Here is a 461,373-nt window from a genome sequence, read left to right on the forward strand (position 1 = left end):
CAACGATTACGCAAAGCAATAGCAACTGAACGTTTTGCTTTATCTTGTCCAATAATATGTTGGTTTAATTCGCTTACAATTTCGCGAGGAGTCATTTCAGACATAATAGTAGTTCTCTTAAATCAGTTTAATTAGTAATTGAGTTCTTCAATAGTTTGGAAGTTGTTGGTGTAAACACAAATGTCACCCGCTATTGATAGAGATTTTTGTACGATATCATGTGCAGATAATGCTGTATTATCTAACAAAGCTCTAGCTGCTGCTTGAGCATAAGGTCCACCCGAACCAATGGCAATAAGATCATCTTCTGGCTGTATAACATCACCAGTACCTGTAATAATCAGTGAGGCACTTTCATCGGCAACAGCAAGTAATGCTTCTAATTTACGTAGCATTCTATCTGTACGCCAATCTTTAGCTAGTTCAACAGCAGCCTTAGTTAAATGACCTTGGTGCATTTCTAGTTTACGTTCAAATAACTCAAAAAGTGTAAAAGCATCGGCAGTACCACCGGCAAAACCCGCAATTACTTTATTATTATATAAACGACGAACTTTACGTGCATTACCTTTCATAATAATACGTTCACCAAGTGTAACTTGACCATCACCACCAATAACCACTTGCCCTTCACGGCGAACGCTGACTATTGTTGTCATATTCTGCTCCTTCTCTTACTTAAAATAACTAAATTTGGAATGAATAGAAGATATATGAGGACGAATAATTGATTTTCAACATCTCCATTAAAAGATGTTGAAAATTTATTTCTATAAAGAAGCTTTTAGATCAAATCATTTTTAATAAAATAATTTCAATACTATTTGGGTTGGAATTCAACTGTCATATTTTTTACTTCATCATATAAACCACTCGCTGGTTTTGGAATAGTTGCAAGTTTAGTGGCAGCAACCGCTTCACGACATAAAGCTTCATCACCTCCACTAGAAGTTACATTAAGTAATAACCCATCCGGTGCTATTTGAATTTGTAAAACACAACTTTTGCCACTATAAACATTAGCTGGATTTATAAATTTATTGCTTATAGCATTTGTCACTAACGCTTTGTATTTAGCTAGTTCATCTTCGGATGAACCTTTACGACTTGCAGAAGCTCCACTTTGATCACTTGGAGAATTTGGAGCGCCAGAAGTCAGACCACCTAATAGATCATTAATAGCTTTATCTTTTTTAGCCTGTTCTGCCTTTTGTTTAGCTTTTATCTCCGCTGCTTTCTTTTCTGCTGCCGCTTTTTCTGCCGCTGCTTTTTCTGCTGCCGCCTTTTCCGCCGCTGCCTTTTCCGCTGCTGCTTTCTCTGCCGCCGCCTTTTCCGCTGCTGCCTTTTCAGCTGCTGCTTTCTCTGCCGCAGCCTTTTCAGCTGCTGCTTTTTCTGCTGCCGCCTTTTCCGCCGCTGCTTTTTCTGCTGCCGCCTTTTCCGCCGCTGCTTTTTCTGCCGCCGCCTTTTCCGCTGCTGCTTTCTCTGCCGCCGCCTTTTCAGCTGCTGCTTTCTCTGCTGCAATCCTTTCTTCTTCTTGCTTTTTCAATTGCTCAGCAAGTTTTATACGTTCTTTTGTTAAATCCTTTAGATATTGTTGTTCAGCTAGTTGTTTTTCTTGCAATTTTTTAGCTTGATCGGCTAACTGCTGTTCTCTTTTTCTATCAGCTTGCTGTTGGCTCTCTTTCGTTTTTAATTGACGTTGATATTGATCAGTCATAACAGAAGGATCGATCATAATAGCATCAATACTGTTTCCAGTCTCTTTACCATAATTGACACCATCTATATTTTTTATAGCTTGATAACCAAGAATAATAATTAAGATTAAATGTAATATAATCGATATTATGATTGGTATACTTAATTTAGAATTTCGCATATAAGACATTGCTGATATTTTTAATGTATTATTATGGTTAGTTAAATTGGTTGAGTCATCAGTCCAACAGATTTAACGCCTGCAGATTGCAATAAATTTAATGCTTTTATAATTTCTTCATAAGGAACATTCTTAGCACCACCAACTAAAAAAACAGCTTTTTCATTTATTGAAATTTGATGTTTTACCTCAGCAACAATTTGCTCTTGCGGTAAGTCGGATTGACGATCTTGATCAATAATGAGAGCATATACACCAATACCAGATACTTCAATGATTATCGGTTTATTGTCAGCAGGAGAAACTGTTTTTGATTCTGATGCTTCAGGTAAGTCTACCTCTACACTTTGGCTTATAATTGGTGCTGTTGCCATAAAAATAAGCACCAACACTAATAATACATCAAGCAACGGAACTATATTGATTTCAGATTTAGTTGAATATCGTGAACGTCTACTCATAATTATTTCCTAACAGCCACAGCTTGACGTTGTAAAATAGCTGAAAATTCGTCAATAAAATTAAGGTAACTCTGTTCAAGTCGACTTACACGTAGTGATAAGCGATTATAAGCAAGAACAGCAGGTATAGCAGCGAATAAACCAATCGCCGTTGCAATTAAAGCTTCAGCTATCCCCGGAGCAACCATTTGTAATGTTGCTTGTTTTACCGCACCTAAAGAAATAAACGCATGCATAATCCCCCAAACAGTACCAAATAAGCCGATATAAGGGCTAATTGAACCTACAGTACCTAAAAAAGGAATATGTAATTCTAAATTATCGAGTTCACGGTTCATTGCTAACCGCATAGAGCGAGAAGCTCCATCTAATGCAGCTTCTGGCATATTTGGGTTGATTTGGTAAAGACGTGAAAACTCCTTAAAACCTGAATAGAAAATATGTTCTGTACCGCTAATGTCTTCTTTATGATATTTTGCTTTATCAAACAACATATTTAGTTCTTCCGATGCCCAGAAACTATTTTCGAATTGATCAATTTGTTTTTTAGCCTTCCCTAAAATTTTAGTACGTTGGAATATAATAGCCCAAGACATCACAGAAAATGCTAGTAACAATAACATAACGCCTTGTACCAAAAGGCCTGCCTGTAAAAAAAGATCAATAATATTCAAATTTTCCACTTAAATAAACTCCAAAACTAATAACTTTGGAAGCGCACATGGCTTCATTTTAGTCATATTGACACAAGCAATAACTATATCAGCATTGCTGATAATTTGCTTATTCTGATTTAATATAGTCTGTTTAAAAATAATAGACGCCTTACGAATTTGCTCAACCTGAGTGCTGATAGTTAGCATGTCATCTAAACGTGCTGGAAAGTCGTAGCTAATATCCATCTTTTTAACAACAAAAGCAATACCTTCTTGTAGTAATGTTTGTTGACTAATATCAAGCTGTCTTAGCATTTCTGTTCTAGCACGTTCATAAAAAGCAAGATACCGAGCGTGGTAAACAACTCCGCCAGCATCCGTGTCTTCATAATAGACTCTTGCATTCCAATTGAATTGTTTCATATTCTATGATCTAATTTAAACTAAAAAATTAGCGACATTATATCTGAATATAAAATTCGCTGCACTATGATATAAAAATAGTTAAATGAAAACAATTATCATTTGTCAATTATTTATCACATTGGCAGACTAATAATCAAAAAGGTGACAATTTGTCACCTTTATATTTATTTTTTGTAGATTTCACTATTTGTTCATTTCTTTTTCGTTACTAGAGTTTTCAACCCAAAGTCCAGTAACAACAGCAAGCATACAAGTTGCAATAACTCCAATGAACCATAATACGTAATACATAATTATTCCTTAATAAAGTGAATGTTTATTATTTTCAATATGATTTTTGTCTAATCGCCCAAACATTTTTATATAACTCCAAATAGTATAGAAAAGTATGATTGGTAAGAATATTACCACCACACCAAACATTATATTCAGTGTTAATTGACTTGAACTTGCATCCCATATTGTTAAACTAGCATTTGGCATAATGCTTGATGGAATAACAAATGGGAATGTTGCAATACCATATGTAAATAATACACAAGCAATGGTTAAAGAAGATGATAAAAACACTAATCCATTTTTATTCAAACCAGAAAAGAAAATAGTTAATAATGGTAATAATACACCTAATGCAGGAACAAGCCATAAAATAGGGTAATTCATGTAATTTTTTAACCATGAAACATCTGTTGATACAGTCTTATTTAACGGATGAGAAACACCATTGTAATCTATTGCACTAGTAATTTCATAACCATGAATACCAAAAGTAACCCACACACCAGCCAATACGAATGCAATTAACATAATTAAACTAGCAATTTGGGTTGCTTTTCTAGCTCTTAGATAAAGTTCACCAGAAGTCTTTAATTGCAACCAAGCCCCACCATGAGCAACCATTAACATTAAGCTGACAATACCTGCTAATAATGCAAATGGATTAAGTAGACCAAAAAAAGAACCATCATAAAAAGCACGATAAGAATTATCGAATCTAAATGGTACACCTTCTAATAAGTTTCCAAAAGCTACCCCTAACACAAGTGCAGGAACAAAGCTTCCTAAAAAGATAGCGATATCCCACATATTACGCCATTTAGTGTTCTCTAATTTACTACGATAATCAAAACCAATTGGTCTAAAGAATAATGCACATAACACTAAAATCATCGCAATATAAAAACCAGAAAAGGATACAGCATAAGCCATAGGCCAAGCAGCAAATATACCTGCACCACCAGTAATTAACCAAACTTGGTTACCATCCCAGTGTGGGGCAATTGCATTTATCATTATACGACGTTCAGAATCAGTTTTACCGATAAAAGGTAATAAAATACCAACGCCCATATCAAAGCCATCAGTGATAACAAAAGCGATTAAAACAACACTAATCAACACCCACCAGATGACGCGTACAATTTCGTAATCAATCATTGTATATACTCCCTATGCCTATTCTGATATCGCTTGTGTTTTTTCATAATAATAGTTGCCAGTACCTAATGAACTCGGTCCTAATCGCGCAAACTTGAACATCAAGAACAATTCAGCAACTAAAAATAGTGTATATAGACCACAAACTAAGGTCATAGTAAATAATACTTCCCCTGGCGTTAACGAGGAATTGGCGACTCCAGTCGGTAAAATATCTTGAATTGCCCAAGGTTGACGACCATATTCCGCAACAAACCAGCCACATTCACAAGCAAGCCATGGCGCAGGCAATAATAGAAGAAGTAAACGATGTAACCAACGTTTTTGACCAATTTTATTTTTGTAAGTTGCCCATAACGCGAGTCCGGCACCTAAAATCATCAGCAATCCAAAACCAACCATTCCTCTAAATGCCCAGAACAAAGGCCATACAGTTGGAATTGAATCATCTGTCGCCGCTTTAATATGTTCTTCAGTAGCCTCAGGAATCGTTAAATTATCACGATCAGTAAAACGTTTAACCAAATAACCATATCCTAAATCGGCTTTATTATCCTCAAAGGCTTTAAGAACAGATGGATCTTGATCGCCTTTTTGAATTTTTTCTAAATTAGCATAGGCTAAGATACCATTACGGATTCTGGTTTCATTATCAGTAATAATATCTTTCAAACCAATTACTTGCTTATCAAGTGAACGGGTCGTCATTATTCCCATTACATACGGAATCTCAATTGCAAATAAATTTTCCTTATTTTTTTGCGATGGGAATGCAATCACATTAAATGACGCTGGTGCAGGTTGAGTTTCCCATTCGCCTTCAATTGCTGCCAGTTTAGTAGGTTGTACGGTCGACAATTCGTGACCTGCTTCATCCCCCATGACGGCGACAACAATTGACATGATAAAACCAAACATGGCCGCTACGGCAAAAGAACGATTTGCGAAAGGTAAATCTCGTTTCTTTAAAAGATAATATGAGCTAATACTTAAAACAAACATCGCACCGGTTAAGTATCCTGCAGCAACAGTATGTACGAATTTGTATTGAGCAACAGAATTGGTAATTAGTTCGAAAAAGCTGGCCATTTCCATACGTGAGTTTATCGGATTAAAGTCAGATCCTATAGGGAATTGCATCCATCCATTTGCAACTAAAATCCAAAGTGCTGAAAAGTTTGAACCAAACGCCACACACCAAGTGACCATTAAATGTTTACCACGACTTAGTCTATCCCATCCAAAAAAGAATAAACCAACCATCGTTGATTCCAAGAAAAATGCCATTAATCCTTCAATTGCAAGCGGTGCACCAAAAATATCACCCACATAGTGTGAGTAATAAGACCAGTTGGTACCGAATTGAAATTCCATGGTTAAACCTGTAGCAACACCAACAGCAAAATTAATACCGAATAGTTTACCCCAGAATTTGGTCATATCCTTCCAGACTTGCTTGCCACTCACAACATATACTGTTTCCATAATTGCAAGCATAAATGCCAAGCCCAGTGTTAATGGTACAAAAATGAAATGATACATTGCTGTGAGTGCAAATTGAAGGCGTGACAGTTCTACTATATCTAACATAAAGCGCTCCCTTATCCTTAAATGCTTAAATGCCCACAAAATTTGTAAAGTTACTTTAGCTATTGTACAACATTATTTAAAGAATAAAAATTGACAGGGATCAAAAATTATATTTCAAACTGTTTTTTTACAGCACTTCCGATATCAGCAAGGTTAGTAACAATAGTTATACCTGCTGCTAATAGTGCTTTGGTTTTTTCTTTCGCTGTACCTTTGTTACCAGAAATAATCGCACCAGCATGTCCCATGCGTTTACCTGCTGGAGCAGATGTTCCTGCAATATAGGCTATAACAGGTTTAGTTACATGTTTTTTAATATATTCTGCGGCCTCTTCTTCTGCACTTCCTCCAATTTCACCTATCATAACAATAGCCTCAGTCTTTGGATCTTGTTCAAGTAATTTCAAAATTGAAACAAAATCACTTCCAGGAATTGGGTCACCGCCAATACCGACACAAACAGATTGGCCAATACCGATATCCGTTGTCTGTTTAACTGCTTCATAAGTTAACGTTCCAGAGCGAGAAACAATCCCAACTTTACCCGCTAAATGAATATGCCCTGGCATAATACCAATTTTACATTCATTCGGTACAATGATTCCAGGGCAATTTGGTCCAATCATTACTACGTCGTTTTGTTTCAATTTTTCTTTGACGATTAACATATCTAAAGTTGGGATGCCTTCAGTTATACAAACAATTAATTTTATTCCAGCATCAATTGCTTCTAAGATGGAATCTTTTCCAAATGCAGCTGGCACATAAATGACGGTGGCTGTAGCACCCGTTGCCGCAACAGCCTCTTTAACGGTATTAAAGACTGGTAAACCTAAATGTGTTGTTCCACCTTTACCTGGTGTGACGCCTCCAACCATTTTAGTACCATATGCTATCGCTTGTTGAGAATGGAATGTACCTTGACTACCAGTAAATCCTTGACAGATGACTTTGGTTTCTTTATTGACTAAAATTGACATAATAAATATTCTCCACTCTCACTATTTTGCAACGCCAACGATTTTCTGTGCAGCATCTGTTAAACTTTTGGCAGTAATAATATTTAGATTACTATCAGCTAAAATACCTCGGGCAATTTCGGCATTATTACCTTGAAGTCGTACGACAACCGGAACCTTAAGACCTATTTCTTCAATTGCACTAATAATACCTTCAGCAATTAAATCACAACGAACAATACCACCAAAAATATTGACTAAAATCGCTTTGACGTTTTTTTCTGATAAAATCAATTTAAATGCTTCTGCTACACGTTCTTGAGTTGTACTACCGCCAACATCTAAAAAGTTAGCAGGTTCACCGCCATATAATTTGATGATATCCATTGTAGCCATTGCTAATCCAGCACCGTTAACCATGCATCCAATATTTCCATCTAAAGAAACATAACTAATACCTTGTTTGGCAGCAATGGATTCAAGTTCATCTTCTTGCGTTGTATCTTTTAAATAATTTAATTTTGGATGACGAAAAAGAGCATTATCATCAAGAACGATTTTAGCATCTAAACAAACAAGTTCTTGTTCATTAGTAATAACTAAAGGGTTAACTTCAGCTAATGCAACATCGTTATCTAAAAATAGATTAGCAAAATTAACAAATAATTTAGAAAATTGGTTAACAAGCTTACCTGTTAATCCCAATTTAAAAGCAAGTTCACGACCTTGGAAAGCAGATGGTCCAGTTAACGGATCGAGCGGCATTTTGTGAATTAAGTGTGGAGATTTTTCAGCAACACTTTCAATATCAACGCCTCCCTCAGTCGATGCCATAATAACAACACGTTTAGAACTTCGATCAATAACTGCACCTAAATAAAGTTCTTTAGAAATATTTGAAGCTTTTTCGATTAAAATCTGATTTACTGGTTGGCCTTTGGCTGTTGTTTGATAAGTGACTAAATATTTACCTAACCACTTTTCAGCAAAACCTTTTATCTCGTTAAAGTTTTTAGTACAAATTACGCCCCCAGCTTTACCTCTTCCTCCGGCATGAACCTGGCATTTAGCAACCCAAGAACTAATATCCGATTGGGATTGTAATTTTGATAAAATATCTTTTACCTCATCAACTGAATTACAAACATAGCCTTCAGGTACGGGTAAATTGTATTCTTTAAAAATATATTTTGATTGATACTCGTGCAGGTTCATAACCAAATTCCATGATTTAAATTAATATAAACACTGATAATAATTCTAATCCAAGATGAATAAATTGTGTAGTAAATAATATCTTATGTTGATAGTAATTGAGAATGATTGCTGATATTAATTGACAATGATATACTCAAAACATATTTTTGATGAAGTAATAACAGTAAAGGTATAAATATGGCGAACGTTGGTATTTTTTTTGGTAGTGATACAGGTAATACAGAAAATGTAGCAAAGCAAATCCAACAAATTTTAGGCAGTGACAAAGCAGATATTTTTGATATTGCAAAAACAACCAAAGAAACACTAGAACAATATAATTACCTTTTTTTAGGTATTCCAACTTGGTACTATGGTGAATCACAAGCTGATTGGGATGATTTTTTTCCTAACTTAGAGCAAATTGATTTCAATGGTAAAACGGTTGCTATTTTTGGTTGTGGTGATCAAGAAGATTATGCAGAATATTTTTGTGATGCCATGGGTACATTACGCGATGTTATCGAGCCTAAGGGCGCGAAAATAGTTGGACATTGGTCAACTGAAGGATACAGCTTTGAAGCATCAAAAAGTTTAGTGGACGATACTCACTTTGTAGGATTAGCCATTGATGAAGATCGCCAACCAGAATTATCAGAAGAACGAATCAGTAATTGGGTCAATCAAGTCAAAACCGAAATGAACATTTAATCAATTGAAATGATTTATTTTATTTATCGTACATAGTTTCTATAATATGTAATTATTAATAACTTAATTGGGATGTAATATGAAAAATCATGATAATGATAATAATGCAGCGCTTAAAAGTGCTGGTTTAAAGGTTACGTTACCACGATTAAAGATTTTAGAATTATTGAGAGATCCTTCATGTCAACATATCACCGTCGAGGATCTTTATAAAAAATTGCTTGATATGGGCGAAGAAATCGGTCTCGCCACCGTCTACCGTGTTTTAAACCAATTTGATGATGCTGGAATCGTAACACGTCATAATTTTGAAGGTGGCAGAGCGGTATTTGAGCTTGCAACGCAAAAGCACCATGATCATTTAATTTGTTTAGATTGTGGTGAAGTATTTGAATTTCGAGATGAAATTATCAATGCAAGACAAAAAGAAATTGCTGAGCAATATGGAGTTAAATTAACTTTTCATAGCTTATATCTTTATGGACATTGCCAATCAGGTAATTGTAAAGCCCATCCTGAACTTCATACAAAAAAATAAGCCTATTTCTGATAGGCTTTTTCACTTACAATTATCACTAAGACAAGTTATCTTTTCTATCAGGTTAATATTTACATGAAACAGCTTTTGAATTTTATACCCCTTGTAATCTTTTTTATATTTTTGACAATGTATGATGTCTTTGTTGGTGTACAAGCCTTGATGATAGCAGCAACGGTCTGTTTTCTAATTGTGCTTATCATTTACCGAAAAATAGACAAAGTAGAATTGATATCTTATTTAATGGTGATGGTTTTTGGTGGATTTACTCTTTATACCCGAGAACCTAATGTTATAAAATGGAAAGTGACAATTATTAACTTTTTGTTTGCCTCAGGTTTACTCATTAGTCAGTATGGTTTCAAAAAAAATATGCTTCAAAAGCTTCTAGGCAAAGAAATTCAGCTAGATTCAGTCATTTGGAATAGATTAAATATATTATGGATAGCTTTCTTCATGACATGTGGCGTGATTAGTTTAGGTGCGACCTATTATACAACAGATGACTTTTTCTGGATTTTTAAAGTATTTATTTTACCTGGTGCATCGTTATTATTATCCTTAATATCAGGAATCTATATATATAAAAATATGGATAAAGATATAGACAGTAAATAGCATTGATGGAGTATTTTAATATGAAACAATCCGATACATCCCCTAAAGGCCAACTAGTACTAAGAACACTGGCAATGCCTGCTGATACAAATCCTCATGGTCACATTTTTGGCGGTTGGATAATGTCGCAAATGGATCTCGCTGGCGGTATTTTATCAAAAGAGATCGCTAGAAATCGAGTTGTAACAGTAAACGCGAGTAGCATTACTTTTCATAAGCCTGCAATGGTGGGAGATGTAGTTTGTTGTTATGCTCATTGTATCAAAACAGGGAAAACATCTATTACTATTGGTATTGAAGTTTGGGTTAAAAAAGTAATTGATACAACAGATTCACTAAAACGTTTTTGTATCACTGATGCAGTATTTACTTATGTTTCAGTGGATAAACACAATAATCCCAAACCATTACCTGAAGTATTTCAGGATTATGATTGTACTAAAGATGGGATTAGTAAGCTCAATCTAAGTAATAGCTAACTTATATGCAATATACTTCATTCCACGCCTTAGTCAGTTCATTGATCTTTTTGGTTTATTGGTTGATGATCGTTGCTACGACGTTACGAATTGTGTTTAAAAGAAGACCAACTACCTATGTAATTGCATGGATGCTAGTGATTTATATTTTACCGATAGTTGGAATCATTCTTTATTTCTCGTTAGGTGAAGCTCATTTAGGGCAACAGCGTGTTAAACGCGCACAGAAAATGCGTCCAATCATTGCTAACTTTATAAATAGAATTAGCATTTTCCCAGATATTTTCACAACCCAAGTCAGTCAAGTTAGTAAACCTATTTTTCAACTTTGCAAACATCAAACAGGACTTGATGGTATAAACGGTAACCATATTGAACTGCTGAGTGATACTGACGCAATTTTTGATCAACTAATTGAAGATATCAATCAAGCAACTTCTAACATCGAGATGGTATTTTATATTTGGAATGAAGGTGGACGAGCCGATAATGTTGAAAAAGCATTGATTGAAGCAACTAAGCGTGGTGTGACTTGTCATTTAATGGTAGATTCTGCTGGTAGTCGCCGTTTTCTTAGAACAGATGCAAGTAAAAGAATGCGCGAAGCGGGAATCATTATTATTGAAGCCCTAAAAGTTAATTTACTTCGATTTATGTTTAGGCGATTAGATTTAAGACAACATCGTAAAGTTGCAATCATAGATAACTATATCTCATATACGGGTAGCATGAATATTGTCGATCCTCGCTTTTTTAAACAGAATAAGCATGTGGGCGAATGGGTCGATATTATGGTCAGGATGCGTGGTCCTGTTACTACGTTAATGGGTGCAATTTATGCTAGTGATTGGGAATTAGAAACAGGTACCGATCTTGCTTTACCCCAAATTACTGACTTTGCCGAACCCCCAGAAGAAAAAAAACATATTATGCAACTTATTGCTTCAGGTCCTGGTTATACAGAAAACATGATCCATCAGGTATTATTGACAGCAATTTATGCAGCTCAAAAACAAATTATTTTTACTACGCCCTATTTAGTTCCAAGTGACGACATCTTACATGCGGTATGTACTGCAGCTCAGCGTGGAGTAGAAGTTATTATTATCGTTCCCAAAAAGAACGATTCCTTAATGGTTAAATGGGCTAGTCGAGCATTTTTTTCAGAATTGCTTGAGGGAGGGGTCAAACTTTATCAATACAATGATAATTTATTACATACTAAAAGTGTTTTAATTGATAATCAGCTTAGTTTAGTCGGTACAGTCAATTTAGATATGAGAAGCTTATGGTTAAATTTTGAAATTACAACTGTCATTGATGATGCTGAATTTGCCCAATCACTTTTTTCTCTTCTACAAGGGTATTTAGCACAGTCTGAAAAAGTTAATATCGAAATATGGAAACAGCGACCTATTTGGCAACGTATTGTTGAACGATTATTTTACTTTTTTGCCCCATTACTGTAATAATTAGATAAAATTATTACTTATTATAACTAATAGCCATTTTGGGATAAATCGGGAACAAAACGGTTATCATTAATTCGAAATACTTCTGTTTCAAGCATACCATCATTGGTTAATGTTATTTCACGCCAACCGGGCGCATCTTTATCAGCTAACCCAAAATTATAACTATTAGGTTTAAATTGCACACAAGTTGAAGGCGTAGAAAATGCTTTACATGTATACCATTGATGATCTTGGCTTTGATGGATATGCCCCCACCCTAATCCTTTTATTTGAGGATAAGCTTGTATAGTTTTTTCCAACTCAACACTATTTTTCAAGATATGCTGATCCAGCCAGTGACACTCTGAATTGATAGGATGATGATGTAAAAAGACTAGTGCATTTCTGTCAGAATATCTATCTAAATTTTTTTGTAAAAAAAGTAATTCTGAATCCGCTAATAAGCCGTAGGCTTGACCTTCAACCTGACTATTTAAAAGAATAATTACCCATTTATCACTTAACAAAGCAACTTTATTATCTAAAAGTCGATAATTAGCAAAAACGGATTGCATGTATTCATAGTTATCATGATTTCCAGGCAACCAAACACAAGGAGTATTTAATGTGGTTATTTGCTCTGCAAAAAATTTATAAGCTTCTTTTGTACCATCTTGAACAAAATCGCCTGTTGCTACAATTAAATCATATGTTCTACTGCATTTTTTAATCTCATCGATTACAGCCAAAAAACTTGCGTTTGAATTCACTCCAAGCAAAGCATAGCTTCCATCAGCAAAAAGATGGGTATCCGTAATCTGTAATATTTTACCGTAATTTTTATTTTTTGTTGGAAGCTGTAAAAGTGACTCCAAAATTCACCTCAGTTATTCATCAATATAATATTGTTAATAATGTTTATAGCAAAACAAAACATTGCAGTAAACTATATAATTTTATTATAAATCCTAGCGTTATATTAAAGTGTAAAATAGATCACATTTTAATGAAAGAAATAATTAAATATAATTAGTAATTACTTCCATTCATTTTTTAGATTTAAATAATTGAGTTGCAACCATTGCAAAGCAATAATTGATGCTGCATTATTAATTACTCCATTTTCAACCCATTTATAAGCTTGCTCTCGACTGACAACATGAACTTTGATATCTTCATTTTCTTCCGCAAGTCCATGAACCCCTGTTGCGGTTGATGCATCAACTTCACCAACCAAAATATGTAATTTTTCAGTTAATCCTCCCGGAGAAGCTAAATAACTAATAATAGGTTTGCATCGACCAATGGTAACACCTGCTTCTTCAATTGCCTCACGCCTAGCCACTTCTTCAAATGATTCATTTTCATGATCCATCATTCCCGCTATCAACTCTAACATCCATGGGGTTTCTTGAGTTTCAATTGCAGCGATACGGATTTGTTCAATTAAAACAACTTCATCACGTTTAACATCATATGCTAACAAGACCACAGCATGGCCGCGCTCTAACACCTCTCGGGTAACGACATCGCTCATTGAACCATCAAATTTACGATATTGAAAACGATATTCTAGTAAAGAAAAGAAACCTTTATAAAGTACCCGTTTAGTTAGATTAAATACATCATTTTGGTTAAAATTTATTGGATTATTTTTTATTTTCATATTGTGTCTCGTTTTGGGCTGAATTTTAATAAAAAGTGCGAATGGCAAATAAACTATGCTTACTATATGCTAATTATCTGTTAAAATCGCACAAATGAAAATACAATTATATTTTAATGTTTTTAAAGAGATGATTGATGAAAAAAACGCTAACCTTTTTAATCGGCTTAACATTAAGCCAAGCAGTTTTTGCTGAAAATTTGATTCAAGTTTATGAACAAGCTAGAGAGACAAACCCAGATTTACGCAGTTCTTTAGCAGAAAGAGAGAAAGCTTACTCAGCAATTTCAGGTTCACGAGCAAGTTTATTACCACAAGTTGGTCTAAATGCATCTTATGGTGTAACACATGGTCGCCGCGACATCAGTGGACAAAAAAATAAAAGTGGTAATTTATATCAAGTAACGGTATCACAAAGTATTTTTAATTTCTCAAGTTGGAAAGCTTTAGATATTACGAAAAAACAAGCAAGTATTGCTGATATCGCTTATCAATATCAAGGTCAAACATTAATTTTAAATACTTCAGTTGCTTATTTTAATGTATTAAAAGCACTTGATGCCTTAAGCTTTATTGATGCTCAGAAAGAAGCAATTGGTCGCCAATTAGAACAAACGCGTCAACAACATCAAGTTGGTTTAGTGGCTATTACCGACGTACAAAATGCTCAAGCTAATTATGATTTAACAGTGGCTCAACAAGTTAACGCGTTAAATGAGTTGAATAATTCAATTGAAAACTTGCGTCAAGTGAGTGGTCGTTTTTATTCTAGTTTAGCGACTATTGATACCAAAACATTTAAAACAGAAGAGCCAACTCAAATTAATGCATTGTTAAAACAATCCGAGACATCTAATCTCAATTTATTAACAATGAAATTAAATCAAGATATTGCCCGAGAACAAATTAAACTTGCACAATCGGGTTATATGCCTACTGCAAGTATAGATGCATCAACAAACTTAAATAAAAATGAGAGGTATGGAAGTTACTCCTCAAACGGTGCAATCGGGTCTCATCATAGTAAAAGCTATTCTGGTAATAACTATGTTGGTGTAAGTGTCAACATGCCGATTTTTTCTGGTGGCGCAACTATGTCACAAGTTGAACAAGCCCAGCATAATTTTGTCAGTTACAGCGAGAAATTGGAAAGCACTAATCGTAGTGTGATTAATCAGGTTCGCTCATCTTACAACAATATTGCAAGCTCAATCAGTTCAATCAGAGCTTATCAACAAGCTGTTGTGTCTGCCGAAAGTTCATTAGAAGCAACATCATCTGGATATCAAGTTGGTACTCGTACCATTGTTGATGTGTTAAATGCAACAACTCAGCTTTATAGTTCTAAACGAAATTTATCCGATGCAAAATATAATTATTTAACAAGTTTACTACAGTTGAAATATGCCATTGGTACTTTAACCGCTGATGACTTGGTATATTTAAACAATATGTTAGGTAAAGAATTAAGCACTTTAGCTACCATAAAATAATAATCATTGCTGATTATTTTGCAACCATTTACATAAAAGGCGTTTTTTATCGCCTTTTATGTTATTATCGACTTTATTGAGAATTTAAATAAAGTAAATTTAAATTCTTTAAACTAACTTAAACTTAAAAAAAACTTCTAGTTATCATAGTGAATTTGTGATAAATTCAATAAAAATCTTAAGTTTAGGAAGCTGCTGTTTATCGGACTTATAAAGCAGATGAACCTCCCTTTCTGGTGGTAAAAAATCTTGTAATATTGGTAATAATTTATTCTGACGAATAAGCTCACTCAGCATTGAGTGAGGTAACATAGTTATACCCAAACCTTCGACAGCGGCATTTGCTAAAGCTAAAGTATCATTACTTTCTAAAGATCCTGATATGGGAATATTGATTACTTTTCCATTAATAGTAAAAGGCCAAAGATAATTTTTTTTAGTTGGATTGACATATTGATAAATTAAACACTGATGTTTTTTTATATCATTAGGTGTCGCTGGTATACCTTTTTTGGCAAGATAAGTTGGTGAAGCTGCAAAAATAAGTTTGTAAGAATTGAGTTTACGAGCAATATAACTTGAATTAGATAATTCGCCAATTCGAAAAACAATATCAAAATCATCTTTAACTAAATCGACATAGCGATCACTTAATTGAAGATCAACATTTACTTTAGGGTAGCTTTTCATGAACCGACTAAGCACAGAAATTAAATTAAAATGTCCATAACTCACTGGCGCACTAATTCGAAGTCGACCTTTAGGCTCTTCAATAAATTGTTGCGCTAATGTTTTTGAACTTTTCACTTCATCAAGGATAAATAAACACTTTTCATAATACTGTTTACCAAACTCTGTTAACTTTTGAGATCGCGTCGTACGATTCAGTAACTTTAAGCCTAAATAATCTTCTAAAAATACCACATATTTGGCGACCATTTGTGGTGATGTATTTAATGAAATCGCTGAAGCTGCAAATGAACCCGTTTTTACGGTCAATACAAAAGCTTCCATACTTCTTAAAAGATCCATATTACCAACCCTCAGTTGTTAATAAAACAATTTTAATATCATTTATTATCTTTTATTTTAAGAGAATAATATAACAAATTCATTCATCACTAAGGAATTAATAAGTTAAAAAAATTGAAATAATTGAAGCTGAGTTTGTAAGTCAAGCTTGAGCTAAATTATTTATTCAAGCTCACTATCAAGTCATGTTATGTAATTCACGAGATAAAAGAACATTATAAAGATGATATTTATAAAATAATCATTAATCAAAATTTAAATAACAATTTCAAAGGTGGATAAGAAAAAATGGTCAACACAGATTTAAGATATACTGTTATTACTGGAGCTAGCTCAGGAATAGGTTATGCAACTGCGATCGAATTTGCAAAACGAAATAAACCACTAATTGTTATTGCTAGGAGGCAAGAGCAGTTAACTTTACTCAAACAAAAAATTGCGGATATTAATCCTAAATTAGATGTCATTATAAAGAAATGTGACTTGTCTGTTTCGAGCAATGTTCATTCACTTTTTACAGATTTAGAACCATATTTTATTGAGACATGGATTAATAATGCCGGTTTTGGCCACTATGGCAGTGTTGGCGAGCAAGATTTAAACAAAATAGAGTCGATGTTGCATTTAAATATTGAGGCATTAACTATCCTATCAACGCTCTATGTGCGTAAATATCATAATCAATCAGGTACGCAACTTATCAATATTTCATCAAGAGGAGGATATACTATTGTTCCAAATGCGGTCACCTATTGTGCAACCAAGTTTTATGTGAATGCTTTTACTGAAGGATTAGCGCAAGAATTGATACAAGCTAAGGCACAGTTACGTGCGAAAGTTCTAGCACCCGCGGCAACGCAAACAGAATTTGGACAAAAAGCCAATAATGTTGATAAATATGATTATGATAAAAGTTTTGCAAAATATCATTCCGCCGATGACATGGCGCAATTTTTGTTAGCATTATATGATAGTGATAAAATCATAGGAGAGATCAACACGACAGATTTCTCATTTTCGTTAAAAGATAGCATACTTCCTTATTCTGGAAATCCTTCACAAAATCAAAAAATTTAAGAGAAAAATTAATTTATTTTACTCATTAATAAAAAGAAAGGATTTAAAGTTTATAAATCTAAAGATAGATAATATGTTTATCTAATATCATTAACTGTCGACACTTAGGGGATAACAACATTGCTATCCCCCTTACTTTACCTTTCATTTATAACATAATACTAAAATTAAAATAACGGCAATAGGATTTATTATTAAGGATTTCAATTATTAGCTAAGACCGATAATAACAGCTTAAATCCAATAAATTTTATACTGAAACATATACTTAATCTGAAACTTTTTTACAAAAAAACGCTCTGACATGTGCATAAATTAAGATTTAAGGTAACCTAATTGCCGATATATGAACGTACATTTAGATTAGACTTTTCAACAATTCTATTATAGCTATTCTGTCTTCCACTTTTTTAACTGCTCTTTCTAATAAAGAATTGCCATCCATTAATTATTGAATAAGAATGTTTTTTTAATATTTGTTAATATCTAGAAAATTTTTACAAATTTACTGCTATTTGTGAAACATGCAACGTCAAATAATATTGGATTACGTTAACAGGTATGAAAATAAAGTATTGTAATTTAAACACAAACTTTATTTGTGAAAGATTATTACATCCGATGAAACAGTAATGGTATTTGAAAAAGATGCCGAATGAGATTTTATTTGAGAAGGTCGACAAAAACAGAAATAGTTACATTATAGTTAGTTAAATAAACATTTATAATCGAAAAAGAGACTTAAATAAATATAACTTTAATGAATAAATTTTTATACTAAAACGTATGTGTAACCTCAAACATCTTAACAAGCATATGAATTTGTTAAGATGTTATTTTAAAAATGCAGATATGAATTATGAAATTCGCATACCTGGTTTTGCTCCGCTATCCGGTGATAAAAGGTAAACACCCTCACCATCGTCTTTACCACTCGCACAAAGAACCATACCTTCTGAAACGCCAAAACGCATTTTACGTGGAGCTAAGTTTGCAATCATAATCGTTAAACGACCAATTAAAACTTGAGGATCAGGATAAAATTGTTTTATGCCCGAAAACACATTACGCGTTTCATCACCAATATCGAGAGTCAATTGCAATAATTTATCAGAACCTTCTACAAAAGTAGCATTCTTGATTAATGCAACGCGCATATCAACTTTAGCAAAATCATCAAAATTAATGGTATCAGCAATTGGCTCAGCTACTTTTTCTTTAGCAGGTGCTGTCGATGTAGTTAATTCTTTAGTTTCTTCAATCATTGCAGTAATTTTATCCATATCAATTCGGTTAAATAAGGCTTTAAAGCGATTAATGGTATGTCCAGTTAAGGCGTTATCAATACCACGCCATTCCAATTGGCTATTTAAAAACTCTTCGGTACGCTGTGCTAACGATGGTACAACAGGTTTTAAGTAAGTCATTAGAATACGGAATAGGAAAATACCCATTGAACAAATATCTTGTAAAGCTTGATCTTGTCCTTCTTGTTTAGCCACAACCCACGGTGCTTTTTCGTCAATATAGCGATTTGCTTCATCTGCTAATGCCATAATTTCGCGAATAGCCTTACTTGATTCACGTTGTTCATAGTAATCGGCAATCACTTTGGCCTTTTCAACAAATTGCGCATAAAGCCCTGGCTCTGCAACTTTATCAGATAATTTGCCATCAAAACGTTTGCTAATAAATCCAGCCGAACGCGATGCGATGTTCACAACTTTATTTACTAAATCACTATTAACACGTTGTACAAAATCTTCTAAATTTAAATCAATATCATCAATATGTGGTGATAATTTTGCCGCATAATAGTAGCGCAAACAATCTGGATCTAAATGTCTTAAGTAAGTGCTTGCTTGAATAAAAGTACCGCGTGATTTAGACATCTTCGCACCATCAACCGTAACATAGCCATGTACAAAAATATTGGACGGTTTTCGATGTTCACTACCATCAAGCATCGCTGGCCAAAATAGGCTGTGGAAATAGACAATATCTTTACCAATAAAGTGATATAGTTCAGTAGTTGAATCTTTACTCCAGAATTCATCAAAGATTGCTTTGTTATTTTTATTACAATAATTAAGGAAAGAGCCCATATAACCGATTGGCGCATCTAACCAAACATAAAAATATTTGCCCGGTGCATCAGGAATTTCAAAACCAAAATAAGGAGCATCACGACTGATATCCCATGGTTGCAAACCTGCTTCAAACCACTCTTGCATTTTATTTGCGACTTGTTCTTGCAATGTACCAGAACGGATCCAAGCTTGTAACATGTTTGAAAAAGCAGGCAGTTCAAAAAAGAAATGTTCCGATTCTTTCAAAATTGGCGTTGCGCCCGAAACAACTGATTTAGGATCAATCAAATCAGTCGGATTATAAGTAGCACTACATACTTCACAGTTGTCACCATATTGATCGGGTGCTTTACAACGAGGACATGTGCCTTTAACAAAACGATCGGGTAAAAACATCTGTTTTTCAGGATCGAATAATTGCGAAATAACTTTAGTTTTAATATAACCGTTAGCTTTTAAACGCTTATAGATTTGTTCTGATATTTGACGATTTTCAGGGCTATGAGTTGAATGGTAATTATCATAACTAATGTTAAAACCAGCAAAATCGCGTTGATGTTCAATTTTAACTTCTTCAATCATCTGCTCTGGTGTAATACCTAATTGCTGAGCTTTAAGCATAATTGGCGTACCGTGCGCATCATCGGCACAAATAAAATAGATTTCGTTACCGCGCATACGTTGAAAACGTACCCAGACATCCGCTTGAATATGTTCAAGCATATGACCTAAATGAATTGAACCGTTTGCATATGGAAGTGCACAAGTCACCAATATTTTGCGTTGCGTTGTCATGTTAATTAATTACCTTCTATTACATAATGACAGGAATAGTACATCAAACGTGTGATTATCGCTAGATTTATGCCATAATTTGATAAAATTTCTTTATATACTCAACAGTATTGTAAAGTGTCAAAGCCCAAAATGTTAGATTTAAGAAATCTGCAACACTATATTTTACACTTTATAAATAAAGGCAATACTTGAAATAGTCTAAAGTCAAAGCAATATGAGTATAAAGTAAATGCACAAAAAATAAGGCTAATATCATGGAAGCGAAAAAAATTCTGGAAAATTTTACTCATCCTACCTTACAAAAAAATTTGATTGAACTTGGTGCAGTTAAAACTTGTGAAATGGTCGATCAAATTCTAATCATAAAGTTAGTTATGCCATTTGCATGGCAAGTTGCTTTTGAAGAACTTAAATCAGCGCTCACGCCACAGTTACTCAAACTTACCAATGTTAAAGAAGTAAAATGGCATATTGAATACAATATCGCTACACTTAAGCGTGCCAACAACCAACATGCAATAAACAATATAAAAAATATTATTGCCATTAGCTCTGGTAAAGGTGGTGTTGGTAAATCGTCAACTGCCGTTAATATAGCACTTGCACTACAAAAACAAGGCGCCAGTGTAGGTATTTTAGATGCAGATATTTATGGTCCATCCATTCCCACCATGTTAGGTACAGAAAAACAACAACCCTTAACACCAGATAATAAACACATGACACCCATAATGGCTTATGGACTCGCCAGTAATTCAATTGGCTATTTAGTGGATTCTGATGGTGCAATGGTATGGCGTGGTCCAATGGCCAGTAAAGCTTTATTGCAAATCTTACAAGACACATTTTGGCCTGAACTTGATTATCTAGTTATTGATATGCCGCCAGGAACGGGTGATATTCAGTTAACGCTTGCGCAAAGTATTCCCGTTACAGCCGCGGTCATTGTTACAACTCCACAAGATATTGCACTCATTGATGCTAAAAAAGGGATTACCATGTTTACTAAAGTTAATATTCCTACTTTGGGTATTATTGAAAATATGAGTTACCATATTTGTGAAAACTGCGGTCATCACGAAGCAATTTTTGGCGAAGGCGGTGCAAAGCGTCTATCTGAACAATATCAAACATCGTTACTCGGACAGATCCCCTTACATAAAATTTTGCGCCAAGATCTGGATACAGGTAAACCAACGGTTATTAATCATCCAGAAAGTGAATTTACCCAAATTTATTGTCAAATTGCAGGCCGCATTGCCAGCGAGCTTTATTGGCAAGGTCAAGCGATCTTACCGGATATATCCTTTAAAGCACTTTAGTACGCAAAAATATATTGGCTTTTAACGACTAAAAGCCAATATCAAAATAAATTTTAAAAAATAGTAATCGAATAAAGCCTTTCAGATTTGATATTTACTTTTTCAATTGACTAAATTCCGCTTTAGCTTTAACTAACTGTTTATTAAACTCTTCATTGGTATGTAACTGTGCGACCACGGCGGCAGCCATCACTTTGGCTGCATCAACATCACTTTGCCAATGATAACCACAAATTACTCGACTTTCCCCAATTTCATAGCCACGTTTTAAAATCTCGTTTTGGCGTTGTGGGTTTATTTCGGCAAGCACTAACGAAATAGCAAATCCTAAAGTAGTATGCCCTGATGGATAAGAACCATTGGTTGATAATGTTTTCTCATCTTCAGGTCGACAAGTTGGTTCTTTGAAAAATGAAAATGGTCGGACCCGATTATAATGAACTTTTGCAGATCGTGTTGCAAGATCACCCGCATCTTCTTTCATTGTAGTAATAAGCTTGTAAATCTCTGGTGTTTTAGTGCTCGAAATCTCATAACCAAAAGAGGGGGAAAATTGTTTAGTAACATTATCTTTTGTCGCATCCGCATCTAAATATGCCTGATGTCCTCGTTCCGTATTACGCATGGATTTCCCCCAATCATATTGAGCTTTATCTCTAAGAAATTCAATACTATTGTAAGCGGGTGGTTGCGGCAAAAGTAATAAACTATCTGGAGCTTGATCTACTCTAAGGTAATAATCTTGCGGATCAGTTGTTACATCCTTTGCTTCAATGGCAAACACATTCGTACATAACAAAGAACAAATGATAATACTCTTTACAAAAACTTTTTGCATACCTATCTCCTCAATAAAAAATAATATTTGAAATTTAGTCAGTTACTTTAATAACCTAAATTTACTTACTCATTTTTTAAAGTGATAAAAAGCATTTACTTTAGATTGTTAAATCACTGCTGAATAATACTGACTTATTTATTAATTGATTAATCATAAATTGGATTTTATATTAATAAATCATGATGTTTTATTATGTGACAATAGTCACATTTCAATATTAAACAACGTATACGACTGAATCTAAAAATTTTATAAAAAGTATCGTTTTGGATTAAAGAGTAGAAAAACTAAACTACCCATCAACTGATTCTAACTTTCCATTACACAAAGATTTTGTCACGAAACATAAAAAACACGGCATCAAGCAGACATAAACCAGCCCAAATAAAATCAGTTTTAAAAGGCTCTTTTAAGATAAAGATTGAAAATGGAATAAAGACAGATAAACTAATTACTTCTTGAATAATTTTTAACTGACCCGCGGTTGCGACTTGAAAACTAATCCGATTGGCTGGAACTTGCAATAAATATTCAAAAAGTGCAATTCCCCTGCTAATAAACACTGCAATAATCCAAGTTTGATTATGCAAAAAGCGTAAATGCCCATACCAAGCAAACGTCATAAAAAAATTACTTAAAATGAGTAAACAGACAGTAATAACAAGTTGATTCATAATAATCATAAATGTATTAAAATAAGGGAATATCATTATATACCTTTGCATAAATAATACGCAAAAGGGTGAGATTATTTTTAGTTTTATTGCATTGCTATCAATAAAATTAATAAAGAGATCAATTGTGGATTTTAAGCAAAGTAAATTATTGCTGCTTATTGATTCTAGCTTTATAGTAAATGAAAATTAAAAACGTCATTCACTTCAACTCGACACAAAGGAAACCATTATGCAAAAAAGAGTAAATCAAGTTACTATGAAAGGTCATCCTATCACGTTACTCGGTTCTGAAATTAAAGTTGGTGATAAGGCGCCCGATTTTGTTGTCGAAAATAGCAAAATGCAACCGGTAAAATTATCGGATTTTAAAGGTAAAGTCAGAATTATTAACTCAGTACCGTCCATTGATACTTCAGTATGTAGTGCTCAAGTGCATCGTTTTAATGTCGAAGCAACAAAATTAAAAGATACCATTATATTTTCAGTCAGTGTCGATTTACCTTTTGCATTAAATCGCTATTGTTCAGCAGACGGAATTGATGAGGTTAAAGTCACATCAGATCACAAAACTCTCGATTTTGGATTAAAATATGGCGTTGTAATTGAAGAAATGCGTTTATTGGCACGTGCGGTATTTGTCGTTGATAAAAACGATAAAATTGCTTATGTCGAATATGTTAAAGAGACCTCAAATGAACCTGATTACAATAAAATATTAAAGGTAGTTAAAACGCTATTATAAAAATAAGTACAATAATGAAGTTTATGCCACCTCACTGCAGCAGGTGGCCTTTGTTAAGATTTATCATTCCGATATATGTAACAATGGTCAATATTCAGTTATAATTACCAATAATCAATTTATCCCGTCTTTAATTAAAATCATGAATAATGCTAAAAAGCGCTCTCGGATCTGGTCGTCGATTCTTTGTTTAGCTTTTGCTGGATTTATCTTCAATACCACCGAATTTGTACCGGTTGGTTTACTGCCTAATATTGCGGAAAGCTTTTCGATGGATGTCGCTCATGCAGGGTTATTATTAACGATATACGCTTGGGCGGTATCATTACTATCATTACCTCTGACAGTATTAACATCCAAAATGGAGCGTCGCAAGCTCCTTATTTTTCTGTTTTGTCTATTTATTGGCAGCCATCTATTAGCTGGCTTTGCTTGGGATTTTTATAGTTTAATGACCGCTCGCATTGGTATCGCTTGTGCACATGCAGTATTTTGGGCTATTACCACGCCGTTAGCGGTTCGATTAGCGCCGAATGGCAAAAAGGCCAAAGCGATGAGCTTTATTGTAGTAGGCACATCTATGGCAACGGTACTCGGTATTCCTATTGGCACCAAAATAGGGGAATTAGTTGGTTGGCGTATCACGTTTTTGTGTATTGGTGGTATTGCCTTTGGTATTTTAGTTTTATTGATTTACTTACTTCCTAAAGTACCTAGTATTAACACTATATCTATCAAGGATCTACCAAAAGTGCTAAAACGTCCAGCCTTACTTAATATTTACTTATTAACGGCTATTATTATCACCGGACATTTTACTGCCTATACTTACATTACGCCATTTATGATGAGAGTGGGAGGATTCAGTCAAGAAATTGTCGTCCATCTATTATTAGTTATTGGATTTTCAGGCATGATTGGCAGTGTCATTTTCACTCGATACTCAAGTAAATACCCAACAGCGATATTAGTTGTACCTGTAATATTATTGATGGCGTGCTTATTATCACTCTACTTCAGCTCATTTAATCTCTACACCGCGATGATGCAAGGCATGATATGGGGATTAGCAATTACAATTATTGGTATGGTCATGCAAAGTAAAGTGATCGATGTTGCACCCGATGCAACTGACATTGCCACATCTGTTTATTCAGGAATTTATAATATTGGTATTGGCGGAGGAGCCTTTGTCGGCAGCCAAGTATTAGTAAAACTATCAACGGATTATATTGGGTTAGTCGGTGCTATTTTTGTGATCCTTGCGTTACTTCTTTTCTTCTTTTTATCTAAAAAAACTTGGTAAAAAGCAAATAAGCGCTGGTTGTAACAGCGCTTATTAATTTTGTTTATTGATTGGCAGTAAAATTCATTACTGTTGACTGAGTGCTTCTAACTGTTCCCAGCGTTCAAATACTGCTTCTAATTCTGCTTCTTTGTCGCTTAATGATTGTAAAATAGGACCGGTTATATCATGAGGTTGATTAAAAAAGTCACTTTGACCAATTTGCGCTTGTAAATCAGCAATCGCAATTTCAAGCTGTTCTATTTTGCTTGGCAACTGGGCTAATTCACGTTGTTCGTTATAGCTAAGTTTTACTTTCTTTTTAACCGCAGATTCTTTATTCTGATTATTGACCGTATTTGATTCTTTTTTAGGTTGTTGACTGCTATTTACCGTCGAAACTTTAACGGGTTGAGCCTGCTGCTGCTGTTGCAACGCATCAGCATAACCTCCAGCATAAATACCAATATGCCCTTTATCTTCGAAGAACCAACATTGCGTAACAACATTATCAACAAATTGCCGATCATGGCTTACCAATAAAACAGTTCCTTGATAATCATTGACCAGTTCTTCTAACAATTCCAACGTTTCAATATCTAAATCGTTTGTTGGTTCGTCCAATACCAGTAAATTGCTAGGTTTTAAGAACAGTTTTGCCAATAACAATCGGTTACGTTCTCCGCCAGACAATGCCCTTACTGGCGTTCTGGCTCGTTTAGGTGGAAACAAGAAATCCTGCAAATAACCCAATACATGACGCGAACGACCGTTTACCATCACCTCTTGCTTGCCTTCGGCCAAGTTATCCATTACTGTTTTTTCGGGATCCAGCTCTAAACGATGCTGATCAAAATAGGCGACTTCAAGCTTAGTGCCACAATGTACGCTGCCCGAAGTTGGTGTTAAATTACCAAGCATCAGTTTTAACAAAGTCGTTTTACCAATACCATTAGGACCAATCAGGGCAATCTTATCACCTCGTAAAACTTGCACTGAAAAGTCATTGACTAATAATTTATCATCAACTTGATAAGTCACGTTTTCCAATTCAAAAACGATTTTTCCGGAACGTAACGCTTCCTCAATTTGCATTTTAGCGCTGCCCATCACTTTACGACGCTCAGAATACTCTTGTCGCATAGCTTTCAATGCTCGTACACGCCCTTCATTACGAGTACGACGCGCTTTGATACCTTGACGGATCCACACCTCTTCTTGCGCTAATTTTTTATCGAATTCGGCGTTTTGCAGCTCTTCAACACGCAACGCTTCTTCTTTACCAAGTAAGTAATTATCATAATTACCACTCCAAGAGGCGATTTTGCCACGATCTAAATCAATAATTCGTGTCGCCATTTGACGAATGAATGAACGGTCATGTGAAATAAATACAATGCTACCATTAAAGCTTTTTAAAAATTCTTCTAACCATTTAATGGTTTCAATATCTAAATGGTTAGTTGGTTCATCAAGTAATAAAACGGTTGGTTGACAAACCAAAGCTTTGGCTAAAGCAGCCTTACGCAGCCAACCTCCAGAAAGTGATGATAATTGAGCTTCACTATCTAGGGATAACGATGAAATCACATTACGAATTCGATTTTCAAGTTGCCAACCATTTTGGTGATCGAGCTGTTCTTGCATTTTAGCTAGTTTCGCTAAATTACTTTCACTGGGTTCTTGCTCAACTCGATGGGATAATTCGTGATAATCTTTTAACAACTGAGCTTGTTCTTGTAATCCTTCTGCCACAAAATCGAATACATTACCTTGAACATCACGAGGCGGATCTTGTTGTAAGCGTGACACAACAACATTATTTTCATAAACAATTTGTCCTTCATCCAATGGTACTTCTTTATTAAGCACTTTAAGTAAAGTGGATTTACCTGCACCATTACGACCTACAAGACAAACGCGTTCGTTCACTTCGATCGACATATCAATATGATCTAATAAAGGCGCATCACTGAATGAAAGATAAGCATTGGTAAGATTAATTAATGACATATTTATGATTTTTATTTGGATATTAAATAATAAAGCGTTATTCTATCACAAAGTTGTGAAAGGCAGCTAAAAATCAACTTTCAAAGAAAGAAAACCCTTACAAAATGAGAATTACCCTTTTCTTCTATAACAAAAACAAATAGAGCTATATTTATTAATAATTATAGTTAAAAAAATTATTACCAATTGAATATACTAATAATATTTTGGTACGGAGGTTATTTATGAGTCATATGTGGACATTCCAGCGAGTTGGTGGATTAGATCAAGTTGTATTTAAGAACGCTAACGACATTATCAATCTACCCGATTTAGATCCCAAATTGTGGGTAGCGTTAAGCTGCCCAACAACAGGTTTAGATTTTGATGAACGAACTTTAGCTTTACTCGATACTGACCAAGATGGACGCATTCGTATACCGGATATTTTAGATGCAATTAGTTGGACCAAAGACAAAATATTATCATTTCAGACGATTTTAAACTCCTCTGACACATTACCCTTATCTGAAATCAACACCTCAACAGAACAAGGTAAAAAACTGTCAGTTACAGCACACAGCATTCTTGCTAATTTAAATAAGCATGATATAAATTATTTAACCCAAGAAGATGTACAAGAGTCGATAAAAGTTAATGCAGGTAAACTTTACAATGGTGATTTAATTTTTCCACCTTCTGCCGAATTATCACCTGAAATGCAAACATTTATTCAAAAAGCCATTAAAACAACCGGTGCCCAAAAAGATATGAGTGGGCAAGATGGTATTGACTTAGAGATTGCGCAAACTTTTATTGATAATTTAAAAACTTGGCAGAAGTGGCAAACCGATATCAGTAATACCCAAACACCCTTTGGTGAAGACCGAGCAGAAATTTGGAAATTAGTCCAACTTTTAAAACCCAAAATTGATGATTATTTTTTACGTGTTGAATTGGCCGAGTATGCCCCACAAGCACAAACCGCACTTAATGTTGATGAAAAATATATTGTCCCAACTGAAAATGGTTTACTGTCAGACGAAGCTTTGGCTGAATTACCTTTATCAAAAATTGATTCCACCAATTATCTTGATTTAGTCAATGGGCTCAATCCACTTTGGAAAAATAAGATCAGTCGTTTTAAAACATTAGTTGCCTCATCATTATCAAATCCTGACCAACTTACCCAGCAAGAGTGGCAAAATATTCAACAAAGTTTACAAGCCTACACTACGCTAATTAGTTCAAAACCCGAACTGACTCAGTTAAAGGTTGCAACCGAACCAACAGCGAGTATAGAAGATATTCACAACGATGTTATCACCAGTTTGCTAAATTCGGATTTATTTACAGAATTTAAGCAGATGATCGAACAAGATAACCAAACCCCTATTTCAGCATCGGATGTACTCGTGCTTGAAAAGTTAGTTCTGTTTCATAAACATCTTTATCGTTTACTGGTTAATTTTGCCTCGTTTGCTGATTTCTTCTCACTTAAAAAAAGAGCCGCTTTCCAGCTTGGTAAACTGTATATTGATGGTCGTTGTGCTACCCTATGTGTTGCCGTCGATAACATTGCCAAACATGCCAATATGGCAAATTATTCTGAGCTCTGTTTACTCTACTGCGAATGCACTCGTCAGGGTGAAAAGAAACTGATTGCGGCAGCGATGACCGCTGGACAAGGTGATTTATTGATCGAAGGTCGTAATGGTGTATTTATTGATAATAATGGCAATGATTGGGATGCCAATGTGGTTAAAATAATCACTAAGCCAATTAGCATTCAACAAGCCATTTGGGCGCCTTATCAACGTATTGGTCGTTTAATTACCGAACAAATTAATAAGTGGGCAACAGACAAAGATGCTGATATCGATAAATCTAGCGAACAAGCCTTACAAAATCCTGTTAATAAATTTGATATCGGTAAAAGTATGGGGATTTTTGCTGCAATTGGCTTAGCCATTGGTGCTATTGGCACAGCTTTAGCGTCTATCTTTCAGGCTATCTTTTCGCTCGCTTGGTGGCAATTTCCATTAGTCATTATTGGACTCTTTTTGATTGTATCTGGTCCTTCGGTGATTTTAGCATGGTTAAAACTACGTCGTCGTACTCTCGGACCATTACTTGAAGCATCGGGATGGGCCATTAATGGACAAGTAAAAATCAATTTAATGTTAGGAGGATTGCTCACAAGCAAAGCCGAACTGCCTGACAATGCTAAACGCAATTTAAGCGATCCATTGAAGCAACATCATCATAACTTCATCATTATTCTATGGTTAGCCATATTATTAGGTGTGGTTATTAGTGGTGGCTGGCTTTGGCACGAAGGTTATTTAGATAAAATTTTTGAACCACAACATCATACTGAACAAAATGTGCAACAACAGTCAGAGAAGCAAAACAATAGTAACACAAGTGAAAATCATTAAAAAAACAAAATGGCTATTGGAGATTTAATCCGATAGCCAATACAAACCAATTGCCGATCTATTTATCGGCAATGCTTAACTAAATAATAGTCAATCAATGTTGATAAACCGGTAAACGGCGACAAATATCTAACACTTTAGCTTTTACCGCTTGAATGGTTTGCTCGTCATCAATGTTATCTAACACATCACAAATCCAATTTGCCAACTCACGTGATTCTGCTTCTTTAAAACCTCGACGTGTAATGGCTGGTGAACCGATACGCACACCTGAAGTTACAAATGGACTTTGTGGATCTTTTGGTACACTATTTTTATTTACCGTAATGTTTGCGCTACCTAACGCGGCGTCAGCTTCTTTACCGGTAATTTTTTTATCGACTAGATCAATTAAAAATAGATGATTTTGCGTTTCGCCTGAAACCACTTTATAACCACGTTTCAAAATTACATCAACCATGGCTTGCGCATTTTTAATCACTTGATGTTGATACTCTTTATAGGCTGGTTCCATCGCTTCTTTTAAGGCTACAGCTTTGGCGGCAATCACATGCATTAAAGGCCCGCCTTGCGCACCAGGGAAAACCGCCGAATTTAATTTTTTATAAAGTTCTTCACTGCCACCTTTGGCTAGAATTAACCCTCCACGTGGTCCGCCTAATGTTTTATGAGTTGTCGTGGTAACGACATGAGCAAAAGGGACTGGATTAGGATATACGCCTGCTGCAACTAGACCTGCCACATGCGCCATATCCACAAACAAGAACGCTCCGACACTATCAGCAATCTCGCGCATACGTTTCCAATCGACCACGCCTGAATAAGCAGAGAACCCACCAATAATCATTTTAGGTTTTGAATCTAAGGCTATTTTTTCTAATTGTTCATAATCAATATGGCCAGTTTCGTCAACACCATAAGCAACGACATTATATAATTTACCAGAAAAACTTACAGGTGAACCATGTGTTAGATGCCCGCCTTCTGACAAATTCATGCCTAGTACTGTATCACCTGGTTTTAATAATGCCATATAAACGGCAAAATTAGCCTGTGAACCCGAATGCGGTTGCACATTAGCATAATCAGCACCAAACAAAGTTTTTGCTCGCTCAATCGCTAAAGTCTCAACAATATCAACATACTCACAACCACCATAATAACGTTTGCCAGGGTAACCTTCGGCATATTTATTGGTTAATTGCGATCCTTGTGCTTGCATTACTCGAGGACTGGTATAATTTTCCGATGCGATTAATTCAAGATGATCCTCTTGACGTTGCTCTTCACCTTTAATTGCATCCCATAATTCTTTATCATAAGTGGCAATGGTCATATCTTTACCGAACATATTGACTCCTAGTTATTAATTGCATTAACTATTAAGCTTTACTGCACTGAACTGAACTGATTTAAAAAAAATCATCATTAGCAATTATCCTCACTTAATCAGCATATTATTTCAATCTTTTTTTTTAATTATAAAAAAAATTTATATTAAAACGGTAATTCAATAAGACCGTTTTTATTATTACCCTAATCGTTGAAAACTACTAAGAGTTACAATTTTAAGTCTCAAAAGGCTCCTTCTTTTGAGACAAAATAAAATTCGCTAAAACCACCATACGAACAATCAGTCCTATTTTTAGGTGATTCAACTGTATCAATTTTAGTGATGACTTGATAGCTTTTGCCATCATCGTCATAAAAAACGAAATTATAGATATTTGTATAGATAAACTTCTTTTTAATCATTTTATTGGTATTAATCTTTTTTTCTGATGCCAATAAATTTATTTTAGTTTTTGAAGAAGCTATATCCTCCTTAGCAAGTATGCCTTCATTCTGCATCCATGTCGCGGCAGTATTCATCGGAAAAGAAGCACAATCGGGTGCTTTAGCAAAGGAGTATGTTGACCATAACATTACGCCTACAATAAGAAAAAATTTTTTCATTTTATAACCTTATGTTTTAATTTTATTTTTACCTGTTTCCTTGACAAGTAAAATTGAACATTAATGGATTAAATCTTTTTTTAATTTAATTGTTTAGTTTAAATGGTTGATCTGGCGTTTTGAAATAAAATAACTATCTACGTCACCAAAACATTCTGTTTTAGAGGCATTACTTTTAGTGATCACATCATAAGCTTTATTTTGATTATCATAAAAAATAAAATGATAAATTTGTGTATAAAGATTTTTACTTTTTTGTTCAGTCGCTAAAAGTGTGATTCTCATTTTTGATTCACTTAAGTTTTGACTATCAACAATATTACTACTTTTTAACCACTCTTTGGCTTTATCTAAAGACCAAGCTTTGCAATCAGGCTCTTGGGCGTGGGACATCAGTGGAAGTGATACCAACAGCATTAGAATAGAAAGTTTCCTCATATTATTACCTTAAAATTCCTTTGTTACTTTATAACAAGCATTAAAAATATTGAATTTACTAATATAATGCTATATTCGCCATTAATGTACATTACTTTGTGATACTAAGTAATGATTGACCTGACTCATTGAGCATTCTTCGTCCGAAGCATTATTTTGAGTAATAACTTCGTAACTATTTCCTTTTATATCGTAGAAAACAAAATGATAAATTTGATTATATAAACCTTTTTCGATCTCTTGTGATGCTAATTGGGTAATTTGAGTTTTCGATTCATCTAAATCCACAATATCCACAATATTCATATTTTTTAGCCAACCTTCGGTCATATTCATAGGCCAAGTATAGCAATCAGGTCCTTTAGCAAAGGAGAGTAACGGACTAAACATAAACAATACAAAGATAGTTAATTTTTTCATATCATCACCTTTAATTATTCCTTTTTACTTGATGAGGTTAATATTCAAACTAAAAAAGTTAATTGCCAATTATTTAATTAACATAAATCAATTTTACCTGTAGATTATTATATAGAAATAAATAATTAAGTAATTATAAAAGTAACATAGCAAATCAATTTTGATTATCACAAAATTACAATAGCACTTTTTTATTTATTAGTATTATGTATATACTGTTACCAAAATTGATTATTGAGTAATACGTTTTATGCCCTTATCTACGCTCGTTATTTTGCCTTTTTTGGTATTAACTATTATTTTTGCTTCACTATTTCAACAAAAAAAATGGCAATTAGTGACCATCACATTCATGACCGTTCTTATCGTGATGGAACTCACCTCTGTCTACTTTAGTGGAGGTTTTATTGACTATCAGTTTTATGTGAATTTAAATGTAAATGATATCATTGAAGGGTTATTCATTTTCAAACTGCAAGCAGTATTAGTCATTACTGTCTTTTTGGGATTGGTATTTTTATTGTCAAAATTAGCCAATCTATGCAAACGTAAATGTCGGTTATTTATCCGCTTATTATTTGCCATTCTTGCAATCATCTCAATAAGTTACCATAACGGCCCTTTAAGTCGTTTATATGAAATATATCAAGTAACAAGTGCACCTCGCGAACCATTTAAACAAGCACTAGCATCATTAAATATGGTTGATTATCCAACCAAAGATCAGATTGTGAGTCAAAAGGGCAAAAATATTATTGTTTTATCTCTTGAATCCTTTGAACAAGGTTTTTTAGATTTTGAAGAAATTACACCCAACTTACGACAGTTACGCCAAGATTATACTTTCTTTGCTAATATGCCAATGAGTGCTGGCAGTAGTTGGACGACCGCTTCAATGTATACTTATATGACAGGCATGCCGTTTCTAATTGGAGGATACACAACTTCCCCATTAATGAAAGCAGATCAAACACAATTAGTAAGCTTGGGTGATGTATTAAGGCAAGCAGGCTACCAAACACGTTATGTAATGGCGGGTCCTAATTTTGCTGGAATTGGTCATACGGCAGGGTTATTTGGTATGCAAATCGTCTCGGAAGAAAATTATGTTGGTCAATACCCTAATGCCCCATTTGGATTATATGACAAGGATATTTTAGATATAGCTCAAAAACAAATTATCGAGATGAATCACTCAGGTAAACCATTTGCGTTATTTATTTCAACAGTTTCAACTCATGCGCCGAATGGTTTTAATGATGAGCGCATGAAGTCAGTTATATCACCTAAAAATGATAATATGTCATTTGTTGCAGCTTCACTCGATTATAATGTTGGACAATTTATCCGACACTTAAAAGATAATGGATTATTAGATAATACTGTATTTTATATTTTCCCCGACCATTTAATGATGGGTGCAGGCACAGCAACAATTAATCGCCTATCAGAAAAAGAGCGTAAACTTTACTTACTGACCAATGCTAAGAGTGAAAATTTACATAAAACGCCCGATCAAGTCATCTACCAAATTGATTTACCGCGTTTAATTTTAAATGGCGCACAAGTTGAAAGTAATGCTAAATTTTTAACAGATTACCTAACTGAGCCAAATTTCAATAAAAAACAATTTATTGAACAAAATAAATCAAAAATTGCAACAATAAATAACTCTGCGCAACTATTTAAATAGGTACAAAATGACGGCTGATACATTAATTTTAGTCACGACTATCAGTTTTTTAGGGATGATTTCACCTGGACCAGATTTCTTTCTGATTTTAAAAAACAGTTTAAGTTATAGCCGAAAAACTGCGTTGATGTCTTGTCTGGGCGTAATTATGGCGATATTAATTCATATGAGTTATTGTGTTGCAGGTATTGCCATACTCATTGCAACAACACCAATACTTTATAATGGGTTACGTTATGCGGGTTCAGCTTACTTGTTATGGATCGGAATAAAAGCGTTATTAGCAAAAAACACCGGTACAACTTATCTTACACAGCAATCAAACAATAAATGTATTTCTGCTAAAACAGCCTTTATGCAAGGCCTGTTTTGCAACCTACTTAATCCTAAAGCAACATTATTTTTCTTAGCAATTTTCACTCAGGTATTGAATGCCGATTCATCAATAATGGATAAATTACTCGTAGCACTTATTATTTGGATAGAAGCTGTTTTTTGGTGGCCTTTTGTTGTCTATATATTTCAAACACAAGCGGTACAAAGAAGATACTTTAAAATACAAATTATTATCGATAAATTATTAGGTATTATTTTAATAACTTTGGGGATAAAAGTTGCTTTAGGATTTTAGGGTAAATTCATCAATAATTTTTTACTGAAACGTTATCTTCTCCTGAAACTTTTTTACATAAAAACTTTCTTTTTTTGAATCTTGTATAGTTAATTGATACACTGTTAGCCATATGATTGACTGTAATCAGCTACTCTTTTTTATCGATTATAGTATTATGATTTAATTATAGTTAATTACATTAGGTTAGTAAATATGAACAAATTGTTACAATATGGTCGAGAACTTCTTGAATTAGAACTTCATGAAGCCCAAAAATTACCCGATAGACTAGGTAAAGATTTTGTTGAAGCTTGTCAGCTTATTTTATCGAATAAAGGGAAAGTCGTGGTATCAGGTATTGGAAAATCGGGGCATATTGGAAAAAAAATTGCAGCATCATTAGCCAGTACTGGTAGCCCCGCTTTTTTCATGCACCCATCTGAAGCCTTACATGGGGATTTAGGTATGGTCACTGAAAATGATGTAGCGATTCTTATCTCATATTCTGGACGAGCAAAGGAATTTAATTTTATTTTACCGATACTTTCATCAATGAACGTACCTGTAATAGCAATTACGGGTAGATTGGATTCGCCGTTAGCTAAATCAGCACAAGCTGTGCTTGATATATCTATCGAAGAAGAAGCGTGCCCAATGGGACTTGCACCGACTTCAAGCTCAACCAATACGCTACTCATGGGTGATGCGCTTGCTATTGCTGTGATGCGTGCACGTGGATTTAAAGAAGAGGATTTTGCTCGCTCTCATCCTGCGGGTAGTTTGGGGGCTAAATTACTCAACCATGTTAAAGATGTCATGCGACAAGGTGATTTAATTCCAAAAGTACCACACACTGCAACCGTATTAGACGCCATGTTAGAATTAAGCCGTACTGGAGTGGGTTTAGTTGCAATCTGTCAGGATAATAATAAAATAATTGGTGTTTTTACCGACGGGGACTTACGCCGGTTATTGCTCAAAAATGGTACATTGCAAGATAGCATTAGCGCTGTTATGACTAGCCCTGGCTTTCAAATACCTGAGAATTGGAAAGCGGTCGAAGCACTAAAATCATTTAATGATCATAATATTACTGCAGCACCTGTGGTTAATAGTGCTGGTGAATTAGTAGGCGCATTAAATATTCATGATTTACACCAAGCAGGAATAAGCTAAAAACTATTATAAATACTTATTGCAAAAAGGTACTATCTATTGAGATAATTACCGACCTAAATTTTTGTCGTTAGACGGAGATCCAAGAAAAGTTACACCGTTAACAATGTAAATGATTAAATAAATCATAGAACGTTAACGTTGTGTTGTATATTTTAACCAAAATTAATAGATGATGAAACTACAATGGCAGAAAAGCGAAATATCTTTCTAATTGGCCCAATGGGGGCAGGAAAAAGCACAATTGGCCGACAGATTGCACAACAGCTAGGCATGGAATTTTTTGATTCAGACCAAGAGATTGAAAAACGTACAGGCGCTGATATTGCATGGATTTTTGATTTAGAGGGTGAAGACGGATTCCGAGCCAGAGAAGAAAAAGTCATTAATGAATTGACTGAAAAACAAGGTGTAGTACTTGCTACTGGTGGTGGTTCAGTGCTATCGAAAGAGACGCGCAATCGATTATCGGCTCGTGGCATTGTTGTTTATCTTGAAACAACCATTGAGAAACAAATGGCTAGAACTCAAAAAGATAAACGTCGCCCACTTTTACAAGGTAGCAATACTCCAAGAGAACTTTATGAAGAACTTGCTGGAGAGCGCGAACCTCTTTATGAAGAAATTGCGGATATTACAATCAAAACTGATGAACAAAGTGCTAAAGGTGTTGCAAGTTATATTATTGAGAAAATAGAGCAAATTTAAGTCGCTTATTTTAGAAATAATGGTGCTTTGTGAGGCTATAAATCTTTTGATAGGTTAAGGAGTCAATATGCGTGTAGATAAAGACGATCGTTATATATCAGAACAACCTAACAAGGATTCAATGCTCCCATTAAAATGGCCAGATTTTCTTCAAAATTATCCAAAGAAAAAACTTATTATTTGCGGTTTAATAATCCTAATTATTTTTTTATTACTTAGCTTGATTATTTTCCGACCTTCACAAACAAGCGAACCAACGCCATTAACGCCTCCTGTGGTTAACGGTGTTGCTTCAACAGATGAAACGGATACAACTAATGCTATTCACAATGGGCAAAGCAATGTTACAGATAATGGTAAGACACCTGATAATGCTTTAGCGAATTCAGAAAGATCAACTCCATCTAAACCTGATGTGCCAAAACCATCTGAAAATAGCAGTAATAGTATAAATTCAACTGATAATCCAAATGTGGCGTCAAATGCCAATCGTAATGGCGAAAAAAAACCAACTAAAAATACAGCTAATCTAAACGATGACAACAATAGTTTAGCTAAAAACTTTAGGATAAGAGATGATCATTATGTGATTCAAATTACTGCATCTAGGTCGGCTGAGGGCTTAAAAAAATTTGTTACACAAAATAAAATAACGGATTACCAGATTTATGAAACTCAATACAGCAATGGTAAATGGTTTATTTTAGTTAAAGGTAATTATTCATCACTTGATGAGGCTCGTAAAGCGATCAAATCACTACCCGCTGCTCTCCAAAAAGATAAACCATGGGTTAAATCTGGAGCAGAAGTAAATAAAGAAAAAATAGTAAATTAATAAAGGATATCGTCCATTTATCCTACTAGCAACGAAAAAATAGGAGCAACCGTTGAAGAAGCAACGAGCCTTTTTAAAATGGGCCGGAGGAAAGTATGCGCTTGTAGACACAATTAAGCAATATCTACCAGAAGGGGAGCAATTAATTGAACCTTTTGTAGGCGCAGGTTCTGTTTTTTTAAATACCGATTACAAAAGTTATATTTTAGCTGATATCAATCATGATTTAATTGCACTATTCAAACTACTAAAAACAAACCCTGATCAATTTATTAATGATCTTAGACCATTATTTAATGAGCAAAATAATCAATCTGAGGCATTTTACCAACTCCGAGATGTTTTTAATGGTAGCAACGATCAGTATTTAAGATCGTTACTCTTTGTCTATTTTAATCGACATGGTTATAACGGCTTATGTCGTTATAATACTAACGGAAAATTTAATGTACCTTTTGGTCGATATAAAACAGTCTATTTTCCTGAAAAAGAACTCTACTTTTTTGCTGAAAAAGCACAAAAAGCTGAGTTTATTTGTGCGCCCTATCACGAAGTGATGCAAAAGGCTGGACAAAATTCGGTGATATATTGTGATCCACCTTATATTCCACCTAATAAATCAGGGGGATTTACATCTTATTATTCCAATATATTTGGCTTTGAAGAGCATGAAAATTTGTCAAAATTAGCGGAAACAGTGGCATACAAAAAAAATATACCCGTACTGGTGTCTAACCATTATACTGATTACACCATGACGCTATATAATAAAGCGAGTCATCTTTATCGAGCTGAAATGCGTCGTTCAATCAGTTGTGCTGGTGGAAGTAGAAAAAAGATTGATGAAATTTTAGCTTTATATAAAAAGTCATGAGTAGGCTCATATGTAAAGTTGATTATTTAGAGGTAGGTTATGAAAGAATTTATTATAGCACCATCCATACTATCCGCTGATTTTGCTCGTCTTGGTGAAGATACTCAAAAAGTACTTGATGCTGGTGCCGATGTTATCCATTTTGATGTAATGGATAATCATTTTGTACCCAATCTAACTATGGGTTCAATGTTTTGCAAAGCGTTACGTAACTATGGGATCACTGCACCCATTGATGTGCATTTAATGGTTTCACCGGTTGAAGAATTAATTACCTCTTTTGCTAAAGCGGGTGCTACTAATATTTCTATTCATCCCGAGGCGACCATCCATTTGGATCGCTCAATACAATTAATCAAAGATCATGGTTGCAGTGCTGGTATTGTGCTTAATCCAGCTACCCCTTTAGATTACTTAGATTATATTATTGATAAAATTGATATTATTTTATTAATGAGCGTTAACCCTGGTTTTGGTGGACAGTCTTTCATTCCATCTACCTTAAAAAAATTACAACAAACCAGAAAACGCATTATTGAATCAGGACGAGATATTCGTTTAGAAGTCGATGGTGGCGTAAAAGTTGACAACATTGCCGAAATTGCCAAAGCGGGTGCCGATATGTTTGTTGCGGGCTCAGCTATTTTTGGTGAACCCGATTACAAAGCAGTAATTGACGCTATGCGCCAACAGTTAGCAGGAGTAACACATGCATAAATTACAAGATATTCAAGCAATCGCCTTTGATTTAGATGGTACACTCGTTGATAGTGTGCCAGGACTTGCACTTGCTGCACAAAACATGCTTGCAGATTTAAAACTACCCACAATAACAAACGAACAAGTAAAAAACTTTGTTGGCAATGGCATTGATGTAATGTTAGAGCGCATTTTTAAAGCGATCAATGTTGTTCCATCAACTGAACAACTTTCCCAAGCTAAAACCCTGTTTAATCAACATTATGACAAAGTGATGGATGCTGAAACTAAGCTGTTTCCGCATGTGAAAGAAACCTTAAAAACGCTGCATGAGAATCAATATCCACTGGCACTGGTAACCAATAAGCCCGCTCAATTTTTGCCTGCCCTATTATCGTCGCTTGGCATAAAAGAGTACTTTTCCCTAGTGCTTGGTGGTGGTGATGTTATTAAATTAAAACCCCATCCTACTCCGTTATACCAAGTCATGGCAACCTTTGGTTTATTTAGCGATCAATTATTGTTTGTAGGCGATTCTAAAAACGATATTACTGCCGCACAAAATGCCAAATGCCCGACGGTTGCACTAACTTATGGGTATAACTATGGCATCTCGATTGCAACGAGCAATCCCGATTTTTTATTGGATGATTTTAAAGATATATTAACCTTATTACCTCAGCCTAAAGCTGAAGCTAAGAAATAATAAGCAAAGATAAAAAATAACTAGATTAGGAATAAATTATGAGTAAACCGATTGTATTTAGTGGCGCTCAGCCATCAGGCGAACTAACACTTGGCAACTATTTAGGGGCTTTAAAAAACTGGGTAGCGTTGCAAAACGAATATGATTGCGTTTATTGTATCGTCAATCAGCACGCAATTACTGTACGTCAAGACCCACAAAAATTGCGCAAAGCGACCCTTGATACATTAGCCTTATATTTAGCATGTGGCATCGATCCGAAGCAAAGCACTATTTTTGTACAATCCCATGTACCCGCTCATGCTGAACTAGGTTGGGCATTAAACTGTTACACCTATTTTGGTGAACTCAGTCGAATGACACAGTTTAAGGACAAATCAGCTCGCCATGCCGAAAACATCAATGCGGGTCTATTTGATTATCCAGTTTTGATGGCTGCCGATATTTTATTATATCAAGCCAATTTAGTACCTGTTGGTGACGATCAAAAGCAACACCTTGAATTATCGCGTGATATTGCTATGCGTTTTAATGCGCTTTATGGCGATATCTTTACTGTGCCAGAGCCTTTTATTGCTAAAGTTGGTGCACGGGTCATGTCATTACAAGATCCAACCAAAAAAATGTCTAAATCAGATGAAAACCGCAATAATGTGATTGGATTACTTGAAAATCCTAAAGACATTGAGAAGAAAATCAAACGAGCAATGACCGATTCTGACGAACCACCAGTCGTACATTACGATTTAAAAAATAAAGCTGGTGTATCTAACTTACTTGATATCTTAACAGGTATTACAGGTAAACCGATTGCTGAACTTGAAAAAGAGTTTGAAGGCAAAATGTACGGACACCTTAAAACTGAAGTGGCAGCTCAAGTGATTGATATGTTAACAGCGTTACAAACTAAATATCACCAATATCGTGATGATGAAAGTTACTTACATTCAATCATGCAAGAAGGTGCAGAAAAAGCACGTTCAAAAGCCGAACCAACCTTGAAAAAGGTTTATGACGCAATTGGTTTTGTATAAACAATTTTAATAAACTGTTTTAAACAAAATAAACCATTAACTGCTAAACCACAAATTGATAGTTATAACTTAAAATCGCTAACTATCACAAAAAAATAGTATAGATTGGCTTTAATCAACGAAGTTAGTGAATAACGATTAAAGCCATCTAAATATATGGGTTAGTTATGAAGATTATTATTCTTGGTGCTGGACAAACAGGCAGTGCTTTAGCTGAATACCTTGTTACCGAAAAACAAAACGATGTAACGGTGGTCGATGAAGATCATGATAAATTGCAATCTTTACAAGAGCGTTTTGATTTACAGGTTATTTGTGGCAAATCATCATATCCACAAGTATTAGAAAGTGCGGGTGCTGAATCGGCTGATATGCTGGTTGCCGTCACTAATTCGGACGAAGTGAATATGATGGCCTGTCAAATAGGTCACGTTATGTTCAATATTCCGCAAAAAGTCGCACGTATTCGTGCACCAGAATATAACGACGAAAAATATCCATTTTTCAATAAAGATTGCATTAATATCGACCATATTATTGCTCCAGAAAATCTAATTACTAATCACGTAAGTCAGTTAGTACAATATCCAGGCTCGTTACAGTTTGCCTCTTTTTACGATAACCGTGTATGTTTGGTTGCAGTGACGGCTTACTATGGTGGAGCCTTAGTCGGAAGCGAATTGTCTGAACTGAAAGAACATTTACCCCATGTTGAAGCCAGAGTGGTTGCAATATATCGAAAAAATCGCTTTATTCGCCCATTAGGCTCTACACTCATTGAAGCGGGTGATATGGTTTATTTCATCACCCCACCTAGCAATATCAAAGCAGTAACAAGTGAATTACAGCGGCTAGAAAAACCTTATAAACGCATCATAATTAGTGGTGGTGGTGGCATCGCGATTGCTTTAGCTAAACGTTTAGAGAATGACTATCAAGTTAAATTAATTGAACGTAACGCTGAACGTGCCGAATTAATTGCCGAACAACTGGTTAATACCACGGTTTTACATGGTGAATCGTCAGATCAAGAGCTGCTATCACAAGAACAAGTTGAACTCACAGATCTGTTTATTGCTGTAACAAGTGACGATGAGTCTAACATTATGTCATCCATGTTAGCTAAAAGAATGGGCGCTAAAAAAGTGATTGTTTTAATCCAAAAGCAAGCCTATCTTGAACTGATTAATGATAGCGTTATAGATATTGCTATTTCACCACAACATGCCACTATTTCAGAGCTATTAAGCCATGTAAGACAATCGGCGGTTGTTAAAGTGGTCTCTTTAAGACAGGGCGAATCTGAAATTGTCGAGGTGATTGCACATGGAGATAAAGAGAGTTCCAAACTGGTGGGTAAAAATATCAACGGTTTAAAATTACCTTCTGGTGCTACCATTGGTGCGGTAGTGCGTGGTGAAGATGTAATTATCGTTAATACGGATTTAACCATCGAAACGAACGATCATCTCATCATCTTCTTACCTGACCGACGTGACATAACCGATATAGAAAAATTATTACAATAACTTGTGTTAAATTATTAGTCAGTCCATAATAAAAGCTCTTTTGACTCGGGGTGTTTTTTGTTACCCACAAAAAACTGAGATTTTACCCGTTGAACCTGATCTGGATTATACCAGCGTAGGGAAGTCTAAGCCTTAAAAGTCCTCAATTGGCACACTCTTCCCTAAGCTAACTTTATAACTTATTGTAAGGAAAGAATATGTCTGCCACTCAAGCCCTGCAAATAACCCAAGCAAGATCTTTTATCGATCATGTAAAACAACAACATCCATTAGTACACTGTATTACTAATGATGTGGTTCAAAATTTTACAGCGAATGTATTATTAGCAATTGGCGCATCACCAGCCATGGTCATTGCTAAGCAAGAAGTTGCCTCATTTGTGCAAATTGCCAATAGTTTACTAATCAATGTTGGCACCCTTGATAGCAATAGTGCAGAAAGCATGTTATTAGCAGCTGCCAGTGCTCAAAAAAATCACATACCATGGGTACTCGATCCGGTCGCAGTCGGACCAGCACTTGCTTATCGTACCGATATAGTCCATCAATTAATTGGTTATAAACCTACCGTTATTCGTGGTAATGCTTCAGAAATATTAGCTTTAAATAGTGATAACTCATCTGCCAAAGGTCCTGACGGTCAAGATTCTACTGAATCGGCCTTAAATGCAGCTAAACAGCTTGCCCAAAAACATCAAACCATCGTTAGCATTACCGGAGATATTGATTATATTACTGACGGTAAACAGACTTACAGCATCACAGGCGGGGATATAGCATTAACTAAAATTACTGGTACTGGCTGCTCATTATCAGCCATGGTTGCAGCTTTTATTGCTGGCTCATCTAATACCTTACTTGCTACAGCGTCAGCCTGTTTTATGATGAAAAAAGCTGGAGAGCTTGCCAACAAACAACAAGGGTTAGGCACTTACGCAGTATCGCTGATCGATCAGCTTTCACTATTTAACCCATCACAAGTATAAGGAAATCAGATGAATAAACTTCTCGACTTAAGTCTCTATTTAGTCCTAGATCCAATTTTATGTGGTGGTATTACTGGCATGGTAGAGACCACAAAAATCGCTGTTGCTAATGGGGTAACCGCCGTTCAATTAAGATCAGAACATGAATTTTCTGGTAAAAATTGGTATTACGCAGCATTAGCATTAAAAGAAGTGTTAAGCGATACCCGTGTTCCTTTACTTATTAACGATCATGTTGATATAGCCCTAGCAATTGACGCTGATGGTGTCCATATTGGGCAAAGCGATTTACCTGTTGATGTCACACGTAAATTAATTGGCAATGACAAATGGCTAGGATTTTCGGTCGCTAATCGCCAACAACTTAATGAAGTCCCATGGCAACTTGTCGATTATATTGGGATTGGTCCAATTTATCCTACCACCACGAAACAAGATGCCGCACCAGCAATGGGCATGCCACAATTAACCCAATTAGTTACGCTAAAACAGCGCCCTGCTGTGGCAATAGGTGGCATTAATGCCAATAATGCTACCTCAATATTGCAAAGTGGTATTGAAGGCATCGCTGTCGTTTCGGCAATTTGTGGTCAAAAAGATATACAACAAGCCACACTATCGCTACTTGAAAAAATCCAACAAGCTAAAAATAATAAGGGGTAATATTATGACAACCGTTGCTTTAACCATTGCTGGTTCTGATCCAAGTGGTGGTGCAGGTATCCAAGCTGATTTAAAAACTTTTTCAGCTCTCGGAGCCTATGGAATGTCAGTAATCACCGCCCTTACCGCACAAAGTACCCAAGGCGTTGATAGTGTATTGGCAATTGATCCTACATTTGTGGCTGAACAATTTAATACCCTATATCACGATATAAAAATTGATAGCGTGAAAATGGGAATGCTAATGAATAAAGAGATCGTAACGACTGTTTATCATCTGCTGAACAATAACCCTATTGCTAACATTGTGCTTGATACGGTGATGATCGCTAAAGGGGGACATACGCTGTTAAAATCTGACTCTGTTAGTGCTATTCGTGAACTATTAATACCTTTATCAACGGTAATAACACCCAATCTTCCCGAAGCAGCAACGTTACTCGATTGTGAAGAAGCAAAAAACGAAGATCAAATGCAACAACAAGGTCATGAGTTATTGAAATTAGGTTGTAAAGCAGTTTTAATGAAAGGTGGGCATTTACCCAGTCCAGAGAGCCCGGATTATTTAATAACCCCAATGCAAACGATTAGAATGGTCTCACCGCGAATTCAAACTAAAAATACTCATGGTACGGGTTGCACATTATCGGCAGCAATTGCGGCACTGCTGCCTAAACATGGTTTAGAAGATGCCATACAGCAAGCGAAAGACTATTTGCAAGGTGCAATTACTCATGCAGATGAGTTAAACATTGGTCAAGGAATTGGTCCAACGCACCATTTTTATCAGTGGTGGTAGATTAAATTTTTTAATAAATACTGAAACTGGTGTGTCGAAAAAAGAGTTAATATGATTTTTAAACATAACGACACACCAACAGGACATAAATATCTAAAATTATCTCAATCCCAATTTCAATTAATTAATGGAATTGCTTTTTTATTACTCAAAGACCAATAACCATCAAAAACGTAGGAATTAAAATCACGATTACATTTAACATGAATCACAAATACGCTATCTTTAAGAAGTAATCCTTAAAGATACGGGTCATGATTCAAAAGGTTTTGCTCTCTCTTTCAATGCAATCATAATTTTTGTATTGAAAGATTTGTACATCAAATAAACTAATGCAGATTCTTTGCTTCACTCACACTACAGTAGAGCGATCCTTGTTTTGTATCTTTATCTTCTGAATAGAGCGCCCAGCAACTCTTCATTGAAAGATCAATCTTTTTGGTGATTGCAACTCCGCTCGCATATTGACAAACAACATAATAAGGAGCGGTATCTTTGACATGATTCACTTCCCATACTAATTTTTGTTGTTGGCCATCAATTGTGCCTCTTGCAGGTACCAATGAAGCTTTGTTAGCGGGTTTATCATAAAAAAGTCCCAAATTAAAAAAAGATGAAGTGTAAGTTCTATCTTCCGAAATTTCCCATCCATCTGGCATTTCTTCAACTTTGACTTTGATTGTCATCTCTTTTGGACAATCAATCTGATATGCATTTACAGTAAAAACACTTGCCAAACAAGCGATGGTTATCATAGCGCTGTATAATCTTTTTCCTTTCATATTCTAGTTTCCTTTAAAAACTGTCTTTGCTATTAATAAATAGGAAAAACAATTAATATTAAAATAATTACGACAATTACATAAAAACATTGGATCGCTATAATTGCCCTTTTAATAAATTCGATTATTAATTATTCTAGTTTGATAATAAAGTTTAGACCTAATTATTTGTTTCGTTTGTTTCATTATTGGTACAGTTAAGTGAAACAATACTATTTTCTACTTTGCCATATTTATCCTCAGAATAAAAACTCTTGCAAATATTCACCGAACGATCAATTTTTTTTATCAATTGGATAAAACTTCCGTCATAACTACAATTGACATAAAATGGCACATCTTCAATAGGCGGACTTACCAGCCATGTAAGCTCAAACTGTTTACCCCAATTTTTACGACCGATTAAAGTTTCTTGAGGCTTTTGTTCTATCATTTTAACGGGTTTATTGTAAAAAACAGATAGGCTAGCAGGTTCATATAAAGCACTATCTTCACTCTCAATAACTTCCCAGCCATCAGGAAGGTTTTCGACAGATGTTTTAACTTTGAGTGCTTTAGGACATTCAATTTGATAAGCATTCACAGCAAAAACGGCAGCCAACCAAGCCATTGAAACGACAGTGATGTGTAAGATTTTTTTATTCATCTTATAAATCCTTTTAAAATCAATTATTGCTTAAATGATTATGCCAACACCGTAACAAAGGTCAAGATGAATTAATCTTTTAAATAAAATAAGAAATTTTTCATAAAACAAATTTGTTAAAAAGTTTCAGGTAACGCATACGTTTCAGTAAAAAACCGTGATATTTGTAAAAATTATTCAGGAGTCTATACCGTTTCATTATCAATTTGGAGGACAATTTTTTTACTATTACGAGATATTTTTTTAGCTATATTTATCAAATTATTCAAAATTATAAATGATATTTTCCGCTCTATCTTTCACTGAACTTTTCTTCGGAAATCTGCCTGCATTGATATCCATATAAAACGGTTTAAAGCAAATCTCAATTTATTGCCATATTAGATTGGTTTAAACAACATTATTTATGTCAAAAAACAGATCGATAAGTATAACATTATTAATAAATATTAACCTGTTTTATTAAAAAATCCCCAAGTTAAGTTTACTAAGGTATCAATCTTTTCGATGAATACTTCGATTTTATTCGTTGGTTTTATTGCATTGTAATAAATATAATTTTTAGCAATAAATTCATTTAATTACTTTATAGAAAAATGGTTACACGACCAAATGACGAAACATGATTATGGATTATTTAAAAATTGTGCAACCTTTTAGTGTTGTGTGAAAAATAAACCAGTGACTACAGCAATCTAAAATAAATATCTTTTAAAAAGACATATTAGAATGATAAAAAATCTTCATAAACAGGGTTTCGATACCTCAAGACGTTACTTTGCTACAGCAGCAATTTTAATCAGAGTCGGGATAAAGAAATGTTTACTAATGTTAAAAAAAATCGAACTGTTATTGCTTCTGGAATGTTGTCGACAGCCAGAACAACAGGTCAGTCAATTGGTGCAGCCATTGTGGTAGTGATAATTATCGCATTAGATGGTGTTGGAGGAATAGACTTTGTAAGATTTGTTTTTTATGTTTTTAGTTTCGCAAGCCTTATAGCTGCATTCGCGTCTATAGTGAGTATATCCCGTATCCACCGTTAACTAAGTTACACACCCATTTGTGACGGTATAGACTCCTGAATAATTTTTACAAAAACTAAACATAATCTATTAAAATTTCTAGAGAATTTGCTTTAGCGTTTCTTCAATTATTCTGTGATATAAAAAAGGCGATTTTTAAATTAATCGCCTAAATTTATTAATATTTAAGTAGATATCATTAATTTCTAATACGAAATACCCACAAATTCAAATCCAGCGTCATTAATTGCTGCAATTGCTGCTTCTTGCGAGATTGTACCACCTTCTATATCAACTTCATGCTTAGCAAGATCTACCGTTACTTTCGCTTTGGAATCGATAGCATTGATTGCTTTAGTAATGGTATTGACACAATGTTGGCAACTCATATTATCGACTATTAATTTCATCATTAACCCCTTTTGGTTATTTAATAATTTAATTACTCTTTTAGCAAAATTAAGGTATCCCCTAAATAAAAATAAGTTTGCTAGCTAAGTAAGGCGTAACGACTATATTACGCCAATAAACTGATAAAAAAAATAGTTTGGAATATTTTTAAAACCACTCAATTAAATACACTGTTCCAATAAACAACTGATCATCATAATTTAAATAAATAACGGTACTAATATTAGCTCGTGACCTTCAATAAAGCTATCTGACTTATTTTTTTAAATATATCGTCATATCCGCCATATGTGTAGGAATAGATGGTAATGCCAAATGTTGCTGTATTTATTGTGAGTAATCTCCCTTTATTTTAGCTGCTAAGCTAGCCATACCACTAAAAAAGACAAATTGATGTTGGAATTTACGAAGTAGGTAACTGATATAAAAAATCCCAGTTTTTAGACTGGGATCTTAATTATTTGCCAATCATATTAATTCCTAAACGACGGCACTCTAAATACCAAAGATAGATCCCGATTGGAATACCTAAAGGAGCTATTTTGCAGGCTATATATATATCTTCAGTGTTAATTACAAATTGATTTATTTTAAAATACAACAAAATTGAAAATATTAAACTTGTAATTAAAATAATCAAAAACAACAGTAAAGGTATCGCTATACATACAAACAATAATGCTAAATATTTTCTATACTTCTTCATCTTACTTTCTCCTTTATCAAATTATTAATCTTATTGTCAATTAATTCTCATCTAACGAAATTTACGACTCTTTTAGTAATAGTGGATATAAAGCTTTGCGCAGCAGGTTTAGTAATTATCAAAATACTAATTAAGACTTATTTATATTGCTTCAAAATAAAACAGTAACTGTGTTTGACTTACTTATCAGATCAAAATGAAAGAAAATAACTTAAAAAAATTATCGGTAAATATAACCTCAATAGTGCCACAAGCTCTAAATAACTATTTAAAAAAGCCAGATAAAAAAGGGCATCTAATGAAGTTACCTAAATTAAAAAACATTTGTTGTCTATTTTATCAACAAATCTATGAATATTACATCTAATTCAGATAAAAAAAGCAAACAGCACAGAAATAAAATTGGTAACGATATAATTAACTTTGAAATATAAAAAATTAATCATCCTTTTGATAGGTTAACGTAAAAAACTATTTAGAATAAATCGATAAAAGATTATTGATAATTGCAACACATACCTTTTGAATTTAGTTAGTCGATATTTTATGTAGAAATAATTTAGACATGCATACCATTTAATTAATATTTTTACATTTGATATGATTATATATGTTTGATAATTTGCCGTATATTTTAATAATATACCTTGTATTACTTTTAATAAAAGATAAAATCAAACTTATTATTTAACCGTTCAAATATTAAGTGCATGAGTAAAAAATCAAATATTAAATGTACGAGTAAAGATTTAGAGAAGATTAGTAGATTTTTAAGCTATATCTTAAGGCATAAACCAGAAGCGATAGGTATCACATTAGATAGTAATGGTTGGGTTGGAATAGATGTTTTAATTCGGCAAGCGAAGAAACATGGTATGCAAATTTCTCAAGATTTAATTACCGAAGTCGTGAGAACCAATGATAAAAAACGCTTTACTCTGTCCGAAGATAATTTAAAAATTCGTGCAGCACAAGGGCATTCAACTAAGCAAGTTAATATAGCGTATAATGAGAAAACTCCGCCTGAATATTTGTATCATGGTACAGCAACCCATTTTCTTGATTCAATTTTTCAACAAGGTTTGATTGCAGGCGAACGCCATTATGTTCATATTTCAATTGATGAAAAAACAGCTATAGCCGTTGGTAAACGTCATGGAAAACCGATTGTCTTAAGAATTAAAGCGTTAGCAATGTGTCAACAAGGTTTTAAGTTTTATTTAGCCGATAATGGGGTTTGGTTAACGAATAATGTGCCAAGCCAATTTTTAGAAGTTATTTAAAATAAATCGGTATAACTAAAAAAATAATCTCTATTCATTTGTATAAAATTATTTAGTTAAGGTAGTGCACACTTTTAGATTAATTTAGAGTATCTCTATTAGACAAATCTATTTCTATTTTTTAGAATCGATAATAGTGCGGTTAGTTTAACGCATTCTATCCTTATTCTTCGTAAATTCATATCTTAATACAAGTTTGACATAACAATTTTCAAATATTACATGATAGAAATCATCGACATCAGCAAAAATTGAGGGTATTGTATATTTATTCATCTAAGCAGGTGTTGTGATTAATTTGTCTGCTGTTTTTCATTTTGATCTTGGCTCAGATGTGTAGTTGTCTTTTTTTTATTTTTTTCATAAACGATATTCAGGTTAATTAGGAGCCGAAAAATGCAACATATTATGGAAACAATTAGGAAAACAGAACAAGAATTTATTGAGATTCGACATCAAATTCATCAGCACCCTGAAGTAGGTTTTGAAGAGAATAAAACCAGCGATTTGGTTGCAAATAAATTGACTGAGTGGGGATACGAGGTTCATCGAGGGTTAGCCAAAACAGGCGTCGTTGGTGTTTTAAAAAATGGTACCAGTAATAAAAAAATGGGTATCCGAGCCGATATGGATGCTTTACCTATAGTTGAAGCCTCCGGAAAACCTTGGAGCAGTCTTATCCATGGCAAATTTCATGGTTGTGGTCATGATGGGCATACCACTATTTTACTGTGTGCAGCTAAATATCTTGCCCAAACCCGTAATTTTGATGGCACGTTACATGTCATTTTTCAACCTGCAGAAGAGTTATTGTATGGTGGAAAGGTGATGGTGGATGATGGCTTATTTAAAAAATTTCCTTGTGATGTTATTTTCGGTATTCATAATATGCCCGGATTTAAAGAAGGCCATTTTTATTTTAGAGCCGGTGCACTTATGGCTTCATCCGATACCATTCATATCAATATTAAAGGGAAAGGTGCTCACGGCGCCATGCCTGAACGAGGAATTGATGCGACCCTTGTCGCATGTTATATCGGCACTGCACTGCAAAGTATTGTTTCTCGTAATGTTTCTCCGTTTGAGCAAGCTGTTATAACCATTGGTTGTATTCAATCTGGTGAAGCGCCGAATGTTGTTAATAGCGATGCACTTATGAAACTAACCGTTAGAGCATTAGATAATGATACTCGAACTTTATTACTTAAACGTATTACTGAAATTGCCACTTCTCAGGCGGAAAGTTTTGGTGCCTGCGTTAAAATCGAGCATGTCAATGGTAGTCCTGTTTTACATAATGGTGCGGATGCAACAAAATTTGCATTTGACGTTGCCCAAAAATTATTCGGAGAAGATCGTGTTCATGATAATTGTCATCCTTTTATGGGCAGTGAAGATTTTGCATTTATGTTAGAGAGTAATCCAAACGGTTGTTACATGATTATTGGCAATGGTGATGAACCTGGTTTTTGTAGTGTACATAATCCTGGTTATGATTTTAATGATAAATGTATTGTTCCTGCTGCGTCATATTGGGTTGCATTAACTGAAACATATTTAAGTAAATAAGGATAGCGTACATCTATGGCTAATTTAAATATGTCAAATTCAACAAATTCTGAAGCTGTGCCATTTAAAAATGATAACCGGTTAATATTAGGTATTGTATTAGGGGTCATTACTTTTTGGCTTTTTGCTCAATCAATTGTCAATGTTGGGCCAGCAGTTCAGCATTCTGTCGGTATTACACCTGCGTCTTTTAATTTGGCGGTGAGTTTGACCGCCCTCTTTTCGGGTTGTTTTATTGTGGTTGCTGGCGGACTTGCTGATCGTTTTGGGCGGGTTCGTTTTACCTATTTAGGTTTTATTTTAAGTATTATTGGTTGCCTTTGTTTGATCTTCGCTCAAGGTGAAGTGTTATTCATCATTGGACGCATTATTCAAGGTTTGTCTGCCGCCTGTATTATGCCCTCGACTTTAGCATTAGTGAAAACCTATTTTCAAGGTAAAGAGCGCCAGCGCGCATTAAGTTTTTGGTCGATTGGCTCTTGGGGCGGTTCAGGTACTTGTGTGCTTGCTGGCGGTGCTATAGCAACTTATTTGGGTTGGCAGTGGATTTTTATTATTTCTATCATCTGTGCTGTGCTCGGTATGCTGTTATTGAAAGGTACACCAGAAACCAAAATTGAAGATCCTTCAAGTTTGCCAAAATTTGACTATGTAGGACTATTTGTTTTTGTTATTACTCTGGTTTCATTAAATCTTGTGATAACTAAAGGATCAACATTTGGTTGGACAAGTGTCGTGACATTATCCTTGGCTACGGTATGTTTTGTTTTTCTTATTTTATTTTTTGTTATTGAAACACGTAAAGCGAGTGGCGCTTTTATCGATTTTTCATTATTTAAAAATGTTCCTTACCGTGGTGCTACTTTATCTAACTTTCTGCTCAATTCTGTTGCCGGTACATTAATTGTTGCAAGTACTTATACCCAACAAGGACGAGGCTTTACACCTTTCGAAAATGGATTATTGACCATTGGTTATTTAGTGTCAGTGCTATGTATGATTCGAGTTGGAGAAAAAATCTTACAAAAAGTAGGCGCAAAAAAACCAATGTTACTCGGGCCATTAATTACTGGTTCAGGAATTGCGTTGATGACGCTGACTTTCTTACCCGATACGCTTTATATTATTTCGGTGTTAGGGGGCTATATTTTATTTGGTCTTGGCTTAGGTTTTTATGCAACGCCATCAATCGATACCGCAATATCAAGCGCTCCTGAAGATAAGGTCGGTATTGCATCAGGAATTTATAAAATGGCAAGCTCATTAGGCGGTGCATTTGGTGTAGCCATTTCAGCATCCACCTATTCAGCAATTATTGCCAGTGGTCAAAGCATAGCAATAGCTGCAGCACTAGGACTCTGGATTAGTGTTGGATTTTGTCTGTTATGCTTTACCTCAATTTTAATTTTAGTTCCAAGCAATGCCGGTAAGAATAAATAGATCAGCTTAACTTTTTATTATCTTAAAACTCATCATTGGGGTAGAACTTTTAACTTCTATCCCTATTTTTTAAAGATAGATGGATTAAACCCATAAAGCTGAAAAAGCAATATAGGGTTAATTATGAGAAATATTCATTAACATTATGAATTTTTTGGCACATTCAATTTATTTGCCAATACAGAATGAACTGAATATTCTTCCTAATAAATCATCAGAAGTAAACTGTCCAGTGATTTCACTTAAGGCTTCTTGAGCTAATCTTAACTCTTCGGCTAAAAGTTCACCTGCATGGAATGTTATAAGTTGGTATTGACCATTATTTAAATGCTCAGAGGCTTTTTCAAGTGCTTGCAGATGACGACGTCGAGCTAAAAAACCACCTTCTGTACTGCTCGAAAATCCCATAGCTTGTTTTAGATGCTCACGCAATAATGTCACACCCTCTCCTGTTCGAGCAGATAATTGAATAAGCGCATATCCCTCTTCTTCGCTATAACCAAGTGCCTCGCCCGTTAAGTCTGCTTTGTTGCGAATCACTGTAACAGGTATATTTTTTGGTAAGCGTTCAATAAATTCTGGCCAAAGTTTTTCGGGATTAGTTTCATTCGTTGTTGTGCTATCGACCATAAATAAAACGCGATCGGCTTGTTCGATTTCTTGCCATGCACGCTCAATACCTATCCGCTCTACTTCGTCACTTGCTTCACGTAGTCCAGCGGTATCAATGATGTGCAAAGGCATACCATCAATGTGAATATGTTCACGAAGTACATCGCGAGTAGTACCTGCAATATTGGTAACAATAGCTGCATCACGTCCAGCTAACGCATTAAGTAAACTGGATTTTCCGGCATTTGGTCGACCAGCAATAACCACTTTCATCCCTTCGCGCAATAGAGTGCCTTGTTTAGCTTCTTGGCGAACTTCGTTTAATCGTTCAATAACTTGATTCAGTTCTGCTTCTATTTTACCGTCAGAAAGAAAGTCAATCTCCTCTTCCGGAAAATCGATAGCCGCTTCCGTAAAAATACGCAAATGAATCAAGGATTCAACCAGTGCATTAACCTTTTTAGAAAATACACCTTGCAAAGATGAAATAGCAGATTTGGCCGCCTGTTCTGAACTGGCATCAATTAAGTCAGCAATCGCTTCGGCTTGGGCTAAATCAAGCTTATCATTTAAAAATGCCCTTTCCGAAAACTCACCCGGTTTGGCAATGCGCACGTTAGCGATTTCAAGTACGCGTTTTAAAAGTAAATCTAAAATAACCGGGCCGCCGTGTCCTTGTAATTCAAGCACATCTTCACCAGTGAATGAGTGCGGATTAGGAAAAAATAGAGCAATACCTTCATCAAGTGTTGAGCCATCGTTAGCTAAAAATGGAAGATATTCGGCATACCTTGGTCTAGGTAATTTACCTAATACTGCCTGCGCAACCTCTTGCGCTTTAGGGCCTGATATACGCAAAATACCAACACCACCTCGACCTGGTGGTGTTGCTTGCGCAACAATTGTATCTGATTTCATATTTGTTTATAGCTAATTTAAATTTTGATGGTTAATAATATCATGGACGCTCGGCAAAAACAGTAGTGACTAACGCTTTTGCCGTGATTCGTTAATTTTAGCGTATTTTATCCATCGTTTCGTAGTTAATTTGTGGTTTTTGTATTATCACTAGGGTGATCAAAGAGCCAAGAATTTGCTAATGCAAGTGGCTCGCGAATTAATGCAACATACTTATCACCATTATTAAACGCTAATGGTGCCGATAAACCCGATACATCATGCACACCGGAACGTTTAGCAAGCATTATTGAGCGTAAAATATGAAAATCATTGGTAACGACCACCGTGTTGCCTAGAGGTAACACCCGATTGGCAAAAATAAATTGCTCAGCAGTGCGCCTTGATTTATCTTCTTGATAAACTCGGTTTGCCTCTATCCCTTTATCAATAAGATATTTTGCCATTACACTGGCTTCTGTTGCTGATTCGTCTTCACCTTGTCCACCACATACAACCACTTTAGTTTGAGGATTTTGGTTTAGATATTGAACAGCGACATCTAATCTGTCAGCTAAAGTTGGCGATGGTATAGCGGGAGTACCAATGACTTGTGTGCCTAATATAACCATGGTTTGAGCATGTAGACTCGGTTTTTTCGCAGCATAAATATAGATAACAATGTTACAGACAATAAAATAGATTAATATTAATAAAAAACCATATTTTATTAATTTCATTTAACATTACCCCTTATTTCACTTTTTAAAACAATTTTCAAAATGATCGTCGACAAGTCCCATTGATTGCATGAAAGCATAGCAAATGGTAGAGCCGACAAAGGAAAATCCTCGTTTTTTTAATGCTTTTGACATTCGATCAGAGATGTCAGTATTAACAGGTACTTCACTCTTATCTTGAAAGTGATTGATTATCGGTTTATTATCAACAAAAGACCAGATAAATTGTGAAAAATCTTCACCATTTTTTTGCATATTTAAATAGGCATGAGCGTTTTTGACAATACTGTTGAGTTTTAATCGGTTGCGAATTAATCCTTTATTTTCAAGCAAATGTTCAATATCCTCAGGCATAAGTTGGATGATTTGATAAGGGTCGAAATTAAAAAAACAACGACGATACTCATCGCGCTTTCTTAAAATAGTAATCCATGATAATCCTGCCTGTTGTCCTTCAAGACAGATTTTTTCAAATAATTTTAAGCTATCATATTGGGCTATTCCCCATTCATTATCATGATAATCAATATAAATTTGGTCATTTAAAACCCAATCACAGCGTGTTTTATTAGTATTATTCATTCTTGTTTTCATCCAAATTATTCAGTATTTTAAAAAATTTATTAATTTAAATTATAAATCAAATCCTCAGTTTTATAGCAAACATTAAATTTTTTTATGAGGGAAAAAAAGTCATTTTTTTGTGGCAGAATGATTTCTACATTTAAAAAAATCAAAAAGGATAGATTTTTTCTGGCTATCTCAAATAAATAGAAGGTTTTTCATGAGTCAATCTGAAATCAATGCCCAATGGCAACCCAGTGCTCGGCCATTAAATAGTAAGGATTTTAAAACATTAATATTATCATCTTTAGGTGGAACACTTGAGTTTTATGACTTTGTTATCTACGCGCTATATATTGATACCATTGTCAAACCGCTGTTTTTGCCCCATACCTTATCGCCATTAACGTTAGATTTATTTGCTTGGGGTATTTTTGCTGCTGGTTATTTGGTTCGTCCAATTGGCGGCATCATCATGGCACACTTTGGCGACAAAGTGGGCAGAAAGCAGATGTTTACTCTTAGCGTAGCAATGATGGCTCTACCAACCTTTATTATTGGTGTGTTACCAACTTACGAAACCATTGGTATTTTTGCTCCTTTACTGCTGTTAGTTATGCGTATGTTACAAGGGGCTGCAATTGGGGGCGAGATGCCAGGTGCTTGGGTATTTATCGCTGAGCATACCCCAAAACAACGTTATGGTTTGGGTGTTGGTACGCTAACATCCGGTATTACGGGCGGTATTTTACTTGGATTTTTCGTCACGATTATTATTGATCTCTATTTTACTAATCAAAATATTTTAGATTTCGCTTGGCGTATTCCATTTATTATTGGTGGTATTTTTGGCGTCATTTCCGTCTATTTACGAAAATTTTTATCTGAAACACCAATTTTTAAGGAATTAGCTGCCCGTAAAGCTTTAGAAAAAAGTATTCCCGTTGTGACTGTTATAAAAAAACATAAAAAAGCTTGTTTAATTGTCGCTTTATTAACTTGGTCATTATCAACCGCAATTATGGTGGGTATCTTAATCACCCCTGGACGTATCGTAGGTGGTATGTATCATTTTGCTAATCTTGATTGGCGTATTGGTGGGTGTATTGCTGCTTTAACATTATCAATTGGCTGTGTTATTTCTGGTTGGTTAGATGATAAATTAGGAACAGCAAAAACCGTTATCGTGACTTGGGGCGGATTAGCAATAGCCAGTATCTATTTTTTCAGTTCATTAAGCGCAGATATGTCATTAACAAAACTTTATTCGATTTGGGCAGTATTTGGCTTATTTATTGGATCCATCGCCATGACTCCAATTATTGGTACGAGAACGTTTCCCCCTGCTATTCGTTATTCTGGGTTATCATTATCATATAATTTAGCTTATGCGCTATTTAGTGCAATCACACCGACTTTAACGATCTATTTATTAAGTCCTGATCATATTTTAGGTGAATATAGTTATCTTGGTGCAGGTATTTATATCTCAGCTGTAGCTTTACTTGCGGTTTTAGTTGGGTTTTCTCAGCTAGCCCAAAAGGGTTGGCAAAATAACACAGCTAATTAATCCGCCAATTAATCAAGATACCAAATAGAAACAGGGCAATTGCCCTGTTTTTTTTAAAAAAATATAATAAATTTTTAATGCATTAGCGCATGGTAACAAACTCTTCTGCCGCTGTTGGGTGAATAGCAACAGTGTTATCAAAGTCTTTTTTAGTTGCACCCATTTTAAGTGCCACAGCAAACCCTTGTAACATTTCGTCCATACCATACCCTATACCATGTATTCCAACAATTTTTTCGTCAGGCCCCACACAAACCAGTTTCATTCGACAAGGTTGGCGGTGACTTGTGACAGCCGTATACATAGCCGTAAAGCTTGAGGTGTAAACTTTAACGTTTTCATCACCGTATTCTAAAATCGCTTGCGGTTCGGTTAAGCCTACAGTACCAATTGCTGGATGCGTAAATACCACTGTTGGAATATTAGTATAATCTAAATGTTCATCAGGTTTGTTATTAAACAATCTTTCCGATAAACGGCGTCCAGCCGCAACAGCAACAGGTGTTAAAGCCATTGCGCCAGTATCATCACCAACAGAATAAATGCCAGGTACGTTAGTATTTTGGAATTTATCGACAATAACAAATCCGTTATCATTAACGTCAATACCTGCCGCAGATAAGTTCATATCCTGTGTAGCGGGTTCACGACCTATTGCCCAAATTAGACAATCAACCGTATAACTTTCACCATTTTCAAGGGTTAAGGTTAAACTATCATCGCTATTTTTAGTAACTGATTGTGGAATAGCAAACGTGTGTAGATGCTGTCCTTCTTCCGTTATTACTTCCATTAAGGTTTTAATAATCAACGGATCAAACGATCTTAATGGTGTTGCTTGACGAATAAATTGGTGAGTCTCTGCCCCTAATGCATGCACAACCCCTGCAATTTCACAAGCAATATATCCTGCCCCAACCACAGCAACGCGTTTAGGTAAAGATTTTAATGCAAAAAAACCATCAGAGGTAATACCATATTCTGCACCTGGGATAGTTGGAATTGTCGGTTTACCTCCTACTGCAATTAAAATGTGATCGGCACTGTAATGTTCACCATTTACTTCAATTGTATGTGCATCAACAAATTTAGCGTAACCGTATATGATATCAACATTGTTATTAGTTAAAACACGATTATAGGATTGGTGAATACGATCGATATAGGCATTTCGGCTATCAAGTAATTTATCCCAATTAAATTGATTAATTGTCGTATCAAAACCGTAATCCGGACCGTAGTGATTAATTGCTTCGGCGATTTGTGCACCATACCACATCACTTTTTTAGGTACACAACCTACGTTAACACATGTTCCGCCTAACAATTTTGCTTCTATAATTGCACATTTTTTACCATATGACGCTGCTCGGTTCACTGATGCGATACCGCCACTTCCACCGCCAATCGCTATATAATCATAATGTTTGGTCATTAAATATCCTCTGTAATCGTTCTCCCAAATTAAGTAATAGCTTTGCACAAAGTGAATAATAAAAAAAGCGTTAATTATAAAATTTAACAATAGATTTTAACGATTGATCTTTGGTGTATTGAATAAAAAACCATTTTATTAGGGCGTTAGGTATATAAAGCTCTTAATTGTCAGCCTATCAGGGGGAGTAATATTAAAATGAAAAGCGAGTATAAAACGTTTGATTTGTGTAACGCCCGCTAGACTAGTCGGTTACTTGATTCAGTAACCGATTTTGTCGAAGAAAGTTAGCGGTTTTTAATGGCATTAATAATGTTGGTGGTTGAGCAACCATCTTCAAAATTGAGGACTTTGACTGTGCCACCCGCAGCAGTGACTTCTTTGCCTCCCGCAATATCTTCAGGTTTATAATCACCGCCTTTGACTAATACATCTGGCAGGATGCTGGCAATAAGTCGTTGTGGTGTCTCCTCTTCAAATGGAACAACCCAATCAACTGAATTGAGTGCACCCAGAACAATCATGCGTTGCATAAGTGGATTAATGGGTCTTGATTCACCTTTTAATTGTTTTACTGATGCATCACTGTTAACTGCAACGATGAGACGATCGCCCAGTTTTCTTGCATTAGCAAGGTAAGATACATGTCCTGCATGCAGGATATCAAAACAACCATTGGTCATCACAATTTTTTCACCACGCATGCGAGCTTTTTTTACTTCTTCCTTAAGCTCATCTTCAGTCATTACTCCAAAACCATCATCGGCACGTGCACGGATAGCGTTGCTCAGTTCAACCTGCGAAACGGTTGATGTACCCAGTTTGCCAACCACAACACCTGCAGCAGCATTGGCAAGGAAACAGCTCTCTTCTAATGATTGACCGGCAGCCAAAGCCGCGGCTAATGTGGCAATAACGGTATCACCTGCTCCCGTTACATCAAACACTTCTTTCGCTTGTGTTGGTAGATGATAAATTGGTTTATTTAATTGCAACAAGGTCATGCCTTTTTCACTACGAGTCACTAATAGTGCTTTTAGATCATATTGCTTAATCAGTTGATGACCTTTTTCAACAATATCTTCTTCTGTTTGGCATCGACCGACTACGGCTTCAAATTCCGACATATTTGGAGTAAGTAACGTCGCGCCTCGGTAACGTTCAAAATCCGTACCTTTAGGATCGACCAATACCGGAACATTTGCTTGATTAGCCAGTTTTATCATGGCTTGTACTGCCGATAGCGCACCTTTGGCGTAATCCGATAAGACCATAACTTTATGTGTTTCTAATGCGGTTTGAATGCGTTCAAGCATGGGTGTAGAATCAACATTACCAAACCCCTCTTCAAAATCAATACGAATTAATTGCTGATTGCGCGATAAAACGCGTAATTTGGTAATAGTCGGATGTGTCGATACTGATACAAAATCACATTGTACTTTGTGTTTACTTAATTGTTCATCAAGAATTTTGGCAGGTTCGTCAATACCTGTTAAACCAATTAAACGTGCATTACCACACAGTGAGGTGATATTCATTGCAACATTGGCCGCTCCGCCGGGTCTTTCTTCTAAGGCATCAATTTTGACAACCGGTACGGGCGCTTCAGGCGATATGCGATTAGTGCCTCCATACCAATAGCGATCGAGCATAATATCACCCACAACGAGTACATTAGCACGGTTAAAATCAGGTAATGATGTTTTCATTATGATTAGTTATCCTTACTGGTTATTTAAAACATATCTATCGGTTATTACTTTTCATCTTCATCATCGGATACAAAAGCATCTTCTTCACTATCTTCGTGTTTACGTGGTTGATAAAAACGTGCAAAGAAAGTGCCGATTTCAAAAAGCAGACAGATAGGTACAGCTAATAAAATTTGAGAAAAGACATCAGGAGGTGTGACAAACATAGCAACCGCAAACACCCCTACAATAATGTATGGCCGTTTTTTACGTAGGCTTTGAGGTGTAGTTATGCCTGTCCAACAGAGTAATATAATCGCAACAGGGACTTCAAAAGCGAAACCAAATACAATAAAAAGTGTCATCACAAAATCAAGATATTTTGTGATATCAGTATTAATCGCCACATCAATCGGTGCCGTGTGGATAAAAAAGTAAAACGCCAGTGGAAATACGACAAAATAGGCAAATGCAATGCCAAGATAAAAAAGAACAGTGCTTGATACAATTAATGGCATAACCAAGCGTTTTTCATGCTGATACAACGCTGGCGCAACAAATCCCCAGACTTGGTAAAGTACATAAGGAATTGAGATAAATATCGCCACTACAGCCGTTAATTTAATCGGGGTAAAAAATGGCGCGGCAATATCTGTTGCTATCATACTGCTACCTTGTGGTAACTGACTGATAAGTGGATTTGCCACAATATGATAAATATCATTAGAAAAATAGAGTAAACTGCTGAATACGACTAATATACAAATAATACAACGTAGCAGCCGTGTTCTGAGTTCAACAAGATGTCCAATTAAAGGTTGTGTAGCGTCGTCAGTCATGATTTATCTTTATCTGAGTGAATTTGAGGATCCAATTGAGTGGCCGAATCGATCTCTTTTTGTAGCGATTCTGTTACGCGTTTTAAGTCATCAATTGATTCCTGAATTTCTGGAGTCAGTGTTTTTAAACCGCTTTGTTCAGCCTTTTTTAAACTGTCTTGCAACTCTTGCAATTTTAGTTCTTTGTTTAATTCCAGTTGCACTGTTGCTGACATACGGCGCAGTACTTTTATCCAACCAGCAACAGTTTTAATAGCAACAGGCAATCGCTCTGGCCCTAATACCACCAGTCCAATAATTAATACTAATAATAGCTGACCAAAGCTGATGTCAAACACGTGTTACTCTTTTTTGGAATTATTGTCATCAGTCGAATTAAGATTTTCAACTTTCGCTGAATTACTGCTTTCGGGTTTATCATCGTCATCATTCATGGCTTTTTTAAAGCCTTTGATTGATGCACCAAGGTCAGAGCCCAACGAGCGTAACTTTTTAGTTCCAAATAATAACACAACAACAGCAATTAATATGAGTAGTTGGGGCAAGCTTGGCATCATGATATCTATCTCCAATAAAGTTGAGATTTAAATTATACACTTAAATAATAAGATTCCAACAGTAACGATTAATGAATAATAAGCAATGCAATACCTGCAACACTAACTAAAGCAAGTATTGTCATTAAATATTGCTGACATTTTTTACTTTGTTGTAACTCTTGGTTAATTTGTTTTAATTGGCTATTCATCTGTTTGGTTATTCGTTCATAATCATTCAATTTCGCTGGTAACTGAGGCAAAATGATTCGCCATTGCGGTAATGATTCCCATGCTTGTTGCAATAGCTTTTGCGCACTATATTTATCTTCATACCATTTTTCTAAAAAAGGTTTGGCAGTTTTCCATAGATCAAGTTCAGGATAAAGCTGGCGACCCAATCCTTCAATATAAAATAGCGTTTTTTCAAGCAGTATTAATTGTGGTTGGATATCCATCTCAAATTGCCGAGCTACCTCAAACAATTGCAATAAAATGTGTGAAAATGATATTTCGGCCAGTGGCTTGGCAAAAGCAGGCTCACAAACATTTCGCATCGCCCTTTCAAGAGCCACAATATCGGTTGTTTCAGGTACCCAGCCAGAAGCAATATAGGTTTCCGCTATTTTTCGATAATCGCGATTAAAAAAAGCTAAGAAGTTTTCAGCAAGATAACGCTGATCATCATTACTTAATATGCCAACAATTGCACAATCAATCCCGATATAACGAGGATCGTTAGGATCAGAGATATCAACAAAAATATTACCTGGGTGCATGTCCGCATGGAAAAAGTTATCACGAAAGACTTGAGTAAAGAAAGCTTGAACGCCGCGCTGAGCAAGTAATTTCATATCGACATTATGTTGTTTTAGTTGCTCAACATTGGCAATAGGAACCCCTTTCACTCGTTCTTCAACAAGGACGTTCTTACGACATAACTCTTGATATACATAAGGAATATATAAAATATTACTATTGATAAAATTTTCTCGTAATCTAGCAGTATTATAAGCCTCTTGCAGTAAATCAAGCTCTTTTAATAGTGTTGATTCATAATCTCGTACGATTTCAACAGCACGCAGTTTCTCGCCAAATCTTATACGTTTAGTAAATTGTTTTGCTACCCAATACATCAAACCAATATCGGCTTGAATTGCTGGCATAATATTAGGACGTAATACCTTGATTACGATTTCGGCTTGACTATGTTTTAATGTAGCCGTATGTACTTGAGCGATTGATGCTGACGCTAATGGTTTTTCATCGAAATTAGTAAAATAATAGTCGATGGGTTGTTCAAGTGCTTGTTCAATAAGTTGTTTAGCAATTTTACCGTCAAAAGGATCGACCTGATCTTGTAATTTTGCTAATGCATTCGCAATGTCTTTGGGTAACACATCACGCCGAGTTGAGATCATCTGCCCGAATTTTATCCAAACCGGTCCTAACTCTTGTAAAGCTAGACGTAAACGTTCACCAATTGGTTGTTGCTTGGCTTTCGGTTTCACCCAAAATAGACAAAACAATAAAAAGCGTAGCCATTTTGATAAACGATGTGCTGGCAAAAGCTCATTCAAACGATAAGCATGAAATACTGTTAATATTTTATAAAGTCGAAAAAATGTCATTATTTGTCATCGCTTCAAAATTTAAAGCCGGTATGTAATGCGACAATTCCACCTGTCATGTTGTGATATTTAACATCGACAAAACCTGCATCTTCCATCATTTTTTTTAGGGTATTTTGATTTGGATGCATGCGGATTGATTCAGCTAAATAACGATAACTATCAGAATCGTTTGCCACAATTTTGCCCATTAATGGTAACATGGTAAAGGAATAAAGATCATAAGCTTTATTAAGAATTTTGTATTGTGGTTTAGAAAATTCCAGAATGAGTAAACGTCCACCCGGCTTTAATACCCGCCACATAGATCGTAATGCTTTATCTTTATCAGTAACATTGCGAAGACCAAACGAAATGGTAATACAATCAAAATAGTTATCCGCAAAAGGTAATTCTTCAGCATTAGCCTGTACATATTCGATATTTTTAAATAGGCCTTTGTCACGCAGTTTGTCACGTCCAACTTTTAACATGGATTCATTGATGTCTGCCAAGACAACTAAGCCATTATCACCGACAAGTTGAGAAAATTTTGCAGTTAAATCACCCGTTCCACCAGCAAGGTCTAACACTTTTTGACCTTTACGCACACTGCTATATTCAATGGTGATTTTTTTCCAAATACGATGAATACCAAATGACATCAAATCATTCATTACATCATATTTATCTGCAACAGAATGAAATACATCGGCGACACGTTTAACTTTTTCTTCTTTTAAGACTTGCCGATAACCAAAATCAATTTTTTCTTGATTTGTATTATCTTGATTGTCAGATGATTGAGACATAAAAATTTACCTATCACAAAGATTTAGCTTATTTTAACATAAGCATGAATAAATGTGATGAACTAAATCAATAATGCTTCAACCATCTTGCCTACCGTTTCAAAATGTTGTGCAGGAGTATGATTAGGATCGAGATCATTTTGATGAATCACTAAATCGAAATGATAACTGTCTTTCAGCCCTTTCAGCACTTGATTTTCTTTTTCAAAAATCTGTGTGTAATATTGAGCTAATGTATCAAAATCAATCGTTGTGAAAAGCAGTTTATTGCTATTTTCTACTGCTCTTGACAGTCGTTCCACATGTAAAATTGCAATGCGAATATAATCTGTTTCACTAAGATAACGTTGATTATATGGCGTTGAAATCTCTCGGTCTATATAGTTAATGTAACCATTACTGACATGTTGCGTATTATAAATATTGGCCAGTTGTAGCGACAACTCATTGAATTTACCTTGGCCAATAATTGCGACTTTTTTGACAAAAAATGGTTTAGCCGCATCAGCAATAAATGACCAGTTTTTATAAGGATTTTGGCGAACTTGCGTCGCGCTGATGTTCATAAAATTACGATCAGCATCAACAATAATTACTGGGCAATCGAAATAGAATTCATAATCTTTGACATCTTGTGGTTCACTGGTGAATACAACATTTGGTTTAATTTTATGCTTAGATAAAATCTGTTTAACACGATCACTCCAATCTTTCCAGCCATTGGGGTAAGATTTAATGCCCGCTTCATCTAAAATGTGTATATGAATATTATGACGATCTTTAAACGTTTCTTTTAACCATGAAAAACGATCGCTAACTTGAGGTTGTCTTGGTAGATGACTTTTATCAAAAAGTTCTTTATCTCGTGTTGCTTCACAACCCAAAAAAATATGCAGCTCATCAACTTGTGTCATTGCTTTTTCAATTAAATAGATATGACCACAATGTAAAGGATAAAACTTACCAAAAATTAAACCAACTTTATACTCATACGTCATAACAAACACCAACACATTTATATGCTTTACTAGTTAACAATGTACAGAAAAAAAAAGCTATTTCTAATCAAATGATGCTATTAAATAGATTTCACCAAAGAACTTTTCAGATTCTTCAGTGTAACATTTTGATAATATTTAATAAAATTATAATTCAATATTTTTATAAATTTGATAACAAAATCCCTGTAGCAACTGAAATATTCAGTGCCGGCATATTATCATTACCTTTCAAATGTACGACGACATCAGCACAATTGACAAGTTTCATATTAATTTGCTGAAAAATAACTAAAGCAACCTTTTTATTAAATTGAACTTTATGTAATTCGCTCGAAGCAACCGATTTGGTTTGACAAGGTAGTAAAGCAACAATTTGATAACCTTGTTGCTTTAACATATCAAGCGAGGCAACAAAATCATCACTTTTAATGGATTCAACTGCTTCTATACCGCCCTCAGCAACTCGCATTGCAGCGCCACTATCAAGCAGATTTGTTTGACGTAACATGACAGCATTTACACGATAAAAAGCTGCGCTCCTTATTAATCCACCTAGATTATGCGGATTATTAACATCATCAATCGCTAAAATACAATCCTTATCGGCATCACTTTTTTGTTCTAAATAATTTAATAAGGTTAATGGAATACGTTTTTTAACAATTAAACAGACTCCACCATGATGCTGTGTTTGAGTTATTTTATTAAGCTGTTCATTAGAAACAATATCATAACCTAAACGCTCTTGAACTAGCCAATTGATTAACTCTTTAAACTGATAAGTCATCTCTTGGATAATAAACAATTTAACAATGGCACTGCGTCGATGTTTGAATACCGCTTTACAGCTATTTTCGCTGTAAACTAAAGTTTCTTCTTTGCGTTGCCGATATCCGTCATAACCAAATGTCGGTGTTTGATCATTGGCACGTACTTTCTTCTGCCATGGTGAATCATGTTCAATTTCTGATGGAGATCGATTTAATTCAATAACAATACTTTTTTTTGCAAACCTTGGTCTATCACTGCGTGCTTGAAAAGTTTCAATACGATCATTACGATCACGTTTCGGTTTAGACTGAAATGCATCATTTTTACGCTTATCCTTCCATCCAGTTGATTTTTCTTTATTAGCACGAGAGTGTTTTTTAGGCTCACTATGTTTAGCGTAAAAAATAGTTGGTTTACTTTTTTCAGTATTGTCGGTCATATCAATCTCACAATTAATCGGTTATCGCGTTCGGATGGTTGGGGCTATCTTATCTAATACGCCATTAACAAATTTATGGCTATCAGCAGCACCGAATGTTTTAGTCAGGTCTATCGCTTCGTTTATCACTACTTTATAAGGTACATCTTGACGCTTCATTAATTCAAAAAGTGCAATGCGTAATATGGCAAGTTCTACTTGACCTAGCTCTTCGACTTTACGTTCAGTGAGATAAGGAGCCATTTTTTCGTCTAATTCCGCAGTGTTTTTAGCAACACCATGTAATAGTTCTCGAAAATACTTAGTATCAACACCTTTCATATCTTGTTCTGCAATAAAACTGGTCTCAACATCAGCAAGATCGTTTCTAGACACTTGCCAAGAGTAAATGGCCTGTACTGCACACTCTCTTGCCCGACGACGAGGATTAACTAATGCCACTAAATTACTCCTTAATTGCTTTGATAATATTTAGCATTTCTAATGCAGTTAACGCTGCTTCGGCACCTTTATTGCCAGCTTTTGTACCTGCACGTTCAATAGCTTGTTCAATAGATTCGGTTGTTAAAATACCAAATCCTACCGGAATGGTATGATCCAAACTTGCATTTAATAATCCAGAACTTGATTCACCTGCAACAAAGTCAAAATGCGCTGTGCTACCACGAATAACCGTACCTAACGCCACAATTGCATCATATTTTTTTGATTGCGCAGCAACTTTAGCAGTTAAGGGAATTTCGTAAGCACCTGGCACCCAAATTATGGTAATGTTTTTTTCGTCGACTTGACCAATACGAGTCAACGCATCGACAGCACCGTTGACCAAACTTTCGTTAATAAATTGATTAAATCGAGCCACAATAATGGCAACTTTAGCATTGGGTGCAGCAACTTGACCTGTAACAGTTTGCATGTTAATTCCTTATTTATTGATTTTAAATGCAATTTCACTATCTTTATTTGTGAAAATTTTCTTGTAAAATTGTATCACAAATTAACAGCTTATCCTATTGGCAAATAACGCTTCGAACAAGCTTTATCTAACAATTTATTGGTAAAAGAAATACAAATATTTTGTCTATTAATGCACAATAATTTTTTTTCATTCGTTAACATAAAAAATTTATGCAATTAAGAAGCTAATTTGCTTAATTCCTCTTCTTTTTTTTACTTAAACATATGCCTCACCTGAAACTTTTTTACAAAATTTGTAATTTAATTTTTATTATCGCTTGCAAGCAGTTAGGAAAAAACTACAATGGTGATAAAGTTTTTTTTAATTACGAGGTAGGACTGATGTATATTGACAATATTCGAAACGAATTAACCCAAGCAATTGATGTACTAACAAACTTTGTTTCGGATGAAAAAAATCTTAAAGCTATCCAACAAGCAGCGGTATTAATTGCCGATTCATTTAAGCAAGGCGGTAAAGTATTGTCGTGTGGTAATGGCGGTTCTCATTGTGATGCCATGCATTTTGCTGAAGAGTTAACGGGTCGTTTTCGTGATAATCGTCCTTCCTATCCAGCAATTGCAATATCGGATGTAAGCCATATTTCATGTGTAGGTAATGATTATGGATTTGATTACATTTTTTCACGCTATGTTGAAGGTGTGGGTAACAAAGGCGATGTATTACTCGGTATTTCAACATCAGGCAATTCAACCAATGTCATTAAAGCCATTGAAGCGGCTAAACAAAAAGGCATGAAGATCATTACACTAACGGGCAAAGATGGCGGTAAGATGAATGGACTTGCAGATGTGGATATCCGTGTTCCACATTTTGGCTATGCTGATCGCGTACAAGAAATCCATATCAAAGTTATCCATATCCTAATTTTACTTATTGAAAAAGAGATGACCAAATAAAATGTGTGAACTATTGGGTATGAGCGCTAACGTCCCAACGGATATCTGTTTTAGTTTTACCAGTTTAATTAAACGAGGTGGGGATAAAGGTCCCCATAAAGATGGCTGGGGAATCACGTTCTATGAAGGAAAAGGTTGCCGAACATTCAAAGATCCTGAGCCTTGTAGTTACTCCGCAATCGCCAAAGTGGTTCAAGAGTATCCTATCAAGTCTAAGGCTGTAGTTGCACATATTCGACAAGCAAATCGTGGCGGAGTCGCACTTGAAAATACCCATCCATTTACGCGTCAGTTGTGGGGAAAAAATTGGACTTTTGCCCACAATGGTCAATTAACTGATTACCAAAATCTTGAAACAGGTCTTTTTCAACCCGTCGGTGAAACAGACAGCGAATATGCTTTTTGTTACTTAATTAACCAATTGCACCAAACGTATCCCCAGCAACCTACTGATGATTTAGCCTTGTTTCGCTTTATAAAGCTTTGTGCTGATAATCTCAGTAAGCTGGGAATATTTAATATGTTACTTTCTGATGGACAATTTGTCTTTGCTTACTGCACCACCAATCTACATTGGATAACCCGTAGAGCTCCCTTTGGCAAAGCAAAACTACTTGATGAAGATGTAGAAATTGATTTTCAAAAACATACAACACCTAATGATATAGTAACCATTATTTCGACTTTACCTTTAACATCAAATGAGACTTGGAATAAACTTAATGCAAATGAAGCAATCTTGTTTAAAAATGGTGAAATCAACCAATCTTTTTCATCTTAACGCGAACCATTGGCGGTTCGTCTTTGAATAAGTACTGTAAATACGCTAATGTTAATAAGCCAATAAAGGTTAATATAATCCAAGGTAAGTGTGGAAAACCAATCTCCATAGCAATATCATAAAGCCATCCCGCACCGGTATAACCAATAAATCCGCCTAGAGCCAGCCCTAACCGACTAAACCCCATGTAACTGCCTTTAGCTTTAGGATTTGTTAAAACCGTTGATAAAGTTTCTCTGGCAGGTTCAGCAACAATTGCCCCTAAATAAAAGAGTGCAATTAGTGTTAAAAGCATAGATAAATGTGTCGTAAAACCAATAATGATAAAAGCAAATGACATCAAGAACAGACCGAATTTAAGACGTTGATCCAATCTAAAATATTTTTCACTTAAGCGCGCAAGTGGATAAAGTAATACCAGTGAAATACCAGCTTGAATTGCATACATCCATTTTACATAACTAGGGCTACCTGATACTTGGGTTATAGTGAGCGGTAACATTAACATTATCTGTACCCATAACACATAATAACCGGTTAAAGTAAGCACATAACGGGTAAATTTTTTATCTTTAACAACCATTTTCATACCTTTGATGATTGGCGCTTTACCTATGGCTATGTGGTAAGCTGGCAAAAAGAAAATATTAAAAATACCACACAAGAAGAAAATAAAAGCCCCACACCAACAGACTAAATGGAAGTCATAATCAATTAAAATCCCACCAATAAGCGCACCAATAACTGCTCCTGCATTATCTTGTATCATTAATAGCGAAATAAATTTGCCACGCTCATGTGGACGAGTGAATTTAATAGTCAATCCCATACGAGGAGGATCAAAGAGTAATCCTCCTAATGCTGAAAGCAAACAAGAAAGTAACAATAGCCAAGGTTCGCTAGCAACCGCCATCGAAATAAATCCGACGCAACGCAAAAACATTCCAGTAACAATCATTGGTTTTGCACCAAAACGATCAGCAATCGCGCCACCAATAATTCCAAAACCTTGTTGCACAAATTGTCGAAAACCTAAAGCAAAACCGACAAATAGAGCACTCCATCCGACTTGACTTACAAAATGAGTCGAAACCAGAGGAAAAACGACGTAAAATCCTAAGACAATAAACAAATTATCCAACAACAGTATTTGTCTGCCAGTTTTGCGAATTTGGGATGGTATTGGCATTTAATTAACTCTTTCGGCTAAATAACCTTGATAATCAGGAATTTCGATATCAACTTCTTGTTTAAAAATGGCCGATTGAATTAATGCATTGGCAGTAGCTTGGTTGGTTGCAACTGGGATATTCCAAACTGTTGATAACCGTAATAACGCTTTAACATCTGGATCGTGAGGAACGGCGTTAAGTGGATCCCAAAAAAAGATAAGAATATCAATTTTACCTTCCGCAATTAGTGCACCTATTTGCTGATCACCACCCATCGGACCACTAAGCATTGGGGTAATATTTAATCCTGTTTCTTTTTTAATTAAGGTGCCCGTTGTTCCTGTTCCACATAAATTATGATGTGCAAGTTCTTCTCGGTTTTTTTGACACCAATTTAATAGTAATTCTTTCAAGTGATCATGCGCAACTAATGCAATATTTTTTTTTGCTGGTAATTTACGAGTGGTATAACGCATTTTTGTTGTCCTAATTCTTTATAATTTTTTTAATTTTTTAACAGAGTATGAATTAAAGTGCAAGGGATATTTATTGATCAATCGATAATAAAAAAGGCACCGAAGTGCCTTTTTAGAATTTAACAAGTTACAACCAATTAGAATTGATAGATTAAACCAAGTGCAACGGTATCTTTCGTTGTAGCTTTAATTTGTGATTTAGTAAATGCACCGTCTTCGTAAAGAGCACGACGTGCACCAATATCATCTTTATCTAACAAGTTGATTTTGTAATCAATGATAGCTTGTAGGTTTTTGTTGAAATCATAAGTTAGACCAACATCAACATATTTAGCTAGGTCATTACCTTTAAGGCCTGCATCACTTGTTAAGCTAGATGCATCTTTAACTTTATGTTGGATATAAGCTAAAGATGGAGTTAAACGACCAACTTCAAAGTCGATACCATATTGTGCTACGAATTCAAAACCTTTAGTTTTTAAATCATCCGCACGACGCTCTGTTGTAGCATTGTCCCAACCATATTTTTGTTTGCCTTCAATATATAGCGCTGCTAAATAAACATTATTGTTGTCGTATTTAACACCTGCTGACCATGATTTAGCATCTCTATGACCGCCTGTTTGTGCATAACCAGCACCAACAGATAGACCTGTGTCAAGCACATCCCAATCTACTACAGAACCCCATGCTTCGGCACTGTTGTGACCATTTCGAGCATGTTCATTGAAATGACTAGTTGAACTATTATCACCATTGTCAGCGTATTGAACAGCAAAGCGTAAACCATTAACTAGACCGAAGAAATCTGAGTTACGGTAAGTTGCTACAGCTTTAGTACGTGCAGTTAAAGCATAAAGATCATTATCTGATGCATCGCCACCAAATTCAGGTAAAACATCGGTATATGAAGTTAAGGTTTTTAACACACCATCATTACGACCATAATCGAATGAACCGAAATCACCAAAGTTTAAACCTGCAAATGCATAACGAGTTTCGTTATCAGCATTTTTTCCAGTTTTTGCTTCATATTCCCAACGACCATAACCGGTTAAACTATCAGTAACTTGAGTTTGTCCTGACATGCCTAAACGAGCGGTAGTTTTGTCACCTTCGCCAGTTTGATTGTCGCGATCAGTAATATAGTTTAAAGCATAAACTCGACCATAGAAGTCAACTTTATTACCATCTTTGTTCCATACTTCAATAGAAGCGTTAGCTGTACCTGCAATTAAAAGCGCAGGAATTGCGATTGCTAATAGATTACGTTTCATTTTGTTACCCTCGTAGGTATATTTTATTATTAAAGAAGCAAATTACTTTGCTCTGGATTTAATAATTAACTACTAAAAATAGCAATTATATTATTACAGTGATATCTATTTTAATTTTTATAAAATAGATTTTAATCGTATACACTATCTATTTAACAATGTTCTTTAGATTAAATCTGAGGTTTTGCGATTATTTTAATATTTAATATTAAATTTTTTAAACATTAAATGTTTTTTTGCTCAAAAAGAGGTTTTTTTAGGTATTAAAAAAGGCACCTAAGTGCCTTTTTATAAGAGGTTAAGAGATTAGAATTGGTAAATTAAACCAACGCCTAACACATCTTTTGTACCTGGTTTGTTCCCGTGTTTACCACGTGGAGTTTCAGTATTCCAATCAGCACCGATATCTTTATGATCTAACAAGTTGAATTTATATTCAACAATTGTACTAAAGTTTTTATTTAAATCGTAAGTTGCACCTAAAGACACATACTTAGCTACAGGAGAATTATATCCTGCCGCATAATAATGGTAATCAGCATCAGAGAAGTGCATAGAATCTGCTTTAAGTTTATGTTGAACATAAGCTAAAGATGGAGTTAAACGACCCACTTCTAAATCAATACCATATTGAGCAACTAATTCAAAGCCTCTGAGTTTAAGATCACGATCTCTTTCAACACCATTATTCCATACAACAGTAGTGGCTCTTTTTACTTTACTTTGGAAGTAGTTAGCACCTAAATATAAGTCATAGTTTTCATATTTAAGACCAGCTGCCCAAGTATTATGGCGGGTATCGCTCACAGTTGATTGAGCATAGCCTGCGCCAGCAGTTAAACCTGTATCAAAAATACGCCATTGTACGTTTGCACCGTAGGCTTCTCTTGAATTTCCTTTGATACCGTCTACAGTAGTAGAATTATCACCATTATCAGCATATTGTAAAGCAAAACTGATGTCATCAGACAAACCAAAGAAGTTGTTGTTACGATAAGTCGCTACAGCTTTAGTACGTGAAGAAAGTACATTCCAATTATTGTTTGCTGCGTCACCACCAAATTGCGGCAATACATCAGTATAAGCAGTGATTGCTTTTAACACACCATCGTTACGACCATAATCGAATGAACCTAAGTCACCAAAGTTTAAACCTGCAAATGCATAACGAACTTCATTGTCAGAATTTTTACCTGCTTTCGCTTCATATTCCCAACGACCGTAGCCTACTAGGCTATCAGTAATTTGAGTTTGGCCAGACATGCCTAGACGAGCTGAAGTATCATCACCTTCATCTTTTTGACCGCGGTCAGTGATGTTATTAGCTGCTTTTACTCGACCATAAAAGTCAACTTTGTTGCCGTCTTTGTTCCATACTTCGATAGAAGCGTTTGCACCAGCTGCAACTAAAAGTGCAGGAATAGCGATTGCTAATAGATTACGTTTCATTTTTTACCCTCATGGTTATTTTAATACTGACACAGTCCATAGGATTTGAGTCAATTTCAACTACAATGATTATTCATCCAAAAATAATATCTTTATCTATTATTTTTATCTAATTTTCACAGTAGTGTAAATTATGTATAAATTTTACTTAAAATCAAGTGAACTTTTCGTTAAACAGGATGTCTAACGCTAAAAAAGGGTTTGTTTGGATACTTTTTGTACTTTTTTTGAATTTCTATTATGCTTTTTTCATCTAAACCAACTTAATATCGGTTTAGATGAATAAAAATGCAATCAGTTTAGAAATTTGCGTTACGCGGAGTTCTTGGGAATGGAATAACATCTCGGACATTTTGCACACCCGTGACATAAACAATTAAGCGTTCAAATCCCAGACCAAAACCAGAGTGAGGGACTGTGCCATAACGACGTAAATCACGATACCACCAGTAATCTTCTTTTTTAAGACCCATTTCGTCCATTCGTTTATCTAGCATATCTAAGCGTTCTTCACGTTGTGAACCGCCAATAATTTCGCCAATGCCTGGCGCTAACACATCCATTGCTGCCACAGTTTTACCATCGTCATTCATACGCATATAAAATGCTTTGATATCTTTAGGATAGTTTTTAACAACAACTGGTGCTTTAAAATGTTGCTCAGCTAAATAACGTTCATGTTCTGAAGCTAAATCAATACCCCAACTCACTGGATTTTCAAATTTGGCATCACAATTTTGTAAAATAGTAATTGCATCGGTGTAATCAACTTGTGCAAAATCGGCACTTATAAAATTTTCTAGCCGAGTAATCGCATCTTTATCAATATGCTGAGCAAAAAATTGCATATCATCAGCACGTTTTTCAAGTACTGTCTTAAATACATATTTCAGCATATCTTCAGCTAGCTTGGCGTTGTCATCAAGATCAGCAAACGCAACTTCAGGTTCCATCATCCAGAATTCGGCTAAATGACGCGTAGTATTTGAGTTCTCAGCTCTAAACGTTGGACCAAAAGTATAGACTTTTGAAAGCGCACATGCATAAGTTTCAGCATTTAATTGGCCAGATACTGTTAAAAACGCTTCTTTACCAAAAAAGTCTTTATCGTAATCAATTTTATCATTATCGTTTTTTGGAAGATTCAACATATCAAGCGTTGAAACACGAAACATCTCGCCTGCACCTTCGGTATCCGATGCGGTAATAATTGGCGTAGAAAGCCAAAAAAAGCCACGTTCATCAAAAAATTGATGAATAGCTTGAGCAAGCGTATGACGAACACGCGTAATTGCACCGACAATATTGGTTCTTGCACGTAAGTGGGCAACTTCACGCAGATATTCTATTGAGTGACGTTTCGCCGCCATAGGATAAGTTTCAGGATCATCCACAAAGCCATACACATCAACCTGTGTTGCTTGTAATTCATATTTTTGCCCCTGTCCTGGTGATTCCACAACTTTACCTGTGATTTTAACCGAACAACCCGCAGTTAAGCGCAAAATATCTTGTTCATAATTAGGTAAATTATTTTCGATAACAGCTTGAATTGGCGAAAAGCAAGAGCCATCATAAACTGCTAGAAATGAAATACCTGCTTTAGAATCACGGCGAGTTCTCACCCAACCTTGAACGGAAATGGTGCTACCAACGGCGATTTTGCCTTGTAACACATCAACAATAGGAGCAACTGAATTCATTTTAATTATCCATCTCTACATTAATTTGTTTAAATAAATTTTAAGTAATACTGATATATTTTAACGATTTCCCATAATAAAATGGAATCAATACCCAATTAAAAAATTTTTATACGGATTTACTTTTATAAGATTAATAATAATTTATTATTAATATTTAACATTGAAAGTTCGTTTTAACTCATCAATAAAATCTAAATCTTGAGATATTGTTTTACCTGGACTATCAGATAATTTAGCCACTGATTGATTATTGCATTGCGTTAATTTAATCACAATATTCAAAGCTTTGGTATTCGCTTCGGTTGAAGGAATATCACACGCCAAAAAGCCACCAATACCGAATGACAGTTTTACTCGATGATTAAAATGGTTATAAATTTTAATAGCCTTATCAAAATTTAAACTATCAGAAAAAACGAGTAATTTAGTTTTAGGATCTATTCCTAACTGCTGATAATGCGCTATAGCTTTTTCACCCCATTCAATAGAATCACCTGAATCATGGCGAAGTCCTTGATAACAAGAAGCAAAATGATGTTCGAAATCACGCAAAAAAGCATCCATGGTAATACAATCAGTTAAAGCAATATCTAAATCATGAGGGTACTCGTCTAACCAAACTCGAAGCGCATCTTTTTGACAATCTTTCAAAATTGGACTTAATCGTTGATGCGCTTGGAACCATTCATGAGCTTGAGTGCCAACGGGATTTAACCCTAAACGATAGGCAAGTAAATAGTTGCTAGTGCTATTAAAATCTTGAAAATTATCTTTCAAATAGCTGACAACGGCTTCTTGTACCGCAAACGAATAACGCCGACGCGTACCAAAATCCATTAAATTAAAACCAGACATATCCATATTAGCCGTTTTTTCATTAAATAGAGCCAATTTATCTTTTAGTCTAGCGATTGCTTCTGGCACACCGATTTGTGGTGAACGATCCTTATGTACAATTTCACTGATTACCGCAAGCAAAGGGACTTCCCATAAGATAACATCTAACCATTTACCTTCAATCGAAATTTCAAGTACACCATCTTCGTTTTTAATGGTGAGTAAATCACTATTGAAGCGCCAATCTTTAAGCCAATTTAAATAGTCGGATTTAAAAAATGGAATACCAGATAAATAGTTAAATTCATCATCTGTAAGCGATAACGATTCCATTAATTTAACTTGATACATTATTTCATCAGCATAATGTCCTAATAAATCATCACTTCGACAACGGAACTGCGCAACAACGGTTGCATCTGGGTAATGATGAAAAACGGCTTGTTGCATATGCAATTTATATGCATCAGTATCTAAAATTGATGTAATTATTGCTGGTAACATATGTATCTATTATTACTACTATAAAGAAAATTCCTCAGATTATAGCAGAATAATAGTGAAGAGATAGACTAATTATGTAATAAGATTATTTTTAATCAGCTATAATACTATCTAAATAGGATAAAGATTGAATACCAACTAAAAAGGTCACGACAAAAATGAATACCAAAACAGCTGAATTACAACCCATTGCTAAATATCGTCTCGATTATAAAACACCAGATTTTACCATTACAGACATTGATCTTGATTTTGATTTGGCGCCAGAAACAACCACAGTCACTGCTCGTAGCCGTGTTGTGCAAAAAAACCAGCAAGCAAACGATCTCATTTTAGATGGTGAGGACCTTAAGCTCATTTCGATCAACATTAATGAACAATCTTGGCAAGATTATCAAATCACTGAAACAGGTCTAATCATTCAGAATGTTCCAAGCGAATTCACCCTTACCATTGTTAACGAAATTAAGCCAATTGATAATACAGCGCTGGAAGGATTATACGTTTCAGGTGAAGCACTATGCACTCAATGCGAAGCAGAAGGATTTAGACATATCACCTATTATCTTGATCGTCCAGATGTTCTTGCTCGCTTTTCAACTCGAATCACTGCCAATAAACAACAATATCCTTATCTACTTTCTAATGGTAACCGTATTGCACAAGGTGAACTTGCTAATGGTCGTCATTGGGTTCAATGGCAAGACCCTTTCCCTAAACCAGCCTATCTATTTGCATTAGTTGCAGGTGATTTTGACATATTGAGAGATCAATTTACCACTCAATCTAATCGTAAAGTTGATTTAGAAATTTATGTTGATAAAGGTAATTTAGACCGTTCACATTGGGCTATGACGAGCTTAAAAAATTCAATGCGCTGGGATGAAACACGCTTTGGTTTAGAATACGATTTAGATATCTTCATGATTGTTGCGGTTGATTTTTTCAATATGGGCGCAATGGAAAATAAAGGTCTGAATATCTTTAACTCCAAATATGTATTAGCCAAACCAGAAACCGCAACCGATACAGACTATTTGGGTATTGAGGGAGTAATTGGTCACGAATATTTTCACAATTGGACTGGCGATCGGGTCACTTGTCGAGATTGGTTCCAACTTAGCTTAAAAGAAGGATTAACGGTGTTTCGAGATCAAGAATTCAGTTCTGACATGGGTTCAAGAGCCGTTAAACGTATTGATGACGTTAAATTAATGCGCACTGTACAGTTTGCCGAAGATGCAAGTCCGATGTCACACCCTATTCGCCCTGACCAAGTTATTGAGATGAATAATTTTTACACGGTAACCGTGTATGAGAAAGGCGCAGAAGTGATTCGTATGATGCATACTCTATTAGGCGAAGAAAAATTCCAAGCGGGAATGAAGCTCTATTTTGAACGTCATGACGGAAGTGCAGCAACATGTGATGATTTTGTAGCAGCAATGCAAGATGCATCAGGAATCGATTTAACTCAATTCAAATTATGGTATAGTCAATCAGGAACACCAGAATTAACTGTTACTGATAGTTATGACTCCAAAAATCAGCAATATACTTTAACAGTCGAGCAACATACTCCTGCAACTCAAGATCAAGCGAAAAAACAAGCACTGCATATTCCGCTAGATATTGAATTATATCAACATAATGGTCAAGTGATTACACTACAATATCAAGGTAAATCTATTCACCATGTTTTAAATTTAACTCAGTCTAAACAGCAATTTATTTTTGACCATGTTAATGAAAAACCAATTATTTCACTATTACGGGATTTTTCAGCACCTGTTAAATTAACTTATGATTATCAAGATGATGATCTTATTTTCTTGATGCAACATGCGACTAATGCTTTTAGTCGTTATGATGCCGCACAAATGTTGTTAGCAAAATATGTACGCTTAAATGTAGCAAATTTCCAAGAAAATCGTGAATTAACATTGCCAGAATCAGTATTAGATGCCTTTAGAGCAGTATTATTATCAGAAACGGCTGATCCAGCTTTAATTGCACAAATTTTGACTTTACCGTCTGAAAACGAATTAGCCAATTTATTTAAGGTCATCGATCCAACAGCCATTTATCAAGTTCGTCAGTTTTTACTAAGTCGTTTTGCCAATGAACTGAACGACGAATTAAATGCAGTTTATTTTAATAATAAAGTCGTTGACTATCATATTGAACATAAAGATATTTCTAAGCGATCACTTAAAAACTGCTGTTTAACTTTATTAGCCTATGCGGATAATAAATCCCATGCCAACACATTAGTAAGTCAGCAATACTATCACGCTAATAACATGACGGATTGCTTAGCTGCTCTAACTACAGCAGTTAAAGCGCAACTTGATTGTTACAATGAATTGTTAACTGATTTTGATAATAAATGGCATCAAGATGGCTTGGTAATGGATAAATGGTTATCCCTTAATGCAACAAGTCCAGATACCCATGTGCTATCAACCGTGAAGAAATTATTAACTCACCGTTCATTCTCAATGAGTAATCCAAATCGCATTCGTGCATTAATTGGAGCTTTTGTAAATAATAACCCTGTTGCTTTTCATGCTGAAGATGGAAGTGGTTATCATTTCTTAGTTGAAATCTTGACTGAGTTGAACCAGAAAAATCCACAAGTTGCCGCTAGATTAATCGATCCACTGATTCGGTTGAAACGTTATGGCGAAAAACGTCAACAACTGATGCGAACAGCGCTTGAAAGATTACTAAAACTTGATAATCTCTCTAAAGATTTATATGAAAAAATTAGTAAAGCTTTAGCAGCATAATCAATAAAACATATCATCCTACATAATTATAGTAGGATGATATGACTTTATTATTCGATATTTTTACTAAAACGTATAGGTAACCTCAAACTTTTTGACATTTCTACCTTTTAAAAAATAAGATAACGGACTTTAAATGACAATTACCATAAAAGAAATAACACCTGCTGAGCTAGCACAAAAAATAGAGGCATTTGATAAGTTATTCTTACTTGATGTCCGTGAACCTAATGAAGTTGCCATTTGTAGTATTAATGGATCAACACATATTCCAATGAATCTTATTCCATTATATTTAGATGAAATTCCAGATGGAATTGATATCGTTATTTACTGCCACCACGGTGTTAGAAGCTTAAATGTGGCTAACTATTTAGCCGAAAATGGCTTTGATAGCGAATATTTATATAATCTCACGGGGGGAATCGACGCTTGGGCGCTCACTATTGATGAACAGATGACAAGGTATTAAAAAGCCCATGACTACATGGGCTGTATGCAACTATATATACTTTATCCTAATGAGAATTTTGATCTATTCCTGAGGCATTACCCAATAACCATTTTGATTATGCTCTTTCATATAATCTTTAAACTGCTGGGATTGATAAATGCGCTTAATATCTTGAGCCCACTGACTGTTTTCATTACCGCCGTTCACAACAACCATAATTTCTAAATCAGGAATAATAGTTTCTAAAAGTAACGCTTTATTTGAGTCAATGTTAGCTGAGTAAACGATACTTCCTGGTATCACCGCAAAATCTACTTCGTTCATGACACGAGGTATATTAGCTGAATCCATTTCAACAATATCAATGCCTGCAATATTTTGAGCGATATCATTTTTACTAACGATGATTGGATTAGCATTTTCTTTCAATTTTATCCAACCTGCTTTTTCGAGTAAGTTATAAGAACGGGCTGCATTTGACGCATCTTGTGGAATCGCGACTTTAGCCCCCGCAAACACTTGCTGCAATGAGGTATATTTATTCGAAAATATGGCTGCCGGTACAGACGGCACATGAACCACTGGCTTTAAATTAGCTTTGCGCTGACTATTAAAAACATCCATATAAGCAGTATGCTGAGCGACCGTTAAATCAATACTACCTTCACTTAAAGCCACATCTGATTCAAGTAAATGAGGAAAATTAACTAACTTAACCTTATATCCTTCTGATTCTAATATTGGCATAACAGCATCTTTAAAAAGATCATTATAGGGACCAGGTGACACCCCCATACTAATCTCTTTTTTGGTTTGATTATTAGCTTGCTTGGATGAATCGTTACAAGCATTTATAAAAAATGCAGAACATACGATTAATGCTAATGATAGGTATTTAAATAATTTTTGTTTGATAAAACATATTTTCATGTGAGCTACCCTTTGTAAGCTAGAAACATTAGATACACTCTAACATAGAAAAAATAGTTCATTTATTCCATGTAATTCTATCTTATAACTTTTTGGAATAAGATATAAAAAACGATTATTAGAGAGATAAATATGCCTATGTTACCGTTAATAGTATCAATCATTATTAATCGTTGGATATATTATGAGTCAAACTATCGCAGATACTATTCATCGACTCTTTGTCGAGTTACACCAAAATCCTGAACTTTCTAATCAGGAATTTGAAACCACAAAACGATTAAAATCTTATTTACAACAAGCCAATATACGCATTTTGGAATTAGGCGCTAAAACAGGTGTGATAGCAGAAATAGGCTCCGGTTCACCAGTACTAGCATTACGTGCTGATATTGATGCATTGCCTATCCAAGAACAAACCACGTGTGAATATCGTTCAAAAAATCCAAATGTAATGCATGCCTGTGGGCACGACGTACATACTGCTATTTTAATGGGAGCAGCATACTTACTAAAAGCACATGAAAAAGATTTAAAAGGAACAATTCGTCTACTATTTCAGCCTGCTGAAGAAAATTTTAGTGGTGCATTACACTTTATTGAAATTGGTGCATTAAAGGGAGTTGATGCAATCTTAGGGCAACACAATAATCCCAATTTAACCATAAATCAGATGGCATCATGTGCTGGGCCGTTTTCTGCTAATGTTGACCGTATTGAAATTACTGTTAAAGGTGTAGGTGCGCATGCAGCAAGGCCAGAAACAGGGGTTGATCCTATCGTTGTTGGTGCTCAAATAGTTAATGCAGTTCAAACAATATCAAGTCGAAGTGTGAGCGGATTAGATGCGGTTATCGTTAGTATTACCAAATTTCAAGGAGGAAATACTTGGAATGTAATTCCCGAAACGGTAGAAATGGAGGGAACGGTTAGAACGCTCACACCTGAAATTAGAGCTAAAGTTAAACAGCAGCTAAAAAATATTACTGAAAATATTGCTTCTGCCTTAGGTGCGAAAGCTGAGCTACGCTGGTTTGATGGTCCACCATCCATTATTAATGATGCTAAATGGGTTGAATTTGCCAAACAAGTTGCTAAACATGCAAATTATGAAATCGTCGACTTTAAACCTCAACTTGGTGGCGAAGATTTTGCTCATTACTTACATCACGTTCCCGGCGCTTTTATTAACCTTGGTTCACAAAGTCCTTACGCTGTGCATCATCCTAAATTTCAGCTTAATCGAGATATGATAATGCCTGCCGTTAACTATTTATCTGAACTTGCCAAGCAAGCACTAATTCAATTAGCACAAGATAAAAAAGCAGGTGGTAACTTATGATTAAATTTGAAAATGTATCAAAACAATATGAGCGCAATGACATTACTACCCAAGCATTAAATAATATCAATTTAACCATAGCAAAGGGGGATATTTATGGCATTATCGGTTATAGTGGTGCCGGAAAAAGCACACTTGTTCGTTTAATTAACTTTCTCGAAAGACCGACTCAAGGCAGTGTCACAATTCAAAATCAATTACTCAATCAACTATCTAGTCAAGAGTTACGTCAAGTTCGTCGAAAAATCGGCATGATCTTCCAGCACTTTAATTTACTTGAATCAAAAACCGTATTTGAAAATGTTGCTATTCCATTAGTCCTAATCAAAAAAGATAAACAAACGATTAAACAAAAAGTGTATGAACTATTGGAGTTTGTTGGATTAAGAGATAAAGCTAATAGCTATCCTAAAGAGCTATCGGGTGGGCAAAAACAGCGCATAGGTATTGCGCGAGCTTTAGCTAACAATCCAGATATACTGCTGTGCGACGAAGCCACATCAGCGCTTGATCCACAAACGACTCAATCCATTTTAGACTTAATAAAACAAATCAATGAAAAATATAAAATAACCGTTGTATTAATCACTCATGAAATGAGTGTTATTGAACGAATTTGTCACAAAGTTGCCGTCATGGAAAAAGGTAACATCATTGAGCATGGTAATGTGCTTGATGTATTTGGTCACCCGAAACATCACACGACACAAAATTTTGTCAGCTCTGTGATAAACGATCAAATTCCAAGTGGTGTAGTTGAAAATCTATTAAAAATAGAAGGAGACAAAAATAATATCAAATTATTTAAATTGGAGTTTTTAGGACGTTCAGCCTCTGAGCCCGTCATTAATTCACTCATTTTACAACAAAAAGTTATTGTGAATATTTTATTTGCCCATATGTCAGAAATCGAAAAAACGGTTTTAGGCAGTATGTTTGTTCAATTAAAAGGTGAGGATAGTAACATTGACGAAGCGGTGCACTATCTACGTGAACGTGGTGTACAAGTTACCAAAATAAAACAATGGGAGATTAATTAAATGCAAATATTTAATAATATACTTAGTTATTTAAGTACGAATTTTGCCACTACTGTCACCTCTGATCAGTTCATACAAGCATCTTTCGAAACCTTGATTATGGTTGTTTTTTCTTTAATATTGGGCTCTCTGATTGGCATTCCATTGGGTATCTGTTTAGTAACCACTCGCCCTTCTGGTCTACTTGAAAATAGACGAATCTATCGCATTATCAACCCAATCATTAATTTAGTGCGTTCATTGCCATTCATTATTTTACTTGTCGCAATTTTGCCTTTAACAAAGTTTATTGTCGGCAGCTCAATTGGAACTACAGCAGCAATTGTTCCACTCACTTTTTATGTTGCTCCTTACATAGCTCGATTAGTGGAAAACTCGTTATTAGATGTAAAAAGCGGTATTATTGAAGCTGCAGAAGCTATGGGCGCAACGCCAATCCAAATAATTTGGCATTTTATGTTACCAGAAGCTTTTAGCTCATTACTTTTAACGCTTACAACCGCCACAATTGGCTTAATTGGAGCTACCGCCATGGCGGGTGCTATTGGTGCAGGTGGTATTGGCGATTTAGCTATTTCATATGGTTATCAACGTTTTGACACGACGGTAACTTACATCTGTGTGTTTATTTTGGTTATTGTCATTCAATTTGTACAAAGTACGGGTAACTACTTAGCTCGCAAGGCACGGCATGAATAGCTTAACTAAGCGATAATATATAGAGTAAATTACTCTCTATATTATCTATATTTATTAAACGTCTTTATTACTTAAGTTCTATTACCTGAGTTTAAATACTACTTTATTGCAGATTAATAAATAGTAATGAATGTAAAAAAGTTTCAGGTTAACTATACGTTTGAGTATAAAACACACGAATAAATTCGTTATAACAGGTTTAAATTAGTAAAAACAGACTCATTGATAATATGTTTAATAGATTTCATTATTAATAAATATCAAGTAAAATAGGCGAAATTTTAATTCTGGTAGTGTAGGAAATCATTGTGACTGATGCATTACAGCAAAATTTGGTCGAAATACACGATATGTCTTTCTATCGTGGAACACGACCTATTTATAAAAATATGAGTTTGACTGTTCAAAAAGGCAAGATAACCGCTATTATGGGGCCTTCTGGAATTGGTAAAACTACACTATTAAGACTGATTGGTGGACAATTAAAACCACAAACAGGACAAATTTTATTTGATGGTGAAGACATACCAAGCATGTCTCGCTCAAGACTATATGAAGTACGCAAGCGCATGAGCATGCTATTCCAATCAGGCGCATTATTTACTGACCTATCTGTATTTGATAATGTCGCTTATCCTCTGCGTGAGCATCTTAAATTACCTGAACCAGTATTACATAACTTGGTATTGATGAAGTTACAATCCGTAGGACTTCGCGGTGCGGCAAATATGATGCCATCAGAATTATCTGGAGGGATGGCTAGACGAGCGGCATTAGCGAGAGCAATTGCGCTTGATCCTGATTTAATCATGTTTGACGAACCTTTTGCTGGGCAAGATCCAATTTCAATGGGCGTAATTGTTAAGCTTATTTCTGAAATTAATCAATCGTTAGGATTAACATGCATTGTGGTTAGTCATGATGTGAACGAAGTGTTGAGTATTGCCGATTACGCCTACATTGTAGCAGAACAGCATATTATCGCTGGTGGTACTTCAGAGCAACTACGTGACAATGATGATTTACGAGTTAAACAATTCTTGGAAGGACTTGCAGATGGACCAGTACCTTTTCATTATCCTGCTAATGATTACAAATTGGACCTAAGCAGAGGTATAAAATAATGTTGAATTTACTCGCAAAAATGGGGCAATGGTTTATTAATGTGATCGCCATGATCGGGCGCTCAGGAATGATGCTATTTGGCGCATTGATTGGTCAACCACAATTTAAAAAACAATTCCCATTACTGGTCAAACAATTCTACTTTGTTGGTGTACAATCATTATCCATTATTATCGTGTCAGGTCTGTTTATCGGCATGGTACTAGCGCTACAAGGCTACTTTATTTTAACAACATTTGGAGCTGAAGCCAGTTTAGGGATGTTGGTTGCACTTGCATTGTTACGAGAGCTAGGACCTGTTGTTGCTGGATTACTGTTTGCTGGCCGTGCAGGCTCTGCCTTAACAGCTGAAATCGGTCTTATGAAAGCTACCGAGCAGCTATCAAGTATGGAAATGATGGCAGTTGATCCTTTACGCCGCATTATAGCTCCACGGTTCTGGGCAGGATTTTTTAGCATGCCATTTTTAACAGCGATTTTTGTTGCGGTCGGAATCATAGGTGGCGTATTAGTTGGTGTAGATTGGAAAGGGATTGACTCAGGGTTCTTTTGGTCATCCATCCAAAGTAATGTTGATTGGTGGCATGATTTAGGTAACTGTTTTATTAAAAGTTTTGCATTTGCTATTGCCAGTACTTGGATTGCACTTTTTAATGGATACGATTGTGTACCAACATCAGAAGGAATTAGTCGGGCAACAACTAATACAGTTGTTTATTCATCATTAGTTATTTTGGGGTTAGATTTTATTTTAACCGCATTAATGTTTAGTAATTGAGGTCATTAAACATGAGTCGTAAAGTAGAAATTACAGTAGGATTATTTATGGTGCTGGTTATTGTCTCAGTACTATTTTTATGCTTTAGAGTAACTGACCCAACATCTTTTGTTAGTCATAACTCTTATAGAGTCTATGCACAATTTGATAATATTGGTGGTTTAAAAGTACGTTCACCAATTAAAATTGGTGGGGTTGTTATTGGTCGTGTCAGTGATATTAGCTTAAAAACCACGAACAATGAAGATTATAAACCGTGGGTAACCATGGATTTAGACACTCAATATAATAAAATTCCAAAATTAAGTTCACTTTCAATTAAAACATCAGGTTTATTAGGTGAACAATTTATTGATATCAACTTTGGATTAGATCAAGGCACAATAAATGATATTGATGCTTTAGATGCACCGACATCTTCATCAAGTACGGATAGTCCTAATCAAGAAGATAATCATCCTTATCTAGAAGATGGTTCTATTATATATAACACAAAACCAGCAGTGGTCATTGAAGATCTAATTGGACAATTTTTATATAGTGCGGGTGGATCATCGGATAAAGACAAAAAACAAGATACTAATGACAGCAAGGAGTAACTATGTTAACCAAATTTAAACAAACCTTTTTCTTAGTACTTACTTTAATGATAAGTGCTACGGCATTTGCAAACGATCCATATCAAGATATGCAAGTTGCAGCAGACAAAATTTTTAACACAATGAAAGCAGAGTCTTCAACACTTAAATCCGATCCGAACAAACTTAAAGATATTGTAAGAACGGATTTACTGCCTTACGTACAAGTTAAATATGCAGGAGCATTAATCTTAGGTAATGCATATAAATCAGCGACAGATGCACAGCGTACAGCTTATTTCAATGCATTTGAAAACTATTTAGTACAAGCATTTGCTCAAGCACTTTCGATGTACAATGGACAAACTTATCAAGTTGAAAAATCAAAAGATTTAGGTGATAAATCACTTGTTTCAATCCGTATATTATTAAATCAGCCAGACAAAAATCAACAACCTATTCGTATTGATTTCCAATGGCGAAAAAATACTGTAACAGGTGAATGGAAAGCCTATGACCTAACTGCGGAAGGGGTAAGCATGGTTACCACTAAACAAAACGAATGGGCAACTATTCTGCGCCAAAAAGGTATTGATGAATTAACCAAACAATTAAATGATCTATCAAATCGCAATATTGATCCTAACGCTAAATAAAAAGGCTATTTTATAATGTCGCGAATCAAAACAGATAAACAACAAGATGTATTGTACTTACAGGGTGAACTTGATGTTCACTCTTTAAATGATTTATGGACAACGCAAAGCTCTACATTAAATGGTGTTAAATACATTAATTTAGGTGAGCTCACTCGAGTTGATTCTTCAGGACTCGCGACTTTAGTCTATTTTTGTATTAAATATTGTGTAAAACTAAAAAATATTAATCCACAATTACAAACATTAATCACTTTATATGATTTACAACATGTCATTGATGATTAATATATTGGATTTTTATACTGAAACACCCCCATAACCTGAAACTTTTTTACAAAAATTAAAACGTATAATTTATATTAATGATGAGTATAACTAATGGATAAACAAGAAATTATAAATAAATTAAGAAATTCACTTGAACTTGACGATATTCATGTAATGACCGATGATGGAAGTCATTTTCAAGTTATTGCTGTCGGAGAATTATTTGCCGATCTTAGCCGTGTAAAAAAACAACAAGCTATTTACGCACCTTTAGCAGAATTTATTAATGATAATCGTATCCATGCGCTATCCATAAAAACTTATACTCCCACTGAATGGCAACGTGAGCGCAAACTAATAGGATTATAAGAATGATTCTTATTAACCCTTGAATAAACATTTTTTGCCTCAATATTATTTTCTATTAATAGAAAATATCAATGTACATAAGGTATCGCAACATGACTAACCCATTATTAACAAATGCACCATTACCCCTATTTTCGAAGATTAGGCCAGAACATGTTTTACCAGCCATACAAGAAACATTAAAAAACAGCCGAAATACGATCGAAACAGTATTAAAACAAAACAGCCAATATACTTGGGAAAATTTAATTCAACCAATTGATGAAGTGGATGAAAAATTTAGTCGTGCATGGTCACCTGTTAGTCATCTAAACTCGGTCAAAAATAGCCCTGAATTACGCGAAGCTTATGAAGCATGTTTACCACTTCTTTCTGAATTCAGCACTTGGGTTGGTCAACATAAACCTTTATATCAGGCATATAAACAACTTAAAGAAAGTGAACAATACGCCAAACTAACCAAAGCTCAGAAAAAAGTTATTAATAATGCCCTACGTGATTTTGAATTATCAGGCATTGGGCTGCCAGATGAAAAACAAAAACGTTATGGTGAAATTGTTGCGAAACTATCAGAATTATCATCAACCTATAGCAATAATGTATTAGATGCAACTATGGGATGGTCAAAATTAATTACGGATGTTAAAGCCTTATCGGGTCTACCTGAAAGTGCCCTTGTCGCAGCCCAAGAACAGGCTAAAGCTAAAGGTGAAGAAGGCTGGTTACTTACTTTAGATATCCCAAGTTATCTTCCCGTGATGACCTATTGTGATAACCGTGATCTACGATTTGAACTCTATCAAGCTTATAATACCCGAGCATCTGACCAAGGTCCAAATGCTGGCAAATGGGATAATACTAAAATCATTCAACAAATTTTGACATTACGCGATGAGCTTGCTCAATTATTAGGATTTAAGACCTATGCAGATCAATCACTTGCGACCAAAATGGCAAAATCTACCACGCAAGTAATGGAATTTCTTACCGACCTAGCTTCTAAAGCCAAACCACAAGGCGAAAAAGAACTTGCTGAACTTAAACGTTACGCTTACGAATTTTTCGGTGCCAGTGATATACAACCATGGGACATCGCTTATTACAGCGAAAAACAAAAACAGCACCTTTACACCATCAATGATGAAGAGTTACGACCATATTTCCCAGAGCAACGTGTAATTAGCGGTTTATTTGAAGTCGTACATCGAATCTTTGGCATTACCGCTAAAGAGCGCAAAGGTGTTGATGTTTGGGACCCTGAAGTTAAATTCTACGATCTGTATACTGCTAATGGTGAATTAAAAGGTAGCTTCTATCTTGATTTATATGCTCGCGAACATAAACGTGGTGGAGCTTGGATGGATGATTGTATTGGTCGTATGCACTTTGCGGATGGTCATACACAAAATCCTGTTGCTTATTTAACGTGTAATTTTAACCGACCTATTGGTGATAAACCTGCGTTATTTACCCATAACGAAGTCACTACCCTATTTCATGAATTTGGGCATGGTTTACACCACATGTTAACTGAAATTGAAGTACCGGGTGTTGCAGGTATTAATGGTGTACCTTGGGATGCGGTAGAATTACCAAGTCAATTTTTAGAAAACTGGTGCTGGGAGCCTGAAGCACTTTCGTTTATATCTGGACATTATCAAACTGGTGAGCCATTACCAAAAGAGATGCTAGATAAAATGTTGGACGCTAAAAACTATCAAGCAGCATTATTTATTTTACGTCAATTAGAGTTTGGCTTATTTGACTTTACGTTACACAGTCAGAAAGATCCGGATATTTTAGAAACACTTAAAAAAGTACGACAACAAGTAGCTGTGGTTCCAACGGTTGAATGGGGTCGATTCCCACACGCTTTCAGTCATATTTTTGCAGGTGGTTATGCTGCTGGTTACTATAGTTATTTATGGGCAGAAGTATTGTCGGCTGATGCATTTTCACGATTTGAAGAAGAAGGTATCTTCAATACTAACACGGGTAATGCTTTTCTTGACAATATCTTGTCACAAGGTGGCAGCGATGAACCAATGACGTTATTTAAAAATTTCCGTGGTCGTGAACCACAACTTGAGGCATTGCTTCGTCACTATGGAATTAAGTAATACAGATACTGCTCAGCTAAAGTTATTTGCTGAGCAGTGGTTGGCCACGCATACCGATCTGCCGTTCACACTTGTAAATCAAAACAATAAACTCGAATTACAAAAAAACGACGAACCAAAATTAGGCTCAATATGCGTCAATTTTGTATCTGGCGCTATGGCACATCGTCGTCAATTTGGCGGAGGACGAGGTGAAGCGATTGCCAAAGCGGTTGGCGTCAAAGGTGAGTATTTACCAACGGTTGTAGATGCCACCGCTGGACTGGGTCGCGACGCATTTGTACTTGCCGCTATTGGTTGTCATGTCACTATGTTTGAACGTCATCCTGTTGTTGCTGCACTGCTAGAAGATGGTCTACGGCGTGCTTATTTAGATGAAAATATTGGTGCGTGGTTACAGCGACATTTACGTTTGATTTATCACTCAAGTATTGATGGATTATGCACTTACACTCAAAAACCAGATGTGGTCTATCTTGATCCTATGTTTCCTCATCGAACCAAAAGTGCACTAGTCAAAAAAGAGATGCGCATATTTCAACAATTAGTGGGCAGCGATGATGATTCAGACAGTTTGCTCGAGCCAGCAAGACAGTTAGCCAACAAAAGAGTGGTGGTTAAACGTCCTAGTTATGCACCTTTTTTAGCTAACCAAAAACCAACAGCAGAAATTAAAACGAAAAATCACCGTTTTGATATTTATACCCCTTTAAAGTAATACAGGAATATTCATAATTTATGCGATTAGATAAGTTTCTTGCTCATCATCTCGGCATCAGTCGAACGATTGTTAATAAAGAATTAAAAGCGAAAAAAGTCACGGTCGACGGTGAAATTATTAAATCAGGTGCTTATCAATTGTCACCCGAACAGATAGTTGAATATGATGGTTATGAGATTACACCTGTGACCAATAACCGCTATTTTATGCTAAATAAGCCCCAAGGTTATGTGTGTTCAACTGATGATCCGGATCACCCCACAATTCTTTATTTTATTGATGAGCCTATGCCTGAAAAACTTCATGCCGCGGGTCGATTGGATCTTGATACAACCGGATTGGTATTATTGACTGATGATGGTAAGTGGTCACATCGCATTACTTCTCCTAAACATCATTGTGAAAAAATCTATTTTGTGACAGTTGAACACCCATTAACCGCAGATCTCATTGAAATTTTTAACAATGGAATTCAATTAAAAAGTGAGAAATCACTAACTAAACCAGCTAAATTAAATATTATTGATGATTTCCATGCGGAGCTTACCATTAGCGAAGGACGATATCATCAAGTTAAACGTATGTTTGCGGCTGTAGATAATCATGTGGTTGCATTACATCGTAAACAAATAGGTAATATTAAGGTCGATATTCCTGAGGGTGAATACCGTCCCCTTACCCAAGATGAAATCAATTCGTTTAATCAAAATTAAGATACTTAACAAATTTAAATACTTTAAGTATTTAAACGAAGAATTAATATTTCAAAATCTCTTACAAAATTGCATGTAACGTTATCGTTTTTTAAATAACACATTAATTAACTTTCAGGTTAGAACAGATACAGGACTTACTAGGTGCAAGATCAACATTTACAGTTAGGAATTAATATTTCCAAAAAAAAACTGATTTTAATTCTTGGATTATTATCTATGTTAATGCCATTATCCATAGATATGTATCTACCCAGCATGCCAACCATTGCGCAAGATTTTAATGTAGCCGATGCAACGGTACAACTTACTATTAGCTGTTATTTATTAGGATTTTCTTTTGGACAACTTTTATTTGGCCCTATTACTGATAGTTACGGACGGCGTTACGTTTTAATTGCGGGTCTAATTATTTTTATAGTTGCCGCATTAATTTGTGGTATTGCATCGAATATCAATCAATTAATTACCGCGCGCTTTTTTCACGGTATTGCTGCCGCTGCAACATCAATAGTAATTAATGCATTAATGAAAGATATTTATCGTGATCGCGATGAATTTTCTAAAATGATGTCATTTGTCATGCTGATATCCAATGTTGCTCCACTCCTTGCACCGATTATTGGTGGATTTATTCTATATTGGTTTAATTGGCAAGCTAATTTTTACACTATCAGTCTAACGGCACTAATTGGGCTGGCTTTAGTTATCACCTTTATTCCAGAAACATTATCAAAGGCAAAACGATCTAAATTTAGTTTTACCCGTATTTTGAGTAATTTCATTACGTTGTTCCGTCATGGACAAGTATTAGCTTATATGATGATAGGCGCCTTTGCTGGTGCAGGTTTATTCTCATTTTTAAGTTTGGGACCTTTTGTTTACATGAACCTGCATGGTGTTGCATCCACACATTTTGGTTATTACTTTGCACTTAATATTGTTGTTATGGTGTTTATGAATACCCTAAATAGCCGTTTGGTTAAACATGTAGGTTCATTTAAAATGATGCAGTTAGGTCTTTTTATCCAATTTGTCATGGCAATTGGACTTATGATCGTGACATTATTTAATTTAGGTTTCATCTATTTAGTTATCTGTATTGCTGGATATATTGGCTGTATGTCAACCATAGGTGGAAATAGTATGGCTATTATTTTAGATTTTTACCCACATATCGCAGGAACGGCCTCTTCACTTGCTGGCACAATTCGATTTGCAGTAGCGGGAGCCGTTGGTATATCACTATCATTCTTGGTCTCAAATCTTACAACAGTAACGACAGTTTCAGACAATAGTTCTGAATGGCTAATGACAGGCTCCATGGTTTTATGTAATTTTCTGGCAGTCGGTTTATTTTTAAAAATCAGAAATATTAAAAGGAAATAACGATGATCTATCGATTAGGGGATTTATGTCCACAAATTCATGAACATTGTTTTATTGCCAAATCGGCTGATATTATTGGTAATGTGGTTTTAGAGCAAGGAGTATCGATTTGGTTTAATGCTGTCTTACGCGGTGATATTGCACCAATCTATATAGGCAAAAATAGCAATGTGCAAGATAATTGTACGGTGCATATTGAAACCGATATACCCTGTATTGTGGGTGAAAATGTAACGATTGGTCATAACGTTATTCTTCATAGTTGTCACATCGAGGATAATGTTTTAATCGGTATGGGAAGTACTATCTTAAATAATGCGAGAATTGCTAAAAATTGTTTAGTTGGCGCCAATTCATTAGTGACACATTCATTACCTTATGAAGAAGGTTGTTTAATTATGGGGTCACCAGCCAAAATTATTCGCAAACTCACTGAAGCTGAAATTGCTGCTAATAAACAAAATGCTCTAAATTATGTTCAAAATGGACAAAAATTTAGCAAAACTCTATCACCGATTGATTAATACCAACAAGAATAATGATGCTTTAGGGTTTATTCACTCTGTGAGAGGGTGCAATTTATGATAAAATGCTAACAATTTTAACTGTTGCAATTGTTTAGGTACGTACTTGAAAAAGTCAAAAACAACAAGAAAACAGATAATCACTCAATTCATTTTACTGGCAATTATAGGATTATCGGTTTGTCTATTTTTATCCTTATATTCTTATAATCCATCTGATCCTGGATGGTCTCGTACTGCATGGCACAATCCAATCAGTAATTATTGTGGTATCATTGGCGCCTATGTTTCAGATATTTTATTCCAATTCCTAGGTTTTATTGCTTTCAGTATCCCTTTTATCTCGATATTCTTTAGCTCACAAATGGTGGTCTACTATTATCGTAACCCCAATGCTCCTATCAATTACTTTAGTTTGTCATTTCGCATTATTGGTATTTTAGCGTTTATTTTCAGCAGCACAGGTTTCTTTGCTTTAAATATTCGTGATGCAGAACAATTCAATGCTGGAGGATATTTAGGTGCAATTGTAATTGAAAGTCTTTTACCGGTAATGAATGCCCTAACCACTTCATTGGCATTATTAATTACCAGTCTTGCCTGCATCACTTTATTAACTGGATTATCTTGGTTTTACTTAATGGAAAAATTAGGTGCTTTGGTTATGTGGCTCATTACGCCATTCTCAAAGTTAATTTTATCACGTAAAACCAACCAAATAATAAATACCAACCAACAATCCGATAAAGAGTTATCCGTTGTTGGCAAAGAACAAGAACCAAAATTAACTATGCCTCTTGATAGCGAGACGGTAAATACAGATACCGCTCAATCAACATCAATCATAGCAAGTGAAGAAAAAATACAGCATGATATTAATACAGATAAAGCTGAACAACGTGTCGAATCCAACAACCTTAAGGATGATGAGACACTCATCAAAACGGCTGAACAATTATTACAAGAACTTGAAAAAACAACTACAGATCAAGTCAATTCAACCAATCAAGCAACTCGTGATGAGTCTAAAAAAGAGGCTGACTCTAATGATATTTTAGCTCGTATGGAAGTAATCATAAAAAATATGAATGAGCGAAAAACATCATCTGACATGCAATCAGATAAATCTGAAGAAGTGCAAGCTTTGGAAGAAAATAAATATACAATTTCTGATGCACCGAGCAAACCTTTATTCACATCAGGCTATCAAGCACCTAAAATAGAGCAAACCCAAGAAGTTGAGTTAACACCATTTGAGCCTATCAGTGAAATAACACCACCAAAAGTTAATCTTTCAACAACAATTAATGATCAAAATGAACATGAAGAACTTAAAGAAAAAGTCATTGAAAGAGAACAACCTTATGATGTTGATATTGAATCGCTAAAAAAAGCGAACCCTGTTATTGATGATATCTATCTAAATGAAGAAGAGATTGACCAGATTGAAGAAATACCGCAATCTCCTACTTTTACGGTTGAAGCAGAGCCAGTAAATGAAGTTCAAGTTAATGAAGATAACGATGAAAATAATGAAGAAGAAAGCGAAGAAGATGGCTTAATCCACCCTTTATTAAGACGTAATGATAAACCTTTGCCAAAACCAACAACCCCTTTACCATCGTTAAATTTGCTGACGGCACCGCCTACTACGCGAATAGAAATCGATCATTCAGCGTTAAATGCAACGGCCAATCTTTTAGAAAAAAGTTTATCTGATTATCGAGTGAAAGCGAGAGTCGTTGACTATTTACCGGGACCTGTTATTACTCGCTTTGAAATTGAACTTGCACCAGGTATCAAAGCGGCACGCATCTCAACATTAGATCGTGATTTAGCTCGCTCATTATCCATGCCATCTGTACGTGTGGTGGAAGTGATTCCGGGTAAACCTTATGTGGGAATTGAGTTACCCAATAAAAATCGCCAAACAGTCTATTTTAGAGATGTGCTTGATAGCCCTCAATTTAGAAATGCACAATCACCACTTACCGTTGTTCTTGGTAAAGATATTTCGGGGCAATCTGTGGTTGCTGATTTAGCTAAAATGCCTCACCTACTTGTTGCAGGTACTACGGGGTCAGGTAAATCGGTTGGTGTTAATGCGATGATCTTAAGTATTTTATATAAATCAAAACCTGAAGATGTAAGATTTATCATGATAGATCCAAAAATGCTTGAGTTATCCATTTATGAAGGTATACCACATCTATTAACCCAAGTTGTTACTGATATGAAAGATGCAGCTAATGCACTTAATTGGTGTGTCAATGAAATGGAACGCCGTTATCGCCTTATGTCAGCGTTTGGTGTACGCAATATTGCAGGTTATAATGATAAAATTAAAGAAGCAGAAAATATGGGTAAACCAATCCCAGATCCACTTTGGAAACCTACTGACAGTATGGATCTAGATAGACCAATGCTGGAAAAACTGCCTTACATTGTCGTTATGGTCGATGAATTTGCTGATCTTATTATGGCGGTTGGAAAAAAGGTGGAAGAGTTAATCGCTAGATTAGCACAAAAAGCAAGAGCTGCAGGTATCCACTTGGTATTAGCCACCCAGCGACCATCGGTAGATGTGATTACCGGTTTAATTAAAGCTAACATTCCTACCCGTATTGCTTTTACTGTATCAAGTAAAATTGATTCGCGCACCATTTTAGATCAGATGGGAGCAGAATCATTGCTTGGTATGGGTGATATGCTTTATTTAGCGCCGAATAGTTCTATTCCAATTCGTGTTCACGGCGCATTTGTCCGTGATGAAGAAGTACACGCTGTGGTGCAAGATTGGAAAGCGCGTGGTACACCAAAATATATTGAGAATGTGACCGTAGCGACCGATGACGGTGAAAATGGTAGTTCGGATATGTTTCAGGAAGAACTCGATCCACTATTTGACCAAGTGGTGGATTTTGTCGTTGAAACACAAAGAGCATCAATATCTAGCGTACAACGAAAATTCCGTATTGGTTATAATAGAGCAGCCCGAATTGTTGAACAAATGGAATCGGAAGGCATTATTAGTCCTCCTGCCCATAATGGGAATCGTGAAGTACTTGCAGCACCATCCCACAATAATTATTGATTTTAATAAATAAAAAGTACGCCAACCATTTTGTTCAATGAGTTGGCGATATCCAAACATTACGTCACAAACAAATGATTTTACATCATTGCCTATAGGTAATAATTGATAATGAGTGATTATTCACAGCAAATAGCACTATTAGAACTTGAACTTAACAGTGATAATAATCAATGTATACCCGCACAATTAGCGACAAAAGCATTAATAAAAGAGGTCTGTCTATCGCCAAAACCTGGATTGGTTGATATGAATAATAGCGGTGCACATCGTGATATGGACTTCCAAACTTTTGTTCAAAGTATCAAAGCAATCAGTGTCTGGTTCGAACGTTTTTATCAATATGGTAAAGCATCGGCTTTGCAAGATAACCAACAATTTTTAGCAGGCATTAGACCGATTGGTATTGAGTGTGAGCAAGCAATGTACCAAGCAACAAATCAAGTCAATACTCACAAAGGCGGTATTTTTGCTTTTGGACTGCTACTAGGTGCAATCGGCAAATTAGAACAACTAGGCTTAACAATCAATACACAAAATATTTGTGATCAAGTTTCTGCTATTTGCCAAGGAATCGTTACCAATGAACTTAAGCAAAATAATTCAACCACTTCAATAGGTGAAAAACTTTTTAAACTTCACAATTTGCCCGGTGCCAGAGGTGAAGCTGAATCAGGTTATGCAACGGTTCGCACTATCTCACTGCCTATCTATCGAGCAATGAAACATAATGGCTACAATGAAGAAACATGTTTACTGCAAGCAATGTTACATCTACTTGCCTATAATCAAGATACTAATTTAGTATCTAGAGGCGGTTTAGACGGATTAAATTTCGCTCAACATGAAGCGAGAAAACTCATTGAACAAGGTGGAATGACTGATGCTAATGGTCTTGAACGGTTAAATCAGTTAGATGAAGAATTTATAAAACGCAATCTAAGTCCCGGTGGTACAGCCGATTTAATTGCGATTACTTGGTTTTTAGCACAATATTAATTGAACGTTATTTATATTTAGAGCTAAATATTTGGCTAATTCATAGCATTCAATTTTCCATTCTGAAAAACATAATATGGCTATTAAAAGATATTTATTATCACTATGATTTTATTGTTCTGTTTGAGCAATAAAAGCAATAAAAAATAGCCCCCAAAACCGCTACAATCGCCAAACAAAAATATGCCGTCGTCATTGAATATAGCAGACTAACATAACCGACAATGATTGGAAAAACCGTCATACCTAGTGCATAAATAGCTTGAAACAGCCCCATCGCTGTTGAACGAGCATAAGAAGGAATATCTGAAATCGCTTCAAAAGTTAATAGTGAAAATAGTATACCTGTCCCCATCCCTGGAATAATTTGCAACAGTAATATGAGATAACTTGATGATAATTGCGGTATTAAAACACAATAAAAGGCAAGCATAAGAAAAGAGAGGATGATCCAAGATGAGGTGCTTAATTTGGTTATCCAGCTACTTGCTCCAACTTTTGCAAACAATACAGATGACAGCATATATACAATTGAAGATAGACCAATTAAAGCAGAGTTGGCACCAAGTTCACTGAGTATTTGGTTTGTAAAAGACATGGTTGTGGACATTTGTATGCCCTGCTGAATTAAGGCCAACAGAGAAAAAAATAGCAGTTTGGGATCTAAAAAAACCTTAAATAAGTTTTGAAAGCTAAACTGATGATGAATTCTTTCAGGATATTTAAGCCTAATCGCCAAAATAAAAGCGATAAATCCACTTAAGCAACTTAAAAGACAAATAAACCTCATTCCAAAAGATTCAAAGAGTAACGTACTGGATAAAAATGCTAAAAATACGCCTATATTATTTACCATAATAATAAGACTTGTTGCATAACTTTTTTTGGATTTAGGATAAAAACCTAAGAATAACACCATAAATGAGATCCATGTTGAACTAGCAATACCCGAAATAATATTACCAATAAAAAATCCCCATCCATCGGATTGGATTATGCGAATAACAGATGCAAAACCAGCTAAAAAAGATCCCAACACTATAAATACTTTATGCTTTTCTTTCACATTAGCAATTAAACCAACGGGTAAACGTAACAGTAATTGTGAAATACCATAAGCACTCACAACCATACCAATAAAATTAGTTGAAAGATTTATGGCTGCAAGATAAGGTGTTTGATAAGGGATATAAACGTATTGTGCATACCAAAAGAAAAACACAATACAAAGTAATAAATACGATTTTTTTTTCGCTGTTTTCATTAATTATAATTTTAATCCTTACAATCCTTAAGGTTAAAAATATATCTAAATAAAATATTTAGCAACAATTCAAATCAATCTTGTTTAACTTTTTAAACTGTGTTAGCTTGAGTAAAGTTAACCCAATGGTAAAAAAAGTGTTATCACCAAAAATAATACGATCAAATATGCATGATGATTGTTGTTTTAGTATTAACAACAACTCTAGTATGTTTGATCTTTTTTTTACCGAAAATTAACCACTGTTAACGTAATGGAGAAAATAATGGACTATGAGAAAATTGCACAGCAAATATTACAATTGGTCGGAAATAAGCAAAATATTATCAGTGTAAACCATTGCTTTACTCGATTACGGTTCCAACTAAAAGATAATAACAAAGCTAATCGTGAAAAATTATTACAAACTGAGGGGGTCATTTCTGTTGTAGAAAGCAGTGGGCAATATCAGGTAGTCTTAGGTAATAAAGTCACAAAAATTTATGACGCACTTTTACCACTTATTGGTGAAATAAACTCAATAAAACAAGAACAACCAAAAGTTTCAATAGGTATTAAAATACTCAATGCTTTTGCCGCCATTTTTACCCCAATTATTCCAGCAATAGCCGCATCCGGTATGCTAAAAGGGATCTTAGCAATTGCGGTTATAATTGGTAATTACTACTCAACGGATATTAAAACTTATAATACTTATATTATTTTACATGCTGCATCGGATGCGGTGTTTTACTTTATGCCTATAATTTTAGGTTATACCGCAGCCAAAGTATTTAAAGCGCATGAATTTATCTCAATGATTATTGGCGCAACCCTATGTTATCCCTCCATTGTTAGTTTAATGACAAGTAAAAGTGAAGTCACCTTTTTTGCGATTGAACTAACCAAAGCCAATTATACATCAAGTGTTATTCCAATCATTATTGCCGTTTTTATTTTAAGTTATATACAAAGATTTTTAGAAAAAATCATTCCTGAAGTATTAAAAATTATCATGGTGCCTACATTTTCACTACTCATCATGATCCCCGCCACATTACTTATTTTCGGGCCAATTGGAATCTACATTGGCGAATTTATAAACTGGATCTATTACTACATTATGGGGGTTAGCCCTATCTTATTAGGTGCTTTTATTGGTGGTGTATGGTGCATTTTAGTTATATTTGGCGCTCACCGTGCAATTGTGCCAATTGGAATCAATGATGTAGCGCAAACAGGCAGGCAAAATCTTCTTGCATTTGCAGGTGCCGCTAACTTTGCGCAAGCTGGTGCGGCTTTTGGCGTATTTTTCAAAACTAAAAATAAAAATCTTAAAACGGTGGCCGCATCGGCAACGGTTACTGCTCTGTTTGGCATTACTGAGCCAGCAATTTATGGTGCCAATTTAAGATTAAAAAGACCGATGATCTGCGCCGTCATTTGTGGCGCAATCGCAGGGGGCTTAATGGGTTGGGGAGGCTCCTATGGTAACGCATTTGCTAATCAAGGAGTATTAACAATACCGGTGTACGCAGAAGCAGGTACAAAAGCATTCTTATGTTATTTAATTGGCATAGGTTTTGCTTTTTTTGGTTCATGCATTATGACGATGATTGTTGGATTTAATGATATACCAAATGAAGAAGCGTCAAAAACAATGCCAACAACGTCCAGTACACAATTAACTTCAGATACCGCTATTGTGTCGCCGGTTGCTGGTGAGGTGATTGCTTTAGATCAAGTCAAAGATGAAGCATTCGCCTCAGGTGCAATGGGAAAAGGAATCGCAGTTTATCCTAAAATGGGTGAAATCGTTGCCCCTGAAGATTGTACCGTTACGGCACTCTACCCTACTTTACATGCAATGGGAATAAAATTAGATAATGGTATTGAACTGTTAATTCATATTGGTATTGATACGGTTAACTTACAAGGTCAATACTTCCAATCTTATGTACATACTGGTCAACATATTACTAAAGGTACCAAATTAGTTTCATTTGATATTAATAAAATAAAACAACAATTTGATTTAACCACATCAATTATTGTGGTTAATTCCGAACAATATAAAAATATAGAATATTGTCAACAAACTCAAGTGAGTGTTACGGACAATTTATTAGTTATTCACGTTTAGAGGTTTAGATATGAAAGCTTTTGCTAAGGATTTCTGGTGGGGAGCATCATCGTCTGCTTTTCAAATTGAAGGTGGATGGGATGCAGATGGCAAAGGAATGACTGTTGCCGATTATAATTCATTTCAACGCTCTGCTATACAAGCCGACAGTAAAGTCGCCAGTGATTTTTATCATCATGTTGAAAGTGATATTGCGTTATTTAAAGAGTTAGGACTAAAAACTTATCGCTTTTCTATATCATGGGCTCGTATTATTCCCGATGGCGATGGTGAAATAAATCAAGCAGGAATCGATTTTTACAATCGAGTTATTAACGAATTAATTAAAAACGATATTATACCTTTTATTACGCTCTATCATTTTGACTTACCCTTTGCCTTGGTTGATAAATATAATGGTTGGCAAGATCGTCGCTGTGTTGATGCATTCAGACGTTATGCTCAAGTCTGTTATAAAGCATTTGGCGATCGAGTTAAGCATTGGCAGATTAATAATGAACAAAATCTGATGATTCGTGTCAATGAAAGAATGAATATGTATCAAGTTGCACCTGAGGATATTGAAAAAGTTCGTGCACAAATGGATTATCATATGTTTGTTGCCCATGCAATGGCAACCAACGATTGTCATGCTTTAATTTCCGACAGTAAAGTTGGGCCTGCAGTTTCATCCACGATGACCTATCCTGCAAGTAACAAACCAATGGATGTATGGGCAGCGAAAATGAACGATAATTTCAAAACGAATTACGCACTGGAAATGTACTGTTTTGGTGATTATCCTAACTATTATAAAAGCTACCTAACTCGCTGCGGAATCTATCCTAATACCCATCCTGAAGATGCTGAAATATTAAAACAAGCAAAACCTGATTTTATTGCTGTAAATTATTATCGAACTTTGGTTGCCAGTTATTTACCAGAGGACGATGCACACCCATTTGGTACCAAAGAAAAAGATATCGATTTTGACCTTTACGGTTACTTCAAAATCGAGAAAAATCCAAATTTAGTTGCTTCAACTTATGGTGCGCAAATTGACCCTATGGGATTACGCCTTGTACTAAATGAATATTATCGCCAATATCGTTTACCATTAATTATTACTGAAAATGGCTTAGGTACTCCCGATACATTAACTGCTGACAATAAAGTACATGATGATTATCGAATCGATTATATCAAATCCCATATTTCAGCTTGTCATGATGCAATTGAAGATGGTGTTGAACTATTTGGATACTGTCCATGGTCAGTCATTGATTTATTAAGCTCACATCAAGGTTTTAAAAAGCGTTATGGCTTTGTTTATGTTGATCGTGATGACCATGACTTAAAAACCCTTAATCGAATAAAAAAAGATAGTTTTTATTGGTATCAGCAAGTCATCAAAGACAATGGCATTAAAGAATAGTTAATACACAATATAAAGATGGGCTTTAAAAAAGCCCATCATAACTCATATTAAATATCATTAATTTACTAAATATGTCACTTTATGCGCCTCGGTCGGTAATGGCACTTGCCATTTAGAAAGCATTTGTGTAATTTTCTTATTCGGTAAGCTAGTATCTCGGCTTGAATTGCGTTGATATAATGTTTTTTCTGGCTGCTCAAGATAAACTATTTCAACCTCTGCATGATAAGCATAAAGCAAATCCAATGCTTTTTGGCGCATATCTCGTGATAAATGAGTAGCATTCCAAATAAATGATTGATTGTCTCTTAAATATTGTTTCACTTTAGCTAATACAAATTGGATCACTAATCCTTCATTTTGACCATGCTTTAATTTCAGTTCACTCCTTGCGTCATCATATGAGGCAACCGGTAATTGCGGATAATGTTTACTTATCCAACTATTTTTACCTGATGCAGGTAAACCCGACAATAATATGACTTTAGATCCTTTCTGAGGATACAAAGCATAATCAGGCAAAACATTGCCTCCTCGAAAATAGTGTACTCTGGTGTAATCATCTATAAATTGCCGAAATTGATATAAACATCCTTCTTCCAAAGCTAATTGTTTAAAGAGTTCAACTTCATCAACCATTCGAGCTTTATCAGCACTAATACGACCGAGTATATCGGCTTTAGCTTGCATGCATAACATCCAGACAGGTAATTCCCATGAAAGCCGATGAATTAACCATTGCGGTGATTTATTATGACTATCATCACTTAATGCATAAAATGGAACCTGATGCACATCAATAATCCGACAAATCCTTTCTCTTAACTCAAAATCAATGCCCAATCGCCATAATAGTATTCGACTACTAATCGCCCCTTTTTGGGAATGTCTTGGTTGTGAAATTCGACCACTTAACTCATCAATGATGGTCGTTTCTGGTTTGGCAATATCATGTAACAAAGCAGTCATAAATAACACAAACTTTTCATCATCGGAAGATTTTGCAAACTCATCTTCACCTATCAAGGATCTTAATACCATTTGAGTATGAATCCAGACATTTCCCTCACCATGATAAGTAGGATCTTGTGGTGTCATCATCAATTTATTCAACGCAGGTATACATTCCAACCACTGGTCAAAGTTATCTTTGCTGATACTGTAGGCGATCTCTTGTTGTAACTGCGAATAACTCATAAATCACCTCCAAATTTTATGCTATCATTCCAATTTATCGTTATTTGTGGCGTATAAAGCTCAGCTTTTTTAGCTAATTGATTAGGAATAAACGGTTGCTGTAAATGGTGTTGACCCGCATCTAAAATAGATTGAACAAAATCTTGTCTTACCCATTTTAAACGTCCCGTTGTGGTATACTCTGATTCAATTTTCAAATATAAACCTTCCATCAAATCCGAGTTATCACACTGTTGCCAAGCCTTATTCAAATCAATTTTTTCTTGAGCAACAATTTTCTCAAAACAACTTTTCCAATCGTTTGTTTTAGCTAAAGAATATTTAACTAATGCTAATAAGTCACCCAATCTTTTCGGTGCGATTCCCGAATACAATACGGGAACAGATAAAATAGGACCATTAGCCAATAATTGATGACGTTTTTGGGTTGATAAAAAACAGTTATTATGTCTATCCCAAATATCAAATTCACAAAAATAGTGTGGTAATGCATCATAAAAAATAGAGTGTTTTTTATGTAACCATTCACCATACATAATATAGCGATCTTCTAAACGTTCAATTAACCAGCTTTCATGGACGGTTGCCCAATGTTTAAATAGATTAAACTGACGTTCTCGACTGCCCCCTATTAAGTAATGACCGCGTGATTGTAATAATAGCTCACCACTCTCTGAAAAACTGATTGCACAGTTAGCGCCATCGAGTTTTTCTTCAACCACAATATATTGCCCTATTAATTGATTATAGGGTAGCTGGCCATGCTCACTATCACCCAATTGCAAGCGCGAACTTTCCAAATGTGGAGTACGTGGGTATTTAATTAATTCTAAGTTTTGAATATAAGTTTCCATTGTCATTTTGTTTTCTCCGAAAAATTAGGGAAAACCGACAAGGCGAAGATCTATAGATTGAACTGCAACGTAGGAGCTTTAGAAAAAGCTAAAAGACAATATAATAGAAGATACCATGTCGGCATTAAGATAAAGTATTGAATACAGGCATTTTGCCACCTCATAAAAAAATTAAATATTAGACTAAAAAAACGGCGCCATTATCATTTTAAGCAGATATATTGTCAAGTAAAATTGGATTTTTTATACACGCAATAAGTGTTAAGATTCAAAAAGATGATTACCATTGATAAATTGTGGAGGGTTATATGAAGGTCGAAATCGTTCTATTCCCAATGACGTATTTAGCCCTTATTGAACATTATGGCGCGCCCGAGTTAGAACATGAATCAGTAAACAAACTCATAAAATGGTGACAAGAAAATCAACTTTTAGATGATAAATATAGAAACTACGGCATTCATTATACTAACCCTAACACTACGCCACCTGAAAAACATCATGTTGATTTCGGTATCTCTGTTGATGAACTTATTACTAAAAACATTTATGGAGTGATAAATAAAACGATTCCACAATTTCGCTGTGCCAAAGCCAGAGATATAGGTTCGAGATATCATAATCAAGCAATTATTTATTTACTTGAAAAATGGTTACCAAACAGTGGAGAAAACTTGGGGGATTTTCCCCCAATTTTTCATTATGTTAATGTCGATCCAACTGTAAAATCTGAACAGATGATAACGGATGTTTATTTACCTTTGTTAGATAAATAATACTTATATAATATTAATTAGTTAGGTGAATAATCTGCACCAAAATAACGTTGACTAATTTGTGAAAGTTCACCACTGCTAATAATTTTTTGAATACCGTCATTAATATCCTGAGTCAATTGTTCACCTTTCGCACTTTTACTAATTAAAAGATAACTAAATGGTGAAGCAATGCGATCTTCATCTTCTTTACTGAGTTCAATTATTTTAAGATTAAGATGATGTTCACTAATAAATTGAGAAAGCATCACTTTATCAATTAATTGAAAATCATATTGGCCACTTTCAACATGCTGTAAAACAGGTAATAAGTCGGCTTCACTGTAAACGATTTTTACAGGATTATTAGCGTTTTGCTGATTATAAGTTTCTAAAGCAGTGGCATAATTTAGTCCTGGTGTTACCTCTGTCGACATTCCATTTAGATCATGAAAACTATTGATGTTATTATTGTTTTTAGCTACAGCGATAACATATTGATTTTTAAAAATGGGATCTGAATAAAAATACTTTTCCTTACGTTTCTCATTCATTGCATAATTATTGGCACCAACTTGATAACGTTGTGAATCAAGTCCTGCAAGCACCGATGGAAACTCAGTTATTTCGAAATTAATTTCATATTGTGGTAATTTTGCAAATATAGCCTTAACAACATCTATATCATAACCCGTTAAATCACCCTCATCATTTATTGTTGTAAAAGGACTTGGTGCGCCTGATGTTGCAATAGTTATCTGTTGTTTTTTAGAACTTTCAGTATTGTTATTTTGATCATCACAACCCATTAAACACAAAGTTGCTAAAAACAAAAAAACATACCATTTTTTTAAATTCATAACACAAATCCTCTTTAGTTTGATATTGTTAAACCTATAGTTAAGTGGGTTATATTAAATAAATCCCATTTCTTTCATTTCATGACGATGATCTTTTTGATATATCGCCATGCCTGTTTTCATCAGGTCAAAACCTAAATTTTTATAAAACTCAACTGTTTGAGGATGGGTATAAAGAATAATATTACAATCCTTAACTTGCTCGATAAGTTTATCGACAATTAACCGACCATATTGCTGTCCATGTAAGTATTTAGCTAAGGCAATGTTATATATTGCCGCCTGACAAATACCATCTGATAATGCTCGCCCCACACCGACAACACGATTATTATCTAATAAAAATACCACTGCATAACTATTTCGAAATACCTGTTCTTGTGTTTTAGCATCTAAACTGCTTAATCCATAAAATTTCAGTAAATCAGCAACTTCCTGCCAATTTATATCCTCACAGTGTTGTTGAATAGTAATATCCATTACGACCTCTTAACTGATTAAATTTCATAATCCATTTGCATAGCAGAATAATATCTGGATAAAAAATCTCTCGTTCTTTGTTGAACAGGATTTAGAAATACTTTATCAGGCGAGCCATCTTCAATAATCTGTCCTTTATCTAAAAATAAAACTCGCGTTGCAATATCATGTACAAAACTCATTTCATGAGAAACTAGAATCATCGTTATACCTGATTTAGCAGCCATTTTTATTGTTGCTAATACTTCACCAACCAGCTCAGGATCTAATGCTGAAGTTGGTTCATCAAGTAATAAAACTTTAGGGTTCATCGCTAATGCTCTAGCAATAGCCACTCGTTGTTGTTGGCCGCCTGAAAGTTGTTTAGGATAATGATCAACTCTATCAGCAAGACCAACTTCAACTAATTTTTCAAACGCAATCTGTTTGGCTTTTTCTTTAGGATATTTTTTTACAATTACTAATCCTTCCATCACATTTTCTAATGCATTTTTCTGAGGAAAAAGGTTAAATTGCTGAAAAACCATAGCGGTTTGCTGGCGAAATTTAACAATTTGATCTCGTTTAAATTTGCTTACATCAAACGATAGCTTATCAATACTAATATTACCTGATTGTGGTTTTTCTAATAAATTAAGACAACGAAGAAATGTTGATTTTCCCGCTCCCGATGCCCCTATAATGGCAACAATTTCATGAGGTTGAATATGAAGATTGATGCTGTTCAAAATACAATTACCGTGAAAAGATAACGTTAAATTATTAACATGAATCATAACCATTTTCCTTTTCGGTAACTGGGCGTATTTTTATCATCGCTTATCGTCAATCGCTTTTCTAAATATTTAACAAGTAACTCAATCAATATGGTTAATGCCCAATAAATTAATGCAAGTGAGATATAAACCTCAAAATAGCGATAGCTATGACCCGCCAATGTTTTACCCCTCCCGGTCATTTCGGTAACAGAACAAACAAAAGCAAGAGAAGTACCTTTGAGTAAGCCAATTAAAGTATTTCCTAAATTAGGCAGCGCCACAATAAAAGCTTCTGGAATAACAATTCGACGTAATAACTGACTATAGGTCATACCTAATGATTGTGCCGCTTCAATTTGCCCTTTATTTACCGATTGTAATGCAGCGCGAATTGTTTCAGAATTATAGGCAGCTTCGTTAAAAGAGAAAGCAATCAATACAAATAACATAGGTGGTAATCCATTCATATTGAAATTTGTATCATAAAAATAATTAATATAACGTAATAAAATTGGAATTCCATAAAAGCTTAGATAAAGCTGTACCAACAATGGCGTTCCTCTTATAAATGAAACAAATACCGCAGCAATTTGTGTTAAAACCGGTATTTTATTCATTTTAATTACGGCAATAATTAAACCCAATATTACGCCAAGTAACATCGAAAAAATCGTAATAAAAAGCGTTACTGGCAAATAAAGGAGCAATGTGGGTATTTGGGTAAAAATCAATCCAAAATCAATTATATTTGGCATCCGCATCTATCCCAATATTAAAGTTAGTTAACTGAACTAAATTGTTTATCTCGATTATGTGGCGTTTTCCAATTACTCGTATCTGGCCCTAACGGCAAGATATCATAAGGATTGTGAGCATTATTACCTAAGAAATAGCCTTTTTTTATCGCATCAAAATCAGTGGTCTCACCAAATGCAGGTATTTGATAGAGATCTCGCGCATATCCCCATAAATTAGGATAGTCGATAATTCTATTTCGATTAGTATTAAAAGCGGAATAATAGGCTACATCAAATCGGGCTAGCGTAACATATAAGCGAATATCGGAATCGGTAATCTTATCGCCAAAAAGATAACGGGATTGACTTAATCGTTGTTCTAATTGATCTAATTGGTTAAAAACAAGATGGTAAGCATGTTCATAGGCTTTTTGTGTCCGGGCAAATCCAGCTTTATATACACCATTATTTACTTCATGAAATATGACATCATTTAATTCATCAATTTCAGTACGTAAATGTTCAGGGTAAAGATCAGGTGCACCAGCTTTGTGAAAAGGTTTAAATACGGTTTCCCAATAGTTGGTCAATCTAAAATAATCATTGTTAACCACTTTGCCCGTTTTTACATCAACTACGGTAGGAACTGTTGCTCGTCCACTGTATTCTTGATCTGTTTTAGCGTAAATCTCTGGTAAATAGCGAATACCTAAAACAGGATCAACACCATTAGGATCGAGCGAAAATTCCCAGCCATGGGGTGTGCGGATAGGGGAAACTTTACCAACACTAATGACATCCTCTAAACCCAATAATTTAATGGCGATCATCTGACGATGAGCCCAAGGACAAATTGCCGCCCAAATTAAACGATAACGACCTGATTCTACCGGTAATAAACCTGGTTCATTACCAAATGGAGTGTCGAATCGGTTAGTTTGACGTACAAAGGCGCCATCTTGGTTTATTTCATTATTTTCTGTAGTGACTACTTTTCCTATAGACATACGCTTACTCCTAATATTTGGTACTGCAATTGAAACTTTCCAACAGTTGGATTTATTCAATCTAGCATCAAATATTTAGCGGTTAAAATAACGAATAAGCATATTTATATAATCATAAATTATATAAAACAGGATTAACGTATTAACTGCGCAGAAATAATTACTTTCCTAATCGTTTATAGAGCCTTTCAGGACGACCTATTTTACCGTGATTAAGTTCAACGATTAATAATTTAGTTTGGACACAATATTCTAAATATCGTCTGGCTGTAGTTTTGCTAATATTTGCTTTTTCGACAATTTGATCGACCGTTTGCGGTTCATTTGTCTGCATAAATAGATCTTTAACTTTTTGTAAAGTAATCTCTTCAATCCCTTTAGAATGGCGATTGATATCAACAAAATCTTTAGTTTGCAAATTAAACAGTTCATCAATGCGTCTTTGATTAACATGTTTTTGTAAACTTTGACGATATAAGAAAAGTTCAAAACGCTCAAGTGAATGTTTTAAACGTTGGTAAGATACTGGTTTAATTAAATAATCAAAAGCACCAAACCGTATAGCTTTACTACACGTATCCATATCACTTGCTGCAGTGATAAAAATAACATAAGAATCTAGTTTGTTATTAATAATGTATTCAAATAATTCAATACCTTTACCATCAGGTAAATAATTATCGAGTAAAATTAATGTTGGTTTTAACTTTTCAACCATTATTTTAGCTTCTTCTAAATTTGACGCGATCCCAACGACTTTTACTTTTGTATCTCTTTGTATAAACTCAGCATTTAATTCTGCTAAAATAGGTTCATCTTCTACAATAAGAACTTTTATAGCATCTTCTTTATACTCGTTAAGCTCTCTCATGCATTTACCTCTTTTTATTATTTAGGTATAAAAACTGAAAAAATTGTTCCATATGGTGTATTATCTTCAAATGTAATATAGCCATTGGCCTTTTTTATGTAGGTTGAAACAAGATGCAAACCAATACCATGCTCTTTAGCATCTTGAGAAGTTACACCTGGTTCGAATATTGATTCGCGAATACTTGCATCTATACCACATCCTTGATCACTAACTTCTAATACAATTTCATCCGTTGCATCACTCAGATACAAATAAATCGTTTTATCACCCTGATTATTTTTTAAGCATGCATTGAAAGCGTTATCAAGTAAATTACCCAGCACTGACATAAATTCGGTTTCAGTAATTAAGGCAGGTAATGCACTTAATTGACATGCAGGGTCAAAGACTAGATTCAAGCCAATTTCATGTGACTTTGAATATTTACCTATTAATAATCCACATATAGCCGGTATTTTGAAATGCTCAGAAATAAAATCTAAACAGTTTTGATTATCCGCCGAATGTAGGGTGATAAAAGATTGTGCTTCTTCATAACGTTTCATATAAATGAGCCCTGACAAAGTCGCCATCCAATTAAGGTGTTCATGTCGTAAAGCTCGCAAATTATCAATGTATTGAGTTACTTGCGTTAATTTCATACTTAATAAATTGATATCATCATAATTACGAAAAGTGATCACCCAACCTTGAATTTGATCATCCACTATCACACGAATCCGGTTAGCAATAACAATAATATTATTAAAGTAACAAATATGATCGTGTACATCTTTTGTCTGATTTTCATTTCCGTAAAGAAAATCAGTTGATTTGATAAAATAACGTAAATCATGGTTAAGCAATTCTTGATCACCTGCAATAATGTCTAACATGTTTCGAGCCGATTGATTGATATTGATAATTTTATAATTAAGATCAATAGCAATAATGCCCTCAAAAATAGATTGCATTATTGATTTTTGACTTTTAACCAACAAAGCAATCGCTTTTGGCTCTAAGTTAAACATCTGTTTTTTCACTGCTTTTGAAAAAAAGAACGAAAATACAAACAAAGCAAAAAAGAGTAAGGAACAAAAAATGATAATAGGTATAAATTGGTTAATATGTAATACATATATATCATCAATCATATAACCAACAGAGACGATACCTATTATTTTACCTTCATCCATGATAGGAGCTTTACCTCGTAGTGCTAAACCTAACGAGCCTTCGCTAATAGAAATACTGCTATTTCCGCTCAGTACTTCTTGATTATCTCCACCTACCATTGGTGAATGTAACTTATCATTCGAGGTATGATATAAACGATAAGCTTGTTCATCACCAATAACGATGTAACTGGCATCACTTTGTTCAAAAATATCGTTAACTAAATTAGCTAAATTGACGGTATCTTTTTCTTTAACATATTTTATTAAACTCGGAATAACGGACAATTCCTTCGCTTGAACTTGCGCCTTTTCACCCAAACTTCGGTACAATGTAGTTTTAGTTGCATTCCATATATAGCTTTGTAAAAGTGCGAGTATTATTAACGAAAAAAGTAAAAGAGACAGAAATAACTTCGTCGCAAAAGATAATTGTACTTTTTTTCGCATAATAACGCTCGTATTGAAAATTGACTATTGACATTGAGTTTATCACAGCATTAAAAAACATAGAGCCTTTAAAACCATAAAAACCACACTTAAAGTATGATTTAAATCACAAAATTGGGGTTAAAATTTTGTAACCATATGCGCCAATCTAACAAATTCAAATTTTTTTGGAGAAAAATAAAATATGGCGGATCTTAATTCAATCGGAAAAACGCGGACTGAAGAAGAATCAGTATCAAGTTCTGATGAAAAACAACATGATAAATGGCCTTACAATGTGAAACAACAACAGCAAGGATGGCCGTACAATTGGTGGCGCCTTATGGACAATTATAAAATTGGTGTAATCCCGCTTCCATTATTTATAATTGCTGGTATCCTAATTTTCGCTGAAGTGTTAGTAACTGGTAAATTGCCTAGCGAAATTGTTGTGATGGTGGTAACTTGTGCTTTCTTTGGCTTCCTTTGTGGTGAAATTGGTAAACGGTTACCAATCGTTGGGAAAATGGGTGCTGCAGCGATCTGTGCAACATTTATTCCATCAGCGCTAGTTTATTACGGTATTTTACCTACTCCGGTCGTCGAAGCAACAACAAAATTCTATAGAGATACACACATTTTGTATCTATACATTTGTTGTATTATCGTTGGTAGTATTATGAATATGGATAAGAGAACGCTTATTCAAGGATTCTTAAAAATATTCGGACCAATGGTATGTGGTGAAATCGTTGGAATGTTAGTTGGTGTCGGTGTTGGTTATTTACTAGGTTTATCTCCATTTGAGACCTTCTTCTTCTTAGTATTACCTATTATGGCTGGTGGAGTTGGTGAAGGTGCGATTCCTCTTTCAATCGGATATGCATCAATATTAGGTATGGAACAAGGTGAAGCTCTTGGCCGTGTATTACCAATCGTTATGTTAGGCGGTTTAACGGGTATTGTTTGTGGTGGAGTTCTTAACCGTCTTGGTAAAGCTTATCCACATTTAACTGGTAATGGTCGATTACTGCCAGCTTCAGAAGATGATGAGTTAATGGGTGATAACAAAGCAGCTAAAGCTGAACCTGTTATCGACGTAACAACATTTGCATCAGGTGTATTATTAGCAGCAATTCTTTATATGATTGGTATGATTGGTCATAAATTAACTGGTATTCCAGCTCCAGTGGGAATGTTATTTGCTGCAGTTTTTGTTAAGTTAGTATCAGGTGTTTCACCGAAAGTATTAAGTGGTTCACAAGTCGTTTACAAATTTTTCCAAACGTCTGTTACCTATCCAATTCTATTTGCGGTAGGTGTAGCAATCACTCCATGGGATAGAATCGTTGCAGCTTTCACCATTACAAATTTAATTGTTATTGTTTGTACTGTTGTTAGCTTAGTCACCACTGGTTTCTTTGTCGCTAAAAAATTAGGTATGTATCCGGTTGATGCTGCTGTTATTTCATGCTGTCAAAGTGGTCAAGGCGGAACAGGTGACGTAGCAATCTTAACTGCCGCAGAACGTATGGAGTTAATGCCATTTGCTCAAATTGCAACCCGTATAGGTGGTGCAATAAATGTATCAGTGTCATTACTCATTCTCGGCAATTTCTTAGTTTAGATTAAAATTTTAAAGAGCAACCTTAGTTTAACTAAGGTTGTTCGCTTTTATTTATAGTTAAATTTAGCATAAAACAGCTTTTAAGGAGTTTTCATGAAGCTTGTCAGTTATCTTGTCTCTGGTCGAGCAAGTTTTGGTCTTCTTACTCAGAATGGCATTGTTGATTTAAAAGAAAAATTAGGTAATAAATATGCCGATTTAAAATCTCTACTTGCTGATTCTGAAGGACTTTCTGTCGCCAAAACTTATCTTGATGCGCCAAGTGACATTGATGAACAAGACATTACTTATCTACCTGTTATTCCAAATCCAAACAAAATTTTATGTGTTGGTATGAATTATGCTGAAAAACGCGCGGAATTTAACGAAACTAGCTCAGCGCCAACGTTATTCGTTCGTTTTCCTGATTCACAAACAGGTCACAAAACTAATATTATCAAACCTGCTATCACTAACGAATTAGATTACGAAGGTGAATTAGCGATCATTATTGGCAAAGAAGGATTTCGTATTAAACCAGAAGAGGCATTATCACATGTAGCTGGCTACAGCTGCTATATGGATGGGTCTATTCGTGACTGGCAATATACTTGGTTTACAGCAGGTAAAAACTGGCCAAGTACTGGCGCATTTGGTCCATGTATTACAACCAGTGATGAAATTCCTGATCCAACAGTTTTATCTTTAACCACTTATTTAAATGGTCAGGAAATGCAACACGATTGTATTAAAAATCTTGTGCACACTGTACCAGAACTTATTTCTTACATTAGTACATTTACTCGTTTGTCGCCTGGAGATGTCATCCTTACTGGTTCACCTGGTGGTGTTGGTAAAAAACGTAACCCTCCAGTATTTATGAAAGATGGCGATAAGATTGAAGTCGAAATTACAGGAATTGGTCGTTTAACCAATTATGTAGTAGCAGAAAGAGGGTAATTTTATGTATGATTTAGTTGATTATACCATCGTTGATATTTCTAAATCAGAACAAGATTATCAAGAAATTAAGCTATTATTGTCTCGATCTGATCTTGATTTAGACTCGCAAGTTACTCTTTTTATGGTAGCGAAAATTAACGATAAAATTATTGCTTGTGCTGGTATGGATCGCAATATTATTAAATGTGTTGCTATTGATCCTCAATATCGCGGTAATCAACTAAATCTGACTTTAATGGATCAAACCATAAAATATGCCAATGAAAACGGCTATTTTCACCTTTTTTTATACACTAAGCCTGAAAATATAGATTTCTTTAAAGGATGCGGTTTTTACCCTATTGTTGAAATAACTGATTTAGTTGTTCTAATGGAAAACAATCCGGTCGGAATAAAGCAATATTGTAAACAACTCAATGCACAGAAAAAAGAAGGAAAAAAAATTGGCAGCATTGTTATGAATGCCAATCCTTTTACTAAAGGTCATCAATACTTAGTACAATATGCAGCAAGTCAATGTGACTGGTTACATGTATTTGTTGTCAATGAAAATGCCTCACAATTTTCATTTGATACACGCTTAAAACTAGTTAAAGATGGCACAAATCAGATAAAGAATGTCACTGTGCATGCAAGCTCACCCTACATTATTTCTAGAGCAACATTTCCTACTTATTTCCTAAAAGATAAGACAAAAATTGATCAAGCCTATATGGGTATCGATCTGTTAATTTTCCGCAATTATATTGCTCCAGCACTCAATATCACTCACCGATTTGTAGGGACTGAACCTATTGATGAGGTGACTAAAGCTTATAACGAAGCGATGCGTTATTGGCTTGAAGATAATACGGTAAGTAGTCTTCCAGCCATTACGGTTGTTGAAGTTGAACGTATAACCGAAAGCAATTGTGTTGTCTCGGCTTCATTAGTAAGAAAGCTACTGGCTACTGGGCAATATGAACAGGTTAAAACGTTGGTTCCCCCAACAACATGGGATTATCTTTCGGCTAATTTGGATAACTTTAAAATTTAATACGTTTTAAAAGGTAAAAAAATGAAAATACAAAAAGAAGCTATGGCTGGGACTCTCGAATCGAGCGATTTGTTAGTTAAAGTCATGCCAAATACGGGGATTGAAATTGTTATTAATAGTGATGTTAATAAACAATTTGGCGATCAAATACGTGCAGTTGTTAATCAGACTTTAAATGATCTGAATGTAACTGATGGTTTAATTATTATTGATGATAAAGGCGCTTTAGATTGTGCTATCAGAGCAAGAATTCAATGTGCAGTATTACGCGGTGCAGAAGAAGAGAACTTAGATTGGAGTAAATTACTATGAAAAAATTACGTCGCAGCATGTTATTTCTTCCAGGCGCCAATGCCGCAATGTTATCAACATCGTTTGTATACAAACCTGATTCAATCATGTTTGACCTTGAAGATGCGGTTTCAATTAAAGAAAAAGATTCAGCACGCCTTTTAGTCGCTCAAACATTAAAAATGCCTGTTTATAAAGAACATAATATTGAAACAGTTGTTAGAATTAACGCACTAAATACACCATTTGGACTTAAAGATTTAGAAGCCGTAGTTCGAGCAGGCGTTGATGTTGTTCGTTTACCAATGACAAACAGTGCCGAAGATATTCATGAACTTGAAGCTCACGTTGAACGTATCGAAAAAGAATGTGGTCGTGAAGTTGGTAGTACTAAATTAATGGCAGCAATTGAATCGGCTCAAGCTGTGGTTAATGCAGTATCAATTGCTAAATCATCTCCTCGTTTAATAGGTATTGCTCTTGCTGCATTTGACTATCTTGTCGATATGCAAACAGAAAGAGGCGATGGTACCGAACTATTTTATGCTCGTTGCGCTGTTCTACATGCAGCTCGTGTAGCGGGTATTGATGCTTTTGATGTTGTCTATTCAAATGTTAATGACGACGAAGGTTTCTTAAAAGAAGTCAGCCTAATCAAAAAATTAGGATACAACGGCAAATCATTGATTAATCCAAGACAAATTGAGCTATTACACAATGCTTATGCACCTACTGCTAGTGAAGTAGAAAATGCTAAAAAAATAGTTGAAGCAGCTGAAGAAGGTGAAAGAAAGGGGCTTGGAGTTGTTTCTTTGAATGGCAAAATGATTGACGCACCAATTATTACTCGTGCTCAAAAAATCATTGAACTAGCAAAATACTCCGGTGTACGTAAAGAAATTTGATAGGATTGAAATATGACAACTTCTATAAACCAAAAAATTGATGATTTATTAAAACAGCATCCTGATCTTAAAAATATCACACCATTTATTGATGCTAATGCAACCACACCATATTTAAAAGATGAGTCTAAATATACTCGTAAATTATGTGACTCGATTGAACAAGCCATTAAAAAGTGTGAATTACGTGACGGTATGACCATATCTTTCCATCATGCATTCCGTGAAGGTGATAAGGTTATCAATAAAGTTGTAGAGACAATTAGTAAATTAGGCATTAAAAATCTAACTTTAGCATCAAGTTCATTGTTAAGTTGTAATGCCGCATTAATCCCACATATTGAAGCTGGGGTGATCACTAAAATTTACACTTCTGGATTACGTGGAAAATTAGCTGATGCGATTTCACACGGTTTAATGGATAATCCTGTACATATCCATTCTCATGGTGGGCGCGTAAAACTCATCCAAAGTGGTGAAATTAATATTGATATCGCATTTTTAGCCGTATCAACAGCTGATGAACAAGGTAATGCTAATGGTGTATCAGGTAAATCACAATGTGGTGCACTTGGTTATGCAATGGTTGATGCACAGTTTGCCAAAAAAGTAGTTTTACTAACTGAAGATATCGTCGGTTATCCAAATAACCCTGCAAGTATTCGTCAAGATCAAGTTGACTATATTGTTAAAGTTGATGAAGTCGGTGACCCAACTAAAATCAGTGTGGGCGCAGCACGTATCACAAGCAATCCTCGTGAACTTATGATTGCTCGTTACGCGGCTGATGTCATTGAGCATTCTGGCTATTTTGAAGATGGCTTCTCAATTCAAACCGGTTCTGGTGCTTCTTCAACAGCTGCAACGCGTTTCCTTGAAAACCGTATGCGTGCTAAAAATATCACAGCCTCATTTGCCTTAGGTGGCATTACAGCTAGTATTGTTGATTTACACGAAAAAGGTTTGGTTAAACGTTTATTAGATACCCAAAGCTTTGACGGTGCAGCAGGACAATCCTTAGGCCGAAATAAAGATCACATTGAAGTCTCAACCAATGTTTATGCAAATCCTGCATCTAAAGGAGCAAGTGTTGATGAATTAGACATTGTGATTTTAAGTGCCTTAGAAATTGACCTTGATTTCAATGTTAACGTATTAACAGGTTCTGATGGCGTAATGCGCGGAGCATCTGGCGGTCACTGTGATACAGCTGCGGGAGCAAACTTAACCATTATTGTTGCCCCATTAATTCGTAGCCGTATCCCAACTGTAATTAAAAACGTAACCACGCTGGTAACTCCAGGTGAAAGCGTTGATGTATTAGTTACTGATCATGGTATTGCAGTGAATCCTAATCGTCCAGAAATTGCTGAACGTTTAAAAGCAGCTAATTTACCAATAATGAGCATTGAAGAACTTTATCAACGTGCAGTTTCGTTAACTGGTGAACCAAAACCAATCGAATTTGAAGATAAAATCGTAGGTATCGTTCATTTCCGTGATGGTTCAGTAATTGATGTAGTGCGTCAAGTTAAAGATTAATTACTCAAGAACCTGTCATAACAAAACTTAGCATGGCATAAATAAATGCCATGCTCTTATTCCTGTATTATGAATAAAATGTTAATTAAATTTGATGATGGTACCCCGATTAGTCTTGAGCAAATGCTACTAGCGAAAGAAAAGCGGGTAGAAAACCAACTATTAGCTATTTCTCTCTATAAAAAGCCCCTCGTATCGTTGACGTTAGTTATCCCGGGTCCAATAAAAAACAGTAGTGGCGCTAATTATATTTTTCAAGAAGCAATCACCGCGTTACATCAGTTTTTTATTAAAAATGATATACCATTAATTAAAAAACAGCACTATCATGAATTAACAGGTTATGAAGCGATTCTTGTGGTAGATTGCGCGATTGAAAAACTCAAACAATACTGCATTGAAATTGAAAGCCAACATCCATTGGGCCGTCTATGGGATATAGATGTGATTGATCCAATAACCCAAAAAAGTGTTCCCCGCTCACAATTTGAATATGCACCAAGGCAATGTTTAGTTTGTGAGGATATTGCTAAAATATGTGGTCGGTCAAAACGACATTCATTAGATGAGATTTTTGTTGCTATTAAAGAAAAAATAGAAAGTTTTCAAAAAAATAAATCTTAATATAATGATAAAGTTGAAAAAACAGAATTGATCCGAAAGAGCATATCAATTGTTCATTAAACTTTATCATTACTACTAAAATTTTAAATGACAGCTAAAGCTTGTTCTAAATCACCTAATAAATCATCGATATCCTCTAAACCAACAGAAATACGAAGTAGTTGATCTGAAATACCGGCTGTTTTACGTGCTTGAGCAGTGATACCTGAGTGGGTCATCGTTGCTGGATGACAGATTAGACTTTCAACCCCCCCTAGAGATTGAGCTAACGTAATAATATTAAGTGCCTTTAAGAATTTAGGCATTACCTCGGGATCTCCAGCTAATTCAAAACTTAGCAATGAACCAAAACCTTTTTGTTGTTTTTTGGCAATCTCATGTCCAAGATTAGACGGTAGTGATGGATGATACACATTAGCAATTTTCGGATGGTTAACTAAAAACTCAACGACCTTTTGTGCATTGGCTTGTTGTAAAGTTACTCGCGCAGCAAGCGTTCTTAATCCACGTAATAATAAATAACTATCAAATGATGAAGTGAGGGTACCAATATTATTGGCCCACCATAAAACATCTGTAGCAAGCTGTTGGTCTTTAAATACTAAAATACCCGCTAAAAGATCGGAATGTCCATTAAGAAATTTAGTACATGAATGGGTTACAATATCCGCCCCTAACTCTATAGGTTTTTGCAATATAGGGGTCATAAATGTGTTATCGACTAACACCAAAGCCCCGACATCGTGTGCTTGTTGTGATATTTCTTGAATATCAACAACTCGAAGCAATGGGTTACTTGGCGTTTCAATCAATACTAATTTTGGACGTAAACTTAAAGCTTCTTTTAGTGCAATTGGATCGGATTGATCAACAAATTTCGCCTTGAAATAACCACGTTGACTTAAACTATTAAAAAGACGATAGCTACCACCATAACAATCGTGGGGAGCAACCACCAAGTCATCGGGTGTTAGTAGTGCGACACTGACAAGATGAATAGCAGACATACCACAGTTAGTAAGAATAGCATCCACCCCTCCTTCCAACTTGGCGACCGTTTCCTCAACGAATCGCCTGCTTGGATTTGCCTTACGTGCATAATCAAACTCTCTTGGTGTTGCAAATTCTTGATAACGGTAACACGTTGACGGGGTAATGACAGGGACGACACTCCCATATTGATCATCAGTATTGATCCCACCTCGGACAGCAATAGTACCTTGGCTTAAATTTTTAGATTGGCTAGCCATAATAACATTCCTAAATAATATTTTATTTATTATAAAACTTTCATGTACAAGAATAACACAACCATTTAAGACGTCAATATGTCTAGACGTCTAACTATCTCGATGTATAGATTGCAGCAAAATAAAAAAAAAGTTAAAATTAACCCTATAAATTGTGATGTGATTTGGTGAAGAATATGATGGAATGGAACGGCCAATACATAAGCCCCTATGCTGAGCATGGTAAAAAAAGTGAGCAAGTAAAAAAAATTACTGTATCAATTCCTTTAAAAGTATTAAAAATATTGACTGATGAACGTACGCGCCGACAAGTGCATAATTTACGTCATGCAACGAATAGTGAACTATTATGTGAAGCGTTTCTCCATGCTTACACGGGTCAACCACTACCTTGCGACGAAGACTTACAGAAAGATCGTGAAGATGGTATCCCTAGCCAAGCTAAGGAAATAATGAGTAATTTAGGTATCAATCCCGACTTAATTGATGAATAGGTGTTATTTATATTTTTTATTGACGAATAACATCATTCATTAAGACAAAAAACAAAAAAGGCGCATTATGCGCCTTTTTCAATATTGACTGTATAATTTACGGAAAATTATTTTTTACCGCCAACCATAGCGAAACGTTGTTTGAATTTATCTACGCGTCCGCCAGTTGCAACATCACGTTGTTTACCTGTATAGAACGGGTGACACTCACCACATACGTCAAGATGAATATCATGACCAATTGTTGAATGAGTATTAATAACATTACCGCAAGAACAAGTTGCTTTAATTGCTTTATATTCTGGGTGGATACCTTCTTTCATAATAAACCTCTAAAGTTTGTTCGTATCGCTATATAAACGGCCTTAAAAGCAAAATCTATACACCATACGAGTGTTAAAAAACATGATAAGGTCGCGAATTATACGCCTTAAACGGTAAATAATCAAGCTATAAAAAAGACCTATTAAACAGGCAATTGCCCTATTACCACTTGCAATTCAACCTTTTCTCCATTTCGTAACACTACAATGGGGACGGTTATCCCTGGTTTCAACTCTGCAATCTGATCCATTGTTTCAACAATTGATTTAACCGGTTTACCATCAACCATAATTAAAATATCATTAGGTTGCACGCCCGCTTGTAACGAAGGTCCTTCAGCGTTGGTCACTAAAATCCCTAACACAACAGGTAAATCACTTGGATTTTGTGTTGGCGCAAACTCTAACCCATCAATACCAATATAACCACGAATAACCTTACCGTCCTGTATCAATTTATTCATAATTTTAACGGCCAAAGATGTCGGAATTGCAAATCCAATGCCTTCTGGAATTTCATTTCCCATATTTTTTGCAAAAGTGAGGGTATTAATACCCATTAATTCGCCTTTTGTATTAACCAAAGCGCCACCTGAATTACCATGATTAATTGAAGCATCTGTTTGAATAAAATTCTGTCTTCTATATGGGCTTAATCCATCTCGACCCGTTGCGCTAATGATTCCTTGAGTGATAGTTTGCCCAATATTATAAGGATTACCAATTGCTAAAACGACATCGCCAATATTCGGTTCGCGCTGAGGATTAATGTGAATTGTTGGGATATTCTTCGCATCAATTTTTAAAACAGCAATATCAACTAATTTATCAGAACCAACAGACAAAGCTTCAAAAATTCTTCCATCTTGCAAAGCAACAATGATTTGTTCCGCACCATCTACTACATGATAATTAGTAATAATGTAACCATGTTTGCTCATTATAACCCCTGAGCCTAATGGCGTTATTGCACTATCTTGTGAGCGATTTGGTACAGAACTAATTGAACGACTGTATATATTCACTACGGCGGGAGCTGCAGTTTTAACCGCAAATGAATAACTCATAGGGTCATTATTAAAAATGGAGTTTGCAAAATTTGATTGAGTCCCATTACGTAATGATGGAAATATAATCAATAATACGATAGCTAAAACAGTACCAATCAATATTGGCCATAAAATTTTTTTAAGCATTAGTATGAGTACTATGGTAGCAGTAGAATGGATATGATTTTAACATATCTAATTAGAGGTTAACATTTATGTTTTTCGCCGATAAATATTATCGGCGAAATCAAATTAAGCAATCAATTAACGTAAAATAAGATAAAGTTGACTATCACCACGTACAATATTTAACGCAATCGCTGATGGTTTACTATCGATAATTTTACGCAAATCAGCAATATTGTTTATTCTTTGTTTATTTACACCCGTGATTAAATCACCTTTTTGTAAACTTAATCGAGATGCTGGTGAATTTTTAGTAATGCCTTCAATTAAAACGCCCTTTTGACCTTTGATATTGCCATTACTTAATGTTGCGCCTTCAAGAGCTGGATGTAATGATTTTGCTTCTGTAGCAGATTCATCACTATTTTTTAATTTGACATTAACAGTTATTGTTTTACCCTCACGAATTATGCCTAGTTGCACAGTCCTACCCGCACCTGTAGTTGCAATTTTAGCTCGCAGTTCGGCAAAACTATCAACAGGCTTACCATCCATTGAAACAATCACATCGCCAGATCTTATCCCTGCTGCTTTAGCGGCAGAATCGTCAAGCACTTCGCTTACAAACGCGCCTTTTTGCACATCTAAATCAAATGCTTTGGCAATATCGGAGGTTAACTCATTACCTCTAATACCCAATACACCACGTCTAACTTCTCCATATTCAATCAATTGAGAAGTTAAATTTTTCACCATCGTACTCGGTATAGCAAAACCGATACCAACGTTACCACCACTAGGTGCAATAATGGCAGTATTAATTCCTACTAATTCACCATTTAAATTAACTAACGCCCCCCCTGAATTACCACGATTGATTGAGGCATCTGTTTGAATAAAATTCTCAAAGCCATTCATATTAAGTCCACTACGAGCGAGTGCAGAAATAATACCAGATGTCACAGTTTGACCAATTCCAAATGGATTACCAATTGCGACAACATAATCACCAACACGTAATTTATCTGAATCAGCTAAAGTAATGGCCGTTAAATTTTTAGCCTCTTCAACTTTAAGCAATGCAATATCACTTTGAGGATCTCTACCTATTAATTTAGCAGTATATTCATGTCCATCGTTTAATGATACCGTTATTTTATCAGCATTATCAATAACATGATTATTGGTAACAATATAACCCTTTTCACTATCAATAATGACGCCTGAACCTTGACCAGAAAAAGCTCTAGATTGACTATCGGGATACCCAAAAAATCGTCTAAACTCTTCGGGGATATTGGTTTGCATTTGAGCTGTTCCTTCAACCTTGATACTTACAACCGAAGGCAATACTGCCTCTAACATTGGCGCTAAGCTTGGTTGCTGAGAATTTTCACTTGTTGGAAACGAAGGGAAAACAGCAAAGGCATTCGGTAAGGTAACTAAAGAAAGACTTAAGCCTAAAGCAATTAAGCTAAGTATTTTTTTAGGTTTTAGTAAAGAATTATTAATCATAAAACACTCTCTTCCTTATAAATTTAATATTTACCATAACATTTCACCAGATAATTCTAGCGAAAAAACTAAGATTAATTATGATTTATTTTCATCAGTTTTGAATAAACCAGAAGAGTCATCAGAATAGTCTTTTGGTTGTTTTTTTAGAGTGAATTGTTTTTTTATAGTAGTATCATTATTCGCATCTAAAGCCATAACTGGCATATCATTTTCTGAAGTAAATTTTCCTGAACTTTCAGCCATATGTTGATAAAGACGACGAAAATCATTAGCCATGTTATCTAATATTTCAGCGCTATGTGAAAAATATTTAACAATTGTCTGTTTTTGAACGTTTAACTGCTCTTCAGTTTCCTCAAGTTGACGTTTTACTTGTGCAAATTGACGCCCTTTTGAACTAAAAATATTCGTTAAAATAATACCTAAAACAAAACCAATTACTAAGCCAATAACCAGATAAATCATCATCTGTTTATCCATATTTCACTCCTTGTATCTTTTCGTTATAAAACTTTATACTCTATTGCTCAATTATTTTACTTATTTTGCATGGTTAGCAAGTTTAATCAATTGCTTTTTTAGTTTATCGGGTGCACTTTCTGCCAAAGCAGACAAATAAATGGCACTTTGGGGACTTAAAGCTCTCGTAATTGTAACACTTTTTGATGAATCATTAATCATTTTTACATGTTGACTGGAAATATCTGGATTAATTTTATATTGAATTGAAGATAAGGATGGTAATATTTGCTTTCGTATTTCAGATAATAAATTACTTTGTTCGTATCTTAATCTGGTTAACCAACTAGCTGAACTTACTTCAAGGATAAGAACGCCTTGACGATAATTAGCAATTCTATATTGCTGCCTTAACAAAGATGGCAATAACTCATTAATCACATCAGCCAATTTATTCAATGCAAATGTTTTTTCTTTTATCTCGGATAAACAAGTTTGTTGAGACAAAATTGAAGTTAACATCTGTGGCTCATTATAACGCATATTTGATACTTACCTTTATTTCCGAATAAAATAATAGTCAACGAATTACACATCATGCAAAATAAGTAGCATTAATTTACCTTATTTAAATAAAAAAGTCTTACTTAAAAAAGACATTTACAGTTTATTATTTTTTTATTGAAAAACAATAGTATCTCACTACGATATTTTGTCTAAATATCAAATGATATAATATTCAATAAATTAATTGTTCATTTGAATATAAAAGTATTTTTATATGGATTATTTACTCGTATAAAGTATTTATCATGCCACTTAATAAAACCATGAGTTTATTTCAAGATTGTTGCCACTTTGTTCTTACTGATGTTTATTTTTACTTATAAATAAAAGTCGTTGTATTTACTGAATAAAGCTAATTGAGAATTAGCACAATACTATTTATTTTTTATTAACATAAAAGCATAAACAAATATAAGTTTTACCGCCCTACACTTTGAACTCAGTATTGTCATTCCATATCAATGTTGCAATTTTAACAATTTCTCAGTGACACTTTGTTTATAAAAATTGAAAGTTTTAGGATGAGCCAATCTAAACTAGAATGTTGATCATCCCAAAAACGTTATGCATTTTGGATCGTCGCTCCAAAAAGCGTTAATAATAAAATTTGATATTTTATAAATATTTATAATGAGGTTGTACCAACTGTTTTCTATTTTACTTCAGTATCAAAAAAATTATTTAATCTGATTTTTATCACATCAAAAGTAATCTAAAAATGATCAATTGGTTCGTTTACTATCTATACTGCTTAAATATTCATTTATTTGCAAAAAGTGATCATTTAAATAGTTTGTTATGATCGTTATACACCTTTAAATCACTAAATCACAGATTGTCTGTTTTGCCCCTTTTTGCATTAAAGAAAGATAATGATTGGTGACGTATTCTTTGAACTGCAAATTATTCGATAAATCATCACCAAACACTGCATTCAAACTCAATAAAGCGGTTACTCTTTCTTGACCATCTTGACTTGAGTCAACAAGTGTTTTTAATTCACTAAACATTGGATCGCGTATATCAATATCATTTTGATTGTCATCCATGCCACCTACATAACGCATCCAACCGGCTACGCCTAATGCAAGTAATGAAAAATCAGAATTGTTTTGAATATGCCAACGCACAGAATCAAGCATACGTTGTGGTAATTTTTGAGTACCATCCATGGCAATCTGCCAAGTTCTATGTTTCAGTGAAGGGTTACTAAATCTTTCAATAAGTTGCTCAGCATAGTGTGATAGATTTACCTGTGAAGGAACATGCAGTGTAGGTGCTTGTTGTTGCATCATCAGTGCTAGTGTTGCTTTTTTATAATTGTGGTCATTCATACAATCATTAATATGTTCATACCCTGCTAAGTAACCTAGATAAGCTAAAAAAGAATGACTGCCATTTAACATACGTAGTTTCATCTCTTCATAGGGAACCACATCATCGACAAACTCTGCCCCAACTTCATCCCAATTAGGGCGACCAGAAACAAAATTATCTTCAATAACCCATTGAATAAAAGGTTCACAGGCAATACCACATGGATCAGCCATGCCTGCTAACGTATTTTTAATCTCTGCTAAAGTTTCAGATGTTGCAGCAGGCACAATACGATCGACCATTGTACATGGAAACGTTGTATTGACCTTAATCCATTGTGCTAATTTTGCATCTCGCGCTTTTGCTAAACCTAATATCGCTTTTTTCAAAACAACTCCATTTTCGGGGATATTATCGCAGGATAATGCAGTAAATGGTTTTATTCCTCTTTGCATTCTTCTATAAAGCGCTTCAACAATAACACCTGGGGCAGACATAGGTTTAGATGGATTGGCTAAATCCTCTTTAATCAGAGGATTATCTAAATCTAAGTCACCACCACCTGGTCGCATACAGTAACCTTTTTCGGTTACGGTTAAAGACACAATTTCTACCACACTATCGGCCATTTTTTCTAAAATTGCCTCAATGCCGTCGGTAGATGCCAAAAGCGACTCTTTTACACTACCAATAATAAATGCTTGTTTTGTTGTAGCTCCTTTTTCTAATACGGTGTACAAATGATCTTGCTGACGAATATCATGAATTAACTCTTCACCACCAACAATATTAACCTCACAAATTCCCCAATCACTTGTTCCTTTATTCAGTAAGCGATCCATAAACAATGCTTGATGTGCACGATGAAACGCACCAAATCCTAAATGAACTATGCGTGAAATCATTTTTTTTCTGTCATAGGAAGGTTTATGTTCAATTGATTGTGGGATATTTGATAAATTTAACATTCTACTCACCATAATTAACAAATTAAATACTATATTGGTTAGACATATTTTCACTTATAGATAATCTTTTCATCTTCATTTTTTATTTTTTGTGATCATAATCACATTTTTTGGTTTATTTAATATGCACTATTTTGAAAATATTTAATAATACCAAAATATATTGGCATACCAATTATCGAAATAAACATAGTTAAATCATAATTGACTTATAGTACTTATAACAATTAGCTTATAATTGAGGCAATATAACCAAAATTAGAATGGGGATTAAAAATAATGCCAACGATTAATCGGCTCTATCAAGAAATTGGTAATGAGCTGAAATCATTATTAAAAAATGGTACTTATAAAATTGGTGATCGATTACCACCCGAGCGCGATATCGCTGACGCATTTAATGTAAGTAGAACGGTTGTGCGCGAAGCACTCATTATGCTAGAACTTGAAAATTTAGTTACAGTAAAAAAAGGCTCTGGTGTATATGTAATTGGTTTACCAAATGAAACTTTGTCAGAACAAGATAAAAAAATAGAAGAAAATGATTTTGGACCATTTGAATTATTACAAGCAAGGCAACTAATTGAAAGCAATATTGCCGCTTTTGCAGCTTCACAAATTTTGAAATCCGATATCATAGAGCTTAGAGCTATTTTAAAACAAGAACGTCAAATGTTAGAACAAGGCATTCTGGATGACTACAGTGCTGATGAGATGTTTCATATTGCAATTGCCAAAGCAACGAAAAACTCAATACTTGAAAGTTTATTAAATGATTTATGGCAAAAACGTTCTACCAGCAAAATGTGGGATCAATTACACAGTCGCATTACCGATCATAGTTATCGAAAAAAGTGGCTTTATGATCATGAAAAAATTCTGCAAGCATTGCAGGTAAAAGATGCAATAGGTGCACGCCATGCTATGTGGCAACATTTAGAAAATGTTAAACAAACATTAATGACCGTTTCTGATAGTGAAGATCCAAATTTTGATGGTTATTTATTTGATTCTATTCCAGTTAATATTGTTAACCAATAGACAATAAAAAATCAGCATTGTTTATAGATCTTTTCGTTTAGAAAATTAAGTAAATAAAAATCATTGAGGAGATTTATATGGAACAAACGATGCGTTGGTTTGGACCAAATGACCCAGTATCACTAGATGATATCAAACAGGCTGGAGCAACTGGAATTGTTACAGCTTTGCACCATATTCCAAATGGCGAAATATGGACAGTTGAAGAAATACAAAAACGAAAAGCAATTATTGAAGAAAAAGGATTAACATGGTCTGTTGTTGAAAGTATTCCTGTTCATGAAGAGATCAAAACGCATTCAGGAAAGGTTAAACAGCATATTGCAAATTACCAGCAATCAATTCGTAATCTAGCAGCTTGTGGCATTGATACTGTTTGTTACAATTTTATGCCTGTGTTAGATTGGACTCGCACCGATCTTGCTTATGAGCTACCAGATGGTTCAAAAGCTTTACGTTTCGATCAAACTGCATTTGCTGCATTTGACCTTTATATTTTAGAAAGAATTAATGCCGAAAAAGATTACTCAAAAGAAGATATCGATTTAGCAAAAGCTTATTTTGAGAAAATGACTCAAGCAGATAAAGACAAACTAATTGCTAATATCATTGCAGGTTTACCTGGGGCAGAAGAAGGCTATTCTTTGGAACAATTTAGAGCACATTTGGCGACGTATGATGGCATCGATAAGGCCAAATTACGCGAAAATTATGCCTACTTTTTAAAAGCTATCGTCCCCGTTGCTGAAGAAGTAGGTGTGGTATTAACGGTGCATCCAGATGATCCTCCTCGACCAATTTTAGGTTTACCGCGTATTGTGTCAACCATCGAAGATATGCAATGGATCAAAGATACGGTAGATAGTATTCACAATGGATTTTGCTTTTGCACAGGTTCTTACGGTGTGCGAGATGATAATGATTTAGCTATAATGGCTGAAAAATTTGCTGACCGCGTTCATTTTATTCACTTACGTGCAACGGTTCGCGAACAAAACCCACTTTCTTTCCACGAAGGTGACCACTTGGGTGGTGATGTGGATATGTATGCAGTAATCAAAGCACTCGTTACTGAAGAACAGCGCCGTAAACAAGCAGGAATTAAACGTTCTATTCCCGTTCGTCCAGATCATGGACACCAAATGTTAGATGATCTTAAAAAGAAAACCAATCCAGGTTATTCGTGTATAGGTCGCTTACGCGGTTTAGCAGAAATTCGTGGTATTGAATATGCCATTAAGCGTGCATTTTTTGAATAATATCTATTTCTCTATATAAAAAACACCCATTTTAAATGGGTGTTTTTTTTCATAATAATGAATAAAGTCTAGATATGTATTGCATCTAGATAAATATAATTAAGAATCCTCTATACTGCATACAAATGCTGTATTAATCCACGTAATGATCCTGCGACATTTAACACGTCGCAATAATAATTTACAGCAGTAATTTAATTTTTCAAATTTAATCAGTTAGTCAATAAACAATTTTAATCAGTCAAATAATCAAATCAATCTTATGATATTTTAAATTTGCCTATTTTTATAATATGGTTAAAAAACTAATATAACCAATTTAATAGAAATACTATTTAAAAAAGTTAAATTGAATGTATAAAAGCAAAATAATTATTAAAAACGCTAAGTAATATTTAAAATAATCTTATTATTAAAGATGATTAGAGAAAATCATGAACCTAACTTTTAAATTATAAAATGCTATCAAAATTTTACTGTTTTGACTTTTCCTCCCATTCCGCGTTATATTAATAACGATATTATCTACATCTATATCGTTAAGCAGTCTTTTCAAAAGCAGTTTAAACATAAGAGGTGTAATATGGGTATCTTAAATAGTATTTTTTCTAAAATATTTCCAAGTGCACAAGCAGCAGTAGGTAATGTTACTGATGCTGTAAAGAATCAAGTCAATAATATTACTGGTAATAACAAAGATACAGCATCAACTAGTCAAGATCAAAATCAACAGAACCAGCAGAATCAACAAAACCAAACCAATCAACAAAGTACAGGAAATCAAACATCTGTATCAAATGTTGATGTTATGGCAATTCTTGAAGACTTAGCTAAAAAATTCCCTGAAAAACTAAACTGGAAGACATCAATTGTTGATCTTTTAAAACTTTTAGGCTTAGATAACAGTTTAGATGCGCGTAAAAAATTAGCTAAAGAGCTTGATTATACAGGGAGTACCGATGATACAGCAGCTATGAATACATGGTTAATTAAAGCGGTAATGAAAAAAATTGCAGAAAAAGGCGGGAATGTAGCTCACCTTTTCTCTTAAAACTGAAGACAAAAGTACACTAAATCCACCTGCTATTATAGGTGGATTTTTTATTAAAAATGCTATGTTATCGGTCAGATAATCATCAAGTCTATTCACTAGGCTTTAAAAGCATGCAATCGATTCATCGCAGCTTCAATACCACCAGATAATAAAATTTCAGTACAACGTACTGACTCATCAATCGCTTTATCAATCAACTCTTGTTCAGATTTAGAAGGCTTGTTTAAAACATAGCTGACCACTTTATTTTTATCGCCAGGATGACCGATACCGATTCTTAAGCGATAAAAATTCAAATTATTACCTAATTTACTGGCAATATCTTTCAAACCATTATGCCCGCCATGGCTGCCACCAAATTTGAATTTGGCGATACCTGGATTAATATCAAGTTCATCATGTGCAACAAGAATTTCTTCTGGTTTAATCTGATAAAATGTAGCCATAGCCTGCACCGCTTTACCGCTTAAATTCATAAAGGTTGTTGGCACTAATAAACGTACATCATGACCAGAAAGAGTTATCCTTGAACTGTAACCAAAATATTTGGGGTCATTTTTTAATGATTGATGATATCGTTCTGCCAATTGATCAACAAACCACGCACCCGCGTTATGGCGAGTTGCAGCATATTCATTGCCTGGATTAGCAAGTCCTACAATAAGTTTAATAGTTGTCATGATAATTCGATAATATGTGTTGCTATAAGTAAAAAAGCCCCAAAAAGGGGCTAGTAACCATAATGCTAAAATCAATTAGTAATGAAACATTGCTGAAATTGATTCTTCATTGCTGATGCGACGAATTGCCTCAGCAAGCATACCTGATAAAGTTAATTGGCGCACATTTTTCAATGCTTTAACTTCAGCAGTTAATGGAATTGTGTCACAAACAACAATTTCATCAATAGCACTGTTTTTAATGTTACTGACGGCTTTGCCTGAAAAAATTGGATGCGTTGCATAAGCATACACTCTTTTAGCTCCGCGCGCTTTCAAAGCATCGGCCGCTTTACAAAGTGTACCTGCGGTATCAATCATATCATCAACTAAGATACAATCTCTATCAGCAACATCACCAATAATATTCATCACTTCTGCTTCATTAGCACGCTGACGACGTTTGTCAATGATGGCCATGTCTGTATCATTTAAAAGTTTTGCAATCGCACGCGCACGAACAACACCGCCAATATCAGGTGATACCACAATTGGGCGTTCAAAATCACGTTGCAACATGTCTTCTAAAATAACTGGACTACCAAATACGTTATCAACAGGCACATCAAAGAAGCCTTGAATCTGTTCAGCATGAAGATCGACTGTCAATACTCTATCAACACCAACGGTTGATAAAAAGTCAGCAACCACTTTAGCGGTAATAGGCACACGAGCTGAACGAACTCGACGATCTTGCCTCGCATAACCAAAATATGGAATAACAGCAGTAATACGACCCGCAGATGCACGACGCATTGCATCAATCATTACTAGTAATTCCATTAAATTGTCATTGGTTGGCGCGCAAGTTGATTGAATAATAAAAACATCTTCACCACGGACATTTTCATTAATTTGGACATTTACTTCACCATCACTAAAACGGCCTACGACAATGTCACCAAGAGAAGTATAAAGACGATTAGCTATACGTTTTGCTAGTTCGGGTGTGGCATTACCAGCAAAAAGCTTCATATCAGGCACGAGAAATCCTCAAGCATGTTATTATGATTACTTTATTCGTAATCGGTTAAATCGGAGCCATAATTATATAATTATTTATCCATCATGCTCAACCATAATATAAAAATTTAACAAAAATATTTGATATATATATCAAAATTGCGAATTAAAAAAATTTGCCTTTAAGATACTTTGGCTGAGAACCCAAAATCGAGTAAACTAACACTCAAATCCATTAATAAATTTTACAAAATTCCACAATCTAAGTAGATAACGTGATGAACGAAAAATTAAATAGCAATAATCCAGAAATCAAGTCCAAAAGAACTATCCGAAGTTTTGTATTACGACAAGGTCGTTTAACTAAAGGTCAAGAACAAGCATTAAACAATTTATGGCCACTATTTGGCATTGAATACAATTCAAACTCACCTATATGCTTTGATGAAAATAAACCTGTCGTTTTAGAAATAGGATTCGGCATGGGGGCATCATTAGTTGAAATGGCTCGAAATGCACCGGATAAAAACTTTCTAGGGATTGAAGTTCATAAGCCAGGTGTTGGCGCTTGTTTAATGGCTATTGAAGAAAACCAATTATCTAATTTAAAAGTAATGTGTCATGATGCGGTTGAGGTTTTAGAAAACATGATCCCTAATCATTCATTAGATAAAGTGCAAATCTTTTTTCCCGATCCATGGCATAAAGCAAGACACAACAAACGTCGCATTATTCAGCCACAATTTGTACAATTAATTCGGCAAAAATTAAAAGTAGGCGGTATTTTACATTTAGCGACCGACTGGCAAAATTATGCTGAACATATGTTAGAGGTTTTAACCAAAGCTGAAGGTTTTGAAAATTTATCAGCAACAGGCGACTACATTCCGAGACCCGAAGATCGCCCTATTACCAAATTTGAAAAACGTGGCCAAAATTTAGGTCATGGTGTTTGGGATTTACAATTCAGAAAAAAATAGCGTAATAAGGAGCCATTATGCAAAATAAAACAATTGATTTAATCTGTCATCGTCGTTCAATTCGGTCCTACCAATCAACGGCGTTAACCAACGAGCAAATAGAATTACTTGTTCAAGCTGCACAATCGGCTCCAAGCTCCAATTTTCTACAATGCGCTACAATAATTAGAATCACTGATAGCGAGAATCGCTCAAAACTAGCACATTATTCAGGGGATCAAAGCTATATAAATCAAGCTCCTGAATTTTGGGTATTCTGTGCCGATTTTAATCGGCATTTTCAAATTGATCCAACTATTCCTCTTGAAAAAGCAGAACAACTTTTAGTGGGTTGCATTGATACGGCTTTTATGGCACAAAATACCGTTATTGCAGCAGAATCATTAGGTTTAGGTACGGTTTATATTGGTGGATTACGCAACAATATTGAGAAAGTAACACAATTACTTACCTTACCTAAATATGTTCTTCCGCTTTTTGGGCTTTGTATTGGTTATCCTGACCAAACTCCAGATATAAAACCAAGATTACCGAAAGAATTAGTTTTCTTTGAAAATCACTATCAACCAATCAATCATCAATTATTAGCACAATATGATACCCAGATGCGTCAATACTATAGCCATCGACTGACTAATCAAAAAACGAATGGTTGGAGTGATAAAATTGCAGAAACAATTATCAAAGGGCAACGAGATTTCATTTTAAATTATTTGCATAAACAAGGATGGATAACTAAATGAACAACAATCAATACCAATTAGACAAAGTCGTTATATTAAGTCGTCACGGTATCCGCACTCCGTTACAAAACACACTAGCATTTTTAGAAAAGTCCAGTCCATTAAAATGGCCTAGCTGGGATCATGCTTATGGTTATTTAACGACACGAGGTGGTGTATTAGAAGCTTTCTTTGGGCATTATCTATCACAATGGCTTGAACAAAAAAATATTAATATTGAACCGGAAAACCCAGATATTTATGTTTATGCTAACAGCCTTCAAAGAACAGTGGCAACAGCCCAATTCTTGGTTAATGGCGCTTTTGCGGGTTATGATATTCCTATCCATCACAAATATACCATTGAAAAAATGGATCCGATTTTTGATCCAAGTGTGCAAGATGATTCTCCAGAACTAAAACAAGCTGTATTAAACGATATTGAAGAGGCTGATAAAGCTGGGGCAATTTTTAAAAACTTAGCACCAGCTTATCAAATGGTATCAGATATACTGGAGTATCCGCAATCACAATTATATGATCTATATCGATGTGATTTTGCGGATATTCCTAATGAACTCTATTTTAAGAAAAATGAAGAGCCTGAATTACATGGTCCATTAGCTATCGGAATTTGTGCAGTTGATGCTTTCTTATTACAATATTATTCTGCATTTCCAAAAGATCAAATTGCATGGGGAAAAATAACCAGCCGAGAACAATGGCAACAATTAATACAAATTCGTAACCAATACATTGATTTAGTATTTCACACCAAAACCATTGCTCAACACATTAGTAAGCTATTAATCAATAAAATAGATGATTTACTGCACAATAAACAGCATAAGGTGAACTTACTTGTTGGTCACGATAGTACCATTGCAGCATTGCTCGGTGCTTTAGATTTTGCACCATACCAACTACCAAACCAATGTGAAAATACCCCAATCGGAGGAATGGTTATCTTCCAACGTTATCGCCATATATCATCTGGCAAATACTTTTTTAAAGCCGAATACGTATATCAAAGTTTTGAACAACTTTATACCGGGCAGGCAATCGATATCAATAATCCACCACAACATTATCAATTACAGTTGGAAAATGCTTCTGTTAATTGTGATGGTTATTATGATTGGGCAGATTTTGCAAAACGTTTGGACAAGAATGAGTAGTCATTTAGTTTTTCTATAAGAAATAGTTTCCATCGACACTCATCGGTGGAAAACTTGCTCTTTTTTCTGAGTGAATACCCGCAGATATAATCACCTACTCTTCTAACTTTTTTTTCAATAATTAAGTTAAAATACCCAGCCAATTACCTCAATAAAAGATTTCTAACAATAAACCGTTCCCAAAAACATACTGAGACAGAATATGCACAGCATATTTACTGAAAACTGCTTATTTTTCAAATTGAGATAAAATAAACACAAATTTAAAATTAGTTTTTACTATGATTCAATACAATACTAAGAAAAAACTTATTGGTCATTAGTATGAAAAAGTCCATCGATTTAGTTGAATCAGATCATTAACTATCATAAGTACAATAGTAAATTGGGTATAGCCATATCACAACGATTTTAATTCTATTTTTAATCGCTATTTTTAATCTTAACCTGAAGAAGTTTGCAATCAATCTAATAAATGATAATCCATTGAATACCTTTGCTGCCAAGCAGTTGTAATCGGTTTCATGAATTACTTTTCTATCGTGCAAATCCAAATGTTAAAGAATAAAAAAATTTATTCGTTTCGCGCAATTATTGATCAAGCCCCTACTATCTTGATTATTATTATCATAAACAATAATAAAAATAAAATAAAAATATACTGAAACGTTAGCATAACCTGAAATTTTTTGACAAATAATAGAAAACATTAAATGTAATCGATTTCATAAAATGTTAACCAGATCACTTTTTTGGGATATCTAAAGTGATAATATTAATTTAAACCAATAAATTTTTAGATAAATAAAAGTGTAAACGATTTCTAAATGATGCTAAATCATTTAAAGCTCAACAAAGGAAGTTCATCATGAATCAAAACATTACGTCATCACTGCATAATAAGAATTATTGGGTGTTTAGCCTCTACTTTTTCCTTTACTTTTTTATTATGGGAGCCTATGTCCCATTTTTTCCAGTTTGGTTGAAAATGATTGGACTAGACCAAGCAAGTACAGGATACGTTTTTTCATTTATTTCATTATTTGCGTTAGTTTTCCAACCTATTTTTGGCTTGATTTCAGATAAATTGGGATTAAAAAAGCATCTTCTTTGGATTATTACCCTGCTATTAGTATTGTTTGGACCATTTTTTATTTTTGTATTTGGACCTCTACTCAAATTTAATGTCACATTAGGCGCAATTGTGGGTGGATTTTATCTAGGCATGGTATTTAGTGGAGGAGCACCATCTATAGAAGCTTTAGTTGAAAAAATCAGTCGTCGTAGCGGTTTTGAATTTGGTCGCAGTCGTATGTTTGGTTGTTTTGGATGGGCAATTTGTGCTTCATTTGTTGGGATTATGATATCAAAAAACGTCAATGCTGTTTATTGGTTATGCTCTGGATTTGCACTGATTCTTCTAGTTTTAGTCAAGATCGCTGATCCCGCAAGAACTTCAACAACGGATGTTGTCGAGCAAATGGGATTAAATAAACCTGAACCTTTTAATATAAAACAGGCTTTAGATTTACTCTGCATGCGTAAAACGTGGTTCTTTATGCTTTATATCGTTGGTGTGGCATGTACTTATGATGTGTTTGACCAACAGTTTGCTAACTTTTTTACTTCATTCTTTTCTAGTGAACAAGTTGGTCGCGAAGCATTTGGTTATGTCACAACGCTTGGTGAATTTTTAAATGCTACAGTAATGTTTTTTGCACCAATAATTGTAATGAAAATCGGCAGTAAAAATACCTTATTGATTGCGGGTATAATCATGTCAATTCGCATAACTGGCTCAGCGTTTGCTAGCACCGCAGTTGAAGTAGTAATATTAAAAACATTACACATGTTTGAAGCACCATTATTACTTGTTGGCGCCTTTAAATATATCACTAAGCACTTCCCTATCCGTTTATCAGCAACCGTTTACTTGATTGCATTTTGTTTTGCAAAACAATTATCCATCATGTTTATGTCTACATTTGCTGGTTTGATGTATGTTAAAATTGGTTTTGAAGGAGCTTATTTAGTCCTTGGCTCCATCGCATTTAGTTTTACAATGATTTCATCTTTCACGTTATCAGGACGTGGACCATGGGATGTTTTTAAATATACAAAAAAAACAGTAATCAGGTAATTAATCTAGATTCATTAAACATAATTAGCTTAAATTAAGGTACTTAGATGAAAATATTAGTGACTGGTGGTTGTGGATATATAGGTAGCCATACTTGTGTCCAACTAATTCAATCAGGCTTTACACCAATTATAATTGACAATTTATTCAATAGTAAAGCCTCAGTATTAGAGAGAATACAAACTATCACAGGGAAACCTGTTGTCTTTTACCAAGGGGATGTATGTGATGCAAAATTATTAGCAACAATTTTTAAAGAACATGACATCAAAGCCGTTATTCATTTTGCTGGTTTAAAAGCTGTTGGTGAATCGGTATACAAACCACTTGAATATTATGAAAATAACGTGTATGGCAGCATTGTTTTAATGAAAGCGATGCGTGATGCTGGCGTTAAACAATTGGTATTCAGTTCTTCAGCTACCGTCTACGGTGAATTAGCACCTGTTCCTTATGTTGAAACGTTACCGCAAGGATTACCTACCAGTCCATATGGTAAAAGTAAACTTATGGTAGAACAATGTATGATGGATTTAGCCGTTGCCGAACCTGATTGGTCACTAACACTGTTACGTTATTTTAATCCTGTTGGTGCTCATCCTAGTGGTTTAATGGGTGAAGATCCTTTAGGCATTCCAAATAATCTGATGCCCTATATTACTCAAGTTGCAGTGGGTAAACGAGAGTCGCTCGCTGTATTTGGTAATGATTATCCAACTGAAGATGGCACTTGTGTACGTGATTTTATTCACGTTGTGGATTTGGCTGATGGGCACATTGCCGCTCTAAAAGCTGATCAAAATAAAGCAGGAATTCATATTTATAATTTAGGTTCCGGTGTTGGCTACAGTGTTTTACAAGTTATTAAAGCTTTTGAAAAAGCCTCTGGTAAACCACTTAATTGGCATTTTGCACCTCGCAGAGCAGGTGATTTACCAGCTTTCTGGGCTGATGCTAACAAAGCTAAGAAAATATTAGGCTGGAAAACCAAACTTACGCTTGATGATATGGTAAAAGACTCATGGAATTGGCAATCTAATAATCCACAAGGTTATCCTGATTGAATTATAGTTTGAAACTAATAGCAGCAAAATCATAATTGAAGAGGCAAAAAATGGATATTTTTAACCCAGTTGATCATCCTCATCGTCGTTATAATCCATTGACCAATCAATGGGTACTTGTTTCACCACATAGAGCAAAACGCCCTTGGCAAGGACAACAAGAAGAGATAAACGAGGAGCAAAAACCAAGTCACGATCCAACTTGTTTTTTGTGTGCAGGTAACAAGCGAGTCACGGGGGATATCAATCCCGATTATAAAGGGACATTTGTATTTACCAATGATTTTGCTGCACTAATGGAAGATACGCCAAATTCACCAGTTAACGATGATCCTCTGTTTCAAATGCAAAGCGCTAAAGGCACCAGCCGTGTTATCTGTTTTTCACCAGATCACAGTAAAACTTTGCCAGAACTGGATTTATCTGCCATTGAAAGAGTGATTAAAACATGGATCACTCAACAGCAGGAATTAAGTAAAAAATATCCTTGGGTACAAGTTTTTGAAAATAAGGGGTCAGTAATGGGGTGTTCTAACCCTCACCCGCATGGACAAATTTGGGCAAATAGTTTTTTACCCAACGAAATTGTGCGCGAAGATCTCAATATGCGCAATTATTATGAAAAATATCAACGTAATCTATTAATTGATTATGTTGAAAAAGAACTCATAAATCGTGAGCGAATTGTCGTTGAAACTCAATATTGGTTGGCGGTGGTTCCTTTTTGGGCAATCTGGCCATTTGAAACACTTCTGTTACCCAAAACACATATTCCACAATTAACCCTGTTAACAAGCGATCAACAAAGTGATTTAGCGATTGCACTCAAAAAATTAACCAGTCGTTACGATAATTTATTTCGCTGCTCTTTTCCTTATTCAATGGGTTGGCATGGCGCACCATTTATGGAAAATAAAAATGACTATTGGCAAGTACATGCTCACTTTTATCCCCCTTTGTTACGTTCAGCGACAGTCAAAAAATTTATGGTCGGTTACGAAATGCTAGCCGAAGTACAACGAGATTTAACGCCAGAACAGGCAGCCGAAAGACTGCGTAATGAAAGTGATGTTCATTATAAAGATATAAAGGATAAATAGATGAAAGAATTAATTAATAAAACTTCGCAAGCATTTGAAACTAAATTTGGCTATAAACCAGATACGTTGATACAAGCGCCTGGCCGCGTAAATTTAATCGGGGAACATACAGATTATAATGACGGATTTGTGCTACCTTGCGCTATTAATTATCAAACAATAATCAGCTGTCATAAACGTTCAGATAATCTGATTCGGGTCATTGCGGTTGACTATAATAATGAGCAAGATGAATTTTCATTGGATTTTCTCATTGAAAAACATCCAAAATACCAATGGGCCAATTATGTACGCGGCGTAGTCAAACATCTAAAAAAACATACTGATAATATTCATGGCGTTGATCTCGCCATTAGTGGTGATGTACCACAAGGTGCGGGATTAAGCTCATCAGCATCCCTTGAAGTTGCCGTAGCTAAAATGTTCCAAGTTTTATATGATTTGCCATTAGATGGCACCCAATTAGCTTTGATTGGTCAAGAGGCTGAAAATCAATTTGTTGGTTGTAATTGCGGTATTATGGATCAACTCATCTCCGCACTTGGACAAACACAACATGCCTTATTGATTGATTGCCGATCGTTAGAAGCATTCCCTGTTTCAATACCTGAAGATTTTGCAGTAGTAATTATTAACTCAAATATCAAACGTGGTTTAGTCGATAGCGAATACAATAGTCGTCGCCAACAATGCGAAGCAGCAGCTAAAGCTCTTGGGGTAAAAGCATTACGCGATGTAACGTTAGATGAATTGAAACAAATTGAAAGTAAGCTTGATCCTATCGTTTTTAAACGCGCTCGTCACATAATCACTGAAAATGAACGTACCTTAAAAGCCGCTTCAGCGTTGGCAAACAGCGACTATACATCTTTATCAAATCTTATGGCGCAAAGCCATAACTCTATGCGTGATGATTTTGAAATCACGGTGCCTGCCATTGATTATCTGGTTGAGATAATTCACAATAAACTTGGCGATCAAGGTGGCGTACGCATGACAGGTGGTGGTTTTGGCGGTTGTGTTGTCGCACTCGTACCCAAAGATAAAGTTGATGATATCAAAGCAGTGGTTAATGATAATTATTTTAAAAAATTTGGTATCAAAGAAGATTTTTATATCTGCAAACCAAGCAAAGGAGTGCACGCTTTATGCCTATAAAACAGATTATTACACTTTCAAATAAACAGGGTATGAGCATTAAACTCTCAAACTGGGGAGCAACTTGGCTTTCATGTGAACTACCCGTTGCAGGACAAAATCGAGAAGTCTTACTTGGTTGTAAAACTTTTGAACAATATGCACAGCAAGATGCTTATCTAGGCGCGACCATTGGGCGATATGCTAACCGAATTGCAAACGCGACCATCAAGGTCAACGAAAAAAGCTACTCACTGACTGCAAATCAAGGAGTAAACCAACTGCATGGTGGCAAATTAGGGTTTGATAAACAACTGTGGCACATCCAATCTCAAGCTGACAAGCAGGTCACCTTTGCATTGATTTCACCAGATGGAGATCAAGGGTTCCCTGGTGAGCTCAAGGTCGAAGTAACCTATAAACTCACTGATGACAATCAAGTTATTATCTCTTTTAATGCTATCACGACCAAAACAACCCCAGTCAATCTAACCAATCATGCTTATTTTAATTTGGACGGAGAAACTAGCAAAGATATCCTTAATCATACCTTGCAAGTGAATGCTGATTTTTATTTACCCGTCGATCGCGACGGTATCCCAAACAGTGATTTAGTTAGCGTTAGCCATAACGATATGGATTTACGAATACCAAAGCTAATCTCTGATAAATTACTCCAAAGCCCAGAAAGACAAATCACGAGTGGTTATGATCATGCTTATTTATTAGATAAATCACAACCCATTGCCGCTCATCTACTATCCGCCGATAAAAAAGTGAAGATGAATGTGACCACGACCCTACCTGCACTACAAATCTATACGGGTAATTTTTTACAACATACACCGAACAGGCATAATGGTGAATATCATAATTTTGCGGGTATCGCGTTAGAAGCGCAGTTTCTACCAGATAGTCCAAATCATCCCGATTGGCCACAACCTAGCTGTTTTTTGGAACCTAATCAAACTTATCATCATCAAATTTGTTACCAGTTTATGATTGATAAGTTATGAAGTAACTAATTACGGATGAACGATAATTGTGTTCATCCATAAAAAATAGTGTAAAAGTTTTTTAGTTTTAAAAACAATATATATGGACGGATTGTTATTGAATTTTTATATTTAAAACCAAGATAACAAACTCTTTAAATTTATTTATCTGAATTAAGAAAATCAATTATAGAAGAAACAAATAAACTTCTCCCTTTTTCATTACGATCTAAATGCACAAAATGTGTGCCATCGGGTATTTCTACCAAATGTGCTTGCTTAGCTTCATTAACAATAGCTAAAGCATCTGCTTTACGGCTCCAAAAGTCATTTTGCGAGAAAATAACTAATATCGGCATCAATAAATGTTTGGCTTGCCACTGCTTTTGGCCAATAGCTAATTCAAAACTATCTGCCATTGCCCCTGTTGGTGAGCGAAATTGAGGAGGTGTATGAGAAAAAGATTCAGGATCAGAATTCATCGCCTCTTGAGCATAAGCATTAGCAACTAAAGGATCCCTCCATAAATCTTTTTCAACCATAGGGATACTTAAATCCCAAGCCTGAAACAAACTTTCTTTAGTATTTAATTGATAACCACCAATACTGTGATTGAATTGTTTTGGATTTAATTTGTCTTCAAATACTGAGCCTTTACCTAATAATTTATGATCGTCAACAGCACCATATAATGAATTATAAATAATTAACTTATTAACACTATCACTATGTTGCTCAGCATAGGCGGCAGCCCAATGACCACCTGTAGCCCAACCCAAAATATTTATTTTTTTGGAATCTGTCCATTTTAATATTTGATTCACAGCGCACTTTAAATCATCAATTGCGGCGGGCGTACGGACTAATGGTTTAGATTCACTTGCAGGTCGAGACATTTCTTTAGGACGACTCGATTTACCATATCCTCGTAAATCAATAATATAGACATCAAACCCAGCTTGAGCTAAATCTTCTGCTAACGATCCCCCTTGAACAGGTAAATCAAACGAACCAATACCTGCAACTCGAGCACCATGAACTAATAACAATGGTTCTTGTTTATGTTTATTATTCTTTAATTTAACTTCTCTGATAAAAATATTTTCATCTAAATAGCAAGAACCGATCAAATGGTCTCTTTTTTCGATCATACTAGCACTACCTGTATAGGGTAAAATTAACAAAAGAATTATCATACTCCTTTTAATTAGTCTAATCACTTCAATATCCTTTATTTCAATCAATAACTTCTAAAGTTAACAATATTCAATTAATTTATTTTAGATTACCGCTAAATTTAAATAAGATTTTTGGCTAGTTTACTAACAATCCAAGCTAAAATTAGGTATGATATTCATATCTTTGCTAATGGATAAACTAATAAATGAAAAGCAAAACTTTAACCGCTATCTTTCCTGGAACTTTTGATCCAATTACTAATGGGCATATTGATCTTATTACTCGAGCATCATTACTTTTTCCTCGTTTAATTGTTGCAGTTGCAGAAAACCCTAATAAAAATACCCTTTTCACCTTAGAAGAACGAGTTAATTTAGCTTCGACTGCGGTTGAACACCTATTGAATGTTGAAGTGATTGGTTTCGATAATTTAATGGCTAATTTTGCTCAAACACATAATGCGACTGTAGTTGTTCGTGGTGTGCGTACAACGCATGATTTTGAATATGAAAGGCAATTAGCTGAAATGAATCGCGCATTAAAGCCAGATTTAGATACTATATTTTTGATGCCATCAATTGCAATGGGCTTTATTTCATCAACTATTGTTAAAGATGTGGCTTACCATGGTGGCAATATTACCAATTTAGTGCCTGTCCATGTTAAAAAAGAATTGTTACAAAGACTTACTTAGATTTTAAACTTACGATTATGGTTAAATTTTACACCCCACCTAAAAAAAAGCTCACCTCACAAAAATTGACCGTTACCGTTTCTTCGCTTGATGCCTTTGGACAAGGCGTTGCTAGCCATAACGGAAAAACAATTTTTATCAAGTCAGCCTTGCCTGATGAAACGGTTGATATTAAGTTGACCGAAGATAAAAAAAATTACGCAAAAGCGACCGTCATAAAATATTACAATCAAAGTAACGAAAGGGTTAAACCTCAATGTGAATATTATCAAAAATGTGGAGGTTGTGAACTACAACATATCTCATCACATTTACAACAGCAAGCCAAATACTCGGCGCTTATCAACTTATTACAAAAAGAGGGTGGACAAAATTTAGCTAGTGTCATTAAAGATTCGCCCCAAATTATTGCAGATCAACCTTACCATTATCGCAGGCGGGCAAGATTAGCAATTAATCTAGTTAAAGGTGAATTATTTATTGGATTTCGTCAAGCGGAATCAAATCAAATAATCAATATTGCGCATTGTCCGATATTAGTTGAACAATTAGATTTACTACTTGCCCCATTACAAAATTGCTTACGCAAAATTATCCAAAAAAAAGCACTCGGCCACATTGAATTAATCGCCGTTGATAGTGGTGTGATTATTGTATTAAGGCATACCTTGCCAATGACATCTCAAGATACCGAGTTATTGAAACAGTTTGCCCAAGAACAGAACATTTCACTCTACTTTTATGGTGAAGAGTTAGTCCATATTACTGGAAACAAAGAACACTATTATTTAATCAATCATTTAAAGTTAACCTTTAGTCCACTCGATTTTATTCAAGTAAACAGCAAAATTAATCAAAAAATGATTAATCAAGCTTTGGAATGGTTAACATTAAAACCAACAGATAATGTATTAGATCTATTTTGTGGAATGGGTAATTTTTCATTGCCAATGGCAACATTAAGCAAATCGGTTACTGGGATTGAAGGCATCGATGCACTGGTTGAAAAAGCCAAATTCAATGCACAATTAAATAACAAAGAAATTTGTGCTAAAACACATTTTTTAATCAATAATTTAGATGATAAACAGCAATTTAACACATGGAATCATGCTACATTTGAAAAAGTATTATTAGATCCTGCAAGAGCAGGCGCTTATAATGCAGCAGCAGAAATTGTGAAGATAGCACCCGAAAAGATTGTTTACATCTCGTGCAACCCTGCTACTCTAGCAAGAGACTGTAAGCAATTTATCGATAAAGGATATAAAATTGCTCAAGTTGCTATTTTGGATATGTTTCCACAAACTAAGCACATTGAATCAATGTTGCTGCTAACGAAGTAGGATAGTAATTATGGTATCAGTTAGAGGAGCCCATCAACACAGTGAAGAGCATTATTCTCTTGCACAATTTGATATTGAAAGATGGACCAGTCAAGAATTATTATTAACCAATCCGACCTCTTATAAAAAGTTCAAAGAAGTTTGGGATTTTTGTTTTGAAAACAGTGCCGGTGCGCCAGAACAAATCCACTGCTTCCAAAATGCGATTGAAATGGTCGAAATTTTATCAACGCTCAATATGGATATTAATAGTCTATGTGCTGCGTTATTACTTCCTTTTGTTGATACCAAAATTATTCGTCGAGAAGATATTCCTGAAGATTTCGATCGCGAAATTTCAAATATTATTTCCAGCATCGTAAGAATGAAAGAAATTCGCCATTTACGAGCAATTCGTAATGGCAGTGCGACGACTGAACAAATTGATAGTATTCGTCGCATGTTATTAGCTATGGTCAATGATTTTCGTAGTGTCGTCATTAAATTAGCTGAACGCATTACTTATTTACGAGATTTAATCTCAGCCCCACAAGAAGAGCAGGTTTTAGCGGCTAAAGAGTGCTTTAATATCTATGCACCACTTGCAAATCGTCTAGGTATTGGTCAACTCAAATGGGAACTTGAAGATTTTTGTTTCCGTTACTTATATCCTGATGAATATCGCCTTATCGCTAAAAAGCTACATGAAAAGCGCTTAGATCGTGAGCTGTATATTGATCAATTTGTTGAACATCTACAAGATTTAATGAATAAAGATCACATTCGTGCAGAAGTCTATGGTCGCCCTAAACACATTTATAGTATCTGGCGCAAAATGGAGCGTAAGCATCTGCAATTTGAGGATCTTTATGATATTCGTGCAGTAAGGATTATTTGCGATCGTATTGAAGATTGTTATAACGCTTTAGGTATTGTTCATAGCCATTATAAACATATCGCCAAAGAGTTTGACGACTATGTTGCCAATCCTAAACCTAATGGTTATCAATCCATTCATACGGTTGTTTATGGACCACAACATAAAACGATTGAAATTCAAATCCGAACAGAACAAATGCACAATGACGCAGAGCTAGGTGTTGCTGCGCATTGGAAATATAAAGAAGGCAGTACCGATAAAATGACTGCTTATGATCAACGAATTTCTTGGTTACGTAAACTTCTAACTTGGCAACAAGAGATGTCTGAAAGTGGTGAAATTCAAGAAGCCGTACGCAGCCAAATTTTTGATGATCGAGTCTATGTTTTTACACCGAAAGGCGATGTCGTGGATTTACCCGCTGGTTCAACTCCGCTTGATTTTGCTTATCATATCCACAGTGATGTCGGGCACCGTTGTATTGGTGCAAAAGTAGGTGGTCGCATTGTACCTTTTACCTACAATTTAAAAATGGGCGACCAAGTTGAAGTTATTACCCAAAAGCAACCTAATCCAAGTCGCGATTGGCTGAATCCAAATACAGGATTTGTTAATAGCAGTCGTGCCAGAGCTAAAATTCAGGCATGGTTCAAAAAACAAGATCGCGATAAAAACATCGCCACCGGCGAGCAAATTTTACAAAATGAACTTGAGCCGTTAAATATTACTTTAAAAAGTGTCGAAAAAATACTCATCAATAAATACAATGCCCACTCATTTGACGAAGTACTTGCAGGTATTGGCAGTGGTGATATTAGAATTAACCAGTTAGTTAATTTTATTAATGCTCAATTTAATAAACCGACTGCGGAACAAGAAGATGAGGCCGTCTTAAAACAAATTGCCCAAAAATCAACTACACAAGCTAAGAATAACAACAAAACGGGTAATAAAAAAGGCAGTGAAATCATTATTGAAGGTGTAGGCAACTTAATGTATACCATTGCTAATTGCTGTCGCCCTATCCCTGGTGATCCTATTGCGGGTTTTGTAACGCAAGGCCGCGGCATTTCAATCCACCGCGCAGATTGCGAACAGTTACAAGAATTAAAAAATCATGCTCCTGAACGCATCACTAACGCCGTTTGGAATGATAATACTCACTCAGGCTATACCATGGTTACCCAAATCGTTGCCAATGATCGCAGCGGTTTATTACGAGACATCACCACCATATTGGCTAACGAAAAAGTTAATGTGCTTGGTCTAATAAGCCGTTCTGATATGAAGCAACAATTAGCGACCATTGAGGTAGATATGGAAATCTTTGATCAGGATTCTTTAAATCGTATACTCAATAAAATTAAGCAACTACCTGATGTTATTGAAGCCAAACGTTTTCAAAGCTAACAACTAATCTATCGCCACGCTTAAGTGGCGATAATGCATTACACGTTATTTTCGTTGTAAAATTTCAAATTGATATGGATAGCTATTTTTTTCATCAGCTTGGTGATCTTGTTGATAAATTACCTGCCATTGCTCGGGTAAATAATCGGGGAAATAGGTATCCCCTTGCAATTCAGCATCAATATGCGTTAAATAGAGCCGATCAATTAATGGCAACACTTGCTGATAAATATTACCTCCGCCAATAATAAAAACTTCATCAGGTTGTTGCGCTTGGGCAAGGGATATTGCCTCATCAATCGATTTTACCCTGCTTACATTAGAAATTTTATTATCACTTGGCTCTATTTGTCTTGAAATAACAATGTTGTGACGATTAGGAAGTGGTCTACCAATTGATTCAAATGTTTTTCGCCCCATAATAACAGGCTTATTGAGCGTGTTTTTTTTAAACCACGCCAAATCAGCAGGTAAATGCCAAGGCATTTGATTATTTAGGCCAATAACACGATTATGTGCCATAGCAACAATAACACTTAAAATCATAGTAATTACACGTATCCTAAAGATTTAATTCGTTGATTTACATTTTCTGGAAAAATAGTTTGACTCCAAAGCCTACGGCTTAGAGAAAGTAAAGGTTCTGTCTGTCCGGAAACTATCCAATTCGCTAATTCAGTTGCTACATCAGGATATATTGTTGGTTTAGGAGAAGGTAAGCTCAACCAATACTTAAGTTTAATACTATTCAAATTCTCCATAACAGTAGCCATATCTAAAGTGTGTAAACACTGTGCATTATAGATTTGCTCAAATTGCCCTGATACAGGCTTAGTCAAAATCTTTTTACCTAATACTAACGCTTCAGAAATTAGGGCAAAACCTGTGTTCGAAATAATACCAGAACAACTCACTAAAGCATGGGTAAAGTTATCACGACCAAGAGGTTGAAAAGTGATATTCTTTTGTTGAGACTGTTGCTTTATATCTGGATGAAAACAGATAAATTGATGATCTGGGAATTGTTGTAACAATTGTGTAATTTCATCTAATGCCTCAAATGGCAAATAAACAATGATATTTCCATCTTCGGTAGGTGTAACGTCAAAGGTGTCAATCATTGGAGGAATCAATTTATGCCCAAAATGAAACCAATGTAAGCCAATAGGATTAGTGACAGGTGCATAATACTTCATAATCACATTCGCTATCAACCCATATTCTTTAGGCTTGAGATATTGGCATACGGCTTGATTACTGATGCCTAAGCAGTTTCGATGCTGATAGTGAGCAGCCCATGCACTAACTGGCTCAAAATCACTAATAATACAATCATATTTTGATAAATCGAGTTCACGCACATCTTTTACGAGTCGAAAAGCTCGAATTCGTTGTACCGTTTTACGAAAGTTGATTTTACCATTCAGTGTTGCAAAAGAGACACCACGATAAGTAGTATAGTTGCCAAAGGCTTGCATATCAAAATAGTCTTTAGGATCACGGCCGCTGAAAATATAGTCAACATCAGCACCAGCTACTTTTAAAGCTTTTGCTAACGTTCTACAACGACTGACATGGCCATTTCCTGTTCCTTGAACGCCAAAGAGAATTTTCATATCAATATTTTTTGATGATTGTAATTGGCGAATATAATAACAGAACACTTAATTATTAGCTCCATTATTTTAAGCAGATAATAAAAATAATTATAATCAATCACGATTAATAGCAATTTTGATTAAAGACATCAAAAAACATTTGATAATTTTCTTATTAATCAATTAACTAAAAAATATTTAGTGATAATAAGGCACTTCTTTTTGTTATAAATAACAACTTTTAAAATTCATTTCTGCTAATGAAAAATCCATTAATTCATTTCGATAACAATCAACAAACCAATTGAAATATTTAAAAAAATTAGTCAGTTTTTACCTAACAAATACGATTATTTATTTCAGTTATTTATAACAATTATCTTATTAAAAAAGATTGCAGTTTAATGAAAGTTTATTGGTTAGCATAATTTTTAGATTAAATTATTTAACAACCCAAACTCATCAAATCTATGAAACGAATTTCAATGCGATACAAGCGATTGTAAAAATAGTTGATCATTGATAAGTGATTCGGCACTTCATAATGGTTTTCTGTATGAATAATGTTAATGATGGCTCACCCTAAACTGCAATTAATATTTAAATATATTGGATTTTTATTTTTTTAGGAGTAATTACCATTTTCAATATATGTAAAGATGGTATAAATCAGATGTTTTTTTAAGTAAAATAAGTTTATATATTATTCATTTGATGAATAGTGAGATTTTACATGTCATTAAGATTCATCCATAAACAAACATATCTTATTGCAAAAGTAGCAATAATTTTATTTCTATTTGTTTATTCTATAAGACATTTATCTATCATCATAAATTCATCTTTGCCTGTTGCTGTGGTTTCACAACATAGATCATCAATGTTAGAAGTCAGTAATAACCATGATAGTTATTATCTTTTAACAAAAAAATCAGAATGTTTATCAAATTGTACTGTCTTTAACCATTGTTCACTCTGTAATACGCTAATATCTAATATTGTATTGAATGTTGAGTTTTCACCACACCGTGAACAATATCTTTCATATAACTTTGCTCCACAATTTAAAGAATTTATTCCTGAATTAAAACCACCAAAAGTTGCTTAATTAAATGATTCAGTTGCATTAGCAACAAAAATTAGTTTAAGCAATTATCACAAAAGTGACTGTTTTTTGTTATTAATTGTATCGTTAATAACAAAATAGTCCTTGTTTTTCTTAAAAATGATGAAAGGAATATTATGAAGCGTCGAATTTTTTTATTAAATCTTACTGCAGCTATAAGTGGTTTAGCCGTTACCAAAGCCTTTGCCAAAATGGATCACTCTGCGATGAGTGATACCATGTGTGAAACAAATTCTGATGAATGCCAAAAGGGGGATAGAATGCACCACGAACATATGAATATGAGTCATAACAAGAAGCCACAAAAACTTTTACCTACTTCAGCATTACCACAAGGTCAAGATTTACCAGAGTTAGTTCGTTTAAAAAATACAAGTGACCAGCCAGGAACATTCGAAGCAAATCTGGAAGCAAAACCTGTTAAAATAAAATTAACACCACAATTAACAACAGAATTTTGGGCATATAATGGCACTATTCCGGGCCCTGCAATTGAAGCTTTCGAAGGCGATAAAGTTAAAATAACCGTCAAAAACAGTATACCGCAAGCCACAACGGTACATTGGCATGGTTTACTCATTCCATCCAATCAAGATGGTAATCCACAAGACGAAATCCCTGCTGGCAGTAGCCGAACTTATGAATTTACTATTCCAGAAGGCAATGCAGGTACATATTGGTACCATCCACATGGGCATGAAACCGTTTCCGAACAGATTGCACGAGGATTAGCCGGAATGTTTATTGTACGCAGTAAAAAAGATCCACTTGCCTCTTTTCCTGAACAAAACTGGTTCTTTTCTGATTTAAAATTAACCGATAAAGGTGAAATTGCCGATAATTCAATGGTTGATTGGATGAATGGACGTGAAGGTCAATTTGTATTAATTAATGGTGCTTATCGTCCTAAAATTACCGTAAAAAGTGCAACTAGAGTGCGTATTTGGAATGCGTGTTCTGGGCGTTATCTTAATTTATCAATTCCTGGCTGTGATATTTACTTAGTTGGCACAGATGGAGGATTGATGCCTAAACCGGTTCAACTAAATTCACCGCTATTATTATCACCAGCTGAACGTGCTGAATTGGTTATTGTACCTAAACAATCGGGTACAGTATATTTACAATCAATTGGATACCATCGTGGAAAAATGGGCAATGTACCCCCAGAGCAAGATATCATACTTGGTGAATTAGCTTTGACAGAATCCTCCCCTATAACCTTACCGTCAACGTTACGAGAATTGCCAAAATTAGGGCAAGCAACTGCCCATAAGACACTTGAATATACCGAAGTTATGGATGTAAAAGAGCCTCGAGGAGGGATGCTATTTTTAATTAACGGCAAACGCCATGATATGCAACGAATTGATTTAGAGAGTAAAATTCATGAAGTTGAAGAATGGACAATTTTTAATAACTCTCACATGGATCATAACTTTCATATACATGGAGCACAGTTTACCGTCGTTTCACATGAATTAAATGGTAAAAAGAATCCACCTAAATATGCAGCATTAAAAGATACCATTAATCTGCGCCCACATGAAAAAATCACCATAAAAATTCAACAAAATATGCCAGGATTACGCATGTATCATTGCCACATAGTTGAACATGAAACACTGGGTATGATGGGTCAATTGATGGTGAAATAATTTGATTAACTTTCCCCCCTCTTTTTTTAACCATTATTTATTAAAATTAGAGGTGGGATATTTTGTTGATAAAGAAAAACAATAAACAAAGTTTAAGGTTTAGAATATTGAGTAATTCAGTTTAAGAAAGTAGCATTTAAAATAAGGCGATTAACCTATCAAACAACAATATTTTGCTAGCACAAAATCACACGTGTCTGCTTTTCTAACTCCATAACTTGTGAGGCGTCTGCCATATCATTAGTAATTAACGCGGTAATTTCACCCCAATCACAAATTTTATATAAGCTTTTACGACTGAATTTAGTATAGTCACCTAAAATATATCTTTTATCCGAATGTGCAATGATCACTTTATCTATGTAGGCATCTGAAGACGAAGGACTAGAAGGACCGTTTAAATTGCTAAAGCCATCAGTTCCTAAAAAGCAGACATCAACTTGGATTTCGTTGATCATTGATAGCGCCCAACCTCCAAATACAGATGAACTTTTGTCACGTAATTCACCACCAAATAAAAACACTTGATTTTCTGACGAAATCAATATGTTAGCTACAGGTAGAGAGTCCGTGAAAATTTTGAAACCAGAACGATACACTAATAATTTAGCTAGTTCTAATGCTGTACTTCCTGTACCGATAATTATTGAGCAATTATCTGGAAGAAGCGTTAATGCTTTTTGTGCGATACTCTTTTTTAAGCTTGCATTTTCTTTTTCTCTAATTTTGAATGGATTCTCAATAGCACCTTGTTTAAGCGTTGCACCGCCATGACATTTAACTAAAAATCCTTTTTTTTCTAATTGAGATAGATCTTTGCGAATAGTTTCATAAGTTACTTGATATTTACGAGCTAGTTCACTTACATACACAGTTCCCGCTGTAATCAACTCTTCTAAAATTAATTCTCTTCTCTCATTCATTAAGTGCATAGTTAACAATCTCAATTATTTTAGTATGGGTATTGGTGTTATTAATAGTTATCTTTTTTATTTTTGCCGATATTTTACAACAGAATCTAACTTATTCCTCATTTATCTTAACTACTTTTCTAAAAAAACCAATTGACTTAATATTAAATACCAACACAAAATTGGTATAAATTGGTTTTTAATTACATAAAAAACATAATCTTATTATTTTTGTGACGCAGATCACATTGACTTACCAATAAAAACCAACTATAAAGTTGGTTACTAAATCTAAATGAGGAAAACTGATGAAAACAAAAATTGCTATCGCATGCGATGATCTGGGATTTGAATATAAACAAGCCATTAAACAATACTTAATTGATGAAAAAAATGCTGAGGTCGTTTATGACCCAGTAAAGGTCAAGGATGATGGTGTCAATACATTCGCCAAATTGGCAGATGAAATGTCAGTGCTGATTCAAAAAGATATTTGCCGTTTAGGTATTTATATCTGTGGAACTGGAATTGGTTTTACTTGTCAAGCAAATAAACATTGGGGTATTCGTGCCACTGCAGTAACCAATCCTTATTCAGCCAAACGAGCCAGACTCAGTAATAATGCGCAAATCATCGGTATTGGTTGCCGAGTCAATGGGCTTGAGTATACAAAAATGATCATTGACGCTTGGCTTGATGAACCTTTTGATTTTACTACTGCTCGCGAAAACTCGAAAAAAAACTTATTAGAAGCAGAACGTAATGACAATGCTCTATTAGTCAAACCTATGCATGTTGCATGGAATATGGGTTTTAGAGCTGATGAATAAGTAACAAAGGAGCATCTTATGGAACTAATCACGCAATTTATTAATGATTTAGGTAATTTTATCTTTATCCCTATTATTTTTTTAATACTCATGGCTGGTCTTGGTCGACCTATTTCAGAATGTATATCTTCTGCAATGAAAGTTGGTATTGGCTTTATAGCATTAAGTATGACAATTAAATTTATGCTAGACAAGATGGCTCCTGCAGTTACTGGACTTGCTGAAAGTACAGGATCTTCACTTAGTGCAATTGATGTCGGAGGCGCTGCTACTGCCGTAATGGGATTCGGTTCTAGTATGGGACCAATTATTATTCCATTATGTGTATTTGTTAATGTACTACTCCTTATTTTAAAAATAACAGATTGCGTTAATGTTGATGTGTTCAATTTACATCAAAATGCATCAATGGGGGCTATTGTTGGTGTTTACTCTGGAAGTTTTCTATATGGAGTATTAACAGCAGCACTCTTCCATATTTGGGCATTAATAGCGGCCGATATTGGCGCTAAAAATAATGAACAGTTTTATAATTTACCCGAAGGTGTATCCATTTCTCACCCAGTAGCAAATACTTATCTCATTTTTGCTTACCCTTTCAATTGGGTTTATGACCGTATTCCTGGTTTTAAAAATCTGAGTATTACAGCAGAAACAATTCAAAAACGCTTTGGTGTACTTGGTGATCCAACCATTGTTGGTTTTATTATTGGAGTTTTACTTGGTTTTTGTGGTTATTCATGGCAAAGCCCCTATCACACTATCATTTCTAGCTTACAATTGGGAATGTATTTAGCAGCTGTTATGTTGTTATTACCAAGGATGACTTCCATAATGATGGAAGGATTAGTACCGTTATCAAATGTAGTTCGAAAAAAACTAGTTAAACGCTTCCCAAATCGTGATATTACTGTTGGTATGGATACTGCGTTAATTGTTGGTAACCCATCAGTAATTGCACCCGCATTATTGCTTATACCAGTCATTGTCATCTTAGCCGTAATTTTACCCGGTAATAAGGTAATGCCATTAGGTGACTTATCTCAATTTGTATTCTTTATTGCCTGTATGGTACCAGTATTTAAAGGCAATATCATTCGTACATGGATCACTTCAATTTTTTTATTTGGCGGTGGTTTATATATCGCTTCGTGGATGACTCCTGCAACAAATGAAGTATTTCAAGAATTTGGAACCAATCCTGATGCTTCTGTGATGTATACCTCATTGAATCCATCTGCAAATCCATTTACAGGACTGTTTGCCGCAACTAGCCACATAGGAATACTAGGTTATGCGTTAATTGGTCTGATTTTACTATCAGTAGGTTATTTATTGAAGAAAAAACAAAGAAATTCAAACATTAATAGCGAGGTCTCAAAATGAAAAAAGTTTTAGTGGTTTGTGGAAATGGAATTGCTTCATCATCAATTATGGTTTCAATTTTACAAGATTATCTGAAAGAACAAAGTATTGTTGCACAAGTGGATAAATCCTCACTCATGGCATGTTCAGCTGATACGTTTAATGGCTACGATTTAGTCGTGTCATCAACCAAAATCGATAATCCTGATATTACAACTAAAGTAATTGTTGGTGCTGGTTTGCTTACCGGTATTGGCGAAGAAGCAATTTTTGATGCAGTAAAAAAAGAACTTACTAAATAAGAGGTAGTTTATGCATATTTTAGTTCATGATTTAGATAACAGTATCAAAACATATCAAGAAGTAATTAACGCATCAGGATCTTATTTGTTAGAAAAAGATTATATCCAAGCTGATTACATTACTGCATGTATTGATCGTGAAAAAGATTATCCTACAGGATTACTTATGAGTAACGGAATAGGGATAGCTATACCTCATGCAAATTATCAATTGGTAAAGTCTGATGCTATTAGTTTAGTTCGTTCCTCTAAAGGTGTTGAGTTTGGACAAATGGAAGATTCTGATTTAAAAGTCAGTTGTCAATTAATATTCAACCTAGCTTTATCAACCAGTAATCAACACTTGACGATACTCCAGCGGTTGTTTGCTTTATTTCAAGATGAAATTTTCGTTGACAACTGTCAAAACCTTAGCTGCTTACAAGTTGAACAATTAATCAATCAGCATATAAACAAATAGATAATTATACTAAATTTTTATTCATCACTAATTTAAAAATTACTGATGAATAAAATAGATGAAAGGAAAAATTATGTCCAAACAATTAAATATCATTGTTGCCTGTGGAAGTGGTGTAGCAACGTCAACAGTTGCTGTTGATGCAGTAAAAAATATATTAGAAAGTGCTGGTATATCAGCAAAAATTAGTAAATGTACTTTAGGAGAATTGGAGGGTAAACAGCAAAATTTTGATTTAGTACTCACAACCGCTAATTATAAAAAAGCATTAACCATTCCACATATGAGTGTTTTTGGTCTTATTTCTGGTGTTAACGTTGATTTAGTAAAAGACAAACTATTGCAACTATGCCAAGAGATTTTATCTAATGCATAAGGAGCATAACTATGATGGATATATTACAAACTTTTTTTGAAACCGTTTCAAAACTAGGTGCAGTAGTATTGCTACCCGTAGTTATCATGCTACTAGGTTTGTTTTTCCGTATGCGAATTGGTTCAGCAATTAAATCAGGTTTACTCGTTGGAATTGGTTTTCAAGGTTTAGTACTAGTGCTTAACCTACTAATGGCAACAATAAACCCAGTTATCGCCTATTATGAAAAGCTTGGGTCAGGTTTTACAACGATTGATGTAGGATTTGCTGCAATCGGTGGTGCCGCTTGGTCTATCCCAGCAGTGGTATTGTGTATTCCGTTGATCATTTTATTAAATATTTTATTAATCAAAATAAAAGTTGTTAATGTAATTAATGTTGATGTATGGAACTTCATTCACTTCATGATTCCGGGAGCTTTAGCCATTGCTCTATTTGACAATATATTCATTGGTGTTTTAGTCACAATCGGCTTATCTGTTATTACATTATTTTGTGCTAAATGGGTTGCTCCTAAATGGGAGGAATATTTTGGTTTAGAGGGAACCACATGCACTACTTTAGCTTTTGTTGCTTTAATTTATCCAATTGCCGTATTTTTAAATAAACTAATTGATTTTATTCCTTTTATTAAAAATTTTGAAATAAATATGGATAAAATTGAAAGTAAATTAGGTATTTTTGGAGATCCTACCTTTATTGGTATTTTTGTTGGTGCATTTTTAGGCATATTAACTCAACAAAATATTCCAACAATTCTCACCATTTGTATGGGATTTGCAGCAGTCATGATACTTATTCCAAGAATGGTAGGAATTATGATGGAGGGCGTAACACCAATAGGTAATGCAGCAACAACATTTATCAAAAAACATGTTAGTGGTAGTGATGGTAAGTTTTATATAGGCATGGACATTGCCTTAGGACTTGGCGATCCTGCTTGTATTACCGTAACCGCAATCACTATACCATTTGTTATCGGATTTGCTTTCCTTATTCCTAATATGACGTTTTTTCCTTTAGGTTTACTCGCTCAAGTTTGTTATTTGACACCTATGATTGTCTTAGCCAGTAAGGGAAATGTATTTCGTAGCACCTTACTATCAATAATCTGCATGTATTTTGTCTGCTTTAGCGCTAACTATTTTGCTCCAGAAGCAACAGCGATGATGAAGTATGCAGGCTTAGATATCTTCGCCACAAATCCAAATGCCACAGTAACCGATGGTGGTCATTTTGGCTGGAATCCAGGAAGCATTTTTGTTTCATTAATACATAGATTAATAGAAGTTTTTTCTTAAATATATTTTTATGAATAAGGAAATAATACATGGCAAACAAATTTAAACTCTCACCATCTGTTTTTGCTGCTAATTTAGGTATGTTAAAGCAACAATTGACAGAACTAGAAAAAAATGAGGTCGAACTATTACATGTAGATGTAATGGATGGGCATTTTGTTGAACGCATAGCCTTTGGGGCTGATCACATTAAAGCTCTAAAAAAATTAACACATTTACCACTTGATGTTCATCTAATGGTGCAAAAACCTGAAGTGCATTTAGACAGTATCATTGCAGCCGGAGCAGACATTATCACAATTCATCAAGAAGCGACTAATCGCCACATAAGTTGTTTGCAGAAAATTCGTAAGGCAGGAATAAAAGCTGGAATAGTGCTTAATCCCGGCACTTCCGAAGAAAATATAAAATATCTTTTAAATGATATTGATATGGTTTTACTTATGACAGTTAATCCTGGTGAGGGAGGACAACATTTTTTAATGTCCGTAGTGGATAAGATAAAACGAGTTAGATCTTTGGTCAGTAATTACAATATTGATATCGAAGTCGACGGAAGTATTGATGACAAAACCATTAAGTATTGTCGCGATGCTGGAGCAAATATTTTTGTCTCTGGGGGATATTTATTCAATGGCAATATCACAGACAACATTACTAAGTTAAGAGTTTCATTAGCCGCATAATATAGATAAGGAGATAAAAATGAGTAATTTCACTGGAAAAGTTGCACTTGTAACTGGTGCAGCACATGGAATTGGTAAAGCAATTGCTGAAAAATTTGCAAAAGCTGGAGCTAATACAGTTATTGTCGATTTTAATTATGAATTAGGGACTGAAACGGCAGAACAAATAACTCGCGATTATCAGCAACAGTCAATATTTATTCAAGCTGATGTATCAAACGCGAAAGATATGGAAAAAGTACGAGAAGAAACATTCAAACAATTCGGACGTATTGATATTTTAGTATTAAATGCTGGTGTTGCATTTGCTAACAAAGTTAATGATATCTCTTATGAAGAATGGCAAAAAACATTAGATATCAATTTAAGTGGTCTATTTAATACCGTTAAACCTTTCTATAACGATTTTTTAACCAATAAAGGTTCAATTGTTTATATCAGTTCAGGTTCAGCCTTAAGTGGCACTGGTGGTGGTGTGCCTTACCCTGCATCTAAAGCAGGAGGCGAAGGATTAATGCGAGGATTAGCCAAAGAACTAGGTCCAAAGGGTGTAAATGTAAATTCAATTGCTCCAAGATTAATTGACTCAGGAAAAATGATGCGTGTGAATTACCCGACTCAAGAAAGTCTAGATGCCGTGTTGGAAAAAATACCGGTTAGACGTCTTGGTACTGTCGAAGATGTTGCTAACTTAACTTTATTCTTAGCAGATAAAGATAATTCTTATATTCAAGGACAAACTATTTTACTTGATGGCGGTAGAACTATTGCTTAATAGGAGCAAGCAAAATGCAATCACAACTAATTATTAATGAACTAAATCATTCTGTTCAAACATTAACTGACCAAAACATCACAAATTTAATCCAGAAAATAAAACAGCATAACCGTATTTTTGTCCATGGTACAGGACGTTCAGGTCTTATGTTAAAGGCTTTTGCAATGAGACTGATGCAGCTTGGATTAAACTCTTTTGTAGTTGGTGAAACAACTACACCATCAGTACAAAAAGGTGATCTTTTAATAGTCGCATCAGCCTCAGGTGAAACTGAAAGTGTTAATTTAATGGCTAAATCAGCACTCAAACAAGGTATTGATCTTGCTATTATCTGTGCATCGCCTGATTCAACTCTTGCCAAAATCCAATCACCAGACATTATGTTACAATCGGGTACTAAATATTCACAATCACAAGTAAGTCAACAACCACTTGGTAGCCTTTTCGAACAGATGTTACTTATTATCTTTGATACTGTTATTCTTACTATGAGTAATAACCAAAAAGATAGTAATGATGATATGGCTCATCGCCATGCAAGTTTAGAATAACGTAAGTTTCGATCAATTTAAATCCACTTATCATAAGTTTTTTGATGGGTGGATTTTATACTATTCCTCGTTAAATATTACTTTATTTATATAAATTACCTCTTATTTATAATCGGGCTTATTAACTTTATTTGCTTATCATTTCATTGCCTACAATAATCGCTTAACTTGTTGTAATAATTGTTTTTGATTTTGACAAAAAATGCTAATATACTGCCGAAATGATCATAATTAATTATTGGCAAAAAATCAGCAAACGCTTGATTATTAACACGGCTTTATCGCACTTATTATTAGGTGTGATTGCTGCTGGGTTTGGATTGTATCAAGAAAACGCTTTACCTGCGCAATCTTCAGCGTCCCAAGTTGGTATTATTACCATTACCCGAATTGTACAAGATCATCAAGCTCCGATAACAATAACATCACAAACATTAGTCTTAGCGCAAAAAAGGCAATATTATAGGTTAATTACACCATTAAATTACCGTGATGTTAGTCCAAATCCAATTATTCGATTATCACCTAATAATGGCATAAGGGCTGGACCTAACACTACTGCTTAATGAGCTTACCACTTAATTAAATTAAATTTTTATAAAGGCATAAGCCTTACTATTTCTATTAAAAAGAACAAGAGAAAAATCATGTTATTAAAACTATTAACCAAAGTATTTGGTAGTCGAAATGAACGCGTATTAAAAATGATGCGTAAACGCGTTGAAAGAATTAATGCACTTGAACCGCAAATTGAAGCCTTAAGCGATGAACAGTTAAAAGCTAAAACTACAGAATTTAAACAAAAAATCGCTGAAGGCGCTAAGTTAGATGATATTTTAGAAGAAGCCTTTGCTGTTGTACGTGAGGCAAGTAAACGTGTGTTTGGTATGCGCCATTTTGACGTACAACTTATTGGTGGTATGGTATTAAATGAACGTTGCATTGCTGAAATGCGTACAGGTGAAGGTAAAACTTTAACCGCAACCTTACCTGCTTATTTAAATGCGTTAACAGGTAAAGGCGTACATGTTGTGACAGTAAATGATTACTTAGCACAGCGCGATGCTGAAAATAATCGTCCATTATTCGAATTTTTAGGATTATCTGTTGGTATCAATCTACCTAATATGCCACCGCATATGAAACGTGAAGCTTACAATGCCGATATTACATATGGAACCAATAATGAATATGGCTTTGACTACTTACGCGATAATATGGTATTTACTAAAGATTCTCGTGTACAACGCCCTCTGCATTATGCTTTAGTCGATGAAGTTGACTCAATTCTAATTGATGAGGCAAGAACACCTCTTATCATTTCGGGACAAGCTGAAGATAGTTCTGACCGATATGTTAGTGTTAATAAAATCATTCCATATCTAATTCAACAAGAAAAAGAAGACTCCGATCAATTTCAGGGTGATGGTGACTTTTCTATCGATGAAAAAACACGTCAAGCCAATTTGACTGAACGTGGATTAGTGAAAGTTGAAGAATTACTTATTAAAAATGGAATTATGAAAGGTGATGAATCACTTTATGCGCCAAGTAATATTGTGTTAATGCATCATGTCAATGCAGCATTACGTGCTCATCACCTATTCCATAAAGATGTGGATTACATTGTCAGAGATAACGAAATTGTTATTGTTGATGAGCATACTGGCCGTACAATGGATGGACGACGTTGGTCTGATGGTTTGCATCAAGCCGTTGAAGCTAAAGAGCATGTTAAAATCCAAAATGAAAACCAAACATTAGCATCAATTACTTTCCAAAACTATTTCCGTTTGTACGAAAAATTAGCAGGCATGACAGGGACTGCTGACACTGAAGCATTTGAATTCAATCAGATTTATGGTTTAGATACTATTGTTATCCCAACCAATCGTCCAATGATACGTAAAGATCAACCTGATCTTGTTTATATGACAGAAAAAGAGAAGATCAATGCGATTGTGACTGATGTACAAGCTTGTGTTGAACATGGACAACCCGTTTTAGTTGGTACAGCCTCAATTGAAAAATCTGAATTAGTGTCATCCGCATTTAAGAAAGCCGGTATCAAGCATAACGTACTTAATGCGAAATTCCATGCTCAAGAAGCGGAAATAATCGCTCAAGCAGGTAGTAAAGGTGCAGTAACCATTGCTACAAACATGGCTGGTCGTGGTACCGATATTATGCTTGGTGGTAACTGGCAAAGCGATATAGCAAAACTTGAAGCTCCTACTGCTGAAGATATCGAAAAAGCCAAACAAGCATGGCAAGCAAAACACGAAGAAGTGATTGCACTTGGAGGACTTTATATTTTAGGTACCGAACGTCATGAATCACGTCGAATAGATAACCAACTTCGTGGACGTGCCGGTCGTCAAGGTGATCCAGGGGCATCACGCTTTTACCTATCACTGGAAGATCCATTAATGCGAATTTTTGCTTCCGATCGTGTGGGTAACATGATGCGTAAATTAGGTATGAAAGAAGGTGAAGCCATTGAGCATCCTTGGGTAACTAAAGCCATTGCTAATGCTCAAAAGAAAGTTGAAAGTCGAAACTTTGATATTCGTAAGCAGTTACTTGAATACGATGATGTTGCAAACGATCAACGTAAAGCAATTTATCGTCAACGTAATGAATTACTTGATAACTCCGATATTAAAGAAACGATTGATTCAATCCGTAGTGATGTCTTTAATGCATTAATTGATCAATATATTCCACCACAATCTATTGAAGAAATGTGGGATGTTGCAGGCCTTGAAACAGCACTTAAAAGCGATTTTGATTTAGATTTACCTATTGCTAAATGGTTAGATGAAGAACAAAATCTTCATGAAGAAACATTACGTGAACGTATTTTACAAATAGCTCAAGATACCTATATCGCAAAAGAAAATACTGCTGGTTCTGAAGCATTTAGACAGTTTGAAAAAAGCGTTATGTTACAAACACTTGATACTTTATGGAAAGAGCATCTAGCAGCGATGGATTATTTGCGTCAAGGTATTCATTTACGTGGCTATGCACAAAAAGATCCAAAACAGGAATATAAACGTGAATCATTTAATATGTTTGCTAGCATGCTAGAAGTATTAAAATATGATGTAATAGGGATATTAAGTCGCGTTCAGATTCGTTCTCAAGAAGAAGTTGATGAAGCCGAACGTCAACGTCTAGCCGAAATGGAAAAATTAATGGCAAAACAACAAGCCAACCATGAAGAGGTAACAAATATGGGCAGTGAAAGTAAAGAACAATCAGCAGGAACTTCATCACAACCAATAGTAAGAAACCAAGCAAAAGTGGGACGTAATGACCCATGTCCTTGTGGTTCAGGTAAAAAATATAAACATTGCCATGGTGCTGTTCACTAAGGCAAAAATTTAGTATCATCAAGCAATATTGATATTAAATAACCGACTAAACTCGGTACTAAACTTACTAGGGAAAGTACCAACTTTCCCTGATTTTAATAACAAATAGACAGGATTATGAAAAAACATACTGAAATTGCTGTAGGTATTATTCGTTCACAAGATTGTCAAATCTTTATAACTCAACGCGGTGAAGACTCACATCTTGCTGGTTTTTGGGAATTTCCAGGTGGAAAGATTGAAGTAGGTGAAACCCCATTTCAAACCTTGCAACGTGAAATAGCGGAAGAAGTTGATATCCAAATTCATCAAGCCCAATTTTTAAATATTTTTAAACATAGTTATGATGATCGTGACATCACCATTCATGCTTATCTTGTTGAAGAATGGGACGGTGTGCCATTTGCTAAAGAAGGCCAACCTAGCCGTTGGGTTGCGCAAGAAGATCTTAATGCTGACGAATTTCCTGATGCCAATAGACCGATTATCGAAATGCTTAAAAATTTAGATAAACAGATTTAATTCATTTGTCTGGTCGCTTTAGATAGCTTTAAAATATTTTAAAGCTAGAGTACTTTTGTTTTTTTGTCACATTAAAGTGAAACGCTAAATTATTAATTCCCTCTAATTTACTTATCAACTCTTGCCAAATGGTGTCATAAACGTTACCTATTTCTTAATATTCATTTAAATTATAATTTTTATACTGAAACGTATGCATTACCTGAAACTTTTTGACAAAACTTACGCTAAATTAGTTAGTTTTAATTATCATAAGTTTAATTGTTTGTTTGACTGGTTAAAAAAGGTATAATTTCTGCCTATTTTTTAACATTGCATTCAAAAAAAATGAATATTTTTTGTAAAAGGAATTAAGGTTTAACTATATGAAAGAATATAAAGTAATAATTTATCAAGAAAGTGCATTATCCTCATTACTTTTAGGTACCGCTAACGCTGATCCTTTAAAGTTTTCTACTTTTTTAAATAGATATGCGGCTCAAGGTTGGCGAGTGGTTACGATGGAAAAAGATATACGTCGTTTATATCTATTTTGGCGCAGAGAAGCTTACTTAGTTATACTGGAGCGAGAACACGACAATATTAAACCAAACTTTTTCTAACCCAATAATTAAAAAAGGAATCAATATTTCTATTAACTTTATTGATTCCTAATAATAAATAGATCGAGTCAAAATTAACCTAAAAAACTAAATAAGAAAAATTTTTGTCAAAAAGTTTCAGGTAATGCATACGTTTCAGTATAAAACCTATTTTTTGCATTGTAATTTTTGCTCAGCCAAAGCTAAAAATACAATACCAATAATAATACATAATCCACCCAACAAACGAGTTAATGTTATTTGTTCATTAAACACGATCACTGAAACTAGCATAACGGTCACTACTTGTAGATGTGAAGCAGCAAACGCTGGTCCTACAGGCGCTTTTTTTAATAAAACCATCCAAGTCATAAATGCGCCTGTATAGCCTAAAATGACCAAATAAGCCCAACCATGACTAAAAATACGGATTAACCAATCGAAACTAATTTCGAATGGTAAAGCTGATAATGCGGTTAATTTGAAAGTAGTTTGACCAAATGTATCAAAAAATAACAATAAGATAAAACCGATGATATAAAATTTTTTCATTAGGTAAGTCCTACTAATATCACGCCGAAAGTAATAAAAAATATACCAATAAGACGAAATGCTGTTAGATGTTCTTTGAATAAAATTCGTCCAGCAACCATAACTGTGATGATATTAAACGATCCCAATAGAATACCTTGCGATAATGGAACTTCACTTAAAAAAGCCAGCCAAAAAATAAAGCCAACAAAATAGGTACTAAACCCCAACCAAAGCCAAAAATTACCAAACAATTTTTGCCAATAGTGTAAACCTTGTTGATGTTTTGAAGTTATTGCAGCATATTTAAATGCAATTTGTCCGACAGTATCACAAAATAGATTTACTAACCAAAGAGTAATAATTAAGGCTGACATGGCTGACAAATTCCATGTATTTCAAGCACACTGTGTTTTATTAAGAAGTCACTTTGTCGCGCTAATTGCTTAAGTTGTGTTTCGATATCTTGAGAATGTTTTTCAATGATCTGTTGACACTTGTCACAAATAAACAGTATTGAAATATGCTCTGGATCATGAAAATGTGGGCAAATAATAAAACTATTCGACGATTCAACTTTATGGATAAAACCTTGTTCAAGCAAAAATTCTAACGCACGATAAATTGTTGGCGGCTTTGCTTGTGGTTCACTGATTTTAAGCAAATCTAAAAGATCATATGCACTCATTGCTTTATTTGCTTTCAGCATAATATCTAACACTGTTCGACGCTGTGTTGTCAATTTAATACCACGCTTCTTGCATAAAGTTTCAATTTTTTCAATTAGCAGATTATGCATTCTGTTTCCTTTGCCTCAATAAATTATTTTTTTGCTGCTCTTCTTCGTCTTATTTCTTTAGGATCATTAATTAATGGACGATAGATTTCAATACGATCGCCATTTTTCACTAAATCATTAAGATCACAACGTTTACCATAAATACCAATCAAGTGTTCATCTAATTTTATCTGACAGATCGATAAGATATTGGATTTTGTGATTGCTTGCAAGACATCCGTTTGCTCATCAACATCACAATTAATTATTGTTGGATTATTAGGTAGCGCATAAACAATTTGAATACTGTTCATCTTAATAAATCTGCCTTGCTCTTTGTGAAAATGCATTAACCATATTCGCCATCACCTCTTTAAATACTGGAGTGAAAGCAATATCAAGTAACTTATTTTTGAATTCAAAATTCAACTCAAAACTAATTTTACTTTTATTTTCTCCTAATGGAGTAAACTGCCATTTTCCCGATAGGTATTTAAACGGACCGTCTAACAAACTCATTTCTATTGAATGAGGCTGATTAATTTTGTTTAGTGTTGTAAAAGATTTCTTAAAACCTAATTTTTCAACTTCAATAAATGCCGCCATTAAATTATCTTGTTTTCTAATAATGCCAGTTGCGATACAATCAGGTACAAATTCTGGATAGAGAGTAATATCATTGACCAAAGCAAACATTTGCTCAATTGAATAAGGCTCGATAACCTCGTGAAAAACATGTGCCATAATAATAAAATAAAAGTTAAAATTAGTGGCATATAGTATCACGTAACTTTATAATATCGCACATTATGACTAAGAAAAAATTACACAAGCCGGGTTCGGCAACTATAGCATTAAATAAACGCGCACGCCATGAGTACTTTATTGAACAGGAAATTGAGGCCGGATTATCCCTGCAAGGCTGGGAAGTAAAATCATTACGTGCAGGTAAAGCCAATATAAGTGATAGTTATGTATTACTCAAAGATGGTGAAGCATGGTTATTTGGTGCAACAATTACACCGTTGAATGTTGCGTCAACACATGTGGTGTGTGAACCTATGCGCAATCGAAAATTATTATTAAATGAACGTGAGCTTAACTCATTATTTGGTCAAATCAATCGTCAAGGTTATACCGTTGTTGCCCTTTCTTTATATTGGAAAAATGCTTGGGCAAAAGTAAAAATTGGTGTTGCTAAAGGTAAAAAAGAGTACGATAAACGCACCGATATCAAAGAGCGTCAATGGCAAGTTGATAAAGCCCGTATTATGAAAAACGCTAATCGTTAATCATTGTGTAATTCATCACTCAATGATCAATTTAATGATGGCGTATTATTTGTGGTTTGATAAAAATTTCATGGTTTTTTAACTCTTTAAAGTTAAGTAAATCATCGATCACATCAACACAAACATGCGCCATACTTTGAAAATCCTGCGCAATGGCATCAATTGGATAATAAGAGTAATCTAGATAGATGTTGTAGTCATAAGAACATATGCAAATTTCTTTCGGATCTAACTTTATTTCCACTAAATAACTAAGCACTTCTTGTAACAGATTCCCTGACGGTGTAAAAATCGCTTTTGGTAAACGCCCTAGTTCGTTATGCAGATTTTTAAGCAAATCGTATCCTTTATTTGGACAGTAGTCATCACTCACTAACCATTCTGGATTAACGGCTAAACCAGCATTCTTAAGTCCTTGTTTAAATCCTTTAAGCCTTGCATCAATCGATGTCAGTTGCGTGTCACAACCAATAAAATAAAATTCATCTAATTGTTTGGCATAAGGTTGTATTAATTCAGCAACCGAATCCAATGATTCACTTGTGATAAAAGGTAAGGAGGTATCTTTAAGATAGCGGTCAAAAAATAGTACCGGGGTATGTTGGTTAATACTTACATAAAAATCATCACAGTCTAAAGATGTCACCACAATCATCGCATCTACTTTACGCTCAACTAAATTTTGAGCGACGTTAACTTCGACGTCTTTATTATAATGACTACAAGTAATTAATAATTGAATGTTTTTTTGCCTAAATGATGCCTCTAAATGATGCAAAAACATTGAAAAAAAAGAATTCGACATATCAGGAACAATAACACCTACCGTATTGGTACTATTGGCTTTTATCAAATATTGGCGAATATGCGATTGATCACTGTATTGTTGAGCAATGGCTAATACCCGTTGCCGTGTCTGTGGTGAAATACGATATTTTTTATCTCGTTTATTAAAGATATGACTGACGGTCGTTGCCGACACGCCAGCCAAACGAGCAATATCATTGATTTTTAATTTATTACTCGCCATTTACTGCTCTCTTAATTATCGTGGTGTACGTTGTTGTTTATTCGGGAATACCGGATTATGGTTTTCCGATGGGCTCTGATACCAATAAGCAACACTGGCAATATCATCGCAACGTTCATATAATCTTATATCATCATTACCAATTTGTTGAAAAGCAAGTTTGATATTTTTATGGAACGCAATTGGATCTGGTAAATGCCAACGATATAAGCCATGCATTGGTAAGCTATCATCACCAAAACCGTGTACTGGGTTAGAATCTCCAGTTTGGAAAAAGTCACGCGTTGCATCACGATTGGTTTGATATGGATATCCCATAAACAATGTTTGGAAACATTTCGCTTTTGGCCGACCTTGACTATCGCGGTTATGAAATGCCCATGCGCCACCAAAATAGTCTTCTGAGCCAGTTGAATGCTGAGTTGGATAATCGCTATCGCCATCTAGATAGAATTTAAACTCACCTTCACCCCACCAATAACGCTCAAGGGCGGTCAATGCTAAGTAAGTACCAACATAATAGCCATGACCTTCAACATTGTCTAATATCACATAGTCTTGTGCATAATTAGTGACGCGCTGTCTACGCCATTGTGCATGGAAATAAAGCGGTGCTTCAAACGGTTTTGGCATGATTGCATAATTAATAGTAAAGAAGAAATGCTGTAAATCAGCTTCATGCTCATTTTGAATTTCAATGCGCGCTTTTTTATTAAATGGCATTCTAAAATAGCTATTAAAGCCACCTGTTGGATTAACAACAATTGGCACTGAATTAATATCACACCTTGCTCCAAAACCATTACAGAAAAAATCACCAATTGGGCTTTCAACAGAAGGAACTTTTTCATCATCCCAATAAATACGAATCACTACATCACGAAGTACAAAACTACCGCGATGCGTTCTGTCGGTTAAGGTAAACCACATATGACGAATTTCAGCTGGACCTGTGATCTCAGCAATTGTTACCGTTTCACCTGCTGGAATCGAAATACAACCTTGTCCTTTACGGCTTGGACCTAATGCACTGCCTTTCATACAAGATTTACCTTTTTCACCAGTCATATTTTCTGGCGAAATGGTTCGAGTTTGTTCAAAGTGAAATTGTGTTACAGAATTATATATGTTCATTGTGAATCCTTACTAACGTTATTAAATTCTATTAATGAAAAATTGAAAACAGTTTTAATTTATTTAACTTCTGGCTTATCTTCGATATTGACACTTTTTCTATCACGACTTAAGAAGAAGATGGCAAAAATCATAAAGCCTAATACAACTAAACCAAGATTATTAAATGTTGTTGCTGCACCTGCTTTATCATAAAAATCACCAACTAAAGTTGAAAATAAAATGACCCCTACTGAACCTGCAACCTGATAGCCAATTAAAAAAACAGTCGCAGATAATCGAGCATTAAAGTTATTATCAATATATTTGAACACTGAAACCAAAATGGTTGAAATTTCTAAGCAGTGCATAAGTTTAATCACTGAGATAATTGCAATGCTGCTTACATGACCCGTTAAGAAGATACGAGAAGCCGAAACAAATGCGGCAAAAATCAATGCATTTTTTGCACCGACACGATTCACCACAAATGGTACACAAAACATAACTGCGGCTTCTAAAAAGACTTGAAATGAATTTAAAACACCATACAAACGATATCCATCATTGACATCTTCAAACTGTTGTGTGAAATAAACAGGGAATAACTGTTGATCATAAATATTATAAAGGCTGTAAGTTCCGAGTACATAGATAACAAATATCCAGAATTTTTTAAGGGTAAAAACAGAGAGGATCTCATTAAAACTGAGTTTATCCTTTTTCTGGAACACTGCTTCGGTTGATTTACTTAAATCAGGCTTGAAGTTGAGGTTAAGAATCATGAAACAAACACCAACACCCGATGCTGCCCAAAAATTTAGGTGAGGATTAATACTAATCAAAATACCCGCAATAAAGGTACCGACAGCATAAGCAATACATCCCCATGTTCGACACTGACCAAACTCAAAACCAAACGCCCGGCTGATTTTTTCGCAGTAGGAATCAATTAGCCCCATGCCAGCAATCCAACCAAATCCTAAAAAGAAACTACCGAAAATCACACCAAGATAAAAATTATGGCGCAATAATGGTTCATACACATAAATTAATGCTGGAGCAGCGCAAGTAATAATAATACTTTGAAACCAAACAAGGTGTTTTTTTAGCACTAATTTATCTTGATAAATACCATACAGAATCATAATGATTAACGAAATAAAGTAGTTAAACGAATAAATAATGCCGGTCTGTTTTGCGCTTAAGCCTATCTCCTTACTTAGCCATATAGCATAAAAGGAAAAAACGAAACTTCCCGCTGCGTAATACATAATGCTATAAAACGAGGCAAACCAATAAGTTGGTTTTTTATAAAATGCACTAGTCATAATTTATCCTATAAAGAGTTAAGTACGCATTTGAGTATGAATAGCTAAAAATTTAGCTTTAATGGCTTTATTAGATAAATGTGATCAACTTCAAAGTTATTTTGCTAAAGTAATGTAAATAAGAATTATAAGCGACCTTGTTATTGAAGCTCTGCTAAGTTTATTGTTGACCAATTAGGCAATATGAAAACACTTATAGACTCTGTAGTTTGGTGATCATTAGCAGCAAAATTAGCCATACTGTTATCTATTGGTTCCCATTTGCCATTTCAATAAAGAAGATTTGTTGCATCCCCATGCGTAGCAGGATTTATCAACAATTAAGTCAATTTCAATCATTCAAATGACAAGGCGGTATAAATTTGTAATGAATATTGGATGGATTTTAATGTGCTTATCAGTGGATGGAATAAAATAGCTAAATTGCCATAATGGATAATGGATGTAATTATTACCATTGATAAATGGTAATAATTATTTAATTGCATTATGCGCAATCTATTTTCCAAAGGAATATTATTGATTAACGTTTTTTAATTATAAAAAATAACCGCTGCAAAAGCGGTTATTTACCAAAAATGACCCATCTTTCAAATAGAATTTGGAAGATTATCTATAATGTGCTCAAACTTTCAATTTAATTAATTTACCATCCTGCTTCACAAATGACTGATTAACGTAAACATCACTACTATTTTTAACACAAAGCGGCTCACTTACAACATTATCGATTATAACGTTATTAAATAAAATACTTTGGGCATTTTCGATAAAAAATCCTTTACCAGCCTCAGGTTTAACATCCTTAAACATATCAACTTCACCTGCCTTGGCATTAATTTGCATTGATACTCGAATATTATCAAACGAAATATTGGCAATTGGCGATTCAGGAATGCCATATAAAAAACCAGCATAGGCACGCACATTTTTGGCGATAATGTTTGAAAAACTAATATTATGACAGGCTGGGGTTGCTTCATTTATTGGCAGCGGATCTTTATTCCAAACAATTGGATCGTTACCTTTTGGTCCGCAGTAATAGTAATAATTCATTACAAAGGCTGATAGTACTTCATCCATAACAATATTACTAAAAGTAATATCTGAAATGGTACCACCGCGACCTCGACGTGTTTTGAATCTCACACCTCGATCTGTTTTTTGAAATACACAATTAGTAATAGTGACATTACGAATACTACCGCTCATTTCACTACCCAATACTACCGCACCATGACCATGAATCATGTTACAGTTAGTAATTAAAATATTTTCGCAAGGGCTTTTATCTGCTGTTTCCTCAGTACCCGCTTTAATTGCGATGCAATCATCACCCACATCAATATAGCAATTTGAAATTCTGACATTACGGCAAGATTCAGGATTAATACCATCGGTATTAGGTGAATCTGCAGGATTTAAAATCGATATATTATCAATCACTACATTATTTGACTCCATTGGATGGACTGTCCAACTTGGTGACTGGGTTAAAAAGACTTTTTCAATAGTTATACGTTGGCAAAAATCAAAACCGATTAAGTAAGGTCTTGGATACTTTAGGGCATCACGATTATGACGGAAAGTATGCCACCATTTAGCACCATTGCCATCAATTTTACCGCCACCGGTGATAATGACATTTTCAAGATGTTGACCGTAAATACAAGGCATATAGACATCTTGTTTTACCCCCTCCCAACGTGAATGCACGATTGGGTAATCTTGTTCATTATCTGAAAATAATAAAGTCGCATTCTGTTCAATAACTAAAGTTAAATTACTGCAAAGCTTGATTGCGCCTGTTAAATAAGTTCCCACTGGAACGATAAGCGTTCCACCACCTTGTTGTTCTATATGTTGTATTGCATTGGCAAAAGCAACTGTATTAAGTGTTTTACCATTACCTATTGCACCAAAATCTTTAACAGATACCATTGTCATTGTTGCTTCCTTTTGCATTTTAGTGCGAACCGTTGCCCATTATAGATTACCGTTCGCATTGTTATTTGGATAAGTAGGCTGGTTAATTTTAGCCTTGAGTGGATAGTTTTAAAGAGTTACACCACTTTTTAATATCGCTAGATTTCTGAAATTATTTATCTCATTGCGTGTTTGCTGACCATTAGCAACCAGTACGATATAGTCAATAAATTCAATTAATAACTGTTGCATAGAGGTACCCTCAATGAGTTTGCCAGCATTAAAGTCAATCCAATTTACTTTTTTGTCTGCTAATTGTGTATTAGTCGCAATTTTTACCGTTGGTACGATTCCACCATAAGGAGTTCCGCGACCTGTAGTAAATAGCACCATATGACATCCCGCTGCTGATAAAGCTCCTGTAGCCACGGCATCATTACCAGGCGCACTGAGTAAATTGAGTCCATGCTTTGTTAGTCTTTCACCATATTTCAAGACATCAATCACTTCACTTCCGCCTGCTTTTTGCGTACAACCAAGGGATTTTTCTTCTAAGGTTGTTATTCCACCCGCTTTGTTACCTGGAGACGGATTTTCATAAATAGGCTGATTGTTTGAGATGAAATACTGTTTAAAATCGTTGATCATAAGCACGGTTTTATCGAAAGTAGGCTCGTCAACGCAGTGAGACATCAAAATATTTTCTGCACCGAACATTTCAGGTACTTCGGTAAGAACACTGGTTCCTCCATGGGCAATGACATAATCCGAAAACAACCCTAGCATCGGATTAGCAGTGATTCCGGAAAAACCATCTGATCCACCACACTCTAAACCAAATTTTAATTCGCTTAACCGCCCTACTTCGCGTTTGTCTTGCTTCATAATGGCATAAAGTTCTCTTAGCAGCGTCAATGCACAAGCAACTTCATCGGCTTCTTGTTGAGCAATCAGGAATCTAACACGCGACTCATCATAATCACCAAGATCGGCTTTAAATTCTGAGATTTGATTATTTTCACATCCAAGTCCAATAACTAATACAGCCCCCGCATTAGGGTGTTTAACAAGATCTTGTAATATTATTTTGGTGTTTTTATGATCTTGTCCAAGTTGAGAACAACCATAAGGATGTTCAAGTACGGTAATACCATCAATTTCTAATTGATTATTGAGTTCATCACAAAACTGTTTAACAATTTGCTGCGCCATACCATTAATACACGTTACCGTTGGTATAATCCAAAGTTCATTACGGATACCAACTTCACCGTTTTTTCGGCGATAAATGTTGACTGGTTTATCAGCTATTTCATGCAGCGACTGATTTTTGGATAAATTAGGTTGATATTTATAATCATTGATATCATTTAGATTGGTTTTTAAATTGTGTGAATGAATATGCTCACCTGTTTTAATTAAACAAGTGGCATGTCCTATTGGTAAGCCATATTTAATAATATTTTCATTAGGCTCAATATCTTTAAGGGCAAATTTATGCCCTTGTTTGATCGCTTGTGGTAAATCGATGGCGTTTCCATCGATTATAATATTATCTTCATGTGCTTCTATATCAGATAATGCCACAGCAACATTATCTTCATTGTTAATTTTTATAAATTTTACCATTACACCACTCATTTTATTTGCTACCAGTAACACATTTTTCAATTGCACTGCGCATACCTTCTTGAGTAATGACAGTTAAATATTGTGTCAATGTTTGTGCTAATTGCGGAATATTTAGCAAATCGCAATCCCAATGAGCACTATCACTAAGTACTGTTTCCACTAATTGCGCAAGTGTTTCATTACCACTACTGACATTGGACCAGCCAGTACTAAAGCGCTCTAACCAAATTGCATCGTCTTGTAATGGATAATTTTGGTTATTTCTTACACCTCGATAAAAAGCAATTAAAGCAGCGAAAGAGAAGACTAAATGCTTAGGTAACACACTTTTTGCTTTTTGATAAGCAAGCAGTTGCGGAAGTATACGTGTTTTAAATTTAGTCATACTATTTAGAGCAATTGACATTAATTGGTGCTCAATAAATGGATTTTTAAAACGATTGATAACTGACTGCGCAAAATCAACTAATTCTTGATGTGGCAAATCTAAAACTGGAATAATTTCATCAAAAATTGTCTCTTTGATATATTCTAAAATTTGCGAATCATTCATTGATTCACCAACCGTATCAATTCCTGCTAGATAAGCTACTGGAACCAGTGCTGTATGCGCACCATTTAAAATTGCAACTTTACGCTCTTTATAGGGTTTAATATCATCAACAATTTTGATATTAATGTTGCATTTATCCAAACGCAATTTTTGCGCTAGCCATTGTGGGCCTTGGATAACAAAAAGATAGAAATATTCTGCTGAATCAATAAAGTTATCTTTATAACCTAATTCGGATTCTAATTCAGAAATTTGAGCTTTAGGATAACCTGGAACAATCCTATCAACCAATGTTGAACAAAATAGATTATCGTTTTCTAACCAACTGATAAATTTGTCTGACAAATTCCACTGGTTAGCATATTTTAAAACCAATTTTTTTAATGCATCGCCATTATAATCAATTAACTCACATGGAATAATGATTAAACCACTCTCTTTGCTACCAGAAAAATGGCTAAATCTTTCATATAAGAAAGCCGTTAATTTAGCTGGATAGCTTGCAGCAGGTTGGTCTGTAAGTTTATCGCTTTCAACATAGCTGATACCGGCTTCAGTGGTGTTAGAAAAAATAAATTGAATATTAGGATCTTTGGCTAATGCAAGGTACTGGTCATACTGTGTATAGACATTTATCTCACTATTAACGGAACGAATCATCCTAAATTCTTTTACTGTTTCATTGCGTTCATTTAATCCACGAATTAATGTAGTATATAAACCATCTTGAGTATTTAATGATGGTGGAAAGTCTGTATTAAGTGGGCGAATAATTGCTACACCCGCATCAAGATCGGTTTTTTCATTTAAAATATCCAATTGCCAATCTAAAAATGCACGTAAAAAATTACCTTCGCCAAATTGTACAACACGGGTAGTATATTTAGCGCCAGGAAAATCAATTCTGTTCAATGTTTTCATTACTATTACTCTAATATATTAATTTAATTCGATACCAAAATAGTTTTTCGCATTATCAAAACTAATATTTTTGACCATTTGACCTAGTAACTCGATATCACGAGGTGCTTCACCATCTTCTACCCAGCGACCAATCATACGACATAAAATGCGTCTAAAATATTCATGACGAGTATAAGAAAGGAAACTGCGGCTATCGGTTAACATTCCAACAAAACGACTTAATAAACCAAGCTGAGCCAGTTGGGTCATTTGGCGAATCATGCCGTCTTTTTGATCGTTAAACCACCAACCTGAACCAAATTGCATTTTGCCTTGTATTCCTTCCCCTTGGAAATTACCTATCATCGTACCCAAAATCTCATTATCAGATGGATTTAAGCAATAGAGAATTGTTTTAGGTAGAGCATTTTGTTTAGCTTGTGCATCTAATAGTCGGGATAATGGTTGAGCAATAGGTGAGTCATTAATAGAATCAAAACCAACATCAGGCCCCATTAGATTAAACATTCTTGAATTGTTATTACGTAAAGCGCCAATATGATATTGCTGTACCCATCCACGTTTGTTGTATTCGCTGCCTAAATAAATGATAACCGCAGTCTTGAATTGAGCGACTTCTTTCGAAGTTAGATTTGCTCCAGTTAGTCGTTTAGTTAAAATTGCATCTAATTCTTTTTCTGTCGCTTCTTCATAAACGACGGTATCTAAGGCGTGATCAGAAACTTTACAACCATGTACAGCAAAATGATCCATACGTTTTGCTAATGCCTGACAAAGTTGGTGGAAACTTGAGATATTAATATCCGAAACAGTTGATAATTTTTCGATATAGGCTACAAAAAATTCAGAATCGATATTAAACGCTTTATCTGGTCGCCAACTTGGTAAAACTTTAATATCAAATGAACTATCTTGAGCAATGGTTTTATGGTGAACTAAATCATCAATTGGATCATCAGTTGTGCCAACCATTTTTACATTCATTTTTTTCATAATGCTACGAGCAGTAAATTCTTTAGTTTCAAGCATTGCATTACATTTGTTCCAAATGGTTTCAGCGGTGGCTGGTGATAGTAAAATATCATCGATGCCAAATGGTCTACGTAATTCTAAATGCGTCCAATGATAAAGTGGATTACCGATTGTATGAGGCACCGTTTCGGCCCAAGCTTTGAATTTTTCAAAATCATTTACCTCGCTGCCAGTACAAAACTTCTCCGGCACACCATTAGTACGCATGGCTCGCCATTTGTAGTGATCGCCTTTTAACCAGATGTCGTACAAATTTTTAAATTGATAATCTTGTGCAATTTGTTCTGGTGGTAAGTGGCAGTGATAATCAAAAATCGGCTGTTGTGCCGCATAATTATGATAAAGTTGACGAGAAAATTCAGTATCAAGTAAAAAGTCTTCAGTTAAAAAACGCATATTATTCTCCATAAACCGTGTTTATCTATTCAATTGCACATGCCAATAACATGCGCAACTCGATTAATTTATTGTTGCTCAGTTGTTGATGGTGCTTTTAAAATTGTCCATACCGCTAACGCAGCTAAAAGGTCAAGACAACTTAAAATGACAAATAATGGGCTAAAACCAACTGATTCCGCAAGCGCTCCCACAATTAAAGCAAAGATAGTACTAGCAAGCCATGCTGCCATACCTGTAAAACCATTAGCAGTTGCAACTTCATTTCGACCAAATACATCGGATGATAATGTAATTAATGCACCAGATAATGCTTGGTGAGCAAATCCACCAATACAAAATAAGAAGATAGCAACATAAGGATTTGCAAACAGTCCAATTAACCCAGGTGCAATCATTAATACGCCACCAACAGTAACAACTAATTTGCGCGAGTTAATCAAACTGACGTTAAAATATTTTTGGAAAAATGGCGCCATATAGCCACCGAGTATACAACCAAAATCAGCAAACAACATTGGCATCCAAGCAAAAATCGCAATCTGTTTTAAGTCAAAACCATAAGCCGTAGACATAAATAATGGGATCCATGCGTTAAAGGTTCCCCATGCAGGTTCAGCTAAAAACCTTGGGATGGCAATACCCCAAAAGCGACGAGTACTTACGATTTTATACGCAGGTAATTTGGTAGTGTTTGATGTTTGGTGACTAACTTCTTGCCCTGATAAAATGTATTTTCTTTCTTCTTCTGATAATCGTTTTTGGTTAGTTGGATGACGATAAAGAGCAAACCAAAATAACCCCCAAATAAAGCTAAGTAAACCACAAATAACAAACGCTAATTGCCAACTGTGTAACCATATTGCTCCGGCAACTAATGGCGGTGCGATCATTGCTCCAACGGATGATCCTAAATTAAACCAACCAACAGCGATTGATCTTTCTTTTGCTGGAAACCATTCACTTGTTGCTTTTAAACCAGCAGGTATCATAGCCGCTTCGGCAGCTCCAACAGCGCCGCGTGTAAACGCAAGCCCCACCCAACTGCCAGAAAATGCGGTACTGATACAGAAAACTGACCATAATAAAGCAAATACCGCATAACCTACGCGTGTGCCAAGTAAGTCAAGAACATACCCCGCTACAGGTTGCATTACGGTATAACAGGCTGAATAAGCTGCAACAACATATGAATATTGTTGAGTTGTCATACCCATGACTTCATTAAGCACTGGGGCAGCAACTGCAATTGAATTTCGAGTTAAATAACCAAGAATTGTGCCAATAGTCACTAACGCTATCATATACCAGCGAAGATTTTTTATTGTTTTGTACATTTTATGCTCCATACACATTATGAATTTTGGCGCATATTAACATGTCAGTCAACTTAAAAAGTTGACATACATCACAGAACATAGCAAATAACCACAATAAAAATCTGGTTGTTCATTTGTCCGTCTTATTGAAAAATTATCGGACAAGATTACAAAATTTTAATTCAAGCTTGTTTAACTCTAAGCAATTAGATGTTATTTTAAGTACCAAACTTGAATTATGGAACTACTCAAAAATTATTATGACCCAAGAACAGAATGAACATCAGCGTCTTTATCAAGTTATCGCTACAGAATTAAAAAACCGAATTATCAATGGCGTTTATCCTGTAGGCAGCAAATTACCGTCAGAAAGACTCATTTGTGAAGAATTAAAAGTCAGTCGTTCAGTGGTAAGAGAAGCGATTATAATGTTAGAAGTTGAAGGTTTTGTTGATGCTAGAAAAGGGTCTGGTATACATGTTATTGCCAATAAACAGCAAACTATAAATATGATTGCTGACTCACACGGACTCAATTTTGCTACAACTGGACCATTTGAGTTATTACAAGCTCGTCAATTAATCGAAAGTAATATTGCTGAGTTTGCTGCAACTCAGATCACAAAAGATGATATTGTTAACCTATTAGAAATTCAGCACAATGCAAAAAAAGAAGATCACTATCGGGACTCTGATTGGGATCTAAAATTTCACACACAAATTGCCATGATTACGCGTAATACGGCTTTAATAACCATTGTTGAAGAAACATGGCGACAGCGAACCCTAAATCCTTTATGGAAAAAACTCCATGAACATGTACAGCAACAAGATATCGAAAGCTGGTGGGAAGAACATGATAAAATTCTTGAAGCATTAATCAATCGCGATCCTAAAGCAGCCAAATTAGCGATGTGGCAACATTTAGAAAATACGAAAAAAATGTTATTTGATGCAGCGAGTGAAGATTTTGAAACTAAACGCGATCACTATCTGTTTTCAGATAATCCAGTTGTCAGTATTAATGAAAATGAATTTGAATAACTATTGTACTTATTTATGCCTTGTTAACTTATAAGTTTTATCAACTGACCTTATATTTTATATGGCAAGCGAATAATAGGATTAGGTACTCTGGTTATTTTAAACATTATAAATAAATACAAAAAAACCTTTTTTATATTTGATAATCGAAATTGGTCAAACCAATACGACATTAAGATACTTCAAAAATGTTCCGATAAAATAATGAAGAAAGTTATTTTATCGGTCGTTTTGGCGACTGCAAATCAATACTATTTTTTAACCCTAAATTATTCAATATTGATGCTAAATAAGCTGATAGCATTTTGAAAATTGATAATATTTTTTCAGAAAGATTCATAAAGATTCTATTGAAAAATTGAATAGGCATAACTGAGTTCAGATAAAAGACATTCACTAACATTTTACATAGTAATAATCTTTTATCTGATATCATTATTAAAGATCTATAACATTTATGATATTTATGACTAACTTTATTAATAACGGTTAAACATAATAAAATTAACTAGAAGTATGGATGATAAATATCCATACACTCTAATTATCTCTATATAGAACTAACGTTGATCATCAATCGCTATACCTGCTGGTGGCGTAAATTTAAATTTGCCTAAGTCAACTTTGCCAAGTTTTTGGTTAGATAATTCATAGTAGCTACGTTGTCCATCTTCTTCAATAATGGAAAAGTTAGAAATCATGCCAGTTGGTAATACCGAAATAACAAAATCCTGATTGGATCCATCTGTTGGTTTTAATGTAAATGAATCTTGTTTACGAGTCACATTATAAACATTCCAAATGGCATTGTGACTATCAGTTATCAGTAGCATTAATCGATTATCAACTGCTTTTTTTAAATCCATGACACTTACTTGATCAACCGCCGGCGTATATACCCACATATCTGTTCCATCAGATATAATTGAAGTTTCATCAGGTTCATTCATTGTCCAATTAAAATAATAAGGTCTTGTAACCCAAAGTTCTCCTCTCCCCTCTTGTACCAATTGGTTATCAGCTGTTTTCACTTCTTGAGAAAAATGTGCATAAAATCCATCAATTTTATTAAGGCGTTGTTGTAACAACTCTTTATCGCCGGCCCATACTGATACGCTAATCAACAATCCCATTAATAATAAAAACTTTTTCATAACTCATCCTTATGTACTTTATTTGGCAATATTCAAATCAACTTTGATAATTGAATTTGCTTAAAATATTACTGTTTTTTGGTTAGGGGGAAAAGATATTTTCTTTTCTTTTTCACTAATTTCATCTAACAAGTATATAATACCCATAACTTTCTAAAACTGGACTCAATGTGTTATGCCTAGTATGTCTTTTGAATTTACGACAGAAGAATTTAAGCCCTTAGCGGCAAGAATGCGTCCTCGTACGTTATCAGAATATATTGGTCAAACACAGCTTTTAGGTGCAAACAAACCACTATCCAAAGCAATTGCAGCGGGTAATTTACATTCGATGATTTTATGGGGACCGCCTGGTACAGGTAAAACGACTCTCGCTGAAATCATTGCCCATCATGCTAACGCAAAAGTCGAAAGAGTTTCAGCAGTAACGTCAGGGATCAAAGATATTCGCGAAGCTATTGAAAGAGCAAAAATTAATCAGCAAGCGGGGATTCGTACTATTTTATTTGTTGATGAAGTTCACCGTTTTAATAAAAGTCAACAAGATGCATTTTTACCCTATGTTGAAAATGGTACTGTAACATTTATAGGTGCTACCACTGAAAATCCTTCATTTGAATTAAATTCTGCATTATTATCGCGTGCTCGTGTGTATCTGCTCAAATCATTAACCACAAATGACATTGAGTTAATTTTACAACAAGCAATGGACGATCCACAGCGCGGATATGGTAAGTATAACATTGAGCTACCCGATGAAACCAAAAAACAGATTGCTGAATTTGTGGGTGGAGATGCTCGACGCGCCCTAAATACCCTTGAACTTTTAGTAGATATGTCTGACGGACAACCCCTTACACCTACATTACTTAAAGAAGTGATAGGCGAACGTAGTGCTCGATTTGATAATCAAGGTGATCGTTATTATGATTTAATTTCTGCTGTTCACAAATCTATTCGAGGTTCAGCTCCTGATGCGGCACTTTACTGGTATGCGAGAATCATTTCAGCAGGTGGTGATCCACTTTATGTTGCCCGTCGATTATTAGCCATAGCGTCCGAAGACGTGGGTAATGCCGATCCAAGGGCAATGCAAGTTGCACTCGCTGCATGGGATTGCTTTACACGGGTTGGTCCGGCTGAAGGTGAACGTGCTATCGCCCAAGCAATTGTCTATCTTGCTTGTGCACCAAAAAGTAATGCCGTGTATTTAGCTTTTAAACAAGCTATGCTTGATGCACAATCGAAGCCTGATTATGATGTTCCAGAACATTTACGTAATGCACCAACAAATTTAATGAAAAAGTTAGGGTACGGGGCTCAGTATCGTTATGCTCATGATGAACCTAACGCCTTTGCAGCAGGAGAAAATTATTTTCCACCTGAACTAGCCGATAGCAAATATTATTATCCAACTACGCGGGGAGCAGAAAAAAATTATAGTGACAAACTTGCTTGGTTAGAATCGCAAAATCAATCCAGCCCAATTCAACGTTACAAATCCTCAAAAGATTAAAATATTTGAAAAATGGTCATCTCATGACAAAGTGATTACTTTCTATTTAACGAAATTAAACATGTATTTCTTTTAGTGGATGGACAATTCTCAAAAGTTACACAAAGCTTAGTGACGCTTAACTTAATATATTGATAATTTCTTCGTAAATATTAATTGCCAAAAACTATTGTTATGTTCCGATATTATCACAATCAATTTAGAAAAAGGTTACAAAGATCATTAATTCATGGCCTAAGATACGTTAATTTTACTAGTCCATATTTAAAATTGTATGCGACTCAATATATTTAATAATGCGTATCATTTACATTAAGAGATATTATTATTGTATATACAATAAATTATAATATTTTAAATAAACAAAAATTGACAAAAATATTGTTTATTTAAAAATTTTTATGAGATACGATCCCCATAATTGTACATATGATGCTCATTTCTATATGTTAGAATCAGCTATATCGTTAATTTTTACATTTTAAACAAACAAATTTTGATAAAAATTAAAAAAAACGGTAGTTTTAAATATAATTGATCGACTAGCTATATTATTTTTATTATAATCAGCTTATTAATCATTCGATATATCAAATGATTAATTAAAACAAACCAATTATAATATATATAAAACAAATAATTACATAATAAAAGTAACAATTAACAATTTTAAACATGAAAGTGAATACAATGATCAGATCCTTTAAAAAAACTCGGTATGCTTTGCTGCTAATACCTTTTTTTCAGTTAAGTTATGCTAACCTAACTATTGAAACAGCTCAAACAATTCAAGGAACAAAACCAAGATTATCAGATGCATTAGAAACTAGTTTAATAAATACTGGTGAATTAAAACCATTATTTGGTTTGCATATTGATAATAAAAGTTATTATAGTGATGAAGAAATAGCTCAAATGCCAGTTCCAACTAGTTACCCATTCATGAATCGATTTACCCCAGCATTGATTAAGCAACCAAATGAAAATGAGTATTTTGATAGAGATGGTGATAAATTATCTTTTTTATCAGCTATAGATGGTATTAACATGGAATGGTACTATACAGATGCTCAAGGGAAAGAATTATCATTTACACCAAGAGACAGTGATACATTTTGTTCATTGGCCAGTGATGGAAAATTTGCACCCTTTAAAGTGAAATTATCGGCTGATTTAGTCTTGGTTTCTGAATATGGTGATCCTGATTTTACTACTTATCCTAATGATGTCATCAAGAATCAACCGTCGGCGACCTTTACTATTATAGAGGATGTTGGAATTTGTTATGCAAGACCAGAATTATCACCGAATAATGTTCCTTCTAGTAATAAAAGTCAGTGGAATCAAAGAAATGGTTTCTTAGCTCAATCCAATGTTGACCCAACAAAAAACTTTCCAACTACTGGTTTTGTTGGTGCTAAATTTGATCTAATCTTATCTCAAAATAATCTTTATGCCGACTATGACTGGTATGTAAAACAAGGCAGTGATCTTGTAACGGTTACCAAATCGGCTAGGACCAATATACCAACGGTAACGTTCAATGGACCAGATGCAAACGATACAGGAAAAGCTTGGGAACATGTTATGGGTGGCTCTGGCAACGGATACTTAGTTGTTATTGAGGGAAAAAATACTAAAACAGATAGAACAATCCAATATGCTTTTACCATTACTAAATGGTTTGACGTTTGGAAACAAGAGCTTGTCAATAATAGATTAAGGGCTGTAAGAGGTAGCGTTGCGGAAGTGGTTGAAGGATGCGAAAGTAAAAGTGGTCATTATCGTGTAAGTCAAATTAACGATATAAGCGATGCTATTGAGACTGCTACAAGTCAGAATGTTTATATTACACGTGAAATAGGTTCATTAATTAGCGAATGGGGTGACGTTGACCAAGATAATTATCCTGGTTCTTTTGGTCCTCAGAGAGGCAATGCCAACAAACGTTTTTATGTATATAACCCAGGATTTAATGATGATGATGGTGATGCCGATGGTGCGTATTGTGATATACATCTTAACGACGGTAGATTTCATTGCCGTGAAAAAGAAAGGGAACATAAAAATGCTGTCTGTGCTTCATTTAAACCCTAATATCTAAATGCTAGCCAATTTTCTTAAATATATGACCATCTATAAACAGATGGTCATTGTCATTTAAATGATTGTTCTTTTCTTCAATACCTTTCATATTATTTATTTCTCTCAAAAATTACTAAAATAACCTTTAATAACAGTTTATTTAGTATTAAGAATAAAAAATGTTTATTTCAATGCATTATTTAAGAGTTCTACTGATTTTAATCATCTATTTTTCATTTTAATATTTTTGTTTTTCTAATAAACTTAACAATATATCTAATGATAAACATTTCTGGAATGCTAATTATTATTGCTAATATGAAGTTAGTAAAGATAAAAATAGTGTTTATGAATCGATACATAAACATAAAAATTAGTAATTTTCAGTGCATAACAATGACTATCCATTCATAGATGATCATTATCATTTAAATCGTTGGTTTTTTAGTTTTTTCTTTTACTCATTTCTAACTAATAATTATCAATATAACAATTAATAATAATTAACTTCATTATCAGTTTTAAAAAGCTTTTAATCCTATTGCTAAAACCTTACATCTGTTAATCACATGAATTAACTATTATTTAACTGTTTTTTCTTTCCGACTGAAACTTAATAATTAAGTTATATTCTTTTATAAATATAGAAAAGTCTACGTAAATAAACTTTTTATCCAATAAACATTTAATGAAAGATATAAAATAGTGAAATTAATAACCGTTAGCCGTCATATAAAAATAATTACTTATACTTTACTTTTGTTGCAATTTTCGAACAGCAGTTATGGATATTTTACATCCCAAACAGCACAAGCAATTCAAGGATCACGTCCATCTTTATCACAAGAATTGGAGATAGATATTGAGAATTTGGAGTTATTTGGCTTAAATGTTGATGATCAAGATTATTATGGTAGTGAAATAACTAATATGCCTGTTCCAACCAGCTATCCATTTCAAAATAAAATAAAAGTAGCAAAAATCAAACAACCAGATGATAAACAATTTTTTGATAGGGATGGTGATAAATTAGATTATCTGGGTGTTGACGGTGATATTAGTATGATATGGTACTATACAGATGCTAACAATAATGATATTGAATTTACACCGAAAGATAGTGATACATTTTGTTCATTGGCTGCTGAAGAAAAATATGCACCTTTTAAAGTGAAACTATCTGCTGATTTAGTCCTATTTTCTCAATATGGTGAGCCAGATAATAATACCTATCCCAACAGTGTTATCAATACTCAGCCATCAGTAACATATACAGTTGTTGATGATGTTGGCGTTTGCTTTGCCAGACCTGAATTAAACCCTAGTACTGTTGCTGGTAGTGATAAAGATCAGTGGGATCCAAAATATGGTTTTTTAACTCAATCCAATATTGATCCAACAAAAAACTTTCCAACTACCGGTTTTTACGGGGCTAAATTTGATCTACTTTTATCTAGAGATGGTATTGTCAATAATTATAATTGGCATGTAAAGCAAGGTAGCGAACTTGTTAATATTGATGACAGTGATGCGAATGTAGTTACGGTATTGTTTAATGGACCTGATGCTCAAGATACAGGAAAAGCTTGGGAGTATATTATCGGTTCAGGCAAAGGATATAAAGTTATTATTGAAGGAGTAAATACAACAAACAATAAAAAAATTCAATATACATTCACTTTAACTATGTGGTTCGATGCTTGGAAACAAAAAATTGATGGAGACGTATATAAAGCATTAACAGGTGAAGTCGCAGATGTTGTTGCTGAATGTGAGGCTAAAAAAGGTCATTATGAATTGAGTAATGCTGAGGAAATAAGTAATGCTGTTTTAGGATCAAAAGGTTCAGGACAATTTACACGTGAAATCGGCAGATTAATCAGTGAATGGGGTGATGCAAATCAACAATCTTATCCAGGTTCTTTTGCACCTCATAAAAATGGCAGTTACAAACGCTTTTATGTATGGGAACCAACAGCAGGAGATAACGGTGAAGGGCAAGTTTGTGACTTACATATAGATTCAGGTGTATACCACTGTCGTCCTAACGAAAAAGAAAATAAAAATGCTGTATGCGCCTCAATACCTAAATAAAGCATTAGTAACTTTTTAAGCTCTATTTGTAAATAGAGCTTATTTTTATTGAATGTTAACTCTTAAATAATAACTTCAAAAAACGATTCATTAGTAAATTCTTAACCACACATTTTTTTGTGTTTATTTTAAACGTCATCTCATATTATCATCATTATATAATCTAAAATTATCAATTATTTAAAACTTTGTTAACCAGTTTTAGTTCTTAAAATAAATAATATAAATTAATAAATATACTATATATAGTAATTAATTTATTAATAGGCACTATATATTGTATATTTTGACAAATATCAATTATTATATCTTTCACAAGACAACAGGACATTGGATGAAAAATGAATAAATTAATGCTCGTCACTAAACGAGATGGTAAAAAAGAACCGATTAATCTTGATAAGATCCATAAAGTAATTACTTGGGCAGCAGAGGGATTAGAGAATGTTTCAGTTTCCCAAGTTGAGTTGCGCTCACATATCCAATTTTATGATGGCATTCGTACATCTGATATTCATGAAACAATTATTCGAGCCGCAGCCGATCTAATTTCACAAGAAACACCTGATTACCAATATTTAGCTGCTCGTTTAGCCATTTTTCATTTACGTAAAAAAGCTTTTAATCAATTTACCCCACCGCCTCTTTTTGAACACGTTAAAAAATTAGTAGAGAGTAAACATTATGACAAACATTTACTTGAAGATTATACTCAAGAAGAGTTTGAAAAAATGGATAAGATGATTGATCACTGGCGAGATATGTCTTTTTCCTACGCAGCAGTAAAACAGCTAGAAGGTAAATATTTAGTACAAAACCGTGTATCAGGTGAAATTTATGAAAGTGCACAATTTTTATATATTTTAGTTGCAGCTTGTCTTTTTTCTAATTACCCAAAAGAGTCTCGACTTGATTATATCAAACGTTTTTACGATGCAGTGTCAACATTTAAAATTTCATTGCCAACACCGATTATGGCAGGCGTTAGAACCCCAACACGTCAATTTAGCTCATGTGTCCTTATTGAATGTGATGATAGCCTAGATTCAATTAATGCAACGGCGAGTGCAATTGTCAAATATGTATCACAACGCGCAGGTATTGGTGTCAATGCGGGACGTATTCGTGCTTTAGGGAGTTCAATTCGAGGTGGAGAAGCTTTTCATACTGGATGTATTCCATTTTATAAATATTTTCAAACTGCGGTTAAATCATGTTCACAAGGTGGTGTACGTGGTGGTGCAGCTACCGTATTTTACCCAGTCTGGCATTTAGAAGTTGAAAGTTTACTTGTTTTACGAAATAACCGTGGTGTAGAAGAAAACCGAGTTCGTCATTTGGATTATGGCGTTCAAATTAATAAGTTGATGTATCAACGGCTGATTAAAAACGAAAATATAACACTATTTAGTCCATCAGATGTGCCTGGACTTTATGATGCATTTTTTGCTGATCAAAATAAATTTGAAACACTTTATCATCAATATGAACAAGACGTAACTATCCGCAAACGTGTAGTAAAAGCAATTGAACTCTTTTCATTGTTAATGCAAGAACGTGCATCAACGGGTCGAATCTATATACAAAATGTTGATCATTGTAATACTCATAGTCCATTCGATGCACAATTAGCGCCTGTCCATCAATCCAATTTATGTATGGAAATTGCGTTACCAACTAAACCTCTTAATAATGTTAATGATGAAAAAGGGGAAATTGCACTTTGTACCTTATCTGCTTTCAACTTAGGAAAAATTGATTCTCTTGATGATTTTGAAGAATTAGCGGATTTAACCGTACGTGCCCTTGACTCACTGCTTGACTATCAAGATTACCCCGTACCGGCTGCCCGTAACTCATCGATCAATCGTCGAACACTAGGCGTTGGCGTGATCAATTATGCCTACTATTTAGCTAAACATGGCGTTAAATATTCTGACGGCAGTGCCAATAATTTAACACACCGCACTTTTGAAGCTATGCAATATTATTTGTTAAAAGCTTCTAACAATTTAGCGAAAGAAAAAGGTGCTTGCTCACTATTTAATGAGACAACTTATTCACAAGGTATTTTACCGATTGATACGTATAAAAAAGATTTAGACACCATTAGTAATGAACCATTACATTATGATTGGGAATCATTACGTGAATCAATAAAAACTTATGGTTTACGTAACTCGACTTTATCAGCATTAATGCCGTCAGAAACTTCATCACAAATTTCTAATGCAACTAATGGTATTGAACCTCCTCGCGGTTATGTTAGTGTTAAAGCATCAAAAGATGGTATTTTAAGACAAGTCGTGCCGGATTATGAAAATCTAAAAAATGCTTATGAATTGTTATGGCAAATTCCAAATAATACTGGTTATTTGCATTTAGTTGGAATTATGCAGAAATTTATAGATCAATCCATTTCAGCCAATACTAATTATGATCCAACTAAATTCCCAAATGATAAAGTACCAATGAAACAACTATTAGCTGATTTATTGACAGCTTATAAATTTGGTGTCAAAACACTTTATTATCATAATACTCGTGATGGCGCTGAAGATATTCAAGGTGATATCGCATTAACTGGAAGTGACGATGGCTGTGAAGGTGGAGCTTGTAAAATTTAATTAATTTAGATTATAGAAACATTGATACATAGTATCGTATTTAGGGGAATTGATAACCCCTAATGATTCCCCCCTCTTTTCTAATGACGAAAGGTGGCGGTAAAAGCAACCAAACTCAATTAGGAGTTATTTTATGAGTATGAATTACAGTACCTTTTCGCATGTACATAATGATCAACTTAAAGAGCCAATGTTTCTTGGCCAACCGGTAAATGTTGCTCGTTATGATCAACAAAAATATGAAATGTTCGAAAAATTAATCGAAAAACAACTTTCCTTTTTCTGGCGACCAGAAGAAGTGGATATCTCACAAGACCGCATTGATTATGCGGCTTTGCCGGAACATGAAAAACACATATTTATCAGTAATTTAAAATACCAAACCTTGCTTGATTCAATTCAAGGTCGTAGTCCAAATGTAGCGCTGCTCCCACTCATTTCTATTCCTGAACTAGAAACATGGGTAGAAACTTGGTCATTTTCAGAAACCATTCACTCTCGTTCATATACACATATCATTCGTAACATTGTTAATGATCCTTCCGTTGTTTTTGACGATATTGTCACAAATAAAGAAATTCAAAAACGCGCAGGCGACATTGCAGGTTATTACGATGATCTTATTAGTTATGCAAGTTACTACAATTTATTAGGTGAAGGTAAACACACGGTTAACAACCGCACCATAACCATAGATCTGCGTGAGCTTAAAAGAAAGCTTTATCTTTGCCTAATGAGTGTTAATGCACTTGAAGCTATTCGTTTTTATGTCAGTTTTGCTTGTTCTTTTGCTTTCGCTGAACGTGAACTAATGGAAGGTAATGCTAAAATTATCAAACTTATTGCTCGTGACGAAGCTCTGCACTTAACTGGTACACAATTTATGATCAACACTTTGCGCAGTGGTGAAGATGATCCTGAAATGGCTGAAATTGCCAAAGAATGTGAACAAGATTGCTATGAGCTGTTTTTGCAAGCGGCCAATCAAGAAAAAGAGTGGGCTGGATACTTATTTGAAAGCGGCTCAATGATTGGTCTAAACAAAGATATCTTATGCCAATACGTCGAATATATCACAAATATCCGCATGCAAGCTGTTGGTCTAAAATTACCATTCCAAGTCAAATCCAACCCAATCCCATGGATTAACAATTGGCTTGTTTCAGACAATGTTCAAGTAGCTCCACAAGAAGCTGAAATGAGTTCTTATTTAGTTGGGCAAATTGACGCTGAGATTAACGAAGATGATTTGAGTGATTTTAAATTGTAGTTTTTACTTAAACGTATAGTTAACCTCAAACTTTTTTTCAAGAGAAACCTTTAAAGTTTCTTTTTATTCAAAAAGTTGTATAAAAATATTAATAATCGTTTGTATAATTTATAAAATGATTATTAATATTTATTATTTAAAATTAATTGATTATCACATACAAATCTAGTATCCATTAACTGACCAATTTACTTAATATTGTTTTATCAATTAAATAGGAAGAATTATTTTTAAAACTTATAAACAATTCAAATAACTGTAACTTGACAGTACTTTAAAATCAGGTAACGATATGACAAATGAATCATCCTAATTTGATATGATGACTATGACTCAAATGCATACGTTTTACCCTAATTCGCCGCTTAATTTTAGCGATGAGCAGATAAATATTGACTACCTCAAACAACAACTTAATGACTTTCAACAATGGTCTGTCACACAATTTAAACAAAATGTCGATATTGATATTTTAGTGCATTTACGCAGCCATTTTATTGATGAGTTGTTGCAACGTTTATGGCTTTATTTTCAAATTCCTGAACAAGTCTCCTCTGTTTTTAAACAAAACCGTACAGCTTTGATTGCCGTTGGCGGATATGGACGGACTGAACTTCATCCATTATCGGATATTGATATATTAATATTAAGTGATTATCCATGTGCTAAAGAGATTGAACAAAAAATCAGTGATTTAATTCGTTTGCTTTGGGATCTTCATTTAGATATAGGTCATAGTGTTAGAACGTTAAAGACTTGTCTACAAGAAGCAAAAAATGATATTACCATCATGACAAACTTGATTGAATCAAGAATAGTCGCTGGTAATCAATCATTATTAAATGAACTGCGTAAACATATCTTTAGTGATAAGATCTGGCCCTCAGCTACTTTTTTCCGGGCTAAAGTTAAAGAACAACAAGATCGTCATAAGCAATATCATAGTACCAGTTATAATCTCGAACCTGATTTAAAAAATAGCCCCGGCGGGCTTCGCGATATGCAAATCGTACAGTGGATTGCGATTCGTCATTTTGGTGAAGAGTTCTTACAAAAAATAGCTCACTTTGATTATTTGACTCCTGAAGATATTGAAGACTTTAGGACATGTCGAAAATTCTTATGGCGTATGCGCTTTGCACTACATAGTGTCATAACGCGTTATGATAATCGCTTACTGTTTGATCGCCAGTTAAGCATTGCTAATATGCTTGGTTATCAAGGTCAAGGCAATACTCCAGTCGAAAAAATGATGCACGATTATTATTGTGTTGCCCGCAATATTACTGAGCTCAATCAGATGTTATTACAGCTTTTTGATGAGACGATACTGGAGCTTAATCCAAAAAATAAAATATATGATATAGATGAACATTTTCAGATTAGGGAAAAGCTCATTGATGTAAAAGATGACAATCTATTTAAAAAAGATCCGGTTATGATTATGCAACTTTTTTATACGATATTGCTTAATCCACAAATTATTGGACTTTATTCAAACACGATTAGACAACTACGTTCAGCGCGAAGACAATTAACCACTCTGCTCAGTGAAGATGCAAAAGCAAGATCACTGTTTATGAAAATTATTAAACACCCAGATGCGATAAAAAAAGCAATCTTACCAATGCATCAATATGGCATCCTTACTGCCTATATACCAGGTTGGAAACATATTGCGGGGATGATGCAGTTTGATCTATTCCATGTTTATACCGTTGATGAACACACTATTCGCTTACTGCTTGAGCTTGATAGCCTTAAAACAGAATCGGGCAAACAAAGACACCCTAATAGTTCTAAAGTTTTTGCTAAATTATCTAAACCTGAACTACTGGTTATTACTGGTTTATTTCATGATATTGGTAAAGGCCATCATGGAGACCACTCTGAAATAGGTGCTAAATTAGTAGAAAAATTCTGCAAATTACATGAATTAGAGTCTAGAGATACAGATTTAATCATTTGGTTAGTACGTTATCACTTACTTATGTCAGTAACAGCTCAAAGTCGCGATCTGCAAGATCCGGCAGTTATCCGCGAATTTATTCAAATTGTAAAAAGTGAGCAACGTTTACAATATTTACTGTGTTTGACTGTTGCCGATGTCTGCGCAACAAATGAAACCCTCTGGAATAGTTGGAAGCAAAGCTTAATGCGCCAACTGTATGAAACAGCAAAACGATCGTTTGATTCTGGTATCCATCAAATACCAGAGCAACGAAGCATTGCTCGTCAACATAAACAGGAAGCATTGACTATCTTACTTAAGCAAAATTATGATGAACAGAAAATAAAAAATCTTTGGTTAGATTATCGCATTGACTACTTTCTGCGGTACACCACAGAACAAATTGTCTGGCATGTACAAAATTTATTAACGCATGATTTAAACCAAATACTGGTATTGATTAATCCAAATCCTTATCATGGTGGTACTGAAATAATTATTTATTCGCCTGATAGACCTTATCTGTTTGCTACAGTATGTAATACTCTTAACAATCATAACTTAAGCATCCATGATGCCCTAATTATTACAAATAAAAAAGGATTTGCACTTGATACTTTTATTGTATTAGAGCCGAATGGTCAAACATTACAAAAGGATAGGCATCCAAGCATTATACAAGCGCTAACTAAAGCCCTTCAACAACCAGTTTACAAAGGTGTGACAGTTAAACCACCCAAACAAAGATTACGATCGTTTTTGGTTCCAACACAAGTTAATTTTTTATCTGCTTTCAATGAAAAGCAAACGTACATGGAACTCATTGCATTAGATAGACCAGGATTACTTGCATGTGTCGGTGAAGTATTTGCCAATTTAGATTTATCATTGAGTAGTGCTAAAATTGCAACTATCGGCGAACACATTGAGGATTTATTTATCTTAACAGATAAAAATAATAATGCACTTGATGATAATACCTGTTATCAATTACGAGAATCAATTGTTAATGCTATTGAATTATTAAATTAATTATTCAAATCCAGGATATGGTTTATGCAATTTTTTATTATTTTGTTTCCTATTTTTTGTATTTTTATCGTCGGGTTTATTTCCCAGAAAATATTAAAATTTGATGTAGCTAATTTATCAAAAATGTCACTGTATGTGCTTTCGCCTTTTTTAGCATTTAAAACTTTTTATATCCATACACTAACCATTGATTACCTATATTACATTTTTTATATTTTAGGACTTTGCTTATCATTAGTATGCATCATCTCAATTTGGTCAATAATCATGAAATATTCGACTAAAGAACGTTGTGCCATGATTTTAAGCTCTTGTTTTATGAATAACGGTAATTACGGAACCCCTGTACTATTAGTATTTTTTGGTAGCATAGGGTTTGATCTTGGTGTAATTATGATGGTATTACAACAATTTGTGATGAGTACGGTTGGTATTTATTATGCGGTAAAAGGGAGTTCTCATAGTGATATTGTCAGTCAAAAAGATGTTATTAAGAAAGTAATCCGTATGCCTGTTGCTTATGGTGCATTTTTAGGTATTATTTTTCAGTTATGCCACGTCCCTTTATCTAAATCAATTATGACATCCATTGGCATGATTGGGGATTCATCTATTGTAGTTATTATGATTATTTTAGGAATGCAACTGGCTAAAATAAAGATCACACAGCTTGATTACCCTAAACTTTCATTTTCATTATTAACCCGCATGATAATTTCACCATTGGTGGCTACTTGTTTGGTCTACTTTATGCCAATTTTACCTGTTTATAAACAAGTATTAATTGTATTAGCTGCAATGCCAAGCGCTGCTAATACTACTCTAATGTCAGTCCAATTTGATACCAATCCTGAACTGGTTTCAAGTGCAACGTTAATGAGTACCTTGTTAAGTTTGATAACATTACCAACTGTGCTATGGTTAGTTGACGCCCCTATTCCTTTTTGATACAAAGTAGCGTTCTCCTTATCGGAGATCGCTAAATCAAACGATAAAAAACCTTATTTTTATTAATAAACAAGGTCATCATCACTCCCAGACATACCATTTAAAAAGGGTAATCAATTATAACGTTAAAGCCATTGCTACCAATCAATTGACCATAGTAAGATTAATCTTTACCTTGCCACTCGTTTTCAAATTGTTTAACAAATTCAACTAACAAATTATGTCTCGATATAGCCAGTTTTTTGGCCTTTTCTGTGTTCATCATATCTTTAAGTAGAAACAGTTTTTCATAGAAATGATTAATTACAGTATTGGGTAGTTTATAATTTTCTTCATTGATAACCGTTCTTGGTAAAATAGTTGGATCGTGCATAATATTATGTTTATTACCTCCATAATAAAACGTTCGTCCAATCCCTATTGCTCCAATAGCATCTAAGCGATCAGCATCTTGTACAATTTGCCCTTCTAACGATAATGTTTTTTTACCAGTTAGATTTTTTCGGTAAGACATATTTTCAATAATATCGAATATCATTTTTATATCATCACTTAAAATGTTAAGTGAATTGAGATAATGATATAATTCATTTGTCGCTTCATTGACATCATTAATAACTTTTTCATCAATGACATCATGCAAATAAGCACTTAAAATTACGATAAAGGCATTAGCTTTTGGTTCGCAAGGTAAAATTTTTTTTGCTAATCCAACTACGCGCTCAATATGTGCCATGTCATGACCTGAAAAATCATTAGCAAGCTTTTGCTTAACATAAATTCTTATTTTTTCAATAATCTGATATTGTTCTTGTGTTAATTCAATTGGTTGGTCTGTGCTCATTTAATTTATAATTATCCATTTAATTAATGTGAAAATAGCAATTTAAAAATTTTGGTAAAGATTTTGCTAAACCTAAATTAAATAGATTACCACAATTAGATGGCTATTAATTTAATTAAGCTTGAAAATATTAAGTTACTAGATAATTCATTATTCTTTGATTTGTGTTTAACAATAATCATTAATTCGATTCCATTAATCTGAGTCTTTAGCCTATTCATTATTCAATAAATAGACAATTTTTGTAAAAAAAATTCTAATGATTAATATTTTTTTTAAATTTCCTTTAGTTTCTCACGATTGTTTTCATTAGTTTGCAACGGTAGAATGCGCCAATCTGAAATCCTATTGAAGCACGTATTGGAGTTGCTCACGTGAAAATATTAGCGCGTAAAGTTCTACCTTGGCAATTGATAGAATACTTCACTCGCTATCGTCAATTTATAACGTTACTGTTTGGCTTATCCATCTTCTTTATTGCACTTATTTTATGCTGGCATCTACTTAAAGATATTAATCTATGCGATTTAAAAAATGCGGCTGACACACTTTCAATTAAAGCTATTTTATTTGCTTGTTTATCTGCTATAGGCAGTTATTTGATGCTTATTGGTTACGAATGGTCTGCAACACGATACGCAGGTGTAAAATTAAAGCCATCGGTTATAACGCTTGGTGGTATTTGTGCTTCAGCCATTGGCAATGCGATCGGTTTATCAGCATTATCTGGTGGTGCAATTCGCTGCCGATTATATTTCAAACAAGGATTAACAACTATTGACGTAGCCAGAATGTCGATATTTGTTACGTTATCATTAGGGTTTACCCTACCCCTGCTGGCCACGCTAGCGGCCTTAATGAATACTAAAAATACTATGCTGGCATTGCATTTATCAAAAAACTGGATATGGTTAATTTCGAGTGGCATAATTTGCCTTTATGTCGCCATGCTAATCTTTTTATATTGCAATCGATTAGATACAAAACCGAATAAAGACACTCAATTATTCCAACTATTTCACTGGTCGATACGTTTACCTAATTTACGCCTTGCATCTTACCAATTTGTAATTACTTTAATTGATACTGTTTTAGCAGGAACCATTCTCTACTTTTTATTACCAGTACAACCCCATTTTACTACCTTTATTATGATCTATATTTTGGCTTTAGTTGCTGGAGTGCTAAGCCATATTCCTGGCGGTGTAGGGGTATTTGAAGCAGTAATGTTGGCTGCATTTTCATCTGAAATTGGAGTTGCGTCGTTAACTGTTGCGTTAATTATTTATCGTATTATTTATATTTTAATACCACTTTTTATAGCGAGCTTTCTACTTTTAATAAATGAAAGCAAGCACCTTTTTACTATGCCTGAAGTTAAAGAAACAGAAACCGGTATTGCAGCTATTATTATGGCTGCTGCTGTATTTTTTGCGGGTGTAGTAATGATGTTTTCAAGTGTTCTTCCCGGTTTTAATCACTACTTAGTCAATACATTTATTCCCAATAAAATAATTAATACTGCTCATCTAGTCGCGAGTTTAATCGGCGTTTTATGTTTACTCTTGGCAGTGGGTCTACGCCGAAGACTTTATTCGGCTTGGGGTGCTTCGGTCATTTTATTGTTTTTAGGTAGCATCTGCTCACTTTTACGGGGCTTACATTGGATAGAAGCTGGTACTTTATTAACGATTGCGATGTTATTAATCTATTTTAGACACGCTTTTTATCGCAAAAGTCGATTAAATGTATTACCTTTTCCGATTAAATCCTTTGCTGTCTGTTTTTGCTTAATTGCGGTTCTTGTATGGTTAATATTATTTATTTATCAAGATGTACCTTACAACCATTCATTATGGTGGCAATTTGAATTAGATACCCGAGTGCCGCGTGCATTAAGAGCAACCTTGGGTAGTTTTATTTTATTAATTTGTATTATGCTCTATTGGCTATTTCATCCTGCTTTGCCAATTTTAAATAGTCCAAAACGCGAAGAGTTAATTAAAGCTCATCAAATTATTTTAGATTCAGCTCAACCAGAAGGTGGACTCGCCATGATGGGCGATAAATCACTGTTATTCAATGAATCACACACTGCTTTCATTATGTATGCTAAACGTGGCAGAAGTATGATAGCACTGTATGATCCGATTGGCGATAATACTAAACGCGCTGATTTAATTTGGGCTTTTCGAGATTTATGTGATGCCCATCATCTTCGCCCAGTTTTTTATCAAGTTAAAGCCGCCAATTTACCTTTTTATATGGATATTGGTTTACGAACCATAAAATTAGGCGAAGAGGCTTTAGTTGATTTAGAAGAGTTTAATCTTTCATCTAAAGGGTATAAAGATCTTCGTTATACATGGAACAGATGCCAACGCGACGGACTTAGTCTTGAATTTTATGCGCCAGGTTCTGCACCACTTGATGAGTTAAAAGTTATATCTGATGCATGGCTAAAAAACAAACACTCCAAAGAAAAACAATTTTCATTGGGATCTTTTTCAAAGCCATATTTAGATAATTTCACTATTGCTACTATCAAATTTGAAGGTCGCATTATTGCTTTTGTCAATTTACTTGAAACAAATCAACATTACTCAGCTAGCATCGATCTAATGAGGTTTGCTCAAAATATACCTAAACTAACCATGGAATTTTTAATAATTGGTTTAATACTGCATTATAAAGAAAAACGATTTAAATACTTTAGTTTAGGTATGGTACCTCTATCAGGCATGCAAAGAAGACGTGGAGCCCCATTAATTCAAAGGCTGGGTGCGTTAGTATTTAGGCGTGGAGGTCGGTTTTATAATTTTCAAGGATTACGTCGTTTTAAAGACAAATTTGCAACTCATTGGGAACCGCGTTATATGGCTGTTCCTGCAGGACTTGATCCATTTGTTGCTTTAATTGATACCACTATGCTGATTTCGGGTGGATTAACTGGCTTAAAAAAGAAAAAGAGCTGATCTTATGAAAAATTTCATACGCTATTTTTTGTTATTAATTGTCATATTACTGATTATCTTGCTTGTGTTTATTGGCGGGTATTATATAAAAAATAGTAGCAGTGCAACTGTAAAAACCATCACCATAAATAATGATTTTTCAGTAATATTAGCTAACCCCAAAAATTCAGCAGAAGCGGCTGCGATTATTGTTGCTACGCAAAAAGATTTTTTTACTGAACAACAATTATTAGATTTATCTGAAAAGATGGGCGCTAAATTGGTTCAATTTGAATTAAAACCTCAGGCAAGTTGTGATGAACAACAAAATCGTTTTAATCAAGCAACCAAAATATTAAATGAACATAAATTTGTAGTTGCAGGTATGGAAGAAGGCGCAGCTTTTGCTTACCGTTGGCTCTCTAAACAACAAGATGATAACGCTAAAGCATTATCAATTGAGTTCACTTTAGATCATAAAGATTGTGAGGCACCTTTACCAGATCAAGCTACACATGGAACATGGCGAGTTATTTGGAACAATCCCCCTGATGAACAAGTTGCGATTTTTCCTCGCCAACAAAAACAGATTAAAGTAACGACTGAAATTGGTGAATATCAAGCATCACCAACCGAGCTTTTAAGTTCACATTTATCATCCGTTTTATTTGATGAGCATAAACAATTACCAGTCATTGAGTTACCCGCGAAAAACAAACAACAACATCCTAAAAGCGTAACTTTTTATTATTCGGGTGATGGTGGATGGCGAGATTTAGATAAAGTTTCAGCTGAATATATGGCTTCACATGGTTACTCAGTGGTTGGTGTCGATGCATTAAAACTGTTTTGGCAACATCGCTCGGTTGAACGTAGTGCTAAAGATTTAACTTATTTAATGCAACAGTATCGTGAAAAGTGGGGAACAACTAAGTTTATATTAGCTGGCTATTCGTTCGGTGGTGATATTTTACCTGCACTATACAATCGTTTATCTAAAGAAGATCAAAATAGTATCCAAGCTTTAATCATGATAGCTTTTTCCAAAGACGCTAATTTTGAAATAGAAGTTAGCGGATGGCTTGGGCAATCTGGTGATGAAATGAAAACCGCACCTGAGGTTGCGCAGATCCCAGAAAAGAAATTATTTTGTATCTATGGAGAAGAAGAAAAAGAGGATACTGGCTGCCTACAGTCAGAGATGAAAGGTGAGGCTTTTAAATTACCAGGTGGGCATCATTTTGATGAAAATTATGAGCACTTAGGACAAATTATTATGCAAGCAATTGATAAACGTATGCAATAAATGTAGCGCTTTTGGTAATATTTTTTAAATCAAAGCATTAATAAAACATGCTAGCATATTAATGTTTTTTAAGTTTAATTTTACCTTCGGACAATAGCACACCACCAAGTGTAAATAATGTACCAATTGCCGCAATCCACGTAAAAGGTTCATCTAAAATTAAAACCGCATTAATGATTGTCAAAATTGGTACCAAATAAAGATAGATACTAATTTTTACCGCACCGACTAATTTCACCGCATAGTTCCAAGAGGCAAAACAGATAGCTGATGCACCAACACCTAAGAATAAGGTATTGATTAAGTTTATTGGTTGCTCAAATCGATAAAAATTCCATTCAAAATCAAATAAATATAGCGATGGCAACATAAGCATTAGGCCGTAAAAAAAGAATCTTCGCGTCAGCAAAATAATATTGTAACCATAATTACTACTTCGTTTGGTTAAAATTGAATAGCATGCCCAAAATAGACAAGCAAATACCGCCAGTAAATCGCCTAGTGGATTAACGGATAATACAAATTTTCCATTTAAGGTAATTAACACAATACCAATCATCGAAAATAGACAACCGATATAAAAGCTTTTAGCTGGTTTTTCAGTTTTCAGAAAGAAGAACGCCAATATTGCGGTAAATACCGGTGATAATGTGGTAATCACCCCAACATTTGAAGCTGTGGTATACGTTAGAGCAATATTTTCACAGAGAAAATAACATGTTACTCCACAAAATCCAGCACCAAGGAACATTAACTCTTGTTTAATCCCCTGCCAAGCAAAAAAACGAGGAGCTAAGATCCATAATGTTATATAACCAAGGCTAAATCGAAAAAATAGTATTTCGATAGGTTTATAGTCTATTAATAATATTTTGGTAGAAATAAATGTAGTACTCCACAAAAACACGGTCATTAATGCAATTAAATGTCCTTGTGTCCTTTTTGACAATGACATAAAAAATCTCTCTACTCACTTATTAGTATTTAAACAACATGCATTATTTTATTATTTTGTTACCAGACTAAACACGCTAAATAAATTGTGAATAGGCAAAAAGGTTTGATAATAATAAAAATGACACTATTTTATTAGAAAGTTAAAAATCACTGGATATTAACTTACTGCTGATCATTGTTCAATAAGTTTTGATATATCAATTATTTTCATGAATGATATGACGATATAAAACGATGCGAATGTAGAAAGATGAGTTAGAACTGACTAAAGTCTTAGATAAAAAAAATCCACTCGAATATTCGAGTGGAGGGCAAAAAATGAAAAAACGTAATCTGCTAATATAGACAAACTAAATCATAAAAAGTTCAATTTAAATTGAAATATTTTTGATATTTTTATAAAAAAATATTTAATGTATTGATTAATAATAATTTAATATTTTAACTTTTTTTGAATTTAAGCATTTATTATTCTATTTAGCATTTTTAAATTATTTTTAACTCATTACCAAATACTAAGAAACTCATACTATTACATAGTATTCTCAAAATCACTTTTCTGAACTTGATTATGACTAATTTAATTTTGAGTCTTTAATGACAAAATAGCATTTTTCTTTTAATAAAACTTTTATAACAGGTTATTTTCATTCTGGCCTTGATACAAAGTTATTGGTAAGTTAGTTATACTGTGATATGGTTCGCCGTTAATCATGGCGAGCAATACAGAAACCGCATTTTGTGCAATTTGCGCAATCGGTTGACGAATCGTAGTCAAAAATGGCATATGCTGCAAAGTTAATTCAGCACCATCAAATCCAACAACTTTTAATTGATTAGATAAAGACAATTTGCAGTCTCTGGCAGCATTAATAGTGGCAATTGCTGATGAATCGTCGGCTAAAACTCCATCAATATGTTGGGACTGTAAACGGTCCTTAATCAATTGATACTTTTCTTGATAACTAATTGAAAAATCCATATCAAGAGTAATTGGTTTAATTCCTGCAAGTTTAATACTATCTTTATAAGCTTGATACCGTTTATTGGCATCCATATCGACTTGTTTGTCATTTGTAATAGAACCAATATAAAGAATATCTTTACAACCTTGATTGATTAGATATTGACTGGCCAGATAACCACCAGCATAGTTATCACATGAAATAACCGGTATTGTTTCATTAATTTTGCGATCAATGGAAACGATATTCAGATCAGGTATTAGGTAATCAGCTAAATTTTCATTCATAGAGTTTACAATTACCCCTTCAACCTGATGACGTCTTAACATAGTTAAAAAATTCTTTTCCTCCTCTTGGTTATGATGGCTATTGCAAATTAATATTTTGTAACCTTTTCGAGATAATATTCTTTCTAAGTAGCTGATTAATTCCATTTGAAAGGGGTTAGTTAAACTTGGAAAAATTAAACCAATCAAATTACTTTTATTATTCGATAATGAACGTGCTAATTCATTAGGGTAGTAACCCAACGTTTCCATCGCATCTTGAACTCGCTGTCGAGTTGTTGCACTAATGTACCCACGATTGTTTAATACTCTTGATACAGTGGTTGCGGAAACCCCTGCCAACTTAGCAACATCATCTCTGCTTAATTTCATAATCATCCTTTAATTAAAATTTATATTATATCCACATAATTATAATGCTTTTTGCTATGGCGTAAATCATTGTAATTGAATTGATTTACATCTTGGTCTTCATCTTTTTTAGTGATATTCATCACAAAACTACCCTCTAATAAGTGATGTCTCTCACAAAATTATCATTTTAACTATGGTCTCGGTTGACATATGAACGCGGTTGACATGAAATGAACTAAAAATTATTAAAGTCAATGACAACGTAATGTCATTTATCCATGTTAAAAAAGAAGGAGTAAAAAATGCAAAAATTACATTATCAACCAAAGGGGTACTGGGTTGGCGATATAATGCCATTTGGTAAGGATGGTACTTTTTATCTTTATGATCAACGTGATAATCGAAATCCATGCCCATTTGGAGAACCATTCGGTTGGTCACTTGCGACTACAACTGATTTTGTTAATTACCAAAATCTTGGTGATTCAATAAAAAAAGGTGGTGAACAAGATGTCGATCAGTTTATTTATGCTGGTTGTGTGTTTGAGGCAGAAGGTAAAGGACATGCTTTTTATACTGGTTACAACCGTAATTGGGAAAAAGAAGGAAAAACATCACAAGTCTTATTACATGCTTGGAGTGATGATTTTAAAACATGGCATAAATCCTCTGAACTTATAACATTAACACCTCAAGCAGGTTATGATATCAGTGATTGGCGCGATCCTTGGGTTATTTGGAACGATGAAAAACAAGAGTACCTATTAATTTTAGGTGCAAGATTACAAGGCCCTAAAACTGAACAATCAGGTCGAGTTGTTGCTTTCACTTCGAAAGATTTAAAAAATTGGCAATTCCAAGGTGATTTTTGGGTGGCAGGTAAATATACCATGATTGAAATGCCTGACTTATTTAAAATCGGTAATTGGTGGTATTTGGTTTATACCGAATACAGTGATCAAAGTAAAACACGCTACGTGATGAGCCAATCTTTAGAAGGTCCATGGATTACACCTGCTGACGATGCGTTTGATGGTAGAGCTTACTATGCAGCAAGAACTGCGTTTGATGGTAAACGTCGTATTCTTTTTGGCTGGGTACCAACAAAAGAAGATAACGATGATTTGAAAAATTTCCAATGGGCAGGTACTTTTGTTCCTCATGAAGTTTATCAAAAACCCGATCATACTTTAGGAGTGAAAGTCGTTGATAGTTTATGGAACTGTTTTACTCATCCTAAAAAAATTGATGATTTTTCGATTAATTCACCTTTCGCACGTCAAGAACAATTATTAATTGAAAATACAGGCAAAACATTCCGTTTTTCAACGACAGTGAAATTCAGTAAAGGTACTCGTGATTTTTCAATACGTTTAATGAAAGATAAACAAACTGGGGAATCCTATGACTTTATTTTTTCACTTGTCGATAACCGATTAACTTTTGATAAGACCCCTTGTTACCCTTGGTATCGTGTGATGAATAAAGGTTTAGAGCGCCCTATTCATCTTGAGGCTGATCGAGAATATAACGTACAGATCATTGCTGATGATACGCTATTTACTTTGTACATTGATGGTACTGCACTTAATGTCCGAGGTTATGATCAATTAGGAAGTGGATTAGCAATTGCTGTCAGTGATGGAACATTAAATTGTAAAAATAATACTTTTTCAAATGAAGGATGTTTTCCAGAAAAATGGTAATAGCGCTTATTAGACCGTTTAACTAACAAGTTAGATGATCATCATTATCAAGGCTTTCGTCATTGAATAGGCTAAAAGCCTTGGTTTAGATAGGCGACTATCACCAGTAATCTGAACTTGGAAACTTCTCTGGAGATATCATAATGAACACAACAGTAACGGATAATAATGGTCAAATGTCTGACCATGACATCTCATTTAAAGAAAAACTTGCCTATGGATTAGGAGATTTTGCAACAGGGTTCTCGGGAGTTACCGTTGGAACTTTCGCACTTTACTACTATACCGATATTGTGGGGGTTTCGGCGACTTTATTAGGTGCAGTGCTACTATTTTCACGCGTTTTTGATGCTGTGATTAATGTGGTTATGGGCTATATTGTTGATAGAACTAAAAGTAAACATGGTAAAGCTCGAGCATGGATTTTATGGTCAACCATTCCATTCGGTCTATCATTGATAATGGTATTTAGTGCACCAGAAAATTGGAGTGAATTTGCATTATTAATTTTTGCAGCCATTACGCTCAACATACATTGGATTATTTATACTTCGAGTAATATACCCTATGGTACGCTTGCTGCATTAATGACTCAAAATTCTTACCAACGTAGTCGCTTGAATACATATCGTATGCTTTGCTATTTCGCTAGCATGCTAATTATTCCTTATATTACCTTACCTTTGGTCAATTTTTTTGGAGGAGGTGAACGCGGTTGGCAGTTTACTATGATAATTTATGCCGCAATTTTAATTATTACTTTCTTCTATACTTTTTTTAATACTAAAGAACGTATTAAACCAATTAACCAATTTAATTACAATGTACCATCAATTGGTGTTTCATTAAAAACTCTTCTTGCGAATAAATATTGGGTAACTATGTTTTTTACCATGCTAGTGAGTTTTAGTATCCTAGGACTTATCAATGGGGTTGGTGTTTACTATGCAAAATATCTATTAGCCGATAGTCAACTTATCGGTTTAATCAATATGGCTTTTGCTTTACCGTTAGTTGTTGTATTGATGTGTTCAGCTTATATTCTAAAAATCATGAGCCGATTAACATTTATCATTGTCGGTATGGCCACAATTATCTTAGGAAGCACCATCATGGCCGTTGTCCCTCAAGATACGAATGTTGCAATAATAGGAACAATATTACGTGGTGCTGGTTTTGCGCCAATTATGGGAAATGCATATTCAATGTTAGCCAACACAATAGATTATGGTGAATGGAAATTTGGTATTAGAAATGATGGATTAGTCTATAGCGGCGGAAGTTTCAGTGCCATATTAGGAAGTGGTATCGCTTCCGGAGGCATTGGTTGGGTATTAGGTATGGCGGGTTACATTGCTACCGATGATGTTGCAAATCAACCAGAAAGCGTACTAACAACCTTACAAATATTATTTATTTATTCACCTTTAATATTAAGTGCTATCACCATTATATTATTACGCTTTTATACTTTAGAAAAAATTTATCCTGACATTATCAAAGAACTAGCGCAAAGAACGCATAACGTCTATTAATCTACCGAAACGAGGGATGGATATCGTCATTATTATTCCCTCGCTACCACTAAATAACAACTTATATGAATAACTGCTTCAGCATAAACTAAAGTTTTAATATCGCTATATGTCGGAGCCGTAGGAGTTAAATACTGATATAAAATCGCAAAAGGGTACAATTAATAATATTACTACTTTGAAAGACGAAAAAACAATAAGAACAGGATTAATCACAAGGCAGGTTAACTTGTATTACATCTTGAATTCACATATAATGCCCTGATATTGTATTAAGTTACATATCACAATTGGGGCTGATTCTGGATTCGACGGGATTTGCGAAACCCAAGGTGCATGCCGAGGTGCGGTAGGCCTCGTAAATAAACCGCAAAAAATAGTCGCAAACGACGAAAACTACGCACTAGCAGCTTAATAACCTGCATAGAGCCTTCTCTCCCTAGCCTCCGCTCGTAGGACGGGGATCAAGAGGAGTCAAACCCAAACGAGATCGTGTGGAAGCCTTGCTTGGGGCGGAAGCATTAAATTTAATCAAGCTAGTTTATCAGTGGCGTGTTTGTCCGCAGCGGGTAAGCGAAACTCAAAGACAAACTACGCATGTAGTACCAAGGATGTAGAGATTTCGGACGCGGGTTCAACTCCCGCCAGCTCCACCAATTCACTATTCAGTAACATTCTTTTAAATTCTTTAAAGCACATCAAAAACCAACAAATACAAGACTTAAAGCCTATTTTATTATTCATTAAGCATCAGTAAGATACATTTACAACCAAATTTTTAGGACTATATTAAGGACTACATAAACATAATAAAATAATTTCATAGTCTCATAAGTATAAAGTATGCCTAAAAAAGTAATTCCAATGACTGATACACGCCAGCCCATAGTAGTCCATTAAAGCATGTAATTCATTGAAAAATAAAAAATTAATAGCTTTTTTGTTTCCAACCCTATCCAAACTAATACGAGGGAGTCCAACTCAAATTGGTACATTTTTAGGTACACAATTCTATGTTACACTATTTCATGTACCAATTTTCTTATGACCTATAGGAGGTGTACTAATGGGAAGAGTAACCAAGCCCCTAAGCAATATAGAGATCCAAAAGAAACGCGCCATTGATAAAGAAATCACCCTGCATGATGGTGACGGATTATTTCTCTTGATCAAACCGTAGGATAAAAAATTATGGCATTTTCGCTATCAACGTCCAAATACCAAATTACGCACCAATATTAGTCTTGGCGCTTATCCTTATCTGAGTTTATCGGATGCCAAAAAATTACGTGATGAATACCTTTCTTTATTATTCAAAGGAATCGATCCCCAAGCCAAGGCTGCGCAGCAAGAAGAGCAAGCTGAAATTGCCAAAGAGAGCCGTTTTATTAATGTCGCCAAAAAATGGTTTGAGTTTAAGCAAAAGAGCATTACCGTCGATTATGCAAAAGATATCTGGCGCTCGCTCGAAAAAGATGTCTTGCCCTGCCTTGAAAATACGGCGCTCACCGTGATTAAAGCTCGCACCTTAATACAAGTGCTAGAACCAATCAAAACCTGCCGTGCGCTGGAAACCGTGCGGCGGTTAAGCCAACATTAATGAGATTATGATCTATGCCATCAATACTGGTTTGTTATAAGCGAATCCAGCTTCTACCATTAGTCAGGCGTTTGAAAAACCGAAAAAGCAAAACTTACTCACGGTAAGGCCTAAAATATTACCGCAATTGATGCGCGATATCAGCATGTCTAACTTACAAGTCACCACATGCGCTTTACTGCTTTGGCTACTGCTCACCTTAGTACGACCGTCGGAAGCAGCAGGAACAAAGTGGGTTGAAATCGATCTTGAAAACAAACTATGGCATATCCATGCCAAGCGGATGAAAGCCAAAAAAGCCCACGCCGTACCGCTATCCAATGAAGCGTTAAGCTTATTAGCACAATTAAAACCGCTGAGTAGCGGTAGTAAATATGTGTTCCCTAGCCGAATTAATCGTAACGAACCACTCAATCCGCAAACTGCAAATGCGCGTTAAAGCGTATCGGCTATGACGGGCAACTGGTTGGGCATGGCTTACGCTCCATCGCCAGTACCTCCATGAATAAAGCTGAATTTAATCCCGATGTGATTGAAGCGGCTCTTGCGCATAATGATAAAAACGAAGTCAGACGAGCTTATAACCGCTCTACTTACCTTGAACAGCGTAAGGAACTAATGGCTTGGTGGGGGAAACGGGTTTATGAAAAAGCGTGATAAATAATGATACAGTTTAAATATCTAAATAATGTAGATTTGAGATAAAAACAAAAGACCGAATAATTAACGAAATTACTGGTTATATAAAGCTATTTATTAACTTTATTGTTATTCAAAATAATGATCAACAATTTTGGTTAACCAAGGTCGTTCATTATTGTCATTAATAAGAAACTCTAAGAAAAAATCTGATACTTGGGTGCATCTATATTTACTTAATTGAGTAAATATAGATGACCAAATTTCGTTGTATAACCCATTTTTAAATATTGAAATGGAAAATATAACAGCCATCTCGTGCTTTGTTATAAAAAGTACATTAATGATGTGTTCAAGCATCGAGTTACTGACTATGTCTCTGCCTGATAAGATATTATTGAGGCGCTCATTTGTTATTTCTCCTGCAAAATTGAAAGAAATAAAAATGCTAGCATCATAATAGTTTTCAGCTGTTTTAATTAACTCATCACTCCACTGATAATCATCAAATTCAGCATTTTTTAAATTTAAAGTGTTCTCAAGTTCAGTTTTATCTAATTTTTGATAGCTGATCTCAGACATTGTTTTATCAAAGCTTGTTAATAGTTCATTTTCTAATAATTCTAAATGAGTAAATTGAATCTTCCCTTTTTCACCCAACTCTTTATTGGGCATAACAATGATTGTACTTTGAGATATTACAAGAGTATTAACTGGCCTTTTATTTAATGCAGCAGCAGTCGCTTTATGATGACCATCAATCAAAGTACAAAGATAACCTTCGGTATGAAAGTAACTAATTGCGCGTGTATTAGTTTCTCCTTGATAATACTTTACTCTATCCATGTTTAGTCTATATGGGGATTGGCTAGGCAATAAATACTTGGGCTGTAGAATACTGAAATTAAAATCCTCATAATTCCAAAACCCACTAGATGCATAATTTATTACTTGTGTATTATCAATACACCAAAAAAATTTACCATCTCCATTTGTAGGGAAAAGCTCCTCATCAGATAACTGATAATACCCTGATGGTAAAAGTCCCAATAACGGTTTCAAATCGTTAAGGGATTGTTCTAGATTAATAAAAGGTGCATTTAGAACATTATTCAATTGGGAAAGTACTTTCTTGTTTTTGTCACTTTGATCAAGTCCATATCCTGCTGAAATTAATCTATTACAAGTTGGACACATATATTCATCGCCATAAAATTTAATTAACGGAATATCGTTAAAAAAAAGGCTACGAAATCCTAGATCACTAGTGTATCCGTATTTTTCACATAACAAACCTTTGCCATTTTTAACATAGAAAATGACTGCTTTTTGACTTTTTTTTATAAGAATGATTTCAGGATGATTGTTACTATCCATAAAAAATGATTTCATTTCTACTATTAATTTCCTAATATCAACACATTTTAAATATCATTATGAGATTAATGAACTGCCACTTTATTAATTATTTGTTCAGGATTAAGTGCTCGCAATCTAGCAATATATACAAACTCTACCACATTTAATCGATGTTCTCCATTTTCAACTTTCACCATAAACGATTATGGGCGATTTAATGTTCGCACCATAGCAGGTTTGTAGCTTGATAATGATTTGCTATCTGCATAAAGTTGCGAGCTAACTCGTAAATAGAAAATTAATTCATCATAAAATTGCGATCAACCTCACAAAACCAAAATCCCTTGCTCTTATTTCGACAGTTAAAGACGTCCGACGAAAGCTGGCAAGTAGCATGAGCAACAGGGATGTTGTGATAGGCGTTGCATTTTCTGGAAAAATTCAACGCTGGTGCGTTAACTTGACTGCATGAGGAGGGTAATGACACAGTTATCGGTCTTTTCAGGTCGAGAGCGGGATTGCAAAGGGAATGCGGCATTCCCTTTGACGGGCGCGTGCTGTGATTTTAAGTTAAGCACTGAAATTTTCCGCGACCAAACTTACATCGAATCATTCATAAATCATCATTTAATCGAAATTGCTTTCAAACTTTGCAAACGTTCCTCCCTGAATGGGGTACGTTTCAATCAAAAATCGGTCTTACATTCAACATCCAAATGCGAATCCAGATAGTAAAAATATCCTATTTTGGGATGTTTTTTGATTTGATAGATACTTGTCCCACTTATTTAATATCTATCAACAGGCTGATTATATGAAACAACAAGACTGACATTCTGCCGATATCATCGCAGCATTGAAAAAGAAAGGAACATCACTCTCCGCGTTATCAAGGAAATCAGGCTATGCGCCGTCAACACTTGCCAACGCACTCGTCCGCCCGTGGAAAAAAGGCGAATTGATTATCGCGAATATACTCGGTATCGAGCCAAAGTAGATTTGGCCTTCTCGTTATGCCAACAAAAATAGGGTATTGCTAATTAAAGAATGCGGATAAAAGCAATGGTTTTAAGTTCAGTAAACATACCAAGCCACAGTATGAATACAGCCGTCACTGCTTCGCAGTGACGGCGACGGCAATCCCAAATAATACCGTCATTTTCACATTGATTATCGACATGATCGCCACATGATAAGGGGCAAAATTTTTGATCTAGAAATTTGACTTTGAATGGTATCATTCACTAATATTCAGTTTATTCATAACCCTTTAATCTTATCTATATGACTTACTAAATCAACTAACTTATTCCATTAACAACAGATCCCTTTTATAATTATTGGAATACAAATCACAATATAATGATATTAGTATGAAAGAATTAAAGGATGTTTTAGATAACTATCAGGATTTACTAGCCTCAACCAAATCATCTAAAAAACCAACGCGAATTGAGCAAATCGCGATTAAACATACTATTCCTAAAATCCTCAACGCTACTATACAAAAAGAAAATAGAAAAAATCCCTTTCGCGTAAAAGGTTCTTATGGTGAAGGGAATTTAGCTAGAATCCCTTGGGTCGCCATCTTTAATCAAAACATCACTGAATCAGCGCGCAGAGGATACTATATTGTCCTGCTTTTCTCGCAAGATATGCAATCATGTTATCTTTCGTTAAACCAGGGAGTAACCAGCTATGTTGAAACCTACGGTCAAGCAAACGCTTTACAAAGAATGCAGAAGGTGGCCAAGCAAGCGCTAAATTATTTTACTCCTCATGCCGAAGCAATTAAGGGCAATATTAACTTAAAAGCAGAGGGGAATTTAGGCCAGTGCTATGAAAAAGGCAATATTGAAGCCTTCTACTATGAAAAGTCCAACTTACCGACGCAAAAGCAGTTTGAGCAACATGTTGAGATCCTACTCGGCCATTATGAGCAGTTGTTTAATCATGTCGGTAAAAATATACGAGATATCATCGCAAATAACGAAGATAATTATCAACTGCTAACTCAGCAAAAAGCAGCAAAGTTAATGTCTCAGAATAGCAGTATGGTGAAAGAGCCAAAAGAATCAACTTACATGGTAAATTCTCCAGTGCGTGACCCAAATATAGCCGCTCAAGCGTTATGTAATGCTGACTTTAAATGTCAGATTGACCCAAATCACCAAACATTTATTTCAAACGCGACAAAGAAGCCTTATGTTGAAGCTCATCACTTTATTCCGCTTAGCCAAAGAAATAAATTTAAGTTTTCATTAGATGTTTTATCCAATATTATTGTGCTCTGCCCAAACTGCCACCGTCTACTGCATTATGGGACTTGGAATGATAAAAAACCTCATCTAGAAAATTTTTTACATCAGCGAGAAACACTTTTGGCAAAAGATCTTATCCTAGTCACGCTAAAACAGCTGAAAGAATTCTATAAACACGATCTCTCGGAATAGAACTCGTTTTACAGTCATATTTTGTTTAATTCTCGCTTCTTTTTGTGCATGAATAACAAGTTGATATTGTTCGTAATAAATAGATGTCATGAATAAGTTTCTTTATTTAATGGAAATAGTTCGGGAAATGGTTATGATGTAAAAAGTTTGGCACTCTGCTGATACTATCGCGGCAATCGGTTATGCTTCTATAACTTTGATGAATGCGGCTTTTGCAATTCATCAGCAAATTAAAAATAGGAGAAAGGCTAATTATGAAAATATTTATGATAATTTTTATGGTTATGGTCGTTATAGTTGAATTATTTATACTTATCGGTTGTTCTCTGACGGTTAAATATCAAATAGAAATGGCAACCGATATCTCAGAGATGCTCGATGTGGTATATTCTATACTCGATACGCTAGGTATAATTATTATTTTTAATTTGCTGTATTTAGTGGTTATGTACATTTTATATTTCAAAAAAACAAAACGTGGTTAGTGTGATGATGTTATGGTGAGCGTTATCGATCCTGAGCCAAAATCAGCCGATGACATTACGTTTTACGATAAGATGACAGAACTACAAAATCTTAACCTAACTCGCTAATCAGGTAGCCAAAGTCCATAAAAACTATATTAAAAAACAATCTTTAAAAATTATTTTTAGTCCAAACTCGTCCATGGTAGTCCTTTACACAAAGCCACTATTTACAAGCAATTAACCCTTGTTATAATCAGTTTAAAAGACGTGCTAGTGCAACACGTAAACCCAGAGCGGCAGTTTTTTAAGCCACTGTTCGGTCGTTGGCCGAATAAACCATGACCCAAAGTGCGATTCCCGTTAGCGCACGACTTAATACCCAAACAAACGAGGCAGAGGCGACTTATTTAAGTCGTTATTTTAACATCACTCGCCATTATCTGACTTATGGCATAACGCGTTTTATTCATCTTCACAACTGCGTTATCCCTGAGCCGATAATTCCGACACTCAAAGGGAGTTCATTAAATTTTAAACATCAACTTTATGTGATTGGCTGACAAGCTAACGCATAAACATCTCATAAGAGACCTTGAATGTGCTGAATATTCAGCCCTGCGATCTGCTGACAGATAATTTATTACTTCGGGTAATAAATGGGCATTAACACTAACCATATTGTTTTCAGCAAATGCGTAAAGAGAGGTAAACATCGATAATCTGACGTATGATTTGCGCGGTTTATGTCAATGTAATAAAGATGGCAGCCATGCCACCCAAGCTGAACGGCTAACCGCCTTAACGTTGATTAGCAAACAGCTTAAAAGCGGTGGTTTTAAGCGCATGAACGCGAGTTCGCTCAAACGCACGTTAGTGATTTAGTTGCACAGTAGCAGGCGCAAGATTTATCGATTGGCACCATAAAAAACGCATGGCACACCTACGTTGGTGGGCGGAAAAATTCGGCAAAAGTAGCGTCATCACCAAAGATAACATTCAACTGGGTATCGAACATCGGCAATATGTAACGCAAGAAAATAAAGCGATACATCTTAACGAGCAGACCCTAACCCAAATTAGCGATCCTTATGTACAAATGAGTTCACGCTTACAACAAACATCCAGCTTACGATGGGAAGAGTCGATCAAGTTCCAAACTACCTACGCTGACCAAGACGATCACCTATTACTCAAAGGCAGTTGGACAAAAGGGGGCGGCAACGAATCGTCCCCATATTAACCGCCGAGCAGCGCGAGCCCCTAAACCAAATCCACGACTTTGCCGGCAAAGGCTCGCTAATTCCTGCCAATAAAAGCTACAACCAACAACGCAACACCTATGACGGACAATGCCAAAAAGTCGGACTCAACAAAATGCACGGCCTAAGGCACGCTTACGCGCAGACTCGATACGAAACGCTCACCGGCTGGAAATCACCTAAAGCAGGTGGACTCACCAGTAAAGAACTCACACCAGAACAGCAAATCAAAGATCAATGGGCTCGGCAGGTAATTAGCAGAGAACTTGGCCATGAGCGGATTGAGGTAGTTAGGGTTTATTTGGGGTAGTGGAGTGTTTTATGCGACAAAAATATCCGATTTTCCACGGTTAATATCAAAGAGAATCGCTCTATTACAAACAAGTTATCACAATTGACGCATGTAATAATATTGCTAATACATAACTAAAAATATGAGAGAGTATATGGTTATGAAAAATAAATGATATAATTACACATCATTAGGTGAATAAAACCTTAAAAGGATGGCGAAAAATCATGGCATTAAATCTCAGGAAAACTGTTTTTACCATGCTTAAACAGCAACCACAAAAACAGCTTACCGCTAGGCAGTTGGCTCAGTTGATATTTACACATAATCCGGAAGCTTGCGCTGAGAAAAAACAGGCTAGTGAACGTTTAATGACTGATGATGATGTTATTGCCCAAATTGCCGCTGAAATTGGTGCGCAGCGACCGTTATTACAGAAAAAACACCCAGAAATTAAGACCACTGAAGGTCGTCCAAAAAAGTATTACTTTTCACAAAAATCCGATGAAGCAGAAGTGCTAGATGCTGAGCATCTATCGACAAAAAAACGGTCAGAACAAACCCAAACGGAGAAAAATGGTTACAGCGAACACGATCTCTATCCATTATTAAGCCAATACCTTCACGATGAACTTAATGTGTACTCTAAACGTATTGATGAAAAAACCTCATCGAATAAAATGGGTAAAAATGGCAATATATGGCTGCATCCCGATATTGTTGGCTTAGAGGATCTCAGTACTGATTGGAATGATTTAGTCAAAGAGTGCGTTAAACTTTATGCCGACCAACGTAGCAAACTATGGTCATTTGAAGTGAAAATACTGCTCAATATGTCTAATGTGCGAGAAGGCTTTTTCCAAGCTGTTTCTAACTCTTCGTGGGCAAATTTTGGATATCTTGTCACTGCACAAATTACCGGCAGCGAAACGTTAAAAGAGCTCAGAGTGCTGTGCGCAGCACATGGTATTGGCGTCATTAAATTAGATGTGGAAAATCCTTCAGAAAGCCAAATTCTAATCCCTGCTCAAGAAAAAAATATTATTGATTGGGACTCGTGTAGTCGACTGGCTCGAGAAAATAAAGATTTTAATCACTATATTAAATTGGTGAAACAGTTTTATCAAACGGGTGAGATAAAGGCCTTTGATTGGGATTGTGTTGTGGTTAAATAACATTTAATTAAGATATGAAATTTTTTATAAAAAAATATCTCTCTCAATAGTGTGATAATTCTAACAAACTGATTGTGCATAATAAAAAAAGAACATAAATACCTTCAGTTTAGTAAGATATTTAAAATATAAACAAACCCAAATTATTAGTTGTCGATTATAAATTCATTCCTTGAGCCTCTATCTCGTTATGCCGAATCTTCCAATCAGGGCAATATTGACCAACAAGCTGCCAAAATGTTTTATTATGACGTTTCTCTACAATATGGCAGAGTTCGTGGATAATAATATAATCTATTTGACGAGTAGATAATGCCATACAACGTGGATTGAATTCAATCACATTATTTTCAGTACAGTTTGCCCAGCGCGCTTCAAACGGTTTCACCCGCCAAAACATCGCCTCTAATCCGGTTTCTCGTTGCCAGTGGCGAATGCGTGAACCTAGTTTCTGTTGTGCTTTTTGCTGATAAAAGTATTCCAGAGCAACACCAAAAAGGCGATGACTAACAAAATGTCCCTCTGGCGATAAGACGTTAAAACGACTTTGATTAAAACTGATTTCAGGGAAAGAAAGTTCTGGCGATGGGATTACCTGGCAATAAAATGTCCGCCCACCATATAGCGCGCGGCTGCCGGTAACAATTTCCTCTTTAAGTGGCTGATTGACATCAGCAAGACGCGATTTTATCCATTTAGCACGATAACGAATTAACGCCTCTTGTTCTTCTAAGGTGACTTTGGGGCCATGTAGCAGAACATTTTTATTACGTTCAACCGTCACATAGTGGTGAGCCAAAGTAGAATCAACTTTGAACTCCCATTCAATGGCGGTGGTTCCATATTGAAAAATAGGCATCAGTCATACCCCATCAGCTAATTACTTAACATTAACGCAAATATCTCTTTTATATGCTGATTGGCAACGGTCAGATCCCACCCTGCCAATCCTCGTAACATTGTTCTCATCACTTTTTTAATTTCACTGTGAATATCCGTTTGTTTTTTCCATATAGGCGATGCCATTACTTTCACTATTTCTGGATGAGCAAATAAGTTTTTCGTCCAAGCTAATGCTTCCGCTTCATCAACTTGTTTTAGCAAATAACGAAACACGGCTCTTTCTACGGCAGTGTTTAATCCTAGTTCCGCGGGCTGAGTATCTTTATCACGAATACGTTGGGTGAATAGTTCTAACTGTTCTAAAAAAGCAGCTTGCTCAAGGCGACCCGCTCGCTCGTCATTAATCAGTTGTTCCAATTCAAGCTCTAAATCACCAAAGAAGCTCGGATCCTTACTTTTACCAGTTTGAATGGTATATTTCAGTTTGTTCTTCATCACTAAAGCGGCACTGCTAGCGCTTTTTTGTTTGCGTAATAAATCCATATCCGCCACATCCAAAATCGATATCTCACGGCCTAATAAGCTTTGTACTTCACTGGCCTCAATATGTTCATCCAGCATGGTTTTGAGTAATTCCGATTCCGAAGCGGTAAGTCGAACAACATCGGCGCTGTCTGGCATTTTATTACGCAACTGTAACTTAATTTCATTAAACACTTGAAAGTAAGGTTTGAAGGGAACGCAGCGCTCATCGGGTAAAACAATATCTAAACGACGGTTAAATTCCGTTAATGCGCCTAAAAATTCCTCAACAATATCCAGTCGTACATCCGGATCGAGATAAAGATCGGCATCTTCTTTATAATGTTCTGGCTGTTCAAGTAGATTATGCTTGTTGGGCAGAATACTTTGTACTTTACTGAGGGCGGCCTGGAGTTTGGGTAGCTCCGCGTCAGTATCGGTCCATATCTGTTCTGGTAATACATCACCGCCATACACTTTTAACGCCTCATCAAGGTATTCAACAATGCCAAAGTAATCGACAATATAGCCCGCTTTTTTACCTTTACGGGTACGATTAACGCGAGCAATGGCTTGTAGTAGCGTATGTTGTTTTAATGGCTTATCCAGATAAAGTGTACTCACAATCGGCGCATCCCAGCCAGTAAGCAACATATCTGATACAATCAACAAACCAATATTATTGACTTTGGCATTATCATCCGCATTATTGCTGGATTCATCACCATAAGGGAGTTTAAACTCGGTATTGACCAGTGTCGGAATCTCATCACTCAGCACCGCAACGGGAACGTTACCTTCACGTAATTCACGTTTAATGCGTTCTTCAATCGTCTCCAGTGGCTTATTACCGCCACGGGCATAATAAGCCTGTTGTTCACTGGCACCCGAGCGGTTAGTTGTGATGCTGCCTAGTGAAACCACCACCCGGCTGTCAAACGTAGCCAATCCTTGCGCCTTACGTGCTGCCATGATGCTATCAATAACATCTTTATAACGCACCGCCATATCACGGCCATCGCACACCAACAGGGCTTTAAAACCTCGGGATTTCACCCCAGTCAAAAAGTGTTCAATAAGATGTTTGGCGTTTTCCTCAATACGGCCGAGAGCACCGCGGCGCTTTTTAAGTAACGCTTGTTTGAGCTTCTTTTGACGCGCTAATGGTTCCTGACCAAACTGGTCTTCAAAAGCGTGCTTTAACTTACCATCACTGCTCCATTGCGCCATACCTTCCTGATATTTTATCGGCAATGTGGCACCATCTGCGACCGCTTCATCCAGGCGATAGGTATCGATATAGGTTTTACCACCAAATTCGCCCAACGTATTTTTATCCTCGTTAAATAAAGGCGTGCCGGTAAAGGCAATAAATTTAGCATTGGGCAATGATGCCCGCATAAAGGCGGCCAAAAAGCCATATTGGCTACGATGAGCCTCGTCCACCAGCACAAAAAAGTTAGATTTAGTGCTCAATACGCGGAAATCGACTTTCTCTTCGCTCTCTTTATGCCATTTAGCCCTTAATGGCTGACCTTGCACGTCAAGTAAACCAAAGTTTAAGTTAGTTTCTTTAACAATCCAGCACTCATCGGTACCATCTTCAAGGCGTTTTAAGCGTCGACGAACGCGATTTTTTGCCCCTTGAGGCTCATCACTCTGTTCGCTGTTCTCGGATTCTTTCGCCGCCGTAATCTGCTTGCCATCGCTTTCTTGAAACTTCTGCACGGTTGAGGTAAAGATGGTGCCATAGTCATTGCTGAGCATCGCTTCAAGCCCAGCGACGGAATCGGCTTTGGTGGTTTCCAGACCAACATTGGTAAAGGTATTATGTATTTGCCTGTCCAGATCGGTTCGGTCTGTCAGTACCAAAATACTAGGATTGTTAAATTTGGACAGTTCAGCTCGCATCAAACGTGCTAACAGCGCCATCGTGAGGGATTTACCGCTGCCCTGAGTATGCCAGATCACCCCACCTAATGCCTTACCGATTAAGTCTGGATCTTGGCCTTGCAATCGCTGTAAGGTTTTTTCAACCGCTCGCCATTGCTGATACCGGGGCAGTTTTTTTATCATCCGACCGTCTTCTACTTCAAACAGTGGATAAAAACAGGTTAAACGTACAAAACGAGCAGGTTCGAACAGTGCCCAAAGGAGTATCTCTTGTTCATTAGGGGCTTTGCCGAGCTGCTGTTTTAGCTGAGTGAGAATAGCCTTTTCATCAGGTTTATTGGGGGCTAACTTATAGTTGAGATAAAACTGCTCTGGAGTAAAAATAGCACCGTATTTAGCCTGACTACGATTGATGGCGGCACAGACCATATTAAAGGCAAAATGGTGATCAAAGGCTTGTTGATAACCATCAATCTGAGCAATACCTTTACTCAGTTTCACACTGCTGGCTTTACATTCAATCAATGCTAGCGGTAAGCCATTAATCAATAATAACAGATCGGGTTTAAAACTATCATCATGGCTATTTTTGCCCACATATTGGTCGACAACATGAAAACAGTTGTTGGCTGAACCACTTCGATCAATAAAGTGGATACTGCGTTTACGGCCATCTTGATCTTTCTCTTGCAGGTTTGACTGGAATAACACATCTTGCCAAAAAGCCCGATTGGCCAGCAATAAGTCATTACTCTGCTCAAACCAGATATCCCGTAGCTGTTTAATGGCTTTATTGGCACCATCGGGTACCTTTGCCAGCCACGGGTTAAGTGCATGTAGCCGTTCGGTTAATACATCGTCTAAAATAAGTGGCTCTGAACGAGAGCTTTGTACCACTTGATGACCCTTGATATGCTGATAGCCAAGCTGTTTTAGCCACTCGATAGCTGGGCGCTCTACGCCAATCAGTTCAGGGTTTGAAGAGACAGCTTTATCTGACATATCCGTTTCCTTGACGATGATGTTTAAACGATTTGTTGATAGTCACGCACCTTGTTATTTAACTTTCCATTTTAACCAACGGCACCCGCCACTCACCCGTTAGCAGTTTTTGCATCAAGCCTTTTTTTAATTGTTGGGTTTCAGCTTTTTGTTGGCTTAGTAGATCGAGTTTTTGGTCGACGGTGGAAAGAATTTCAGCGATTTTTTGTTGTTCAGATAATGGTGGTATTGATATCATTTGTTTATGAACAATATTTCTATTTAATGTAGGCACACCTGTTCCTGTCCCAAATCGAGCAATATTAAAATTCTGTAAAAAATAATAACAAAACAATTTATCATTATCAGTATAGTTTTTAACATAAAGAGAAGTATTTAAAGGCCAATGAGGTATATCACAATAATAAATTTTGCCAAGAGTACCCGAACGACCAGTTACTACACCACAATTAGCTCTGGATTCATTATGATAGCCAACTATTCCATTCGAACCAATTATAGGAAAGCTGCCATGTACTCGAGTTTGAACAGGTAAATCATAACCTCTTTGTAATTCAAAAAATTTAATGAAATGATTCATAGTCCATAAACTGGGCTTATGAGTATTTTTATTAAAATCGCTATGAGGCACCCAATTACCCTCTTTATCTTGAACGCCTACACCTTCGGAAAAGAGCTTCTGCATTAAACCGGTTTTTAGTTGTTGGGTTTCAGTGATTTTCTGGTCGATAAGGTCAATTTTTTTATCCACGGTCGAGAGAATTTCAGCGATTTTTTGTTGTTCTGGTTTAGGTGGTAATGCAACTTTAAGTTTAATTAATCTAGTTTGTTTAATCCCTTTTGCTGTAGAACCAGTCGCATTTACTAATAGCTGATTTTGAAATTGCTCTGATGTCATGAAATGATAAAGAAACTTATTTTCTACTAGTTCATTTGTTTTAATTAAAATAACCCGTTGACTCAAAATATATTTATTATTATCAGGTAATAGAGCAACATTCCCTAATGGTGCTTCCATTGTGAAAATAATATCATCCTTTTTACAATCTCCTTTTGTCATCCAAGCATCATATAATGCTTCGGAAGCAACATAACATTCTCTTGTAAAATCGATGTAGCCTTGTTTTACATTATTGGCGGAAAGAGCCTTTATATTTCCTCCCCCCCAATCCATACCTATTTTTTTTGGGGTTTTCCCTCGGAAATCAATTATCTGCTCAATACATTCGCAAAGAGCTATAAACTTCCATTTCTCGATTTTCATACTAGTCTATTCCCAGTATTTTTAGCATCTGAGACAATTTAGCATCAGTGATAGCTAGTTTTTCTTCAATGTGTCTAGACCGCTCAAGTACATTATGAATATTCACTGATATTTCTTGTATTGAAGTATCAATATACCGACTAATATTTAAATTAAAATCATTAGCGATAATCTCACTCATTTCGACTACGCGCAGGTATTTTTCTACTTCAATGGATTTCAATAATTCTTTTAGTGATGATGTGGTTTGTTCACCGGCATCAATCAATGTCTTTTTTGCCTGCTTAAAGGCGGAGGTGATGCGGGTTATATCTTCATCACGTAATTGGTTCATATTTTTGCCGTTTTCAAAGTCGGCAGAGGCATCAATAAAAATGACTTTATCTTTCAGTACCGCTGGTTTTGCCTTGTTTATCACTAAAATTGCGGCGGCGATACCGGTATTAAAGAACAACGATGTCGGTAAACCGATAATGGCTTCAATTAAATCGCCTTTAACGCCGTCTTTACCCACCAGTAAGCCTTGACGGATTTTACCTTCATCACCTTCACGGAACAGCACGCCATGGGGCACAACCACACCAATGCAGCCATCTTCACGGGTTGAGGCGATCATATGTTGTACAAATGCTAAATCAGCTTTGGTTCGTGGTGCAATGCCTAAGCCAAAACGGCCGTAGCGATCTTTGAGGTCTTTATTATATTTCGGTGGAATTTCTTTTTCTTTACCGTCTTTATCTACTTTAATTTCTTTATTAACTTCAAGCGGTTCCCACCATTCGCTTTGTGAAAATGGTGGATTAGCAATCACACGATCGAAATTTTTTAAACCCTCATTTTTGTCCAAATGTTTAGGGTTGACTAAAGTATCACCACGCTCAATTTCACCGGCTAAGTTGTGTAAAAATATATTGAGGTTAGCAATTGCCCAAGTTCCTAAGTTTTTTTCTTGCCCATAGAGCTTACAGTTAGGCTTGCCCATTACCTCACCGTTATTGGGGTAGGTTTCTTTAATATAACGAGCCGCTTCAACCAGCATTCCGCCACAACCACAGGTTGGATCGTAGATTTCATGACCGGGCTGCGGATCAATCAATTTCACAATCAGTTCAACTACACCGTGTGGGGTATAGAACTCGCCCCCTTTTTTACCAGCATCATCGGCAAATTTACCAATCAAATATTCGTAGGCATCACCCAGTAAATCAGCTTTATACAGGTTGTTATTACCCAATTTATGTTGGTTAAAGTGGCGTAATAGGCGCATTAACAATTCATTGCTGAGCTTGTCTTTATCACCAAACTGAATAGCGGTCAGCACTTTATTAAGTGACGGATTTTGACTCTCAATTTCAGCAAAGGCTTCATCAATCGACTCGCCAATATTGTCTGTTTTCTTGACCAGATTTTCCCAGCGGGCATCTTCTGGTACATATTGTTCGGGATTATCTTGTTGAATCATTTCTCGGGCAACATCAATAGTACAGTTTTCAGCTTTCATCACCTGAGTAACTCGTTCATCAAACACATCGGACAGGCGTTTAATAAAAATAAGACCAAAAATGTAGTTTTTAAAATCGCTGCTGTCGACGGTGCCACGCATAATGTTAGCACTGCCCCACAGCCAGCTTTTAAGTTCTTCAAGCGTGATTTTTTCGGTGGTGATATTGGTTGTCATAGTATTCTCTAAGCGGTTATTTTTCGTTAGATTACAAGGCAATAACGAAGCATAAAATTTACCGTTATTATACAACACATCACCATTAAGTGTACCGTCAATTGTGATAAACGAGGAATTAATCGGCAGCGAGGAGTATATTAAATGGCTAATACGGATAAGGGATGTTGCTTAATAAACCGGCCGATAAACAAGTGGGTATCTAAATCGATCATATAGTCGACTTGAAGATTGTCATCATCAGGATAACTATCATAATCGTATCAAACCTTTTAATAAGATTATTTATTATAGTTAAATTTTAATTTACTCATTTTTAGCTGATCTATAAATAATGTACTTTATAAGAAAATACATTAAATATGGACGAATAAATTTTATGGCGAGAAGATTATGTTTAACTAATAAAAAATTGAGAGGTAAAAAGCGAAGATTAAGATCTTTAACATCTTGGTCACAGTCTTTCAAAAATTATTTTCCAATGGATATTTCAGAAAATGAACGATATTGGAATATAAAAATTCCTGTTCATATTCAATTGGTTCAAGGTAAGCAGACTAATAAAACTATACAAGCACAATGTGCTCAATCTTTAATTGATGCAGCATATCAAATATTTCTGGCTAAACCGCCACATTTAAAGAATTATAGAGTGACTTATGTGATTTGTTTACCTGATATGTTTACTAGTGAAATCTGCATTTATACTTCAGAACAGTATTTTCAATTTCATACAGAAGCTTGGGATAGAGAGCCTGAAAAATTAGATACTACCTTGAATCGAAGTTTAGCACAAGAATGGGGATTAATATTACCAGCGGGTTTTAGCGAAAAAGGCGTTTTAAGAAATGATGTTGACTGGGAAGATAAAGAGTATTTTGTTGAACGTTGGTATTTTGGTGAAGTCATTTAAGTTTGTTATTTACTGATATCCATACTTTGTGAATTATAAAAATATCTATATTATTATGATAAAATGAGTTCACTTTTCCTATTGGCACCAAAATTGGACCACGTAAAAAAATTAAAATATTTTTATTTTAATTAATCAATTGATTATAAAATAATTCAACTCCCGCCAGCCCACCAATTCACTATTCAGTAACATTCTTTTAAATCCTTTAAAACACATCAAAATCAATAAACACAAGGCTTAAAGCCTATTTTGTTATTCATTAAGCACCAGTAAGATACATTTACAACCAACTTTTTAGGTATATGCTTAGGTATACAAATACAATATACCTAAAACCCCTATACCTAAAATCATTATGGTAAGGAAAACCCTACCATTAACCGATACACAAATAAAAGCAGCCAAGCTAAAAGATAAGGATTATTCATTATTCGATGGTGGCGGTATGTATCTTTTAATCAAAGTAAATAACTCTAAGATTTGGCGTTTTAAGTATACGCGCCCGTATACCTAAAAAGTGGCATTAATAAGTTTTGGCAGTTATCCAGAAGTTTCGCTACAACAAGCACGAAAACAACGGGACGAAGCGCGCGAATTAATTAAACAAGGTATAGATCCTCAAGAACATAAGGTGGAAATAGAACAGCGCAAGCAAGACGAAATAACCAGTACATTTAAAAAATGTAGCTACTGACTGGTTTAAAGTTAAAAGCAGTAAAGGACTAAATGAAGTTACATTAAAAGGTATTTGGAACTCATTAGAGTTACATATTTTTCCTTACATCGGGAATAGTTCCATCTTCAAATTAAAGGCAAAGGACTTCATCAAAATTATGGAGCCATTAAGAGCAAGTGGCAAATTAGAAACGATTAAAAGGCTTTGCCAACGCATTAATGAAATTATGTTTTATGCTGTGAATATAGGCTTAATTGAGGCTAACCCAGTAGTCAAGATTAAAGATGCATTTGAAAGCCCTACAAAAGGACAAATGCCAAAAAACTAAAAAAATCGGGTTAGCGCTGGAATGAATGTGTATAGGTGATTTTTAGGATGCTTCGTTATGAACTTTTGCCCCTCCCCTCCTAGATATAAAGGTTTTCTTTGTAGTGGTTTAATAATTCAGGACACCAAATAAGGTGGTAAAATAACATCATCAAAATGAGGAGAACCATGATAATGAACCATCGAAGTTATACAACAGAATTTAAACGAGATACTGCATCTAGAATCGAAGTAAAACCATATTCTTCACACTATGCCTCTGAAATATGCGATTTGTTTCATTCGACTATTCATGCTATTGATACCGATATTTATAGCAAAGCAGAGCAAGAAGCATGGTGCCCAACACCACCAGATTATCAGATGTGGTTAAAACGTTTAGATAACACTCAGCCTTGGATGGCTATCTTTGGCTCACGCCTTGCGGGGTTTATTGAACTTAAAGATGATGGTTACATAGACTGTTTTTACGTGCATCCTGACTTTCAAAAGCGTGGCATAGCTAGAACACTCTATGACCATGTGCTTGACTTGGCGCACCAGAAAAAGCTTTCACAATTGAGTGTAGATGCTTCAAAAGTGGCCATGCCAATTTTCAAAAAATGGGGGTTTAAAATAAAGCGAACTAACAAAATATACAGAAAAAATCAGGTACTGATAAATTACCATATGTATAAATTACTTTGATGTTTATTGAGACCTTTATACTGTAAAGCTTTACTCAAACTAATTTCCTAACCGTACTTTTTTGAGGCATTTGGGCTTATATTTAGACCTAACTAATTATAAAAAAGTTACTGTTTATCGCCACTTCCTTGTTTTAGGCACAACTTTCCTGCTGTATATTAGCACTTGAATGTTGTATTTGATTGTTGAATGCAATGCATAAATTACGATAATTTTCCAATGTTGGCATTGAGTGAATAGGAAATTGTTTTTTGTTTATGCTTCAGTAGGTTTGTATGGCGATAATAATTTGTAGTCAGAAAAAGTATAATCAAGTTCACCATCCCACCTAACCCCGGATTGATGTTCAAATTTACGATTTGCTTCGGTATGATGTAAGCTAAGCTTCGCTATTTTGAGAGCAATCTTGTAAACACAATTTTATTGATTAAAAATTACGATCAGTCTCGCAAGAATAATCCCAGCCAAATAGGATAACATATTGAATATTCATCAACAAAAATCGTTGTGCGTTGTCTGTTAGCGCTTTAACTAAAATGGAATTTATGCTATATTTTTCCATCGATTGACAAGGTTTAGGTAAACAAACTGGTTGAAAACGGGATCAAAAAAAGAATATTTGTTATTGAACCTAATTAACCAATTATTGTTAAAAAAGTACTTTTTATTGAAACCTAAATCGTCAATATTCACTCAAATAAGCTATCGTGACACTAAAATGAGTAATATTAAATCTATCAATGCAAATCATTTTAAAGAATATATACTTCAAACGGATATCACAAAATTAATCAATTTATTAGATACAACGGTATTACAAGATGGCGAGAGCTCAGTGCATTACTGTTTTATCAATAAATCAGAGGTAAAATCATCACTCGAAGCATTTTATATTTTAGGTACTCGTTTAATAATTACTGGGCATGGGTGGGATGATTTATATCAAAATCATGAACCTCCGGTATACATAGATAAGCAATATCTTAATGAATTAATTCATGAATATTTTTATATTGAAGATAATGTTATCCAATTTAATGCCTTATCGACTAATATAACAGCAAAACAGCTTGCTAAATATTTGTATTATCACATGAATCTTGACGAAGATTCAAATTTCATTAATGATATAATGGATAAATTTCCTTTGATATCTTTATTTGAGCTTGTCGATAATCCTGACAATTATATGGAAGACTTGGGATATTTTATGGAGACAGAGTTTCACTATATCTATGTTACCAGTTTTACTTCAGGTTAATATTATAATTAAATCAAAGCATTATCACAGTTACTCTTATTAAATAAAAATAGCATCGATTTGCTTTGATTTGCGTAAGCTAGCAAAAAGTGAATATTCATTAATATTGTGCTCACGCTGAACAAGCTTTGGGTACGACAAACCAACAGCAACGTGTTAAGCCATAAGTTTTCCTCGTTACCCAAACTCTTCATTTATTGTCACCTTACCGTTGCAGTGACTGCGCTAGCAATCTCACACATTATTCTATTCTTTACTCTTATTGCTAACGTGAAAAAGAGAGCATGCGAGGTAACATTTTTGTTTAAGGATTTTTACCAAGAAAGATATAACTGATCTCATCGGTAAAAAAATTATTTTAATTATGAATCATAAACTAGATATAACTAACTATCATGAAACCATGCTTCATTTCCAAGAGCTGATTGGATTAAATGTTTTTATTCAATTTCCTGTCATTACGGAACAATTACCCACATCTTATGAAATCAATCTGGAAAACATTGCCGTTAATTTCTATAACGATGCTCCCGCTTATCAAGATGTTTTACGAAACAATCCAAATAATTTTATTAAAGATTATGAAGATCCCGTTATTTTATTAAAGAAATCAAAATTAGTAATCAATAATATTAAATGTGCTCAAATTCTGATGGTCAATAAAGTAAAAAAGAAAGACTATTTTCATTCTTGGGATATTCAATTTTATAGGGGTGATTCTGAGATAATTTGCTACGGTAAGAGTTTGGATTATCCAGATACAATGACATTTAAAAGCGTTATTTACACAGGAAGCGTTGAACTATTATTTGATGAGTCCGATATGCTATTACATACTATTGGAACTGAAATTCTTTTTAGTCAAAAAGAGATTGAGGCTATTAATACAAAGCAGGCTGAAAAGATTATCACCTACGGTAATAATATTGAAGATTTAAATATTAATAATCGGTATTCTCGTTTATGAGAGCCTGATTATAATAACCAATTTTTTAAAAGAACTGATGACTACTCATCTCTTAGCGTCGCCATCAAGGATTACGACGGTTCTGATAACAAATAATATGGATATACGCTATTTTAAATAACCAATTTCGCCAAAATTGAATTAAATATTTTAATTTAGAGGGGGAGTGTTAAAGCCGCAGAACATTCTGAATGGATTAACGAGAGAAGAAGATCATTCCCCTAAAAAATGTTTATACTAATTAGTTAAAAGCATATCTAGATATCAGTATCACCGATAAACTCATTGTAGGTACTACACTGAGTTTATCATCGTATATGAGAGTTATTCGTTTTGTCATTAATGATTTCCCCATGCTACATTATGTAAACTTTCGCAACTTTATAGATAAGACCGAGTAAGAGTAATAATTATATTTAAAATTAAAATCTTCATAATAAGGAAGAGTAGCAGGTTTATAAATTTATTTAAAATCCTTTGGTTATTCTGTTTCATTACTCCTTAAATCGCTATCCTTGGCTATAATACTTTGACTCAAAAACTGCTTTATTTTCTCTTCTATTTGGCTTTCAATTGTTTTAAGTCGTAATAATGGAAGCCCTACTTTATCTAGAATGACACTCTTTAGGAGATCTCTTTCAGTCTGATCTGGCTTATTATGATCATCCCCATCCACTTCAATCACTGCTATAGGGTATTTACCAGTTTTAAAATAAAGAACAAAGTCACAACTGGCTTTATTATGCATATATTCAAGTTCGCGTTCTGTGAAGCTGTTGTTAGCTTTTGAAACAAGCTGCTCTAAAAGAACCTGTTGATGGTATTTAATGGTTTGATAAGTGCTTTCTTTCAATATGTCACGTAATAATTGGGCAACAATCCGTTCTGATTTATATTTTGAGTCATTTTTTCTTAACCGTGAGTTAAGTGCCTCTAACGACTTATCGTAATCGTTATAAAGTAAATCAAAAGCCGAGATAACCGGACTTTGGTAAATATGATCATTATCCGCATAGTACTTGATATACCGAATTAAGGCAGCAATACTTTGATTATTTTTAGTGAAGACATCATTACCTGTGACAAGCATAAACTTATTTTTAGCTCGCGAAACAGCTACGTTAATTAAATGTGGATTATCAACAAAATCTAGTTTTTCTTGACTACTCGGTTTTTTATCCAATACAGTAGAAAAGATAATATTATCACACTCTCTACCCTGAAATTTATGCGTTGTAGCTTTAACAATATCTAATGGTAAATGTTCTTGAGATAAATCAATTTGGTTATTGTAGGGCGCAATAAAACCGGTGTTTTCTTCTGTAAAATCTTGCCAACCTATCTTATTGATAGAGTCAAGCTCCCGCAAATTAGTTAAATTTCTTGTGTGATTACCGGGTGCGGTAACAACTAACGTTAGTGCTTGTTCTCCATTATCTTTCGTCATTGGAATAAGCTGCTCATTGTAAAATTGTTTGTTACAAAACTGAATGATTTTAGGATGACAACGATAGTGCTCTTTCAGTAACGTGATGGGAATTTTGTTCTGAAATAAGCCAATAAAAGAGTCAAGTAGGCTGTATTTTTCACAATCATAATATTCATACGGTGGTTTAATATCAAGTTTGGTAGGTACATGAGGTAGCTGTTTACGATCGCCTACAATAATCACATTCTTGGCGCAGCCCAAACCAAGAATGCCGGGAATAATATCTTGCTGTGAGGCTTCATCAATAATTAAATAGTCTATTAAGGCACCTTGCCCCAAAGAGTTGATAATGGAATGAGTACTGCTTCCTATAATCGGAAAACGTTTAGTAAATTCAACAAAACGTTGTTGGTAGTCTTTTCCAGTAAAGGTCGCTTCAAGGTCGATAGTTTGTGAAAGATGGACTTTCAAATATTTCATTGAGCAATCGGTTAAATTATCCAATAAGGAGTTAAATTGATTTTGCTCAAGCCGTTGTTGATACTTTTTAAGTAAACTTTTTTTTTCATTTAATTGCTGTTCGTAATAAGCCAGCTGTAATAGATTAAAAATTGCTTGGCGCTTTTTCCAATTACCAATAAATTTTGTACGGATTATCTTAAAATTAAGCAGAAGTTGTATTCGGTCTTTGAGTGTAATCCGACGTTGATCAAGGAAATGTAAATAAGCCAATAAATCAGTAATTTTCTCCTTGGAAAACTGATATTTACTGAGTAGCTGAGCGTCAGATGATAAGTTTTCACTTTGGCTCTGTTGTAAATATCCCTTTTCAATAGTCAGTTCGTCAATCTGCGCTTGTAAGGAAGCAACTTGGTTCTGTGCTTGGAGATGTTCTACTAAAATATTTGAAAGCTCACTTATTCTTTGTAAAGTTATAATATGCTCTTGTTTTTCAAGACTCAGTTCTAGTTCACCACCAAAGAAGTTTTTTCGTTTATCACTACTTCCTAATTTGGCAACCAGATAATCAAGTTGATATTTAGCCAATTTTTCATAAACATTTTCTACTGCAGAATTGTTATTGGATAAAATCGCAACCGTGCGATTATTTATCAAAATATTCGCCACAATATTTAAAATAGTTTGGGTTTTGCCAGTACCTGGTGGGCCTTCAATAATGCTGATTTGTGAAGCAAAAGCTTGTTTTACTGCGGTTAGCTGACTTTCATTAATACCAAAAGGATAAATAAAATGTTGAGGAGGCTGTCGTTTTTGGTTTGTCACACTGCAATAAGCATGAAGCACCGTATCAGGATGGGGAGTAATTTTATCAAGTTGTCGTAACACATTTTCGGCAATACCTTTATTGTGCTCATAGGCATGCTCAATACGAGCTTGTGCTACTTGTGTAAAGTAGTGAAAAATATCTTCATTTTTGAGATTGGTCTCAGATACGATCTGAATATTTTCACTAAGCATAACGTAGGGTCGGGAATTGTTTGGATAGTAGACAACAGTATACTTTCGCCCATAACTTTCGGCTTTTTCAATCCAATCTATTTTCGGTTTATTCTTAACAATAAGAAGATTTCCCTTTATTTGCTCAAATGGATTCACTTGGCACTGTGTTAGCGGCTGAGTATATTTTTTGCCAGAAGGAAAATGGCTAGTGAGTTTGAGTTCTTGATCTTGATTATCGTAGTAGAGAGACCAGTCGCTAATTTGCTTGGTTTTATTTTCGCCATTCATATAGATAGAAATCATTGCTTTCAGTCCTTTTAATAGAGAATATATTCCATTAAGAAGAAAATCGTTTAACCTTATTGTTTACGTTTAAACAATTTCAGTAAACCTCTTACTGTAACTTCAAGCTGGCTACCTTGCTGATAATTAGCGGGAACAACATAATTAGCTCGTTCCTCAGCAATGAGTTTTTCAACTTTCTCTTGTGTACGTTGTTCTTTCCATTTGTGCTCATCAAACACCGCTAAGGAAAATCCACCTTGGTATCTAATCATTTTCATTGATGGGATATCGGTATCACCATCACCAAAATAGATCATTCGTTGAAAAGGAATATCTCTTTCTTCTAACTCAATAAATTTATTAACTTCATCATTGTTCCAAGAATTTTTAATTCCTTTGTTTATTCGAAATAAAAATTGGGTTTTGGTTGTATAGTTTATCGCTTGAGCTGGCCAAATAACTCGTTTTCCATTCGGGGAATAATGATATTTACAGGCGAAAATTTGACTAAATTGATTACCAATTTCTGTACCACGGATCATAGCATCTAAACCACTTGAAATGATGTAATGTTGTAGTTCTATCTCATTAGCCGTTGCATATTCATTAATACGCTCGAACCAAGTATTAACACCGGGAAAGAGAGGGATCGATTTTCCATGCTTTTTTAAATTATCTTCACTTAATTCATCAGAACCAAGTTGATTGGCTTTTTCTGCTAAGAGCCCAAGATAAGATAGTATTTCATCACCATCATCATGTTTGGCTCGTTGTTTCACTTCACGCCAAAAACCATTTATGTCTGTAATACCTAACGCTGGCATAAGACCATGCTGGGCACAATCACCCTCTGCTAGCGTTCCATCAAAATCATAAATTAATGCACATTTAATCAATTGTTTATTCCTTTACAATGTCTTAAGTTCAATAAGAATGCTATATTGTTCCTATAATGTGACTCTGTATTATCCTCTTCCTACTCCAAAAGCCTATTCTACAAATTGTGGTTTAGTATCAATTTTATCATTTATTAATTGCTTTAACTGTTCACCTTTAAGACGCCAGAAAGGCATATTGGGATATTGTGTTTTATTCTGCAGAGCAAATTTACTTAACTGTTCTAATAATTTTTTTTTGATTTCGGTTCGATAATCAAACAGCCGTTTATAAACTTGTTTATACTGAGTTAAAACATAACGCAGGTTCAGAGGCTTATGTAGTTTACGTTGGTAACTTTTCTTCCAGATGGTGATATCTGTAATAATATTTTGTAATTGTTTGATATTCATATTATTAAGACATTTTTATACGAAACAATATAATTAATATACATTAATTTTGCGGTACTGGTCACAAAAATTCATCTGCTTATCCAAAAGCTAGAGATATTTATTTATATCTGTGATCTGTATCACATATTAAGATATTTTTGCAATTCAATTTAATGGAGAAAAAGATATAGAATTTCGGTATTAAAATATGAAAATAAACAACTTTTTTAATTGTCAAAAGTAAACTAAAAAATAATATTTTGTGTAAAGCATAGTTTGTCAACCTCACAAAATAAATTCAGTTTTCACATTAGCTCGTAAATTGGACTACAAAAAATTAAAATAATTTAACTTTCGTCTTCCCCCATTAATTTACTATTCACTAAAACTCTTTTAAATCCTTTAAAACACGATAATCAAGAGATAAAAATATTTTTTATTTATAAAATTAAGTTATAAGTCTTTTATTTTAAAAATAAATTTAGATATAAATTGGTTTAGGCTATCTTTAGCCGAAGAAGCAAGTTAGTGAATTAGATTGAACCAATAAAAATAATATTTAACACCTAACATAAGTTTTAATACTGTTTCATATTTTGTAGAAATTTAAGTTTATATTTAATATAAGTCGTCATCTTAATGGTAAAAGTATTAATGACTAAGTTCTATTATTATTTTAATCTAAGTTATCTAGGACATGAAAAATGGAAATTTATGAGACGCAAAGATAAGTAAATAACGAATCTCGACGAAATGATCGATATTTTAGATCATACTGATGTTATTTGTTTAGCCATGAATAATGGTGATTTTCCGTATATTATTCCAGTCAATTTTGGTTTTGAATTAACATCTAACAATCAGCTTATTTTTTATATTCATGGAGCTAAAGTAGGCACTAAAGTTGAACTAATTAGACAAAACCCTTTAGTTAGTTTTGAGCTAGATACAAAGCATCAATTAATCACTGTTGAAAAAGCCTGCAAATATTCTTTCAATTATGCCAGTGTTATCGGCAATGTGTATGTAACCTTTATTGAAGAACCATCGGAAAAAATAGAGGCGTTACAAATAAGGATGAATAAAGTTGCTCCTAATAAAACTTTCTCATTTACCGAAGGCGATATTAGACCAATTATCGTCATAAAAATTGAAGTACAAGCTTATACCGCTAAAAAACATTAAATTGTGATGACTATATTGCTTCAGGTAAAAATAAAATAATATATCAACTATTGATTATAGTTATCTTAATCTTACTAAAGATAAACTAATACAATAATTTAAAATTAATTAATAGTTTTTAGTCAGTAAAATAATCCAAATTGGCTCTATTATCAATATAAATAAAGCCAATTAAAATCATTCATTAATCAACAATAACTCTACCATTCAATGGCTGAACAGGTCGGTTGTTGTCATGATGCATGGTTGAATGGAATTTTTGAATTTGTTCATCTGAAGCAGTTACTGCTTGTTCTAATACAATCCATCTAACACCTTCAGTACACGGTGGAGTTGTAAGTGAACCACTAAAGCGGTAATAATCTAATTTTTTAGGAAATAATGTGTTGATATCAACAGTTTTGTCTAAAATTATTTTATTATTCACTTCTGCTGGCATTTGTTGCCAAGCCTTCGCAATTTCAGGATTTGCTTCGCCGTTATTAAACATTAAGGCAACAACAGTAAGTTCTCCATCTTTATTTTTGTAAACAAAGTGGGCCTCCATTGGATAATGTTTACCTTTAATAGTATTTTCACTTGGTGTATGAAAATGAAATTGTTGTAACGTAAAAATCTGCTCATCTAATATTAACTGATTATTACCAGTAACATTAACCTGAATAGTATGTCCGTTGTTAACAATTTCTTGTTTACCTTTTTCAAAAGAAAACGTTAAATTCTCATGCTGAGTTTTTAAAACATTGTCAATGTTAATAGGTGACTGATTCTTACCGTTTTCGCATGTAGAAAATTCAGGTGATAATTTGCCCCAATTTTCTGGTTTTTCTTGACCTTCATAACCCCAATGCGAAGTATGATCTGCTGCACAAGATAGACTCGTTAACATGAGTGCTGCAATTACTATATTTCGTTTCATTTTAAATTTACATTAAAATATTAAATAAAAGAGAGTTAAATTATACGCCACAAAAAATAACCTTACCACAAACAATTAACATAATTTTTTCTTTTTTTTATTAATTATTTTATTGTTGAGCAAAGTAATTTCAAATCAATAAATCATCCAATCTAACTATTTTGTTTACAGCTATAGTTTATAATATTAATTATAAATCAATAATTTGATTTTTATAATGATGAAAAAGAGGATTATAATTCAAGGAGGAAAATTCATCTGGTATTATAAAAAATAATGATCGGTTACTAAAGATATAAATAATGAGTTTGTAGTATAATTTGCATTAAGTTTGGAAAAAACTGACAGAAAAAATAAAAAAGGGCAAAAAAGCCCTTTGTTGTTTAAATAAAATACTAGAAAGCGTAACGAATACCTGCTAATAAATCAATTGAACTTAGTTTAGCACTACCTTTTACATTAAAACCTTGAATATTTGTTTTTATAGAAGTTTTACCAGCATTAACATAACGAGCAGTAAAATCCACATCTAAATTTTCATCAATATTATAAGTCACACCAGCGGCTAAATTCCATGCAAATTTTGTTTTTGTATCTGACATGCCAACTGAACCAGATCCATCATAATAAACGCTTTCATATTGTGCTGAATATGTCTGATCCAATTTAGTGAAAGCAACACCTAATCCTGCACCAACAAAAGGAGTAACTGAACGATTAGTTTCAATATCATAGTATGCATTTACCATTAAAGTATGCATGCGAACTTTGTGACTGTCACTTGTTTTAAGATGATCGTCAGGCAAGACAACATCGCTATAGCCGTGACCATATTTCTTACTTGAATTACCGCGCATCGTATAAGATAACTCAGCACGTAGAGGAAGGTCATAATCATATTTGAAGTTATAACCAATATTTAATGCTCCTGCGATTTTGCCTTTCTTAAAAGATCCTATTTTAAAATCTTCAGAGTAATTATAATAAGATACCGTATCTTTAATACTGTTTGCTTTTAAAATACTCGCACCTAATTGACCGCCTAAATAAAGTCCTGTGGTATCAGTTTGAGCAAAAGCTGGAAAACAGGCGATAGTTGCCAAAGCAACAAGTGTTTTTTTCATATTTTATTTCCTTTCCTTTCCTTTTAAATTACTTTTATGTCATTCAATCGACTTAGCAAGTGTAAACCAGCAAATAGCAGAAATCAATAAAAAAACCACTTATATCTTTTTATTAACTTATTGATATTAAGCAGATAATTATATAATAACTATTTTTAAATGAATTTTTACTCGATATCGAAAACGAAATATTTACAAAAGTCAAAGATAGCAGTTGATATTATTATATAAAGATATTCTAAAGTTAAATGATAAAAGGAAGGAATTTAGTAGAAAATTGGCTCCTCCAACAGGACTTGAACCTGTGACATACGGATTAACAGTCCGCCGTTCTACCGACTGAACTATGGAGGAACACTTGGGTTAAGATAGTAACGATCTATAACGATTATGTCAACGTGAAAAACATTAATTAAACTTAATTGCTCAGCTTGTAATCAAATTCAATCATAACATGTTAGAATAGATAAAATTATATAGTTAAGGTAAATAAAATAGTTATGAAAAAAAATATTTGTGTTTTTTGTGGAGCCAGTGAAGGTAATCGCCCAGAATATCACCTAGCTGCAGAACAATTAGGCATGTTAATTGCGAACCAAAATAGACGATTAATTTATGGTGGTGGAAATAAAGGTTTAATGGGTATTATCGCTAATTCTGTTTTAGATCATGGTGGTGAAGTTATTGGAATTATTCCTGAGCGGCTAGTCAAAGCCGAAACAGCACACCATAACATTACTCGTTTAGAAGTTGTTGAAAATATGCATCAACGTAAAGCGCGACTTTCTGAATTAGCAGATGGCTTTATTGCTATGCCAGGAGGAACAGGCACTTTAGAAGAAATCTTTGAAGTTTGGACTAGTATGCAAATTGGTTATCATGAAAAACCGGTTGCATTGTATAATCCAGCCAAATTTTGGCAACCTATGCTGGATTTTTTACAACATACTGTTGATGAAGGATTTGTTAGAGACAGTTTTTATAAAACTTTAATTGTGTCTGATGAGCCACAATCGATTCTACAAAAAATGGATGATTTTATTCCTAAAGATTTGCAACGTTGGGTAAAAAAATAATTCAAAAATAAAAAATGCCATCAATTGATGGCATTTTGCATTTAAATAAGTGATTTTAATTAGAAGCCATTTCTGCAGTTGATTCTGGCTGTTTTAGAACTGCATAACCAACACCAGCCACAAGAGAACCAATTAAAATGGATAATAAATAACCACCAACAGGTTTAACAACTCCTGGGATAGCTAAAGCGAATAATCCACCATGTGGAGTCATAAGTTGTGAACCAAATGCTAACGCTAAACCACCTGTAATTGCCCCACCAATAATACAACAAGGGATAACACGTAATGGATCTCGAGCAGCGAAAGGAATAGCCCCTTCAGAGATAAAGCATAAACCTAATACTAATGAAGCCTTACCACTTTCTTGTTCAGCTTTAGCAAATTTTTTACGAGCAATTAATGTAGCAATACCCATGGCCAAAGGAGGAACCATTCCGCCAGCCATAACTGCTGCCATTGGTGCGTATACTTGAGCCGAAATTAAGCCTGTACCAAATGCATAAGCAACTTTATTGATTGGTCCACCCATATCAGTGCACATCATACCACCTAAAACTACACCTAACAGAACTGCATTGGCAGTTCCCATTGATTTCAACCACTCAGTTAAAGCGCCCATTAGCCATGCGATCGGCGTACCAACAATAAACTGCATAACTAAGCCTGTAGCTAATGTCGCAAGTAATGGCACAATAAGAATTGGTTTTAATGCTTCAAGTGTTTTCGGTAATGGTAAATACTTAGCAATTAACATTGCTAAATAACCAGCAAAATAACCAATAACAATACCACCTAAGAAGCCCGCACCAGTAGAAACAGCAAGTAAACCACCTACAAGCCCTGGGGCTAAACCGGGTCTATCAGCAATAGAATAAGCAATATAACCAGCAAGTAAAGGTACCATCAGTGAGAATGCAAGCCCACCAATTTCTGCTAAATGAGATTCACCTACCAGTTTTTGTACGCCATCAACCATTTCAAATGAACCAAAAGCAAATGATAAAGCGATAATTAATCCACCTGCAACAACCATTGGTAACATGTAAGAGACACCAGTTAATAGATGCTGATAGAAACCTTTCTTCTCATTACTTGATTTTGCTGTTGAAGCAGAACTTGTTGGTTGATAGATTGTAGCTTCTTCAAAAGCTCTATCTAATTCTTGTGCAGTCTTTTTAAGAGCTGGACCGGTTTTAGTTCGGTACATCTTTTTACCTGCAAACTTACTTAAATTGACATCTATATCACATGCTACAATCACTACATCAGCAGAAGCCACCTCTTCTGGTGTTAATTCATTACCAACACCAACCGAACCACGCGTTTCAACTTTACACCACCACCCACGTTTTTTCGCTTCTTCTTCAATCGCTTCGGCTGCCATAAATGTATGAGCAACACCCGTTGGACAAGCGGTAACCGCAACAATACGTTTTACATCATTGCCTGATACAGAGCTTGTATTACTTTGTGTCGATTGTTCGAAAATAGAAGCTTTACTTTGTGCATCAATGAGTACTTGTTTAGGATCAGCAAAAATATCATTAAGATCACTAATAACATAAACCTTTTTACCGATAACTGTTTTATCACTGACATCACCTGAGCCAATAGCAACAGTTACGTCTGCAGATGCCACACTATCGACTATGTTTAAATTTAATGAATTAGCAGCTAAAACCAATTCGGCTTTAGCCAAACGTCCATTAACAGGGCCTGCATTACTACCCTCAATTATGTAAATATTCATGAATACTCCTATCCAGCAATGATTTCAATTTTATCCAACATATTGGTTACAGCCTGACGATCAGCAATACCAACTCCGGCTTGTCCAACAGATAACGCAGCAACACTTGAGGCGAAAACTAAAGTGTCTTTAATTGATTGATTGGTCATAAGTCCATACATTAATCCACCAACCATTGAATCACCTGCACCAACAGTACTTACTACCTGACATTTTGGTGGTTTTGCTAACCATGCTTCATGTTTAGTTACCCACAAAGCGCCTTTGCTACCGAGTGAAATGACAACGTTTTCTATACCTTCATTAATAAGTTCCATAGCCGCCGCTTTTATTTCAGCTAACGTTGATAATTTGCGTCCTACAAACATTTCAAGCTCTTTATCATTAGGTTTTATTAACCATGGCTTAGCTTTCAATCCTGCAACTAATGCATCGCGACTACTATCAAAGACAACTTTTGGACAAATTGTTTTAACTTGCTCCATCCACTTGGTGAATTTGTCGAGTGACACTCCTGCTGGTAAACTACCACTAATGGCGATCATATCAAAATCTTTTAACCATTCGAGAGAATCTGTAACAAAACGTTGCCAATCTTGTTCAGTAATAGTAAAACCAGAAAAATTTAGATCCGTTACTTCGCTATTTTCCTCAGTTAATTTAACATTAATGCGAGTACGACCCTCTACAGTTTGAAATTTATCTTCAACATTAAGTGAATTAAATAATAAATTAAAACCATCACGGTTTTCTTTACCTAAAAATCCTCCTAGTGTTAATTTAACATCTAAATCTGATAATACTTTGGCGACATTAATTCCTTTGCCAGCAGGTAGTAAAGCATTAGTTTGAACTAAGTTAACATCACCAAGCTCTACTTTGGGACAAAATCCTAAAAGGTCATAAGCAGGATTCAAAGTAATGGTTGCAACGCGATAATTCATTATTCAGTTCCCTCACCTAAGCCACTTTCAATCGCTTTTCCAATTGCATCTAGTGCTTGAGCAGCATCATCACCGACTGCTGTAAACTGTAATCGACTGCCTTTTTTAGCACCAAGGGCAACAATTTTCATTAAGCTTGTCGCACTAACTGGCTCTGCTTTACCATCAAGATTTGCAACAGTGACTTTACTTTTAAATTCTTTCACTAATTTAACTAATACCGATGATGGGCGAGTATGTAGACCATTTGCATTCGGAACAATAAATTCACGAGTTAATACTTGATTATTTGTATCTGAAGTTTGATTTGTAGCGGACAATTCAGTCTCAGGCTGATTTGAATCTGTAGATGGATGATTAGAAACCAATAAATCAATAATTTTATCGATATTGGCTGACAATAAAAGATCTAATTTTTTATTAAATGCTAAAGAGGCCAAATTATTTACAACGTCGGCAATAGCATCATTAATCATCGACATGGTGATAAGCAATTTAACTGGTTTACCATCTTCATTTAAATCACTTATTGTACGACTGATCGCTATCGCATTTTTTAAATTACCTTCTTTACTATCATTAAACCAAACTCCACAACCCAAATAGTTTGGTTTATTCTCCAGCACACAAGTAATAAAATTAGTATTTACTGCATTTTGTTGTTTTAAACGTGAAGCATTTAACGCTTGTAATGTTCCTAAACTATCAGCTGGAATATCCAATAATAATGAAGATTCATTTACACTAAATTGGCTATCTTCTACGCTTGGTTTACCAGTTAAAATAGCAATTGCTTCATCTGCTGATTTAATGTTTTTAATGCGTTCTTCAACACCATCAGCGCTAAGCACATGTGTTAATTGACGAAGTAACTCCAAATGCTCATCAGAGCTAGCTGCAATACCGATGGCTAGATAAGCCTTTTCGCCATCATCACCCCATTCAACTCCGTTAGGAAAGCAAAAAACTTGCACACCTGTTTTTTTAACTAAATGACGAGTTTTAGTTGTACCATGAGGGATAGCAAGACCAATACCCAGATAAGTTGCTGCTTGATCTTCGCGTTCGAGCATTCCATCTACATATCCTTCCTCAACAAATCCTGCACTGGTTAAAGCAGCAGCTACTTTTTTTATCGCCTCAGTTTTGTTAGGGGCTTGTTCATTTAAATGGATATCTTCTTTAACTAAATGAAACATATAATAAATACCTCTGGGTTGCTATATTAAATCATCTAACATAATTCATATTATTTGCTTAAATAACGTTATTGAATCGTTTCAGCAATAATGACGAGAATTATATTAATTATCAAATAAATTATCTCTATTAATAGAAAATATGTGATCTGGATCTTCTTTTTGTATAAAAATTAACTAAATATTTTGTTAAAAAAACAATATGTTTTTTATAAAGTTCGATTCCGACTTAAACTACCACGGTAAATGAGTCGTCTTGGAATAACTGTGATTCCTGGTTGATAACTTTCATTTTGCAAACAATTTAATAACATTTTTATTGTCATTTTAGCAACTTCTTTATGATCTTGACAAAGAGATATAACTTTACAAGGTAAAAAATCCAATAATTCATTATCACCAAAAGTAGCAATAGTTAATGTTTCAGGTAAATGACCGAACTTTCTTAAGATTGCATCAATAGCCCCTTGAAGCAAAGAAAAAGACGTAGTAAAAATGCCGTCAGGCAATTCATGATTTTCTAACCATTGACTAAAAGCGATATCAGCGTCATGACGACTATAATTAGTTGCATATAAAAAATCAACTTTATTACTATTATCATGGTGATAACTATCAAATCTAATTTCGTTAAATCCATCTAGACGAAGTTGGCTAACTGATAAATTAGGTGAGGCACCAAGATAAACCATAGTACCCTGAACAACATCATTAAATGCTTGAGCCAAGGTTTTAGAATCTTGTTTATCCGCACCCACTATATTTCTAAATTTAGAAATGGGTAAAATTCTATCAAGAGCAAATAATGGAATTTTGGAGTTTTGCCAATCATCATAAAAAACATAGTCCTCGACAGAAACAAATGACGAGGAAATCACTAATGCATCAACTCGCCGTTGTTGAAGATGCTTAACGCACTCTTTTTCGATTTGGGGATCATCTTCTGAACATGAAAGTAGCACTTGATAACCTTCTTTTCTTATCAATTGCTCTAAATAATTGGCAATCCGAGTATAACTAATATTTTCTAAATCAGGAATAATAATGCCAATAGTATGGGTTTTACCCGCTCTTAATCCTGCAGCAACCGCATTGGGCTGATAATCATGCTCTTTAACAACTGACATTACTTTTTCAATTGTTTGATCACTAACGCGATATTTTTTTGCTTTTCCATTTATAACATAACTAGCCGTTGTTTTTGAAACGCCAGCTATCAGTGCGATTTCCTCTAATTTCATTATTATTATCTCGGCAAAAGTATTGTCATTTATTTAACATGAATCAGAGAAAATAGTAAACAATCGTTTCTCTATTTGATTGAACATATTTAATATTTTTATTACTCACAGTTAAATATCTATTAATAATAGATTGCAATATTTTGATCATGAACTTTTTCTATCTGAACAGGAGTATCGAAAATATCTTCTAAAATAGTAGAGTCTATTATCTGATCTGGATTTCCTTGATAAATTAATTCTCCATTTTTCATTGCTAGAATATAGTTGGAATAGACCGAAGCAAAATTAATATCGTGAATGACAATAACAATCGTTTTACCCAATTCATCAGCAGCTCGACGTAACTGTTTCATCATTGCAACAGCATGCTTCATATCAAGGTTATTTAATGGTTCATCAAGTAATACATATTCTGTGTCTTGACAAAGTACCATTGCAACATAAGCACGTTGACGTTGCCCACCAGAAAGCTCATCTAAAAATCGATCTTTATATTCAGTCAAATTCAAAAATTCAAGAGCCCGATTAATATGTACTAAATCATCTTTATTTAATCGCCCTTTGCTATAAGGATAACGGCCAAATCCAACTAACTCAAAAACAGTAAGTCTGCTGGTAAAACGATTTTCTTGCCTTAATACTGAAAGATAGGTTGCAAGTTTATCGCTTGGCGTATTAACAACATCCATATTTTGAATTTTTACTAGCCCCTCATCAGCAAGCAATAAACGACTAATAATTGATAATAGTGTTGATTTACCTGCACCATTTGGACCAATAATCGCTGTAATACCACCTTGTGATATTGTTGCACTCACATTTTTTAATACCTGTATAGTTTGATATTTTTTACTAATATTATCAATTTCTATCACATTGGAACCTTTTTCAATAATAAGAAGATAAACAATGAACCACCAATAAATTCAATTACAATAGATAATGCACCTACCATGTTTAAGACATGTTCTAAAAACATCTGTCCACCAACAAGAAAAATTACACCTAATAAAAAAGCTGTTGGTAATAAAAAACGATGCTGGCTTGAACCACTAATGCTATAAGCTAAATTGGCAATAAGCAGGCCAAGAAAAGTAAAAGGACCAACTAGTGCCGTTGATATTGCAACTAATACCGAAACAAGTAATAAAATAATGGTGACACTTTTTTGATAATCGACGCCCAAATTGATGGCATTATCACGCCCTAACGCTAATACATCGAACCTAAACCGCATCCGCCATAAAAAAAGCCCTATAACTGTGGCAATAATTAATGAAAAGATAATTAACATAGGTTCAGCTCGAGTAAATGTTGCAAAAATTCGGCTTTGCAATACAGCAAATTCAGTTGGTGTCATTAACCTCTGTAACAAATTAGAAAAACTACGAAATAGCGTGCCTAAAATGATCCCAATTAATAAAACTAAATGAAGATTCTGTTTGAGCTTGGTAAATAATCCTCGATACAAAAATAGAGAAAATAAAATTAATAACAATGATTCAAAAATAAATTTACCAATAATTCCAATATAAGGAATACCTTGAGCATCAATAAAAAAGACGACCACCGTTTGAATCAATACAAACAAAGATTCAAATCCCATTATAGAGGGTGTCAAAATTCGATTATTAGTAACAGTTTGGAAAAGCAGAGTCGAAGTTGCTGCAGAAAAAGCCACTAAAATCATGGTTAAGACAATCCAAGCCCGATGACTTAAAATATAACTAATATTACCTTTTAAATTAAATGTCATAAAAAAAACAATACAAAAAACGGCAATACCTAGTAATAATAATATTGTTTTTCGACTTGAAATAAGGCGTTTTTGATTAACTAGCATGACGTTTTTTACTCAACAACACTAAAAAAATAATAGCCCCTACCACACCAAGAATAACACTAACGGGAATTTCAAACGGATAGCGAATAACTCGCCCGATAATATCGCAAAATAAAACCAATCCACTTCCGAATAAACATATCCAAGGTATGGTTTTACGAACGTTATCACCAAATATCAAACTGACAATGTTAGGTACAATTAATCCTAAAAATGGCAATACTCCAACAACGACAACGACGATGCCACCAATAAGAGCTATAACAATAAGTCCAGTTAGCATGACTTGGTTATAATTAAGCCCGACATTGACAGAAAAATCACGCCCTAATCCCGCAACGGTAAAACGATCTGCGCTCCAACATGCAAGTAAGGTAATGCCCCCAACTAGCCACAATAGCTCGTAACGACCTTGTAAAATACCTGAAAAATCACCTGATTCCCAGCCTCCAAGTGATTGCAGTAAATCAAAATACATAGCAAAAAAAGTACAAATTGCACTAATCACTGCACCAAGCATTATCCCAACAAGAGGTACCATAAGTGCAGATTTAAAAATAATTTTGCGAGAAATAAACATGAATAATACAGTGCCGGCCATAGCAAATAAACTTGCTACCACCATTTTCATCATAACACTTGCGCCCGGAGCAAGTACCATCATCACTAATAACCCTAAACTAGCTGATTGAGTAGTACCTACTAGAGACGGTTCGACAAATCGATTTTGGGTAAGTAGTTGCATAATTAAACCGGCAACACTCATCGCGCTACCAGCTAAGAGTAAAGCCACCGTTCTAGGAACGCGGCTAACAAAAAAGATTTGTCGCATATTACCGTCAGACCAAAGATCGACTAACGTTACATGCCCTGCACCAATAAACAAACTTAATGCAGTCATTGCTAATAAAAAAACAATGCCTGCAATAAAATAAACTGTTTTAGTCATGGTTTATTTAGTTTGCTGATGTTTTTTCTAAAACATCACTTATTTGGTCCATTAAACGACTATAAGTTTGGATACCGCCAGAAATATACATTGATGTAGAATCTAAATAAACAATATGGTTTTGTTGCCATGCATCCGTTTTCTGAATTAATTCATTATCTAAAACTTGCTGGGCTGATTGAGCTTCTTTATTACCAATTGCATTGTCTCTATCTAGAACAAATAACCATTGAGGATTAACGCTTAATACAAACTCAGAAGTTACTGCATTACCATGACGTCCCGCTTCTTGGAATATTGTTGCAGGTTTAAAACCTAGTACATCGAAAATAAAACCAAAACGCGATTTTGGTCCATAAGCAGACATTTTGCCACCATTAATCATAATAACTAAAGCGGTTCCTGCTGTGCTTGCTTTTGGATTTAACTGTTCAATTTTTTGGTTAAAATCGGCAAGTAATTTTTTTGCTTCTTCTTGTTTACCAAAAATGTTACCTAACTGTTCAGTACGCTCTGTTAAGCTAGCTAAGAAATTATTAGGATCTAGATCAAGTGAGATTGTTGGTGCAATATCACTTAATTTTTTATAGACATCATTTGCACGTCCACCAGCAATAATCACATCGGGTTGAAGTGTGCTTAGTACTTCATAATTTGGCTCAAATAAAGTACCAACATTAGTATACGTTTTATCTGCATATTTTGATAAAAAATCTGGGAAATGTACATCTGATTGAGGAACTGCCGTGACAGGAATATTTAATGCATCGATAATATCTAATGTTGCGGTATTAAATACTACCACTTTTTTTGGATTTTCAGGTACCTCAGTTTTACCTTGGGAATGTTCAACAACGATTGATGTTTTATTAGCGGCTGGCGCATCTTTTTTATCGTCACAACCAACCAATGCAAATAAAGCGGCTAGTAATACTAAAAATTTAACTTTGATAGATGAATACATTGTAACTCCTAATTATTAGCTTAGTTCAAAAGCGCATAAATGATAAATAAAATAATAATAATTATCATTTGCACCAAATTGTAACTAAAAATAAATAAGTGTTCAATGAACTTTAAACAAACAGCAAAATAATACCAAAAAAATTGATAAAAACAGTAATTTTTAAAGTTGAAACAATGAGTTTTTATAAAAACCGCATATATTATTAATAATTACTTATCATCAGATAACTCTTTAAGCTTTCTCGTCAACGTATTACGTCCCCAACCTAATAAATGTGCAGCATCTTGTTTATGTCCACGAGTAAAATTCAAAGCACAATTTAATAAAATACGCTCAACATCAGTAACTGCCTCTGTTAAAATGCCAACCTTGCCAGCAAGTAAGGCTTCTTTAGCCCAATGTTCGAGCTGATATTGCCAATCAATATTTTTTTGTACTTGATTACTCTGTTGAATGCTAACTTCCTGACTTGTGACGTTTTTAGGTACAGTTAATTGCAATAACTCTGGCGGTAAATCTTGTACAAGTATTTCTTTACTTGAAGACATAACTGTAACCCAACGGCAAGTGTTCTCAAGTTGGCGAACATTACCTGGCCAATTAAACTGACATAATACATCTAAGGCTTCAACACTAAATACTTTACTTTCTACCCCTAATTCTTTTGCTGTAGTATTTAAAAAATGTGCTGCCAGTTTTGGAATATCTTGAGCCCTATCGCGTAGTGGGGGTAATAAAATACGAATTACATTTAGACGATGAAACAGATCCTCTCTAAATTTTCCTTCTCTGACTCTTGCTTCTAAATCTTGGTGAGTTGCAGCGATAATACGTACATCGACTTTGACGGGTGAATATCCCCCAATACGATAAAACTGCCCATCAGCTAATACTCTTAATAATCTGGTTTGCACATCAAGAGGCATATCACCAATTTCATCTAAAAATAACGTTCCACCATTAGCTTGTTCAAATCGTCCATGACGAATTTGTGCTGCCCCAGTAAAGGCCCCTTTTTCATGCCCAAATAGTTCTGATTCAATGAGGTCTTTAGGAATAGCGGCCATATTAAGTGCAATAAATGGCGATTGTGATCGAGGACTGTGGGTATGCAGAGCTTTAGCGACCAGTTCTTTACCCGTTCCAGACTCTCCATTAATCAAAACACTTATTGATGATTTAGATAAACGACCAATAATGCGAAACACTTCTTGCATAGAAGGTGCTTCACCAATAATACCAGTGGACGCTTTAGCGGTGGTATTACTACTGTTTTTTTTACTTTGAGTTTGTAGTATAGCTCGCTCTACGAGTTGAATAACTTCATCAACATCAAAGGGTTTAGGAATATAATCATAAGCTCCTCTTTGATATGCATTCACTGCTGCATCAAGATCTGAATGAGCTGTCATAATAATAACAGGTAAGTCAGGATATTGTTCTTTAACATGGTGAAGTAATGTAAAGCCATCCAGCCCTGGCATTTTTATATCTGAGATTAAAACTGCCGGTTTTTGAGGATTAGTAACTAAAGCATCTATCGCTTCTTGGCCACTTGAAAAAGTAATACAGTTAAAATGAGCATTGGTTAATGCTTTCTCTAATACCCAACGAATAGAACTATCATCATCAACTATCCAAACATTCATTTTAATTTACCTCACTGCTTAATTGGCAGATAGACAGAAAATTCTGTATGCCCCGGCCAACTATTAAATTCAATTTTACCGTGATGTTGATCGACAATATTATGTGCAATCGAAAGTCCAATTCCAGTACCGCCTTCATAACCACTTACCATTGGATAAAACAGTGTATCTTGTATATGAACAGGAACACCTGGTCCATTGTCTTCAATATCTATACGCGCGCATAGACGATAACGCTGCCCATGTAAAGTAACTTGAAACGCTGTTCTTGTTCTAATTGTTATCGTTCCGCTTTTAGTACCAATAGCTTGTAAAGCATTACGAGCAATATTTAAAATCACTTGCTCAATCTGCTCTGAATCATGAATGAATTCGGGCAAACTGGGATCATAATCACGTAAAATTACAACATTGATTGGCTTTTCCAGACAAAGCAGTGCATATATTCGTTCAATTGCTTTATGAATATTCTGTTCTTTTTGCTGCAATCGCTGTTGGGGGCCAAGTAACCTATCAACAAGATTCCTTAATCTATCTGCTTGTTCAATAATTACTTGCGTATAATCTTGCAATTCATTTTTAGGTAGTTCGCGTGATAATAACTGAGCGGCACCTCTAAGACCTCCAAGTGGATTTTTAATTTCATGAGCAAGCCCCCTAACTAATTCACGAGCTGCACTTTGTTGGGCTTGTTGTAATTGCTCTTGACTTAACCGCTTATGATTATTTAACGGCGCCATTTCGATCAATACATGACCGTTTGTTAGTAATTGTGCCGTTAACGATAAGATATGTAATTCATTGTTAACAACTAAATTAACTTCGTTATCCGTAAAACCTTGATTTTTTTCTAATGCACGCAGCATTAATTCAATATCTAAAGAAAAATAGCTCAATAAATCTGGGAAACAACTTTCTAATAATTTTTTGGAACTTTGCGCCAATAATTGTTGCGCAGCAGTATTAGCATAAAGAATATTGAGTTTTTTATCTAATAACAAAATACTTGTGATCATCGAATCGAGAACAAGATTAGCATCAGATTCATTATCAAATGTCATCGTTGGATTTCCGTCCCCTTTGGAAACCACCACTAACTAAATAGTGGTGATTAAGGCATAAAATGTTTACTTATAGACTATAGTACAATTCAAATTCAACTGGATGTGGCGTCATGCGAACACGATCAACATCTTGACGTTTTAAATCGATATAGGCATCAATAGTATCATTAGTAAATACGTTGCCACGAGTTAAGAATTCACGATCTGAATTTAATGCTTCTAATGCCTCTTCAAGTGAGCCTGCTACTTGTGGAATTAATTTAGATTCTTCTGGCGGTAAATCATATAAGTTCTTATCCATTGCATCACCTGGGTGAATTTTATTGATAATACCATCTAAACCAGCCATTAGCTGCGCTGCAAATGCTAAGTATGGATTCGCTGCCGGATCTGGGAAACGAACTTCAATACGACGAGCTTTAGGGCTTGTAACAACAGGAATACGAATTGATGCAGAACGGTTACGTGCTGAATAAGCAAGCATAACAGGCGCTTCATAACCTGGTACTAAACGTTTATAAGAGTTAGTGGCTGGGTTAGTAAATGCATTGATCGCTTTAGCATGTTTAATAATTCCACCAATATAAAACAGTGCCATTTCAGATAGACCCGCATATTTATCACCCGCAAAAAGATTTACGCCGTCTTTAGCAAGTGATTGGTGACAGTGCATACCTGAACCATTATCACCAAATATTGGTTTTGGCATAAACGTTGCTGTTTTACCATAGGCATGAGCAACATTTTGAACTACATATTTATAAATTTGAACTTCATCAGCTTTTTTAGTTAATGTGTTAAAACGGCAAGCAATTTCGTTCTGACCAGCTGTAGCTACTTCATGGTGATGAGCTTCAACAACTAAACCAAGTTGTTCCATAATTAAGCACATTTCAGAGCGAATATCTTGTGATGAATCAACTGGTGGAAGTGGAAAATAACCACCTTTTACACCAGGACGATGCCCTTTGTTACCTTCTTCATATTTAGTACCCGAATTCCAAGCTGCTTCAATATCATCGATATGAACAAAACTGCCTGACATCGGCGAACCAAAACGTACATCATCAAATAAAAAGAACTCTGGTTCTGGTCCAAAAATAACGGTGTCAGCAATACCAGATGATTTTAAGAAGTCTTCTGCACGTTTAGCTATTGAACGAGGATCACGATCATAGCCTTGCAATGTAGCTGGTTCTAAGACATCACAACGTATATTTAATGTCGTGTCTTCAAAAAATGGGTCAATAACAGCGCTTGATGCATCTGGCATTAATACCATATCTGATTCATTAATACCTTTCCAACCTGCAATTGATGAGCCATCAAACATCTTACCATCTTCAAAAAAATCAGTATCAATTTGACTAACAGGAATAGTAACGTGTTGTTCTTTACCTTTAGTATCAGTAAAACGTAAATCAACAAATTTCACATCATTATCTTTAATTAGCGTTAAAACTCTTTGTATAGACATGTATCTTCTCCATTGAGGACAAATAATTGTTCAGTTTAAAAGGCATTCTTGCCGAGTTGTATTCTATTATGCAAATATGATGCCATTTTTTGACCATACTATTTTAGTGGATTTATCTTCAATAATAGTAACATAAATATACAAATTGCACTAAATTAAAGCAACAAGCACCAAATCAACGCACCAAAATTAATCATCGACCTAAAATGATCGTTTTCAATGCCCTAAAATAGAAAAATTTTACTATATTAATCATTATTCAAAATTTATTTCTGATTTTTAAATTGACGTTTTTCTTAGTTTATTTATTTAGTTTATAGCCATCTAATCACCAAACAAAAAACATCATGAATTATAAAAATAATACGGAAATTAGATTTTGGATCAAATTACACAAATAAAATGGCCTCATAAAAAACATAAAATTAAAATAACCTATTTAAATTATGTATCACTCTAATCGAAAAATTAAATTAACATGGTTGCATGTAAATTAAGTTTTCTCTTTTAAGCACTGTATTTCAATGCATAATACCGTTATAATCTTGTCTTATTATTAAAAAATTAGGTAATTATATAAGTATGGACTTTATAACACTCGAAATTCTACCTTTTGTAAAAAATCATCTTTTGCTTTCATTAGGTTGGATTGCGCTATTTATCACAATTATCGTATTAACGATTAAAGGTAAATTATCAAAGGTTAAAATTATTGATAATGCTCAAGCGATCCATATGATTAACAGAGAAAATGCAGTTATTATTGATATTAGAACTGCAGATAGTTTTAAAAAGGGGCATATCACTGACGCTCATAATATTTTGCCTATCGATATTAAAAATTCCAGTTCAAAATTAATTGAAAAATTTAAAGAAAACACCATAATTTTGGTTGACGAAAATGGTTTATCATCTGCTAGCATTGGTGAAACACTTATCAAACAAGGCTTTTTAAATGTGTCTGTGTTAAAAGATGGCATTGCTGGCTGGAATGGCGAAAATTTACCACTTGTAAAAAAATAATATTATTCAAAAATAAGGTTTTATCATGACAGAACAAAATAATACCCAACAACCTGAAACACAATTCGCAATTCAACGTATTTACACTAAAGATGTTTCATTTGAAACTAATAATGTACCTGAAATTTTTACTAAACAGTGGCAACCAGATATGAATTTAGAATTAAATTCATCTTCGCAAACCTTAAATGAAGGCGTTTATGAAGTTGCACTACGTGTTACTGTAACGGTAAAACAGCAAGAAGAAATTGTATATATTTGTGAAGTGACTCAAGCAGGTATTTTTTCACTTATCGGATTTGATGAAAGCCAAGTTCAACATTGTGTTGGCTCTTATTGTCCAAATATTTTGTTCCCTTACGCACGTGAAGTGATTTCAAGTTTAGTAAATAAAGGTTCATTCCCACAAGTGAATTTAGAACCCGTAAATTTTGAAGCGTTGTATATGAATTATATTCAGCAACAAGCTGAAGCTGAATCTACTGAAACATTGCAATAGTTATATTATTTGAATTAATAAAAAGTTTTGGATTATTATGAAAAAAAATGCTGCTGTGACAGTTATTGGAGCGGGTTCTTATGGAACGTCTTTGGCTATCTTACTAGCACGAAATGGTCATCCTACGTTATTGTGGGGACATAACCCAGATAAAATGACTGTTTTGCAGCATGACAGGCAAAATAAGCAGTTTTTGCCAGATATACCTTTTCCTGATCTGTTACAAATTGAAAGAAATTTAAAAACCGCCGTATTAGCTGCACCTATTTTACTAATTGTCGTACCAAGTCATGCTTTTGCCAGCATCCTAAAACAAATTAAACCTTTCTTACGTAAAGATAGCAAAATTGTTTGGGCAACAAAAGGGCTTGAAGTTGATACAGGCAGATTGTTACAAGATGTAGCTAAAGAAATTCTAGGTGATAAAATTCCATTAGCGGTTATTTCTGGACCAACGTTTGCTAAAGAGGTAGCTTCTGGTTCACCAACAGCAGTAACTGTCGCATCAACTAATGAACAATTTTTAACTGAATTACAAAATCTATTTCACTGTAGTAAAAGTTTTCGTGTTTACAGCAGTAAAGACTTTATTGGAGTACAACTTGGCGGGGCAATAAAAAATGTTATTGCTATTGGTGCAGGTCTGTCAGACGGTTTAGGCTTTGGTGCTAATGCCAGAACAGCGTTAATCACCCGGGGGCTTGCCGAAATGATGCGTTTAGGTGCAGTATTAGGCGCTGATCCTGCAACTTTTATGGGAATGGCAGGACTTGGTGATCTCGTTTTAACTTGTACAGACAATCAATCCCGTAACCGTCGCTTTGGAATATTACTTGGTCAGAATAAATCTATTCAAGAGGCTCAAGATATTATTGCCCAAGTTGTCGAAGGTTGTAAAAATACCAAAGAAGTTTGGTCACTTGCACAAAAATACCATGTTGATATGCCTATCACTGAACAGATTTATAAAATTTTATATGAACATAAAGATCCTAAACAAGCAGCGATGGCATTGCTTGGACGTTCTCAAAAAGAAGAGTTAAAAAGTTAGTTTTTTACTTAAACGTATAGTTAACCTGAAACTTTTTTACAAATTTCAGGTTGTTACTTTATTAGATATTTATGCCAATACCTTTTTCTTTTGCTTTAAGGTAAATATCATAACCAACATAAACATCAAGTACTGCTGTTCCAACTGTTTTAAATAAAGTAATTTGCTGCTCATTTTGGCGGCAAAGCTGTGGATTTAAAACTAAATCACCTAATTCTAAAAAATCATCTTTTGATATGAGTTTTTGTTCAATAGGATCAATGATATCACCCGCTTCGGCAAATACACCGTCTTTCGTATCAAGCACTCGAATATCGGATTTTTCTACAATATTACTTGGGATCTCGTGCATCTCTGGCATATATGCCCCTACTCCATTGATATGAGTTCCAGGCTTAACTAGATCACCATTAAAAGTCACTTCTTTTGATGTGGTGACAGAGGTAATGATATCCGCTTGATGAATATCTTCATCGAAATTTTCAGAAAAATACAGATTAGCAGAAAAATGTTCAAACCGTTTCTTCATTAACTCGGTAAATTGCTTACCTTTATTAGTATCCAGCCCAAAGATTGCCACATCGGTTAATGGACGAACGGTTAACATAGCCTCTAATTGTGAAGCAGCTTGTCCACCTGTACCTATCAACACGGCTCGCTTAGAATCTTTACGAGCTAAAAGATCGGTTGCAGCACCTTGCACTGCGCCTGTTCTAAGTTGGGTTACAAAAGTACCATCCAACATGGCGCAAACTTCACCTGTTTTTGGGTCTATCATCATGACTTGAGCCGGTACAGATGGTTTACCTAATTTAGGATTATCTGGAAATACCGAAACTATTTTAATTCCTACAATATCGTTACCTTTTATATGAGCAGGCATAAACAAGCATTGTCCTTTTTGCATATCGAAATTGATACGTAATGGCACATCACTATTTCCTTGAGTATAAATTTTTAAGGCCTGTTTATCTGCAGCTATTGCCTCTGCCATGGTGTAGAATTTTTCAATATCTTTAGCTGTTAAAATTAGCATATTGATTCCTTATTGATCTTTTCTATTTATTTACCTTTTTAGTATCTATAATCTATTTTTAAAATCAAGCGACATTATCTTAACATATAACAATTTGTTTTATTTAATTTATTTTTTGTATTTTACATTTCTTGTATATTTTAATTATTTTCACTATTATTACATGGTGTAATTTTACACGATACTTGAGAAATGAGATGTTATTTAAAATATTAAAATTTTTTTTAAAGATGTTATTCCATGTAAAAGTTCATGGGAATCTTAACAATTTAAAACAAGACAGATTGCTTATCACACCGAATCACGTTTCTTTCCTTGATGGTATTCTAATCGGCGTTTTTTTACCAGTAAGACCTGTTTTTGCTATCTACGCAGGTTATATCAACCATTGGTTAGTACGCCTAGCCAAACACTATGTAGATTTTGTGCCAATGGATCCAATTAGTCCTATGGCCATTAAACGTTTAGTTCGCGAAATTGAAAAAGGTCGTCCAATTGTTATTTTTCCTGAAGGAAGAATTACAGTAACAGGTTCCTTAATGAAAGTTTATGATGGCGCTGCTTTTGTCGCAGCTCGATCACAAGCAACCATTGTACCTGTCTGGATTGAAGGCGCTGAGTTTACCATAACCAGCCGCTTGAAAGGATTATTTAAACGTCACTTATTCCCTAAAATAACGATTCATGTGCTTGAGCCAACATCCATTCCTATGCCGGATGCACCTAAAGCTAGTGAAAGACGCTATATTGCCGGCGAAAAACTTCACCAAATAATGATGAATGCTCGCATGGGAAGTCGTCCTAAATTAACTCTTTTTGAAGCACTGCTTGAAGCTCAAGTACGCTACGGCGTAAAATCACGGATGGTACAAGATCCCACAACTAATGAAGCAACTTATCGCAATTTAATTAAACAAATTATTGGTATTAGCTGCATTCTTTCTAAATTTACTCAGAAAAAAGAACGCGTTGGAGTTCTATTACCTAATGCAACGATTACCGTTGCTACCATTTTTGGTTTATCGGTTAAAAACCGCATTCCAGCAATGCTCAACTATACCGCAGGAACAAAAGGTTTAACCTGCGCAATAACAGCTGCTGAAATCAAAACCATTATCACTTCACGTAAATTTATCCAAAAAGGAAAACTCGACTATTTACTTGAAGAAATCAAAGATGTTAAATGGTGTTTCTTAGAAGATTTACGCAGTAGTTTAACATTTACCGACAAACTTTACATTGCCGTTCACCAGTTTATACCACGTTTAGTTAAACAAGCTCAAACCAGTGATGACGAAGCGTTGGTATTATTTACATCCGGTTCTGAAGGTAATCCTAAAGGTGTTGTGCATAGCCATGCTAGCTTACTTGCTAATGTCGAGCAAATTCGAACCGTTATTGACCCAACACCCGCTGACCGCTTTATGTCTGCATTACCGCTATTCCACGCTTTTGGTATCACCGCTGGGCTATTTTTACCAATATTTTCCGGTAGCCGTACTTTCTTATATCCAAATCCTTTACATTATCGTATGGTGCCTGAAATAATTTATGACCAAAACTGTACCGTTTTATTTGGTACACCTACTTTTTTAGCCAATTATGCTCGTTATGCACACCCTTATGATTTTATGCGCCTACGTTATGTGGTCGCTGGTGCGGAAAAACTATCTGACGCAGTACGTGAGCAATGGAAAGATAAATATGGTATTCGTATTCTAGAGGGCTATGGTGTTACTGAATGCGGACCGGTTGTGTCACTGAATGTTCCAATGGCATTTAAAGCTGGCACAGTAGGCCGATTATTACCGGGTATGACCTCAAAATTAATCCCAATTCCAGGTATTTCTGATGGTGGAGAATTACTCGTTAAGGGACCTAATGTAATGAAAGGTTACTTACGAGTAGAAAACCCAGGTAAATTGGAAGAACCAACCGCAACCGATGAACAAGGTCAACCGGAAAAAGGTTGGTATGATACCGGCGACATTGTTTCTATTGATAAGCAAGGTTTTTTAACAATCAAAGGACGGTTAAAACGATTTGCTAAAATTGCTGGTGAAATGGTTTCATTAGAAAGTGTTGAAGCGCTTGCTAAAAAAGTCGATTCTGAAGCTATGCACGGTGCAACAGTAAAAAGTGATGCAGCAAAAGGGGAAGCAATTGTATTATTTACTACATCGCCTGAGTTAAATCGCGAACAACTTAATCAAGCAGCTCAAGAACTGGGTATTCCAGCATTAGCTATACCGCGTGATATTCGTGTTGTTAAAGAGTTACCACTTCTTGGTACAGGTAAAATTGATTTTATTACCTTGAGAAAAATGGCTGACCAATAACTTAAGGATATCATATGAAACAACTGTCACTATTAAGCAAAGGCATGGTTGCGACCATGCTAGCGCAGTTTTTTTCAGCCTTTGCTGATAATGCAATCTTCTTTGCCATATTGGCATTCATTAAAAATTTACATTATCCAGAATGGAGCCAGTCAGCATTACAGATTGGTTTTGTTGTGCCTTTTATTATACTTTCCCCTTTTGTCGGTCAATTTGCTGATAGTATGTCCAAAGGAAAAGTTATGATGATTTCAAACGGTATAAAATTATTAGGTGCCGGTTGTATCTGTTTAAACTTAAGTCCATTTGTAGGCTATTTTTTAGTTGGTATTGGTGCTGCAGCATATTCTCCAGCAAAATATGGAATTTTGGGAGAACTTACCAGTGGTGATAATTTAGTAAAAGCTAATGGATTAATTGAAGCATCAACGATTGCTGCTATTCTGCTTGGGTCATTAGCAGGCGGACATATTGCCGATCTTAATGTAACTGCGGCGTTATTTGCGTGTGTATTTATGTATGGACTTGCTGTAATTGCTAACATTTTTATTCCTAAATTACCTGCTGCAAGACAAAATATTCAATGGCAATTTTTAAGTATGGTCAAAGATTTTGCCAATACGGTTAAAATAATATTTACCAACAGGCAAGTACTGTTTACATTATTAGGCACAAGTTTATTTTGGGGCGCAGGTATTACTTTACGTTTTCTGTTGATCAGTTGGGTTCCTGTCGTTTTAGATATTCACGATAATGCCACACCAACCAACCTTAATGCTATTGTTGCTATTGGTATTGTAATTGGTGCTGGACTGGCTAGTACATTTATCTCAATAAATAACACATTACGTTGTATTCCAGCAGGAATTATGATGGGAATTATGGTAATTGCTTTTACATTGCAAGGTAATATTATTTCATCTTATATTTTGTTAGTTGTCATTGGGGCTTTAGGTGGCTTCTTTTTAGTACCTTTAAATGCTTTTATTCAAAAAATAGGTAAAGAATTAGTTGGCGCGGGCAGTGTGATTTCGGTACAAAACTTAAGTGAATACACGGCTATGATGGTTATGTTAGGGCTTTACACTTTAGCTGTTGCTATGGATTTACCTGTTATAGCAATCGGTGTTGGTTTTGGCGGTTTATTTGCTGTTGTAATTTTATTGTTATGGCTAGGATTAAAAAAACATGCAAAAAATTAATCTTTCAGAGATGATAACCGAAAGTCGCAATCCTAATAGCGAACATATTGATAACTGTTCAACATTAGAGATACTTAAAATTATCAATAATGAAGATAAACAAGTGGCGTTAGCTGTTGAAAAGGAGCTTTATAATATAGCTCAAGCTGTTGATGCTATCAGCCAAGCTTTTTTAAAACAAGGTCGATTAATTTATCTTGGTGCCGGTACCTCTGGTCGATTGGGTATTTTAGATGCCAGTGAGTGCCCACCTACTTATGGCTCACCACCGCAGCAGGTCATAGGCTTAATAGCGGGCGGAACACCAGCTATTTTTAAAGCCGTTGAAAACGCTGAAGATAATCCTAATCAAGCTATCAATGATTTAGCCAATATTGATTTTGGCACTAACGATATTTTAGTCGGTATTGCAGCTAGTGGGCGCACACCTTATGTAATAGGTGGTATGCAATATGCTAAATCACTGGGAGCAACAGTTATTAGTTTATGTTGTAATCCTAAGGCACCAATGATTAAATTAGCAGACATCGCTATTACCCCAATTGTTGGAGCCGAAGTGATCACGGGTTCATCAAGAATGAAAGCTGGCACTGCACAAAAGTTAGTACTCAATATGCTAACTACCGCAAGCATGATCAAAATTGGCAAAGTTTACGGCAATTTAATGGTTGATGTTGAAGCAACGAATGCCAAGCTCATTGAACGACAAATATCAATCGTTATGCAAGCTACCGATTGCAGTCGTGAAACAGCAATAGCTGCATTGAATAAATGCAATAAACATTGTAAAACAGCAATATTAATGATTCTTGCGGATATTGATGAGTTACAAGCAAAAAAAATATTGTTACAAAATAATGATTCTATTCGCAAAGCAATAAATAACCACCCTGCATAAATTGCTAAATAACACAAATTGGTATACCCAATTTGTGACTCAAGTCTAATTTTTCATTCACAGCAATTGAAATAACCATTTATAAAAACAATAATTTTGCTCTAATTTCAAATGTTACTATGTTCATTAATTGATGGATTTTTTGAAAAAACTAATTCAAATTTTATTTAAGTTTTATTTTATAAAAGGAAAATCTATGAAAAAATCATTACTAAAACTTAATATTGTCACGGTCTTAATTAGTCTATTAACTCTATCCCTCCCAACATTTGCGAGTAATCAAAATAATTTACATAACGTTGATAATCATCAAGCCAATATCAACCAAATTGCTGATGCCACTTTGGTTCAAACCCAATATGGTATGGTAAAAGGTCAATTTGATAAAATAAATAACGTTATTGTTTGGACGGGTATACCTTATGCCAAATCACCAACTGGTCAACTAAGGTGGAAAAAACCCATTGATCCTGAACCGTGGGAAGGCGTATTAGATGCAACCCAAGCCAGCAAAGTCGCATTTCAAATTAAAGAAAATAAAGTTATTGGCTCAGATGACAGTCTAAATCTCAATATATATCGACCTAATAATAAATCGAATAATTTACCAGTACTGGTTTATATTCACGGCGGAAATAATCAAAATGGTAGAGCGGAGGAAATGACAGGAAATACCATGGTAAATGACATTGACGGTATTTTTGTCTCAATTAATTATCGTTTAGGACCATTGGGATTCAATCCACTTCCAGCCTTACAAACTGGAGATAAACTTGAAGATTCTGGAAATTATGCTCTACTTGATATTGCAAAATCCTTAGATTGGATAAAAGATAATATAACTAATTTTGGTGGAGACGCTAATAACATAACCGTATCTGGTTTTTCTGCTGGTGGGCGAGATGTAATGGCAATGTTAATCTCACCTATTTTCAAAGACAAATTCCAAAAGGCAATATCTTTTAGTGGTGGCATGACTATTGCGGATAAACAAGATAGCATAAAAGTATTTGCTAAGGCTATCGCTCCTCTTGTTGTTGAAGATAAAATAAAACCAACCCAAGAAGAAGCTTATAATTGGCTATTAACCAATCACTCTGATGTAAGAAATTATCTTTATAGTTTATCTTCACAACGACTAGTATCACTTATGGGGAATGCTGGAATAAGAATGAGCGTATTTCCACATTTATACAATGATGGATATGTCATTCCTAAAGACGGTTTTAATACTCATGAATATAATTCTGTGCCATTGATTATGTTAACTGGCACCGGCGAATTTTCATTATTCGCCCAAACATCCCCTTATTTTAGTGATGCTTTCAACAATGGTTTACCAACAGGCAAGAAACTTAAAGAATTTAATTTTACCAATAAATATGGGGGGCGTTTATATGACCTATTTAATGTAGCAGATTCTGCGCAGAAAATGGCTCCCTTTTATAAAGCCAAAATTTATGGGGTAGAAATAGAATTTGGTCAAGACACCAATAGTGTTGGTTCCCAAATGGCATTATTTGGTGCTTTTCATGGAGTTTTCTTACCATTATTGGATGCTAATTCACAAAATTATGATGGTTTCATTGGTAATGCGTACAAAACTCAAGGCGCCAAACAATTAAGTATGACATTCAAAAAATACCTTAATAATTTTATTCATTCAGGTGATCCTAATGGAACTAATTTAGTTTATTGGAATAATTGGACCGCTGACCATAGTAAGGCAAATAATGCCTATTTATACATGAACGCAGATAAAGTAAAAGCCATTGCGTATATGGGAGGCAAAAAGTTTACCTACAGTGATGTACTTAATGAAATGGATGTTGATCAATCAATTAATCAAGAAACGAAAAATATCATCATTTCTGAAGTTTTAAACGGTCGCTGGTTTAGTGCTGAACTTGATCAAAGGTATAAAAATAAATCATTATGGATTAAATAAGTTAAGTAATCTTATGCACAATATATTCTGTATTATCATTTGATAACCATATATTGTGCCTAATAAAGATCATAAAAAAGTTTACAAATCGATAAAATAAAATTGAGTAACCAATAATCTAAATATTTTTTCAAAAAAATTATAGCAATTATCCAAACATCAAGAAATTCTTAATTTTAGGGAAAAAATAAATTATTTATTTTTGACTATTGTGATTTTTTTCAATTATAACGAGATGATTTTTAATAACATAATCTATTATCTATGTCACAACTTTTAACAAATGCAATGATTTAATAATAAAATTTATAATATAATAAATATATTCTTTGATGGAATAAATATATTCTTTAATGGAATAAATATGCAGTCAGATTTACACTAAAAAACCTTTGCTTTTTTTGCGTGGTAAAAGAGTGACATTTTTTTATTGTAGCAAATAACTGAATTAGTAATAATTTTTTAGAGTAATTTTATAACACATTTATATTATTCAATAATATAAAAATCCGGAGGAAATCATATGGTAGGAATTATCCTAGCTACTCATGGGGAGTTTGCTGAAGGTATTCTACAATCAGGATCGATGATCTTTGGAGAGCAAGAAAATGTTAAAGCCATTACCTTGCATCCTAGTGACAGTCCAGAAAGTTTAAAAGAAAGAATGCAGGAAGCAATCGCAACATTTGACAATCAAGATGAAGTATTATTTTTAGTAGATTTATGGGGCGGTACACCTTTTAATCAGGCTAATAATTTGTGTGGCGAACACAGTAATTGGGCGATCGTTGCCGGTTTAAATCTTCCAATGCTTATTGAAGCTTACTCTTCACGTTTTTCAATGGAGACCGCCAAAGAAATTGCTGCCGCTATTATTGAGCCAGCAAGAGAAGGGGTCAAAGCAACTGTTGATGCACCAAATCAAAATGCACCAGCAACCCAAGTATCTAACACAATTCCAGAAGGAACAGTACTTGGAGATGGCAAAATGAAAATTGTCTTAGCGCGAGTTGATTCACGATTATTACATGGACAAGTTGCAACTGCTTGGACTAAATCAACCAATCCTAATCGTATAATTGTGGTTTCTGATTCCGTCGCTAAAGATGAATTAAGAAAAAAACTTATTCAAGAAGCTGCACCTCCTGGAGTTAAAGCAAACGTTGTACCAATTAAAAAAATTATTGAAGTATCGCATGACCCTCGATTTGGCAATACTAAAGCCTTGCTCTTATTTGAAAACCCTCAAGATGTTTTACGTGCGATAGAAGGTGGTGTCGATATTGATGTTCTTAATATTGGTTCAATGGCACATTCTGTTGGTAAAGTCATGGTTAACAAAGTACTTTCAATGAATGCTGATGATGTTGATGCATTTGAAAAATTGAAAGCCAAAAACGTTAAATTTGATGTTCGCAAAGTACCAAATGATTCCAATAGTAATATGGATGATTTATTGAAAAAAGCGAAAGAAGAATTAGCTGAACAAAAAAATTAGTTTTATTTAAGAGGTTATATATTATGACATTATCAATTGTTGCTATCATATTAGTGATAGCTATTGCCTTTCTAGCCGGTATGGAAGGTATTTTAGATCAATTTCAATTTCACCAGCCACTTGTTGCATGTTCATTAATTGGACTTGTGACTGGCAATTTAGAAGCGGGTGTAGTATTAGGTGGATCGTTACAAATGATTGCTTTAGGTTGGGCAAATATTGGGGCAGCCGTAGCACCAGATGCCGCACTCGCCGCTGTTGCATCATCGATTATTTTAGTTTTAGGTGGTCAAGGCGTTGCAGGCGTATCAACAGCTATTGCAGTAGCTATTCCACTTGCGGTTGCTGGATTATTTTTAACTATGATTGTGCGAACTATCGCTGTTCCATTAGTTCATATGATGGATGCCGCAGCAGAAGAAGGTAATATTCGTAAAATCGAATGGTTGCAAATTTTAGGTATCTGCTTGCAAGGTCTACGTATTGCCATTCCAGCAGCTGCGTTACTTTTCATTCCTGCAGAAACAGTTAGAGAAGCCTTAAATGCAATGCCTGAATGGTTAACAACCGGTATGGCTATTGGTGGTGGTATGGTTGTTGCAGTTGGTTATGCAATGGTAATAAACATGATGGCAAACCGTGAAGTATGGCCATTTTTCATTATTGGCTTCGTGGTTGCCGCTATATCACAATTAACATTAATTGCCCTTGGTGCGTTAGGAATTGCATTAGCGCTGATATATCTCAATCTTTCTGAACGCGGCAATTCATCAAATGGCGGTAGTAAAGGTGATCCGCTTGATGATATTTTGAATGATTACTAAGAACTTGGAGAAGAAAATGACAGATAGAATTCAATTAAGCAAAAAAGATCGTTTAGCTGTTGCTTGGCGTTCAACTTTCCTTCAAGGTTCTTGGAACTATGAACGTATGCAAAATGGTGGTTGGGTTTATTCTATGATCCCTGCTATCAAAAAATTATATACCACAAAAGAAGACCGCTCAGCAGCGCTAAAACGTCATTTAGAGTTTTTTAATACGCATCCATATTTAGCATCACCTGTTTTAGGTGTAACGCTTGCTTTAGAAGAAGAGCGCGCCAACGGTGCCGCTGTTGATGATGTTGCCATTCAAGGGGTAAAAGTTGGGATGATGGGACCTTTAGCTGGGGTTGGTGATCCAGTGTTTTGGTTTACGGTACGACCAATGCTTGGTGCTCTTGGTGCTTCATTAGCGCTTAGTGGTAATATTATGGGTCCTATTTTATTCTTTATATTATGGAATATTATTCGTTGGGGCTTTATGTGGTACACCCAAGAATTTGGTTATCGTACTGGATCGAAAATTACAGATAACCTATCAGGCGGTTTACTACAAAAAATTACTAAAGGTGCATCTATACTAGGGATGTTTGTACTTGCTGCTTTAGTACAAAGGTGGGTATCAATAAAATTCCAGCCCATTGTATCAACAGTCAAACTAGACAATGGTGCATTTATTGACTGGAATTCACTACCTGCGGGGGCTCAAGGTATCCAACAAGCATTACAACAAATGCAAAGTGGATTATCTCTTACTCAAGAAAAAGTCACCACATTACAAAATAACTTAGATCAATTGATACCAGGCCTTGTTCCGTTACTCTTAACATTCTTCTGTATGTGGTTATTACGTAAAAAAGTATCACCAATCATTATCATTGTTGGATTATTTTTAGTAGGTATCGCTGGTCATTTGATTGGTCTTTTATAAACTACTATTTTTGTAAAAATGTTTCAGGAAAGCATAATGTTTCAGTATAAAATTATGCTTTCTGTTAAACAGTCATTATCCTTTTCATCACACAATGTGACGAAAACACGGTGTGTATGAAAAGGATAGTGTTATCAATTCAACCTTAGTTATGGATAGGTAATAGATGGTTCAATCATTGAACACAAAAATTGATTTGACCGTGAAAGCAACCGCTTTTACTGGTTTATCTGAATATGGCAATATAATGATTGGTGATAAAGCATTTGAATTTTATCATCGGCGTGACCCTCGTAAATATATCCAAATTCCTTGGGATGAAGTAGATTATGTTATTGCATCCGTATTATTTGGTGGTAGATGGATTCCTCGTTATTCAATTCAAACAAAAAAAGACGGTACTTTCACCTTTGCCTCTGAAGATCCCAAAAAAACATTAAAAGCAATTCGTGTTTATATTGAGGGACAAAAAATGGTAAGGTCATTAGGTTTTTTTGATGTTTTAAAACGGGCTTTTATTCGTAAAAAAAAGAAAACACAATAGACCAGAAAATAAAACATCGTCAGTATTATTTTTATCCATTTATGACTAAATAAATTCAAACAAGCAATATCACGCCTAGCTTCAACAAACAGACATTGCACTTTTTTCTAGAAAGAGTATAATTTCGGGGCTTTGATTTTGTCCATGTTGGGCAAAAGAAAGATTATTTTTTAATTTAAGAGGATGTTATGGTAACTATTCGTTTAGCTCGTGGTGGCTCTAAAAAGCGCCCTTTTTATCAAGTAGTTGTCACTGATAGCCGTAACCCACGTGATGGTCGTTTTATTGAGCGCGTTGGCTTTTTTAATCCAATTGCACAAGGTAAAGCAGAAGAATTACGTTTAGATCTTGATCGCGTAAATCATTGGGTAGGTTTAGGTGCAACAGTTTCTGATCGTGTGAATGCATTGATCAAACAAGCACGAAAAGCTGCTTAATTGAGTAATAAATAGTAACTGTAATGATGAATACTGAGAATCTAATCGTTGTAGGTAAACTTGGTTCTAGCTATGGCATTCGTGGTTGGCTCAGGATTTTTTCGTTTACAGAATTTTCAGATAGCATTTTCGATTACACACCTTGGTATATCCAGCGCGCTGGCAAATGGCAAGAGGTAATCGTAGAAAGCTTCAAACCCCATAATCAGGATATGATTGTAAAACTCAAAGGCGTTGATGATCGTGATCAGGCCAATGCATTAACTAATTTTGAAGTGTATGTTGATGCTGAAAAATTTCCAGAACTTAACAATGGAGATTTTTATTGGAAAGATTTGATTGGCTGTCGAGTAAAAACAGTTAACGGTTATGATTTGGGTCAGGTTACTGACTTAATGGAAACTGGCTCGAATGATGTATTGGTGGTAAAAGCAAATCTAAAAGATGCATTTGGAGCAACAGAACGTTTAATTCCGTTTGTTGATGATCAATTTATAAAACAAGTTGATTTAACAGCAAAAACAATTGTGGTCGATTGGGATCCCGCTTTTTAATTGGTAAGGTAAGAATATGTGGATTGGCGTTATTAGCCTTTTTCCCGAAATGTTCCAAGCAATTACCTGTTATGGTGTGACTGGTCGAGCCGTAAAAAACGGACTGTTAACAGTAGAATATTGGAACCCGCGCGATTTTGCGCATGATAAACATAAGACTGTCGATGATAGGCCTTATGGCGGTGGTCCCGGCATGTTAATGATGGTACAACCACTTCGCGATGCAATTCATGCAGCAAAAACAGTAGCAGGTAACGATACAAAAGTAATCTATCTTTCCCCACAAGGGCGCAAATTAAACCAACAAGGTGTTTGCGAGTTATCACAATATCAAAAATTGATTTTGATTTGTGGTCGATACGAAGGTATAGATGAACGCGTTATCCAAACCGAAATTGATGAAGAATGGTCAATTGGGGATTACGTGTTGAGTGGCGGTGAATTACCGGCGATGACGATGATTGATGCATTAGCAAGGTTTATTCCTGGCGTATTAAATCATGAATCATCAGCAGAAGAAGACTCTTTTGCTAACGGGTTACTTGATTGTCCACACTATACTCGACCTGAGGTGTTAGATGGAATGGCGGTGCCTGACGTATTAATGTCTGGTCACCATGAAGCGATTCGTCGCTGGCGATTAAAACAATCCCTAGGACGAACTTGGTTGAGAAGAGAAGATCTTCTTGAAAATCTAGCTCTGACTGATGAAGAGCAATGTTTACTTACTGAATTCCAACGTGAATATCGTGATGAACAGAGCCATTAATATTTCAGTATAACTAGTAAGAGACAAAATTATGAAAAATGCAATTATTCAGCAATTAGAACAAGAACAAATGAAAAAAGACATCCCGTCTTTTCGTCCGGGTGATACGGTTGAAGTAAAAGTATGGGTTGTTGAAGGTAACAAAAAACGTCTTCAAGCTTATGAAGGTGTAGTTGTAGCAATTCGTAATCGTGGTTTACATTCTGCATTTACAGTACGTAAAATTTCGAATGGCGAAGGTGTTGAACGAGTATTCCAAACTCACTCACCAATTGTTGATTCAATTACTGTGAAACGTCGTGGTCAAGTACGTCAAGCTAAACTTTACTACTTACGCGAACTTCGTGGTAAAGCAGCGCGTATCAAAGAACGCCTTAACTAATTCAAATTGGTTAATATTTAATAAACTGATTAAATATATCCAATTAAATATGGTCACCTTTATGGTGACCGTTTTTATGTATATAGTAAAAGTTCATTCCCGCCAACAATCGTTGACAAAATTCAAGCAATATCTAGATCAAATAAAGGTAACATTATGGATAACTATCTTGTTGCGATTCTTGCCACTACAACCAAGTTATTCGCATTAATGACACCACCAGCAGTGCTAAGTGCATTCTTAAGTGGTACTAAACAAAATGATGAACCACAACGCCGAAAAATTGCGCTTAAAACATCGTGTGCGGTGTTCATTATTGGCATTGTGTTGTTCTTTTTTGGTAATACTATGTTTAGTGTTTTCGGTTTTACCCTAGATGCATTCCGTATCGGTTCTGGCGCGTTACTGTTTATCACTGCAGTAGCACTAATGAATGACTCTCCGGATAAAAATAAAATTAGTAGTGATGAGGATATTAGTGTTGTACCGCTTGCAATTCCCCTTTGCATGGGTCCTGCTTCTATCGGTACAATTATTGTTATGGGAACAAGTTCAGTGGGTTTTGCTGCCAATATGGTTGGTGCAGTTTCATTGTTTATTGCTTCTTCGGGCATTTATGCCATGCTTTTATGTGCAAAAAGTATTGCAAAAGTATTAAAAAATACCGGTATTGCTATTTTATCAAAACTAACTGGACTACTAATATCGGCAATTGCTGCACAAGTAGTATTCACTGGCATATCGGCTTTTCTAAAATAGCCAACCTTTATTGACAAATTTTTGTTACGTTATTATGTAAAATAGCGTAACAATTGAATTTGATACCTTATTTAAGATTAAATTATGAGTATTTATTTATTAATTGAATATAATTAATCTTAGTTATTAATGATTAAATTGCGTTTTTTATTGTAGTAATAAGAAGCTAGAATAATGATAATTAAGACAACTTCTGACAATAAAATAAAATGACCCGACTCACCAAACCATACACCAACAATAATCACAATATTAACAATAATTGAAATCGCTGCTAACCATGGAAATAATGGTGATTTAAATTTAATCATCTCTTTAGGATACTTACCACTATTAACGCCTTTACGAAATTGATACTGACACCAAGCGATAATAATCCACGCAAAACAACCTACTTGTCCAGTACCTGCAACTAAGTAGAGATAAAGCTTTTCAGCAGCAATATATTTAGAAAATAATGAAACTAAAGCAATAATTGCAATAAATAAGATGCCTTTAGTGGGGACTCCTCGTTTATTGACATCTGAAAAGTATTTAGGTGCTAAATTATCCTGCGCCATTGACCATAACATACGTGAACTGGCATAAATAGCAGAGTTGGCCGCCGATATCGCAGCACAAAAAATAACAAACAACATCATGTAAGAAGCAAAAGTAATACCCGCTTTATTAAATACCCACACAAAGGGACTAATTTCATCATGCACGGTTCCATATGGGTAAACTAATGCTAAAACCGCAATGGCTAATACATAAAACAGAATAATTCTGAATGCAACACCTGTAATAATTTTAGGTAATACTGTTTGAGGTGACTCAGCTTCACCTGCTGCACTACCAATTAATTCAACGCCTTGAAACGAATACGTCACAATGGTCATACATACAAAAATCGATAAAAAACCGTTAGGAAACCAGCCATGTTCTGTTTTAAAAGTAGGTAATATATGAGTTTGAGTATATTGCTGATACAGAAGATAAATGCCAATACCAATAAAGGCAATAATTGCCAGCACTTTAATGGTTGAAAACCAATACTCACTTTCACCAAAAGCACGCACAGAAGTTAGATGAACTGAGGTTATAACAACTAAAATCAATAAACTAAAAAGATAAATAGGAATAGCAGGAAAAAATTGGTGGGCAATCATAGAAGCGGCTGTTAAATCTGCTGCCATAGACAGAACCCAACTAAGCCAATATAACCAACCAATGGTATAACTCCAAATCGGATTTGGAATAAACATCAATGCATAATGTTGAAAAGAGCCAGCATGTGGAAATGCACAAGAAAGCTCACCTAAACATAACATTGTTGCTAACATTATGCTACCAGCCATTAAATAAGCGATGATAGTCCCCAATGGCCCTACCGTTGTTAATGGTGCAGCGATACCAATAAATAAACCGGTACCAATCGATCCCCCTAACGAAATCATTAGCAGATGACGATTTTTAAGATTCTTTTTTAAATTACTGGGATTTTGGCTTTGTTGTGATGCTGATGTTGCCATGTATAAACCGCCTAATCATTGATAAAAACTGCTGGTTACCCAGCAGTTAACACAAATTAATAGATAAACCGTTTTTCTACACCACTAGTTTGACAAGCCATTAGCAAGGCAGTGTAATCAAGCTCAAATCCAATCATATCACCGACTTTAAGAGTTTGAGTCACATCTTCAATATCGACTAATGTATGATCACTGGTTTGACCAAGTACAGTAATGTTATCATCGATCGGCACACAGCTTTCAGCCGGTACATCTTGACGTCCAAAAGCAAGCAACGCTCGTTTACGTACGCCATGATCGACAAACGTTTTACTATTTAGAAAAGCATCTACCCCTAACTCACCAACTGGAACGGTTGGTTTACTATTAAGCTCGATAATTTGTGCATATAATTTATACATATCACTACAAGCTTTTTCTACAGGTTTATTTGAGTGATGAAATTCATCAAGATATTTCATATCTACATACTCAATACCAAACTCATGTAAACCACCAATCCGGATGTGATTTAGTCCTTCAGGCCAGATACCCTTGTCTAATAGATGATAACTAGTACAATTACCGGCTGATAAATATTGTATTTTAATATTGCAAGCTTTTTCTACTCTACGCGCAATTTCTAAAAAGTCTACTCCATTTTTAACTGTCGGTAGCACAGTACCGTAACAGTTAAAATTGGTGCCAAGCCCATAAAGCTCAACACCCGGTAAAGATAAAATGAGTTTGACCGTATCAATAATTTCATCAATATGTTCAAACCAAATACCTTCGCGTAAATCACCCATATCAACCATTAATAAAACTTGGTGAACCTTTTGTTGCTTGACGGCTTCGTCTGAAAGTGCTTGAATCACCGTTTTTTCACTGTTTAAGCTAATATCTGCATATTTAACAACTTCACTAATTTCGCTTAAACAAGGGCTACGTAACAGGCAAGTTTTACACCCTAAAGCATCTTTTAATTTTTTCAAATTATATGTTCTTGATTCAGCAATAACATCAATACCGCCATCTAGAACTGCTTTTGCAGTTTCAACACAACCATCAAACACTTTATTAACTGCCATTACTTCAATGCCGTGTTTAGCAAGTAACTCTTTTTCAACACGAGCATTGTCCTTTAATTTTCCTAAATCAATTTCCAATACAGGTTTGTACATAAATTTACTCCTCTATATCTTATTGTTGTTGCAAGCGATTACGTTTTTGTGCGCGATGATATATCCATTCAGCTAACACAATTGCAAGCACTGCACCACCAACAATTTTCGCGATATACTCAACATAACCACCCATATCGATTTGTGCTGGTGGAATAAACACTAAGATCACCGCAAATAGCGTAGATAAGAAGCCTAAACCAGGTAAAACAATTGGTAATACTTTACCAGGGATCTTAAAGCTACGTGGTACATCTGGTTGAGTAATACGTAAGCGATAGTACGCAATAAACATCACTAAATAAGGAATAAAGTAACAAATGGTTGTTAATGCGGTTAACATCCAATAGGCAGCAGCAATACTTGGTGATACGAACGTTGAGAAACAAAGTACGGTCACAATGATTGCTTGGATAACTAAAGCAAATGCTGGTGTTTGATACACAGGATGTAAACGACCAATGCGTTCACCAAGCAAATTATCTTCTTTAGATGCTTCTTGTAACATATAGATAGGACCAACTAACCATGAGTTAATTTGACCTAATGCACCAAAGAATAAACAGATTGCCATTACTGGTAATAACCAAGGCATATGTAGCTCTTTAGCAGCAGCCTCCATTGCTTGCATTACACCGGCAACAATATCAGTATCGGCAGCAGGTAATAAGGTATTAATTGCCCAAGTACCAATCATATAGATACCAACGATAACAATTGCAGATACAGCCATCGCTTTAGGGAAGTCACGTTGTGGATCACGAGTACGACCAGCAATCATTGGTGCAACTTCAAGTCCAGCAAAAGCAAACATCATGCTTGATAAAAAGACAATTGTATCCCAGCTACTTAAATCTGGAATCCAATCACTAACATGACTATAGTCAGTTGCCATTGGGTGACCTGTCATCAACCAGACAATTGCTAATAATACAATGATAGCAGCAGGAATAAATACCCCTAACCATGCACTAACACTGTTTATGATTTTAGTCCATTTCATACCTTTGATATTCATTAATGTTAAAATCCAAAATACCACCATGGAACCAACACCAATAAACACCTGATTTTGGGCTAACTCGGCACTAAACATGTAACCAATTGCAGTAAATCCAAATTGTAACATTAATGGGAAGAATAGAACGCATGAGAATAAGAAACAAACGACCACTATCCAGCCAACTCGTTTACCAAACGCTTCTTTTACCCAAACAAAAATCCCCCCATCTTTTGGCCAACCAGTAGAAAGTTCACCACAAACCATCGCTAAAGGGAAAAACAAACAAAATGCAGCAAGAAGCCAAAGCACCATTGCTGACGCTCCGTAAGGAGCAACATTAGGAATTTGACGTAAACTTAGTATGGCTATGACATTCATAAATACAATGTCTTTAATACCAAGTAAACTTGAATCTTTAGAATCACTCATAATAACCTCACATTATAATATCTGGGGCGAGAAGTGCCCCAGATAACTCATGATTAATACACGTCGTATCCAACCATATCCTCGTAAGTGTCCTCACGGCGAATCAATCGATCTTTACCTTTTTTATCAATCATAACAACGGCAGTACGCGGTCGATTGTTATATACTGTTTGACTTTCGATGGTATAAGCTCCTGCATCAAGGAATGCAATGATATCCCCAACTTGAGTGTCTTTTGGTAATAAGAACTCTTCACCTTTTACACCTACATGGAAATAGTCACCACCATCACATAAAGGTCCAGCAAGTTTAATGTATTGATCATGCTCTTCGGTAATTCTTGACGCATCATACACATAGAAGAACCAATCAAAATGCTGACTATCAGATAACACGCTATAACCTGCGTCAACAAATTTCCACTCAACATGTTCTTCAATGTTACCGTCTAAATCGTAATTTGTTTTACGTTTCTCACAAGCAACTTCGGTTAATAATACAGCAGCAGATCCTGTTACTTTACGACCTGGTTCAATACAGATTTCAACATCGGTACGCCATTTATGTACTTCTCTAATCACTGCATCAGCAAAATCTTGTGCAGTAATACCGGCATACATATTATCCTGTAATGGATTACCATTTTCTTCGTCATATTTATATGGAACTGGAATACCGCCACCAACGTTAATTAAATCCAATTTAATACCAAGGACTTCTTCTAAACGGCGTGACTCATCGACTAATACTTTCGTTGCTTTAGCAAATGGTTCTGATTCTGGTACTTGATCCCCTACGTGCATATGTAAACCACGTAAATGAACATAAGGCATTTCAAGAATACGACGACAGGTTTCTTCCGCTTGTTCTAAGTCAATACCTGATTTAGCATGATATGCCGTAACAAGTTCCGCATGAGTTGCTGATGGTACATTTGGTTCAACTCGCACACAAACATTCGCTACTTTCTTCAATCGACGTGAAATTTCATCAATGATATCGAGTTCATATAAGCTATCAACATTGATAATATAAAGATCATTTTGAATAGCAAATTCTAAATCAACCGGTTTTTTAACCACGCCATTGAAAACGATTTGACTACCTGGAAAACCGATCTCTAGACATTTACGCACTTCAAACATTGAATTTGCTTCAGCATAAATACCTGCATCTTTAATTGCTTTTAGCACACCCATTACAGAACATGTTTTTGACGCATAGAAAATCTTAGTATTTGGATGAGCTTTAAACGAATCTTTGATTTCTTGAATATTACGGTCAATTTCTTTTTCAGAAAATACGTAAAAAGGTGTTGGATATTTCTTTGCTAATTCTTCTAAATTTACGCCATCAAAACATAATTTACCGTTTTGAGCACTGAAACGACGATCTTTGGTTATAAGATCTGAGCGTAATTTGTTATAATTTGACATAATTTTGTCGGACATAAGACCTCCAGTTAATTAGTACATAAAAAGTACATAAGAAAACAAGCAAAATGGCTTTTCACTTGCAATGCAATCAGCATGCCAACTTATAAATTATTAAAAATCAATTTATTATAAAAATAATTACAAAAACAATATTGGTCATATTGTTTAAAACATGTTTTTATGACAAAAATTTGTCACAAATTTATTAATGGTTGAAAGGTATTTAAATTAACGTAAGCTAAACTTAGCTAATAAGCTAAATTAAAAAGGTACTAATATCATGACAATCGATCCTGAATTATTACAATCATTAGAAATATTCAAACATTTTTTTGATTTAATCCATCAGCCAATGGCTATTATCGATAAAGAAGGTAAATACATTTATTATAATCGGGAAAGTGCAGAACTTGATGGTTATCCTATGGAACAAGCCATTGGTAAACCAATGCTTAAAGTTTATCCTAATTTAAGAAAAGAAGATAGTACCATGTTACAAGCTTTACAACAAGGTAAGGAATATCAGGATAATTATCAAAGCTACTATAATCATGTAGGTAAACTTGTTGATTATATGCATACCACCGTACCGCTTTATAATAAACATAAAGATATTATTGGTGCGATCGAAATAGGACGAAATTTATCAACTGTTAGACAATTACAAGATCAAGTATTCAAACTTAATAGTAAGTTATACCAAAACAAAGACCAACCATTACCTGAAATTGTTTTTGTATCGCAGAAAATGCAAAAGGTTATTGATCAAACAAATATTTTAGGGGCGAATGATGTTCCAGTTTTAATTGTTGGTGAAACTGGAACGGGTAAAGAGCTTTTTGCTCATTTGATACATCAAACGAGTCACCGCCGTAATCACGCGTTTATTTCGTTAAATTGTAGTGCTTTACCAACCACATTGATTGAAAGTACCTTATTTGGGACAGTCAAAGGTGCATTTACTGGTGCTGAAAATCATCCTGGCTATTTAGAACTGGCTAATGGGGGCACACTATTTCTTGACGAACTTAATGCTATGCCACTTGATATGCAAAGCAAATTACTTAGATTTTTACAAGAAAAGACTTACTGGCCATTAGGTGGCAATAAAGAGCAACATGCCGATGTAAGAATTGTTGCCGCCATGAATGAATCGCCAGCAGAGTTATTAAAAACGGGGAAAATGCGAAGTGACCTATTTTATCGATTAAATGTAGGATTAATTAAACTCCCAGCACTTCGGGAAAGGAAAGAAGATATTCCTGTATTAGCTCGATACTTTATTGATAAACATAAAACCGATGTAAATGTTGTGATAACAGGTATTAGTGAACACGCATTACAACAACTTATGTCTGCTCCTTGGCCGGGAAATGTAAGAATGCTTGAAAATGCAATCGTACGTAGTATAGTCTTACAAAATGAACCAGGAGAATTGCAACAAATTATCCTTGACGACGAACTATTTGACATTCACAGCCCTTACCCAGAAAATCAATCTGAAACTAAATTTGAAAAACCAAGTACAAGCATAGTCGCAAGCAATAACAATTTAACCGAACAAGTTGAAAATTATGAAAAACAACTTATTATTGATGCATTAAATCAAGCAAACGGTAAAATTATTGCTGCTGCAAAACTATTAAATATTTCACGGACTACATTACAATATAAGGTAAAAAAATACCACATTCAAATGGGAGTAATAGATAACTAGTCTCTGTTAATCAAAGGCTTGTGCGCAGGCAAATGCACTGCTCCAGGCCCATTGAAAATTATAACCGCCTAACCAACCAGCCACATCAACAACTTCACCAATAAAATAGAGATTCGGATGTGATTTAACCGCCATCGTTTTTGAAGATAACGCATCAGTACTGACTCCCCCTAATGTCACTTCAGCCGTTCGATATCCTTCCGTACCATTTGGCGTTATACACCATTGAGTCAATGTATTATAAAGGTCTTGTTGCTGCTTAGGGTTAAGTTGCTTAACCGTTATGTCAGTTATCAAATTCAATTGTATTAATGCCTCAATCAACCTTTTCGGTAAAATCTGTGATAAACAATTTTTTAGGGTTTGATTGCGATTTTGTTCAAGTAATGGTTTAAATGTTGATTCAAATGACCTATCTGGCAATAAGTTAATAATGATTGGCTCCCCGGCTTGCCAATAACTAGAAATTTGTAAAATTGCGGGTCCTGATAATCCACGATGGGTGAATAATAAGTTTTCTTTAAAACGGATTCGTTCATTAGATACTTCAACCGGAACAGCAATTCCTGATAACGTGGATAATACTTCTAACAACGGTTTATGTAACGTAAATGGCACCAGTCCCGCTTTTACTGGTACAACAGGGATAGCTAATTTTTCAGCTATTTTGTATCCGATAGAGGTCATGCCAAGTGCTGGCATCGACTGTCCGCCCGTTGCCACAATTAATTGTTCAGTTTCAATACAACCTTGTGAAGTATATAACTTAAATCCTTTATCTACAGACTCAACTTCTTCTAATTGTGTTTGTAGCATAAATTTAACTTGTCCTTTTTGACACTCTTGTGCAAGCATATCGACAATATCTTGAGCTGAATTATCACAAAATAACTGACCATGATCTTTTTCATGATAAGCAATCTTATATTCATTAACTAATTGAATAAAATCCCATTGGGAGAATCGTTTTAAAGCAGATTTACAAAAATGCGGATTTTGAGAAATATAATTACTTGCTTCAACAGTGAGATTAGTAAAATTACATTTACCACCACCAGACATTAATATTTTACGGCCAATTTTTTTACCATTATCAATTATAGTGACATCATAGCCTCTTTGTCCTAATAATCCCGCACAAAACAGCCCTGCTGCTCCAGCACCTACAATTGTAATTTTCGTTTGCATATTTAATATACATTACTCAAAGAAAAAGATGACGTATTATAGCAGTATAAATCTTGCGATTCTAACTACCTCAATCTTGAAAAAATTGTCTATTTTGATGCTCATAATTTCCTTTTTACAAACTTTTTTTGATCAAATATTAATTCTGATTATGAAAAAAACGATCGTTTACCAAGATTTTATCCTAATAAAAATTTAATTTTAATAAAAACAGATAATTAAAATCAGATATTAGCTTCATTAATAACTTTGATATAAGTTATTAGAAGATTGACTTATAAGTAATATTTATTTGACCAAAATACTATTTTTCTTTAATTTCTTAGTCATTATGGGATTAAAGCCTATTTTTTCTTAAATTATAAAAGCGATGAATTAGAGGCAATGATATGTTATATAACCAGCATCATGAAAAAGATAACTGCGGATTTGGTTTAATAGCTCATATTGAAGGGCAACCAAGTCATAAAGTGGTGCGTACTGCAATACACGGGCTTGCCCGAATGCAACACCGAGGAGCCATACTATCAGACGGTAAAACTGGTGATGGCTGTGGCCTTTTATTACAAAAACCTGATCGTTTTTTTAGACTAGTTGCACAAGAAGCTGGCTGGCGTTTAGCGACCAATTATGCTGTTGGTATGCTATTTTTAAGTCAAGACGAAAAAGAAGCACAAGCTAGCCGTGATATTGTCGAAGAAGAACTTGCTAATGAAACTTTATCTATTTTAGGTTGGCGTGAAGTACCTATCGATAAAAGTGTTTTAGGCGAAATTGCCTTATCATCACTACCACAAATTGAACAAGTTTTTGTCAATGCCCCTGCTGGATGGACTAAAATTGATTTAGAGCGTCGTTTATATATGGTGCGTCGCCGTATTGAAAAACGAGTACAAGATGATACTTTTTATGTATGCAGTTTTTCAAATCAGGTTAATATCTATAAAGGCCTTTGCATGCCTAAAGATTTACCACGATTTTATTTAGATTTAGCGGATCTGCGTATGGAAACAGCAATCTGTTTATTCCATCAACGCTTTTCAACCAATACGGTTCCTCGTTGGCCACTTGCCCAACCTTTTAGACATCTAGCCCATAATGGTGAAATTAATACCATTGAAGGTAATAGACAATGGGCAAAAGCACGTTCTTATAAATTTAAAACACCATTGATACCCGATCTACAAGATGCCGCACCTTTCGTAAATGTTACAGGTTCGGATTCAAGTTCATTAGATAATATGCTTGAACTATTTTTAGTGGGCGGTATGGATATTGTGCGTGCTATGCGCCTACTTGTGCCACCTGCATGGCAAAATAATCCTGACATGAACGAAGATCTACGTGCCTTTTTTGATTTTAATTCAATGCATATGGAACCATGGGATGGCCCAGCAGGTATTGTTATGTCTGACGGACGTTATGCAGCCTGTAATTTAGACCGTAATGGTTTGCGCCCTGCTCGTTATGTCATTACCACCGATAAACTCATTACCTGCGCGTCAGAAATTGGTATTTGGGATTATCAACCTGACGAAGTTGTCGCTAAAGGACGCGTTGGCCCAGGCGAACTGATGGTAATTGATACTGAAGAAGGCCGTATTTTACAATCATCAGAAACAGATAACGATCTACAAAAACGTCATCCATATAAAGAATGGATGGCTAAAAACGTGAAGCGACTTATTCCTCTTGAAGATTTACCCGATGAAAATATTGGTTCACGCACCTATGATGATGTATTACTTGCTACCTATCAAAAACAATTTGGTTATAGTAGTGAAGAACTTGAACAATGTATCCGAGTTTTAGGTGAAAACGGTCAAGAAGCCACTGGCTCGATGGGAGATGATACGCCATTTGCGGTACTATCAAGCAGACCACGCCTGATTTATGATTACTTCAGACAAAAATTTGCCCAAGTCACCAATCCTCCAATCGATCCATTGCGTGAAGCGCACGTAATGTCACTTTCTACCAGCATTGGACGTGAAATGAATGTTTTTGCTGAAGCAGAAGGACAAGCGCATCGTGTGGCATTTAAATATCCGGTTTTAGTTCATTCAGATCTTGAGCAGTTAATCGCCTTAGAGTCTCGCTACTATAAATCTGAAAAACTTGATATGACTTATGATATTGACGGCAGTTTGCGCGATGCAATTGAACAGTTATGTGGTGATGCTGAAGCAAAAGTACGTAATGGTACAGTATTACTAATTCTATCAGATAAAAATATCGCAGCTGATCGCTTACCTATTCCTGCACCTATGGCGTTAGGTGCAGTACAGCAACGCTTAGTTGAAAAGAATTTACGTTGTGATGCAAATATTATTGTAGAAACAGGTAGTTGTCGTGACCCACATCAATTTGCCGTACTTATCGGTTTTGGTGCTACAGCCATTTATCCTTATTTAGCATACGAAACTTTAGCAAAAATGGTTGATAATGGCACCATTAATAAATCCTACCGCGAAGCTATTTTGAATTATCGTAATGGGATTAATAAAGGTTTATATAAAATCATGTCTAAAATGGGCATCTCAACCGTTGCCTCTTATCGATGTTCAAAACTATTTGAAGCAGTCGGATTACATAAAGATGTGGTTGATCTCTGCTTCCAAGGAGTCACTAGTCGTATCAGTGGCGCTAATTTTGATGATTTTGCTCAAGACCAATTTAACTTATCCAAAAGTGCTTGGTTACGTCGTAAACCATTAGATCAAGGTGGATTACTTAAATTTGTTTATGGTGGCGAATATCATGCTTATAATCCCGATGTTGTACAATCATTACAACTGGCTGTCAATAATGGCAACTATGAAGATTATAAACGTTATGCAGATATCGTTAATAATCGACCTGTTGCTACATTGCGTGATTTATTAAAACTTAATCCACCTGAAAATGGGGCTATTGCACTTGATGAAGTTGAACCTGAAGAATCATTGTTTAAACGTTTCGACTCGGCAGCAATGTCAATTGGCGCACTTAGCCCAGAAGCGCATGAATCACTTGCAACAGCAATGAATACTTTAGGGGGTTATTCAAATTCTGGCGAGGGAGGTGAAGATCCTGCGCGCTATAACACCATCAAAGTTTCTCGTATTAAACAAGTGGCATCAGGCCGTTTTGGGGTAACACCGGGTTATTTAATGAGTGCAGATGTCATTCAAATTAAAGTGGCACAAGGTGCTAAACCAGGTGAAGGCGGTCAACTACCAGGCGATAAAGTCACACCTTATATTGCTAAATTACGTTTTTCAGTCCCTGGCGTAACCCTAATTTCGCCACCGCCTCATCACGATATTTACTCTATTGAGGATTTAGCTCAGCTAATTTTCGATTTAAAACAGATTAACCCAAATGCAATGATTTCAGTTAAATTGGTTTCAGAGCCAGGCGTAGGAACCATTGCGACTGGTGTGGCTAAAGCTTATGCCGATTTAATCACTATTTCAGGTTATGACGGCGGAACAGGAGCGAGTCCATTAACATCCGTTAAATATGCGGGTTCACCATGGGAGCTGGGACTTGTTGAAACCCAACAATCTTTAGTTGCAAACGGATTACGTCACAAAATACGTTTACAAGTTGATGGTGGATTAAAAACGGGTACAGATATTGTAAAAGCCGCCATTTTAGGTGCTGAAAGCTTTGGTTTTGGTACAGGACCAATGGTTGCCTTAGGTTGTAAATACTTGCGTATTTGTCATCTTAATAATTGTGCAACAGGTGTTGCTACCCAAGATGAAAAATTACGGAGTGAGCATTATCATGGTTTACCGGAAAAAGCCATGAATTATTTCCGCTTTATTGCACGTAATACCCGAGAAGTTATGGCCGAGCTCGGTGTAAGTCGTATTGTTGATTTAATCGGACGGACAGATCTTCTTTTAGAACTGGACGGTATTACCGCTAAACAACAAAAACTGGATTTATCAAGTCTGCTCGAAACAGCAACGCCACATGAAGGTAAACCTGTTTACTGCATTGAAGATAATAAACCATTTGATAAAGGTGTGCTTAATAAAGAGATCATCACACAAACCCAACAGTTTGTTGATGCGCGCCAAAGTAAAAGTTTCTACTTTGATATTCAAAACACAGACCGTTCTGTGGGCACTAGTCTATCGGGCTATATTGCCAAAAAATATGGTGATCAAGGTTTAGTATCAGAACCAATTTCATTAAACTTCAACGGCACAGCCGGTCAAAGTTTTGGTGTATGGAATGCTGGTGGCGTAGATTTAACCCTAACAGGTGATGCCAACGACTATGTTGGGAAAGGTATGGCAGGCGGCCGCATTGTTATTCGTCCACCTCAAGGCTCAGCGTTTTTAAGTCATGAAGCAACTATTGCCGGAAATACCTGTCTCTATGGTGCAACTGGAGGTAAATTATACGCAGCAGGTCGTGCTGGCGAACGTTTTGCTGTACGTAATTCAGGTGCCATCAGTGTGGTTGAGGGCATTGGTGATAATGGTTGTGAATATATGACTGGCGGTATTGTTTGTGTTTTAGGTAAAACCGGTGTTAACTTTGGTGCAGGAATGACGGGGGGTTTTGCTTATATCTTAGATATTGATGGTGATTTTGATAAACGCATTAATAAAGAATTAGTTGAAATGTTAAATGTTGCTGATTACCCAATTCATGAAGAACATCTTCGTGGCTTAATCATGGAACATTCTCAACTGACCAACTCATCTCGTGCGGAAGAAATCTTAGCTAATTGGCAAGAATTTGCTAAACAATTTGTATTAGTTAAACCGAAATCTAGCGATGTAAAAGCACTACTTGGGCATCGTAGTCGTTCATCAGCAGAACTACGCGTTCAGGCACAATAAGGAGAACACGAAATGAGTCAAAATGTTTATCAGTTTATCGATTTACAACGTGTTGATCCGCCTAAAAAATCGCTAAACATCCGTAAAATAGAATTTGTCGAAATCTATGAAGGCTTTTCAGCTTCGCAGTCTCAAGCGCAAGCTGATCGTTGCTTAGCATGTGGTAATCCATATTGTGAGTGGCGATGCCCTGTGCATAACTATATTCCTAATTGGCTAAAATTAGTTAACGAAGGCAAAATTTTAGAAGCAGTTGAACTATCTCACCAAACGAATAGTTTACCTGAAGTTTGTGGACGCGTTTGCCCACAAGACCGCCTTTGTGAAGGTTCTTGTACTCTTAATGCAGAATTTGGTGCAGTTACCATTGGTAATATTGAACGTTATATCACTGATGAAGCATTCAAAATGGGATGGAAACCGAATCTATCAAATGTCGAAAAAACTGGATTAAAAGTGGCGATTATTGGTGCTGGTCCAGCAGGTCTTGCTTGCGCTGATGTCTTAGTACGTAATGGGGTTACTCCGGTTGTTTTCGATCGTCATCCAGAAATTGGTGGGTTGTTAACGTTTGGTATTCCTGCTTTTAAATTAGATAAAGAAGTATTAATTAACCGCCGTCGTATTTTTACCGAAATGGGTGTTGAATTCAGATTGAACACCGAAGTTGGCAAAACGATACAACTGGCTGATTTACTCAATGAATTTGCAGCGGTCTTTATTGGTACAGGAACATATCAATCTATGCGTGCAGGGCTTGAAAATGAAGATGCAAATGGTGTCTATGATGCATTACCATTTTTGATTGCTAATACTAAGCACATTATGAAACATGAGCAAACACAAGGTACACCATATGTTGATATGAAAAATAAACGTGTTGTCGTATTAGGTGGTGGTGATACCGCCATGGATTGTGTGCGAACATCTATCCGTCAAGGTGCAACCGAAGTAACATGCGCTTATCGTCGTGATGAAGCCAATATGCCAGGCTCTAAACGTGAAGTTAAAAATGCCAAAGAAGAAGGCGTACAATTCCAATTTAATGTGCAACCGCTTAGCATTGAAATCAATAAAACAGGACAAGTGACAGGTGTAAAAATGGTAAGAACTGAGCTTGGTGAACCCGATGCCAAAGGTCGTCGATCACCGGTGGTTATCGATGGTTCTGAATTTGTTCTTCCTGCCGATGCTGTCGTTATGGCATTTGGATTTAAACCACATGCAATGCCGTGGCTAGCCGAGCATGGTGTTGAGTTTGACGACAAAGGGCGAATAATCGCACCTGAAATAAAAGGTTATCAAACAACCAATTCCAAAATCTTTGCGGGTGGCGATGCGGTTCGTGGCTCTGATTTAGTTGTAACGGCAATTAGCGAAGGCCGTAAGGCTGCAGCAGGTATCTTGGATTATTTAGAAGTATAATTGCTAGTTTTTTATCAAAAAATAAAACCCGCTTTATATAAGCGGGTTTTTAATTATAGATAAATTCATTTCAGCAATAGTCTATCCAATAATGAATAATGTAAAAAATTAAGCCAATTCTGCATCTACTATTGGTTGTTCATTTCCATATTCATCAATTAAAAAAATTGATACCCAATCAACACCATCGCAGAGTAGCTGTTGCCACGTGATTTTACGCTCATCAATTAAGTTCACATTGCCATTTTCATCAAAGTCATAAAGTTCTTTCTCAGAATCATAGTCAATACTGTAGCCAAATGTTAATTTTATTTTTGACGCAGGCACATTAAGTTTTTCAAGTGATCTATTGTTCTTTTCTTCATTAGAGTGACTATCACAAAACATTGCGTTATATCCATGCACCGTTTCATCAAATAGCAATATTTCTTCTTTACTATTAATGGATTTTGCCACAATTTTAATATTGGAAAAAGTTGGCTCTAAACCAGTAATATAGCCATTTTCTAATTCACCATAATAGTAAATTTCAAACCATTGTTCTTTATTGGATGATTGGATAAAAAAAGATGTTTCTCCGTCAAACTCATCTTCAATAATGTTTATAGCATATTGTGTTAAATGGGATGGTATTTTCATGTTAATTCTTCTTATCTATGTAAACGATATGGTTCGTCCATCGCAACAAAAGATTGTTCTTGTAATGCATCATTTATCCAATCTTTAATGCCTTTGGTATTACAAATAGTATCAATATAGTTGTTAAGAATTGGGCTGGTTGCTATATGATAATTTTTTAATCTTAGGCATAAAGGGGCATAAAAGCCATCGGCTATACTAAAATCGCCAAACAAATAGTTACAATTTGTTTTTTTCGAGGTTAATAACGAGGATAGCAAATCATCTAAAAACATGATTTCTTTTTTTACCTCTAAATGGTCTCGTAATATTATTTGCCCTATTTGAGGAAACTCAGCTTCAATATTCATCGGCAAATAAGTTCGAATAGCTTGAAATCCAGAATGCATTTTAGCGACTAAACTTCGAGCAATTGCTCTTTTTTTGGGGTCAGCCGGCCATAAAGCTAGGTCGTGATGCTTTTCAGCCAAATATTCACAAATAGCTAAAGAGTCACTTATCACTAAATCTTCATCAATTAGGATAGGTACAGTGCCGTATTTTGAAACAGAGCACATTGTCCTTTTAAACAAAGAATCATCATTAAAACTATCAAATTTAACAAGCTTTTCGTTAAAAGGAATATCAAAATATTTCATCACAACCCAAGGACGCATAGACCATGTTGAGTAGTTTTTATTGCCAATATAAAGTGTATAATTCATATTCAACATCCCTTTTAACAAAATTAATTAAAATCGAAAAATTTGTTCGATAACCAACTTTTTTAAATAATATTTATTCCAAATGTTATTTATAAATAAACTAAATTGGTACCTTTTTCTGGTTGAAAAACAGCTTTTCCAAATTCATCCAGAAAATAAGCAATGTGATCCGATTTATCGCCTAATAAACGACCTTTAACTTTATTCCACGTTAATAATGCTATCGTTGAATCAGGTTCACAGCAAATTAACATAGGTTGTTGAAGTTCATCATTCCAATAGAACTGACCACCATATAATTTATGCGCAGTTAATAACAGATAACAGCCATATTCTTGCGATATCATATTCAGTTGTTCTTCTGGCAGACCGAAACTTTTATCAGCCATTTCGCCAATGATCATCTCAACGACGGTAATGCTTTTTTCGGAGTAATCGAGTTGATTAATACTCCAAGTTGGACTGTGTAAAATAGCATTTTGTGCCCATGCTTCGATTTCTTGATACAATTCATTTTTTTGTTCAGTCATTTTGATTCACTTTAAACGTTTATTATCTTGTTCTAACTGCTTAACACTTTGCCATGCATCTTCCATTTCTTCAAGTGTTGCATCGGGTAAAGCACGATCTTTTTGTTTGAGTATTGATTCTACTTGCTTAAAACGCCGTTCGAATTTTTTATTAGCTTGTTGTAAACAGAGTTCTGACTTTACCTTTAAATGTCTGGCTAAATTAACAGTAGCAAAAAACAGATCACCAAGCTCTTCTTCAATTTTTTGATGATCGCGTTCAGTTCGATTGAGCTCTTGCTCTACTTCGCCAATTTCTTCTTTTACTTTATCTAATACAGGTTGTAATTCATTCCAATCAAATCCAACTGATGCACAACGTTTTTGGATTTTTTCGGCTTTCATTAAAGCTGGGATAGAATTGGGTATATCATCTAATATTGAATATTGTGCTCGTTTATCACGTTCTTGTTGTTTTAATCGTTCCCAATTAGGTTTTTTTTCCGTTTTATCGGTAAAGATATGGGGATGACGACTGACTAACTTATCGGCAACCGCATTACAAATATCATCAAAATTGAACTCCCCTTGATCATTAGCTAAATCAGCGTAAAAAATGATTTGAAATAATAAGTCGCCCAATTCATTTTTTAGTTCTTGCATATTTTGATGATCAATGGCATCTAAGACTTCATAGGTTTCTTCTAAAGTATAACTTTTTAAAGATGCGAAAGTTTGTACTCTATCCCATTCACAACCATCAATAGGATCACGAAGTTGCTTAGTAATAGCTTGTAGGCGTTTTAGTCCATTCACGATACCGACACCTCTAGGATTTTAACAATGATCGCATATTGTAAAGCTTTTAAGTCAAAAGCGGTTATTATTTTACACTCGAATTAACACAAATTTTTAATATAACGAGTAAAAATTTTATCGAAAATTATAATAAAAAGTATAAATATTCTGTTATTGATAGAACTTCTAGTCGATAAAAGCGAATTAAGTATATAATAGCTTCTTATCAAATTAACCTAATGACATAATATGAATAATTTACGAGAACTTACATTAAGAGGCACTATTTTAGGTGCTTTTATAACTGTCATTTTTACTGCATCGAATGTCTATCTTGGCTTAAAAGTCGGATTAACATTCTCATCGGCTATACCTGCCGCAGTAATTTCAATGGCAATATTGAGGCTGTTTTCAGGATCGACAATCTTAGAAAATAATATGGTGCAAACCCAAGCTTCTGCTGCGGGCACATTATCTTCAATTATATTTGTTTTACCTGGCTTATTAATGATTGGGTATTGGCAAAGTTTTCCATTTTGGTTAACACTTGCAATTTGCGCCGCTGGTGGAATGCTAGGAGTGCTATTTTCAATCCCGTTGCGTCACGTTATGGTGGTCAAAAGTAATTTACCCTATCCAGAAGGTGTTGCTGCTGCCGAAATATTAAAAGCTGGCTCAAAGACTGAAGGAAATGACGCTAATGATGGACTAAAGGATATTTTATTTGGTGGTGTGGTAGCCTCCATTGTGAGTTTATTTACTAATGGTTTTAGAATTTTGTCAGACAGCACCGCTTATTGGTTTACTGCTGGTAAATCCATTTTTCAACTACCGATGGGCTTTTCGTTAGCGCTTTTGAGTGCTGGTTACTTGATAGGTATTATGTCAGGTATAGCAGTTTTAATTGGAACAATTATTGCTTGGCTATTTGGCATTCCAATTTTAAGTCTAATTAGTGATTATGATTCAAGTCAACCTTTATCACAAATTGCTATGGGATTTTGGGCTAAAGATATTCGCTTTATTGGTGCAGGTACTATTGCTATCGCAGCTATTTGGACACTACTTACTTTAATCAAACCAGTAATCGAAGGATTAAAAATTTCATTCAAAACCATGCGCTCTGATGTATCAGCGAGCGATATTGCCCCAACAGATCAAGACTTATCACCTAAAACGATATTCTTAATCATGGCAGGCATGTTGATGATTCTACTTATCACCTTTTATGCGTTTATTGCTGATAGTGGATTATCATTAGGCGTAGCATGGTCATTAGTCATATGTGCGGTTCTATTTGCATTTATTATGGGCTTTTTAGTAGCTGCTGCTTGTGGTTATATGGCAGGATTAGTTGGATCATCCGCGAGCCCAATCTCAGGCATTGCGATTGTGGCTGCTATTGTTATTTCACTTATCTTACTTGGTTTAGGCGAAATCAATGGCATGTTGGACTCTATAGAAGGTACTAATTTTGCAACAGCTCTTGCACTATTTACCACCAGTGCTGTTTTAGCCGTGGCATGTATTTCTAATGATAACCTGCAAGATCTAAAAACGGGTTATTTAGTCCAAGCTACACCATGGAAACAGCAAGTCGCATTATTAATCGGTTGTATTGTTGGCGCTATTGTCATTGCCCCTATCTTAGAAATTTTATATAACGCTTATGGCTTCACTGGTGCGGTTCCTCGTCCAGATATGGATCAATCACAAGTATTAGCAGCACCACAAGCAACTCTTATGACGACCATTGCTAAAGGTATTTTTTCACATAATCTTGATTGGACCATGATCTTAATCGGCTTAGTGGTTGGTGCGGTTATTATTATTATTGACTTAGTTTTAGCTGCTAATAACTCTAAATTTAGATTGCCAGCTCTTGCTGTTGGTTTAGGTATTTATTTACCGCCAAGCATTACTATGCCTATCTTCGTGGGAACAGTATTATCGTGGATTATAAAACGTAATGCTTATGCAAAAGCAACAACGCTTAAATTGAATCCAGAAGAAGAGTATAAAAAAGTCGATCGAAAAGCTGCATTAATTGCTTCAGGTCTGATTGTTGGTGAGAGCTTAGTCGGGGTAATTTTAGCTGTTGTAATTGTAATTAGCATTGCTAGTGGTGGTAGTGATGCTCCACTTGCCATACCAACTGATTTAGGGGTATTACCTCAATATCTAGGACTTTTGGTTTTCGTGACCATTTGTGTATTATTTATTCGTCGAGCATTATCAGTGCTTAAACGATAATTCTATTATGATGCCCTTTATCAGAATGAGATAAAGGGTATTATAAGCTATTTCAGGGTATTTCCTAATTTAAGCGTTAAGGCAATATTCATTGATGTCTGAAAAAGATTCGCTCTTGCTGCCGTAGGCTCTAGAACCTCGGATAAGGTAGCAACTTTACTTAAAATGCTAAACATCGCATTAATCCCATAAGGATAAATAGTTTCTGCTTTATCACCTAAACTCCCAACAATTGCTATAACTGGTTTTTGATATTTTTGAGCAATACGGGCAACACCTACAGGGACCTTACCATTGATACTTTGATAATCTAATCGTCCTTCACCCGTAATAACTAAATCGGCATCCGAAATCAGTGTATCTAAATTTAAAGTTTCAGTAATAATTTCAATTCCAGGTCTTAATTTAGCATTCATAAACGCTAATAAAGCGGCTCCCATTCCCCCTGCAGCGCCTGTTCCTGGAGTAGATTCAATATCGATATTAAAACTATTTTTTATTATTTGGGCAAAATGTTTAAGATTTTTATCAAGCAAATGAACATCAGCGAGTGACGCTCCTTTTTGTGGTCCAAATATGAATGAAGCACCATTTTCACCCGTTAACGGATTAGTAACATCACAAGCGACTTCAAAATCACAATCTTTAATTCGTCGATCAATTTCACTAATGTCAATTTTATCAAGTTCACTTAATGAAATACCGCCATAACCGATTTGATTACCATATTTATCTAAAAGTTTAACACCTAATGCTTGCAACATTCCAGCTCCGCCGTCATTTGTTGCACTACCACCAATACCAATGATAAATTTTTTACAACCTTTATCAAGAGCATCTTTGATTAATTCTCCAGTACCATATGAGGTAGTAATTTTAGCATCTCGTTTACTTACAGGTACACGCTCAAGGCCACTTGCTGAAGCCATTTCTATCACAGCTGTTTGTCCATCTCCTGAAATACCATAAAAAGCAAAACCTTTTTCGCCTAATGGATCAGTAATAGATACCGTGATTTTATTACCATTTAATGCATCAACCATTGCATCAACAGTCCCCTCTCCTCCATCAGCAACTGGTATTAAAAAATATTCAGCCTGTGGGTAAACGTTTAAAAATCCCTTTTTAATTATATTAGCAACTTCAATAGCACTTAGGCTTTCTTTAAAAGAATCAGGAGCGATGACAATTTTCATATCTATCCTTATGGAATTAGTCAAAGTTATTGAGTATGTCTCCATACTCAATTTTAACCTTATTATTTAATTTCTATTTTTGCTAAACTCTCATAGTAACGTGCCAACGCACTATGATCGCATTCTCCCATACCATCAGTTTTAAGGGCTTGCATCATTTCCATTACAGCTGCAGTTAATGGTAATGACGTACCAACACCGTGAGAAGTATCTAAAGCATTTTGTAAATCTTTAATATGTAAATCAATTCTAAAACCGGGTTTAAAGTTACGATTTAAAACCATTGGCGCTTTAGCATCTAATACCGTACTTCCAGCTAATCCTCCACGAATGGCTTGATAAACTAATTCAGGGTTTACACCAGCTTTAGTTGCTAATACTAATGCCTCAGACATAGCTGCAATATTCAAAGCAACAATTACTTGATTTGCTAATTTAGTGACATTTCCAGCACCAATTTCACCTGTGTAAACAACTGAACCTGCCATAGCTTTCATTATGTCATAATGTTTATCAAAAATAGTTTTATCGCCCCCCACCATAACAGATAATGTGCCATCAATTGCTTTTGGTTCTCCACCACTAACTGGTGCGTCTAACATTGCCAAACCTTTTTTAACAACTTCATCATGAATTTCACGACTTGCTAAAGGTGCAATTGAACTCATATCTATGATAGTAGTACCCGGTTTAGCACCATCAATTATACCATTTTCGCCTAAAACAACTTCTTTTACATGTGGTGAATTAGGTAACATAGTAATTATAACGTCACAGAGTTGAGCAACTTCTTTAGCATTTACAGCACCTTGTGCTCCAGCAGCTACAACTTCATCAACCGATGATTGATTTTTATCACACACTACTAATGAATAACCCGCTTTTAACAGGTTTTTGCTCATCGGTTTACCCATAATACCTAAACCAATAAAACCAATTTTCATTTTACTCTCCTTTTTTACAATTAAACTAGTACTAGTTACTTTAAAAACTTATCTGCTAATGTTTGAGTTGAGTTTCTTAACAAACTAAGATCACTACCAACTGCTACGAATGTTGCTCCCATTGCAATATAATGATGAGCATCAGCTTCAATCGGAGCTAAAATGCCACATGCTTTACCTTGTGTTTTAGCTACCTCAAAAACATGTTTTATTGTGGCTTGTACGTCAGGATGCTTAGGATTTCCAAAATGTCCTAATGAAGCAGATAAATCACTTGGTCCAACAAAAATACCATCAACACCCTCAACTGCAGTGATTGCTTCAACATTATCAACTGCCTGTTGAGTCTCAATTTGTACCATTACACAAATATTTTGATTAATTTTAGTGAAATAATCTGGAATTGTTCCAAAAGCATTACTACGATGAGCGACTGAAACGCCTCTTAGACCTTCCGGTGGATAACGAGTATAAGATACAGCTTGTTTAGCTTGCTCTACCGTTTCTATATAAGGGATTAAAAAATTATAAAATCCGATATCAAGTAATCGTTTAATTAATACTTGATCATTCGAAGCTGGACGAACGACCGGTGCACTAATGCTATCTTTTAATGCCATTAATTGTGGCACAAATGTCATAACATCATTAATGGCATGTTCACCATCGAGTAACAGCCAATCAAAACCAGCTAAACCAAGTATTTCAGTTGAAATTGGATTTCCTAAAGCAGCCCAACAACCAATAAGTTTTTTACGTTCTAACATATCTTGTTTAAATTGATTGTGGCAGGTTATTTTTTTCATAATTTACCTTTTTGATTATCGCGTTATTTTTTGATAATAATAGTTTGATTATCTAACCAAACATGGTTTTTTACTATCAAACTGCCAGCCTGAAATTAAATATTGCATAGCCATTGCATCATTACGGTTGCCAAGACCCATCGTTTTAAATAGCTCATGAGCTTTCATCACCTGATCCATATCAATTTCAATTCCTAAACCAGGTTTTTCTGGAACTTTAATTTTACCGTTGGTGATTTGTAATGGTTCTTTAGTCAAACGTTGGTTACCTTCTTGCCAAATCCAATGGGTATCAAGTGCTGTTGGATTACCGGGTGCAGCTGCGCCAACGTGTGTGAACATCGCCAACGAGATATCAAAATGATTATTAGAGTGTGACCCCCACGTTAAACCAAATTCATGACACATTTGTGCAACACGTACAGAACCATTCATAGTCCAAAAGTGAGGATCTGCTAATGGAATATCAACGGATTGTAATGATAATGTGTGTCCCATTTGACGCCAATCGGTTGCAATCATATTAGTCGCTGTCGGTAAACCAGTGGCACGACGAAATTCAGCCATGACTTCTCGCCCTGAATAACCTTGTTCAGCACCACAAGGATCTTCTGCATAAGCCAACGTATCTTTTAAATACTTACCAATACGAATTGCTTCATCTAATCGCCATCCACCATTAGGATCGAGTGTTACTCGAGCTTCTGGGAATCTCTTTTTTATTGCAATTACGGCTTCTGCTTCATCTTCTGCAGATAAAACGCCACCTTTCAATTTGAAATCACGAAAACCATATTTTTCATAGGTTGCTTGAGCTAACTGCGCAATTTTTTCAGGCGTTAATGCTTCTTCATGTCGTAGGCGATACCAATCACATTTTTCATCATCTTGACTTTGATAAGGTAAATCCGTCTTCTTACGATCGCCTATATAAAATAAGTATCCCAACATTTCGACTTCATCACGTTGTTGCCCATCACCCAGTAATGATGCAACCGTGACACCTAAATGTTTACCTAATAAATCTAACATTGCTGCTTCAATAGCAGTAACAACATGAATTGTTGAACGCTGATCAAATGTCTGATTGCCTCGCCCACCAACATCACGATCAGCAAATTGAAAACGCACACGATTCATAATATTTTTATAGTGCCCAATAGATTGACCAACGACTAATGATTTAGCATCTTCTAATGTTTTAGTAACAGTTCCTACACATGGAACTTCGCCGACACCGATGTTACCTGAGTTATCTTTTAGGATAACGATATTTCGAGTAAAATACGGCGCATGAGCTCCACTTAAATTAAGTAACATACTGTCATATCCAGCAACAGGATAAACATGCATTTCCGTTATAATTGGTGTTGATAAACTCATAAAATTAACCTCTTAAATTTTTATTTCTCTAATTCTGTGTTAACGAACCATACAAGGTCGTTTGCGATCAAACTGCCATCCAGGAATTAAATATTGCATAGCAATAGCATCATTACGTGCACCATTCGCTAATTTTTTATGTAATTCGTGGGCTTTCATGATTTGTTGCATATCTAATTCAATGCCTAGTCCAGGTTTATCATGCAATTTAATTTTGCCATTGGTGATTTGTAATGGGTTTTTAGTCAATCGTGACTGACCTTCTTGCCATATCCAATGGGTATCAAGTGCAGTTGGATTACCGGGGGCTGATGCACCAACATGACTAAACATCGCTAAAGAGATATCAAAATGATTATTGGAATGACACCCCCAAGTTAAGCCCCATTCATGGCATAGTTGAGCAACACGACTTGCGCCTGTTAAAGTCCAAAAGTGCGGATCAGCTAAGGGTATATCAACAGCTTGTAACATAATTGAGTGACACATTTCTCGCCAGTTTGTTGCAACCATATTCGTTGCTGTTGATAGACCTGTAGCACGACGAAACTCTGCCATTACTTCCCGTCCTGAATAACCATTTTCAGCACCACAAGGATCTTCAGCATAAGTCAATACATGGTTGAGTCCTTTACATAATTGTATTGCGTCTTCCAATAACCAACCGCCATTAGGATCTATGGTGATTCGTGCATCTGAAAAATGTTTTTTTAGTTCAATAACAGTTTCAATTTCTGTTTCACCCGCTAATACACCACCTTTCATTTTGAAATCTTTAAAACCATAACGATCTTTTGCTACTTCGGCTAATTCTAATACCGATTGTACTGTCATCGCTTGACGACGACGAACGTTGTACCATTCATGTCCTGTTTTGATGGGCTGGTCATAAGGCAGATCAGTTTTCTTATCATCGCCAATATAAAATAAATAGCCCAAAACAGTTACTTCATCTCTCTGTTTTCCACCACCGAGTAATTCAGCAACAGGTACATTTAAAAATTGCCCCATTAAATCCAATAGTGCAGACTCTAAAGCTGCAACGGCATTAACTCGTAGTTCAAATGTCCATGCACCTTTACCAAAAGTATCATAATCAGAATCTAAGTAGCCTTGATGCATATCATTTACAATACGATTCAGAATCGAAATAGGTCTACCTTCAACATGAGCACAAGCATCTTTCAATGCATTTTCAATCGTTGAACCTCCTGGAGCTTCACCAACACCGACATGACCTGCACTATCAGTCAATATCACAATATTGCGAGTAAAGTATGGACCATGTGCCCCACCAATGTTCATTAACATGCTATCGTAACCGGCAACAGGAATAACTTGCATTGAAGTAATAATAGGAACGGATTGGGTATTCATATTACGATTCTCCATTTCATAAATTCATTTAGTTATATTTAATCTTCTTTTTTTAATTCCATTCGTTTAATTGGACCAACAAGAAATAAATAACTAAAAGCAGCAACAAATGCGTGACCGGCAACAAAAACTAGTGCCCATTCAAAGCGACCTGTCCATGCCACAATATAACCAATAATAATTGGAGAAATGATACTTGATGCATTACCAAACATATTAAATAACCCACCCGCTAGACCGCTCATTTCTTTTGGTGCTGTATCAGCCATTACAGCCCAACCAAGTGCACCGACACCTTTGCCAAAAAAGGCCATTGACATAAATAAAATAACGAATCCAATTGAATCAACGTAATTACAAATGATTATGGTCATTGAAAATAACATACCTAAAATGATCGGCGTTTTACGTGCTTTTGATAAAGAGTTTGTTTTGCGCATAATGAAATCAGAAATAACACCACCACTAATTCCACCAATAAAACCACAAATAGCAGGAACAGCGGCAGCAAACCCAACTTCTTTAATATTCATTCCACGTTGTGTTGCCAAATAAATAGGGAACCAAGTAATAAAGAAAAATGTTAAACAGTTGATACAATACTGACCTAAATAAACACCAAGCAACATTCTATTGGTCAATAATTGCCATAAATAACTTAATTTTGGACCATCTTGCATACCATTTTCTTTTTTCTGATCCATATCAACTAAAGCACCACCTTCAGCGATATAATCAACTTCGGCTTGATTGGCTAAAGGATGGTTTTTAGGGTTGCGAATAACAAATAAAGTAATAATACTGACAAAAATACCCAATCCACCCATAAAGAAAAATACTGATTGCCAACCATATTCATACGTCAGCCACCCCATAATTGGAGCAAAAATAACCGTTGCAAAATATTGAGCTGAGTTAAAAATGGAAACCGCTGTTGCCCTTTCTTTAGCGGGAAACCAAGCTGCAGTAATACGACTATTGCCTGGGAATGATGGAGCTTCAGCAAGGCCCATTAAAAATCGGAAAGTAAAAAGCATAACTAGTGCCCAAGCACCTATAAAAAAATGTACGGTACCTTGTAACAAGGTAAAAATTGACCAAAATAAAATACTAAAAAAATAAACCCTTTTTGAGCCAAATTTATCCAATAACCAACCTCCTGGTAATTGCCCGATTACGTATGCAATACCAAATGATGACATAACCCATCCCATTGCAGCGGCATCAAAACCTAATTCCCCCGACATTGATTTACCAGCTATACCTAATGTTGCTCTATCTCCGTAGTTAATCGCTGTGACTATAAATAAAAAAACGACCGTCATCCATCTGGCATTGGTCCTTTTTTGTTTGGTTTTGTTTATTTCCATGTTTAGCTCCTAACTGATAACTCTCAGTTAATAATTAAATATTAAAGATTTAGCTGAAGTAGAAAATAAATAGACTTTTTACATTTCTAAGTAATCCACTAATGGTAGATAAGTATGGAGGGTTCACCATGAAATTTCATTGGGCAAAATTACAAAATATTGATGACAATTACATTTATTTATATGCAAATACACAAATCAATGTTACGTTCTTCACAAAATTTTGATAAAACAGCCTAATTTTGTGATATAAACCTACTTTTATAGTGATTTTTATGATATTTAGCCAATTTATATGCTAATAATTGTGGATATGCACAATGCTATTTATTTTATAAGGATTTAAGATATAACAAATAGATTATTAAATATGTTATAAAACTTAAGTTGCTATTAATAAATATTGATAAAAAGTTAATTAGCATAATGGGAGTTAAGTAATGGAGAAGCAAATTAACAAACCTCTCTTTATCAAAATTAAAGAAATTGATAATGTTGCGATTGTTGTCAATAACAATGGATTACCTAAAGGGACGATTTTCGACAATGGATTACAGTTAATTGAAGATATACCCCAAGGTCATAAGGTTGCATTAAATGATATAAACCAAGGTCAAGCCATAATACGCTATGGTGAAATCATTGGTTATGCCAAAACAGATATTAAACAAGGTTGCTGGATAAATGAAGCAGTGACACAAATGCCCACGGCTCCTGAATTACATGAATTAGAAATAGCAACTAAAAAAGTGACCCCATTACCACCTTTAGAAGGTTATACGTTTGAAGGTTATCGTAATAAAGATGGTTCCGTCGGTACTCGTAATATACTTGGTATTACCATGAGTGTTAATTGTGTTTCTGGAGTTGTTGAATATGTTGCCAAAATCATTGAACGTGATTTGTTACCCAAATATCCCAACGTAGATGCTGTAGTCCCACTGACTCATTTATATGGTTGCGGTGTTGCCATTGATGCTCCAGCGGCTATTGTGCCAATTCGTTCTATTCATAATTTAGCTAAGAATCCTAATTTTGGCGGAGAAATTATGGTTATTAGTTTGGGATGTGAAAAGTTACAGCCAGAAAGATTGCTCAAAGGTACACATGATACTATTCCGATTAAATTAGAAAATGATGACCTTGTTACTTTGCAAGATGAGCATGGTTTTAAAGCAATGATTGATCATATTTTGCGTGTTGCTGAAAAGCATTTACAACGTTTAAATCAACGTAAACGAGAAACGGTACCAGCATCAGAATTAATTGTTGGAATGCAATGTGGTGGTAGTGATGCATTCTCAGGCGTTACGTCAAATCCGTCTGTCGGCTTTGCTTCTGATTTATTAGTGAGATGTGGTGCAACAGTTATGTTTTCTGAAGTAACAGAAGTCCGAGATGGAATTCATTTACTTACGCCAAGAGCTATCGATGAAGAAGTTGGTAAAGCACTAATTCGAGAAATGCAATGGTACGATGAATATCTTGCTGCCGGTAAAGTTGATCGTAGTGCCAATACTACGCCAGGAAATAAGAAAGGTGGTTTAAATAACATAGTTGAAAAGGCAATGGGATCTATTGCAAAATCAGGAACAAGCCCAATTGTTGAAGTATTATCTCCCGGTCAAAGACCAACCAAAAAAGGATTAATCTTTGCTGCAACACCTGCTAGTGATTTTGTGTGTGGTGCACAACAGGTAGCATCAGGTATTACATTACAAGTATTCACCACTGGCCGTGGAACCCCGTATGGATTAGCCATGGTACCTGTCATAAAAATGTCTAGCCGTAATATTGTAGCAGAACAATGGTTCGATCTCATTGATATTAGCGCAGGCGATATTGCTTTAGGTAAGGCAACCATTGAGGATATAGGTTGGCGACTTTTCCATTTGATTTTGGATGTAGCAAGTAGTCGAAAACAACCATGGTCAGATCATTGGAAATTATACAATCCACTGGCTATTTTCAATCCCGCACCAGTAACGTAAAAAAACTAAAAAATACATATTAAGATATTATTTAAGATAATTCTAAATACACCTTAATCATAAAATGATAAAGAAGTGTATTTAGAATTTATTCGTTTCTATTGAGTTGTAAACCAATATACAATAATAGGCGATCATCGAATTTGGCTAAATTTAAACCAGTTAATTTAGCAATTTTATTTAATCGATATTCTAAAGTATTGCGATGAATAAATAGCTCATTGGCCGTATCGCCATTTTGTACATTATTTTTAAACCACGTTTGCAATGTTTTTTGTAATACTCCGTTGTTATCTCCCATCCTTAATTTTTTCAAAGGTAATAATAACTCTTCGGCTTGCCAATCATAACTTAAGCCATGTAATAAAACAGGAAGAATCAGTTCTTGATAATAATAATTACGTATGTTCGGCATTCTTTGTTTGCCAATTAACATTGTTGTTTTAGCGGTTTGATAAGATTTAACTAACGGATAAGGGTGCTGTTCAAAATAGTTACCCAATGAAATTCGAATATCTAAGTGAGTAGATTCTTTTATGGTGATGACTAATTGCTCTAATTTCTTTTTATGTTCCGATAGATCCCATCGACCATAACGATTTAAGGCCGGAATTAAAATAACTAATTCAGTAATAGATTTAATCGCAACTAAATTATGCTTGCTCACATGCTGTACTTGATTTTGTAGATGTTGTAATTCACTCATTGCAGTATCAATACCCAATTGACCGCTATCGACTTCAATCATGCACACTACGCGTGGTAACTGTAAATTAATATCTAATCGCTTAACCCATTGCACCATACTTTCAGGCAAAACCTCTTTCTCAATTAGAGTTAGAATTAATTCTTCTTTTAAACGATTATCATAAGATAATTCCTGTAATAATTGTGTTTGTTCCATCATCATTTCTGCTGACATACAGACCAATTCACCAAATTGTCTAATATCCGATGGCTCACCTGTTAAACCAATAACGCCAACTATGCGATCATTAAGCTTTAATGGTAAATTGATGCCTGGTTTAACGCCTTTCAAACGTTTAACCATTGTTCCGTCTATTGAAACAACTCTTTTTTGCGATATTGCGAGTATTGCGCCTTCATGTAATTCCCCAATACGTTCTAAATCACCACTGCCAATAATACAACCGTCAGCATTCATTACATTGATATTACAATCAATAATTTTCATGGTTCTGTCGACAATCTGTTGAGCAATTTTAGGGGTCAGGCAATAAGAATTCATTACCATATTAAATTTCCTATTATAATTTTGCATAAGCATCATTTTTTGTTAGCATAACACATTTTATATTGAATCATAGGTGACTTAGTCATGATAGTATTTGATTCCATTCAAGTTCGCCGCGGTGTTAATGTACTTTTAGATAAAGCTTCTGCCACAATTAACCCTAAACAAAAGGTCGGATTAGTTGGAAAAAATGGTAGCGGAAAATCTACTTTATTTTCACTTATTAAAGGTGAAATCGAAGCGGATGCAGGTACATTGACTTTTCCTAGCCAATGGCAACTGGCTTGGGTAAATCAAGAAACCCCTGCATTGGATATACCCGCTATTGAATATGTTATTGATGGTGATCGGGAATATCGCCAATTAGAAAAACAGTTAGAACTAGCCAATCAACAAGATGATGGTCATCAAATTGCGCTGGTTCATGAAAAATTTGACAATATTGATGCATGGACAATTCGTCCAAGAGCTGCAACACTATTACATGGTTTGGGATTTTCTAATGAGCAATTATTACTACCAGTAAAATCCTATTCTGGTGGTTGGCGTATGCGCTTAAACTTGGCACAAGCTTTAATGTGTCGTTCTGATTTATTGTTACTCGATGAACCTACCAACCATCTTGATTTAGATGCTGTAATATGGCTTGAAAAGTGGTTAAGCAATTATCAAGGAACCTTAATTTTAATTTCTCATGACCGAGACTTTTTAGATCCGCTGGTCAACAAAATTATACATATTGAACAACAAAGTTTATTTGAATATACCGGTAATTATTCTTCGTTTGAAACCCAACGCTCAGCTAAACTCGCACAACAACAAGCACTTTATGAAAATCAACAAGCTAAAGTTGCACATTTACAAAGTTACATTGATAGGTTTAGAGCTAAAGCAACCAAAGCTAAACAAGCTCAAAGCCGTATTAAAATGTTAGAAAGAATGGAACTCATTGCTCCTGCTCATGTTGATAATCCTTTCCATTTTAGCTTTAAAAAATCGGAATTTTTACCAAGTCCACTATTAATGATGGAAAAAGTTGTTGCTGGTTATGACGAAAAAATTGTGTTGGAGCAGATTAAACTAAACTTAGTACCTGGTTCACGCATAGGTCTATTAGGTCGTAATGGTGCGGGGAAATCAACCTTAATTAAATTACTGGCTGGTGAGCTTGCACCTAAAGAGGGACATATAAACCTTGCTCAAGGTGTTCAACTCGGTTACTTTGCCCAACATCAATTGGAATATTTACGTCCTGATGAATCAGCACTGTGGCATCTGTCTCGAATTGCTGATCCTAAAAATACCGAACAATTGTTACGTAATTATTTAGGTGGCTTTGATTTTCATGGCGATAAAGTTAAAGAGCCGGTAAAAACTTTCTCTGGTGGTGAAAAAGCTCGGCTTGTTTTGGCCTTAATTGTATGGCAAAAACCTAATCTGCTTTTATTAGATGAACCAACTAACCATTTAGATTTAGATATGCGCCAAGCACTCACCGAAGCACTTATCGGATTTGAAGGAGCATTAGTAGTCGTGTCGCATGATCGTCATTTATTAAGGTCGACAACTGATGAATTCTACTTAGTGCATGATCATAAAGTTGAACCTTTTGACGGTGATCTTGAAGATTATCAAAAATGGCTTTCTAACGAACAAAAATTAGAGAATCAACCAATAGATCAAGAAGATAAAATCGAAAAAGAGGTTATCAAGAAAGAAGTTATTCAAAATGTTTCGGCTTTAGATCGTAAAGAACAAAAGCGTAAAGAAGCAGAGCGACGTGCACAAATGCAGCCATTGAAAAAACAGCTTGAGAAAGAAGAACAAATTCTTGCACGATTAACGAGTCAACTACAAACACTTGAACAACAATTGGCCGATCCAATTGTATATGAAGCCGATAAGAAATCAGAGTTAACTGAGTTACTCCTTAAACAGAGTCAATTGAAAAACGAGTTAGAAGAAACTGAATTAAAATGGCTAGATGTTCAGCAGCAACTTGAAGAGTTTGAAGTAAAAGATAATTAGCGTCAATACGATAAAATATGATGCTTATATTATTGCTCGGTTGATAAACAAAAAAATCACAGAATTAATTCTGTGATTTTTTTTTACTTGTAAAAGAATAAATAAATTCTGATAAAAATTTTAGCTTTTTTCTACTTGGCTAAAATCAAGTTCAACAGGTGTTGAACGACCAAAAATTGAAACCGATACTTTTAAACGGCTTTTTTCATAATCAACTTCTTCAACTACACCATTAAAGTCAGCAAATGGTCCTTCATTAACACGAACAAGTTCACCTGGTTCAAATAATGTTTTAGGACGAGGTTTGTCACCCACTTGTTGTAAACGATTCATTATCGCATCAACTTCGCGCTGACTGATAGGTGCTGGTCTATCGGATGTACCACCAATGAAACCCATAGTTCTTGGTACACTTTTAACCAAATGCCAAGTCGCATCATTCATCATCATTTCTACTAAAACATAACCCGGAAAGAATTTACGTTCACTTTTACGACGTTGACCACTTTTCATCTCAACGACTTCTTCAGTCGGTACAAGTACTTCACCGAATGAATCTTCCATATTATGTAATTTGATATATTCACGTAATGATTGTGCAACACGCGCTTCGTAACCAGAATAAGCTTGAATAACATACCATCGTTTTTGTTGTGTTTCACTCATATTAACGTCCTATTGATGTTAAATAAAAGACTACTGAACGGAATAAAGAATCCATTCCCCAAAGCGCTAAACCAACAACCACTGTGATGGCGGCAACTAATAAGGTTGTCTGTACTGTTTCTTTACGAGATGGCCATACAACCTTTCTTAATTCTTTTCTTGATTCTTCTAAAAATAATATAAAGGATTTGCCTTTAACAGTTGTGAATGCAATAAATAAAGTTAATGCAGAAATCACAACAACGGCAATTATCCGAACGATCGTATTAGGTTGATATATATCATTAGGTCCAGCAAAATAAAAGTTGCCCCAAACAATAAACGCAATCAATACTAAAACTAAACCCCATTTGAATTTGTCTAGAATAGTATTTGTATCTTGACTCTCGTTACTTACTAGCATATAAAACCTACGATTATGTTATTTATAATATTATCTATTTTCCAAAATGCTCTTTTCCTAAAAACATTTTGCTAAACAGACCAGATAAGAAAGGGCATCAAATGATACCCTTTCTATGGTAGCTAATAATTTAACTATTTAATAACCTTAGCAACAACACCAGCACCAACAGTACGACCACCTTCACGGATAGCGAAACGTAAACCGTCTGCCATCGCGATTGGGTGAATTAATGATACAGTCATTTTGATGTTATCACCTGGCATTACCATCTCTACGCCTTCTGGTAATTCGATAGTACCTGTTACGTCAGTTGTACGGAAGTAGAACTGTGGACGGTAACCTTTGAAGAATGGAGTATGACGACCACCTTCATCTTTGCTTAGGATATACACTTCTGATTCAAAATCTGTATGTGGAGTGATTGAACCTGGTTTTGCTAATACTTGACCACGTTCGATTTCTTCACGTTTTGTACCACGTAATAATACACCAACGTTTTCACCTGCACGGCCTTCGTCTAGTAATTTACGGAACATTTCTACACCAGTACACGTTGTTTTCGCTGTCGGTTTGATACCTACGATTTCAACTTCTTCACCAACTTTGATTACACCGCGCTCTACACGTCCTGTTACTACTGTACCACGACCTGAGATTGAAAATACGTCTTCGATTGGTAATAAGAATGGTTTATCAATGTCACGCTCTGGTTCTGGAATATAGCTGTCTAATGCTTCTGCTAATTCAACAATTTTTTCTTCCCATTCTGCATCGCCTTCTAACGCTTTTAGCGCTGAACCACGAATTACTGGTGTGTCATCACCTGGGAAATCGTATTGAGATAGAAGTTCACGTACTTCCATTTCAACTAATTCTAATAATTCTTCATCATCAACCATATCGCATTTGTTTAAGAATACGATGATGTAAGGAACACCTACTTGACGACCTAAAAGAATGTGCTCACGAGTTTGTGGCATAGGACCATCTGTTGCTGCTACTACTAAGATAGCGCCGTCCATTTGTGCCGCACCAGTGATCATGTTTTTAACATAGTCAGCATGACCCGGGCAGTCTACGTGTGCGTAGTGACGAGTTGGTGTATCGTATTCAACGTGTGAAGTGTTGATGGTGATACCACGAGCTTTTTCTTCTGGTGCGTTATCGATTTGATCGAATGCACGAGCTTGACCGCCGTATTTTTTAGAAAGTACAGAAGTAATAGCTGCAGTTAAAGTTGTTTTACCATGGTCAACGTGGCCGATTGTACCAACGTTAACGTGGGGTTTTGTACGTTCAAATTTTTCTTTAGACATCGATTGTCCCTCAAATGTAATACAAATCGGTGGTTATTCACCACATTAACCAAGTATCATATTTAATTATCAACATAATACTAACTTAAAATTAGCTCTGAATAATAACAGATAAAGCCGTATAGTGACAAGCTTTAAAGCAGGCAAATTCGATATTTTTAGAAGTTTAGGAGAATAACAAGAATGGTGCTGATAGGCAGATTTGAACTGCCGACCTCACCCTTACCAAGGGTGCGCTCTACCAACTGAGCTATATCAGCAATTGGAGCGGGCAGCGGGAATCGAACCCGCATCATCAGCTTGGAAGGCTGAGGTAATAGCCATTATACGATGCCCGCATGTTCAAACTCGGCTACCTAAATGCTTCGATTAGCTATTGCTAATATTAGATTAATGGTGGTGGGGGAAGGATTCGAACCTTCGAAGTGTGACACGGCAGATTTACAGTCTGCTCCCTTTGGCCGCTCGGGAACCCCACCCCGAATCTTTATTAATTTGTCTACTTAGGAAAATGGTGCCGGCTGCCGGAATCGAACTGGCGACCTACTGATTACAAGTCAGTTGCTCTACCTACTGAGCTAAGCCGGCCTAAGTGCTGCGCATTATGTACTAGAACATTTAACCTTGCAAGCAAAAAAAACAAATTTTATTTTGTTTGCTTAAAAAAAAGTCAAAAAACATAAAAAAGCCTGAAATATAGGCTATTTCAGGCTTTTTTTGAATCAAAAATAATGTGTTAGATTATTTCTTTTTTGGTGCTTTTTTCTTAGTAGCTGCTACGCCTTTGGCTGCTGTATGTACAGCAACATCTTCGCTAATATCCCCTTTATCTTGATATGCACGACCATAGTATGTATCAAGTAGGATTTGTTTTAATTCAGCAATGAGCGGATAACGCGGGTTAGCGCCAGTACATTGGTCATCAAAGGCATCAACAGCAAGTTGGTCCACTTGTGCCAAGAAAGCTTTCTCATCCACGCCAAACTCTTTAATTGAGAATGGAATATCAAGTTCTTTTCTTAATTGATCTAACCAACCAATTAATTTCTCAACTTTCTTCTCATCTTTGTCAGCTGCAGCAGTTAAACCTAAATGATCGGCTACCTCTGCATAACGGCTAACAGCTTGAGGATAACCATATTGGCTAAAGGTACCTTGTTTAGTCGGTTTATTAGTTGCATTAAAACGCACTACATTACTAATTAGCATTGCATTTGCCACCCCATGAGGAATATGGAATGCAGCACCAATCTTATGCGCCATTGAGTGACAAACACCTAGAAATGCTTGTGCAAAAGCGACACCTGCTAATGTTGCAGCACTATGCACTTTTTCACGTGCTTGTGGGTTTTTAGCGCCTTCTTTATAGCTTGCCGGTAAATAAGCTTTAAGCATGCTTAACGCTTGTAACGCTTGTCCATCAGAAAACTCAGTTGCCATAATTGAAACATAAGCTTCTAAAGCATGAGTTACCGCATCATAACCACCAGCAGCACAAAGTGATTTTGGCATATTCATTACTAAGTTAGCATCAACAATAGCCATGTTTGGCGTAATTGCATAATCAGCTAAAGGATATTTTTGACCAGTTGCATCATCAGTAACCACAGCAAATGGTGTCACTTCAGAACCTGTACCAGAAGTGGTTGTAACGCAAATTAGTTTCGCCTTTTTACCCATATTAGGGAAATGACAGGTACGTTTACGGATATCCATAAAGCGCAATGCTAGCTCATCGAATTTTGTTTCAGGGTGTTCATAAAGAACCCACATGATTTTAGCCGCATCCATTGGAGAACCACCACCTAAAGCAATAACAGTATCAGGTTGGAATGATGTCATTGATTCAGTACCTTTTCGAACCACACTCAAGGTTGGATCGGCTTCAACATCATAAAATGTTTCGCAGATAACGCCTTGTGATTCTAATTGGTCAGTAATTTGTTTTGAGTAACCATTGTTAAATAAAAATTTATCAGTTACTAAAAAGACTCGTTTTGCGCCTTGTTCAACAACTTCATTTAAAGCAACTGGAAGTGAGCCTCGTTTAAAATAGATAGAACTTGGTAATTTGTGCCATAACATGTTTTCTGCTCTCTTAGCGATGGTTTTTTTGTTTAGTAAGTGTTTCGGTCCAACATTTTCAGATACCGAGTTTCCACCCCAAGAACCACAACCTAATGTTAAAGATGGCGCTAAATCGAAGTTATACAAATCACCAATACCACCATGGGCTGCAGGTTGATTGATTAAAATACGGCAAGTTTTCATTTTACTACCGAAATAATCAATACGGTCACGGTTGCTATCTTGATCTGTATAAAGTACAGAGGTATGACCCATACCACCCATTTCTACTAATTTTTCAGCTTTTTCCACCGCTTCAGCAAAATCTTTTGCTCTAAACATTGCTAAAGTAGGAGAAAGTTTTTCATGAGCAAATGGTTCAGATAAATCAACTTTAGTTACTTCACCAACAAGTACTTTTGAACCTGCTGGGGCTTTAAATCCAGCTAACTCTGCAATTTTAACTGCTGGTTGACCAACGATATTAGCATTTAAAGCACCTTTATCGTTTAAGATGATACCTTGTACCGCTTTGGTTTCTTTAGCATTTAAAACATATGCACCATATTCAGATAATAAACTACGCACTTCATCATAAACAGAGTCAACTACAACGATTGCTTGTTCTGACGCACAAATCATACCGTTATCAAAAGTTTTAGACATCAGTACTGAAGCAACAGCACGTTTTAAATCAGCAGTTTCATCAATAATTACTGGTGTATTACCTGCCCCAACACCTAGTGCTGGTTTACCAGAACTGTATGCGGCTTTTACCATACCTGGTCCACCTGTCGCTAAAATAGCTGCGACATCATCATGATGCATTAATGCATTAGATAATTCGATAGATGGCTCATCAATCCAACCAATAATATCTTTTGGTGCACCCGCTTTAATTGCAGCATTTAATACAATTCTAGCGGCTTCAATAGTGGATTTTTTAGCTCTTGGGTGAGGTGAAAAGACAATCGCATTACGAGTTTTTAAACTGATTAACGATTTAAAAATCGCCGTAGAAGTTGGGTTAGTGGTTGGCACGATGCCACAAATAATCCCTAAAGGTTCGGCTAAAGTAATTGTACCATATGGTTCATTTTCAGCCACTACGCCACAAGTTTTATCGTGACGATATTTATTTAAGATATACTCTGCAGCAAAAAGATTTTTTATAACTTTATCTTCAACAATTCCCATTCCTGACTCTGCAACCGCTTGTTGTGCGAGAGGAATTCGAGCTGCTGCTGCGGCTGTTGCTGCCGCTACAAAGATTTTGTCGACTTGCTCTTGAGTATAATTTGAATAAGTTTCTTGTGCATTCTTCACACGAGCCATTAACTCATTTAACTCATTCATATTAGTTACTGCCATAGATTTCTCCTTGAAATATAAAAAATAAATAGGGATCGTTTGGCCTCTTCCTTGAAACTTTTTAATGCCTGGACATAATACAAAACGAAATTGGCATTATCGTAAATCAGATTTGTGCTTTATACAATAAGATATGCGCAAAAAAAGATTATTTTTTTTAATCAATAGATATATTTAGGTATTTTAAAATGTAAATTAAGAAGAATATTTGCAATAGGAACCCAAAAGACAATTACTTTAGTCAAATCTTAATTGTCTTTTGGCGGTATTTATTTTAGAAAAATAGAAATTCTTTTAATTTAAAGTGAGATAATCATCCGTTACACAATTTGTTCAATACATAACTAACAGCAACAAAACCAAACGTTGCGGTTACTGTTGTTATCGCTCCGAATCCCGATTCACAGTCCATTTTTTTATTACTGTCTGCTTGATTTTTAGCAAAACAAATCTGACCGTTTTTAGTTGGATAAGTCAGCTGTTCAGTAGAAAATACACACGGAATGGAATATTTACCTTTACTGTCTTTACTTAGCTTATAATCATTTTTTAACTTTTCACGTAATTTAGCGGCTAAAGGATCTTGAATGGTTTTTGCTAAGTCCGCAATTTTTATTTGCGTAGGATCTTTTTGACCACCAGCTCCCCCTATTGTAATAATTTTTAATTTTTGACGCTTACAATAAGCAAGAACAGCCGCTTTATCACGAACGCTATCGATCGCATCGACAATATAATTATAACGAGGATTTTGTTTAGTTCCCAAATATTGGCTAACATTATTAATATTAATAAAATCATCGATTTCATTAACAATACATTCGGGATTAATTTGCAAAATTCGTTCGGCCATGACGGATGTTTTAGGTTTGCCAATATTAGATTTTAAGGCGTGAATCTGACGATTAGTATTGGTTACACATACATCATCCATATCAATTAAGGTAATTTGCCCTATACCACTACGCGCGAGTGATTCAGCAACCCAAGAACCTACTCCACCAATACCAATTACACAAACATGTGCCTGAGAAAAAGAAGTTAATGCAGACTCACCATATAACCGTGCAATTCCGCTAAAACGTTGAAAATAAGAATCTGAAAATGTGTTTTGCATAAGTACCATTCATCTATCAAATTATACCAGCATACTAACAGCGCACAAATACAAGCGCAATATGTTAACCAATCTCCATAAATGGTTATTATTTAAATAAGCAAAAATCATAAATAAATTTTTAATTCTAATAATTTTTGGTATTTGTTATAACTCACCAAATGTCTTTTAAAGTTATCAATGATTTTTATTAAAAAACGACATCATTCATAAATATAAGAACATTTAACCAATATTGTGGTTAATTCTCGTCAAAATACTAATGCCAACATTAATTGTTATTTAGCAAAATTTATTAATTCACCAACCAGTTGCTGTGGTTCAATAAGATTTACATTTTTACAAAAATCACTATTGTTAGCATTTAATAGATAAACTAATGATTTTATTGTTACTAAACTGTTAGCCTTATCAAATTGTTGAATCAGGATATAACGCCTGTTTAATTTGGAATCAATGCCCTCAATATATTTCACATTATTATAAAGCTTGATTTCTGGTTTTTGATTACCTCGTGTTTTAGCTTGTCCAAGAAATATTTGCATGGCCTCTTGTTCATTGGCAACAACTTCATTAATAATTAAAATTCGTGCGCCATTCAAGTCATTACTATAAAGTGCGACATAATTATCAGTGAAATTTTGGATATGATTAGAAGTAAACGATTCGGTTTTCTTAAAATCGACAGAAAGAAATCGACTTTGCTCTGGTAACTGAAATTGTGGCGAGGCTTCATCAGATGATTGAATTGAAATTTTATCCGTTTTAGGTGCAGATAATACTTGATTAATTGGCATGTTTATTAAAATGCATGCAGTAAAGATCGCTCCAAGTTTTTTCATACTCTCTACTCTATTTATTCATTAAATCATCATGCGTTAAAGTCGATTATAACCTTATTATGTAAGTTAGCAATTTATATCAGAATCTCTTAACAAAAATTTTTCTAATACCAAACTAAAGGGTTTAAATAGCCTTTATCTTATTGAATTCATAGTATGATTTTTACTTAAACATACCCATAACCTGAAACTTTTTTACAAACTAATTTATATTTTGCTAAATGAGTGGCGGAAAGCGATTACTCCCTATGATGAGCAATCAAAAGGTTATTTTTGTCATTATCAGAATCTCTTAACAAAAATTTTTCTAATACCAAACCAAAGGGGTTTAATAGCCTTTATCTTATTGAATTCATAATATGATTTTTACTGAAACATACCCATAACCTGAAACTTTTTTACAAACTAATTTATATTTTGCTAAATGAGTAACTGAAAGCGATTGCTTCCTATGATGAGCAATCAAAAGGTTATTTTTGTCATTATCAGAATCTCTTAACAAAAATTTTTCTAATACCAAACTAAAGGGTTTAAATAGCCTTTACTTTATAGAATTTATAATATGATTTTTACTGAAACATACCCATAACCTGAAACTTTTTTACAAACTAATTTATATTTTGCTAAATGAGTGGCTGAAAGCGATTGCTCCCTGTGATGAGCAATCAAAGGATTATTTTTGTCATTATCAGAATCTCTTAACAAAAATTTTTCTAATACCAAACCAAAGGGGGTTAATAGCCTTTATCTTATTGAATTCATAATATGATTTTTACTGAAACATACCCATAACCTGAAACTTTTTTACAAACTAATTTATATTTTGCTAAATGAGTAACTGAAAGCGATTGCTCCCTATGATGAGCAATCAAAGGGATATTATTTGTCATTAAATGTATTCGTTTGACTTTCTAGTTTTACCTACAATAAATGTCGTTAAATATGATTAATAAAGAGGAAAAATCAATGCGTAAACCCAAAAAATTACTTAACGATCCAAATAACGTAAGACAAGAAGTCATGCAAGGATTGGTATATGCCTATAATGGTAAATTAACAGCTATTGCAGATTATTGTGCTGTTTATGGTAACCATATATCAAACGATCAAGTCGTAGTTATTTCGGGTGGTGGTAGTGGTCATGAACCAACTTTTGCTGGTTTTATCGGTGAAGGAGGCATTGATGGTTGTGCATTAGGAGAAGTTTTCACTTCACCATCACCAGACCAAATAATTGAACTTACCAAAGCGACTGAAAAGGGTAATGGTGTGCTTTTTTTATATGGTAACTATTCAGGTGATGGAATGAATTTTGATATTTCAGCCGAAATATTAGCGGAAGAAAACATCGCCACTAAAACTATTCGAGCAACCGATGATATTGCCTCAGCCCCTTTATCCAAACTGTCCGACCGCCGTGGTGTAGCTGGTATTATGTTTTTATATAAAATTGCAGGCGCAGCTTCTCAATTTGAAAAATACAATCTTGAAAATCTTTATCAAGTTGTTGCAAAAGCTAACGCTAATGTTCGCACTATAGGTGTTGCGCTTGATGGATGTGCCTTACCTCAGTCAAATAATTTTAATTTTGAATTGGATGAAAATGAGATCGAAATTGGGATAGGTATTCATGGTGAGGCTGGATTACGTCGACAAGCAATGACATCAAGTGATGAAGTTGTCAAAGAGATGATAGATCGCCTATGTGATGATTTACCTTTCCAAACAGGTGACCGTGTGTGCGTACTGATTAACAATTTAGGCGCTCTTAGTAATACAGAACTATTAGTGATAACACGCAAAGTCGGCATTGAACTTAATAATCGAGGTATTGTCAGTCACGATATTGCTGTCGGACATTTTTGTACATCACTTGAAATGTCAGGTTTTTCAATCACACTAATGAAGTTAGATGATGAATTGCAACGTCTTTATGATCTACCTTGTCAAACGCTTGGATGGAGAAAATAAAATGAATTTATTACAAGTACGTAAAATGATGTTATTTACCGCTCAAAAAATGGTCGAAAGCGAACCCGAATTAACAGCGTTAGATCAGATTGTTGGTGATGGTGATCATGGGATTGGGATGAAACGAGGATTTTCATCTATTATTGAGTTGCTACAAGATGAAAAATTTCAACCGACTGATATAGGTGATTTTTTTATTAAGATTGGCACAAAATTAATGACCAGTATGGGTGGTGCTTCGGGCGCTATATTTGGAACATTATTTAGAACTGGCGGAAAAAGTATTGTTGGCACAATGGAATTGAATTCTGAAGTCTTCGCAAAATTTCTTAACGACGGTTGGCAAGGGGTATATCAACGCGGTAATGCGGAGCCTGGCGATAAAACGATGGTTGATGCATTATCAGCAGCGTCAAAATCAGCCAATGAATTAACCACGCTTCCACTCAATGAAGCGTTGCCAATAATTGCTAAATCAGCGATGGAAGGTGCAGAAAAAACCAAACAAATGATTGCAGTATTTGGGCGTGCCAAAAATTTAGGTGATCGGACTATTGGACATATGGATCCTGGCGCAGTTTCAATGGCATTTATTTTAAAATACATGAATGACTATATTCATATGCAATAAAATTCAAATGTAATAAAGAATAAAATCCGCTGGTCATCGGCGGATTTCTACAAGCGTATGGAGATCCAAAAACAGTCTATCAATCCCCCTATTAAACAACACAAAAAAAATTCTTAAATTAATATTATCAAAATAAATTAAAACATCTGCATTTTATAACGTAATGTTAAGTTATTACGTTATAAAATTAGAGAACATGAAACATTAGTGTTTAAATTTAATTTGTGAAGGATACGCCCAGCGCTGCAACTCTTCGGGTGGAAAACCGCCAGGATCTTTACCATCATTAATAAGTAATGCGTGATAATAAATTTCGGCCATTTCTTCAATATAGGCTGCTTTTAATACGGCCTCATAAGGATCTTTATCAACAGCTATAGCGCCGTGTTTTTCCATTAAAATCGCATCAGCACGCTTAATTGGTTCAATAACACTATGTGAAAGTTCTGTTGTTCCTGGTCTGCCATAAGGCGCAACTGGAATAACACCATCTTTCAAATTAAGGATGGCGCATTCATAAACTACGGCAGGTATAGGCCTTGCGAGTACGGCAAATGAAGTGGCAAAAATAGAGTGCGTATGTGAAATAGCAAAAACATCCTCACGCGCCTTATAAATTTCAAGATGCATTAAACATTCACTGGTAGGTCTTAATCCTGAATCAGCTTCAATAACATTAGCGTCAAGATCCATGACCACAATATCCCGAATTGTTAATAATTTTTTATCAATTGTAGTTGGTGTTACAAGCACATACCCTGTTTGTTTATCTCTAACACTTGAGTTACCCGCTTTATGTTTACATAATCCCCATTCGCTGGATTTTTGTGCCATATCGACAACATATTGCTTTTGAATCTCTAACATTTTATGACTCCTATTTTTGGCAAAATATTCATTGATAGTTTGCAAACAATTTCCAAATTTCGTGGTTATTGTTTGCTTTTCGTATATTTGCAGCTCCTTCATGAAGCTCCAATAATTCATTTAATTGAGCTAAAGCTTTAAGATGTTTTTGTGGATTATTGGTAGCAAGAACAACGATTAAATCGGCATGCATGTAACCACAAATATCAATTTTTTGAGGAAGTTTAAGTAAAGACATCGCAACTTTATTAACACCATCATCAATACCAGCATGGGCAATGATTAAACCATCAACTAACATAATATAAGGTTGTTCAAATTGAATTTTATTAACCATTCTTTCAAGATAATAACGCTCTATGGATTGATTACTTAGAAGTGGTTTTGCAGCTAATTCAAGTGCGTCCTGCCATGAAATATCGGCTGATTGCGCAATATTGATATGTTCTGGTTGCATTAAATCGGCAAGTGATGGAATTTCCTGTTGGGTAATACGTAAAGGGTTGTCATTTACTTCATCGTTATACAGATATGCGGTTAACTCTTTTTGTAAGGCTTTTCTCTCTTTTATATTACTGAACTTTTCAATAATTAACATTAGTTCTTCAACTTGAATTATGCTTGGATCAATTCCTTGTAAAGTACCGATCACCTGATTACGAAAAGCATTTTTATGAAAATTATTAACGGATGGATTAACAATAAATAAAAGTTTATCCGTCGATAAATAGGATGTTGAAAACACAATATCGTAATAATGATTATATTTTTCAAACTCACGTTTAGACATCGCATCGGAAAAATGCAATTCGGGTAGTAAGACCTGCAAAGTTAAATAAAGATAAGTTGAAACCGTTGCACTATTTTCACAGACAACAATCGCAATTTTTTTTGTTTTGATTTGATTTATCAAACCTTCACGAGTTAACCAACCGCCAAATAAAACAGTTATAAAAGCGACTTCTTCATCAGGCATATTACAATGTAAAATTTTTTCAAACGGTGCAATGGCTTTTCGTACCATTTCATGTAAATGACCAAACTCTTGTAATACTATGTCATAGACGCTATTAATATTGGTAATATGATAACGAATTCGATAATACGCAGGTTTCCAATGTTGATAGATGCGTTCAATGAGTTCACTTTTATCCTTAAAAGTGATACAACTAATCTGCTCAAAATTATTAATAACTTCAACCGCACTTTCCAATAATACAGTATCTAAATGGAAATATTTGTCTGATAAAGTTTGGATATTTGAACTTTGCACTAGAATCGTTAAAAAAATTTGTTCATTAAGATCGGTAATACCAAATTTTTCAATCAACTTTTTCATCAATTGAAAATCACGACTATTGGCAACTTCAGCATAATTTTCAGGTAAGTGCTCAATTTTTTTATCGGTTTCAATGCGCTGTAACATAAAACAGATAAAGTAGGTCAGTTCTTGTAACTGCTCATCGGTAAAAATAATTTTTAATTTTTTCTCTATTTCACTAAATACTTGCCCTACTTGTTCTAATCCACCTTGGGTAATAATATCGTTTTCTTTAAATATTTTATCCGCAACGGGCATACTGATAATTCTACGAATCAATTTCAGCAATAAATACCGCTTGTCAATTTCGTTACCAATAATTCTGTAACCATTTTCACGGTCATAACTTATTTGTAGATGATATTGCACTATCATGAGTTGTACTTTTTTAATATCATTAATAACAGTATTTTGGCTAACAGTCAGCGCGGAAGATAAATGTATTAATGAAAATCTTTCGGTCCGAGTTAATAAAAAGAACAAAAGCAAATGGACTCGCTCATCTTCTGAATATATATAACGTCCGATAGCCTTTGAAACAGGTTCATCCCTAAATGTTTCAATGACATGTTTTGGTACACTAAATTTTCCTGTTTTAAAACGTTTAATTAATTCAAGATTAGAAGACTCAAGGAAATCATTAATTTTCTTAAATGTATAACTAAGTTGTTTGCGTGTTAACCCAAATTCAGCTTGAAGTTCTACGCCACTAACACTTGGATTTTGAATCAAGGCATTTAGAACAGTATGAATTCTCTTATCAACAACCATATAACAATTACCTTTTTGTTCGTTGTCTGATGGTAATTATCATTACCATCAGAGATACTAAACACTATTTTCAACGAATGTTTAAATGCTCATTTATCCATTACTTTCAGCTAAATCTTGTATTGTTTCCCTGCGCAGTTCACGGGCATAAAAGAAATATCCTACACACCAATAGACTGCAAAAATTAAGGGTACAAAATAACCTTGCAAACATTGCCAAATAAAAGAAAACGCATAGGTAAAAACCGGTGCATCAATAGAACTATTTGAAATTAATTGATTGGCTGGAATATCAATTGCTTTAGTTGATAATCCTAAATCTGTGATAATAGGCGCAAATTGGGTACCAACAAATAAGAAAAACGGCACACCTATGATTGCTAAAATCACCATTCTCAAAGTATTACCTTTAGTTAAAATATAAGCAGGAACAATAAGAGCAATGTTGATAATGCCAGCAAATGGTAAAAGTTTATTACCCGGTAAAATAACAGCCCAAATTAAAGTAAAAGGAATAGCAACAATTATAGTAAACCAAATCTCACTGGCTCCTCCCATAAATGGCCAGTCCAAACCGACAAACAATTTACGTCCAGCAAAACGCTTATTCATGTAATCACTGATTGCTTCAGAAATTGGCGAAAGTGCCTGCATAAATAATTTAGAAATCATTGGAAATAACATCAATGCAGTAGCAGCTTGCACACCTAACATTAAGATGGCTGCCACATCATAACCGGCAATAATTCCAAAGGTCACACCCAATAAAAAACCAATCACATGATTTTCAGCAAAAATACCAATTTTGGCACGTAATGTTGCTGCATCCATGGGTTTATTTAAAATAGGAATTTTGCGAAGTAATAGATCAAAAGGATAATAAATTGCACTGAAAAATAACATTCGGTGAGTACATGTAACGCCTGGTATACCGGTTAATTTTTCAATACGATGTTGATTAATATCACCAGAATTAAGTTCCAATATGATTTGTAATGTAGCAACAATAAAAGCAAGAGCCAATGCCACAATAGAGCCTAAAATTGGTGTAGCAACGGCGACAACAATAAAAGCTGTAAAAATTTTTCCCCATACATTCCATAAATCAGCGTTAAATGTATCTGTCTTTTTTAAAACGAGCATTAAAATATTGACGCCCACTTGTAAAGGAAACATAAGAAAAGCATACGGCCAAGCCCAAGATACGTTTGCCATAGTTGTCCAACCGCCATCAACAATACTAAGTTCTATGCCTGTGCGTTCCATCATAGTTTGTGCTGCTGAGCCAATGGCGCTTACCATAAAACCGATCAACATACTCATACCAACAAATGCAACACCTAATGTAATAGCGGCTGATGCACCATCTCTAAATTTCATTCGGACAATTAAACCCGCAATGAGCATAATGAAAGGTACAAAAACTGGAGCACCTAAATTTAAAATATAATTTATAATTGTTCCAAGAAAGTCCATAATGCACTCCTATTTACAGGCATCGATAATTTTTTGTAATTCAGTTTCCATATTTATTCCCGTTAAAAATGCAATGCCATTAATCACTGGGATAGGATATTGTTTTTCAATTTTGGTTATCGCTATGTATGCCACGCTACTTTTGATATGAGAATCAACCGATTTGAGATCAACAACTTCGACCTTTATGTCTTCAAGATTTCGTTCTTTTAATAAACGTGTAACCTTACTTGCAACTGTTTGAGATGTAGCAACTCCACTGCCACATGCAACAATAACTTTTTTCATAATGCCTCCTTATAAATTAATATTCGACGTGAGTAGTGTAAAAACTTCATGTTTGTTTTTTGCCTGGAAAAGCGACTCTAAAAAACATGAATTCACAAAGCAGGACATTAATTTTTGCAACAAATCAATATGTCCATTTTTTTCGTTAAACCCGAGTAAAAAAACAAAATTAGCATTTAAAACATGGTCATTATTTGCCATTTCGCACCATGGAATGGTTCCTTTAACTCGAGTAAAAAAGATAAATGGTTTAATCACATGTTCAATGTCAGTATGAGGCATAGCAACTACATAAGGTTCTGTAGGTAGAGCGGTTGGAAATGAAGATTCTCTTTTTTTAATTGCTTCTAAGAAAGAGTCATTAACATATCCTTTTTTTCTTAAAACAGAAAATGTGAACTCAAAAAATTGATTAGTATTTTGGAAGTCTTTATCTAAAAGAATTAAATCTTCAAAAAACATTTGCTCGCTAGATTCATTCCCCATTTCATCCTCCATCATTATGTGATCAGCAAATTTTTAAAATATTAGCCATTTGCTACTGCTAGAATTAAATTAGCATTGTTTAGATGTGATTGATTTTAGGAAATAAAAATAAAAGAAACTAATGGATTTGATACCAAATAGTCGCCATGGTATTGCTCATCATAGGGAGCGTTATAACAACAGTAACAACAATTTTACTGAGCAGAGTTTTATAAATACATTTTTGAGGAAAAATAAAAGATAAATAGATTGATATCCGTCTGCTTTCCACAGACGGAATATGAAAGATAACCAATTTATGACTAATTAATTAGTTTTTGAATGAATGAATTGGAGCCGGAATTCGTCCACCACGATTGATAAAATCACAAGAGGAGAATTTATTTACTGACATCACTGGCGCATGTCCAAGTAACCCACCGAATTCAATATTATCCCCTACTTTTAAACCAACAGCTGGAATAATTCGCACCGCAGTAGTTTTGTGATTAATGACGCCAATTGCAGCTTCATCAGCAATAATTGCCGAGATAGTTTCTGCTGGGGTATCGCCCGGAATGGCAATCATATCAAGCCCTACTGAGCAAACACAGGTCATTGCTTCAAGTTTTTCCAAATTTAATGCACCATTATTTACTGCATCAATCATCCCCGCATCTTCTGATACAGGAATAAAGGCACCGCTTAAGCCGCCCACATGTCCACAAGCCATTACACCACCTTTTTTAACGGCATCATTTAGCATTGCCAGTGCTGCAGTTGTTCCATGAGTGCCAACGGCTTCTAACCCCATTTCCTCTAAAATGTGTGCAACAGAATCACCAATAGCTGGAGTTGGCGCTAAGGATAGATCAACAATACCGAATTTCACCCCTAAACGCTCTGATGCCTCTTTACCAACAAGCTGCCCCATTCGAGTAATTTTGAATGCGGTTTTTTTGATTGTTTCAGCAACAACATCAAACGATTCACCTTTCACTTTTTCAAGCGCTCGTTTTACAACGCCAGGACCGCTGACCCCCACATTAATAACACAATCGGCCTCACCAACACCGTGAAATGCCCCAGCCATAAAAGGATTGTCTTCAACTGCATTAGCAAACACCACTAATTTGGCGCATGCCATACTGCTATTATCTGCCGTTAATGCCGCGGCTTCTTTAATGATCTGCCCCATTAGTTTTACAGCATCCATGTTGATGCCCGTTTGCGTAGAGCCAACATTAACCGATGAGCAGACTCTTTCCGTTTGTGCTAATGCTCGAGGAATTGATTTAATTAAAATTTCATCGCCTTTATGGCACCCTTTTTGTACTAATGCCGAAAAACCACCAATAAAGTTAACACCCACTGCTTTAGCTGCGGCATCAAGTGTTTTAGCGAACTCAACGTAATCTTTATCATCACTCGCACCAGCAATCAGCGAGATAGGGGTAACTGAAATACGTTTATTAATAATTGGAATGCCAAATTCTGAGGTAATCTCATCCCCAACTTTAACAAGATCTTTCGCTAATCGCGTAATTTTTTCATAGATTTTTCGACGCGCTTTTTCGCCATCACTATCAATACAATCCAGAAGTGAAATACCCATGGTAATTGTGCGGATATCAAGTTTTTCTTCCTCAATCATTTTAATCGTTTCGAGGATTTGTTTAGTTTCCATAAGTATTATCCTTTAATAATAAAGTACAAAATTTAGATTATAAACGATGCATCGCATCAAAAATTTCTTCCCGTTGAATATTCACTTTTACTTTTAGTTTGTCACCTGTCTCAGTCAATGCAGTCTTCACATCATCAAATGAAATATTAATTTTAGATAAATCTAGTAACATAATCATGGTGAAATATTCCCCCATAATCGTTTGGCTCACATCTAAAATATTAATATTTAACTCATATAATTTCTGACTGATACCTGCAATAATCCCCGTTTGATCTTTTCCAATTACCGTTAAAATAGTTTTCATAACACTCTCCGCACAAATTTCACACAATCAAAAGATATTTCTTAGGCTAAGTATAATAACATCTTCAAAAATTATCTAAATAGGAGTAGATTGTTTTTTTAATTAAAAAATAAAAACTATCACAATAAATAGAAAGGGCAGAATCATGGTAAATTTCCAAAAATCCAATAAATTGGATCATGTTTGTTACGATATACGTGGACCAATTCTTGAACATGCAAAACGTCTTGAAGAAGAAGGCCAAACTATCCTCAAACTCAATATTGGAAATCCCGCCCCGTTTGGCTTTACTGCTCCAGATGAATTATTAGTGGATGTCATTCGTAATCTACCTACTTCGCAAGGTTATTGTGATTCAAAAGGTCTCTACTCTGCCCGTAAAGCGGTTATGCAATATTATCAATCCAGAGGAATTACTGAGTTAGATGTGGAAGATATCTATATCGGAAATGGTGTTTCAGAATTAATCGTTCAATCCATGCAAGCACTACTTAATAGTGGAGATGAAGTTTTGGTTCCGATGCCTGATTATCCATTATGGACAGCCTCAATTAGTCTATCTGGAGGTAATGCGGTTCACTATCTATGTGATGAAGAGGCTAATTGGTCACCCGATCTAGAAGATATTAAGCGTAAAATCACTTCCAAAACCAAAGGAATTGTGATTATTAATCCTAACAATCCAACCGGTGCAGTTTACAGTAAAGAGGTGTTACTTGAGATTGCCGAAATTGCTCGACAGAATAATTTGATTATTTTTGCTGATGAAATTTACGATAAAATTTTATTTGATGATGCTGTTCATCATTCAATCGCAGCTCTAGCACCCGATCTTTTTGTCATAACCATGAGCGGTTTATCAAAAACGTATCGAGCAGCAGGATTCAGACAAGGATGGATGGCACTTTGTGGGCCAAAACAGCACGTTAAAGGCTATATTGAAGGTTTAAACATGCTAGCTTCAATGCGTTTATGTGCAAATGTGCCACTGCAACATGCCATTCAAGCGGCTTTAGGGGGGTACCAAAGTATTAATGAGTTTATCGTACCCGGCGGACGACTCTATGATCAATGTATGCTGGCATGGCGATTACTCAATGATATCCCTGGCGTATCATGCACTAAACCACAAGGTGCTTTATATTTATTCCCAAAACTTGATCAGAAAAAATTTAATATTCATAACGACCAAAAATTAGTTTTAGACTTTTTGTTACAACAAAAAGTATTACTGGTACAAGGAACCGGATTTAACTGGCATCAACCCGATCATGTTAGGATTGTCGCCTTACCCCATACAGGTGAACTTGAAGACGCGATTGAAAGATTCGCTAAATTCCTATCTACCTATAAACAATAAAATACATAATAACCCCAGTCCTCACTGGGGTTAATGATAGAAATATTTTAAATTCAGTTATAAACCACATCTAACTTTTAAAGTGTTTTCTTGTTTTCTACTTGTCCAATATTAAATCTTAATACTGTTAGTAGATTTTTATAAATAAAATTTATTTTGTTGTCATTGAGTAAGACTAATTATTTCCACCATATAACTTTCGCCATACTCATCTTGAATATACTGAATTTCAGAAAATAACCATATATTACTTAATAGGTTAGAAGAAAAGGGATAAGGTTACTGACGATAATTTTGTACTAATTTAGAAGTGTAATTGCATAAAAGTTATATAAAAAAACGCCATGAATGGCGCTTTTTAATATTAGGTGGTTTTTATTTTTTTATTTGTGCAAGTTTTTTGCGAATATTTGCTGCTCTTGATTTAGAAGATGGATGACTACTCAATATTGAAGAGTCTCCACCACCTAATTTATCAAATGCAGTAGCAAGTCCTTCTGGATTAATTTTTTTCTTAACTAAGAAATCAAATGAATAATTATCAGCTTCTTGTTCTTGTTTTTGTGAGAATTGAGAATTAATTACTGCTGATGCTAAAGCACCTAATTTAGATTTAGATATTGAAGCAATTGCAGCATTACCAGACGCAGCGGCTGCATCTTGAGCAATTTCAGTTGCATAAGCAATTTGCATCGCTTTTTTACTATGACCTAAAGCAACATGACCTAATTCATGACCTAAAACACCTTGAATTTCATTATCTGTCATCAAATCCATTAAACCACTATAGACACGCACGCAACCGTTCGCCATTGCCCAAGCATTAACATCTTTAGTGATATATACTCTATAATTAATTGGTGTACCATCAACGTTGTTACCTAAAGCTTTGACGATTTTGTTTAACCTTTTAGAGTAAGCGTTTTTTGCTGAAGCAACTTTTGACTGAGCATCCATTTGTGCACAAGCATCTTTACTTAATTGTTTAACATCATTGTCACTTAATGTTGCAGCTTGAAGACCTTTCATTCCTAGGTTAGCTAAATCATCTGGATTCATATTACAGCCAGTTAGGGACATAGCTGCGACTAAAGGTAATGCAACTAATAATGTTTTTTGATGTTTTTTCATAATATTTTCCTTATTTAAATAATTATTTATATCCATCTAAACTAAGTTAAGTTAGACGCAGAAATTTTAAACTAACTTTAATAATAATCAATAAATAATTACTTGTTTTATAACTTGAAAAATAATTACTTGATTACTCAGTATATGAGATTTAGACTAATCACCCATTTTTTAAGGTACAAATTTATGCAATTATCTGATTTCGATTTTACACTTCCTAAAGAACTCATTGCCAAATATCCAGCAGAAACGAGAAGTGCATGCCGGCTTTTATCACTTGATGGAAAAACAGGTAACACTAACCATGGTTTTTTTACTGACATTGTCGACAAAATTAATCCAGGCGATTTGCTTATTGTTAATAACACTAGAGTCATACCTGCTCGCGTTTATGGAAAAAAATCATCTGGCGGTAAAATTGAAATACTTATTGAACGATTATTAGATGGGAATCGTGCACTTGCACATGTAAAAGCGTCAAAATCGCCTAAAGAAGGCGCTGAATTAATATTAGGAGAAGACTCATCGGTTACTGTAACGATGGTCGCTCGTCATGATAGCCTTTTTGAATTACAATTTCCGGACGATGTACTTACTATTTTAAATAAAATCGGTCATATACCTTTACCACCTTATATTGACAGACCTGATGATGACCAAGATCGTGAAGTTTATCAAACCGTATACAATAAAGTACCGGGAGCGGTTGCAGCACCTACCGCTGGACTTCATTTTGATGAAAGCTTATTAGAAAAACTGAAACAAAAAGGCGTTGAAATGGCATTTGTCACTTTACATGTTGGCGCAGGGACATTTCAACCAGTAAGAGTTGAGAATATCGAAACTCATGTTATGCACGCAGAGTATGCGGAGGTTACAGAGGAAGTTGTTAAAGCGGTATTAGCCTGCAAAGCCAGAGGTAATAAAGTCATCGCTGTGGGAACTACCTCGGTTAGGGCTCTTGAAAGCGCAGCACAAAAAACTGGGGAAATTGCTCCTTTTTTTGCTGATACACAGATATTTATTTACCCAGGCTACCACTTTAATGTTATTGATTCACTGATCACAAATTTTCATCTACCCGAATCAACATTAATTATGCTTGTATCAGCATTTGCAGGATATGAAAATACGATGAATGCTTATCAAGAAGCGGTTAAGCAACAATATCGATTTTTTAGTTATGGTGATGCAATGTTTATCACTAAACAATCGAATGAATCACTCTAAAATTTTATCAACATTTAATGGAAAGTTGCCTAATCAAGCTGATATGGCAAATTTGGTTGGTAACTTTTCCATTTAACCATTTTAATTACCTATTTATGCTTTAATTTATCTAAAATATTATTCTTGCGATGCAAATTTGACGGATGAGATGTCGGATATTCTGATGCATGAATGGGCATTTTAGATAACATATTTACCAAACCTATGGGATCAATTTTTTCTTTTAATAAAAGATTCAAAGCATATTCATCTGCCTCAACTTCATACTGTTGCGCAATTTCTTGTTTTACCATAATAATAATTTCATTGGCTTTATCGGTAATTTCGATATAAGGAGCCTGTCGAAATGATTTTATAGCATGTTTAAGTGCAATATGTCCTTGTTCATGCGCCAATACGGCTTGCAATTCATTATCTGTTAATAATTTAATCAATCCACTATTCACTCGAATACATCCATTTGCAGTTGACCAAGCATTGGGTTCCGTATTCAAATAAACCTTATAATTTATTTCGTTATTATTAATATTGTTAGGCAATGTTTTAGCGATTTTATTTAAGCGTTTACTTAAAGCATGATTATTGGCTGGAATTGTCGCCCTATGATCCATTTCATTACACGCTTGTTGACTAATAGCAAGTATGTCTTGTTCGGATAAAAATTTTACTGCTTCAGACGGTATCCGTTTAGCTGTACGAATGTTTGTATGATTTTGACATGCGGTCGACAAAAATATCAATAATAATGAAAATATCAATATAACATAGTTCACAATTCTTAAAATCCTTTCAAAAGTTGTTAATTCAAGTCAAGCACGATAAACTATCCGCCGCAATGTAATAGTACACAACGCATTATATCAATAATTCGCGCCAAACTGTTTATTTGGTCGCAAGAGGTAAATAAATGAAATTTGAATTAGATAATACCGACGGCTTAGCTCGTCGTGGACGTATGAAATTCGATCGTCGTGGAGTCGAATATACGGTAGAAACTCCTGCATTTATGCCTGTCGGAACTTATGGAACGGTAAAAGGTATGACACCTGAAGAAGTTGCCGCAACAGGAGCTCAAATCTTATTAGGCAATACCTTCCATTTATGGCTAAGACCTGGTCAAGAAATCATGCGTAAACATGGTGATTTGCATGATTTCATGCAATGGCATGGTCCAATCTTAACAGATTCAGGTGGTTTTCAGGTATTTAGTTTAGGCGATATTCGAAAAATTAAAGAAGAAGGCGTCTATTTTAGGAATCCAATCAATGGAGATAAAATCTTTTTATCACCAGAAATTTCCATGGAAATCCAATATGATCTTGGTTCTGACATCGTCATGATATTTGACGAATGTGCGCCATTTCCTGCCGACTGGGATTATGTGAAAAAATCAATGGAGATGTCACTACGTTGGGCCAAACGCAGCAGAAAACGCTTTGATGAGTTAGGCAATAAAAATGCCCTATTTGGTATTGTTCAAGGTGGTATACATCAAGAATTACGTGACATATCAATTAAAGGATTAACAGAAATTGGGTTTGATGGTTATGCTGTTGGAGGCCTTGCCGTTGGCGAACCAAAAGAGGATATGCATCGTATATTGGAAGGCACATGCCCACAATTACCTGCTGATAAACCACGTTATTTGATGGGGGTTGGTAAACCAGAAGATTTAGTGGAAGGCGTACGTCGTGGCATCGATATGTTTGACTGTGTAATGCCAACTCGTAACGCACGCAATGGTCACCTATTTGTAACTGATGGTGTAATCAAAATTCGTAATGCCAAATATAAAGATGATACAACACCGCTGGATCCTCATTGTGATTGTTACACATGTAAAAATTACACAAAATCTTATCTACACCACTTAGATAAATGTGGGGAAATTTTAGGCGCACGATTAAACACCATTCATAATTTGCGTTATTACCAACGCCTAATGGCAGAGATTCGTGAAGCTGTGGCAAATAAACGTTATGAAGAATTTGTTATCGAATTTTATCAACGTATTGGTAAAAAACCTGCCCCATTCACAAAATCTGAAAATAACTAGTATATTTTTTTAGGTAAGTATTGACACTTTTTAGTTAGCGCAGTATTATGCGCTTCCTAACGGCGAGTAGCGCAGCTTGGTAGCGCAACTGGTTTGGGACCAGTGGGTCGGAGGTTCGAATCCTCTCTCGCCGACCAATTTTAAATAAAAAAGCTTACTCATTGAGTAGGCTTTTTTGTTATCTGCTCTTTGAGAGGATGAGAACCGACCAGAGGTTCGAGCCAATCTTAATAATTCTAATTATCTTTCTTAATAAAGCTAATTAAACACTCGCCCGCATTCGAATGACTGGTACAAACGCTGACAAATCCATTTCATTTGTTACTTTTTTATTCTTTAAATTATCTAATAGCAGAGTGGCTGTATATTCACCGATTTCTTTATACGGTAAAGCGACTGTTGTTAATGCGGGAAAGCTCACTTGGCTAAACTCATTATCACCAAAACCACTTACGGCTAATTGATAAGGTACTCGAATATGTCGACGCTGACATTCATACAGTACCCCACAAGCTAATTCATCTGTCGTACAAATTAATGCGTCTAGTTCTGGCCAATTTAATAACATATCGGGTAACAACTCACTTCCTGTACTAAAATTGGCTGGTTTAGCTGCATTAATAACTCGATGTGTAGGGAGATGATAAGCTAACATAGCTTTATACCATCCGTGTAAGCGTTGTTGAAAAATTTGATATTCTTGGTTAGCACAAAGTAACCCAATATGTTGATAACCTTTTTTAATGACATGTTCAGTGAGCATATACATAGCCAAACTATCATCTATTCCAACATTTATATTAGTTAATCCACCATAATCTTTACCAATATTCAAAATAGGAACAATTTTATTTTGCACAATTTGCTTAATAAAACTTTCATCTTCAACTTGAAATAGCAATATAGCTTCAAGGTTATGACTATATAAAGCATCTAACATTTGCGATTCAAATTTATAGTAATGATAAGATTCAATAAGTAAGGTAGTATACCCCTCTTTTGCCAAGTGTGTTTGAAGTGAATTTAACCATAATTGAGCGGAATGATCATATATTTTAGGTGTGATAACAGCAATGACTCGATTTGCCGATGCAGAGGCTAGCAAACTTGCAGCAACATTAGGTTTATATCCTAAAGCATCGACAGCAATTTGAATTTTTTGGCGAAGTTTATCTGAAACGCGATCTGGAGTTCGTAAAGCTCTAGATACGGTCATCGTTCCGACACCCGCATATTTTGCAACATCGAATAAAGTAATCTGTCCTGTAGTTTTACGCTTCTTTATTTCTTGCATCTTTCATTCCGATTAAATTTAATCTTAACTTTTTTAAATAAATCTTATATTAGTGGTAGCAAAGCAGAAAAAATCGATAATAGACAATTAATAATAGAAAAGTGTGATACAATCACTTCGAAATCACTCTCATTTCTATAATACTATTACGTCTAAATAACTATTTTATAATCGTTATATCAAAAATGTTACTTTCATCACAAAATGAGAAAAATTTTCATCAACTTTGATAGCGCTATCACATTTCTAATATTTTTTTATTTCTATTCTTATTTAGTATGTTATTTTTTAAACTAACAATTGATGATATCAGGTTTAATGGAGGAAAAATGTTAGGTAAATGGTTAACCAGCCAAACAGTCAATATTGTTGATTCTGTTGAAGATTGGAAAGAAGCGATACAAATTTGTGCAAAACCATTATTAGAAAATAATGCCATTTCGCCAAATTATGTCCAAGCAATTTTTCAATTACATGAATCAATTGGACCTTACTACGTATTGGCACCGGGTATCGCTATGCCGCATGCTAGACCAGAGCAAGGTGTCAATCAACTGGGCTTATCTATGTTACTGGTCAAACAAGGAGTGAAATTTAATTCATCAGAAAATGACCCCGTATATTTAATTACTTTATTAGCAGCCAGTGATAATACAAGCCATATTGAAATGTTAACTCAATTAGCTGAGCTGTTTGGTGAATCAAACGATATGCAGACAATTTTTAATGCACAAAATAGTGATCAAATTTTAGCTGTGATCAATCGTTATTAAATTTAATAAAACTAAGAAAAGGATAAATAAAATGAAAATTATGGCAGTTTGTGGTTCAGGTCTTGGTAGCAGTTTTATGGTTGAAATGAATATCAAAAAAGTTCTAAAAAAATTAAATATTGATGCAGAAGTAACGCATGCAGATCTTGCCTCAGCAACCCCAGAACAAGCTGATTTATTTGTTATGACTAAAGATTTAGCAGACAGCTCTGGCATTCCTAGCGATAAACTAGTAGTTCTAAATAATATAATTGATATCAATGATTTGGAGTCCAAACTCGTTGAACATTTCGCTAAGCAATAGTTAGATAATGAGGTGTTGCGATGATTCAAGAAGTCGTTAAATTTATCGTTGATATTTTAAAAGTACCGGCCGTATTAGTTGGTATGATTGCTATGGTTGGGTTAATAGCCCAACGCAAATCCTTTGCTGATACAGTAAAAGGAACCGTTAAAACTATTTTAGGATTTTTAGTTTTAGGCGGTGGTGCAAGCGTACTTATTAGTGCGATTACACCATTAGGTATGATGTTTGAAGAGGCTTTTAAACTACAAGGCATCATCCCTAATAATGAAGCTATCGTATCCATGGCATTAAATGAATATGGTGCAGCAACAGCATTAATCATGGCTTTTGGAATGATTGCTAATATTGTGGTTGCGCGTTTTACATGTTTAAAATTTATCTTTTTAACTGGACATCATACCTTTTATATGGCGTGTATGATCAGCATTATTCTAACGGTTGCGGGTTTTGAAGGTTGGCAATTAGTCTTTACTGGAGCCCTAGTACTTGGGCTAATTATGGCGTTTTTCCCTGCAATGGCTCAACCATATATGCGTAAAATCACAGGAAATAATGATGTAGCATTTGGTCACTTTGGCACCTTAGGTTATGTATTGGCAGGAGCGCTTGGTCAAGTCGCTGGTAAAAACTCTCGCTCAACAGAAGAGATGAATTTACCTAAAAATCTAAGTTTCTTGCGTGATAGCTCAATTTCAATTTCATTAACAATGATGATAATCTATTTGATCCTTGCCGTTTTTGCTGGACCTGATTATGTCCAAACAAATTTAAGTAAGGGGGATAATTACCTAGTTTATGCAATTATCGAAGCAATTACCTTTGCTGCTGGGGTATTTATTATTCTACAAGGCGTACGGTTAATTCTTGCTGAAATTGTTCCAGCATTTACAGGTTTTTCAGAAAAACTCGTGCCGAATGCCAAACCAGCCTTAGATTGTCCAGTTGTTTTCCCATATGCACCAAACGCTGTATTAATTGGTTTTTTATTTAGTTTCCTTGGTGGATTAGTTGGTCTATTTGTATTAGGTCAATTAAATGCTGTACTAATTTTACCTGGCGTAGTTCCTCATTTCTTCTGTGGTGCAACTGCTGGTGTTTTCGGTAATGCTATGGGCGGACGTCGAGGTGCAATGCTTGGCGCATTTGCTAATGGTTTATTAGTCACATTTTTACCTGTACTTTTATTACCTGTTTTAGGTTCGCTTGGTTTTGCTAATACGACTTTCTCTGATGTCGATTTCTGTGGTATTGGTATTATTTTAGGTAATATGGCTAAATGGTTTAACAAAGATATAATAATGATTATTATTGTTGCTATTTTTGCTCTTCTGGTTATCCACAACTACATGTTAAAAAATAAGAAAACTGCAAATGATTAAGCTTAAAATTTTTTAATTAATTTTAAGTAACAATTAAATTACCAGATCAAATGATCTGGTAATTTTTTATAATTAACGCTAAAGATAAAACTAAAAATATAATTCTTTAATTAAGTAAAGTTTATGTTATTCTTAAAGTTATATTAACACAGAATTGGTTGTACTCTCTTAAAGGAATAATTAATGACAAATACCAATCAACAAAGTATCTTTGTCAATGAACATATTCATTTAGTGCCATCGGATCGACAATATTCATCTAAGTTATACAATATTATTGATGTTAATCGTGATAATTTTAGTCAATTTATGGCTTGGCCTAAGTTTGTCAATAATGAAGCAGACACATCAAATTTTTTAGATAATTGTTCAGTTGAGCACCAAAAAGATATTACCAAAACTTATGTAATTTTACTGGATAATAATCCTGTCGGCTTATTGTCTTTTAATCGAATAGATAAAAACAATAAGACAGCCTATATTGGTTATTGGCTCGATAGCCAAGCAGAAGGTAAAGGTATTATGACACAAGCAATTCAAGCACTTACTCACTACTATGCATCACAAAAAATAATTAAACGATTTGTTATTAAATGCTCAGTGGATAATCCTAAAAGTAATGCGGTTGCTAAGCGATGCGGTTTTAGTTATGAAGGAACACTTAAACAGGCTGAATATTTAAATGGAATTTATCATGATCAAAATATTTATGGTCTAATTTCAATGTACCTTTAAAATTGTCACCAAATTATAACAAAATAATTCCTCACTAACTTTATATTAAATATTTTATTACTGATTAAATTAAAAGGCCTGACTCCGGTTAATATCGAAATCAGGCCTTACAAGCAGCTTAATAAAAGTGTCCAACTGTATGGGGTCACTTCATAATGTCGGTTTTTACTTTTATAACGTTGAAATGATTCATTTCAAAATAAGTTAAATATATTCTCTGATTATTTACTAAACACGTTACCATAAAGAGCTAACAGAGCAACGATGATCATTGTAGAAACTGCAATGGTATATTGCATTTTCACTTTATATTTTTTCATTTCACCAAGTGAAAGCTCTTTATTCTTATTCTTTCTGTGGTAATAATAATATAAAGGTAAACCGATTAAAGTTAGAATGATTGACGCAATACCATTAAAAGTTTGATAAACAAGCATACCATAAATAACATACATAGCCCCCAAAATTGCGATAATTGGAATGATTGGATAACCAATAACTTTATAAGATCTTGGGATATCGGCATATTTTTTACGAGCGATGATTACACCAATAAATGTTAATAAATAAAATACCCAAATTGAAAACATTGAGATTTCAGATAAACGATCAGCATCCAGTAAAATTGAATATAAAAAAGAAAATATCACTAATACACATATAGCATTAACTGGTGAGCGACTATCATCATCGATTGTACTTAAATAACGCGCTCCAATGATGGTTCCTCGTTCTGCCATACTGAAAATTGTACGAGATAACGTCATAATATAACCATTAATCCCACCTAAAATTGAGATCATAATGCCAACCGCAACTAAATTACCACCCAAATTGCCAAACATACGTTGTGAGGCAACGGCCGAAGCATCATGACCAAGTGATACCATCTCTTGGACAGGAAAAATTTTAAACAATGCAATATTGATACAGGCATAAACAACAACTAAAAATATGATACCCAAAATAATTGCTTTAGGTAGCACTTTTGCCGGATTATGAATTTCACCAGCAACAGAGGCAACTTGAGCCCAACCATCATAAGCAAATAAGGTAGCCAAAATAGCTACAGCAAATGGAGCATAAGTTTCAATCCCTTGACCACTAGCACTAAATAATGCTACTTGACCATTACCTTTCCATAGTCCAAATACGGCTAACAATAAAATAGGAATAAGCTTACAAGCAGTAGCTATCGTTTGCAAATAACCTGCTTGCTTAACGCCAATAGCGTTAATAACAGCAATAAATCCTAAAACGCCAGCACTTACTGCCATTTTATAAGAATCATCAATACCAAATAACAGGCAAAATACCGAACTAAAATATCCTACCAATGCCCCAACTAATGATGGAGCAAAAAGCACGGTAATCATCCAACCATAAAGATGAGAAACTTTTGAGCCGTAAATTTTTTCCAGATAAACCAACATACCGCCCGTACGTGGAAACATAACACCTAATTCACAAAGCGTTAACCCACCACAAATAGAGAAAACACCACCAATGATCCACGCTAACAGTGCATAGTTATAATCACCGGCAACTTCTAATACGGCAGGTGGTTTCATAAATGCGCCAGCCCCTAAAACCATACCAACAACCAGCGACAATGCAGAAACTAAACCAAGATCTTTCCGTAAATTATTTTCTAAATTGTGATCTTCCATATAGGTCCTCTTAAAACATATTAAATTAGCGAGCAAAATTGATTTATGATAGGGATTTATTAATAAAATACAAGAAAGATTAATATTATTGATAGTAAAGGTAGCGAAAGTAAAACGGATAAATTAATATTTGATCATGAAAAAAGCCGGCATTAAGCCAGCTTTTATTGGTTTTTAACTTAATATAGAAAACAATTATTTCTGTTTTTTCATTTTCATATCAACAACCATACGACCACGAATTTTACCTTCTCTCATTTCGTTAATCATATCGTTGATATCTTCTAATGGACGTTTTTCAACAATTGGCACAACTTTACCTTCAGCACTAAATTGGAATGCTTCGGCTAAATCTTGACGCGTACCAACCAATGAACCTAAAACTTGAATACCATCTAATACTGTTTTAGGAATACTTAAATCCATCGTTTCAGAAGGGAGACCTAAAGCGACAACTCTACCTAAAGGACGAACAGACTCAATTGCTTGATTAAAAGCTGTTTTAGTGACTGATGTTACCACTGCACCATGCACACCACCACCTGTATGTTCTTTAATATAAGCACCTACGTCTGCCACTTTTTTAGGGTTAACAAGCAAGTCGGCGCCAAGCTCTTTACATAGTTCTAATTGGCTGTCACTATTACTAATCGCCACTACTTTATTGTTGAACACTTTTTTGCCATATTCAACAGCTAGAGTACCTAAACCGCCAATACCAAATACCGCAAGCCATTGACCAGGTTTAGTGTCTGCAACTTTGATGCCTTTGTAAGTTGTTACTCCAGCACAAGTTACGCTGGTTGCTTGAGCTGGATCTAATCCCTCTGGCACTTTAACTGCGTAATCTGCTTTGACAATACACTGTTCTGCCATACCACCATCGACACTATATCCAGAATTTAAAACATTACGGCAAAAGGTTTCCTGACCTGAAATACAATATTCACATGAACCACAACCAGCATGGAACCAAGCAATACTAACACGATCACCAATTTTTAAACTTTTCACATCTGGAGCTATTTTAGTAACGATCCCTACTCCCTCATGCCCAATAACACGACCGGGTTTTTTACCAAAATCACCCGCCGCGACATGAAGATCTGTATGACAAAGACCACAATATTCAACTTCAACTAAAGCTTCACCTGCTTCCAATGGACGGAGAGGAATATCTTTAATCTCAACTTGACCATCGCACTCTTGTCTAACAACTGCTGCCTTCATTTTTTTCTCCTAAATAATTTTAAAATAAAATATAACTTAGTTTATTCTATCCTAACTATGTTGAAAAAAAATGAGGTATTTCACAAAATTATTAAAAAGTTTGATTATTTAATAATCCTGATTGAAACGTATATCTAACCTCAAAGTTTTTGACAAAAATCTAGAATTGCTAAAAAACATCCTTAATTAACTTTATTAATTGTTTGCTCTGTTTTTTTATTTTGCTGTTATCTCTTGAATGATAAATCATACCAATAAACTTAATTATGAATTAACCTAATGACTTGATAACTTAAAGTAAGTTAGCGATAGATAATCAAAAGTGCTTGATTAATTTTTACATTTATCTCATAAAATTTTTAGATCAATTAATGATGGTATAAGGCTTTTTGAAAGATTAAGCCATGAAATAAATAGAAAATCACAGACAGGAAAATGTTTTTATATTTTAAAGGAACGAGCCTGAATACTCGTTCCTTATTTAACATTAAAAAAATTATGGTTAACCAATATCTTTTGCAATGTATTTTTGACTATTATTATTCATTAATAAAAATAGTCCAATTAATGCACCGAGTGCGAATAACCCAACCACATACATAGCTGGTGCCATTTTGCTCACAAAGTCACTCAAAAATGATATGAGTAATGGCGTTAATCCTCCTGCAATGGCATACGCCATATTAAATGAAAACGACACCCCACTATAACGAATTTGGGTAGGAAAGACTTTCACCATAAAGTAGGCAAAAGATCCAACAATACCCACGCAGAACCCTGCTAGGGAATAAGTGATAAATAAAAGTTGATGATTATCTAAGGATAAATAAAAAATAGCGATAGCAAGCGCTGCAAGAATGCAACCAATCAATATGACCTTACCCATCGTAAACTTATCCATCATCATGCCATAAAAAGTACAACTTATAATCAGACCTATTATTGCTAATATATTGCCTTGTAGTGCATCAATTGGTGAATAATCAAATGATTTTTGTAATAAAATAGGCGTCATTAACATAATAACCATAATACCGGCAGATAAAACCCAAGTCAGTAACATTGATAATACTGTCTGTGGTAAATATTGAGTTATCACGGTAACAACAGGAATTTTATTCGATAATTCTTGTTGTTTACGTTTTTGAATTTCAAGAAAAATGGGAGTTTCTTTTAACCAACGGCGCAAATACATTGCGATCAAACCAAAAATACCACCAATAATAAAAGGAATACGCCATCCCCAATCGATTAATTGTTCGGATGAGACGCTTTTATTCATAACAGTTGAAACCAAAGAACCGAGTAAAATACCTAAACTTAAGCCACTGGTTAAAATTCCACATGCTAATCCAATTTTATCTTTTGGCACATGCTCAGCAACAAACGTCCAAGCACCGGGTACTTCGCCCCCTACTGCCAATCCCTGACATAATCGCATAAGTAATAATAATAAAGGTGCAAAAATTCCAATATCGGTATAAGTAGGTAAACAACCGATAAATAATGTCGGTAATGCCATAAGCAGAATACTAAGTGTAAACATTCGTTTGCGACCAAATAGATCACCAAAGTGCGCCATAATAATTCCGCCAAAAGGACGAATTAAATAACCTGCAGCGAAAATACCGAATGTTTGTACCTGACTTAACCATGCAGGCATATCATCTGGAAAAAATAGATGACTGATAGTAATTGAAAAGAATACAAATATAATAAAATCATAAAACTCTAAAGCCCCGCCTAAAGCAGACAGAGCTAATGTTTTGTAGTCTTGTTTATTTAAAGTACGCGTTTGCGTAATTGGTGTCGTGTATGACATAGTTTTCCTTGTAAATTATTTTTTACACATAGTGTGCGTTAATCTACTAATATACCTGAACAACATTTTTTTTAAAGACAATATCAACAAATATGACAACCTACATTTTATTATTGGCATGAAATAAAAACTTTTTTAAATATAAGCGATTTGATCAAATAAACAGCACTAAATGATTAATATATGTTAAAAATTAAAACTACAATCAAATGATATTTTTAAATGGAGAGTTATAAAATGGCTATAAAACATATTACTCGAGGTAAATTCACACGCATGCAACAATTATCGAACCAGGATGGCGTTATTGCGGCATTAGCAATTGACCAACGCGGTTCAATGGTAAAAATGATGGAGTCGGCAGTCGGTAAAGATCGCTATCATGTAGATATGGTGTATGAATTTAAAGAGCTTGTCTCACAAGAATTAACAAAATATGTTAGTGCAATCTTGTTAGACGAAGAGTATGGCTTTAAAGGTATGACTAAAAAAAATAAAGATGCTGGATTAATTATATCTTATGAAAAAACAGGATATGATGCCAATACTCCAGGTCGACTACCTGATGTATTGCCAGAAGACTCTCTACAACGGTTATTAAAAAAAGGAGCCGATGCTGCAAAAGTCTTGGTTTATTATAATCCAGATGATCCTCAAGATATTTTAGAAAAAAAACATGCATTTTTAGAACGTATCGGTACAGAAGCAAGAGCAGCGGATATCCCGTTATTTGTTGAGCCGATTGTCTATGATAATGTAGTAACAGATGATAAAAGCCCTGAATTTGCCAAAATAAAGCCTCAAAAAGTCATTAACACCATTAAAGAGTTCACTAAAAATCAATATTATATTGATGTACTAAAAGTTGAAGTTCCAGTACTTTTCAAAAATGTTGAAGGATTTAATGATAATAATGTTGTTGTTTACACCCAAAAACAAGCAGCTGATTACTTTAAACAGGCCTGTGACGTAGCAACTCGTCCATTTATCTATTTGAGTGCTGGGGTACCAACCAAAACTTTCCATCAAGAATTAATTTTTGCGGGTGAAAATGGCGCTAAATACAGTGGTATTTTAGGTGGACGTGCAACATGGTTTGAAGGTGTTGCAGCGTATGCCAAAGAAGGTAAAGAGGGCTTAAAACGCTGGTTAGACAAAACTGGACGTGAAAATGTTGAGCACCTCAATAAAATTTTAAAACAGTATGCGACACCTTGGTACGATATTTATGGTGGCAAACAAAACATAGAAGTGATCGATATTAAATTAGGCGATTAATTAATTTCAAATCCAATCCCAATAGTTATAAATTATAAGTAAGCAAAGATAGAGTACAGGGTTTTATCCTATTTACCTGTACTCTCTTTTAAAGTTCTAAAAATTTTATCACCAAGATTAACTACCCAAAAAAGATAAATTAAAACCTCCTGAATAATTTTAAATTGCTTTATCAAAAAATAAGTTCACTTTGGTTAGTTTAGACATTGACTCGATATAATCCTTAACTTTAGGCGGAAAACGTAATCCTTTTACACAAGTCAAATTACGTAAAACAGGAAACAGACAGATATCATCTAAAGATAATTGCCCATTACACGCTTGTGGCGAGATAATCAATGGTTCAAGCTCGTTTAATAACTTGGATATTTCAGATACCAATGAATCAGTTTGTGCTAAGCATTCATCAAATGAGCCGATTTTTTTAGTTTTACTCGTGACAAAGTAATTGATCGCACTTTGAGTTGCAAATTCTGCTAAGCCAAGTTTGATATAACGTGGACACTCTAATTTATAATCATATTGCTGTAGTTGTTTAATTAATTTTTCAATATTTGGCGATTTTGGGCCGATTAAGATAGGCTTTCCTCCATAATGATTATCGACATAATCAACAATATCCAGACTTTCAGGCATATAACTGCCATCCTCTTTTTGTAAAATTGGTGCCATCTTTTGACCAATCATACTTTCGGGAGACTTAAAATCATCACTCAAAAATACATGTAGCTCAACAGGGATATCTTTTAAACCAAAAATCATTCTAGCCCTTACACAAAAAGGACAGTGTTCATAAATATATAATTTCATTTCTACCTCCTTAAGCAATCAATAGCCCATAATAAATAGGCAAACCCTATAAATGCCAGCATGACAATGCTCGCATTAAACAATGCATGTGGATAACCGATTTTTGTCACATTGATAAAAGGATACGGATAATAATGAGTAAAAAAGCCTAGTACAAAAATATAAACGGCATAAATTAACATGGTAGTTAATGATCCTATAATGACGCGAAAGCTAATGCGTCGAAAGGGTCCCCAAATCAGCCAACTCAATATGCCTAGTAGAGGAATAACAACATGTAAACTTTCATTAGCGAATCGCATAAATATATTTGGTGGAACATGGATGCCACGTAAAAGCGAGTTATACACAATAGCCGTTATAATTACACCTACCAACCCATTTAATCGAATAATACGAAAAATAAAACGATTACAATTCGGACTAAAAGCTAACCATAAACAACTTATTGCCAACATAAGGTTAGATAATACAGTAAAAAAACTATAATAAAACACCATACGCCCTATTGATGTTGCTGGCTGCCAGCTTCGAAGCTGCATATGCCAATAAGTATAAGTTTCAAGACCAACAACCAATAGCACATATAATGCAATAAAAAGATTAATATTTCGTTTTAACATAACAAACATAAAAAAATAAAACCGTATTGCAGTATATATCAGTAAATCTAAAAAAAAGAAATTATAAAAATAGATTAATTTGTTATTTTTAATAAAAATAATGTCAAAACTTTTATCCTATGAGAGTATTTTAATAAAAGTCGTTTTTTAGATATAAAAGCTTAATCTAAATTCTACTCACTGTTCACTGTTAAATTGCGCTTAGAATTTAAATTTAGAATGTTTTTATTATGAAATGGTATAGACTCCTGAATATTTTTTACAAAATAAACTATAACTTACTAATATAATTGTATTTTTATATAAACTCAACCCAGTTATTTATTCAAACTAAAATCCTATTTTTTGTTCTAACAATAATTAAAAAAATTTTTCATCATTGTACAGTCCTTTATTTTTGTCAAAAAGTTTCAGGTAATGGCCATGTCTGAGTAAAAAGGATTTTTATATATAAATCTTAATAAAATTCAGTGCAAAATTATCCAATAAAAAATCTGCAAAAACCAAATTCTTTTAGTCCTTGTTTGATCATGTTTAGGTGACAAACTTTTAACAATATTTCATTTTATTTATTAATAATATCAGTAAGTTATACACATAATTAAAATTTAAAGAAATGTAAAAAAAAGATTGCAAAATATTCAAAACAGTGTAATTTATACCATTTTTAGATTATTTTTTAACTTAAATTCATTAAAAAAGCGTTTTATTTATAATAAATTTTCAAATAATCAAATTGTTATTAAAAACATAATACTAAAAATTATTAATAATAATAAATAATTCAATAAAACAAAGTTGTATTTGCAGTGCACATGAAATATATTGAGGATAACATGGATAAAAGATTAACCAATTTGATGGAGCAGTTGGGCAATGGTTTAAGTCGTGGCTTAAAGCAAGGTTTAGTTAATGGAGCAGGACATAATCGTTATACGTTAAATATTGATGGTTTGCCTGCTGAGGTTTCAATCTTACAGGTTGAAAGTAATGAACAACTTAACCAGCCTTGGCATTACACCATTACCTTTACCAGCTCGGATAAACAACTTTCTGTTGAGTCATTCCTTAACCAAAATGCCCGTTTGAGTTTTAATCCTGCTAATTCTAGCAGTTTAAGCGACTTTGCAACTCAAGGACTTAATGCACTTAATTCCTTAACTTCGGCTAATCCATTAGATGCATTAAAACAGTCTGAGCCATTAAAACAGTTAGATAAGCTTAAACAATCCAATCCACTCGATTCACTTAATTCTTTAACCCAGTTTAATCCGCTGAATCCGTTAAATTCACTATTATCTCAGGGCGGCTCACGCACTCTTTATGGTGTGGTTACTCAATTCAGTCAATTATCAGTCAGTAATGATGAAGCCCGTTATCAGGTTGTCTTATCCTCGCAATTAGCCAAACTGGCATTAAGTCATAACTGTGCTATTTTTCAGAATCAAAGCGTTATCAGTGTGGTTGAAGAAGTCTTGCGTGGTCATGGTTATACAGGGATTGATTATCGTTTAGCACTTAAAGAGCAATACCCTGAACGTGAGTTTATCACTCAGTGGCAGGAGAGTGACCTTGAGTTTATTCAAAGACTGCTTGCTGATGTGGGGGTCTATTTCCGATTTGAAACGCATGGTGAACACAACTGTGATGTGATGGTCATCAGTGATTATGAACAAGGTTATCAGCAGGTAGCTGATATTGTGTACAAACAACCGAGCGGTACACTGGATAACGGCGTTGAAAGTGTCTGGGATATAACCTTACACAGTCAGATGGTGGAAGCTTCGGTACAAGTACAAGATTATAACTACCGCGATGCGCAAGCTAATTTACTGGGTGAAGTTAACAGCCAACAGAAAGATAACACCACTTACGGTACTGATTACCGTTATGATGAGCACTATAAAGGATTAAATAGCAATGGTGACAGCAATAATGGAATTGATAGTGACACCAACAATAATGATGATGAAAACAGTGGTGATATTGATACCGACGATAGTAATGGCAATAATAACGATAATAGCAGTGATATTAGCACTCATTCTGGTAATGCGAGTAATAGTGTTGAAAGTGGAGAATGGTATGCCCGCATTCGCCATGAGCGAGCAATTAGCCGTCAAATTGTTATCCGGGGTAAAAGTAATCAGGCCAATTTAGCTCCGGGTCAACATATCCGCATCAAAGGCAGTACGATTGCCGGAATAGATGAGGGGGTAATGATATTAACGGTGCAAGGACAGGGAAACCGCAGTGAGGCTTATGAACTGAGTTTTACCGCCATACCTTACCAGCCATTAAAACCTTACCGCCCGGAGCCGATTCCTTTTCCGACTATTGACGGCACTTTACCGGCACGGGTAACCAGTCCGAATAATGACACCTATGGTTATATTGATACACAAGGGCGCTATCGGGTTAAATTTAACTTTGATTTAAAAGAGTGGCGAAACGGTGAAGAGAGTTTATGGTTAAGACTGGCTAAACCGTATGCCGGCAGTACCTATGGTTTTCACTTTCCACTGATTGATGGCACAGAAGTTGCGGTTGCCTTTACTAACGGTAATCCGGACCGACCTTATATTGCACATGCGATGCATGACAGCCAACACCCTGACCATGTGACCGCCATAAACAAACACCGAAATGTAATTCGTACCCCTGCTAACAACAAACTGCGGATGGATGATAAGCGCGGACAAGAGCACATTAAGTTAGCGACCGAATACGGTAAAACCCAGCTTAACATCGGGCATTTAGTTGACCAAAACAAAGAGCAGCGTGGAGAGGGATTTGAACTGCGCACCGATGAGTGGGGGGCGATTGCTGCCAATAAAGGTTTATACCTGACCAGTCAGACCGAGCCTAAGGCACAGGGTAAACAACTGGATATGCAAGGTGCCATTACCCAGCTTGAAAATGCGTTATCAATTGCTAAAGCACTGCAAAATGCAGCAACTGCCTCTGAGGCCCATGGCGCAGATACCGACAGTCAAGAACAACTTAAAGCCACATTAACCCAATTAGCCCAAAGTGGCATTATTGCTTATGCACAAGAGGGCATTGCTTTAACCAGCCCGGAAAACATTCAACTGTCAACGTCAAACAGTGTTTCAATGACCAGTGAAAACCAAACTGACATTAATGCGTTAAAAAACATTACTGTCTCATCTGGTGAATCCATCGGTCTGTTTGCTCATAAATCAGGAATGAAAGTCTTTGCCAACCAAGGTGATGTTGAGGTGCAGGCACAAAATGCCAACCTGAATATGGCTGCCAAGCAAGATATTAAAATAGATAGTGTCGATGGAAAGCTGACGGTTACCGCAAGTGAAGAACTGACGTTAATGTGTGGTGGTTCATATATCAAAATTAGCAGTGCCGGGATTGAACTGGGCACCGCTGATAATGTTTATATAAAAAGTAATGCATTGCAAAAAATGGGGCCTAGTACACTAGATAATGAGAAACGGAGTTTCACAAAAAATATACTTGAAGTAGGTTTAGTACGTTTAATAAATAGTCATTATGTTGATTTTTCAGGATAATTTCTAAAGGAATAATAAAATGTCCATAAAAAAAACAACGAAATTCATTTTTCCGATTGGTGATAAAGAATTAAACCAAGATACCTATTATAGGGCATTATCCGAAGCTAATAATGGTTTTTATCCATTTGGAGAAAATGGTTTATGGCATGGTGGAATACATCTCGATGAAAAAGTACTGAACAAACTTGGCAATGATGAACAATTACGTTGCATGGCTAACGGTGAAGTCATTGCCTATCGTATCAATGATGTCTACCCTAAAATAACCTATCCAGAAGAAAACATACCTGTTGTTCTACGTGGCGCCCTAAAAAATGTTGCTTATTTTTCGACTGGTTTTACATTAGTAAGACACCTATTACAAATGCCAAAAACAACTGATGCAAAAGATGAGCCACCGGTAATAACCTTATACAGTTTGTATATGCATCAGCTTGATTGGTATGGCTATCAGGAAAAAATAAAAGCTGAACAAACAAAAGTACAGTATCCTCACTATTGGCAACTTGGTTCAGGAAAAGTTGACAAGAATAAGGCGGATACTGTTTTCGGCAGTGTAATTAGAGAAAATGGCAGCAAAACAAAAGTGGTTGGCTTATTGTTAAAAGGAAGCAAAATTCGTTTAGGTGAAAAACACGCAACTAAAGCCGGTTGGTATAAAATTGTTTCGATATCAGAAGGAACATTGGTAACCTCAACCGAATTTAAACAGCAATTAAATGATATTACCGGTTATGTTTGGCATAACGATGTATCACCGGTACCAACCGGAAACACGGCAGATACCAATCAAGATTATGAAGTTGTAAAAGAAGACAATAACACTGTTGGTAAGTCAAATGTGAAAGTAAAAGGCATAGCGGTATATGAAGCTGCAGATGACAAACAAAAATTGACTTATTTACCACTAACGGCAACATTTGAATTAGATGGGCAAGAAAACGGATACGCTAAAATTCGTAAGATTAAAGATTGTCATGTTCCAAACTTATTAAAAGAAAATGACAGTGAAGACGCAGCGCATAAAGGTTATGTCAAAGTAACCTCACTGACTTCATTCACATTTAAACCTGAAAAATTCAATGACATTGTGGTATTAAAATCGCCGATTGCAATTTCAAGTGGCGATTTTATTGGTTATATCGGGCATAATCAACTCAAAAAAAATAGTTTTAACGAGCCTACACAAGCATCTATATCCACAATAAAACGACCATCAGATAAAAAATTACCGCAACTGTTACATGTTGAATTATTTACCTGTGAGGATTTATTAGCATTTATTACCCAAACCCGTGCTTTAGCCGATAATTTACCCGAAAGTGAAAAAAACTTAATTCTGGTTGAAAAAGGTGCAAGATTGATACAAGCATCAGAAGCGGATGGAAACTTAACTTCAGGATTAGGGATAAAGTTTATCAGTGAAAAATATAATTATTACGTTAAAATTAACTTGGAATATACTTTAAATTCAAAGGAATACTATGCTGATAACAATCTGGCTGCACAATCTAAAGTTGATGAAAAAATTGAAGAAAATGATAACGACTTATCGAATAAGACTTTAGAAATCACTTTAACAGCCGACAATAAAGAACAGTTAGAAAATAGATATAATAAAACTTATCCGCAGTTAACCAAGTCTGATATTCCGGATAAGGTTGAACTTGTTGAAGTTGATCACAATAGTTCATCTGTCAAAATACGTTTTTGTGTGAATACTAAACATTATTGGATAGCGTCAAAAGATGTCTCTCACTTATTTGGACAAGATGGGACACTCAATACCGTAATTCCTTATTGGAATAATTTTCCGCTATCATTTGATAATTTACCTCCTGCAACTAAAGATAACACGGTACATTTTCCACGGACAGTATCATTAGATTCATTAAGTAATGAGAATTTAATCACTATAGAAGACGAAAGCACGGATTCAATTTGGGTAAAAGTCACCGCAGGAAATGAAGAGCGTTGGTCAATAACAGGTTGGGTAAACATCAAAAAAGATGCTCAAGAGCACGTTAAACGAATCAGTCCCTGGCATTGGCAAGGATTTGAGACAGTAATCGAAAAAGCTAGTGTGGGAGAATTTTATACTAAAATAAACGATAACCGAGCAGGAACATTGGACATTAAAGAATATACTGATTCAATGAAAGCTATGCATAAAATCTTAATTGAATCACTTTTATATTCTGTTCAGCGAAAAAAAGGACTGCCACCTTTTACTATTGAATTTCTGAAAGATGGCCTACGCAATAGTTGGATAGCCGAAATGATAGGTCACTTATCAATAAAATATGAAAGTGAATGGCATGCAGACGAAGCGCTAACTAAATGGAAAGAAATAGATGATTTATTTGATAAAGAAACACAGAAACAAAAAAAATTAATTGAAAAGTGGTTAGATGACAATAACATAACCATGCCTTATAAGCGAAACTCAGCCTTAAACAGTGTCGATGAAGCGCACGAGGAAACCAAAATACATTGGCAACTGGAAAAAGAGCAACGCATTAAACCATCCCTTTGGTGGCAAAAAGTGGCACAATCTCAAGCAACCCAACCAACAAACAACCAAACACCACAAACACCCGCACTAAGCAATCTTGCTGCTGATGGTAAAGCATGGTTTATTCATCCAGTATCAATAATGGGTAGATTTATAAGCCCAGGTATAGTGACATATCATATTTACCACGATGGAAAAATTGAAAAACACATACCACAGGAAATATCGAAAGACTACAAGCAAAAATATAAGTATGTTTATCATGATGAAAAGGATAATGAACATGAAATATGTATTTGTGATTGGCATACTACTAAGGAGAAAGCAAATGGTGTAATAGTAAGTGCGCCGAATAGAAAAGATCCAAATATTATTGAATATAAAGAGAATTTAAATGAAGGAGACACCCAAAAAAGAGTTAAATTTAAAAATGGAGATATTGCAGAATATGGTAAGCATCCAAAAAAAGGCTTAATTTGGCGACTATATAAAGCATTGAATGAAAATGTCGAAATAGTTAGGATGCCAGATGAAATTAATTATATTAAAGACGATGTAATAATTAGTTATGTCTTTAGCAATACAAAAAGGCGCTATACAGGACCAGATCCTTTAGCCGGTTTTATTGGTGCTTTAGCTGAAACAGGTTTGCAGTTAACAACTACAGGTAGTTGTTTTGCTGAAGGATCCTGTTTTCCTAGTTCTGAACATGTAAATGGAAAAAGTGTTGATACTCTTTATTTAAATGATAACGATGAACAAAAATTTATTAATGCCATGCATAAATTTAATTTTAATAAACAAATAACAGGAAACAATAAGAAAAAATTTGATAATGCAAAACAAGATTTAAAATCTAATCTTCATAATACTCATCTACATTCAGAATTTGAATCAGGTTCTATAAAGGAAATTAAATTATGAAAAATTTCAATTACATACTAATTATTCTATTAGTTACAATACTCACTGGTTGCAACATGAAACAGTCGAGCCACAGACTAATAATAAAAAAATTTTAATAACCAATTTATATTCTGAAGAAAAATTAATAACAAGTAAGAATTGTGTATTATCCGTGAATAGAATTTGTAAAAAAAATAATGGCAATATATAACTTACTTCCAAGCAAGTAAGTCGGATTTGCAAGAATGAAAATGATTAAATAACAAAGGGAAAAATTGCAATTTATTTAAACGCAACTTATTCAAAATAAGAAAAGGATATAAGGTTAAAAATGAAATACTCACATTATCTAGTAGCACTTTGTTTACTATTCAGCACCTACTGTTACAGTCAGCACTATCAAATAGAAGACAAATATCGTGGCGATCCATTATTTAGAAAAATCAATATGAATAAACTAGAAAAAGATTGTACCTATCCACCAAATTATTTGCAATCAATATATGATTCAAAGGAACAAGAAGTAGATAAGCTTTGCCCTGTTAAAAAAAATAATCTTAAATTTGATTTAAAAGAGTTATATAAATTTATTTATAAAGAGCCAATAATCATCTATAACGGACAAGATTTTCAACTGACATTAAGTATGTCAGAAAATAATGATATTGGCTCTGATGGTACTATTTATGGAGGTGATATATTTTTATCAATAGTTAAAGATAATATTGTAAAAGATAGGATTTATTTGGCTAATAATTATATTAATCTTTCTGATTTTGCAGCTGCTCAGCAACATTATTTTATATCCCCTGAGGGCGAGATATATACATTATATTTGATAGAGACAGAAGATGGGATTTGTCCAATGTTTTGGAAACACTATAAAATTGATAATCAAAAAATGAAGTTTGTACTTCAAGATATGTTAGTCAATGTTACAGATGGCGTACAATATCAAATCATTTATCCAAATCAATTTAATATTATTTCGAATAAACCAGTCACAAAAATCGATTCACAAGAACTTAAATCATGTGAAGATGAGTATGACAAAGAAGAATATTATAGTTGCTATATAGATGTTTATAACCATTACAATAGTAGATTAAAACAAAAAATTAACTTATTGAATAAAAATAACAATACAATAAAAAAATCTTATTTAAAATTACAGAAAAAAATGGCTTCAAGTTGTTTAGAATTACCACCTCCAGTTTCTGGTAATAGAGGAGAGACAGATCCTTATTTATCTAACGTTATGTTTTGTTTAATTCAAAATTATAAACAAGAAATAACCAATATTGAAAAACAACTCGCTCATTAGCGAGGAAGTTGGATTTGGAAGAATAAAATAATAAAAAAGTTAAATGATTACAGAGAAAAAGTTGTGATTTTAAACGCAGCTTTTTCAAAAATAAGGAAATAATTAAGGTTAACAGATGAAATATTCACATTATCTAGTACCACTTTGTTTACTATTCAGTACCTACAATCAATTCTATTTGTAGTTTTAATCATTATCTGGTAGTGAATAAAAAGTATAACTATAAATGATATATAATAATTTTAACAGTGTAAGCATAAAATATGATTAAGATTAAGCGGTTTGGTATTTATTATTACATTGATAAAAATGGGGAAATACATAATTGATAAAAAAGTAAATTTTATGATTTTTATGACCAAACAAAATATTTACTTTTTTAGAAAAAAACAGATTATTATCAGTTAAAGGATTAAATCAACAATTAAATTTGTTAGGTCACTCAATATTAAGTGATAAAAAATGTTAGGTTTGAGTTATACCTTAAAAGGAAAGAAACACTTTTTGAACCATATTCCGAAAGAAACTACAAATCACGATCATCATTTACATGTTGTAATATTATGATATGAAGAAAGTTAAGGAAATCGAAGAATGAAACCATTAATTTATCCCATTATTTTTTTCTTAGCTATGTTAGGAAATGTTAATATTGCAATTGCAGATACTTTTAAAAATGAACTCAAGCATTATAAAAAAATAGATCTACCTTACACTTCTAATGACATAACTAAATATTATTGGGAAGATGAAGCAGGAGGATTACATATATCACCAAACTCCAAAATGCCATTCAGATTTTCGGCTAAAGAGTTCTCTTATAAACCAAGCTTAGTTAGAATCCCATTAAAATATTCTTTTTATTTTCCTGCTGTTTATTTTAATTATAAAAATATTACTTATAAAGGTATTATCTTTATGACACATATCGATAATGATGAACCAATATTTTATTTTCAATTAAATAGTTATGATAAAAAAGGTAATTTTATTGATGCAATTATGTTAGATGAAAGATATTCAGCTGAGGGAGAGGTATTAAGATGGAGTGATTTTAAAATACTTACTAATGGACAAATAATAGTCAATCAAATGGAGCAAATGCTTATTGATGATGATATGGAGTTTAAGAATGGAGATATTCATTTTCTCACAAAGAATATATATCAAATGAGTTCAACTGGTATTTTTAAAAAGGTCAAAGAAACTATTATCTATGACCGATATAATTAAAACGTAAGAATATAATAATTAAATATTAATAAAGAGTTAATCAAGATTTTAGGGAAATATGCAATGAAAATATCTTATTCTTCAGGCTTGTTATTATTAATATATACATCATTTTGTTATAGTGACACCTATATTATTGATGAAAAATATACAGGTGCACCATTTGTGAAAGATGGTGATATGTCCGGATGTGGTTTTAATTATGATTATTGGCAAGATTTAACAAATGAAGAACGAAAATTGGAGGCAGAGCGTTGCTCTTTAAACACCACTAAATTTAATTTTAATAAACTCTATGATTTAATCGATAAAAAAACGGTCATCTATCGTGATGGCGATTTTGAGCTTATTATGGACAGAAAGCATCAAGAATCTGATAAAAAAGATAAAATAATTTATGATTATGATAATCCAATTCATGACATAGTTTATGAAATAGATTTATCTTTAGTTTACAAAAAGGAAATTAAAAGTAGGATAAGTTTAGCAAGCTATTCTTATAATTCTGATCGTGCTTTTTACCTAAATAGTCAATACTACTATTTTGATGCTAGCGGAGATATCTACATAATTTCATTCAAAGAATACAGTGAAAATATTAAAGATATAAATCATATTCATTATAAAATAGATAAAGATAATTTAAAGTTTATTAAGTTATGATGATTAAAAATCAAATCAAAAACTCAAAATTTATTGTTATTAGGATATATGATTTTATAGGATGAAAAAGATCAAAGCATAAAACACCTAATTTATCTTATTATTTGCTTAGTTGTGATAGAGAATATTAACAATGCAATTGCAGATACTTTTAAAAATGAACTCAAGTATTATAAAAAAGTAAACTTGCCTTATTGCTCTAAATTTTTATAAAAATTCTATTACTGGGCGGAATATAAATTATATTTTTCTTCTGATTTTCTATATAACCATCTATTAGAGAAGACTATCATAATATTTGGTTATCAAATTATATTAGTAATAATCAATTCAACACATTGAAACATAGAAAAATTATAAAAAAGTCATTACAAGGCATTTTAAAAGTGAACGTAAAGGGAATAGCCGTATACAAAGCTGCAGATGATAAACAAAAATTGACTTATTTACCACTAACGGCAACATTTGAATTAGATGAGCAAGAAAACGGATACGCTAAAATTCGTAAGATTAAAGATTGTCATGTTCCAAACTTATTAAAAGAAAATGGCAGTTCAGACGCACCACATAAAGGTTATGTCAAAGTAACCTCACTGACTTCATTCACGTTTAAACCTGAAAAATTCAATGACATTGTGATATTAAAATCGCCGACTGCAATTTCAAGTGGCGATTTTATTGGTTATATCGGCCATAATCAACTCAAAAAAATAGTTTTAACGAGCCTATTTAAAAGTTAGAGGAAATAACATAATGAAATTATTCAGAAAATATTTAATTATTTTTTTTATAAGTTATTTATCTGTAAATTATGCATTTTCAACAAATGTAACAAGTGAATTAAATTACTATAAAAAAATAAACTTACCTTATTCCTCTAATGAATTAAAAAAATACTATTATTGGGGAGAATATGGGTTGTATTTGTCTCCTGATATGCCGTTTCCTCTCAGGTTCACTAATAAAGAATTTTCATATAAACCTAAATTATTTGATTATCTCGCTAAAACGACATTTTATTTTCCTCATTGTTATTTTTATTATAAAAATATTTTATATAAAGGCGTTATACAGATGGCGACAGGTGAAAATGATGGTAAAGTTTTTACTTTTCAATTATATAGTTATGATAATCAAGGGGAGGTTATTGATGCAATATTACTTTATAAAGTTGAGGGTGGTGAAATATCATACTGGAATGACTTTATTATAAATCCAAATGGAAAAATTTTGATAACTCAATATCAGCAAGAAAACCTTTTTGAGGACGATGAGGAGCCAAAAAATAATCAAATCGATACCAAAACTGTAGAATTTCAAATGACTCCTTCTGGTATTTTTAATTCAACAAAGGAGTAGTTTATGAAAAAATCAATATATATAGCGGTGATAATGAATTTGCTTATTTTTAATAGCTATGCTGAGCAATTTAATGTGGCGGATGATTATAAAGGTAAATCTAATATTCCTTCAATGGATATAATTCAATTAGAAAAAGATTGCCGTAAAACAATTGATTTTTGGCAGATGACAAATTCTGAACGAGAAAGGATAAGAGAAAATTGTCCAATTAATCAAATTGCTTTCTATTTTGAAAATTTATATGAAACAATTAACAATAAAAAAAATATTTATAGTTCTGAGAAACTAGATCTTATTATTGAGAAAACTACCTCTGCCAAAATAATTAACAATATAAAATACCCCATTAAAGCGCTCAATTTATCCATTTTTAATAAAACAAATTTTATAGATAAAATTACTTTAGCGAAGAGTTATTATGATGTGGAAGGTTATTATTGGTTAATCAATCAATATTATTATATTAGTGATAGCGGGGATATTTATACATTATCAGTCAAGGATATAGATGGTAATGTGGAGCCTATATTTTGGAAACACTATCAAATAGACAAAGAAAATTTACATTTTAAACTTTCAGAACTGTTGATCGATAATGGATATAAATATGAAATCATTTATCCAGATCATTTTAAAATTCTTGAAGGTTCATTAGAAGAATCAAATTATGAAGTTGACAAATTAAAAACATGTTATCAAAAAGAATATTCGACACGTTGTAGTATTGATTCGTATCGTTTTTACCATAATATTTTGTCTCAAAAACTTGAGAAGTTAAAAGAAAAAAATATAAATAATAAACAATCGATAGAAATAATTGATAAGGAAATCAATAAAATATGTTTATCAATAACTGAGCCGGATGATCATTTTGAAGCAGAGAATTTTACCTTTACCATCACTAAATGTTTAACCGAGCAATTGAACAAAAGGATTGAAAAAATCGATTAAATATTAGAAAGTCGATGATCTAAGTTTTATATATGCATTTAGTTAATTATTAGCAACTTAATATTTGGTTATTAGATCATGACATTGCCGAGAAGGGTGTTGGATAAATTTATGGGGCATTAAAAGTTAATAACCTTAATGTACAAATAAATTTTCCTGATAATTTGATTGTATTTTTCAATTCAGATTACGATAAAAACCCAGTTCAACAGTATTTAGAAGAATTTGATATTTAATGCAATAGCAAAAATACTTTTACATATTATCTTAAAGAAGCAAAAAGAACATGGCATTAGTAGTCAAAAAATCTAAAGCAAAAAAGCACTTTCTCATTATTTAATAAAAAGTTAGATGTTTATAGAGAATAAAAATAATAATACTAAACAATAAGATGCACTTCTCCATACTCATTTACACTCAGGCGATTTTGATAATACTAAAGTAAAAGAGATTAAATTATTCTAATGATTAATTATATGTAAGGATTATAAATTATGAAAGAAAAATTATTTATAATGTTACTTTGTTTTTTCTTCTCTAATATTCATGCAGAGATAAAAGATACCAGTATAAAATCAAAGTTAATTCTCGATTCTAAGAACTACATAGGTGATGAACTTATAAGTAAAAAAGAGTTTGCTAAAAAAATAGATTTATCTTGCAATGAGGCTCATCCATATGGAGGAATTGATAAAGAAATCAATGAAGAGAGAGAAAAATGCATCTTTTCTAAGGTGAATTTTGATTATGAAAATATAGTAGACAATATAAAATTAAATGAAAAAATATATTTAACACCTATAAACGGTGTCAATTTATTTTTAAAAAAAACAAAAGAACCAAATTATCCGAAAAACTTATTAGATGATGAAGTTAAAATATATACAGAAATGAATGATAAAGTAATTGATCAGCTAATCATTTACTCTAATGAGTATGATATGGAAAGTTATTATGCAAAATCACAATACTATTTCATTGATAATTATATCTATGTATTAAGTTCTAATATATTAGAAGAAGGGCAAACGCTAAACTTTTGGGGTAAATATTCAGTAGAAAATAATGGCAAATTTAAATTACAAGAATCCATTAAATGTCATTATCTTTTTAAAGAAAGAAAAGAGATGAATGTGTGTAAATAAGTTTAATTGTCAAAATGTTTACGTAGGAAATGAAGAGAATTGGCTAATAACAGGTTGGGTAAACATCAAAGAAGAATATTATAGTTGTTATATAGATATTTATAACCATTACAACAATAGATTAAAGCAAAAAATTAACTTATTGAATAAAAGTAACAATACAATAAAAAAATCTTATTTAAAATTACAGCAAAAAATGGCTTCAAGTTGTTTAGAATTACCACCTCCAGTTTCTGGTAATAGGAGAAAGACCGATCCTTATTTATCTAAAGTTATGTTTTGTTTAATTCAAAATTATAAACAAGAAATAACCAATATTGAAAAACAACTCGCTCACTAGTCAGTAAGTTGGATTTATAAGTATGAAATTATAAAAATGATAAAAAAAGTTAGATAATTACCGAGAAAAAGTTGTGATTTTTACCTGTAACTTTTTCAAAAATAAGGAAAGGATTAACGGTTAACAGATGAAATACTCACATTATTTAGCATCATTATGTTTACTATTCAGCTCCCACTGTTACAGTCAGCACTATCAAATAGAGGATAAATATCGTGGCGACCCATTTTTTAGGAAAATCGACATGAATAAATTAGAAAAAGATTGTACCTATCCACCAAATTATTGGCAATTAGATAATTCAAAGCAACAAGAAGTAGATAATCTTTATCCTTTAAAGAGTCTTAAAAATAGACACTAACATGTTTACAACATTTGGCATAATCCGCTTGATGAAATGATTTTGTCAAAAAGTTTCAGGTTAACTATACGTTTAAGTAAAAAAATGGGGTAAATAGAATAATTGAATATCGAAAAAGTATTATACCAGCCTATAATCTGAACCTATCTGCAACTTATCCTCAGTTGGTATATAATAATTATCATAAATTAATAGTAGAGATGACTTTTGATATCTGATAAAAATATACCAGCACAAAATAAACTGTTAATACAACAATTTTTAGATGCACTATGGCTAGAACGCAATTTAGCTGAAAATACTATTGCATCTTATAAACTTGATTTAATAGCATTAAGTCAATCACTGCAACAACAAGATGTAACGTTATTGACCGCACAAACGGATAATTTACAGAATTTTTTAATGCAGAGAGTTCAAGATGGGTATAAAGCCAGCAGCTCTGCACGTTTACTCAGTGCAACTAAACGATTTTTTCAGTATCTTTATCAAGAAAACTATCGTACTGATGATCCTTCTGCAGTTTTATCATCACCTAAATTACCCAAAAAACTGCCTAAAGATTTAACTGAATCACAAGTTGATGCTTTGCTTGAATCACCTAGTATTGAAGACCCTATTGAGCTTCGCGACAAAGCCATGCTAGAAGTTCTTTACGCCACAGGTTTACGTGTTTCTGAATTGGTTAATTTAGAAATAAGTGATGTCAGTTTACGTCAAGGTGTCGTTCGAATCATCGGTAAAGGTAACAAAGAACGTTTAGTACCACTTGGTGAAGAAGCGATTTATTGGTTAGAATATTATTTTAAATATGCTAGAAATGATCTTTTGAAAAATGGTGCAATTGATGTACTTTTTCCAAGCAGATTAGGAAAAAAAATGACCAGACAGACTTTCTGGCATAGAATCAAATATTATGCCATACTAACCGGCATTAATATTGAGGCTCTTTCCCCCCATGTACTTCGACATGCTTTTGCAACCCATTTGCTTAATCATGGCGCGGATTTGCGCGTGGTACAAATGCTACTCGGTCATAGTAGCTTATCAACCACTCAAATTTACACACATGTAGCAACGGAAAGGTTAAAGCAGTTACACAGCAAACATCATCCTCGAGCGTAGTTCTCAACAAAATAAGGATAATTAAATGAAGAAAATAGTTTTAAGTATAGGTTTGGCATTAATCTCAACTTCAGTACTAGCAGCTAATACAGATATTACAAAAAGCTTAAACCGGTTAGGTTATGAATCCAAAGATATAAAAATTGAGAATAGTCCAGTAAATGGATTTAAAACCGTGATTACGCCTGATGGCATTTTTTATGTTTCTGATGATGGTAAATACTTAACTCAAGGACCTATTTTTGATGTACAAGGTGATGAACCACAAAATATAGCTAATAGCAACAATGTTAAATTAATTAAATCTATTGAGAAAGATGCTATTGTCTATAAAGCTAACAATGAAAAATATGTTATTTCGGTATTCACCGATTATACTTGTCATTATTGTAAGTTATTGCATGAAAATATTAATAAATATTTAGATGCGGGTATTTCAGTACACTATTATGCTTTTCCTCGTGCTGGTGCGGATAGCGAAGTTGGGAAAAACATGCAATCAATCTGGAGTGTAGCGGATCGTAAAGCTGCTTTTGAAAATGCTTACAAAGATAATCCTATCTCTCCAGCAAGCAGTATGATACCTTATGTAACCCAACAATTTAACGTTGGCAAACAAATTGGTATTACTGGCACACCGGCCATTGTTTTAGCTGATGGTCAACTTGTTTCTGGCTATGTTCCTGCTGATAAATTACTGACTATTTTAAATAAAAAATCGGTTAAGTAATATTTAACTAATCATTTTTAATCATTAATTAAAACGAATATAAAGACATATGTTAGCGTTTTGACGCTAACATTTATAATATGAATAAAACCAAAATATTACATCGAAAATTACCTGAAATTTTTCCTGAGTTATCACAAGATATTCCGCGATTATTGCAACGAATATACGCATTGCGTGGTATTAGATCCATGCATGAACTTGATTATACTACGCAAAATTTATGCAATTTTGATAAATTGGATGGGACACAAAATGCTGTTGAAATTCTTTATTCGGCAATGAAAGAGAATAAACGCATTGTCGTTGTCGGTGATTTCGATACCGATGGGGCAACAAGTACGGCATTAATGGTCACAGCACTTAGAAAAATGGGCTGTCAATTTGTTGATTATATTATTCCAGATCGCTTTGAAGATGGCTATGGATTAAGTATAAGCGTAGTAAAAAAAGCTATTTCACAACACACGGATTTAATTATCACTGTTGATAATGGTATTGCTGCTGTTGAAGCGGTCGAGTATGCAAAGCAAGCTAATTTAACGGTGATTATTACTGATCATCATCTCTGTCCTGAACAGTTACCCAATGCTGATGCCATAATCAATCCTAATTTACCTGATTGTGCTTTTCCATCTAAACATTTGGCTGGCGTCGGAGTAGCCTTTTATTTTATGCTGGCATTAAGGGCTAAATTACGTAAGGAAGATTGGTATACAAAGAGAAATTTAACGCCATATAATGTTACTAATTTACTGGATTTAGTGGCCTTAGGTACTATTGCTGATGTAGTAAAACTTGATCACAATAATCGAATATTAGTCCATCAAGGCATAAGCCGAATTCGATCAGGCTATTGTTGTGAAGGAATAAAAGCTTTATTGCAAATTGCTAAAAAAGAGCAGTCGTCTTTCACTGCAACCGATCTCGCCTTTTATGTGGCTCCCCGACTAAATGCAGCAGGTAGAATGGATAATATGTCTTTAGGTGTTGAATTGTTACTTTGTGATGATTTTGATACTGCTTTAGAACAAGCCAAAAATCTTGATATGCTCAATAATGATCGCAAGTTGATTGAGCAAACTATGCATAAAGAAGCATTATCATTTATTCAACAAATTGAAAATCAAGCAACAGCCATTCCTGACATACTTATTGTTTATCATCCTGAATGGCATCAAGGTATTATTGGTATTTTATCTGCCCGATTAAAAGATAAGTATTATCGACCCGTTATCTCATTTGCTTCAACATCAGACGGTTTTTTAAAAGGATCGGGAAGATCAATTGCAGGAATACATTTCCGTGATTTATTAGATGAATTTGATCAGAAATACCCTAATTTAATTGTGAGTTTTGGTGGTCATGCAATGGCGGTAGGTTTAACCATTCGTGAAGAAGATTTTGAACAATTTAAAAATTGTTTTGAAGAGTTAATCAATGCGAAATTAATTAAGACATCACTAGAACCAATTATTGAAACAGATGGTGAAATTGATGGTAAAGATTTTAATTATGCGATCGCAAAACATATAAAAGAAGCAGGACCTTGGGGAGAAGGGTTTGCTGAGCCTATTTTTGATGGAGAATTTATCATTCATCAACAGCGCTTATTTGCAGAAAAACATCTTAGATTGGTTTTGGAACCCCAAAAAGGGGGACCGGTGATTGAAGGGATATTATTTAATGCTAATTTACAACAATGGCCAGATCAATCATTAAAAAATGTCAAAATCGTTTATCATCTGATGGTAGATGAATTTCGAGGTAATCAAATGGCAAAATTATTGATTCGATATTTATGGCCTATCGCATAAGCCATAAAAATCGACTATAATTATCTGGACATTTCGGAATTACATCCAATTGCCAATCAAAACGACAGTGATAACAAAACAGATATTATTATCAGTACATTTTATTAAAGTTAAGGACTAAAAATGCATATTCATATTCTAGGAATTTGTGGCACATTTATGACAGGAATTGCATTAATAGCCCGTTCGCAGGGTCATCACGTAACGGGTTCAGACAAAAATGTTTACCCGCCGATGAGTACACTCTTACAAAAAGAGCATATTGATATTATTGAAGGATATGATCCTTCACAATTGACCCCTACCCCTGATCTGGTGATCATTGGTAATGCGTTATCAAGAGGTAACCCTTGTGTTGAATATGTGCTTGATAATAATATTCCTTATATTTCAGCTCCCCAATGGTTACATGACAATGTTTTATGCGAGCGCTGGGTTATTGCGGTTGCAGGTACACATGGTAAAACAACCACAGCTGGAATGGTCAATTGGATTTTAGAAAAACAAGGTTATAAGCAAGGTTTTGTTATTGGTGGTGTACCTGGTAATTTTGATGTATCGGCAAGATTAGGCGAAGGTAACTTTTTTGTTATTGAAGCTGACGAATACGATTGTTCATTTTTCGACAAACGCTCAAAATTCATGCATTACTGCCCTAAGACATTAATCATGAATAATTTAGAATTTGATCATGCTGATATTTTTGATGATCTTGCTGCAATCCAAAAGCAGTTTCACCACTTAGTTCGTTTAGTACCAAGTAAAGGACTTATCATCACGCCACAAGATGATGTTAATTTAAAACAAGTACTAGCTAAAGGTTGCTGGAGCGAACAAAGTTTTACGGAATCTGAAACAGGTTGGTTAGCGCAACGTATTAACAGTGATGCCAGCCATTTTGCGGTTTACTACAATAGCGAAAAAGTGGGCGAAGTTAAGTATTCTTTAGTCGGTGAATATAACATGCATAATGCGTTGATGGCTATTGCTGCAGCTCATAATGTTGGTATTAAGCCGACGGATGCTTGTGCAGCACTCGGTTCATTTATCAACGCCAAAAGACGGTTAGAACTTTATGGTGAAGTTAATAATATTGAAATATATGACGATTTTGCCCATCATCCAACTGCAATTTTGGCAACACTTGAAGCATTACGTAGTAAAATTGGCGCTAATCGCCGAATTTTAGCCGTTCTTGAACCTCGTTCAAATACAATGAAGCTTGGAGTATCAAAAGATGAGTTGGCGCCATCACTTGGTCGTGCTGATGAAGTTTACTTATTCCAACCTGAACAATTACCATGGTTAGTAGCGGATGTTGTTGATGGTTGTATTCAGCCTGCATATTGGTCTGGCGATATCGATTTACTTGTCGAAATGATAACAAAATCGGCTAAACCGACTGATGCCATTTTAATTATGAGTAATGGCGGTTTTAGCGGAATACATAATAAAATATTAGAAAGCCTAAAAAAACAACAGTTAAAAAAGCAAATGAATGAACAATCATTAATCTAATCATTGATTAATTTACCTGTATGATTTTGCCACTTAATGTGGCATCTCATTTACAGAAAGAGGCAGTATCATGCAATACTTAGTTACCTCGTCTGAAATGAAGCATTACGATGCTTATACCTCAAATGAAATTGGCTTACCCTCCCTAGTACTCATGGAACGTGCGGCACTAGCCGTTGTGAACCAACTCAGTAACAATAACTATAATTTAAATAAAGTGGCTGTAGTATGTGGATACGGTAACAATGGTGGTGATGGTATTGCCGTTGCTCGCCTACTAAAATTACAACATATTGATGTGGATGTTTATTTAATTGGTAAGCCAGAAAATGCTTCCGATGAAACATTACAGCAACTTAAAATAGCCCAGCATTATAATATTACCTTTGTAACATCACCCACTGATTCCTTTGCCAAATATACAACTATTGTTGATGCCATTTTCGGTATAGGGCTTAATCGTATTGTCACTGGCGACTTTCTTCATACGATTGAATTGATTAATCAAAGTAATGCTGAAGTGCTTGCGGTTGATATTCCCTCAGGACTTTGCAGCAATACAGGTAAAATTCTTGGTATTGCAGTCAAAGCCAAACAAACGGTAACGTTTGCCTATTCAAAAATTGGTTTATCACTTTACCCTGGGGTCGAATTAGCTGGTGAAGTCTCGATTGCAGATATTGGTATCTATGCAAATACCCCAGCAAGTCATTATACTTATCAATCTAACGAGTTGAGTCAATTACTACCATGCCGATCAGATAATAGCCATAAGGGTAGCTATGGTAAAGTATTGATTATTGCTGGTTCAGAAAATATGTCTGGAGCCGCGTTCTTTTCGGCTAAAGCCGCTTATAAAACCGGTGCAGGGTTAGTACGTATTTACACACCAATATGCAATCGTGATATTTTATTGACTCAACTACCTGAAGTATTACTTACGCCATATATTCCCCAAAAAATTGATATAAAAAACCTCGAAGAATTAATAAATTGGGCTTCAGTCATTGTGATTGGACCAGGAATGGGCGTATCCGATGATACTCATAAAATCCTAGCGCACGTATTGCAATACGCTACAATTCCTATAATTATTGATGCTGATGGACTTAATGCCTTGGCTACGAATTTAGAATTACTTCAACGAGCTCAGTCAACGGTTATTGTCACACCTCATCTGGGCGAAATGTCTAGATTAGTCAATCTACCGATAGAAAAAATTAAATCTAATCTCATCACAACAGCTAAAAAATTTGCAAAAGACTTTAACGTAATCTGTGTTCTAAAAGATGCAAAAACCATTGTCGCAATACCTGAACACGCCACTTATATTAACCAATCCGGGAATAATGGTATGTCTACCGGGGGGACGGGTGATGTTTTAACGGGAATAATGGCTGGACTTATCGCTCAACATTTATTGCCGACAAAAGCAGCCCCAGTAAGTGTTTACTTACATGGATTAGCCGGTGATGCTGCTTTAAAAAGACATAATAAATATAGTTTATTAGCCAGTGATATCATTGAAAGTTTAAATGATATATTACATGTTTAGCTATAAAAATAACCTTAAATTTTAAATTTACCCAGTAAGGATTATTCATGAATGAAATTAACGACATGATAAAATTGTTATGTCGCCGAATAAAAATGGCTAGAATCGAAAAAAATTTATCGCAACAAGAACTTGCCGAAAAATCTCAAATTGGTATAGCAACAATAAAACGTATTGAGCAAGGCGAATCAATCACATTACAAACATTAATTTCAGTTCTTAAAGGATTAGGCGAACTCGATCAGCTTAATAACTTACTTGCCTACAACGAAGCCATTCACAAAACCTCAGCTGACCAACCAAAACGGAAAAGAAAAAAACGAACAACAAACAAAGAAAAAGTTGACGTACTTGTTGAAAATGATTTTTTACGTTCTAAAGTGAATACCATGCGCTGGAAATACTAAAAAATTCAAAAAATAAAACGCTAAAACTGAGGATATAACATAATTTTTATCTTCGCCAATTATAAAAAAGGCGAAGATAAAAAATGAGCTCTTAACTACAATGTACCGTAATTGCTAATCCACCTCGAGATGTTTCTCGATATTTAGCATTCATATCTTTACCCGTTTCATACATTGTTTTAATCACTTTATCTAAAGTTACTTTTGCTGCCGTTATTCGTCTCAACGCCATTCTTGTGGCATTGATAGCTTTCACCGCTGCAATAGCATTACGCTCAATACATGGCACTTGCACTTGCCCTGCAACAGGATCGCAAGTCAAACCTAAATTATGTTCCATCGCAATTTCGGCAGCCATACAAACTTGCTCGGGATTTCCGCCTAAAAGCTCAGCTAATCCTGCCGCAGCCATTGAACAAGCTACACCTACCTCACCTTGGCAACCAACTTCCGCGCCCGAAATAGAAGCATTCATTTGATAAAGTTGACCAATTGCACCACAAGTTAAAAAGAATCGAATATAGATATCAGGCGTAACTGGGTTAATAAATTTATCATAATAACCCAATACCGCTGGAATAATACCGCAAGCACCATTAGTTGGAGCCGTAACCACACGCCCTCCTGCTGCGTTTTCTTCACTCACAGCAAGTGCAAACATATTAACCCAGTCAATAATTACCATTGGATCGCTTATGATCTGATCTTTGGTTGTAGATAGCTGTCGATAAAGAGAAAAAGCTCGACGTGGCACTTTAAGTGGTCCAGGTAATAAACCTTCTGTATTCATACCTCGTTTGATACATTCTAAAATAGTTTGCCCTACGCGTGAAAAGTAATCTTCAATTTCTTCATACGAATGAAATTGCAGCTCATTTTTCATCATAATACTGGAAATTGATAAAGAATTATCTTCACAATGTTTCAATAATTGTGCAGCAGAAGAAAAACGATAAGGCAGTTTTACTGATTCGGTTTTTTGCTTTGCAAATTGTTCTTCTTCTACAATTTTACCGCCCCCTACTGAATAATAGGTTTTCTGAAACAGGAGCGTTTCACCATTATAGGCACTCAACGTCATACCATTTTCATGGAGAGGTAAAAATTTAGAATGAAACACCATACAACTAGCAAGAGGAAAATCGATTTTGTAGCGATTATCATAAATCGGTAAGCGATGTGTCTGACTGATTTTTTCGATAAAAGATGGAATATTATCAATATTCACCATATCAGGTTTTTCGCCAGCAAGTCCCATAATGATAGCGATATCCGTTTGGTGACCTTTACCAGTTAGCGATAAAGAGCCATAGACATCAGCCACAATTTTGGTTACCGATGACATCATGTTATTACTAATCAGTTGATCAACAAATGCCTTCCCAGCTCTCATAGGGCCAACCGTATGTGAACTTGAAGGACCAATACCAATTTTAAATATTTCAAATACCGAACTCATATTTTTCCCTTTTTGATACTTACGCAACTGTGTTGCGTAAGTTTAAATCTTCATAAATTTACTATTGCAACGAAATGGACAAGGAGCAAATTTACTATTAAAACTATTTTGCCTATTAAAGAATACGAGCCATCGGCTAATGCCGATGGTTTTGTTCATAAAAAATCAAATCAACTACGATAAATAATGGGATCTTTTAAACTAAATTATAAATAGCGGCTGAAATCGCAATAAATCCCATAATCACAATAAACCCATTACTGAGTTTGCCACGATATTGTGCTAATGCGGGTAATTTATGAATTGCATACATTGGCATTATAAACAATAGTACTGCAAGAATTGGGCCACCTAGTGATTCAATTAAACCTAAAATACTTGGATTGAGCGTTGCAATGCCCCATGCTGTTAAAAACATAAATGTTACAGCAAGTTTTTCAAGTTTCTTTTCAGATAGTGTTCTATTACGACTACGTAAAGCTTTATTCACGATACCATTAAATCCTTCTTTCGCACCTAAATAGTGCCCCAAAAACGATTTAGCCATAGCAATAAATGCAATTGGTGGACCAATATACTCAATAACTGGCGAATTAAAACGATTCGCTAAATAAGATAACGTTGAAAGATTTTGCGCTTTTGCTTCTAAAAGTTCTGCAGGCGATAAACAAAGTGCACAACTGAACACAAAAAACATCACCGTTGCAACCATCATAATATTACTTGCTGCAATAATTTTAGTACATTTTGATTCGGCATAATTTTCACCGTATTCTTTACGTTTAGCAACAGCTAAAGAAGAAATGATTGGCGAATGATTAAAAGCAAAAACCATAACAGGAATAACCAACCAAAGTGTCATTAAAATACCGTGTCCACTGTAACCATTGCTGCTAAAAGAAATATTATTAAAAATTTCGCCATTCCATTCAGGAATTAAAAATAATGCCAAAATCATTAGTACCGCGATGAAAGGAAACACCAGAATGGACATAACTTTTACAATAAGCTCTTCACCAAAATGGACAATCGACATTAAAAAAGCGACCAAAATAAATGATAACAAAGCTCTTGGTAGTGACGCCATACCCAGTTGGTGCACCATAAAACTATCGACGGTATTAGTAATACCTACACTATATACTAATAAAATGGGGTAAATAGCAAAAAAATAAAGTATCGTTATCCAATTTCCTGCCGTGCGACCAAACGCTTCTTCAACTACGACTGTGATATCCCCGTCTCTACTTTTACCTGACAATACAAAACGGCATAAAGCACGGTGAGCAAAAAAGGTCATAGGAAAAGCGAGAATTAACATCACTAATAATGGAATCAAACCACCTACACCTGCATTAATTGGTAAAAATAATACCCCTGCACCAATTGCAGTACCATAAAGGCTCAACATCCATAAAGTATCGCTTTTACGCCATTTAGATAACGCAGCATCCTCTTTAGAAGTTGTTATACCCTCGTTAATGGTTAATTGGCCCATATTGAACTACTCCTTTGTCTAAAATTTTGCGCGTATGATATCAATTTAATCTCTTTATCAACGTGATCTACGTCACACAAACACTAAAAAATTTAATATAATCAACATGATATATTTTTGAAAAAATATCTATTTTGATACTTATTGTGTCCCAAAAAATTAAAGTATCAGTTTTAATACTAAATTTTTATAAAATTGCCTGCAATTTCACAATACCCCCCAATTTATAATGCATGATACTTTTGAATTAGATTTGGCGTTTATCGCAAGTAACTTGCTTTGTTTGATACTCTTTTGATGGTCTTATTATCTATTTCACATCAAAAATAACGATAAAATTACTTTAGTGTTGCGCTGGGTACTGCTAAACTAGCAAGCATTTTTAGTATATTTATAAGTAAATTATTTTTCGGGATAAATTCATGCGAACCAGTAAATATCTTCTTTCTACGTTAAAAGAAACGCCAGCTGATGCTGAAGTAATTAGTCATCAATTAATGTTACGTGCCGGTATGATCCGAAAAGTTGCGGCCGGTTTATATACTTGGTTGCCAACTGGTTATCGTGTACTTAAAAAAGTTGAAAACATTGTCCGAGAAGAGATGAATAAAGCGGGAGCAATTGAGGTATTAATGCCTGTTGTTCAACCTGCTGATATTTGGCAAGAAAGTGGACGTTGGGAACAATATGGTCCAGAACTATTACGTATTAAAGACCGAGGTAATCGTGACTTTGTATTAGGACCAACGCATGAGGAAGTAATTACCGACTTACTACGCAATGAAGTGAGTTCATATAAACAATTGCCGTTGAATGTTTATCAAATTCAAACCAAATTTCGTGATGAAGTTCGCCCGCGATTTGGTGTAATGCGTTCACGTGAGTTTATTATGAAAGATGCTTATTCATTCCATACTTCACAAGCATCATTACAAGAAACTTATGATGACATGTACAAAGCTTATAGTGCCGTGTTTACTCGTGCTGGCTTAAACTTTAGAGCCGTACGCGCCGACACAGGGTCAATTGGAGGTAATTGGTCACACGAATTCCAAGTTTTAGCTGATAGTGGTGAGGATGATATTGTCTTTTCAACTGAATCGGATTATGCAGCCAATATCGAAATGGCACAAGCATTAGCGCCAACTCAAAACCGTGCAGCACCGACTAAAACAATGAAAATGGTTGATACACCAAATGCCAAAACCATTGATGAATTAGTTCAACAATTCAATTTACCAATTGAAAAAACCGTTAAAACATTAATGGTAAAAGCGACTAAAGAAAGTGGTCATCAATTAGTTGCATTATTGGTACGTGGTGATCATACTCTAAATGAAATCAAAGCTGAAAAAATTGACATTGTTGCTTCACCACTAGAATTCGCAACTGACGAAGAAATTCGCGCTATTGTCAATGCTGGCCCTGGTTCATTAGGTCCAATCAACCTTAATATGCCAATCATTATTGACCGAGATGTCGCAGTAATGAGTGATTTTAGTGCGGGCGCCAATATTGATCATAAACATTACTTTAATATCAATTGGGAACGAGACGTTACCCTACCGCGCATTGAAGATATTCGTAATGTGGTTGAAGGGGACATTAGTCCAGATGGTAAAGGCACATTGCAAATTAAACGTGGCATTGAAGTTGGGCATATTTTCCAACTTGGAACGAAGTATTCAGAGGCGATGAAAGCAACTGTTCAAGGCGAGGATGGACAAAACCACGTTATGATCATGGGTTGTTATGGCATTGGCGTAAGTCGTATTGTAGCTGCAGCGATTGAACAATGTCACGATGAGCGTGGAATTGTGTGGCCAGAAACCATCGCGCCATTTAGTGTTGTCATTATTCCTATGAACATGCATAAATCTGAAAAAGTACAAGCAACGGCAGAAAAACTTTATGCAGATTTACAAACTGCAGGTATTGATGTGTTGTTTGATGATCGTAAAGAGCGACCAGGTGTGATGTTTGCAGATGCTGAGTTAATTGGGATTCCGCATACCATTGTTATTGGTGAACGAAATCTGGATAATGGCGAAGTGGAATATAAACATCGTTGTGGTGGTGATAAAGAGATGGTGAAAATTGAAAACATCATTGAATTTATCCAAAACCGTCGTCAATTGGCTTAAAAATTAATAAATTGCATCTATTTATGCTGTACACAACACAACAATTAAGATCTTGTTATGATTTTATCAAAGTAAAATTAGCAAATTCATTAATGCTGTGTTGTGTCTGCTTGATGATAATTGGCTGTCAATCTAATATGAAACCGAGTGATAATTTACCCGATAATTTTTATAAAATATCTGATGATCTTTCCCGGTCAGAACAGCCAACCAGAAAACAGATACAATATCTTGAAAAGTTAGGCTTTAAAACCATAATTAACTTACGTTTACTGCATAGTGATCGCGATAAGTTAGAAAATACGGATCTTTCCGAAGTTTGGATCAAAATACGAGCAGGAAATATTTCTGACGAAAAAATAATTGAGATACTAAAAGCCATTAATCAATCGCCCAAACCAATATTAATTCATTGTTGGCATGGTAGTGATCGCACAGGTGTTGCTGTAGCTATGTATCGTATAGTCTTCCAAAATTGGTCAAAATCTCAAGCCATTAATGAATTAATGAAACCTGAATTTGGTCATCACTATAATGTTTACCCTAATATTGTCAAATATATCGAAAATGTTGATATCGAAAAAATTCGAGCCGCTGTATTCCAATAATTTATTATTTTTTATCATTAACGCCTGATATACCTAACAGTTGATGAGCAATTCAAAGTGAAATTGTCCTTTTTTTCGGCTAAAATAGTAATCAGTTAATATTCTTATCTCTATAGGTTGAAACAATGTTAAAAAAAGTAGTCGCATTGGTACTATCTACATCGTTATTATTACAAAATGCCCCATTAGTTTATGCCGATAACATCAACCTTCCTGATATAGGTACTGCTGCTGCTTCAACATTAAGTATAGGGCAAGAGATGGAGATGGGTGATTATTATATGCGGCTATTACGCGCTGATGCCCCTATCATTAATGATCCTGTTTTAAATCAATATATCAATGATTTAGGTGAAAGATTAGTTTTAAAATCGGAATCAGTACAAACACCTTTTCACTTTTATATTATGAAAAGCAATGTACTTAATGCATTTGCTTTTTTTGGCGGTAATGTGGTTATTCACTCTAGATTAATATTGGATACGAATAATGAAAGCCAACTAGCGTCTGTCATGGCTCACGAGATTGGTCATGTTACTCAACGTCATTTGGCTAGGGCAATGGAAAACCAAAATCGCAACAGCCCTTATGTTTGGGGTGCTACATTAGGTTCTTTATTATTAGCATTAGCCAATCCAGAAGCTGGGATGATGGTAATGACAGGTGCTATGGCGGGTTCAACGCAAAGCATGATTAGTTTTACACAAAGTAATGAACAAGAAGCCGATCGTGTTGGTCTAAGAACACTTGCTAAAGCAGGATTTGATCCATATGCTTCATCGGAGTTTTTGCAAAAGTTAGCTGATGAAACTCGTTTTAGTAGTAAGCCGCCAGAAATTTTACTTACTCACCCATTACCCAATAGCCGTTTATCCGATATTCGAAATCGCTCAATGCAATATTCTAAAAAAGATATTGCCCCATCACTCAATTATTATTTAGCTAAAGCAAGATTAGCTATTTTAATGAGTAATAATATCAATACAGGCAAATTGTTACTCGAAGATTACAAAAAACTCAATAATGAACAAAGCAAAATTGCCATCGTTTATGGTTATGCACTAGCAGATTACCGAAGTGGTAATTATCAAAGAGCAAAACAACAACTGCAACCATTATTAGATAATGATCCTAATAATATTTGGTATATAGATTTAATGACGGATATTGATTTAAGTACAAATAACAATAATGATGCAATTAATCGATTACAAACGGCATTAAAAAAATCGCCAAATAGCTCAGCATTACAACTCAATTTGGCTAATGCTTATGTGAAAAATAAAAATTATCAACAAGCCATAAGTCTACTTCATCGATATACTTTTGATCACAATGATGATACTAATGGTTGGGAGTTGCTGATTTTAGCTTATGGGGGATCGCATTCAAGAGCAAGAGAAATGAGTGCTCAAGCAGAACTGATTGCACTTGAAGGACAATTTCAACGATCAATCCAAATATTACAAAACGCTAAAAACCAAACGAAAGGCGATCAAATCATGATTTCGAGGATTGAGGCTCGAATTAAACAGTTACAACAGCTACAACAACGTTACGCACAATACAGTAAAAGATAAACGCTAGATAGGCTTATTATCTCTCATTTTATGTTATTAAACACATTATTTGAGAGATAATAAAAAATTTACATCACCGATTATTTATCCGTTAAATGATCGACATTGTTATAGTATTTAACCGTAAATTTTCCTTCTGACTCATCATCCGCTTGTTGATAATTAACAACACTTATGCTGGTATTTAACATGCGCGGAAAGTATTGATCATCACGGTGTAAACGCCAATCACCTCCATTTAATACGCAAAGTAATAACCGCAATACCGTTCCATGCGAAACGACTAAAATATTACCCGTATTTTGTGGTGCATTTTGGATTATCGTATTGAGTCCTTGTTTCATACGCGTTAGAACATCAAGATAATTTTCACCTTTATTGACAGAAGCATCAAAATTAGCAGGATCGGTTAAATAAGTCGTAAATTCTGGCACTTCCTTTTTAAGAGTCGGTACATGTTTACCCTCCCAATCACCAAAATCCATTTCTTGCAAATCAGACAGTTCAAATGTTGGAATATCTTTAATATTTTCCTTAGCGATATAATTACGTGTTTCTATAGCACGTTGTTGAGTACTGGAATATGCTTGCAAAAAAGGGACATCTTTTAAATATTGCCCTGTTATTTTAGCCCCTAAAACGCCTTGTTCTGTAAGAGGAGAGTTTTGCGATCCTTGCATCTGATCTTTAATATTCCACTCTGTTTGCCCATGTCTAATTAAGTATAAATTGAGATCTTTCATTCGCACTTACTACCTTTTTATTTTAATGATTCTGTTTGTTGATATTTATCATTTCTAAGCTGATTTAAACATGCTTGCAACTTATCATCCATAGGTGCATTTAACTGCATTTCTTGTAAAGTTTTCGGATGAATAAATTTCACATTAGCCGCGTGTAAAAATAATCGGTTAAGCTTGGTATTTGCCAGTTGCATATCAAATTGGTTATCACCATAACGATCATCAAAAGCAATTGGATGGTTAGCATATTGAGTATGAACTCGAATTTGATGAGTACGTCCTGTAACTGGACTGGCTTTAATTAAAGTTGCAAAATCAAATCGCTCTTCAACTTTAAATCGCGTTTCAGAAGGCTTTCCTTCTTTATCAACTTTGACAACACGTTCACCACTTTTTAATACGTTTTTAAGTAATGGCGCCTGCACCACTTTACATTCTGACGGCCAATTTCCTTTTACTAATGCCAAATAATTTTTTTGCATCTGTTTAAGTCTAAGCTGCTCATGTAACGCTTTTAATGCGGAACGTTTTTTAGCTATTAATAGTACACCCGATGTTTCACGATCAATTCGATGAACTAATTCTAAAAACTTTGCTTCGGGTCTTAATGCGCGTAACCCCTCAATGACACCAAAACTTAAACCACTACCGCCATGAACGGCAATACCAGAAGGCTTATTAATGGCTAAAATCACATCATCTTCATAGATGATTGCTTTTTCCAGATCAGCAACTTTATTAAGCTTAGTTGAAATTTCGGGTGTTGTTTTTTCAGCAACGCGTATAGGAGGAATACGAATCTCATCGCCATTATTTAATTTATATTCAGGTTTAACGCGTTTTTTGTTAACTCTCACCTCACCCTTTCTTAGTATGCGATAAATCATACTTTTAGGTACACCTTTTAAGTGTGTAATTAAAAAGTTATCAATTCGTTGTGTCGCATTTTCTTCTGAAATTGTGACAAATGAGACTTGCAATTTTGTTTGTGGAACGTTTGAATCCATAAGAAGTGATTAATCCGCCATCAATATATAAAAGTCGTTTACATTATCCGAAAATAAACTACACTAGCATCACTTAAAAATTAGATAGATTACTTTCGATATAATTAAAGATAAGTAATTATAACGGAATATGGAGGAATAAAATAGTATGTTATCACTACTCAATCATTACTCAAATGGCAGAGCTGCTTGGTTTTTATTATTCCTTTCTACCTTTATTTTTGAATTAACAGCGCTCTTTTTTCAACATGTGTTAGATCTAGCCCCTTGTACATTATGCATTTATCAACGCTGTGCTATTTTTGGAATTATGATCGCAAGCATTATCGGACTAATTAAGCCTAATAATTATATTTTTCGATTAGGCGGAATTTTGGTTTGGTTATTTAGTGCCTATAAAGGATTTATGTTAGCGACATTTCACGCTCATTTACAATTTGAACCCAATTTTAGTGATACCTGTGCAATTAACGTTCAATTTCCATCTTGGTTACCTTTAAATCAATGGTTACCAAGTATGTTTAATGCCTATGGCTCATGTGCCGATAAAATTTGGACTTTTTTAACCATCGAAATGTCTCAATGGATGATTATTATTTTTGCTTGTTATCTTTTTGTCGGTCTAACCATATTAATTTCTCAATTCTTTCCAGCAAAGAAAATATAATTTGAAACCAGCGCCGCTTTTATAAAACTGGCGCTTTTTGTTGAGTTTGCTAGAATATATGACAATTTTATTTTAAGAATTGTCATATATAAATGCTTTTGGAATATCATCCCCCTATTGACCCTTGGCTTTCTATCCTACATCAAGATGACCATATTGTCGTTGTTAATAAACAGCCTGGGATATTGTCTGTATCAGGTAATAAACCTCAATTTATTGATAGTATTATTCACCGTTTACAACAAAAATACAGTTATGTTGAATCGGTTCATCGTTTAGATATGGCAACCAGTGGTATTATGGTTGCAGCGCTATCAAAATTAGCCGATCGAGACATAAAAAAACAATTTCGCGAACGGATCCCCAAAAAAACCTATATTGCTGTGGTACATGGGCATCTTGAGCAAGATACTGGAAAAGTTGAACTACCTTTAATTTGTGATTGGCCGAATCGTCCAAGGCAAATGGTGGATCTTGAAAACGGTAAACATGCATTAACTGAATATCAAGTTATTTCACGAAATGAGAATAATACTACCCGAGTTAAATTATTTCCGTTTACGGGACGTTCACATCAATTACGTGTGCATATGCAAGCTATTGGGCATCCAATTTTGGGAGATAAATTTTATGCACATCCTGAGGCATTTTCGATGTCTCAAAGATTGTTGTTACATGCCCAATCACTGACAATTAATCATCCTAAAACAGGGGAAAGCATGACTTTTACATGCGAGCCTGATTTTTGAAAATATTCATATATTAAATAACGGCTGTTACATAAAATTCACTAATGGTAATATTTGACAAACCAGTTATGGTAAGGAAATTAAAATGCAAAAAATTGTTTTAGCAACGAATAATCAAGGTAAAGTTAATGAGCTACAAAACCTGTTAGCCGATGCTGGTTTTAATGTTGTTGCACAAAAAGAGTTCAATGTACCTGAGGTGGATGAAACTGGTTTAACCTTTATTGAAAATGCGATATTAAAAGCAAGACATACAGCTAAATTTACTAAATTACCAGCAATCGCTGATGATTCTGGATTAGTGGTTAATGCGCTTGGTGGCGCACCAGGGATCTATTCAGCCCGTTATGCAGGCGAACATGGTAACGATGCAAGCAATAATCAAAAATTATTGCAAGAGTTAAAAAATGTACCAAATGAAAAACGTACCGCTTATTTTTATTGCGCATTAGCGTTCATGCGACATGAAAATGATCCAACACCCATTATTTGTTTAGGAAAGTGGAATGGCATCATTTTAAATGAAACACGAGGTGAAGGTGGCTTCGGTTATGATCCTTTATTTTATGTACCCGAACTAAATTGTAGCGCTGCAGAGTTAACAAAAGAGCATAAAAGTCAGATTTCACATCGAGGACAAGCGCTTAAACAACTTATTGCGAAGATTAAAAACGAATATTAAACCAGTATTCTATATTTACTAAATTGTATCTTTACAAACAAACAGTATATACTTACACAAACCATCAATAATGGAGGTTGAATTGTGATTCTGATGATAGTGAGTGGTCGTTCCGGCTCTGGCAAATCAATTGCATTACGGGCGCTAGAAGATATGGGATTTTATTGTGTTGATAATATTCCTGTCGCTTTATTACCACAATTAGCCGATTCATTAAAAAACAATGATACGCCTGTCGCTGTTAGCATTGATATTCGCAATTTGCCTATCAATTTCGAATTTGATTACGATATACTGCAAAAACTTCCTGAATCAGTAACACCTGAAATTATTTTCTTAGATTGTAGCCGTAACACTCTTATCCGTCGTTATAGTGAAACAAGACGAATACATCCTTTAGCCAATCAAAAGCATTCACTTGAAGAAGCAATCGATCTTGAAGAAAGTTATTTAGAGTCATTAAAATCGCATGCCAGTTTGGTTATTAATACAGATAATCTTTCTGTTCACCAATTATCTGATATTTTAAGAGCGCGTATTTTAGGTAAAAAAGAGCGTGAATTAACAATGATTTTTGAATCATTTGGGTTTAAACACGGTTTGCCTGTTGAAGCCGATTTTGTATTTGATGTCCGTTTTTTACCTAATCCTCATTGGGATATCAATTTAAGACCCTTGACAGGATTAGATGAGCCTGTAATTAATTATCTATCAAAACAAGATGATGTAACCAATTTTATCTATCAAACAGCTAATTATTTGCAACAATGGTTGCCAATGTTAGAGAAAAATAATCGAAGTTATTTAACTATCGCGATTGGTTGTACTGGGGGACAACATCGTTCCGTTTTCATTGCAGAGCAATTAGCTGAATTTTTTAAAGCACAAAATAAACAAATACAAATTCGCCATCGAACATTAGAAAAAAAGTAATTATTTATTGAGATCATTATTGAAATTCCATGCATCTTCTAAAGATTTTATGCAGTTTTCAAAAATATATTTTAATGTTACTTTCGGTTTAGATTCTATTGTTAATGGCGCCACAAGTTGACTGATTTTGATTAGTTCAATATCAGGTGGTAAGTTAGCCAATTTATTTTTAAGCACATTGAGCGTCTGTGGATGTGGATGCCCAATCGCGATGGCAGAACCTTTTTTACGTGCAACTCTAATAGCTAAATCGAATTGTTGACTGATAATGGCCTCATTTTGCTTATCGTCTAAAAATACATCTCGTTCTACAACTGGAATATTATAAAGACTTGCCGCTTCTTTGACGGCTGTTTTTCCGACGGTTTTACTATCTAAAAAAAACATTGAGTGGTAACTTAGCGCTTTCATAACATTTTCCATTCCAATTTGGCTCGATGTCATTAAGCTGCCCATATGGTTATTAACTCCAATTGCATAAGGTACATGCGCTACCGCATTGGTTACAATACGATCAACTTCCTCTTCTTCCATATAAGGATACAATGTATCTTTCTCTAACGGCTGCTTACCAAAAGGAGCCATTGGTAAGTGAATCATCACATCATTGCCGTGCTCATGAGCAATATTGGCAATACGATGTGCATTTGGAGAATTAGGCAACACCGCCACCGTAATATTAGGCGAAAGTTTAATAATTTGCTCTTCATTATGTTGTCTATAGCCAAAATCATCAATAACAATTGCTAACTCTGCTGCCCATACATTGCTTGTTTGTAATAATAGACCAATGGCCATTGAAATGAGTAAACGAACCACTATTTTAACCATCCACTAGGATTTAAAGCTTTTCCATCTCGACGAATTTCAAAATATAATCCTGAACTATTTTGTCCGCCACTTGAGCCCACTAACGCAATGGGTTGACCACTATAAATTTTATCACCGACTGCCACAAGCACTCTTTGATTATACCCATACAAACTCATATCACCTTTACCATGATCAATTGCAACAACAAAACCATAACCTTGTAACCAGCTTGCTAATATTACGCGTCCATCGGTTATCGCTTTTACTTGTGTACCATCTTTAGCATTGATTACCATTCCTTTCCAATACAGTTCACCATGTAATGATTCGCCAAATCGATGCAAGACAGATCCACTTACTGGCCAATTAAATTGACGTTTAGGTTTACCAATGCCACTAACTCGAGCCATGAGCGATCGCTCTTCTGGGCTTAAAGTATAATTATTATTTTTTTGTTTTGCTTGAATATTTTTTGCTTGCCTTGCTTCTTCTTCTGCTATACGTCGGCTTTCTCTCTCTGCTTCAGCAATTTTTGCTTGTAGTTTGGCCTCATTTTCATGCAATTGAGCTAGTTTTTGTTGATTAACTTGCATGGATGATTCTAATGAGGTAATCGTTTTTTTTCTATCTTGGCGATTTTTTTCAAGCCCAACCTGCTCCTGCTTGCGTTTTGTTTGTAATGCCTGTTGAGAAACTTGCTTCTTTTGTAAAGCTAATTTTTTTTCGTTGAGTTGCACTTGCGTTTCACGCAAAGCATTAATATGTTGTTCTCTGGCGTCATTAATGTAACCAAAATAGGTGATAAGACGTTCATTACGTTCACTTTGTTCACTAGCAAAAATAAGCTCAAAGCCTGTGTTTTTGCCTAGTTTAAAAGCGGTTTCAAGCTGCTTAGCCAATGCGCGTCTTTGTTGCTGTTGTTTAACGTTTAACTCATCGATTTGCTTGATTAACTGAGCAATTTCCATATTAAGTTTATTTAGTGTAGCATTATTTTTTTCAATTGACGTCAGCAGTTTAGCTATCTCGGTTTCTTGTTGTTTGAGATCATTAACTAATTGTGTCCTTTCCTTTTTCTGTTCAGCTAAACGAATTTCTTGTTCTTTAATTGACTGGCGCAAATTTTGTAATTTTTGATTATCATCAATCGCATACAAAGGGTTGGCATACATTAATCCAATTAAAATAAGGATAAGAAATTTTTGATAAATAGCCATAGAATTGTAATTAGGATTTATTATCAAGCGTAAAAGATAAACCACTATACATATAAATAACTAAATATGCAAAATGTATACCATCTAAGCGAGTTTAAGAATAATTACGGCATATAGTATATTAGACATTTCACAAGCACGGATAAAAAGTATAAAATACAACACTATTTAAATTACCAAAAAATCAATTCAACCATAAAGATAACATCATGCAAAAGTTTAATGTCAAAACCTTTCAAGGGTTAATACTAACGTTACAAGATTACTGGGCTAATCAAGGTTGTACGGTGATTCAGCCGTTAGATATGGAAGTTGGTGCAGGCACTTCGCACCCTATGACTTGCTTACGAGCACTTGGTCCTGAGCCAATTAATGCCGCTTATGTTCAACCATCGCGTCGCCCTACCGATGGTCGCTATGGCGAAAACCCAAATAGGCTACAACATTATTATCAATTTCAAGTTATCTTAAAACCTTCTCCTGACAATATTCAAGAGTTATATTTAGGTTCATTAAAAGAGTTAGGTCTTGATCCAACGATTAATGATATTCGTTTTGTTGAAGACAACTGGGAAAATCCTACTTTAGGTGCATGGGGACTAGGTTGGGAAGTTTGGTTAAATGGTATGGAAGTCACCCAATTCACTTATTTTCAACAAGTTGGCGGACTTGAGTGTAAACCTGTTACAGGTGAGATCACTTATGGTCTTGAACGACTCGCTATGTATATTCAAGGTGTGGATAGCGTATACGATTTAGTTTGGAGTGATGGAGCCTTTGGTAAAACAACTTATGGCGATGTGTTTCACCAAAATGAAGTTGAACAATCGACTTATAATTTTGAATATGCCAATACCGAATTCTTATTTTACTGTTTTGAACAACATGAAAAAGAAGCTAAATTTTTACTTGAACTTGAAAAACCACTGCCATTACCGGCTTATGAACGTATTTTAAAAGCTGCTCACTGTTTTAATTTACTTGATGCACGTAAAGCAATTTCAGTTACTGAAAGACAACGATATATTTTACGCATTAGAACATTAACTAAAATGGTAGCAGAAGCATACTATGCATCACGCGAAGCTCTTGGCTTCCCTATGTGCCAAAATTCACGTTCTAACCCAAGCGCAGCAAAGTAGGAATTTAAAGATTATGCAAAAAACATTTTTAGTGGAAATTGGTACTGAAGAGTTACCTCCAAAATCACTCCGAACATTAGCTGAAAGTTTTGCAGCTAATTTTATTGAACAACTTGATAATGCTAAATTGGAACATGGTGAAGTGCTTTGGTATGCATCGCCTCGTCGTTTAGCATTAAAAGTTTTAAATTTAAATGACACGCAGCCAGATAGCCAAATCGTTAAACGTGGCCCAGCGGTAAGCGCAGCATTTGATGCAAATGGCAATCCAACTAAAGCCGCTGAAGGATGGGCTCGCGGATGTGGTATTAGTGTCGATCAGGCTCAGCGCATTCAAACAGATAAGGGAGAATGGCTTTGTTATACACAAAATCAAAAAGGTCAGCCTGTCGTTAATTTATTGTGTGATATGGTAAAAAACGCATTAAGCAAATTACCTATTCCTAAACCAATGCGTTGGGCGGCTCGACAAGTTGAATTTATTCGACCTTGCCACACTGTAACAATGCTTTATGGTGAAGATTTAGTGCCTGGCACTATTTTAGACATTGAATCAAATCGAGTGATTCGAGGTCATCGCTTTATGGGTGAGCAAGAATTTACTATTGATAATGCAGATCAATACCCAGATATTTTAGAACAACGAGGTAAAGTCATTGCGGATTATGATAAACGTAAAGCTATTATCAAACAACAAGCGCAAGACGCCGCAACGAAATTAAATGGTAAAGCAGATTTAACCGATAGTTTACTTGAGGAAGTCTCTTCTTTAGTTGAATGGCCGGTTGTATTAACAGCTAAATTCGAAGAACGCTTTTTGGCTGTCCCTGCCGAATCACTGGTTTATACCATGAAAGGTGATCAAAAATATTTTCCAGTTTACGATAAGCAAGGCAAACTGCTGCCGAATTTTATTTTTGTGGCAAATATTGAATCAAAAGACCCGCAAGTGGTGATTTCAGGTAATGAAAAGGTGGTTCGCCCTCGCCTAGCCGATGCAGAATTCTTTTACCAAACTGATTTAAAACAACGTTTAGAAGATCGTTTACCTCGCCTTGAAACCGTTCTATTTCAACAACAATTAGGAACAGTTAAAGATAAGGTGTTACGGTTAGAAGCATTGTCTGGTTTTATTGCCGACAAAATTGGTGCTAACGTTGAGCAAGCAAAACGTGCAGGTAAACTGACTAAATGTGACTTAGTGACAAATACCGTCTTCGAGTTCCCTGAAACGCAAGGTATAATGGGTCGCTATTTAGCACTTAAAGATGGGGAATGTATTGAAGTTGCAACGGCCATTGAGGAGCAATACAAACCTCGTTTTGCGGGTGATGAATTGCCAAGCACTTACGTATCATGCGCCGTGTCAATTGCCGAGAAAATGGATACTTTAGCGGGTATTTTCGGTATTGGTCAACACCCTAAGGGGGATAAAGACCCATTTGCATTACGTCGTGCGGCTATCGGTGTGCTACGTATTATTGTCGAAAAAGCGTTACCATTAGATTTGGCCGAATTGTCAACTTATGCAGTATCACTATATGGTGAGAAGCTAAATAACAAAAATGTTGTTGAAGATATTGTTAGCTTTATGCAAGGTCGATTCCGTGCTTGGTACCAAGAACAAGGCTTTACCATTGATACCATTCAAGCGGTATTAGCACTTAATCCGACGAAACCTGCCGATTTTGATGCAAGAGTCAAGGCAGTAACGCATTTTCGAACACTATCAGAAGCATCATCATTAGCGGAAGCCAATAAGCGTGTTTCTAATATTTTATCTAAAACCGACAGTGTTATTTCTGAACATGTTAATGCCGCCCTATTGGTAGAGGGTGCTGAAGGGGAATTAGCCAAACATGTAGCGATATTAACGGATAAATTAGCTCCTTACTTTAACGATGGACGTTATCAAGAGGCTTTAGTTGAATTAGCCGCACTTAAAACACCGATTGATGCTTTCTTTGAAAATGTAATGGTGATGGTAGATGATGAACAAGTGAAACTTAATCGTCTAGCTCTTTTGAAAAAACTACAAAATTTATTTTTAAAAGTTGCTGATATTTCACTTTTACAATAATATCCCTTTCGTTAATTATATTTAGTGGTAGCTTTCTGGTTACCACTAATAAGGTAAGAATGTAAATATGCAAACAGATCTCTCTTTTTCCATAGTTTTTACTCAGACTACTAATTTTATTCGAAATCGGTTTTGGTCAATTGCGCTAATCAGTTTATTATTAAATATAGTCGCTTCATTAATTTTAAAAAATACTGTTGATCCTACAATTATTACTCAATTACTTCAAGCAAATAGTCCAAACGCATTTCCACTTTTATTAAAAATGCTAGTGATTAAATTAGTGTTATTTATAATAATTGATGCGATTTTAATTGCTGTTATTTATAACTATTCTGTCAATGAATATCTTAATTTAAATACAGTATTATCCAGAATGCTACCCAATGTACTAAATATGATTGGTTTTGAGTTGATTTTCTTAATCATATTGCCAATAATTTTCCTATTTGCGGGATTAATATTTATGATTTTGGGATTAATTATTCCAAAGGCCCTAGTCATTTTCCTATTTGCAGTCGTCGCGATTGTGTTTGCCATATTTTTTAATGCGATTTACTACAATTTTTGTGGATTAATTGCTCAACCAACAACTAAAACTTTTTTCGAAAAATTCGCTGAATGTAACAGATCTACATTAACTCATTGGCGTTTTGCTCTTCCGATGATGTTAATATATTTTCTTGTGGCTTTAGTTATTTCGCTTTTTAATGCTGTGGACAATAATATCTTTTTATCAGTTATTTATTCAACACTATTAACGATCTTAAATATTTTTACAATTTGCTTCTTTTATCGTTTGAATATGCTATTAACAAGTAACAAATCAACGCTTGAACCACCTGAGCAAAATAACAGTTTAATTATTTAAAAATAGCCATTACGTTTAGTTACCCTATTAATTTTGTTAATAGGGTAACTAAAATTCAATCATTAACCTATTTTATTTAATTATAGTAGACATCACTATGACACCTGCGATTAAGCTTCTTAAAAAGTTAAATATCACATTTAAAATTCACCAATATGAGCATGATCCTAATGATACACACTATGGACAAGAAGCTTTAAATAAACTCGATCCAAGTTTAAACGTAGTTGCTACACAAGTGTTTAAAACATTAATAGTAAGTTTAAATGGTAACGATAAAATGTTAGCAGTTTGTGTATTACCGGTTGATAATCACTTAGATCTTAAAAAAGTGGCTAAAGCACTGAACTGCAAAAAAGTAGAGTTAGCCGATCCTAATTTAGCGCAAAAAATTACAGGTTATTTAGTGGGTGGTATTAGCCCATTAGGGCAAAAAAAGCAATTACCCACTCTTATTGATTCAAGTGCAGTTCAACTAGAAAAAATGTTTATTTCAGGAGGAAGAAGAGGATTAGAAATAGAACTCATCGCGCAAGATTTAGCAAAAGTTTTAAATGCAAAATTTGTAGAGATAAAATCTTAACCTTGCTTGTATCCGCTTTTATTTTTTAATAAATCTCTGTGTGTTAAAAATTAGATAAAAAAACATGGCCACAAGACAACGTCTTATGACCAAAAGTACATCCCATCAATATAATAAAATAGGAAGAAATAAACAAACTTATTTGATTGCTTCTTTTAAGCTTTTACCAGATACAAATGCTGGAACTTTACTTTCGGCAATTTTGATTTCTTTACCAGTTTTTGGATTACGACCAATACGAGCTTTTCTTTCATTAACTTTAAATGTACCAAAACCAACTAGTTGCACTGGCTCACCAGCTTTTAATGATTCAGTAATAGCAGCTAATGTTGCTTCTAGAGCTGTTTTTGCAGCAACTTTTGTAATATCTGCTTTGCTAGCAATAGCATCGACAAGTTCTGTTTTATTCATGGAAATATCCTTACATAATTATTTTATTGTTAAAGTTAACATTATAAGCAATGCCGAAAATCAACTTTGCTTCTGTAAACAACGTTAGATTACATTGCTATTAAATGTAGTCTATATTCCTCCAATGTTAAAGGAAAATTTGGTAAAAAATAAAAAAATGACACATTTAAAAGCTTAATTGCTCAAAAAAACACCAATATTACTTATTGCAGATTCTCGAATATCGGCTTTTAAACCTTTTATTAAGTCAATCATATTGTTATTTTCATCTCGTAAAATTCGAAAAATTTCCCATTGAAAATCAAATTCATCGATCACACTAGGTAAAGTTTGTTGTTCATCTTCACTTAGAACAATATTTGATTTTGTCATTTCAAATTCTGCAACGGTTGTTGCCGATATACTACTCACTTTTGCTGCGTGTTCGGTTACTTCACCCGTTAAATATGAGTGTAAAACCTCACTTAATGCCTGACATGCATCAATAGCAGGGTAAATAATATAAGGACTATCTTCGGTAATACTAGGAATAATCACTTCTAACTTTTCCAGCTGTAAATCAAAATTGATTTTTACATTCTCAACTAATAATGATTCCCACATCAGATCAAGTATTTTCTTATAACTTTTAGCATCTTCCTCATTTTGCTGTTGTTTTGCGTAAAAGACAAAATTTGGGTACATTCTTTCACACAAACAAAGCATGAATAAACGTTGTTGCCATAATGCTAATTTTTCGATTCTTAATTGAACTGGATTTTTAATCATGATGAAACCTTTTGGAGCGTTGATGTACAGCCTCAATTAAATATTGTACATGTTCTACTGGAGTATCTTGATGAATACCGTGCCCTAAATTAAAAATATGCCCATTATGAGTACCATATTCTTTAAGAACAGTATCAACATTAGATTCTATTGTTTGTCTATCAGCATACAAAACTGACGGATCTAAATTACCTTGCACGGCAATTTTACCTTTTTGTCGAATATCACTCAAATTAACTGTCCAATCAACACCAATAGCATCACAGCCAGTATTAGCAATGCTATCTAACCATAATCCGCCACCCTTGGTAAAAAAAGTAACAGGCACATATGAGGTGACATCCTGAGTTTTATTGCCTCGTTTTAACTTTGATAAGATTAATTGCATATAGTTTAAAGAAAACTCTTGATAACTTTGATGACTTAACACGCCACCCCAAGTATCAAATATCATTATTGATTGAGCTCCCGCTTCAATTTGTGCATTTAAATATAAAGCGACACTCGTCGCCAATTTTTCAAGTAATAGATGCAGTGCTTTGGGATGACTATAAAGCATCTTTTTTATTTTGGTAAAGGTTTTACTGCTTCCCCCTTCAATCATATAAGTAGCTAACGTCCAAGGACTGCCAGAAAAACCAATTAAAGGCACTTTGCCATTTAACTCTTTTTTAGTCAGACGTATTGCATCCATTACATAGCCAAGAGATAACTGCGGATCGGGAATAGGTAATTTTTCAATATCAGATAATTGAGATAGGGATTTAGTAAATTTGGGTCCTTCGCCTGCTTCAAAATACAATCCAAGTCCCATTGCATCGGGAATGGTTAATATATCCGAAAAAATAATAGCTGCATCAAGGTCAAACCGACGCAAAGGTTGTAATGTCACTTCACATGCCAATTCGGGTGTTTGGCACATCGTCATAAAATCACCCGCTTTGGCTCGTAACTGTCGATACTCAGGCAGATAACGACCGGCTTGCCGCATCATCCAAATAGGGGTGTAATCAACAGGTAAACACTGTAATGCGCGTAAATAACGATCATTTTTTAATTGACTCATATTATCTGCTCTGTAAGTGGTTATTGCACTTTGTAAAAAAGTTTCAGGTTAGCATTACGTTTTAGTAAAAAACATTAAATTTTACTTACTATTTCCTATCTTGTGGTTGAGATAAAGAACGTTGTGCATAACGGATTAAAGTCTCAGAAATATTTTGCATTACACTACTTTCAGGCGCAAACCGATGCCAATAAAGCATTCGTCTTTGGTATAAACCTTCAGTCAGATTGACTAATTCACCATTTTTTAACTCTTGCTCAACCTGTAACATCGGTATCATACAACAGGCAGATCCCTGCTTAGCAAGCTGAACAAAGGCCTCTGATGAACTGGTAATATGACAAATTACACTACCAGGCGTTAGATTAAAGTTTTCTTGTAGAAAAGCTTGATGCATATCATCCAAATGGTCAAAAGCAACCGCAGGCGCTTTTAAAAGCGAAGATCGAGTTACCCCATTGGGAAAGTATTTTTTAGCAAACTCAGGCGATGCCACAAAAATATAATCAAGCGCCCCTAATAAATCAGATAAACAACCAGGTAATGGATTAGGTTGAATACTGATTGCTGCAACTACTGTGCCTAAACGCAGTAGTTCTAAAGTATGTTCTTCATCCCTTACTTGAATATCAAAACGAAGAATATTTTTATCCAATACGGGCTTTAAAGCTGGTAAAAGCCATGTTGCTAAAGAGTCAGCATTGATTGCAATCGATAACGACAATGGTGTTGTGTTTTGTTCATTATCACCTAACCATTGCTGTTCCAATAATTCAACTTGATGCAATAATCCTAAAAGATGCTCTCCTTGCTTGGTGGCTTTCGGCGGTATCGTTCTAACTAATAATTGTTGACCGAAAAAGCTTTCTAATTGTTTAATACGTTGCGATACGGCTGGTTGTGTGATACACAATTTATCAGCTGCACGTTCAAATCCCCGTTCTTTTATCACTGCATCTAATGCTTGTAATGCTCTATAATCTGGACGCTTCATAATCTCTTTACTAATGATTTGATCATTGCTTGGATATTAAAGCTACTTTAATATCGTAAAAAATTTTTAACCTATCGAAAATTAATATATTTATTAAAATACTAATGATTTTTGCTTTCCAATTGGGTACTATGCCATATCTTTAATAATTTTTCTTTTAAAATTTTATTTTTTTAAGAAAAAGTATCCTTAACATAGGATGATATCATGACACAAGACGAATTAAAAAAGGCGGTAGGCTGGTCAGCCTTAAAATATATTAAACCAGATTCATATGTTGGAGTAGGAACGGGCTCTACAGCATCTCATTTTATTGATGCCTTGGCGACAATCAAAGATCAGATTAAAGGCACTGTTTCAAGTTCGGAAGCCTCGACACAAAAATTGAAGAGCTATGGCATTCCAGTACTAGACTGTAATGATGTTGATAGCTTAGATGTATATGTTGATGGCGCTGACGAAATAAATCAACAATTACAAATGATCAAAGGCGGAGGAGCCGCTTTAACACGTGAAAAAATAGTTTCAGCACTTGCAAAACAGTTTATCTGTATTGTGGATGAATCAAAGGTTGTCGATGTATTAGGAAAATTCCCATTACCTGTAGAGGTAATTCCGATGGCTCGTTCCTATGTTGCCCGTGAGTTAGTTAAACTTGGCGGTAAACCAATATATCGACAAGGGGTCGTGACCGATAATGGCAATGTTATTTTAGATGTGCATGATCTTCTTATTACCAATCCGGTGGAATTAGAACATCGTATTAATAATATTGCTGGTGTGGTAACCGTTGGATTATTTGCCAATAGAGGGGCAGATATCGCACTAGTTGGATGCAGCTCAGGTGTAAAAGAGTTAAATAAAACTATTTAATTTTTAAAAAATTATAGTAAATACCTATTATATTTTGATGGATAGAGAGGAAATAATGGTTGTTCAGGCGTTAACGAAAGATGAAAACAAGTTTGTATTACTTGAAGGGATCCACCCTAGTGCGGTTGAAACACTTAAATCAGCAGGTTATAACAACATTGAATATCATAAAGGTGCATTATCTAAATCTGAACTTAAAGACGTATTAAAAGATGCAAGATTTATTGGTATTCGCTCAAGGACACACTTAACGAAAGATATCATTGATGCTGCACCTAAACTTGCTGGGATTGGTTGTTTTTGTATTGGAACCAATCAAGTTGAACTTGAAGCTGCTACCGTTAAAGGAATTCCTGTTTTTAATGCACCGTTTTCTAATACTCGTTCAGTTGCAGAACTCGTATTAGCTGAAGCGATTTTATTACTTCGTCGAGTACCAGAAGCCAATGCTAGAGCTCATCAAGGCAAATGGAACAAAATAGCCACTGGCTCTCACGAAGCACGAGGTAAAAATTTAGGCATCATTGGTTACGGTCATATTGGTAGTCAATTGAGTGTACTTGCTGAATCATTAGGTATGAATGTTTACTTTTATGATATTGAAACCAAATTGCCATTAGGAAATGCCAAACAAATTGCAACCATGAAAGAATTACTTGCTATGAGTGATATTGTTAGTATGCATGTTCCTGAAAATGCGACGACAATTAAAATGATTGGCAAATCAGAAATTGATATGATGAAATCAGGTGCAATTTTGCTTAATGCTTCCCGCGGCAGTGTAATCGATATTGATGCGCTCACTCAAGCGCTAGAAGCCAATAAGCTTAGTGGTGCAGCAATTGATGTATTTCCAACTGAACCGGCTAGCAATAGTGATCCATTTGAATCGCCATTGTGTAAATTTGATAATGTCATTATTACTCCTCATATTGGCGGTTCAACCAGTGAAGCTCAAGAAAATATTGGTATTGAAGTAGCAACAAAACTAGCTAAATATTCAGACACCGGGGCAACACTTTCCGCAGTTAATTTTCCTAAAGCTGCTTTGCCAATTCCAGCAAAAGGTTCAAGTCGTTTTATCAATATTCATCACAATCAACCTGGCGTATTAACGGCAATTAATACGTTATTTGCAGAACAAGGCCTGAACATATCAGCACAATATTTGCAAACCGATCCTTTAATTGGTTATGTTGTTATTGATATCGATAGAGTAGAACAAAGCAAAGCCGAAGAGTTATTAGTAAAATTAAAAAATGTAGATGGTACCATTCGAGCTAGATTATTATTTTAATTTATCTTAGCGATATGTTCCAATGATCCTTTTTCAAAGGATTTAATGAATAAAAAACGTTTGAGCGTATATCTATACTGTCGGAAATGATCTAAAACGGTTAAAGACTCAAAGCTTATTATTAAACCAATTTTAATAAGCTTTGATATTCATTATTAGGTTTGATGCATAACTTTGGGCTGAACCCTTTTTAAGATTTTTTATCTGGATTTTTTATTTGGTTAACGGCTTTACTTTTATTACTTTAATGCCCTTTTGCATTAATGCATCATAATATTTATCATCTAAATTATTATCTGTAATGATGGTATCGACAGCACTTAAATCACACACCACATTTGGACTGCGTCTTCCAAATTTTGAAGAATCCGCTAATAAGATTAATTTCGCAGCCGCTTTACTCATTGCAACACTACCATGATAGCTTTCATTAAATGTAGTAACTCCACCAACTAAATCTACGCCATCTGCACCCATAAAGAGTTTATCAAACGTGTAGGATTCAAAAGCAGCAATGGCGGACGCATTATTGCTATGGAATGAGGCTGATTTACGGCGAAATGTTCCGCCCGTTAAGATAATAGTTTGGTCATTATCATTAGCGACCAGTTCATTTACCATATGTAAGCTATTGGTCATAATAGTTAAATTATTGAATCTAGCAAGCATAGGGATCATTTGAGCAACCGTGCTACCAGCATCAAAAATGATTGAATCACCTTCATGGATCAATTTAGAGGCTTCTTCGGCAATCGCCTTTTTTTGAGCAGTATTAATGTAAGTTTTATGATCGATGGCTCGGTCACCAATTTCGCGGTTTAGCATAGCACCACCATAAGTACGCAAAACTAAACCACTTTCATGAAGTTGTGTAAGATCTTTACGGATAGTTGTGCCAGTAGTTTTAAAGTGTTCAACCAGTTCATCAACACTAACTTGTCCATGACTTTGCAAATATTCTAAAATAGCTGTCTGTCTTTGCCTTACCTTCATGCTTGGATCCCATCACTATAACTAGCGTATAAAAATTTTTATTTTATATAATTATTATACTTTATAATGAAAGAAAATACTTTTCAAAATAAAAGTTAATTTTCATTTATTGGCAGTCAAAGCGACAGTTAATGCACTTTGTGAAGATGGCTCATTAGGGAATACCTTTTCAGGTATGATATCTAAAACGGACAATCCATGTAATTGTGAGATAGGTTTGGGTATAGCAAAAATCGTAATCCCTTTCATAATAACCGAATCAATGACTACCTGATTTTCATCTAACGAAATCGCAATTAATACTCTGGGTTTAAAACGTTTATTTTTACTACGACCAACTCCCAAGTACATACCCTTTTTCAAAGATAAAAAAGCATGATTAAAACGGCGTATTTGAAACCAACTAAAAATAATTTGGATACACCACGCAATCAATGCCATGACAATTAGCGTATTGGTCATATTCATGATTAATCCTTTTTATATAAATTAAATAATAAAGTGCGATAAGTTTTAAATTAACTTACGCACTTTATTCTCATTAAAACATCACTTGACCACCCGTTATATTAATTGATTGTCCTGTACAATAAGAAGCTTTGTCACTTGCATAAAATAATAAGACATTAAGTACATCTTGATAATCACAACCACGTTTAAGGGGTACTTTATCAATATAAACTTGCTCAACTTGATCTTCTGCAATACCTAACTTTTTAGCATACTGAGGTATTAATGATTGGAACATTGGCGATTTTAATAAATTACCTAACATTAATGAGTTGACTGTAATTCCATAATCAGCAAGATCCAGCGCCAGTGATTGAGTTAACCCAACACCGCCAAATTTAGCCGCACTGTATCCAGAGTTATGTTTACTGCCGACTTTACCTGATTTAGAGTTAATTTGAATAATTCGACCCGGGATTTTATGATTTACCATTAATTTAGCAAATTCACGTGCACATAAGAAATAACCAGTAAGGTTTACATTCACTGATAGTTGAAAATCGCTTAATACGAAATTAGTAATTGGCGCAGCTTTAGCAACGCCGGCGCTGTACACCATTAAATCCGCACGTTTAAAAGTATCATTAACATCATTTGCCAACTGAATAACACTTTCTTCGTTTGTTGCATCAACCCCAAAACCTTTAGCAGTACCTGCACCATGCTTTTGGTTTATCTCGTCTGCAACTTTATTGGCGTTTGCGATATTTAAATCAGCAACGGCAACCTTGTATCCAGCATCAGCAATACCCTTACATAAAAATTCACCTAAAGTTTGACCACCACCTACAATAACTGCTACTTGTTTCATCTTTTATTTTCCTTAATTATTTAAAATTTTAATTTCATCACCTACAAAAAGTTTTTCAGGGATTTCACCCTTTACATGCACCGTTCCGGGTAATTCAGCTTGACGATTACCATCAAACCTTATTGTGATATGTCCTAATTGTTGAAAATTAACATTTGCTACATCACCTACCGCGGTAATGTTATAAATATGATGACCTAAATGAATCACTTGTCCGACTTGTAAATCCTGCTTTAAAACATCATGACTATGAATAAAGCAGTAATCGGCTAAATCGGCTGGCGCACCGGTTTTAAATAGAATTAGCATGCCATCAGCTAATGCTTCTGACGCAAATTCACCAATTTGATTAATGTTTGATTGATAGATAACATTTGACATTCTTAACCTTCTTATTTTCTGTACTAAACACTAATTTTTATTGCGATTGTTAGCTTAAAACGGGATGCGCAATCCCATTTTTTAATCGGTTTATTGATAGATAAATAATGAAACGCCCCAAGCAATTAATACGGTTGGTGCTCCCGTTAAAAAGCGACTAACAAGTACCGAAGGTACGCCAACTCTAACGGTATCTTGCTTAGCTTCTGCCAATGACAAACCAACCGGTATAAAGTCACATGCTGCTTGCGCATTAATGGCAAATAATGCTGGTAAAGCGAGATGAGGTGGAATATTACCCAGCCCTATTTGCACCCCAACTAAGGTTCCAATAACTTGTGCAATAACCGCGCCCGGTCCTAAGAACGGTGAAAGCAAAGGGAAAGAACAGATTAGCGCCAATATAACTAGACCAAGTGGATTATTAGCTAATGGCACAAGACCATGTGCAATAAAGTCGCCTAACCCAGATGCGATGATAATTCCGATTAATGCCGATACAAACGCCATAAAGGGAAGAATGGTTTTAAGTACGGTATCGATAGTGTCACGACCCGCTTGGAAGAAAACGGCAACACCCGATCCCATTCCGATACCGATTTTTGCTAGTAAACCATCACTTTGTTCAGTAATTTTTTTACTGCTATCATAATCTTTAAATTCAGATACGGTTTTGCTCGCTTGCGATGCAGCTTGGTTAACAGCATCCCCCTCTTTTTCAATTAATGTGATATTGTTTGGTTTTACGGCTGAAACATAGATGTCTTCAACAATATATTGAGCAAGAGGCCCGGATTTGCCCGTTGCATGAATATTAATCGTTGGTATACGATTTTTTGGATAAATACCGCAACGTAATGTGCCACCGCAATCAATAACCGCTACGCCAATTTCTTCTTTAGGTGGTTCGCCTTCTTTAAAACCATCAATTGCTTGCCAGCCTGTTAATTGAGTGAGTGTGTCAACTATTGCTGGTCGCGTACCGGCTGCAATATAGACGATTTTTTTTCCTGCAATGATAGGAAGTTCTAAAGGTCCGCCCCAACCCGATTCACCTTTTTCTATACGAATAAATTTAGCCATTTTGTGTTCCTTACCATTGTTATAAATGCACTTTTCTATCTAATTTAATGCCCATTTTTTTTTCAAAAATGGCAGTACAAAAATCTGTGATCCAACCTCTAAAGAAGTTGGTGCCTAAACCGACAAGGAAATAGCTAACCGCTAAAGGACCTAACGGTAAATTTAAAGTGGTTAAGCCAGCTGCGACCCCTAAATAAACAAAAAGTTCACCAGGGTTAACATGAGGAAATAAACCATTCATTGAATGGCAGCTATAAGATGAAGCAGCGTAATAACTTGGTTTATAAAACTCTGGCATAAAGCGACCTAAACTTAATGTCATTGGATTACAAAACACAAAAGTACCAATTAACGGTAAAATTAAATAACGAGAAACAGGATTACCAGCACAAGCTTGAGCTAAACGTTCGATACGTTCTTGGCCGATAAATTTAATAAGTGCGTTCATCACAACCAGTAATGAAATTAATAATGGTAAAATCGACGTTACCATCCCCACAAAAACTTTGCCTCCTTCTTGGAATAAACCAATAAACCATTCGGCACCAAATGAAATAGCATCAATCATAATGTCTCCTATTGAGTTAAATTTCGATTAAATACTATCAACTTCAAAAACAAATAACTTTTAACTCGATCACATTTTGAAATATTTTCTTTTATTGTGAAAGAAATTTATTAGAAAATAATTAAAAAAAGGAAAGTGTATGAAATGAGTGTTATCCATAGATTGCTAAAATAGCAGTGATAGCCAACAATAGCTCATTTTGATTGGACTTTGATTGCCAGTTAGCGTAATTTGTAAATACACACTTATTTTGTTTTTCAACTTAAGGAGAATATCATGGCTAAAAGTATTACCTCTTCTAAATCTAAAAAAGCAGCTAGCGCAAAGAAACTACAGCAAGCAGCAATTTTGTTCCCTACTGATTTAGGTCAAAAAGCATCAAAAGATATTTCCGGCGCAATGAACTCTGTATTAGCAGATGTATTTGCTTTATATTTAAAAACTAAAAACTTTCATTGGCATGTAAGTGGCCCTCATTTTCGTGATTATCACTTAATGTTAGATGATCATGGTGACGAATTATTCGCAATGACCGATCCAATTGCTGAACGTGTGCGTAAATTAGGTGGCACAACATTGCGCTCTATTGGTCACATTTCAAAATTACAAAGTATTTCTGATAATGATGCGGATTTTGTTGAGCCGTCAGATATGATTGCTGAACTCTGCCAAGATAATATTAAACTTACCACTCGTATGCGGGTTGCACATGATATTTGTGATAAATATAACGATTCGGCAACAGCAAGTTTAATTGAAGAGTGGATAGATCAAACAGAAAAACGTGCTTGGTTTTTGTTTGAAACCAGTCGTAAATTGGATTCTTCAGGTCACTAAAAATTTAGTAATGTTGAATCATTATCCCTAATAAGAGACACATTATTGTGTCTCTTTATCTTTCTGTTAAGGGGAATTACAAATGAGTAAAAAAATAGCTGTACTTGTTGGTAGTTTACGTAAAGATTCTTTCAATTTAAAAGTAGCGAAGGTATTTAAGCAAATTGCACCACAATCACTATCACTCGATATTATCGAGATCGGCGATTTACCTTTTTATAATGAAGATATTGATACAGACACCCCACCCCAATCCTACGTTCGTTTTCGTCAAGAAATTGCCAATTGTAATGGTGTAATTTTTGTTACCCCAGAATATAACCGAGGTTTACCAGCTGTAATTAAAAATGCTTTGGATGTCGGCTCTCGTCCTTATGGTAAAAGTGTTTGGTCCAAAAAACCTGCGGCGGTAATTTCTGTATCACAAGGCGCTATAGGCGGTTTTGGTGCTAATCATCAATTACGACAATCATTCGTTTTTCTTGATATGCCAACCTTACAGCAACCTGAAGCCTATATAGGAAATATTAATAACGCTTTTGATGAAAATGGGAATATGAACGAGAAAACCAAAGAATTTCTTTCTGCTATTATCAACAGTTATGCACATTGGGTTGAAAAGTTAAGTTAATTATGTTTTATTGAGTACCCACAGTTCTAATTAACTGTGGGTTTATTTTGCAATTGATAAAGTTTTGACATGACAACAATTTATTTTCCAACCAATGAACAACAATTATTAAACCGTGCCCAATTAGTTGCGGGTTATACGTTTGGTGAAATAGCCCATTATCTCAATATGCCGGTACCGAATAATCTTAATAAGCAAAAAGGCTGGGCGGGTAATCTTATTGAGACCTTTTTAGGTGCGAATGCTGGAAGTAAAGCGGAACGCGATTTTGCTAATTTAGGCATTGAACTAAAAACAATTCCAATCAACAAACAAGGTAAACCATTAGAAACCACCTTTGTTAGTGTTACGCCATTAATGGCGAATCATGGTGTGATTTGGGAAACGAGTCATGTCAAATATAAACTCAGTAAAGTACTTTGGATCCCAATTGAAGGAGAAAGAACCATTCCTCTTGCAGATAGAAAAGTGGGGCATCCTATTTTATGGACACCAACGCACGAACAAGAGCAACAGCTTAAGCAAGATTGGCAAGAATTGATGGATATGATAGCACTGGGTCAAGTGGAAAAGATTACCGCTCGCTATGGTACTTATCTACAAATCAGACCTAAAGCAGCAAATGGAAAAGCATTAACTGAAGCAATTGGTGAAAACGGACAAATTATCCTAACACGTCCAAGAGGATTCTATCTTAAAAAATCTTTTACTTTACAGATTTTACAAAACGCAACACCTTCTTTTATTAAAGAATAATCATAATTCAATTTTCCCCCTCAAATTTATAAAGTTTAACCTTACAAATTACTACTTTTTTATATCACCATAAAAGAAATTTCTTTTATTTTGCAAGAAAATCAAATCTAAATCACATTTCTTCACATTTGTGATTTACTTTGATTATTTGTGAATATAAATTCACCTAAACATTTGTGAAGCAACAAGAGAATTTGTGAAAGAGGTGTGATATGAACTTTATATTAGCTGGCCATGGAAACATTGCTATTGAAATGAAAAAGAGTATTGAAATGATAGCTGGAGAATATGCAAACCTACATGCTATTACTTTTCAATTAGGTGAAAGTATTGAGAGTTTAAAAGATAAATACCTAAAAATTATTAGTCAATCAACTGAGCAACCATTCATTATTATTACTGATATCTTTTCCGGTAGCCCCTATAACGCAGCGGCAATGTTGGCAATGCAAAATGGCAATATTGAAGTCATCAGTGGCTTATCCTTACCACTTTGTTTAGCGTTATTACATATTGATTACGCCTCAATCAGCTTAGAAGAAACTTTTGAACAACTTAACGACATGAAAGCAGATTTTATCAAATCTTTCAGTCAACTATCCAAAAACATCGCTAAACATGAGGAATTTTAAATGATTATAAATTTAGTCCGTATTGATGACCGTTTAATACATGGTCAAGTCACGACTGTTTGGACCAAAGAGGCCAAAGCAGAAAGAATAATTGTTGTTAGTGATGAAGTGGCTAATGACGAAATTCGTTCCACTTTAGTTAAACAAGCGGCTCCTCCTGGAATTAAAGTTTCTGTAGTGAGTATTGCTAAAGCGGCGGCTGTTTATAAAAACCCTAAATATGAAAATGATACGGTGTTTTATCTTTTTACCAACCCAACAGATGTCATGCGACTGATTGAAGAAGGTGTACCAATTAAAAGTATCAATATTGGCGGTATGTCTTTCAAAACAGGCAAAAAGCAGATTACTAAAGCTGTTTCACTCGATGAAAACGATGTATCAGCATTTAGAAAAATGCATCAGATGGGGGTTGATCTGTGCTTAAAAGTGGTGATTACCGATCCTACCGTCGATTTTATCAAATTGCTTGACCAAGAATTTCCATATTAACAACCATCATTAGTAATAAATAAGGAGGTAGAAAATGGAAATTTCATTATTTCAAATTGTATTAATTTTTATTTTTTCTTGTATCGCAGGAATGGGAAGTGTACTTGATGAGTTTCAAACCCATCGGCCATTAATTGCTTGTACCGTGATAGGTTTAATCTTAGGCGATATAAAAACAGGTATTATTTTGGGCGGTACGCTTGAATTGATAGCATTAGGTTGGATGAATATAGGTGCCGCTCAGTCACCCGATTCAGCACTCGCTAGTGTTATATCAGCAATTTTAGTTGTCGTTGGTAAACAAGATATTCAAACCGGAATTGCAATCGCCCTACCCGTTGCTGCCGCTGGACAAGTTTTAACGGTATTTGCAAGAACCATCACGGTTGCCTTTCAACATGAAGCGGATAACGCCGCTGAAAAAGTTCAATTCAAAAAAATAGAGCTTTTGCATTTTAGTGCGCTGTTTGTACAAGCATTGCGAGTGGCAATACCTGCAACTTTAGTTGCCATTTATGTTGATGCAAACACCGTCAAAAGCTTATTAAATCTGTTACCAGATATTGTTACTGGGGGACTTGCTGTTGCCGGTGGTTTTATTGTTGTAGTTGGTTATGCAATGGTCTTGAACATGATGATGGTTAAATATCTGGCCCCTTTCTTCTATTTAGGGTTTGTTCTTGGTGGGTATTTGAATTTTAGTTTACTGTCATTTGGCATTTTAGGCGTCATTTTTGCCATTATTTATGTTCAATTAAATTCTAAATTTAATACAACTAAAAGTAATGAAACAAACATTAATGTCGTGACCAATAACCATTCAATCATTGCTGATGATGAATTAGATGATTAATAAGTAAAGGGTTTTATTATGAAAGAAGTATTAAATACTATACAAAAGAAAGATATTGTCAGCACATTTATTCGATCTAATTTTCAACAAGCATCTTTCAACTATGAGCGAATTCATGCCTTAGCTTTTTGTGTCGATATGATTCCGACAATTAAACGGGTATACAAAACAAAAGAAGAGCAACGAGAAGCATTAAAAAGACATCTAACCTTTTTCAATACAACACCTGCAATGTGTGGGCCTGTTTTGGGCGTCACCATGGCAATGGAAGAAGCCAGAGCAAATGGCGCAGATATTTCTGATGGCACGATTAACAGTTTGAAAGTTGGTCTTATGGGGCCTTTAGCGGGTGTGGGAGATCCATTAGTTTGGGGCACATTACGTCCAATTACCGCCGCTCTTGGTGCATCATTAGCGCTTACTGGAAATATCGCTGGTCCATTACTGTTTTTTATCCTCTTTAACTTAATTCGAATTGCGATGAAATGGTATGGCTTAACTTATGGGTTATCGAAAGGAATCGGAATCGTTAAAGATCTATCCGGTAATATTCTTCCAAAATTAACTGAAGGTGCGTCTATTTTAGGGTTATTCATAATGGGCGTATTGGTCACCAAATGGACCTCGATTAATGTCCCACTTATTGTGTCACAAACTACGGGCATTAATGGTGAAGAGGTCACTATGACAGTACAAGGCATTCTTAACGATCTGGTGCCAGGATTACTCCCTTTAGCATTAACACTGTTAATGATGAAATTATTAAGAAAAAAAGTTAGTCCAATAACTTTGATCTTTGCATTATTTGCGGTAGGCATTATTGGCTATGGTTTAGGTATTCTTGGTTAAAACGATAGATTCAAAACAAAAACTTCACCGCTCAAAATTAATTAACAGGTTCAAAGTCATTACAAAGTGATCGGATAACACTGATTTTTAACCACTAATACAGTTACTTTGAACCTTTTTTACTGAGCAAATTTAATCAATTATTAAAAACAAGAGGAATATATGAAAACTCATGCAGTTAGACTATATGGAAAAAATGATTTGCGATTGGAATCATTTGAACTTCCCAAAATTACTGATGATGAAATTCTAGTGACAGTCATTGTTGATAGTATGTGTATGTCTTCATTAAAACTAGTCAATCAGGGTGAAAATCATAAAAAGACACCACCTGATTTAAAAAATAATCCAATCATTATTGGTCATGAATGTTGTGGTGAAATTATAGAGGTTGGGAAAAATTGGCAGCATAAATTTAAGCCCGGACAAAAATATGTTGTTCAAGCCAATTTGCAACTGACTGATAGTCCATATTGCGTAGGATACTCCTATCCTTATACTGGTGGTTGTGTAACTTACATGATAATCAACCATGATGTATTAAAACAAGACTGTTTGATTCCTTATGATGGACAAACTTATTTCGAAGGTGCATTAATTGAACCTTTATCATGTATTATCGGCGCGTTTAATGCTAATTTTCACTTAAAACCGAATAGTTATGAACATATCATGGGTATAAAACCTAATGGTAATCTGATTATTTTAGGTGGTACTGGTCCGATGGGAATGCTGGCAATAGATTATGCATTAGGTGGTCCTATTGCACCTAAAAAGATAGTCGTAACCGGTCGCAGTAAAGAAAAAATAGAACACTTAAAAACCCTTTACCAATCCCGCAATGGTATTGAATTAGAATTTGTGGATATCTCAAAGACCGATGATCAAGTTACCCTATTAAAAAATAAATCAACAACAGGCAGTTTCGATGATGTTTTTGTTTTCTTACCTTCGCAAGAGTTGATTCAACTTGCCTCTCAATTATTGGCAATTGACGGTTGCCTTAACTTTTTTGCCGGTCCACAAGACAAAAACTTTTCTGCTGAAATTAATTTCTACGATGTTCATTATAACTTTACCCATATCGTTGGCACTTCAGGCGGTAATACTAATGACATGCGCGAAGCGGTTAAACTTATTGAATCGGGAGCAGTCGATGTGGCAAAAATCGTATCGCACATTATGGGTATTGATCACGCGAGTAACATCACTCAAATTCAAGACCAGATTAAAGGAGGAAAAAAATTGGTTTATACTCATAAAAAGTTTGATCTTAAAAATTTGGAATCATTAAATGAAGATGCGGATGATATTGCTTTACACAAAATATTGTCTAAAAATCATGGCATTTGGTCAAAAGAGGCCGAAGATTATGTTTTAAACTATTTTCCTGATATCGATTCTTGATTTTTTGGTATACTCTATTCACTTCAAGTTGTCATACAAAAATGACTTCTTGATGTGAATAAAAACACGGAGTTTTTTAATAACTAAAAATAATAAGATAACGCTACTATGATTAATCAAAATTTTCGCAACGACGAGTTTGAACAACACAAGATGTTAATTAAGATTGCTCAGTTGTATTATGAAGAAAATAAAACACAATCAGAAATAGCAAAAATTGTGAATATACATCGTTCAAGCATTAGTCGCATGTTAAAAACAATACGCGAGCTCGGCATTGTTTCGATTTCGATTAATTATAATTTGTTACCCGATATCGCGTTAGAAGAAAAAATTCGTAAGAAATATCATTTAAAACAAGTTATTGTCGTACCAGTCAATCTTGATATAGACAATGAAAGTAAAAATCAGATTGTTTGTAATGTCGCTTCAAATGTTCTACTCAAAAATATTACCGAGAATGATGTAATTGGTGTGTCTTGGGGTCGATCGATCAATTATATAGTTAATAGCTTAAAAAATGATAATGCTACATTCGAAAACGTTACCATCGTACCAATGATTGGTGGCCCATCTGGCAAGATCGAAACAAAATACCATGTAAATAATATAGCTTATAAACTTTCGGATAAACTTAAAAGTAACGCGATATTAATTGACTACCCTGCCATCGTCGATACCGCTAATTTGAAAACTGAAATCGAAAAAACTCAGCATATGAAGGAACTTAATAATTGGTGGAATAAAATTACCGTTGCTTTATTTAGTATAGGCTGTCCTGCAATATCCAAAAACTCCATTTGGTATGGTTTTTATGGTGAACTTTTTCAAAAAATTACTAACAAAAAAATTGTCGGAGATATTTTGTCACGATTTTACGATAAAAACGGTAAGGAATTACAAACCCCTTTTCATGATCAAATCATTGGTGTTACCTTAGAAAATCTCAAAAAAATTCCTTTAAAAATATGTGCGAGTGGTGATGCGGAAAAACTCAATAGTTTGATTGCGGCATTAAATGCAAATTATATTGATATATTAGTCATTAGCGATGAAATGGCCAATCAATTAGCTAATTAAGCCATTAGATAAACAAATAGATAATTAATACACACCAAAAATAAAACTTCATTTCAATTTTTATAAACTATTTTTCTGTTTTGTGATTCTATTAACAGATTCTTTTACAGTTAACCTAGATAATCATTTGTATATTCACTATTTTGTCTTTTTTACTTTTGATTAAGGAAAAATTATGTATCGGTTAACTATAAAAAATGGATTATCTATTGGTCTATTCTCCCTCACGGCTAGTTTCGGTGTTTTTGCATCGCCTTCATTTTCCCCGGTTACTTTAGAGAAATTAAATATTCCTAATAAACAATGTAATGTTAGAGATTATGGTGCTGAAGCAACAGGTATTTGGTATGACACAAAAGCATTTCAAGCGGCTATCGATGATTGTGTTCAAAAAGGCGGGGGTAAAGTTATTGTCCCTGAGGGTTATTATTTATCAGAACCCCTTTTTTTAAAAAGTAACATTGAATTTCATTTAGAAAAAGGCGCTGTTTTACAAGCTTCTGCTGAAGAAAGTGCTTATCATCCCACAGAAAAACAACAAAAATGGTCAAGCTCGGCTAAATCATTGCCATTGGCTGAACAATGGATTGGCTTTATTAATATTGCAGAAGAAAAGAATATTGCTATCACTGGTGAAGGTATTATTGATGGACAAGGTTCAACGCTTTTAGAAAAATATCGCGCAGAGACTCGTAAGGCAGGAAAAAAAGGACCAACAAATCGTCCACGTTTACTTTTATTTAAAGACGCGAATAATATCTTAATTGAAGGCGTCACCATACAGAATTCACCAAGTTTTCATATCGTTTTTAAAAATGTGGAAGATATTACGATTAACAAAACAACCATATCCGCTCCTGCTTGGTGGCAAAATACTGATGCAATTGATCCAATGAATAGTAGAAGAGTCAGCATTACCAAAAATAATATTAGTGTTGGCGATGATCACGTTGCAATCAAAGCGACCGTAAACAACCTTAGCCATGATTTTTATATTGCTGATAATAACTTTATGCTTGGGCGTGGGTTATCTATTGGCTCAGAAACAAATGGTGGCGTGAGTAATCTGCTTGCTGAAAATAATACTTTCACCGATGCAATGTATGGTATTCGAATAAAATCTCCTCGAGGTAAAGGTGGAGAAGTCAAAGATATTCAATATAACAACAACACAATGATAAATGTAAAAACACCAATTGTACTGTCAGCTTATTATAAAGGAGGACCAACAACTAAAGATGCGAGAGTGAAAGCGTTGCAAGAAGGCGAATTTGCAGGTGGATTTATGCTAGGCGACCAAATCTATCCAGCTGATAATGAACAACCGAAAGAGTATAAAGAAAACGAAACACCTTACTTTAATAACATAAGCTTTAATAATCTTACAGTTAAAGGTAAAACCAATTATGCAGGTTTTATCATTGGAACCCCTGAAAAACCATTTGATAATATCAAATTTTCTAACATTAATATTGAATCTGAACTTGGTTTTAAAATTCGTAATGCCTCCGTAGAGTTCAGTAAAACGACAATTAAGGTAGAAAAAGGATCTGATATTATTAAAGAAAAAGGCAGTAAAATAACTAAGTAATAATAATTTAATGTATTAGTTTAGATTGAACTGGATAAAAAGCTAACAACAGAGGGCGTTATCTGTTTTGATATAAAATATCAAATCGACAATCAAAACAGATAACGCTCATTTCTCATATTCAAAACTTAATGAAACGGTATAGACTCCTGAATTATTTTTACAGATAAACATGAATAAACTCAAGTAAGTGTTATCTAAAAAACAATCAATTGGGATATTTGCTGACAACAATGAAGAATAATGTCACTGCCTAAAATAACTTTGATTAAAAAAGTATGGTGATAACGTCTTTATCAACTTCTTTTTATCTTAAAATCCTTTTCTTATATTCAAAACTTAATGAAATGGTATAGACTCCTGAATTATTTTTACAGATAAACATGAATATACTCAAGTAAGTGTTATCTAAAAAACAATCAATAAAATAGTTGCTGACAACAGTGAAATATAATGTCACTGCCAGAAATAACTTTGATTTAAAAAGTATAGTGATGACATCTTTATCAACTTCTTTTTATCTTAAAATCCTTTTCTTATATTCAAAACTTAATGAAATGGTATAGACTCCTGAATTATTTTTACAGATAAACATGAATAAACTCAAGTAAGTGTTATCTAAAAAACAATCAATTGGGATATTTGCTGACAACTGTGGGGATAATGTCACTGCCAGAAATAACTTTGAATTAAAAAGTATAGTGATGACATCTTTATCAACTTCTTTTTATCTTATAATCCTTTTCTTATATTCAAAACTTAATGAAACGGTATAGATTCCTGAATTATTTTTACAGATTAACATTAATAAACTCAAGTAAGTGTTATCTAAAAAACAATCAATTGGGATATTTGTGACAACAATGAAGAATAATGTCACTGCCTAAAATAACTTTGATTTAAAAAGTATAGTGATGACATCTTTATCAACTTCTTTTTATCTTATAATTCTTTTCTTATATTCAAAACTTAATGAAACGGTATAGACTCCTGAATTATTTTTACAGATAAACATTAATAAACTCAATTAAAAGTTATCTAAAAAAGGTCAATTAATCATCCTTAATTTAGATAAGTAGTTGCTTATAATTAATTATTTTTCTATTACATTTGCTAATTTGTGATCCAAAACACAAAATGAAATAGCATTTCATTTATAATGATTTATTATTTTATTATTAGGTTTTGGAGTGGAAACATGGGGCTTTTTCTAAATATATTTGGTCAACCAGCTATCATTATTGCATTAGTAGCTTTTATCGGTCTGATATTACAGAGAGCAAAAATTTCTAAAATTATTACTGGAACGCTACTTTCATTTATTGGATTTGTGTTAATTAAGACTGGCGGAAAAATTTTGGGTGGTGTGTTAATTATGTTTAGTAACATGTTTACTCACGCGTTTGGAATGCATGGCGTAGTACCAAGTAATGAAGCCATTACCGCATTGACAATGGAATCACTTGGCACAAGCGCTGCTTTTATCCTCTTTTTTGCGATGATCATTAATCTGCTATTAGCAAGATTTACTCGCTTTAAATCGATTTATTTATCATTGCATTTAGTGCTATTTATGGCATTTTCGTTCACTGCCGTATTACAGGGTATGGGCTATAATGGCTATATAATTGTTGCTACTGGCGCAATTATTATTGGGCTTTATATGGCGATATTTCCAACTTTACTCTCTAAATTCAGCCGTAAAATAATAGGCAATAATGATTATTGTATTGCTCATGCAGGGACTATCTCATATTTGATAGGTTCTTATTTAGGTTCATTGTTAGGAAATAAAAAAAATGATATTGAAAATATCAAAATAAACGATCGTTTTAGCTTTTTAAGACAGTCTGATGTGGCGACTTTTATTACCATGTTTGTCTTACTATGTTTATCTGGCGCGTTTTCTTCTGCTGATTATTTAAAAGATATTCTTAAAAATAACACGTTCATTATTTTTGCACTGGAACAATCAGCTATTTTTGCAGGCGGTTTATATATTGCTAAAAAAGGGGTAGCCATTTTTACTGAAGAAATTATTCCAGCTTTTAAAGGATTTGCTCAAGTTGTCGCACCTGGTTGTGTACCCGCTGTCGACCCTATGGTGTTATTTGATAAAGCACCCAATTGTGTATTGGTTGGTTTCATTGTGAGTTTCTTTACTGAAATAGCCTGCGTTGTTGTTTTTCCTTTTGTTGGTTTACCCATTATTATTCCAGGAATTATGGCAAGCTTTATCACAGGTGGAACCGCGGCTATTTTTGGTAATTCAACTGGCGGAGCACGAGGTGCAATAATTGCTGCTTTTATCAATGGGTTATTATTATGTATATTACCTGCTCTAGCGTTACCTCTTTTTGCATTTCTAGGTGTGGAAGGCGTTACATTTGCCGATCCTGACTTTACCAGTTTGTCATTGATTACCGAATTTGTAGTGAAATTGTTTAACTAGCACTAAAAGCGCTTTCGCTTTGATTAAGTTAAGTATTCATGATTGGTTAAAAGTCTGCCGAATAAGCAGACTTTTTAATGATCATTTCATTCAATATTAAACATTAATATTTTTGAATTTCTTTGATAATTATAGAGTTGTTTCTTTTTAATTGGTAAATCATCCACTTCTGCTGGATTAAAGCCCTTTTCTCTAAACCAGTGAATACTACGGGTAGTTAATACAAATATTTTTTTTAACCCTAAGTTATTTGCACTTTCCATGATCTTTTCAATCAATAAATCACCACGAGATGAATTACGATAATCAGGATGGATTACGACACAAGCCATTTCACCCATTTTTTCTTCTAGATAAGGGTAAAGAGCAGCACAACCAATCGTCATATTATCACGTTCAATAATGGTGAATTTATCAATTTCCATCTCTAATTGTTCACGTGAACGCTTAACTAATACGCCTTGTTCTTCTAATGGTCGGATGAGTTCTAATATGCCACCAATATCATTAATGGTTGCAGAGCGAATCTGTTCTGAATGTTCCATCGAAACTTGTGTTCCAATACCATCACGGGAAAAGAGTTCTTGTAAAATAGAGCCATCAACTAAATAACTAACTAAATGGCTTCGTCTAACTCCACAACGGCATGCTTTAGAGGCTGCCCGTAAAAAACGTGCTTCACTTGATAAATGTTTACCTTGTTGCTCTTTATTATTTACATAATTATCCGCATCTATAGGATAAAGATCGGTAATAACTCGACCATTTTCATCGAGAACACCTTGTTCTGCGCAAAAACTGATTAGTTTATCGGCCTTTAAGCGAATAGCGACTTCAGCCGCGACATCTTCAGATGCTAAATTAAAACTTTCGCCTGTTACCGAAACGCCTACAGGACCGAGTAATACAATAGAGCCACGCTCTAATTGTTCTTCGATGGCTTCGTTATTTATGCGGCGAATTTTACCTGTATGACAATAATCAACTCCGTCATCAACCCCCAATGGTTGCGCAATGACAAAGTTACCGCTAACGACACTAATATGAGCGCCTTGTAATGGTGTATTATTTAAACTCATTGATAAACTTGCGGTAATGTTGAGCTGCAATAGGCCAGTAACTTGCTTGATGACATCCAATGTGGCGGCATCAGTGATACGGGTATTTTTATGATATTTAGGCGTAATGTTATGATTTTTTAACGACGCATCAATTTGATTACGTGCACCATTAACGATAACGAGTTTAATTCCTAGACTATAAAGCAATCCAATATCACTGATGATACTTGAATAGTTATCGCTTTTTAGAACCGCTCCAGTAAGTAAAATCACAAATGTTTTACCATGATGGGTATTTATATAAGGCACTGAATGTCTTAAACCTTCAACTAACTCTGTTGTACGCTCTTTCATCTTCACAACCTTTCATCATTGAATATTTATTCATTATTTATGTAATTTTATGTGTTTTTATTTTGATCGCAAGCAGTTTTTAAAAAATAATTCAGAAAGGGATTTTTACTAATATAAAAATAAAAAACTTAAATTATCAATTTGAAATAATTAATTTTTCAAATGTGGTTTATTTAGTAAATATAAAAAAAAGAGCATACCAATAACGGCATGCTCTTAATATCAGAGTATTTTGTTAAATGAATAATTATCTTTATCTGCTCTTTTAGAAATATTAAATATTTTTCGGTAACGGATTAATACAACTACCGCTAATAATGTCCCTAAACCAGCAATAATTGCATCGCTAAGCATAACATAATACAAACCTAAATTTGTTGATATCCAACCAATGAAAAATGGTATCATGGCTGTTGCAACACTCAATGATGTAAAGAAAATCCCCAATACTTTTCCTTTACCCGATGGGAAAAATTCGGCCATTGTGGTTAATGCTAACTGCAATACACCACCTGCTGCAGTGAAACCAAGCACGAAACCAGCAATAATACACATCATTGGTGTTGGATAGCTATATAGAATAATTAACATTAAGGTTGAAAGTAATGGGTATAGAATAACAATATAAACAGGCCTTACCAGACTTTTTACTAAAATTGAGGTTAAAAATACACTGCTAATGTACCAATGCCGTATGATGAAAATGCCTGAACTGCCCCAGATGAACCCATACCAGCAACCGTTTGTGAAAAATCTTTTAAACAAGATGAGACTAAATAAAATGTTGCTGTCGATGTAAAACCAATAACAATAAAGTATAAACCTTCAATATAAAAATTAACTGTTTGTTTTAATATCGGCGTTTGGTTTTCAAGCGTTTGTAGGTCTTTCTCTTTTTCCTCTGGAGTAATTTTATAATTTGGAAATAGCATTTTTAATACAATTAATGCATTCAATCCTAAAATAATACAACACAGTATAAATGATCAACCATAATAACCTTAGTTAGCTATGATAATGTCCATAATAATTGGTATTACAGATTGACGACCTGAGGCAATGGCTGCTTTAATTAAAATTGACGCCGAACCCGGTGATTTTGCAAATGCTTCCATCAAAGCAGGATAAGTACCCACATCTCATGTTGAGTTGGCTATGCCACCTAAAATTGCAAACATAAAAGCAATTTGTACATTTGGACTAACTAAAATACCAAGTAAGAATCCTATATAAAATAGACCACCTAAAACGATAAATGGTTTACGTCCAAATTTACCTGAGAGAGTCCCCATGATAAATAATACTAATAATCGGCCAACACCTAGCCTCATCATGACATTATAAACATTTTGTTTAGCTTTACCGACTAATCCAATTTGTTCTGCGTTAATGAATCTTTTGCAATATTAAATAAATAGGTAAGCTCTGGGTTAAATTGTGCAGCTAAATAATCAATATTTAGCCCAAGAATGATGGCTCCCATTCCGTGCACAAAATAGTTCATATATAAACAAATTTAGGTGCCTAAATATTTATTTAGACACCTATTATTTCCTATAAACATTCATTTTTTGATTATTAGTAATTATTTTTAAAAAAATTTATTAACATTTTGTTTTATATTTTTGTCATATCAATTACTTGTTTAAATCGATAAAGGACAATAGAGCCAAGTATGACACTTGCTAGGGCGATAAAGAAGTCGATCAAAATAGCATAACTTACATCATACATAGCCAATTTTGGAACGATAAGCGGAATAACGATAAAGGATAACCCACTAAAAGTATACATACAGCCGACCGCTATACCTTTGCGTGTTGGGAACAATTGCTGCATAACAACTAGAGTTAATTGAAGCACGCCACCGGCTGCCGTAAAACCCATACCAATTGCAGCGATAACACACATCATAGGTGAAATATTAAAGTAAAATAGCATTAATACTATTGCCGACAGTAAAGGTAAAATAATGATACAAAATATAGGTTTTAATAAATGTTTAACGATAAATGCCGTTACAAAGACTGAGATAATTGATGCGGTGCTATAGTAGCTAATCAATTGTTTAGCTTCAAGATCGCTCATATTAACCCCATTAATCGCAATGGTTGGTAACCACTGTAAAATTATGACAAATGTTGCTGTGGTGGTGAATCCCATAAGGATTAATAAAATGCCTTCAAATTCAAACTTTGGTTTAGCTTTGAAATAATCTTCAGTACCGCCATTACCTTTTATTGCGGTATCTTTGTTAGGAAAATTTTGAGGAAATAGAATTAAACCATTAATAACTAAATAAGCCGTAAAGCCAAGAAACGCCCAACCATACCATATTTCGTTTGTATTAAAAAAGGTAACAATAAATGGAAGAATTAGCGTTCCAATAGAAATAAATGCTTTAATGAGGACACTTGCAGAACCCGCTGAACGAGGAAAACACTCGGTCAAAGCAGGCATTGAACCGGTATCTAAAAAAGAATTGCCTGCCCCCACGGCAATTGCAAGACAAAAAGCGATATGAATATTGGTACAGAAAGTCATGCCAATAAAGAAGATCGCATAGCAAGCCATGCCCAGATAGATAAAGAGTTTTCTTCCAAATTTATCCGATAGTATTCCACCTGCAAACATTAAAAAAATCTTGCCAATACCTATACCTGAAGCAACATAGCCAAGACCAAGCAAATCGGTATTAAGCTGCTTTGTAAGATCTTGAGAAAATTGCATAATCACAATCAATGCAATACTTTGAATAATATAATTGGCATAAATAGATCCGACAATTCCATAAGAATTAATTTTTCGATTATCCATTTGTGATACTCCATATGTAAAATTAAATTTTTGAGCATTTGGTTGTATTCAATATATAAATATTCATCTGTAAACGATTACGCCAAATTTATTATTAAACTTCTCGTTTTTTATATTTATCTATAGTTTCTAAATTAGGTATAAATAAAATTAGAATAATATTGAATAAAAGTCGAACTCATCAATAGATATTTTTATAAGTTTCTAACTTATTATTTTTATTTATCATTAATAAAAAATACCACTCTTTAAGTGGTATTTAATAAAAGGATATTAGATTAATTTTGCAACATATGAAGTATATTATTAAGTATTAGAGCTTCATCCTGTTCAACATTAACTACATGATGTGCTGCATCATGATATAACGGTAACCGCTCTGCCAACACTTTTTCCATTTCATCAACAATAGATAGACCCGTCAATGATGGGCGCTGAGCAACATTAGGATCTTTCATTAAACGTGCAGCTAATGTTGCAGCTGTAGCTGATAAAAAAATGACAGTACCATTTTGTTTCATAAAATGGCGATTGTGCTCGGCCAGTACCATTCCTCCACCTGTAGCAATGACTCGATTTGGCTTAGTTGTATCAATTAAAATCTGGCTTTCTCTGGCTCTAAAGCCTTCCCAACCTTCTTTTTCAACAATTTCAGCTACTGTTTTTTGAGTAGTTTCAAGCAAATGGCAATCTGTATCAATGAAAGAAAACGATAGCTTATTTGCAAGCATTTTTCCCATTGTCGTTTTGCCAGCAGCTCTGGCGCCTACTAAAAAAATAGTATTATTCATATTGAGTCCTGTTCCTTCAAATTTACAGCTTACAGAATATACCGTCTATGCTAGTGATTCACTTTAAATTTTGCAATATTTTTTTTACATATTATTATATATTTTTAAAAGCCATTGATTTTTATAAAATAAATAAATAAATTTTAATATTTACCTGTAAAAAATAATTTACACTTTTATTAAAAATATCTCTAAACTTAAATGGTGGTTGCATTAATTTTTGTTAACACAATTTTTCTAAACCACGAAAATATAACTCTGTCGCAATAGATTGATGTAATCGCCACTGAATGATATCAAGTTCTGGATTGACTTTTTTGAACTCTTCATAGGTCATAAAATAACGAATAGTATTACTACCAACACGATCATTAATACTATTAATAATAATATTTATTTTATCAGTTCGGAATTTTTTCAATTCTTGCATTGCGGTAACAACATATTGGGGAACAGGAACAGTACCTTTTTCCCAATTATGCCATGTACTAGCATCAGTTTTACCAATATATTCGCTTGCCTCTGACACTTTTAACATTAGGAAACGACGATACGCTTGCAATTCTAAGTTAGTCATAAATACTCCTCCTTATCGTATTTTTACTTATACAGTAACTTTACATATGACACCGATATCATTTATTTATATAAAGAATTTAAAAAAGTTAAACATATAGATATCAGCAATACATCTAATTTAAATTAGATGTATATACTTTTATTTATTATTTACCTGCTAGGGCATCAATTACGGCTTGTTTTGCCCGTTCAGAAAGATCTTTACCCGTCCAAATTTTAAATTGTGCATTCGCTTGCCCAATAAACATTTCTCGACCGGAAATTGACTCCCAACCTGCTTTTTCAGCTTCTTGTCTGAAGCGAGTATTATATGGCGTATAAACGATATCGTACGCAATACCTTTACCTTTAAACCATGCTTGTTCATAAGGTGTTTGATCTTCAAATTTACCTGTCATACCTAATGGAGTCGAATTAATAATTATTTGCGCTTCTACTTTATTTCGATCTTGCCATGCAACGGTTTTAAGATTGAACTCTTTAGCTAATGATTGAGGTAAATCATCAACAATGTCAGTTACAGTAATATCGGTATAACCAAGATCTTGTAAACCAACAACGGCAGCTCGTGCGGCACCGCCTGCCCCAAGTAATAAAACCTTTTTGTATTCAGCAGGCAAATTTTTCGCTCTAAGTGGCTCCATGAAACCAACAATATCAGTATTGTCACCGCAAAGCTTGTCGCCATCCCAATACACTAAATTCGCTGCTCCCGCCTTTTTTACATGCTCAGTTACTTCATCTAAATAAGGAATAATGGTTTGTTTATGTGGAATAGTGACACATAATCCACGTATATTTAATAATCTTACCGATTTAAATAATGTTGGAATTTCTTCTGGAGGAGTAGGAAATGGTACTAATACAGCAGGAATACCATAATCTTGAAATGATGTAGTATGAATAAGTGGACTCATACTGTGACCTAAAGGATAACCGATAATGCCGTATATGCTATATGGCTGAAACTGGCTCATATAATCTCCTTGAAAGTTGGAAAATCAAAAGGAATAAATAAAATCTTCATCCTAATTATTAAAACACATTTATTATAAAATTAAATCATTTTTTCTAAAATCACAGACAAAGTTAACATTTTGTTTTATAAAAATTTGTTTAATATGTAAAAAATAATATCTACTCTATTAATAGAATATTTTGAACAGAATTTAACTTTTTAATTATTCACCGTCACAAGCTAATATTTTTGACACATCAAATAGTAAGATAATTTTCCAAACTCCCCCAAAATAGCATTGTCATTATATTTAATTAAGATATGTTCAATTAGAAAGCAATAAAACTTTTGCTCTGTGGGTAATAAAGGTCTATTTTTCATTGTGGCAATAAAAATATCTCTTTTCTGATAGTTTTTATTTATGATAAGGTGAGCAACATTAAACTCTTCAAGAATGAGTACTCTTGTTATAATGTCTATACCATAATAGATCGAAGCCAAATCCATCACGGCACTTTCTATCTCAATTTGGGTTTTATGTGAACTATATTTATATAAACTTATTTTAAGCTTAAATAAGATAATGCTTGAGAATTTGCGTATAACAGCGTATACTTCGCTACCTCATTATTGTGGGTGTAGTGTGAGAGGTTAGACTGCTTCTCAGATAGAACTGCAGCAAACTAAAAGCCTGACGAGGTTAATTCCATTAACATATTACGCCCAAGGCTTAAGCATAGAAATTTCGGAGAATTATTGACATGTCACGAGTATGCCAAGTAACAGGAAAAGGTCCTTTAGTAGGAAATAATCGTTCTCATGCGATGAATGCTACTAAACGTCGTTTTCTACCAAATCTTCAAACTCACCGTTTCTGGGTTGAGAGCGAAAAACGTTTTGTAAAATTGCGTATATCTGCTAAAGGTATGCGAACTATCGATAAAAAGGGTATTGATGCAGTTTTAGCTGAACTTCGTGCCCGTGGTGAAAAGTACTAATAAGGAAACCATATCATGGCTAAAGGTGTACGCGAAAAAATTAGATTAGTTTCTTCTGCTGGTACAGGTCATTTTTATACCACTAGCAAAAACAAAAGAACTATGCCTGAGAAAATGGAAATCAAAAAATACGATCCCGTTGTTCGTCAGCATGTTATTTATAAAGAAGCTAAAATTAAATAGTTATCTTATAAAAAGCCCAGCAAATGCTGGGTTTTTTTATAATTGCAAGAAATTATTTCCCGCCATCCAAATAAAAAAAATATTTCAATCACATATTTAGCAAAAATATTCCCGAACTAATAAGCATTACGATTCATAATAGACTATCATTAATCTATTTAAAATAGATTCGGTCAAATTCAGTCAAAATCAAATACGATTTTATATACCGATTTTGACCGTTTTTTTTTGTTTCGGGTAATGATATGTATAAATTTAATGAAATATTGAACCTTTCAATAAGATAAATGTGTCCTTTATCATATTTTATTATTAATGAAACAAAACAAATAACAAAACAGATTCCATACACAAAATGGTAATTTCTAACAAGTTAAACTGACAAGGCAGTTAAGGAGATATTATGTTAATAATAGAACGGCAACAAATGATCATTCAATTACTAAGTCAACACACTAGTTTGACTGTAAATGAGATGGCAAAACTATGTTCCGTATCTAAAGAAACACTACGTAGAGATTTGAGAGCTTTAGAGAAAAAGGACTTGATTCGTCGCAGCCATGGAGGTGCAGTACTAGCCTCAACTATCTCTAGTGATCCTATAGTGCCTTCCATATTAAATAATAATCGCTCATTCCGCCAACGAATTTTGGTTAATACAGATGTAAAAACCCGCATCGCCCGAAAAGCACTACAATTTGTAAATAATGCAGACCGTATCGCTTTAGACAGTAGTTCATCTTGCTGGTTTTTAGCTAGACAACTTCCAAATGTTGATATGACTGTCATCACTCATTCAATAAATGTAGTTCAGACATTAGCGGCAAAAAGTCAAATTCAAATTTTTGTTTTAGGCGGTGCTTATTTTGCCAAAAATGAAGATATGGTTGGGTCATTAACCGAAAAGATGTTGGCCGAATTTACTATAGATACATTATTTATTTCTTGCGATGGACTAGATTTTGATAATGGTTTAAGTGACAACAATGAATATCATGCTCATTTGAAAAAACAGATGATATTAACAGCAAGAAAAATCATTGTACTAGCTGATTCGACCAAATTTAATCAAAATGCTTTCGCTAAAATATGTAACTTAGGCGATATTGACGTTCTAATTACCGATAAAAATATCGATAAATTACTACAAAAAGAAATGGATTGGCACAGTGTAGAGGTTGTATTAGCTTAATTAAATATCTCTTCTTAACTAGATAAATATTATGGTTCTAGTAATAAGGAGAATAATTATGCAGTATAAAATTTCCCCATCACTGATGTGTATGGATTTAATTAATATAAAAGATCAATTAACATTTTTTAATCAACATGCTGACTTTTTGCATGTTGATATTATGGATGGTCATTTTGTAAAAAATATCACACTTTCAGCTTTCTTCATTGAACAAATAAAACCTCACACATCTATACCCATAGATGTCCATTTAATGGTGGAACACCCTACGGATTTTATTGATCAAATGGCAAATGCTGGTGCTGATTTTATCTGTCCTCATGCAGAAACAATAAATACTAATGCTTTTAGGGTGATTAATCATATTCATCAATTAAATAAAAAAGCGGGAGTTGTCATAAATCCAGCAACACCTATTGAGTACATATCAGAATATATTCATCTACTTGATAAAATTACCATAATGACCGTTGATCCAGGCTATGCTGGTCAACCATTTATTCCAGAAATGCAACAAAAAATTAAAAAACTTTCTGAATTGAAAAAACATAATGATTTTAAATTTCTAATTGAGGTTGATGGTTCTTGTAATGCAAATACTTATCATCAACTGCTCTCATCAGGAGCTGAAGTATTAATTATGGGAAGCTCAGGACTATTTAAAAAGAATCTCTCTTTAGATGAAGCTTGGAAAAAAATGACGACTGATATCAATAACGCTATTAAAACTATCAAATAGTAAAAGGACAATTAAATGAAAGGAAAAGTTTGTGTTTTCGGATCTTTTAATCTTGATATAACTGCATTTTTAGATCGTTTTCCTATGCCTGGTGAATCATTGGTTGCCAGTTCAAGTAAGATCTCAGCAGGAGGAAAAGGGGCTAATCAAGCGACAGCAGCATTGAAAGCAGGAGCAAATGTTCACTATATAGGAAAAATAGGAGAAGATGATTTTGGTTATTTTGCTCGCCGTCATCTTAAGGAAGTAGGGTTTAATGCTGTAACCATATTAAGTTCAAATCAACGAGCTACAGGCAATGCATTAATTTACGTTGCTGGCGAAAGTGCTGAAAATATGATTTCTGTCGATCCTGGTACCAATATGATTGTAACAGAAGAAGAAATTAAAAAATGCGAACCTGCAATAAAATGTGCAGATGTAGTATTAGTCCAACTTGAGAATAATCTTTCAGCTATCAATCAGGTAATTAATATTGCAAATAATAACAATGCATTTACTATTTTAAATCCAGCGCCATTTCAACCTGTTAGTGATAATTTATTATCAAAAGTTGATTTGTTAACCCCCAATGAAACAGAGGCTTATCTTCTCACAGGTCAAAAAATTACTGATAAAGAAAGTGCAGAATGTGCTGCTGATTATCTACACCAAAAAGGTGTTAAAAAAATCATCATCACTATGGGTGCTAAAGGTTCACTACTTTCAGATCATTCAACCAAAACTTGGATCCCTTGTTTCCCAGCAAATCCTGTTGATACAACTGGTGCTGGAGATGCTTTCAACGGAGCCTTAGCTGCTCAAATTGCTAATGGACAAAATATTAAACAAGCTGCGTTATTTAGTTCTGCTTTTGCAGCCGTGAGTGTCGAATATATTGGAGCGGCATGTATGACTACCTATCAGCAGGCAATTGAACGTATGAACAAATTTAGTAGTAATTAATAAATTATTACTAATTATTTTTAGATATTAAGGTTTTATTATGAATACGACTAATAAATCATCTACTTTAGATAGTAGTGCTTATTTAACAAAAACGCCATGGGCAAAATTTATTCTAGTATGTTGTTTATTTGCACTCTGGGGAATGGCTGTTAATTTAAATGATATTTTAATTGCACAGTTTAAAAAAGGGTTTGATCTTACTGATACACAAACTGCTTTAGTTCAATCAGTATTTTTTTTAGGATACTTTTTTATTGCATTACCAGCGGCAGCTATAATTAAAAAATTTTCTTACAAATTAGCAATTGTTATTGGTTTAATGTTATATGCGACTGGATGCTTTTTATTTATACCAGCAGCCTCATCAATGACCTATTATGCATTTCTTGGTTGCTTAGGCATTATCGCTTGTGGTTTGTCATTTCTTGAATCATCTTGTAATACCTATTCAAGCTTGTTAGGTCCCATAGAAACATCAACACAAAGGATTAATTTCTCACAAATTTTTAATTCCGTTGGAGTTATATTAGGTGTTCTAATAGGTCAACAATTAGTATTTGGTAAAAATGATCCTAGCCATGCTGAATTATTGCAAATGACACCGGAAGCAGCAAATGAGGCTAGGCATCAAATGGTTGGGCAAGTAGTTACACCTTATTTAATAATCGGTTCAATATTAGTTTTAATTGCATTGATATTTATTTTTGTCAAATTTCCAGCATGTAAGGCTAGTTCGATTGAAAATCAAGAAAATGAAAATTTAATCCATTCTTTAAAAAGACTTTTTGCTATTCCTCGTTTTACTTTAGGTATTATTTCTCAATTTTTATATGTTGGTGCTCAAGTTGGTGTCTGGAGTTTTACTATACGTTTCGTCCAACAAGTTGAAACTGGCACATCTGAACATAATGCTACTTATTGGTTACTTATCTCACTACTTTTCTATGCATTAGGGAAAGTTGTATCTACATTTTTAATGAAAAAAATAAGTCCTGCTAAATTATTGAGTATCTTTGCTATTCTGGCAGTTATCTTGTTAGCAATAGCAATAATGATCTCTGGGATCATGGCCATTGCAACATTAACTACCATTAGTTTTTGTATGGCTCCTGGATGGCCAACTAATTTCGGATTAACAATTAAAGGAATGGGTAAAGATACTCAAACTGCAGGATCCATTGTCGTTATGTCAATTATTGGTGGTGCAGTTATTCCACTAATTATGGGAATTATTTCTGATGTAAATCAAGGAAACATGCAAATAGCATTTACCGCACCTCTATGCTGTTTTATCTACGTTGCATTTTATGGTTACTATTGTTCGAGAAAAGGTATCTAATATGAATAATTTAATTACAGGTATTGCCCATTTGGGTTTAAAAGTTAGTAACATTGATAAATCCTCATCTTTTTATCAAACGTTAGGATTTATAGTTACAGAAAAATTTTCCAAAAAAGTTCAAAGTGGCGAAGTGCACGTAGAGTTTTTAACTTCACCAAAGCTTACATTGGAACTGTATCAATTACCGGATAATATTTATACCGATTTAACTCAACCTCACAATGGTATTGAACATTTTGCACTAGAAGTTAATGATATTGACGGAATGCTTAATAAGATAAGAAGCTTCGGTTACGAGATCAATGAGGGGCCAATTTATGAGAAAAGAGAGCATTGTGAAGTAAGCTTTTTTCTTATTAGTGGTCCTGATGGAGAAAGAATTGAATTTGATATGACAAAATATTTCTAATAACTATAAAAATAAGTAATTAAAAAACAAATTATAAAACTACCTGTCATTACAGGTAGTTTTATATTTTATAATATAATAATTACAGCATTAGTTAACAACAGAATTATTTCAAATATTGTTGTTCGTATGCTTTTGCTTTTTTATCATCAAAAACATGTTCCCAACGAGCAATAACAATCGCTGCTAATGCATTACCAACAACATTAACAACCGTTCTACCCATATCTAAAATACGCTCTACGCCCATAATATAACCAATACCTTCAAGCGGAATACCCACACTGCCTAGGGTTGCAGATAAAACAAGGATTGAAGCACCCGGTACGCCAGCTATACCTTTAGAGGCAATCATCAATGTTATAACAATAATAATTTGATCTAAAATGGTTAAATCAATATGGAATAGCTGAGCCAAAAAGATAACCGTAATACTTTGATAAAGCGTTGAGCCATCAAGATTAAATGAATAACCTGTTGGAATAACAAAACTTGTGATCGCCTTTGGCGCACCGTATGCTTCCATCTTTTCAATAATTTTTGGTAATGCAGTTTCAGAACTCGCTGTTGAAAATGCAATAACCAACTCTTCTTTTAATATTTTTAATAGCGTAAAAATATTAAATTTACAAAGTTTACATACAAATCCTAATACCAACAATGTGAAAATAATCATGGCTGAATAAACAGTCAAAATTAATTTAAACAACGGCAGAAGAGATGCAAATCCATATCTAGCAACGGTTACAGTAATCAGAGCGAAAACACCAATTGGTGCGTAGCGCATAATCATGTTCGTTACTTTAAACATGGTGTCAGATACAACTTTTAAGAAGAAAACAAATGGTTCACGTTGTTTGTCTGGTAACGACATTAAACCTAAACCGAAAAAGACACAAAAGAAGATAACAGGTAAAACAGCGCCATCACTCATAGCTTTGAAAATATTAGCTGGGATCATATCTAATATCATAACAATTAAGCCATGAGGTTTTCCGCTCAATTCTTCTGCGGCTTTAGTATACTTACTAATATCGCTCGTTGCTAAGGTTGTAGAGTCAATTCCCGCACCCGGTGCAAAAATATTTCCCCAGAAAAGCCCTAGTAAGATGGCAATCGTTGTAATAATTTCAAAATAGAGAATAGTTTTAAAACCCAATGTCCCTAATCTTTTTGAACCACCAATACCTGCAATACCTAAAGTGAGCGTACTGAGTATAATAGGTAATACAATCATTTTAATTAAACGAATAAAGATATCACCAGCTGGTTGAAAAATATTAACTATCGAAAATTGATAATATGAATGTAAAGGATGGCTTGGGACAGAAAGTTCAAATAAATAAGCGCCCACCGCTACACCTAGTATCAAAGCAATTAAAATTTGCCATGCAAGATTTGTTAAGATTTTCTTTATTAAAAATGACATTTAATACTATTCCTTTTCTGGATATTATAAATAAAAAAGGATTAGTTATAACTAATCCTTTTTGATAATTAAAACTTATTCTTCGGACTCCGAAGCTGAACTCTGTCGTTCATCTTCTTGAGAAAGATCGGATTCACTTTCCTCATCCTCAGTTTCGGCTATTCTCTGTAATCCAACGACTTTTTCGTTATCTGCTGTACGAATCAGCATAACTCCTTGTGTATTTCGACCGACAATACTTACTTCCGAAACACGTGTACGTACAAGCGTTCCTGCATCAGTGATTAACATGATTTGATCTGTTTCATCAACTTGAACAGCACCAACGACTTTACCATTTCTTTCACTCACTTTGATAGAAATAACACCTTTTGTCGCTCGTGATTTGGTTGGGTATAACTCTTGTTGTGTACGTTTACCATAGCCGTTTTGCGTTGCAGTTAAAATCGCGCCATTTCCTCGTGGAACAATCAGTGATACGACTTTATCATCGTCTTCTAATTTAATACCTCGAACACCTGTCGCAGTTCGTCCCATGCAGCGAACTTTATTGGCTGGGAAGCGAACCACTTTACCATTAGCGGAGAACAACATAATGTCTTCTGTATTAGAGATTTGAGAGACCTCTTCATCATTATCAGTCTCGTCAACAATTACATCATCATTGAGTTCATCATCAACAGTATCAGACGTTTCATTACTTGTTAGATCTACACCGATTAATTCATCATCATCACGTAAATTAATAGCGATAATACCACCACTTCTTGGACGACTAAATTCAATTAGTGAAGTTTTCTTAACGGTACCTTGTGCTGTAGCCATAAATACACAGTGTTCGTCATCAAATTCTCGAACAGGTAGGATCGCGGTAATACGTTCACCTGCTTCGAGTGGTAATAAATTAATAATTGGACGTCCACGTGAACCTCGACTTGCTTCAGGTAGTTGATAAACTTTCATCCAATATAAACGACCACGGCTTGAGAAACAAAGAATCGTATCGTGGGTATTCGCTACAAGTAATTTTTCAACAAAATCTTCTTCTTTGATTTTAGTTGCAGATTTACCTTTGCCACCTCGACGTTGAGCTTCGTAATCAGATAAAGGCTGATATTTTACATAGCCTTGGTGTGAGAGAGTTACAACAACATCTTCTTGAGCAATAAGATCCTCGATATTAATATCAGCACTGCTTGCTGTAATTTCAGTTCTTCTTGCATCTTGGAATTGATCACGAACCGCTTCAAGCTCTTCACGAATCACTTCCATTAAACGTTCTGGACTGGCTAAAATGTGCAGTAACTCGCTAATTTGAATCAGTAATTGTTTATATTCATCCAAAATCTTTTCATGTTCTAGACCCGTTAATCGATGTAAACGAAGATCTAAAATAGCTTGGGCTTGTGCTTCTGATAGGTAATAATAACCATCGCGAATACCAAATTCTGGCGCTAAATCTTCTGGTCGAGCAGCATCGTTACCCGCTTTTTCGAGCATTGCTGCTACATTACCAAGCTGCCAAGCTTGAGATAATAATTTGCTTTTAGCTTCAACTGGAGTTGAAGCTGCGCGAATTAATTCAATAATAGGATCAATATTGGCAAGCGCAATAGCTAACCCTTCTAATACATGGGCTCTTTCACGAGCTTTACGTAATTCATAAATAGTTCTACGAGTTACCACTTCACGTCGATGAAGCACAAAAGCTTCAATCATCTCACGTAAATTTAGAAGTTTAGGTTGCCCTTTGTGTAAGGCTACCATATTGATACCAAATGAGACTTGCAATTGTGTCAATGAGAATAAGTTATTTAATACAACCTCACCGACAGCATCTCGTTTAATTTCAATAACAATACGCATCCCATCTTTGTCAGATTCATCGCGTAGCGCCGAGATACCTTCAACTTTTTTGTCTTTAACTAATTCAGCTATTTTCTCGATCAGTTTTTTCTTGTTAACTTGATACGGAATTTCATTAACAATGATTGTTTCACGCCCACTATGATCATCAACTTCAATAGTTGCTTTAGAACGAATATAGATAATACCACGTCCAGTTCGGTAGGCATTTTCAATACCCTTTCGACCATTAATTAAAGCAGCAGTTGGAAAGTCAGGTCCATGGATATGTTCCATTAATCCATCAACTGAAATATTTTCATCCTCAATAAAAGCAAGACAACCATTAATGACTTCAGATAGATTATGAGGAGGGATATTTGTTGCCATACCAACCGCAATACCTGAAGAACCATTTATTAGCAAATTAGGAATACGCGTTGGCAATACATCAGGGATCATTTCAGAGCCGTCATAGTTCGGCGAGAAATCAACCGTTTCTTTATCGAGATCAGTCAATAACGCACCTGCGAACTTTTGCATACGTATTTCAGTGTAACGCATTGCCGCAGCCGAATCACCATCAACAGAACCGAAGTTTCCTTGACCATCAACTAACATATAACGTAATGAAAATGGCTGTGCCATACGTACGATCGTGTCATAAACAGCAGAGTCACCATGTGGATGGTATTTACCAATAACATCCCCAACAACACGAGCAGATTTTCGATAAGGTTTATTCCAATCGTATCCAGCTTCATGCATGGCAAAAAGGACCCTTCTATGGACTGGTTTTAAGCCATCGCGTACATCAGGTAAAGCACGCCCGACAATGACAGACATTGCATAGTCAAGATAAGAGGATTTTAGCTCATCTTCAATATTAACGGGGGTTATTTCTTTGGCTAGTTCGGTCATAACACCATATTCTCTTATTAAATTAGGTCATCAAAATAGCTTGTAATTATAGCATAAAATTCGTTATTAATGCAGGACTATACCGTTTTTATTTCAACTTATTCATGTTGAATAAACAAAGTATTTTCAATTAATTGGCATAAACAATTTAAAATCATAGCATGCATTTCATATGCCATTACTTTTTTATAAGATGGAACTCTTATCTCAATATCATTTTGACCAAGTAAGCCGATAACTTCACCACCATCAAAAGCAGTTAAAGCAACAATTTTCATATCTTTAATCACAGCTTCTTGAACAGCGCGAATAATCGAACGGCTGTTACCTTGGCAAGTCAATACTATCAAAATATCACCTTGCTGCCCCAAAGCTTGTATTTGGCGAGCATAGACTTCTTCATGATTGGCGATTGCACTTAATAATACATTATCAGATACCAAAGCTATAGCGGGTATGCTGGGTCTTTCTATATTAATACTGGTAATTAATCGAGAAGTAAAACTTTGTACATTTGCCGCAGATGAGCCATTACCACAACTCATAATTTTATTACCATTAAGTAAACCTTGAACAATAATGCTTGCCGCTTTTTCAATTGATGTCCCTAAAGACTCAGCCATTACAATTTGAGTTTGAATACTTTCAGTAAAATAATTTTTTATTAAATCTTGCACGTTTTTCACCTAAAAATTAAAACGCATTAATAATCCATTTTTGGTTTTTGCCCGTAATAGCAAAAATATCAAATCTAAATTCTGTATCATCAATATTCATATTTTCTGATAACATCCAGAGTTGTGCCGCTTGCTTGATTTTATTTTGTTTACTTGATGTTACGGTCATTTCGGCATTACCAAAATTGGCATTTTTTCTATAACGTACTTCAACAAAAACGAGACATTGTTTATCACGCATAATTAAATCAATTTCACCTAAACGATATTGACTATTTTGAGCAATAAATGAAAGCCCTTGTTTTAGTAAATACTGGCAAGCAATATCTTCGTAATGCTTGCCAATTTTTTTGTTATTCTTCTGAATTAGATCGGGATAATGCATGAATATATTGTTGCCAAGATAAAGCACGAGTGACTTCACATTGATCCTTCGTCGATAATCTTCCCGTCATACCATTTAAAAAGTCAGTTTGGTACGAATTCATTTGATTAAAGCGATTTGCAAGTCTCCAAGCATCAATCCCCATCGCATATAAACGCAATAATGAATAATTTTTCTGAATATTGTCAGGTATGATTTCTGACATTTGATCAGAATAATTAACGATCATTGGAATTTCAGCATATTCAGTATGATCCATATCATAATTAAAATCATCCGAAGCATTAGCCACATGACTTTTGGTGCTTGTGTAGATCATAAGTGAGGATGAATTACCTACTGATTTGCCGGCTGCCATATCAATCATTGGTTTTATAAGAGTTAACTCATCGTATGAAGCATAAATATAGACAGCGTCAAAATTGTCTGATTGATCTTCTGTATAATCGGTTAAAATAGGGATTCCAGTAAGTTTTATTCCTACATTACGATTCATACCAGAACTTAATGTACTTTTATTGCCAAAATATTGTACATAAGCTTGTGAACTATTAGATGATAATTCAGACCATTTTTTAGCAAAACTTTGAGCTACACGTTGACCGAGATCATTTTGCGGAACCAGCAAGAGTGGCTTTAATTTGTTTTGTACATAAATATGATCTGCTGCATCTTGTGCTTCATCTTCTGGTGATAATGCGAAATAACACATTTTATTCGGTGTAACTGAACTATTATCCACTTTATTCAATGCTAAAACAGGTAAAGAAGGCGCCAACTGTTTAATCTTAATCACTTCATCTTTCAGTAAAGGACCTACTATCAATTCAACATTTTGTTCTTTAGCTTGACTTATAAGAGCATCCATATCAGCACTTGTTGTATCAAGTAAAACTACATTTTGTTGTGGCTCTTGTGGGAAAAATTTAATGGCATCAAAATAACCTTGTCGAATAGTATCACCAAAAAGGCGTGATGATCCTGTTAGTGGTAATAATAATGCCACTTTTTTAGCATTAACATCATCAACATTTAATGCTTGTTCTCCTATTAATAAAGAAATGATACTTTTAGCTGGATGATCCGGATATTGTAGTAACCAATCTTTTACAGCCTGTTTTAATAATTCGTTCTGTTTTTGTACTTTCTCTGCAATAATTTCAGGCGTATCATCTTCTTGTGTTTTTGGTTCTATATTATTACTTTTATAAGCATCCGCTAAATTAATCCATCCTTGTAAAGTTACTTCATCTTCATAAACTAAAATGGTATTAACTTGTTTAGTACTCAATCTACTAAAAAATTTCCATGTATCATTTAATATCTGGTTTTTCTGTTTTTCTGGCGTATATTTTTCTAGTTCAATATAATCATGAGCTTGACCATTGATATCTCTATTTTTTTCATCCAAACTTAATTTAATAGAGTAGTAACGGTATAATTGTGAATTGGTTAACCCATCAGTTGTTAACTTTTTAATATTAAATGGTTTTTTCAATTTTACTGCAATTTCACCTTGCAACAATAATTTTTCTTTCTGTTGTTCATCATTAAGATCAGAGGATATTTGAGATAACAAATCTTTTGCTTGAGAAACTTTATTTTCTTTAATTAATGCCTGAATAGCTAGTAATTGCCAATTGGTTTTAGCATTTCCAGAACTTTCATCCGCTAGTGATAGATAATAACTAGAACTTTTAGTTCCATCATAATCACTAAGTTGCGATTGATTACCCGGACATCCAGTTAAAAATGTCAATAATATAGACATTAATATTGAATAAAAGAAAATTTTTAAATTCATACACCCACTCTCTTGTTATTTACTATCCCCAAATTCGTTGCACATGAACAGTAATTTCTTCACGATCATGATAAAGCTGCTTGGCCTGAATTTGAACATTGATTTGATTATTATTTAATTCGTCATTGAGTAACTTTATATTTTGTTTTACTTCTTCATACCGTTTTTTCATTGGTAATTTAAGATTAAAAATGGTTTCTCGACACCAACCATTAATCACCCATTTAGCTATTAATTGCGTCACCTTGGTCGGTTTTTCAACCATATCACAAACTAACCAATAAATATTATGTTTTTTAGGCGTAAATTTAAAGCCATCTTCACGATAATGTTTAACTTGTCCAGTTTCCATTAGTTTGTTATTCATTGGACCATTATCAATAGCGTAAACCATCATACTTCTTTTAACTAGTTGATAAGTCCAACCGCCTGGGCAAGCACCTAAATCAACTGCATTCAAACCACCTTTTAAGCGTTCATCCCACTCTTCATAAGGAATAAAAATATGGAACGCCTCTTCCAATTTTAATGTAGAACGACTTGGTGCATCAGCAGGAAATTTTAGTCTAGGGATCCCCATATAAAAAGGTGAGTTATTTTGACTTAATGAATAACCTACATAACAACTATTACTACTTGTAAAAAATAGATGAATAACAGGTTTTTTTGGATTTTCAACTTTTAATAAAATACGTTTGCTTCGTAGCGCTTGACGAAGTGGTACTGTAAATTTGCGACAAAATCCAGCTAGTTCTTTACCTTCATTGGTATCAGCGACTTCTACACGCACATCACCTGCGTTATCGATCAAACCCGATAATGCATTAATTATTGGAGTGATCCGATCATTTGCTGGTAGATCAGTCAATAAATCACCTGATACAAACATCTGTCTAGCAAAGATTAGAGTACGAAACGGAAGTTTTTTTATCAGTATCGTAGCTTGATCGTCTTGATAACATTCAAAAGTGACATAACCACTATTTTCTATAACTTTGGCAAAACCAAATATTTCCAGTTGTGCAGCTCTATCTGTGATTTCAGCAGCACATTCTTTTTCAAATCCACAGCGACAGTATAGAATAATTTTATTTAGTTTTTGCATTTCGTATTTTTACTCTTCAAACAGACATTATAAAAAACAATTGATTTAGTCAGATTGAACATCATTAGTATACAAAGGAGCTTCCCCCTTAGGACGGGTTTTAAATCGTCGGTGTAACCACATATATTGTTCTGGAGCTTTTAAAATTTCTTGTTCAATAGCTTTATTCATAAAAGTTGCAGCTAATACATCATCATCAATAGGATAACCTTCAAGCGCTGGTGTTACATACACGGTATAATGGCCATTTTCCTCACGCTTAGGTGTAAATGGAATAATGGCGGGTTGGCCTAATTTAACCAATATACGTGTACCTATTGTTGTAGCGGCTTTTTCTACTGAAAATAATGGGGCAAAGACACTATTTTTTGGTCCATAATCATGATCAGGGGCATACCAAAGTAACTCACAATTTTTTAATGCACGGATCATACCTTTAGTATTATAGCGATCTAACATGTATTTATTAGATTTGAGTCTACCTCTAAGCTGAACATAATCCATTACCAGATTATCATTTGGTCGATAAACACCTACACCGGGATGACTCATTCCTAAAATGCGCGCCCCTAATTCTAATGTTAGGAAATGAATTCCAATAAGTAAAACGCCTTGACCTGATTGTTGTATATTTTTGATATATTGGTCACCGACAATAGATGAATGTTTAGCTAATCTTTTGTCAGACCAGAACCAAGCCATCCCTGTTTCGAAAATAGCCAATCCAGTAGAAATAAAATTGCCCCGCAACAATTGATCACGTTCAAGCTGTGATTTTTCAGGAAAACAAAGTTTAAGGTTTTGTCTTGCTGTCTCTTTACGTTTACCAATTAATTTCATTGAAAGCAACCCTAAACTTTTTCCTAATTGATAAATTACTGGATAGGGTAATAAAACGATTAAATATAAGATACCAATACCAAACCACGTTAACCAGTAACGAGGGTGTAGTAGGCGTTTAGTAAAGATAGGACGAATTTCCTGATTTTGACTCATATTAAGATTAAGTTATTGTTAATAACAAAGTTGATTATTATATACTATATATTGATTTTAAGGGCAGAAAATTAGAAAGATCTTCCCTACATTAATGTATCTAATAAGGTATAGTTTAAACAGATCACAACAATATATAATTAGTTGCTGTGATCTTCGTTCTTAAGATTTTTTAAAATTTTATACTCAAACGTAGGCTTTTCCTGAAACTTCTTTACAAGAATTTAAACCGCAACGGGTGCTTTGATTGCAGGGTAAGGATCATAGCCAATAATTTCAAAGTCCTCAAACTCATAATCAAAAATTGTTGGAGGTTTACGTCTAATAGCAAGTTTTGGTAGCGCTCTAGGCGTTCGACTCAATTGTAAATGAGTTTGTTCCAAATGGTTTGAATATAAATGCGTATCACCACCAGTCCAAACAAAATCACCCACATCTAAATTGCATTGTTGAGCAATCATATGAATTAATAACGAATAGCTAGCAATATTAAATGGTAACCCTAAAAACACATCACAAGAACGTTGGTAAAGCTGGCAAGAAAGCTTTCCATCCACTACATAAAATTGAAAAAATGCATGACAAGGAGCTAACGCCATTTGATCCAATTCTCCAACATTCCAAGCAGAAATTATTAGGCGTCTTGAATCAGGATCATTTTTGATTTGATCAATTAATTGCGATATTTGATCAATATGCTGGCCATTTGGTGCTGTCCACGCTCGCCACTGTTTTCCATAAACAGGGCCTAAATCACCATTCTCATCAGCCCATTCATCCCAAATGGTCACTTTATTATCTTTTAAATATTGAATATTTGTATCACCTTTTAAAAACCAAAGTAATTCATAAATAATTGAACGTAAATGGCATTTTTTTGTAGTGACTAATGGAAATCCATCCTGTAGATTAAACCGCATTTGATGACCAAAAATGGATAATGTTCCAGTTCCTGTTCGATCTGACTTAGGCGTACCTTCAGCTAAAATCTTTTGCATAAGTGCTAAATACTGTTTCATCGTGCTGTCGCCTTTTTGTTAACTCTATATGTATAAAAAAGAAATAAAATACCAGCAAAAATCATTGGTAGGCATAAAATTTGCCCCATACTAATGATATTAAAAAATAATCCTAGTTGCTCATCGGGTTGTCTAAAGAATTCGATTACAAATCGAAATAAACCATAACAAAGCAAAAATAGTCCTGAAACAGCGCCTGTTGGTCTGTTTTTACGAATGAACAAATTCAAAATGATAAATAAAACAACTCCTTCAAACATCATTTCATAAAGCTGTGAAGGATGCCTTGGTAAAATGCCATTAAGAGAAGTATAGAGCGATAACCATTCAGGATGTGTTTGTACAAACATAAAATCAGCATGAGAGGAAGTCGGGAATAACATACCAATATGAGATTGAGTCACACGTCCCCAAAGTTCACCATTAATAAAATTACCAAATCGCCCAAACATTAAACCAATAGGTACTAAAGGAGCGACAAAATCAGCCACTTGCATAAAGGTTTTATGGTTCATTTTTGCGAAAATAGCAATAACACAAATTGCACCGATTAGACCGCCATGGAATGACATACCGCCTTCCCAAACTTTAAACAATATCACTGGGTCTTTGATAAAAACGTTAAAATTATAAAAAAGGACATAGCCTAATCGCCCACCTATAAAAAGCCCTAAAAAACCCCAGAATAGCAAATTCTCAACTTGTTGTGTTGTCCATTGGCTATTAGGTTTATTTGCTCTTCGTTTGGCTAAATAAAGCGCCCCAAGCACTCCAAATAAGTACATTGCACCATACCAATGAAGCGATACAGGACCAAGTGAAAAAGCAATTGGATTGAAGTTAGGAAATTGTAAGTATTGATTCATTTTTTAATACACTGTTTATTTTTTCGTTTATGAGCAAAGAAGTTAAATCGTTTCTTTTTAGAAACATTTGCTATTGGTGCTTCCGCCTCGGATTGGATGCTAAATACTGGCAATGAAAATTCTTTCATTGCTTTTCGATAAACATCGCGTTTAAAAGCAATAACCTGACGAATAGGGTACCAATAACTAACCCACTTCCAATCATCAAATTCAGGAGTTGAAGACTTATTGAGATTAATTACCGATGTATCAGATATCAATTCTAATAAAAACCATTTCTGTTTTTGACCAATACAAACAGGTTGATTTTCCCAACGTATCATTCGTTTAGGTAATTTGTATCGTAACCAACCGTTAGTAACGGATAGAATCTTTACATCTTGAGGTAATAATCCTACTTCTTCGTTTAATTCACGAAACATTGCCTGCTCAGGCGTTTCGTTTAGTTTTATTCCGCCCTGAGGAAACTGCCAAGAATTTTGTCCATAACGACGAGCCCAAAGTACTTGACCATACCTGTTACAAATAACTATTCCTACATTTGGACGGTAGCCATCATTATCAATCACTGACTACCTCAAAAAATTTATTCTTATATGGCTAAATTGTTTCATACATACAGCAAGAAATAAATAGGAAAATGAATTAATCGAGTAAATATCCCTTCACACAGTTTGTTTTTTAGATAATTTGATAATTGTAATAATATTAATTATGGCGAATGTTACTTCTATAGCCAGACTTCCTAAAGAGCCTATCGATAAACTATAAATAATCCATAAAATACTGCTCATCAGTATAAGTAGTCGCATTTTCTGTTGTTGTAAACGAAATAATGCAATGGTAACTAATGTCGTACCAATAACAGATAAATAATGTATAAATTGTGTCAGATCTGGAGTAGTAAGAAAATAAAATATCCACATTAAAGCAATAAAAAATAACATTGCTAACATATTTTTTGTGTAATTCGAAGCAACATTTCTAAATATATTTACTATATTAAGAATTGCTGCTGGATAAGACTCCGGACCCAATAAGTAAAAGTGCAAAGTCATAATGACATTAACGATTGTTAACTGCCAACGAAAAGCATTATCGCTACGTTGTAAAAAAGCACTGATACCTACAAGATAACCTAAAATACCAATTAATTGAGGTAAAGTAGTATATCTATCAATAAAATCTGAACCCACGAATTGATATAAAAAGTTTAGATTATCCATCGTTCACTCCATAGATAAATGGATCTAAATAATTAGTTAATAACCTATTTATAAATAATTTAGAAAAAAATTTATTAAATGTTATTAATAAATAATCATATAATCACATCTTTAAAACATAAAATTTTATATAAATTTCAGTCAGTTTTATAATCTCTATATGCAAAAAAGCCCAGCATTCCTGCTGGGCTCTCTCTATATTTAAAAGTCTGGCGGCTCCCTACTCTCACATGGGTAATACCCACACTACCATCGGCACTTCGGCGTTTCACTTCTGAGTTCGGCATGGGGTCAGGTGGGACCACCGCGCTATTACCGCCAGACATATCCTGTCTTCTCTTTCTCTCAATCAGTGCATTATCTCACATCTGCACTCATCTCTCAATCCGGAACAAACTGTTCGATTATCTCATAATCAATTACTCGCGTATCCAAAACAACTCCGAGTTGTAAGGTTAAGACTCTCGGTTCATTAGTATCAGTTAGCTCAATGTATCACTACACTTACACACCTGACCTATCTACGTCTTAGTCTCAAACGGACCTTACTGACTCTCATCAGGGAAAACTCATCTCGAGGCTAGTTTCGTACTTAGATGCTTTCAGCACTTATCTATTCCGCACGTAGCTACCGGGCAATGCAATTGGCATCACAACCCGAACACCAGCGGTGCGTTCACTTCGGTCCTCTCGTACTAGAAGCAAACCCTCTCAATTTTCCTACGCCCATGGCAGATAGGGACCGAACTGTCTCACGACGTTCTAAACCCAGCTCGCGTACCACTTTAAACGGCGAACAGCCGTACCCTTGGGACCTACTTCAGCCCCAGGATGTGATGAGCCGACATCGAGGTGCCAAACACCGCCGTCGATATGAACTCTTGGGCGGTATCAGCCTGTTATCCCCGGAGTACCTTTTATCCGTTGAGCGATGGCCCTTCCATTCAGAACCACCGGATCACTATGACCTACTTTCGTACCTGCTCGAGCCGTCACTCTCGCAGTCAAGCTAGCTTTTGCCATTGCACTAACCTCCTGATGTCCGACCAGGATTAGCTAACCTTCGTGCTCCTCCGTTACTCTTTGGGAGGAGACCGCCCCAGTCAAACTACCCACCAGACAGTGTCCCTTACCTCGATTCAGAAGTATAGGTTAGAACATCAAACATTAAAGGGTGGTATTTCAAGGTCGACTCCATGCATACTGGCGTACACACTTCTTAGTCTCCCACCTATCCTACACATTAAGGCTCAATGTTCACTGTCAAGCTATAGTAAAGGTTCACGGGGTCTTTCCGTCTTGCCACGGGTACACCGCATCTTCACGGCAATTTCAATTTCACTGAGTCTCGGGTGGAGACAGCCTGGCCATCATTACGCCATTCGTGCAGGTCGGAACTTACCCGACAAGGAATTTCGCTACCTTAGGACCGTTATAGTTACGGCCGCCGTTTACTGGGGCTTCGATCAAGAGCTTCTGCTTACGCATAACCCCATCAATTAACCTTCCAGCACCGGGCAGGCGTCACACCGTATACGTCCACTTTCGTGTTTGCACAGTGCTGTGTTTTTATTAAACAGTTGCAGCCAGCTGGTATCTTCGACTGAGTTCACCTCCGTCCGCACGGGACTTCAATTACAATCAGCGTGCCTTCTCCCGAAGTTACGGCACCATTTTGCCTAGTTCCTTCACCCGAGTTCTCTCAAGCGCCTTAGTATTCTCTACCTGACCACCTGTGTCGGTTTCGGGTACGATTAACTATAACCTGAAGCTTAGAGGATTTTCCTGGAAGCAGGGCATCAATTACTTCACTACCTTAGTAGCTCGTCATCACGCCTCAGGGTCTCAGTGACCGGATTTGCCTAATCACACCCCTACACGCTTAACCCACCATCCAATAGGTGGTAAACCTAGCCTTCTTCGTCCCCCCATCGCAGTTATAGCCAGTACGGGAATATTAACCCGTTTCCCATCAGATACGCCCTTCGGCCTCTCCTTAGGGGTCGACTCACCCTGCCCCGATTAACGTTGGACAGGAACCCTTGGTCTTCCGGCGAGCGGGCTTTTCACCCGCTTTATCGTTACTTATGTCAGCATTCGCACTTCTGATACCTCCAGCATACCTCACAATATACCTTCAACGGCTTACAGAACGCTCCCCTACCCAACACACTTGCGTGCGCTGCCGCAGCTTCGGTGCATAGTTTTAGCCCCGTTACATCTTCCGCGCAGGCCGACTCGACTAGTGAGCTATTACGCTTTCTTTAAATGATGGCTGCTTCTAAGCCAACATCCTAGCTGTCTAAGCCTTCCCACTTCGTTTCCCACTTAACTATGACTTCGGGACCTTAGCTGGCGGTCTGGGTTGTTTCCCTCTTCACGACGAACGTTAGCACCCGCCGTGTGTCTCCCATGATTAAACTTGTCAGTATTCGTAGTTTGCATCGGGTTGGTAAGCCGGGATGGCCCCCTAGCCGAAACAGTGCTCTACCCCCAACAGTTACTCATGAGGCGCTACCTAAATAGCTTTCGGGGAGAACCAGCTATCTCCCGGTTTGATTGGCCTTTCACCCCCAGCCACAGGTCATCCGCTAATTTTTCAACATTAGTCGGTTCGGTCCTCCAGTTAGTGTTAACCAACCTTCAACCTGCCCATGGCTAGATCACCGGGTTTCGGGTCTATACCCTGCAACTTAACGCACAGTTAATACTCGGTTTCCCTTCGGCTCCCCTATTCGGTTAACCTCGCTACAGAATATAAGTCGCTGACCCATTATACAAAAGGTACGCAGTCACTATTACCCAACGGTAACAGCTCCCACTGATTGTACGTACACGGTTTCAGGGTCTATTTCACTCCCCTCCCGGGGTTCTTTTCGCCTTTCCCTCACGGTACTGGTTCACTATCGGTCAATCAGGAGTATTTAGCCTTGGAGGATGGTCCCCCCTTCTTCAGACAGGATATCACGTGTCCCGCCCTACTCTATAAGCTTCCACATAACGCATTTTCATGTACGGGACTTTCACCCTCTATCGTGCGACTTTCCAGACGCTTCCATTAATACATCATGCTACCCGCTTGGGCTACTCCCCTTTCGCTCGCCGCTACTCAGGGAATCTCGGTTGATTTCTTTTCCTCGGGGTACTTAGATGTTTCAGTTCTCCCGGTTCGCCTCATCTGACTATGGATTCATCAGATGATAGTGCAGTCGCCTGCACTGGGTTTCCCCATTCGGACATCAACGGGTATAGCGCCTTTTATCGACTCACCGTTGCTTTTCGCAGATTAACACGTCCTTCATCGCCTCTGATTGCCTAGGCATCCACCGTGTACGCTTAATTTCTTAACCTTACAACTCACAGTTGTCTTGGTTTTCATTACGCTTTTTTCTCTTTCTTATACCAAACCAACATATCTTCATACATCAGCTCAACATAAAAACGAGAACTCGTTTCTTTCAGCTTGTTCCTAATTGTTAAAGAGCTTTATACTTCTATTCACTTTCCCATCTCGCGACTTCAAGTAAATACAAACATAATTTAATTCAAAAAGAGACTTCTTTAATGGTGGAGCTAAGCGGGATCGAACCGCTGGCCTCCTGCGTGCAAGGCAGGCGCTCTCCCAGCTGAGCTATAGCCCCATTTTATTTCACTTCTTCAACCCGTTAAAGCCAAAATCAGCAAAAATTAAGTTGAATTGGTGGGTCTGAGTGGACTTGAACCACCGACCTCACCCTTATCAGGGGTGCGCTCTAACCACCTGAGCTACAGACCCAATAAAGTGACTCTTTTCTTAACAAACAATCTGTGTGAACACTTACGAGCGCTTCGTAAGGAGGTGATCCAACCGCAGGTTCCCCTACGGTTACCTTGTTACGACTTCACCCCAGTCATGGACCACACCGTGGTAAACGCCCTCTCGAAAGTTAAGCTATCTACTTCTGGTGCAACCCACTCCCATGGTGTGACGGGCGGTGTGTACAAGGCCCGGGAACGTATTCACCGTGACATTCTGATTCACGATTACTAGCGATTCCGACTTCATGGAGTCGAGTTGCAGACTCCAATCCGGACTTAGACGTACTTTATGAGGTCCGCTTGCTCTCGCGAGGTCGCCTCCCTTTGTATACGCCATTGTAGCACGTGTGTAGCCCTGGTCGTAAGGGCCATGATGACTTGACGTCGTCCCCACCTTCCTCCGCTTTATCAACGGCAGTCTCCTTTGAGTTCCCGGCCGAACCAATGGCAACAAAGGATAAGGGTTGCGCTCGTTGCGGGACTTAACCCAACATTTCACAACACGAGCTGACGACAGCCATGCAGCACCTGTCTCACAGTTCCCGAAGGCACTCTCGCATCTCTGCAAGATTCTGTGGATGTCAAGACCAGGTAAGGTTCTTCGCGTTGCATCGAATTAAACCACATGCTCCACCGCTTGTGCGGGCCCCCGTCAATTCATTTGAGTTTTAACCTTGCGGCCGTACTCCCCAGGCGGTCGATTTATCGCGTTAGCTTCGGAGCCCATCACTCTAGGCAACAAACTCCAAATCGACATCGTTTACAGCGTGGACTACCAGGGTATCTAATCCTGTTTGCTCCCCACGCTTTCGCATCTCAGCGTCAGTATCTGTCCAGAAGGCCGCCTTCGCCACCGGTATTCCTCCACATCTCTACGCATTTCACCGCTACACGTGGAATTCTACCTTCCTCTACAATACTCTAGTTAACCAGTTTTAAGTGCAATTCCTAGGTTGAGCCCAGGGCTTTCACACCTAACTTAATTATCCGCCTACATGCCCTTTACGCCCAGTCATTCCGATTAACGCTCGCACCCTCCGTATTACCGCGGCTGCTGGCACGGAGTTAGCCGGTGCTTCTTCTGTAATTAACGTCAATTGATGCACCTATTAGATACATCACCTTCCTCATCACCGAAAGTACTTTACAACCCGAAGGCCTTCTTCATACACGCGGCATGGCTGCATCAGGGTTCCCCCCATTGTGCAATATTCCCCACTGCTGCCTCCCGTAGGAGTCTGGACCGTGTCTCAGTTCCAGTGTGGCTGGTCATCCTCTCAGACCAGCTAGAGATCGTCGCCTTGGTAAGCCATTACCCTACCAACTAGCTAATCCCATATGGGTTCATCGAATGGCGCATGGCCCGTAAGTCCCACGCTTTGGTCTCTCAACTTTATGCGGTATTAGCAGTCGTTTCCAACTGTTGTCCCCCTCCATTCGGCAGATCCCCATACTTTACTCACCCGTCCGCCACTCGTCATCAAGTGCAAGCACTCATGTTACCGTTCGACTTGCATGTGTTAAGCCTGCCGCCAGCGTTCAATCTGAGCCATGATCAAACTCTTCAATTTAAAGTTTGATGCTCAATAACTGTCTCTGACATAATTCAAATGAATCTTCAGTGTCACTTATCAAGACTTAATTTTTTAGTCCGTAGACTTTTAATCTTTCGTCTCGCAAGTGCCCACACAGATTGTCTGTTTCTTCTTTTTAAAGAGCTGACAGCTTTTTTAAGTTAACTAAGCTTATCGCTCAGTTTGCTGTCTCAAGGGATGCGTATACTACGCTACACCTTTTTATTCGTCAAGATCTTTTTTCAAAATTTTTGACCTTGCTCACTCACACCTTTTTCGTCTGCTTATCGCTGACGCCGTGTCAGTGGATGCGCATTATAGGCACTTTAAATTTTACTGCAAGTGTTTATTGCTATTTTTTTTCTGTTTGCATTTTTTTTGGCCTAATTCTTTTATAGAAAACCTTTCAAACTAGTAATAAAAATGAAAATTAAACAATAAAAAACATGATGTTACACACACAAACCAAGTAAAATTTAGCTGTGCACGCATTTTTCTAATTTTCAAGATAAATAATAGAACGAAAAGATTAGATGACTACTAGGCTTTTGTAGTTTTTAGTAGAAAAGCATTTAATCGACTAAAATTGTATAAGAACGTTATTTTTTAATGCTCTGGTTATTAAACTGACCATGTTTTACATTATTCAATGCTTAAAGTTTTTCTTATCAAGATTTATATAATGATACTAAATTGGTTAATAGGATAGTTTTATTACAATCAGTAAAAAAATTATTTTTGGAAAGATTAAGTGCCACCCATGTGATAATTAATGGGTGGTAGTTTTTTCTGCTAATCTGAAAATAATATTCAATATATAATAAGCTTCAGATATTTTCTTATCTAATGGACTCGGACATTTATTTTAAAACGGTTAACGTTGGAAGTTTATTAAACCTGTTTTAACGCATTCCCCCAATAAGATATTTTGCTTTGTCTTTGAAAACTAATTTTATTATGTTAGCAATGATGACACTTATCACTAAAGTTGAAACTAAAAAGCTAATTGCCCCTAATGATGCTAATTCACCATTACTTGTCTTAATAATATCACCCATTGGTGACATAGAAAGCTGACGCTCAAGTTCTATAACTATAATTTCATGAATGAAATAGATAGGAAAACTGACGTTTGCCATATAGGAAAAGAATTTATAAATCTTTCCTTCATTAACTTTATGATTTAATCCATCTAAAAAATAAAGGGCGAGTATAAATAAAATAATTTTTTGCAAAGTATCAAAATAAAGATTTTGAATACCAAAATAATCCATATAACGATAGGCAAATGGAATAAAAAAACATAAACCGAAAAGAAGGATAATTAATAACAAGTTATCTTTCACAGACTTCATAATAGTTTCATAATTTTGTTTAAGCATCATACCAATTAAATAAACTGGACCATAATGTAACAAGTTTAGAAGTGGCTTTGTAAAATCAGGTTTGGTAAACATTACCACCCAAAACATAGCTATTAGACCTGCCACAATTAAATTCTTTTTCGACCAATAAAAAAGAAGTGGTCCCATTAGGTATACAATAATTATCATTGGCATAAACCACAAAGGTAAAAGCTGCGTGCCAGTTAACATCATTTTAATTATTGAGCTGATAATGCTAGGTTCAGTTGAGGAGTACCATGGTAATCCCGATAGATATTGATAGTGATAAAAGAAAAAACAAAAAATAGACACTGAAATATAAGGGCATACTACTGTTTTAAATTTTGATAAATAGTATGTTTTAGTATCATATTTGTACGTCAAATGTTGAAACAAAAATCCAGCAATTAACACAAAAAAAGTTGTGAAATTAAATGCAAACAAATTTAAAAAAGAGAATAAATAACTATTCGCAATTAGACTAGAGTTTTTAAACACACCTAAACAGTGGCTAAAAACAATCATAATAATTGCAACACCGCGCAATATGTGAATAGAATAAATTTTTTGAGGTTTGGCAGATTCCATCTTAAAATCAAAATACTATGCTAAGATATATATAGTTATACATTACCACATATTCAAATAACTGGAACTAACATTTAAAAAAATAATATTTAAAATAAAACTTGACAATTTGTTAATTAAAATCTGTAAATTATTTAAATTAGTAGATTTAATTTTATTTGTTCAATTTTTTAATAGCAAAAGAGCAAATAGGAATAATTTTACGGTTTTCTTGTTGTAACTTTTTTACAACAAGATCTAATAATTTCTCAGCAATACCTTGACCTCGATAATCGGGATCTATGTAAGTGTGATTGATAGTAGCTTGATTCTCTCCTATTCGAGTAAAAGTCATCTCGGCTATCTGTTTATTATTTGTATCACAGACATAAAAGCGTTCGTTATCTTCTAAATAACTCAATGACATAATGTTTTCCTGCTATTTAAACTATTATTTGGAATTTGAAATTTAATAAACTGAATAAAAAAATACATATCAATAAGTGAATATAAAATTATTATCAAAAAGATAAATTAAGTTTATTGATAGTATGTAAATTAGCTGAACATTAAGAAAAAATTTAATAAATGAATGATTGAAAATGCGTTCTATCAATCATTCAATTCTTAAAAATGTTTTATAATTATTTATAGTTATGTAGATTATTTAATCGACATAATATTAATAACTAAAATAAACGTTTTGCAGTATTATAAAGATCTACATCAAATGGACGCTTCATATTATTAATAGCGTCGATTATATCATGATGTACCAATTTACCATTTTGAACGCCTACACATCTTCCTGCATGACCTTGTTGTAATAATTCAACAGCATAAGCACCCATGCGTGAACCTAAAATACGATCGTAAGGAACAGGAGAACCACCTCGTTGAACATGACCTAATACTGTTGCACGAGTCTCATGGTGAACAGCTGCTTCAATGTCTGCTGCAAGCTGGTTAACATCACACATATGCTCTGTAACGGTTACAATTGCATGTTTTTTACCTTTTGCAAAACCTAATTTAATTTCTTCGATTAAATCTTCTTTCGTATAGGACATTTCTGGAATAATCATGAATTCACAACCACCAGCAACTGCAGCATTTAATGTTAAATCACCACAATCTCGCCCCATAATTTCAATCACAGATATTCTATGGTGTGAAGAACAGGTATCACGTAATCTATCAATAGCTTCAACAGCAGTACTTAGTGCGGTGAAATAACCAATCGTATAATCGGTTCCGCGAATATCATTATCAATGGTACCTGGTAAACCAATACATGGGAAACCTTCTTCTGTTAAACGCATAGCCCCCATATAAGAACCATCACCACCAATCACGACTAAAGCATCAATTTGATGTTTTTTCAAATTTTCAATAGCTTTTTGTCTTACTGCTTTATCTTTAAATTCTGGGAATCTAGCAGAACCGAGAAATGTACCACCACGAGTAATGATATCTGACACGCTAGAACGTTCTAACTTAGTAATTCGATCTTCACAAAGACCTAAGTAACCATCATAAATACCAAAAACTTCTAACCCTTCCGTTAAAGCAGTTCTAACTACTCCTCGTATGGCTGCATTCATCCCTGGTGCATCACCACCACTAGTTAAAATACCTATTTTTTTTATCATAGAAAATAACTCCTAATAATTAACTTTTGATTATTATAGAGTCTTAACAGATTTCTAACAATAGATGATAAAAGGTATTTTGGTGTTTTTTTCTACCGTGTCGTTTCAATTGGTACAACAGAAATTGGATCTTGATGAATAATTACTGTTGCAGGAGAAAAGATCTCAGCAATATGCTTTTCTATTGAATCAGCTATAGCATGTGCTTTAACTAAAGGCATATTATCATCAAGTTCTATATGCAATTGAATAAATTTTATGGGGCCAGCTTGCCTAGTTTTTAAATCATGAAAACCATGAACATTCGGATATGATTCAACAATATTAGCAATTTTCTCGTTATCACTTTCTGGTAATGCTCTATCAAGTAAATCCTGTATCGCATTGTAAGAAATCTTATAAGCATTATAACAAATATATAAAGCAATCAAGAATGCAAATGCAGCATCTGCAAAAGAAATTCCATACCAGCTTAAAAAGAGAGCAATTATAACAGCAATATTCATTAACATATCAGAAGAATAATGTAGCATATCAGCTTGAATGGCCTTACTTTGAGTAAGTTTTACAACATACCTTTGATATAAAACAAGTATAGAAGTAATTACCGTAGATATGGCAGAAACAGTAATTCCCAACAATGGTGCTTGTAGTTCACTAGGATGAACAATAGACTTAATACTTGAAAGTAATAAAATTGTCGCCGAACCTATAATAAATGTACTTTGCGCTAGCGCTGCAAGTGATTCAGCTTTACCATGACCAAAGGTATGATCATCGTCAGCTGGTTTTAAAGCATAACGTACCAAAAAGAAATTAAGACCAGAAGCAAGTAAATCAATACTTGAGTCTAACAATGATGCAAATAAACTTATTGAACCTGTTATCCAACAGGTAATAAATTTTATAAAAATTAGAAAGATAGATATTAAAACAGCAATTAATGTTGCTTTTTTAACTAATTTTTCGTACAAATGTGAGTTTGACATTTGGTACCTTTTTATTGATAGGATTCAACTCCCACTGGAAGGACTAATTGCTGAGCAACCTCAGCTGCCTTTTTTTGCCCGACCAAAACATCAATAATTTTTAAAGCAAAATCAATTGATGTCGCAGGACCTTGACTAGTAATAACTTTATTTTGCTCATCAAAATATACTCTATCCGTTTTCCAAAATTTAAATGCACTTTTAGTAGATGGGTAACCTGTCATATATGCATTTGGAAATAAATTGTGATGTTGCAAAACTATTGCAGGAGAAGCACAAATTGCCGCTATAACACCACCAGCCTGATGAGTTTTTTTCAATATTTCGATTAATAACGAACAATCTCGAAAATTTTCTGCGCCTTTCACACCACCAGGTAAAATAACCACATCAAAATTTTCATTTTGAATTTCTGAAATAGTTTTTTGGGCTAAAATTGTTACTCCACGAGAACATTTAACTTCACAACAATTTGAAATACTAGCAGTTATGACCTTAATGTCAGCTCTGGTGAGTAAATCAATTGTTGTTACTGCTTCTGTTTCTTCACAACCTTCAGATAAAAAGACTAGTGCTTGTTTCATCATTATTGTACTCCTTTCTACCAATAAATAACTTATTTAAGTTTTAATTATGATGAATTTTATTTCACCCTTTCAATATTGGCTCCTAAACTTCTTAGTTTCTCTTCAATATTGTCATAACCTCTATCAATGTGGTAAATACGATCAACAATTGTAGAACCTTCTGCAATACAACCAGCCAACACTAAACTTGCTGACGCCCGTAAATCTGTCGCCATTACTTGTGTACCACTGAGTTTTTCTACGCCATGAGTAATTAGTGTATTACCTTCAATTTCTGCTCTAGCACCCATACGGATTAATTCTGGCACATGCATAAATCGATTTTCAAAAATCGTTTCTTTAATAATTCCAGTACTTTCAGCAACCATATTTAATAATGAAAATTGTGCTTGCATATCTGTAGGAAAACCGGGATGCGGGGCAGTATGAATATTTACAGCTTTTGCTCGTTTATTTTGCATATCTAAACAAATCCAATCGTCACCGACTTCAATATGTGCACCAGCTTCTTTTAATTTTGATATGACAGCATCAAGCAGGTTTGGATCAGTTTTACGACAAGTAATTTTTCCTTTTGAAATAGCAGCAGCTACTAAAAAAGTTCCAGTTTCAATTCGATCTGAAACAATTTCATGCGTACCACCACCTAAACTTTCAACACCTTCAATTTCAATACGCATTGTTCCAGCACCAGTAATTTTAGCACCAAGCATATTTAAGAATTTAGCTGTATCAACAATTTCTGGCTCACATGCTGCATTCTCAATTACCGTTTTACCTTCGGCTAAAGTTGCAGCAGACATAATCGTCACTGTAGCGCCAACACTCACTTTATCCATAACAATATGAGCGCCTTTTAATCGACCATCTACAGTAGCTTTAACATATCCTTCATCCAAAATAATTGTTGCACCTAATTGTTGAAGCCCAGTAATATGAAGATCAACAGGTCTTGCACCAATCGCACAACCGCCAGGTAATGAAACCTGACCTTGACCAAAACGGGCAACCAACGGTCCCAACGCCCAAATGGAAGCACGCATAGTTTTTACCAGTTCATAAGGTGCGCAATAATTATTAAGATGAGCCGCATTAAGGTGGACAGAATCATTGCGTTGACATTTCACACCTAACTGACTTAATAGCTCTAGTGTAGTATCAATATCTTTTAATTTAGGTACATTTTTTAGCTCTACAGGCTTTTCAGCTAAAATAGCCGCAAATAATATAGGCAAAGCCGCGTTTTTAGCACCTGAAATAATAACTTCACCGTTTAAAGAAGTTGGACCTTTAAGGAGAAACTTTTCCATTATAAAACTCTAATAAATAATAAATTGGTTAATATTATAAAAGTTATTTAATAATATATAAATCAATTTAGTAAAATATATTTAATTCATTAAAAGAGTTTAGGAAAAATTTTATCGATTATTATTCAATAATATTGTCGTTTTTTATGTAATGTTATAAATTACTTAAAATCAAGGATTGACTCAATTTAGATAGCACCTTATATTGAAAATGTGTTAATTATTAATACAGTCGCTTACGAGAAAAAATTAGAACTTCTAATATTCTTATTCAAAATAATTAAGAGATATAACATGTTCGATTCACTTGCCAAAGCAGGAAAATATCTCGGCCAAGCTGCTAAGCTTATGGTCGGAATCCCTGATTATGATAATTATGTTCAACACATGAAACTAACCCATCCTGAACAAACGCCTATGACTTATGAGGAATTTTTTAAAGAAAGACAAGATGCACGTTATGGTGGTAAAGGTGGATTTAAATGTTGCTAAAATTTAGAGATAACAAATGACAAACCCAATTATTTTACAACCGCTACCTGTTACTTTATTAACAGGATTTCTCGGTTCAGGTAAAACGACATTAATCAATTATTTATTAGAAAATAATCGTAACGAAAAAATAATCATTATTGAAAATGAATTTGGTCAAATAAATCTTGATAGCGATTTATTAAATACCCATTGCGATATTCAAATTGTTGAGATGACCAATGGTTGCATCTGCTGCACCGTACAAGGTGAGCTTACCGATGCGCTTCATAAATTACATGCCCAGCGCATAGCTGGTGAATTAACATTTGATCGTCTTATTATTGAAACAACAGGACTTGCCGATCCGGCCCCAATTATTCAAACATTTTTTATTGACGACTTGATTCGTGAAACGATTAAACTTGATGCTATTATTACCTTAGTTGATGCTCAACATATTTTGCAACACTTAAATGAACATCGAGTAGCGCTTTCACAGATTGGATTTGCTGATCGAATTATCGTTACTAAAACCGACTGTGTAAATGAACAGCAAAAAAATGAGATTATTAGTAGAATTAATAAAATTAATAATAAAGCTGCAATCATTGTTGCGATAAATGGACAAATACCAAAATCACAATGGATTGATATTCATTCATTCGATTTAAATGATGATTTAATCATTAATAAAGGTTTTTTTGTTGTCAATCCATTAAAAAAAATTGAAACTAACTTTAAAATTCTTCCATTACAAAATCAAACTCAATCATGGACAGATAATATTTGCTCCTATCTTTTTGAAGCTGGTGAACTTGATTTGAAAAAGATAGGTTCATTTATGGAAAACTTGGTTGAGCAATATGGTAATGACATGTTACGGTATAAAGGTGTATTAGCGATTAAAGATAACCCGCAACGTTTGATTGTTCAAGGAGTACATAAAGTTGTTGGTTTCGATTATGGTTCTTCATGGCAAGATCCTTCTGAAAAAATATCTCGATTAGTCGTAATTAGTCGTATTTTGCCATTTGATGATTTGAATCAAGAATTTTTAAAAACTATTGCTAGCTAAAAATTAGAAGATGTTTAACACAATAAAAAATAATTTCTTTTATTGGTGATTTGACCATCTTTTTTATACTCAAACGTATAGTTAACCTGAAAGATCTTTACAAAAACCAAAATTAGCAAGAGTATAACCGTAATAGTCATTTTTTATTTTATATATGATAATATGACAAGCTTTTTTAAATTTATTGAGTAAGTAATATAATAATATGGATTACGATATTGCAATCATTGGTCTTGGCCCTGCAGGTAGTACGTTAGCGCGTTTACTTAACCCATCTTTTAAGATTATTGCTTTAGATAAAAAATATCAAACTGGTGATAAAGGTTTTCATAAACCTTGTGGAGGATTATTGGCAAATGATGCTCAAAAATCTTTCATTAGACAAAAATTAAATATTCCAACTGATATTTTAACCAATCCACAAATTTTCAGTGTCAAAACTATAGATTTACAAACTAAACTAGTCCGTAACTATCAACGTAGCTATATTAGTTTTGATAGACATAAGTTTGATTTATGGTTAAAGTCACTTATTCCTTCCACAGTTACAGTTTTACATAACACTCTGTGTAAAGAAGTAAGAAGAATCATTGATGGTTATCAAATTACTTTTGTCGATGAAAATCAAATAGAACAGAATGTTACCGCTCGATACGTAATCGGTGCTGATGGTGCAAATTCAGTTGTTAGACGAATGCGCTATCCCAATCATTCCATCAGACAATATGTAGCAATTCAACAATGGTTTACTGAAAAACATTCAAATCCTTTTTATTCTTGTATTTTTGATAACCAATTAACCAATTGCTATGCTTGGAGTATGTCTAAAGATGGCTATTTTATACTTGGTGGAGCATTTCCTAAAAAAAATGCCAATAAACATTTTGAGCAATTAAAACAAAAATTAACACAACAAGGTTTTATCTTTGGTGAGCCGGTGAAAGCTGAAAAATGTTTAGTTATCTATCCTAATCGTTTCCGTGACTTTTATACTGGCAATGAAAATATATTTTTAATAGGTGAAGCGGCAGGATTTATTAGTGCAAGTTCTTTAGAGGGAATCAGTTATGCACTTGACAGCGCTGAAATTTTAAGCAAAATATTAAATAGTGGTCAACCGAAACCAAATAAGCGATATTATCAAAAAACAATACCGTTACGCCTTAAACTATATAGCAAGATTATTAAAGCCAAAATATTAACTACTCCAATTTGGCGAAAACTTATTATGAAAAGTAAGATTCAACATATAAAAACGAATTAATTAGTATAGAATTTATACCAATTAAATAACCTAATAATAATAAATATATAAAAAATAAGGAATAGTTGCCATGTTTGATGTTAATGATTTAATCCGTTTTAATCACGAATGGTCAGAAAAAATAGAGCAAGAAGATCCCGAATTTTTTAAACAACTTGCCATTGCACAAAATCCAAAATTTTTATGGATTGGTTGTTCTGATAGCCGAGTTCCTGCTGAAAAATTAATTAAGCTAAAACCCGGCGAATTGTTTGTTCATCGAAATGTCGGTAATTTGGTTATTCATACAGATCTTAATTGTCTATCTGTTGTGCAATATGCCGTTGATGTGCTAAAAATAGAAGATATTATAGTATGTGGACATTTAGGATGTGGTGGAATACGAGCTGCAGTTGAAAACCCTGACATAGGATTAATTAATAACTGGTTGCTGCATATTCGTGATTTATGGTTTCGTAATAGTTCTCTTATTGGTGAGTTTCCACCAGATATCAGATTAGATATTTTGTGTGAACTTAATGTTATTGAACAAGTTTATAATTTAGGCCATTCAACAATTATTCAATCAGCATGGCAACGCGGTCAAAGAGCAAATTTACACGGCTGGGTTTATGGTATTGATAATGGCAAAATTACAGATTTACATATCACATCATCTAGTAGTGAAAATCTCGAAATTAATTATCGAGAAGCAATTTCTTATCTTTTAAATTTACATAAATCACAACAATAATTCTAAAGCTTTACTTAAAACGATAAATGATTTGATTGCTGCTTCCTCGCCATAATAGTCGAGGATCAGCTAGTTCTTGAACAAATTTACCATCAATTAGCACATCAATATAAGATACAACTTCTTGCTGATCGGCACTTAATTCATCAAGTTTATACCCTGTCCATAACCAAATATCTTTGTTATCACATTCAGATTTAACACGTTTAACAAGTTTTAATATTGCAGGAACATTTTTTGGATGTAAAGGATCACCGCCAGAAAGCGATAATCCTTGACGTTTTATTTCTGTGTCTTGTAAATCTTTAATGATTTGATCTTCAAGTGATTGTGTAAACGGCGAACCTGAATTAACTCCCCATGTACTTTTGTTATAACAACCCGGACATTGATGTTCACAGCCAGCAACAAAAAGTACACAACGGGTTCCTTCGCCATTTACAACATCAACAGGATAATAGCGATGATAATTCATATTTTTTAAAACAATGATTAACCAATTTGACCATTATTTAAATGTTTAACTCGACGTTTGACTTCTTCTTGTTTTCCAGCATTAAATGGACGGGCATCAGGACTACCTAAGTAACCACAAACACGACGAGTTACTGAGACTTTAGATGAATCATGATTACCACAACTTGGGCAAACAAAGCCTTTACTGGTGCAAGAAAATTCACCCGTATAACCACATTCATAACACTCATCAATAGGTGTATTAGTACCATAGTAAGGTACTCGGCTATAGCTATAGTCCCAAACATCTTCTAATGCTTTAATATTATTTATCATATTAGGATATTCTCCATAACAGATAAATCCGCCATTTGCTACTGGTGGATAAGCTTTCTCAAACTCAATTTTTTCGTATGGATTAACTTTTTTCTCAACATCAAGATGAAAACTGTTTGTATAATAACCTTTATCAGTGACACCAGAAATGATGCCAAACTCAGCAGTATCAAGTCTACAGAAACGATCACACAAATTTTCGCTTGGCGTACTGTACAAGCTAAAACCATAACCAGTCTCATCTTTCCATTGTTCTACTGCTTTACGTAAATGTTCAACAATGGCAATACCTTTTTGACGTAAAGTTTCATTATCAAATGGATGAGTTTGATTACCATAAAGTGCATTTAGAGTTTCATGAATACCGATATAGCCTAATGAAATAGAAGCACGACCATTTTTGAATATTTCAGACACGCTATCATCTTCTTTTAGTCGCACACCACAAGCGCCTTCCATATATAAAATAGGTGCAACACGGGCTTTAACCCCTTCTAAACGAGCAATACGTGTCATTAAGGCCTTTTTGCATAGAGCTAAACGGTTATCTAAAATTTTCCAAAACTGCGATTCATCGCCATGCGCTTCAATTGCAATACGTGGAAGATTTAAACTAATTACGCCTAAATTATTACGACCGTCATGAATTTTATGACCATCTTCTTCATAAACACCTAAAAAGCTTCGACATCCCATTGGCGTTTTGAATGAACCAGTAACTTCAACGACTTTATCGTAATTTAATATATCTGGGTACATACGTTTGCTTGCACACTCTAATGCAAGTTGCTTAATATCATAATTTACATCGTTTGGTTTATGATTAATTCCATCTTTAATTGCAAAAACTAATTTTGGAAAAACAGCGGTTTTATGATTTTTACCTAAACCTTTTATACGAACTTTAAGAATTGACTCTTGAATTAAGCGTGACTCCCAGCTTGTCCCTAGACCAAAGCCAAAAGTAACAAATGGAGTTTGACCATTAGCAGTATGTAAAGTATTAACCTCATATTCTAAAGATTGAAAAGCATCATAACACTCTTTTTGAGTACGACTTTCAGCATAAGCTTCTGGATTTGAAATATTCCATTCTTCTGCTACTTGTTTATGTTTTTGATAACTGATAGTGACAAATTTAGCTAAAATTTCATCAATACGATTTATAGTTGTTCCACCATAAATATGACTAGCAACTTGAGCAATAATTTGCGCTGTTACTGCCGTAGCCGTTGCAATTGATTTTGGCGGTTCAATTTCAGCATTACCCATTTTGAAGCCATTTGTTAACATACCATCTAAATCGATTAGCATACAGTTAAACATCGGGAAAAATGGTGCATAATCGAGATCATGATAATGAATTTCACCACAATCATGGGCTCGTGAAATTTCTTTAGGTAATAGATATTGTTTAGCGTAATGCTTTGCCACAATCCCCGCAAGCAAGTCTCGTTGCGTAGGAATAACTTTACTATCTTTATTAGCATTTTCATTTAAGATTGCAACATTACTTTGTTCAATTAAACCACGAATATCCTGAGTTAATCGACTGCGTTGTTCACGTTCTCGATCGCGATCATGTCTATACTCAATATAGGTTCTTGCTAACTTTTTATAAGGGCCTGACATCAGCTGATTTTCAACTGCGTTTTGAATTTCGTTAATATCGACACTCTCACGCTCAGCCATTTGCTTAGTAATCTCTTGGGCAACAGCAGCACAATAATCTGGATCATTAACATTAGCAGCAACTGCTGCCTTAACGATAGCATCTCTGATTCGACCTTCATTAAATGAGGTCTGGCAACCATCACGTTTAATTACTACAGGCATATATACTCCTCAACATTCATTAATAAATAGTAGTTAGCATAGGATTTATATCAATATTAATACTCATGTTAATTGTAATGATTAAAACAATTGATTTTTTTATTAGAATATTAGACGTTATTTGATATAGACCGGAATTTTCACATTGCTTAGATGATACTACATATAGTAAATATAATTGAATTATACACCATATATTGTGTTTTTCCAGATTTTTTAGTAAATAAAATTACTTGACAAAGCAAAGATCAAGCACCACAAGTCTTTTTATAGGTAGCTTAAAAAATTTGAATGAGTTTATTGGATGATAAGAAAACAATTCTTATAAGAGTGTAAGGTAATCTTACACTCTTTTAAAAAAATTATTGCTTACATTAAAAATAATTATGACTCAATGTTTAACCAATCAGTATGGAAAACACCCTCTTTATCGATACGTTGATAAGTATGAGCACCAAAATAATCTCGCTGTGCTTGAATTAAATTAGCTGGTAATACAACAGAACGATAACTATCATAATAAGCTATAGCTGCCGAAAGCGTTGGCACCGCAATACCTTGTTGGATAGCTAACGAGACTACATCACGCAATGACTGTTGATAAACTTCGACAGTTTGATTGAAATAAGGTGCTAATAACAAATTATCAATCTCATTATTATCTGCATAGGCATCTGTAATTTTTTGCAAGAATTGTGCACGAATAATACATCCAGCCCTAAAGATTTTGGCTATTTCTCCATAATTTAAATCCCATTGATATTTATGAGAAGCAGCTTTTAACTGTGCAAACCCTTGTGCATAGGAGATAATTTTACCCATATACAGTGCTTTACGCACTTTTTCTATCAACTCTTTCTTGTCACCAGCATAAGGATTCTGTTTAGGACCTTTTAATACTTTCGATGCAGCCACACGTTGATCTTTAATTGCAGAAAGATAACGAGCAAATACCGATTCAGTTATCAATGATAAAGGTTCTCCAAGATCTAAAGCACTTTGACTTGTCCATTTACCTGTACCTTTATTACCTGCAGCATCTAAAATCACATCAACAAGATAATTGCCTTCTTCATCTTTAAATTTAAAAATATCAGCCGTAATCTCAATTAAATAGCTATTTAATTCACCCTTATTCCAATCAGAAAAAACATTAGCTAATTCATCATTGGTTAGGCCTACAACATGTTTTAAAACTGAATAACTTTCAGCTATAAGCTGCATATCACCGTATTCAATCCCATTATGCGCCATTTTGACATAATGACCCGCACCATTTGGACCAATATAAGCAACACATGGTTCACCATTAGCTTTAGCGGCTATTTTTTCTAAAATAGGTGCAACTAATGCATATGCTTCTTTTTGACCTCCAGGCATAATTGAAGGACCTTTTAATGCACCTTCTTCACCACCAGAAACACCGGCCCCAATAAAGTTAAAACCTTCTTCGGAAAGCATTTTATTTCGGCGAATGGTATCTTCAAAATACGCATTTCCGCCATCAATAATAATATCACCTTTATCTAATAGTGGACGTAACTCATTAATAACGGCATCTGTTCCTTTACCGGCTTGAACCATAATAAGGATACGGCGAGGTTTTTCTAATGAATTTACAAAATCTTCAATAGTGAAGTAAGGAACCAATTGCTTATCAGAATGCTCCGCCATTACTTGTTCTGTTTTATCTTTAGAACGATTATAGATAGCAACAGAAAATCCACGACTTTCAATATTGAGAGCAAGATTGCGCCCCATAACTGCCATTCCAATAACACCGATTTGTTGTTTAGACATGATTTGGCTCCTATATTAAATCTATATATAACCTTAAACACTAAGGCTTTTTAACAATACCTAAAACTTATTTAAGTTTTTTAAATTACGTTATATTTTTCCACAAAAAAACCGTATCAGATATAATACGGCTTTTTTAGCAACTTTAATGATATTTAGTATTCATTACGCAAATCATGAACGCTTCATCATTTCAAAAAACTCATCATTCGTTTTAGTCATGGCAAGTTTATCAATTAAAAATTCCATCGCGTCGATTTCACCCATTGGGTTAAGAATTTTGCGCAAAATCCACATTTTCTGTAATTCATCTGGTGAAGTCATTAAATCTTCTTTACGTGTGCCAGAACGATTAAAGTCAATTGCAGGGAATACACGTCGCTCTGCAATTTTACGAGATAAATGTACCTCCATATTACCAGTACCTTTAAACTCTTCGTAAATAACTTCATCCATTTTTGAACCAGTATCAATCAGTGCAGTTGCAATAATAGTTAAACTACCACCTTCTTCTACATTACGCGCAGCACCAAAAAAACGTTTTGGACGATGTAATGCATTTGCATCTACACCACCAGTTAATACTTTACCTGATGATGGAACAACCGTATTATAGGCTCGAGCTAAGCGGGTAATCGAATCGAGCAAAATAATAACATCTTTTTTATGTTCTACTAAACGTTTAGCCCGTTCAATAACCATTTCAGCAACCTGAACATGCCTTGCAGCAGGCTCATCAAAAGTTGATGCAACTACTTCACCTTTTACTAAACGTTGCATTTCAGTGACTTCTTCTGGACGTTCATCAATCATCAATACCACAAGTTCACACTCAGGGTGGTTTACAGCCAAACTTTGTGCAATATTTTGTAGAAGCATGGTTTTACCAGCTTTCGGAGGTGCGACAATCAAACCACGTTGACCTTTACCAATCGGTGAAGCTAAATCAAGTACTCTAGCAGTAATATCTTCAGTAGAACCATTACCGCGTTCCATACGTAATCGAGAGTTTGGATGAAGTGGGGTTAAGTTTTCAAAGAGGATTTTATTGCGAGCATCTTCAGGTTTATCATGATTAACTTCGTTAACTTTAAGTAAAGCAAAATAACGTTCGCCTTCTTTTGGTGGTCTGATTTTACCAGCAATTGTATCACCTGTTCTTAAATTAAATCGCCTAATTTGGCTTGGTGATACATAAATATCGTCAGGTCCAGCTAAATATGAACTATCGGCAGAACGTAAGAAACCAAACCCATCTTGCAAAATTTCAAGTACGCCATCGCCAAAAATATCTTCACCGCTTTTAGCATGCTGCTTTAAAATTGCAAAAATAATGTCTTGTTTTCTAAGACGAGCAAGATTTTCAAGACCCATTGTTTTTTCGCCAAGCGTTACAAGCTCGGAGACAGAAGTGTTTTTTAATTCAGTTAAATTCATAATTTTAAAAATTCTTGAGGATAAAATTGATATGTTTGCAATTACCGCTATTTATTTTTTGTATATTTTTTAATTTACTTATAAAAACCTCTTTCTGGCAATAAACAAACGCAATCAATTATTAATTTCTTATGATAATATGCGTTTAGATATAAACTGTTTACCCACTTAATCAATAAAAACAATGGATTGCAGAAAGGAGTTCTTGTAAGAGGTTAGCAATGTACACTAAAAAAGGTACTATGTCTATACTTAATTATACTTTATGTACAGAGATGTATTTATTTAAAATAAAAAATAAGAGTAATTTTCATTACTCTTATTATTTGTAATAACTATTTAACACAATTAAAGTTGCTCATCAATAAAGCTTTTAAGCTGTGCTTTAGATAAGGCTCCAACTTGTGTTGCAACAACTTTACCATGTTTGAAAATCAATAATGTAGGGATTCCACGTATATTAAATTTAGGGGCTATTTTAGGATTTTCCTCAATATTTACTTTAGCAAAGATCACTTTATTACCATATTCTTGTGCAACCTCTTCTAAAATTGGTGCTATCATTTTACAAGGTCCACACCATTCGGCCCAGAAATCAACCAATACTGGTTTTTCAGCATCATTGATTTGTTTGTCAAATGTCGCTTCAGAAAGTGAAACAATATTATTACTCATTTGTTTATCCCCCAATAAATATTTATATTTATAATATTAATAAATTTTCTGTTTTTCCACTAGTAATTAGTATAATAGGACATAATTATTAGTGATGTCTGTATGACTAATATGCTATAATTCTTAAACTTTGATAATTACATTTGAAACCACAATGATTCCATCTTATCTTACCAAAACAACTTTTAGTCAATTTCCATTGCATCCTCTAGTGATAAAAGCACTTGATAAGAAAGGCTTTACTTATTGTACGCCAATTCAAGAACAAACATTACCGTTAACAACAAATGGAGTTGATATAGCTGGGCAAGGACAGACAGGAACAGGTAAAACCATTGCTTTTTTGGCCTCAACGTTTAATCATTTATTAAATCATGAACCGTTACCGGATCATAAAGCAAACCAACCTAGAGCAATCATTATAGCCCCAACTCGAGAGCTTGTGGTACAAATTTATCACGATGCAGAAGTATTATCTGAAGAAACAGGTCTTAAATTAGGATTAGCTTTTGGCGGTGATGGCTATGATAAACAATTAAAAATGTTATCAGCTGGCGTAGATATTTTAATTGCTACCACAGGGCGATTAATCGACTATGCCAAACAAAATTATATAAATTTAGAAGCAATTCAGGTTGCCGTTTTGGATGAAGCCGATCGTATGTTTGACTTAGGTTTTATACGCGATGTTCGCTGGATTTTTAAACACATGTCTCCCCCTTCAAAACGATTGACCATGTTATTTTCAGCAACATTAACACATAATGTACGTGAATTAGCTTTTGAGCATATGAATAATCCACAATATGTTGAGGTTGAGCCTGAGCAAAAAATTGGTCACCGTATCAAAGAAGAGCTATTTTTTCCATCCAATGAAGATAAACTTGCCCTACTACAAACACTTATTGAAGAAGAATGGCCCGATCGCTGCATCGTATTTGCTAACACTAAAGTGGCCTGTGAAAAAATATGGCGACATTTAATTGCAGATGGTCATCGTGTAGGGCTATTAACCGGCGATATTGCTCAGAAAAAACGTTTGTCAATTTTAGAACAGTTTACTCGTGGCGATCTAGATATTTTAGTCGCAACGGATGTTGCCGCACGTGGTTTACATATTCCTGATGTTACCCATGTTTTTAATTATGATCTGCCGGATGATTGTGATGACTATCGTCATAGAATTGGAAGAACTGGACGTGCAGGGGCTGAAGGTTACTCAATTTCACTTGCTTGTGAACGTTATTCTCAAAATTTACCGGCAATTGAAAAAGCAATTAATCATACCATTCCCGTTAGTCAATATGATCCATCTGCATTATTAGTTGATTTACCCTCACCAAAAACTTTTAAACGCGCACCTCGTAGAAGGTCATCTACATAACACAATAATATATAATTTACATATATTAATATAATCAAATACAGTTATCTTAAAATATTAACCATAATTAAGATAACTGTTAACAAAATTAATTAACAATTAAATCATTAATTTTCTTCTTTGTCTTTTAAAAAATCTTCATATGCTAATTCAATCTGTTTTTTAGTTGCATTAGATAATGATGCAACATGACGATGATTCAATGAGCCATATAAAATAAATAAAACATTATTTGAAATACGAGAATTTTTATTTTTCATCCTGTGATATGCTTCTAAATATCCTACTTTATAAAATATTTCTATATTGGTAATACCAACACTAAATAGTAATTTTTCTAATGATAGTGTTATATTAGGGAGTGTTTTAATTCGCTGCTTTTTTAACTTGAGTTTCTCATCTTGTTCTAACTGAGCATATTTAATAACCATTTTAACCATGGAATGAAATGTTTGTGAATCCTCAAATAATTCATCACTTACCTTGTAATAATCTAACGATTTTGTCGAAATACCTGAAGGTAGGGTTAAAGTTGTCATACCTAACTCGATAAAAACAGATCGATAATGAGAATGACCTCTTAAATAAAACTCCTGTTCGCCAATCCAACCGAACATTACTCCTTTGCTATTAATACTAAATCCCCCAAAAAAAGTTTTGATTGAAATATCATCAAAGGAAGATAAATCCTTAAGGATTTTATTTGTAAATGTTGAACTCATAATTTATCTCTACTTAACTTAATTAATTGAATAACATAATTAACTTACTACTTAAATTAAGTTATAGTAAATAATTTAATAATTAAACTATTTTTTTTAATAAATTCATATTTTTGAGATCTATCTTCCATAAATAGACATAAATGAGATTAATACTTGATAAAATATATTTTTATATTTCTAATATTCGTTTCTAAAATAAAACTAATTATAAATAAACAAATCTTAATAATTCTTTAAAAAGAAAAGATGCTTTAACATTGTTATTATGTTGTAAAAATTATACAATCAACGTACTAAGAATTATATGGTTTCAATCATTGTCAATTCACATTAACATGGTCAAAATTGCTGTTATTTTGTTTTTTTTGTTGTGTTCATCTGCTGCAACTGCAGATAAACTTGCATTAATACAATCATTGACTCTTTGTAATCCTAATTTTTTCAAAGAAGTTTATGCTAACAAAAGTGAATTGCAAAAATATACAAATATCCAAACCTTTGATAAGAATAAAGCTTATATTTCTGTCGAAAATCGTACAGATACCAATAAAAACTATACTTATTTCAAAATTCCTATGACTTATAAAAATTTAATAATTAAAGGTTATTACGATAGTGCCATGGATCTAGGAAAAATGGGGAAATATTATTTTTGGGGATTTATTATTGACAATGATATAAACGAAATTAAAGATACGTTGGATTTCATTGATTGGAAAAATATGGAAGACAATTTGCTTTATATTGCTAATCCAATGATTCGTAATATTAATGATGAAATACATGTATGGAATGAAAATACCGGTACAGTAGTTGGTGTAAAAACCATTCCTGCCCCGGATACAACTGAAAAGCTATTATTACTTGAAAAAGGAGCAAATATGAATCTGCTAATTTGTTCAATTCAAGGTATTGTCACAGTAGAATTACTTAAACAAGAACGCCCTGATATCAAATAAATTTAACTAAATTGCCGAGTCATCCATTTCTCCAGTACGAATACGAATAACTTGCTCGACATTATAAACAAAAATCTTCCCATCACCGATTTTGCCAGTTTGAGCAGTTTTCATAATGGTTTCGATACACGTTTCTAAAATATCGTCAGAAACTACAAGCTCAATTTTTACTTTTGGTAAAAAATCTACCATATATTCAGCGCCACGATAAAGTTCTGTATGCCCTTTTTGACGACCAAAACCCTTCACTTCAGTAACGGTCATACCCGTTATACCTTGATCGGCTAACGCTTCTCGAATATCATCTAATTTGAATGGTTTGATAATAGCTTCAATTTTTTTCATACTTATTTTTTCCTCAATTCGAGATCACCAATTTTTAAATCCAAATGCAGATGTTATTGGATAACGTCTACCTTTTCCAAAATTGCGTATTGTGATTTTTGGACCAACTGCTGATTGACGTCGTTTATACTCATTAATGTCAACCAATTTAATAACACGTCTAACTGTAATTTCATCATAACCTTGCTCAATGAGTTGTTCAACAGAAAGATCTTGTTCAACATAACCAAGCAAAATTCCATCTAAAATATCATATGGCGGTAAACTATCTTCGTCTTTCTGATCTGGAGCCAATTCAGCTGAAGGAGGACGGGTAATTACTCTTTCAGGAATAACATATGAACGGGTATTTCGATATTTTGATAATGCAAACACCATAGTTTTAGGTACATCTTTGAGCACATCAAAGCCCCCAGCCATATCTCCATAAAGCGTAGCATAACCTACTGACATCTCACTTTTATTACCAGTTGTTAATACCAGACGTCGCCTTTTATTAGATAAAGCCATTAAAATAACGCCACGACAACGTGCTTGTAAATTTTCTTCTGTAGTATCTTTTTGTGTCCCTGCGAACATAGGTTTTAAAGATGACATAAACGCGTCAAACATTGGTTCAATCGAAATAATATCAAATTCCACGCCTAATATTTCAGCTTCTTCTTTGGCATCAGCAATACTAATGTCAGCCGTATAACGAAATGGCATCATAACAGCCTGCACCTTATCTTTGCCTAGTGCATCAACCGCAATAGCTAATGTTAGCGCTGAATCAATGCCACCAGAAAGACCCAATACTGCGCCTTGAAAACCATTTTTGGTAATATAATCACGTGTTGCAAGTACCAATGCATCATATATAGACGCTAAAGGATGATTTTCTTCTTCAGCAAGGGTAGTTTGGTTAGGTACACCTAATTCAATACAAGTGACTTGTTCTACAAAAGATTTTAGTTGGCAAACAATGTCACCATATTCATTGCAAACAAAAGACCCACCATCAAAAACAAGTTCATCTTGACCACCAACTTGATTAACATAAATAATAGGTAATCGGGTTCGAATGGCATGGGCTTTGATTAAATCGTGTCGACGCTGCTGCTTTTCATAGTCATAAGGAGAAGCGTTAATAGTTATTACTAAATCTGCATTCTGGGCACTAATTTGATCGATAGGCTGATTTTGCCAAAGATCTTCACAGATTAATAATCCAATTCTTTTACCTTTAAAATCGACAATACAGCTCTGATTATCTGCGGTAAAATAACGCTTCTCATCAAAAACATCATAATTAGGTAGCTGTTGTTTGTGATATCGCGTTAATAACTTTCCTGCATAAAAAAAGGATAATGCATTATAGATATGTCCATCTTGCCAATGCGGATGACCGATAATTACAGCACAATCAGTGCTAGCCTGTTGAACTAAAGATAGCGCTCTTTCACACCGATCTTTAAAATCAGCACGATAAATTAAATCTTCTGGCGGATAACCGCAGATAGCAAGTTCCGAAAAAATAATAAGGTCATTAGATGAATGGCAATGTATTAACTCAACAATTTGTTCAGTATTACCCTCTATATCGCCAACTCGCCAATTCTTTTGTGCTAAAACAGTAGATAAAGACATATAAAATTCAAAATCACAAATAAAAATTGGCGTTAAGTTTAAATGATTCTAAGTTGCGCTGCCACTTTTTTATCGTTAACATGAAGTAATAAATTAGCTTTGACTGGATTGGAAATTATTATGCAAAAGATTTTAAATGTAGCACTCGCCAAACGTAGTTATCCTATAATTATTGGTGAAAATTTACTAAATGAATTCCACCATTTTAAACTTCAGGCAGGTCAGCGCGTGTTAATCGCTACCAATGAAACTATTGCTCCACTTTATTTACAACCATTAATTGATATGCTAGAAAAGAATGGTGTGAAAACGGATTCCATTATTGTTCCAGATGGAGAAAAATATAAAACCATGGAAACATGGAATACTATTTTAACTGCTTTGCTTGCTAATAATCATACACGTAACAGCATACTTATTGCTTTAGGTGGTGGCGTAATAGGTGATGTTGCAGGTTTTGCCGCATCGGCATACCAACGAGGAATTAAGTTTATTCAAGTGCCTACGACACTATTATCACAAGTTGATTCTTCAGTCGGTGGTAAAACAGCTATTAACCATCCATTAGGTAAAAATATGATTGGTGCCTTTTATCAACCTCAATCAGTTGTTATTGATTTAAATTGCTTAAAAACTCTACCTCAACGTGAATTTTCCGCAGGTCTGGCCGAGGTCATAAAATATGGGATTATTTTAGATGAAGATTTCTTTAATTGGTTAGAAATACATATTGAAGAGTTACTCAATCTAGATGTCAAAGCACTCAGTTACTGTATTTATCGCTGTTGCCAACTTAAAGCCCAAATAGTTGCAGCAGATGAAACTGAACAAGATATGCGCGCTATATTAAATCTAGGCCATACTTATGGGCATGCAATTGAGGCTGAACTTGGATATGGCAATTGGTTACATGGTGAAGCTATCAGTGTTGGTATACTCATGGCAGCTCAAACCGCTAAATTATTAAATAAATTAACAGATAATGATATTGATCGTATAAAAAACTTATTAATTAAAGCTAAACTTCCTGTAATAAAACCTAAACAAATGTCCATAGAGTCTTACCTTCCACATATGATGCGCGATAAAAAAGTCCTATCAGGACAATTACGCCTAGTAATACCAACTAAAATTGGACATGCTGAAATTATTGATGGAATTAAAAAAGAGATAGTATTTGAATCTATACAACAAGTTTAAATCTCTATTTTTAATAATATTAAATATTTCTGTTATAAAATAAAAGGCGTGATACATTACGCCTTTCATTTTTTATAATAAAAATAACTTAATTTTACATTTTTGTTTTTTTAATCTGTTTATAAATAAGATTTAATATTAGCCCCAAGAACACCACTGCAATTGCAATATAAAATGCTTTAGTATAATCACCATCATTATTGACTAGAATATCAGCAGTTAGTTTTGGCGCAAAAAATGCAGCTGAAGAGTAACCAACAAAGATGATGCCATAGTTTACACCTTGGTTGGCAGGACCATAATTTTCCATCACCATTGGTGGGAAAACACCCATTACGCCCCCAAAACATAAGCCAAGTGCGATTATCCCAATGGCAAATCCTGCTTGTGATGGAATAAATAAAAAAGAAATAAAAGCAAATATAATTACCGAAAAGATAATATCTAATGTTTTATTTCTTCCTAATTTATCTGATACAGTGCCCCATACTACTCGCCCAGCACAATTACTTAGTGAATATAAACTGACATAAAAAGCAGCAAGGGCAGATGTTAATCCAAACATATTTTGCCCAATACCAGAAGCATTTGAAGCAATCATCAATCCGGAAAAAGCGCCAGTACCTAACATAAAGAAAATTAGATAAAAATATGGCGTTTTTAACATCTCTTGCCAGTTTTTATTAATGATAGGTTTACTTTGTTGACTGTTTGCTTGAACCCAACCTTCAGGTTGATAATTAGCTGGTGCTACTTTGATAAAAAAACTAGCAACCATAACAACCACGATATAGGTACAACCTAAAATTTTAAATGCATACAGCACATCAAAACTTTCAATCAAATAGTTACCGATTGGTGCAGCAATAATTGCTGCACCTCCCATACCAGCAGTAATAATGCCTGACGCAAGTCCACGTTTATCTGGAAAGAATTTAATTGTATTACTTAAGCAACCTGAATAAGCTAATCCTTGTCCAAAACCACTTAATAAACCATAAGTAATATAAAGCATCAAAGGACTGGTCACATAACCACTCAAATAAAACCCAAGCCCAAACAACAAACCACCAATAACACTAGACCATTTAGCTAAACCTTTATCCGTTAAAAAACCACCTAATATCATAGGAATTGGCCCAACGGCGGAATTTATGCCAAATGCAATCATAACATCTGACATACTCCAATTTTTTGCAGTACTCAACGGTCCTGCAAAAACACTAAAGGCATAAATAGCACCAGTACAAAGTAATATTGATGTTGATGCAACTAGAATAATCCATCTGTTAACATAATTTTTCGCTTTTACCATTATTAGACTCCATTCTTAGATTTATATCCTTTAATGCAGTCTTGCCAGCAATTCGCCCGAAAGTAAAAATATCGGTTAATGAATTACCACCAAGCCTATTACCTGCATGAATACCGCCAGCGACCTCACCTGCGGCATATAAGCCTTTAATTTTTTGTCCTGATTTATCTAACACATGGGTTTGTGTATCAATCCTTAGTCCACCCATAGTATGATGAACAGCTGGTTTTCTTGGTGTAGCATAAAATGGAGGAATTTGGACTTTTAAATCAAAAACATCTTTTCCAAATTCAGGATCGTTTCCAGCATCAACATAACTATTATAATTAGTTATAGTCTGTTTGAAGACGTTTGCATCCATACCCAGTTTTTGTGCTAACTCTTCTAAAGTATTAGCACAAAATAACGTGCCAGCCGCAATTTGTTTATCAATTTTTTCTTGAGAAGTGTTATAAGCAGTTTTCTTGATTGCTTCATCAGCAATTAAATAAAATAACCCACCATTATCAATTGCAGCTTGGGTAAGTTTGTCTCGACTACCATACTCATTAACAAAACGCCTACCTTGCTTATTAACCATAATGAAGTTTTGAGGAGGAACTTGTAATCCACTAAACAACGCACCTGTTTCAGGATCAGAAACAGGCATCATTTGTGAAAAGCCCATACCAACAAGATCAGCTCCAACACTTTGACCTAAAACAATACCGTCACCAGTAATAGCAGGCGAATTAGATGTTTTAATATCATCGTCAATTTCTGTCCAATAGGTATTATATTCTTTTAACATTTTGGTATTAGCACCAAAACCACCAGAAGCTAAAATAACTGCATCAGCTTTCACAGTAACTTTTTTACCATTTAAACCACTGCCAATCACTCCTGCAACTTGTCCATTTTCAACAAATAGCTCTTTTACTGCTGTATCAGTAATGATCATACCGCCATGCTCTTCAACATATTTTTGTAACGCTGAAACATAAGCATAACCTTCACTTTTTAGTGGTTTATGACCTCTACGCCATAATGCCCCAACAGGCATTGTCACATCATGTTTATCAAATTCAACACCAATATCTTCCAACCATTTAACTGAATCTAACGCTTCATCAGTTAAAATTTTAACTAAATCGTATTGACCATAAATTACATTGCCTAACTGGTCAGTTCTTTTACCGCCAAGATAGGTTTGGATACGATGTAACAACGCAGAATCAAATAAATAACCGGTCTTATCTTTATTTTCAGCCAGATAATCATTAATTTGCTGTCTTAATATTTTAAAATCATCAAGATATTCAGAATCAATAGTCGACTCATCCATTGTGGCAATTTCTTGTAAAGTATGACTCTCACCAGCAATAGCAGCAAACGTATTTTGCCATTTAGGATTGGCCGCATTCATTGGTCCTCCCGTACGGACAGTATTACCACCGACAGCAGGGAACTTTTCAACAACTATAACTTTTTTACCTTCTTGTAAAACACTTGCTGCAGCGGATAAACCAGCACCACCAGCACCCACGACAACCACATCAGTTTCATATTGCACATCGCTATTATCAATCGCACTTGGAGCTTTTGGTCGTTTACGTAAAACATCAGGATTAGCACCAGCCATCTTAATTGCTTTAGCCACACCATCAATCACACCATTACTGGTGACGGAGGCACCTGATAAAATATCCACATTAAGAGTTTGTCCTTCAAGAATTTGTGATGGAATACGTTTAAATACCACATCAGCAATGCCTTCTGATTCACCTTCAGTATCAATATCAATTGACTCAATACGATCATTCGACAGTACAACCACCATTGGTAAATCACCGTTATGACCTGGTGCTGTAACACAATATCTTCCCGGTTCAAAAGAGATTTCCTCTGGAACATTAAGTAAGCTAACAACTTGGGTAAAGCGAATAAAACGGAAAAAACAACTATCTAAAAAATCAATAGTACGTTCTGATTTGAGATCACCTTTTTCATCAAATGCTTCATGTGCTCGTCCAAGCAAGAATTCATAGCCTGGCATAACAGTGGCATTTACACCTGGCGCATCAAGTATTTGTCTTAGATGTAATTGTGCTCTTGATGAACCTTGCACATCATAAGAAGCACCTACAATCATCACTGGTTTGCCATCAAATGGATGTAAATTAAATGATAGCCATTCAATAATACTTTTTAGTGCTGATGGAATAGAATGATTATGTTCTGGAGTAGCAATAATTACACCATCTGCTTGTATAATTTTATTATTAAAATTCTGAATAACCAGATTATTAGATTGATCATCTGTTTCATTAAACATTGGCACATCAATCAATTCTAATATTTCAATTTCAGCTTTATTAGCAAAATGTTTTTGCATAAATTGTAATAAGATACGGTTATAAGATTCCTGAGCATTTGTTCCAACAATTCCAATTAATTTCATTATAGTGCTCCTTCTTCAGCTGCTTGTTTCCAACTAAATTTCTTATTTTGTTCCGTATTAAATTTTGCTTTCTTGAGTAATTCATTAGTAAGAGTAACAAACAAAATGAATTCATCGAAACATTCATCTAATTCTTTAACTTTATCGTGGTAGATAAGATCACCATTTTCATCAAAAGCTTGGAGAGAATGCCCTAAAAGAAATTCTGAACTTGGCATAATTCGTGCTTTTAACTCTGGTGCATCTAAAATTTGCCGTAAATGTGCCTGTGCTCTTGAAGAACCTAACGAGCCATGAGAAGCCCCCACAATCATCACACATTTATTAATTAGTGGACGAGTTGTGTAAGACAACCACTCAATAGCACTTTTTAAAGCAGCAGTAATTGAATGATCATATTCTGGTGTGGCTATAATTACCCCATCAGCATCTTCAATTTTATCTGATAACTCTTTTACTGTTGAAGGTGGCGTTTTATCTTTAGGTTCATTAAATGCGGGCAACGACTTAATTTCACAGACTTCAATTTCTACTTTGTCTGCAAAATGCGCTTTCATAAAATGGAGTAATTTTCTATTAGTTGAACGATCCGAATTTGTGCCAACTATGCCAATAAATTTCACTTTAAAACCTCACTTAGTACCTTTCAGTACAAATTTTATTAATATCTAACTTTTTCAAAATAAATTCTTTAGAAATCCCGCAAAACAGTTGTATATTTAATTATTAGATTTAGTATGTTTATTTTGGGGTAATATGCTTATAAAAGTTAGTTTAGAACAGAAAAATCCATTTGTGAAATAGCTGATTAATTATAGGGTTATAAGCAATTTGTTATAACATAGTAAAACAGGAAATGAGATATAAAATGACTAAAATAAATTCATTAAATATGCTGCAATACATTGATGTTTTACTTAAACATGGCAATTTTACCAAAGCTGCAAAAAATCTTTATATTTCTCAATCATATTTAACGCAAACAATAAAAAAAGTAGAAAACCAAATTGGTATTGAAATCATTAATCGTCAAACGATTCCTTTACAATTAACAGAAGCAGGTAAAATTTATTATCAATATCTAGTTTCACTGGTGGACAAACAAGAACAATTTAAACGAAAAATCAAAAAGTACAAGGATACAAATTACACCGTAATTCAAATAGGTGTATTACCTAGTTTAGGTACATATTTACTGCCACTATTTTTGCCTGCATTTATGCAAAAATATCCAAATATAAAAATTGAATTACATGAATATACGCCAACAAGTCTTGAAGAAAAAACAGAAAATAATATGTTGGATTTTTTTATTGGACAAAATCCCGAAACAATATCACAAAACTTAATTAGTCATGCTTGTGGCAAACATTGCTATTATGCGCTAATCCCGCAAAGCTCAAAACTTTATCAAGAAAATCCTAAAATACTTGAATTTAATGATGAGTTTATAAAAAAGTTACTACAAGAAAAACTTATTTTAACAGCGCATGGCTCAGCGATTCGTCATCAGATTGAATATCTAATTCAAAAATATAAAATCGAACCCCAAATAATTCTTGAAAGTAGTAATATTTTTACACTTGTTGAGTTAGCCAAAAAAGGGATTGGCATCACTTTTATTCCAGAAAGTGTCAATATTTGTAGTAAAAAAAATGATCAAGCTTATAATTTATTACCATTGCCATTAGAACTGATTTCGCTTAATTATTTTATTGCATACTCTGCAAATAAAACTTTAAATTCAGCGGAAAAGGGACTTGTTGATATTTTTATATCATCCCTGAATCGTGAAGCGATGTCATTTAACTAATACCAATTTAATTTGTAAAATACTTTATTGAGTAAGCAAACCATCTGAGCAAGCAAACTTATGATTAACTGTAACAATCATTCCTTCAATGTTAGGTATTTTATTTATAGCTGATATAGCATACTGAGCACTTGCACCATAAAGCTGAGTAGTCCAAATTTCACCGCCTAGCGATTTTTTTGACACAATACTGATACTGGCTAGATCTGTTTCTACGGGGTACCCGGTTTGGCTATTAAAAATATGATGATAGGTTTTGCCATTATAATTAAATGTTCGTTCATAGATACCTGATGTTACTACTGACTGATTTTTAATTTTTAGCGCAGTGATAACATTTCCTCTCGGTTGAAAAGGATTCTGAATACCAACTCGCCAGTATCCATCATCATGAAAAGGACAATCACCAAAAGTTAGAACATTTCCGCCTAAATTAATAAATGCTGCTTTGGCATTTTGTTGTTTAAAAAACTCAATGATTTTATCAGCAAAAAAACCTTTAGCTAATGCACCTAAATCAATAGCCATTCCCGATTGAGCAAGAAAGACTGAATTATTAGATTCATCTAAAACAATGTTATTAGGATTAATAAGCTTTAATTTTTGTTGTATTTCTATATCAGAAGGATATCTAGCATCATAAAAACCAACTCGCCAAGTTTGAATTAAAGGCCCTATTGCAATATTTAAAAAACTATTATCAATAGTACTTTGGATTTTACCAATCCTAATTAATGCAAAAAGGTCTGCTGAAACTGACACAAATTTAACACCAGCATTATGATTTATCTTCATTAATTCTGATTTAGGATTATTGGCACTAAAACGGCGCTCATAATCTATCAACCGCCTTTCAGCTTCATTTAATAACACTTCTGCATTATCGTCCAACAACCATATTTCAATTATAGTCCCCATTATATGAATATATCGTCTTTGTTGATGCATTGCTTATTGTTCCTAAATTAACAATTTTACACATTACAACTATTTGTTAACAAAAACCAGTCGCTACTAATGTCCATTATCCATGATAAATTAAAAAGCAGATTGTTTGTAAACTTTTTATTACACCACTAACGGATAACTTATAAATTCACTAATTTATAAAAAACGCCATTATATAGCGTATAAAACATTATAAAAACATCATAATGATATAAAAATTAAAAATTCTATTTACTATTATGTAATTCTGTGTTTACATAGTGGACGTTTATGTAATTAATATTTTACATATAAAATGTTTAAAAGATTTTCATAAGGAAAGCAAAATGTTAAAAGATACTTTGAATAATGTTCGAATTAGAGATGAGCATATGTTAATCACCCCTGATGAAATAAAACAACTTTATCCACTTTCTCCAGAATTAGAAAACCAAATTGCCTCATCACGCAAAACTGTAGTTGATATTTTAGAAAGAAAAGATCCGCGATTACTTATTGTCTGTGGCCCATGTTCTATCCATGATCCTCAAGCAGCCATTGAATATGCACATAAATTAAAAAAATTATCTGACGAAGTCAGTAATGATTTATTTATTGTTATGCGTGTTTACTTTGAAAAACCTAGAACAACTGTTGGTTGGAAAGGTATGATAAACGATCCACATATGGATAGTTCATTTGATATTGAGCATGGACTGAAAAAAGCCCGTAAATTATTACTTGATATCACTAAAATTGGTTTACCTATCGCTACCGAAGCATTGGATCCAAACACACCACAATACATTGCCGATTTAATTAGCTGGTCTGCCATAGGTGCAAGAACCACAGAATCACAAACCCATCGTGAAATGGCATCAGGTTTATCCATGCCAGTCGGTTTTAAAAATGGTACAGATGGTAATTTAGATGTCGCAATTAATGCCATGAAGTCAGCTTCTATGCCTCACCGCTTTGTAGGTATCAACCAGCAAGGTCAAGTGACGGTTTTACAAACTGTCGGTAATTCGCATGGACATGTGATCTTACGTGGGGGTAAAGCTCCAAATTATGATGCTGAAAATGTCGCACTATGTGAAATACAGATGAAAAAAGCAGGGTTGTTACCAAATTTAATGATCGACTGTAGTCATGCCAATTCTAATAAGGATTACCGTAACCAACCAATTGTTGCCGATTCAATTATTGAGCAAATCAAACATGGCAATAACTCAATTATTGGAGTGATGATTGAAAGTAATTTGGTTGAAGGTAATCAATCTTCTGAGCAACCAAAAGAAAACTTTAAATATGGAGTATCCGTGACCGATGCTTGTATCAGCTGGAATGAAACAGAAACATTACTTCGAAAAATGGCAAGTACGTTATCACAACCACTTGTAGCAAGACAAACACAAGATGCTAGTGTTTAATGTAACCATTTTCACTTAACAAAAAAACCGCCGACAAATGTCGGCGTTTTTTTATATTACATTACCCTAACTGTTTACGTGCATTACGAAATATTCGCATCCATGGACTATCTTCTCCCCAATTATCAGGATGCCATGAATTAGTTACGGTTCTAAATACTCGTTCTGGGTGAGGCATCATAATAGTTGCACGACCATCACTTGAAGTTACCGCCGTAATACCATTTGGTGAGCCATTTGGATTAGCAGGATACTGCTGCGTTACATCGCCGAAATGGTTAATGTAACGAACAGTAATTAATCCTGATGCTTCTAAATTAGATAAATGAACATCATCACGAACTTCAACTCGCCCTTCTCCATGTGATACCGCAATTGGCATATGTGAACCCGCCATATCAGTAAACAGTAATGAAGGGCTAGATTGAATTTGAACTAAACTAAAACGTCCTTCAAATCGTTCTGATAAATTACGCACAAAACGAGGCCACAAATCAGCACCAGGAATTAGCTCTTTCAAATTCGACATCATCTGACAACCATTACAGACACCGAGTGATAAAGTATCATTGCGATGAAAGAATTGTTCAAATTCATGTCTAACTTTTTCATTAAATAAAATTGATTTAGCCCAGCCTTCTCCTGCTCCTAAAACATCACCATATGAGAAACCACCACAAGCAACAAGAGTATTAAATTGATCCAATGTCACCTGACCTGATAATAAATCAGTCATATGGACATCAATTGATTCAAAACCAGCTCGATCAAATGCCGCCGCCATTTCAACATGAGAGTTAACACCTTGTTCACGTAATATTGCAACTTTCGGTTTCACTCCTTTTGCAATATAAGGTGCGGCAATGTCTTGCGTTGGATCAAACGTAAGTCGCACATTCAAGCCCGGATCGTCCTCATTTTGTTTAGCCTGATGTTCTTGATCGGCACACACTGGATTGTCGCGTAAACGCTGCATTTGCCATGTGGTTTCAGCCCACCACGTTCTTAACATTAAACGAGATTCACTATAAACTACAGCAGCATTATTACGTATAATGAATTGCTGCCCTGCTTCAGCTTTACCTAACGTATGAATCGCATGAGAAAGCCCAAAGCGCTTAAAGCATGCTATAACCTTATCTAAATCCCTACTATGAATTTGAATAACGGCACCCAGTTCCTCATTAAATAGTGAAGCAATCACATCACTACCTAGCGTATGAATATCAACATCAATACCACAATGCCCGGCAAATGCCATTTCCGCTAAGGTAACCAATAAACCACCATCCGAACGATCATGATAAGCAATCAACATATTTTCAGCGATTAATGTTTGGATAGCTTGATAAAAAGCCGCTAATTCATTAGCATCATGAACATCAGCTGTTCTTTGCCCTAAATGACGATAAACTTGAGCTAATGCAGTTGCTCCTAATGCTTGATGACCTTTGGATAAATCAATAAGCAATAATAAATTATCTTCATCTGTACATAATTGTGGTGTGACAGTTTTACGAACATCTTCAACTCGAGCAAATGCGGAAATCACTAACGATAACGGTGAAGTAACTGTTTTTTGTTCACCATCTTGTTGCCATGTTGTTTTCATTGACATTGAATCCTTTCCAACAGGAATCGCCAACCCTAAAGCAGGACATAACTCTTCACCAATAGCTTTAACTGCTTGATACAAACCGGCATCTTCACCTGGATGACCCGCAGCAGCCATCCAGTTAGCCGAAAGCTTAATCCGTTTGATATCGCCAATGTTAGTCGCCGCGATATTGGTAATTGCTTCACCAACAGCTAATCTTGCTGATGCAGCAAAATCAAGCAGAGCAACTGGAGCGCGTTCACCAATAGACATGGCTTCACCATAATAACTGTCTAAACTAGCTGTAGTCACCGCACAATCAGCTACAGGCACTTGCCAAGGTCCAACCATTTGATCGCGTGCGACCATTCCTGTTACTGATCGGTCACCAATGGTAATTAAAAAAGTCTTTTCAGCAATAGTTGGCAAATGTAAAACCCGTTTAACAGCATCATATAAATTAATATCATCTGTTGAAAAGTTATCACCATGAGCTTGTTGAGATTTAACTTCACGTAGCATTTTTGGGGGTTTACCTAATAAAACATCTAACGGTAAATCTATCGGATTATTATTAAAATATTCATCATGTAAAACCACTGATTTATTAACTGTTGCTTCACCGATTACTGCATAAGGAGCACGCTCACGTTGGCAAAGTTCATCAAACAATTCAAGGCTTTCTGGATGTATTGCCAATACATAGCGCTCTTGTGATTCATTACACCAAATTTCTAACGGTGACATGCCTGGCTCATCACTTAATATTTTGCGCAGTTCAAACTGACCACCACAGCCACCATCACTAACTAGTTCCGGCATAGCATTAGATAGGCCACCAGCACCAACATCATGGATAAACAAAATAGGGTTTTCATCACCAAGTTGCCAGCAACGATCGATTACTTCTTGGCAACGACGTTCCATTTCAGCGTTATCACGTTGAACTGATGCAAAATCAAGATCAGCATGAGATTGCCCTGATGTCATTGAAGAGGCCGCCCCTCCTCCTAAACCGATATTCATAGCTGGTCCACCAAGAACAATTAATTTTGAGCCGATAGGGAATTCCCCTTTTTGGATATGTTCACGACGAATATTTCCCAAACCACCAGCTAGCATAATAGGTTTATGATAACCTCTAACTTCTTCACCATTAAAGCTATTTACTTTTTCCTCATAGGTACGAAAATAGCCTAACAACGCGGGACGTCCAAACTCATTATTAAATGCGGCACCACCTAAAGGACCATCCATCATAATGTCAAAAGCACTTACAATTCTGTCGGGTTTACCAAAATCTTGTTCCCATGGCTGTTCAAAATTCGGAATTCGTAAATTTGAAACAGAAAAACCAACTAATCCAGCTTTTGGTTTAGCGCCTTTTCCTGTCGCACCTTCGTCACGAATCTCCCCTCCGCTACCCGTTGCTGCGCCCGGCCAAGGGGATATTGCTGTTGGATGATTATGAGTTTCAACCTTCATTAAAATATCAGCATACTCCTGATGATAACTGTAAATTCGATTACCATAATCTGCAAAAAATCTGCCTACTTTAGAACCATCCATAACCGCAGCATTATCTTTATAAGCAGATGACACATAATCAGGTGTATTTTCAAAAGTATTTTTGATCATTTTAAACAGTGATTTAGGTTGCTTAACACCATCAATAATCCAATCTGCATTAAAAATTTTATGTCGACAATGCTCTGAGTTTGCTTGAGCAAACATATACAGCTCAATATCTGTCGGATTACGATTTAATTTTTGAAAATTTTCAACTAAATACTCAATTTCATCAGATGCTAACGCTAAACCTAACTTGATATTAGCCTCTTCTAATGCTTGACGCCCTTGACCTAATAAATCCACAACAGTTACTGGTGCTGGTTTATCGGCTTTAAATAATTGTTCTGCTTGATCAAAACTGGTTAATACGGTTTCCATCATACGATCATGAATCAACTCGGCAAATTTATCTTGCTGAGACTGCGTCAAAGGCGAACTTGTTACAACATAATAAGCAATACCCCGCTCAATACGACGAATTTGAGTTAACCCACAATTGTGAGCAATATCAGTTGCTTTTGATGACCATGGGGAAATCGTACCGGCACGAGGGGTGACTAAAAAAAGTTGTTTTTTGGTTTTACAATCTCTATCTATGTGAACAGATTTGGGACCATATTGTAATAACTTATCAAGTGTTAATTGTTGCTCAACTGTGAACTCATTAATTGAATCAATAAAATGGACAAATTGTGCTTCAAGGCTAATAACAGGAATGGATTTTTCATGACAAACAGATAGGATTTTACTAATACGAAATGCGGATAAAGCAGAAGAACCAGCTAAAATTTTCATACTAATTACTCTTTTTGAAACCAAAACAGGTAAAAAATAGAACAATAGTATAAAAGAAACTGCACATTATGGCTATCTTAAAAACAGTTTATATTGAGTTGATGAAAAAATATTAAATTACATAAATTTTTGATAAACACTGAATATAAGATAATAGAGAAATTCACAACATCATGTTTTAATTATTTTTATAAATAAACATTAACCCTACATTCTACTTCATACATATTATTTGTATTATACAGAACTAAACCCAAAGTAGTTGCAGTGCTAATCAACAAGATTTTATTTATATGTTAAATAAATTTCTACTAGACAAAGTTAGCCCCTCCTAATTTACGACAACGAAATACACCTGTTTTGCTATCAAAAAATTTTACCCAATTTACTCAATAAAAAACCATCTATCAAAGAGAAAAACAGCTTAATTTAAATGAAAATTTTTAGACAATCGAGAAAAAGAGGTTACTTTTAAAAAAGTGAAAATCGTAATCAAACATTGCAGATAATATTACTTGACCAGCTAAATAGATAGCACCCTGATAGAAACTGATATCTAAAGCACTACAAATTTAAAAAAATGATATCAAAATTAACTAAATATAAGTAAATTAATGCAAAAATATTAATTTGCTATAAAATAAAATACATATTACTGATAAAAACTATAAATAGTAATTATCATTTTTATGAATTATAAGGAAAATTTAAAGTGGAATTTATTTTTTTATTCCTCATTATTATCGCTCTGTTTATTGGAGTATTTGTTAATTTTTATAATTTAAAAGAACAAATTTGGGTATTACAAAATCAACTGACGGAATTACAAAAGCATCTTTTATCTTTTACGCAGCAACATTATGTATCAAATAAAGCTAATGTTGAAGAAGAAGAAAGTTATACAGATCAAACATCTTCTACCCCTACAGTTAATAACAATCTTGATCCCCAAAACAAAAACAATTCTATTGAAATTAAACAAAGTGCCGAAATAACTCAATCAATGATTAATACTCATTGTGATGAAACAGAAAACTTTTCGGAATCATTAATACCAGAAATAGAAGTAAAACAGCCTTTAAGTCACTACCATCAAGAATCAACATTTTCAACTTTGGCATTTAATGAAAAAAATGATCAAGCTTTAGATGACTTAGTTAATCAAACTAATTTAGAACCAATAGCTGAAAAAGTAGTGGGTGTTGAACATAATAAACAATACTATGAAAAACAAACATTTACAGAGAAAGCATCATCAATACCTATAACCAACTCAGATAGTCAACCTGAAATTAAAGAGGTGTCACAAAATACATTTAATTCAAACCATAAACAATCAGAAGACAATGAAATCAATATCGGTTATGTTTTTTTCAATTGGTTAATTAAAGGTAATATCATTGCGAAAGTTGCAATTGTGATCCTGTTTTTAGGATTATCTTATCTATTTAAATATAGTATTGAGCATAACTACATGTCACCTGAAATCAGAATTCTAGGTGCCGTAATATTAGGTATTGGATTATTAGCTGCTGGATGGAAATTACGATTAAAACGCCAAATTTATGCCCTTATTTTACAGGGAGGGGGTATTGCTGTTTTATATCTTACTATTTTTGCAGCTTTCAAGTTATACGAGTTAGTTCCAGCTTTACTTACCTTTGCTATTTTAGTTGTTATATGTTCTACCAGTATTTTATTTGCAATATTACAAAGAGCAATGAGCTTGGCAATTATTGCTTGTGTTGGGGGATATGTAACACCAATTTTATTATCTGACGGTTCTGGTAACCATGTTGCATTATTTAGTTATTATTTAATGATTTCAACAGCAATATTGCTAATCAGTATCACACAATCTTGGAGAAGTCTTAATTTATTAGGATTTTTATTTACTTTTGTCATCTCGTTAGTTTGGGGAATAAATAATTTCACTTCAGAATTCTATATTGAATGTCAAATATTTATATTTGCCAATTTAGTTATCTACGGGATTTTAGCTGTATTATTATCAGTCCGAAGCATACGTACAGAAGAGTATCAAAATATAATTGATTTGCTGTTACTATTTGGTGCACCATTATGCGGGTTTGGATTACAATATGCTATTACTCAACAGTGGGAATTTGGTCCTGCATTTTCATCATTAGGATTTGGATTATTCTATCTTGCTGGTGCCTATATCATTTTACATAAATGGAAATCACTAGCTAAAACAATATCATTATTTTGGCTAGCTATTGGGGTTTCATTTATTACATTATCTATTCCGCTGGCACTTAGCGCCAATTGGACCGCTTTATTATGGATGTTTGAAGGAACAGCCATTACTTGGATTACGCTATCTCAAAAATATTACCGAACAGCTTTATTTGGTGTATTAATCACGTTACTAGGTATCATTTCGGTATTGATATCTTTAGCATATTATCAAATAACCCCAATATTATTCACTTTACTTTCAGGAATAAGCAGTATTATTTTATTTATTAATGCTTGTTTGTGGCATTACTATGGACAAAAAACTGAAATAACTAGAGTGATAAAATTATCTTATTTATCTATTTCTATTATTAGTTGGATATTATGGATTTTATTGAGTGTTCCACTATTTTTAGATCAAACCCCTTTTGAAATTTCATTAATTTTATTATGTGAAACTGCTTCAGTTTGGTTATGGTATTTCATAGGTAGAAAAATTAATTGGAGTATTATATGTAATGGGATGTTATTACTCTGGATTGCACTGATTATAAGCTTATATAAAAGTGAGAGCGCCTCATGTTATTATTTATCCGACTATTGGATTTGCAGTTTAGCTTGGATCATAACGTTCATAAGCTGTTATGTTTATTTATATAAAATAAATTCAGCAAAAATTAATAATAATCTATCAAATGATAACCATCTAATTTTACTACATATTAGCCTGTTTTGGACGCTATTATACTGGTTACTTCAAGAATTAATTCATATATTCGATGCCTTACCATGGGGATATGAAGTCATAAAATGGAGTTTAATGGCAACCATCGCATGTAGTATTATTTTACTGTTTTATTTTCTTATTAAACGCCAATATATTACTTCATTCTTATTAATAAAAAGTTATTGGGCTGTGGGCTTACTTCCCCTAATTGGATACATTGCATACTATTTGGTTGCGGGTCTAAGCATGAGTGGTCAAATTATCTATTGGAGTTATATTCCAATTATTAATCCACTTGAAGAAAGTGCTATTTTTAGCTTACTCATGTTTAGCGTTTGGATAAAATTAATGACAAATTATGTGCAATTTGACAATAAAACAACAGACTTTGTTAGCTGGAACATTCCATTACCTAATTGGATTTTAATATCGTTAGCAACCTTAACATTTCTTTGGGGTAATAGTGTCGTATTGCGCTGTTTGAGTCAAATATTTGATATCTCTTGGAACACACATACTTTGTGGCACAATAATATTGTACAAATGACCGCATCGCTCCTCTGGATGCTAAGCGCTGTAATTTTAATCGCTATTGGACACCGTTATTCTTTTCGTAAAATATGGTATAGCGGACAGTTAATTCAAATCACCGTAATTATTAAACTAATATTTGTTGATATACAAGAAACTGATGGTTTATTACGTGCATTTGCATTTATTGGTATAGCATTATTAATGTTATTAATCGGTTACTTAGCACCTATACCGCCAAAACAAAGTGATGAAGATATAACCATAAAAAATTAAAAAATGATATAAAAAGATTATAAAAACAATTTAATTTAATGACTTTAAGTGATTATTTTGAAAAATTCAGGAAAAATAAAATTGATTTGTTCGTAGTTAAAAGAAAATTAAGTTCCTGAATAATTATTTATATTAATGGATAGAAAATTATGAAAAAAATCTTATTCAGCTCCCTTTTGCTAATAAGTGGATTGTGTCAAGCAACTGATCAAACTAATCAATATGCTTATGGCGCTATAATAGAAATTAGTGATAATACTAGCATGTATAATCGAATAGACTTGACCAGTGAAGTTTATACTCAAACATTATCAAACACATTAGATGATGTACGCGTTTTCAATCATAAAGGTCAACTAGTGCCTTTTGCCTTAGTGAATGTTTATCAACAATATGATGAAAATGATACCTTTCCTGTCACTGTATACTCATTAGATAATACTCAACAATCTTATAAAAAAGAGGAACAACAAAATAAGCATCCAATAGATCAATACAGTATTAATATCAATAATAAAAATGTGCAAATTTACCTTGATAACACGAGTAAACAGGAGGAATATAGCGCAACCTACTTGTTACAAATCCCTAATGAAATTAAATTAGAACAACCATTCAGTCGTTTATCTATTGATTTTGATACATCCAAAAATCTGAATTGGCAAGCAACAGCTAACCTACTTTATAGTAATGATTTAAAAAAATGGCAAACTGCAATTAATGATATTCCTATAATGTCCTTGACAGATAACAACAATAATCAATCATTAAAAGTTAATACTATTGATTTACCGTCCGGTATTAATTTCAAATCTAACTATTGGATTTTACGATTAAAATCCGATAAGAAAATAGTTCCTAGTATTAAAGGAGTTGAATTTACGTCAAGAAAACAAATGCCAACAAAGGCTCTTTATCCTATTAATTTCGATTTAATTTCTGCAAATGAGCAAGAGGCTATTTATCAGTTACCAACATCACTACCAATAAAAGAACTCTCAATTAAACTAAAAAATGAGCGAACTGTCTTACCTGCAAGTATCTATTATAAAATTAGTGATAGTGATAAAACGTGGCATAAACTTGATGATTTTATTTTTCGGCGTATAAATGATGATAAAGGTCAATCAATTAAAATTAATAATTCAGTACTAAATATTAAACAGCTAAAAATCAAAGCAATTAATGCTTCTTTAAATGATGCTCCTCTCGTGACTGCTTATCGCTATCGAATGAGTGTTATTTTCAACAGTGCCAATAATGGACCTTTCATTCTTGCTTGGGGGTCAGCCAATGCTCAACCCGCTTCATTAAGCGAAAAAGCTCTACTTAATGACTCAATATCCCCTCAAAATGTGCCTGAAGCTTATTTAGGTGATAATGTCAAGTTAGGCAACAAAAAAGTATTATCTAAAACAGAAAATGTTTCAACTAAATCACCTATATTATTAAAATTGTTAATTTGGGGTGTTTTAATTGCAGCTTCAATATTTTTAATGTT

At 34.7% G+C, this 461,373-nt stretch carries 401 protein-coding genes, 8 tRNA genes, 3 rRNA genes, 1 other RNA gene, 11 pseudogenes and 1 riboswitch (2 of these 425 only partly in view); of the genes and pseudogenes, 211 read left to right on the forward strand and 213 right to left on the reverse strand.

Going from position 1 to position 461,373, the window contains the following annotated elements; all coding sequences use genetic code 11:
* The 11 genes from hslU to sucC form a co-directional block, all read right to left on the reverse strand.
* On the reverse strand, positions 1-104 hold the start of the coding sequence (hslU, locus tag AC5LW9_RS11630; RefSeq protein ID WP_493455941.1) for an ATP-dependent protease ATPase subunit HslU. 1,225 nt of this gene lie to the left of the window's left edge; the window shows 104 of its 1,329 coding nt (coding positions 1-104); its start codon is at positions 102-104; its stop codon lies beyond the left edge, outside the window.
* 27 nt (positions 105-131) lie between these two features.
* On the reverse strand, positions 132-659 hold the full coding sequence (gene hslV / locus AC5LW9_RS11635) for an ATP-dependent protease subunit HslV (RefSeq protein WP_198226995.1): 528 nt from the start codon (positions 657-659) through the stop codon (positions 132-134).
* A 161-nt stretch (positions 660-820) separates the two neighbouring features.
* Positions 821-1,879, reverse strand: a complete 1,059-nt coding sequence (tolA, locus tag AC5LW9_RS11640; protein ID WP_493455942.1) for a cell envelope integrity protein TolA — start codon at positions 1,877-1,879, stop codon at positions 821-823.
* A 41-nt stretch (positions 1,880-1,920) separates the two neighbouring features.
* Positions 1,921-2,340, reverse strand: coding sequence for a colicin uptake protein TolR (gene tolR, locus AC5LW9_RS11645; protein ID WP_065738668.1), 420 nt, complete (start codon positions 2,338-2,340; stop codon positions 1,921-1,923).
* A gap of 2 nt (positions 2,341-2,342) precedes the next feature.
* A complete protein-coding gene (gene tolQ, locus AC5LW9_RS11650; RefSeq protein ID WP_198226991.1) occupies positions 2,343-3,023 on the reverse strand; it encodes a protein TolQ in 681 nt (226 codons plus the stop codon).
* Positions 3,024-3,419 (reverse strand): tol-pal system-associated acyl-CoA thioesterase, encoded by a 396-nt coding sequence (ybgC, locus tag AC5LW9_RS11655; protein ID WP_198226989.1) that lies wholly within the window; start codon positions 3,417-3,419, stop codon positions 3,024-3,026.
* Positions 3,420-3,605: 186 nt separating this feature from the next.
* Complete coding sequence (locus AC5LW9_RS11660) at positions 3,606-3,713, reverse strand: cytochrome bd oxidase small subunit, CydX/CbdX family (protein ID WP_198226987.1); 108 nt, start codon at positions 3,711-3,713, stop codon at positions 3,606-3,608.
* Positions 3,714-3,722: 9 nt separating this feature from the next.
* Positions 3,723-4,859, reverse strand: coding sequence for a cytochrome d ubiquinol oxidase subunit II (cydB, locus tag AC5LW9_RS11665; protein ID WP_065738665.1), 1,137 nt, complete (start codon positions 4,857-4,859; stop codon positions 3,723-3,725).
* Between the two features lie 18 nt (positions 4,860-4,877).
* Entirely contained in the window at positions 4,878-6,449 is a 1,572-nt protein-coding gene (locus AC5LW9_RS11670; protein WP_198235714.1) for a cytochrome ubiquinol oxidase subunit I, read from the reverse strand.
* A 107-nt stretch (positions 6,450-6,556) separates the two neighbouring features.
* On the reverse strand, positions 6,557-7,429 hold the full coding sequence (sucD, locus tag AC5LW9_RS11675) for a succinate--CoA ligase subunit alpha (protein ID WP_198226983.1): 873 nt from the start codon (positions 7,427-7,429) through the stop codon (positions 6,557-6,559).
* A 21-nt stretch (positions 7,430-7,450) separates the two neighbouring features.
* Complete coding sequence (sucC, locus tag AC5LW9_RS11680; RefSeq protein WP_198226981.1) at positions 7,451-8,623, reverse strand: ADP-forming succinate--CoA ligase subunit beta; 1,173 nt, start codon at positions 8,621-8,623, stop codon at positions 7,451-7,453.
* A gap of 180 nt (positions 8,624-8,803) precedes the next feature.
* Here sucC and fldA point away from each other — a divergent pair, with 180 nt between their 5' ends.
* From fldA to cls, 5 genes are all read left to right on the forward strand, one after another.
* A complete protein-coding gene (gene fldA / locus AC5LW9_RS11685; RefSeq protein ID WP_198226979.1) occupies positions 8,804-9,316 on the forward strand; it encodes a flavodoxin FldA in 513 nt (170 codons plus the stop codon).
* A gap of 79 nt (positions 9,317-9,395) precedes the next feature.
* Positions 9,396-9,854 carry a ferric iron uptake transcriptional regulator gene (gene fur / locus AC5LW9_RS11690; protein ID WP_025316178.1) on the forward strand — a complete coding sequence of 153 codons (459 nt, stop codon included), beginning with the start codon at positions 9,396-9,398 and terminating at the stop codon, positions 9,852-9,854.
* Positions 9,855-9,929: 75 nt separating this feature from the next.
* Positions 9,930-10,472, forward strand: coding sequence for an inner membrane-spanning protein YciB (locus AC5LW9_RS11695; RefSeq protein ID WP_144091522.1), 543 nt, complete (start codon positions 9,930-9,932; stop codon positions 10,470-10,472).
* A 20-nt stretch (positions 10,473-10,492) separates the two neighbouring features.
* Positions 10,493-10,951 carry an acyl-CoA thioester hydrolase YciA gene (yciA, locus tag AC5LW9_RS11700; RefSeq protein WP_086327217.1) on the forward strand — a complete coding sequence of 153 codons (459 nt, stop codon included), beginning with the start codon at positions 10,493-10,495 and terminating at the stop codon, positions 10,949-10,951.
* 5 nt (positions 10,952-10,956) lie between these two features.
* Positions 10,957-12,420 (forward strand): cardiolipin synthase, encoded by a 1,464-nt coding sequence (cls, locus tag AC5LW9_RS11705; protein ID WP_493455943.1) that lies wholly within the window; start codon positions 10,957-10,959, stop codon positions 12,418-12,420.
* Between the two features lie 29 nt (positions 12,421-12,449).
* Here the strand turns inward: cls and cpdA are convergent, their stop codons facing one another.
* Positions 12,450-13,280 (reverse strand): 3',5'-cyclic-AMP phosphodiesterase, encoded by an 831-nt coding sequence (cpdA, locus tag AC5LW9_RS11710; protein ID WP_493455944.1) that lies wholly within the window; start codon positions 13,278-13,280, stop codon positions 12,450-12,452.
* 161 nt (positions 13,281-13,441) lie between these two features.
* Entirely contained in the window at positions 13,442-14,071 is a 630-nt protein-coding gene (gene nudF, locus AC5LW9_RS11715; protein WP_198226973.1) for an ADP-ribose diphosphatase, read from the reverse strand.
* A gap of 137 nt (positions 14,072-14,208) precedes the next feature.
* On the opposite strand from nudF, the gene tolC reads away from it, so the two are divergent.
* Positions 14,209-15,564 carry an outer membrane channel protein TolC gene (tolC, locus tag AC5LW9_RS11720; protein WP_198226971.1) on the forward strand — a complete coding sequence of 452 codons (1,356 nt, stop codon included), beginning with the start codon at positions 14,209-14,211 and terminating at the stop codon, positions 15,562-15,564.
* Between the two features lie 144 nt (positions 15,565-15,708).
* Here the strand turns inward: tolC and AC5LW9_RS11725 are convergent, their stop codons facing one another.
* Positions 15,709-16,596: a LysR family transcriptional regulator gene (locus AC5LW9_RS11725; RefSeq protein WP_198235710.1), complete on the reverse strand. Its 888-nt coding sequence runs from the start codon at positions 16,594-16,596 to the stop codon at positions 15,709-15,711.
* 288 nt (positions 16,597-16,884) lie between these two features.
* On the opposite strand from AC5LW9_RS11725, the gene AC5LW9_RS11730 reads away from it, so the two are divergent.
* On the forward strand, positions 16,885-17,673 hold the full coding sequence (locus AC5LW9_RS11730) for an SDR family NAD(P)-dependent oxidoreductase (RefSeq protein WP_198226967.1): 789 nt from the start codon (positions 16,885-16,887) through the stop codon (positions 17,671-17,673).
* An 857-nt stretch (positions 17,674-18,530) separates the two neighbouring features.
* On the opposite strand, the gene metG is transcribed toward AC5LW9_RS11730, so the two are convergent.
* Positions 18,531-20,558 carry a methionine--tRNA ligase gene (metG, locus tag AC5LW9_RS11735; protein WP_493455945.1) on the reverse strand — a complete coding sequence of 676 codons (2,028 nt, stop codon included), beginning with the start codon at positions 20,556-20,558 and terminating at the stop codon, positions 18,531-18,533.
* 257 nt (positions 20,559-20,815) lie between these two features.
* On the opposite strand from metG, the gene apbC reads away from it, so the two are divergent.
* Positions 20,816-21,883 carry an iron-sulfur cluster carrier protein ApbC gene (gene apbC / locus AC5LW9_RS11740; RefSeq protein ID WP_493455946.1) on the forward strand — a complete coding sequence of 356 codons (1,068 nt, stop codon included), beginning with the start codon at positions 20,816-20,818 and terminating at the stop codon, positions 21,881-21,883.
* 94 nt (positions 21,884-21,977) lie between these two features.
* On the opposite strand, the gene AC5LW9_RS11745 is transcribed toward apbC, so the two are convergent.
* A complete protein-coding gene (locus tag AC5LW9_RS11745; protein WP_086326729.1) occupies positions 21,978-22,721 on the reverse strand; it encodes an acid phosphatase in 744 nt (247 codons plus the stop codon).
* 323 nt (positions 22,722-23,044) lie between these two features.
* Positions 23,045-23,398 (reverse strand): DMT family protein, encoded by a 354-nt coding sequence (locus AC5LW9_RS11750; RefSeq protein WP_411627625.1) that lies wholly within the window; start codon positions 23,396-23,398, stop codon positions 23,045-23,047.
* A 232-nt stretch (positions 23,399-23,630) separates the two neighbouring features.
* Between AC5LW9_RS11750 and tpx the strand changes: the two genes are divergently transcribed.
* On the forward strand, positions 23,631-24,143 hold the full coding sequence (gene tpx, locus AC5LW9_RS11755; RefSeq protein WP_493455947.1) for a thiol peroxidase: 513 nt from the start codon (positions 23,631-23,633) through the stop codon (positions 24,141-24,143).
* 142 nt (positions 24,144-24,285) lie between these two features.
* Positions 24,286-25,449 (forward strand): sugar transporter, encoded by a 1,164-nt coding sequence (locus AC5LW9_RS11760; RefSeq protein WP_198235705.1) that lies wholly within the window; start codon positions 24,286-24,288, stop codon positions 25,447-25,449.
* Between the two features lie 66 nt (positions 25,450-25,515).
* Here the strand turns inward: AC5LW9_RS11760 and AC5LW9_RS11765 are convergent, their stop codons facing one another.
* Complete coding sequence (locus AC5LW9_RS11765; protein ID WP_493455948.1) at positions 25,516-27,441, reverse strand: ABC transporter ATP-binding protein; 1,926 nt, start codon at positions 27,439-27,441, stop codon at positions 25,516-25,518.
* A 224-nt stretch (positions 27,442-27,665) separates the two neighbouring features.
* Between AC5LW9_RS11765 and AC5LW9_RS11770 the strand changes: the two genes are divergently transcribed.
* Positions 27,666-29,861 carry a hypothetical protein gene (locus AC5LW9_RS11770; RefSeq protein WP_493455949.1) on the forward strand — a complete coding sequence of 732 codons (2,196 nt, stop codon included), beginning with the start codon at positions 27,666-27,668 and terminating at the stop codon, positions 29,859-29,861.
* Positions 29,862-29,955: 94 nt separating this feature from the next.
* Here the strand turns inward: AC5LW9_RS11770 and glyA are convergent, their stop codons facing one another.
* The 4 genes from glyA to AC5LW9_RS11790 form a co-directional block, all read right to left on the reverse strand.
* Complete coding sequence (glyA, locus tag AC5LW9_RS11775) at positions 29,956-31,212, reverse strand: serine hydroxymethyltransferase (RefSeq protein ID WP_493455950.1); 1,257 nt, start codon at positions 31,210-31,212, stop codon at positions 29,956-29,958.
* Between the two features lie 224 nt (positions 31,213-31,436).
* Entirely contained in the window at positions 31,437-31,817 is a 381-nt protein-coding gene (locus tag AC5LW9_RS11780; protein ID WP_493455951.1) for a hypothetical protein, read from the reverse strand.
* A 93-nt stretch (positions 31,818-31,910) separates the two neighbouring features.
* Positions 31,911-32,255 carry a hypothetical protein gene (locus AC5LW9_RS11785; RefSeq protein ID WP_039127517.1) on the reverse strand — a complete coding sequence of 115 codons (345 nt, stop codon included), beginning with the start codon at positions 32,253-32,255 and terminating at the stop codon, positions 31,911-31,913.
* Between the two features lie 81 nt (positions 32,256-32,336).
* On the reverse strand, positions 32,337-32,675 hold the full coding sequence (locus tag AC5LW9_RS11790; RefSeq protein WP_198235701.1) for a hypothetical protein: 339 nt from the start codon (positions 32,673-32,675) through the stop codon (positions 32,337-32,339).
* Between the two features lie 250 nt (positions 32,676-32,925).
* Between AC5LW9_RS11790 and AC5LW9_RS11795 the strand changes: the two genes are divergently transcribed.
* The 13 genes from AC5LW9_RS11795 (at position 32,926) to thiD (ending at position 44,990) form a co-directional block, all read left to right on the forward strand.
* Positions 32,926-34,368, forward strand: coding sequence for an LTA synthase family protein (locus tag AC5LW9_RS11795; RefSeq protein ID WP_493455952.1), 1,443 nt, complete (start codon positions 32,926-32,928; stop codon positions 34,366-34,368).
* Positions 34,369-34,375: 7 nt separating this feature from the next.
* Positions 34,376-34,999, forward strand: a complete 624-nt coding sequence (locus AC5LW9_RS11800; protein ID WP_334323809.1) for a LysE family transporter — start codon at positions 34,376-34,378, stop codon at positions 34,997-34,999.
* Between the two features lie 195 nt (positions 35,000-35,194).
* Positions 35,195-36,157, forward strand: a complete 963-nt coding sequence (gutQ, locus tag AC5LW9_RS11805) for an arabinose-5-phosphate isomerase GutQ (RefSeq protein ID WP_086326159.1) — start codon at positions 35,195-35,197, stop codon at positions 36,155-36,157.
* A 186-nt stretch (positions 36,158-36,343) separates the two neighbouring features.
* Positions 36,344-36,865: a shikimate kinase AroK gene (gene aroK, locus AC5LW9_RS11810; protein WP_039127531.1), complete on the forward strand. Its 522-nt coding sequence runs from the start codon at positions 36,344-36,346 to the stop codon at positions 36,863-36,865.
* 67 nt (positions 36,866-36,932) lie between these two features.
* Positions 36,933-37,700, forward strand: coding sequence for an SPOR domain-containing protein (locus tag AC5LW9_RS11815; RefSeq protein ID WP_198226937.1), 768 nt, complete (start codon positions 36,933-36,935; stop codon positions 37,698-37,700).
* A 52-nt stretch (positions 37,701-37,752) separates the two neighbouring features.
* Entirely contained in the window at positions 37,753-38,574 is an 822-nt protein-coding gene (locus tag AC5LW9_RS11820; RefSeq protein ID WP_039127536.1) for a Dam family site-specific DNA-(adenine-N6)-methyltransferase, read from the forward strand.
* A 39-nt stretch (positions 38,575-38,613) separates the two neighbouring features.
* Positions 38,614-39,291 carry a ribulose-phosphate 3-epimerase gene (rpe, locus tag AC5LW9_RS11825; RefSeq protein ID WP_198226935.1) on the forward strand — a complete coding sequence of 226 codons (678 nt, stop codon included), beginning with the start codon at positions 38,614-38,616 and terminating at the stop codon, positions 39,289-39,291.
* Positions 39,284-39,979 carry a phosphoglycolate phosphatase gene (locus AC5LW9_RS11830; RefSeq protein WP_493455953.1) on the forward strand — a complete coding sequence of 232 codons (696 nt, stop codon included), beginning with the start codon at positions 39,284-39,286 and terminating at the stop codon, positions 39,977-39,979. The genes rpe (AC5LW9_RS11825) and AC5LW9_RS11830 overlap by 8 nt, the downstream gene beginning before the upstream one ends.
* Positions 39,980-40,017: 38 nt before the next feature.
* Positions 40,018-41,013 (forward strand): tryptophan--tRNA ligase, encoded by a 996-nt coding sequence (gene trpS / locus AC5LW9_RS11835; RefSeq protein WP_493455954.1) that lies wholly within the window; start codon positions 40,018-40,020, stop codon positions 41,011-41,013.
* 167 nt (positions 41,014-41,180) lie between these two features.
* Entirely contained in the window at positions 41,181-42,542 is a 1,362-nt protein-coding gene (gene trkA / locus AC5LW9_RS11840) for a Trk system potassium transporter TrkA (RefSeq protein ID WP_039127547.1), read from the forward strand.
* 36 nt (positions 42,543-42,578) lie between these two features.
* Positions 42,579-42,681, forward strand: a riboswitch (TPP riboswitch).
* A 58-nt stretch (positions 42,682-42,739) separates the two neighbouring features.
* The gene (gene thiM / locus AC5LW9_RS11845; RefSeq protein WP_493455955.1) at positions 42,740-43,528 is read left to right on the forward strand and encodes a hydroxyethylthiazole kinase; all 789 of its coding nucleotides are present in this window, start codon (positions 42,740-42,742) and stop codon (positions 43,526-43,528) included.
* Between the two features lie 9 nt (positions 43,529-43,537).
* Entirely contained in the window at positions 43,538-44,191 is a 654-nt protein-coding gene (gene thiE, locus AC5LW9_RS11850; protein ID WP_493455956.1) for a thiamine phosphate synthase, read from the forward strand.
* 4 nt (positions 44,192-44,195) lie between these two features.
* Positions 44,196-44,990 (forward strand): bifunctional hydroxymethylpyrimidine kinase/phosphomethylpyrimidine kinase, encoded by a 795-nt coding sequence (gene thiD / locus AC5LW9_RS11855; RefSeq protein ID WP_493455957.1) that lies wholly within the window; start codon positions 44,196-44,198, stop codon positions 44,988-44,990.
* Between the two features lie 329 nt (positions 44,991-45,319).
* Here the strand turns inward: thiD and AC5LW9_RS11860 are convergent, their stop codons facing one another.
* Together AC5LW9_RS11860 and AC5LW9_RS11865 are read right to left on the reverse strand one after the other, a co-directional pair.
* Positions 45,320-45,772: an STY0301 family protein gene (locus AC5LW9_RS11860; RefSeq protein WP_493455958.1), complete on the reverse strand. Its 453-nt coding sequence runs from the start codon at positions 45,770-45,772 to the stop codon at positions 45,320-45,322.
* Positions 45,773-45,932: 160 nt separating this feature from the next.
* The gene (locus AC5LW9_RS11865) at positions 45,933-46,418 is read right to left on the reverse strand and encodes an STY0301 family protein (RefSeq protein WP_493455959.1); all 486 of its coding nucleotides are present in this window, start codon (positions 46,416-46,418) and stop codon (positions 45,933-45,935) included.
* Positions 46,419-47,236: 818 nt separating this feature from the next.
* On the opposite strand from AC5LW9_RS11865, the gene AC5LW9_RS11870 reads away from it, so the two are divergent.
* Complete coding sequence (locus AC5LW9_RS11870; protein ID WP_493455960.1) at positions 47,237-47,464, forward strand: hypothetical protein; 228 nt, start codon at positions 47,237-47,239, stop codon at positions 47,462-47,464.
* 185 nt (positions 47,465-47,649) lie between these two features.
* Here AC5LW9_RS11870 and AC5LW9_RS11875 read toward each other — a convergent pair whose 3' ends face one another.
* Both AC5LW9_RS11875 and AC5LW9_RS11880 read right to left on the reverse strand, forming a co-directional pair.
* A complete protein-coding gene (locus tag AC5LW9_RS11875; RefSeq protein ID WP_198226913.1) occupies positions 47,650-47,853 on the reverse strand; it encodes a heavy-metal-associated domain-containing protein in 204 nt (67 codons plus the stop codon).
* A 458-nt stretch (positions 47,854-48,311) separates the two neighbouring features.
* Complete coding sequence (locus tag AC5LW9_RS11880) at positions 48,312-48,560, reverse strand: hypothetical protein (protein WP_493455961.1); 249 nt, start codon at positions 48,558-48,560, stop codon at positions 48,312-48,314.
* Between the two features lie 710 nt (positions 48,561-49,270).
* Here AC5LW9_RS11880 and AC5LW9_RS11885 point away from each other — a divergent pair.
* From AC5LW9_RS11885 to AC5LW9_RS11895, 3 genes are all read left to right on the forward strand, one after another.
* Positions 49,271-49,843 carry an RNA 2'-phosphotransferase gene (locus AC5LW9_RS11885; RefSeq protein ID WP_493455962.1) on the forward strand — a complete coding sequence of 191 codons (573 nt, stop codon included), beginning with the start codon at positions 49,271-49,273 and terminating at the stop codon, positions 49,841-49,843.
* A gap of 396 nt (positions 49,844-50,239) precedes the next feature.
* Complete coding sequence (locus tag AC5LW9_RS11890) at positions 50,240-51,412, forward strand: M20 aminoacylase family protein (protein ID WP_493455963.1); 1,173 nt, start codon at positions 50,240-50,242, stop codon at positions 51,410-51,412.
* A 15-nt stretch (positions 51,413-51,427) separates the two neighbouring features.
* Positions 51,428-52,852: an MFS transporter gene (locus AC5LW9_RS11895; protein ID WP_086326098.1), complete on the forward strand. Its 1,425-nt coding sequence runs from the start codon at positions 51,428-51,430 to the stop codon at positions 52,850-52,852.
* Between the two features lie 168 nt (positions 52,853-53,020).
* Here the strand turns inward: AC5LW9_RS11895 and mnmE are convergent, their stop codons facing one another.
* The 3 genes from mnmE to AC5LW9_RS11910 all read right to left on the reverse strand — a co-directional run bounded on the left by mnmE (position 53,021) and on the right by AC5LW9_RS11910 (position 55,683).
* Positions 53,021-54,382: a tRNA uridine-5-carboxymethylaminomethyl(34) synthesis GTPase MnmE gene (gene mnmE, locus AC5LW9_RS11900; RefSeq protein WP_086318505.1), complete on the reverse strand. Its 1,362-nt coding sequence runs from the start codon at positions 54,380-54,382 to the stop codon at positions 53,021-53,023.
* Positions 54,383-54,507: 125 nt separating this feature from the next.
* Positions 54,508-55,101 (reverse strand): YdcF family protein, encoded by a 594-nt coding sequence (locus tag AC5LW9_RS11905; RefSeq protein WP_493455964.1) that lies wholly within the window; start codon positions 55,099-55,101, stop codon positions 54,508-54,510.
* Positions 55,102-55,119: 18 nt separating this feature from the next.
* Positions 55,120-55,683, reverse strand: coding sequence for a DNA-3-methyladenine glycosylase I (locus tag AC5LW9_RS11910; RefSeq protein WP_493455965.1), 564 nt, complete (start codon positions 55,681-55,683; stop codon positions 55,120-55,122).
* A gap of 202 nt (positions 55,684-55,885) precedes the next feature.
* On the opposite strand from AC5LW9_RS11910, the gene AC5LW9_RS11915 reads away from it, so the two are divergent.
* Positions 55,886-57,235, forward strand: coding sequence for an MFS transporter (locus tag AC5LW9_RS11915; protein ID WP_493455966.1), 1,350 nt, complete (start codon positions 55,886-55,888; stop codon positions 57,233-57,235).
* Between the two features lie 82 nt (positions 57,236-57,317).
* On the opposite strand, the gene gorA is transcribed toward AC5LW9_RS11915, so the two are convergent.
* From gorA to ribH, 11 genes and pseudogenes are all read right to left on the reverse strand, one after another.
* Positions 57,318-58,670, reverse strand: a complete 1,353-nt coding sequence (gorA, locus tag AC5LW9_RS11920) for a glutathione-disulfide reductase (RefSeq protein ID WP_493455967.1) — start codon at positions 58,668-58,670, stop codon at positions 57,318-57,320.
* A gap of 287 nt (positions 58,671-58,957) precedes the next feature.
* Positions 58,958-60,382 carry a bifunctional D-glycero-beta-D-manno-heptose-7-phosphate kinase/D-glycero-beta-D-manno-heptose 1-phosphate adenylyltransferase HldE gene (gene hldE / locus AC5LW9_RS11925; RefSeq protein ID WP_144091348.1) on the reverse strand — a complete coding sequence of 475 codons (1,425 nt, stop codon included), beginning with the start codon at positions 60,380-60,382 and terminating at the stop codon, positions 58,958-58,960.
* A gap of 47 nt (positions 60,383-60,429) precedes the next feature.
* Positions 60,430-61,203 (reverse strand): twin-arginine translocase subunit TatC, encoded by a 774-nt coding sequence (gene tatC / locus AC5LW9_RS11930; RefSeq protein WP_493455968.1) that lies wholly within the window; start codon positions 61,201-61,203, stop codon positions 60,430-60,432.
* 14 nt (positions 61,204-61,217) lie between these two features.
* Positions 61,218-61,541, reverse strand: a pseudogene (tatB, locus tag AC5LW9_RS11935) (Sec-independent protein translocase protein TatB); the annotation flags it as partial.
* Between the two features lie 3 nt (positions 61,542-61,544).
* Positions 61,545-61,760, reverse strand: coding sequence for a twin-arginine translocase TatA/TatE family subunit (gene tatA, locus AC5LW9_RS11940; RefSeq protein WP_232352440.1), 216 nt, complete (start codon positions 61,758-61,760; stop codon positions 61,545-61,547).
* 68 nt (positions 61,761-61,828) lie between these two features.
* Positions 61,829-63,370, reverse strand: a complete 1,542-nt coding sequence (gene ubiB, locus AC5LW9_RS11945; RefSeq protein WP_493455969.1) for a ubiquinone biosynthesis regulatory protein kinase UbiB — start codon at positions 63,368-63,370, stop codon at positions 61,829-61,831.
* A 14-nt stretch (positions 63,371-63,384) separates the two neighbouring features.
* Positions 63,385-64,161: a bifunctional demethylmenaquinone methyltransferase/2-methoxy-6-polyprenyl-1,4-benzoquinol methylase UbiE gene (gene ubiE / locus AC5LW9_RS11950; RefSeq protein WP_086326087.1), complete on the reverse strand. Its 777-nt coding sequence runs from the start codon at positions 64,159-64,161 to the stop codon at positions 63,385-63,387.
* Positions 64,162-64,223: 62 nt separating this feature from the next.
* Positions 64,224-65,159 carry a multifunctional transcriptional regulator/nicotinamide-nucleotide adenylyltransferase/ribosylnicotinamide kinase NadR gene (gene nadR, locus AC5LW9_RS11955; RefSeq protein WP_493455970.1) on the reverse strand — a complete coding sequence of 312 codons (936 nt, stop codon included), beginning with the start codon at positions 65,157-65,159 and terminating at the stop codon, positions 64,224-64,226.
* A gap of 163 nt (positions 65,160-65,322) precedes the next feature.
* Positions 65,323-66,372, reverse strand: a complete 1,050-nt coding sequence (locus AC5LW9_RS11960) for a TrmH family RNA methyltransferase (RefSeq protein ID WP_086326085.1) — start codon at positions 66,370-66,372, stop codon at positions 65,323-65,325.
* Between the two features lie 21 nt (positions 66,373-66,393).
* Positions 66,394-66,813 (reverse strand): transcription antitermination factor NusB, encoded by a 420-nt coding sequence (gene nusB, locus AC5LW9_RS11965; protein ID WP_086326084.1) that lies wholly within the window; start codon positions 66,811-66,813, stop codon positions 66,394-66,396.
* 4 nt (positions 66,814-66,817) lie between these two features.
* Positions 66,818-67,288: a 6,7-dimethyl-8-ribityllumazine synthase gene (gene ribH / locus AC5LW9_RS11970; protein ID WP_065738607.1), complete on the reverse strand. Its 471-nt coding sequence runs from the start codon at positions 67,286-67,288 to the stop codon at positions 66,818-66,820.
* A 383-nt stretch (positions 67,289-67,671) separates the two neighbouring features.
* Between ribH and lpcA the strand changes: the two genes are divergently transcribed.
* Positions 67,672-68,250 (forward strand): D-sedoheptulose 7-phosphate isomerase, encoded by a 579-nt coding sequence (gene lpcA / locus AC5LW9_RS11975; RefSeq protein WP_086326964.1) that lies wholly within the window; start codon positions 67,672-67,674, stop codon positions 68,248-68,250.
* A gap of 1 nt (position 68,251) precedes the next feature.
* Entirely contained in the window at positions 68,252-69,031 is a 780-nt protein-coding gene (locus tag AC5LW9_RS11980) for a class II glutamine amidotransferase (protein ID WP_493455971.1), read from the forward strand.
* Here AC5LW9_RS11980 and mdtH read toward each other — a convergent pair.
* From mdtH to pncB, 6 genes are all read right to left on the reverse strand, one after another.
* Positions 69,009-70,220, reverse strand: a complete 1,212-nt coding sequence (gene mdtH, locus AC5LW9_RS11985; protein ID WP_493455972.1) for a multidrug efflux MFS transporter MdtH — start codon at positions 70,218-70,220, stop codon at positions 69,009-69,011. The two genes, AC5LW9_RS11980 and mdtH, sit on opposite strands and share 23 nt — an antisense overlap.
* A complete protein-coding gene (locus AC5LW9_RS11990; protein WP_493455973.1) occupies positions 70,221-70,679 on the reverse strand; it encodes a methylglyoxal synthase in 459 nt (152 codons plus the stop codon).
* 137 nt (positions 70,680-70,816) lie between these two features.
* Positions 70,817-71,956 (reverse strand): porin, encoded by a 1,140-nt coding sequence (locus tag AC5LW9_RS11995; protein WP_065738602.1) that lies wholly within the window; start codon positions 71,954-71,956, stop codon positions 70,817-70,819.
* Between the two features lie 306 nt (positions 71,957-72,262).
* Positions 72,263-73,405: a porin gene (locus AC5LW9_RS12000; RefSeq protein ID WP_198226888.1), complete on the reverse strand. Its 1,143-nt coding sequence runs from the start codon at positions 73,403-73,405 to the stop codon at positions 72,263-72,265.
* A gap of 299 nt (positions 73,406-73,704) precedes the next feature.
* Positions 73,705-75,108, reverse strand: coding sequence for an asparagine--tRNA ligase (asnS, locus tag AC5LW9_RS12005; protein ID WP_493455974.1), 1,404 nt, complete (start codon positions 75,106-75,108; stop codon positions 73,705-73,707).
* Between the two features lie 150 nt (positions 75,109-75,258).
* Complete coding sequence (pncB, locus tag AC5LW9_RS12010) at positions 75,259-76,452, reverse strand: nicotinate phosphoribosyltransferase (RefSeq protein ID WP_493455975.1); 1,194 nt, start codon at positions 76,450-76,452, stop codon at positions 75,259-75,261.
* Between the two features lie 158 nt (positions 76,453-76,610).
* On the opposite strand from pncB, the gene pepN reads away from it, so the two are divergent.
* Positions 76,611-79,244 (forward strand): aminopeptidase N, encoded by a 2,634-nt coding sequence (gene pepN / locus AC5LW9_RS12015; RefSeq protein WP_493455976.1) that lies wholly within the window; start codon positions 76,611-76,613, stop codon positions 79,242-79,244.
* Positions 79,245-79,386: 142 nt separating this feature from the next.
* A complete protein-coding gene (locus AC5LW9_RS12020; protein ID WP_370528570.1) occupies positions 79,387-79,716 on the forward strand; it encodes a rhodanese-like domain-containing protein in 330 nt (109 codons plus the stop codon).
* Positions 79,717-79,779: 63 nt separating this feature from the next.
* Here AC5LW9_RS12020 and AC5LW9_RS12025 read toward each other — a convergent pair whose 3' ends face one another.
* Positions 79,780-80,628, reverse strand: a complete 849-nt coding sequence (locus AC5LW9_RS12025) for a MetQ/NlpA family ABC transporter substrate-binding protein (RefSeq protein WP_198226880.1) — start codon at positions 80,626-80,628, stop codon at positions 79,780-79,782.
* A 184-nt stretch (positions 80,629-80,812) separates the two neighbouring features.
* Here AC5LW9_RS12025 and AC5LW9_RS12030 point away from each other — a divergent pair, with 184 nt between their 5' ends.
* From AC5LW9_RS12030 to citG, 16 genes are all read left to right on the forward strand, one after another.
* Positions 80,813-81,970 carry an amidohydrolase gene (locus tag AC5LW9_RS12030; RefSeq protein WP_198226878.1) on the forward strand — a complete coding sequence of 386 codons (1,158 nt, stop codon included), beginning with the start codon at positions 80,813-80,815 and terminating at the stop codon, positions 81,968-81,970.
* A complete protein-coding gene (locus AC5LW9_RS12035) occupies positions 81,967-83,010 on the forward strand; it encodes a methionine ABC transporter ATP-binding protein (RefSeq protein WP_198226876.1) in 1,044 nt (347 codons plus the stop codon). The genes AC5LW9_RS12030 and AC5LW9_RS12035 overlap by 4 nt, the downstream gene beginning before the upstream one ends.
* Positions 83,011-83,709, forward strand: coding sequence for a methionine ABC transporter permease (locus tag AC5LW9_RS12040; protein ID WP_198226874.1), 699 nt, complete (start codon positions 83,011-83,013; stop codon positions 83,707-83,709). It begins immediately after the preceding gene.
* Between the two features lie 308 nt (positions 83,710-84,017).
* A complete protein-coding gene (mlaF, locus tag AC5LW9_RS12045; RefSeq protein WP_216354667.1) occupies positions 84,018-84,833 on the forward strand; it encodes a phospholipid ABC transporter ATP-binding protein MlaF in 816 nt (271 codons plus the stop codon).
* A complete protein-coding gene (mlaE, locus tag AC5LW9_RS12050; protein ID WP_141677584.1) occupies positions 84,833-85,612 on the forward strand; it encodes a lipid asymmetry maintenance ABC transporter permease subunit MlaE in 780 nt (259 codons plus the stop codon). The genes mlaF and mlaE overlap by 1 nt, the downstream gene beginning before the upstream one ends.
* An 11-nt stretch (positions 85,613-85,623) precedes the next feature.
* Positions 85,624-86,211: an outer membrane lipid asymmetry maintenance protein MlaD gene (gene mlaD, locus AC5LW9_RS12055; protein ID WP_198226872.1), complete on the forward strand. Its 588-nt coding sequence runs from the start codon at positions 85,624-85,626 to the stop codon at positions 86,209-86,211.
* Between the two features lie 2 nt (positions 86,212-86,213).
* Positions 86,214-86,846, forward strand: coding sequence for a phospholipid-binding protein MlaC (mlaC, locus tag AC5LW9_RS12060; protein ID WP_198226870.1), 633 nt, complete (start codon positions 86,214-86,216; stop codon positions 86,844-86,846).
* Between the two features lie 15 nt (positions 86,847-86,861).
* Positions 86,862-87,134: an STAS domain-containing protein gene (locus tag AC5LW9_RS12065; RefSeq protein WP_198226868.1), complete on the forward strand. Its 273-nt coding sequence runs from the start codon at positions 86,862-86,864 to the stop codon at positions 87,132-87,134.
* A 93-nt stretch (positions 87,135-87,227) separates the two neighbouring features.
* Positions 87,228-87,485 (forward strand): BolA family protein, encoded by a 258-nt coding sequence (locus AC5LW9_RS12070; RefSeq protein ID WP_065738590.1) that lies wholly within the window; start codon positions 87,228-87,230, stop codon positions 87,483-87,485.
* Between the two features lie 92 nt (positions 87,486-87,577).
* Positions 87,578-89,605, forward strand: coding sequence for an oligopeptidase A (gene prlC / locus AC5LW9_RS12075; RefSeq protein ID WP_334323967.1), 2,028 nt, complete (start codon positions 87,578-87,580; stop codon positions 89,603-89,605).
* Positions 89,592-90,323 carry a class I SAM-dependent methyltransferase gene (locus AC5LW9_RS12080; protein ID WP_493455977.1) on the forward strand — a complete coding sequence of 244 codons (732 nt, stop codon included), beginning with the start codon at positions 89,592-89,594 and terminating at the stop codon, positions 90,321-90,323. Before prlC ends, AC5LW9_RS12080 begins: the two co-directional genes overlap by 14 nt.
* A 20-nt stretch (positions 90,324-90,343) precedes the next feature.
* Positions 90,344-91,039, forward strand: a complete 696-nt coding sequence (gene rsuA, locus AC5LW9_RS12085; RefSeq protein WP_493455978.1) for a 16S rRNA pseudouridine(516) synthase RsuA — start codon at positions 90,344-90,346, stop codon at positions 91,037-91,039.
* Positions 91,040-91,258: 219 nt separating this feature from the next.
* On the forward strand, positions 91,259-92,428 hold the full coding sequence (locus AC5LW9_RS12090) for a Bcr/CflA family multidrug efflux MFS transporter (RefSeq protein WP_493456623.1): 1,170 nt from the start codon (positions 91,259-91,261) through the stop codon (positions 92,426-92,428).
* A gap of 2 nt (positions 92,429-92,430) precedes the next feature.
* Positions 92,431-92,952: a gamma carbonic anhydrase family protein gene (locus AC5LW9_RS12095; protein ID WP_198226863.1), complete on the forward strand. Its 522-nt coding sequence runs from the start codon at positions 92,431-92,433 to the stop codon at positions 92,950-92,952.
* A 106-nt stretch (positions 92,953-93,058) separates the two neighbouring features.
* Complete coding sequence (locus AC5LW9_RS12100) at positions 93,059-96,046, forward strand: DNA translocase FtsK 4TM domain-containing protein (protein WP_198226862.1); 2,988 nt, start codon at positions 93,059-93,061, stop codon at positions 96,044-96,046.
* A gap of 111 nt (positions 96,047-96,157) precedes the next feature.
* Entirely contained in the window at positions 96,158-97,045 is an 888-nt protein-coding gene (gene citG, locus AC5LW9_RS12105) for a triphosphoribosyl-dephospho-CoA synthase CitG (protein WP_493455979.1), read from the forward strand.
* A gap of 103 nt (positions 97,046-97,148) precedes the next feature.
* Here the strand turns inward: citG and AC5LW9_RS12110 are convergent, their stop codons facing one another.
* Positions 97,149-98,309 carry an MFS transporter gene (locus AC5LW9_RS12110; protein ID WP_198226858.1) on the reverse strand — a complete coding sequence of 387 codons (1,161 nt, stop codon included), beginning with the start codon at positions 98,307-98,309 and terminating at the stop codon, positions 97,149-97,151.
* A gap of 265 nt (positions 98,310-98,574) precedes the next feature.
* On the opposite strand from AC5LW9_RS12110, the gene AC5LW9_RS12115 reads away from it, so the two are divergent.
* Positions 98,575-100,431 carry a beta-glucoside-specific PTS transporter subunit IIABC gene (locus tag AC5LW9_RS12115; protein ID WP_493455980.1) on the forward strand — a complete coding sequence of 619 codons (1,857 nt, stop codon included), beginning with the start codon at positions 98,575-98,577 and terminating at the stop codon, positions 100,429-100,431.
* A 10-nt stretch (positions 100,432-100,441) separates the two neighbouring features.
* Positions 100,442-101,845, forward strand: coding sequence for a glycoside hydrolase family 1 protein (locus tag AC5LW9_RS12120; RefSeq protein WP_493455981.1), 1,404 nt, complete (start codon positions 100,442-100,444; stop codon positions 101,843-101,845).
* A gap of 60 nt (positions 101,846-101,905) precedes the next feature.
* Here AC5LW9_RS12120 and AC5LW9_RS12125 read toward each other — a convergent pair whose 3' ends face one another.
* Together AC5LW9_RS12125 and AC5LW9_RS12130 are read right to left on the reverse strand one after the other, a co-directional pair.
* Positions 101,906-103,045, reverse strand: coding sequence for an AAA family ATPase (locus AC5LW9_RS12125; RefSeq protein ID WP_493455982.1), 1,140 nt, complete (start codon positions 103,043-103,045; stop codon positions 101,906-101,908).
* The gene (locus tag AC5LW9_RS12130) at positions 103,042-103,905 is read right to left on the reverse strand and encodes an RNA ligase family protein (RefSeq protein ID WP_198226850.1); all 864 of its coding nucleotides are present in this window, start codon (positions 103,903-103,905) and stop codon (positions 103,042-103,044) included. Before AC5LW9_RS12130 ends, AC5LW9_RS12125 begins: the two co-directional genes overlap by 4 nt.
* 443 nt (positions 103,906-104,348) lie before the next feature.
* Here AC5LW9_RS12130 and AC5LW9_RS12135 point away from each other — a divergent pair.
* Positions 104,349-104,675, forward strand: a pseudogene (locus AC5LW9_RS12135) (AraC family transcriptional regulator); the annotation flags it as partial.
* 17 nt (positions 104,676-104,692) lie between these two features.
* Here AC5LW9_RS12135 and AC5LW9_RS12140 read toward each other — a convergent pair.
* The 7 genes from AC5LW9_RS12140 to AC5LW9_RS12170 form a co-directional block, all read right to left on the reverse strand.
* Complete coding sequence (locus AC5LW9_RS12140) at positions 104,693-105,514, reverse strand: transporter substrate-binding domain-containing protein (RefSeq protein ID WP_493455983.1); 822 nt, start codon at positions 105,512-105,514, stop codon at positions 104,693-104,695.
* A gap of 54 nt (positions 105,515-105,568) precedes the next feature.
* Entirely contained in the window at positions 105,569-105,994 is a 426-nt protein-coding gene (locus AC5LW9_RS12145) for a GNAT family N-acetyltransferase (RefSeq protein ID WP_493454519.1), read from the reverse strand.
* 17 nt (positions 105,995-106,011) lie between these two features.
* Positions 106,012-106,770 (reverse strand): amino acid ABC transporter ATP-binding protein, encoded by a 759-nt coding sequence (locus AC5LW9_RS12150; RefSeq protein WP_493455984.1) that lies wholly within the window; start codon positions 106,768-106,770, stop codon positions 106,012-106,014.
* Entirely contained in the window at positions 106,767-107,507 is a 741-nt protein-coding gene (locus AC5LW9_RS12155; RefSeq protein ID WP_493455985.1) for an amino acid ABC transporter permease, read from the reverse strand. The genes AC5LW9_RS12150 and AC5LW9_RS12155 overlap by 4 nt, the downstream gene beginning before the upstream one ends.
* A 23-nt stretch (positions 107,508-107,530) precedes the next feature.
* Positions 107,531-108,496, reverse strand: a complete 966-nt coding sequence (locus tag AC5LW9_RS12160; protein WP_493455986.1) for a glutathione S-transferase family protein — start codon at positions 108,494-108,496, stop codon at positions 107,531-107,533.
* A 160-nt stretch (positions 108,497-108,656) separates the two neighbouring features.
* The gene (locus tag AC5LW9_RS12165) at positions 108,657-109,367 is read right to left on the reverse strand and encodes a response regulator (protein WP_086325916.1); all 711 of its coding nucleotides are present in this window, start codon (positions 109,365-109,367) and stop codon (positions 108,657-108,659) included.
* Positions 109,368-109,384: 17 nt separating this feature from the next.
* On the reverse strand, positions 109,385-110,974 hold the full coding sequence (locus AC5LW9_RS12170) for an ATP-binding protein (protein ID WP_198226838.1): 1,590 nt from the start codon (positions 110,972-110,974) through the stop codon (positions 109,385-109,387).
* A 310-nt stretch (positions 110,975-111,284) separates the two neighbouring features.
* On the opposite strand from AC5LW9_RS12170, the pseudogene AC5LW9_RS12175 reads away from it, so the two are divergent.
* The 7 genes and pseudogenes from AC5LW9_RS12175 to citX all read left to right on the forward strand — a co-directional run.
* Positions 111,285-112,580, forward strand: a pseudogene (locus AC5LW9_RS12175) (2-hydroxycarboxylate transporter family protein); the annotation flags it as partial.
* Between the two features lie 93 nt (positions 112,581-112,673).
* Entirely contained in the window at positions 112,674-113,519 is an 846-nt protein-coding gene (locus AC5LW9_RS12180; protein WP_198226834.1) for a fumarylacetoacetate hydrolase family protein, read from the forward strand.
* Positions 113,520-113,523: 4 nt separating this feature from the next.
* A complete protein-coding gene (gene citC, locus AC5LW9_RS12185) occupies positions 113,524-114,558 on the forward strand; it encodes a [citrate (pro-3S)-lyase] ligase (RefSeq protein WP_198235861.1) in 1,035 nt (344 codons plus the stop codon).
* A gap of 21 nt (positions 114,559-114,579) precedes the next feature.
* A complete protein-coding gene (gene citD / locus AC5LW9_RS12190; RefSeq protein ID WP_025316271.1) occupies positions 114,580-114,870 on the forward strand; it encodes a citrate lyase acyl carrier protein in 291 nt (96 codons plus the stop codon).
* Positions 114,867-115,754, forward strand: coding sequence for a citrate (pro-3S)-lyase subunit beta (gene citE / locus AC5LW9_RS12195; protein ID WP_065738569.1), 888 nt, complete (start codon positions 114,867-114,869; stop codon positions 115,752-115,754). The genes citD and citE overlap by 4 nt, the downstream gene beginning before the upstream one ends.
* Before the next feature lie 12 nt (positions 115,755-115,766).
* Entirely contained in the window at positions 115,767-117,296 is a 1,530-nt protein-coding gene (gene citF, locus AC5LW9_RS12200) for a citrate lyase subunit alpha (protein WP_080692493.1), read from the forward strand.
* A gap of 78 nt (positions 117,297-117,374) precedes the next feature.
* Positions 117,375-117,920: a citrate lyase holo-[acyl-carrier protein] synthase gene (gene citX / locus AC5LW9_RS12205; protein WP_198235862.1), complete on the forward strand. Its 546-nt coding sequence runs from the start codon at positions 117,375-117,377 to the stop codon at positions 117,918-117,920.
* Positions 117,921-118,003: 83 nt separating this feature from the next.
* On the opposite strand, the gene metB is transcribed toward citX, so the two are convergent.
* Positions 118,004-119,170 carry a cystathionine gamma-synthase gene (gene metB / locus AC5LW9_RS12210; protein WP_198235863.1) on the reverse strand — a complete coding sequence of 389 codons (1,167 nt, stop codon included), beginning with the start codon at positions 119,168-119,170 and terminating at the stop codon, positions 118,004-118,006.
* Between the two features lie 176 nt (positions 119,171-119,346).
* Between metB and metJ the strand changes: the two genes are divergently transcribed.
* The gene (gene metJ, locus AC5LW9_RS12215; RefSeq protein ID WP_086325922.1) at positions 119,347-119,664 is read left to right on the forward strand and encodes a met regulon transcriptional regulator MetJ; all 318 of its coding nucleotides are present in this window, start codon (positions 119,347-119,349) and stop codon (positions 119,662-119,664) included.
* A 107-nt stretch (positions 119,665-119,771) separates the two neighbouring features.
* Here the strand turns inward: metJ and rpmE are convergent, their stop codons facing one another.
* The 6 genes from rpmE to AC5LW9_RS12245 all read right to left on the reverse strand — a co-directional run bounded on the left by rpmE (position 119,772) and on the right by AC5LW9_RS12245 (position 125,991).
* Positions 119,772-119,987 (reverse strand): 50S ribosomal protein L31, encoded by a 216-nt coding sequence (gene rpmE, locus AC5LW9_RS12220; RefSeq protein WP_034883381.1) that lies wholly within the window; start codon positions 119,985-119,987, stop codon positions 119,772-119,774.
* A 143-nt stretch (positions 119,988-120,130) separates the two neighbouring features.
* On the reverse strand, positions 120,131-121,183 hold the full coding sequence (gene degS, locus AC5LW9_RS12225) for an outer membrane-stress sensor serine endopeptidase DegS (protein WP_065738565.1): 1,053 nt from the start codon (positions 121,181-121,183) through the stop codon (positions 120,131-120,133).
* Between the two features lie 117 nt (positions 121,184-121,300).
* Positions 121,301-122,677 carry a Do family serine endopeptidase gene (locus AC5LW9_RS12230; protein ID WP_493455987.1) on the reverse strand — a complete coding sequence of 459 codons (1,377 nt, stop codon included), beginning with the start codon at positions 122,675-122,677 and terminating at the stop codon, positions 121,301-121,303.
* A 78-nt stretch (positions 122,678-122,755) separates the two neighbouring features.
* On the reverse strand, positions 122,756-123,160 hold the full coding sequence (locus tag AC5LW9_RS12235) for a Z-ring associated ZapG family protein (RefSeq protein WP_198226820.1): 405 nt from the start codon (positions 123,158-123,160) through the stop codon (positions 122,756-122,758).
* 60 nt (positions 123,161-123,220) lie between these two features.
* Entirely contained in the window at positions 123,221-123,682 is a 462-nt protein-coding gene (locus tag AC5LW9_RS12240; protein WP_198226818.1) for a DUF721 domain-containing protein, read from the reverse strand.
* 839 nt (positions 123,683-124,521) lie between these two features.
* Entirely contained in the window at positions 124,522-125,991 is a 1,470-nt protein-coding gene (locus AC5LW9_RS12245) for a mannitol dehydrogenase family protein (RefSeq protein WP_198235866.1), read from the reverse strand.
* A gap of 279 nt (positions 125,992-126,270) precedes the next feature.
* Between AC5LW9_RS12245 and AC5LW9_RS12250 the strand changes: the two genes are divergently transcribed.
* The 3 genes from AC5LW9_RS12250 to AC5LW9_RS12260 all read left to right on the forward strand — a co-directional run bounded on the left by AC5LW9_RS12250 (position 126,271) and on the right by AC5LW9_RS12260 (position 129,342).
* The gene (locus AC5LW9_RS12250; RefSeq protein WP_198226814.1) at positions 126,271-127,032 is read left to right on the forward strand and encodes a GntR family transcriptional regulator; all 762 of its coding nucleotides are present in this window, start codon (positions 126,271-126,273) and stop codon (positions 127,030-127,032) included.
* 77 nt (positions 127,033-127,109) lie between these two features.
* On the forward strand, positions 127,110-128,291 hold the full coding sequence (gene uxuA, locus AC5LW9_RS12255) for a mannonate dehydratase (protein ID WP_144091319.1): 1,182 nt from the start codon (positions 127,110-127,112) through the stop codon (positions 128,289-128,291).
* 583 nt (positions 128,292-128,874) lie between these two features.
* Positions 128,875-129,342: a DUF3597 domain-containing protein gene (locus AC5LW9_RS12260; protein WP_198226811.1), complete on the forward strand. Its 468-nt coding sequence runs from the start codon at positions 128,875-128,877 to the stop codon at positions 129,340-129,342.
* Between the two features lie 98 nt (positions 129,343-129,440).
* Here AC5LW9_RS12260 and pth read toward each other — a convergent pair whose 3' ends face one another.
* Positions 129,441-130,025 (reverse strand): aminoacyl-tRNA hydrolase, encoded by a 585-nt coding sequence (pth, locus tag AC5LW9_RS12265; protein ID WP_198235867.1) that lies wholly within the window; start codon positions 130,023-130,025, stop codon positions 129,441-129,443.
* Positions 130,026-130,100: 75 nt separating this feature from the next.
* Complete coding sequence (locus tag AC5LW9_RS12270) at positions 130,101-131,048, reverse strand: ribose-phosphate pyrophosphokinase (protein WP_065738556.1); 948 nt, start codon at positions 131,046-131,048, stop codon at positions 130,101-130,103.
* A gap of 257 nt (positions 131,049-131,305) precedes the next feature.
* Between AC5LW9_RS12270 and trmB the strand changes: the two genes are divergently transcribed.
* The 8 genes from trmB (at position 131,306) to galM (ending at position 140,364) form a co-directional block, all read left to right on the forward strand.
* Positions 131,306-132,007 carry a tRNA (guanosine(46)-N7)-methyltransferase TrmB gene (gene trmB, locus AC5LW9_RS12275; RefSeq protein WP_493455988.1) on the forward strand — a complete coding sequence of 234 codons (702 nt, stop codon included), beginning with the start codon at positions 131,306-131,308 and terminating at the stop codon, positions 132,005-132,007.
* Positions 132,008-132,024: 17 nt separating this feature from the next.
* On the forward strand, positions 132,025-132,750 hold the full coding sequence (nfsA, locus tag AC5LW9_RS12280) for an oxygen-insensitive NADPH nitroreductase (protein WP_493455989.1): 726 nt from the start codon (positions 132,025-132,027) through the stop codon (positions 132,748-132,750).
* A complete protein-coding gene (locus AC5LW9_RS12285) occupies positions 132,747-133,907 on the forward strand; it encodes a histidine-type phosphatase (protein WP_493455990.1) in 1,161 nt (386 codons plus the stop codon). Before nfsA ends, AC5LW9_RS12285 begins: the two co-directional genes overlap by 4 nt.
* Positions 133,908-134,775: 868 nt before the next feature.
* Positions 134,776-136,047: an MFS transporter gene (locus tag AC5LW9_RS12290; protein WP_493455991.1), complete on the forward strand. Its 1,272-nt coding sequence runs from the start codon at positions 134,776-134,778 to the stop codon at positions 136,045-136,047.
* A 47-nt stretch (positions 136,048-136,094) separates the two neighbouring features.
* Complete coding sequence (galE, locus tag AC5LW9_RS12295; RefSeq protein WP_493455992.1) at positions 136,095-137,111, forward strand: UDP-glucose 4-epimerase GalE; 1,017 nt, start codon at positions 136,095-136,097, stop codon at positions 137,109-137,111.
* Between the two features lie 50 nt (positions 137,112-137,161).
* Positions 137,162-138,211: a galactose-1-phosphate uridylyltransferase gene (gene galT / locus AC5LW9_RS12300; protein ID WP_493455993.1), complete on the forward strand. Its 1,050-nt coding sequence runs from the start codon at positions 137,162-137,164 to the stop codon at positions 138,209-138,211.
* Entirely contained in the window at positions 138,212-139,369 is a 1,158-nt protein-coding gene (gene galK, locus AC5LW9_RS12305; RefSeq protein WP_493455994.1) for a galactokinase, read from the forward strand.
* On the forward strand, positions 139,360-140,364 hold the full coding sequence (gene galM, locus AC5LW9_RS12310; protein ID WP_198226795.1) for a galactose-1-epimerase: 1,005 nt from the start codon (positions 139,360-139,362) through the stop codon (positions 140,362-140,364). The genes galK and galM overlap by 10 nt, the downstream gene beginning before the upstream one ends.
* A 140-nt stretch (positions 140,365-140,504) precedes the next feature.
* Here the strand turns inward: galM and AC5LW9_RS12315 are convergent, their stop codons facing one another.
* Entirely contained in the window at positions 140,505-141,539 is a 1,035-nt protein-coding gene (locus tag AC5LW9_RS12315) for an alpha/beta fold hydrolase (protein ID WP_493455995.1), read from the reverse strand.
* Between the two features lie 188 nt (positions 141,540-141,727).
* On the opposite strand from AC5LW9_RS12315, the gene coaD reads away from it, so the two are divergent.
* From coaD to relA, 3 genes are read left to right on the forward strand one after another with little or no spacing between them, the layout of a single operon-like run.
* On the forward strand, positions 141,728-142,216 hold the full coding sequence (gene coaD, locus AC5LW9_RS12320) for a pantetheine-phosphate adenylyltransferase (RefSeq protein WP_065738547.1): 489 nt from the start codon (positions 141,728-141,730) through the stop codon (positions 142,214-142,216).
* A gap of 17 nt (positions 142,217-142,233) precedes the next feature.
* Complete coding sequence (gene rlmD, locus AC5LW9_RS12325) at positions 142,234-143,562, forward strand: 23S rRNA (uracil(1939)-C(5))-methyltransferase RlmD (protein WP_493455996.1); 1,329 nt, start codon at positions 142,234-142,236, stop codon at positions 143,560-143,562.
* Positions 143,563-143,572: 10 nt separating this feature from the next.
* On the forward strand, positions 143,573-145,831 hold the full coding sequence (gene relA / locus AC5LW9_RS12330) for a GTP diphosphokinase (RefSeq protein ID WP_065603759.1): 2,259 nt from the start codon (positions 143,573-143,575) through the stop codon (positions 145,829-145,831).
* A gap of 45 nt (positions 145,832-145,876) precedes the next feature.
* Here the strand turns inward: relA and folA are convergent, their stop codons facing one another.
* Together folA and AC5LW9_RS12340 are read right to left on the reverse strand one after the other, a co-directional pair.
* Positions 145,877-146,377, reverse strand: coding sequence for a type 3 dihydrofolate reductase (gene folA / locus AC5LW9_RS12335; RefSeq protein WP_086326506.1), 501 nt, complete (start codon positions 146,375-146,377; stop codon positions 145,877-145,879).
* A 5-nt stretch (positions 146,378-146,382) separates the two neighbouring features.
* Positions 146,383-147,495: an MJ1255/VC2487 family glycosyltransferase gene (locus tag AC5LW9_RS12340; RefSeq protein WP_493455997.1), complete on the reverse strand. Its 1,113-nt coding sequence runs from the start codon at positions 147,493-147,495 to the stop codon at positions 146,383-146,385.
* Positions 147,496-148,162: 667 nt separating this feature from the next.
* On the opposite strand from AC5LW9_RS12340, the gene AC5LW9_RS12345 reads away from it, so the two are divergent.
* Complete coding sequence (locus AC5LW9_RS12345) at positions 148,163-148,537, forward strand: hypothetical protein (protein ID WP_198226785.1); 375 nt, start codon at positions 148,163-148,165, stop codon at positions 148,535-148,537.
* 134 nt (positions 148,538-148,671) lie between these two features.
* A complete protein-coding gene (locus AC5LW9_RS12350; protein ID WP_198235874.1) occupies positions 148,672-150,213 on the forward strand; it encodes a multicopper oxidase family protein in 1,542 nt (513 codons plus the stop codon).
* 176 nt (positions 150,214-150,389) lie between these two features.
* Here the strand turns inward: AC5LW9_RS12350 and AC5LW9_RS12355 are convergent, their stop codons facing one another.
* Positions 150,390-151,145: a DeoR/GlpR family DNA-binding transcription regulator gene (locus AC5LW9_RS12355; RefSeq protein WP_039128109.1), complete on the reverse strand. Its 756-nt coding sequence runs from the start codon at positions 151,143-151,145 to the stop codon at positions 150,390-150,392.
* 287 nt (positions 151,146-151,432) lie between these two features.
* Here AC5LW9_RS12355 and AC5LW9_RS12360 point away from each other — a divergent pair, with 287 nt between their 5' ends.
* The 13 genes from AC5LW9_RS12360 to AC5LW9_RS12420 all read left to right on the forward strand — a co-directional run bounded on the left by AC5LW9_RS12360 (position 151,433) and on the right by AC5LW9_RS12420 (position 162,277).
* A complete protein-coding gene (locus tag AC5LW9_RS12360; protein WP_039128110.1) occupies positions 151,433-151,954 on the forward strand; it encodes an RpiB/LacA/LacB family sugar-phosphate isomerase in 522 nt (173 codons plus the stop codon).
* An 18-nt stretch (positions 151,955-151,972) separates the two neighbouring features.
* Complete coding sequence (locus AC5LW9_RS12365; protein WP_039128113.1) at positions 151,973-153,340, forward strand: PTS galactitol transporter subunit IIC; 1,368 nt, start codon at positions 151,973-151,975, stop codon at positions 153,338-153,340.
* Positions 153,337-153,621 carry a PTS sugar transporter subunit IIB gene (locus AC5LW9_RS12370; protein ID WP_039128115.1) on the forward strand — a complete coding sequence of 95 codons (285 nt, stop codon included), beginning with the start codon at positions 153,337-153,339 and terminating at the stop codon, positions 153,619-153,621. Before AC5LW9_RS12365 ends, AC5LW9_RS12370 begins: the two co-directional genes overlap by 4 nt.
* A gap of 10 nt (positions 153,622-153,631) precedes the next feature.
* Positions 153,632-154,081: a PTS sugar transporter subunit IIA gene (locus tag AC5LW9_RS12375; protein WP_144091306.1), complete on the forward strand. Its 450-nt coding sequence runs from the start codon at positions 153,632-153,634 to the stop codon at positions 154,079-154,081.
* Positions 154,082-154,154: 73 nt separating this feature from the next.
* Positions 154,155-154,457, forward strand: a complete 303-nt coding sequence (locus tag AC5LW9_RS12380) for a PTS sugar transporter subunit IIB (protein WP_198226779.1) — start codon at positions 154,155-154,157, stop codon at positions 154,455-154,457.
* An 11-nt stretch (positions 154,458-154,468) separates the two neighbouring features.
* Entirely contained in the window at positions 154,469-155,758 is a 1,290-nt protein-coding gene (locus AC5LW9_RS12385) for a PTS transporter subunit IIC (protein ID WP_493455998.1), read from the forward strand.
* A 29-nt stretch (positions 155,759-155,787) separates the two neighbouring features.
* On the forward strand, positions 155,788-156,444 hold the full coding sequence (gene rpe / locus AC5LW9_RS12390) for a ribulose-phosphate 3-epimerase (RefSeq protein WP_039128122.1): 657 nt from the start codon (positions 155,788-155,790) through the stop codon (positions 156,442-156,444).
* Between the two features lie 19 nt (positions 156,445-156,463).
* Entirely contained in the window at positions 156,464-157,219 is a 756-nt protein-coding gene (locus tag AC5LW9_RS12395; RefSeq protein WP_493455999.1) for an SDR family NAD(P)-dependent oxidoreductase, read from the forward strand.
* A gap of 14 nt (positions 157,220-157,233) precedes the next feature.
* On the forward strand, positions 157,234-157,773 hold the full coding sequence (gene hxlB, locus AC5LW9_RS12400; RefSeq protein ID WP_039128130.1) for a 6-phospho-3-hexuloisomerase: 540 nt from the start codon (positions 157,234-157,236) through the stop codon (positions 157,771-157,773).
* A gap of 221 nt (positions 157,774-157,994) precedes the next feature.
* The gene (locus tag AC5LW9_RS12405) at positions 157,995-158,339 is read left to right on the forward strand and encodes a hypothetical protein (protein ID WP_198226775.1); all 345 of its coding nucleotides are present in this window, start codon (positions 157,995-157,997) and stop codon (positions 158,337-158,339) included.
* An 81-nt stretch (positions 158,340-158,420) separates the two neighbouring features.
* On the forward strand, positions 158,421-161,153 hold the full coding sequence (gene secA, locus AC5LW9_RS12410; protein ID WP_493456000.1) for a preprotein translocase subunit SecA: 2,733 nt from the start codon (positions 158,421-158,423) through the stop codon (positions 161,151-161,153).
* 117 nt (positions 161,154-161,270) lie between these two features.
* A complete protein-coding gene (gene mutT / locus AC5LW9_RS12415; RefSeq protein WP_065738539.1) occupies positions 161,271-161,675 on the forward strand; it encodes an 8-oxo-dGTP diphosphatase MutT in 405 nt (134 codons plus the stop codon).
* A gap of 365 nt (positions 161,676-162,040) precedes the next feature.
* Positions 162,041-162,277, forward strand: coding sequence for a DUF4177 domain-containing protein (locus AC5LW9_RS12420; protein ID WP_065738538.1), 237 nt, complete (start codon positions 162,041-162,043; stop codon positions 162,275-162,277).
* A 147-nt stretch (positions 162,278-162,424) separates the two neighbouring features.
* Here AC5LW9_RS12420 and AC5LW9_RS12425 read toward each other — a convergent pair whose 3' ends face one another.
* Genes AC5LW9_RS12425 through AC5LW9_RS12445 form a run of 5 tightly spaced genes read right to left on the reverse strand, consistent with a single transcriptional unit; the run spans position 162,425 to position 164,309 of the window.
* Positions 162,425-162,808, reverse strand: coding sequence for a DMT family transporter (locus tag AC5LW9_RS12425; RefSeq protein WP_039128142.1), 384 nt, complete (start codon positions 162,806-162,808; stop codon positions 162,425-162,427).
* Positions 162,808-163,164, reverse strand: coding sequence for an EamA family transporter (locus AC5LW9_RS12430; protein WP_039128145.1), 357 nt, complete (start codon positions 163,162-163,164; stop codon positions 162,808-162,810). The genes AC5LW9_RS12425 and AC5LW9_RS12430 overlap by 1 nt, the downstream gene beginning before the upstream one ends.
* Positions 163,152-163,586, reverse strand: coding sequence for a zinc uptake transcriptional repressor Zur (gene zur / locus AC5LW9_RS12435; RefSeq protein ID WP_065738535.1), 435 nt, complete (start codon positions 163,584-163,586; stop codon positions 163,152-163,154). The genes AC5LW9_RS12430 and zur overlap by 13 nt, the downstream gene beginning before the upstream one ends.
* Positions 163,587-163,609: 23 nt before the next feature.
* Entirely contained in the window at positions 163,610-163,879 is a 270-nt protein-coding gene (locus AC5LW9_RS12440; protein WP_198226771.1) for an RnfH family protein, read from the reverse strand.
* Position 163,880: 1 nt separating this feature from the next.
* The gene (locus AC5LW9_RS12445) at positions 163,881-164,309 is read right to left on the reverse strand and encodes a type II toxin-antitoxin system RatA family toxin (RefSeq protein WP_198226769.1); all 429 of its coding nucleotides are present in this window, start codon (positions 164,307-164,309) and stop codon (positions 163,881-163,883) included.
* A 65-nt stretch (positions 164,310-164,374) separates the two neighbouring features.
* On the opposite strand from AC5LW9_RS12445, the gene smpB reads away from it, so the two are divergent.
* Entirely contained in the window at positions 164,375-164,857 is a 483-nt protein-coding gene (smpB, locus tag AC5LW9_RS12450; protein ID WP_065738534.1) for an SsrA-binding protein SmpB, read from the forward strand.
* 31 nt (positions 164,858-164,888) lie between these two features.
* Here smpB and AC5LW9_RS12455 read toward each other — a convergent pair whose 3' ends face one another.
* The 8 genes from AC5LW9_RS12455 to AC5LW9_RS12490 form a co-directional block, all read right to left on the reverse strand.
* Positions 164,889-165,887 (reverse strand): substrate-binding domain-containing protein, encoded by a 999-nt coding sequence (locus tag AC5LW9_RS12455; RefSeq protein WP_198235877.1) that lies wholly within the window; start codon positions 165,885-165,887, stop codon positions 164,889-164,891.
* Between the two features lie 15 nt (positions 165,888-165,902).
* On the reverse strand, positions 165,903-167,021 hold the full coding sequence (locus AC5LW9_RS12460) for a glycoside hydrolase family 172 protein (protein WP_025316327.1): 1,119 nt from the start codon (positions 167,019-167,021) through the stop codon (positions 165,903-165,905).
* A 59-nt stretch (positions 167,022-167,080) separates the two neighbouring features.
* A complete protein-coding gene (locus tag AC5LW9_RS12465) occupies positions 167,081-168,331 on the reverse strand; it encodes an oligosaccharide MFS transporter (protein WP_065738532.1) in 1,251 nt (416 codons plus the stop codon).
* A gap of 624 nt (positions 168,332-168,955) precedes the next feature.
* Positions 168,956-170,272, reverse strand: coding sequence for a glycoside hydrolase family 28 protein (locus AC5LW9_RS12470; RefSeq protein ID WP_373408114.1), 1,317 nt, complete (start codon positions 170,270-170,272; stop codon positions 168,956-168,958).
* Positions 170,273-170,386: 114 nt separating this feature from the next.
* Positions 170,387-171,886: a UxaA family hydrolase gene (locus AC5LW9_RS12475; RefSeq protein ID WP_493456624.1), complete on the reverse strand. Its 1,500-nt coding sequence runs from the start codon at positions 171,884-171,886 to the stop codon at positions 170,387-170,389.
* A gap of 13 nt (positions 171,887-171,899) precedes the next feature.
* Complete coding sequence (locus AC5LW9_RS12480; RefSeq protein WP_493456001.1) at positions 171,900-173,363, reverse strand: tagaturonate reductase; 1,464 nt, start codon at positions 173,361-173,363, stop codon at positions 171,900-171,902.
* Between the two features lie 18 nt (positions 173,364-173,381).
* Positions 173,382-174,794, reverse strand: a complete 1,413-nt coding sequence (uxaC, locus tag AC5LW9_RS12485; RefSeq protein WP_493456002.1) for a glucuronate isomerase — start codon at positions 174,792-174,794, stop codon at positions 173,382-173,384.
* 68 nt (positions 174,795-174,862) lie between these two features.
* Complete coding sequence (locus AC5LW9_RS12490) at positions 174,863-176,131, reverse strand: MFS transporter (protein WP_086326215.1); 1,269 nt, start codon at positions 176,129-176,131, stop codon at positions 174,863-174,865.
* A 242-nt stretch (positions 176,132-176,373) separates the two neighbouring features.
* Between AC5LW9_RS12490 and exuR the strand changes: the two genes are divergently transcribed.
* Complete coding sequence (gene exuR, locus AC5LW9_RS12495) at positions 176,374-177,156, forward strand: transcriptional regulator ExuR (RefSeq protein WP_086326216.1); 783 nt, start codon at positions 176,374-176,376, stop codon at positions 177,154-177,156.
* Positions 177,157-177,716: 560 nt separating this feature from the next.
* Here the strand turns inward: exuR and lolA are convergent.
* Positions 177,717-178,310, reverse strand: a complete 594-nt coding sequence (gene lolA, locus AC5LW9_RS12500) for an outer membrane lipoprotein periplasmic chaperone LolA (RefSeq protein WP_198235881.1) — start codon at positions 178,308-178,310, stop codon at positions 177,717-177,719.
* Positions 178,311-178,485: 175 nt separating this feature from the next.
* Here lolA and AC5LW9_RS12505 point away from each other — a divergent pair, with 175 nt between their 5' ends.
* The 7 genes from AC5LW9_RS12505 (at position 178,486) to AC5LW9_RS12535 (ending at position 191,833) form a co-directional block, all read left to right on the forward strand.
* Positions 178,486-179,826, forward strand: a complete 1,341-nt coding sequence (locus tag AC5LW9_RS12505) for a replication-associated recombination protein A (protein WP_198235882.1) — start codon at positions 178,486-178,488, stop codon at positions 179,824-179,826.
* 690 nt (positions 179,827-180,516) lie between these two features.
* Entirely contained in the window at positions 180,517-181,923 is a 1,407-nt protein-coding gene (locus tag AC5LW9_RS12510) for a hypothetical protein (protein ID WP_198235883.1), read from the forward strand.
* A gap of 693 nt (positions 181,924-182,616) precedes the next feature.
* A complete protein-coding gene (locus AC5LW9_RS12515; RefSeq protein ID WP_198235884.1) occupies positions 182,617-184,005 on the forward strand; it encodes a hypothetical protein in 1,389 nt (462 codons plus the stop codon).
* 341 nt (positions 184,006-184,346) lie between these two features.
* On the forward strand, positions 184,347-186,632 hold the full coding sequence (gene nrdA / locus AC5LW9_RS12520) for a class 1a ribonucleoside-diphosphate reductase subunit alpha (RefSeq protein ID WP_493456003.1): 2,286 nt from the start codon (positions 184,347-184,349) through the stop codon (positions 186,630-186,632).
* A gap of 139 nt (positions 186,633-186,771) precedes the next feature.
* Positions 186,772-187,902, forward strand: a complete 1,131-nt coding sequence (gene nrdB / locus AC5LW9_RS12525; protein WP_039128970.1) for a class Ia ribonucleoside-diphosphate reductase subunit beta — start codon at positions 186,772-186,774, stop codon at positions 187,900-187,902.
* A gap of 328 nt (positions 187,903-188,230) precedes the next feature.
* Positions 188,231-190,885 (forward strand): bifunctional uridylyltransferase/uridylyl-removing protein GlnD, encoded by a 2,655-nt coding sequence (gene glnD, locus AC5LW9_RS12530; protein ID WP_493456004.1) that lies wholly within the window; start codon positions 188,231-188,233, stop codon positions 190,883-190,885.
* A gap of 24 nt (positions 190,886-190,909) precedes the next feature.
* Entirely contained in the window at positions 190,910-191,833 is a 924-nt protein-coding gene (locus tag AC5LW9_RS12535) for an AEC family transporter (RefSeq protein ID WP_144091292.1), read from the forward strand.
* A 163-nt stretch (positions 191,834-191,996) separates the two neighbouring features.
* Here AC5LW9_RS12535 and AC5LW9_RS12540 read toward each other — a convergent pair whose 3' ends face one another.
* Complete coding sequence (locus AC5LW9_RS12540; RefSeq protein ID WP_198235887.1) at positions 191,997-192,677, reverse strand: HD domain-containing protein; 681 nt, start codon at positions 192,675-192,677, stop codon at positions 191,997-191,999.
* Between the two features lie 374 nt (positions 192,678-193,051).
* Here AC5LW9_RS12540 and mprF point away from each other — a divergent pair, with 374 nt between their 5' ends.
* Both mprF and AC5LW9_RS12550 read left to right on the forward strand, forming a co-directional pair.
* Positions 193,052-195,652 carry a bifunctional lysylphosphatidylglycerol flippase/synthetase MprF gene (gene mprF, locus AC5LW9_RS12545; RefSeq protein ID WP_493456005.1) on the forward strand — a complete coding sequence of 867 codons (2,601 nt, stop codon included), beginning with the start codon at positions 193,052-193,054 and terminating at the stop codon, positions 195,650-195,652.
* Positions 195,653-195,656: 4 nt separating this feature from the next.
* Complete coding sequence (locus tag AC5LW9_RS12550; RefSeq protein ID WP_493456006.1) at positions 195,657-196,937, forward strand: virulence factor family protein; 1,281 nt, start codon at positions 195,657-195,659, stop codon at positions 196,935-196,937.
* 58 nt (positions 196,938-196,995) lie between these two features.
* On the opposite strand, the gene AC5LW9_RS12555 is transcribed toward AC5LW9_RS12550, so the two are convergent.
* Complete coding sequence (locus tag AC5LW9_RS12555) at positions 196,996-197,892, reverse strand: DMT family transporter (protein WP_493456007.1); 897 nt, start codon at positions 197,890-197,892, stop codon at positions 196,996-196,998.
* 633 nt (positions 197,893-198,525) lie between these two features.
* Positions 198,526-199,518 carry a LacI family DNA-binding transcriptional regulator gene (locus tag AC5LW9_RS12560; RefSeq protein WP_493456008.1) on the reverse strand — a complete coding sequence of 331 codons (993 nt, stop codon included), beginning with the start codon at positions 199,516-199,518 and terminating at the stop codon, positions 198,526-198,528.
* Between the two features lie 284 nt (positions 199,519-199,802).
* On the opposite strand from AC5LW9_RS12560, the gene AC5LW9_RS12565 reads away from it, so the two are divergent.
* The 6 genes and pseudogenes from AC5LW9_RS12565 (at position 199,803) to AC5LW9_RS12590 (ending at position 204,998) form a co-directional block, all read left to right on the forward strand.
* Complete coding sequence (locus tag AC5LW9_RS12565) at positions 199,803-201,206, forward strand: glycosyl hydrolase family 32 (RefSeq protein WP_493456009.1); 1,404 nt, start codon at positions 199,803-199,805, stop codon at positions 201,204-201,206.
* 143 nt (positions 201,207-201,349) lie between these two features.
* Complete coding sequence (locus AC5LW9_RS12570; RefSeq protein WP_493456010.1) at positions 201,350-202,741, forward strand: MFS transporter; 1,392 nt, start codon at positions 201,350-201,352, stop codon at positions 202,739-202,741.
* A gap of 292 nt (positions 202,742-203,033) precedes the next feature.
* Positions 203,034-203,397: a transfer-messenger RNA gene (gene ssrA, locus AC5LW9_RS12575) on the forward strand.
* 539 nt (positions 203,398-203,936) lie between these two features.
* Positions 203,937-204,077: pseudogene (locus AC5LW9_RS12580) on the forward strand (integrase arm-type DNA-binding domain-containing protein); the annotation flags it as partial.
* Entirely contained in the window at positions 204,063-204,341 is a 279-nt protein-coding gene (locus tag AC5LW9_RS12585; RefSeq protein ID WP_493456625.1) for a phage integrase central domain-containing protein, read from the forward strand. The pseudogene AC5LW9_RS12580 and the gene AC5LW9_RS12585, both read left to right, overlap by 15 nt.
* A gap of 145 nt (positions 204,342-204,486) precedes the next feature.
* Positions 204,487-204,998, forward strand: a pseudogene (locus AC5LW9_RS12590) (tyrosine-type recombinase/integrase).
* 111 nt (positions 204,999-205,109) lie between these two features.
* Here AC5LW9_RS12590 and AC5LW9_RS12595 read toward each other — a convergent pair.
* A complete protein-coding gene (locus AC5LW9_RS12595; RefSeq protein ID WP_198236925.1) occupies positions 205,110-206,372 on the reverse strand; it encodes a hypothetical protein in 1,263 nt (420 codons plus the stop codon).
* An 811-nt stretch (positions 206,373-207,183) separates the two neighbouring features.
* Here AC5LW9_RS12595 and AC5LW9_RS12600 point away from each other — a divergent pair.
* Positions 207,184-207,336, forward strand: a complete 153-nt coding sequence (locus AC5LW9_RS12600) for a helix-turn-helix domain-containing protein (RefSeq protein ID WP_493456626.1) — start codon at positions 207,184-207,186, stop codon at positions 207,334-207,336.
* 43 nt (positions 207,337-207,379) lie between these two features.
* On the opposite strand, the gene AC5LW9_RS12605 is transcribed toward AC5LW9_RS12600, so the two are convergent.
* A complete protein-coding gene (locus AC5LW9_RS12605) occupies positions 207,380-207,580 on the reverse strand; it encodes a hypothetical protein (protein WP_198236924.1) in 201 nt (66 codons plus the stop codon).
* Positions 207,581-207,712: 132 nt separating this feature from the next.
* Here AC5LW9_RS12605 and AC5LW9_RS12610 point away from each other — a divergent pair, with 132 nt between their 5' ends.
* The 4 genes and pseudogenes from AC5LW9_RS12610 to AC5LW9_RS12625 all read left to right on the forward strand — a co-directional run bounded on the left by AC5LW9_RS12610 (position 207,713) and on the right by AC5LW9_RS12625 (position 211,985).
* The gene (locus AC5LW9_RS12610; protein ID WP_493456011.1) at positions 207,713-208,792 is read left to right on the forward strand and encodes an MrcB family domain-containing protein; all 1,080 of its coding nucleotides are present in this window, start codon (positions 207,713-207,715) and stop codon (positions 208,790-208,792) included.
* 805 nt (positions 208,793-209,597) lie between these two features.
* The gene (locus AC5LW9_RS12615) at positions 209,598-209,819 is read left to right on the forward strand and encodes a hypothetical protein (RefSeq protein ID WP_493456012.1); all 222 of its coding nucleotides are present in this window, start codon (positions 209,598-209,600) and stop codon (positions 209,817-209,819) included.
* 151 nt (positions 209,820-209,970) lie between these two features.
* Positions 209,971-210,828, forward strand: a pseudogene (locus AC5LW9_RS12620) (phage integrase N-terminal domain-containing protein).
* 209 nt (positions 210,829-211,037) lie between these two features.
* Positions 211,038-211,985, forward strand: a complete 948-nt coding sequence (locus AC5LW9_RS12625) for a COG2958 family protein (protein WP_334323161.1) — start codon at positions 211,038-211,040, stop codon at positions 211,983-211,985.
* Between the two features lie 157 nt (positions 211,986-212,142).
* Here the strand turns inward: AC5LW9_RS12625 and AC5LW9_RS12630 are convergent, their stop codons facing one another.
* From AC5LW9_RS12630 to AC5LW9_RS12645, 4 genes are read right to left on the reverse strand one after another with little or no spacing between them, the layout of a single operon-like run.
* Positions 212,143-212,844, reverse strand: coding sequence for a YgjP family zinc-dependent metalloprotease (locus tag AC5LW9_RS12630; protein ID WP_334323162.1), 702 nt, complete (start codon positions 212,842-212,844; stop codon positions 212,143-212,145).
* A gap of 17 nt (positions 212,845-212,861) precedes the next feature.
* A complete protein-coding gene (locus AC5LW9_RS12635) occupies positions 212,862-216,245 on the reverse strand; it encodes a type I restriction endonuclease subunit R (RefSeq protein WP_334323163.1) in 3,384 nt (1,127 codons plus the stop codon).
* Between the two features lie 58 nt (positions 216,246-216,303).
* Complete coding sequence (locus AC5LW9_RS12640; protein WP_334323164.1) at positions 216,304-217,509, reverse strand: restriction endonuclease subunit S; 1,206 nt, start codon at positions 217,507-217,509, stop codon at positions 216,304-216,306.
* Position 217,510: 1 nt separating this feature from the next.
* Positions 217,511-219,187: a type I restriction-modification system subunit M gene (locus AC5LW9_RS12645; protein WP_334323165.1), complete on the reverse strand. Its 1,677-nt coding sequence runs from the start codon at positions 219,185-219,187 to the stop codon at positions 217,511-217,513.
* A gap of 379 nt (positions 219,188-219,566) precedes the next feature.
* Here AC5LW9_RS12645 and AC5LW9_RS12650 point away from each other — a divergent pair, with 379 nt between their 5' ends.
* The 6 genes and pseudogenes from AC5LW9_RS12650 to AC5LW9_RS12675 all read left to right on the forward strand — a co-directional run bounded on the left by AC5LW9_RS12650 (position 219,567) and on the right by AC5LW9_RS12675 (position 224,021).
* Positions 219,567-220,100, forward strand: a complete 534-nt coding sequence (locus tag AC5LW9_RS12650; RefSeq protein ID WP_411627914.1) for a DUF3916 domain-containing protein — start codon at positions 219,567-219,569, stop codon at positions 220,098-220,100.
* Positions 220,101-220,458: 358 nt separating this feature from the next.
* A pseudogene (locus AC5LW9_RS12655) lies at positions 220,459-220,797 on the forward strand (integrase arm-type DNA-binding domain-containing protein).
* A gap of 43 nt (positions 220,798-220,840) precedes the next feature.
* Positions 220,841-221,107: pseudogene (locus tag AC5LW9_RS12660) on the forward strand (phage integrase central domain-containing protein); the annotation flags it as partial.
* A 173-nt stretch (positions 221,108-221,280) separates the two neighbouring features.
* Positions 221,281-221,793 carry a GNAT family N-acetyltransferase gene (locus AC5LW9_RS12665; protein ID WP_334323167.1) on the forward strand — a complete coding sequence of 171 codons (513 nt, stop codon included), beginning with the start codon at positions 221,281-221,283 and terminating at the stop codon, positions 221,791-221,793.
* A gap of 718 nt (positions 221,794-222,511) precedes the next feature.
* Positions 222,512-223,054 carry a hypothetical protein gene (locus tag AC5LW9_RS12670; RefSeq protein WP_334323168.1) on the forward strand — a complete coding sequence of 181 codons (543 nt, stop codon included), beginning with the start codon at positions 222,512-222,514 and terminating at the stop codon, positions 223,052-223,054.
* 364 nt (positions 223,055-223,418) lie between these two features.
* Complete coding sequence (locus AC5LW9_RS12675; protein ID WP_493456013.1) at positions 223,419-224,021, forward strand: hypothetical protein; 603 nt, start codon at positions 223,419-223,421, stop codon at positions 224,019-224,021.
* Positions 224,022-224,502: 481 nt separating this feature from the next.
* Here the strand turns inward: AC5LW9_RS12675 and AC5LW9_RS12680 are convergent, their stop codons facing one another.
* The 3 genes and pseudogenes from AC5LW9_RS12680 to AC5LW9_RS12690 all read right to left on the reverse strand — a co-directional run.
* A complete protein-coding gene (locus AC5LW9_RS12680; RefSeq protein WP_493456014.1) occupies positions 224,503-227,214 on the reverse strand; it encodes an AAA domain-containing protein in 2,712 nt (903 codons plus the stop codon).
* A gap of 56 nt (positions 227,215-227,270) precedes the next feature.
* Positions 227,271-228,089: an HAD family hydrolase gene (locus AC5LW9_RS12685; protein WP_493456627.1), complete on the reverse strand. Its 819-nt coding sequence runs from the start codon at positions 228,087-228,089 to the stop codon at positions 227,271-227,273.
* Between the two features lie 108 nt (positions 228,090-228,197).
* Positions 228,198-228,485 (reverse strand): annotated as a pseudogene (locus AC5LW9_RS12690) (phosphorothioated DNA-binding restriction endonuclease family protein); the annotation flags it as partial.
* 735 nt (positions 228,486-229,220) lie between these two features.
* On the opposite strand from AC5LW9_RS12690, the gene AC5LW9_RS12695 reads away from it, so the two are divergent.
* A complete protein-coding gene (locus AC5LW9_RS12695) occupies positions 229,221-229,652 on the forward strand; it encodes a pyridoxamine 5'-phosphate oxidase family protein (protein ID WP_493456015.1) in 432 nt (143 codons plus the stop codon).
* 184 nt (positions 229,653-229,836) lie between these two features.
* On the opposite strand, the gene AC5LW9_RS12700 is transcribed toward AC5LW9_RS12695, so the two are convergent.
* The 3 genes from AC5LW9_RS12700 to AC5LW9_RS12710 all read right to left on the reverse strand — a co-directional run bounded on the left by AC5LW9_RS12700 (position 229,837) and on the right by AC5LW9_RS12710 (position 232,049).
* Positions 229,837-230,571 carry a carbonic anhydrase gene (locus AC5LW9_RS12700; RefSeq protein ID WP_198228652.1) on the reverse strand — a complete coding sequence of 245 codons (735 nt, stop codon included), beginning with the start codon at positions 230,569-230,571 and terminating at the stop codon, positions 229,837-229,839.
* 395 nt (positions 230,572-230,966) lie between these two features.
* Entirely contained in the window at positions 230,967-231,695 is a 729-nt protein-coding gene (locus tag AC5LW9_RS12705; RefSeq protein ID WP_198228653.1) for an outer membrane protein, read from the reverse strand.
* Positions 231,696-231,973: 278 nt separating this feature from the next.
* Positions 231,974-232,049, reverse strand: a tRNA-Asn gene (locus AC5LW9_RS12710).
* A gap of 146 nt (positions 232,050-232,195) precedes the next feature.
* On the opposite strand from AC5LW9_RS12710, the gene AC5LW9_RS12715 reads away from it, so the two are divergent.
* Positions 232,196-232,771 (forward strand): LOG family protein, encoded by a 576-nt coding sequence (locus AC5LW9_RS12715; protein ID WP_198228654.1) that lies wholly within the window; start codon positions 232,196-232,198, stop codon positions 232,769-232,771.
* Between the two features lie 55 nt (positions 232,772-232,826).
* On the opposite strand, the gene fruA is transcribed toward AC5LW9_RS12715, so the two are convergent.
* The 11 genes from fruA to glnA all read right to left on the reverse strand — a co-directional run bounded on the left by fruA (position 232,827) and on the right by glnA (position 245,860).
* Entirely contained in the window at positions 232,827-234,524 is a 1,698-nt protein-coding gene (fruA, locus tag AC5LW9_RS12720) for a PTS fructose transporter subunit IIBC (protein ID WP_039126615.1), read from the reverse strand.
* Between the two features lie 8 nt (positions 234,525-234,532).
* On the reverse strand, positions 234,533-235,468 hold the full coding sequence (gene fruK, locus AC5LW9_RS12725; protein ID WP_086327083.1) for a 1-phosphofructokinase: 936 nt from the start codon (positions 235,466-235,468) through the stop codon (positions 234,533-234,535).
* Entirely contained in the window at positions 235,468-236,667 is a 1,200-nt protein-coding gene (gene fruB, locus AC5LW9_RS12730) for a fused PTS fructose transporter subunit IIA/HPr protein (protein ID WP_198228656.1), read from the reverse strand. Before fruB ends, fruK begins: the two co-directional genes overlap by 1 nt.
* 209 nt (positions 236,668-236,876) lie before the next feature.
* On the reverse strand, positions 236,877-237,908 hold the full coding sequence (gene cra / locus AC5LW9_RS12735) for a catabolite repressor/activator (RefSeq protein ID WP_198228657.1): 1,032 nt from the start codon (positions 237,906-237,908) through the stop codon (positions 236,877-236,879).
* A 122-nt stretch (positions 237,909-238,030) separates the two neighbouring features.
* Complete coding sequence (locus AC5LW9_RS12740; protein ID WP_493456016.1) at positions 238,031-238,786, reverse strand: iron ABC transporter ATP-binding protein; 756 nt, start codon at positions 238,784-238,786, stop codon at positions 238,031-238,033.
* The gene (locus AC5LW9_RS12745) at positions 238,783-239,754 is read right to left on the reverse strand and encodes an iron chelate uptake ABC transporter family permease subunit (protein WP_198228659.1); all 972 of its coding nucleotides are present in this window, start codon (positions 239,752-239,754) and stop codon (positions 238,783-238,785) included. Before AC5LW9_RS12745 ends, AC5LW9_RS12740 begins: the two co-directional genes overlap by 4 nt.
* Complete coding sequence (locus AC5LW9_RS12750; protein ID WP_198228660.1) at positions 239,744-240,703, reverse strand: ABC transporter permease; 960 nt, start codon at positions 240,701-240,703, stop codon at positions 239,744-239,746. The genes AC5LW9_RS12745 and AC5LW9_RS12750 overlap by 11 nt, the downstream gene beginning before the upstream one ends.
* A gap of 7 nt (positions 240,704-240,710) precedes the next feature.
* A complete protein-coding gene (locus tag AC5LW9_RS12755; protein WP_198235904.1) occupies positions 240,711-241,667 on the reverse strand; it encodes a siderophore ABC transporter substrate-binding protein in 957 nt (318 codons plus the stop codon).
* A gap of 212 nt (positions 241,668-241,879) precedes the next feature.
* Positions 241,880-243,319 (reverse strand): nitrogen regulation protein NR(I), encoded by a 1,440-nt coding sequence (gene glnG, locus AC5LW9_RS12760; protein ID WP_198235905.1) that lies wholly within the window; start codon positions 243,317-243,319, stop codon positions 241,880-241,882.
* Between the two features lie 11 nt (positions 243,320-243,330).
* The gene (gene glnL / locus AC5LW9_RS12765) at positions 243,331-244,380 is read right to left on the reverse strand and encodes a nitrogen regulation protein NR(II) (RefSeq protein WP_039126637.1); all 1,050 of its coding nucleotides are present in this window, start codon (positions 244,378-244,380) and stop codon (positions 243,331-243,333) included.
* 70 nt (positions 244,381-244,450) lie between these two features.
* Positions 244,451-245,860: a glutamate--ammonia ligase gene (gene glnA, locus AC5LW9_RS12770; protein ID WP_065738486.1), complete on the reverse strand. Its 1,410-nt coding sequence runs from the start codon at positions 245,858-245,860 to the stop codon at positions 244,451-244,453.
* A gap of 582 nt (positions 245,861-246,442) precedes the next feature.
* On the opposite strand from glnA, the gene AC5LW9_RS12775 reads away from it, so the two are divergent.
* The 3 genes from AC5LW9_RS12775 to gpsA are packed head-to-tail and all read left to right on the forward strand — an operon-like array spanning position 246,443 to position 248,433.
* Positions 246,443-246,883, forward strand: coding sequence for a rhodanese-like domain-containing protein (locus AC5LW9_RS12775; RefSeq protein WP_039126642.1), 441 nt, complete (start codon positions 246,443-246,445; stop codon positions 246,881-246,883).
* A gap of 25 nt (positions 246,884-246,908) precedes the next feature.
* Entirely contained in the window at positions 246,909-247,382 is a 474-nt protein-coding gene (gene secB / locus AC5LW9_RS12780; RefSeq protein ID WP_039126645.1) for a protein-export chaperone SecB, read from the forward strand.
* 37 nt (positions 247,383-247,419) lie between these two features.
* Positions 247,420-248,433: an NAD(P)H-dependent glycerol-3-phosphate dehydrogenase gene (gene gpsA / locus AC5LW9_RS12785; RefSeq protein ID WP_232352550.1), complete on the forward strand. Its 1,014-nt coding sequence runs from the start codon at positions 247,420-247,422 to the stop codon at positions 248,431-248,433.
* Between the two features lie 61 nt (positions 248,434-248,494).
* Here the strand turns inward: gpsA and AC5LW9_RS12790 are convergent, their stop codons facing one another.
* On the reverse strand, positions 248,495-249,469 hold the full coding sequence (locus tag AC5LW9_RS12790; RefSeq protein ID WP_493456017.1) for an ornithine cyclodeaminase family protein: 975 nt from the start codon (positions 249,467-249,469) through the stop codon (positions 248,495-248,497).
* A gap of 197 nt (positions 249,470-249,666) precedes the next feature.
* Between AC5LW9_RS12790 and aas the strand changes: the two genes are divergently transcribed.
* From aas to AC5LW9_RS12860, 14 genes and pseudogenes are all read left to right on the forward strand, one after another.
* The gene (gene aas / locus AC5LW9_RS12795; protein WP_198235907.1) at positions 249,667-251,808 is read left to right on the forward strand and encodes a bifunctional acyl-ACP--phospholipid O-acyltransferase/long-chain-fatty-acid--ACP ligase; all 2,142 of its coding nucleotides are present in this window, start codon (positions 249,667-249,669) and stop codon (positions 251,806-251,808) included.
* Between the two features lie 14 nt (positions 251,809-251,822).
* The gene (lplT, locus tag AC5LW9_RS12800; protein WP_493456018.1) at positions 251,823-253,010 is read left to right on the forward strand and encodes a lysophospholipid transporter LplT; all 1,188 of its coding nucleotides are present in this window, start codon (positions 251,823-251,825) and stop codon (positions 253,008-253,010) included.
* Positions 252,997-253,908, forward strand: coding sequence for an N-acetylmuramic acid 6-phosphate etherase (gene murQ, locus AC5LW9_RS12805; RefSeq protein WP_039126660.1), 912 nt, complete (start codon positions 252,997-252,999; stop codon positions 253,906-253,908). The genes lplT and murQ overlap by 14 nt, the downstream gene beginning before the upstream one ends.
* Before the next feature lie 196 nt (positions 253,909-254,104).
* Entirely contained in the window at positions 254,105-255,856 is a 1,752-nt protein-coding gene (locus AC5LW9_RS12810) for a carboxylesterase family protein (RefSeq protein ID WP_493456019.1), read from the forward strand.
* Positions 255,857-256,379: 523 nt separating this feature from the next.
* A pseudogene (locus tag AC5LW9_RS12815) lies at positions 256,380-256,760 on the forward strand (PTS sugar transporter subunit IIA); the annotation flags it as partial.
* A gap of 51 nt (positions 256,761-256,811) precedes the next feature.
* Positions 256,812-257,354 (forward strand): annotated as a pseudogene (locus tag AC5LW9_RS12820) (PTS sugar transporter subunit IIB); the annotation flags it as partial.
* Positions 257,355-257,377: 23 nt separating this feature from the next.
* Complete coding sequence (locus AC5LW9_RS12825) at positions 257,378-258,178, forward strand: PTS mannose/fructose/sorbose transporter subunit IIC (protein ID WP_039126669.1); 801 nt, start codon at positions 257,378-257,380, stop codon at positions 258,176-258,178.
* A gap of 16 nt (positions 258,179-258,194) precedes the next feature.
* Entirely contained in the window at positions 258,195-259,106 is a 912-nt protein-coding gene (locus tag AC5LW9_RS12830) for a PTS system mannose/fructose/sorbose family transporter subunit IID (protein WP_039126672.1), read from the forward strand.
* Positions 259,107-259,272: 166 nt separating this feature from the next.
* Positions 259,273-259,650 carry a DUF956 family protein gene (locus AC5LW9_RS12835; protein ID WP_039126675.1) on the forward strand — a complete coding sequence of 126 codons (378 nt, stop codon included), beginning with the start codon at positions 259,273-259,275 and terminating at the stop codon, positions 259,648-259,650.
* A 188-nt stretch (positions 259,651-259,838) separates the two neighbouring features.
* Entirely contained in the window at positions 259,839-260,087 is a 249-nt protein-coding gene (rpsP, locus tag AC5LW9_RS12840; protein ID WP_039126678.1) for a 30S ribosomal protein S16, read from the forward strand.
* Between the two features lie 23 nt (positions 260,088-260,110).
* Positions 260,111-260,641, forward strand: coding sequence for a ribosome maturation factor RimM (gene rimM, locus AC5LW9_RS12845; protein ID WP_039126681.1), 531 nt, complete (start codon positions 260,111-260,113; stop codon positions 260,639-260,641).
* Positions 260,642-260,657: 16 nt separating this feature from the next.
* Positions 260,658-261,410 carry a tRNA (guanosine(37)-N1)-methyltransferase TrmD gene (gene trmD / locus AC5LW9_RS12850; RefSeq protein ID WP_039126684.1) on the forward strand — a complete coding sequence of 251 codons (753 nt, stop codon included), beginning with the start codon at positions 260,658-260,660 and terminating at the stop codon, positions 261,408-261,410.
* A gap of 31 nt (positions 261,411-261,441) precedes the next feature.
* Positions 261,442-261,792 carry a 50S ribosomal protein L19 gene (gene rplS, locus AC5LW9_RS12855; protein WP_025314641.1) on the forward strand — a complete coding sequence of 117 codons (351 nt, stop codon included), beginning with the start codon at positions 261,442-261,444 and terminating at the stop codon, positions 261,790-261,792.
* 156 nt (positions 261,793-261,948) lie between these two features.
* Positions 261,949-262,551, forward strand: a complete 603-nt coding sequence (locus tag AC5LW9_RS12860; protein WP_039126690.1) for a MarC family protein — start codon at positions 261,949-261,951, stop codon at positions 262,549-262,551.
* A gap of 119 nt (positions 262,552-262,670) precedes the next feature.
* Here AC5LW9_RS12860 and AC5LW9_RS12865 read toward each other — a convergent pair whose 3' ends face one another.
* The 4 genes from AC5LW9_RS12865 to dokD are packed head-to-tail and all read right to left on the reverse strand — an operon-like array spanning position 262,671 to position 268,111.
* On the reverse strand, positions 262,671-264,065 hold the full coding sequence (locus tag AC5LW9_RS12865) for an amino acid permease (RefSeq protein ID WP_334324018.1): 1,395 nt from the start codon (positions 264,063-264,065) through the stop codon (positions 262,671-262,673).
* Between the two features lie 56 nt (positions 264,066-264,121).
* Entirely contained in the window at positions 264,122-265,228 is a 1,107-nt protein-coding gene (locus AC5LW9_RS12870) for an alanine/ornithine racemase family PLP-dependent enzyme (RefSeq protein WP_493456020.1), read from the reverse strand.
* Between the two features lie 19 nt (positions 265,229-265,247).
* Positions 265,248-266,660: an APC family permease gene (locus tag AC5LW9_RS12875; protein ID WP_039126697.1), complete on the reverse strand. Its 1,413-nt coding sequence runs from the start codon at positions 266,658-266,660 to the stop codon at positions 265,248-265,250.
* Between the two features lie 53 nt (positions 266,661-266,713).
* Positions 266,714-268,111 carry an ornithine/lysine decarboxylase DokD gene (gene dokD / locus AC5LW9_RS12880; protein ID WP_086326357.1) on the reverse strand — a complete coding sequence of 466 codons (1,398 nt, stop codon included), beginning with the start codon at positions 268,109-268,111 and terminating at the stop codon, positions 266,714-266,716.
* Between the two features lie 262 nt (positions 268,112-268,373).
* Here dokD and AC5LW9_RS12885 point away from each other — a divergent pair, with 262 nt between their 5' ends.
* Entirely contained in the window at positions 268,374-269,813 is a 1,440-nt protein-coding gene (locus AC5LW9_RS12885; RefSeq protein WP_086326356.1) for a sigma-54 interaction domain-containing protein, read from the forward strand.
* Between the two features lie 6 nt (positions 269,814-269,819).
* Here the strand turns inward: AC5LW9_RS12885 and AC5LW9_RS12890 are convergent, their stop codons facing one another.
* A complete protein-coding gene (locus tag AC5LW9_RS12890) occupies positions 269,820-271,001 on the reverse strand; it encodes a BaiN/RdsA family NAD(P)/FAD-dependent oxidoreductase (protein ID WP_493456021.1) in 1,182 nt (393 codons plus the stop codon).
* Positions 271,002-271,390: 389 nt separating this feature from the next.
* Here AC5LW9_RS12890 and gltB point away from each other — a divergent pair, with 389 nt between their 5' ends.
* A complete protein-coding gene (gene gltB / locus AC5LW9_RS12895) occupies positions 271,391-275,848 on the forward strand; it encodes a glutamate synthase large subunit (protein ID WP_144091265.1) in 4,458 nt (1,485 codons plus the stop codon).
* A 12-nt stretch (positions 275,849-275,860) separates the two neighbouring features.
* Positions 275,861-277,273 carry an FAD-dependent oxidoreductase gene (locus tag AC5LW9_RS12900; protein WP_493456022.1) on the forward strand — a complete coding sequence of 471 codons (1,413 nt, stop codon included), beginning with the start codon at positions 275,861-275,863 and terminating at the stop codon, positions 277,271-277,273.
* A gap of 108 nt (positions 277,274-277,381) precedes the next feature.
* Here the strand turns inward: AC5LW9_RS12900 and AC5LW9_RS12905 are convergent, their stop codons facing one another.
* The 4 genes from AC5LW9_RS12905 to mazG form a co-directional block, all read right to left on the reverse strand.
* Positions 277,382-277,912, reverse strand: coding sequence for a hypothetical protein (locus tag AC5LW9_RS12905; RefSeq protein ID WP_493456023.1), 531 nt, complete (start codon positions 277,910-277,912; stop codon positions 277,382-277,384).
* An 11-nt stretch (positions 277,913-277,923) separates the two neighbouring features.
* Positions 277,924-278,616 carry a glutathione S-transferase N-terminal domain-containing protein gene (locus tag AC5LW9_RS12910; RefSeq protein ID WP_086326257.1) on the reverse strand — a complete coding sequence of 231 codons (693 nt, stop codon included), beginning with the start codon at positions 278,614-278,616 and terminating at the stop codon, positions 277,924-277,926.
* Positions 278,617-278,705: 89 nt separating this feature from the next.
* Positions 278,706-279,146 (reverse strand): hypothetical protein, encoded by a 441-nt coding sequence (locus AC5LW9_RS12915; RefSeq protein ID WP_086308743.1) that lies wholly within the window; start codon positions 279,144-279,146, stop codon positions 278,706-278,708.
* Positions 279,147-279,152: 6 nt separating this feature from the next.
* Positions 279,153-279,941 carry a nucleoside triphosphate pyrophosphohydrolase gene (mazG, locus tag AC5LW9_RS12920; protein ID WP_198228675.1) on the reverse strand — a complete coding sequence of 263 codons (789 nt, stop codon included), beginning with the start codon at positions 279,939-279,941 and terminating at the stop codon, positions 279,153-279,155.
* A 231-nt stretch (positions 279,942-280,172) separates the two neighbouring features.
* Between mazG and AC5LW9_RS12925 the strand changes: the two genes are divergently transcribed.
* Positions 280,173-282,176 (forward strand): OPT family oligopeptide transporter, encoded by a 2,004-nt coding sequence (locus AC5LW9_RS12925; RefSeq protein ID WP_144091262.1) that lies wholly within the window; start codon positions 280,173-280,175, stop codon positions 282,174-282,176.
* Positions 282,177-282,223: 47 nt separating this feature from the next.
* On the opposite strand, the gene AC5LW9_RS12930 is transcribed toward AC5LW9_RS12925, so the two are convergent.
* The 6 genes from AC5LW9_RS12930 to AC5LW9_RS12955 all read right to left on the reverse strand — a co-directional run bounded on the left by AC5LW9_RS12930 (position 282,224) and on the right by AC5LW9_RS12955 (position 289,252).
* Positions 282,224-283,372 (reverse strand): glycerate kinase, encoded by a 1,149-nt coding sequence (locus tag AC5LW9_RS12930; protein ID WP_198235917.1) that lies wholly within the window; start codon positions 283,370-283,372, stop codon positions 282,224-282,226.
* Positions 283,373-283,434: 62 nt separating this feature from the next.
* The gene (garR, locus tag AC5LW9_RS12935) at positions 283,435-284,316 is read right to left on the reverse strand and encodes a 2-hydroxy-3-oxopropionate reductase (RefSeq protein WP_493456024.1); all 882 of its coding nucleotides are present in this window, start codon (positions 284,314-284,316) and stop codon (positions 283,435-283,437) included.
* A 35-nt stretch (positions 284,317-284,351) separates the two neighbouring features.
* On the reverse strand, positions 284,352-285,122 hold the full coding sequence (gene garL, locus AC5LW9_RS12940; protein ID WP_086326262.1) for a 2-dehydro-3-deoxyglucarate aldolase: 771 nt from the start codon (positions 285,120-285,122) through the stop codon (positions 284,352-284,354).
* A gap of 48 nt (positions 285,123-285,170) precedes the next feature.
* On the reverse strand, positions 285,171-286,505 hold the full coding sequence (gene gudD, locus AC5LW9_RS12945) for a glucarate dehydratase (RefSeq protein WP_493456025.1): 1,335 nt from the start codon (positions 286,503-286,505) through the stop codon (positions 285,171-285,173).
* 39 nt (positions 286,506-286,544) lie between these two features.
* Positions 286,545-287,882: an enolase C-terminal domain-like protein gene (locus AC5LW9_RS12950; RefSeq protein WP_086308748.1), complete on the reverse strand. Its 1,338-nt coding sequence runs from the start codon at positions 287,880-287,882 to the stop codon at positions 286,545-286,547.
* Positions 287,883-287,920: 38 nt separating this feature from the next.
* Positions 287,921-289,252 carry an MFS transporter gene (locus AC5LW9_RS12955; protein WP_493456026.1) on the reverse strand — a complete coding sequence of 444 codons (1,332 nt, stop codon included), beginning with the start codon at positions 289,250-289,252 and terminating at the stop codon, positions 287,921-287,923.
* 452 nt (positions 289,253-289,704) lie between these two features.
* On the opposite strand from AC5LW9_RS12955, the gene garD reads away from it, so the two are divergent.
* Positions 289,705-291,243, forward strand: a complete 1,539-nt coding sequence (gene garD / locus AC5LW9_RS12960) for a galactarate dehydratase (protein ID WP_493456628.1) — start codon at positions 289,705-289,707, stop codon at positions 291,241-291,243.
* An 88-nt stretch (positions 291,244-291,331) separates the two neighbouring features.
* On the opposite strand, the gene AC5LW9_RS12965 is transcribed toward garD, so the two are convergent.
* Positions 291,332-292,492 (reverse strand): sugar diacid recognition domain-containing protein, encoded by a 1,161-nt coding sequence (locus tag AC5LW9_RS12965; RefSeq protein WP_198228693.1) that lies wholly within the window; start codon positions 292,490-292,492, stop codon positions 291,332-291,334.
* A gap of 90 nt (positions 292,493-292,582) precedes the next feature.
* Here AC5LW9_RS12965 and AC5LW9_RS12970 point away from each other — a divergent pair, with 90 nt between their 5' ends.
* The gene (locus AC5LW9_RS12970) at positions 292,583-294,526 is read left to right on the forward strand and encodes an ABC transporter ATP-binding protein (protein ID WP_493456027.1); all 1,944 of its coding nucleotides are present in this window, start codon (positions 292,583-292,585) and stop codon (positions 294,524-294,526) included.
* Between the two features lie 120 nt (positions 294,527-294,646).
* Here AC5LW9_RS12970 and nusG read toward each other — a convergent pair whose 3' ends face one another.
* The 10 genes from nusG to AC5LW9_RS13020 form a co-directional block, all read right to left on the reverse strand.
* Positions 294,647-295,192: a transcription termination/antitermination protein NusG gene (gene nusG, locus AC5LW9_RS12975; RefSeq protein ID WP_065602493.1), complete on the reverse strand. Its 546-nt coding sequence runs from the start codon at positions 295,190-295,192 to the stop codon at positions 294,647-294,649.
* A gap of 1 nt (position 295,193) precedes the next feature.
* Positions 295,194-295,595, reverse strand: coding sequence for a preprotein translocase subunit SecE (secE, locus tag AC5LW9_RS12980; RefSeq protein ID WP_065738454.1), 402 nt, complete (start codon positions 295,593-295,595; stop codon positions 295,194-295,196).
* 134 nt (positions 295,596-295,729) lie between these two features.
* On the reverse strand, positions 295,730-296,914 hold the full coding sequence (tuf, locus tag AC5LW9_RS12985) for an elongation factor Tu (protein WP_065737967.1): 1,185 nt from the start codon (positions 296,912-296,914) through the stop codon (positions 295,730-295,732).
* A 184-nt stretch (positions 296,915-297,098) separates the two neighbouring features.
* Positions 297,099-297,174 (reverse strand) — tRNA-Thr (locus AC5LW9_RS12990).
* Positions 297,175-297,177: 3 nt separating this feature from the next.
* Positions 297,178-297,252 (reverse strand) — tRNA-Gly (locus AC5LW9_RS12995).
* A 56-nt stretch (positions 297,253-297,308) separates the two neighbouring features.
* Positions 297,309-297,393 (reverse strand) — tRNA-Tyr (locus AC5LW9_RS13000).
* A gap of 33 nt (positions 297,394-297,426) precedes the next feature.
* Positions 297,427-297,502, reverse strand: a tRNA-Thr gene (locus tag AC5LW9_RS13005).
* Between the two features lie 153 nt (positions 297,503-297,655).
* Positions 297,656-300,352 carry a bifunctional acetaldehyde-CoA/alcohol dehydrogenase gene (gene adhE, locus AC5LW9_RS13010; RefSeq protein ID WP_198228683.1) on the reverse strand — a complete coding sequence of 899 codons (2,697 nt, stop codon included), beginning with the start codon at positions 300,350-300,352 and terminating at the stop codon, positions 297,656-297,658.
* A gap of 313 nt (positions 300,353-300,665) precedes the next feature.
* The gene (gene tcdA, locus AC5LW9_RS13015) at positions 300,666-301,469 is read right to left on the reverse strand and encodes a tRNA cyclic N6-threonylcarbamoyladenosine(37) synthase TcdA (protein WP_198228684.1); all 804 of its coding nucleotides are present in this window, start codon (positions 301,467-301,469) and stop codon (positions 300,666-300,668) included.
* Positions 301,470-301,747: 278 nt separating this feature from the next.
* Positions 301,748-302,311, reverse strand: a complete 564-nt coding sequence (locus AC5LW9_RS13020) for a hypothetical protein (protein WP_198228685.1) — start codon at positions 302,309-302,311, stop codon at positions 301,748-301,750.
* 966 nt (positions 302,312-303,277) lie between these two features.
* Here AC5LW9_RS13020 and AC5LW9_RS13025 point away from each other — a divergent pair.
* Entirely contained in the window at positions 303,278-304,282 is a 1,005-nt protein-coding gene (locus AC5LW9_RS13025) for a dihydroxyacetone kinase subunit DhaK (RefSeq protein ID WP_144093416.1), read from the forward strand.
* Between the two features lies 1 nt (position 304,283).
* Positions 304,284-304,913: a dihydroxyacetone kinase subunit DhaL gene (gene dhaL / locus AC5LW9_RS13030; protein ID WP_086326828.1), complete on the forward strand. Its 630-nt coding sequence runs from the start codon at positions 304,284-304,286 to the stop codon at positions 304,911-304,913.
* Positions 304,914-305,117: 204 nt separating this feature from the next.
* Here the strand turns inward: dhaL and AC5LW9_RS13035 are convergent, their stop codons facing one another.
* The 7 genes from AC5LW9_RS13035 to AC5LW9_RS13065 form a co-directional block, all read right to left on the reverse strand.
* Positions 305,118-305,780 (reverse strand): class II aldolase/adducin family protein, encoded by a 663-nt coding sequence (locus AC5LW9_RS13035; RefSeq protein WP_411628510.1) that lies wholly within the window; start codon positions 305,778-305,780, stop codon positions 305,118-305,120.
* Positions 305,781-305,808: 28 nt separating this feature from the next.
* Positions 305,809-307,872: a BglG family transcription antiterminator gene (locus AC5LW9_RS13040; RefSeq protein WP_198228687.1), complete on the reverse strand. Its 2,064-nt coding sequence runs from the start codon at positions 307,870-307,872 to the stop codon at positions 305,809-305,811.
* A 93-nt stretch (positions 307,873-307,965) separates the two neighbouring features.
* Complete coding sequence (locus AC5LW9_RS13045; protein WP_198228688.1) at positions 307,966-309,348, reverse strand: PTS galactitol transporter subunit IIC; 1,383 nt, start codon at positions 309,346-309,348, stop codon at positions 307,966-307,968.
* Between the two features lie 9 nt (positions 309,349-309,357).
* A complete protein-coding gene (locus AC5LW9_RS13050; protein ID WP_039129500.1) occupies positions 309,358-309,636 on the reverse strand; it encodes a PTS sugar transporter subunit IIB in 279 nt (92 codons plus the stop codon).
* Between the two features lie 9 nt (positions 309,637-309,645).
* On the reverse strand, positions 309,646-310,122 hold the full coding sequence (locus tag AC5LW9_RS13055; protein ID WP_198228689.1) for a PTS sugar transporter subunit IIA: 477 nt from the start codon (positions 310,120-310,122) through the stop codon (positions 309,646-309,648).
* A gap of 310 nt (positions 310,123-310,432) precedes the next feature.
* Positions 310,433-311,788 (reverse strand): PFL family protein, encoded by a 1,356-nt coding sequence (locus tag AC5LW9_RS13060; RefSeq protein WP_493456028.1) that lies wholly within the window; start codon positions 311,786-311,788, stop codon positions 310,433-310,435.
* Between the two features lie 37 nt (positions 311,789-311,825).
* On the reverse strand, positions 311,826-312,095 hold the full coding sequence (locus tag AC5LW9_RS13065; RefSeq protein WP_493456029.1) for an ACT domain-containing protein: 270 nt from the start codon (positions 312,093-312,095) through the stop codon (positions 311,826-311,828).
* A gap of 145 nt (positions 312,096-312,240) precedes the next feature.
* Here AC5LW9_RS13065 and AC5LW9_RS13070 point away from each other — a divergent pair, with 145 nt between their 5' ends.
* Complete coding sequence (locus AC5LW9_RS13070) at positions 312,241-313,455, forward strand: pyridoxal phosphate-dependent aminotransferase (protein WP_493456030.1); 1,215 nt, start codon at positions 312,241-312,243, stop codon at positions 313,453-313,455.
* A gap of 375 nt (positions 313,456-313,830) precedes the next feature.
* Here the strand turns inward: AC5LW9_RS13070 and AC5LW9_RS13075 are convergent, their stop codons facing one another.
* Positions 313,831-314,586 carry a M48 family metalloprotease gene (locus tag AC5LW9_RS13075; protein ID WP_198229126.1) on the reverse strand — a complete coding sequence of 252 codons (756 nt, stop codon included), beginning with the start codon at positions 314,584-314,586 and terminating at the stop codon, positions 313,831-313,833.
* Positions 314,587-314,772: 186 nt separating this feature from the next.
* Here AC5LW9_RS13075 and queA point away from each other — a divergent pair, with 186 nt between their 5' ends.
* Positions 314,773-315,816: a tRNA preQ1(34) S-adenosylmethionine ribosyltransferase-isomerase QueA gene (queA, locus tag AC5LW9_RS13080; protein WP_493456031.1), complete on the forward strand. Its 1,044-nt coding sequence runs from the start codon at positions 314,773-314,775 to the stop codon at positions 315,814-315,816.
* Positions 315,817-315,905: 89 nt separating this feature from the next.
* On the opposite strand, the gene AC5LW9_RS13085 is transcribed toward queA, so the two are convergent.
* Positions 315,906-316,589 (reverse strand): M48 family metalloprotease, encoded by a 684-nt coding sequence (locus AC5LW9_RS13085; RefSeq protein ID WP_493456032.1) that lies wholly within the window; start codon positions 316,587-316,589, stop codon positions 315,906-315,908.
* 134 nt (positions 316,590-316,723) lie between these two features.
* Between AC5LW9_RS13085 and tgt the strand changes: the two genes are divergently transcribed.
* Both tgt and AC5LW9_RS13095 read left to right on the forward strand, forming a co-directional pair.
* The gene (tgt, locus tag AC5LW9_RS13090; RefSeq protein WP_065738437.1) at positions 316,724-317,872 is read left to right on the forward strand and encodes a tRNA guanosine(34) transglycosylase Tgt; all 1,149 of its coding nucleotides are present in this window, start codon (positions 316,724-316,726) and stop codon (positions 317,870-317,872) included.
* A 60-nt stretch (positions 317,873-317,932) separates the two neighbouring features.
* Positions 317,933-318,009: transfer RNA gene (locus AC5LW9_RS13095), tRNA-Pro, on the forward strand.
* 125 nt (positions 318,010-318,134) lie between these two features.
* Here AC5LW9_RS13095 and AC5LW9_RS13100 read toward each other — a convergent pair.
* Positions 318,135-319,166, reverse strand: coding sequence for a LacI family DNA-binding transcriptional regulator (locus AC5LW9_RS13100; RefSeq protein WP_198229122.1), 1,032 nt, complete (start codon positions 319,164-319,166; stop codon positions 318,135-318,137).
* Between the two features lie 329 nt (positions 319,167-319,495).
* On the opposite strand from AC5LW9_RS13100, the gene AC5LW9_RS13105 reads away from it, so the two are divergent.
* The 4 genes from AC5LW9_RS13105 to rimL all read left to right on the forward strand — a co-directional run bounded on the left by AC5LW9_RS13105 (position 319,496) and on the right by rimL (position 322,360).
* Positions 319,496-319,939: a PTS sugar transporter subunit IIA gene (locus AC5LW9_RS13105; RefSeq protein ID WP_198229121.1), complete on the forward strand. Its 444-nt coding sequence runs from the start codon at positions 319,496-319,498 to the stop codon at positions 319,937-319,939.
* A 31-nt stretch (positions 319,940-319,970) separates the two neighbouring features.
* A complete protein-coding gene (locus AC5LW9_RS13110) occupies positions 319,971-320,243 on the forward strand; it encodes a PTS sugar transporter subunit IIB (protein WP_025314594.1) in 273 nt (90 codons plus the stop codon).
* A 20-nt stretch (positions 320,244-320,263) separates the two neighbouring features.
* Positions 320,264-321,625: a PTS ascorbate transporter subunit IIC gene (gene ulaA, locus AC5LW9_RS13115; RefSeq protein WP_198236697.1), complete on the forward strand. Its 1,362-nt coding sequence runs from the start codon at positions 320,264-320,266 to the stop codon at positions 321,623-321,625.
* A gap of 183 nt (positions 321,626-321,808) precedes the next feature.
* Entirely contained in the window at positions 321,809-322,360 is a 552-nt protein-coding gene (rimL, locus tag AC5LW9_RS13120; RefSeq protein ID WP_493456033.1) for a 50S ribosomal protein L7/L12-serine acetyltransferase, read from the forward strand.
* Between the two features lie 221 nt (positions 322,361-322,581).
* Here rimL and AC5LW9_RS13125 read toward each other — a convergent pair whose 3' ends face one another.
* The 3 genes from AC5LW9_RS13125 to AC5LW9_RS13135 form a co-directional block, all read right to left on the reverse strand.
* A complete protein-coding gene (locus AC5LW9_RS13125) occupies positions 322,582-324,030 on the reverse strand; it encodes an APC family permease (RefSeq protein WP_198229118.1) in 1,449 nt (482 codons plus the stop codon).
* 195 nt (positions 324,031-324,225) lie between these two features.
* Positions 324,226-325,260, reverse strand: a complete 1,035-nt coding sequence (adhP, locus tag AC5LW9_RS13130) for an alcohol dehydrogenase AdhP (RefSeq protein ID WP_025314590.1) — start codon at positions 325,258-325,260, stop codon at positions 324,226-324,228.
* Between the two features lie 502 nt (positions 325,261-325,762).
* Positions 325,763-327,082 carry an MFS transporter gene (locus AC5LW9_RS13135; RefSeq protein ID WP_198229116.1) on the reverse strand — a complete coding sequence of 440 codons (1,320 nt, stop codon included), beginning with the start codon at positions 327,080-327,082 and terminating at the stop codon, positions 325,763-325,765.
* 243 nt (positions 327,083-327,325) lie between these two features.
* On the opposite strand from AC5LW9_RS13135, the gene AC5LW9_RS13140 reads away from it, so the two are divergent.
* Complete coding sequence (locus AC5LW9_RS13140) at positions 327,326-328,360, forward strand: tagatose 1,6-diphosphate aldolase (protein WP_493456629.1); 1,035 nt, start codon at positions 327,326-327,328, stop codon at positions 328,358-328,360.
* 159 nt (positions 328,361-328,519) lie between these two features.
* Here the strand turns inward: AC5LW9_RS13140 and grxB are convergent, their stop codons facing one another.
* Both grxB and AC5LW9_RS13150 read right to left on the reverse strand, forming a co-directional pair.
* Positions 328,520-329,170, reverse strand: coding sequence for a glutaredoxin 2 (gene grxB / locus AC5LW9_RS13145; RefSeq protein ID WP_198229115.1), 651 nt, complete (start codon positions 329,168-329,170; stop codon positions 328,520-328,522).
* A gap of 2 nt (positions 329,171-329,172) precedes the next feature.
* Positions 329,173-329,802 (reverse strand): Pr6Pr family membrane protein, encoded by a 630-nt coding sequence (locus AC5LW9_RS13150; protein WP_198236694.1) that lies wholly within the window; start codon positions 329,800-329,802, stop codon positions 329,173-329,175.
* A gap of 806 nt (positions 329,803-330,608) precedes the next feature.
* On the opposite strand from AC5LW9_RS13150, the gene AC5LW9_RS13155 reads away from it, so the two are divergent.
* The 16 genes from AC5LW9_RS13155 to AC5LW9_RS13230 all read left to right on the forward strand — a co-directional run bounded on the left by AC5LW9_RS13155 (position 330,609) and on the right by AC5LW9_RS13230 (position 351,296).
* Positions 330,609-333,341 carry a type VI secretion system Vgr family protein gene (locus tag AC5LW9_RS13155; protein ID WP_493456034.1) on the forward strand — a complete coding sequence of 911 codons (2,733 nt, stop codon included), beginning with the start codon at positions 330,609-330,611 and terminating at the stop codon, positions 333,339-333,341.
* Positions 333,342-333,360: 19 nt separating this feature from the next.
* Positions 333,361-336,783, forward strand: coding sequence for a hypothetical protein (locus tag AC5LW9_RS13160; RefSeq protein ID WP_493456035.1), 3,423 nt, complete (start codon positions 333,361-333,363; stop codon positions 336,781-336,783).
* A gap of 430 nt (positions 336,784-337,213) precedes the next feature.
* Positions 337,214-338,089 carry a hypothetical protein gene (locus AC5LW9_RS13165; RefSeq protein WP_493456036.1) on the forward strand — a complete coding sequence of 292 codons (876 nt, stop codon included), beginning with the start codon at positions 337,214-337,216 and terminating at the stop codon, positions 338,087-338,089.
* Between the two features lie 594 nt (positions 338,090-338,683).
* Positions 338,684-339,322: a hypothetical protein gene (locus AC5LW9_RS13170; RefSeq protein WP_411628047.1), complete on the forward strand. Its 639-nt coding sequence runs from the start codon at positions 338,684-338,686 to the stop codon at positions 339,320-339,322.
* A 63-nt stretch (positions 339,323-339,385) separates the two neighbouring features.
* Positions 339,386-339,985, forward strand: coding sequence for a hypothetical protein (locus AC5LW9_RS13175; protein ID WP_065738417.1), 600 nt, complete (start codon positions 339,386-339,388; stop codon positions 339,983-339,985).
* 386 nt (positions 339,986-340,371) lie between these two features.
* Positions 340,372-340,725: a hypothetical protein gene (locus AC5LW9_RS13180; protein WP_493456037.1), complete on the forward strand. Its 354-nt coding sequence runs from the start codon at positions 340,372-340,374 to the stop codon at positions 340,723-340,725.
* 13 nt (positions 340,726-340,738) lie between these two features.
* A complete protein-coding gene (locus AC5LW9_RS13185) occupies positions 340,739-341,344 on the forward strand; it encodes a hypothetical protein (protein ID WP_198228646.1) in 606 nt (201 codons plus the stop codon).
* 3 nt (positions 341,345-341,347) lie between these two features.
* A complete protein-coding gene (locus AC5LW9_RS13190; RefSeq protein WP_198228645.1) occupies positions 341,348-342,298 on the forward strand; it encodes a hypothetical protein in 951 nt (316 codons plus the stop codon).
* 494 nt (positions 342,299-342,792) lie between these two features.
* The gene (locus tag AC5LW9_RS13195) at positions 342,793-343,443 is read left to right on the forward strand and encodes a hypothetical protein (protein WP_198228644.1); all 651 of its coding nucleotides are present in this window, start codon (positions 342,793-342,795) and stop codon (positions 343,441-343,443) included.
* Positions 343,444-343,910: 467 nt separating this feature from the next.
* Positions 343,911-344,144 carry a hypothetical protein gene (locus tag AC5LW9_RS13200; RefSeq protein WP_493456038.1) on the forward strand — a complete coding sequence of 78 codons (234 nt, stop codon included), beginning with the start codon at positions 343,911-343,913 and terminating at the stop codon, positions 344,142-344,144.
* Between the two features lie 225 nt (positions 344,145-344,369).
* Positions 344,370-345,269 carry a site-specific tyrosine recombinase XerD gene (gene xerD, locus AC5LW9_RS13205; protein WP_025314577.1) on the forward strand — a complete coding sequence of 300 codons (900 nt, stop codon included), beginning with the start codon at positions 344,370-344,372 and terminating at the stop codon, positions 345,267-345,269.
* A 25-nt stretch (positions 345,270-345,294) separates the two neighbouring features.
* Positions 345,295-345,999, forward strand: a complete 705-nt coding sequence (gene dsbC / locus AC5LW9_RS13210; RefSeq protein ID WP_493456039.1) for a bifunctional protein-disulfide isomerase/oxidoreductase DsbC — start codon at positions 345,295-345,297, stop codon at positions 345,997-345,999.
* 80 nt (positions 346,000-346,079) lie between these two features.
* Positions 346,080-347,816: a single-stranded-DNA-specific exonuclease RecJ gene (gene recJ, locus AC5LW9_RS13215; RefSeq protein ID WP_493456040.1), complete on the forward strand. Its 1,737-nt coding sequence runs from the start codon at positions 346,080-346,082 to the stop codon at positions 347,814-347,816.
* A 123-nt stretch (positions 347,817-347,939) separates the two neighbouring features.
* Entirely contained in the window at positions 347,940-349,334 is a 1,395-nt protein-coding gene (gene mpl / locus AC5LW9_RS13220) for a UDP-N-acetylmuramate:L-alanyl-gamma-D-glutamyl-meso-diaminopimelate ligase (protein WP_493456041.1), read from the forward strand.
* Between the two features lie 70 nt (positions 349,335-349,404).
* Complete coding sequence (locus AC5LW9_RS13225; RefSeq protein WP_493456042.1) at positions 349,405-350,889, forward strand: NAD(P)H-hydrate dehydratase; 1,485 nt, start codon at positions 349,405-349,407, stop codon at positions 350,887-350,889.
* Between the two features lie 47 nt (positions 350,890-350,936).
* Positions 350,937-351,296, forward strand: a complete 360-nt coding sequence (locus tag AC5LW9_RS13230; protein WP_493454626.1) for a helix-turn-helix domain-containing protein — start codon at positions 350,937-350,939, stop codon at positions 351,294-351,296.
* Between the two features lie 91 nt (positions 351,297-351,387).
* Here AC5LW9_RS13230 and AC5LW9_RS13235 read toward each other — a convergent pair whose 3' ends face one another.
* Together AC5LW9_RS13235 and AC5LW9_RS13240 are read right to left on the reverse strand one after the other, a co-directional pair.
* The gene (locus AC5LW9_RS13235; RefSeq protein ID WP_493456043.1) at positions 351,388-352,755 is read right to left on the reverse strand and encodes an L-serine ammonia-lyase; all 1,368 of its coding nucleotides are present in this window, start codon (positions 352,753-352,755) and stop codon (positions 351,388-351,390) included.
* A 196-nt stretch (positions 352,756-352,951) separates the two neighbouring features.
* Positions 352,952-354,253, reverse strand: coding sequence for a serine/threonine transporter (locus AC5LW9_RS13240; RefSeq protein ID WP_493456044.1), 1,302 nt, complete (start codon positions 354,251-354,253; stop codon positions 352,952-352,954).
* A 422-nt stretch (positions 354,254-354,675) separates the two neighbouring features.
* On the opposite strand from AC5LW9_RS13240, the gene proS reads away from it, so the two are divergent.
* The 3 genes from proS (at position 354,676) to bepA (ending at position 358,585) form a co-directional block, all read left to right on the forward strand.
* On the forward strand, positions 354,676-356,397 hold the full coding sequence (gene proS / locus AC5LW9_RS13245; RefSeq protein ID WP_493456045.1) for a proline--tRNA ligase: 1,722 nt from the start codon (positions 354,676-354,678) through the stop codon (positions 356,395-356,397).
* 23 nt (positions 356,398-356,420) lie between these two features.
* Positions 356,421-357,005 (forward strand): fused DSP-PTPase phosphatase/NAD kinase-like protein, encoded by a 585-nt coding sequence (locus tag AC5LW9_RS13250; RefSeq protein WP_086326232.1) that lies wholly within the window; start codon positions 356,421-356,423, stop codon positions 357,003-357,005.
* Between the two features lie 125 nt (positions 357,006-357,130).
* Positions 357,131-358,585, forward strand: coding sequence for a beta-barrel assembly-enhancing protease (gene bepA, locus AC5LW9_RS13255; RefSeq protein ID WP_493456046.1), 1,455 nt, complete (start codon positions 357,131-357,133; stop codon positions 358,583-358,585).
* Between the two features lie 80 nt (positions 358,586-358,665).
* Here the strand turns inward: bepA and AC5LW9_RS13260 are convergent, their stop codons facing one another.
* Entirely contained in the window at positions 358,666-359,328 is a 663-nt protein-coding gene (locus AC5LW9_RS13260) for a histidine phosphatase family protein (RefSeq protein ID WP_198236680.1), read from the reverse strand.
* Between the two features lie 17 nt (positions 359,329-359,345).
* The gene (gene rluC, locus AC5LW9_RS13265; protein ID WP_065738402.1) at positions 359,346-360,335 is read right to left on the reverse strand and encodes a 23S rRNA pseudouridine(955/2504/2580) synthase RluC; all 990 of its coding nucleotides are present in this window, start codon (positions 360,333-360,335) and stop codon (positions 359,346-359,348) included.
* Positions 360,336-360,483: 148 nt separating this feature from the next.
* On the opposite strand from rluC, the gene dsbB reads away from it, so the two are divergent.
* The 4 genes from dsbB to rapZ all read left to right on the forward strand — a co-directional run bounded on the left by dsbB (position 360,484) and on the right by rapZ (position 363,366).
* A complete protein-coding gene (gene dsbB, locus AC5LW9_RS13270; protein ID WP_086326236.1) occupies positions 360,484-361,002 on the forward strand; it encodes a disulfide bond formation protein DsbB in 519 nt (172 codons plus the stop codon).
* A 92-nt stretch (positions 361,003-361,094) separates the two neighbouring features.
* A complete protein-coding gene (gene rluA / locus AC5LW9_RS13275) occupies positions 361,095-361,751 on the forward strand; it encodes a bifunctional tRNA pseudouridine(32) synthase/23S rRNA pseudouridine(746) synthase RluA (RefSeq protein ID WP_334320645.1) in 657 nt (218 codons plus the stop codon).
* Between the two features lie 85 nt (positions 361,752-361,836).
* Positions 361,837-362,433, forward strand: coding sequence for an XTP/dITP diphosphatase (locus tag AC5LW9_RS13280; RefSeq protein WP_493456047.1), 597 nt, complete (start codon positions 361,837-361,839; stop codon positions 362,431-362,433).
* Between the two features lie 84 nt (positions 362,434-362,517).
* Positions 362,518-363,366, forward strand: coding sequence for an RNase adapter RapZ (gene rapZ, locus AC5LW9_RS13285; protein ID WP_198228630.1), 849 nt, complete (start codon positions 362,518-362,520; stop codon positions 363,364-363,366).
* Here the strand turns inward: rapZ and AC5LW9_RS13290 are convergent, their stop codons facing one another.
* Positions 363,367-364,185 carry a divergent polysaccharide deacetylase family protein gene (locus AC5LW9_RS13290; RefSeq protein ID WP_493456048.1) on the reverse strand — a complete coding sequence of 273 codons (819 nt, stop codon included), beginning with the start codon at positions 364,183-364,185 and terminating at the stop codon, positions 363,367-363,369.
* Positions 364,185-365,396 carry a murein hydrolase activator EnvC gene (envC, locus tag AC5LW9_RS13295; protein WP_493456049.1) on the reverse strand — a complete coding sequence of 404 codons (1,212 nt, stop codon included), beginning with the start codon at positions 365,394-365,396 and terminating at the stop codon, positions 364,185-364,187. Before envC ends, AC5LW9_RS13290 begins: the two co-directional genes overlap by 1 nt.
* A 209-nt stretch (positions 365,397-365,605) precedes the next feature.
* Here envC and glyQ point away from each other — a divergent pair, with 209 nt between their 5' ends.
* From glyQ to ybaK, 4 genes are all read left to right on the forward strand, one after another.
* The gene (glyQ, locus tag AC5LW9_RS13300) at positions 365,606-366,538 is read left to right on the forward strand and encodes a glycine--tRNA ligase subunit alpha (RefSeq protein WP_084810878.1); all 933 of its coding nucleotides are present in this window, start codon (positions 365,606-365,608) and stop codon (positions 366,536-366,538) included.
* A 10-nt stretch (positions 366,539-366,548) separates the two neighbouring features.
* Complete coding sequence (gene glyS / locus AC5LW9_RS13305; RefSeq protein ID WP_493456630.1) at positions 366,549-368,618, forward strand: glycine--tRNA ligase subunit beta; 2,070 nt, start codon at positions 366,549-366,551, stop codon at positions 368,616-368,618.
* A gap of 67 nt (positions 368,619-368,685) precedes the next feature.
* Entirely contained in the window at positions 368,686-369,489 is an 804-nt protein-coding gene (locus AC5LW9_RS13310; RefSeq protein ID WP_198228626.1) for a hypothetical protein, read from the forward strand.
* Positions 369,490-369,586: 97 nt separating this feature from the next.
* On the forward strand, positions 369,587-370,072 hold the full coding sequence (gene ybaK / locus AC5LW9_RS13315; RefSeq protein WP_493456050.1) for a Cys-tRNA(Pro) deacylase: 486 nt from the start codon (positions 369,587-369,589) through the stop codon (positions 370,070-370,072).
* Positions 370,073-370,210: 138 nt separating this feature from the next.
* Here the strand turns inward: ybaK and AC5LW9_RS13320 are convergent, their stop codons facing one another.
* The 4 genes from AC5LW9_RS13320 to AC5LW9_RS13335 all read right to left on the reverse strand — a co-directional run bounded on the left by AC5LW9_RS13320 (position 370,211) and on the right by AC5LW9_RS13335 (position 373,311).
* Positions 370,211-370,483 (reverse strand): HU family DNA-binding protein, encoded by a 273-nt coding sequence (locus AC5LW9_RS13320; protein WP_065738392.1) that lies wholly within the window; start codon positions 370,481-370,483, stop codon positions 370,211-370,213.
* Positions 370,484-370,657: 174 nt separating this feature from the next.
* Positions 370,658-371,251, reverse strand: coding sequence for a YjaG family protein (locus tag AC5LW9_RS13325; RefSeq protein WP_493456051.1), 594 nt, complete (start codon positions 371,249-371,251; stop codon positions 370,658-370,660).
* A complete protein-coding gene (hemE, locus tag AC5LW9_RS13330) occupies positions 371,244-372,317 on the reverse strand; it encodes a uroporphyrinogen decarboxylase (protein WP_086327066.1) in 1,074 nt (357 codons plus the stop codon). Before hemE ends, AC5LW9_RS13325 begins: the two co-directional genes overlap by 8 nt.
* Positions 372,318-372,405: 88 nt before the next feature.
* Positions 372,406-373,311: a LysR family transcriptional regulator ArgP gene (locus tag AC5LW9_RS13335; protein WP_039128992.1), complete on the reverse strand. Its 906-nt coding sequence runs from the start codon at positions 373,309-373,311 to the stop codon at positions 372,406-372,408.
* Between the two features lie 207 nt (positions 373,312-373,518).
* Between AC5LW9_RS13335 and rpiA the strand changes: the two genes are divergently transcribed.
* Together rpiA and serA are read left to right on the forward strand one after the other, a co-directional pair.
* A complete protein-coding gene (rpiA, locus tag AC5LW9_RS13340) occupies positions 373,519-374,184 on the forward strand; it encodes a ribose-5-phosphate isomerase RpiA (RefSeq protein ID WP_086327067.1) in 666 nt (221 codons plus the stop codon).
* 55 nt (positions 374,185-374,239) lie between these two features.
* Complete coding sequence (gene serA, locus AC5LW9_RS13345) at positions 374,240-375,481, forward strand: phosphoglycerate dehydrogenase (RefSeq protein ID WP_198236673.1); 1,242 nt, start codon at positions 374,240-374,242, stop codon at positions 375,479-375,481.
* Between the two features lie 213 nt (positions 375,482-375,694).
* Here the strand turns inward: serA and srlR are convergent, their stop codons facing one another.
* From srlR to srlA, 6 genes are all read right to left on the reverse strand, one after another.
* On the reverse strand, positions 375,695-376,474 hold the full coding sequence (gene srlR / locus AC5LW9_RS13350) for a glucitol operon DNA-binding transcriptional repressor SrlR (protein WP_039128984.1): 780 nt from the start codon (positions 376,472-376,474) through the stop codon (positions 375,695-375,697).
* Positions 376,475-376,576: 102 nt separating this feature from the next.
* Positions 376,577-376,942, reverse strand: a complete 366-nt coding sequence (locus AC5LW9_RS13355; protein WP_493456052.1) for a transcriptional regulator GutM — start codon at positions 376,940-376,942, stop codon at positions 376,577-376,579.
* Positions 376,943-377,015: 73 nt separating this feature from the next.
* Complete coding sequence (srlD, locus tag AC5LW9_RS13360; protein ID WP_039128979.1) at positions 377,016-377,795, reverse strand: sorbitol-6-phosphate dehydrogenase; 780 nt, start codon at positions 377,793-377,795, stop codon at positions 377,016-377,018.
* A gap of 12 nt (positions 377,796-377,807) precedes the next feature.
* Positions 377,808-378,176, reverse strand: coding sequence for a PTS glucitol/sorbitol transporter subunit IIA (srlB, locus tag AC5LW9_RS13365; RefSeq protein ID WP_039128977.1), 369 nt, complete (start codon positions 378,174-378,176; stop codon positions 377,808-377,810).
* A 90-nt stretch (positions 378,177-378,266) separates the two neighbouring features.
* Entirely contained in the window at positions 378,267-379,259 is a 993-nt protein-coding gene (srlE, locus tag AC5LW9_RS13370) for a PTS glucitol/sorbitol transporter subunit IIB (RefSeq protein WP_198228620.1), read from the reverse strand.
* Between the two features lie 19 nt (positions 379,260-379,278).
* A complete protein-coding gene (gene srlA / locus AC5LW9_RS13375; RefSeq protein ID WP_065738381.1) occupies positions 379,279-379,827 on the reverse strand; it encodes a PTS glucitol/sorbitol transporter subunit IIC in 549 nt (182 codons plus the stop codon).
* A gap of 276 nt (positions 379,828-380,103) precedes the next feature.
* Between srlA and AC5LW9_RS13380 the strand changes: the two genes are divergently transcribed.
* The 11 genes from AC5LW9_RS13380 to ulaA (AC5LW9_RS13430) all read left to right on the forward strand — a co-directional run bounded on the left by AC5LW9_RS13380 (position 380,104) and on the right by ulaA (AC5LW9_RS13430) (position 391,407).
* Positions 380,104-380,664: a Dps family protein gene (locus AC5LW9_RS13380; protein WP_025314541.1), complete on the forward strand. Its 561-nt coding sequence runs from the start codon at positions 380,104-380,106 to the stop codon at positions 380,662-380,664.
* Positions 380,665-380,746: 82 nt separating this feature from the next.
* Entirely contained in the window at positions 380,747-381,295 is a 549-nt protein-coding gene (locus tag AC5LW9_RS13385) for an NADPH-dependent FMN reductase (RefSeq protein WP_086326703.1), read from the forward strand.
* Between the two features lie 69 nt (positions 381,296-381,364).
* Entirely contained in the window at positions 381,365-382,051 is a 687-nt protein-coding gene (gene mutH, locus AC5LW9_RS13390) for a DNA mismatch repair endonuclease MutH (RefSeq protein ID WP_086326704.1), read from the forward strand.
* Between the two features lie 212 nt (positions 382,052-382,263).
* Positions 382,264-382,683: a PTS sugar transporter subunit IIA gene (locus AC5LW9_RS13395; RefSeq protein ID WP_493456053.1), complete on the forward strand. Its 420-nt coding sequence runs from the start codon at positions 382,264-382,266 to the stop codon at positions 382,681-382,683.
* Positions 382,684-383,175, forward strand: a complete 492-nt coding sequence (locus AC5LW9_RS13400) for a PTS sugar transporter subunit IIB (protein WP_065738377.1) — start codon at positions 382,684-382,686, stop codon at positions 383,173-383,175.
* Positions 383,176-383,209: 34 nt separating this feature from the next.
* On the forward strand, positions 383,210-384,028 hold the full coding sequence (locus AC5LW9_RS13405) for a PTS mannose/fructose/sorbose transporter subunit IIC (RefSeq protein WP_198236670.1): 819 nt from the start codon (positions 383,210-383,212) through the stop codon (positions 384,026-384,028).
* Positions 384,029-384,046: 18 nt separating this feature from the next.
* Entirely contained in the window at positions 384,047-384,877 is an 831-nt protein-coding gene (locus AC5LW9_RS13410; protein ID WP_065738375.1) for a mannose/fructose/sorbose PTS transporter subunit IID, read from the forward strand.
* Between the two features lie 162 nt (positions 384,878-385,039).
* Positions 385,040-386,284: a zinc-binding dehydrogenase gene (locus AC5LW9_RS13415; RefSeq protein ID WP_493456054.1), complete on the forward strand. Its 1,245-nt coding sequence runs from the start codon at positions 385,040-385,042 to the stop codon at positions 386,282-386,284.
* Between the two features lie 108 nt (positions 386,285-386,392).
* The gene (locus AC5LW9_RS13420; RefSeq protein ID WP_065738373.1) at positions 386,393-387,364 is read left to right on the forward strand and encodes a sugar-binding transcriptional regulator; all 972 of its coding nucleotides are present in this window, start codon (positions 386,393-386,395) and stop codon (positions 387,362-387,364) included.
* A 175-nt stretch (positions 387,365-387,539) separates the two neighbouring features.
* Positions 387,540-388,955, forward strand: coding sequence for a glycoside hydrolase family 28 protein (locus tag AC5LW9_RS13425; protein ID WP_493456055.1), 1,416 nt, complete (start codon positions 387,540-387,542; stop codon positions 388,953-388,955).
* 1,198 nt (positions 388,956-390,153) lie between these two features.
* Complete coding sequence (ulaA, locus tag AC5LW9_RS13430) at positions 390,154-391,407, forward strand: PTS ascorbate transporter subunit IIC (protein WP_198228614.1); 1,254 nt, start codon at positions 390,154-390,156, stop codon at positions 391,405-391,407.
* 86 nt (positions 391,408-391,493) lie between these two features.
* Here ulaA (AC5LW9_RS13430) and argA read toward each other — a convergent pair whose 3' ends face one another.
* The 10 genes from argA to aroE all read right to left on the reverse strand — a co-directional run bounded on the left by argA (position 391,494) and on the right by aroE (position 397,986).
* Positions 391,494-392,822, reverse strand: a complete 1,329-nt coding sequence (argA, locus tag AC5LW9_RS13435; RefSeq protein ID WP_493456056.1) for an amino-acid N-acetyltransferase — start codon at positions 392,820-392,822, stop codon at positions 391,494-391,496.
* A 222-nt stretch (positions 392,823-393,044) separates the two neighbouring features.
* Positions 393,045-393,413 carry an MFS transporter gene (locus tag AC5LW9_RS13440; RefSeq protein ID WP_493456057.1) on the reverse strand — a complete coding sequence of 123 codons (369 nt, stop codon included), beginning with the start codon at positions 393,411-393,413 and terminating at the stop codon, positions 393,045-393,047.
* Between the two features lie 71 nt (positions 393,414-393,484).
* On the reverse strand, positions 393,485-393,754 hold the full coding sequence (locus AC5LW9_RS13445; RefSeq protein WP_493456058.1) for a hypothetical protein: 270 nt from the start codon (positions 393,752-393,754) through the stop codon (positions 393,485-393,487).
* A 69-nt stretch (positions 393,755-393,823) separates the two neighbouring features.
* A complete protein-coding gene (locus tag AC5LW9_RS13450; protein ID WP_493456059.1) occupies positions 393,824-393,958 on the reverse strand; it encodes a hypothetical protein in 135 nt (44 codons plus the stop codon).
* Positions 393,959-393,961: 3 nt separating this feature from the next.
* Positions 393,962-394,114, reverse strand: a complete 153-nt coding sequence (locus AC5LW9_RS13455) for an MFS transporter (protein ID WP_143422854.1) — start codon at positions 394,112-394,114, stop codon at positions 393,962-393,964.
* Between the two features lie 74 nt (positions 394,115-394,188).
* Entirely contained in the window at positions 394,189-394,326 is a 138-nt protein-coding gene (locus AC5LW9_RS13460; protein WP_143422853.1) for an MFS transporter, read from the reverse strand.
* A 113-nt stretch (positions 394,327-394,439) separates the two neighbouring features.
* Positions 394,440-395,639, reverse strand: coding sequence for an MFS transporter (locus AC5LW9_RS13465; RefSeq protein ID WP_065738369.1), 1,200 nt, complete (start codon positions 395,637-395,639; stop codon positions 394,440-394,442).
* A 278-nt stretch (positions 395,640-395,917) separates the two neighbouring features.
* Positions 395,918-396,430, reverse strand: coding sequence for a shikimate kinase AroL (gene aroL, locus AC5LW9_RS13470; protein ID WP_493456060.1), 513 nt, complete (start codon positions 396,428-396,430; stop codon positions 395,918-395,920).
* Between the two features lie 223 nt (positions 396,431-396,653).
* Positions 396,654-397,007, reverse strand: a complete 354-nt coding sequence (locus tag AC5LW9_RS13475) for an Aca2/YdiL-like domain-containing protein (RefSeq protein ID WP_039130077.1) — start codon at positions 397,005-397,007, stop codon at positions 396,654-396,656.
* A gap of 148 nt (positions 397,008-397,155) precedes the next feature.
* A complete protein-coding gene (aroE, locus tag AC5LW9_RS13480) occupies positions 397,156-397,986 on the reverse strand; it encodes a shikimate dehydrogenase (RefSeq protein ID WP_198228610.1) in 831 nt (276 codons plus the stop codon).
* A 742-nt stretch (positions 397,987-398,728) separates the two neighbouring features.
* On the opposite strand from aroE, the gene rpmB reads away from it, so the two are divergent.
* From rpmB to AC5LW9_RS13515, 7 genes are all read left to right on the forward strand, one after another.
* On the forward strand, positions 398,729-398,965 hold the full coding sequence (rpmB, locus tag AC5LW9_RS13485) for a 50S ribosomal protein L28 (RefSeq protein ID WP_025314527.1): 237 nt from the start codon (positions 398,729-398,731) through the stop codon (positions 398,963-398,965).
* A gap of 15 nt (positions 398,966-398,980) precedes the next feature.
* Positions 398,981-399,148 carry a 50S ribosomal protein L33 gene (gene rpmG / locus AC5LW9_RS13490; RefSeq protein ID WP_025314526.1) on the forward strand — a complete coding sequence of 56 codons (168 nt, stop codon included), beginning with the start codon at positions 398,981-398,983 and terminating at the stop codon, positions 399,146-399,148.
* Positions 399,149-399,551: 403 nt separating this feature from the next.
* Complete coding sequence (locus AC5LW9_RS13495) at positions 399,552-400,340, forward strand: DeoR/GlpR family DNA-binding transcription regulator (RefSeq protein WP_084810906.1); 789 nt, start codon at positions 399,552-399,554, stop codon at positions 400,338-400,340.
* A gap of 58 nt (positions 400,341-400,398) precedes the next feature.
* Positions 400,399-401,082 (forward strand): D-allulose 6-phosphate 3-epimerase, encoded by a 684-nt coding sequence (gene alsE, locus AC5LW9_RS13500; RefSeq protein WP_198236663.1) that lies wholly within the window; start codon positions 400,399-400,401, stop codon positions 401,080-401,082.
* Between the two features lie 15 nt (positions 401,083-401,097).
* The gene (locus tag AC5LW9_RS13505; RefSeq protein ID WP_493456061.1) at positions 401,098-402,027 is read left to right on the forward strand and encodes a ribokinase; all 930 of its coding nucleotides are present in this window, start codon (positions 401,098-401,100) and stop codon (positions 402,025-402,027) included.
* 40 nt (positions 402,028-402,067) lie between these two features.
* Positions 402,068-403,369: an L-fucose:H+ symporter permease gene (gene fucP, locus AC5LW9_RS13510; protein ID WP_493456062.1), complete on the forward strand. Its 1,302-nt coding sequence runs from the start codon at positions 402,068-402,070 to the stop codon at positions 403,367-403,369.
* 1 nt (position 403,370) lies between these two features.
* Positions 403,371-403,781, forward strand: a complete 411-nt coding sequence (locus AC5LW9_RS13515; protein WP_493456063.1) for a VOC family protein — start codon at positions 403,371-403,373, stop codon at positions 403,779-403,781.
* A 106-nt stretch (positions 403,782-403,887) separates the two neighbouring features.
* Here AC5LW9_RS13515 and gltP read toward each other — a convergent pair whose 3' ends face one another.
* The 22 genes from gltP to murA all read right to left on the reverse strand — a co-directional run bounded on the left by gltP (position 403,888) and on the right by murA (position 427,916).
* Positions 403,888-405,198, reverse strand: coding sequence for a glutamate/aspartate:proton symporter GltP (gene gltP, locus AC5LW9_RS13520; protein WP_493456631.1), 1,311 nt, complete (start codon positions 405,196-405,198; stop codon positions 403,888-403,890).
* A gap of 87 nt (positions 405,199-405,285) precedes the next feature.
* Entirely contained in the window at positions 405,286-407,976 is a 2,691-nt protein-coding gene (gene gyrA, locus AC5LW9_RS13525) for a DNA topoisomerase (ATP-hydrolyzing) subunit A (protein WP_411628660.1), read from the reverse strand.
* 98 nt (positions 407,977-408,074) lie between these two features.
* The gene (locus AC5LW9_RS13530) at positions 408,075-408,653 is read right to left on the reverse strand and encodes an SIS domain-containing protein (RefSeq protein WP_198228603.1); all 579 of its coding nucleotides are present in this window, start codon (positions 408,651-408,653) and stop codon (positions 408,075-408,077) included.
* 16 nt (positions 408,654-408,669) lie between these two features.
* Entirely contained in the window at positions 408,670-409,038 is a 369-nt protein-coding gene (locus tag AC5LW9_RS13535) for a YraN family protein (protein WP_039128621.1), read from the reverse strand.
* Positions 409,007-410,842, reverse strand: coding sequence for a penicillin-binding protein activator (locus AC5LW9_RS13540; RefSeq protein ID WP_493456064.1), 1,836 nt, complete (start codon positions 410,840-410,842; stop codon positions 409,007-409,009). Before AC5LW9_RS13540 ends, AC5LW9_RS13535 begins: the two co-directional genes overlap by 32 nt.
* Positions 410,843-410,864: 22 nt before the next feature.
* Positions 410,865-411,947 carry a 23S rRNA (cytidine(2498)-2'-O)-methyltransferase RlmM gene (rlmM, locus tag AC5LW9_RS13545; protein WP_086327183.1) on the reverse strand — a complete coding sequence of 361 codons (1,083 nt, stop codon included), beginning with the start codon at positions 411,945-411,947 and terminating at the stop codon, positions 410,865-410,867.
* A gap of 45 nt (positions 411,948-411,992) precedes the next feature.
* Positions 411,993-412,943: an LpxL/LpxP family Kdo(2)-lipid IV(A) lauroyl/palmitoleoyl acyltransferase gene (gene lpxL / locus AC5LW9_RS13550; protein WP_198236657.1), complete on the reverse strand. Its 951-nt coding sequence runs from the start codon at positions 412,941-412,943 to the stop codon at positions 411,993-411,995.
* A 224-nt stretch (positions 412,944-413,167) separates the two neighbouring features.
* Positions 413,168-413,962: a thymidylate synthase gene (gene thyA, locus AC5LW9_RS13555; protein WP_493456065.1), complete on the reverse strand. Its 795-nt coding sequence runs from the start codon at positions 413,960-413,962 to the stop codon at positions 413,168-413,170.
* On the reverse strand, positions 413,959-414,828 hold the full coding sequence (lgt, locus tag AC5LW9_RS13560; protein WP_493456066.1) for a prolipoprotein diacylglyceryl transferase: 870 nt from the start codon (positions 414,826-414,828) through the stop codon (positions 413,959-413,961). Before lgt ends, thyA begins: the two co-directional genes overlap by 4 nt.
* Entirely contained in the window at positions 414,825-415,397 is a 573-nt protein-coding gene (rppH, locus tag AC5LW9_RS13565) for an RNA pyrophosphohydrolase (protein WP_039128604.1), read from the reverse strand. The genes lgt and rppH overlap by 4 nt, the downstream gene beginning before the upstream one ends.
* Before the next feature lie 96 nt (positions 415,398-415,493).
* A complete protein-coding gene (locus tag AC5LW9_RS13570) occupies positions 415,494-416,054 on the reverse strand; it encodes a YgjV family protein (protein WP_493456067.1) in 561 nt (186 codons plus the stop codon).
* 207 nt (positions 416,055-416,261) lie between these two features.
* A 5S ribosomal RNA gene (gene rrf / locus AC5LW9_RS13575) occupies positions 416,262-416,377 on the reverse strand.
* Positions 416,378-416,505: 128 nt separating this feature from the next.
* Positions 416,506-419,404 (reverse strand): 23S ribosomal RNA (locus AC5LW9_RS13580).
* Between the two features lie 215 nt (positions 419,405-419,619).
* Positions 419,620-419,695: transfer RNA gene (locus tag AC5LW9_RS13585), tRNA-Ala, on the reverse strand.
* A 57-nt stretch (positions 419,696-419,752) separates the two neighbouring features.
* Positions 419,753-419,829, reverse strand: a tRNA-Ile gene (locus AC5LW9_RS13590).
* Between the two features lie 56 nt (positions 419,830-419,885).
* A 16S ribosomal RNA gene (locus tag AC5LW9_RS13595) occupies positions 419,886-421,423 on the reverse strand.
* The 16S, 23S and 5S rRNA genes sit together here with 2 tRNA genes alongside, the layout of an rRNA operon.
* A gap of 905 nt (positions 421,424-422,328) precedes the next feature.
* Positions 422,329-423,399 carry an acyltransferase gene (locus tag AC5LW9_RS13600; protein WP_493456068.1) on the reverse strand — a complete coding sequence of 357 codons (1,071 nt, stop codon included), beginning with the start codon at positions 423,397-423,399 and terminating at the stop codon, positions 422,329-422,331.
* A 154-nt stretch (positions 423,400-423,553) separates the two neighbouring features.
* Positions 423,554-423,805: a GNAT family N-acetyltransferase gene (locus AC5LW9_RS13605; protein ID WP_198227484.1), complete on the reverse strand. Its 252-nt coding sequence runs from the start codon at positions 423,803-423,805 to the stop codon at positions 423,554-423,556.
* A gap of 262 nt (positions 423,806-424,067) precedes the next feature.
* Positions 424,068-425,030 (reverse strand): 6-phosphofructokinase, encoded by a 963-nt coding sequence (pfkA, locus tag AC5LW9_RS13610; RefSeq protein WP_039126051.1) that lies wholly within the window; start codon positions 425,028-425,030, stop codon positions 424,068-424,070.
* Positions 425,031-425,122: 92 nt separating this feature from the next.
* Complete coding sequence (locus tag AC5LW9_RS13615; protein WP_493456069.1) at positions 425,123-426,019, reverse strand: cation diffusion facilitator family transporter; 897 nt, start codon at positions 426,017-426,019, stop codon at positions 425,123-425,125.
* An 11-nt stretch (positions 426,020-426,030) separates the two neighbouring features.
* Positions 426,031-426,606 (reverse strand): DJ-1 family glyoxalase III, encoded by a 576-nt coding sequence (locus AC5LW9_RS13620; protein ID WP_334320624.1) that lies wholly within the window; start codon positions 426,604-426,606, stop codon positions 426,031-426,033.
* 56 nt (positions 426,607-426,662) lie between these two features.
* Positions 426,663-427,916: a UDP-N-acetylglucosamine 1-carboxyvinyltransferase gene (gene murA / locus AC5LW9_RS13625; protein WP_493456070.1), complete on the reverse strand. Its 1,254-nt coding sequence runs from the start codon at positions 427,914-427,916 to the stop codon at positions 426,663-426,665.
* 294 nt (positions 427,917-428,210) lie between these two features.
* Between murA and AC5LW9_RS13630 the strand changes: the two genes are divergently transcribed.
* The 4 genes from AC5LW9_RS13630 (at position 428,211) to can (ending at position 431,462) form a co-directional block, all read left to right on the forward strand.
* On the forward strand, positions 428,211-428,408 hold the full coding sequence (locus tag AC5LW9_RS13630) for a YbdD/YjiX family protein (protein ID WP_025314505.1): 198 nt from the start codon (positions 428,211-428,213) through the stop codon (positions 428,406-428,408).
* Between the two features lie 16 nt (positions 428,409-428,424).
* Positions 428,425-429,465 carry a CobW family GTP-binding protein gene (locus AC5LW9_RS13635; RefSeq protein WP_198236460.1) on the forward strand — a complete coding sequence of 347 codons (1,041 nt, stop codon included), beginning with the start codon at positions 428,425-428,427 and terminating at the stop codon, positions 429,463-429,465.
* 205 nt (positions 429,466-429,670) lie between these two features.
* Entirely contained in the window at positions 429,671-430,729 is a 1,059-nt protein-coding gene (locus AC5LW9_RS13640) for an FAD-binding protein (protein ID WP_198236459.1), read from the forward strand.
* A gap of 70 nt (positions 430,730-430,799) precedes the next feature.
* Entirely contained in the window at positions 430,800-431,462 is a 663-nt protein-coding gene (can, locus tag AC5LW9_RS13645; protein WP_198227496.1) for a carbonate dehydratase, read from the forward strand.
* A gap of 10 nt (positions 431,463-431,472) precedes the next feature.
* On the opposite strand, the gene nrdG is transcribed toward can, so the two are convergent.
* The 5 genes from nrdG to trxA all read right to left on the reverse strand — a co-directional run bounded on the left by nrdG (position 431,473) and on the right by trxA (position 438,002).
* Positions 431,473-431,937 carry an anaerobic ribonucleoside-triphosphate reductase-activating protein gene (gene nrdG / locus AC5LW9_RS13650; RefSeq protein WP_039126027.1) on the reverse strand — a complete coding sequence of 155 codons (465 nt, stop codon included), beginning with the start codon at positions 431,935-431,937 and terminating at the stop codon, positions 431,473-431,475.
* A 17-nt stretch (positions 431,938-431,954) separates the two neighbouring features.
* Positions 431,955-434,090, reverse strand: coding sequence for an anaerobic ribonucleoside-triphosphate reductase (nrdD, locus tag AC5LW9_RS13655; protein ID WP_086326909.1), 2,136 nt, complete (start codon positions 434,088-434,090; stop codon positions 431,955-431,957).
* Positions 434,091-434,474: 384 nt separating this feature from the next.
* Entirely contained in the window at positions 434,475-435,890 is a 1,416-nt protein-coding gene (gene gnd, locus AC5LW9_RS13660; RefSeq protein ID WP_493456071.1) for an NADP-dependent phosphogluconate dehydrogenase, read from the reverse strand.
* Positions 435,891-436,064: 174 nt separating this feature from the next.
* Positions 436,065-437,327 (reverse strand): transcription termination factor Rho, encoded by a 1,263-nt coding sequence (gene rho, locus AC5LW9_RS13665; RefSeq protein ID WP_065565045.1) that lies wholly within the window; start codon positions 437,325-437,327, stop codon positions 436,065-436,067.
* A 348-nt stretch (positions 437,328-437,675) separates the two neighbouring features.
* Complete coding sequence (gene trxA, locus AC5LW9_RS13670) at positions 437,676-438,002, reverse strand: thioredoxin TrxA (protein ID WP_198227500.1); 327 nt, start codon at positions 438,000-438,002, stop codon at positions 437,676-437,678.
* A 154-nt stretch (positions 438,003-438,156) separates the two neighbouring features.
* Between trxA and rhlB the strand changes: the two genes are divergently transcribed.
* The gene (rhlB, locus tag AC5LW9_RS13675) at positions 438,157-439,386 is read left to right on the forward strand and encodes an ATP-dependent RNA helicase RhlB (protein WP_198227502.1); all 1,230 of its coding nucleotides are present in this window, start codon (positions 438,157-438,159) and stop codon (positions 439,384-439,386) included.
* A gap of 107 nt (positions 439,387-439,493) precedes the next feature.
* Here the strand turns inward: rhlB and AC5LW9_RS13680 are convergent, their stop codons facing one another.
* The gene (locus AC5LW9_RS13680; protein ID WP_198227504.1) at positions 439,494-440,108 is read right to left on the reverse strand and encodes a TfoX/Sxy family protein; all 615 of its coding nucleotides are present in this window, start codon (positions 440,106-440,108) and stop codon (positions 439,494-439,496) included.
* A gap of 320 nt (positions 440,109-440,428) precedes the next feature.
* Here AC5LW9_RS13680 and AC5LW9_RS13685 point away from each other — a divergent pair, with 320 nt between their 5' ends.
* Positions 440,429-441,070 carry a hypothetical protein gene (locus AC5LW9_RS13685; protein WP_198227506.1) on the forward strand — a complete coding sequence of 214 codons (642 nt, stop codon included), beginning with the start codon at positions 440,429-440,431 and terminating at the stop codon, positions 441,068-441,070.
* A 6-nt stretch (positions 441,071-441,076) separates the two neighbouring features.
* Here AC5LW9_RS13685 and glnB read toward each other — a convergent pair whose 3' ends face one another.
* A complete protein-coding gene (gene glnB / locus AC5LW9_RS13690) occupies positions 441,077-441,415 on the reverse strand; it encodes a nitrogen regulatory protein P-II (protein ID WP_039126013.1) in 339 nt (112 codons plus the stop codon).
* A 24-nt stretch (positions 441,416-441,439) separates the two neighbouring features.
* On the reverse strand, positions 441,440-443,044 hold the full coding sequence (locus tag AC5LW9_RS13695) for an NAD+ synthase (protein ID WP_493456072.1): 1,605 nt from the start codon (positions 443,042-443,044) through the stop codon (positions 441,440-441,442).
* 120 nt (positions 443,045-443,164) lie between these two features.
* Between AC5LW9_RS13695 and aroB the strand changes: the two genes are divergently transcribed.
* Complete coding sequence (gene aroB, locus AC5LW9_RS13700) at positions 443,165-444,244, forward strand: 3-dehydroquinate synthase (protein ID WP_493456073.1); 1,080 nt, start codon at positions 443,165-443,167, stop codon at positions 444,242-444,244.
* Between the two features lie 94 nt (positions 444,245-444,338).
* On the opposite strand, the gene AC5LW9_RS13705 is transcribed toward aroB, so the two are convergent.
* From AC5LW9_RS13705 to AC5LW9_RS13715, 3 genes are read right to left on the reverse strand one after another with little or no spacing between them, the layout of a single operon-like run.
* A complete protein-coding gene (locus AC5LW9_RS13705) occupies positions 444,339-445,559 on the reverse strand; it encodes an L-lactate MFS transporter (RefSeq protein ID WP_493456074.1) in 1,221 nt (406 codons plus the stop codon).
* Positions 445,534-447,999 carry a flavocytochrome c gene (locus AC5LW9_RS13710; protein ID WP_493456075.1) on the reverse strand — a complete coding sequence of 822 codons (2,466 nt, stop codon included), beginning with the start codon at positions 447,997-447,999 and terminating at the stop codon, positions 445,534-445,536. Before AC5LW9_RS13710 ends, AC5LW9_RS13705 begins: the two co-directional genes overlap by 26 nt.
* On the reverse strand, positions 447,999-448,622 hold the full coding sequence (locus AC5LW9_RS13715; RefSeq protein WP_198227517.1) for an NADPH-dependent FMN reductase: 624 nt from the start codon (positions 448,620-448,622) through the stop codon (positions 447,999-448,001). The genes AC5LW9_RS13710 and AC5LW9_RS13715 overlap by 1 nt, the downstream gene beginning before the upstream one ends.
* A 245-nt stretch (positions 448,623-448,867) precedes the next feature.
* Here AC5LW9_RS13715 and AC5LW9_RS13720 point away from each other — a divergent pair, with 245 nt between their 5' ends.
* Positions 448,868-449,812: a LysR family transcriptional regulator gene (locus AC5LW9_RS13720; RefSeq protein ID WP_493456076.1), complete on the forward strand. Its 945-nt coding sequence runs from the start codon at positions 448,868-448,870 to the stop codon at positions 449,810-449,812.
* A gap of 24 nt (positions 449,813-449,836) precedes the next feature.
* Here the strand turns inward: AC5LW9_RS13720 and AC5LW9_RS13725 are convergent, their stop codons facing one another.
* Positions 449,837-450,760 (reverse strand): FAD:protein FMN transferase, encoded by a 924-nt coding sequence (locus AC5LW9_RS13725; RefSeq protein ID WP_493456077.1) that lies wholly within the window; start codon positions 450,758-450,760, stop codon positions 449,837-449,839.
* Between the two features lie 326 nt (positions 450,761-451,086).
* On the opposite strand from AC5LW9_RS13725, the gene AC5LW9_RS13730 reads away from it, so the two are divergent.
* Positions 451,087-452,172: a 3-deoxy-7-phosphoheptulonate synthase gene (locus AC5LW9_RS13730; protein WP_198236452.1), complete on the forward strand. Its 1,086-nt coding sequence runs from the start codon at positions 451,087-451,089 to the stop codon at positions 452,170-452,172.
* Positions 452,173-452,233: 61 nt separating this feature from the next.
* Here AC5LW9_RS13730 and purL read toward each other — a convergent pair whose 3' ends face one another.
* Entirely contained in the window at positions 452,234-456,136 is a 3,903-nt protein-coding gene (purL, locus tag AC5LW9_RS13735; protein WP_493456078.1) for a phosphoribosylformylglycinamidine synthase, read from the reverse strand.
* 712 nt (positions 456,137-456,848) lie between these two features.
* On the opposite strand from purL, the gene AC5LW9_RS13740 reads away from it, so the two are divergent.
* Positions 456,849-459,872, forward strand: a complete 3,024-nt coding sequence (locus AC5LW9_RS13740; RefSeq protein WP_493456079.1) for a DUF2339 domain-containing protein — start codon at positions 456,849-456,851, stop codon at positions 459,870-459,872.
* Between the two features lie 149 nt (positions 459,873-460,021).
* Positions 460,022-461,373, forward strand: the 5' portion of a protein-coding gene (locus AC5LW9_RS13745) for a DUF3999 family protein (RefSeq protein WP_493456080.1). Its footprint extends 43 nt past the window's final position; only the first 1,352 of its 1,395 coding nucleotides appear in the window; its start codon is at positions 460,022-460,024; its stop codon lies beyond the right edge, outside the window.

Source organism: Gilliamella sp. LMG 34360 (genome assembly GCF_984568995.1).

Bases quoted from the DNA above. Each gene is read 5' to 3' on its own strand.
- hslV (WP_198226995.1), bottom strand. From the start codon at position 659: ATGACAACAATAGTCAGCGTTCGCCGTGAAGGGCAAGTGGTTATTGGT.
- tolA (WP_493455942.1), bottom strand. From the start codon at position 1,879: ATGCGAAATTCTAAATTAAGTATACCAATCATAATATCGATTATATTA.
- tolR (WP_065738668.1), bottom strand. From the start codon at position 2,340: ATGAGTAGACGTTCACGATATTCAACTAAATCTGAAATCAATATAGTT.
- ybgC (WP_198226989.1), bottom strand. From the start codon at position 3,419: ATGAAACAATTCAATTGGAATGCAAGAGTCTATTATGAAGACACGGAT.
- AC5LW9_RS11660 (WP_198226987.1), bottom strand. From the start codon at position 3,713: ATGTATTACGTATTATGGTTCATTGGAGTTATTGCAACTTGTATGCTT.
- cydB (WP_065738665.1), bottom strand. From the start codon at position 4,859: ATGATTGATTACGAAATTGTACGCGTCATCTGGTGGGTGTTGATTAGT.
- AC5LW9_RS11670 (WP_198235714.1), bottom strand. From the start codon at position 6,449: ATGTTAGATATAGTAGAACTGTCACGCCTTCAATTTGCACTCACAGCA.
- sucD (WP_198226983.1), bottom strand. From the start codon at position 7,429: ATGTCAATTTTAGTCAATAAAGAAACCAAAGTCATCTGTCAAGGATTT.
- sucC (WP_198226981.1), bottom strand. From the start codon at position 8,623: ATGAACCTGCACGAGTATCAATCAAAATATATTTTTAAAGAATACAAT.
- fldA (WP_198226979.1), top strand. From the start codon at position 8,804: ATGGCGAACGTTGGTATTTTTTTTGGTAGTGATACAGGTAATACAGAA.
- fur (WP_025316178.1), top strand. From the start codon at position 9,396: ATGAAAAATCATGATAATGATAATAATGCAGCGCTTAAAAGTGCTGGT.
- AC5LW9_RS11695 (WP_144091522.1), top strand. From the start codon at position 9,930: ATGAAACAGCTTTTGAATTTTATACCCCTTGTAATCTTTTTTATATTT.
- yciA (WP_086327217.1), top strand. From the start codon at position 10,493: ATGAAACAATCCGATACATCCCCTAAAGGCCAACTAGTACTAAGAACA.
- cls (WP_493455943.1), top strand. From the start codon at position 10,957: ATGCAATATACTTCATTCCACGCCTTAGTCAGTTCATTGATCTTTTTG.
- nudF (WP_198226973.1), bottom strand. From the start codon at position 14,071: ATGAAAATAAAAAATAATCCAATAAATTTTAACCAAAATGATGTATTT.
- tolC (WP_198226971.1), top strand. From the start codon at position 14,209: ATGAAAAAAACGCTAACCTTTTTAATCGGCTTAACATTAAGCCAAGCA.
- AC5LW9_RS11725 (WP_198235710.1), bottom strand. From the start codon at position 16,596: ATGGATCTTTTAAGAAGTATGGAAGCTTTTGTATTGACCGTAAAAACG.
- AC5LW9_RS11730 (WP_198226967.1), top strand. From the start codon at position 16,885: ATGGTCAACACAGATTTAAGATATACTGTTATTACTGGAGCTAGCTCA.
- metG (WP_493455945.1), bottom strand. From the start codon at position 20,558: ATGACAACGCAACGCAAAATATTGGTGACTTGTGCACTTCCATATGCA.
- apbC (WP_493455946.1), top strand. From the start codon at position 20,816: ATGGAAGCGAAAAAAATTCTGGAAAATTTTACTCATCCTACCTTACAA.
- AC5LW9_RS11745 (WP_086326729.1), bottom strand. From the start codon at position 22,721: ATGCAAAAAGTTTTTGTAAAGAGTATTATCATTTGTTCTTTGTTATGT.
- AC5LW9_RS11750 (WP_411627625.1), bottom strand. From the start codon at position 23,398: ATGAATCAACTTGTTATTACTGTCTGTTTACTCATTTTAAGTAATTTT.
- tpx (WP_493455947.1), top strand. From the start codon at position 23,631: ATGCAAAAAAGAGTAAATCAAGTTACTATGAAAGGTCATCCTATCACG.
- AC5LW9_RS11760 (WP_198235705.1), top strand. From the start codon at position 24,286: ATGAATAATGCTAAAAAGCGCTCTCGGATCTGGTCGTCGATTCTTTGT.
- AC5LW9_RS11765 (WP_493455948.1), bottom strand. From the start codon at position 27,441: ATGTCATTAATTAATCTTACCAATGCTTATCTTTCATTCAGTGATGCG.
- AC5LW9_RS11770 (WP_493455949.1), top strand. From the start codon at position 27,666: ATGAGTCATATGTGGACATTCCAGCGAGTTGGTGGATTAGATCAAGTT.
- glyA (WP_493455950.1), bottom strand. From the start codon at position 31,212: ATGTTCGGTAAAGATATGACCATTGCCACTTATGATAAAGAATTATGG.
- AC5LW9_RS11780 (WP_493455951.1), bottom strand. From the start codon at position 31,817: ATGAAAAAATTTTTTCTTATTGTAGGCGTAATGTTATGGTCAACATAC.
- AC5LW9_RS11785 (WP_039127517.1), bottom strand. From the start codon at position 32,255: ATGAGGAAACTTTCTATTCTAATGCTGTTGGTATCACTTCCACTGATG.
- AC5LW9_RS11790 (WP_198235701.1), bottom strand. From the start codon at position 32,675: ATGAAAAAATTAACTATCTTTGTATTGTTTATGTTTAGTCCGTTACTC.
- AC5LW9_RS11795 (WP_493455952.1), top strand. From the start codon at position 32,926: ATGCCCTTATCTACGCTCGTTATTTTGCCTTTTTTGGTATTAACTATT.
- AC5LW9_RS11800 (WP_334323809.1), top strand. From the start codon at position 34,376: ATGACGGCTGATACATTAATTTTAGTCACGACTATCAGTTTTTTAGGG.
- gutQ (WP_086326159.1), top strand. From the start codon at position 35,195: ATGAACAAATTGTTACAATATGGTCGAGAACTTCTTGAATTAGAACTT.
- aroK (WP_039127531.1), top strand. From the start codon at position 36,344: ATGGCAGAAAAGCGAAATATCTTTCTAATTGGCCCAATGGGGGCAGGA.
- AC5LW9_RS11815 (WP_198226937.1), top strand. From the start codon at position 36,933: ATGCGTGTAGATAAAGACGATCGTTATATATCAGAACAACCTAACAAG.
- rpe (WP_198226935.1), top strand. From the start codon at position 38,614: ATGAAAGAATTTATTATAGCACCATCCATACTATCCGCTGATTTTGCT.
- AC5LW9_RS11830 (WP_493455953.1), top strand. From the start codon at position 39,284: ATGCATAAATTACAAGATATTCAAGCAATCGCCTTTGATTTAGATGGT.
- trpS (WP_493455954.1), top strand. From the start codon at position 40,018: ATGAGTAAACCGATTGTATTTAGTGGCGCTCAGCCATCAGGCGAACTA.
- trkA (WP_039127547.1), top strand. From the start codon at position 41,181: ATGAAGATTATTATTCTTGGTGCTGGACAAACAGGCAGTGCTTTAGCT.
- thiM (WP_493455955.1), top strand. From the start codon at position 42,740: ATGTCTGCCACTCAAGCCCTGCAAATAACCCAAGCAAGATCTTTTATC.
- thiE (WP_493455956.1), top strand. From the start codon at position 43,538: ATGAATAAACTTCTCGACTTAAGTCTCTATTTAGTCCTAGATCCAATT.
- thiD (WP_493455957.1), top strand. From the start codon at position 44,196: ATGACAACCGTTGCTTTAACCATTGCTGGTTCTGATCCAAGTGGTGGT.
- AC5LW9_RS11860 (WP_493455958.1), bottom strand. From the start codon at position 45,772: ATGAAAGGAAAAAGATTATACAGCGCTATGATAACCATCGCTTGTTTG.
- AC5LW9_RS11865 (WP_493455959.1), bottom strand. From the start codon at position 46,418: ATGAATAAAAAAATCTTACACATCACTGTCGTTTCAATGGCTTGGTTG.
- AC5LW9_RS11870 (WP_493455960.1), top strand. From the start codon at position 47,237: ATGTTTACTAATGTTAAAAAAAATCGAACTGTTATTGCTTCTGGAATG.
- AC5LW9_RS11875 (WP_198226913.1), bottom strand. From the start codon at position 47,853: ATGAAATTAATAGTCGATAATATGAGTTGCCAACATTGTGTCAATACC.
- AC5LW9_RS11880 (WP_493455961.1), bottom strand. From the start codon at position 48,560: ATGAAGAAGTATAGAAAATATTTAGCATTATTGTTTGTATGTATAGCG.
- AC5LW9_RS11885 (WP_493455962.1), top strand. From the start codon at position 49,271: ATGAGTAAAAAATCAAATATTAAATGTACGAGTAAAGATTTAGAGAAG.
- AC5LW9_RS11890 (WP_493455963.1), top strand. From the start codon at position 50,240: ATGCAACATATTATGGAAACAATTAGGAAAACAGAACAAGAATTTATT.
- AC5LW9_RS11895 (WP_086326098.1), top strand. From the start codon at position 51,428: ATGGCTAATTTAAATATGTCAAATTCAACAAATTCTGAAGCTGTGCCA.
- mnmE (WP_086318505.1), bottom strand. From the start codon at position 54,382: ATGAAATCAGATACAATTGTTGCGCAAGCAACACCACCAGGTCGAGGT.
- AC5LW9_RS11905 (WP_493455964.1), bottom strand. From the start codon at position 55,101: ATGAAATTAATAAAATATGGTTTTTTATTAATATTAATCTATTTTATT.
- AC5LW9_RS11910 (WP_493455965.1), bottom strand. From the start codon at position 55,683: ATGAATAATACTAATAAAACACGCTGTGATTGGGTTTTAAATGACCAA.
- AC5LW9_RS11915 (WP_493455966.1), top strand. From the start codon at position 55,886: ATGAGTCAATCTGAAATCAATGCCCAATGGCAACCCAGTGCTCGGCCA.
- gorA (WP_493455967.1), bottom strand. From the start codon at position 58,670: ATGACCAAACATTATGATTATATAGCGATTGGCGGTGGAAGTGGCGGT.
- hldE (WP_144091348.1), bottom strand. From the start codon at position 60,382: ATGAAAACATCATTACCTGATTTTAACCGTGCTAATGTACTCGTTGTG.
- tatC (WP_493455968.1), bottom strand. From the start codon at position 61,203: ATGACTGACGACGCTACACAACCTTTAATTGGACATCTTGTTGAACTC.
- tatA (WP_232352440.1), bottom strand. From the start codon at position 61,760: ATGATGCCAAGCTTGCCCCAACTACTCATATTAATTGCTGTTGTTGTG.
- ubiB (WP_493455969.1), bottom strand. From the start codon at position 63,370: ATGACATTTTTTCGACTTTATAAAATATTAACAGTATTTCATGCTTAT.
- ubiE (WP_086326087.1), bottom strand. From the start codon at position 64,161: ATGTCTCAATCATCTGACAATCAAGATAATACAAATCAAGAAAAAATT.
- nadR (WP_493455970.1), bottom strand. From the start codon at position 65,159: ATGACGTATGAGTATAAAGTTGGTTTAATTTTTGGTAAGTTTTATCCT.
- AC5LW9_RS11960 (WP_086326085.1), bottom strand. From the start codon at position 66,372: ATGACCGACAATACTGAAAAAAGTAAACCAACTATTTTTTACGCTAAA.
- ribH (WP_065738607.1), bottom strand. From the start codon at position 67,288: ATGCAAACTGTTACAGGTCAAGTTGCTGCACCCAATGCTAAAGTTGCC.
- lpcA (WP_086326964.1), top strand. From the start codon at position 67,672: ATGTATATTGACAATATTCGAAACGAATTAACCCAAGCAATTGATGTA.
- AC5LW9_RS11980 (WP_493455971.1), top strand. From the start codon at position 68,252: ATGTGTGAACTATTGGGTATGAGCGCTAACGTCCCAACGGATATCTGT.
- mdtH (WP_493455972.1), bottom strand. From the start codon at position 70,220: ATGCCAATACCATCCCAAATTCGCAAAACTGGCAGACAAATACTGTTG.
- AC5LW9_RS11990 (WP_493455973.1), bottom strand. From the start codon at position 70,679: ATGCGTTATACCACTCGTAAATTACCAGCAAAAAAAAATATTGCATTA.
- AC5LW9_RS11995 (WP_065738602.1), bottom strand. From the start codon at position 71,956: ATGAAACGTAATCTATTAGCAATCGCAATTCCTGCGCTTTTAATTGCA.
- AC5LW9_RS12000 (WP_198226888.1), bottom strand. From the start codon at position 73,405: ATGAAACGTAATCTATTAGCAATCGCTATTCCTGCACTTTTAGTTGCA.
- asnS (WP_493455974.1), bottom strand. From the start codon at position 75,108: ATGAATTCAGTTGCTCCTATTGTTGATGTGTTACAAGGCAAAATCGCC.
- pncB (WP_493455975.1), bottom strand. From the start codon at position 76,452: ATGTTACCAGCAATAATTACATCAATTTTAGATACTGATGCATATAAA.
- pepN (WP_493455976.1), top strand. From the start codon at position 76,611: ATGAATACCAAAACAGCTGAATTACAACCCATTGCTAAATATCGTCTC.
- AC5LW9_RS12025 (WP_198226880.1), bottom strand. From the start codon at position 80,628: ATGAAAATATGTTTTATCAAACAAAAATTATTTAAATACCTATCATTA.
- AC5LW9_RS12030 (WP_198226878.1), top strand. From the start codon at position 80,813: ATGAGTCAAACTATCGCAGATACTATTCATCGACTCTTTGTCGAGTTA.
- AC5LW9_RS12035 (WP_198226876.1), top strand. From the start codon at position 81,967: ATGATTAAATTTGAAAATGTATCAAAACAATATGAGCGCAATGACATT.
- AC5LW9_RS12040 (WP_198226874.1), top strand. From the start codon at position 83,011: ATGCAAATATTTAATAATATACTTAGTTATTTAAGTACGAATTTTGCC.
- mlaE (WP_141677584.1), top strand. From the start codon at position 84,833: ATGTTGAATTTACTCGCAAAAATGGGGCAATGGTTTATTAATGTGATC.
- mlaD (WP_198226872.1), top strand. From the start codon at position 85,624: ATGAGTCGTAAAGTAGAAATTACAGTAGGATTATTTATGGTGCTGGTT.
- mlaC (WP_198226870.1), top strand. From the start codon at position 86,214: ATGTTAACCAAATTTAAACAAACCTTTTTCTTAGTACTTACTTTAATG.
- AC5LW9_RS12065 (WP_198226868.1), top strand. From the start codon at position 86,862: ATGTCGCGAATCAAAACAGATAAACAACAAGATGTATTGTACTTACAG.
- AC5LW9_RS12070 (WP_065738590.1), top strand. From the start codon at position 87,228: ATGGATAAACAAGAAATTATAAATAAATTAAGAAATTCACTTGAACTT.
- prlC (WP_334323967.1), top strand. From the start codon at position 87,578: ATGACTAACCCATTATTAACAAATGCACCATTACCCCTATTTTCGAAG.
- AC5LW9_RS12080 (WP_493455977.1), top strand. From the start codon at position 89,592: ATGGAATTAAGTAATACAGATACTGCTCAGCTAAAGTTATTTGCTGAG.
- rsuA (WP_493455978.1), top strand. From the start codon at position 90,344: ATGCGATTAGATAAGTTTCTTGCTCATCATCTCGGCATCAGTCGAACG.
- AC5LW9_RS12090 (WP_493456623.1), top strand. From the start codon at position 91,259: ATGTTAATGCCATTATCCATAGATATGTATCTACCCAGCATGCCAACC.
- AC5LW9_RS12095 (WP_198226863.1), top strand. From the start codon at position 92,431: ATGATCTATCGATTAGGGGATTTATGTCCACAAATTCATGAACATTGT.
- citG (WP_493455979.1), top strand. From the start codon at position 96,158: ATGAGTGATTATTCACAGCAAATAGCACTATTAGAACTTGAACTTAAC.
- AC5LW9_RS12110 (WP_198226858.1), bottom strand. From the start codon at position 98,309: ATGAAAACAGCGAAAAAAAAATCGTATTTATTACTTTGTATTGTGTTT.
- AC5LW9_RS12115 (WP_493455980.1), top strand. From the start codon at position 98,575: ATGGACTATGAGAAAATTGCACAGCAAATATTACAATTGGTCGGAAAT.
- AC5LW9_RS12120 (WP_493455981.1), top strand. From the start codon at position 100,442: ATGAAAGCTTTTGCTAAGGATTTCTGGTGGGGAGCATCATCGTCTGCT.
- AC5LW9_RS12125 (WP_493455982.1), bottom strand. From the start codon at position 103,045: ATGAGTTATTCGCAGTTACAACAAGAGATCGCCTACAGTATCAGCAAA.
- AC5LW9_RS12130 (WP_198226850.1), bottom strand. From the start codon at position 103,905: ATGACAATGGAAACTTATATTCAAAACTTAGAATTAATTAAATACCCA.
- AC5LW9_RS12140 (WP_493455983.1), bottom strand. From the start codon at position 105,514: ATGAATTTAAAAAAATGGTATGTTTTTTTGTTTTTAGCAACTTTGTGT.
- AC5LW9_RS12145 (WP_493454519.1), bottom strand. From the start codon at position 105,994: ATGGATATTACTATTCAACAACACTGTGAGGATATAAATTGGCAGGAA.
- AC5LW9_RS12150 (WP_493455984.1), bottom strand. From the start codon at position 106,770: ATGATTCATGTTAATAATTTAACGTTATCTTTTCACGGTAATTGTATT.
- AC5LW9_RS12155 (WP_493455985.1), bottom strand. From the start codon at position 107,507: ATGCCAAATATAATTGATTTTGGATTGATTTTTACCCAAATACCCACA.
- AC5LW9_RS12160 (WP_493455986.1), bottom strand. From the start codon at position 108,496: ATGTCTATAGGAAAAGTAGTCACTACAGAAAATAATGAAATAAACCAA.
- AC5LW9_RS12165 (WP_086325916.1), bottom strand. From the start codon at position 109,367: ATGAGAGAGCTTAACGAGTATAAAGAAGATGCTATAAAAGTTCTTATT.
- AC5LW9_RS12170 (WP_198226838.1), bottom strand. From the start codon at position 110,974: ATGCGAAAAAAAGTACAATTATCTTTTGCGACGAAGTTATTTCTGTCT.
- AC5LW9_RS12180 (WP_198226834.1), top strand. From the start codon at position 112,674: ATGAAGCTTGTCAGTTATCTTGTCTCTGGTCGAGCAAGTTTTGGTCTT.
- citC (WP_198235861.1), top strand. From the start codon at position 113,524: ATGTATGATTTAGTTGATTATACCATCGTTGATATTTCTAAATCAGAA.
- citD (WP_025316271.1), top strand. From the start codon at position 114,580: ATGAAAATACAAAAAGAAGCTATGGCTGGGACTCTCGAATCGAGCGAT.
- citE (WP_065738569.1), top strand. From the start codon at position 114,867: ATGAAAAAATTACGTCGCAGCATGTTATTTCTTCCAGGCGCCAATGCC.
- citF (WP_080692493.1), top strand. From the start codon at position 115,767: ATGACAACTTCTATAAACCAAAAAATTGATGATTTATTAAAACAGCAT.
- citX (WP_198235862.1), top strand. From the start codon at position 117,375: ATGTTAATTAAATTTGATGATGGTACCCCGATTAGTCTTGAGCAAATG.
- metB (WP_198235863.1), bottom strand. From the start codon at position 119,170: ATGGCTAGCCAATCTAAAAATTTAAGCCAAGGTACTATTGCTGTCCGA.
- metJ (WP_086325922.1), top strand. From the start codon at position 119,347: ATGATGGAATGGAACGGCCAATACATAAGCCCCTATGCTGAGCATGGT.
- rpmE (WP_034883381.1), bottom strand. From the start codon at position 119,987: ATGAAAGAAGGTATCCACCCAGAATATAAAGCAATTAAAGCAACTTGT.
- degS (WP_065738565.1), bottom strand. From the start codon at position 121,183: ATGCTTAAAAAAATTTTATGGCCAATATTGATTGGTACTGTTTTAGCT.
- AC5LW9_RS12230 (WP_493455987.1), bottom strand. From the start codon at position 122,677: ATGATTAATAATTCTTTACTAAAACCTAAAAAAATACTTAGCTTAATT.
- AC5LW9_RS12235 (WP_198226820.1), bottom strand. From the start codon at position 123,160: ATGGATAAACAGATGATGATTTATCTGGTTATTGGCTTAGTAATTGGT.
- AC5LW9_RS12240 (WP_198226818.1), bottom strand. From the start codon at position 123,682: ATGCGTTATAATGAGCCACAGATGTTAACTTCAATTTTGTCTCAACAA.
- AC5LW9_RS12245 (WP_198235866.1), bottom strand. From the start codon at position 125,991: ATGTTAAATTTATCAAATATCCCACAATCAATTGAACATAAACCTTCC.
- AC5LW9_RS12250 (WP_198226814.1), top strand. From the start codon at position 126,271: ATGCCAACGATTAATCGGCTCTATCAAGAAATTGGTAATGAGCTGAAA.
- uxuA (WP_144091319.1), top strand. From the start codon at position 127,110: ATGGAACAAACGATGCGTTGGTTTGGACCAAATGACCCAGTATCACTA.
- AC5LW9_RS12260 (WP_198226811.1), top strand. From the start codon at position 128,875: ATGGGTATCTTAAATAGTATTTTTTCTAAAATATTTCCAAGTGCACAA.
- pth (WP_198235867.1), bottom strand. From the start codon at position 130,025: ATGACAACTATTAAACTTATTGTAGGACTTGCTAATCCAGGCAATGAA.
- trmB (WP_493455988.1), top strand. From the start codon at position 131,306: ATGAACGAAAAATTAAATAGCAATAATCCAGAAATCAAGTCCAAAAGA.
- nfsA (WP_493455989.1), top strand. From the start codon at position 132,025: ATGCAAAATAAAACAATTGATTTAATCTGTCATCGTCGTTCAATTCGG.
- AC5LW9_RS12285 (WP_493455990.1), top strand. From the start codon at position 132,747: ATGAACAACAATCAATACCAATTAGACAAAGTCGTTATATTAAGTCGT.
- AC5LW9_RS12290 (WP_493455991.1), top strand. From the start codon at position 134,776: ATGAATCAAAACATTACGTCATCACTGCATAATAAGAATTATTGGGTG.
- galE (WP_493455992.1), top strand. From the start codon at position 136,095: ATGAAAATATTAGTGACTGGTGGTTGTGGATATATAGGTAGCCATACT.
- galT (WP_493455993.1), top strand. From the start codon at position 137,162: ATGGATATTTTTAACCCAGTTGATCATCCTCATCGTCGTTATAATCCA.
- galK (WP_493455994.1), top strand. From the start codon at position 138,212: ATGAAAGAATTAATTAATAAAACTTCGCAAGCATTTGAAACTAAATTT.
- galM (WP_198226795.1), top strand. From the start codon at position 139,360: ATGCCTATAAAACAGATTATTACACTTTCAAATAAACAGGGTATGAGC.
- AC5LW9_RS12315 (WP_493455995.1), bottom strand. From the start codon at position 141,539: ATGATAATTCTTTTGTTAATTTTACCCTATACAGGTAGTGCTAGTATG.
- coaD (WP_065738547.1), top strand. From the start codon at position 141,728: ATGAAAAGCAAAACTTTAACCGCTATCTTTCCTGGAACTTTTGATCCA.
- rlmD (WP_493455996.1), top strand. From the start codon at position 142,234: ATGGTTAAATTTTACACCCCACCTAAAAAAAAGCTCACCTCACAAAAA.
- relA (WP_065603759.1), top strand. From the start codon at position 143,573: ATGGTATCAGTTAGAGGAGCCCATCAACACAGTGAAGAGCATTATTCT.
- folA (WP_086326506.1), bottom strand. From the start codon at position 146,377: ATGATTTTAAGTGTTATTGTTGCTATGGCACATAATCGTGTTATTGGC.
- AC5LW9_RS12345 (WP_198226785.1), top strand. From the start codon at position 148,163: ATGTCATTAAGATTCATCCATAAACAAACATATCTTATTGCAAAAGTA.
- AC5LW9_RS12350 (WP_198235874.1), top strand. From the start codon at position 148,672: ATGAAGCGTCGAATTTTTTTATTAAATCTTACTGCAGCTATAAGTGGT.
- AC5LW9_RS12355 (WP_039128109.1), bottom strand. From the start codon at position 151,145: ATGCACTTAATGAATGAGAGAAGAGAATTAATTTTAGAAGAGTTGATT.
- AC5LW9_RS12360 (WP_039128110.1), top strand. From the start codon at position 151,433: ATGAAAACAAAAATTGCTATCGCATGCGATGATCTGGGATTTGAATAT.
- AC5LW9_RS12365 (WP_039128113.1), top strand. From the start codon at position 151,973: ATGGAACTAATCACGCAATTTATTAATGATTTAGGTAATTTTATCTTT.
- AC5LW9_RS12370 (WP_039128115.1), top strand. From the start codon at position 153,337: ATGAAAAAAGTTTTAGTGGTTTGTGGAAATGGAATTGCTTCATCATCA.
- AC5LW9_RS12375 (WP_144091306.1), top strand. From the start codon at position 153,632: ATGCATATTTTAGTTCATGATTTAGATAACAGTATCAAAACATATCAA.
- AC5LW9_RS12380 (WP_198226779.1), top strand. From the start codon at position 154,155: ATGTCCAAACAATTAAATATCATTGTTGCCTGTGGAAGTGGTGTAGCA.
- AC5LW9_RS12385 (WP_493455998.1), top strand. From the start codon at position 154,469: ATGATGGATATATTACAAACTTTTTTTGAAACCGTTTCAAAACTAGGT.
- rpe (WP_039128122.1), top strand. From the start codon at position 155,788: ATGGCAAACAAATTTAAACTCTCACCATCTGTTTTTGCTGCTAATTTA.
- AC5LW9_RS12395 (WP_493455999.1), top strand. From the start codon at position 156,464: ATGAGTAATTTCACTGGAAAAGTTGCACTTGTAACTGGTGCAGCACAT.
- hxlB (WP_039128130.1), top strand. From the start codon at position 157,234: ATGCAATCACAACTAATTATTAATGAACTAAATCATTCTGTTCAAACA.
- AC5LW9_RS12405 (WP_198226775.1), top strand. From the start codon at position 157,995: ATGATCATAATTAATTATTGGCAAAAAATCAGCAAACGCTTGATTATT.
- secA (WP_493456000.1), top strand. From the start codon at position 158,421: ATGTTATTAAAACTATTAACCAAAGTATTTGGTAGTCGAAATGAACGC.
- mutT (WP_065738539.1), top strand. From the start codon at position 161,271: ATGAAAAAACATACTGAAATTGCTGTAGGTATTATTCGTTCACAAGAT.
- AC5LW9_RS12420 (WP_065738538.1), top strand. From the start codon at position 162,041: ATGAAAGAATATAAAGTAATAATTTATCAAGAAAGTGCATTATCCTCA.
- AC5LW9_RS12425 (WP_039128142.1), bottom strand. From the start codon at position 162,808: ATGAAAAAATTTTATATCATCGGTTTTATCTTATTGTTATTTTTTGAT.
- AC5LW9_RS12430 (WP_039128145.1), bottom strand. From the start codon at position 163,164: ATGTCAGCCTTAATTATTACTCTTTGGTTAGTAAATCTATTTTGTGAT.
- zur (WP_065738535.1), bottom strand. From the start codon at position 163,586: ATGCATAATCTGCTAATTGAAAAAATTGAAACTTTATGCAAGAAGCGT.
- AC5LW9_RS12440 (WP_198226771.1), bottom strand. From the start codon at position 163,879: ATGAACAGTATTCAAATTGTTTATGCGCTACCTAATAATCCAACAATA.
- AC5LW9_RS12445 (WP_198226769.1), bottom strand. From the start codon at position 164,309: ATGGCACATGTTTTTCACGAGGTTATCGAGCCTTATTCAATTGAGCAA.
- smpB (WP_065738534.1), top strand. From the start codon at position 164,375: ATGACTAAGAAAAAATTACACAAGCCGGGTTCGGCAACTATAGCATTA.
- AC5LW9_RS12455 (WP_198235877.1), bottom strand. From the start codon at position 165,887: ATGGCGAGTAATAAATTAAAAATCAATGATATTGCTCGTTTGGCTGGC.
- AC5LW9_RS12460 (WP_025316327.1), bottom strand. From the start codon at position 167,021: ATGAACATATATAATTCTGTAACACAATTTCACTTTGAACAAACTCGA.
- AC5LW9_RS12465 (WP_065738532.1), bottom strand. From the start codon at position 168,331: ATGACTAGTGCATTTTATAAAAAACCAACTTATTGGTTTGCCTCGTTT.
- AC5LW9_RS12470 (WP_373408114.1), bottom strand. From the start codon at position 170,272: ATGGTATCTGTTAAAGATTTTGGTGCAATAGGTAATGGTAAAACACTT.
- AC5LW9_RS12475 (WP_493456624.1), bottom strand. From the start codon at position 171,886: ATGGTAAAATTTATAAAAATTAACAATGAAGATAATGTTGCTGTGGCA.
- AC5LW9_RS12480 (WP_493456001.1), bottom strand. From the start codon at position 173,363: ATGAAAACATTGAACAGAATTGATTTTCCTGGCGCTAAATATACTACC.
- uxaC (WP_493456002.1), bottom strand. From the start codon at position 174,794: ATGCGTTTTTTAACTGAAGACTTTTTACTTGATACTGAATTTTCTCGT.
- AC5LW9_RS12490 (WP_086326215.1), bottom strand. From the start codon at position 176,131: ATGTACAAAACAATAAAAAATCTTCGCTGGTATATGATAGCGTTAGTG.
- exuR (WP_086326216.1), top strand. From the start codon at position 176,374: ATGACCCAAGAACAGAATGAACATCAGCGTCTTTATCAAGTTATCGCT.
- lolA (WP_198235881.1), bottom strand. From the start codon at position 178,310: ATGAAAAAGTTTTTATTATTAATGGGATTGTTGATTAGCGTATCAGTA.
- AC5LW9_RS12505 (WP_198235882.1), top strand. From the start codon at position 178,486: ATGCCTAGTATGTCTTTTGAATTTACGACAGAAGAATTTAAGCCCTTA.
- AC5LW9_RS12510 (WP_198235883.1), top strand. From the start codon at position 180,517: ATGATCAGATCCTTTAAAAAAACTCGGTATGCTTTGCTGCTAATACCT.
- nrdA (WP_493456003.1), top strand. From the start codon at position 184,347: ATGAATAAATTAATGCTCGTCACTAAACGAGATGGTAAAAAAGAACCG.
- nrdB (WP_039128970.1), top strand. From the start codon at position 186,772: ATGAATTACAGTACCTTTTCGCATGTACATAATGATCAACTTAAAGAG.
- glnD (WP_493456004.1), top strand. From the start codon at position 188,231: ATGACTCAAATGCATACGTTTTACCCTAATTCGCCGCTTAATTTTAGC.
- AC5LW9_RS12535 (WP_144091292.1), top strand. From the start codon at position 190,910: ATGCAATTTTTTATTATTTTGTTTCCTATTTTTTGTATTTTTATCGTC.
- AC5LW9_RS12540 (WP_198235887.1), bottom strand. From the start codon at position 192,677: ATGAGCACAGACCAACCAATTGAATTAACACAAGAACAATATCAGATT.
- AC5LW9_RS12550 (WP_493456006.1), top strand. From the start codon at position 195,657: ATGAAAAATTTCATACGCTATTTTTTGTTATTAATTGTCATATTACTG.
- AC5LW9_RS12555 (WP_493456007.1), bottom strand. From the start codon at position 197,892: ATGTCATTGTCAAAAAGGACACAAGGACATTTAATTGCATTAATGACC.
- AC5LW9_RS12560 (WP_493456008.1), bottom strand. From the start codon at position 199,518: ATGAAATTAAGCAGAGATGATGTTGCTAAGTTGGCAGGGGTTTCCGCA.
- AC5LW9_RS12565 (WP_493456009.1), top strand. From the start codon at position 199,803: ATGCAAAAATTACATTATCAACCAAAGGGGTACTGGGTTGGCGATATA.
- AC5LW9_RS12570 (WP_493456010.1), top strand. From the start codon at position 201,350: ATGAACACAACAGTAACGGATAATAATGGTCAAATGTCTGACCATGAC.
- AC5LW9_RS12595 (WP_198236925.1), bottom strand. From the start codon at position 206,372: ATGAAATCATTTTTTATGGATAGTAACAATCATCCTGAAATCATTCTT.
- AC5LW9_RS12605 (WP_198236924.1), bottom strand. From the start codon at position 207,580: ATGATACCATTCAAAGTCAAATTTCTAGATCAAAAATTTTGCCCCTTA.
- AC5LW9_RS12610 (WP_493456011.1), top strand. From the start codon at position 207,713: ATGAAAGAATTAAAGGATGTTTTAGATAACTATCAGGATTTACTAGCC.
- AC5LW9_RS12615 (WP_493456012.1), top strand. From the start codon at position 209,598: ATGACCCAAAGTGCGATTCCCGTTAGCGCACGACTTAATACCCAAACA.
- AC5LW9_RS12625 (WP_334323161.1), top strand. From the start codon at position 211,038: ATGGCATTAAATCTCAGGAAAACTGTTTTTACCATGCTTAAACAGCAA.
- AC5LW9_RS12630 (WP_334323162.1), bottom strand. From the start codon at position 212,844: ATGCCTATTTTTCAATATGGAACCACCGCCATTGAATGGGAGTTCAAA.
- AC5LW9_RS12635 (WP_334323163.1), bottom strand. From the start codon at position 216,245: ATGTCAGATAAAGCTGTCTCTTCAAACCCTGAACTGATTGGCGTAGAG.
- AC5LW9_RS12640 (WP_334323164.1), bottom strand. From the start codon at position 217,509: ATGAAAATCGAGAAATGGAAGTTTATAGCTCTTTGCGAATGTATTGAG.
- AC5LW9_RS12645 (WP_334323165.1), bottom strand. From the start codon at position 219,187: ATGACAACCAATATCACCACCGAAAAAATCACGCTTGAAGAACTTAAA.
- AC5LW9_RS12650 (WP_411627914.1), top strand. From the start codon at position 219,567: ATGGCGAGAAGATTATGTTTAACTAATAAAAAATTGAGAGGTAAAAAG.
- AC5LW9_RS12665 (WP_334323167.1), top strand. From the start codon at position 221,281: ATGAACCATCGAAGTTATACAACAGAATTTAAACGAGATACTGCATCT.
- AC5LW9_RS12670 (WP_334323168.1), top strand. From the start codon at position 222,512: ATGAGTAATATTAAATCTATCAATGCAAATCATTTTAAAGAATATATA.
- AC5LW9_RS12675 (WP_493456013.1), top strand. From the start codon at position 223,419: ATGAATCATAAACTAGATATAACTAACTATCATGAAACCATGCTTCAT.
- AC5LW9_RS12680 (WP_493456014.1), bottom strand. From the start codon at position 227,214: ATGATTTCTATCTATATGAATGGCGAAAATAAAACCAAGCAAATTAGC.
- AC5LW9_RS12695 (WP_493456015.1), top strand. From the start codon at position 229,221: ATGATCGATATTTTAGATCATACTGATGTTATTTGTTTAGCCATGAAT.
- AC5LW9_RS12700 (WP_198228652.1), bottom strand. From the start codon at position 230,571: ATGAAACGAAATATAGTAATTGCAGCACTCATGTTAACGAGTCTATCT.
- AC5LW9_RS12705 (WP_198228653.1), bottom strand. From the start codon at position 231,695: ATGAAAAAAACACTTGTTGCTTTGGCAACTATCGCCTGTTTTCCAGCT.
- AC5LW9_RS12715 (WP_198228654.1), top strand. From the start codon at position 232,196: ATGAAAAAAAATATTTGTGTTTTTTGTGGAGCCAGTGAAGGTAATCGC.
- fruA (WP_039126615.1), bottom strand. From the start codon at position 234,524: ATGAATATTTACATAATTGAGGGTAGTAATGCAGGCCCTGTTAATGGA.
- fruK (WP_086327083.1), bottom strand. From the start codon at position 235,468: ATGAATTATCGCGTTGCAACCATTACTTTGAATCCTGCTTATGACCTT.
- fruB (WP_198228656.1), bottom strand. From the start codon at position 236,667: ATGTTTCATTTAGTTAAAGAAGATATCCATTTAAATGAACAAGCCCCT.
- cra (WP_198228657.1), bottom strand. From the start codon at position 237,908: ATGAAATTAGAGGAAATCGCACTGATAGCTGGCGTTTCAAAAACAACG.
- AC5LW9_RS12745 (WP_198228659.1), bottom strand. From the start codon at position 239,754: ATGCTAGTTAATCAAAAACGCCTTATTTCAAGTCGAAAAACAATATTA.
- AC5LW9_RS12750 (WP_198228660.1), bottom strand. From the start codon at position 240,703: ATGACTAAAACAGTTTATTTTATTGCAGGCATTGTTTTTTTATTAGCA.
- AC5LW9_RS12755 (WP_198235904.1), bottom strand. From the start codon at position 241,667: ATGTATTCATCTATCAAAGTTAAATTTTTAGTATTACTAGCCGCTTTA.
- glnG (WP_198235905.1), bottom strand. From the start codon at position 243,319: ATGAATGTTTGGATAGTTGATGATGATAGTTCTATTCGTTGGGTATTA.
- glnL (WP_039126637.1), bottom strand. From the start codon at position 244,380: ATGACATTTGATAATGAATCTGATGCTAATCTTGTTCTCGATTCGATG.
- glnA (WP_065738486.1), bottom strand. From the start codon at position 245,860: ATGTCTATACAAAGAGTTTTAACGCTAATTAAAGATAATGATGTGAAA.
- AC5LW9_RS12775 (WP_039126642.1), top strand. From the start codon at position 246,443: ATGGACTTTATAACACTCGAAATTCTACCTTTTGTAAAAAATCATCTT.
- secB (WP_039126645.1), top strand. From the start codon at position 246,909: ATGACAGAACAAAATAATACCCAACAACCTGAAACACAATTCGCAATT.
- gpsA (WP_232352550.1), top strand. From the start codon at position 247,420: ATGAAAAAAAATGCTGCTGTGACAGTTATTGGAGCGGGTTCTTATGGA.
- AC5LW9_RS12790 (WP_493456017.1), bottom strand. From the start codon at position 249,469: ATGCTAATTTTAACAGCTAAAGATATTGAAAAATTCTACACCATGGCA.
- aas (WP_198235907.1), top strand. From the start codon at position 249,667: ATGTTATTTAAAATATTAAAATTTTTTTTAAAGATGTTATTCCATGTA.
- lplT (WP_493456018.1), top strand. From the start codon at position 251,823: ATGAAACAACTGTCACTATTAAGCAAAGGCATGGTTGCGACCATGCTA.
- murQ (WP_039126660.1), top strand. From the start codon at position 252,997: ATGCAAAAAATTAATCTTTCAGAGATGATAACCGAAAGTCGCAATCCT.
- AC5LW9_RS12810 (WP_493456019.1), top strand. From the start codon at position 254,105: ATGAAAAAATCATTACTAAAACTTAATATTGTCACGGTCTTAATTAGT.
- AC5LW9_RS12825 (WP_039126669.1), top strand. From the start codon at position 257,378: ATGACATTATCAATTGTTGCTATCATATTAGTGATAGCTATTGCCTTT.
- AC5LW9_RS12830 (WP_039126672.1), top strand. From the start codon at position 258,195: ATGACAGATAGAATTCAATTAAGCAAAAAAGATCGTTTAGCTGTTGCT.
- AC5LW9_RS12835 (WP_039126675.1), top strand. From the start codon at position 259,273: ATGGTTCAATCATTGAACACAAAAATTGATTTGACCGTGAAAGCAACC.
- rpsP (WP_039126678.1), top strand. From the start codon at position 259,839: ATGGTAACTATTCGTTTAGCTCGTGGTGGCTCTAAAAAGCGCCCTTTT.
- rimM (WP_039126681.1), top strand. From the start codon at position 260,111: ATGATGAATACTGAGAATCTAATCGTTGTAGGTAAACTTGGTTCTAGC.
- trmD (WP_039126684.1), top strand. From the start codon at position 260,658: ATGTGGATTGGCGTTATTAGCCTTTTTCCCGAAATGTTCCAAGCAATT.
- rplS (WP_025314641.1), top strand. From the start codon at position 261,442: ATGAAAAATGCAATTATTCAGCAATTAGAACAAGAACAAATGAAAAAA.
- AC5LW9_RS12860 (WP_039126690.1), top strand. From the start codon at position 261,949: ATGGATAACTATCTTGTTGCGATTCTTGCCACTACAACCAAGTTATTC.
- AC5LW9_RS12865 (WP_334324018.1), bottom strand. From the start codon at position 264,065: ATGGCAACATCAGCATCACAACAAAGCCAAAATCCCAGTAATTTAAAA.
- AC5LW9_RS12870 (WP_493456020.1), bottom strand. From the start codon at position 265,228: ATGTACAAACCTGTATTGGAAATTGATTTAGGAAAATTAAAGGACAAT.
- AC5LW9_RS12875 (WP_039126697.1), bottom strand. From the start codon at position 266,660: ATGAGTGATTCTAAAGATTCAAGTTTACTTGGTATTAAAGACATTGTA.
- dokD (WP_086326357.1), bottom strand. From the start codon at position 268,111: ATGTCCGACAAAATTATGTCAAATTATAACAAATTACGCTCAGATCTT.
- AC5LW9_RS12890 (WP_493456021.1), bottom strand. From the start codon at position 271,001: ATGCAAACGAAAATTACAATTGTAGGTGCTGGAGCAGCAGGGCTGTTT.
- gltB (WP_144091265.1), top strand. From the start codon at position 271,391: ATGTTATATAACCAGCATCATGAAAAAGATAACTGCGGATTTGGTTTA.
- AC5LW9_RS12900 (WP_493456022.1), top strand. From the start codon at position 275,861: ATGAGTCAAAATGTTTATCAGTTTATCGATTTACAACGTGTTGATCCG.
- AC5LW9_RS12905 (WP_493456023.1), bottom strand. From the start codon at position 277,912: ATGAAAATACCATCCCATTTAACACAATATGCTATAAACATTATTGAA.
- AC5LW9_RS12910 (WP_086326257.1), bottom strand. From the start codon at position 278,616: ATGAATTATACACTTTATATTGGCAATAAAAACTACTCAACATGGTCT.
- AC5LW9_RS12915 (WP_086308743.1), bottom strand. From the start codon at position 279,146: ATGACTGAACAAAAAAATGAATTGTATCAAGAAATCGAAGCATGGGCA.
- AC5LW9_RS12925 (WP_144091262.1), top strand. From the start codon at position 280,173: ATGAATAATTTACGAGAACTTACATTAAGAGGCACTATTTTAGGTGCT.
- AC5LW9_RS12930 (WP_198235917.1), bottom strand. From the start codon at position 283,372: ATGAAAATTGTCATCGCTCCTGATTCTTTTAAAGAAAGCCTAAGTGCT.
- garR (WP_493456024.1), bottom strand. From the start codon at position 284,316: ATGAAAATTGGTTTTATTGGTTTAGGTATTATGGGTAAACCGATGAGC.
- garL (WP_086326262.1), bottom strand. From the start codon at position 285,122: ATGAAAAAAATAACCTGCCACAATCAATTTAAACAAGATATGTTAGAA.
- gudD (WP_493456025.1), bottom strand. From the start codon at position 286,505: ATGAGTTTATCAACACCAATTATAACGGAAATGCATGTTTATCCTGTT.
- AC5LW9_RS12950 (WP_086308748.1), bottom strand. From the start codon at position 287,882: ATGAATACCCAATCCGTTCCTATTATTACTTCAATGCAAGTTATTCCT.
- AC5LW9_RS12955 (WP_493456026.1), bottom strand. From the start codon at position 289,252: ATGGAAATAAACAAAACCAAACAAAAAAGGACCAATGCCAGATGGATG.
- AC5LW9_RS12965 (WP_198228693.1), bottom strand. From the start codon at position 292,492: ATGAATTCTTATTGCCTGACCCCTAAAATTGCTCAACAGATTGTCGAC.
- AC5LW9_RS12970 (WP_493456027.1), top strand. From the start codon at position 292,583: ATGATAGTATTTGATTCCATTCAAGTTCGCCGCGGTGTTAATGTACTT.
- nusG (WP_065602493.1), bottom strand. From the start codon at position 295,192: ATGAGTGAAACACAACAAAAACGATGGTATGTTATTCAAGCTTATTCT.
- secE (WP_065738454.1), bottom strand. From the start codon at position 295,595: ATGCTAGTAAGTAACGAGAGTCAAGATACAAATACTATTCTAGACAAA.
- tuf (WP_065737967.1), bottom strand. From the start codon at position 296,914: ATGTCTAAAGAAAAATTTGAACGTACAAAACCCCACGTTAACGTTGGT.
- adhE (WP_198228683.1), bottom strand. From the start codon at position 300,352: ATGGCAGTAACTAATATGAATGAGTTAAATGAGTTAATGGCTCGTGTG.
- tcdA (WP_198228684.1), bottom strand. From the start codon at position 301,469: ATGCAAAACACATTTTCAGATTCTTATTTTCAACGTTTTAGCGGAATT.
- AC5LW9_RS13020 (WP_198228685.1), bottom strand. From the start codon at position 302,311: ATGAAAAAACTTGGAGCGATCTTTACTGCATGCATTTTAATAAACATG.
- AC5LW9_RS13025 (WP_144093416.1), top strand. From the start codon at position 303,278: ATGCGTAAACCCAAAAAATTACTTAACGATCCAAATAACGTAAGACAA.
- dhaL (WP_086326828.1), top strand. From the start codon at position 304,284: ATGAATTTATTACAAGTACGTAAAATGATGTTATTTACCGCTCAAAAA.
- AC5LW9_RS13035 (WP_411628510.1), bottom strand. From the start codon at position 305,780: ATGTTAGAGATTCAAAAGCAATATGTTGTCGATATGGCACAAAAATCC.
- AC5LW9_RS13040 (WP_198228687.1), bottom strand. From the start codon at position 307,872: ATGGTTGTTGATAAGAGAATTCATACTGTTCTAAATGCCTTGATTCAA.
- AC5LW9_RS13045 (WP_198228688.1), bottom strand. From the start codon at position 309,348: ATGGACTTTCTTGGAACAATTATAAATTATATTTTAAATTTAGGTGCT.
- AC5LW9_RS13050 (WP_039129500.1), bottom strand. From the start codon at position 309,636: ATGAAAAAAGTTATTGTTGCATGTGGCAGTGGAGTTGCTACATCTCAA.
- AC5LW9_RS13055 (WP_198228689.1), bottom strand. From the start codon at position 310,122: ATGGGGAATGAATCTAGCGAGCAAATGTTTTTTGAAGATTTAATTCTT.
- AC5LW9_RS13060 (WP_493456028.1), bottom strand. From the start codon at position 311,788: ATGGAAACTAAACAAATCCTCGAAACGATTAAAATGATTGAGGAAGAA.
- AC5LW9_RS13065 (WP_493456029.1), bottom strand. From the start codon at position 312,095: ATGAAAACTATTTTAACGGTAATTGGAAAAGATCAAACGGGGATTATT.
- AC5LW9_RS13070 (WP_493456030.1), top strand. From the start codon at position 312,241: ATGGTAAATTTCCAAAAATCCAATAAATTGGATCATGTTTGTTACGAT.
- AC5LW9_RS13075 (WP_198229126.1), bottom strand. From the start codon at position 314,586: ATGAAAAAACATCAAAAAACATTATTAGTTGCATTACCTTTAGTCGCA.
- queA (WP_493456031.1), top strand. From the start codon at position 314,773: ATGCAATTATCTGATTTCGATTTTACACTTCCTAAAGAACTCATTGCC.
- tgt (WP_065738437.1), top strand. From the start codon at position 316,724: ATGAAATTTGAATTAGATAATACCGACGGCTTAGCTCGTCGTGGACGT.
- AC5LW9_RS13100 (WP_198229122.1), bottom strand. From the start codon at position 319,166: ATGCAAGAAATAAAGAAGCGTAAAACTACAGGACAGATTACTTTATTC.
- AC5LW9_RS13105 (WP_198229121.1), top strand. From the start codon at position 319,496: ATGTTAGGTAAATGGTTAACCAGCCAAACAGTCAATATTGTTGATTCT.
- AC5LW9_RS13110 (WP_025314594.1), top strand. From the start codon at position 319,971: ATGAAAATTATGGCAGTTTGTGGTTCAGGTCTTGGTAGCAGTTTTATG.
- ulaA (WP_198236697.1), top strand. From the start codon at position 320,264: ATGATTCAAGAAGTCGTTAAATTTATCGTTGATATTTTAAAAGTACCG.
- rimL (WP_493456033.1), top strand. From the start codon at position 321,809: ATGACAAATACCAATCAACAAAGTATCTTTGTCAATGAACATATTCAT.
- AC5LW9_RS13125 (WP_198229118.1), bottom strand. From the start codon at position 324,030: ATGGAAGATCACAATTTAGAAAATAATTTACGGAAAGATCTTGGTTTA.
- adhP (WP_025314590.1), bottom strand. From the start codon at position 325,260: ATGAAGGCAGCAGTTGTTAGACAAGAGTGCGATGGTCAAGTTGAGATT.
- AC5LW9_RS13135 (WP_198229116.1), bottom strand. From the start codon at position 327,082: ATGTCATACACGACACCAATTACGCAAACGCGTACTTTAAATAAACAA.
- grxB (WP_198229115.1), bottom strand. From the start codon at position 329,170: ATGAAATTATATATTTATGAACACTGTCCTTTTTGTGTAAGGGCTAGA.
- AC5LW9_RS13150 (WP_198236694.1), bottom strand. From the start codon at position 329,802: ATGTTTGTTATGTTAAAACGAAATATTAATCTTTTTATTGCATTATAT.
- AC5LW9_RS13155 (WP_493456034.1), top strand. From the start codon at position 330,609: ATGAAATATATTGAGGATAACATGGATAAAAGATTAACCAATTTGATG.
- AC5LW9_RS13160 (WP_493456035.1), top strand. From the start codon at position 333,361: ATGTCCATAAAAAAAACAACGAAATTCATTTTTCCGATTGGTGATAAA.
- AC5LW9_RS13165 (WP_493456036.1), top strand. From the start codon at position 337,214: ATGAATAAACTAGAAAAAGATTGTACCTATCCACCAAATTATTTGCAA.
- AC5LW9_RS13170 (WP_411628047.1), top strand. From the start codon at position 338,684: ATGAAACCATTAATTTATCCCATTATTTTTTTCTTAGCTATGTTAGGA.
- AC5LW9_RS13175 (WP_065738417.1), top strand. From the start codon at position 339,386: ATGAAAATATCTTATTCTTCAGGCTTGTTATTATTAATATATACATCA.
- AC5LW9_RS13185 (WP_198228646.1), top strand. From the start codon at position 340,739: ATGAAATTATTCAGAAAATATTTAATTATTTTTTTTATAAGTTATTTA.
- AC5LW9_RS13190 (WP_198228645.1), top strand. From the start codon at position 341,348: ATGAAAAAATCAATATATATAGCGGTGATAATGAATTTGCTTATTTTT.
- AC5LW9_RS13195 (WP_198228644.1), top strand. From the start codon at position 342,793: ATGAAAGAAAAATTATTTATAATGTTACTTTGTTTTTTCTTCTCTAAT.
- AC5LW9_RS13200 (WP_493456038.1), top strand. From the start codon at position 343,911: ATGAAATACTCACATTATTTAGCATCATTATGTTTACTATTCAGCTCC.
- dsbC (WP_493456039.1), top strand. From the start codon at position 345,295: ATGAAGAAAATAGTTTTAAGTATAGGTTTGGCATTAATCTCAACTTCA.
- recJ (WP_493456040.1), top strand. From the start codon at position 346,080: ATGAATAAAACCAAAATATTACATCGAAAATTACCTGAAATTTTTCCT.
- mpl (WP_493456041.1), top strand. From the start codon at position 347,940: ATGCATATTCATATTCTAGGAATTTGTGGCACATTTATGACAGGAATT.
- AC5LW9_RS13225 (WP_493456042.1), top strand. From the start codon at position 349,405: ATGCAATACTTAGTTACCTCGTCTGAAATGAAGCATTACGATGCTTAT.
- AC5LW9_RS13230 (WP_493454626.1), top strand. From the start codon at position 350,937: ATGAATGAAATTAACGACATGATAAAATTGTTATGTCGCCGAATAAAA.
- AC5LW9_RS13235 (WP_493456043.1), bottom strand. From the start codon at position 352,755: ATGAGTTCGGTATTTGAAATATTTAAAATTGGTATTGGTCCTTCAAGT.
- AC5LW9_RS13240 (WP_493456044.1), bottom strand. From the start codon at position 354,253: ATGGGCCAATTAACCATTAACGAGGGTATAACAACTTCTAAAGAGGAT.
- proS (WP_493456045.1), top strand. From the start codon at position 354,676: ATGCGAACCAGTAAATATCTTCTTTCTACGTTAAAAGAAACGCCAGCT.
- AC5LW9_RS13250 (WP_086326232.1), top strand. From the start codon at position 356,421: ATGCTGTACACAACACAACAATTAAGATCTTGTTATGATTTTATCAAA.
- bepA (WP_493456046.1), top strand. From the start codon at position 357,131: ATGTTAAAAAAAGTAGTCGCATTGGTACTATCTACATCGTTATTATTA.
- AC5LW9_RS13260 (WP_198236680.1), bottom strand. From the start codon at position 359,328: ATGAAAGATCTCAATTTATACTTAATTAGACATGGGCAAACAGAGTGG.
- rluC (WP_065738402.1), bottom strand. From the start codon at position 360,335: ATGGATTCAAACGTTCCACAAACAAAATTGCAAGTCTCATTTGTCACA.
- dsbB (WP_086326236.1), top strand. From the start codon at position 360,484: ATGTTATCACTACTCAATCATTACTCAAATGGCAGAGCTGCTTGGTTT.
- rluA (WP_334320645.1), top strand. From the start codon at position 361,095: ATGCTTTTGGAATATCATCCCCCTATTGACCCTTGGCTTTCTATCCTA.
- AC5LW9_RS13280 (WP_493456047.1), top strand. From the start codon at position 361,837: ATGCAAAAAATTGTTTTAGCAACGAATAATCAAGGTAAAGTTAATGAG.
- envC (WP_493456049.1), bottom strand. From the start codon at position 365,396: ATGGCTATTTATCAAAAATTTCTTATCCTTATTTTAATTGGATTAATG.
- glyQ (WP_084810878.1), top strand. From the start codon at position 365,606: ATGCAAAAGTTTAATGTCAAAACCTTTCAAGGGTTAATACTAACGTTA.
- AC5LW9_RS13310 (WP_198228626.1), top strand. From the start codon at position 368,686: ATGCAAACAGATCTCTCTTTTTCCATAGTTTTTACTCAGACTACTAAT.
- ybaK (WP_493456050.1), top strand. From the start codon at position 369,587: ATGACACCTGCGATTAAGCTTCTTAAAAAGTTAAATATCACATTTAAA.
- AC5LW9_RS13320 (WP_065738392.1), bottom strand. From the start codon at position 370,483: ATGAATAAAACAGAACTTGTCGATGCTATTGCTAGCAAAGCAGATATT.
- AC5LW9_RS13325 (WP_493456051.1), bottom strand. From the start codon at position 371,251: ATGATTAAAAATCCAGTTCAATTAAGAATCGAAAAATTAGCATTATGG.
- hemE (WP_086327066.1), bottom strand. From the start codon at position 372,317: ATGAGTCAATTAAAAAATGATCGTTATTTACGCGCATTACAGTGTTTA.
- AC5LW9_RS13335 (WP_039128992.1), bottom strand. From the start codon at position 373,311: ATGAAGCGTCCAGATTATAGAGCATTACAAGCATTAGATGCAGTGATA.
- rpiA (WP_086327067.1), top strand. From the start codon at position 373,519: ATGACACAAGACGAATTAAAAAAGGCGGTAGGCTGGTCAGCCTTAAAA.
- serA (WP_198236673.1), top strand. From the start codon at position 374,240: ATGGTTGTTCAGGCGTTAACGAAAGATGAAAACAAGTTTGTATTACTT.
- srlR (WP_039128984.1), bottom strand. From the start codon at position 376,474: ATGAAGGTAAGGCAAAGACAGACAGCTATTTTAGAATATTTGCAAAGT.
- AC5LW9_RS13355 (WP_493456052.1), bottom strand. From the start codon at position 376,942: ATGAATATGACCAATACGCTAATTGTCATGGCATTGATTGCGTGGTGT.
- srlD (WP_039128979.1), bottom strand. From the start codon at position 377,795: ATGAAACAAGTAGCAGTTATTGTAGGTGGTGGTCAAACTTTAGGTGAA.
- srlB (WP_039128977.1), bottom strand. From the start codon at position 378,176: ATGTCAAATGTTATCTATCAATCAAACATTAATCAAATTGGTGAATTT.
- srlE (WP_198228620.1), bottom strand. From the start codon at position 379,259: ATGGCTAAATTTATTCGTATAGAAAAAGGTGAATCGGGTTGGGGCGGA.
- srlA (WP_065738381.1), bottom strand. From the start codon at position 379,827: ATGATTGATGCTATTTCATTTGGTGCCGAATGGTTTATTGGTTTATTC.
- AC5LW9_RS13380 (WP_025314541.1), top strand. From the start codon at position 380,104: ATGGCTAAAAGTATTACCTCTTCTAAATCTAAAAAAGCAGCTAGCGCA.
- AC5LW9_RS13385 (WP_086326703.1), top strand. From the start codon at position 380,747: ATGAGTAAAAAAATAGCTGTACTTGTTGGTAGTTTACGTAAAGATTCT.
- mutH (WP_086326704.1), top strand. From the start codon at position 381,365: ATGACAACAATTTATTTTCCAACCAATGAACAACAATTATTAAACCGT.
- AC5LW9_RS13395 (WP_493456053.1), top strand. From the start codon at position 382,264: ATGAACTTTATATTAGCTGGCCATGGAAACATTGCTATTGAAATGAAA.
- AC5LW9_RS13400 (WP_065738377.1), top strand. From the start codon at position 382,684: ATGATTATAAATTTAGTCCGTATTGATGACCGTTTAATACATGGTCAA.
- AC5LW9_RS13405 (WP_198236670.1), top strand. From the start codon at position 383,210: ATGGAAATTTCATTATTTCAAATTGTATTAATTTTTATTTTTTCTTGT.
- AC5LW9_RS13410 (WP_065738375.1), top strand. From the start codon at position 384,047: ATGAAAGAAGTATTAAATACTATACAAAAGAAAGATATTGTCAGCACA.
- AC5LW9_RS13415 (WP_493456054.1), top strand. From the start codon at position 385,040: ATGAAAACTCATGCAGTTAGACTATATGGAAAAAATGATTTGCGATTG.
- AC5LW9_RS13420 (WP_065738373.1), top strand. From the start codon at position 386,393: ATGATTAATCAAAATTTTCGCAACGACGAGTTTGAACAACACAAGATG.
- AC5LW9_RS13425 (WP_493456055.1), top strand. From the start codon at position 387,540: ATGTATCGGTTAACTATAAAAAATGGATTATCTATTGGTCTATTCTCC.
- ulaA (WP_198228614.1), top strand. From the start codon at position 390,154: ATGGGGCTTTTTCTAAATATATTTGGTCAACCAGCTATCATTATTGCA.
- argA (WP_493456056.1), bottom strand. From the start codon at position 392,822: ATGAAAGAGCGTACAACAGAGTTAGTTGAAGGTTTAAGACATTCAGTG.
- AC5LW9_RS13440 (WP_493456057.1), bottom strand. From the start codon at position 393,413: ATGTTAATTATTCTATATAGCTATCCAACACCAATGATGTGTATTATT.
- AC5LW9_RS13445 (WP_493456058.1), bottom strand. From the start codon at position 393,754: ATGCTATTTCCAAATTATAAAATTACTCCAGAGGAAAAAGAGAAAGAC.
- AC5LW9_RS13455 (WP_143422854.1), bottom strand. From the start codon at position 394,114: ATGGGGACTCTCTCAGGTAAATTTGGACGTAAACCATTTATCGTTTTA.
- AC5LW9_RS13460 (WP_143422853.1), bottom strand. From the start codon at position 394,326: ATGAACTATTTTGTGCACGGAATGGGAGCCATCATTCTTGGGCTAAAT.
- AC5LW9_RS13465 (WP_065738369.1), bottom strand. From the start codon at position 395,639: ATGGATAATCGAAAAATTAATTCTTATGGAATTGTCGGATCTATTTAT.
- aroL (WP_493456060.1), bottom strand. From the start codon at position 396,430: ATGAATAATACTATTTTTTTAGTAGGCGCCAGAGCTGCTGGCAAAACG.
- AC5LW9_RS13475 (WP_039130077.1), bottom strand. From the start codon at position 397,007: ATGACTAACTTAGAATTGCAAGCGTATCGTCGTTTCCTAATGTTAAAA.
- aroE (WP_198228610.1), bottom strand. From the start codon at position 397,986: ATGAGCCAGTTTCAGCCATATAGCATATACGGCATTATCGGTTATCCT.
- rpmB (WP_025314527.1), top strand. From the start codon at position 398,729: ATGTCACGAGTATGCCAAGTAACAGGAAAAGGTCCTTTAGTAGGAAAT.
- rpmG (WP_025314526.1), top strand. From the start codon at position 398,981: ATGGCTAAAGGTGTACGCGAAAAAATTAGATTAGTTTCTTCTGCTGGT.
- AC5LW9_RS13495 (WP_084810906.1), top strand. From the start codon at position 399,552: ATGTTAATAATAGAACGGCAACAAATGATCATTCAATTACTAAGTCAA.
- alsE (WP_198236663.1), top strand. From the start codon at position 400,399: ATGCAGTATAAAATTTCCCCATCACTGATGTGTATGGATTTAATTAAT.
- AC5LW9_RS13505 (WP_493456061.1), top strand. From the start codon at position 401,098: ATGAAAGGAAAAGTTTGTGTTTTCGGATCTTTTAATCTTGATATAACT.
- fucP (WP_493456062.1), top strand. From the start codon at position 402,068: ATGAATACGACTAATAAATCATCTACTTTAGATAGTAGTGCTTATTTA.
- AC5LW9_RS13515 (WP_493456063.1), top strand. From the start codon at position 403,371: ATGAATAATTTAATTACAGGTATTGCCCATTTGGGTTTAAAAGTTAGT.
- gyrA (WP_411628660.1), bottom strand. From the start codon at position 407,976: ATGACCGAACTAGCCAAAGAAATAACCCCCGTTAATATTGAAGATGAG.
- AC5LW9_RS13535 (WP_039128621.1), bottom strand. From the start codon at position 409,038: ATGCATTATCCCGATCTAATTCAGAAGAATAACAAAAAAATTGGCAAG.
- AC5LW9_RS13540 (WP_493456064.1), bottom strand. From the start codon at position 410,842: ATGAATTTAAAAATTTTCTTTTATTCAATATTAATGTCTATATTATTG.
- rlmM (WP_086327183.1), bottom strand. From the start codon at position 411,947: ATGCAAAAACTAAATAAAATTATTCTATACTGTCGCTGTGGATTTGAA.
- lpxL (WP_198236657.1), bottom strand. From the start codon at position 412,943: ATGAGTCAAAATCAGGAAATTCGTCCTATCTTTACTAAACGCCTACTA.
- thyA (WP_493456065.1), bottom strand. From the start codon at position 413,962: ATGAAACAGTATTTAGCACTTATGCAAAAGATTTTAGCTGAAGGTACG.
- lgt (WP_493456066.1), bottom strand. From the start codon at position 414,828: ATGAATCAATACTTACAATTTCCTAACTTCAATCCAATTGCTTTTTCA.
- AC5LW9_RS13570 (WP_493456067.1), bottom strand. From the start codon at position 416,054: ATGGATAATCTAAACTTTTTATATCAATTCGTGGGTTCAGATTTTATT.
- AC5LW9_RS13600 (WP_493456068.1), bottom strand. From the start codon at position 423,399: ATGGAATCTGCCAAACCTCAAAAAATTTATTCTATTCACATATTGCGC.
- AC5LW9_RS13605 (WP_198227484.1), bottom strand. From the start codon at position 423,805: ATGTCATTGAGTTATTTAGAAGATAACGAACGCTTTTATGTCTGTGAT.
- pfkA (WP_039126051.1), bottom strand. From the start codon at position 425,030: ATGATAAAAAAAATAGGTATTTTAACTAGTGGTGGTGATGCACCAGGG.
- AC5LW9_RS13615 (WP_493456069.1), bottom strand. From the start codon at position 426,019: ATGTCAAACTCACATTTGTACGAAAAATTAGTTAAAAAAGCAACATTA.
- AC5LW9_RS13620 (WP_334320624.1), bottom strand. From the start codon at position 426,606: ATGATGAAACAAGCACTAGTCTTTTTATCTGAAGGTTGTGAAGAAACA.
- murA (WP_493456070.1), bottom strand. From the start codon at position 427,916: ATGGAAAAGTTTCTCCTTAAAGGTCCAACTTCTTTAAACGGTGAAGTT.
- AC5LW9_RS13630 (WP_025314505.1), top strand. From the start codon at position 428,211: ATGTTCGATTCACTTGCCAAAGCAGGAAAATATCTCGGCCAAGCTGCT.
- AC5LW9_RS13635 (WP_198236460.1), top strand. From the start codon at position 428,425: ATGACAAACCCAATTATTTTACAACCGCTACCTGTTACTTTATTAACA.
- AC5LW9_RS13640 (WP_198236459.1), top strand. From the start codon at position 429,671: ATGGATTACGATATTGCAATCATTGGTCTTGGCCCTGCAGGTAGTACG.
- can (WP_198227496.1), top strand. From the start codon at position 430,800: ATGTTTGATGTTAATGATTTAATCCGTTTTAATCACGAATGGTCAGAA.
- nrdG (WP_039126027.1), bottom strand. From the start codon at position 431,937: ATGAATTATCATCGCTATTATCCTGTTGATGTTGTAAATGGCGAAGGA.
- nrdD (WP_086326909.1), bottom strand. From the start codon at position 434,090: ATGCCTGTAGTAATTAAACGTGATGGTTGCCAGACCTCATTTAATGAA.
- gnd (WP_493456071.1), bottom strand. From the start codon at position 435,890: ATGTCTAAACAACAAATCGGTGTTATTGGAATGGCAGTTATGGGGCGC.
- rho (WP_065565045.1), bottom strand. From the start codon at position 437,327: ATGAATTTAACTGAATTAAAAAACACTTCTGTCTCCGAGCTTGTAACG.
- trxA (WP_198227500.1), bottom strand. From the start codon at position 438,002: ATGAGTAATAATATTGTTTCACTTTCTGAAGCGACATTTGACAAACAA.
- rhlB (WP_198227502.1), top strand. From the start codon at position 438,157: ATGATTCCATCTTATCTTACCAAAACAACTTTTAGTCAATTTCCATTG.
- AC5LW9_RS13680 (WP_198227504.1), bottom strand. From the start codon at position 440,108: ATGAGTTCAACATTTACAAATAAAATCCTTAAGGATTTATCTTCCTTT.
- glnB (WP_039126013.1), bottom strand. From the start codon at position 441,415: ATGAAAAAAATTGAAGCTATTATCAAACCATTCAAATTAGATGATATT.
- AC5LW9_RS13695 (WP_493456072.1), bottom strand. From the start codon at position 443,044: ATGTCTTTATCTACTGTTTTAGCACAAAAGAATTGGCGAGTTGGCGAT.
- aroB (WP_493456073.1), top strand. From the start codon at position 443,165: ATGCAAAAGATTTTAAATGTAGCACTCGCCAAACGTAGTTATCCTATA.
- AC5LW9_RS13705 (WP_493456074.1), bottom strand. From the start codon at position 445,559: ATGGTAAAAGCGAAAAATTATGTTAACAGATGGATTATTCTAGTTGCA.
- AC5LW9_RS13710 (WP_493456075.1), bottom strand. From the start codon at position 447,999: ATGAAATTAATTGGAATTGTTGGAACAAATGCTCAGGAATCTTATAAC.
- AC5LW9_RS13720 (WP_493456076.1), top strand. From the start codon at position 448,868: ATGACTAAAATAAATTCATTAAATATGCTGCAATACATTGATGTTTTA.
- AC5LW9_RS13725 (WP_493456077.1), bottom strand. From the start codon at position 450,760: ATGCATCAACAAAGACGATATATTCATATAATGGGGACTATAATTGAA.
- AC5LW9_RS13730 (WP_198236452.1), top strand. From the start codon at position 451,087: ATGTTAAAAGATACTTTGAATAATGTTCGAATTAGAGATGAGCATATG.
- purL (WP_493456078.1), bottom strand. From the start codon at position 456,136: ATGAAAATTTTAGCTGGTTCTTCTGCTTTATCCGCATTTCGTATTAGT.